The sequence below is a fragment of the Micromonospora sp. B006 genome, assembly GCF_003408515.1.
GTDB classification, from domain to species: Bacteria; Actinomycetota; Actinomycetes; order Mycobacteriales; family Micromonosporaceae; genus Micromonospora; species Micromonospora echinospora_A.
Genome location: NZ_CP030865.1, coordinates 3,172,872 through 3,634,244 on the forward strand (window position 1 = coordinate 3,172,872; position 461,373 = coordinate 3,634,244).

The window sequence follows — 461,373 nt, forward strand, 5'->3', positions numbered from 1 at the left end:
CCGGCGATCCGGACGCGGTGCGGCGCACGATGCACGCGATCATGGACGACTCCTGGCGCACCTACGAGCGCTACACCGCCCCGCTCGGCGTCGGCTTCATGGTGCGGCCCGGCCACCACTACGGCCCGGACGTGGACGGCTACGAGTACACCCCGTGGGGCACGTACCACTTCGCCGACCGCGACGGCGTCGGGGTGGACCGCACCCGGGCAACCGGGACCGGCTTCACCGGCCAGTACCCGCCGCCGTGGTCCGAGGTGTACGAGTCACGCGAGCGCTGCCCCGACGAACTGCTGTTGTTCTTCCATCACGTCCCGTACCGGCACGTGCTGTACAGCGGCCGCACCGTGATCCAGCACATCTACGACACGCACTTCGCCGGGGTCGAGGAGGTGGCGGCGATGCGGGAGCGGTGGCGGCTCGTCGCCGGGGCGGTCGACCCGGCCGTCCACGACCGGGTGGCCGAGCGCCTCGACGAACAGTTCCGCAGCGCCGTCGAGTGGCGGGACCAGATCAACACCTACTTCTTCCGCAAGTCCGGGGTGCCGGACGCGCACGGTCGCCGCATCCACTGATCCGGCGCGCGCTCACCAGGGGTGCACGGTGCCGTCCGCCAGCCGGTTCACCGGCAGGTAGGCCGGCGCGTACGGGTAGCGGGCCGCGGCCTGTTCGTCGATGTCCACCCCGAGCCCCGGGGTCTCGGCCGGATGCAGGTAGCCGCCGTCGTAGTGGTAGCCGTGCGGGAACACCTCGTCCGTCTGCTCGGTGTGCCGCATGTACTCCTGCAGCCCGAAGTTGGGGATCGCGAGGTCCAGGTGCAGCGCGGCGGCCATGCAGACCGGGGACAGGTCGGTGGCTCCGTGCGAGCCGCTGCGCACGTGGTGCAGCGCGGCGAGGTCGAAGATGCGTCGCAGGTGGGTGATCCCGCCGGCGTGAACCACTGTGGTGCGGACGTAGTCGATGAGCTGTTCCCGGATGAGCTGGGCGGCGTCCCAGATGCTGCTGAAGACCTCGCCGACGGCGATCGGCGTGGTGGTGTGCGAGCGGATGAGCCGGAACCCCTCCTGCAGGTCCGCCGGGACGGGATCCTCCATCCAGGTCAACGCGTACGGCTCCAGGCTCTTGCCGAGGCGCGCCGCCTCGATCGGGGTGAGCCGGTGGTGCACGTCGTGCAGCAGCCGGAGGGTGGGCCCGAACTCCTCACGGACCCGGGCGAACACACTCGGCACGTGGGCCAGGTACGCCTCCGTCGACCAGGTCGTCTCGGTCGGCAGCGCGGCGTCGGCGGGCTCGTAGAACATCTTGTCGGTGCTGACGCCGTACGTCCGGGGCAGGCCGGGCACACCGCACTGCACCCGCACCGCGCGGTAGCCGAGGTCGACAAAGCGGGCGACCTCGGTCAGCACCTCGTCGACTGTCTCGCCGTTGGCGTGTCCGTACACTGTCACGCCCTCGCGGGACCGGCCGCCGAGCAACTGGTAGACCGGCAGCCCGGCGACCTTGCCCTTGATGTCCCACAGCGCGGTGTCCACGGCGGCGACGGCGCTCATCGTGACCGGCCCGCGCCGCCAGTACGACCCCTGGTAGAGGTACTGCCAGGTGTCCTCGATCCGGGCCGGGTCCCGCCCGATCAGCAGCGGCACGACATGATCGCGCAGGTAGGACGCGACGGCCAGTTCCCGGCCGTTGAGGGTCGCGTCGCCGACGCCGGTGACTCCCTCGTCGGTCACGACCTTCAGGGTCACGAAGTTCCGGCCGGGACAGGTCACGATGACCCGGGCGTCGACGATTCTCATCCGGTCTCCCCTGCGGTCCGCGCGCCTGTCACCGCAAGATTATCCATCAGTGTCGATCTGCGGGCGCCCCGGTGCCGGCCGGTCAGGCCGGTTCGGGTACGCCCCCGGGCTCCCCGTCGTCGGGCATCGGCTCGACCGGCGCCTCGGGCAGTTCGCCGGGCGTGTCCGGGAGGAGTTCGCCGGGGTCGTCCGGCACGTCCTCACGCGGGTCGATCGGCGGGTACAGCTCGGGATCGAGGTCGGGGTTGGTCATCGGCCCAGTATCCGACGCCACCGCCCGGACCGCCCGCCGAGCGCGCTCGGCGGGCGCTCCGCCGTCACGGGCTCTCAGCGTCGCCGGCCGCTGGCGTGGACGACCGGTCCGCGGGCTTGCGCAACCACAGCCACACTCCCGCCGACAGGCACGCCGCACCCCCGACCGCGACCGCCGTCTCGGCCAGTTCGGAGAGATCGTCGAGGAACGGGAAGGTGTGCGAGGCCGCCATCGCCAGAAACCCGATCAGCAACAGGAGGCCGGCGGCGATCCGCTGGAGAACCATGCACGTCATTGGATCACGACGCTGCCACAGCCCTGCGGCGCCGGGAGCCGGTCATCGGCGGAACGGCCCGGTGACGCAGTAGGTGATGCCGCCGGAGGACGAGCCGGTCGTGCCGCGCTGCGACGAGAAGTACAGCCGGTCCCCCGCCGGGGTGAACGCCGGCCCGGTGATCTCCGAGCCGCTCTGTCCGGTGATCCGCAGGAAGACGGAGATCTTGTCGTCCGGCGTGATCATGCAGATCTCCATGTTGCCGCCGTCCTCGGCGACGTAGAGGTCACCGGCCGTGGATCCGGTGATGTTGTCGACGCCGGTCAGCGGAGCGGTGCCGGGGCTGACCAGGTTGTCGTCGTAGGCGAGTTCGTACGTGCCGGCGGCCAGGTTGACCTGCCACACGCGGTTGTCGCCCTTCGTGGTGAACCAGACGGTGTCGTCCGCGTAGTGGCAGCCCTCGCCACCGTTGAACGTCTTCGCGCCGGACACCTGCTGCCGGGTCGGGGTGGGCGAGCCGTCCGGGTCGGGCACCGTAACCCAGGTGAACGTGCCGGAGGTGGCCGTACCGGCGCGGAAGACCTGGAGGGTTCCGGCGGACAGGTCGCCCCAGGTGGTCGGCACGAAGCGGTAGAACTTGCCGTCGGTCTCGTCCTCGGTCAGGTAGACGACCCGGCGGACCGGGTCGGCCGCGGCCGCCTCGTGCTTGAACCGGCCCATCGCGGGACGCGCCACGGCGGTCCCGCCGAGGGGGTACGTCTCGAAGACCCGGCCCAGGGACACCTCCTCACAGGAGAGCCAGGTGTTCCACGGCGTCTTGCCGCCGGCGCAGTTGTTGTTGGTGCCGGAGAGGATCCGCGACGCCCCGACCACGGCGCCGCTGGAGTTGAAGACGAGGCGTGAGGCGCCGCCGCCCGCACTCGCTCCTACCTCGGAGTTCGACACGTAGATCCAGCCGGAGCCGTTCGGGAACACGGCGCCGCCGTCCGGAGCGTCGTGCCAGGTGTACGACGTCCCCGGCACCGTCCGCCGGGAACGCGCGACGATCGAGCTGGTGAACCCGGCCGGCAACTGGATGCCGTTGGCGTCGGCTGCCTGAAGCCCACCGTAGGGCCCCGCCGCGTTCTGCGCCGGGGCTCCGTACGCGGCCGACCACGCCGTGAACGGCAGGGCGAGGGCACCCGCGCCGACAACAGTGGCCCGCAACATCGCTCGACGATCCATGGAACCTCCTCCGTAGGTTCCATCGATCTGACCGTGCGGAGCTTACGCACTCCGATCTGTTGGATGAACGTCGATGGACGGCTCGGTGTGCGATGTCCCGCCCCTGCCGCTACGGACGCAGATCCGTCCTCGCCGTCCCGGTCGAGGGGTCGTACGGGTAGGAAAGGTGCTGGTGGGTCATCAGCCAGGCCCCGCCGCGTCGCTGGAAGACCCGGGTCCCCCGGGACCAGCTCTCGATCGGCGGACCACCGCTCGGGCGTACCGAGACGTGGTTGAGGCCCCACGCGACGGCGAGGTCGCCGTCGACCAGGATCGTCAGGTCGGGCACGTCCCAGGCGACTGATCCGTCACCCGACGCCTCCAGGCCCGCCGCGCAGACCTCGCGGACCGCGTTCACGCCGACGTGTCGCAGCGGCTGGTCGTGCTCGTACGAGACCACGTCGTCGGCTACGGCATCCATCAGGGCATCGAGGTCCTTGGCCGCGGTGCCCTCGAACCAGCGCTGGTGCAGCCGGCGTACCTCCGCCTCGGCGGTGGTCGCGTCCGGGGCCGGCCCGGCGGTACCGGCGAGCGGGAAGGAGTGGTGTTCGTGGGTGACGACCCATCGGCCCTCCCGTCTGCGCAGGCCGAAGGTCAGCCGCAGGCGGTTCTCCGGATCCGCGGCGAAGTCGGCCGGCGTGCCGCAGCGCAGGAGCGCGTACGCGAAGGCCACGTCCTCGCCGGCTTCGACGTCCAGCGACTCGACCTCGAACGACGCGCCCTGCGCCTGCCACCTGAAGAACGGCGGCCAGATCTCCCGGTAGGCGTCCATCCCGCGCACGCCCTCGTACGGCGGCGGCACGTCGAACATCACCATGTCCTCGGCATGGTCGGCCAGGACGCCGGCGAGGTTCCCGTCATGAACCGCCGCGGCCCAGCGCTCGACCAGGGCCCGGATCTGTTCTTCGTTGCTCGGCATGTCGGTTCTGCCCTTCGTGGCCGGTGAACCCGTCAGGACTACAACCCCGGCCGGACCGCGAACTCATCGCCTCCGCGCGAACTTTCCGGCAGCCGATCCGGTAGGTCGAAGGCAGACAGGCGCGCGTCGAGGAACGAGACGACCTCGGCCACCCGGCGGCCCCGCAGCACGAGCAGGTCCAGCCCTGCCGGCAGGTAGGCGGCAGCGGCGTCGTTCCACAGGTACGTACCGAACGCGAGCTGCCCGTTGGCACTCGTCGGCAGGAACCGCCACCTCCGCCCACCCGTCACCTCGGCCAGGAAACCGCGGATCTGCTCATGGCCCTCGTACCAGACGGTCAGCGGCGGCATCGAGTACCGCGCGTCCTCCGTCAGCATCGCCACGATCCTTTCGACGTCGCCGGTCTCCCACGCCGCGGCGTACCGCCTGGCCACCTCCCGCTGCCCCGCGTCGCCCAGGTCGGCGAGGATCCGCTGCTGACTGCCGGACGGCGTCAGCCCGGCGACGATCCGGCGGGCCCGCTGCATCGCGCTGTTGACCGCGGCGACGGTGGTGACCAGCATCCCGGCGGTCTCCTCGGCGGAGTAGCCGAGAACGTCACGCAGCAGCAGAACGGCACGTTGTCGCGGCGGCAGATGCTGCAACGCGGCGACGAACGCGAGTTCCATGGTCTCCCTCGCGATGGCGTGGGCCTCCGGATCCCGTGCGGCGGGCGGGGCCGCAAGGCGGTCCGGATACGGCTCGAGCCAGGTCACCTCGGCCCGTGACACGCCCGGGGCGGTGAAATCGGTCGGCAGTTCACGCCGCCCGCGCGAGTGGAGGAGAGACAGCGCCCGGTTGGTGGCGATCCGGTAGAGCCACGGGCGGACCGACATGTGACCCTCGAACCTGTCGACTGCCCGCCATGCCCGGTCCATGGTGTCCTGGACCGCGTCCTCCGCGTCGTGGAAGGAACCGAGCATCCGGTAGCAGTGCGCACGCAGCTCGTCCCGCAGCGGTGCGACCAGACGACCGAAGGCTTCGCCGTCGCCCGCACGCGCAGCCGCCAGCAGCGCCGCCGTCACGTCGTCGCCCGACAGACCGGCCTCCGCCGATGGTTCGCCCCGGCTCACCCGCCTCAATCTAGTGCCGGGCACCGTCCCGGGTGCCCGGTCTCTGCGCCCACCGGGCGGAGACCGGTGAGCCGGCGCACATAGGGAACGACCTTGGTCGATCTCTTGACTCTCCAGATGAGACCGCTAACACTTGTCTGCAACGTGCACTTAACAGCCAGAACACATCTATCTGCCTCGCCATGACGCGCCGGAGCTGCCCGGATGGCACGTCGACGCCACCACTGCCGCGAAGCCCTGGCTTGAGTGCGATTCAGCGATGTTAGCGCTAACGATCAGCCTGACGTCCGAACCCAGAGAGGCCAGATCGGTGACTCACCACTTCTTGACGCGGACCAGGTGGTCGCGGAGCGCCCGGTCGTTTCGCCGGCTGCTGATCGTGCTGGTGGCCGCGACGGCGGCGATGGTCGGCGGCGTCGTCGTCATGTCGTCGCCGGCCGTCGCCGCGACGAACCAGTTCCGAGGCATGAACTGGGCCGTGCTGGGCGACAACTTCAGCACCGGTCCCCTCGTCGTGCAGGGCCTCAGCTCCTCCGACAGCAACGCGACGGTACGGGCCAAGGCCAACGCCCTCTATGACGACATGGCTTCCACCATGGGGGTGAACACCGTCCGGCTGCCCATCAACACCCACACGGTCGGGACGGCGTGGTGGGAGGCCTACCGAGGCGCCATCGACGCCGCCACCGCGCGCGGCTTCAAGGTCATCCTCGCCTACTGGGAGGACGGCGCCGCCTCCGGCGGCAGGATCACGAACCTCGCCGCGTGGAACGCGATGTGGTCCACGGTGACCAACACGTACGGCTCCAACCCCGACGTCTACTTCGAGCCGATGAACGAGCCGCACGGTTACAGCTCGACGGAGTGGCGCAACGTCGCGGCCAACTGGCTCAGCTACCACTACTCGGCGGTGCCCAGCCGGGTGCTCATCGGGGGCACCGGGTTCAGTCAGGACCTGCGGGACATCTGCAACGACACCCGCTTCGCCTCGACGCTGCTGTCCTTCCACCACTACGCCTTCTTCTACGGCGAGATGACCTACGACGCCTTCCGGAGCCACATCCAGACCCGCCTCGGCAACTGCGCGTCGCGGGCGGTCGCCACCGAGTTCGGCGCGCCCATGAACGACGGCCGCAACTACGCCGACGCGAACAGCACCGACAACTTCGTGCGCCACATCCGCGCCATGGCCCAGGTCATGCGCGACAACCGGATGGGCGGCACCTACTGGCCCGCGCTCGGCGGCAAGCCCGGCACCATCGGCTACGACTGGTACTCGATGTACTCGCTCAGCGGCGGCGGCACCGACCTCAACCTGACCGTCCGCAACACCTCCGGCGCCGACCAGATCCGGTACGCGTGGGGCGACACCATCGGGGGTGGCCCCACGACGCCCCCGCCGTCGACTGGCACGTTCTACCGGGTCGTCGTGCGGCACAGTGGAAAGGCCATGGACGTCCAGGCGCCGAACACCGAGAACGGCTCGCGCGTCGGCCAGTACGCGTACAACGGCAACACGTGGCAGCAGTGGCAGTTCCAGGACGCCGGCAGCGGCTACTGGCGACTCATCTCCCGCAACAGCGGGAAGTGCCTCGACGTGGTGAGCGCCTCCACCGCCGACGGTGCCGAGCTGATCCAGTACACCTGCGGCAGCGGCACCAACCAGCAGTTCCAGATGGTCACAGGCGGCAGCTACTTCCAGCTCCGGGCACGACACAGCGGCAAGTGCGTGGACGTACCGGCCGCATCGACAGCGGACGGAGTCGTCCTCAAGCAGTACACGTGCAACACCGGCGCCAACCAGCAGTGGTCGCGTACGACCGTCTGACGAGCCCACCGGCTGTCGGTGAGGCCGGTCACCGGCGCAGGTGGCCGATGCCGTGCTGGTCGAGCCAGGCGACCGTCCGCAGCACGAACGTCGGCGCCGCCGAGCCGGCGCTGACGTCGGTGGCGACCAGCGGCACCTGGGCGGCGACCGGGAGCAGGGTGGACCGCCAGCACGCCGGCGTGGCGCAGGCCGAGCGGTCGTCGACGCGCCAGGCGGCTGCAACGCTGCGGCCGTCCGGGTCGGCCGGACGGTATTCCAGCCACCGGCGCAGGTCGTTGCCGCCGTCGATCCCGGCGGCGAGGACCAGGTTGAACGAGCCCCGGACGCGAAGCAGGCGGATCTGCTCCTGCACGCCGAAGTTCGGCAGGCCGGCGCCGGCGCACTCGGCACCGCCGTCGCGCCAGCAGGTCCAGACCGCCGCGGGATCAGTGCCGCCGGCCGCCGGGAAGTCGTAGGGCGAGATGTCGAAGACCACCGCGTTGTCGTCGCCGAACACCTCCGCCGCCGCGCTCCAGAACGAGCGCGTCGCGAGAATATCGCTCTGGCGTAGCGACACGACGGGTGTGATGCCGGCCCGGACGAGCCGGTCGACGTACCGGGCCGCCTCGTCGAGGTAGCCGACGCGGTTCTGCCTGTCGGCAGCGCTGCCCGTGTAGACGTAGCAGGCGTCGCTCAGCACGACCCGCACCGCGTTGACGCCGCGGGCCCGCAGCGCGCCCACCGACGCGTCGTCGACCGGGCCGTCCCAGCGAATCGGCCCCCACGCGCACTCGCCGGGCGCGGCCGACCGGATGATTCCGCGTGGCCGGTACGGCCTCGGACTGGCTGTGACCGCGAGGATGCGGTTGCCGAACGCCTTCAGCGCGGGTGCGGCACCGGACGCCTGCGGCGGGAGCACCCGGACGCCGCGAACCTCGGCGGTGGCCTGGGCGCCGCTGCTGTCGTAGGCGGTGGCGGTGACGCGGGTGCCGCTGTTCGGCGGCACGCCACGCCAGTCGAACGCGTACGGCGCTGTGGTGTCCACCGCGAGCAACGTGCCACGCTCCCGGAACTCGACCCGCTCGATCCGCCGGCCGGGCGCCGCCGTGGCCTCCGCGCGGATCGGGATGACGCCCGGCGCGGCGAAGAAGTCGTTGGGCAGGGGCGAGGTGAGCGCCACCGACGGCCCGCCCGGCAGTGGGCTGGGTTGCGGGCTCCCCGAGGCCGCCGGCGGCGCCGAGCCGGTCGGGCCGGTGACGTCCGCGTCGCAGGGCTGGCCGCTCAACGCCCAGTCGGTCGGCTCGGGGTCGGCGCCCCGGTAGTTGCCGCCGAACCGCACCGTGACCGAGGCGCCGGTCGGCAGCGTGGACCCCGCCGGTGGGCGGAGCATGGTCACCGGGTACAGCTCGCCGCTGCCGAGCGTGTATCCGTCCGGCAGCCGGTCGAGGCCCATGGTGATCGTTTGGCCGTTGGCCTGCCGGAACCGCAGCCACCAGTCGGTGACGGGTGAGCCCAGGTTGGTGACTGTGAGCTCGGCCCAGAAGCCGCTGGACCACTCCCGGGTGATCGTGTAGTCCACCGTGCACACCGTCGCGGCGTAGGCCGGGCGCAGCGCCATCGTCGTGGCCCCGCCGACGACGACCGCGGCGGCTGTGGCCAGCGCGAAGATCCTGCGTCGCATCATGCCCCCGTGTATCGACACACATCACTTCATGCAGCCTCGGCGCTCGGGGCACGGTGTGTCAAGGGCTGAACCGGGTCCGGGCCGGGCGGAACGGCGCGGCGTTCCGCCCGGCCCGCGGCTCAGCGTCCGCGCAGCTCGGCCGCGGCGGCGACCAGGTGCTGGAGGGACGCCTCGACCTCGGGATAGCCGCGCGTCTTGAGGCCGCAGTCGGGGTTCACCCACAGCCGCTCGGCCGGCACCGCGGCCACGGCCCGGCGCAGCGCGCCGACGACCTCGTCGTGGGACGGCACCCGGGGTGAGTGGATGTCCCAGACGCCGGGCCCCACACCCCGGCGGTATCCGATGGCGGCGAGGTCGTCGAGGACCTCCATCCGGGAGCGGGATGCCTCGATGCTTGTGACGTCGGCGTCGAGGGCTTCGATGGCCGTGATCACCTCCCCGAACTCCGAGTAGCACAGGTGGGTGTGGATCTGGGTGTCGTCGGCGACTCCGCAGGTGGCCAGGCGGAACGCCCCGACTGCCCAGTCCAGGTACGCCCTCTGGTCCGCCCCGCGCAGTGGCAGCGTCTCACGCAGCGCCGGCTCGTCGACCTGGATGACCCGGATACCGGCTGCCTCGAGATCGCGGCACTCGTCGCGCAGGGCGAGCGCGACCTGGTCCGCGGTGTCTGCCAGTGGCTGGTCGCTGCGGACGAACGACCAGGCCAGGATCGTGACCGGGCCGGTGAGCATGCCCTTGACCGGCCGGTCGGTCAGCGACTGCGCGTAGGTGGACCAGTTGACGGTCATCGGCGCCCTGCGTGCCACGTCGCCGTAGATGATGGGCGGACGCACGCATCGGGAGCCGTAGGACTGAACCCAGCCGTGTTCGGTGGCGGCGAAACCGTCCAGCTGCTCGCCGAAGTACTGGACCATGTCGTTTCGTTCCGGCTCGCCGTGCACGAGCACGTCCAGGCCCAGCCGCTCCTGGAGCCGGACGACGTGCTCGACCTCGGCGCGCATGCGCCGGGTGTAGGCGGTGTCGTCGATGCGGCCGGCCCGATGCTCGGCACGCGCGCGGCGCAGCTCGTCGGTCTGCGGGAACGATCCGATGGTCGTGGTCGGCAGGGGCGGCAGGTTCAGCCGGGCCTGCTGTGCCGCCGCTCGCTCCGGGTACGCGCCGCGCTGCCGATCCGTGGCACGCAACGCGGTGAGCCGGCCGCGCACGGTGTCGTCGCGCCATGCGGCCGGGGTGGGCGGCAGCGGCTCGGGCAGGGACGTGGTGCCGTTGCGCAGCGCGCGGCCGAGCCGGACGACCTCATCGACCTTCTGCCGAGCAAAGGCGAGCCGCTGACGCAGCGCCGGGTCGAGAGCGGTCTCGGCGGACAGGTCCACCGGCACGTGCAGCAGCGAGCACGAGGTGGACACGGCGACGTGGTCGGCGAGGGCGGTGACAGCGGCACCAGCCGCCACGGCGGCGCGCAGGTCGGTACGCCAGACGTTGCGGCCGTCGACGAGGCCGGCCACGATCGTCCTGCCACGCAGCGGTCCCGCACCGGCCAGCCGCCGCAGGTTGCCGGGCCCGGCCACCAGATCCACACCGACCGCTTCGACCGGCGTGTCGAGCAGGGCGGGCAGCGCGTCACCGAGCTCGCCGAAATAGGTGGCGACGAAGATCGCCGGCCGCTGTTCCACCGCGCCGAGCCGGGTGTACGCCTCCCGCAGCGCGTCGATCTCGGCGGTGCTCCGGTCGGCGACGTAGGCGGGTTCGTCCAGTTGCACCCATCGCACGCCCGCCGCCGCGAAGGATCGCAGGATGTCGGCGTACACGTCGACCAGGTCGGTCAACCGGTCGAACGGTTCGCCGCGCGCCCCGGTGGGCTTGGCCAGCAGCAGGAATGTGGCCGGGCCGACCAGCACCGGCCGACTGTCGATTCCCAGCTCGCGGGCCTCGCGGTACTCGCGCAGCGCCTTGTCGGGATTCGCCGCGAAGGCGGTGTCGGAGCCGATCTCGGGAACCAGATAGTGGTAGTTGGTGTCGAACCACTTCGTCAGTTCGAGCGCCGGCTCGGCATCGACGCCCCGGGCCATGGCGAAGTAGGTGTCGAGATCGCCGAGGCCGAGACGGGCGAACCGGTGCGGGACCGCGCCGACGGCGACGGCCGTGTCCAGCACGTGGTCGTAGTAGGAGAACGTGTTGGACGGGATCGCGTCCAGACGCGCGTCGCGCAGCGTCCGCCAGACCTCCGCCCGTAGCGCGGCAGAGGTCGCCGCCAACTCCTCGGCGTCGATCCGGCTCGCCCAGTAGGCCTCGACGGCCTTCTTGAGTTGCCGGTTGCCCCCGATACGCGGATAGCCCAGCACCGTGCTCTGACCGAATGCGGTACTCATGGAGATCCCTTCCCTCGAAGCACACGAGGCCGATCGGGGCAGGGAGGGAAGGGGTACGGGCGGCGTACCGGCTTCCGCACCGGCCGTCCCGAGCGACCGTCGGCGGCGCACACCGGACGGTGTGCGCGGTGCGGGCAGGTCTTCGGACTCGCGGGCGCGACCGGTCCATCCGGTCACCTACTGGCCGTCGCTTCCCAGACCTCACGGTCCAGTGCTTCGATGACAGCTGTCGTTCCCACTCACCGCTGCGGGGCAGTCCCGGACTCACACCGGGTTCCCTCTTACGACGCCACACCCTTCACGGGCACGGCGAACCAGCACCGTTGTCCATCGTATGGGGCGGTGAGCCGGCGTGGTCGGCGCGTCCGTCCTGCGGGACGGCGAGCCGTCGCGGGGCCCAAGCCCCATCGCGGAGGCCGGTGTCCGTTGGGAGAACAGCCTCCGCCGGCTCGCCCGGCGCCTGACCCGTCGTCCGTCGGCCTGCCGGTGGCGGGAGCGACTCGCGGTCGGCCCCCGCCCCCCGTCGCAGGGCCGGTCAGCCCTTGCGCCACTTCTGGTTGGCCGCGCCCGTGCAGTCCCAGAGCTGGAGCCTCGCGCCGTCGTTGCCGTTCCGGTCCTTGATGTCGACGCACTTGTTGGCCTGAAGGTTGACCAGGTCTCCGGCCGCGTTCAGGGTGAACTGCTGAGCGCCGGTGCCATTGCAGGTGTAGAGCTGCACCACCGCCCCGTTGGCGGTGGACCCGGCGTCGATGTCCATGCACTTGTCGTTCTGGCTCTTCAGCGCCGTGCCGCTGAACGTCCACTTCTGCGCGTTGGTGTTGTTGCAGTTCCACATCTGCAGCGGCACGCGGTCGACGAAGTTGGAGCTCGGCACGTCGATGCACTTGTTGTTCCAGTTGCTGACCACGGGCACCCCGGTGGTCGGGTTGCCGCCCCCACCGCCGGTGAACGGGCTGAGGATCAGTCCGGCCGAACGGGGGTCGCCGTCGTGCACCAGTGACTCGAATCCGCCGACGTCGTCGAAGGCGAACGCATACGCCCGGCCGTCGGTCATGTTGGCGTGGATCAGGCGGGCGTACTGGTTGGTGGGGTTGCTGCGGTAGAAGTCGGCGGCGTTCGTGCTGGGCTGGGTGTCGATGGTGCCGAGCGTGCCTCGGTTGAGGGCGGCGCAGAGCGTGCGCGAGATCGGGCCGACCACTTGGTCGTTCGGCGCGGGCAGGTCGCCGTCGCAGCCCCAGACGCTGGCCGAGGAGGGCCGGTTGAAGGAGGCGACCACCTGGCCGCTGCCGTTGGTGAAGGTCATGGTGTTGCCCGAGGTGCGGCCGTAGTACCGGATGGCCGGCTGGTCGGCGAAGGGCGCCACGGTCAAGGTCTTCGTGGTGTACGCGTTCCACGCGGAGGCGATGTACGAGTCCAGGTAGGTGGTGCTCAGCAGGCCGGCCCCGGCTGCCTTCCCCGGAGCCAGGACGCGCAGCACGGTCCCGTCGGAGCGGGTGTGGACGGTGTTGGCCCAGCCCGGCTGCGCCCGGATGCCGTCGATGACCGCGTTGCGTCCGTTGGCCACCACGTCGCCGGTGCGCTTGGTGACGCCGTTGACGCCGGTCACGGTGACCGCGTGCGGGATCGCGAACATGTCGACCTGGGAGCTGTTGAGCCACAGCCCGGAGTCGTTGTAGGTGAACTCGCTCCAGTCGAAGAGGATGTCGCGGTTCGCGTCACCGGCGGCCCAGGGCGCGGGCTGCACCAGCCCGTCGGGGGTGAGGAGGAACTTCAGCTTCTGCCCGAGGGCGAAGTAGGCCCGACCGGAGAAGCCCCGGGGGAACTGGATCGTGGTGCTGCCACCGTTGCCGGGGCCCGGTATGGAGACGTCCGGCGCGGGCGACGGCGGGATCTGCCCGCCGCTCCACGGCACGAAGGCGCCGCCGGAGGTGACGTAGCCGAGCCGGCCGGAGGACAGCTGGACGCCGATGACATAGAGGTAGACCGGGTCGCTGCGACCGGTGGTGTTGGTGACGGTGACGGGCAGCAACGCCGGTCCGACCGCGTGGGCGGGCGTGGCGACGACGGTGACCGCGAGCCCGGCGAGCAGTGCGGACGCAGCGGCGAGCAGCTTTCTTCGAAGACGCATGACGACACCTCGCTGAAGACAGGGACGGGAGAGCGCTCTCTCAGCAGAGTCCAATTGTTAATATTGTTTGTCAATAGGTGATCACCGATGGATGTGAGACCGTCACGGTCCGCCGTCCACCCGATGTCGATCATGCGGCAGGGGCCGCGGACCACAGTTGTCGCCGTCCTGCGACAGCAGGAGCCGCCAGCCCCGCCTGGCGCCCGCGTCGACCCGGTTGGGCCCGCGCTCCACTGCGTCCGCGGTCGCCGGCCACCCCCTCGGCGACGCTACCGATCCGCCCCACCGCGCGCGGGTGATTGGCCTCCCCGCTCACCGTCAGCCGGTTCGCGCCGTGCCCTCTGCCACGCCCGCAGCGCCACGCCGACGCCGATCAGGGCCAGCAGCGCCCACTCCCCGATGCCCAGTTCCCGTTCCAGATAGCGGTAGGAGGCGGCGCCCAGGTAGCCCAGCAGCGCCACGGCCGTCGCCCACACCAGCCCGCCGGCCAGGTTCGCCCGCAGGAACACCGGCCACCGCATCCCACCGGTCCCGGCGATCATGGGGACAACGGCCCGCAGCACCGCCACCCAGCGTCCGATGAGCACCGCCCATGCCCCGCGGCGGGCGACCAGGCGGCGGGCCCGCGCGATGTCGAGGCGCCGGCGCAGCACTCGCGGGGCGCGGGCGAGCACACCCGCGCCGTACCGGCGGCCGAGGGCGTACCCGGCCTGGTCACCGAGGCACGCCCCGACGGTCCCGGCGGCGACCACCGCCCACAGCGGCAGCGCACCACCGTGGGCCACCAGCCCACCGATCAGGATCGCTGTCTCACCCGGTACGACCAGCCCGAGCAGCGTCGAGGACTCCAGGGCCGGCAGGACGAACACCAGGGTCAGGACGAGCAGCGGCGGCAGCCCCACGAGCACCGCCACGACCCTGTCCACCCGATGATTGTCGCCCCGGAGGGTGGCCGGTGAGAGAGAAGTGCCTCCCGCGGGCGGGCGAACCGTAGGGTTCGATCGACGGCAGGGACGGTGCCGGACGAGGGGCGGCCGAGGACCGGTGGGAGCGCGTACGCATCGCCCGTCGCCGGCGCTGCTGGTCAGCCTGACCGTCTCGGCGTGCCTTCTGGCGGCGCTCAGCGCGGCCGTACGCAGCCACCGGGTGCCGCGCTGGGAGCAGGACCTGTTCACCCTGCTCAACCACCTTCCGGCCGGGCTGACCCCGGTCCTGGTCCTGGTCATGCAGCTCGGCTCGTACCCGGCGGTGTTCGTCGCCGCCGCAGCAGCCGTCATCGCACGCCGCATCGGCACCGCGTGGACTCTCCTGCTGGCCGGGAATCTGGCGTACTGGCTCGCGGCAGCTGGCAAGGCCACGGTCGCCCGGCAGCGGCCCTCGGCGCTGCTCACCGACGTGGTCCTGCGTGAGACGATCACCGGACGCCTCGGGTACCCGTCGGGACACGTCGCGGTCGCCACCGCCCTGGCACTCGTCGCCGCGCGGGCCGGGGGCCCCCGGTGGCGCCGCGCCGCCTGGGTGGTGATCGGGCTGGTCGCCGTCGCGCGGATCCACGTCGGAGCGCATCTGCCGATCGATGTGGCCGGCGGCGTCCTCGTCGGCTGGCTCGCGGTGTGTCTGACCCGACTCGTGGTCGGCGAGGTCGGGCCGCAACGGTCGGTGCCCGCACTGCGGGCGACGCTGCGGCGGCGCGGGATCGAGGTGGCACGGTTGGCGCCGATCCGCGGTGACGCCCGAGGCTCGCAGCCGTGGCAGGCGGTCACCACCGGCGGACGGCGACTGTTCGTCAAGGTGACCGGCGGCGAGCAACGCGACGCGGACTGGGTATACAAGCTTTACCGGCGGATGCGCTACCGCCACGTGGCCGACGCGCCGCCGTACCTGAGCGCACGGCAGCAGAGCGAACACGAGACCTGTCTGACCCTGCTCGCCGCGCGCGCCGCCGTGCGGATACCGGCCGTCGTCACGACCGCCGCCGCGCCCGGTGGCGACGCCGTGCTGGTGCAGGAGTTCATCGACGCCGCCCCGCTGCACGCCGTCGTCGGGCCGGTCCCGCTTCCCGCCGTACGCGACGCCTGGGACCAGGTGGCGCGTCTGCACCGGGTGGGCATCGCGCACCGGGACCTGCGCGCCGCGAATGTGCTCGTCGGCCGGGACCACGTCCACCTGGTGGACCTGGGCTTCGGCGCCGACGACGCCTCGGCCGAGCAGCGGGCCCGCGACGTCGTCGAGCTGATGGTCGCCCTGTCCAGCCGGGTCGACCCGGCCTGCGTGGTCGCTGCGGCGATCGACCGCCTGGGTGGCGCGGCGGTCGCGGACAGCGTGCCGTTCCTGCAACCCGCGGTGCTGTCCGGCGCCGGCCGGACCGCCCTGCGCGCCCGGCCCGGCATGCTCGACAGCCTCCGCCAGGAGATCCTGCGACGCAGCCCGGACCGCGACCGCCCGGCGGCGAAGGTGGTTCGGATCAGCCGCCGCACCGTCCTGGAGCTGCTGGTCCTGGGGTTGGTCGTGCACCTGCTGCTCCCCCAGCTCGGCGAGATCCGCACCGCCCTGGATCTGATCGTGCACGCTAACCCGGTAGCGGTCGCCGCGACGCTGCTCGGCTCCGCCCTGACCTACCTGCTCAGCGGCCTCGTGCTCCGGTTGGCCACGGCCCGCCGGGTCCCGCTGGGCGAGGCCACCCTGGCGCAGGTAGCCGCGTCGTTCGCCAACCGGCTGGCTCCCGGCAGCCTCGGCGGCGTCGCGCTCAGCCTGCGTTACCTGCACCAGAAGGGACTCGTCGCCGCCGACGCGGGCACCGCCGTCGCCGTCTCCCGCGCCGCCGGGATGTTCTCGGTGGTGGTGCTGCTACCGGTGCTGCTGCCGTTCGCCCGCCAGCCCGCCGGCATCCTCGCCCACGACGCGGCCAGGGCACTTCCGCTGCTACTGGGCGCCCTGGCCGTGCTGCTGGTCCTCGCCGGGGTGCTCGCCGTACCCCGGGTCCGGCGGCGTGGACGCGCGGCGGCCGGCCAGGTCGTGACCGCGCTGCGCGAACTGCGCCACCACCACGGGCTGCGGTGGCTCGTCGTCGCGTCGACGGCGCTCACCCTCACCTATGGCCTCTGTCTCTACCTCGCGCTGATCGCCGCCGGCCCGGTCCCGCTGGCCCACCTGCCCCCGGTGATCCTGGTCTCCCTCGTCGGCGAGGGTGTCTCGTCCGCCGCGCCCACCCCCGGCGGGCTCGGCGCCACCGAAGCCGCGCTCGTCTCCGGTCTGCTGCTCTACGGAGTGCCGCTGGACGCCGCCATCGCGGGCACCCTGATCTACCGTCTCGCGACGTTCTGGCTCCCGGTACCACCGGGTTATCTGGCCTTCCGGCTCCTGACCCGCCGCCGGCTGCTGTGAACGTCGGCGACGGCAGGTGACGACCGGCGGCGATCATGGGCCGGGCCAGAGCGGCAGTAGCGATCCGCGCGTCTTCGGCAGTCTCCCGGGCTATGCCGGCCGGGTCAGGCGGCCAGCGCCCGGCGACAGCGGGCGAGTTCCGCGCGCAGATCCCGGCGCAGGGCCCGGTCCAGGCCGGGCTGGGCGAGCGCCCGGGCGAAGTCACGGGCCGCCTCGTCCCACCGGCCCAGCCGGGCCAGGGCCGTGCCCCGGTTGTAGCGCGGCACGGGGGCCTCCGACAGCGCCACCGCCCGGTCCAGGTCGGCGAGCGCGGCGGCCACGTCGCCTCGCTCGAACCGGGCGGCGGCCCGGTTCGTCCACGCCTCCACCAGCTCGGGGTCTCCGCTCAGGGCCCGGGTGAGCAGTTCGTCGGCCTCGGCGGGCCGGCCGCGCTCGGCGAGAACCAGGCCCAGGGTGCACAGCAGCGCGGGCTCGTGCGGAGCGCCGGCCAGCCCGGCCCGTGCGCCGGCCTCGGCGGCGTCGAGCGCGCCGCGCTCCACGTGCAGGTTGACCAGGGCGATCCGGGCGTCGAGGTGCCCGGGAGCGATGGCGAGCACCCGCTCCAGGTCGGCGCGCGCCCGTTCAAGGCGGCCCCGCTCGTGGTGGAGCACGGCCCGGTTGTAGTACGCCTCGGGCAGGTGCGGTCCCAGCCGGATGGCGGCGTCGTAATCCCTGATCGCGGCCCGGGTCCGGCCCGCCGCCCGGTAGAGGGCGGCGCGGTCCACGTAGTACTCGCAGTTGTCCGGGTCGTGGGCGATCACGGTGTTCAGGTCGGCCAGCGCCCGCGCCGGGTCGCCCAGCGCGAGGTGAACCTGCGCCCGGTTGTGGCGCAGCCGGGCCAGGTCCTGCCGGCGTTCGCCGGGGCCGAGCGCAGCCGTCAGCCGGGCCAGGCCGTCGTCGACGAGCCGCAGCGCGCGGTCGGGCCGGCCTGCCCGGCTGTCCAACAGCGCCAGACCCTGCTCGTAGAAGACCGTCGACAGCAACCGCTGGCGTGGGTCGGCCAGCTCGGCGGCAAGCCGCAGCGCCCGCTCCAGCCAGTGCCGGGCCTGCGCCGGGTCCTGGTCGGCGGCCGGCAAGTGCCGGGCGTGCAGCATGGCGGTGGCGTACGCCGCCGACATAGTGATCTTCGGGTCGTCGGTGACGGCCCGCGCCTCGTCGTAGAGGTCGAGCGCCTCGGGGGCCCGGTTCAGGGCCGCCAGGGCGGTCGCCAGGCCGGTGGTGAACGCCCACCAGTGCCGCAGGTCGCCGTCCGGAGTGACCGTCGCCCGCCCGCGCCGGGCGACCCGGTCCGCGTGGTGGTAGTAGCCGCGGGCCAGGCTGTCGCCCAGGGCCCGCCGCAGCGCCTGCGGGGTGCGCTCGTCGGGTGCCGGGGCCGGGGCCCCTTCGTCGCGTAGGTCGAGGCGGACCGGGGCCGGCCCGAGCCGGCGGGCCAGCGCGTCCAGCAGCTCGGTGGTCGTCTCGTCGGCGCTGGCGACGTGATCGAACCGGACGGTCACGGGCCGCCGGAGCGTGCCGGCCCAGGCCGCCACCAGCTCCGCCGCGCCGTAGGCCAGGCAGGCGGTACGGCGGGCGGGGTGGAAACGGATCGGCTCCTCCTCGGCGGCCGGCCGGGCCGCCGGATCGAGTTGGGGCGCGATCGCGCGCAGTTCGACCGCGTGCCGGGCCGCCAGGCGAGGGCGGTCGGCGGCGACCCGGCCGAGGAAGGCCGAGACCCCCGCGTACGGACCATGGTCGCGGTGGCAGTCGTAGCGCTCCGGCCCGCCGGTCACCGCAGGGCCCACCGCCGCAGGGGCGGGCGCCCGGGAGCGCCCGCCGGACCGGCAGTTACCAGCACCACTCGATCCACAGCCGGCGTGCGCCGGACACCAGGCGGAGCGCAGACGTGCGACGGACGGTCATTCTCCTCATAGGAACCTCCGATGTGGTCCACCTCAGGACTGGCCCAGAGCGTAATCTCCGTCGATGTAAATAAGAAGGGTGCTCAGGTCGCCGCCGTAGTGCGCCAGAACCCGTGGGTTCATCACCCGGTGCCACAGCGGCGGAACGAGAGCGAGCAACACCATTGAGGCGTAGCCTCCCGGCAGACGCGGGCGCGATGAGCCACTGACCCGGCCTCTCATGTCGGAACGGGACGGCCGTCGGATGCTCGCCGACGGCGCGGATGGCAGGGCAGCGTGTGTCGGCCGCTCGGCGTGGTCAGAGGCCGGCGGCGGCGTCGTACCGGCGCCGCAGGTCGGCCATCTCCGATGCGGGCAACGCTTCCCTGAGTGCCAGTTCCTCGTACTTGTCGGGGAACATCTCGCGTAGCCGGTCGACGAATCTGACGTCGGCGGTCGCCTCGACCACCTTGATGCCGGGAGGTTCGGTGGTCATGTCCATGATCAACGGACCGACGAGTTTGACCGCTCCGTCCCAATGGCGCTTCTGTTCGGCGACGCCGCAAAGGTGGAAGCCGTAGACCGTCTGGACGTCGGCCAGTGTGGCGGCCCCGGCGGGCTCGTAGCCGTAGACATGGACTCCGCAGACGATCGTCGGCGCGGCCTGCTCTCCGGCTGGCGCCTCTGGGACGGTGTGCCCGGCGTGCTGATGATCTTTCGGGTCCGCCTGCTCGAGGGTCGTACGCATCCGGGTCAGGATCTCTTGGCGGAGAACTGCCGGGTCCGTCCTCGGGGTGGTCGAGGTGACCAGGGCAGCCACACCGATCGACGTAGCAAGCAGGCACACCTCGATCCACACGAAGACGCTTCGGTACCAGCCGCTGACGCCTACCCGGGAAAACATGGTCGTTCCTCACCTCGTCGCGGTTCCTGATGGTGGCGGAGGGCAGCGGACGGATCTCGGTTGGGTTCGTCCGCACTGTCACCCCCGGCGCAGGGCCTTGCAGGCGGTGGGGTGGCGCGTGCCGCGCCACCCCACCACAGATGCTGTTACCGGGCGGTGCAGGTGAGGGTGGGTGCGGAGTTGGTGCCGTTCCAGGAGGCGTTGAAGCCGAAGCTGGTGCTGGCGTTGGCGCTCAGGGAACCGTTGTAAGCGACGTTCGATGCGGAGACCGACGAACCGCTCGAGGTGACCGTCGCGTTCCAGGCGTTGGTGATGCTCTGGCCGTTGGGCCAGGTCCACGCCACCGTCCATCCGGAGATGGCGGCGTTGCCGGCCTTGACGGTGACCTCGGCGCCGAAGCCACCGGACCACTCGCTGCTCTTGCGGTAGGTGGCGGTGCAGGCACCGTTGCCGGCCGGCGGCGGCGTGGTGGGCGGCGGAGTCGTCGGCGGCGGGGTGGTGGGCGGCGGCGTGGTGGGCGGCGGGGTCGTCGGCGGCGGGGTGCCGCCACCGCCGAAGATCACGTCACTGCAGAGGTAGTACGGCTGGTCGAGGTGGGACGCCTGCCAGATGGTGTAGACGACGTGCCGCCCGGTGCGGTTGCCCGCGTTCACCTGCGCCTCGTAGAGCCCTGTGGTCGGGTAGCTGCCGGTACGCAGCACCAGCTCGAGGCTGTTCCAGGTGAGGGGTTGGGTGGTCGGGTCGAACCCCTGCTTGGTGATGTAGATCAACATGTAGTCGGCGCCGTGCTTGGCGCCGTCGGTCAGCGTCAGCGTGAAGTTGTTCGGCATCGGCTTCGCCGTCCACGCGCCGACCGCGTCGAGCGAGGCGTACAGGCCATTCTGGGTGCGACCGCCGCTGCACAGCTGTCCGTCCGGCACGGCGGCCTGGTGGTTGCCGCCGACGTTCTCGCGGTACAGGCCGTTCCAGTTCCACATGGTGTTCGGGTTGGCCTGCCACGCCTGCCAGCACATCGGGTCGCTCTGGGCCATCGCGGGGTTGAGGTGGTCGGAACCCCAGCGCTCGTAACATCCGTAGTTGCGTGACGGCGGGTTGGTGACCGATCCGTGCGCCGAGGCCGGACCGGCCTGGTTGACCACGACCATCGTGAACGAGGCGAGGAGACCTACGACCGCGCCCAGTCCCAGACGGCGTGCTGTCCGTGAGATTTTCATGATGCTCCAGTGGATGCGCCGGCGCCCAGTGGCCCTCGCTGGGTGCCCACCCCGGAGAAGGTGACGCCGATCGATTCAAGCCGTCCCAGGGGCGGACGGCACTGCTGCCCTGCAGCGCTTGGCGACTCCCGGCCACGATCTTAGTAGAGACAGCCGTCAATGTAAATCGGATCCGGGCCGGATCAGACCGCGAGGGCGGCGCGCACCTCCCGCTCCGCCGTCACTCCCCCGTCGCCGTGCGAGGTGACCCGGCCGGATTCGAGGACGTGGTAACGGTTCGCCACCCGCAGCGCGAACCCGAGGTGCTGCTCGACGAGCAGCACGCTGAAGCCGGACTGCCGGGTCAACTCGACGATCCGCTCCTGGATCTCGGCGACCACCGACGGCTGGATGCCCTCGGTCGGCTCGTCGAGCATGAGCAGCCGCGGCCGGGTGATCAACGCGCGGGCGATGGCGAGTTGCTGACGCTGACCACCGGAGAGCAGCCCGGCCCGCCGCCGCAGCAGCGGACGCAGCGCCGGGAACAGGTCCAGCACCTCCGCCGTCGCCACCGCGCCGTCGCGCCGGGCGTCGGCGACGAGGCGCAGGTTCTCCGCCGCCGTCAGGTGCGGGAAGCACTGCTGGCCCTGCGGGACGTACGCCATGCCGCGCGCCACCCGCTCGTGCGGCGCGAGACGGGTGACGTCCTCGCCGTCCAGCTCGACGGTGCCGGCGGTCGGGCGCAGCAGGCCCGCCGCGACCCGCAGCAGGGTGCTCTTACCGGCGCCGTTGTGCCCGAGCACCGCGGCCACCCCGTCGGGCGGGACGGCGAGGTCCACGCCGTGCAGCACCCGGGAACGTCCGTATCCGGCGTGCACCCCACTCAGGGTCAGCATCATGCCTCCAGACCGCTGGGGACCGACCCGGCGTCGACCGGATGGCCGAGGTAGACCTCCTGCACGCGCGGGTCCGCCTGGACCTGCGCCACAGTGCCCTCGCTGAGCACCTTCCCCGCGTGCAGCACTGTGACGCTGCGCGCGAAGCGACGCAGGAAGTCCATGTCGTGCTCGATCACCACCACCGTGCGATCCCGGCTCACCGTCGCCAGCAGGGCGCCCGTGGCGTCGCGCTCCTCGTGGCTCATCCCGGCGACCGGCTCGTCGAGCAGCAGCAGCCGCGCGTCCTGCACCAGCAGCATGCCGATCTCCAACCACTGCTTCTGGCCGTGCGCGAGCGTGCCGGCGAGCTGGTCGGCCCGGCCGGTCAGCCCGATGGTCTCCAGCGCGGCGGCCACCTCGTCGGGGATCCCCCGCCGACGCCGGGCGAGGGTGGCCCAGCTCCGGCGGGCGCCCGCGGCGATGTCGAGGTTCTGCACGACCGACAGCTCCTCGAAGATCGTCGACGTCTGGAACGTCCGGCCGACGCCGAGCCGGCTGATCCGGTGCACCGGGCGACCCAGCAGCTCCTGGTCGCCGAAGCGCACCGAGCCGGTGGCCCGCACCAGACCGGTGATCGCGTCGACCAGGGTGGTCTTGCCGGCGCCGTTCGGCCCGATCAGGAACCGGATGTCACCGGCGGGCACCTCCAGCGAGACGCCGTCGACGGCGGTGAAGCCGTCGAAGCTGACCCGCACGTCACGGACGGACAGCCCGTCCAGCCGGTCGTCGCTCATCGGTGCGCCTCCGCCCGCTCGGCACGTCGTCGGCCCAGCGCCGGCCAGCCGCGCCGGCTCCGCTCCGGGCCGGCGTCGCGGCGGCGCGCCAGCGCCCACAGCGACGCCAGGCCGCCGGGAAGGAACGCCACCACCACCACGAAGAGCAGACCCTGCAGGTACGTCCAGGTGCCCGGGAAACGTTCGGACAGGGCGGTACGCGCCCAGGCGACCGCCACCGCGCCGAGCACCGGCCCGAGCAGCGTGGCCCGGCCGCCCACCGCCACACCGATGACGAACTCGATCGACGGGACGATGCCGATGAGTGCGGGCGAGATGATGCCCACCGCCGGCACGAACAGCGCGCCGGCGAGGCCCGCCATACCCGCCGCCACCACATAGGCGACGAGCTTCACCGACGCCGGGTCGTAGCCGAGGAAACGGACCCGCTCCTCGCTGTCACGCACCGCCACCAGCAGTTCCCCGTAGCGGCTGTGGATGAGCTGGCGGGCCAGCGCGAGCAGCCCGAGCAGGACGCCGGCGATGATGAAGTAGACCATCCGCTGGTTGACCGGGTCGTCCAGGTCGTAACCGAAGAAGCCCTGGATGTCGGTGAGCCCGTTGGTGCCGCCCGTGGTCCCCTGCTGGCCGATCAACAGGATCACCATGGCGGCGGCGAAAGCCTGGCTGAGGATGGCGAAGTACGCTCCCCGCACACGACGGCGGAACACCAGCGAGCCGAGCCCGAAGGCGACGGCCATCGGCAGCAGAACCGTGGCCGGCAGCGCGAACCACGGGCTGGCGAACGGCCGCCACCAGACTGGTAGTTCGTCGAGCTGCCCGTACAGCTGCATGAAGTCGGGCATCCCACCGGGACCCGCGTCGGCGAGCTTGAGGTGCATGGCCATCGCGTAGCCGCCCAGGCCGAAGAAGACGCCCTGGCCGAGGGTGAGCATGCCGCCGCGCCCCCAGGCGATGCCGATGCCGACGGCCACCATGGCGACGCAGAGGTACTTGGCGAGCAGCGCCAGCCGGAAGTCCGACAGCGCCAGCGGCGCGACGGCGAACAGCAGCGCCGCGCCGAACGCGAACCCGGCCGCCGTGCGCAGCCGGGACCGGTCGCCGGACCGGCCCGGAGGCGCGATGTCGGCCGGGGCCGGTGCGCCGGCGGTGCTCGGCGGCGCGGGTGTCACGGCGGTCATGCGAGGCTCCTGGTCCGCAGGGTGAACAGGCCCTGTGGCCGCCACTGGAGGAACGCGACGATCGCCACGAAGACGATCACCTTGGCGACGCTGAGGGTCGTGAGGTACTCCCCGGTGGCCTGGAGGACCCCGAGGGCGAAGGCGACGATCACGCTGCCCTTGAGCTGACCGATCCCGCCGACCACGACGACCAGGAAGGCGTCGATGATCAGGTTGGTGCCCATGGTCGGGCCGATCGGGCCGAGGAGGGTGAGCGCCACCCCGGCGAGCCCGGCCAGGCCCGAGCCGAGAAAGAAGGTCGTCCGGTCGACCCGGGCGGTGGGGATGCCGGACACCGCGGCGAGGTCGCGGTTCTGCACGACCGCGCGGATCCGGCGCCCCAACGGGGTGAACCGCAGCGCCAGGGTGAGGGCGGCGACGGCGGCCAGGGCGAGGGCCAGGATGAACAGCCGGTTGTTGGCGACCGTCAGCCCGCCGGGCACCGCCACGTTGCCGGTGAGCAGGTCCGGCGCGCGGGTCTGCACGTTCGGACTGCCGAAGATGTCCCGGGCGAGCTGTTGCAGCATCAGGGACACGCCCCAGGTGACCAGCAGGGTGTCCAGGGGCCGGGCGTAGAGCCGGCGGATCAGCAGGATCTCCAGCAGCACCCCCATCGTGCCGGCGACCACGAACGCCACCGGCAGCGCGACCAGCAGCGACAGGCCGGCGCCGGTGATGCTCTGTTGCAGCACGTACGTGGTGTAGGCGCCGGCCATGATGAACTCGCCGTGCGCCATGTTGATGACGTTCATCTGGCCGAAGGTCAGCGCCAGCCCGAGCGCGATGAGCAGCAGCACCGCGCCGATGCTGATGCCGGTGAAGAGTTGACCGAAGAGGACTGTCACGGTGGGTACTCCCGTACTGCTGGTCGGGGACCCGGGCGGGGCGCGTCGTCGCGGTGCCCGCCCGGGGCCGGCGTCGTCAGCTCAGGCCGCTCGCCCACGGATAGGTCTTGAGGTACGGGTCCGGCGCGATCGGCTTGCCGGAGTTCCACACCTCGGTGATCAGGCCGTCCGCGCCGACCTTGCCGATGCGGGCGGTCTTGGCGATGTGCTGGGTCTTGCCGTCGACGGTGACCAGGCCCTCCGGCGCGTCGAAGGTGATTCCGTCGGAGGCGCCGCGGACCTTCTCGACGTCGAACGCGCCGGCCTTCTCGACCATCGCCTTCCACAGGTAGACGCTGACGTAGGCGGCCTCCATCGGGTCGCTCGTCGGCTTGTCCGCGCCGTACTTCGCCTTGTACGCGGCCACGAACTTGCCGTTCGCCGCGCCGGGCGTGGTCTGGTAGTAGTTCCAGGCGGTCAGCTGACCCTCCAGGTACTGGGTGCCGATGCTCTTGACCTCCTCCTCGGCGATGGACACCGACACCACCGGCATCGCGGCGGCGGTCAGCCCGGCCGACTTGTACTCCTTGAAGAACGCCACGTTGCTGTCGCCGTTGAGGGTGTTGAAGACCGCCTTCGCGCCGGACGACTTGACCTTGTTGACGATCGTGCCGAATTCGGTGGACCCGAGCGGCGCGTAATCCTCGCCGACCACTGTCATCCCGTTCGCCGCCGCGTACGCCTTGATGATTTTGTTTGCCGTCCGCGGGAAGACGTAGTCGCTGCCGACCAGGTAGACCGACTTCGTCCCCTGGGCCTTGAGGTAGTCGAGCCCGGGGACGATCTGCTGGTTGGTCGTCGCGCCCGTGTAGAAGATGTAGGGCGACTGTTCCAGACCCTCGTACTGCACCGGGTAGAACAGCAGAGCCTTGTTCTTCTCGAACACCGGCTTGACCGCCTTGCGGCTGGCCGACGTCCAGCACCCGAAAACGGCGGCGACCCGGTCCTCGGAGATGAGCTTCTCGGCCTTCTCCGCGAAGGTGGGCCAGTCCGAGGCGCCGTCCTCCCCGACCGGCTGGATCTTCTTGCCGAGGACGCCGCCGGCCGCGTTGATCTCCTCGACGGCGAGCATGATGGAGTCGCGGACGGTGACCTCGCTGATCGCCATGGTGCCGGAGAGCGAGTTGAGCAGGCCCACCTTGACGGTGTTGCCGGAGACGTCGGCGGTGACGCCGGCCGCGCCGCCCTCGTCACTGGTCTTGCTGCCGCACGCGGTCATGGCCGCCGCGGCGACGAGGGTCATGGCACCCGCCAGGATACGGCGGCCCCAAAGAACTGACATCTAATCTCCCTGCGGTGCACTCAAGTATCGAAAGGACGGTCGGTGCGGTCCGGTGGAGTTGGCGATGCCGAGGTCGACGGGTGGACGTCGCCTGTGGTCATCGCATCGGTTACGGGCACGCAAAGCGTTGACCGGCATGATTGCGCGGACGTTTCCCAGTCCTTAATTGACTGTTTCCCGCACACCTGGAGAGAACGCATGCCACAACGGCTGACACCGTCGCACGTAAGACGGTTTCAGCCGTGATTAATTCGGTGAAGAATTGCCACCACAATGGTCGGCGGACAGATTCCGCCGACGGTGGACAGACGACCGTGGTATCCGCCCTCAGGGGTAGATACTTCACGCAGGAAGCATCTTATGGCCGCGCCGGGTGGACGTGTCAAGGGTCTGTACCGGGCGGTCAGAGCTGGGCGAGCACTGTGAAGTCGAGACCGTCGGCCTCGGCGAGGTAGATCCGCTGGCGCACGTGCCGTCGACGCAGCTGCAGCCGACCGCGCGGCCCGTGGTACGCCACCGTGTCGGCAGCCGTCTCGATCGCCCGTACGTCGAGGGTGCGGGCCTGCCCGATCAGGGCGGCCAGCAGCATCACGCCCTCGTAACAGGACTCCCCCAGGCTGCCCAGCGGTGGCGCCTCCACCCCGAACCGGCGGGCGAACTCGCCGTGGAAGTCGAGGTTCTCCTGCGTCACGAGGCCGGCGAAGAAGCCCGCCGTGCTGTAGAGCCGCCGCGTCGCGCCCGCCCCGCTGGCCAGCAGCATGTTCTCGTCCATCAGGGTGCTCAGCCGCAGGCAGCGCTGGTCCATCGCGGCACGCGCGAACGCCCTGTTGAACCGCACCGCGTCCGCGCCGACGAGCAGCATCACCACGGCGTCGGCCGCGCTGTGCTCGATCCGGCGCAACACGTCGTCGAAGTCGTGCGTCTCCAACGGCAGGAACGCCTGCCCCACCACACGACCACCGCCGCGCAGCGCGTACCGCTGGGCCGCCCGCGCGGTACGCCGGGGCCACACGTAGTCGTTGCCGACCACGAACCAGCGGCGCACACCCTGCTCCCCCGCGAGTAGCCGCATCGCGGGCCACAGCTGCGCGTCCGGCGTCTCGCTGGTCAGATAGACCCCCTCGGTACGCTCACCGCCCTCGTACAGGGCGGTGTAGACGTACGGCACGCGGTGCGCGACCCGGGGCGCGAGCGCCTGCCGCACCGAGGAGATGTGCCAACCGGTCACGCCCTGCACGGCGCCCACCGACACCAGCGCCTCCACCTGGGCGGCCACCTCGGCCGGCGGGGCGCCACCGTCGACCGGCACCAGCCGCACCTCGCGGCCCAGCACCCCGCCACCGGCGTTGATCTCCTCGACCGCGAGCTGGGCGCAGAGTTCGCAGGTCGGGCCGAACATTCCCGCCGGCCCGCGCATCGGGTACACCAGCGCGATGCTGACCACGGCCCGATCGACTGTGAGCCACGGCGGTGCCGGCGCGGACATGAGCCCATGATTGCCCGGCCGACGTGGGAAAACCATAGCTCTCCATGGACCGGGACGAGTCGCTACCATGACAGGGCCACCGGCCCAGGGAGTTCCATGTCAGACGTGCCCGGGGCGCCAGCCGATCTGCTGCGCTCGCTCACCCGCGCCGAACGGCTGCTCTCCCGCCGGTTGGCCGCCGTTCTGGCCGACGACGACCTGACCACCGAGGCGTGGCGGGTGCTCTGCCTGCTCGCCGACGGCCAGGGCCATCCGATGAGCGAGGTGTCCGCCGAGGCGTCGTTGCCGCCGGGGACCCTCACCAAGCTGGTCGACCAGCTCGTCGACCGTAACCTGGTGTTCCGGCGGATCGACCCGCTGGACCGCCGGCGTATCCGGGCCTACCTGACCACCCGGGGCCGCCGCGAGCACGCCCGCCTCGACGAGCGGGTCCGCACCAGCCTCGCCGAGGCGGGCGTACCGGCCGACACCGCCCTGCTCGACCACCTCGCCGAGCTGATCGCCCGCCTCGACCCGGCGGGCCGCCGCGACAACGCCGAGGCGGCCGGCCTTCGCCGTTGACCCTCGCCTCAATCCACCTCGGTGAGCAGCGGGTCGCCTTCGAGGTGGGCGCGCAGCGTGTGCGCGTCGGGAGCGGTGGCTGTCCACAGTGTCGCCGGACCACCTGCCAGGGGCAGCCGGGCGAGGGTGCCCTCGACAGTCGCGGTCTCGTGGGGAAGCGACGGGTCCACCACCAGCAGCGACCCGGTGGCCGGCGCGCCGCCGAGCACCGCGGGGCCGGCCCAGCCGGGCGCGCCCGGCCCCACGGCAAGCGACTGGCGCAGCAGCGGCCGGCCGTCGTAGTCGACCCGGGTGTGGACGACCGCGCCGCCCGGCGCCTCGCCGTACCGGCCGCAGATCACCTCGTCGCGCCAGGTCAGCCTCGCCCCGGCGGCCAGCTCGACCCGGGACTCGGCGAGGTGGGCGCAGCCGGCCGCCGCGACCAGTTGCTCGGGCAGCCAGTGCAGTGCGCCGCCGTCGTGCACCACGGCGCGGACCGCCATCCGCGACACGACGCCGGGCCGGCCGGGCAGGGCGACCGAGGCGGCGACGGTGTGTATTCGCACCGCCGCCCCCGGTCCCACGTCGATCTCCAGCCGCAGGTCGTCACCGGCGAGCGGGCCGGCCGCACCGCCGACGACGTACACGGTCACGGCCCGGCCACTGCCGGGCGTCTGCCGCAGCAGCAGCGGCGTCTCACCGCGCAGCTCGGCGAGGACCGTGCCGCCCCGGCCGTCGGCCCGGGCCACCAGCCGGGCGTACGCGCGCATCAGGCCGGGCCGCCCCGCGCGGCGGCCGGGTGCAGAGCCGCGTGGTGGGCCAGTTCGTGGCGGATCCAGTCGGCGACCCGCCCCGCCGCCGGGTCGCCGACGATCGACAGGAACACGGTCGGCAGGTCGCCGCGCCGGGCCCGCGCGTCCCGGTCCATGACGGCCAGGTCCGCGCCCACCATGGGGGCCAGGTCGGTCTTGTTGATCACGAGCAGGTCGGCGGACGTCACCCCGGGTCCGCCCTTGCGCGGCACCTTGTCCCCGCCGGCCACGTCGACCACGAATATCTGCCGGTCCACCAGGCCCCGGCTGAACGTGGCGGTCAGGTTGTCCCCGCCGCTCTCGACCAGCACCAGGTCCAGCGGGCCGACCGCCTCGGCCAACTCGTCCACGGCGTCGAGGTTGGCCCCGATGTCGTCCCGGATGGCGGTGTGCGGGCAGCAACCGGTCTCCACGGCGCGGATCCGGGCCGGGTCCAGCACGCCGGCCCGCTTGAGGAAGTCGGCGTCCTCGGTCGTGTAGATGTCGTTGGTGACCACGCCGAGTCGCAGCTCCCCGGCGAACGCCCGGCACAGAGCCGCCACCAGGGCGGTCTTGCCGGACCCGACCGGCCCGCCGATGCCGACGCGCAGCGCCCGGCCGGCTCGGGCCAGCGGCGGATGCGGGTCCACCCCCGGTTCGGGGTGGGTGTGCGGAACGGTCTCGTCGTGCGGGGCGGGATTCCGGTCGGCAGTGGGCGCAGCGGTCGGCACAACGGTGTCAGGACGCAAAGAGACGCACCTCCCAGGTGGCATGAGCCTCGGCATGGATGTCGGCAAGAGGAGCGGCCGCGGCGGGCAGCCGCTCGGGTGGTTCGTCGGCGGCCCGGGCCGCCTCGGCGGCGGTGCCGTCGCACCGGGAGGCGAGACCGACCAGCAGGGCCTGGACCTGGTACGGGTCGAGGCCGAGCAGGCGTACGGCCGCACTGGCCGCACCGGTCACCGTCCCGTGGACGGCGACCGTGGCGGTCTCGGCGCGGCTCAGGCCGGCTGCGGCGCAGAGCAGCCCGAGCACCAACGGCTGGTGCGCTCCGCCACGTGTGGAGGGCAGGTCGTCGAAGGACGCCTCCGGCCAGATGGCGCGGCCCGCGCGCAGCAGAGCCCGTCCCTGGCGACGGGACACCGTGCGCAGCGCCGGCGCCGCCGTCCGGGCGTCCAGCTCCGCGTCGAGCAACGCCAGCGTGGACCCGCGTACGGCGGAACCGGCCGAGGTCACCGCCCGGTGCGCCGCCGCCGCGAACGCCGCACCGACCAGCCCGGCGGTGGCCAGCCGACCGGCCAGGAACGCCTCCAACGTGGCCAGGTCGGTGACCCGGCCGGCGGCGACGGCGGCCTCCAGGCCGCCGGAGTGGGCGTGCGCGCCGGCCGGGAAGCGACCGTCGGCCAGCAGCAGGAGCAGGCTCGACGTCGCCATCAGAACAGGAAGTACCGCTGGGCCATCGGCAGGCGTGGCACCGGGTCCGGCTCCACCACCTGACCGTCGATCCGCACCGTGAAGGTGTCCGGGTCCACCTCGATCCGGGGCATCGCGTCGTTCTCCGGCAGGTCGGCCTTGCCCCGCGAGCGCACATCCGCGACGGGCACCACCCGTCGCCGCACGTCCAGGCGCAGCCCGGCGTCGAGGGCGGCCGGCGCGACGAACGCCAGGCTGGTGGCCGATGCCGCGGCGCCGTACGCCCCGAACATCGGCCGCGGCAGCATCGGCTGCGGCGTCGGAATGGACGCGTTGGCGTCACCCATCTGGGCGTACGCGATCATGCCGCCCTTGAGCACCAGGTTCGGTCGTACCCCGAAGAACGCCGGATCCCACAGCACCAGGTCGGCCAGCTTGCCCGGCTCGACCGAGCCGATCTCCCGGTCCAGCCCGTTCGCCATCGCCGCGCAGATGGTGTACTTCGCCACGTACCGGCGGGCCCGGTGGTTGTCGGCCGCGCCGTCGCCTGGTAGCGCGCCGACCCGCTCCTTCATGACGTGCGCGCTCTGCCAGGTTCGCAGGATCACCTCGCCCACCCGGCCCATCGCCTGGGCGTCGGAGCCGATGATGGAGATCGCGCCGAGGTCGTGCAGCAGGTCCTCGGCGGCCATCGTGGACGGTCGGATGCGGCTCTCGGCGAAGGCCAGGTCCTCCGGCACGGACGGGTTGAGATGGTGGCAGACCATCAGCATGTCCAGGTGCTCGGCGAGCGTGTTGGCGGTGTACGGCCGGGTCGGGTTGGTCGACGACGGCAGAACGTTGGGCTCGCCGGCCACCGTGATGATGTCCGGCGCGTGCCCGCCTCCCGCGCCCTCGGTGTGGTACGAGTGGATGGCCCGGCCGGCGATCGCCCGCAGCGTGTCGGCCACGAATCCGGCCTCGTTGAGGGTGTCGGTGTGAATGGACACCTGCACCCCGGAGGCGTCCGCCACCCGCAGGCAGGCGTCGATCGCCGCCGGTGTGGTGCCCCAGTCCTCGTGCAGTTTGAAACCGCCCGCGCCGGCGCGCAACTGCTCCCACAGCGCCTCCTGCGAGACGGTGTTGCCCTTGCCGAGCAGCAGCACGTTGACCGGCAGCGTGTCCAGCGCCTCGTGCATGCGGGCCAGGTGCCAGGCGTTCGGGGTGACAGTCGTGGCCCGGGTGCCCTCGGCGGGGCCGGTGCCGCCGCCGACGAGTGTGGTGATGCCACTGGCCAGCGCCTCGGTGACGATCTCCGGGCAGATGAAGTGCACATGCGTGTCGACGGCGCCGGCCGTGAGGATCCGGCCGTTGCCGGCGATGACCTCGGTGGCCGGGCCGATGACCAGTTCGGGATGGACGCCGGGCATGATGTCCGGGTTGCCGGCCCGGCCCAGCGCCACGATCCGCCCGTCACGCAGGCCCACGTCGGCTTTGACCACGCCCCAGTGGTCGAGCACCACCGCGCCGGTGATGACGGTGTCGAGGGCGCCCTCGGCGCGGGTCGCCCGCGACTGGCCCATCGACTCGCGGATCACCTTCCCGCCGCCGAAGACCGCCTCGTCGCCGCCCACGCAGTGGTCGGTCTCCACCTCGATCAGCAGGCTCGTGTCGGCGAGCCGGATGCGGTCGCCGGTGGTCGGCCCGTACAAATCGATGTAGCGGTCCCGCCGCACGGCGCTCACCGCGCGGGCCCGTCGGTCGTCGTTGTCCCGCTCGTCGGCGCGTCTGTTTCCGGCGCGTCTGTTTCCGGCGCGGTCGGTGGCGCTTCGTCCAGCGGCCCGGCGCACTCGCCGCGCAGGCCGGGCACGACGCGTGCGCCGCCGAGCGGGACCAGCTCGACGTCGCGGCTCACGCCCGGCTCGAACCGGACCGAGGTACCCGCCGGAACGGCGAGACGCTGACCCCAGGCGACGGCCCGGTCGAACATCAGGGCCGGATTGGCCTCGGCGAAGTGGTAGTGCGAGCCGACCTGCACCGGACGGTCGGCGGTGTTGACCACGACCACTGTGGTCACTGGCCGACCCACGTTGATCTCGACCGGGCCGGCCGCCGGCAGGATCTCCCCGGGGATCACGGGATCGGGTGGTGCACCGTCACGAGCTTGGTACCGTCCGGGAACGTCGCCTCCACCTGCACCTCCCTCAGCAGCTCGGGGATGCCGTCCTGGACGTCCTCGCGGCCGAGCACCGTCCGGCCGGCGGACATGAGGTCGACCACCGACCGCCCGTCGCGGGCCCCTTCGAGCAGGAAGGCGACGATGATCGCGACGGCTTCGGGATAGTTGAGTCGCAGGCCGCGCTCGCGACGGCGGCGAGCGACGTCGGCCGCGACGTGGACGAGCAGGCGGTCCTGCTCGTGCGGGCTGAGGAACACGGGATTCTCCGGTGGGGATCGGCGTGGCCCGCTCGCCGTCGGCTCCGCGCGGAGCCACGCCGGGCAGCACCACCCGGAGTACGAGCTGGAGTCACACGACCGCCGCGACACCGCCTACGGGGTGGCCCGGGACTCCACCATCCCGGCCCGCGCGACGGGCACCCGGCGGTGTCGGTCGGATGCGGACCGCACCGCCCACCGCTTGAGCAGACGGTAGAGGATCGCCACCGGCGGGGGCAACAGTGTGCTCGGCATGAGGGATCGAGCCGTGCCGGGGTCGGGATCGGACAGCCGCCTCGACGCCAGGACGCCCCGCCAATCGCCACGCGCAGACCAGCACCCGTCCAGGCCGAACACCACGCGCGGTCGCGCTCGGTGCCGTCAACTTCGCCGGACATGACCGCCGGGTGTGGGGCAGCCAGGGCGTAGAAGAACGCGGCCGACGTGACGCTGCTGTCACGTCGGCCGCGCGCTTGGTCACGCCTGGCAGGTGTCAAATACGTTCAACGACAGCTTCTCGCCGGATCAGGTTGGTTGACCAGCAGTCCACCTCGGCCGGTCGAGGCCAGCCCGGAGACCAGGATCTCTCAACGTCGATGGATCCAGGGCAGCGTCTTCCCCGGACTGAGGTTCGCTGTCGCCACCGCCGTCCCGACGCGGCGTGACGCCTCCGCACACTGCGACGTGACGCAGCCGGAGTTGGTGATGGTCGACCTCATCCGGTCGGATCAGCCGTCAGCGCTGCGCCGTCATGCAAGCGCTGGCGATCGGACAGGGGCGTCGTTCACTGCCCGAGAGGGCGGTAGCGGAGGTGTACGACGCCGTTTCGGAATCGGCGCTCATCGAGGAGTTCGAGGTCGACGCGCATGCCGGACGGCAGGCCCGGCTTACCTCCGCCGACGACCACGGGCCAGACGAACAGCTGGCACTCGTCGACCAGCCCGGCCTCAAGAGCCTGCGCCGCGAGGTGTGCACCTCCAACGGTGAGATCGCTGCTGGCCGTGGCCTTCAGTTCGCGTACCGCGGCGGGGTCGAAGCGGCGTTCGAGTCGGGTGTCGGCGGTCGACACGGCGGCGAGGGTCGTGGAGTACACGACCTTTCTCGCTGCCTGCCAGGCGCTTGCGAAGTCGGCCATGAGGTCGGACTGCGCGGCCAGAGCGGCGTCGGTTTCCCATACGGCCATCGCCTCGTACAGTCGCCGTCCGTAGAGGAACGTCCCCACGGACCGCAGGAGGTCGGTGTAGACAACGAACACCTCGTCGTCCATCGGCAACCAGGCGAACGCGCCGCGTTCGTCCTCCATGTAGCCGTCAAGCGACACGTTATTCACATAGATCAGCTTCGCCACGCCCCAACCTCTCGATGATCAACCGCAACAGCCTGGACACTGATCAGCGTGGTGAACACCTGGAGCCGGCGAACAGAGCCCGGCCCACGAAGGAGCCGTCCTTCACGCAAGGTCGCATCACCCATCACCTCCTGTGACCGCGACAGCACCCTCGTGGGCTGCCCGCACACTGACTACGAACACCCCTGCCCGAATCCGACGCCTCCGGCCGACACCGACCCAGACAAGTTCAGCCGCGCTCTCACGGCCGCGAACCGGGCGCCAGTCCGCCTCCATCGATTGCTCATCGCGAGTGGCAGACGTGGGTCTTCGGACCGACCGCCATCGCAGCGCCCAGAACGCTTCACCTCGCCCATCAATCCGCCCTCTCTCAAAGCGAGGTGACGGAGGCCAAGAAGCGAGTGGTGCACGCCCACCGCCGCGTGTGCCGGCCGGGGCGACCGCCGGGCGGCTGCGTACGCTGGTGGCGGAGGTGCTGAGGGAACCGTCGGCCCCGCAGACGATCAGGTGATCGTCGCCCCCGCCGGCCCGCGTGCGACTCAGGACCTGACGGCGGAAGCCGGACTGTCGGCGGGACCGCCGCGCGGCTGACCAGGAGACCGGAGGAGCGCCCAGGCGCCGCGCACCGCGCGGACTCTGGCGACGTCCCGCCGGACGGGCGGGAACCCGCGCCGTACGCACGGGTTCCCGCGGCCTGTCCCGGGTCCGCCGGGATTTGCCCTACCCCGTCCGCTGCGGGCCGACGACGGTCCAGCAGAGGCCGGCAGGGTCGCGCAACGTGACCTGGTGCGACGGGGCAGCCGGCGGCTCGACATGGGCGCCCGCGGCCACCGCCCGCCGCAGCACCGACTCGGGGTCCGTCCGCTCGATGGTCAACACCTCGTCACGGTTCGCGGCCACCGACGGGTCGCCCGCCTCCCACCACTCGCTCACGATCAGGCGATGACCGCCGACGGCCAGTTCCGCGTGCACGACATGCCCGTCGAGCAGGCACTCCCGTTGGATGGCCACGGCGTCGAAGACGTCCGTGTAGAAGGCGATCGCCTCGCTCGTGTCGCTGACCGTCAGGTGCGGTCCCGTCCGCTGGTCCTGTGCCCGCATGAGACTGCTGCGTCCCTTCGCTACTCGGCGATCCGGGTCCGGCCGGTCCAGCGGAAGACCACCGGCTCGACCGTCGCGGCGGCGGTGCCCCGCTCGAAGTGCTCGTACCCGCCGTAGTACACGATCTTGATCTTCTTCTCGGCCCTGGACACCCGACGGCTGCGCAGGTCGGCCGGCAGGCCGGCCGGGCCGCCCTCCAGGACGACATCGATGACGCCGGCGGCGTCCCGGGCGACCGGATCAGCTTGCGAAACATCCTTCATGGCACGACCTCCGTCGCATTCCGCACACCCCACGAGCCGCCGCAGGGGCGACGCGGTTCGGTCCACACAGGTCCAACGACACCCGTTGCCGGGTGAACGGACGCTCCGCAGTCGAACGTCCTTGTCCGGTGAGCGGCCACCCGTTCAGCTCCGAACGTAGTGCAGATCACATTTCGTGAGCACCCTTAGCGCACCCCTAGAAACGGCCCTGGGCAGCGACGATGCCCGGACCAGCCCGGTCGGGAGGCGGGCTCACTCCCAGCGGAAGAACCGCGTCGCCCCCAGTGCGGCGACGACGGCCGTGACGGCCAGGGCGATCAGCTGCGGCAGCTCGGGGTCGGCCCCCGCCCACGCCGCGCCGATGGTGTCGACAGTCGCGCCGAGCGGCGAGTAGTCGGCCACGGCCGCCAGGGCACCCGGCATCCGGTCGCGGGGCAGCCAGGCGCCGGCCAGGAAGAGCAGCGGGAAGAACAGCGCGGGGCCGATCGACTGTGCCGCCCTGGCCGACGGCGCCAGCGCCGCGATCAGCAGGCCGACGGCGAACAGGCACGCGACCCCGAGGAGGAAGGCCAGCACGAACCCGGGCAGGTTGGCCGGCGCCGGCTGGTCCAGCAGGAACCGCACGGCGATCGAGGTGACCACCGCACCGAGCACGCCCATCACGAGGTTGACCACGACCTGGGCGACCAGCAGCAGCGCGGGCTGCACCGGGGTGGTCGCCAGACGGCGCAGGATCCGGCGTTCCCGGTAGATGCCCAGCGCCATCGGCAGGGTGAAGAGCGCGAGCATGCCGATGGTGAGAGCCAGCGCGAGCGACGGCAGGAACGTCTGCTCGGCGTGCTGGCCGGTGTCGGCGGCGGTACCGGCACGCTGCGGCAGGCCGAAGACGAGCATCAGGCCGATCGGCAGGGCGAAGACGAAGAACAACGACACGGGCTCCCGGAGGAACAGCTTCGTTTCGACGGCGATCAGCTTGGACAGGGCGCTCACGACGACCTCCCGTCGGTCGGGGACTGCGCGGCGGCCCGGCCGCCGCGGCCGGTCAGGGCGACGAAGGCGTCGTCGAGGGTGGGCTGCTCGACCCGCAGGTCCGTGTAGGTCGTCCCGCGCCCGTTGAGCACTGCCAGGACCGACTGGAGCACGTCCTTCGCGCCGGTCACCGTCACCTCCGCCCCGTAGCGGCTGACCCCGGTCACGTCGGGCGCGGCGAGCAGCAGGGCATCCTCGACCGGCTCCGCCGGGCGGAAGTGCACCCGGTGCTCGCTGCCGACCCGGGCGAGCAGGCCAGCGGGGCTGTCGATGGCCACCATCCGCCCCTTGTCGATGATCGCGATCCGGTCACAGAGTCGTTGCGCCTCCTCCATGAAGTGGGTGACCAGCACGACGGTGACGCCGCGGTCGCGAATCCGCTCGACGAGATCCCAGGTGTCCCGGCGGCCCTGCGGGTCGAGGCCCGTGGTCAGCTCGTCGAGGATGGCGATCTCCGGCCTGCCTACAAGCGCCAGGGCCACCGACAGTCGCTGCTTCTGCCCGCCGGAGAGCTTCTGGAAGTAGGTGTTGCGCTGCTCGGCCAGGCCGAGGTCGGTCAGCAGCTCGTCGATGTCGGCCCGGTTGCGGTAGAAGGACCGGTACAGGTCCAGCGCCTCCCGCACCCGCACCTTGTCCGGCAGTTGGCTCTCCTGGAGCTGGGCGCCGACGCGCTGGCGCACCTCGGTGCGGTCGCGCACCGGGTCCAGCCCGAACACCCGGACGGTCCCGCCGTCGGGACGGCGCAACCCCTGCACGCACTCCACCGTGGTCGTCTTGCCGGCGCCGTTCGGGCCGAGGACGCCGAAGATCTCGCCCTGCTCGACGGTGAAGGAAACGTCGTCGACCGCGACCTTCTCGCCGTACCGCTTCTGCAGATGATCGACCTCGATGACCGGCATCCGGGATGGTCCTCCTTCATGTGCGGTTTGCCGCCGGGAAGGGCGGGCCACTCGGCTGATCGCGGCGTCGGTCCGACCGACGCCCGACATCATCCGCGCAACCGATGCGCCGATCAACTGATCAGGTGACGAATCGGGGGTGTCGATGCGGGAAACCATCCTCCACAGGGGTGCCGCCCGGCGACAGGGGTGTCGCCCGGTCACGCCAGGTGTCCGGGCGTCCGTCCGGGCGGGCGGCTCCGGGCGGCTTCTCGCCCACGGATCCGGTGTGGCTCGTCACCGCCGTGCCGGGCAGAGCGGCAGCAGCTCGTCGAGCCGGGTCAGAACGACGTCCGGGCCGGCCGTGCGCAGCGTCTCCTCGTCGGACTCGCCCCACAGCGCGGCCACCGCCGTCACCCCGGCCGCCCGCGCGCTGGCCAGGTCGCTGGGCGCGTCGCCGACCATCAGCGCCTCCTCCGGCCGGGCCCCGAGCAGGTGCAGCGCTCGCCGTACGATATCGGGCGCGGGCTTCGGGCGGGGCACCTCGTCCGAGCCCACCACGTGGTCGACGAGCGGCAACAGGTCGAGCCGGCCGAGCAGGTCCCGGGCGCGTACGCCGCTGCGGCCGGTGGCCACGGCGAGCCCGATCCCCCGCCGACGCAGGGTGCGCAACAGCTCCGCCGCGCCGACGACCGGGCTGACCCGGTGTGCAAGGCGGTTGCTCTGCCGCACGAACGGCTCGGCGAGCGCCGCCGGCAGACCCATCAGCTCCAGCACCTCCGGCAGGTACCGGCCCGGGTGGCGGCAGTACTCCTCGACCGGGGCCATGCCGTCGCCGACCACCTCGGCGTAGGCGAGGGCGAACGCCTCCCTGGCCACGGCGAGGCTGTCGACCAGCACCCCGTCGAGGTCGAACACCACCGCCCGGACACCGTCGGGTGTCGCCGTCGCCCTCGCGACCACCGATGTCACCTCCCCTCCCGCACGACCGCCACGGCCGGTAGGGGTGGCAGGCCGCGGAGACCCCCGACTACGGTCAGGACCGTTCTCCCGGCCCACCGGCGCGGCGCACTCGCCCACCCGGATCCGGCGGTACCCCACGACCCTACCGGCGTCGCGGCCCCCGGCAGGGCTCGGACCGGGCCGCTGAGAGGATCGCACCATGCCGCTGCTGGGCTGGCTGACGAAGGGCACCGACGAGCACCCGGACGCGATCCGGGTCGACGGCCGGGCGGCGTCCTGGGTGGAGCTTCGCCGCCTTGCCACGGCGGTGGCCGACGAGCTGCGCGGCGTCGACCGGGTGGCGATCGAGGCCACCGCCACCCTGGAGACCGTGGTCGGCGTGGTGGGCGCGCTGACGGCCGGGGTTGCGGTCGTGCCGATCCCGCCGGACGCCGGGCCGATGGAGCGCGATCACATCCTGCGCGACTCGGGCGCGACGGCGCTGCTGGCCCCGGCCGGCGCGGAACGCACCGTCGGTGACGCCGGCCGGCCCGTCGTACCCGTCGACCTGACCCGCCGGTCGGACACCGTCCACCCCGAGCCGGATCCGGCCTGCACCGCGGTGATCCTCTACACCAGCGGCACCACCGGCGCCCCGAAGGGCGCCGTGATCTCCCGCCGCGCGATCGCCGCCTGCCTCGACGGGCTGGCCGACGCCTGGGCATGGACGCCGGACGACCTGCTGGTGCACGGCCTGCCGCTGTTCCACGTGCACGGGCTGGTGCTCGGCGTGCTCGGACCACTGCGGCTGGGCGGCCGGCTGCACCACGTGGGCCGCCCTCGCCCCGACCGGTATGCCGCCGCCAACGGCACGATGTACTTCGGGGTGCCGACGGTGTGGTCCCGAATCGCCGCCGACCCGGACGCGGCCCGGGCGCTGCGTCCGGCGCGGCTGCTGGTCTCGGGCAGCGCGGCGCTGCCGGCGGCGGTCTTCGCCGACCTCGCCACCCTCGCCGGTCACCGGGTCGTCGAGCGGTACGGGATGACCGAGACCCTGATCACTGTGAGCGCCCGGGCGGACGGCCCACGCCGGCCCGGCACCGTCGGGCTGGCGCTGCCCGGGGTCCGTACGCGGCTGATCGGCGACGACGGCACCCCGCTCCCGGCCGACGGGGCGACGATGGGCGAGCTTCAGGTCACCGGCCCCACGCTGTTCGACGGCTACCTCAACCGTCCGGACGCCGACGCGGCGAGCCGTACCCCGGACGCTTGGTTCCGCACCGGGGACGTCGCCACCGTCGACCCGGACGGCTGGCACCGGATCGTCGGCCGGGCGTCGACCGACCTGATCAAGAGCGGTGGCTACCGGATCGGCGCCGGGGAGGTGGAGGACGCCCTGCTGACGCACCCGGGGGTCCGTGAGGCAGCCGTGGTGGGCACGCCGCACCCCGACCTCGGTCAGCAGGTCACCGCGTACGTGGTGGGCGACGGGGTGGGCGAGGCCGAGCTGATCGACTTCGTGGCCCGGCACCTTTCGGCGCACAAGCGACCACGCGAGGTGCGCCTGGTCGACGCCCTGCCCCGCAACGCCCTGGGCAAGGTGCAGAAGACGCGGCTCAGCGCAGACGGTTAGGACGCGACCGCCGGGATGCTGATCGCGGTGACCACCAGCCCCCGCTCGACCAGGAACCTGCCCGCGAACGCCCGCACCTCGGCCCCGTCTATCACCGGACCGGGCACCAGCAGCCGGGCCTCGAACGTGCCGGCCGGGTCGAACACGATGTCCGCCTCGGAGAAGTCCAGCCACTGGCCGGTGAGCGGGAACCACGCCTTGTACACCGCCTCCTTGGCGCTGAACAACAGGCGGTCCCAGCAGACGGCGGGGCGGACCGCGCCCAGCGTGACGGTGCGCGACCGTTCGGCCGGCAGGGCGATCGCTCCAAGCACCCCGTCGGGCAGCGGGGCGTGCGGCTCGGCGTCCACCCCGAGGCTGGCGAACGCCGCCGTACGGCCGACGACCGCCGCCCGGTAGCCATCGCAGTGCGTCATACTGCCGACCACGCCGTCCGGCCAGAGCGGGGCACCGCGTGCGCCGGAGACGATCGGCGCCGGGGCGAGGCCCAGCTCGCCGAGGGCCAGCCGGGCGCAGTGCCGCACGGTGGTGAACTCCCGGCGTCGTTTCTCCACCGACCGTGCCACCAGCGCCTCCTCCTCGGGGAACAGGGTCACGCCGGCGGGATCGGTGAAGGACTCGGACACCGCCACGGTGGGGGGCAGGATCTGCTCGATCACGTTGGCCGATGGTAGGCGCTGCGGCACCCCTCGCCGCGGCGGGCCTCGGCGATAGGTGCACCATAGGGGTCGGGTACGGGTGCCGGCCTGCACGGGACAGGTGCCACTCTGGGCGCCGTCCCGGTCCTGCGGGCGGGGCACCTGGATCTGGGGCGGATGGACGCGGGAATGGCGATGCTTACTGGCAAAGTGGTGCGGTTCGACGAGGTGCGGGGCTACGGGTTCATCGCCCCGGACGACGGCAGCGACGACGTGTTCGTGCACGCGAACATGCTCGACGGTGACAAGTGGTCACTGACGCCCGGCGTCCCGGTCGAGTACGACGCGGTGGAGACCGAGCGCGGGCCCAAGGCCGTGCTGGTGCGGGTGTCCGGCGTCGCCCCGGGTGCGGATCGCGTCCCGACGGCCGGTGCCGGGCTGTCCGCCCGGGCCGGCGTCACGGTCGGCGGCGGGCGCAGCAGGGACAGCGGGCAGGCCACGGGCGGCGCGGAGGACGACGAGGGCCTGTGCGACGTCCTCTCCGAGCGGGCCTTCTCCGCGGAGACCACCGAGGCGCTGGTGACCTCCGTGTCGGACCTGACCGGAGCGCAGATCGTGGCGGTACGTGCGAGGATGCTGGAGCTGGCCCGGCGGCACGGCTGGGTGGAGGGCTGACCGTGGCGGGGGCGGGTCACCGCTGCCCGCTGTCCGGCCGTCTCAGCCGCCGGCGATCAGCAGGGACTTCCTGATCCGCCCGAAGGCGCTGCGCGGCAGCTCGTCGACGAAGTGCACCCGCCGGGGGCGCTGGCCCGCCGAGAGGTACCGGCCGACGTGGTCGATGAGCACCTGCGCGGTCACCCCCTCGGCGACGACGTAGGCGGTGACCTGCTCGCCGAGCGCGTGGTGCGGCGTGCCGACGACGGCGGCCTCGCGCACGCCGGGGTGGCTCAGCAACGCCTCCTCGATCTGCCCGGCGGGCATCCGCCGGCCCCGGCTGTGCACCACGTCGAGCCCGCATCGCCCGATGATCCGGTACGTGCCGTCGGGGGCCACGCTGGCCAGGTCCCCGGTGGCGTGCCAGCGACCGGCGGCGAGGCTCCGCCCGCCGACGTACCCGCTGAACAGCATCGGCCCGCAGACGCTCAGCTCGCCCGCCGACTGGCCGTCGGCCGGCACCGGCCGGTCCTCGCGGTCCAGCACGCGCGTCTCGACGCCGGGCAGAGGGGTGCCGACAGCGCCCGGAACCGTACGGTCGCCGGCCCGCCCGGTCAGCGCGACGAGCGTCTCGGTGGTGCCGTAGGCCTGCACCGGCCGGTGCGAGGTGAGCAGTCGGAGCCGCTCGGCCACGGCGCGGGCCAGCGGGCCGTCCGCGGAAACGAGGATCCGCGCCGCGGACAGCGGCCGGGCCCGGTGGCCGTCCAGCGCTATCTTCGCCCACTGGTCGGGCGACGCCAGGTGCACGGAGCCGACCGGCCCGGTGCCGGCGTGGTCGAGGTGGACGAAACGGCTACCGGCCCGCAGCGCGCCGAGCAGGCCGACGACCAGACCGTACGCCCGGAACAGCGGGGTGCCCTGGACGACCACGTCCTCCTCGCTCCAGTGCCACGCACGGGCCAGAAGGTCGAGGTCGGCGGCGATGGCGCGGCGCGAGATGCGCACCCCTCGTGGCGGCCCTGATGCGCCTCCGGTGTAGAGGATGACGGCGTCGCTGCCCGGGGCGGGCTCGGGATGCCGCGTCGAGGCGTGTTCTCGCAGGTCGACCGGGATCGTGGACAGGCCGTCGGCCCCGGACGGGGCACGGCCGAGGATCACCGTCGCTCCGGACTGCCGCAGGATACGGCGGCGTTCGCGTTCGTCGGCGCCGGGAGGCAGCGGTACGAGCGGCGCCCCGGCGAGGAGGGCGCCGAGCATTCCGACCACCGCTTCCAGCGTCGGTGTGCCGTCGACCGCGACCGCGGTCGCGCCCCTGATCCGATCAGCGACGGCGGTGACGCAGCCCAGCAGGGCCTCGCTGGAGAGGGCTTCTCCGGCCACCGTGACCGCGTCGGCCCGATCCGCACCGAATCCACGCAGCACCGGCAGCAGTGTCATCTCCGCTATCCCCTGCGTGGGGCCGCAACGAGTCGCGGCGGCAGCTGGGACATCACGACGGCCACAGAACCCTTCAGGTCTCGGGCCTGCACGGCCCCATGTCCGGCTATCCAGACGGTGGAGACCGGGTGCCCCGAAATTAGGGCCGGGCTATCGTCGGGCACAACCCCTAGCCGCCGAGTCCGAATCCCCCTGTCCGGGCCTACTGGCCAGCTAGGACCGGATCCCGGCCGTCCTGACACAACGGCCGACCCGAGCGCTCACTCCGGCTCGGCGAACAATACAGAGACCGCATTTATCCTCAGCGAGCGAAAATCGACCGTAAAACGTCTTCCTCGATGCCCGGCAGCTCGCCTTCACGGCTTTATCGCATTGACGTGTGCCGCATGGGATCAGCCTTCAGGCCGGATGGGACCGCAGACCTCCGCAACCAACAGGACACTCGGATGCAGAATTCTTTTTCATACATAATCGCAGAATCTCCCAAACGTCCGAATCGTGGCCCGCCGACGCACACCAAGCCTCGACCGCCGGCAGGGTCGGACAGGCATCGATCGCAGTTCCGGCATCAATGCCTTACATCGCAACAATCGAGCGCCTCCGGCAATTGCCGGAGCCCCGACCAGACCGCACAGCCCGACCCCGGGGGCGGACGGCACCTCCACGCCAGCTTCCGGCACCACGCCCGCACGCGCCGGGATCGGCACGGGCGGGGTCACGAACGCCGAGTTCAACGACGATGACGCTCAGCTCGACGCCTCCGCACGCCGCAACCGCGGCAGCTTCGAACCTCTCGGCCAGAGCGACCGGTAACGCCCGGACGCCGGATTAGGCCGGATTAGCACGGAAGAGCTAATTCGCCAATCAGCAGGCGGGCCGAATAAGCGGAACCATCGGCTCATGAGAGCGCTCTGTCACGGTACGGGACCAACCGGCGACTTTCCGTCGCCACCCCCGGTCGGGTCACCCGAGACAAGTAACCCGTGTTTGCTCATCCTTTACACAACTCGGCTTGCCGCCCAATTGCCCAACTGCCATACTCCCACCATCAAGGAGGTCGATAGGAAGTGTCGACCCCGAGAGAGCTGGGGGATTATCGCCGACGCACACGGGAACACGGCTCGCAGCAGCCAACCGGTCAAGTCGGTCGATGGCGCACCGGCAAAGCTCGACACCAGTCGATCTTGCCGATAATGGAATGGGTCAAGAATTGCCGGTCTCCAATTTGGTCGAGCTGTCGGGCCGCACCGGGCACGCGGCCCTCCCCCGGAGGGGGCGGTGATGGAGCTGACCGAGCGTTCAAGCCAGCTCGGCCTGCTGGAGCGCCGACTCGCAGACCTGCTCCGCGGCGGCACCTCGCCGACCGACCGGCCGGTGACCGTGCTGACCGGCCCGGTCGGCTCCGGCAAGACCGCGCTCGCACAGGCCTTCGCCCGGCGCGCCTGCGACGCCGGAGCACGGGTCATCGGCGCGAGCGCCTCCCGCGCGGAGCGCAGCGTACCGCTGGAGGTCGTCCGGCAGCTCGTCCGCGCGGTGCCGTCGTGCGCCGCGGACGCCCCCGACATCCGGGCCCGCCTCGCCCGGCTGCTGGACGCGGGCGCCCTCGCATGGATCGACGCCGATCCGGCGGACGCGGAGAACGCCCGGCTCACCGCCGCCATCGGGCGCGCCCTGCTCGAACTGACCTCGCGGGGGCCGCTGGTCATCGTGGTGGACGACATCCACCACGCGGACGTGCCGTCGCTGCGCTGTCTCGATTACGTGGCCCGGCGGCTCTCCGGCCTATCCCTGCTGATGGTCCTGACGGAGGCGCCACGCACCCGGCCGTGGCAGGCGGACGTGCACGCCGAGATGCTGCAACCGGCGAAGCTGCACCGCATCCGCCTGCCGCTGCTCACCGCCGAGGGGACGTTCCAGCTGCTCGCCCAGCGGCTCGACATCCCGCTCGCCCGCAGCATCGCCGAGGAGAGCCACCGGATCAGCGGCGGGAATCCCCTCCTGGTGCATGCGCTCGCCGATGACCAGGCAGCCGCGCCACGGTCCGCCGACGCCCCGGCGGTCGGCGAGTCGTTCCGGGAGGCCGTGCTGAGCTGCCTGTACCGCTGCGACCGCCTGGTGCTCAACGCCGCCCGGGTGCTCGCCGTGACCGGCGAGCCGCTGCACGGCAGCCTGCTGCCGCATCTCGTCGACGCCCGGTTGCACCCCGCGCTGGGCGCTGTCGACAAGTCGACCAGCGCGGGGCTGATCGACGAACAGGGGTTGCGCCATCCGGCGGTGACCCAGGCCGTGATCGACGGGATGACCGCCGAGGAACGCGTACGGCTGCATCTGGGAGCAGCCCGCCTGCTGCACGACGACGGCGCGCCCCCGGCCCGGATCGCGCCGCACCTGGTGGACATCGGCGAGCTGGCCGAACCCTGGATGGCGCAGACCCTGCTGGACGCCGGCGAGCAGGCGCTGCTCGACGGCGAGGTGGAGACCGCCCTGCGGTACCTGCGCCGGGCGCACCGCAGTGGCGTCGGCGAGTGTCTGCGGGCGCGGATCCGCTCCGCGCTGGCGCGCGCCGAGTGGCGACTCGATCCGCAGGCCACGATCCCGCACCTGGTCAGCGTCGCCACCGCCATCCGGGCCGGGCACCTCGGCAGCCAACAGGCCGCCGGTCCCATCCAGTACCTCCTCTGGCACGGTGAGATCGACAAGGCCGTCGACCTGGTCAGGCACCTGAGCGAGCGGTCGGATCCCGCCGATCCGCAGTCCGTGGCCGAGCTGCTCATCATCACCGGCTGGATCTCGACGCTCTATCCCGGGGTCATGGTCGACCGGCCCGCGCCCGCCGTGGCCGCGCGGGATCCGCTCACGCTGGCCCGGGTCAAGCACGGGCTCAGCGGACTCATCCTGCTGTCCGGCGTGCTGGCCCGGGGTGACGCGGGCGTGGTCGAGGAGGCCGAGCGGACACTGTCGACCACCGGGCCGGACGACGAACCGAACATGTGGAGGGTCATCTGCGCCCTCGTCGCCATGATCTACGCCGACCAGCTCGACCTGGCCGACGACTGGTGCGACCGGCTGGACCGCCACCTCGCCACCCCGCACCAGCCCACCCCCTCGGCCACGCTCACCGCCCTGCGGGCCGCCGTCGCCGGCCGGCTCGGCGACCTCCCCCGCGCCGGCAAGCTGGCCGACGAGGCACTGGGGCAGCTCTCGCCGAAAGGCTGGGGGGTGGTGATCGGGATACCTCTCGCCGTCCGGATTCGGGCCCTGACCTTTATGGACCAGCTCGACACGGCGGCCGCCTGCCTTCAGGTGCCGGTGCCGCCGGCGATCTTCGAGACCCCGCTCGGGCTGCACTACCTGCACGCCCGCGGGACGCACGCCCTCGCCGCGGGAAGCCCCGAGGCCGCGCTGGCCGACTTCCAGCTCTGCGGGCAGCTGATGCAGCGGTGGCAGCTGGACTTCTCGGGCCTGGTGCCGTGGCGCACCGAGTCGGCTCGGGCACTGCTCCGGATGGGCCGCCGTCAGCAGGCGCGCAAGCTGGTGCGCGACGAGTTGGCCCGGCTGCGGCCCGTCCATGTCCGGTACCGGGCCGCGGCCCTGCGGGTTCTGGCCGCGACCGAGGAGGGACAGGAACGGATCCCGCACCTGCGCAGCGCCGTACGGCTGCTGCGGCAGTGCGGCGACCGGATGGAACTGGCGCACAACCTTGCCGACCTCGGTCACGCCTACGAGCAGGCCGGCGACCGGCGGCAGGCCCGCGCCGCGACCCGGTCGGCCCGGGCTCTCGCGGAGGAGTGCGGCATCCCGACGTTGTGGCCCAGCGCCCTGTCCACCAGAGACGGTGCCACCGGCAGCCGGGCAGGTGGGGCGGTCCTGGTCCAGGGCCTGACGGACACCGAATCCAGGATGGCCACCCTGGCCGCCCAGGGTCACACCAATCGTGAGATCGCCGAGAAGCTCTTCCTGACGGTCAGCGCGATCGAACAGCGAATGACGCGCATCTACCGGAAGCTGGACGTCAACTCGCGCAGCGAACTCGCCGGACGGCTGCGGTTCGACCGCCCCGGTACGACGGTGCCGGATCCGCTGAAGCGGGGCACGGACCCCCCGGGCGGCCGTCCGTCCGGCCCTCGGCCCCGCTGATCCCGGTCGGGCTTCCGCACGGAACAGCCGCCGGGCGTCACGCGACCGTCGCCCTCGCCGACCGTCGCGAAGAGTTCGCTCACCACCACTGTGGGTACCGCCGGCATGCGCCGGGAGTCGCGGTGTGGCACCATCAAGCTGTACGCCCCGACACCAGCCGCTCACCGGCGTGTCGCCTCCCCGGGCAGATCGGCTCCAACACCCCTCACCCCGAATCGCGCAACCCCTAAATGCCTTCTGGGGCCGCAGGTTTGGGTGCGAAACGATGGGGTCTCACGCCCGTTGTCGCACCGTCATGCCGGTGCCAGACTCGCCTCGACACGCGGACCGTACGGCGAGAAGACCGGTCCGACGAAGGATTTCAGGTCCACCCGGCGTGGCCGCCCGGCGCGCTCCACCCCCACCCGTCGAGACGCGGGCGGAGGGGCGGCTGTCTCCGGCAGGGGTGGCGGTGTCGGGCCGCACCGGCGTTTCCAGGCCCGCGCCGCGTACAAGGAGGGCTTACGCGCAGGTGTTGGTTCAGCAAGAGGAACAGATCACCCGTCTGCGGCGCGTGTTCCACGCGTGCGAAGAGCAGCAGCGCGGACACGTCGCGCTGGTCACCGGTGCCGTGGGCAGCGGCAAGACCAGCCTGCTGGAGTCGTTCGGCGAGTGGACGGCCCGCTCCCGCGGGCAGGTGATGAGCGCGACCGGCTCGCGGGCGGAGCGCGGTCTCCACCTGGGAGTCGTCGGGCAGCTGTTCCACAGTGCACGACTCGCCCCGGAGGCCGCCGCCCACGTCGAGAAGCTGCTGCGCGACGCCACCTCCGCGGTGCCGTTGCCCGAAGTCGGCGGCGAGGCGTCCGACGGAGACCGGGCCTGGGCACCCCTGCTGCACGGCCTCTTCACCACCCTGATCGACCTGACGGCCAACGGGCCCCTGGTCCTCCTCGTCGACGACGTGCACCACGCGGACCCGGCCTCGCTGCACTGCCTGCTCTACGTGACCCGACGGCTGCGCCACGCCCGGATCATGGTCGTGTTCGCGGAGGCGTCGACGCTGCGCCCGCCGCACCCGCTGTTCCGCGCCGAGCTGCTCAGCCAGCCGCACTTCTCCCGGATCAGCCTGCCACCACTGACCGTCGACGCCGTCGCCCGGCTGGTCGAGGGTGCCGTCGACGACGCCGACACCCGCAGGACCGCGGAACACTACGTACGGATGACCGGAGGCAATCCACTGCTCACCCGAGCGCTGCTCGACGAACGGGCCGGTGGCGAGGGCAGCGACCACGACCTTCCGTCCGTCGGTGACGCGTTCGACCAGGCCGTGCTCGGGTGCCTCTACCGCCACGAGCCCGGGGTACGCCGGGTGGCCCAGGCGCTCGCCGTGCTCGACCGGCCCGCGTCGACCGAACTGCTCGGCCACCTCCTCGACGTGATGCCGGCGACCACGGTCCCGGCCGTGCGGGTGTTGCGTACCTCGGGTCTGATGGAGTCCGACCAGCTACGCCACTCGCGTATCCTGCACTCGATCCTCGCTGACATGTCGGCCGACGAGCGGCGCGGCCTGCACCAGCGGGCCGCCGAGGTGCTGCACGACCGCGGCGCCGAGGCGAGCGTGGTGGCCGAGCACCTCGTGGCCGCCGGTGCGACGGTGGCCGGCTGGCGGGTGCCGGTGCTCCAGGACGCCGCCGGTCACGCGCTCTCGTCCGGCCGGCCCGACGTGGCGGCAGCCTGCCTGCGGCTGCTCGCCAGCGCGCCGGTGGACGAGCGGCAACGCACCGCCACCACCGAGATGCTGGTGAATGCCCGCTGGCAGCTCAACCCGTTGACGGTGAACGGGCAGCTGACGGAGCTGGTGCAGACGGCGCGGGCCGCCGGCTGGTCCACCGATGCGAGCCTCTCCGCCGTGCCGTACCTGCTCTGGCAGGGCCGCGTCGACGAGGCTGCCGAGGCCGTCGGCGGCTTCTCGGCGGACGAGGAGCAGGCTCCGGCCACCCCGCCCGGCCGCCTGCGGATCATGCAGCTTCTGGTCTCCCTCTCCCACCCGGACCACCTGGCGAGCGTGCGGCAGACCCCGGCCACCTGGAGCCGCGCGGCCGGCGCCCCGACCACCGTCAGCCCGCTCCTGCAGGCGGTCACGGTGCTCGGCACCGCGCTGACGCCGACCGCCGACAACGACACGGTGCCGACCGCCGAGCAGATCCTGCAGCGCCACCACACGGACGACGGCGCCCTCGGCCTGCTGACCGCGCCCCTGCTGGCGCTGCTCTGGGCCGGCCGGTCGGACCGGGCCGCGGTCTGGGGCGACGTGCTGCTCGACCGGCCGGTGGTTCAGCACGCGCCGGGCTGGCGGGCGGTAATCCGGGCGATCCGGGCGGAGGCGGCCCTGCGCGTCGGCGATCTGCCCGGTGCCGAGCACCACGCCCGCGCGGCCCTGGAGGACATGCCAGCCCCCGCCTGGGGAGTGGCGATCGCCGGACCGCTGTCTACCCTGATCGCGTCCGCGACTGAGTCGGGCCGGTTCGCCGAGGCCGACCGGTGGCTGGCCCACCCGACCCCGCCCGGCATGTTCCGCACCCCATTGGGCCTGCACTACCTGGCCGCACGCGGCCGGCACCACCTTGCCGTACGCCGGCCGCACGCCGCCACCACCGACCTGCGGCGCTGCGGCGAGCTGATGCGCACGTGGGGGATCGACGCGGCCGGACTGGTGCCGTGGCGGCTGGAGCTGGCCCGGGTGCAGCTCAGCGTCGGCAACAAGACGCAGGCCATGCAGCTCCTGCAGGAGCAACTGCGGGTGCCGCACGGGGTCGACGACCGGACCCGGGGCCGTACGCTGCGCCTGCTCGCCACCACCGCCGCCCAGGACCACCGGCGCAAGCTGCTCTCCGAGGCGGTCAGCCTGCTCCAGTCCAGCGGCGACCGGTTGGAGCTCGTCCGCGCCCTCGGCGACACCGGTCAGACGCTACAGCGCGCCGGAGACTCCGCCCGCGCCCGGCTGCTCGTCCGCCGCGCCTACCAGCTCGCGCAGGACTGCGGGGCGTCGGTGCTGGCTCAGCGGCTGATCCGCCGGGAGCCGGGCAGTGGACTGCCGGCGTACCCGGCCGCCGCCGAACTCCAGGAACCGGACGACGGGCTGAGCGACGCCGAGCGGCGCGTTGCCGCGCTGGCCGCACACGGCCACACCAACCGCCAGATCTCCAGCAAGCTCTTCATCACGGTGAGCACTGTCGAGCAGCACCTGACCCGGGTCTACCGCAAGCTCGACGTGAAGCGCCGGACCGACCTGCCGTCCCGGCTCGTCGTGTACGCCGAGACGCTGGCCGACGAGACACAGAGCGCCACGTCCTGACGGCTGTCGCAGGGGCGCGGTGACCACCGGCCCCCTGCGACACAGGGCGAAAGCGAGGGCCCGAACCGCAGGTGCGGTTCGGGCCCTCGGCGGACCGCGTCCCGGGCGGTCAGTCCATGGCGCGACGCATGAAGCCACGCATGCCGATCGCCGAGAACGCCACGAAGACCCCGGTGAGGACACACATGCACAGCCAGAGCGGCAGCGACTCGACCCCCGGCGGGCCGACGAGCGACCGGGTCGCCTCGCTGATGTAGGTCAGCGGGTTCAGCGAACAGATCACCTGGTACCAGCGCAGCGAGTCCAGGCCGAGCAGCGGGAACTGGGTGGCACCGGTGAACATGATCGGGGTCATCACCACGGTGAACATGATCTGGATGTGCTGCGTGGGCACCAGGGTGCCGAAGGCGAGACCGACCGCCGCGCCGACCAGCGCGCCGATCGCCAACACCCCGACCACCTTGAGCACCACCGCCCAGGGCCAGGTGACGCCGAGCATGAGCATGCCGACCGGGATCAGCACCACACCGGCGATCAGGCCACGGATGCCCCCGAAAACGATCTTCTCCAGCGCCACCAGCGGGGTCGCCATAGGCGCCAGGAGGCGGTCCTCGATCTCCCGGGTGAAGGAGAAGTCCATCATCATCGGCAGCGCGGTGTTCTCCAGGCCGATCAGGAAGGCGTTCAGCGCGATGACGCCGGGCAGCAGCACGTTGGAGAAGTCGTCGCTGGCGTAGCCCAGGTCGCTGAGCACCTTGCCGAAGATCAGCAGCATGAACAGCGGCTGGATGAAGACCTGGAGCAGGAAGCCGACCAGCTCCCGGCCGGTGACGAACAGGTCCCGCGAGAGCACCGCGCGGAAGGTGGCGAGCTGGTCCAGCGCGCGCACCGGCGGCGGCGCCGCGGGCGGTGACGGCGCGGACGGGGGGGCGGGGGCGGTGACGCTCACCGAAGTTCCCTTCCGGTCAGGTGGATGAAGACATCTTCCAGACTGGGCTGGCCGATGTTGAGGTCACGAACCTCGCAACCCAGGTCGGCGAGGATCTTCATCGCCATCGGGATGGCGTTGGCCGGCTGACCGCTGGTGTAGACCCGGAAGGACAGGGGGGCGTCCGAGTCGGCGGGCGCGTCCGGGACCGGGGCGGGCGTCGGCATCGCCGGCATGCCGGGAAACGCCGGCGCGGCGACGGGCACCTTGGCGGTCATCTTGAAGTGTTCCACCCGCTCCACGTCGGGGATCGCATCGAGCGCGGCCCGCACCTCCTCGGCGGAGGCGCCGGGGGTCACCACGAGGGTCAGGGTGCTGCTGCCCGGCAGCGTACGGGTCAGCGCGGACGGCGTGTCCATGGTGAGCAGCTTGCCGTGGTCGACGATGCCGACCCGGTCGCAGAGCTTCTCCGCCTCGTCCATGTCGTGTGTGGTGACCACCACTGTCACGCCGTCCCGTTTCAGCTCGGCGATCCGGTCGTGCACGAAGAGCCGGGACTGCGGGTCGAGGCCCGCCGACGGCTCGTCGAGGAAGAGCACCCGGGGCGAGTGCATCAGCGCGCGGGCGATCATCGTCCGCTGGGCGAGGCCGCCTGACAGGAAGTCGGTGCGGTGGTTCGCGAAGTCCTTGAGCCCCATCTGGTCCAGCAACTCGTCCGCCCGCCGGATGCGCTGCGCCCGGGGCACCCGGTGGTAGGCCGCGTGGAACAGCAGGTTCTGCCGGACGGTCAGCGCCCGGTCCAGGTTCACCCGCTGCGGTACGACCGCCAGCAACTGCCGGGCGGCGGCGGGCGAGCCGATCACGTCCGCGCCGCACACCCGGGCCCGGCCCGAGGTGGCCCGCACCCGTGTGGTCAGCACCCCGATCGTCGTCGTCTTGCCCGCACCGTTCGGCCCGAGCAGGCCGAAGACCTCACCGGCGGCGACGGAGAAACTCAGCCCGTCCACCGCCGGTGGCATGTTGGGCTGGTACCGCTTGACCAGCTCCGTGACCACCACTGCTTCGTCCACGTCGTCATGCTCCGTCCTGGAACGTCGGTCCGATAGATGTATGTGCGCCGATAGGGGGCGCTAGGGGCACGCCAGGGGCGGAACCGGTCACAGGCCCCGCGCGGCCAGCCAGCGCTGGACCGTGCCGGCGAGTTCCGGCCCCCGGTCGGCGACCATGCTGAAGTGGTCGCCAGCCGCGTCAACAGCCTCGTGCGGGTAGGGCCAGCGCGACCGCCAGCCGTCCGGTTCGCCGTCCCACTCCCCCAGCGGCTCGGTGGCCCGCACCAGCAGGGTCGCCGCCGCCATCTCGGTCGGCTGCCAGTCCAGGAACAGCGGCAGGTAGCCCGCCCACGCCGTCGTCCGCCAGTCGTCCATCGGCGTGTACGCGGTGTCCCGGTCGATCATCCCGTCGAGAAGCTGCGGCACCCACCCGCCGAGCACCTCGCTGTCGGCCGGGTAGGTGTCCATGAGCACCACCGCGTCCGGCGGCCGGCCCTGGCGTTCCAGCTCCCCGGCGAGCAGGTTGGCCACCATCGCACCACCGGAGTGACCGGCCACCACGAACGGGCCGGCACCGACGGTACGCAGCACCGTGTCGGCGTGCACCCGCAGCAGCGCGTCGAGGTCGGCGGGAAGCTCCTCGCCCACGCCGAACCCGGGGTTGGGCAGGGCCCACACGTCACGTACGCCCCGGAAGCCGGCGGCCAGCCGGGCGTACTCGTGCGCGCCGGAGAGCAGCGACATCGTGCAGCAGCACACCAACTGCGCCCGGGCGCCGCCCTCGGCCAGCCGGAGGATACCGGGCGGGCGGGTGAGCTGCGCCGGCTCGCGGAAGCTGGGGCGGAACTGGGCGAGCTTGACCAGCAGTTCGGCATACCCGGCCGGGTCCTCGCGCGCCTTCGGCTGGTTGAACAACCCGCCGAGCAGTCCGCTGCCGGCACTCTCCCCGCCAGGTCCACCGGCGTCGTCCGCGCCGTCCCCGGCCGCCGCCGCGCCGAGGAGCCGGCCGAGCAGGTGAACGGCCAGCGCCGTAGGGGTGGGGTGGTCGAAGAGCAGGGTCGCCGACAGCTCCACCCCGGTCTCCTGGCGCAGCGCGTCGCGCAGTTCCAGTGCGGTCAGCGAGTCGAAGCCGAGTTCCAGGAAGTCCCGGTCGGCCTCGACCGCGTTGGGCGAGGCGTGCCCGAGGACGGTGGCCACCCGCGCCCGGACCAGGTCCAGCAGGATCCGGTGCCGGTCGCCGGCCGGAACGCCGGCCAGCCGCTCACGCAGCGCGCGGGCGGGATCGGTCGCGGCATCGCCGGCCTCCGGCTCCGCGCCGGCCGTCGCCTCGGGCACGCCGCGCAGTAGCGCGCTGGGCCGTACGGCGGTGAAGGCCGGCACGAACGCGGGCCAGTCGAGGTCGGCCACGGCCAGTTGGTCGTCGCCGCGGACCAGAGCCTGCCCCAGCGCGGACAGGGCCACGTCGGCGGGCAGCGGCCGGACCCCCCGGCGGCGCAACTGCGCCGCGTCGGTGATCTCGTCCGCCCAGGGCACCCACGCGACGACGGTGGCCGGGCGGCCGGCGGCACGCCAGCCCGCGGCCAGCGCCGCCAGCCCGGCGCCCACGGCGGCGGCGACCGCCGCTCCCCCGCTGCCCCAGACGGCGGCCGTCGAGGCGAAGACGACGAACTCGTCGACCGGTAGGCCGGCGCAGGCCCGCCCGAGCAGTTCCACGGCGGCGGTACGGGCGGCCACGGCGTCGGCCAGGTCGTGCGGGTCCAGCACCGCCACCGGGTCGCCGGCCCCGTCGGAGTCGGCGACGTGCAGGACGGTGCGGATCTCGCTGCCGGTGGCGGCCAGCCGGTCCAGCACCTCGGGCAGCCCGTCCAGGTCGCCGACGGCGGTGACTGTGACGTCCGGGCCGGGCGGGTCGGCATCCGCCACCGGCCCCACGAGGACGAGGTGCGACGCGCCGCGCTCGGCGAGCCAGCGCAGCAGGTGCGGGGTACGCACCTGCGCGGACCCGTGCACCAGGACCGCGCCGCGGGGCCGCCAGTCCGTATCGGTGGCGCCGGCCGGGGCCCGGCGGAGCCGCCGGGCATACACCCCGCCGTTGCGTACCGCCACCTGGTCCTCGTCGCCGCCGGACGCGACGACCCGGGCGAGCGCGGCGAGCGCGACGTCGTCCGGCTCCGCCGGCAGGTCGACCAGCCCGCCCCACAGGCGCGGCTGCTCCAGCGCCAGCACCCGGCCCAGGCCCCAGAGGTACGCCCCGGCCACGCCGGGAGCGGCGTCGTGCGCGTCGACGGCCACCGCGCCCCGGGTCACGGTCCACATCGGCGTGCCGTTCCCCGCAGCGGCGAGGGCCCGCACCAGCGCGGCCGTCCCGGCGAGCGCGCCGGTTCCCGCGCCGGCCGCCGGGTCCTCCACCGCCAGCAGCGAGACCACGACCGACCAGGTGCCGTCGGCGAGCGAGGCCCGGACGACAGCGTCCAGGTCGTCTCCGACCGTGACCAGCGTCGGGTCCAGGCCCTCGGCGCGCAGCACGGTGAGCACCGCGGTGGCGTCGGTGCCGGCCCCGGCCACCAGCAGGCATCGGCCCGTCGGCGTGGTACGGGCGGGGGACAGGTCGACGCGTTCCCAGTCGGCGCGGTAGCGCAGCCCGTCCAGCTCCGATCCGCGACGCCGCCGGTCCCGGTAGGAGGCGAGGGCGGGCAGCACGTCGGCGAGCGCGTCCTGCCGGTCGGCGGGCAGGCCGAGCGCGGCGGCCAGCTCGGCCGGTCGTCCCTGCGCCACGGCCGCCCAGAACTCCTCGTCCTCTCCGGTAGCGGCGGGCGGGACGAGATCCACTGTGGGCGGGTCCGGCCAGAAACGCTCGCGGTGGAAGGCGTAGGTGGGCAGCTCGACGCGCGCGACGTCGCTGCCGCCGAAGGGAGCCGCCCAGTCGACCCCGGCACCGCGCAGGTCGACCGCGGCCAGCGCGGCGAGCAGCGTGGTCGCCTCCGGCTGGTCCCGGCGGGCGAGCGGCACGAAGGCCGCCGGTTCCATGTCGGGCAGGCACTCCCGGGCCAGCACGGTCAGGGCGCTGTCGGGGCCGAGTTCCACGAAGGTTCCGACGCCGCCCGCGGCGAGGGTGGCGACGCCCGCGTGGAAACGGACGGTGTCCCGGACGTGGTCGACCCAGTAGCCCGGGTCCGTGGCCTGGGCGGCGGTGAGCGGCTCGCCGGTGCGGTCGGAGACGATCGGAAGGTTCGGCGGGTGCCACGCGACCTTCTCCGCGACGATCCGGAAGTCGGCCAGCATGGCGTCCATCCGGGCGGAGTGGAAGGCGTGGCTGACCCGCAGCCGACGGGACCGCCGGTCCTCGGCGGACAGCCGCCGCCCCGCCGCGAGCACGGCCTCCTCGTCGCCGGAGAGCACCACCGACCGGGGGCCGTTCACGGCGGCCAGGGACACCCGCTCGTCGAGCAGCGGGACCACCTCCGCCTCGGACGCCTGCACCGCCAGCATCGCCCCGCCGGGCGGCAACTGCTGCATGAGCCGGGCCCGGGCGGCCACCAGGGTCGCCGCGTCGGCCAGCGACAGCACCCCGGCGACGTGTGCCGCGGCCAGCTCGCCGACCGAGTGGCCGAGCAGGAACTGCGGGCGTAGCCCCCAGGCGGTGACCAGCCGGTATGCGGCGACCTCGTAGGCGAACAGCGCCGGCTGGGTGAACTCGGTACGGTCCAGCAGATCCGCGCCGGGCGAGTCGGCCTCGGCGAAGACCACCTCCCGCAGCGGCCGGCTCAAGTGCCGGTTCAGCTCCCCGGCCACCTCGTCGAAGGCGGCGGCGAAGACCGGGAACCGGCGGCACAGCTCAGCGCCCATGCCGAGGCGCTGGGCACCCTGCCCGGTGAAGAGGAACGCGACCTTGCCGGCCGGGCGGGCCACGCCTCGCACCACGCCGGGGGTGTCGCGCTCCTCGGCGACCGCGTGCAGGCCGGCCCGCAGCGCGTCGCGGTCCCCGCCGATCACCGCTGCCCGGTACGGCAGGGCCGCCCGGGTGGTGACCAGCGAGTACGCCACGTCGGCGGGGGTCAGGTCGGGGTGGTCGGCCAGATGCGCCAGCAGCCGCCGCGCCTGCCCGGCCAGGGCCGGTGCGGAGCGGGCCGAGACGATCCACGGTACCGGCGGGGCGGGCGTACCGGCCGGCCGGACGTCGTCGGTGTCCGTCGCGGCGGCCTGCTCGATGACGACGTGTGCGTTGGTGCCGCTGATGCCGAACGCGGAGACCGCGGCCCGGCGTGGCTGCCCGGTCTCCGGCCATGGCTGCGGGCCGGTCAGCAGGGACACCGCCCCGGCCGACCAGTCGACGTGCGGGGTGGGCTCGTCCACGTGCAGCGTGGGCGGCAGCACCCCGTGCCGCATCGCCAGCACCATCTTCATCACCCCGGCCACACCCGCCGCCGCCTGCGTGTGCCCGATGTTCGACTTCACCGAGCCGAGCCACAACGGCCGCTCCGCGGACCGACCCTGCCCATACGTCGCGATCAGCGCCTGCGCCTCGATCGGATCACCCAACGTGGTGCCCGTACCGTGCGCCTCGACGACGTCCACCTGGTCGGCACCCAGCCCCGCGTTCGCCAGAGCCTGCCGGATCACCCGGCGCTGCGACGGGCCGTTCGGAGCGGTCAGCCCGCTGCTCGCACCGTCCTGGTTGACGGCACTGCCGCGCAGCACGGCGAGGACCGGGTGGCCGTTGCGGCGGGCGTCGGAGAGCCGCTCGACGAGCAGCATGCCGGCCCCCTCGGACCAGCCGGTGCCGTCGGCGGCGGCGGCGAACGACTTGCACCGGCCGTCGGTGGACAGGCCCCGCTGCCGGGAGAACTCCACGAAGACGGTCGGGGTGGCCATCACCGACACCCCGCCGACCAGCGCCATCGTGCATTCGCCCAGCCGCAGCGCCTGGCATGCGAGGTGCAGCGCGACCAGCGACGAGCTGCACGCGGTGTCCACGGTGACCGCCGGCCCCTCCAGCCCGAGAGCGTAGGAGATCCGGCCGCTCGCCACGGCTGCGGCGCTGCCGGTGCCGAGGTAGCCCTCGACGCCGCCGGTGACCCCGGTGAGCAGGGCCGCGTAGTCACCCTGGCTGCTGGTGGCCGCGTAGACACCGGTGGGCGCGCCGCGCAGCCGGGTGGGGTCGATGCCGGCCCGCTCGAACGCCTCCCAGGCGGTCTCCAGCAGCAGCCGCTGCTGCGGGTCCATGGCGAGGGCCTCGCGGGGGCTGATGCCGAAGAACGCCGGGTCGAAGTCCCCGGCGGAGTAGAGGAACCCGCCCTCACGCACGTACGACGTGCCCCGGCTGTCGGGGTCGGGGTCCGGGTCGTAGAGCGCGCCCAGGTTCCAGCCCCGGTCGTCCGGGAACGCCGACATCGCGTCGCCGCCGGCGGCCACCAGGTCCCACAGTTGCTCGGGTGACCCGACACCGCCGGGGAACCGGCAGCTCATGCCGATGATCGCTACCGGTTCGCTGAGCGCGGCGGTGAGCTGCTGGTTCTGCTGCTTGAGCTTCTGGTTGTCGAGCAGGGACGCACGCAGCGCGCCGACGACCTCGTCCAGGGAAACATTCATCGGGCGCTCCTCAGGGCCGGCCGGGTCACGAGTCGGAGCCTTCCAGGGCCATCCGGACCAGGCCGGCGACGTCGAGTTCGCGGATCTGGGTCTCGGGTGCGGACGACGTGACCGGGGCAGCGGACGCCACGGCCGGCGTGCCGGCACTCGTACGGGCCAGCTGGAGCAGCTGGTCGAGCAGGCCCGCCCGCCGCAGCTCGTCGAGCGGGATCGCGGCGAGGGCCCGGCGCACGGACTCCTCGTCGCCGCCGTCGCCGTCGTCCCCCGCAGCGCCCGCGAAGAGCTGCTCGTACAGGTGGCCGGCCAGGCCGTCCGGGGTGGGGTAGTCGAAGACGACGGTGGTGGGCAGGTCGTGCCCGGTCGCCGCGGTGAGCAGGTTGCGCAGTTCCACGGCCGTGAGCGAGTCGAAGCCGAGGTCCAGGAAGCCCCGGTCGGTCTCGATCGCGTCGGCGGAGGGGTGGCCGAGCACCTTCGCCGCGTCGACCCGCACCATCTCCAGCAGTGCGGCCCGCCGCTCGTCGTCCGGCAGCGCCCGCAGCCCGGCGAGCAGGTCCCGGGCGCCGGGCGCGACCGCCTCCGGCGCCTCGGCGGGGGCGGCGGCCAGCCCGCGTACGGCCGGCAGGTCGGCCAGCAGCGGACTGGGCCGCAGCGAGGTGAACAGCGGCTGGAAGGTGGCCCAGTCGACGTCGGCGACGGTGACGCAGCTGTCGCCGACCGCCAGGGCGTGCCGCAGCCCGGCCATCGCCACGCCGGGCGGCATCACCTGGAGGCCGCGGCGACGCAGTTGCTCCGCCGCACCCTCGGTGTACATGCCCGACTCGGTCCACGGTCCCCAGGCGATGGAGGTGGCCGCCCGGCCCTGGCCGCGTCGCCGCTCGGCGAGCGCGTCCAGGTAGGCGTTACCGGCCGCGTACGCGCCCTGTCCGCCGCTGCCCCACACCGCCGAGATGGACGAGAAGAGCACGAACGCGTCCAGTTCGGCGTCGCCGAGCAGCTCGTCGAGGTGTTCGGCGCCGCAGACCTTCGGGGCGATGACGTACGCCAGGTCCTCCAGGGTGGTGTCGGCCAGCGGCACCACCTCGCTGACCCCCGCGGCGTGCACCACCGCGCGCAGCGGCGGCCCCTCCCGCCGGAGATCGGCCAGGAGGTCGGTCACGGCGGCGCGGTCGGCGGCGTCGCAGCGGACCACCCGGCAGTCCACGCCGAGCCCGGCCAGCTCGGAGATCAGCTCGGCGGCGCCCGGGGTGCCGGTCCCCCGCCGGCTGGTCAGCACCACCCGTTGCGCGCCCTCGGCGGCCACCCAGCGGGCCACGTGCCCACCGAGCGCACCGGCGCCTCCGGTGATCAGCACCGTCCCCTGGGGCTGCCACGGCGTGAGCTCCCCGTCGGTGGTGGTGGCCGGTACGAGCCGCCGCACCAGCACCCCGGACTCGCGGACGGCGAGTTGGTCCTCCACGCCGCCGCCGGTGAGGATGCCGCCGAGACGCATCGCCGTCCACGGCTCCAGGTCAGTGGGCAGGTCGACCAGCCCGGCCCAGCGGGCGGGCTGCTCCAGCGCGGCCACCCGGCCCAGGCCCCACAGCATCGCCTGCCGCGGGTTGGCCGGGGCGTCGCCGTCGCCGAGGCCGACGGCGCCCTGGGTGACGCACCAGAGCCGGACCGAGGCGTCGAGGTCGACGAGCTGCTGGAGCAGGTGCACGGTCGCGGCGAGGCCGCGCGGCAGCGCCGGGTGCTCGGCGTGCGGGGCGTCGTCCAGGCCGAGGAAGGACAGGATCGACAGCGGCCCGTCGCCCGCGCCGAGCGCCTCGGTGAGCACGTCGGCGAACCCGCCGCACAGCTCCTCGGAGTCGGCGGCGGTGTCCACGGGCACGATGCTCACCTCGGCACCCAGGGCCCAGGTGCAGGAGTGCAGGTCGGGGTCGTCCGCCCGGTCGGCGGGCAGCAGCACCAGCCACCGGCCGGGGTCCTGCTCCTGCGAGGTCTCCGCGATGGGCTCCCAGACCGCCCGGTAGCGGGTGCCGTCGACCAGGGCCTGCTCCCGGCCGCGCCGGCGCCACGCCGACAGGGCGGGCAGCACGGTGCCGAACGGCTGATCGTGGTGCACGTCGAGGTCGCGGGCCAGCGACTCCAGGTCCTCGGCCTCGACCGCGGCCCAGAAGCGGCGCTCGACCTCGGTGGCCTCGTCGGCGGCCACGAGGGCGGCCCAGGGCGGCGGCTCCGGCCAGTAGCGCTGCCGGTCGAACGCGTAGGTGGGCAGCTCGACCCGCTGGGCGCCGGTACCGGCGTAGAGGACGGACCAGTCCGGGGAGACGCCGTGGGTGTGCAGCGCGGCGAGCGCGCGCAGCAGGGTGCTCGGCTCGGCGCGGTCCCGGCGCAGGGCGGGCACCACCAGTGGGGCCCGGCCGCCGGCCGGGGCCTCGGCCAGGACGGCCTGGGCGAGGGCGGTGAGCACCCCGTCCGGGCCGATCTCGACGTAGCCGGTGACGTTGCGCTCGCGCAGTGCCACGACGGCGTCGGCGAAGCGTACCGCCTCGCGGGCGTGGCGCACCCAGTAGTCGGGCGTGCCGATCTCCGCCGCGTCGACCGGCGCGCCGGTGACGGTGGAGACCATCGGGATGCTCGGAGCCGCGTACCGCAGCCGTCCGGCGACGGCGGCGAGGTCGTCGAGCACCGGATCCATCAGCGGACTGTGGAACGCATGGCTGACCGCCAAGCGCCGGACCCGGACACCCCGGGCGGCCCACTCGGAGGCCAGTTCCTCGACGGCGTCGCCGGCCCCGGACACCACGACCGCGGCGGGGCCGTTGACGGCCGCGACGGAGACCCGGTCGGCCCGCTCACCGAGCGTGGCGGTCACCTCGGCCTCGGTGGCGGCGACGGCGAGCATCGCCCCCCCGGCCGGCAGCGCCTGCATCAGCCGGCCCCGGGCGGCGACCAGCTCGGCGGCGTCGGCCAGGGAGAGCACACCGGCGGCGTGGGCGGCCGCGATCTCGCCGATCGAGTGCCCGGCGACGGCGTCGGGGCGGACCCCCCACGCCTCGAACAGCCGGAACAGCGCCACCTCCACGGCGAACAGCGCCGGCTGGGTGAATTCGGTGCGGTCCAGCGCCTCGGCCTCATGCGTGCCGGGCTCGGCGAAGAGCAGTGGCCTGAGCGGGCGGGGCAGGTGCGCGTCGAGGGCGGCGCAGGCCTCGTCCAGGGCGGCGGCGAAGACGGGGAACGCCTCGGCCAGCTCGCGACCCATCCCGGCCCGCTGGGCGCCCTGCCCCGAGAACAGGTACGCCACCTTAGGCCGGGGCACCGCCACGCCGGTGACCACCAGCGGCGCGTCCTCGCCGGCGCCGAGGGCGCGCAGCCCGGCGCCCAGCGCGATCCGGTCGGTGGCCAGCACGACGGCCCGGTGTTCCAGGGCTGCCCGGGCGACGGCCGACGACCAGCCGACGTCGACCGTACGTGGCGCCTCCAGCCCGGTGAGCTGCTCGGACCAGCGCTGCGCCTGGGCGGCCAGCGCGAACCCCGAACGGCCCGACAGCAGCACCGGCACCACCGGCAGCCGCGCCGGGTCACCAGTCGGCTGCTCGGCTTCGACCGGCTCCGGGGCCTGCTCCAGGATGGTGTGCGCGTTGGTGCCGCTGATGCCGAACGAGGAGACGGCGGCGCGGCGCGGGTGGTCGGTGACCGGCCACGGGCGGCCCTCGCCGAGCAGTTCGACCGCACCGACGCTCCAGTCCACCTGGTCGGTCGGTTCGTCCACGTGCAGGGTCTGCGGCAGGTAGCCGTGCCGCAGCGCCAGCACCATCTTGATGATCCCGGCGACACCGGCGGCGGCCTGGGTGTGGCCGATGTTCGACTTGATCGAGCCGAGCCAGAGCGGCTGCTCGGCGGGCCGCTCCCGGCCGTACGTGGCGAGCAGGGCCTGCGCCTCGATCGGGTCGCCGAGCTTCGTGCCGGTGCCGTGCGCCTCGACGGCGTCCACATCGGCCGGGGCGAGGCCGGCGTTGGCGAGCGCCTGCCGGATCACCCGCTGCTGCGACGGCCCGTTCGGGGCGGTGAGGCCGTTGGACGCGCCGTCCTGGTTGACGGCGCTGCCCCGGATGACCGCGAGCACCGGGTGACCGTTGCGGCGGGCGTCGGAGAGCCGCTCGACGAGCAGCAGGCCGAGGCCCTCGCCCCAGCTGGTGCCGTCGGCGGCGGAGGCGAACGCCTTGACCCGGCTGTCCGGGGCGAGGCCCCGCTGCCGGCTGAAGCCGACGAACACCCCGGGGGTGGACATGACGGTGACACCGCCGACCAGGGCGAGTGAGCACTCCGAGCGGCGCAGCGCCTGGCAGGCCCAGTGCAGCGCGACCAGCGACGACGAGCAGGCGGTGTCGACCGAGACGGCGGGCCCCTCCAGCCCGAGGGTGTACGACACCCGGCCCGACAGGACGCTGCCGGCATTGCCGGTCATCAGGTGCCCCTCGGCGCCCTCGGCGCTGAACATCAGGTTGCGGTAGTCCTGGTAGTTGGTGCCGACGAATACGCCGGTGGCGCTGCCGCGCAGCGTGTGCGGGTCGATCCCGGCCCGCTCGACCGCCTCCCAGGACGCCTCCAGCAGCAGCCGCTGCTGCGGGTCCATGGCGAGGGCCTCGCGAGGGCTGATGCCGAAGAAGCCGGCGTCGAAGTCGGTGGCGCCGGTGACGAAGCCGCCCTCACGGGCGTAGCTGGTGCCCTCCTTCTCCGGGTCGGAGTCGAAGAGCCGGTCCAGGTCCCAGCCCCGGTCGGTGGGGAACTCCCCGATGGCGTCGCCGCCGGCGGCGAGGAGCTGCCACAGTTGCTCCGGGGTGTCCGCCCCACCGGGCAGGCGGCAGCTCATCGCCACGATGGCGATCGGGTCGTCGTCCTCGGCCGCGGCGGCCGGGGCGGGGGTGGTCGCGTCGGGGACGATCCCGGTGAGCAGTTCGCCGAGGTGCGCGGCGAGCACCGTCGGGTTCGGATAGTCGAAGGCGAGCGTCGCGGGCAGCCGCAGGTCGGTGGCGGCGGCCAGGAAGTTGCGCATGTCGACTGCCGTCAGCGAATCCAGGCCGAGGTCGCGGAAGGGCTGGGTCGCCGGGATGTCGTCGGCGGCGCCGTAGCCGAGGGCCGTCGCCGCGCACTGCCGCACCAGCTCCAGCAGTGTCGCGGTGCGCTCCCCCGGCGCGAGCGCGGCGAGCCGCCGGGCGAGGGCCGATGGTACGCCCGTCTCCTCCTCGGCGGCCTCCTGCCCGGCCGGCTGCGTCGCCTCCTGGGCCTCGGCGAGGTCGCCGATCAGCGGACTGGGACGCACCAGGGTGAACGCGGGGGCGAAACGGGCCCAGTCGATGTCGGCGACGACTGTGGTGGGCTCGTCGCGGCGCAGCGCCCGGGCGAGGGCCTCGACGGCCAGTTCCGGGTCCATGCCGATCATGCCGCCCCGGCGCAGCCGTTCCTGGGCGCGTTCGTTCTCGGCGGGCAGGCCGGCCCCGCGCCAGGCGCCCCAGGCCACCGAGAGGGCTGGCAGTCCCTCGGCCCGGCGCCGCTCGGCGAGGGCGTCGAGGAAGGCGTTGGCCGCCCCGTACGCGCCCTGCCCGGCGTTGCCGGTGGTTCCGGCCACCGAGGAGAAGAGCACGAAGGCGTCCAGGTCGAGGTCGCGGGTCAGCTCGTCCAGGTGCAGCGCGGCGACGCACTTCGACGCGGCGACGGTGTGCAGGCGCTGCGCGGTGACGGTGTCGACGATGCCGTCGTCGAGGACGGCGGCGGTGTGCAGCACGGCGCTCAGCGGGGCGTCGGCGGGGACGGCGGCGAGCAGGTCGGCCACCTGTGCCCGGTCGGCGACGTCGCAGCGGGCCACTGTGACCCGTACGCCGAGGCCGGTCAGCTCCGCCTCCAGCTCGGCGGCGCCCGGGGCGTCCGGGCCGCGCCGGCTGGCCAGCAGGACGTGCGCGGCGCCGGAGCGGCCCGCCCAGCGGGCCAGATGCCCGCCCAGTCCGCCGGTGCCACCGGTGATCAGCACGGTGCCGCGCATCCGCCGGGTGTCGTCCGCGTCGCCGGAGTCGGCCGGCTCGGGTTCGGTGATCCGGGTGAGGCGGCGGACGAAGACGCCGGAGGCGCGGACGGCGAGCTGGTCCTCGCCCCGGCCGGACTGCTCCGCGCCGTCGTCGCCGAAGGCGTCTTCGCCACCGCTGGCGCCGAGCGCCGCGCAGAGCAGCGCGCCGGCCTGCGCGTCGAGCACGTCGGGCAGGTCGAGCAGGCCGCCCCAGCGGGCGGGGTGTTCCAGGGCGACGGCGCGGCCGAGCCCCCAGACGGAGGCGGCGGCGGGGCGCGGCGCCGGGTCGTCGGCGCAGGCCACGACGGCTCCCCGGGTGGCGCACCACAGCGGCGCCTCGACGCCGAGCAGCCCGAGCGCCTGCACCAGCAGGGCGGTGCCCGAGACGGCCAGCGAGGTGGCCGGGTGCTCCGGGTGCGCCCGCTCGTCCAGACCCAGCAGCGAGAGCACGGCGACGGGTCCGTCCGGGCCGGTGAGCGCGGCGCTCAGCCGCTCGGCCAGCGCCGCCGGGTCGTGTGTGACATCCAGCTCCACCGGGACGACGTCCGCGCCGAAGTTGCCGAGGGCCGACAGCACGTCGGTGACCAGCGGGTCGTCGCCCAGCGCCGCGGGCACCGGCACGAGCCAGGTGCCGGCGAGCCAGGTCAGCGGCAGGTCGGGCAGGGCCCGCCAGGTGACCCGGTAGCGCCAGCGGTCGATGTCCGGGGCGGCGTCGGCCGCGGTGAGGAAGAGCGGCGGCGCGGGCCAGTACCGGTGGTGGTCGAAGGCGTACGTGGGCAGGTCGACGGTGGCCGCGGCGGGCAGCACCCTCGTCAGGTCGACGGGCAGGCCGACGGCATACGCGGTGGCGAGGTTGGTCAGCAGCCGGGTCGCGTCGTCGTCACCCCGGCGCAGGCTGCCGATGGTGTGCCCGCTCACACCGGCGTCGTCGAGGATCGCGGTGACCGGCATCGTCAGCACCGGATGCGGGCTGATCTCGACGAACGTGGTGTGCCCGGCAGCCACAGCCGTCCGCACGGCCGCGTCGAAGAGTACGGTCCGTCGCAGGTTGTCGTACCAGTAGTCAGCGGTCATCACCGCCGGATCCACCCAGTCCCCGGTGAGAGTGGACACGAGCCGGGTATGACCGGACCGCGGACTGACACCGGCCAGGTCCGCCCGAAGCTGCTCGGCGACCTCCTGCACCGCGGGCGAATGCGACGCGTAGTCCACGGGGACCAGCCGGGCACGAACACCCTCGGCCTCGCACGCCTGCACAAGGCCGGCGACGTGCTCCGGCGGACCCGACACCACGACGGTGGACGGGCCGTTGACCGCCGCGACCCCGACACCCGGGAACGCGGGCAGCCGCTCGGCCACCGCCTCGGCCGACAGGTCCACCGACGCCATCGTCCCGGTACCCCGCAGCACCGCCAGCGCACGCGACCGCAACGCCACCGTCCTCGCCGCGTCCTCCAGGCTCAGGATGCCCGCCACACACGCCGCGCCGATCTCACCCTGGGAGTGACCGATCACCGCGTCCGGAGCCACGCCCGCCGCACGCCACACCGCCGCCAGGGCGACACCGACGGCCCACAGCACAGGCTGCACCACCTCGACCCGGTCCAGCCACGACTCGTCCTCGCCCGTGAGCACCGACACGAGATCCACATCGAGATACGGCGCCAACGCCCGCCGGCACTCCGCCAGACACTCGTCGAACACCGGCGTACGACCCACCAGCCCCGCCGCCATCCGCGCCGACTGCGCACCCTGACCCGGAAACACGAAGACCGGACCCGCACCCGGACTCGACGCCACTCCCGTGACCACGTTCCCCGCCGGCTGACCGGCAGCGAAGGCATCCAGCCCGGCGAGCAACCCCTCGACGGACGACCCGACGACAACGACGCGATGATCGAACGCCGACCGGGTAGCCGCCAACGACCAGCCCACCCCCACCGGATCGATCCCACCCCGCTCACGCACGTGCCGCGCGAGCCGGGCAACCTGACCGGCCAACGCCGTCCCCGACCGCGCCGACACCGGCCAAGCCACCACATCCGAAGCGACCAACCCCGCCCCACGCCCACACGCACCCGACTCGACCGGCTCAGCCGACTGCTCGATGATCACGTGAGCGTTGGTGCCGGAGATGCCGAACGAGGAGACGGCGCCCCGGCGTACCCGGCCCGTCTCGGGCCACGGGCGGGCCTCCGTCACCAGTTCCACCGCGCCGGCCGTCCAGTCGACGTGCGGGGACGGCGCGTCGACGTGCAGCGTCGCCGGCACGAGGCCGTGCCGGATGGCGAGCACCAGCTTGATCACGCCGGCCACGCCCGCGGCGGCCTGGGCATGGCCGATGTTCGACTTCACCGAGCCGAGCAGCAGTGGCGGGGCCTCGTCACGGTCCTGCCCGTACGTGGCGATGAGCGCCTGCGCCTCGATCGGGTCGCCCAGCCTGGTGCCGGTGCCGTGCGCCTCCACCACGTCGACGTCGGCGGTGGAGAGCCGGGCGGAGGTGAGGGCCTGGCTGATGACCCGCTGCTGGGCCGGCCCGTTGGGCGCGGTCAGCCCGTTCGACGCGCCGTCCTGGTTGACGGCGGTGCCGCGGACCACAGCCAGGACGCGGTGGCCGTTGCGGCGGGCGTCCGACAGCCGCTCGACCAGCAGCCAGCCGACCCCCTCGGAGAACCCGGCGCCGTCGGCGGCGGCGGCGAACGACCGGCAACGCCCGTCGGTGGAGAGTGCGCGCTGCCGGCTGGATCCGATGTAGAGGCCCGGGGTGGCCATCACGGTCACCCCGCCGGCCAGCGCCAGGTCGCACTCCCCCGCCCGCAGCGCCTGCACGGCGAGGTGCAGCGCCACCAGCGACGACGAGCAGGCCGTGTCGATGGACACGGCCGGTCCTTCGAGCCCGAGGGCGTACGACACCCGGCCCGACGCGACGGCCGCCGCGCCCCCGGTCATCGAGTGCCCTTCGTCGCCGTCGGGCGACATCATCAGCAGGGTGCCGTAGTCCTGCCCGTTGGTGCCGACGAACACCCCGGTCCGGCTGCCGCGCAGCGAGGCGGGGTCGATGCCGGCGGCCTCTACCGCCTCCCAGGAGGTCTCCAGCAGCAGCCGCTGCTGGGGGTCCATGGCCAGCGCCTCGCGCGGCGAGATGCCGAAGAAGGCGGAGTCGAAGTCGCCGGCCCCGTCGACGAACCCGCCCTCCCGGGCGTACGAGGTGCCCGGGTGGTCGGGGTCGGGGTGGTAGAGGCGCTCCAGGTCCCAGCCCCGGTCGTCGGGGAAGGGCGCGACGGCGTCCCGGCCGTCCCGCAACAGCTCCCACAGGTCGTCGGGGTTGCGCACCCCGCCCGGCAACCGGCAGCTCATCGCCACGATCGCCACCGGCTCCAGTTCCTGGGACTGGGCCTCGCTGAGTCGGCGGCGGGTGTCGTGGAGATCAGCCATGACCCGCTTGAGGTAGTCGCGGAGCTTGTCTTCGTTGGCCATCGGAGTGCCGCTTCCTCGAAAGAGACGGGAGAGAGCTGAAGCTGGGTCAGGAGATGCCGAGGTCCTTGTCCACCATCGCGAACAGTTCGTCGTCGGTGGCGTCGTCGAGGTGCCGGCCGATGTCGGCGCCACCGCTGTCCTGGCCGAGCCGGGAGAGCATCGCCTGCAGGCGTACGGTGGCCCGCACCCGGGCCGCCTCGTCCCGGGCGACCACGTCGAGGCCCTCGGCGATCCGGTCCAGATCGTCGAGGAGCGCGTTCGGGGTGACCACGTCGTCGTGGGCGACCTCGGCGTAGAGGTACTCCGCCAGGGTCGTCGGGGTCGGGTAGTCGAAGACCAGGGTGACCGGGAGGGCCACGGCGGTGGCCGCGCCGAGCCGGTTACGCAGCTCGACGGCGGTGACGGAGTCGAAGCCCAGCTCCCGGAACGCCCGATGCTCGTCCACGGAGTCGGCGGACGGGTAGTTGAGCACGGCGGCGACCTGGCCACGGACCAGGCCGAGCAGCACGGCGAACCGCTCGGCGGCGGGCAGCCCGGCGAGCCGCTCCCGCAACGACTCCGGGCCGTCGCCGGCCTCCACGCTGCCCATCGCCTCGGCGGCGGCGAGCCGCCGGACGTCCGGCAGGTCGCTGATCAGCGGACCGGGCCGGGTGGCGGTGAACGCGACGGAGAACCGTTCCCAGGCGATGTCGGCGATGGTGAGGAACGCCTCTCCATGGTCCACGGCCTGGTGCAGCGCGGTGATCGCCGCCTCCGGGGTCATCTCGGGTACGCCGTGGCGGTGCAGCAGCTCGCCGAGCGGCCCGTCGGCCATGCCGCCGCCGGCCCACGCCCCCCAGGCGACGGAGGTGGCGGTGAGGCCGAGGCCCCGGCGGTGCTGGGCGAGCGCGTCGAGGAACGCGTTGCTCGGGGCGTAGTTGCCGACGCCGGAGCTGGCCACGCTGCCGGCGAAGGACGAGAACATGACGAACGCGGACAGCTCGTGGTCGAGGGTCAGCTCGTGCAGGTTGTACGCGACGTCGACCTTGGCCTGCAGCACCCGTTCGATCTGCTCGGGCCGGATGTCGTTGATCATGGCGTCGTCGAGGACCGCGGAGGCGTGCACGACCGCGGTGAGCGGGTACTCGGCGGGGATCGCCTCGATCAGCTCGGCCAGGGCGTCGCGGTCGGAGGCGTCGCACTCGACCACTGTGGCCTGGGCGCCCAGCGCGGTGAGGTCGTCGACGAGCTGCTGCGCGCCGGGCGCGGCCATGCCCCGCCGGCTGACGACGACGATGTTCTCCACACCGCTGCGGGCCAGCCAGCGGGCGGCGTGCCCACCGAGCGCGCCGGTGCCGCCGGTGACGAGCGCCGTGCCGTACGGCTGCCACGGGTTGGCGGGCTGACTGTCGCCGAGCGGGACGCGGGTGAGCCGGCGGGCGAGCAGGCCACTCGGGCGTACCGCGATCTGGTCCTCGTCCCCGGCGGTGGTGAGGGCGGCGACCAGCAGGTCGGCACAGCGGTCCTCCACGGCCTCGGGCAGGTCCACGAGGCCGCCCCAGCGCTGCGGGTGCTCCAGCGCGGCGACCCGGCCGAAGCCCCAGACCAGCGACTGCGCCGGGGCGCGCAGCAGGTCGGCCATGCCTACCGACGCGGCGCCGGAGGTGACGCTCCACATCGGCGCGCGCAGGCCGATGTCGCCGAGGGCCTGGAAGAGCGCGACGGTGGCGGCGAAGCCGCCGGGCACGGAGGGGTACAGCGGGTGGGCCAGCTCGTCGAAGGCGAGCAGCGAGACCACGCCGGCGACGTCGGCGGTGGCGTCGCCGCCCGGTGCGGCGGCGAGCGCCTCCTGCAGCAGCTTGCCGAACTGGTCGCGGTCGACGTCGGGCGTGGAGACGGCCACCGGCACGAGCGTCGCGCCGGCCGCCGCGATCGCCTCGACGCAGGCGTCCTGCCAGGGCTCGATGATGTCGCCGGTCGGCATGACCACGACCCAGGTGCCGTCCATGCCCCGGTTGGCGACGCCGGTCAGGGGCTTCCAGGTGTCCTGGTAGCGCCAACTGTCGATGTCGGCCTGCCGGCGCCGCTGCCGGCGCCAGGAGGTGAGCATCGGCAGGGCCGGCAGCAGCGCGTCGAGAACCTCGTGTACCGGGGTCTCCTCGGTGGCGATGGTCTCGGCGAGGGCCGTGACGTCCCCGCTCTCGACGGCGGCCCAGAAGCCCGCGTCGCCCGGGTCGCCGCTCATGCCCGACAGCAGGGACTCCAGGTCGGGCCCGCCGCTGCCGTCGAGCCAGAACCGCTGGTGGTCGAAGGCGTACGTGGGCAGCGGCGCGACCTCGGTCTCGGCGAGGACGTCCGCCAGGTCGACGGGCAGGCCGACGGCGTACGCGGTGGCGAGGTTGGTCAGCAGCCGGGTCGCGTCGTCGTCGCCCCGGCGCAGGCTGCCCAGGGTGTGCCCGCTCGCGCCGGTGTCGTCGAGGATCGCGGTGACCGGCATCGTCAGCACCGGGTGCGGGCTGATCTCGACGAACGTGGTGTGCCCGGCGGCGACCGCCGTACGGACGGCGGCGTCGAACTGCACGGTCTGCCGCAGGTTGTCGTACCAGTGCTCCGCACCCATGGTGAGCGGGTCGGCCCACTCGCCCGTGAGGGTGGAGACCAGCCGGGTGTGGCCGGCCCGCGGGGTGACGCCGGCCAGGTCCGCGCGGAGCTGCTCGGCCACCTGCTGCACGGCCTCGGAGTGCGACGCGTAGTCCACGGGGATCAGCCGGGCGCGGACGCCCTGCGCCTGGCACGCCTGCACGAGGTCGGCCACGGGCTGCGGCGGGCCGGACACCACGACGGTGGACGGCCCGTTGACGGCCGCGACACCGACGCCCGGGAACTCCCCCAGGCGCTCGGTGACCGCGTCGGCCGACAGGTCGATCGACGCCATCGTCCCGGTCCCCCGCAGCACCGTCAGCGCCCGCGACCGCAACGCCACTGCCTTCGCGGCGTCCTCCAGGCTCAGGATCCCGGCGACACAGGCCGCGCCGATCTCGCCCTGGGAGTGACCGATCACCGCGTCCGGGACAACGCCCGCCGCGCGCCACACGGCCGCCAGGGCGATGCCGACGGCCCACAGCACGGGCTGCACGACCTCGACCTGCTCCAGCCACGACTCGTCGTCACCGGTCAACACCGCGACGAGGTCCACGTCGAGGTACGGCGCCAGGGCCCGCTGGCACTCGGCCAGCTTCGCGTCGAACACCGGCGTACGACCGACGAGCCCGGCCGCCATCCGCGCCGACTGCGCCCCCTGACCCGGGAACACGAAGACGGGACCTGCGCCGGCGCTGGTGACCGTACCGGTGACGAGGTTCCCTGCCGGCTGGCCGGCGGCGAGGGCGTCCAGCCCGGCCAGCAGCTCGTCGGTGGTCGACCCGACGACGGCGGCACGGTGGTCGAACGTCGAGCGGGTGGTGGCCAGCGACCAGCCGACCGCCGCCGGATCGATCTCGCCGCGCCTGCGCAGGAAGTCCGCGAGCCGGGCCGCCTGCCCGCCCAGGGCGGTCCTCGACCGGGCCGACACCGGCCAGAGGGTCACGTCCGAGGCGACCAGGCCCGGCCGGCGCGCAGGCTCGACGGCGCCGGTCCCGTCCGCCTGCCCGCCGTCGACGGTCGCCGCCTCGGCGACGCGCGGGCGGTACTCCTCCAGGATGACGTGGGCGTTGGTGCCGCTGACCCCGAAGGAGGAGACGCCGCCGCGGCGGGGGCGGTCCAGTTCCGGCCACGGCTTGGACTCGGTGAGCAGGGAGACCGCCCCGGCCGTCCAGTCGACGTGCGGGGACGGCTCGTCGATGTGCAGGGTCTCCGGCATGACGCCGTTACGCAGCGCCATCACCATCTTGACCAGCCCGGCGACGCCGGCGGCGCTCTGGGTGTGGCCGATGTTCGACTTCACCGAGCCCAGCCACAGCGGACGGTCGGCCGGGCGGTCCTGCCCGTACGTGGCGATGAGCGCCTGCGCCTCGATCGGGTCGCCGAGGGTGGTGCCGGTGCCGTGCGCCTCGACCATGTCGACGTCGGCGGAGCCGAGCCGGGCGTTGGCGAGGGCCTGGCGGATGACCCGCTGCTGCGAGGGGCCGTTGGGGGCGGTGAGCCCGTTGGAGGCGCCGTCCTGGTTGAGGGCGCTGCCCCGGATCACGGCGAGGACCGGGTGGCCGTTGCGTTCGGCGTCGGCCAGCCGCTCCACGACGAGCACGCCGCCGCCCTCGCCCCAGCCGGTGCCGTCCGCGCCGGCCGCGAAGGCCCGGCACCGGCCGTCGACGGACATGCCGCGCTGCCGGGAGAAGACGACGAACACGCCGGGGGTGACCATGACGGTGACGCCACCGGCGATGGCCAGGTCGCACTCGCCGCGGCGCAGGGCGTTCACGGCGAGGTGCAGGGCCACCAGCGAGGAGGAGCAGGCGGTGTCCACGGTGACGGCCGGGCCGTTGAGGCCGAGGGTGAACGAGATCCGGCCGGACGCCACGCTCGTGGTGTTGCCGGTGCCGATGTACATGTCGACGCCCTCGGGCACGTTCGGCAGACCCATGCCGTAGTTCGAGGTGCTCAGCCCGACGAAGACACCGGTGGAGCTGCCGCGCAGCGACAGCGGGTCGATGCCGGCCCGCTCGACGGCCTCCCAGGACGTCTCCAGCAGCAGCCGCTGCTGCGGGTCCATGGCGAGGGCCTCACGCGGCGAGATCCCGAACAGGGACGGGTCGAAGTCACCGGCGCCGTCGAGGAACCCGCCGATGCGGGTGTAGCTCTTGCCCGGCTTGTTCGGGTCGGGGTCATAGAGCGCCTCCAGGTCCCAGCCCCGGTCGTCCGGGAACTCGGTGAGCGCGTCCCGGCCGTCGGCGACAAGCTCCCACAGGTCCTCCGGCGACCGCACGCCACCCGGGAAGCGGCAGCTCATCGAGACGATGGCCAGCGGCTCCTGGTCGCGGGCCTCGACGGTCTGCAGCTTGCGCTTGGTGTCGTGCAGGTCGGCTGTCACCCGCTTCAGGAAGTACCGCAGCTTGTCGTCGCTCATCGGGTGGCCCCTGCCTCGATCCGAAGGTTGGTCATCTCAGGAGATTCCAAACTCTTTGCTGATGAAGTCGAAGATCTCGTCGTCGCTGGCCGAGTCGAGGTCTGGCCGGTCCGGTTCGACGGCGGGCCCGGCCGCCAGGTCGGACGCCTTGGCGAGCAGGTCCTGCATCCGGGCGGTGAACCGCGCGCGGGCAGCCGGGTCGAGCGGGATGGTGGTGAGCAGGCTCTCCACCGTGTCGATGCCCTGGAAGAGCGGCTGGGTGGAGGGCGCCGCGTCGGCGGCGATCTCGCTCGTCAGCTTCTCGGCGAGCGCCGTCGGCGTCGGGTAGTCGAAAACGAGCGTCGCCGGCAGCCGCAGGCCGGACAGGCTGTTGAGCCGGTTGCGCAGGTCGACGGCGGTGAGCGAGTCGAAGCCCAGGTCGGTGAAGAGCCGGTTCGGGTCGACCGCGTCCGAGCCGGCGTGGCCGAGGACGGCGGCGATGTTCGCGCGTACCACGTCGAGCACCACCTTGAGCCGCTCCGGGGCGGCCAGTCCGGCGAGCCGCCGGCCGAGCTGCACCCCGCCGGAGCGGGCACCGGTGGCGTCCATGGAGCGTCGCAGCGGCACCCGGACCAGGGCCCGGAGCATGGGCGCGAGGGTGCCGGTCTCCGCCTGCCCGCGCAGCGTCCCGACGTCCAGGCGCATCGGCAGGACGGCTGCCGCGTCGAGCCGCCACGCGGCGTCGAAGAGATTCAGCGCCTGCTCGGTGGACAGGCCGGTGGCGCCCTGCTCGGCCATCCGCCGCACGTCGTCGTCGCCGAGGTGGCCCGTCATGCCGCTGGCCTGCGCCCACAGGCCCCAGGCGAGCGAGATGCCGGCGAGCCCGCGTGCCCGGCGGTGCGCCGCGAGGGCGTCGAGGAAGGCGTTCGACGCCGCGTAGTTGGACTGGCCGGCGCTGCCCAGCGTGGCCGCCGCCGACGAGAACAGGACGAAGGCCGCGAGGTTCGCGTCGGCCGTGAGGCGGTGCAGGTGCCAGGCGGCGTCGATCTTCGGCACGGCGACCGCGTCCACCCGTTCGGGGGTCATCGACTCCAGCACGCCGTCGTCGAGGACGCCGGCGGCGTGCACCACGGCGGTGAGCGGGTGCGCTGCCGGCACCCCGGCCAGCAGCGCCGACAGGGCCTCGGGGTCGGCGGCGTCGCAGGCCGCGACGGTCACCTCCGTACCGGTGCCGGCGAGTTCGCCGACCAGGTCGCCGATCCCCTCGGCCGCCGCGCCGCGCCGCCCGGCCAGCAGCAGGTGCCGTACGCCGTGGCTGGTGGCGAGGTGGCGGGCCAGAATGCGGCCCAGCACGCCCGTGCCGCCGGTGATCAGCACGGTGCCGGCCGGGTCGATCCCGCCGGGCAGCGGCTCGACACCGGCCGGAACCCGGCCGAGCCGTGGGGTGCGGACCTGCCCGTCGCGCACGGCGAGCTGCGGCTCGCCGGAGGCGATGGCGGCCGCCAGCGCGGCGGCGCTGTCCGGGGCGTCGTCGAGGTCGACGATCTGGCACCGGCCCGGGTGTTCGAGCTGGGCGGCGCGCAGCAGGCCCCAGACCGGGGCCTGGCGCAGGTTCACCGGCTCCTGCTCCCCCGCCGCGACCGCGTCCCGGGTGACGAGCACCAGCCGCGAGTCGGCGAACCGGTCGTCGGCGAGCCAGGTCCGCAACGCGGCGAGCGTACGGTGCGTGGCGGCGCGCGCCTGCACGGCGAGCTCCGGGTCCGACGGGTTCCCGGCGTCGCCGACCGGGACGATCACCAGCTCGGGCGCCGGCTCACCCCCGGCGAGCAGGTCGCCGAGGGTGTCGAGCCCGACGTCGGTACGCACCCGGGCACCGGCCGCCTCGCAGGCCGCGCTGAGCACCAGGTCGTCGCCGAGCGCCACCCAGCGGATGGCCGCCGGCACGGGGCCGGTGGGCACCGGCAGCACGGGCCAGTCCACCTGGAACAGCGACTCGTGCCGGCCGGAGCGCGCCGCGCCGAGGGAGTCCCCGGAGACACGGCGCATGATCAGCGAGTCGACGTGCAGCACCGGGGCGCCGGTGGCGTCGGCCACCTGGAAGGAGACGCCGACCTCGCCGGCCGCGGCGACGCGCACGCGCAGGGCGGTGGCCCCGGCGGCGAGCAGGGAGACCCCGGTCCAGGCGAACGGCAGACGGGGCACGCCGGCGTCGGCGCCGTCGCCCATCCGGCCGAGGAAGCCGCCGATCGACATGGCCTGCAGCGCGCCGTCCAGCAGCGCCGGGTGCACGCCGAAGCGGCCGGCCTCGGCGTGGTGGCCGGCGGGCAGCTCGACCTCTGCGAAGACCTCGTCGTCGCGGATCCACGCGGCACGCAGACCCCGGAACGCCGGCCCGTACCCGAAGACGGTCGCCTCGATGCCGGAGTAGAAGTCGTCGGACTCGACGCGCGTCGCGCCGGGCGGCGGCCACACCCCCAGGTCGAAGGCGGGCGCGGCGTCGGCCGGCTGCGGGCCGAGCAGGCCGGTGGCGTGGCAGGTCCAGGCGACGTCGGCGAGGATCTCGTCGGAGCCGTCCCGGTAGGGCCGGGAGTAGAGCTGGACGGTGCGCCGCCCGTCGTCGTCGCGGTCGCCGACCGTCAGCTGCACCTGGAGCGCGCCAAGTTCGGGCAGGACGAGCGGGGCGAGCAGCGTCAACTCCTCCACCGTCGGGCAGCCGGCCTGCGCACCGGCGTACGTGGCGAGTTCCACGAAGGCGGTGCCGGGCAGCAGGATGTTGTCCATCACCCGGTGCTCGCCGAGCCACGGGTGGGTACGCACCGACAGCCGGCCGGTGAAGACCATCCGCTCGCTGTCGGGGAACGTCAGCGTGGCGCTGAGCAGCGGGTGCCCGGCGTCCTGGAGACCGGCGGAGCTGACGTCCTGCGCCCGGTGCGCCGGCGGCTCGACCCAGTACCGCTGGTGGTCGAAGGCGTAGGTGGGCAGTGCCACCACGTCGGTCTCGGCGAGGACGGCCGTCAGGTCGACGGGCAGGCCGATCGTGTGGGCGGTCGCGAGGTTCGTCAGCAACCGCGTCGGATCGTCGTCACCACGACGCAAGCTGCCCAACGTATGCCCGCTCGCGCCGACGTCATCCAGGATCGCCGTCACCGGCATCGTCAACACCGGATGCGGGGAGATCTCCACGAACGTCGTGTGACCCGCCTCGACCGCCACCCGCACAGCGGCGTCGAACCGCACAGTCTGCCGCAAGTTGTCGTACCAGTAACTGGCGTCCATCGACGCCGGATCGACCCAGTCACCGGTCAACGTCGACACCATCCGGACATGGCCGGGCCGCGGAGTCACGTCGGCCAGATCGGCGCGCAACCGCTCCGCCACCTCCTGCACCGCCTCCGAGTGCGACGCATAGTCCACCGGGATCAACCGCGCCCGCACCCCGTCGGCCTGACACGACTCCACCAGGTCGGCGACCGGCTGCGGCGGACCCGACACCACCACCGTCGACGGACCGTTCACCGCCGCGACGCCCACCCCGGGGAAGCCCGGCAGCCGCTCCGTCACCGCGTCCGCGCGGAGGTCGACCGACGCCATCGTCCCGGTGCCCCGCAGCGCGGTCAGGGCCCGGGAACGCAACGCCACCGCCTTCGCCGCGTCCTCCAGGGAGAGAATCCCCGCCACGCACGCCGCGCCGATCTCACCCTGCGAGTGACCGACCACCGCCGCCGGAACCACACCCGCGTGCTGCCACACGGCGGCGAGGGCGACCCCGACGGCCCACAGCACCGGCTGCACGACCTCCACCCGCTCCAGCCACGACTCGTCGTCACCGGTCAACACCGACACGAGGTCCACGTCCAGATACGACGCCAACGCCCGCTGGCACTCCGCCAGGCGCGCGTCGAACACCGGCACACGACCCACCAGGCCCGCCGCCATCCGCGCCGACTGCGCACCCTGACCCGGAAACACGAACACCGGGCCCGCACCGTGCGACGACGACGTCGCCGTGACCACGTTGCCGGCCGGCGACCCCGACGCCAGAGCGTCCAGCCCCGCCAGCAACTCCTCCGTGCTCGACCCGACCACTGCCGCCCGGTGGTCGAACGTCGACCGGGTCGTCGCCAGGGACCAGCCCACCGCCGCCGCATCGACCTCGCCGTGCTCGCGCACGTGCCGGGCCAGCCGGGCCGCCTGGCCGGTCAGGGCTTCCCTCGACCGCCCCGACAGCGGCCATGCCACGACGCCGGAATCCACGAGGCCGGGCCGTGTGTCCACGCGTGCGGCGTCGACCGGCTCGTCACCCTGCTCGATGATCACGTGGGCGTTCGTGCCGGAGATGCCGAACGACGACACCGCCGCCCGACGCGGCCGGTCCACCGCCGGCCACGGCCGCGACTCCGTGGCCAGCTCGACGGCGCCGGAGGTCCAGTCGATGTGCGGGGACGGCTCGTCCACGTGCAGCGTCGCCGGGACGAGGCCGTGCCGGATGGCCTGCACCATCTTGATCACACCGGCCACCCCGGCGGCGGCCTGGGCGTGGCCGATGTTCGACTTGACCGAGCCGAGCAGCAGCGGCCGGTCGGCGGGCCGCTCCCGCCCGTACGTGGCCAGCAGGGCCTGCGCCTCGATCGGGTCACCGAGCGTCGTGCCCGTGCCGTGCGCCTCGACCACGTCCACGTCGGCCGCGGAGAGCCGCGCCGACGCCAGCGCCTGCCGGATCACCCGCTGCTGCGACGGGCCGTTCGGGGCGGTCAGCCCGTTCGAGGCGCCGTCCTGGTTGATCGCCGAGCCGCGCACCACCGCGTACACGGTGCGGCCCTGCCGGCGCGCGTCGGAGAGCCGCTGCACGAGCAGCATGCCCACGCCCTCGGACCAGCCGGTGCCGTCGGCGGACGCGGCGAACGACTTGCACCGGCCGTCGGCGGCCAGGCCGCGCTGCCGGGAGAACTCGACGAAGGCGGTCGGGGTGGCCATCACCATCACGCCACCGGCGAGGGCCATGTCGCACTCGCCGCGCCGCAGCGCCTGACCGGCCCAGTGCAGGGCCACCAGCGACGAGGAGCAGGCCGTGTCCAGCGACACCGCCGGCCCCTCCAGCCCGAACGTGTACGCCACCCGGCCGGAGATGACGCTGCTGGTCATCCCGGTCAGCATGTAGCCCTCGGCGGCCTCCGGCGAGTACGCGAGCAGCGAGCCGTAGTCCTGGCCGCTGGTGCCGACGAAGACGCCGGTGCTGCTGCCCCGTACGTCGGCCGGGTCGATGCCGGCGGACTCGAAGGACTCCCAGGTGGTTTCCAGCAGCAGCCGCTGCTGCGGGTCCATGGCCAGGGCCTCGCGGGGCGAGATGCCGAAGAAGCCGGGGTCGAACCGGTCGACGCCGCTGAGGAAGCCGCCGCCGCGGGCGTAGAAGGTGCCGGGGGCGTCGGGGTCGGGGCTGTAGAGGCTGTCGAGGTCCCAGCCACGGTCGGTCGGCAGGTCGCTGATCGCGTCGACGCCGTCGACCACCAGCCGCCACAGGTCGTCGGGCGACCACACGCCGCCGGGCAGCCGGCAGGCCATGCCGATGATCGCGAGGGGCTCGTCGTCGCCGACCGGCACGGTGGTCGTCGCGGGTCGCACGGGGACCGGGGTGCCGGCGATCTCCGTACCCAGGAAGCCCGCCAGGTCGTGCGGGGTCGGGTAGTCGAAGACGAGGGTGGCCGGCAGCCGCATCCCGAAGGCGTTGTTGAGCCGGTTGCGCATCTCGACGGCGGTCAGCGAGTCGAAGCCGAACTCGCTGAACGCCCGGCGCGGCTCGATGGCCGCCGGGTCGGGGTAGCCGAGCACGGCGGCGGCCTGCCCGCGGACGATCTCGACCAGCGCGGCGGCCCGCTCGGCGTCGCCCAGCCCGGCGAGCTGCTGCACCAGTGACGCGCCGGTGGTGGCCGCGGCGGTGCGCGCGGGCGTGCGGATCAGCGCCCGGTACAGCGGCGGGATGCTCCCGCCGGCGAACTGCACCTTCATCGCGGCGAGGTCCAGCCGGGCCGGGACGAGCGCGGCGTCGGTGGTGCGGCAGGCCGCGTCGAAGAGCGCGAGCCCCTCCTCGGCCTCCATGGCGGCGACGCCGGAGCGGGAGATCCGGTTGAGGTGGACGTCGTCCAGCTCGGTGGTCATGCCGCTGCGGTCGGCCCAGAGGCCCCAGGCGAGGGTGAGCGCGGCGAGGCCGCGCGCCTTGCGGTGCTGGGCCAGCCCGTCGAGGAACGCGTTTGCGGCGGCGTAGTTGCCCTGGCCCGGGCCGCCTGCGGTGGCGGCCAGCGAGGAGTACGAGACGAACGCCTTCAGGCCGAGGTCGGCGGTCAGCTCGTGCAGGTGCCACGCGGCGTCGACCTTGGGCCGCAGCACGCCGTCCATCCGCTCGGGGGTGAGCGAGGAGATGACGCCGTCGTCGCGGACGCCGGCGGCGTGGACGACGGCGGTGAGGGGGTGCTCCGCCGGGATGCCGGCCAGCAGCTCGGCCACGGCGGCGCGGTCGGCGACGTCGCAGGCGGCGACGGTGACGCTCACGCCGAGCGCCTCCAGCTCGGCGCAGAGCTCCGCGACGCCCCCGGCGGCGCGGCCGCGCCGGCTGGTGAGGATGAGGTGCCGGACGCCGTACGCGCTAACCAGGTGCCGGCTCATCAGCTGGCCGAGGGTGCCGGTGGCGCCGGTGATCAGGACGGTGCCGTCGAAGTCGAACGGGGCGGCCGGCGGCTCGGCCGGGGCGGGAACCCGGGTGAGCCGGGCGCCGGCGGCGACACCCGCGCGGATCACGACCTGCGGTTCGTCGGTCGCGACGGCCGGGACGAGCGCGGCGGCACAGCCGGCCACGTCGTCGACGTCGACAAGCACGAACCGGTCGGGGTTCTCCGACTGGGCGGAGCGGAGCAGGCCGATCACGGCGGCGCCGGCCAGGTCGGTCAGGTCGGCGTCCCGGTCGGTGGCGACCGCGCCCGAGGTCAGCACCACCAGCCGGGACACCGCGTAGCGCTCCTCGGCGAGGAACTGCTGGAGCACGGCAAGCACCCGGTGGGTCGCCTCGGCGACGGCGCGCGGCACGTCCGCCGACGCGGGCGGGTCGAGCAACGGCAGGACCAGCATGCCGGGCGCGTCCGTCCCGTCGTCCATCGCCGTGGCCAGGGCCGTCAGGTCGGGGTACGCCGCCACGGCCGTGCCGGTGGCCGCGACCGCGTCGGTGAGCGCCGCGGCGTCGCCGATGACCGCCCAGTCGACTGTCGACGGGCCGGCGGGCAGCGCGAGCGGCGCCCACTCGACCCGGAAGAGCGACTCGGTGCCGCCGCCGGAGGCGGTGCGGAGCTGGTCGGCGGAGACCGGCCGCAGGACCAGGGAGCCGACGGAGATGACGGGCGCGCCGGTGACGTCGGTGAGCAGCAGCGAGATGCTGTCGGGGCCGGTGTGCGAGACCCGGACGCGGGCCGCCGCGGCCCCGGCGCCGTGCAGGGCGACGTCGTTCCAGGAGAACGGCAGCCGGCCGTACCCCGGGGGCATGCCCGCCCCTGAAGGCTCTCCGGCCGGCGTGGTCAGGCCGAGGGTGTGCAGCGCCGCGTCGAGCAGGGCCGGGTGCAGGCCGTACCCGCCGGCCTCGGCAGCGGGGGCCTCGGGCAGCGCCAGCTCGGCGAAGAGGTCGTCGCCGCGCCGCCACGCGGAGCGCAGGGCGATGAAGGACGGGCCGTAGTCGTAGCCCTGGGCGGCGAGGCTCAGGTAGAGGTCGTCGGTGCCGACCTCGGTGGCGCCCGGCGGCGGCCAGGTGGTCAGGTCGGACCAGCCGGCGGGGCCGCTCGGGGCGGCGGGGCCGCTGGCCAGCACGCCGCTGGCGTTGCGGGTCCAGGTCCGCTCGCCCGCGCCCTCGGTCGGCTCGCCGTCCTGGGCGGAGTGCAGCGACACGGACCGGCAGCCGGTCTCGTCGGCCGGGCCGATCCAGAGCTGGATGTCGACGCCCCCGGTCTCCGGCAGGATCAGCGGCGACTCCAGGGTGAGTTCGCGGACGTGGTCCGCGCCGACGTGCGCGCCGGCCTGGAGGGCGAGTTCGACGAAGCCCGTGCCGGGCAGCAGCACGGTGTCGAAGACGACGTGGTCACAGATCCACGGGTGGGTACGCCGGGCCAGCCGGCCGGTGAACAGGAATCCCTCGGCGTGCGCGACGCCGACGGCGGCCCCGAGCAGGGGGTGTTGCGCGGGGCGCAGGCCGACGGCGGTGACGTCGCCGGTCCACCCGGCGCCCGCCTCGGGCCAGTAGCGCTGGTGCTGGAAGGCGTACGTGGGCAGGTCCACCCGCCGCGCGCCGGTCTCGGCGAACCACGGCCGCCAGTCGACCGCCACCCCGTGCACGTGCAACTCGGCCAGCCCGCCCAGCAGCCCGTGCACCTCGGGCCGGTCCACGCGCTGCGCGGCGACGGCCAGCACCCCGTCCCCGCCCGGCAGCACATCGCCGACCATCGCGGTCAGCACGCTGCGGGGGCCGATCTCCAGGAACGTGTCCGCCCCAGCGGCGCGCAGCGCGGCGACCCCGTCAGCGAAACGCACCGCCTGCCGGACATGCCGCACCCAATAGTCGGGCGTACGGATCTCATCGCCGGCCAGGGCACCGGTCACGTTCGACACGACCGGCAGCACCGGCGCGGCGAACTCCAACCCGTCGAGAACGGCCCGGAAATCGGCGAGCATCGGCTCCATCAACGGACTGTGGAACGCGTGACTGACGGTTAGGCGGCGGACGCGTACACCCCGGTCCTTCCAGAGCCGCTCCACCTCGTCGAGGGACTCAACGGCACCGGAGACCACAACAGCCTGCGGACCGTTGACCGCCGCGATCCCCACACCGGCCAACCCGTCCAGCGCAGCCGCCACGTCGGCCTCGGCCGCCGCGACGGCCAGCATCCCGCCCCCAGCGGGCAGCGCATGCATCAACCGGCCCCGCGCCGCCACCAGCGCGCAGGCGTGCTCCAGCGACAGCACCCCGGCCACGTACGCGGCCGTGACCTCACCGATCGAGTGCCCGCCGACCAGGTCGGGGGCGACCCCGAAGGACTCGACGAGACGGAACAACGCCACCTCGACCGCGAACAACCCCGCCTGCGTGAACACGGTCCGGTCCAGCAGCTCGGCGTCGGCCGAGCCCTCAGCGGCGAAGAGCACCTCCCTCAGCGGGCGCGGCAGCAGCGCATCCAGGTGCCCGCACACCTCGTCGAACGCCGCAGCGAACACCGGGAACTCGGCGTACAACTCCCGGCCCATCCCGGCGCGCTGCGCGCCCTGACCCGAGAACAGCACCGCCAACGAACCCCGGCCGCCGGCCTGGCCCACGACAACCGCACCCGACGGCTGCCCGGCGGCCAGGGCACGCAACCCGCCCAGCAACTCCTCACGGCCGGTCGCGGAGACCACGGCCCGGTGCTCCAGGGTGGAGCGTGAGGTGACCGACGAGAAGGCCACGTCCAGGGGCCGCAGGGTCTCGTCGGCGGCGATCCGGGCCGCCCAGCGGCCCGCCTGCGCGGCGAGGCCGGCCGCGTCCCGGGCCGACACCGGCACCGGCACGACCGGCCGCTCGACCAGCAACGCGGCGGCGGCCGACGGGGACTGCTGGGGCGCCGGAGCCTGCTCCAGGATGGTGTGGGCGTTGGTGCCGGACACCCCGAACGAGGAGACGGCCGAGCGGCGCGGCCGGCTCACCGCAGGCCACGGCGTCGCCTCGGTCACCAGCGACACCTCGCCGGCCGACCAGTCGACCTCGGGCGTCGGCTCGTCCACGTGCAGGGTGGGCGGTACGACGCCGTGCCGCATCGCCATCACCATCTTGATCACACCGGCCACGCCGGCGGCTGCCTGGGCGTGACCGATGTTCGACTTGACCGACCCGAGTAGCAGCGGCGCCGAGTCCCCCCGGTCCTGCCCGTACGTGGCGAGCAGCGCCTGCGCCTCGATCGGGTCGCCGAGCCGGGTGCCGGTGCCGTGCGCCTCCACCACGTCCACGCCGCCGGTGGCGAGGCCGGCGTTGGCCAGCGCCTGCTGGATCACCCGCTGCTGCGACGGCCCGTTCGGGGCGCTCAGGCCGTTGGAGGCGCCGTCCTGGTTGACGGCGCTGCCCCGCACCACGGCGAGGACGGGGTGGCCGTTGCGCTGCGCGTCCGACAGCCGCTCCAGCACCAGGACGCCGACGCCCTCGGACCAGCCGGTCCCGTCGGCGGCGGCGGCGAACGACTTGCAGCGGCCGTCGGCGGCGAGGCCGCGCTGCCGGGAGAACTCGACGAAGGCGGCCGGGGTGCACATGGCGGTGACCCCGGCGACGATCGCCAGGGTGCACTCCCGCTGCCGCAGCGCCTGCCCCGCCAGGTGCAGGGCGACCAGCGAGGACGAGCAGGCGGTGTCGATGGTGACCGCCGGGCCCTCCAGCCCGAAGGTGTAGGCGATCCGGCCGGAGACCACGCTGCCGGCGTTGCCGGTCATCAGGTGCCCCTCCAGGCCCTGCGCGGCACCCATCAGCACGGTGCCGTAGTCCTGGCCGGTGCTGCCGGCGAAGACGCCGGTGCGGCTGCCGCGCAGCGAGTGCGGGTCGATGCCGGCCCGCTCCAGGGCCTCCCACGATGTCTCCAGCAGCCAGCGCTGCTGCGGGTCCATCGCCAGCGCCTCGCGGGGGGAGATCGCGAAGAAGCCCGGGTCGAAGTCGGCCAGGTCGTGGACGAAGCCGCCCTGCCGCGTGTACGACGTGCCGCTCTGTTCGGGGTCGCTGTCGTAGAGCGACCCGAGGTCCCAGCCGCGGTCCTCGGGGAAGTCGGTGACCACGTCCCGGCCGGACGCGACCACCTCCCACAGGTCCTCGGGAGAGCGCACCCCGCCGGGGAAGCGGCAGCTCATGGAGACGATGGCGACCGGTTCCTGTTCACCGGCCTCCACCTCGCGCAGGCGCTGGCGCACCTGGTGCAGGTCAGCGGTGACCCGCTTGAGGTAGTCGAGAAGCTTCGCCTCGTCAGCCATGGACCGCGCACTCCTTGTGTTGACCCGTCGTCGTAGCAGCGATCACTTCAGGACATCCCCAGCTCGCGGTCGATGAAGTCGAAGACCTCGTCCGGCGTCGCGTCCTGGAGCTTCTCGGTGACGGTGTCGCCGTCCGCCGGGGCGTCGGCCTCGTTGAGGGAGGCCAGCAGCGCCCGCAGCCGTTCGGTGATCCGAATTCGGGCGCTGCGGTCCGGCGCCGAGCCGGAGAGTGCCGCTTCCAGCCTGTCCAGCTCACCGAAGACCGGTGCGATCCCGGCCACGCCGCCGTCGACGATCGCGGCCCGCACGTATTCGGCCAGCCCGGCGGCGGTCGGGTAGTCGAAGACCACGGTGGCGGGCAGCCGCACGCCGGTCGCCGCGGTGAGCCGGTTACGCAGCTCCACGGCGGTCAGCGAGTCGAAGCCGAGTTCGCGGAACGCCCGGTCCGGCTCGACGGCGTCCATCGAGGCGTGCCCGAGCACCGCGGCGGCCTGCCCGCGTACCAGCTCCAGCAGGGTCTTGCGTCGTTCGGCGTCGGTCTGCCCGGCGAGCAGGGCGGCCAGGGACTCCGCGGAGACGCCGGTGTCCTCGGCCCGCTCGGCGACGGCACGCCGTGCCTCGGCCACGCCCGCGATGAGCGGGCTGGGCCGCACGGCCACGAAGCCGGGCACGTAGCGGGCCCAGTCGATGTCGGTCACCATCGTCGCCGGCTCGCCCCGCGCGACGCACTGCGCGAGCGCCGTGAGCGCGGGCCCGGTGTCGAGGCGGGCCACGCCGGTACGCCGGCGGCGCTCCTCGACGGCCTGGTCGGTGGCGGCCATCCCGCCGGCCGTCCAGGGGCCCCAGGCGACCGAGGTGGCCGGCAGGCCCTGGCGGTGCCGCTGCTCGGCGAGCGCGTCGAGGTAGGCGTTGGCGGCGGCGTAGCTGCCCTGACCGGCGGCGCCGAGCTGGCCGGCCATCGCGGAGAACAGCACGAACGCGCGCAGTTCCCGCCCGAGGGTGAGCTCGTGCAGGTGCAGGGCGCCGAGCACCTTGGGTCGCAGGACGGTGGCGAGCCGGTCGGCGGTGAGCCCGTCGAGCACCCCGTCCTCCAGCACACCGGCGGCGTGCACCACGCTGGTCAGCGGCGCGTCGGCGGGCACCTCGTCGAGCAGCTTGGCCAGCGCCGCCCGGTCGGCCACGTCGCAGGCCGCGACGGTCACCCGGGTGCCCGCCTCGGTCAGCTCACGGACGAGTGCCGTGGCGCCGGGGGCGTCCGCGCCGCGGCGGCTGACGAGCATCAGGTGCTCGGCGCCCCGGGCGGCCAGCCAGCGGGCCACCTCCGCGCCGAGCGCGCCGGTGCCGCCGGTGACCAGCGTCGTGCCCGGGTAGCCGGCCTCGTCGGTGGGTGCCTCCCCGCCGGGCGCGCGTACCAGCCGGCGGACGAGGACGGTGGCGCCGTCGACCGCTAGCTGGTCCTCGCCGTCGAGGCCGGCGAGGGCGGCGCAGAGCAGGTCCCAGCCGTGGTCGTCCAGGGTGGCCGGAACGTCGACCAGGCCGCCCCACCGCTCGGGGTGTTCGAGGGCCACGACCCGGCCGAGGCCCCAGAGCAGCGACTGCTCCGGGCGGCCGGCGGTGCCGCCCCGGGTGGTGCCGGCGGCGCCCCGGGTGACGCACCACAGCGGCGCGGCGACGTCGAGGTCCCCGAGCGCCTGGATCAGCGCCAGCGACCGGGCGAGGAACGGCGGCACCGGCTGGGTGTCGTCGACCGCGCCGTCGGCGAGGGCGAGCAGGGACAGCACCCCGTCGACCGGGGCCGTTGCGCCGTCGGAGGTACGGGTGACACCGCTCAGGTGTGCGGTGAGGGCGGCCCGGTCGGTCAGGTTCTCCGGCAGCGACACCAGCCGGACGTCGGCGCCCCGGCGGGACAGCTCGGCGACGGCGGCCTCGCCCTCCTCCGGGTGCCGCGCGTCGGCGATCACCCACCAGGCGCCGGGGAGGAAGCTGACGGGCGTGCCGGTGTACGGCTGCCAGACGCTGCGGTAGCGCAGGTCGTCCAGGCCGGACCGGTTGCGCTGCCGGCGTCGCCAGGAGGCGAGCACGGGCAGGGCCCCGCCCAGCCGTTCCAGGGATTCCGTCGCGTCCTGCTCGGTGAGTTCCGCGAGCGCGGCCAGGTCCTCGCGTTCGACGGCCGCCCAGAACGCGGAGTCGACGCCGTTCGGGGTCTCCTCGGCGCCGTCCTGCCCGGTCACGGCGGTGGGCCAGAAGCGGCCGCGGTCGAAGGCGTAGGTGGGCAGTGCCACCACGTCGGTCTCGGCGAGGACGGCCGTCAGGTCGACGGGCAGGCCGATCGTGTGGGCGGTCGCGAGGTTCGTCAGCAACCGCGTCGGATCGTCGTCACCACGACGCAGGCTGCCCAGGGTGTGCCCGGTGACGCCGACGTCGTCCAGGATCGCCGTCACCGGCATCGTCAACACCGGATGCGGGCTGATCTCCACGAACGTCGTGTGACCCGCCTCGACCGCCACCCGCACAGCGGCGTCGAACCGCACAGTCTGCCGCAAGTTGTCGTACCAGTAACTGGCGTCCATCGACGCCGGATCGACCCAGTCACCGGTCAACGTCGACACCATCCGGACATGGCCGGGCCGCGGAGTCACGTCGGCCAGATCGGCGCGCAACCGCTCCGCCACCTCCTGCACCGCCTCCGAGTGCGACGCATAGTCCACCGGGATCAACCGCGCCCGCACCCCGTCGGCCTGACACGACTCCACCAGGTCGGCGACCGGCTGCGGCGGACCCGACACCACCACTGTCGACGGACCGTTCACCGCCGCGACGCCCACCCCGGGGAAGCCCGGCAGCCGCTCCGCGACCGCCTCAGCAGACAGGTCGACCGACGCCATCGTGCCGGTGCCCCGCAGCACCGTCAGCGCCCGCGACCGCAGCGCCACAGCCTTCGCCGCGTCCTCCAGGGAGAGAATCCCGGCCACGCACGCGGCACCGATCTCACCCTGCGAGTGACCGACCACCGCCGCCGGGGTGACCCCGGCGTGCTGCCACACCGCCGCCAGCGCCACACCGACGGCCCACAGCACCGGCTGCACGACCTCCACCCGCTCCAGCCACGACTCGTCGTCACCGGTCAACACCGACACGAGGTCCACGTCCAGATACGACGCCAACGCCCGCTGGCACTCCGCCAGGCGCGCGTCGAACACCGGCACACGACCCACCAGGCCCGCCGCCATCCGCGCCGACTGCGCACCCTGACCCGGAAACACGAACACCGCACCGGTTCCGGAGGCCGTACCCGTGACGAGGTTCCCCGCCGGCGCGCCGACGGACAGAGCGTCCAGCCCCGCCAGCAACTCCTCCACGCCCGACCCGACCACAGCCGCCCGCTGGTCGAACACCGACCTCGTGACGGCGAGAGACCAACCCACCGCCGCCGTGTCGATGGCGGCGTGCGCGCGGACGTGCCGGGCCAGGCGGGCGGCCTGACCGGCCAGGGCGCCCTTCGACCGCCCCGACACCGCCCAGACGACGACGTCGGAAGCCACGAGCCCCGCGCTCCGGCCGGCGGCGGTCTCGGGTTCCGCGCTCTCGGTGGGCAGGTCCTCGGGCAGTTCGATGATCACGTGGGCGTTCGTGCCGGAGATGCCGAACGACGACACCGCCGCCCGGCGTGCCCGGTCCACGGCCGGCCACGGCCGCGACTCGATCGCCAGCTCGACGGCCCCGGAGGTCCAGTCGATGTGCGGGGACGGCTCGTCCACGTGCAGCGTCGCGGGAACCACGCCCTCCCGCATCGCCAGCACCATCTTGATCACACCGGCGACACCGGCGGCGGCCTGGGTGTGGCCGATGTTCGACTTGACCGAGCCGAGCAGCAGCGGCTCCTCGCGCTCCTGCCCGTACGTGGCGAGCAGGGCCTGCGCCTCGATCGGGTCACCAAGCGTGGTGCCGGTGCCGTGCGCCTCGACCACGTCCACGTCGGCCGCGGAGAGCCGCGCCGACGCCAGCGCCTGCCGGATCACCCGCTGCTGCGACGGGCCGTTCGGCGCGGTAAGCCCGTTCGAGGCGCCGTCCTGGTTGACCGCCGACCCACGCACCACCGCCAGGACCCGGTGCCCGTTGCGCCGCGCGTCCGACAGCCGCTCCACCAGCAGCACGCCCACACCCTCGCCCCAGCCCGTCCCGTCCGCAGCCGCCGCGAACGCCTTGCACCGGCCGTCGGCCGCCAGGCCCCGCTGCCGGGAGAACTCCACGAACAGCCCGGGCGTCGCCATCACGGTCACGCCGCCGGCGAGGGCCAGGTCGCACTCGCCACGCCGTAGCGACTGCACCGCCAGGTGCAACGCCACAAGCGACGACGAACACGCCGTGTCCACCGACACCGCCGGCCCCTCCAACCCCAACGCGTACGCCACCCGGCCCGACACCACACTGGCGGCGTTGCCCGTGGCCCCGAACCCTTCGGCCTGCTCCCCCGCAGCCATCAGCAGGGCCCCATAGTCCTGACCATTCGTGCCCACGAACACCCCTGTTCGCGAACCCCGCAGAACCCCAGGCTCAACCCCTGCCCGCTCGACCGCCTCCCACGAAACCTCCAGCAACAACCGCTGCTGCGGATCCATGGCCAACGCCTCGCGGGGGGAAATCCCGAAGAAACCGGCATCAAACTCCGCCGCCTCGTAGAGGAAGGCGCCGCTGCGGACGTAGGAGGTGCCGGTGGAATAGGGGTCGGGGTCGTAGAGGCGCTCGACGTCCCAACCCCGATCGCCGGGGAGGTCCGACACGGCGTCGCGGCCGGCGTGCAGCATCTGCCAGAACCGCTCGGGATCGTTGGCCCCGCCGGGGAAGCGGCAGGACATGGCCACGATGGCCACCGGCTCGTCGTCGCCGAACGCCACCGGAGCGGCCTCGACGGCCACGGCGGCCTCCCCGCCCAGTTCCTCGTGCAGGTGCCGGGCGAGCGCGGTCGGCGACGGGTAGTCGAAGACCAGGGTCACCGGCAGCCGCAGCGAGGTGGCGGTGGCGAGCCGGTTGCGCAGTTCCACCGCGGTCACCGAGTCGAAGCCGAGGTCGCGGAACGCGTGGTGCGGGTCGACGGCCTGGCCGTCGGCGTACCTGAGGACCGTGGCCGCCTGGTCGCGGACCAGGTCGAGCAGCGCCTGCTGGCGCTCGGCGGCGCTCATCCGGGTGAACGCGCCGGCCGGGCCGGCCTCGTCGGTCTCCTTCGTCTCGGCCGGTCCCTTGGTGGCCTGCAACCGCTGCGCCTCGGGGATCTCCGAGATCAGCGGGCCGGGTCGGGTGGCGGTGAACGCGACGAAGAACCGCTCCCAGGCGATGTTCGAGATGGTCAGGAACGTCTCGTCGTGCTCGACGGCCTGGTGCAGGGCCGCGACGGCGAGCCGCGGCGGCATCTCGGGTGCGCCGTGGCGGTGCAGCATCCGGCCGAACTCGCCGTCGGCCATGCCGCCGCCGCCCCAGGCGCCCCAACCGATGGAGGTGGCGGGCAGGCCGAGGGCGCGGCGGTGCTCGGCGAGGGCGTTGAGGAACGCGTTGCCGGGGGCGTAGTTGCCCACGCCGGAGCTGCCGACGGTGCCGGCCATCGACGAGAACAGGATGAACGCGTCGAGGTCCAGCTCGCGGGTCAGCTCGTGCAGGTTCAGCGCGGCGGTGACCTTCGCGCTGAGCGCGTAGTCGACCTGGTCCAGCGTCAGCGAGTTGATCACCGAGTCGTCGAGCACGGCTGCGGTGTGTACGACGGTGGTCAACGGGTGCTCGGACGGCAGGTCGGCGAGGACGGCGGCGAGCGCCGAGCGGTCGGCGGCGTCGCAGGCGGCGACGGTCACCCGGGCGCCCAGTGCGACCAACTCGGCCTCGAGGTCGGCGATGCCCTCGGCCTGCCGGCCGCGCCGGCTCACCAGCACCAGGTGGGCGGCGCCGTTGGCGGCGAGCCAGCGGGCCATGTGCCCGCCGAGCGCGCCGGTGCCGCCGGTGACCAGGGCGGTGCCGGAGGGCCGCCAGGCGCGCGGGGCGGGCGTGTCGCCGAGCGGGGCGTGCAGCAGTCGCCGGCCGAACGCGCCGGCCCACCGCAGCGCGACCTGGTCCTCCCCGTCGGCACCGGCGAGGACGCGCACGAGCCGACGGCCGGCCGCATCGTCGAGCTCGTCGGGCAGGTCCACGAGGCCGCCCCAGCGGTCCGGGTGCTCCAGCGCGGCGACCCGGCCGAAGCCCCAGGTGAGCTGCTGGAGCGGGTGCGGCAGCGGGTCGGCTGGGCCGGTCGCGACGGCGCCCCGGGTGAGGCACCACAGGGGCGCGCGGACGCCGGCGTCGCCGAGCGCCTGCACGAGGGTGACGGTGCCGGCGAAGCCGACCGGCACGGACGGGTGCGCCGGGGCGGGCGTCTCGTCGAGCGACAGCAGCGACACGATCCCGGCGGGGCGGGGGCCGCCGTCGGCGAGGTCGCGCAGCCGGGCGGCGAGCGCCGCGCGGTCCGTGCGGTCGGCGTCCAGAGCCAGCGGTACGACGGTGCCGCCGTGGCGCCGCAACGCCTCGGCGCAGAAGTCGGCCTCGGCCGCGCCGGTGTCGTCGGGGCCGGTAAGCAGCCACCAGGTGCCGGTGACGGCCGGCTCGCCGGAGGCGTCGGGGGCGACGGGCGTCCAACTGTCCCGGTACCGCCACGAGTCCACGGTGGCCTGGTCGCGGTGCCGGCGACGCCAGGCGGCGAGCACCGGCAGCACGTCGGCGAACGCCGTCTCCGGGACGGGCCTCGGCTCGGTCGTGGCGGAGAGTTCGGCAGTGAGTGCGGTCAGGTCCTCCGCCTCGACGGCCGCCCAGAACCGGGCGTCGACCTCGTCGTCGGCCACGGCACCGGCGGTCCCGACCGCGGGGGCGGGCGCGGTCGACGGCTGCGGCCAGTAGAGCTGCCGCTGGAACGGGTACGTGGGCAGGTCGAGGCGACGCCCGGCGAGGCCGGCGAAGGCGGGCCGCCAGTCCACGGCCGTACCTCCGGCCCAGACCTCGGCCACGGCGCGCAGGAAGCGGCCGAGGCCGCCCTCGCCCCGGCGCAGGCTGCCGGTGACGGTGACCGCGTCCGGGTCGGCGGCGGCCAGCTCGACGCTCTCCTGCACGGCCATCGTCAGCACGGGGTGGGCGCTGACCTCGACGAAGGTCTGGTAGCCGGCGGCTACGAGGCTGCGTACCGCCTCGTCGAAGCGGACGGTCTGCCGCAGGTTGCGGTACCAGTAGTCGGCGTCGAGGGCGGCGGTGTCGAGCCAGTCCCCCTCGACGGTGGAGCGGAACCGGACCTCGCCGGTGCGGGGCCGCAGCCCGGCGAGCAGTTCCAGGAGCTGCTCGCGCAGTTGCTCGACGTGGGCGGAGTGGGAGGCGTAGTCCACGGGGACGCGGCGCACCCGCACCTCGCGGGACTCGTAGTGGGCGACGAGCTCGTCGAGGGCGGCGCCGTCGCCGGAGACCACGACGGAGGTGGGTCCGTTGACGGCGGCCAGGGCGATGCGGCCGGCCCAGCGGGCGATCGTCGCGGTGGCCTCGTCGGCGGTGGTGGCGACCGAGACCATGCCGCCGTCCCCGGCGATGCCGGCGATGATCCGGCTGCGCAGCGCGACCACGGCCGCCGCGTCGTCGAGGGTGAGGCCACCGGCGACGTACGCGGCGGCGATCTCCCCCTGGGAGTGGCCGACGACGGCTCCGGGGCGCACCCCGTACGACTCCCAGAGCGCGGCGAGCGAGACGCTGACCGCGAACAGGGTGGGCTGCACGACGTCGACGCGCTCCAGCGACGGGGCGTCGGGCGCGCCGCGCACCACGTCGGCCGGTGACCAGTCGACGTACGGGCGCAGCGCGTCGGCGCAGGCGGCGAACGTCTCCGCGAAGACGGGGGCGGTGTCGAGCAGCTCGGCGGCCATCCCGGCCCACTGCGATCCCTGGCCCGGGAAGACGAACGCGACCTCGCCCGGCGTGCCGGGGACGCGGGTGACGGTCTGCGGGCCGGGCCGGCCGGCGGCGAGCGCGTCGAGGGACGCGGCCAGGTCGTCGCGGTCGGCGGCGAAGACGACGGCCCGGTGGTCGTGGGCGGCGCGCGTGGCGGCCAGCGACCAGCCGACGTCGGCGAGCGCGTCGTCGTCCACTGTGCCAAGGTGCTCGCGCAGGTCCCGGGTGCGGGCGGTGAGGGCGTCGACGGTGCGCCCGGAGAGCACCCAGGGCAGCTCCCCGGTCGGCACGTCGGCCGCCGGTCCGGGCTCCGGCTCGTCGGCGGGGGCCTGTTCGAGGATGGTGTGCACGTTGGTGCCGCTGATCCCGAACGAGGAGACGGCGGCGCGGCGTACCCCGTCGGCCGGCTCCCACGGCCGGGCGGAGGTGAGCAGCTCGACGCTGCCGCCGGTCCAGTCGACGTGCGGGGTGGGCTCGTCCACGTGCAGCGTGGGCGGCAGCACCCCGTGCCGCATCGCCAGCACCATCTTCATCACCCCGGCCACACCCGCCGCCGCCTGGGTGTGCCCGATGTTCGACTTGATCGAGCCGAGCCACAACGGCCGGTCGGCGGGCCGGTCCTGGCCGTACGTGGCGATGAGGGCCTGCGCCTCGATCGGGTCGCCGAGGGTGGTGCCGGTGCCGTGCGCCTCGACGGCGTCCACCTGCTCGGCGGTGAGTCCGGCGTTCGCGAGGGCCTGCCGGATCACCCGCTGCTGGGCGGGGCCGTTGGGGGCGGTGAGGCCGTTGGAGGCGCCGTCCTGGTTGACGGCGCTGCCGCGCAGCACGGCGAGGACCGGGTTGCCGTCGCGGCGGGCGTCGGAGAGCCGCTGGAGCACCAGCAGGCCGACGCCCTCGCCCCAGCCGGTGCCGTCCGCCGCTCCGGCGAACGGCTTGCACCGGCCGTCGGCGGCGAGACCGCGCTGGCGGGAGAAGCCGACGAAGATGCCGGGGGTGGCCATCACGGTGGCGCCGCCGGCCAGGGCCAGGTCGCACTCCCCCGTCTGAAGGGCCTGCGCGGCCAGGTGCATCGCGACCAGCGACGACGAGCAGGCCGTGTCGACGGTGACGGCCGGGCCGTGCAGCCCGAAGGTGTACGCCAGCCGGCCGGAGATGACGCTGGCGGAGGTGCCGGTGGCGAGGTAGTTCTCGTCGACGTCCCCGGTGGCCATCAGCAGCGAGCCGTAGTCCTGGCCGTTGGTGCCGACGTACACGCCGGTGCGGCTGCCGCGCAGGGCGGTCGGATTGATCCGGGCCCGCTCGAACGCCTCCCAGGAGGTCTCCAGCAGCAGCCGCTGCTGCGGGTCCATGGCGAGGGCCTCGCGGGGGCTGATGCCGAAGAACGCCGGGTCGAACTCGCCGGCACCGGCGACGAAGCCGCCCTCCCGGACGTAGCTGGTACCGAGGTGCTCGGGGTCGGGGTGGTACAGCTCGGCGAGGTTCCAGCCGCGCTCGCCGGGCATCAGGCTCAGCGCGTCGGTGCCGGTGGCCAGCAGGTCCCAGAGCTGCTCGGGCGAGGTGACCCCGCCGGGGAAGCGGCAGCTCATCGCGACGATGGCGATCGGTTCGCGGTCACGGCCGGTGCCGTCGGCGACCACCTCGCCGGTGGTGTGCCCGGCGGTGAGGCCGTGCAGGTGGGCGGCAAGTTCGGCGACCGTGGGGTGGTCGAAGACCAGCGTGGCGGGCAGGGTCATACCGGTCTCGGCCGTCAGCCGGTTGCGCAGCTCGACGGCGGTGAGCGAGTCGAAGCCGAGGTCCCGGAAGGTGCGCTCGGGCAGCGGCCGCCCGGCCGGGTAGCCGAGCACGACGGCGGCCTGGGTGCGTACGAGGTCGGCGAGCTGCGGCAGGGACCGGCCGACCACCACGGCGCGGACGGGACCGGTGGGCACGGCGGGCACCCCGGGCAGGGCGGCGATCAGTGGCGTGGGCCGGCCCCAGGAGGCGGCGAGGCGTCCCCAGTCGACGGCGGCGACGGTGACCGCCGGCTCGGCGGTGTTGACCAGCCGGCCGAGGGCGGTGACGGCCTCGGCGGCGGGGAGCGCGTCGACCCCGCCCCGGGCGAGCCGGGCGGTCAGGGCGGCGGCCATGCCGTCCTCAGCCCAGGCGCCCCAGGCGATGGCGGTGGCGGGCAGGCCCTGGTCGCGTCGCCAGGCCGCGAACGCGTCGAGATAGGCGTTGGCCGCCGCGTAGTTGCCCTGCCCGGCGCTGCCGATGACGCCGGCGAGGGAGGAGAAGAGCACGAACGCGTCGAGGTCGCGGTGGGCGGTGGCCTCGTGCAGAACCCGGGCGGCGCGGACCTTGCCGTCGAGGACGGCCTGCATCCGGGTCAGGTCGAGCCCGTCGAGGACGCCGTCGTCGATCACGCCGGCGGTGTGCACGACGGCGGTCAGCTCCGGCAGCCCGGAGACCAGAGCCTCGACGGCGGCCCGGTCGGTGACGTCACACCCCACCACCCGCACCGCACCCAACTCGGCCACCAACTCCGCCACACCCGGCACCCCCGGACCCCGCCGCGAAGCCAGCACCACCTCACCGGCCCCGTTCGCCAGCAACCAACGCGCCACATGCCGACCCAACGCACCCGTACCACCGGTCACCAACACCGTCCCAGCAGGCCGCCAACCCACACCCACCGGCGGCACGGCCGGCACCAGCCGCCGGCCGAGGACGCCCTGGGGGCGGATCGCCACCTGGTCGTGCCCGGCGTCGGCGAGGACGGCGAGCAGCGCGTCGGCCGTGGCGCGGTCGGCGCGGGCGGGCAGGTCGACCAGGCCGCCCCAGCGGTCCGGCTGTTCGAGGGCGACGACCCGCCCGAGGCCCCAGGCCAGGGCGGCCCACGGGTCGGTGAGGGTCTCGCCGGCCCCGGCGCGCACGGCGCCCCGGGTGAGGCACCAGAGCCGGCCGGGCAGGCCCGCATCGGCGAGCGCCTGGGTGAGGGTGAGCAGCAGCGCGGCGCCGACGGAGACAGCCGGGGCGTCCGGCAGCGCCCCGTCGGTCGCGGGCAGCACGCAGAGCACGCCGGCCCAGCCCTGCTCGCTGTGGCCGCGCAGCAGCCCGGCCAGCTCGGCGCGATCGACGCCCGGGGCGACGGTCAGGGTGTCGACGTGGGCGCCGGCACCGGTCAGCGTGCCGGCCACCCCGGCGTCGTCGTTGTCGGCGGTGACGACGAGCCAGCGGCCGGTCAGCGCCGGAACGGCGGCGGGGCGTACGGGCTCCCACTCGACCCGGTAGGTCCAGCCGTCCACCACGGCGTCGCGCTGCCGGGCCCGCCGCCACGACGACAGCACCGGTACGGCCGGGGCGAGCGCCTCCACTGCCGCGGGATCGTCCTGCACGGCCAGGTGGGCGGCGACCCCGGTCAGGTCGCCACGCTCCACGGCCGCCCAGAAGTCCCCCTCGGCGGCGTCACCCGGCACGGCCGTCACGGCGGTGCCGCCGACCTCGGGCCAGTAGCGCTGGTGCTGGAAGGCGTACGTCGGCAGGTCCACCCGCCGCGCGCCGGTCTCGGCGAACCACCGCCGCCAGTCGACCGCCACCCCGTGCACGTGCAACTCGGCCAGCCCGCCCAACAGCCCGTGCACCTCGGGCCGGTCCACGCGCTGCGCGGCGACGGCCAGCACCCCGTCCCCGCCCGGCAGCACATCGCCGACCATCGCAGTCAGCACGCTGCGCGGCCCGACCTCCAGGAACGTATCCACACCCGCCGCCCGCAGCGCCGTCACCCCATCGGCGAAACGCACCGCCTCGCGCACATGCCGCACCCAATACTCCGGCGTGCAGATCTCATCGCCAGCCAGGGCACCCGTCACGTTCGACACGACCGGCAGCGACGGCGCGGCGAAGGTGAGCTTGTCGAGCACCGCGCGGAACCGGGCAAGCATCGGCTCCATCAACGGACTGTGGAACGCGTGACTGACGGTGAGGCGGCGGACGCGTACACCCCGGTCCTTCCAGTGCCGCTCCACCTCGTCGAGGGTGTCGACGGCGCCGGAAACCACGACAGCCTGCGGACCGTTGACCGCCGCGATCCCCACACCGGCCAACCCGTCCAGCGCCGCCGCCACGTCAGCCTCGGCCGCCGCGACCGCCAGCATCCCACCACCGGCCGGCAGCGCCTGCATCAACCGACCCCGCGCCGCCACCAACGCGCAGGCATGCTCCAGCGACAACACACCCGCCACGTACGCGGCCGTGACCTCACCGATCGAGTGCCCGCCGACCAGGTCGGGGGCGACCCCGAAGGACTCGACCAACCGGAACAACGCCACCTCGACCGCGAACAACCCCGCCTGCGTGAACACCGTCTGATCCAGCAACTCGGCGTCGGCCGAGCCCTCGGCGGCGAAGAGCACCTCCCTCAGCGGGCGCGGCAGGGCCCTGTCCAGATGCCCGCACGCCTCGTCGAGGGCGGCGGCGAACACCGGGAACTCGACGTACAACTCCCGGCCCATCCCGGCGCGCTGCGCGCCCTGGCCGGAGAAGAGCACCGCGAGCTGGCCGCGCGGCGCGCCGGCGCCGAGCACGACGGTGCCGGCCGGTTCCCCGGCGGCGAGGGCGCGCAGCCCCGCGAGCAGGTCGTCGCGGCCGGTCGCGGACAGCACGGCGCGGCGGTCCAGGGTGGAGCGGGAGGTCACCGACGAGAAGGCCACGTCGAGCGGGCGCAGGGTGTCGTCGGCGGCAAACCGGGCGGCCCAGCGGCCGGCCTGGGCGGCGAGCGCGGCGTCGGAGCGGGCGGAGAGCAGCACGGGGGCCACCGTGCGGGCCGCCGGGCCCTTCGGCTCGGTCTCGGTCTCGGCGGGAGCCGGGGCCTGCTCGATGATGGTGTGCGCGTTGGTGCCGGAGACGCCGAACGACGACACGGCGGCCCGGCGCGGCCGGTCCACGGCCGGCCACGGCGTGGCGGCGGTGGCGAGGGTGACGGCCCCGGCGGTCCAGTCGATCTGCGGCGACGGCTCGTCGACGTGCAGGGTGGGCGGCACGACGCCGTGCCGCATCGCCATCACCATCTTGATCACACCGGCCACGCCGGCGGCTGCCTGGGTGTGCCCGATGTTCGACTTCACCGACCCGAGCAGCAGCGGCGCGGCCTCGTCGCGGTCCTGCCCGTACGTGGCCAGCAGCGCCTGCGCCTCGATCGGGTCGCCGAGCCGGGTGCCCGTGCCGTGCGCCTCCACCACGTCGACCTGCTCGGGCGTGAGCCGGGCGTTGCCGAGGGCCTGGCGGATGACCCGCACCTGGGAGGGGCCGTGCGGGGCGCTGAGCCCGTTGGACGCGCCGTCCTGGTTCACGGCGCTACCGCGTACCACGGCGAGCACCGGGTGGCCGTGCCGCTGCGCGTCGGAGAGCCGGGTGAGCAGCAGCATGCCGATGCCCTCGGACCACGAGGTGCCGTCCGCGCCGGCGGCGAACGCCTTGCACCGCCCGTCGGCGGCGAGACCGCGCTGCCGGCTGAAGCCGACGAAGACCGCCGGGGTGGGCATCACCGTCACGCCGCCCGCCAGGGCCAGCTCGCAGTCGCCGTTGCGCAGGGCCTGCGCGGCCAGGTGGATGGCGACGAGCGAGGACGAGCAGGCGGTGTCGACTGTGACCGCCGGCCCCTCCAGCCCGAGGGTGTACGCGACGCGGCCGGAGATGACACTGGTGGCGTTGCCGGTGAGCAGGTGGCCCTCGCCGTTCTCGGCCTGCGCCATCATGCCGTCGTAGCCGTGCGACGAGGCCCCGACGAAGACGCCGGTACGGCTGCCCCGGACGGCCGGCAGCGGCAGCCCGGCCCGCTCGAACGCCTCCCAGGAGGTCTCCAGCAGCAGCCGCTGCTGCGGGTCCATGGCGACGGCCTCGCGGGGCGAGATGCCGAACAGGTCGGCGTCGAAGTCGGCGGCGGAGTAGACGAAGCCGCCCTCGCGCACGTAACTGGTGCCCGGGTGGTCGGGATCGGGGTGGAAGAGGTTCTCCAGGTCCCAGCCCCGGTCGGCGGGGAACGGCCCGATCCCGTCGCCGCCGTCGTGCACGAGCTGCCACAGCGCCTCGGGGCTGTCGACGCCGCCCGGGTAGCGGCAGCTCATCGCCACGATGGCGATGGGCTCGGAGTCCCGGCTCTCCAGCTCGCGCAGCCGACGCCGGGTACGCCGCAGCTCCGAGGTCGTACGCTTCAGGTACTCGACGTACCTCTCGTCCTCGTTGCTCACCGTGGACCTACCTCACTCGGCATGCCGATGTCGTTGCGGCTGGTGGTCACGACGTCTCCAGCTCGCGGTCGATCAGGTCGAAGATGTTCTCAGCGGTGGCCGACTCCAGGTCGTCGTCGCCGTCCGCGTCCGCCTGCCGCTCGGTCAGCCGGCCCAGCAGGCCGTGCAGCCGGTCGGTGATCCGGCGGAACTCGTCGTCGGCCGGTTCCAGCCCGAGGAGCGCCGCCTCCAGCCGGTCGAGTTCCCGGCCCGCCGCCGACGGCTCGCCGGCCGGGCTCACCGGGGCGAACTGCCCGGCCAGGTGGACGGCGAGCGCCTCGGGCGTCGGGTTGTCGAAGACCAGCGTCGCCGGCAGCCGCAGCCCGGTGGCCGCGCCGAGCCGGTTGCGCAGCTCCACGGCGGTCAGCGAGTCGAAGCCGAGTTCCCGGAACGCGCGGGTCGGCTCGATGCCGACCGGGTCGCCGTGGCCGAGGACGACCGCCACGTGCGCCAGCACCAGGTCGCGCAGGGCGCGTACCCGCTTGTCGTCGGGCAGGGCGCGCAGCGTCTCGGCGTACGCCTGCCCGTCGGCGGCCTCGCCGGCCGCGGCCCGGCGGCCGGCGGCGCGGACCAGGTTGGTCAGCAGCGGGTGTACGGGCGACCCGGGCGCGGCCACGCCGGTGACGATCTTCGCGGGCATGAGTGTCGCCCGCTCCGAGCGCCAGAGAGCGTCGAACAGGGCGAGCCCCTCGGCGTCGGAGAGCGCCGCCATGCCGCCCCGGTCGAGGCGGCGGATGTCGGCCGAGTCGAGGTGGCCCGTCATGCCGCTGGCCTGTGCCCAGCGGCCCCACGCCAGCGCGACCGCCGGCAGGCCGAGGGCCCGCCGGTGCTCCGCCAGGGCGTCGAGGAACGCGTTGCCGGCGGCGTAGTTGCCCTGGCCCGGACCGCCGAACACGCCCGCGGCGGCGGAGAAGAGCACGAACGCGCTCAGGTCGTGGCCGAGGGTGGCCCGGTGCAGGTTCCACGCCACGTCGACCTTGGGCCGCAGCACCGCGGCGAGGCGGTCGGGGGTGAGGGACTCGACGGTGGCGTCGTCGAGGACGCCGGCGGCGTGCACGACGGCGCGCAGCGGGTGCCGCTGGTCAACCATGGACAGTACGTCCGCCACGGCGTCCGGGTCGGCCAGGTCGGCGGCGACGATCGACACGTCCGCGCCGAGCGCCTTCAGGTCGGCGAGCAGTTCGTCGGCGCCCTCGGCGTCCGGGCCGCGCCGGCTGACCAGCAGCAACTGCCGGGCGCCGTGCGCGGTGACCAGGTGCCGGCAGAGCAGCGCGCCGAGGGTGCCGGTCGCCCCGGAGACCAGGACCGTGCCGTCGAGCCGGGGCGCCTGCGGAATGCTCAGGGCCAGCTTGCCGACGTGCCGGGCCTGGCTGAGGAAGCGGAACGCCTCGGGGGCGCGCCGGACGTCCCAGGTGCGCCGGGGCAGGGGCCGCAGCGCACCGGCGGCGAAGAGCGCCATCAGCTCGCCCAGCATCGCGCCGATCTTCTCCGGGCCGGCCTCGATGAGATCGAAGACCTGGTAGCTGACGCCCGGGTGGTCGGCGGCGACCCGCCGCGGGTCCCGCTTGTCGGTCTTGCCCATCTCGACGAACCGGCCGCCGTCGGCGAGCAGCCGCAGCGACGCGTCGACGTACTCGCCGCGCAGGGCGTTGAGCACCACGTCGACGCCCCGCCCGCCGGTGCGGTGGGCGAACTCGTCGGCGAAGTCGAGGCTGCGGGAGGAGGCGAGGTGCGCGTCGTCGAAGCCGGTGTCGCGCAGCGCCGGCCACTTGCCGGGGCCGGCCGTGCCGTAGACCTCCGCGCCGAGGTGGCGGGCGATCTGCACGGCGGCCATGCCCACGCCGCCGGCCGCCGCGTGCACGAGCACGGACTCGCCCGCGCGCAGCCGGGCCAGCTCCACCAGCCCGTACCAGGCGGTCAGGAAGACCACGGGCACGGCGGCGGCGTCGGTGTAGGACCAGCCGTCGGGGATGCGGGTGAGCAGCCGGCGGTCGGTGACCGCCGCCGAGGCGAACGAGCCGGAGAAGATGCCCATCACCCGGTCGCCGGGGGCGAGGTCGGCGACGCCCGGCCCCACGCCGAGCACCACGCCGGCGCCCTCGTTGCCCAGCACCTCCTGGTCGGGGACCATGCCGAGGGCCAGCACCACGTCGCGGAAGTTCAGCCCGGAGGCGCGCATCCCGACCAGGACGTGGCCCGCCGGCAGCTCCCCGCCCGCCTCGGGACCGGGCAGCAGGGCGAGGTTCTCCAGCGTGCCCTTCTCGGTGACGTCGAGACGCCACGGCACCTCGTCGGCGGGCAGCGGCAACACACCGGCGTCGCGGGCCCGGGCCAGCCGGGGCACGAGCGGCGCGCCGTCGCGCAGCGCGAGCTGCGGCTCGCCGGAGGCGACGGCCGCCGGGACGGCCGCCAGGGAGGCGGCGGCGTCGTCGGTGTCGAGCAGCGTGAACCGGCCGGGGTGCTCGGACTGCGCCGAGCGGACCAGCCCCCACAGGCTCGCCTGGGCCAGGTCGCACGGGGCCTCGCCCGGGGCCGCGCCGACGGCGCCCCGGGTGTGCAGCACGAGCCGGGACCGCTCCAGCCGGGGCTCGCCCAACCACTGCCGCACCAGCGCGAGGGCGTCGCGGGCCGCGTCGTGCGCGGCCTCACCGGCCCGCTGCGGGTCCGACTCCGCGCCGGAGCGCAGGTCCAGCACCACATCGGGTACGTCCCCGGACTCCCCGATCTCGGCGACCAGCGCCGCCAGGTCGGCGTGGGACCGCACCGGGTGCCCGGCGGCGGCGAGCGCCCCGGCGAGGCCGAGGGTGTCGTCGCCGAGCAGCGCCCAGCGGGCCTCCCCGGCCGCCGCGCCGGTGTCCGTCAGCGGCGTCCAGTCCAGGTGGAACACCGACGTGCGGCGCAGGGCGGCGGTCTCGTCGGCCCGGCCCGCGGCGACCGGGCGGAACGTCAGCGACTCGACGGTGGCGACCGGCTGGCCGGCGGTGTCGGCGAGCGTGACCGCGACGGTGTCCGGGCCGAGCGGGCGCAGCCGCGCCCGCAGCCGGGTGGCGCCGTGGGCGTGCAGGGCGACCGAGCGGAAGGCGAACGGCATCCAGCCCGCCCCGGAGGTGTCCGCCGCGTCGCCGAGCAGGGCGGTGACCCCGCTGGCCTGGAGGGCCGCGTCGAACAGGGCCGGGTGCAGCCCGAAGCGGGACGCGTCGGCGCTCGCCTCCTCGGGCAGGGCCACCTCGGCGTAGACCTCGCCGTCGCCGCGCCACACCCGGCGCAGCCCTCGGAAGGAGGGGCCGTAGCCGAGGCCGCCCTCGGCCGTCTGCACGTACCAGGCGTCCAGGTCGGCGTCGACCTCGACGGCGTCGGCCGGCGGCCACTGCCCCGGTACGGCGGTCGGGGCGGGCAGCTGCGGCAGCAGGAGTCCCTCGGCGTGCCGGGTCCACTCGGCGTCGGCGTCCTCTTCGGGGCGGGAGTGCACGGTGACGCTCCGCTCGCCGGTGTCGGCGGGCGGGCCCACTCGCACCTGTACCTGCACCGCGCCGGTCGCGGGGAGCACCAGCGGGTTGATCAGCGTCAGGTCGCCCACCTGGCCGGCGTCGACCTCGTCGCCGGCCCGGACCACCATGTCGACGACGCCGGTGCCCGGGACGATCACCGCCCCGCCGACGGCGTGGTCGGCCAGCCACGGGTGGGTCCGCACCGACAGCCGCCCGGTCAGCACCACCGTCCGGTCGTCTGCGACGGGTACGGCCGCGCTGAGCAGCGGGTGGCCGGTGTCCTGGAGGCCGGCCGAGCCGACGTCGCGTACGCGGTGCGCGGGCGCGTCCAGCCAGTAGCGTCCCCGTTCGAAGGCGTAGGTGGGCAGTGCCGCCACGTCGGTCTCGGCGAGGACGGCCGTCAGGTCGACGGGCAGGCCGATCGTGTGGGCGGTCGCGAGGTTCGTCAGCAACCGCGTCGGATCGTCGTCACCACGACGCAAGCTGCCCAGGGTGTGCCCGGTGACGCCGACGTCATCCAGGATCGCCGTGACCGGCATCGTCAACACCGGATGCGGGGAGATCTCCACGAACGTGGTGTGCCCGGCGGCGACAGCGACGCGCACGGCGGCGTCAAACTGCACGGTCTGCCGCAGGTTGTCGTACCAGTAGCCGACGTCCATCGAGGACGGGTCGACCCAGTCCCCCGTCAACGTCGAGACGAGCCGAGTGTGCCCCGGCTGCGGGCTCACGTCGGCCAGGTCCGCGCGCAACTGCTCCGCGACCTCCTGCACCGCCGCCGAGTGCGACGCGTAGTCCACCGGGATCAACCGCGCCCGCACCCCGTCGGCCTGACACGCCTCCACCAGATCCGCGACAGGCTGCGGCGGACCCGACACCACGACCGTCGACGGGCCGTTGACCGCCGCCACCCCGACACCCGGGAACGCCGAGAGCCGCCCAGCCACCGCCTCAGCAGACAGGTCCACCGACGCCATCGTCCCGGTACCCCGCAGCACCGTCAGCGCCCGCGACCGCAACGCCACAGCCTTCGCCGCATCCTCCAGGCTGAGGATCCCCGCCACACACGCCGCACCGATCTCACCCTGCGAATGACCAACCACCGCAGCCGGAACCACACCCGCGTACTGCCACACCGCCGCCAGGGCCATACCCACAGCCCACAGCACCGGCTGCACGACCTCCACCCGCTCCAGCCACGACTCGTCGTCACCGGTCAACACCGACACCAGATCCACGTCCAGATACGGCGCGAGGGCCCGCTGACACTCCGCCAAGCGCGCGTCGAACACCGGCGTACGACCCACCAGACCCGCAGCCATCTGCGCCGACTGCGCACCCTGACCCGGAAACACGAACACCGCGCCCGCACCATGGGACATGGCGGTGCCGGCGACGACGTGCCCAGCCGGCGACCCCGACGCCAGAGCATCCAGCCCCGCCAGCAACTCCTCCAAGCCCGACCCGACCACAGCCGCCCGCTGGTCGAACACCGACCTCGTGACGGCGAGAGACCAACCCACCGCCCCCGCGTCCACCACGGCTCCGGCGGCCCGCCGGAGGTGGCCGGCGCCGCCGTCGCCGCGCTCGCGCAGGAAGTCCGCGAGCCGGGCCGCCTGCCCCGCGAGCGCACTCTTCGACCGTGCCGACACCGGCCACACCACGACATCCGAGGCAACCAGGCCCGGGCCGTGCCCGACCGGAGCGGCGGCGTCGACCGGCTCGTCGGCCTGCTCGATGATCACGTGCGCGTTCGTGCCGGAGATGCCGAACGACGACACCGCCGCCCGGCGCGGCCGGTCCACCACCGGCCACGGCCGCGACTGCGTCGCCAGTTCCACCGCGCCGGAGGTCCAGTCGATGTGCGGGGACGGCTCGTCCACGTGCAGCGTCGCCGGTACCACGCCCTCCCGCATCGCCAGCACCATCTTGATCACACCGGCGACGCCCGAGGCGGCCTGCGTGTGGCCGATGTTGGACTTGATCGAGCCGAGCAGCAGCGGCTCGCCGCCCTCGCGGCCCTGGCCGTAGGTCGCCAGCAGGGCCTGCGCCTCGATCGGGTCACCGAGCGTCGTGCCCGTGCCGTGCGCCTCGACCACGTCCACGTCGGCCGCGGAGAGCCGCGCCGACGCCAGCGCCTGCCGGATCACCCGCTGCTGCGACGGGCCGTTCGGCGCGGTAAGCCCGTTCGAGGCGCCGTCCTGGTTGACCGCCGACCCACGCACCACCGCCAGGACCCGGTGCCCGTTGCGCCGCGCGTCCGACAGCCGCTCCACCAGCAGCACGCCCACACCCTCGCCCCAGCCCGTCCCGTCCGCAGCCGCCGCGAACGCCTTGCACCGGCCGTCGGCCGCCAGGCCCCGCTGCCGGGAGAACTCCACGAACAGCCCGGGCGTCGCCATCACGGTCACGCCGCCGGCGAGGGCCAGGTCGCACTCGCCACGCCGTAGCGACTGCACCGCCAGGTGCAACGCCACAAGCGACGACGAACACGCCGTGTCCACCGACACCGCCGGCCCCTCCAACCCCAACGCGTACGCCACCCGGCCCGACACCACACTGGCGGCGTTGCCCGTGGCCCCGAACCCTTCGGCCTGCTCCCCCGCAGCCATCAGCAGGGCCCCATAGTCCTGACCATTCGTGCCCACGAACACCCCTGTTCGCGAACCCCGCAGAACCCCAGGCTCAACCCCTGCCCGCTCGACCGCCTCCCACGAAACCTCCAGCAACAACCGCTGCTGCGGATCCATCGCCGCCGCCTCGCGCGGCGAGATCCCGAAGAAACCGGGATCGAACTCGCCCGCCCCGTGCAGGAAGCCGCCCTTGTCGGCGTACGTGGTGCCGGGGTTGGCCGGGTCGGGGTCGTAGAGCCGGTCGAGGTCCCAGCCCCGGTCGGTCGGGAAGTCGCCGATCGCGTCGACGCCGTCGGCGACGAGGCGCCACAGCCGTTCGGGGCCGTCGACGCCGCCGGGGTAGCGGCAGGCCATGGCGACGATGGCCACCGGCTCGTCGTCGCCCACGGCGGCCGGGACGGCGACGGGGGCCGCCCCGGCGTCGGCGCCGAAGAGGCCGGCGAGCAGGAAGCGGGACAGCACCACCGGGGTGGGGTGGTCGAAGACCAGGGTGGTGGGCAGCGCCTGCCCGGTGGCGGCGACGAGCCGGTTGCGCAGCTCCACGGCGGTCAGCGAGTCGAAGCCGAGGTCGCGGAACGCGGTGGTCGCGCCCACGGCGGCAGCCCCGCCGTCGTGGCCGAGCACGTCGGCGGCGAGTTCGCGGACCAGGTCGGCGACGGTCTCCTCGCGGCGGGCCGGGGTCAGCGCGGCGAGGCGCCGACGCAGCGCCGCCGCCGGGCCGTCGTCGCCGTCGTCGGCCGCGGCGCCGCCGTCGAGGGCGGCCCGCGCCTCCGGTACGCCCTCCAGCAGCGGCCGGCGGCGCGCGGAGGCGTACGCGGGGGCGAACCGGGTCCAGTCCACGTCGACCACCGTCACTGTGACGTCGTCGTGGTCGAGGGCCTGCTGCAACGCGGCCATGGCGACGGCCGGGTCCATGGCGGGCAGGCCCCGGCGGCGCAGGTTCCGCTCGGCGTCGGCGGCGTGCATGCCGCCGTCGGACCAGGGGCCCCAAGCGATGGCGGTGCCGGCCCGGCCGTCGGCGCGCCGCCGCCGCACCAGCGCGTCCAGGTAGGCGTTGCCGGCCGCGTACCCGGCCTGCCCGCCACTGCCCCAGGTGGCGGCGATGGACGAGTAGACGACGAAGGCGTCCAGCTCCCGGTCGGCGAGCAGGTCGGCGAGGTGGGTGGCCCCGGCGGTCTTGCCGACTGTCACCTCGGCCAGCTCGGCGGGGGTGACCTCGGCCAGCGGGGTGGACTGCGCGACGCCGGCGGTGTGCACGACGGTGCGCACCGGCGGGCCGTCGGCCTCGACCCGGTCGAGCAGGTCGGCGAGGGCGGCCCGGTCGGCGATGTCGCAGGCGGCGACGGTGACCCGGGCCCCGAGGCCGGCCAGCTCGGCCTCCAACTCGGCGGCGCCGGGGGCGTCGGGTCCGCGCCGGCTGACCAGCACGACGTGCTCGGCTCCGGCGGCGGCGAGCCAGCGGGCGGCGCGCCCGCCGAGCCCGCCGGTGCCGCCGGTGACCAGGGCGGTGCCGGTGGGCGTGAACCGGCGCGCCGGCGGACGGTCGCCGAGGGCGGCGCGGACGAGGCGGCGGGCGAAGACGCCGGGGCCGCGTACGGCGAGCTGGTCCTCGCCGGTCGAGCCGGTGAGGATCGCGGCGAGCCGGAAGGCGGCCCGGTCGTCGGGGTCGGACGGCAGGTCGACCAGGCCGCCCCAGCGGTGCGGCGCCTCGACGCCGACGACCCGGCCGAGGCCCCAGATCGCTGCCTGCGCCGGGTCGGCGAGCCGGTCGTACGAGGCGGCGGCGACCGCGCCCCCGGTGACCAGCCACAGCGGCGCTGCCACGCCGGCGTCGCCGAGCGCCTGCACGAGGGCGAGGGTGGCGGTCAGGCCGGGCAGGACGGTGCCGTCGGCGGTGCGTGGTTCCCCGGCGAGCAGGGACACGACGCCGGCGGGCTCGGTGCCGGCGAGGGCCGCCGCGAGGCCGGCCCGGTCGGCGTCCGGCTCCACTGTCAGCGGCAGCACGTCGGCGCCGGCGCCGGTCAGCGCGGCCCGGACGGCCCGCGCCGCCGGGTCGTCGGCGTCGTCGGCGGGCAGCGCCAGCAGCCAGGTGCCGGCCAGCCGGGCGGGGGCGGGCTCGGGGGCCACCTGCCATTCCTCCCGGTACCGCCAGCCGTCGAGGACCGAGTGTTCCTGCCGCTGCCGCCGCCAGTCGGCGAGGACGGGCAGCAGGGTACGCAGCGACTCGGCGGCGGCGGTGTCGGTGACGGCGAGGGTGTCGCGCAGCGCGTCGAGGTCGGCGCGTTCGACGGCCGCCCAGAACCGGCGGTCGAGCGCGCCGGCCACGCCCGTCGGGGTGTCGTCGGCGGGCGCCTCGGCCGGCACCCAGTAGTGCTGCCGCTCGAACGGGTAGGTGGGCAGGTCGACGAGCCGGCCGGGCCGGCCGGCGAGGACGTCCGCCCAGTGCGGCGTCGTGCCGGCGACGTGCAGCTGGGAGAGGGCGGCGAGCAGGGCACGGCGGTCCGGGCGGTCCCGGCGCAGCACCGGCACCACCACCACGGCGGAGGCGGCGTCGGCGGCGGCGTCGGTCTCGATCCCGGCGAGGGTCTCCTGGACGCTGGCGGTGAGCACGGCGTCCGGCCCGACCTCCACGAAGGTGCCGACGCCGTGGGCGCGCAGAGCGCGTACGCCGTCGGCGAAGCGGACCGCCTCCCGGACGTGGCGCACCCAGTAGCCGGGGTCGGTGAGCTGCGCCGGGTCGGCCAGCTCGCCGGTCACGTTGGACACCACCGGCAGAGTGGGGGCGCGCAGGTCGAGGCGGGCGGCGACGGCAGCGAACTCGGCGAGCATCGGCTCCATCAGCGGGCTGTGGAAGGCGTGGCTGACCCGCAGCCGCCGCACCTTCACCCCCCGGCCGGTCCAGAGTTCCGCCAGCTCGTCGATGGCCGCCGCGTCGCCGGAGACGACGACGGCGTCGGGGCCGTTGACGGCGGCGACGGCGACCCGGCCGGTCAGCGCGGCGATCGACTCGGCGACCCGGGCCTCGTCGGCGGCCACGGCGAGCATCGCGCCGCCGGTGGGCAGCTCCTGCATGAGCCGCCCCCGGGCGGCGACGAGGGCGCACGCGTCGTCGAGGCTGAGCACGCCGGCCACGTGGGCGGCGGTCAGCTCGCCGACGGAGTGCCCGGCGACCATGTCGGGGGCCAGCCCCCAGGAGCCGAGCAGCCGGTGCAGCGCCACCTCGACGGCGAACAGCGCGGCCTGGGTGAAGACGGTCTGGTCGAGCAGGTCGGCCTCGGCGGTGCCGGGCTCGGCGAACAGCAGCGGCTTCAGCGGCCGGGGCAGCCGGTGGTCGAGGTGGCCGCAGACCTCGTCGAGCGCCTCCGCGAAGACCGGGTACGCCTCGTACAGTTCCCGGCCGGCGCCGGCGCGCTGGGCGCCCTGGCCGGAGAACAGGAAGGCGACCCCGCCGCGGTCGTCGGCGGCGCCGGTGACCAGCCCGGGGGCGGGCCGGTCGTCGGCGAGGGCGTGCAGCGCGGCGAGTAGGCCGTCGCGGTCGTCGGCGAGCACGACCGCCCGGTGCTCCAGGGGCGAGCGGGAGACCGCCGAGGTCCAGGCGACGTCGGCCGGGCGCAGGTGCGCGTCGTCGGCGACGTAGGCCGACCAGCGCTCGGCCTGGCGGCGCAGCGCGGTACGGGTGCGGCCGGTGAGCAGCACCGGCGCGGGCGCGGGCGGCACCGGGTGGTCCGCCTCGATGCCGGCCGGTTCGGGCTGTTCGAGGATGAGGTGGGTGTTGGTGCCGCTCATCCCGAACGACGAGACGGCGGCCCGGCGCGGCCGGTCCACGGCCGGCCACGGCGTGGCCTCGGTGACGAGGGTGACCGCGCCGGCGGCCCAGTCCACGTGCGGGGTGGGCTCGTCGACGTGCAGGGTGGCCGGCACGACGCCGTGCCGCATCGCCTGCACCATCTTGATCACACCGGCGATGCCGGCGGCGGCCTGGGTGTGCCCGATGTTGGACTTGATCGAGCCGAGCAGCAGCGGCGCGGCGTCGCCCCGCTCCCGGCCGTACGTGGCGAGCAGCGCCTGAGCCTCGATCGGGTCGCCGAGGGTGGTGCCGGTGCCGTGCGCCTCCACCACGTCGACCAGGTCGGGGGTGAGCTTCGCGCCGGCCAGGGCCTGCCGGATGACCCGCTGCTGGGAGGGGCCGTTGGGGGCGGTGAGGCCGTTCGACGCGCCGTCGGAGTTGACCGCCGAGCTGCGGATGACGCCGAGCACGGGGTGGCCGTTGCGGCGGGCGTCGCTGAGCCGTTCCAGCAGCAGCATGCCGACGCCCTCGGACCAGCCGGTGCCGTCGGCGGACGCGGCGAACGACTTGCACCGGCCGTCGGCGGCGAGGCCCCGCTGCCGGGAGAACTCGACGAACGGGCCGGGGGTGGCCAGCACGGTCGCGCCGCCGGCCAGGGCGAGGCCGCACTCGCGCTGGCGCAGCGCCTGGCAGGCGAGATGGATGGCGACCGACGCCGACGAGCAGGCGGTGTCGACGGTGACCGACGGGCCTTCGAGGCCGAACGTGTACGCCAGCCGACCGGACACGACACTGGCGGCGGTGCCGGTCAGCACGTACCCCTCGACGCCGGGCGCCCGGTGCAGCACGGCGGCGTAGTCCTGCCCGGAGGTGCCCACGAAGACGCCGGAGCGGCTGCCACGCAGCGACAGCGGGGCGATGCCGGCGCGTTCGAACAGCTCCCAGGTGACCTCCAGCAGCAGCCGCTGCTGCGGGTCCATGGCGACCGCCTCACGCGGCGAGATGCCGAAGAGCGCGGCGTCGAACTGCCCCGCGTCGCGCAGGAAACCGCCGGCGGTGGTGTACGAGGTGCCGGCGTTGTCCGGGTCGGCGTGGTAGAGCCGGTCCAGGTCCCAGCCGCGGTCGGTGGGAAAGTCGCCGATGGCGTCCCCGCCGGACGAGACGAACTCCCAGAGCTCCTCCGGCGAGCTGATGCCGCCCGGGTAGCGGCAGCTCATCGCCACGATCGCCACCGGCTCGGACTCCTCGGCGGTGACCTCGCGCAGCCGTTGGCGGGTCTGCTGCAGCTCGGCGACGACGCGCGTCAGGTATTCGCGCAGCCGATCTTCGTCCGCCATGACATCTCGCTTTCTCGTGACACCACAGATCCCCGGGCGGCTCAGGAGAGCCCGAGGTCCTGGTCGATGAGGTCGAACAGCTCCTGGTTGCTGGCCGCCCGCAGCCGGCCGGCCACCTCGGCGGTGTCCTCCCGGCGTTCCTCGGCGGCGCCGAGCCGTTCGAGCAGGCTGTGCAGGCGCATCGTGATCCGCACCCGGCCGATGTCGTCCGGGTCGCGCAGCGCGAGGGCGCCCTCCAACTGGTCCAGCTCCGCGAGGGTGGGCAGCGCCTCCACCGACGCTTCGTCGAGCAGTTCGGCCCGCAGGTGCTCGGCCAGCGCCTGCGGGGTCGGGTGGTCGAACACCACCGAGCTGGGCAGGCTGAGCCCGGTCGAGCGGGCCAGCCGGCCCCGCAGCTCCACGGCGGTGAGCGAGTCGAAGCCGAGGTCCCGGAAGGGCCGCCCGGCCTCCACGGCGTACGGGCTGTCGTGGCCGATGACCTCGCCCGCGGCGGTGCGGATGAGATCGACCAGCAGCCGTGCCTGTTCGGCCTGCGACAACTCGCCGAGCCGCTTGCGCAGTTCGCCGGCGACCTGGTCGCCGTCCTCGGCGTCGGCGCGCGCCGCCGCGGCCTGGGCGGCCACCTCGGCGATCTCGCTGATCAGCGGCCGGGGCCGGGCGGAGGCGAACACCGGCGCGAAGCGTTCCCAGTCGATGTCGGCGACGGTGAGGGCGGTGTCGTCGCCGTCGAGGCCGGCGCGCAGGGCGGCCATCGCCGGTTCCCGGTCGAGCAGGGACACCCCGCGCCGGCTCATGGCCGCCGCGTGCGCGTCGGTCACCATGCCGCCGCCGGCCCACGGTCCCCAGTTCACCGAGAGGTGCCGGGCCCGCCCGGCCGGCCGGGACTGCGCCCAGGCGTCCAGGAAGGCGTTGCCGGCGGCGTACGCCCCGTGGTCGCCGACGCCCCAGACGGCCGCGATGGAGGAGAAGTGCACGACCAGGTCGAGCGGCTCCGGGTCGAGGAACTCGTCGAGGTGCCGCGCGCCGGCGATCTTGCCGGAGACGACGTCGGCGAGTTCCGCCTCGGTCACGGCGACGACCGGGCTGAGCCGGCCCACCCCGGCGGCGTGCACCACGGCGTGCACGGTCTCACCGTCGGCGCGCAGGCCACGGACCAGGTCGGCGACCGCCTCCCGGTCGGCCAGGTCGCAGGCCAGCACCCGCGTCTCGGCGCCGAGGGCGGCCAGTTCCGCCACCGCCTCGTCCGCGCCGGGGGCCGCCGCGCCGCGCCGGCTGACCAGCAGCAGTCGCCGCGCGCCGTGCCGGGCGAACCAGCCGGCGGCGTACCGGCCGACGGCGCCGGTGCCGCCGGTGACCAGGACGGTGCCCGGCGCCTGCCAGCCGGCCGGCGCCTCGGCGCGGGGCGCGCGCTCCAGCCGCCGCAGGTACGTCCCGGAGTCGCGCACCGCGAGCTGGTCCTCGTCGCCGGCGGCGGTGAGGGCCGCCAGGACTCCCTCGGCGGCGGCGGCGGTGTCCAGGGTGGCGGGCAGGTCCAGCAGGCCACCCCAGTGCCGGGGGTGTTCCAGCGCGGTCACCAGGCCGAGGCCCCACGTGGTGGCCTGGGCGGGGTGGGCGACGGGGTCGTCGGCGCCGGTGGCCACGGCCTGCCGGGTGAGCAGCCACAGCGGCACCGGTGGCAGGGCGTCCGTGACCGCCTGCACCAGGGCCAGGTTCGCGGTCAGGCCCAGCGGCACGGCCGAGCGGTCGGGGTGCGCCCGCTCGTCGAGGGCGAGCAGCGACACGATCCGGGTGGGCGCCGCGGCGGCGAGCTGCCCGGCGAGCGTGCTCCGGTCGGTCGTCGCCGGGTCGACGGCGAGCTGCCGCACGGTGCCGCCCCGCGCGGTGAGCAGTTCGGCGAGCCGGTCTACGACCGGCTGGTCCGTACCGCTGTGCACCAGGGTCCACGTGCCGTCGACGGCACCCGCGACGAGAGCCCGCGGACGCCAGGTGATCCGGTAGCGCCAGCCGCCGGCGAGGGTGTCCTCCTGCTGCTGGCGCCGCCACCGGTCCAGGTCCGGCAGCAGTTCCCGCAGCGGCCGGTCCGCGTCGAGGCCGAGCCGGCCGGCGAGCGCGTCGCCGTCGCCGGACGCCACGGCCCGCCAGAACGCCGAGTCGACGTCGTCGTGCGCGGCGGCGGGGGCGTGGGTCGCCGCCGCGTCGAGGGTCGGCCAGAACCGCTGGTGGGCGAACGCGTACGTGGGCAGGTCCACCGGGGCGGCGGCGCCGGGCAGCAGTGCCGGGAAGCGTACGGGCACGCCGTGGCAGTGCAGCCGGGCCACCGCGCCGAGCAGGGTGGCCACCTCGTCCTGGCCGGGCCGCTGCACGCCGGTCACGACGACCGGCGCGTCCACCGGCAGCGCGTCGGCGGTCAGGGCGGTCAGCACGGTGTCCGGCCCGATCTCCAGGAACCGGGTCACCCCGTGGGAGTGCAGGTGGGTGACGGTGTCGGCGAAGCGAACCGCCTCGCGGACGTGGCGGACCCAGTAGTCGGGTGTGCAGAGCTGCTCGGGGTCGACGACCGTGCCGGTCAGGTTCGACACCAGCGGCACCGTCGGCGGGGCGTACGACAGGGTCGCCGCGACGGCCGCGAACTCGGCGAGCATGGGCTCCATCAGCGGGCTGTGGAAGGCGTGGCTGACCCGCAGCCGCTTGGTGCGTACGCCGAGGTCGGCGAAGTGGGTGGCCAGTTCGGTCAGCACGTCCTCGGCGCCGGCGACGACGACGGCGGCCGGCCCGTTGACGGCGGCGACGGCGGGCTGTCCCGGCGCGCCGGACAGGGCCCGCAGCACGTCGACCTCGGGCGCGGCGACGGCGAGCATCCCGCCGCCGGGTGGCAGGGCCTGCATCAGGCGCCCCCGGTTGCCGACGAGCGCGCAGGCGTCGGCCAGGTCGAGCACTCCGGCGACGTGGGCCGCGCTGATCTCCCCGACGGAGTGCCCGGCCACGAAGTCGGGCCGGATCCCCCAGTGTTCGAGCAGCCGGAACAGCGCCACCTCGACGGCGAAGAGCCCGGCCTGGGTGAAGACGGTCTGGTCGAGCAGGTCGGCCTCGGCGGTGCCGGGCTCGGCGAACAGCACCGTGCGCAGCGGCCGCGGCAGGTACGCGTCCAGGTGCTGGCACGCCTCGTCGAGGGTCGCCGCGAAGACGGGGAACGTCTCCCACAGGCGTCGGCCCATCCCGGCGTGCTGCGCGCCCTGGCCGGAGAAGAGCGCCGCCAGCGCGCCGCCGGGCTCGGCGGCGCCCCGGGTGAGCCCGGGGTGGGCCTGCCCGGCGGCCAGGGCCCGCAGGCCGGCGAGGGCGGCGTCGGCGTCGGCGGCGAGCAGCACCGCGCGGTGCCGCAGCGGGGACCGTCCGGTGGCCAGTGCCCGGGCCACGTCGGCGGCGGGCGTTCCGCTGCCCGGCAGCCAGTCGGCCAGCCGGGCCGCCTGCGCCCGCAGGCTGTCGGCGGTGTCTGCCGATACGACCCACGGCAGCAGCGGCGTCCCGTCGGCGGCGCCGAGCGTGCCGCGGCTGGAGCTGGTCGTGGGCGCGTCGGCGCTGGCCGGACGGGGGGCGGCGGTGTCGGCCGGGGGCGTGGCGGGCGCCTGTTCGAGGATGACGTGCACGTTGGTGCCGCTGACCCCGAACGACGACACGCCGGCGCGGCGCGGCCGGTCCACGTCCGGCCACGGCTGCGCCTCGGTCAGCAGCGCGACAGCGCCGGCCGACCAGTCCACGTGCGGCGACGGCTCGTCCACGTGCAGGGTGGGCGGCAGCAGGTCGTGCTGGAGGGCCAGCACCATCTTGATCACGCCGGAGACACCGGCGGCGGCCTGGGTGTGGCCGATGTTCGACTTCACGGAGCCGAGCCAGAGCGGCCGGTCGGCGGGGCGCTGCCGCCCGTACGTGGCCAGCAGGGCCTGCGCCTCGATCGGGTCGCCGAGCCGGGTGCCGGTGCCGTGCCCGTCGACGGCGTCCACGTCGGCGGCGCTCAGCCGCGCGTTGGCCAGCGCCTGGTTGATCACCCGCTCCTGCGCGGGCCCGTTGGGGGCGGTCAGGCCGTTGCTGGCGCCGTCCTGGTTCATCGCCGAGCCGCGCACGACGGCGAGGATCCGCCGGCCGTCGCGCTGGGCGTCGGAGAGCCGCTGCAACATCACCAAGCCGACGCCCTCGCCCCAGCCGGTGCCGTCGGCGGCCCCGGCGAACGACTTGCACCGGCCGTCGAGGGCGAGCCCCCGTTGCCGGGCGAACTCCAGGAACGGGCCGGGGGTGGCCATCACCGTCACGCCGCCGGCGACCGCGACGTCGCACTCGCCCTGCCGCAGGGACTGGCAGGCCAGGTGCAGCGCCACCAGCGACGACGAGCAGGCGGTGTCGACGCTGACGGCGGGGCCCTGCAACCCGAAGTGGTACGCCAGCCGACCGCTGATGACGGCGGCGACGTTGCCGGTGGCCTGGTAGCCCTCGGTCTCGACCCGGGCGGCCATCAGCAGCGTCGCGTAGTCCTGGCCGTTGGTGCCGACGAAGACGCCGGTGTTGGTCTCCCGCATGTCGGCGGGCGCGGTGCCGGCCCGCTCGAACAGCTCCCAGGCGCTCTCCAGCAGCACCCGTTGCTGCGGGTCCATCACCATCGCCTCGCGCGGGGAGATGCCGAACAGGGCGGCGTCGAAGCCGGCGGCGTCGGTGAGGAAGCCGCCCTCGCGCACGTACGAGGTGCCGGGCCGGTCGGGATCGGGGTCGTAGATGGCTGCCAGGTCCCAGCCCCGGTCGGTCGGGAACTCCGCTATGCCGTCGCGTCCCTCGGCGACGAGTCGCCACAGGTCCTCGGGGCCGGCGACCCCGCCGGGGTAGCGGCAGCTCATCGAGACGATGGCGATCGGCTCGTCCAGCGCGGTGGCGGCCCGCACGGGCTCGGCCGCCGGGGTGTCGTCGCCCGCGAGCCTGCCCGCCAGGTGCTCCGCGAGGGCGTCGGGCGTCGGGCGGTCGAACACCAGGGTCGCCGGCAGGTTCAGTCCCACCGCCTCGGCGAGGCGGTTGCGCATCTCGACGGCGCTGAGCGAGTCGAAGCCGATCTCCCGGAACGACCGGTCCGCCGCCAGCGCCTGCGGCGAGGACATGCGCAGCACCGCCGCCGCGTGGACGCGTACGAGGTCGAGCAGGACCCGACGGCGTTCCGGTGCGGCGAGGCCGGCCAGCCGGCCGCGGAGCGGGGACCCCGCGTCGGGCGTGCCGCCGTCGCGCTGCCCGGCCGCGAGCAGCCGGGCCACCTCGGGGATGTCGGCGATCAGCGGTCGAGGGCGGGCCAGCGTGTAGGTCTGCAGGAACCGGTCCCAGGCGATGTCCGCCACGGTGAGCGTGGTGTCGCCGTGGTCGAGCGCCTCGGCCAGGACGGAGACCGCGAGGTCGGGGCGCATGGCGCGGACGCCCGAGCGGAACATCTGGTCGGCGGCGCCCTCGGCGTCGACCATGCCGCCGCCGTCCCAGGCACCCCAGGCGACGGCGGTGGCGGTCCGTCCGCGCCGTCGCCGGTCCTCGGCGAGCGCGTCGAGGAAGGCGTTGGCGGCGGCGTAGCCGCCCTGGTGCCCGCCGCCCCAGACGCCCGCGCCGGAGGAGAAGAGCACGAACGCCGACAGTTCGTCGCCGCACGCCTCGTCGAGGTTGACCGCGCCGGCCACCTTGGCCCGCAGGGCGTCGGCGAGGTCGGCGACGTCGGTGGCCGCGACGGGCGCGGCGTGGGCGACGCCGGCGGTGTGGAACACGGCCCCGATGCGGGTGCCCTGCCCGGCGAGCCGCTCGACGAGGGCCCGTACGGCGACCGCGTCGGCGACGTCGCAGGCGGCCACGGTGACCGTGGCGCCGGCGGCGCGCAGTTCGTCGGCCAGCTCGTCCGCGCCGGGCGTGGCGGGGCCCTGGCGGCCGGTCAGCACCAGCTCACCCACGCCCTCGCGGGCCAGCCAGCGCGCCACCTGGGCCCCGATGGACCCGAGGCCGCCGGTGACCAGGACGGCGCCGCTGGCGGGACGCCAGTCCTGCGTCGCGGTGCGCTCGGCGCGGGCGCGGACCAGTCGCCGGGCGAACACCCCGGAGGGGCGCAGCGCCAGCTGGTCCTCCGCGTCGACGCCTGCCAGCACCGCCACGAGCCGGGCCCGGTCCCGGGGGTCCAGCTCGGCGGGCAGGTCCAGCAGTCCGCCCCAGCGGTCCGGGTGCTCCAGGGCGACCACCCGGCCGAGCCCCCAGAGCATCGCCTGGCGGGGGCGGTCGAGCTGGTCGGCGCGGCCGGTCGAGACCGCGCCGGCGGTGGCGCACCACAGCGGGGCGGTGACGCCGGTGTCGCCGAGGGCCTGGACCAGGGCGTACGTGGCGGCGAGACCCGCCGGGACGACCGGGTGGGCCGGGTGCGGCGCGTCGTCCAGGCCGAGCAGGGAGAGCACCCCGGCGACGGGCCCGCCGGTCCGCGCCAGCCGCTCGGCCAGCACCGGCCGGCCCGTCTCCGGCACGTCGATCCGGACGACCTCGGCCCCGCCCTCGCCCAGCGTCCGGGCGACGCCGTCGACCAGGGGGTGCTCGGCGTCGGCGGCCGGCACGACCAGTAGCCACGTGCCGGCGAGGGTGGCCTCCGGCGCGACGGTCAGCGGCTTCCAGGTCACCCGGTAGCGCCACGAGTCCACGGTGGACTCGTCGCGGCGGCGCCGGCGCCAGGAGGAGAGCAGCGGCAGCGCGGGGTCGAGGGAGCTGACCGTGGCCTCGTCGATGCGCATGGCGGCGGCCAGCGCAGACGCGTCGGCGCGTTCCACGGCCTCCCAGAAGTGCCGGTCCGCCTCGTCGGTGCCGGCGGGGGCGGGGGCGGCCGCCGCCGTCGGCTGCGGCCAGTAGCGCTGTCGCTGGAAGGCGTACGTGGGCAGCGGGAGCGGCGGGCCGGTGGGGGCGTCCAGGATCGCCGTCCAGTCGACGGGCACGCCGTGCACGTGCAGCCCGGCGAGGACCGTCAGCATGCGCTGCCAGCCGCCGGTCACGGTGTCGTCGGCGGCCACCACGACGGCGTCGTCGGCCCGCGCGCTCTCGCGGATGCCGACGGCGAGCACGGTCGCCGGGGCAGCCTCGAGGAGGACCCGGTGGCCCTCGTCGAGCAGGGCGCGTACGGCCGGTTCGGCGTCGGCGTCGGTGGTCAGGTCCCGGTACCACCGGGCGGCGTCGAGGCCGTCGGTGTCGACCGGGCCGCCGGTCGTCGCCGAGTACAGCGGCACGTCGGCCGCCCGGAGGGTGATCCCGGCCAGCGCGTCCGGGCCGTCCTCCGCCGGGCTGGCGAGGGCGATCGTCCTCGCCGCGTCCTCCAGCGACAGCGCGCCGGCCACGCAGGCGGCCGCGAGCGCGCCGTGAGCGTGCCCGAGCACGGCGGCGGGTCGTACGCCGAGGGAGCGCCACCAGCGTCCCAGCGAGACGGCCACGGCCCACCGGACGGCCGGCGCCACCCCGGGGTCGGCCGGGGTGGGGGCGCCGTCCGCGCCGCGCAGCACGGAGGCGAGCGACCAGTCCACGTGGGGGGCGAGGGCCGCCTCGCAGGCGGCGATCGCGGTGGCGAACTCCGGTGCCCGGTCCAGCAGCTCGACGGTCGCGGCGGGCCACGGGTCGCCGTGGCCGGGGAAGACGAGGACCGGGTCGGCGGCGCGCGCCGCGACGCCGGTGACGGCGGCGGTGGCCTCGCCGAGGTGGAACGCCTCCAGGGCCCGCGTCAGGTCGACGGTGTCGCGGCCGAGGACGACGGCGCGGTGGTCGAACGTGGCCCGGGTGGTGACCAGGGCGTGCGCGACGTCGGCCGGCGCCAGCTCCGGGTGTGCCGCGAGGTGCGCGCCCAGCCGGGCCGCCTGGTCGCGCAGCGCCGGGGCGTCCACGGCGGAGAGCACGAGGGGTACGACGTCGGCGCGCGGCCGGTCGGTGGGCCGCGCGCCGACCGTCTCGGCGGGCGGCTGCTCGATGATCACGTGCGCGTTCGTGCCGGAGATGCCGAACGACGACACACCCGCCCGACGCGGCCGACCCACCCGCGGCCACGGCATCGCCTCGGTCGCCAGCGCGACCGCCCCCGCCGACCAGTCGACGTGCGGGGACGCCTCGTCCACGTGCAGCGTCGCCGGGACGACGCCGTGCCGCATCGCCAGCACCATCTTGATCACACCGGCCACACCGGCAGCCGCCTGCGTGTGCCCGATGTTCGACTTGATCGACCCGAGCAGCAGCGGCCGATCCTGCGGACGCTCCTGCCCGTACGTCGCCAGCAACGCCTGCGCCTCGATCGGGTCGCCCAGGGTCGTGCCCGTGCCGTGCGCCTCCACCACGTCCACGTCGGCGGTGGTGAGCCGGGCGTTCGCGAGGGCCTGGCGGATCACCCGCTGCTGCGACGGACCGTTCGGCGCCGTCAGACCGTTCGACGCACCGTCCTGGTTCACCGCCGTGCCCCGCAGCACGGCGTGGATGCGCCGGCCCTCCCGCTGCGCGTCGGAGAGTCGTTGCACCAGCAGCACGCCGACGCCCTCGGACCAGCCCGTGCCATCCGCCGACGCCGCGAACGACTTACACCGACCGTCGGCCGACAGACCACGCTGGCGGGAGAACTCGATGAACGTGCCAGGCGTGGCCATCACCGTCACGCCACCGGCCAACGCCAGATCACACTCGCCGCTGCGCAGTGCCTGCGCCGCGAGGTGCAGCGCCACCAGCGACGACGAGCACGCCGTGTCGACAGTGACCGCCGGGCCCTCCAAGCCGAACGTGTACGCCACCCGACCCGACAACACGCTGCCCGACGTACCCGTACCGACGTAGCCCTCCACCTCATCGGCCAACCCCATGAGGTGCGACGCATAGTCGTGATACATCACACCCGCGAACACACCGGTCCGGCTGCCCCGCAACCGCTGCGGATCAAGCCCAGCCGACTCGAACGACTCCCACGACGCCTCCAACAGCAACCGCTGCTGCGGATCCATCGCCAGGGCCTCACGCGGCGAAATACCGAAAAAGCCCGGGTCGAACTCCGCAGCCCCATACAAGAAACCACCACGCCGCGTGTACGACGTACCGCTACGCCCCGGATCCGGATCGAACAGCGACTCCAGATCCCAACCGCGATCCGCCGGGAACTCGGAGATCCCCTCGCCGCCGCCGGCCAGCAGCGCCCACAGTTCGTCGGGGGATTCCACCCCGCCCGGGTAGCGGCAGGCCATGCCCACGATCGCGATCGGCTCGTCGGCGCGGGTGGTGGTCCGCGCGCCCGGCGCGGCGGGGCCACCTGCGGCGCCGGCCAGTTCGGCGTGCACATGGGCGGCGAGCGCCTGCGGCGTCGGGTAGTCGAATACGAGCGTCGAGGGCAGCCGCAGGCCGGTGGCCGCGTTCACGCGGTTACGCAGGTCGACGGCGGTCAGCGAGTCGAAGCCCAGCTCGCGGAACGCCCGGTCGGCGGGCACGGCTTCCGCCCCGCCGTGCCCGAGCACCTGCGCGACGAGGCCGCGTACCAGCACGTCGAGCTGGGCGCGCGCCTCGTCGGCGGTCAGGCCCCCGATGCGGGTCGCCCAGGTGGTGCCCTGTCCCGCCTGGCGGCGGGTCGTGGTCGTACCGACCAGGTTGCGGAGCATCGGCGGCACCAGGCCGGCGCCGGCCGCGGCCCGGAGGGCGGCCAGGTCGATCACGGCGGGCACCAGGGCCGGCCGGCCGGCGGTCAGGGCGGCGTCGAACAGGCGCAGCCCGGTCTCGGCGCTCATCGCGGTGATGCCGCCCCGGGTCGATCGCGCCCGGTCCGCCTCGTCGAGGGACGCGGCCATGCCGGGGGTGTCCCACATGCCCCACGCCAGGCTGACGGCAGGCAACCCGAGCTGCCGCCGCCACACCGCCAACCCGTCCAGGAACGCGTTGCCCGCCGCGTACGCCGACTGACCCGGCGAACCCAGCACACCAGCAACCGACGAGAACACCACGAACAGATCCAGATCAAGACCCGCCGTCGCCTCGTGCAACAACCAACCCGCCGACACCTTCGGCGCCAGCACCCTTGCCAGACGCTCCTCGGTGACCCGCTCGATCACCCCGTCGTCCAGGACACCGGCGGTGTGCACCACACCGGCCAACCGGCCCCCAGCGGCGACTTCAGCCACCAGGCCGAACACCTGGTCCCGGTCCGTCACGTCGCAGGCGACCACCCGCACCGACGCACCCAGCGCGGTCAGCCGCTCCGACAACTCACCCGCACCCGCAGCCTCCGGGCCACGACGCGACACCAGCACCAGCGACCGCACGCCGTACGCCGACACCAGATGCTCCGCCACCAGCGCGCCCAACGCACCCGTACCGCCGGTCACCAGCACCGCACCGTCACCCACCACGGCACCGTCCGCCGACGAGGGCGCTACCGCACGCACCAGACGCGGCACGAACACCTCACCCGAGCGCACCGCGACCTGACCACCGAACGTCACCGGCTCGTCGGCCACGGAACTCAGCACAGCCAGCAGCCCGGCGTCCGCGTCACCGTCGACATCCGCCAGGACGATGCGACCCGGATGCTCCGACTGCGCCGAACGCAGCAGACCCCAGACCGCCGCTGCGGCCAGGTCGGTGACCCGGTCTCCGTCCCCGATCGACACCGCACCCCGGGTCACCACGACCAACCGCGACTCCGCCAGCGCGTCGGCCGCCAGCCAGGACCGCACCGTCGCCAGCACCTGCGACGTCGCCGCCCGCACCGACTCGGGGCCATTGTCGACGGCGGCGTGCATCTCACCGGGGACCGAAGCAGGTTCCGTCTCGACGTGCAGGTCCCGGCGCAGGCCACCCACCGGCACCAGCAACAGACGCGGCGCCACAGCCGACGCCACGGCGACCGCCTCGACGTCGGCGTACACCGGCAGCTCAGCGACGGCCGGCAGGTCGGCGGCGGGCGAGCCCAGCAGCGCCCACCCGGAGGCGTCCCCGGCCGGGGCGACCTCCTGGGCCTGCCAGGCGACCTCGAACAGCGACCGGGCCGACGCGTCCGGGGACGACGACACCCCGGTCAGCTCGCGCAGGGCGAGGGTGTCCACCGACACCACGGCCGCGCCCGACTCGTCGCACGCGACCAGGCGCACCGCCGAACCCGCACGCGTGAGCCGCACCCGCAGCACCCGCGCACCCGAGGCCCACACCTGCACACCCTCGAACGCGAACGGCACCCGCGCCCCACCCGAGCCCTCCGAGCCGGGCAGCAACCCGATCGGATGCAGCGCGGCGTCCAGCAGCGCCGGGTGCACGCCGAACCCCGCAGCGTCACCGGCCACCTCGTCCGGCAGCACCACCTCGGCGTACACGTCCTCGCCGACGGTCCACACCCGGCGCAACCCCCGGAACACCGGCCCGTACGACAGGCCACGCTCCGCCAGGGTCGGGTACCAGCCCGTGACGTCCACCTCGACGCCGTCGACCGGCGGCCACTCCCCCACGCCCGGCTCGTCGGCCGACGCCGGCTCCAGCACACCCTCCGCGTGCGAAACCCACTCCGCCTCGGGATCACCCTCGGACTGGGAGTGCACGGCCACGACGCGGATGCCGGCCTCGTCGGCGGCGCCGACGCGTACCTGCACCCGCACCGCACCCGCCTGCGGCAACACCAGCGGCGCAGCCACGGTCAACTCCCGCACCCGCGACGCACCCACCTCGTCACCCGCCCGCACGGCCAGTTCCACGAGGGCGGTGCCCGGCACGATCACCACGCCGGAAACGACGTGGTCGGCGAGCCACGCGTGCGTCGACGTCGAGAGGCGACCGGTCAGCACCACCATGTCCTCGCCCGCCACGGAGACGGCCGCGCCGAGCAGCGGGTGCCCGGCCGCGCCGAGGCCGGCACCGGAGACGTCCGTCCAGCGGCCCGCCGGCTCCAGCCAGTAGCGCTGGTGCTCGAAGGCGTACGTCGGCAGGTCGACGTGCCGGCCGCCGGCCCGGTCGAGCAGGCCCGCCCAGGCGACGGCGCGGCCGTGCACGTGCAGCGACGCGAGGGCCTCCAGGAGGGCCTGCGGCTCAGGCCGGTCGTGGCGCGACACCGGCACCAGCAGGGGCGCCGGCTCGTCCTCCGCGCGCTCGGCGAGGCAGTTCTGCGTCATGGCGGTGAGGACGCCGTTCGGTCCCACCTCCAGGTAGGTGTCGACCTCCTCGGCGCGCAGGCAGTCGACGGCGTCGGCGAAGCGCACGGTGCCGCGTACGTGGCGCACCCAGTAGCCCGGGTCGCAGAGCTGGTCGGCGTCGGCGACGCGGCCGGTCAGGTTCGACACCACGGGGATCGTCGGCGGCCGGAACGTCAGTCCCTCGGCGACGGCCGCGAACTCGGCCAGCATCGGGTCCATCCGGGCGCTGTGGAAGGCGTGGCTCACCCGCAGGCGGCGGGTCTGCACACCCCGCTCGGACCACACCCGCTGCACCTCGTCGAGCGCCTCGACGTCGCCCGCGACCACCACGGCGGCGGGGCCGTTGACAGCGGCCAGGTCGAGCTGGCCGGGCAGCCCCGCCAGGGACGCGGCGACGGCGGCCTCGTCGGCGGCCACGGCGAGCATGCCGCCGCCGGCCGGCAACGCCTGCATCAGCCGACCCCGCGCCGCGACCAGCGCACACGCGTCGGCCAGGGACAACACACCCGCCACGTGCGCCGCCGCGATCTCACCGATGGAGTGCCCGGCCACCAGGTCCGGCACCACACCCAACGACTCGACCAGCCGGAACAACGCCACCTCGACCGCGAACAGCCCCGCCTGCGTGAACACCGTCTGATCCAGCAACCCCGCCCCGGGCGTGCCCGCCGCGGCGAACAGCACCTCACGCAACGGACGCGGCAACAACGGATCCAGGTGACCGCACACCTCGTCCAGAGCCGCGGCGAACACCGGGAACGCCCCGTACAACCCGCGACCCATACCGGCGCGCTGCGCGCCTTGGCCGGAGAAGAGGACGGCCACCCGGCCACGCGGGGCCGACGCGCCGGTGGTGACGGCGCCGGTCGGCTCGCCCGCGGCGAGGGCCCGCAGCCCGGCGAGCAGGTCGTCCGCGTCGCCGGCCAGGACGACCGCGCGGTGTTCGAGCCCCGCGCGGCTGACCGAGGAGACCGCGACGTCCACCGGACGTGGGGCGTCGACGCGGGCGAGGTGGTCGGCCCAGCGGCCGGCCTGCCCCGCGAGCGCCTCGGGCGTACGGGCGGAGAGGAACACCGGGGCGAGCGGGAGCGCGACCGGCGCGTCGACGGCGGAGGGTGCCTCGTCGGTGGACGGGGCGTCGTCGCCGGGCGCCTCCTCCAGGATGACGTGCGCGTTCGTACCGCTGATGCCGAAGGACGACACGGCAGCCCGGCGCGGCCGGTCGGTGGCCGACCACGCGCGCGCCTCGGTCAGCAGCGAGACCTGCCCGGCGGACCAGTCGATGTGCGGGGACGGCTCGTCGACGTGCAGGGTGGCGGGCATGGTGCGGTGGCGGATCGCCTCGATCATCTTGATCAGGCCGGCGGCGCCCGCGGCGGCCTGGGTGTGACCCAGGTTCGACTTGACCGAGCCCAGCCAGAGCGGCCCGCCGTCGCCCCGGTCCTGCCCGTACGTGGCCAGCAGCGCCTGCGCCTCGATGGGGTCGCCGAGGGTGGTGCCGGTACCGTGCGCCTCGACCACGTCGACGTCGGCCGGCGAGAGCCGGGCGTTGGCGAGGGCCTGCCGGATCACCCGCTCCTGCGACGGGCCGTTGGGGGCGGTGAGTCCGCTGCTGGCGCCGTCCTGGTTGACCGCGCTGCCCCGGACGACGGCGAGGATGCGCCGGCCGTCGCGGCGGGCGTCGGAGAGCCGTTGCAGGAGCAGCACGCCGACGCCCTCGGACCAGCCGGTGCCGTCGGCGGCGGCGGCGAACGACTTGCACCGGCCGTCGGAGGCCAGGCCCCGCTGGCGGGAGAAGTCGGCGAAGGTGCCCGGGGTGGACATGACCGTCACACCGCCGGCGAGCGCGAAGTCGCAGTCCCGCTGGCGCAGCGCCTGCGTCGCGAGGTGCACGGCGACCAGCGACGACGAGCATGCCGTGTCCACAGTGACGGCCGGGCCCTCCAGCCCGAAGGTGTACGCCACCCGGCCGGACACCACGCTGCCGGAGTTGCCGGTGCCGATGTAGCCCTCGACGCCGTCGGGCAGGTCCAGCACCCGCGACGCGTAGTCGTGGTACATGACCCCGGCGAAGACGCCGGTCCGGCTGCCACGCAGCGCCTGCGGGTCGATGCCGGCGTGCTCGAACGCCTCCCAGGAGGTCTCCAGCAGCAGCCGCTGGTGCGGGTCCATCGCCAGGGCCTCGCGGGGGCTGATGCCGAAGAAGCCCGGGTCGAACTGTGGCGCGTCGTAGAGGAAGCCGCCCTGGTTGCTGGTCGACGTGCCCGGGTTGTCCGGGTCGACGTTGAAGAGGCGCTCCAGGTCCCAGCCCCGGTCGGTCGGGAAGTCGCCCACCCCGTCGCCGCCCCGGTCGACGAGGTCCCACAGCTCGGCCGGGCTGGACACCCCGCCCGGGAACCGGCACGCCATGCCGATGACGGCCATCGGCTCGCGGTCCTTGGCCTCCACCTCGCGTACCCGCCGGCGCGCGTCGCGCAGGTCGGCAGTGGCACGCCGGAGGTAGTCGAGGAACTCTGCCTCAGTGGGCATCGGGCCACTCCGTATCGGGGTTCGAGGTGTGCGACATGCCGGATCAGGCCGAGCCGAACTCTTCGTCCAGCAGGCTGAAGATCTCCTCGGCGGAGGCCGACTCGAGGCTGGTGCCCTCGTCGGCGGCGGAGTCCGCACCGGCCTCGGTGTAGGTCCACAGGGAGAGCAGTTCGCGCAGCCGGACGCCGACGGCGGCCCGGTCGGTGTCGCCGGTGGACACCGCGCGCATGGCGTGCTCCAGCTTGTTCAGCTCGCCGAGCACCGTCAGCGCGGACGTGCTGCGCTCCGCCAGCAGCGCGCCGCGCAGGTACTCGACGAGCGCGGCCGTGGTCGGCCGGTCGTAGATCAGCGTGGAGGGCAGCCGCAGGCCGGTGGCCGCGTTGAGCCGGTTGCGGAACTCGACAGCGGTCAGCGAGTCGAAGCCCAGCTCGACGAAGCCGCGCTCGGCATCGATCGAGCGGATCGACGCGTAGCCGAGGACGGCGGCGGCGTGGGTCCGCACCAGGTCGGAGAGCACCTGGTCGCGGTCGGCCTCCGCCGTGGCGGCGAGGGTCTCCCGCAGCGCCTCGGCCGGGTTCCGCTCGGCGGCCCGGGCCGCGCCGGTCGCCGCCGGCCGCACCAGCGACCGCAGCACCGGCGGCACCGCCGCCGGCCCGTGCCGGCCGATCAACGCGAGGTCCAGGTCGACCGGTACGACCACCGGCTCGGCGAAGCGCAGGGCCTCGCTGAACAGGTCCATGCCCTCCTCGGCGCCGAGCGGCACAAAGCCGCCCCGGTTCATCCGGGCCTCGTCGACGTGCCCGGTCTGCCCGTCGCCGGTGTCGTTGACCCACGGGCCCCACGCCAGCGAGAGCGCCGGGAGTCCCCGGTCGTGCCGGTGCTGGGCGAGGGCGTCGAGGAAGCAGTTCGCCGCCGCGTGGTTGGCCTGCCCGGGGCCGCCGAAGAGGCCGGCCGCCGAGGAGAAGAGCACGAACGCGGCCAGGTCCAGCTTCTCGGTCAGCTCGTGCAGGTGCCAGGCCGCGTCGACCTTGGGTCGCAGCACGGTGTCGAAGCGCTCCGGGGTGAGCGCCGGCAGGACACCGTCGTCGAGCACCCCGGCGGCGTGCACCACGCCGGTCAGTGGCAGGTCGGCGGGGAGCTGGTCGACCAGCAGGGCGAGCGCGTCGCGGTCGGTGACGTCGCAGGCGGCCACCCGGACGGTGGCGCCCAGTCCGGCCAGCTCGTCGACCAGCGCGGCGACGCCCGGGGCGTCCGCTCCGCTGCGGCTGACCAGCAGCAGGTGCCGTACGTCGTGCCGGGTGACGAGCCGGCGTGCCACGAGCCGCCCGAGCAGGCCGGTCGCCCCGGTCACCAGGACGGTGCCGGCGGCCAGGTCGGGGCCGGACGCCTCGGCCGGGGGCGGCCCGAGGCGGGTCAGCCGGGGCACCCGGAGCTGCCCGGCGCGTACGGCGAGCTGGGGTTCGCCCGTGGCGAGGGCGGCCGGCAGCAGCGCGGCGGCCGGGGCGTCGTCGTCGATGTCGAGGAGCACGATCCGGTCGGGGTTCTCCGACTGGGCGGAGCGCAGCAGGCCCCAGGCGGTGGCGGCCGGCACGTCGGCGATCCGCTCGTCCGGGTCGACCCGGACCGCGCCGCGGGTGACCACCACCAGCCGGGCGGCGGTCAGGGCCTCCTCGGCGAGCCACTGCTGGGCCAGTGCGAGCATCCGGTGGGCGACCCGGTGCGCCTGGGCGGCCGGGTGCGGCTCGTCGGCGGCGGCTCCGGCGCAGGTCACCACCACCGCGTCGGGCGCGGCGGCGCCGGCGCGTACGTCGGCGACCAGCGTCGACAGGTCCGGGTGCCGGTCGGCGCCGGACCAGTCGGCGCCGAGGACGACCAGCCGGGAGGCGGTGTCCGCGCGGCCGGTGGTGGGGGCGAGCCAGTCGAGGCGGTGCAGGGACCGGCTGACGGAGCGGCGGGCGGCGCTGAGCTGCTCGCCGGAGATGGGCCGCAGGACCAGACCGTCGACGGAGGCGACCGGGGTCGCGCCCGTGTCGGTGACGGTCAGGGCCACGGAGACGGCGTCGGTGGCGCGCAGCCGGATCCGCAGCTCGCGGGCACGGGTGGGCCGGATGGTGACGCCCGACCAGGTGAACGGCAGGCCGGGGCGGATGCCGGGGCCGCCCTCGGTGCCCGACGCGCCGCTGGCGGGGTCGCCGGCCGGGTCGTCGGCCGTGGCGCTGGCGCCGATGGCGTGCAGCGCCGCGTCCATCAGGGCCGGGTGCACCGAGAACGCCGTGGTGTCGGTGGACGCGTCGGCGTCCAGGGCGACCTCGGCGAGGATGTCCCGGCCCGAGCGCCAGGCGGCACGCAGCGCCCGGAAGGTGGGGCCGTAGTGGTAGCCCTGGGCGGCGAGCCGGGCGTAGAGCCCGTCGAGGGCGATCGGCTCGGCGTCGGCCGGCGGCCACACGGCGGCCGGCGCGGGGTCCGGGTCGGCGGTGTCGGCGAGTTGCCCGGAGGCGTGCCGCTGCCAGGGCCGGGAACCGTCGGCCGCGGTGTCGTCGTCGCGCCGGGTGTGAATGGCGACGGGCCGGTGCCCGGTCTCGTCCGGCGGGCCGACGCGTACCCGCAGGTCGATTCCTCCCTCGGTGGGGATCGCCAGGGGCGCCTCCAGGTTCAGCTCGGCGACGGTCGCCGAGCCGGCCTGCCGGCCGGTCCAGGACGCGAGCTCCACCAGGGCCGTCCCGGGCAGCAGCACCGTGCCCAGCACGGCGTGGTCGGCGAGCCAGGGGTGGGTGGTGAGGGTGATCCGGCCGGTGAACAGCAGGCCCTCGTCGCCGGGCAGGTCGGCCACCGCGCTGAGCAGCGGGTGGTCCACCACGTCGAGGCCCACGGCGGGCAGGACGGAGCGGTGCGCGCCGGTGCGCTCCAGCCAGTAGCGGTGCCGGTCGAAGGCGTACGTGGGCAGGTCCACCGGTTCGGACTCGGGCAGCAGGCGGCGGTGCTCCACCGGCAGGCCGAGGGCGTGCGCGGTGGCGAGGCCGGTCAGCAGCCGCGTGGCGGCGTCGGCCGAGCCGCCGAGGGTGTCCAGGACGTGTCCGGGGGTGCCGGCGGCGTCGAGCGCGGCGGCGATCCCGGCAGCCAGTGCCGGCTCCGGCGAGACCTCCACGAAGGTCAGGTGTCCGGCCGCGACGGCGGCACGCAGGGCGGCGTCGAGCCGCTCCGGCCCCCCGTCCCCGGCGCCGGGGACGGCCGGGGCCGCGCCGGGGGTGGCCGGGTCGGTGCCCAGGGTGGCCGGGTCGGTCCAGTGGTCGACGCCGAGGCCCGCCGCGTCGGCCCAGTCCCCGGTGACAGTGGAGGCCAGCCGGGCGGTCCCGGGCTGCGGCGCGAGCCCCGCCAGGGCGGCGCGGAGGCCGTCGTGGTCCAGGCCGCCGGCGGCGGCGCGGGCCCGCATCGCCACCGTGCGGGCGGCGTCGGGCAGGGACAGCAGGCCCGCCACGTACGCGGCCACGACCTCGCCGTCGCCGGTGCCGACGACAGCGGCGGGGGTGACACCGGCGTGCCGCCAGACGGCGGCGAGCGCCACGCCGACGGCGAACCGGACGGGCCGGGCCAGCTCCGGCCGGTCGGCCCAGGCAGCGTCCGCGCCGGTGAGCAGGGCGGCCGGATCGACGTCGACCCAGGGCGCGAGGGCCTGCCGGCACTCGGCGAGGGTGTCGTCGAAGACCGGGCAGCGGCCCACCAGTGCGGCCACCGCGCCCGCCGGGGCGGCGCCCGGGAAGACGAACACCGGTCCCGCGCCGTGGTTGGCGACGGTGCCGGTCACGACGTTGCCGGCCGGGGTGCCGGCGGCGAGCGCGTCCAGGCCGGCCAGCAGTTCGCCGGGGGTCGCGCCGAGCACGGCGGCACGCCGGTCGAACGCCGAGCGGGTCGCGGCGAGCGACCAGCCGACCGCCGCCGGGGCGAGGCCGGGGTGCGCGCGCAGGTGCCGGGCCAGCCGGGACGCCTGCGCGGCCAGGGCCGAGGTGGAGCGGGCCGAGACGGGCCAGGCCACCACGTCGGCGGTGAGCAGCCCGGCGGGGCGTTCCCCCGCCGCAGCGGCCGGCGGCGGCATCGGCGCGTCGGCCGCCTCGGCGTCGGCGGGCAGCTCGACGACCACGTGGGCGTTCGTGCCGGAGATACCGAACGAGGAGACCGCCGCGCGGCGGGGCCGATCGGCGGCCGGCCACGGCCGGGACCGGGTCACCAGCTCCACGTCGCCGGCCGACCAGTCGATGTGCGGCGACGGCTCGTCCACGTGCAGCGTCGCCGGTACGGTGCCCTCCCGCATCGCCAGCACCATCTTGATCACGCCGGCCACACCGGCGGCGGCCTGCGCGTGGCCCATGTTCGACTTGACCGAGCCCAGCAGCAGCGGGCCGGCGTCGCCCCGGTCCTGCCCGTACGTCGCCAGCAGCGCCTGCGCCTCGATCGGGTCACCGAGGACGGTGCCGGTACCGTGCGCCTCGACGACGTCCACGTCGGTGACTGCCAGCCCGGCGCCGGCCAGCGCCTGTCGGATCACCCGCTGCTGGGAGGGGCCGTTGGGGGCGGTCAGCCCGTTCGACGCGCCGTCGGAGTTGACGGCGGAGCCGCGTACCACGGCGAGGACGCGGCGGCCCTGCCGCCGGGCGTCGGAGAGCCGCTGCACGAGCAGCATGCCGACGCCCTCGGACCAGCCGGTGCCGTCCGCCGTCGCGGCGAAGGACTTGCACCGCCCGTCGGACGCGAGTCCGCCCTGGCGGGAGAACTCCTGGAACGCCGTCGGGGTGGCCATCACGGCCACGCCGCCGGCCAGCGCCAGGTCGCACTCGCCGCGCCGCAGCGCCGCCCCGGCGAGGTGCAGCGCCACCAGGGACGAGGAGCAGGCCGTGTCGACGGTGACGGCGGGGCCCTCCAGCCCGAGGGCGTACGCGACCCGGCCGGAGATGACGCTGTGCGCGGCGCCCGTCATCAGATAGCCCTCGACGCCCTCGGGTACCTCGGTCAGCCCCGTGCCGTAGCCGGAGGTGGAGGCGCCCACGAAGACGCCCGTACGGGTGCCCCGCAGCGACGCCGGGTCCACCCCGGCCCGCTCCAGCGCCTCCCAGGACGTCTCCAGGGTGAGCCGCTGCTGCGGGTCCATGGCGAGGGCCTCGCGGGGCGAGATCTCGAAGAACGCGGGGTCGAAGTCCGCCACGTCGTGGAGGAAGCCGCCCGCCGGCGGGTGCGTCCCCTCGGCCGGCTCGGGGATCTCCCAGCCCCGGTCGGTGGGGAACAGCGAGATGGCGTCCACGCCGTCGGCGACCAGCCGCCAGAACGCCTCCGGCCCGTCGACGCCCCCGGGGTAGCGGCAGGCCATGCCGACGATCGCGACGGGCTCGTCGGCGTCGACGACGACGGCCTGCGGGGCGTCGGCCGGGGCGGCGCCGGAGACCAGCTCGCGCAGGTGCGCGGCCAGCTCGGCGGGGGTCGGGTAGTCGAAGACCAGCGTGGTGGGCAGCCGCAGGCCGGTGGCCGCGTTCAGCCGCCCCCGGAAGTCCACGGCGGTCAGCGAGTCGAAGCCGAGGTCCTTGAACGGGCGCCCGCGCAGCTCGTCGGGGGTGGCGTGGCCCAGCACCGCCGCGGTCTGCTCGTTGACCAGCCGCAGCAGCTCCCGCTCCTGCTCCGCCGCCGGGAGCGTCGCGAGGTGGCGCAGCGGCGCCGCGACCCCGTCCGCCGGCGCGGCGGCCTCCTCCTGCGCGACGAGCGCCCGCACCTGCGGCAGGTCGCCGAGGAACGGGCTGGGCCGGGCCACCGTGAACGCGGGGTGGAACCGGCTCCAGTCGACGTCGGCGACGGTCACGCAGGGCGTGGGCCGCCGCAGCGCCCGGTCGAGGGCGACGAGCGCCTTCTCCGGATCGACGGGCGGCAGGCCCATCCGGTTGAGCTGCTCGGTGGCGACGTTCTCGGCGGCCATGCCGTGCGCGCCGCCCCAGGCCGTCCAGGAGACGGCGGTGGCCGGCCGGCCCCGGTCGCGCCGGTTGACGGCCAGGGCGTCCAGCAGGGAGTTGCCGGCGCCGTACGCGCACTGCCCGGCGCTGCCCCACACGCCGGAGATGGAGGAGAACATGACGAACGCGGCGAGGTCGCGCTCGGCGAGGCAGGCGTCGAGGTGCAGGGCGCCGAGTACCTTGCCCGCGACGACGTGGGAGAACTCGTCGAGGGTGGTGTCGGTGATCGGGGTGAGCTGGTCGGTGCCGGCGGCGTGCACGACCGCCGTCAGGTCGGGCAGCGAGCCGACCAGGTCCGCCACGGACCGCCGGTCGGTGACGTCGCAGGTGGCGGCGGTGACCCGCCCGTCGGCGCCGTACCGGTCGAGCAGGTCCGCCACGGCGGGGGCGGCGGCGCCCCGGCGGCTGGCCAGGACCACCCGCCCGGCGCCCCGGTCGAGCAGCCAGCGGGTGACGTGGCCGCCGAGGGCGCCGGTGCCGCCGGTGACCAGGACGGCGCCGGACCACCAGTCACCGGCCGGGTTCTCGTCGATCGGCGGCGGGGCCGGGGTGAGCCTCCGGGCCCAGGTGCCGCCGGGGCGCACGGCCACCTGGTCCTCGCCGCCGTGGCCGGCCAGCACGGCGGCGAGCCGCCGGGTGGTGGCGGCGTCGACGGTGGCCGGCACGTCGACCAGGCCGCCCCAGCGGTGCGGTTGCTCGACAGCCGCCGCGCGGCCGAGGCCCCAGACCTCGGTCTGCAGCGGGTGCGTGACCCGGTCGCCCGGGGCCGCCGCCACCGCGCCGCTGGTGACGCACCACAGCGGCGCCACCAGGTCCAGGTCGGTCATCGCCTGGACGAGGGCGAGGGTGCCGGCGGCGGCGAGGGTCACGCCGGGGTGCCCGGGCAGCAGCCGGTCCTGGCCGGCGACGACGGCGAGCACGCCGTCGACAGCGCGGCCGCCGGTCAGCACCCGGAGCCGGGCGGCGAGCGCCGCGCGGTCCAGGTCCGCGGCGCCGACGCGCAGCACCAGCGGCTCGGCGTCGCCGAAGAGCCCGGCCAGGCCGTCGGCCCACGCCGGCGCGTCCTCGGCGGGCAGCACGACCAGCCACCGGCCCGCCGGGGCGTCGCCGTCCCCGACCGGCACGGGCTGCCAGCTCACCTGGTACGACCAGCCGTCCACGAGGGAGCGTTCCCGTCGGGACCGGCGCCAGGAGGACAGCACGGGCAGGGCCGGCAGCAGCGCCCGCACCTGCTCGTCGTCGTCGCCCAGCTCGCCGCGCAGCGTGTCGACGTCCGCCTGCTCCAGGGCGGCCCAGAACTCGTCGTCGCCGTCGGCGGAGGCGGTGTCGGGGCCGGCGGGTGGCGGCTCGGGCCAGAAGCGCTGGCGGCGGAAGGCGTACCCGGGCAGCGGCACCCGCGCGGTCTCGGCGCCCGCGTACAGCCGCGTCCAGGCGACCTCCACCCCGCCGACGTGCAGCTCGGCGAGGGCGGTGAGCGCCGATGTGGGCTCGGGGCGGTCGCGGCGCAGCAGCGCCACGGCGGCGGTCTCGTCGTCGGCCAGGACGTCGCGGACCAGCGCGGTGAGCACCCCGCTGGGGCCGACCTCCAGGAACGTACGCACGCCCAGGGCCCGCAGCTGCTCGACGCCGTCGGCGAAGCGGACCGCCTCCCGCACGTGCCGCACCCAGTACTCGGCGGTGCGGATCTCGTCGGCGTCGGCGACGGCACCGGTCAGGTTCGACACGATCGGCAGCGCCGGCGGTCGCAGCTCCAGCCGGCGCACCACGGCGGCGAACTCGGCGAGCATCGGTTCCATCAGCGGGCTGTGGAAGGCGTGGCTGACCCGCAGCGGCCTGGTACGTACGCCCTGGTCGGCCCAGCGGCGTTCGAGTTCCTCGACGACGACTGCGGTGCCGGAGACGACGACGGCGGTGGGCCCGTTGACGGCGGCGACGGCGACGGCGTCCTCGACGCCGGCCAGGGCGGCTCGGACGGCGTCGGCGGGGAGCTGGACGGCCAGCATCGCGCCGCCGGCCGGCAGGGCCTGCATCAGCCGGCCCCTGGCAGCCACCAGCGTGGCGGCGTCGGGAAGCGACAGCACACCGGCCGCGTGCGCGGCGGAGAGCTCGCCGATCGAGTGGCCGAGCAGCATGTCCGGGACGATCCCCCAGCTCTCCAGGAGCCGGAACAGCGCGACCTCGACGGCGAACAGGCCGGCCTGGGTGTAGAGGGTCTGGTTGAGCAGCCCGCCGGCCTCGTCGCCTTCGGGCGCGAAGAGCACCGGGGCGAGCGGGCGGGGCAGGTGCCGGTCCAGCTCGGCGCAGACCTCGGCCAGCGCCCGGTCGAAGACGGGGAACGCGGCGGCCAGCTCGCGGCCCATGCCGCTGCGCTGCGCGCCCTGGCCGGAGAAGAGGAACGCGAGCTTGCCGCCGCGCGGGCCCGCACCGGTGACCAGGCCCGGGGCGTCGCCGCCCGCGGCCAGCGCGCGCAGGGCGGCGGTCAGGTCGGCGCGGTCGCCGGCGAGCAGCACGGCGCGGTGCTCGAGGCTGGCCCGGGTGCTCGCCGACGACCAGCCGACATCGGTCAGCCGCGGCTCGGGGCGCTCGTCGAGCCAGTCGGCCCAGCGGGTGGCCTGCGCGGTCAGCGACGCGGCGTCGCGGGCGGAGACCAGCACCGGCACCAGGCCGGCACCGTCGACCGGGGCGGTGACGGGCACGGTGACCGGATCGGTCGCGGCGGCGGGGCCGTCCGGGGCGTCCGCCGGGGCCGGGTCGGCGGCGGGCGCCTCCTCGATGATCACGTGGGCGTTGGTGCCGCTCATGCCGAAGGAGGAGATGCCCGCGCGGCGGGGCTGTTCCCCGGCGGGCCACGGCTGCGGCTCGGTTGCCAGCGACACCGCGCCGGCCGTCCAGTCCACGTTGGGCGTCGGCTCGTCGACGTGCAGGGTGGCGGGCACGGTGTCGTGCCGCATCGCCATCACCATCTTGATCACGCCGGCCACGCCGGCGGCGGCCTGGGTGTGGCCGATGTTCGACTTCACCGAGCCGAGCCAGAGCGGCCGGTCGGCCGGCCGGCCCTGCCCGTACGTCGACAGCAGCGCCTGCGCCTCGATCGGGTCGCCGAGGGTGGTGCCGGTGCCGTGCGCCTCCACCACGTCGACCTGCTCGGGCGCGAGCCGGGCGCTGGCCAGCGCCTGGAGCACGACCCGCTGCTGGGACGGGCCGTTGGGGGCGGTCAGACCGTTGCTCGCGCCGTCCTGATTGACCGCGCTGCCGCGTACGACCGCGAGGACGGGGTGGCCGTTGCGGCGGGCGTCGGAGAGCCGCTCGACGAGCAAAAGGCCGGCCCCCTCGCCCCAGGCGGTGCCGTCGGCGGCGGCTGCGAACGACTTGACCCGGCCGTCCATGGCCAGGCCACGCTGGCGGCTGAAGCCGATGAAGGCGGACGGGGTGGACATGACGGTGGCCCCACCGGCCAGTGCCAGGGTGCACTCGCCCTGCCGCAGCGCCTGGCAGGCCAGGTGCAGCGCGACCAGCGACGACGAGCAGGCGGTGTCGACGGTGACGGCGGGGCCCTCGATGCCGAGCGCGTACGAGATCCGGCCGGACACGACGCTGGCCGCGGTGCCGGTGAGGATGTAGCCCTCGGTGCCTGGTGGCGGCTGCTGGAGCAGCCCCACGTAGTCCTGGCCGGTGGTGCTGGCGAACACCCCGACCTGGTGGCCGCGCAGCGTCGAGGGGTCGATGCCGGCGTGCTCGAACGCCTCCCACGACGTCTCGAGCAGCAGCCGCTGCTGGGGGTCCATGGCCAGCGCCTCGCGCGGCGAGATGCCGAAGAACGCGGCGTCGAACTCGGTGGCGGAGTCGACGAAGCCGCCCTCGGCCACGTACGACGTGCCGGGGTGGTCGGGGTCCGGGTGGAACAGCCGTGCCAGGTCCCAGCCGCGGTCGGCGGGGAACGCGGAGTAGGCGTCGCGGCGGGAGTCGACGAGCTCCCACAGTTCCTCGGGCGAGGCCACCCCGCCCGGGAAGCGGCAGGCCATGCCGACGATGGCGATCGGCTCGCGGTTGGCCGCCTCAAGCTCGCCGAGCTTCCTCCGGGTCTGGTGGAGGTCCGCCGTCACCCATTTCAGGTACTCCCGGAGCGTATCTTCAGTCGCCATTGACGCCACCTCTTCGGGTCGGAGAGAAACAGCGACCCAATACCGTCCACGGACGCCACAAGCCGCGAAGATCCAAACCCATTCAGCCGACCACGAATTGCCAGACAAAATGGCGTTTCAGCCCCCCACCAGGTCTTACGCGCCGGACGAAAGGTAATTGTCGCCGGACGGCGGTCACAACCCCTAGCGTGCCCCTACGGGTGCCCCTAGGTGGCGGTGGCGCAGGCTGGGCCGACCCGCCCCGCGAGCGGTGTGGCGCACCGCCCTCGCGGGGTGCGGCCGGGCGGGTGCGCGGACCCGCCCGGCCCAGCGTGTCACGACCGTCGACAACGGTCGTACGACACCATTCCTAAATCCCCGGCAAATTGCCGCCGGGGCCACCCAGCTCGCGGTGGATGAAATCGAAGATCTCGGCATCGGTGGCGTCGTCGAGGGTGTGCGTAGCCGATTTCTCCTCGACGGGACCACGGTCGTCGCCCCACCGGGCGACGAACGCCTGCAGCTGCACCAGCAGCTTCTGCCGGGTCAGCCGGTCCGGCGCGTCGGCCGCGAAGACACCGTCGAGCCGTTCCAGCTCGGCGAGCAGCGGGGCCGCCGCGGCGGCGCCGTCCTCCGCGAGCCGGTCGCGCAGGTGCCGGGCGAGGGCCGCCGGCGTGGGGTAGTCGAACACCACGGCGGCGGGCAGTTGGACGCCGGTGGCGGCGCGGAGCCGGTTGCGCAGCTCCACGGCCGTCATCGAGTCGAACCCGACCTCGCGGAACGCCCGGTCGGGCTCCAGCCCCGCGTCCCCGCCGTGGCCGAGCACGGTCGCCGCCAGGCCGCACACGAGGTCGACGAGGACGCCTTCGCGGTCGGCGGGGCTCAGCGGCCGCAGCCGCTCCCGCAGCGCGGTCGCCGCCTCGTCGTCCGCCGGCTGGCGCTCGTCGTCGGCGGGCATCGCCGCGCCCGCCTCCGGGACCCCCGTCAGCAGCGGGCACGGCCGCATCGACGCGAACGTCGGCACGAACCGGTCCCAGCGCACGTCGGCGACGATCAGCCCCGCCTCCGCCCGCAGCGCCTGACCGAACGCCTCGAGGGCCAGCTCCGGGGGCAGCCCCGGCAGGCCCCGCCGACGCAGCTGCGCCTGCTCGGGCGAATCGGGGTCGTCGCTCCACGGGCCCCACGCCACGGCGGTCGCCGCCAGTCCCCCGTGCCGCCGGTTCGCCGCGAGCGCGTGCAGCAGCGCATCGCCGGCGGACTGGCCGGCCCGGCCGCCCGCGCCCCACACCCCCGTGGTCGAGGTGCACAGCACGAACGCGTCGAGCGGGCGATGCGCCAGCTCGTCGGCGTACCTGGGGACGTCGCCGACGGTGGCGGCCAGGTCGGCGGCCAGGCCGGCGAGGGTCAGCTCGGCGAGCGGCACCGAGCCGGTCTCGGCCGGGACGTGCACGAGCGCGGTCACCGACCGTTCCTCGGCGGCGAGCTGCTCCATCAGGTCGCCGAGCTTGCCCGTGGCCGGTGAGGCCAGCGGGAGCACCTCGGCGCCGTGGCGTCCCAGCCAGTCGGTGGTGTGCCGGGCGAGGGCGCCGGTCCCGCCGGTGAGCAGGACGGTTCCGTTCGGCCGGTAGCCGTCGCCCGCCGCCGGCAGCCCGGTGTCGCGGACCAGCCGCCGGGTGTGCACGCCGGCCTCCCGGACGGCGAGCTGGTCCTCACCGTCGACGTTGACCAGCGCCCCGACCAGGGCCGCGTACGCCGCCTCGGCCGGGCCCGCCGGCAGGTCGACGACTCCGCCGACGTGCCGGGGGTGTTCCAGCGCGGCGACGAGGCCGAGGCCCCACGTGGTGGCCTGCGCCGGGTGCGCGACCGCTTCCCCGCCGACGGCGACGGCGCCGGTGGTGGCCAGCCACAGCGGTACGGCCGGCCCGGAGCGGCCGGTGTGCGCCTGCACCAGCAGCAGGTTCGCCGCCAGGCCGGTCGGCAGTGCGGTCTGCTCCGGGTGCGGCGCCTCGTCCAACGCCAGCAGGGACAGCAGCGCCGTCGGCTGGTGCGCGGCGGCGAGCCGGTCGAGGTCGGCGGCCAGACCGTCGCGGGTGGCGGTGGCCGGGTCGACGGTCAGCAGGTGCACCGTCGCGGCGGCGGCCGTGAGGGCGGCGAGCACCCGGTCGGTGACCTGGTGCGGCGGGGCCACCACCAGCCACGTGCCCGGGTCGGCGCCGGTCAGCGCCCGGCGTTCCCAGGTGACCCGGTACCGCCAGCCGGCCAGGGTGCCGTCGAGCTGCTGGCGACGCCGCCACGACTCCAGTTCCGGCAGCAGCTCGCGCATCGGCTGGTCCGGGTCGAGGCCGAGGCGGCCCAGGTCGCCGTCGGTGACGGCCCGCCAGAACGCGTCGTCGACCGGGTCGGCGGCCGGTGCCGGCAACATGTCGAGGGTCGGCCAGTAGCGCTGCGGCCGGAACGCGTACGTCGGCAGCTCGGGCAGCAGGCGGGGATCCGGGCGGGGGCCGGCCAGCGCGGCGAGCACCGCCGCCCAGTCGACGTCCCGCCCGGTGCCGTCCACGACGGCCAGCGCGGCGAGCAGGGCGGCCGGCTCGTCGGCGCCGGCGCGCAGCGCCGCCACGGCAGTGCCGTCCTCGTCGCCGGGCAGCAGGCCGGCGGCCATCGCCGTCAGCACCGCCTGCGGTCCGAGCTCCAGGAAGGTGTCCACGCCCGCGTCGCGCAGCGCGGCGATCCCGTCGGCGTACCGGACGGCCTCGCGGACGTGGCGCACCCAGTAGTCGGGCGTACGGATCTCGTCGGGCTCGGCGAGCCGCCCGGTCAGGTTCGACACGATCGGCAGCAGCGGCGCGGCGAACGCCAGTCCGTCGAGGACGGCCCGGAACTCGGCCAGCATCGGCTCCATCAGCGGGCTGTGGAACGCGTGGCTGACCCGCAGCCGGCGGGTGCGCACCCCGCGTTCCCGCCAGAGCCGCTCCAGCCCGTCGAGGGAGTCGACGGCCCCGGCGAGCACCACGGCGGTGGGGCCGTTGACGGCGGCGACGCCGACCCGGTCACCCAGCCCGGCCAGGGACTCGACGACGGCCGCCTCCTCGGCGGCGACGGCGAGCATTCCGCCCCCGGCGGGCAGGGCCTGCATGAGCCTTCCCCGGGCGGCCACCAGCGTGGCGGCGTCGGCGAGGGACAGCACGCCGGCGACGTGCGCGGCGGTGATCTCGCCGATGGAGTGCCCGGCGACGTGCCCGGGCACCACCCCGAACGACTCGACCAGCCGGAACAGGGCCACCTCCAGCGCGAACAGCCCCGCCTGGGTGAAGACCGTCTCGTCGAGCAGCGCCGCCTCGGCGCTGCCTTCGGCCGCGAACAGCACCGGCTTCAGCGGCTGCGGCAGCTGGTGGTCCAGGGCCGCGCAGACCTCGTCGAGGGCCGCCGCGAAGACGGGGAACGTGTCGTACAGCTGGCGGCCGGCGCCGGGGCGCTGGGCGCCCTGGCCGGAGAACTGGACGGCGAGGCCGCCGGCGCGTCGCCGGGCGGTGACCACCGCTGGGTGCTCCTCCCCGGCGGCCAGGGCGCGCAGCGCGGCCAGTCGGGTCTCCCGGTCGGCGGCGATCACGGTGGCCCGCCGGCCGAGGTGGGCGCGGCCGTCGGCGAGCGCCCAGGCGACCAGGCCGGCCGGGTCGTCGCCGATCGCGACGCGGTCGGCCAGCCTCCCGGCCTGCTCGCGCAGGGCGGGCAGATCGGCGGCGGAGACCGGCCACGGCAGGGCCACGGCGCGGTGGTCGCGTCGCGCTTCGCCGTGCCCCGCGGTCACTTCGAACGCTGCGGTGTCGGCGGCGGCGACCGGCTCCGGGGCCTCCTCGATGATCACGTGGGCGTTGGTGCCGCTGATGCCGAACGAGGAGACGCCGGCCCGGCGGGGTCCGTCCGTGGCGGCCCACGGTCGTGCTTCGGTGAGCAGCGCCAGCGTGCCGGAGGACCAGTCGACGTGCGGGGTCGGCGCGTCGACGTGCAGGGTCTTCGGCAGCACCTCGTGTTGCAGGGCCAGCACCATCTTCATCAGGCTCGCCGCGCCCGCCGCGGCCTGGGTGTGGCCGATGTTCGACTTCACCGACCCGAGCCACAGCGGCCGCTCGGCGGTTCGGTCCCTGCCGTACGTGGCCAGCAGCGCCTGCGCCTCGATCGGGTCGCCGAGGGTGGTGCCGGTGCCGTGTGCCTCGACGACGTCCACGTCTGCGGGGGTGAGGCCGGCGTTGTCCAGCGCGTGCCGGATGACCCGCTGCTGGGCGGGCCCGTTCGGGGCGGTGAGGCCGTTGCTCGCGCCGTCGGAGTTGACGGCGCTGCCCCGTACGACGGCGAGGATCCGGTTGCCGTCGCGCTGGGCGTCGGAGAGCCGCTGGAGCAGCAGGACGCCGACGCCCTCGCCCCAGCCGGTGCCGTCGGCGGCCTCGGCGAACGCCTTGACCCGCCCGTCGGCGGCGAGGCCGCGCTGCCGGGAGAACTCCAGGAACGCGCCCGGGGTCGACATCACCGTCACGCCGCCGGCGAGGGCGAGGTCGCACTCGCCGCTGCGCAGCGCCTGCGTGGCGAGGTGCAGGGCCACCAGCGACGACGAGCAGGCCGTGTCGACGGTGACCGCCGGGCCGTGCAGCCCGAACGAGTACGCCAGGCGGCCCGAGACCACCGACGCGCCGTTGCCGGTCGCCTGGTAGCCCTCCACCTGCGAGCGGGCGCCCAGCAGCAGCGTGGCGTAGTCCTGCCCGTTGGTGCCCATGAAGACGCCGGTGGCGGAGCCGCGTACCCGGTGCGGGTCGATGCCGGCGCGTTCGAAGGCCTCCCAGGTGGTGTGCAGCAGCAGCCGCTGCTGCGGGTCCATGGCGAGGGCCTCGCGCGGGTTGATCCCGAAGAACGCGGCGTCGAACCCGGCGACGTCGTTCAGGAACCCACCGCTGCGGGTGTAGCTGGTGCCGACCCGCTCCGGGTCGCTGTCGAACAGGCCGTCGAGGTCCCAGCCCCGGTCGGTCGGCATCGGCGTGACCGCGTCCACCCCCTCGGCCAGCAGCCGCCACAGCTCCTGCGGCGACGACACCCCGCCCGGGAAGCGGCAGGCCATGCAGACGATCGCGATCGGCTCGTCGGCCGCCGGCCGGGCAGAGGCCACGCCGCCGGTGACCGGGCCGCCGTCCGCGCCGATGACGATTTCGGTACGCAGGAAGCGGGCCAGTTCCGCCGCCGACGGGTGGTCGAAGACCACTGTCGACGGCAGGGTCAGGCCGGTGACCCGGCCCAGCCGGTCCCGCAGTTGCACGGCGGCGAGGGAGTCGAAGCCCAGCTCCCGGAACGCCCGGCCGGCTGGCACCTGGTCGGTGGTGGGGTGGCCGAGCACGGCCGCCGCCTCCGCGCGGACGAGGTCGACCAGCAGCGCCTCCTGGCCGGTCGCCGGCAGCGTGGCGAGCCGGTTGCGCAGCCCGTCGGTGGCGGCGGCGCTCTCCGGCCGCTGCGGCTCCTCGGCGACGGCGGGGGCGACCCGGTCGAAGAGGTGGCTCGGCCGTGCGGCGGTGAACGCCGTGACGAACCGGGACCAGTCGACGTCCACGATCACCGGGGCCGCCTCGGGGGCGTTCACCCAGCGGCCGAGCGCCGCGACGGCGGCGTCGGGCGCGAGCGGGCTGAACCCGCGGCGGCGCAGGCCGTCGGCGGTCTCCCCGGCGGCCATGCCGTCCTCCGCCCACGGGCCGTACGCCAGCGCGGTGGCGGGCAGGCCCTTCGCCCGGCGGGCTGCGACGAGGGTGTCGAGCAGGGCGTTGCCGGCCGCGTAGCCGGCCTGCCCGCCGCCGCCCCAGACTCCGGCGACCGAGGAGAAGACCACGAACGCATCGAGGTCGCGACCCCGGCAGGCGGTGTCGAGGTGCAGGGCGCCGAGCACCTTGCCGGCCAGGGTCTCCGACAGCTCGCCGTCGGTCACCTCGTGCGCTGCGGTGGTGCCGCCGGACGCCCCGGCGGTGTGCACGACGGCGGTCAGCTCCGGCAGCCCGGAGACCAGAGCCTCGACCGCGGCCCGATCGGTGACGTCGCACGCCGTCACCCGCACCGCGCCCAGCTCGTCGACCAGCTCGGCCGCGCCCGGCGCCGCCGGACCCCGCCGCGAAGCCAGCACCACCTCGGCCGCCCCGTTCGCCAGCAACCAGCGCGCCACATGCCGACCCAACGCACCCGTACCACCGGTCACCAGCACCGTCCCGGCAGGCCGCCAACCCACACCCACCGGCGGCACGGCCGGCACCAGCCGCCGGCCGAGGACGCCCTGGGGGCGGATCGCCACCTGGTCGTGCCCGGCGTCGGCGAGGACGGCGAGCAGCGCGTCGGCCGTGGCGCGGTCGGCGCGGGCGGGCAGGTCGACCAGGCCGCCCCAGCGGTCCGGCTGTTCGAGGGCGACGACCCGGCCCAGGCCCCAGGCCAGGGCCGCCCAGACGTCGTCGACCCGTTCGCCGGCCGTGACGGGCATCGCGGTCCGACTGAGCGCCCACACCCGTCCGGCCAGGCCGGTGTCGGTGAGCGCCCGGACGAGGGTGAGCAGGGCGGCCGTGCCAGCGGGCAACGCCGGCGTGTGCGCCGGGGGCCGGTCCTGGCGGGGCAGCACGCAGAGCACCCCGGCCCAGCCGTCCCCGCTGATCCGGCGCAGCCGCTCGCCCAGGTCGGCGCGGTCGAGGGTGGACGCCACGGTGAGCGTGTCCACCCGGGCGCCGGCCTGGGTGAGGGTCTTCGCCACGCCCGCGTCGGCGCCGCTGTCGACGGTGACGATCAGCCATCGCCCGGACAGCCTGGTCTTCGGGTTCGGCCGGACCGGCTCCCACCCGATCCGGTACGACCACCCGTCCAGCGCGGTGTCCCGGGACCGGTGACGACGCCAGCGCGAGAGGACCGGCAGGGCTGGGCCGAGCGTGTCCAGGGCGTCGGGGTCGTCGCCGAGTTCGGCGGCGAGGGCGGCCAGGTCGCCACGCTCAACGGCGGTCCAGAACTCGACGTCGCCGCCGTCCGGGGCGGCCCGCTTCTCGGCCGTGCCCTCGGGCCAGTAGCGCTGGTGCTGGAAGGCGTACGTCGGCAGGTCGACGCGGCGCGCGCCGGTGTCGGTGAACCACTGCGTCCAGGTCACCGGCACGCCGTGGACGTGCAGCTCCGCCAGGGCGTGCAGCAGCGCGTGCGCCTCCGGACGGTCCCGGCGCTGCACCGCGACGGCCAGCACGGCGTCGTCGCCGGGCAGCACGTCGGCGGCCATCGCGGTCAGGACGCTCTGCGGGCCGACCTCCAGGAACGTGTCGATACCGGCGGCCCTCAGGGCGGTGATCCCGTCGGCGTACCGGACAGCCTCCCGCACGTGCCGCACCCAGTAGTCGGCCGTGCGGATCTCGTCGCCGGCCAGGGCCCCGGTCACGTTCGACACGACCGGCAGCAGCGGCGCGGAGAACGTCAACCCGTCCAGGACCGTGCGGAACTCGTCGAGCATCGCCTCCATCAGCGGACTGTGGAACGCGTGGCTCACCGTCAGCCGGCGCGTACGCACACCCCGCCCACGCCAGACCCGCTCCACCTCGTCGAGAGCCTCGACGGCACCGGACACCACCACTGCGGCCGGACCGTTGACCGCCGCGATACCGAGGCGGTCGGTCATCCCGGCGAGAGACTCCGCCACCGCAGCCTCGTCGGCCGCCACGGCCAGCATGCCGCCGCCCGTGGGCAACGCTTGCATCAACCGACCCCGCGCGGCCACGAGGACGCACGCGTCGGGCAGGGACAACACCCCGGCCACGTACGCCGCCGTCACCTCACCGATCGAGTGACCAGCCACCACGTCGGGCACGACCCCGAACGACTCCACCAGACGGAACAACGCCACCTCAACCGCGAACAACCCGGCCTGCGTGAACACCGTCTGATCCAGCAACCCCGCCTCGGCGGTGCCCGCCTCGGCGAACAGCACCTCCCGCAACGGACGCGGCAGCAACGGATCGAGGTGTCCGCACACCTCGTCCAGCGCGGTCGCGAACACCGGGAACCCGGCCGACAGCTCCCGGCCCATCCCGGCGCGCTGCGCGCCCTGGCCCGAGAAGAGCAGCGCGAGCTGGCCGCGTACGGCGGTGGAGCCGGTCACGACGGTCCCGGAGGGCTCGCCCGCATCGAGGGCCCGAAGCGCGGTGAGCAGGTCGTTGCCGTCGGCCACCACGGCGACGGCACGCTGTTCCAGCGCGGGCCGGGTGGTGACGGAGGACCAGGCCACGTCCAGCGGACGCGGGGCCTCGTCGACGCTCAGCCACCGCGCCCACCGGCCCGCCTGGCCGGCCAGGGCCGCGTCGGAGCGCGCGGACAGCAGCACCGGCACGACCGGCACCTCGCGGACGACAACCTCCCCCTCAACCACCTCAGCAGGCGGCTGCTCGATGATCACATGCGCGTTCGTGCCGGAGATCCCGAACGACGACACCGCCGCCCGACGCGGCCGGTCCACCGCCGGCCACGGGGTCGCCTCCGTAGCCAGGGCCACCGCCCCCGCCGACCAGTCGACATGCGGGGACGGCTCGTCCACGTGCAACGTCGCCGGCACCAGGCCGTGGCGCATCGCCATGACCATCTTGATCACACCGGCCACACCCGCAGCCGCCTGCGTGTGCCCGATGTTCGACTTCACCGACCCGAGCCACAGCGGCTCCCGCCCCTGCCGGTCCTGCCCGTACGTGGCCAGGACGGCCTGCGCCTCGATCGGGTCGCCCAGCGTCGTGCCGGTGCCGTGCGCCTCGACCACGTCCACGTCGGCGGTGGTGAGCCGGGCGTTCGCGAGGGCCTGCCGGATCACCCGCTGCTGCGACGGACCATTCGGCGCCGTCAGCCCGTTCGACGCGCCGTCCTGATTCACGGCCGTGCCCCGCACCACGGCGTAGATCTTCCGGCCCTCGCGCTGGGCGTCCGACAGACGCTGCACCAGCAGCACGCCCACGCCCTCGGACCAGCCCGTACCGTCCGCCGACGCCGCGAACGACTTACACCGACCGTCGGCCGACAGACCACGCTGCCGGGAGAACTCGATGAACGTCCCCGGCGTCGCCATCACCGTCACACCACCAGCCAACGCCAGGTCGCACTCGCCGGAACGCAACGCCTGCGCGGCGAGGTGCAGCGCCACCAGCGACGACGAGCACGCCGTGTCGACAGTGACCGCCGGGCCCTCCAGCCCGAAGGTGTACGCCACCCGACCGGACAGCACGCTGCCGGAGGTGCCGGTCCCGACGTAGCCCTCCACCTCGGTCGGCAGGTCCATGAGCCGGGAGGCGTAGTCGTGGTACATGACACCGGCGAACACACCAGTCCGGCTGCCCCGAAGCCGCTGCGGATCAAGCCCAGCCGACTCGAACGACTCCCACGACGCCTCCAACAGCAACCGCTGCTGCGGATCCATCGCCAGGGCCTCGCGCGGCGAGATCCCGAAGAAGCCCGGGTCGAACTCGGCCGCCCCGTACAGGAAACCACCATGGCGCGTGTACGACGTACCGCTGCGGTTTGGGTCCGGGTCGAACAACGACTCCAGGTCCCAGCCCCGGTCCGCCGGGAACTCGGAGATCCCGTCGCCGCCGCCGGCCAGCAGCGCCCACAGTTCGTCGGGGGATTCCACCCCGCCCGGGTAGCGGCAGGCCATGCCCACGATCGCGATCGGCTCGTCGGTACCGACGACCGTGCCGGCGACCGGTGCGGTGGCCGACGAGCGAACGCCGGCCAGCTCCGACCACAGGTGGTCGGCGAGCACGGCCGGGGTCGGGTAGTCGAATACGAGCGTCGAGGCCAGCCGCAGCCCGGTGGCCGCGTTCAACCGGTTACGCAGGTCCACCGCCGTCAGCGAGTCGAAGCCCAACTCCCGGAACGCCCGGTCCGCCGGCACCGACTCCGCACCACTGTGGCCCAGCACCTGCGCAACGAGGCCCCGTACCAGCACGTCGATATGGGCGCGGCCCTCGTCCTCGGTGAGCCCGGCGAGCCGCTCGGCCCAGCCGCCACCGCCCTGCCCCACCTGGCGGCGGGTGCTGCTCACGCCGATCAGGGTGCGCAGCACGGCCGGCACGGTGCCGCCGGAGGTCGCCGCCCGCAGTGCGGGAACGTCGATCACGGCCGGTACGAGGGCCGGACGGTCGGCACGCAGGGCGGCGTCGAACAGCTCCAGCCCGACCTCGGCGCTCATCGGCGTCAAGCCCGCCCGCGCCGAACGCGCCCGGTCCGCCTCGTCGATCGACGCGGCCATGCCCGCGGTGTCCCACATGCCCCACGCCAGGCTGACCGCAGGCAACCCGAGCTGCCGCCGGTAGACCGCAAGCCCGTCCAGGAACGCGTTACCCGCCGCATACGCCGACTGACCCGGCGAACCCAACACACCCGCCACCGACGAGAACACCACGAACAGATCCAGATCAAGACCCGCCGTCGCCTCGTGCAACAACCAACCCGCCGACACCTTCGGCGCCAGCACCCTTGCCAGACGCTCCGCCGTCAGGCCCTCCACGACACCGTCGTCCAGGACACCGGCGGTGTGCACCACACCCGCCAACCGGCCCCCAGCGGAAACCTCCGCCACCAGCCCGAACACCTGATCCCGGTCCGTCACGTCACGGGCCACCACCCGCACCGACGCACCCAACGCGGACAACCGCTCCGACAACTCACCCGCACCCGCAGCCTCCGGACCACGACGCGACACCAACACCAGCGACCGCACGCCGTACGCCGACACCAGGTGCTCCGCCACCAGCGCGCCCAGCGCGCCCGTACCGCCGGTCACCAGCACCGCACCGTCACCCACGACCGGCGTCTCCGCCGCCGTGACGCCGGCCCGGACCAGGCGCGGCGAGTACACCGCACCCCCTCGGACGGCCAACTGGCCGCCGGTCGCGGCCGGTTCCCGCAGGACGCCGTCCAGCAGGGCAACCAGCGCGGCGTCCAGGTCGCCGTCGACGTCCGCGAGGACCATGCGGCCCGGGTGCTCCGACTGCGCCGAACGCAGCAGACCCCACACCGCCGCGCTCGCCAGGTCGGTCACCCGGTCGCCGTCGCCGATCGACACCGCGCCCCGGGTCACGACCACGAGCCGCGAGTCCGCCAGGGCGTCCGCCGCGAGCCAGGACTGCACCGTCGCCAGCACGTCCGAGGTCACTGCCCGGACCGACTCCGGGGTCGCCGCGCCGGGCGCGGGGAACACCGGCAGCAGCAGCGTCCGGGGGACGGACTCCTCCCCCGCGACCGTCGCCACGTCGGCGTACGTGGGCATTCCTACCGGTGCCTGCAGCTCCAGGCCGCCGGTCACCAGCGCCCATCCGGAAAGTTCCCCGGCGGGTGCGGCCTGCACGGCCGGCCACCGCAGCTCGAACAGCGACCGCGTGGCCACGCCCGGCGCGGCCACGCCGGTCAGCTCCCGCAGGGCAAGGGAGTCCACCGACACGACCGGCGCGCCCGCCTCGTCGTACGCGGCCAGCCGCAGCCCGGAGCCGTCGCGGGTCAGGCGTACCCGCAGCGCCCCCGCTCCCGAGGCGTGCACCTGCACGCCCTCGAACGCGAACGGCACCCGTGGCCCGCCCGGCTCCTCGCCGCCCAGCAGCAGCCCGATCGGGTGCAGGGCGGCGTCCAGCAGCGCCGGGTGCACGCCGAACCCGGCGGCCTCCGTCGCGTCGTCCGGCAGGACCACCTCGGCGTACACCTCGTCGCCGCCGGTCCAGGCACGCCGGAGCCCCTGGAAGGCCGGCCCGTACGTCAGGCCGTGTTCCGCCAGCGTCGGGTACCAGTTCGCCAGGTCGACCTCCGCCGCGCCGGCGGGGGGCCAGGTGACCGGGTCCGGCTCGTCGGCGGTGGAGGGCTCCAGCACGCCCTCCGCGTGCCGGGTCCAGCCCGCCTCGGGGTCGTCGTCGGGGCGGGAGTAGACGGCGACGGGACGCTGCGGCGACTCCGACGTGGACACCCGCACCTGGATCCGCACGCCTCCCGTTCCGGGGAGGGCCAGCGGGGCGGCCATGGTCAGCTCCCGCAGCCGGGAGAGGCCCACCTCGTCGCCGGCCCGCACCGCCAGCTCGACCAGGGCGGTGCCCGGCACCAGCGTCAGCCCGGAGACCGTGTGGTCGGCCAGCCACGGGTGCGTGGTCAGGGAGAGCCGGCCGGTCAGCACCATCTCGTCGTCGCCGGCCAGGTCCACCGTCGCGCCCAGCAGCGGGTGCCCGGTGCGGCCGAGCCCGGCCCCGGACACGTCGCCCGTACGCGCCCGGCCGGCGGTGGGCCAGTAGCGCTGGTGCTGGAAGGCGTACGTGGGCAGGTCGACGCGGCGCGCGCCGGTGTCGGTGAACCACTGCGTCCAGGTCACCGGCACGCCGTGGACGTGCAGCTCCGCCAGGGCGTGCAGCAGCGCGTGCGCCTCCGGACGGTCCCGGCGCTGCACCGCGACGGCCAGCACGGCGTCGTCGCCGGGCAGCACGTCGGCGGCCATCGCGGTCAGGACGCTCTGCGGGCCGACCTCCAGGAACGTGTCGATACCGGCGGCCCTCAGGGCGGTGATCCCGTCGGCGTACCGGACAGCCTCCCGCACGTGCCGCACCCAGTAGTCGGCCGTGCGGATCTCGTCGCCGGCCAGGGCCCCTGTCACGTTCGACACGACCGGCAGCAGCGGCGTGGCAAAGGTGAGGCCGTGCAGGATCGTGCGGAACTCGTCGAGCATCGGCTCCATCAGCGGGCTGTGGAACGCGTGGCTCACCGTCAGCCGGCGAGTGCGCACACCCCGCTCCCGCCAGACCCGCTCCACCTCGTCGAGAGCCTCGACGGCACCGGACACCACCACTGCGGCCGGACCGTTGACCGCCGCGATACCGAGGCGGTCGGTCATCCCGGCGAGAGACTCCGCCACCGCAGCCTCGTCGGCCGCCACGGCCAGCATGCCGCCGCCCGTGGGCAACGCCTGCATCAACCGACCCCGCGCGGCCACGAGGACGCACGCGTCGGCCAGGGACAACACCCCGGCCACGTACGCCGCCGTCACCTCACCGATCGAGTGACCAGCCAGCATGTCCGGCACGACCCCGAACGACTCCACCAGACGGAACAGCGCCACCTCGACCGCGAACAACCCGGCCTGCGTGAACACCGTCTGATCCAGCAACTCCACCTCGGCGGAACCCGACGACGCGAACAGCACCTCCCGCAACGGACGCGGCAGCAGCGGGTCGAGGTGTCCGCACACCTCGTCCAGCGCGGCGGCGAACACCGGGAACCCGGCCGACAACTCCCGGCCCATCCCGGCGCGCTGCGCGCCCTGGCCCGAGAAGAGCAGGGCGAGCTGGCCGCGCTGGCCGGTGGCGCCGGAGACGACCGTACCGGTGGGTTCGCCGTCGGCGAGGGCGGTCAACGCCGCGACCGGGTCGTCCCGGTCGGCGGCGGTGACGACCGCCCGGTGTTCCAGCGCGGGCCGGGTGGTGACGGAGGACCAGGCCACGTCCAGCGGACGCGGGGCCTCGTCGACGCTCAGCCACCGCGCCCACCGGCCCGCCTGGCCGGCGAGTGCGGCGGCGTCGCGGGCCGACAGCAGCACCGGCACGACCGGCGGCACGTCGCGGGCGACGATCTCGCCCTCGATCGTCTCAGCCGGCGGCTGCTCGATGATCACATGCGCGTTCGTGCCGGAGATCCCGAACGACGACACCGCCGCCCGACGCGGCCGGTCCACCCGCGGCCACGGGGTGGGCTCGGTGGCCAGGGCCACCGCCCCCGCCGACCAGTCGACGTGCGGCGACGCCTCGTCCACATGCAACGTCGCCGGCACCAGACCGTGCCGCATCGCCATGACCATCTTGATCACACCGGCCACACCGGCAGCCGCCTGCGTGTGCCCGATGTTCGACTTCACCGACCCCAACAGCAACGGCCGATCCTGCGGACGCTCCTGCCCGTACGTCGCCAACAACGCCTGCGCCTCGATCGGGTCACCCAGCGTCGTGCCCGTGCCGTGCGCCTCCACGGCATCCACGTCCGCCGGGGACAGGCGCGCGTTCGCCAGCGCCTGCCGGATCACCCGCTGCTGCGACGGACCGTTCGGCGCCGTCAGACCGTTCGACGCACCGTCCTGATTCACGGCCGTGCCACGTACCACCGCCAGCACGCGGTGCCCGTTGCGCCGCGCGTCCGACAGCCGCTCCACGAGCAGCACGCCGACGCCCTCGGACCAACCGGTGCCGTCGGCGGACGCCGCGAACGACTTGCAGCGGCCGTCGGACGACAGGCCGCGCTGCCGGGAGAACTCGATGAACGTCCCCGGCGTCGCCATCACCGTCACACCACCAGCCAACGCCAGGTCGCACTCGCCGGAACGCAACGCCTGCGCGGCGAGGTGCAGCGCGACGAGGCTGGAAGAACAAGCGGTGTCGACGGTGACCGCCGGGCCCTCGAGCCCGAAGGTGTAGGCGACCCGACCGGACAGCACGCTGCCCGACGTGCCCGTGCCGACGAAGCCCTCGGCGTCCGGCGGCAGGTCCATCAGGCGGGAGGCGTAGTCGTGGTACATGACGCCGGCGAAGACACCGGTCCGGCTGCCTCGAAGCCGCTGCGGGTCCAGCCCCGCCGACTCGAACGACTCCCACGACGCCTCCAACAGCAACCGCTGCTGCGGATCCATCGCCAGGGCCTCACGCGGCGAAATCCCGAAGAAGCCCGGGTCGAACTCCGCCGCCCCGTACAGGAAACCACCATGGCGCGTGTACGACGTACCGCTGTGCTCCGGGTCCGGGTCGAACAGGCTCTCCAGGTCCCAGCCGCGATCGGTGGGGAACTCCGAGATCCCGTCGCCGCCGCCGGCCAGCAACGCCCACAGCTGGTCCGGACTATCGACGCCACCGGGGTAGCGGCAGGCCATGCCCACGATCGCGATCGGCTCGTCGGTGCCGGCGGTGAGCACCGCCGTCCGGCGGGCGGTGATCTGCCCGGAGACCTGCTCGTGCAGGTGGTCGACGAGCACGGCCGGGGTCGGGTAGTCGAACACCAGCGTCGAGGCCAGCCGCAGCCCGGTGGCCGCGTTCAACCGGTTACGCAGGTCCACCGCCGTCAGCGAGTCGAAGCCCAACTCCCGGAACGCCCGGTCCGCCGGCACCGACTCCGCACCACCGTGGCCCAACACCTGCGCGACCAGACCCCGTACCAGCACGTCGATCTGGGCGCGCGCCTCGTCGGGCGCCAGGCCCGCGAGCTGGTTGGCCCAGTCGCCGCTCCGCGCGGCCCGTCGCCGGGCCGCCGTCGACCCGATCAGGGTACGCAGCACGGCCGGCACCGGGCCGGCGCCGAGCGCTGCGCGCATCGCCGGCACGTCGATCACGGCCGGCACCAACGCCGGCCGCTCCGCCACCAGGGCGGCGTCGAACAGCTCCAACCCGATCTCGGCGCTCATCGGCGTCAGACCCGTCCGCGCCGAACGCGCCCGGTCCGCCTCGTCGATCGACGCGGCCATACCGTCCGTGTCCCACATCCCCCACGCCAGGCTGACCGCAGGCAACCCGAGCTGCCGCCGGTAGACCGCAAGCCCGTCCAGGAACGCGTTACCCGCCGCATACGCCGACTGACCCGGCGAACCCAACACACCCGCCACCGACGAGAACACCACGAACAGATCCAGATCAAGACCCGCCGTCGCCTCGTGCAACAACCAACCCGCCGACACCTTCGGCGCCAACACCCCCACCAGACGCTCCGCCGTCAGCCCCTCCACCACACCGTCGTCCAACACACCAGCCGTGTGCACCACACCCGCCAGCCGACCCCCGGCGGCCACCTCGGCCACCAGCGCGCCGACCTGGTCCCGGTCGGTCACGTCACAGGCAACGACCCGCACCGACGCACCCAGCGCCGACAACCGCTCCGACAACTCACCCGCACCCACAGCCTCCGGACCACGCCGCGACACCAACACCAGCGACCGCACACCATGCACCGACACCAGATGCTCCGCCACCAACGCGCCCAGCGCACCCGTACCACCGGTCACCAGCACCGCACCATCACCCACAACCGGCGTCTCCACCGACACCGGGGCGACCGCGCGCACCAGACGCGGCACGAACACCGCACCCGCACGCACCGCGACCTGACCGCCGTGCGTCGACGGCTCGTCGGCCACCGTGGTCAGCACACCCAGCAGCCCGGCATCCACGTCACCGTCCACGTCCGCCAGCACGATGCGACCCGGGTGCTCCGACTGCGCCGACCGCAGCAGACCCCACACGGCCGTACCGGCCAGGTCCGACACCCGGTCGTCCGCCGCCACCGACACCGCACCCCGCGTCACCACCACGAGCCGCGACTCCGCCAGCGCATCGGCTGCCAGCCAGGACCGGACGGTCGCCAGCACCTCCGAGGTCGCCGCGTGTACCGCGTCGGGGACGGCCGTCTCCGGCCCGTCGAGCGGCAGCAGCAGCGCCCTCGGTGCGACCGTCCGGCCGGCGTCGACCGCCGCGACGAGCGCCTCGACGTCGCCGTACGCCGGCAGGTCGGCGGTTGCCGGCGAGCCGACCAGCGCCCACCCGGAGAGGTCCCCGGTGGCGGCGATCTCCTCGGCCTGCCAGGTGAGTTCGAACATCGCGCGGGCCGCCGCGCCCGCCGCGGTCACGCCGGTCAGCTCGCGCAGGGCGAGGGAGTCGACCGAGACCACGGCCGCGCCCGACTCGTCGCACGCGACCAGACGCACCGCCGAGCCCGTACGCGACAGCCGCACCCGCAGCACCCGCGCACCCGAGGCATACACCTGCACACCCTCGAACGCGAACGGCACCCGCGCCCCACCCGAACCCTCCGCACCCACCAGCAGCCCGAGCGGATGCAGCGCCGCATCCAGCAGCGCCGGGTGCACACCGAAGCGCGCCGCCTCCGTCGCCACCTCATCCGGCAACGCCACCTCGGCGAACACCTCGTCGCCGCCCGTCCACACCCGGCGCAGCCCCCGGAACACCGGCCCGTACGCCAGGCCACGCTCCGCAAGCACCGGATACCAGCCCGCCACGTCCACCTCGGACGCACCGACCGGCGGCCACTCCCCCACGCCCGGCTCGTCGGCCGACACCGGCTCCAGCACACCCTCCGCATGCCGCACCCAGTCAGCCTCCGGATCACCCTCGGACTGCGAGTGCACCGCCACGACCCGGGTGCCGGTCTCGTCGGCCGCACCGACGCGCACCTGCACCCGCACCGCGCCGGACTCCGGCAGCACCAGCGGCGCGGCCACGGTCAGCTCCCGCACCCGCGACGCGCCCACCTCGTCGCCCGCCCGGACCGCCAACTCCACCAGAGCGGCACCGGGAACGACCACCACACCGGACACGACGTGGTCGGCGAGCCACACCTGGGTGGTGAGGGACAGCCGGCCTGTCAACACCACCATGTCCTCGCCCGCCACGGAGACCGCCGCGCCGAGCAGCGGGTGCCCGGCCACGCCGAGGCCCGCCCCGGACACGTCGGCGGTACGCGTCTGGCCCGCGCCGAGCCAGTACCGCTGGTGCTGGAAGGCGTACGTCGGCAGGTCGACCCGGGCGGCGCCGGCGTCGGTGAACCACTGCGTCCAGGTCACCGGGACGCCGTGGACGTGCAGGTCGGCGAGGGCGTGCAGGAGTGCCTGCGCGGCGGGCCGGTCCCGGCGCTGGACGGCCACCGCGAGCGCGTCCTCGGCGAGCAGGTCGGCGTTCATCGCGGTCAGGACGCTCTGCGGGCCGATCTCCAGGAAGGTGTCGACCCCGGTGGCCCGCAGGGCGGCGATGCCGTCGGCGTAGCGGACGGCCTCCCGCACGTGCCGCACCCAGTACTCGGCGCGGGTGATCTCCTGCGGGTCGGCGAGCGCGCCGGTCAGGTTCGACACCACCGGCAGCAGCGGCGCCCGGAACGTCAGCCCCGCCAGGACGGCGCGGAACTCGTCGAGCATCGGTGCCACCAGCGGGCTGTGGAACGCGTGGCTGACGGTGAGCCGGCGCGTACGCACACCTCGGTCCCGCCAGACCCGCTCCACCTCGTCCAGGGCCTCGACGGCACCGGACACCACCACTGCGGCCGGACCGTTGACCGCAGCGATACCCAGCCGATCGGTCATCCCGGCGAGAGACTCCGCCACCGCAGCCTCGTCGGCCGCCACGGCCAGCATGCCGCCGCCCGTGGGCAACGCCTGCATCAACCGACCCCGCGCGGCCACGAGGACGCACGCGTCGGCCAGGGACAACACCCCGGCCACGTACGCCGCCGTCACCTCACCGATCGAGTGACCAGCCAGCATGTCCGGCACGACCCCGAACGACTCCACCAGACGGAACAGCGCCACCTCGACCGCGAACAACCCGGCCTGCGTGAACACCGTCTGATCCAGCAACTCCACCTCGGCGGAACCCGACGACGCGAACAGCACCTCCCGCAACGGACGCGGCAGCAGCGGGTCGAGGTGTCCGCACACCTCGTCCAGCGCGGCGGCGAACACCGGGAACCCGGCCGACAGCTCCCGGCCCATCCCGGCGCGCTGCGCGCCCTGGCCGGAGAAGAGCACGGCCAGCTGCGTACGCGTCGCGCCCGTGCCGGTGACCAGGGTGGCGGCCGGCTCACCGTCGGCGAGGGCGCGCAGCCCGGCCAGCAGTTCGTCCCGGTCCGTCGCGGTGACCACCGCGCGGTGCTCCATGACGGCCCGGCTGACGGTCGACGACCAGCCGACGTCGAGGGGGCGCAGTTCCTCGTCGCCGGCGACCCAGCGGGCCCAGCGCTCCGCCTGGGCCGCGACGGCGGCCTCGGAGCGGGCCGACAGCAGCACCGGCGACGGCAGCTGCCCGGCGGTGGGCGTCGGCGCGCCCTCGCCCCGGGTCGGCTCCGCCTCGGCGGGCGGCTGCTCGATGATCACATGCGCGTTCGTGCCGCTGACGCCGAACGACGAGATCGCGGCGCGACGGGGCCGGCCCGCCGCGGGCCAGTCGCGGGCCTCGGTGAGCAGGGAGACCGCCCCGGCGCTCCACTCGATGTGCGGGGACGGCTCGTCGACGTGCAGCGTCGACGGCAGCACGCCGTGCCGCATCGCCATGATCATCTTGATGATGCCGGCTGCCCCGGCGGCGGCCTGGGTGTGGCCGATGTTCGACTTGACCGAACCCAGCCAGAGCGGCCGGTCGGCGGGCCGGTCCTGCCCGTACGTCGCCAGCAGCGCCTGCGCCTCGATCGGGTCGCCCAGGGTCGTGCCGGTGCCGTGCGCCTCGACGGCGTCCACGTCGGCGGTGGTGAGCCGGGCGTTCGCGAGGGCCTGCCGGATGACCCGCTGCTGCGACGGGCCGTTCGGGGCCGTCAGCCCGTTCGACGCGCCGTCCTGGTTCACGGCGCTGCCCCGTACCACCGCCAGGATCCGCCGGCCCTCCCGCTGCGCGTCGGAGAGTCGTTGCACGAGCAGCACGCCGACGCCCTCGGACCAGCCCGTGCCGTCGGCCGACGCCGCAAAGGACTTGCACCGGCCGTCGGCCGACAGGCCCCGCTGCCGGGAGAACTCGATGAACGTCCCCGGCGTCGCCATGACGGTCACGCCGCCGGCCAGGGCGAGGTCGCACTCGCCGCCGCGCAGCGCCTGCACCGCCAGGTGCAGCGCGACCAGCGACGACGAACACGCGGTGTCCACGGTCACCGCCGGGCCTTCGAGCCCGAACGTGTACGCCACCCGGCCGGACAGCACGCTGCCGGAGGTGCCGGTGCCGAGGTAGCCGCCCACGCCCTCGGGCAGGTCCTGCACGCCGGAGGCGTAGTCGTGGTACATCAGGCCGGCGAAGACGCCGGTCCGGCTGCCGCGCAGCCGCGACGGGTCGAGGCCGGCCGACTCGAACGTCTCCCAGGACGCCTCCAGCAGCAGCCGCTGCTGCGGGTCCATGGCGAGCGCCTCGCGCGGCGAGATGCCGAAGAAGTCCGGGTCGAACTCGGCGGCCCCGTACAGGAAGCCACCGTGGCGGGTGTACGACGTCCCGGGGTTGTCCGGGTCGGGGTGGAAGAGCCGGTCGAGGTCCCAGCCCCGGTCGGTGGGGAACTCGCCGATACCGTCGGCGCCGGCGGCGACCAGGTCCCACAGCTGCTGCGGGTTCGTCACGCCGCCCGGGTAGCGGCAGGCCATGCCCACGATGGCGATCGGCTCGTCGACGTTTGTCGCCCGCACGGCCCGCTGCTGCGCGGCGACCTGGCCGGACAGCTGCTCGTACAGGTGCTCCGACAGGGCAGCGGGGGTCGGGTAGTCGAAGACGAGCGTCGACGTGAGCCGCAGTCCGCTCGCGCTGTTGATCCGGTTGCGCAGCTCGACAGCGGTCAGCGAGTCGAAGCCCAGTTCCCGGAACGCCCGGTCCGCCGGCACCGCCTCGGCGCCGCCGTGGCCGAGGACCTGCGCGATCATCCCGCGCACCAGCAGCGCCACCTGCGTACGCGCCTCCTGCGGGTCGAGGCCGGCCAGCCGGTCGGCCCACGCACCGGTGCCGGAGCGGCGGCGCTTCGCGGCCGGTCCCACCAGGCCCCGCAGCATCACCGGCACCCGGCCGGCGGCGGTCTGCGCCCGCATGGCGGGCAGGTCGACCACGGCCGGCACCAGCGCCGCGCCGCCGTGGGTCAGGGCGGCGTCCCACAGCCCGAGCCCGACGGGGGCGGTCATCGGGACCAGGCCGGCCCGGGTCACCCGGGCCCGGTCGGTGTCGTTGATCGACGCCGCCATGCCGTCGGTGTCCCACATGCCCCACGCGAGGCTGACGGCGGGCAGCCCGCGCTGCGCCCGCAGCACGGCGAGGGCGTCCAGGAAGGCGTTGCCGGCCGCGTACGCGGCCTGGCCGGGAGAGCCGAGCACCCCGGCGACGGAGGAGAAGAGCACGAACAGGTCGAGGTCCAGCTCGGCGGTCGCCTCGTGCAGCCACCAGCCCGCCGTGACCTTCGGGGCAAGCACGTCCGCCAGCCGGTCGGCGGTGATCCCGCTGACGATGCCGTCGTCGAGGACGCCGGCGGTGTGGACCACCCCGGCCAGGCGGTCGTCGGCGGTGATGGACCGGACCAGCTCGCCGACGCGCTCGCGGTCGGTCACGTCCGTGGCGACCACGCGGGCGGTCGCGCCCAGCGCGGCCAGCCGCCGCACCAGCTCGTCGGCTCCGGGGGCCGCCGGCCCCTGCCGGGACGCCAGCACCAGCGAACGCACGCCGTAGGCGGTGACGAGGTGTTCGGACACCAGGGCGCCCAGCGATCCGGTGCCGCCGGTGACGAGGACGGTTCCCCCGTCGAGGGTCGCCGGGGTCCGCGCGGCGCCCGTGGCGCGGACCAGCCGCGGCAGGTACGCCGTTCCCGAACGCACCGCGACCTGCCCGCCGAGGGCGGGGTCGTCGGCGGCTGCGGCGAGCAGGGCCAGCAGGTCGGCGTCCAGGTCGGCGCCGGGTTCCAGGTCGGCCAGCACGAGCCGGCCGGGGTGCTCCGACTGGGCCGAGCGCAGCAGGCCCCAGACCGCCGCCCCCGCCAGGTCGCTGACGCGGTCGTCGGCGCCGGTGGCCACGGCGCCGCGGGTCACGACGACCAGCCTCGAGTCCGCCAGCGGCTCGGCCGCCAGCCACGCCTGCACCGCGCCGAGGACGTCCGTCGTGACGGAGCGCACCACGTCGGGCACGTCCGTCCCGGAGGTCGCCGGGGTGACGGGTAGCAGCAGCGCCGCCGGGGCGGTGCCGTCCGTCGCCGCCGTGGTCAGAGCGGCGACGTCGGCGTACGCCGGGAGCTGCGGCGCGCCGTCGAGCGGGCGGTCACCGAGCACGGCCCAGCCGTACGCGCCGTCGGGCGCGGCGATCTGCTCGGGCTGCCAGGAGACCTCGAACAGGGATCGGTACGCCTCGTCCGGCGCGGCCGCCAGGCCGGTCATCTCGCGCAGTGCCAGCGAGTCCACCGACACCACGGGCACGCCCGTCTCGTCGGCGGCGACCAGCCGCACCGAGTTGCCGGAGGCGGTGAGGCGGACCCGGAGCGTCCGGGCGCCGACGGCGTGGACCTGCACACCCTCGAACGCGAACGGCACCTGGGGCCCGCCGCCCGGCTGGTCGGCGGGCAGCAGCCCGACGGGGTGCAGGGCGGCGTCCAGCAGCGCCGGGTGCACCCCGAAGCCCGCCGGGTCACCGGTGACCTCGTCGGGGAGGGCGACCTCGGCGAACACCTCGCCGTCGGCGGTCCACGCCCGGCGCAGGCCCCGGAAGACCGGCCCGTACGCGAGCCCGTGCTCGGCGACCGTCGCGTACCAGCCGGTGACGTCCACCTCGGACGCGCCGGGTGGCGGCCAGGCGCCCAGGGTGGGCTCGTCGGCAGTGGGGGCGCCGACGAGACCGTCGGCGTGCCGGGTCCAGCCCGACTCGGAGTCGTCCTCGGGCTGGGAGTGCACGGTCACCGAGCGGCTGCTGGTCCCGTCGACGGGACCGACCCGGACCTGGACCCGTACCCCGCCGCCGGTGGCGGGCAGCACGAGCGGGGCGAGGACGGTCAGCTCACGGACACGGGAGGCACCGACCTCGTCGCCCGCCCGGACGACGAGGTCCACCAGGGCGGTGCCCGGCACGACCACGGCGCCGGAGACGACGTGGTCGGCGAGCCACGGGTGCGTCGACACCGACAGCCGGCCGGTCAGCACCACCATGTCCTCGCCGGCGACCGACACCGCCGCGCCGAGCAGCGGGTGCCGCGCCACGCCGAGGCCGGCCCCGGAGACGTCGGCGGACTGGCCGGTGGGCGGCAGCCAGTACCGCTCCCGCTGGAAGGCGTACGTGGGCAGGTCGACCTGCCGCGCGCCGCTGTCGGTGAACCACTGCGTCCAGGTCACCGGCACGCCGTGCACGTGCAGTTCGGCGAGCGCGTGCAGCAGCGCCTGCGGGGCGGGACGGTCACGGCGCTGCACGGCCACCGCCAGCACGGCCTCGTCATCGGCGAGCAGGTCGGCGTTCATGGCGGTCAGGACGCTCTGCGGGCCGACCTCCAGGAACGTATCCACACCGGCAGCCCGCAGGGCGGCGACCCCGTCGGCGTACCGCACAGCCTCGCGCACGTGCCGCACCCAATACTCCGGCGTGCCGATCTCATCGCCGGCCAGGGCACCGGTCACGTTCGACACGACCGGCAACAACGGCGCCGCAAACGCCAACCCACCCAGAACCGCACGGAACTCATCAAGCATCGGCGCCATCAACGGACTGTGGAACGCGTGGCTGACGGTGAGCCGACGCGTGCGCACACCCCGACCCCGCCAGGCCCGCTCCACCTCGTCCAACGCGTCAACGGCACCCGACACCACCACGGCGGTAGGCCCGTTGACAGCGGCAATGCCGGCGCGGTCGGTCAGCCCCGCGATCGACTCCACCACCGCCGCCTCATCAGCGGCCACGGCCAGCATCCCGCCACCGGCCGGCAGCGCCTGCATCAACCGACCCCGCGCCGCCACGAGGACGCACGCATCCGCCAGAGACAACACACCCGCGACATGCGCAGCCGTCACCTCACCGATCGAATGACCAGCCAGCATGTCGGGAACAACCCCGAACGACTCCACCAGACGGAACAACGCCACCTCGACCGCGAACAACCCCGCCTGCGTGAACACCGTCTGATCCAGCAACCCCGCCTCAGCACTACCCGCCTCAGCGAACAGCACCTCCTTGAGCGGACGCGGCAACAACGGATCCAACTGCCCACACACCTCGTCCAGCGCGGCGGCGAACACCGGGAACCCGGCCGACAGCTCCCGGCCCATCCCGGCACGCTGCGCACCCTGACCCGAGAACAGCAGCGCCAGCTGGCCGCGCTGGCCGCCCGGGCCGGTGAGCACGCCGGCCGAGACCTCGCCCGCCGACACGGCTTCGAGGCCCGCCAGCAGTTCGTCCCGGCTCGCCCCGGACACGACGGCCCGGTGCTCCAGTACGGAGCGCGACGCCACCGACGACCACGCCACGTCGAGCGGGCGCGGGGCCCCGGTGCCGCCGAGCCACTGCGCCCAGCGGCCGGCCTGCGCCGACAGGCCGGCCGCGTCGCGGGCCGACAGCAGCAGTGGCAGCACCGCCGGCACGCGGGACGGCTCGTCACCGGTGACCGGCTCGTCGCCGTCGGCCGGCTCGTCCGCGTCGGTCGGCGTGGGCGGCTGCTCCAGGATCAGGTGCACGTTCGTACCGCTGATGCCGAACGACGACACGGCGGCCCGGCGCGGCCGGTCCACCGCCGGCCAGGGGCGCGCCTCGGTGAGCAGGGAGACCGCGCCGGCGGACCAGTCCACGTGGGGGGTCGGCTCGTCGAGGTGCAGGGTCCGTGGGAGCAGGCCGTACCGCATCGCCTGCACCATTTTGATCATGCCGGCGACGCCGGCGGCGGCCTGGCTGTGGCCGATGTTCGACTTGATCGAGCCGAGCAGCAGCGGCCGGTCGGCGGGGCGGCCCTGGCCGTACGTGGCCAGCAGGGCCTGCGCCTCGATCGGGTCGCCGAGGACGGTGCCGGTGCCGTGCGCCTCGACGGCGTCCACGTCGGCCGTGGTCAGCCGGGCGTTCGCGAGGGCCTGCCGGATCACCCGCTGCTGGGCGGGGCCGTTGGGGGCGGTGAGGCCGTTGGACGCGCCGTCCTGGTTGACGGCGCTGCCGGCGAGCACGGCGAGCACCTGGCGGCCCTGCCGCCGGGCGTCGGAGAGCCGCTGGACCAGCAGCACGCCGACGCCCTCGGACCAGCCGGTGCCGTCGGCGTCGGCGGCGAAGGACTTGCAGCGCCCGTCCGGGGCGAGGCCGCCCTGGCGGGAGAACTCGACGAAGGCACCGGGGGTCACCATGACGGTGACGCCGCCGGCCAGCGCCATGTCGCACTCGCCGCCGCGCAGCGCCTGAGCGGCCAGGTGCACCGCCACGAGGGAGGACGAGCAGGCGGTGTCGACCGTCACCGCCGGGCCCTCCAGCCCGAAGGTGTACGACACGCGGCCGGAGATGACGCTGTGCGCGCCGCCGGTGAGCTGGTAGCCGGCCAGCTCGGCCGGTGTGTCGGTGGTGCCGTAGCCCGACGGGGAGGCGCCGACGAAGACGCCGGTACGGCTGCCGCGCAGCTCCTCCGGGTCGATGCCGGCCTGCTCCATGGCCTCCCAGGACGCCTCCAGCAGCAGCCGCTGCTGCGGGTCCATGGCGACGGCCTCGCGCGGCGAGATGCCGAAGAAGCCCGGGTCGAACGTAGTGGCGCCGTCGACGAAGCCGCCCTCGCGGGTGTGTGAGACGGGTTGCCCGTCGGCGTCGACGGCCAGCAGCCGGCCCATGTCCCAGTGGCGGTCGTCGGGGAAGCCGCTGATGCCGTCGCGCCCGGTGGCGACCAGCTCCCACAGGTCGTCCGGGTTGGCCACGCCGCCCGGGTAGCGGCAGCTCATACCGACGATGACGATCGGGTCGCCGTCCACCGGCCCGGCGGGGCCCCAGGCGGTCACGGTCTCGACCTCGTGCAGGCGCAGCGTCACCGACAGGTGGTCGGCGAGGGCGGCCGGGTTCGGGTAGTCGAAGACCAGGGTGGTGGGCAGGGTGAGGCCGGTGGCGGCGCCGAGCCGGTTGCGCAGCTCGACGGCGGTCAGCGAGTCGAAGCCGAGTTCCTTGAACGCCCGGCCGGCCTTGACCAGGTCCGTGCCGGAGTGGCCGAGCACGGCGGCGGTGTGCGTGCGTACGAGCTCGGTCAGGTGGCGGTCCTGCTCGGCGCGGGGCAGCGTCAGCAGGTGCTGCCGCAGCCCGCCGACGGTGCTCTCCGGTTCCGCGTCGACCACGCGCAGGGCGTCGCGCGCCTCGGCGATGTCGTCGAGCAGGGGGCGGGCGCGGGCGGCGGCGAACGCCGGGGTGAACAGGGACCAGTCGACGTCCGCCACGGTCACCGACGGCACGGCCCGGCCGACGGCGCTGCGCAACGCGTACACGGCCTGGGCCGGCGACATGGGGCTGAGGCCGCGGCGGGCCAGCAGTTCCTGCCCCTCGCCGCTGGCCATGCCGCCGTCGGCCCAGGGGCCCCACGCCACGGCGGTGGCGGCCAGGCCGCGGGCGCGGCGCCGCTCGGCGAGGGCGTCGAGGAAGGCGTTGCCGGCGGCGTACGCGGCCTGGCCGCCGCTGCCCCAGATGCCGGCGATCGAGGAGAACAGCACGAACGCGTCGAGCGGTCGGTCGCCCAGCAGCTCGTCCAGGTGCACGGCGCCGGCGATCTTGCCGTCGAGCACCCCGGCCAGGCCGGCGAGGTCGGTGTCGACGAGCATGGTCAGCTGGCCCACCCCGGCGGCGTGCACCACCGCGGTCAGCGGCGCCGGGTCGGCCTCGACGTCGCGCAGCAGCGCCTCGACGCGGGCGCGGTCGGCCATGTCGGCGGCGACCAGGGTCACCCGGGCGCCGAGCGCGGTCAGTTCGTCGCGCAGCTCGGCCGCCCCGGGGGCGTGCTCGCCGCGGCGGCTGGTCAGCACGAGGTGCTCGGCGCCGTTGGCCGCCGCCCAGCGGGCCACGTGCGCGCCCAGCGCGCCGGTGCCGCCGGTGACGAGGACGGTGCCGGACGGCTGCCAGCGGTCGACGGCGCCGACGGCCGTCGGCGTGGCGCGCACCAGGCGCCGCACGAAGACGCCAGAGGGCCGCACGGCAACCTGGTCCTCGGGGCCGCCCCCGGTCAGGACGCCCACCGCGTGGTCCCAGTCGTCGCGCCCGGGCGCGTCCGGCAGGTCGACCAGGCCGCCCCAGAGCTGCGGGTGTTCCAGCCCGGCGACCCGGGCCAGGCCCCACAGCCCGCCCTGGGCGACGCTGCGCACCGGGTCGGTGTCGCCGGTGCCGACCGCGCCCCGCGTGAGCATCCACAGTGGTGCCGCGACGTCGGCGGCGTGCAGGGCCTGCACCAGCGTCATCGTGGCGGCCGTGCCGAGCGGCACCGCCGGCTGGCCGGGGTGGGGTCGCTCCAGCAGGCCCAGCAGGGAGACGATCCCGGTGAACGGGGTGTCCCCCACGGCGCCGGCCAGCCGCGACGTCACCTGGTCGCGCTCGGCGAGCGGGTCCACCGCCAGCCGGGACACCTCGCCGCCGGCGGCGCTCAGCGCCCCCGCGAGCGCCCCGGCCCACCCGGTCGTGGCGGCGTCGTCGGCGGGCTCCACGAGCAGCCAGCGGCCCTGCGGGGTGAGCGGTGCGGGGACGGTGGTCCGCTTCCACACCACCCGGTACGACCAGCCGTCGACGACGGCGTCCCGCAGCCGCGCCTTGCGCCAGGACGACAGGACCGGCAGGGCCGGGGCCAGGACGCCCGCCCCGTCGGTGCCGAACTGCGCGGCGAGGGCCGCCACGTCGGAGCGCTCGACGGCCGACCAGAACTCGACGTCCACCACGTCCGGGCTGACCGGGCCGGTGGCCGAGGCCGGCATCTGCTCGGGCCAGTAGCGCTGCCGCTGGAACGCGTACGTGGGCAGGGCGACCGGGGTCGCTCCGGTGCCGGCGTAGAGGGCCGCCCAGTCGACGGGTGTTCCGTTGACGTGCAGTTCGGACAGGGCGGCGAGCAGGGCCCGCGACTCGGGGCGGTCGGCGCGCAGGGCGGGTACGGCGACGACCGGGGTGTCGTCGTCGGCGTCCGCCGGCTCCCGCCCGCTCAGCACGTCCCGGGTCATGGCGGTCAGGACGCTGCGCGGGCCGATCTCCAGGAACGTGTCCACCCCGGCGGCGCGCAGCGCGGCGACCCCGTCGGCGAAACGCACAGCCTCCCGCACGTGCCGCACCCAGTAGTCGGGACTACGGATCTCGTCGACGTCAGCCAGCGCACCGGTCACGTTCGACACGACCGGCAACGCCGGCGCCTCGAACGTCAACCCGTCCAGGACCACCCGGAACTCATCCAGCATCGGCTCCATCAACGGACTGTGGAACGCATGACTCACCGACAACCGGCGCGTACGCACACCCCGCCCACGCCAGACCCGCTCCACCTCATCGAGGACCTCAACGCCACCGGAAACCACAACAGCCTGCGGACCGTTGACCGCCGCGACCCCCACACCGGTCAAGCCGTCCAGCGTCGCCAGCACATCGGCCTCAGCCGCCGCAACGGCCAACATCCCACCACCGGCCGGCAACGCCTGCATCAACCGGCCCCGCGCCGCCACCAAGACACACGCATCCGCCAGCGACAACACCCCCGCCACATGCGCGGCCGTGACCTCGCCGATCGAATGACCGCCGACCAGGTCGGGGGCGACGCCGAACGACTCCACCAGGCGGAACAACGCCACCTCGACCGCGAACAGACCCGCCTGCGTGAACCCCGTCCGGTCCAGCAGCTCCGCCTCGGCGGAACCCTCGGGTGCGAACAGCACCTCCTTGAGCGGGCGCGGCAACAGCGCGTCGAGCTGTGCGCACACCTCGTCCAGCGCGGCGGCGAAGACCGGGAACTCCGCGTACAACTCCCGGCCCATGCCAGCACGCTGCGCGCCCTGACCGGAGAAGAGCACCGCGAGCGGACCCCGGTCGGCGGCCTGCCCGGCGACCAGCGCGCCGGACGGCTGGCCGGCGGCGAGGGCGCGCAGCCCGGCCAGCAGCTCCTCGCGGTCGGTGGCGGTGAGCACCGCGCGGTGTTCCAGCGCGGAGCGCGACACGACCGACGACCAGCCGACGTCCACGGTGCGGAGGGCCTCGTCGTCCTCCAGCCACCGGGCCCAGCGGCCCGCCTGCGCGCCGAGCGCGGCCTCCGAGCGGGCGGAGAGCAGCACGGGCACCGCCGGCAGGGCGACGGTGGGTGCCGGTCCGGCGTCGGCGGGCTCGGCGGCATCCGGGGTCGGTGGCTCCTCGATGATGGTGTGCGCGTTCGTGCCGGAGATGCCGAACGACGACACGGCCGCCCGGCGGGGACGGTCGGTCGCCGGCCACGGCGTCGCCTCGGTCACCAGCGACACCTCGCCGGCCGACCAGTCCACCTTCGGCGTCGGCTCGTCGACGTGCAGGGTGGACGGCACGAGCCCGTGCCGCATCGCCATCACCATCTTGATCACACCGGCCACGCCTGCGGCGGACTGGCTGTGGCCGATGTTCGACTTGATCGAGCCGAGCAGCAGCGGCCGGTCGGCGGGGCGGCCCTGGCCGTACGTGGCCAGCAGGGCCTGCGCCTCGATCGGGTCGCCGAGGACGGTGCCGGTGCCGTGCGCCTCGACGGCGTCCACGTCGGCCGTGGTCAGCCGGGCGTTCGCGAGGGCCTGCCGGATCACCCGCTGCTGGGCGGGGCCGTTGGGGGCGGTGAGGCCGTTGGACGCGCCGTCCTGGTTGACGGCGCTGCCCCGGATCACGGCGAGGATCGGGTGTCCCTTGCGCTGCGCGTCCGACAGCCGCTCCACCAGCAGGATGCCGACGCCCTCGGACCAGCCCGTGCCGTCGGCGGCGGCGGCGAACGACTTGCAGCGGCCGTCCGGGGCGAGCCCCCGCTGCCGGGAGAAACCCACGAACGGGCCGGGGGTGGCCATGACGCACACGCCGCCGGCCAGGGCCAGGTCGAAGTCGCCCTGCCGCAGCGCCTGGCACGCCAGGTGCAGGGCGACCAGCGACGACGAGCAGGCGGTGTCGACGGTGACCGCGGGGCCCTCCAGGCCGAGGGCGTACGCGATCCGGCCGGAGACGACGCTGGTGGCCGTACCGGTCAGCAGGTAGCCCTCGTCGGCGCCCTCGGCCTCGCTCTGCGGGCCCATGCCGTAGCCGTTGGCGGCGGTGCCGACGAAGACGCCGACCTTCTGCCCCCGCATCGAGGCGGGTGCGATGCCGGCGTGCTCGAACGCCTCCCACGACGTCTCCAGCAGCAGCCGCTGCTGGGGGTCCATCGCCACGGCCTCGCGCGGCGAGATGCCGAAGAACTCGGCGTCAAAGTCGGCCGCGTCGTAGAGGAAGCCGCCCTCGCGGGTGGTGGAGCGGCCGGCCCGGTCGGCGTCCGGGTCGTACAGGTTGTCCAGGTCCCAGCCCCGGTCCGTCGGGAAGCCGCCGATCGCGTCGCCGCCGGAGGCCACCAGGTCCCAGAGCTGCTCGGGGCTGGCGACGCCGCCCGGGTAGCGGCAGGACATCGCGACGATCGCGATCGGCTCCCGGGCGGCGGCGGTCAGCTGCTGGTTGAGCTGGCGGAGGCGGCCCGTCTCCTTGAGCGACGCGCGAAGCGCCTCGACGACCTTGTCTGCGGACGTAGACATCATGAGCTCCGTACTGGGGACAACGGTCAGGAATCGGTTCCGTCAAGCGCCAGCCTGACGAGGGCGTCGGTGTCGAGGTCGTCGAGGTCCAGGTCCTCGTCGGTGGACTCGTCACCGTCGTCGCCGTCGGTGTCGGCGAGGTTGAGCAGCAGGTCCAGCAGCCCGGCCTCACGGAGGCGGGCCAGCGGGATCGCCGCGAGCGTCTGCCGGACGGCCGCCTCCGCCGGGTCGCCGTCGTCCGCCTGCGCCGCCTCGGGCAGCAGGCCGTCGAGCAGGTTCTCGGCGAGCACGGCCGGGTTCGGGTAGTCGAAGACGAGGGTCGCGGGCAGCGACAGGCCGGTGACGCCGGTCAGTCGGTTGCGCAGCTCGACCGCCGTCAGCGAGTCGAATCCGAGCTCCTTGAACGCCCGCTGCGGCTTGACCCGGTCCGTTCCCGCGTGGCCGAGCACGGCCGAGGCGTGGGTACGGACCAGGTCGACCAGGTGCCGGACCCGCTCGGGGCAGGGCAGGGTGAGCAGGTGCTCCCGCAGGGCGTCGGCGGCACCGCCGGGCTGCTGCTCCACGGCGTGGGCGTGCAGCGCCTCCCGGGCCTCGGCGATGTCGTCGAGCAGCGGCCGGGGGCGGGCCGAGGCGTACGCCGGGGCGAAGACCGCCCAGTCGACGTCCGCCACGGTCAGCGCCGCCCTGGGCAGGCCGGCGGCGTACCGCATGGCGTGCACGGCGTCGGCCGGCGCCATGGCGGTCAGGCCGCGCCGGGCCAGCATCTGCCGGGCTTCGCCGGTGGCCATGCCGCCGTCGGCCCACGGTCCCCAGGCCACGGACGTCGCCGCCAGGCCCCGGCCGCGCCGCTGCTCGGCGAGCGCGTCGAGGAAGGCGTTGCCGGCGGCGTACGCGGACTGCCCGCCGCTGCCCCACACCCCGGCGATGGAGGAGAAGAGCACGAACGCGTCCAGCGGCCGGTCGCCGAGCAGGGCGTCCAGGTGCAGCGCGCCGGCCACCTTGCCGTCGAGCACGCCCGCGAACGCGGCCAGGTCGGCGCCGGCGATCAGCCCGGACTCGCCGGCGCCCGCCGCGTGGACCACGGCCGTCAGCGGCGCGGGATCCTCGTCGAGGCGGGCCAGCAGCTCCGCCACCTGGTCGCGATCGGCGACGTCGCAGGCCACGACCGACGCCCGTACGCCCTGGGCGGTGAGCTCCTCGCACAGCTCGGCCGCCCCGGGGGCGCGCTCGCCGCGGCGGCTGGTCAGCACGACGTGCTCCGCCCCGTCGGCCGCCGCCCAGCGGGCAACGTGCGCGCCCAGCGCGCCCGTGCCGCCGGTGACCAGCACGGTGCCGGACGGCCGCCACCGCTGCGCCGTGTCGGGGGCGGCGGGCGCCGAGCGGACCAGGCGACGGACGAACACCCCGGAGGGGCGTACGGCAAGCTGGTCCTCGTCGCCGGCGCCGGTCACCACCCGCGCCAGCCGGTCCCAGGCCGTCGCGTCGGCCTGCTCGGGCAGATCCACCAGCCCGCCCCACAGGTGGGGGTGTTCCAGGCCCGCCACGAGCCCCAGGCCCCAGAGCCCGCTCTGGACGGCAGCGTGCACGGTGTCCCCGTCGCCGGTGCTGACCGCGCCCTGCGTCAGGCACCACAGCCGGGTCGTCGCCCCGGTGTCGTGCAGCGCCTGGAGCAGCAGCAGCGTGGCGGCCGTCCCGACCGGCACGGCCGGGTGGGCGGGGTGCGGCTGGTCGCGGAGGCCGAGCAGGGAGAGCACGCCGGTGACGGGACCGTCGGCCAGCGCGTCGCCCAGCCGCCGGGCGAGGCCCGCCCGGTCGGTGCCGGCCGGGTCGACGGTGAGCCGGACCACGTCGGCGCCGACCTCGGCGAGGGCCTTGGTGACCGCCTCCGCCCGGGTGCCGTCCGCCAGGTCGTCCTGCGCCGTCACGAGCAGCCACGCGCCGGGCCGCGCCGGGCCGGCGGTGATGTCGGCGCGCTTCCATCCGACGCGGTACGACCATGCGTCCAGGACGGCCCGCTGCGTGCGCGCCCGGTGCCAGGTCGACAGGACCGGCAGGGCCGGGGTGAGGGCGTCCAGGGCGGCGCCGTCGTCGCCGAACTGCGCGGCGAGGGCGCTCAGGTCGCCGCGTTCGACGGCCTTCCAGAAGTCGGCGTCACCGCCGTGGGTCGCCGTCTGCCGCGGCCGGTTCGCCGGCTCGGGCCAGTACCGCTGGTGCTGGAAGGCGTACGTGGGCAGGTCGACCCGGGCGGCACCGGTGTCGGTGAACCACTGCGTCCAGGTCACCGGCACGCCGTGCACGTGCAGCTCGGCCAGGGCGTGCAGCAACGCCTGCGTCTCGGACCGGTCCCGGCGCTGCACAGCCACCGCGAGCGCGTCCTCGGCGAGCACGTCGGCGTTCATCGCGGTCAGCACACTCTGCGGGCCGACCTCCAGGAACGTGTCCACCCCAGCAGCCCGCAGGGCAGCGACACCGTCGGCATAGCGCACAGCCTCCCGCACATGCCGCACCCAGTACTCCGGGCTGCGGATCTCCTCGGCGTCAGCCAGCGCACCGGTCACATTCGACACCACCGGCAACAACGGCGCCGCGAAAGCCAGCCCCTCCAGCACCGCCCGGAACTCCGCCAGCATCGGCTCCATCAACGGACTGTGGAACGCATGACTCACCGCCAACCGACGCGTCCGCACACCCCGCCCACGCCAGACCCGCTCCACCTCATCCAACGCCTCCACCGCACCCGACACCACCACAGCAGCCGGACCGTTGACCGCCGCAACACCGACGTCCGCCAACCCCGCGATCGACTCCCCCACCGAAGCCTCGTCCGCCGCCACCGCCAACATCCCGCCACCCGCCGGCAACGCCTGCATCAACCGACCCCGCGCCGCCACCAACACACACGCATCCGCCAGAGACAACACACCCGCGACATGCGCAGCCGTCACCTCACCGATCGAATGACCAGCCAGCATGTCGGGAACAACCCCGAACGACTCCACCAGACGGAACAACGCCACCTCGACCGCGAACAACCCCGCCTGCGTGAACACCGTCTGATCCAGCAACCCCGCCTCAGCACTACCCGCCTCAGCGAACAGCACCTCCTTGAGCGGACGCGGCAACAACGGATCCAACTGCCCACACACCTCGTCCAGCGCGGCGGCGAACACCGGGAACCCGGCCGACAGCTCCCGGCCCATCCCGGCACGCTGCGCACCCTGACCGGAGAACAGCAGCGCCAGCTGGCCGCGTGCGGCGGCGGAACCGGTCACGACAGCCCCCGACGGCTCGCCGGCCGCCACTGCCGCGAGGCCCGCCAGCAGTTCGTCCCGGCTCGCCCCGGACACCACCGCCCGGTGCTCCAACGCCGACCGGGACGCCACCGACGACCAGGCCACATCCACGCCACGTCGGGCCTCGTCGACGGCGAGCCACCGCGCCCACCGGCCCGCCTGGCCGGCGAGTGCCGCGTCGGAGCGCGCGGACAGCAGCACCGGCACGACCGGCGGCACGTCGCGGGCGACGATCTCGCCCTCGATCGTCTCAGCCGGCGGCTGCTCGATGATCACATGCGCGTTCGTGCCGGAGATCCCGAACGACGACACCGCCGCCCGACGCGGCCGGTCCACCCGCGGCCACGGGGTGGGCTCGGTGGCCAGGGCCACCGCCCCCGCCGACCAGTCGACGTGCGGCGACGCCTCGTCCACATGCAACGTCGCCGGCACCAGACCGTGCCGCATCGCCATGACCATCTTGATCACACCGGCCACACCCGCAGCCGCCTGCGCGTGCCCGATATTCGACTTCACCGACCCGAGCCACAACGGCTCCCGCCCCTGCCGGTCCTGCCCGTACGTGGCCAGGACAGCCTGCGCCTCGATCGGATCACCCAGCGTCGTACCCGTACCGTGCGCCTCCACCACATCCACGTCGGCGGTGGTCAGCCGGGCGTTCGCGAGGGCCTGCCGGATCACCCGCTGCTGCGACGGACCATTCGGCGCCGTCAGACCGTTCGACGCACCGTCCTGATTCACCGCCGTGCCCCGCACCACGGCGTAGATCTTCCGGCCCTCACGCTGGGCGTCCGACAGACGCTGCACCAGCAGCACACCCACGCCCTCGGACCAGCCCGTGCCATCCGCCGACGCCGCGAACGACCGGCACCGGCCGTCGGCCGACAGGCCCCGCTGCCGGGAGAACTCCACGAAGGTGCCGGGCGTGGCCATCACCGTCACGCCGCCGGCCAGCGCCAGGTCGCACTCGCCGCTGCGCAACGCCTGCACCGCGAGATGCAACGCCACCAGGCTGGACGAGCAGGCCGTGTCCACGGTCACCGCCGGGCCCTCCAGCCCGAAGGTGTACGCCACCCGACCCGACAGCACGCTGCCCGAGTTGCCGGTGCCGATGTAGCCCTCGACCTCGGGCGTCTCCATCAGGCGCGTCGAGTAGTCGTGGTAGATGACGCCCGCGAAGACACCGGTCCGGCTGCCCCGCAGGCCCGACGGGTCCAGGCCCGCCGACTCGAACGTCTCCCAGGACGCCTCCAGCAGCAGCCGGTGCTGCGGGTCCATGGCGAGGGCCTCGCGCGGCGAGATGCCGAAGAAGCCGGGGTCGAACTCCGCCGCGCCGTACAGGAAGCCGCCGTGGCGGGTGTACGAGGTGCCGGCGTGGTCGGGGTCCGGGTCGTACAGGGACTCCAGGTCCCAGCCCCGGTCGGCCGGGAACTCCCCGATGCCCTCCCCACCGGTGCTGACCAGCCTCCACAGCTCGTCGGGAGACTCCACCCCGCCGGGGTAGCGGCAGGCCATGCCGACGATCGCGATCGCCTCGTCGGCGTCGCCGGCCGTCGCCTCTTCGGTCGTGACGGGGCCGGGCCGGGTGCCGGCGAGTTCCGCGTACACGTGGGCCGCCAGGACCTGCGGGGACGGGTGGTCGAACACCAGGGTCGAGGTGAGGCGCAGGCCGGTCGCGCCGTTCACCCGGTTGCGCAGCTCGACGGCGGTCAGCGAGTCGAAGCCCAGGTCCTTGAACGCCCGGTCGGCCGGCACCGCCTCGGCGCCGCCGTGCCCGAGAACCTGCGCGACCAGGCCCCGGATCAGCTGGTCGACCTGCGCGAGGCCGTCCTCTGCGCTGAGGCCGGTGAGGCGGTCGGCCCAACCGCCGGGGGCGCCCTGGCCGGCGCGGCGGCGGGTCGTCGCCACGTCGACCAGGTTGCGCAGCATCGGCGGTACGACCGCGCCGGCTGCTGCCGCCCGCAGCGCGGGTACGTCGATCGCGGCCGGCACCAGCGCCGCCCGCTGTGCCCCCACCGCGGCGTCGAAGAGTTCCAGGCCGGTGCGGGCGTTCATCGGTCGGAGTCCGGCGCGTGCCGTACGGGCCCGGTCGTTGCCGCCGATCGACGCGGCCATGCCGGCGGTGTCCCACATGCCCCACGCCAGGCTGACCGCAGGCAACCCGAGCTGCCGCCGGTAGACCGCAAGCCCGTCCAGGAACGCGTTACCCGCCGCATACGCCGACTGACCCGGCGAACCCAACACACCCGCCACCGACGAGAACACCACGAACAGATCCAGATCAAGACCCGCCGTCGCCTCGTGCAACAACCAACCCGCCGACACCTTCGGCGCCAGCACCCTTGCCAGACGCTCCTCGGTGACCCGCTCGATCACCCCGTCATCCAGGACACCAGCGGTGTGCACCACACCCGCCAGCCGACCCCCAGCGGCGACCTCGGCCACCAGCACGCCGACCTGGTCCCGGTCCGTCACATCACAGGCGGCAATCCGCACCGACGCACCCAGCGCCGACAACCGCTCCGACAACTCACCCGCACCCGCGGCCGCCGGACCACGCCGCGACACCAACACCAGCGACCGCACACCATGCACCGACACCAGATGCTCCGCCACCAACGCGCCCAGCGCACCCGTACCACCGGTCACCAGCACCGCACCATCACCCACAACCGGCGTCTCCACCGACACCGGGGCGACCGCGCGCACCAGACGCGGCACGAACACCGCACCCGCACGCACCGCGACCTGACCGCCGGCCGGGTCCGCGGCGAAGCGGGCCAGGACTCCCAGCGTGCCGGGGTTGATCGCGTCGTCGACGTCGGCCAGGACGATGCGACCGGGGTGCTCGGACTGCGCGGAGCGCAGCAGGCCCCACACGGCCGCGGCGGCCAGGTCGCTCACCCGGTCCCCGGCGCGGACGGCCAGCGCGCCCCGGGTCACCACCACGAGCTTCGAGTCGGCCAGCGCGTCGACGGCCAGCCACTCCTGCACCAGGCCCAGCACGTCGGCGGTGACCGTGCGTACGGCCTCCGCCGGGTCGCCGTCGTCGGCGGGCGACGCGGCCGGCGTGAAGAGCAGCAGGCGCGGCGGGGCGATGCCGGCGTCGATGGCGGCGCGCAGCTGCCGGATCGTCTCGGCGGAGGGGCCACCGGGGACGCCCGGCAGGGCCGGCCCGCCCAGCACCGCCCAGCCCGACGCGTCGTCGACCGGGTCGGCCTCCTCGGCCTGCCAGGCCACCTCGAACAGGGAACGCGACGCCGCGTTCGGGGCGGCCACGCCGGTCAGCTCCCGCAGGACGAGGGAGTCCACCGACACCACCGGCGCGCCCGCCTCGTCGCGGGCGGTCAGCCGCACCGCGGAGCCGTTGCGGGTCAACCGCACCCGCAGCAGCCTCGCGCCGGAGGCGTGCACCTGCACGCCCTCGAAGGCAAACGGTACGCGCGGCCCGCCCGACTCCTCGGTGCCGGGCAGCAGCCCGATCGGGTGCAGGGCGGCGTCCAGCAGCGCCGGGTGCACGCCGAAGCGCGCCGCCTCGGTCGCCGCGTCGTCCGGCAGGACCACCTCGGCGAAGACGTCGTCCTCGCCGGTCCACACCCGGCGTAGCCCCTGGAACGCCGGCCCGTACGACAGGCCGTGTTCGAGCAGCGCCGGATACCAGCCGGTCAGGTCCACCTCGGTGGCGCCGGCGGGCGGCCAGGCGGCCGGCTGCGGTTCGTCGGCCGTGGCCGGTTCCAGCACGCCCTCCGCGTGCCGGGTCCAGCCCGCCTCGGGATCGTCGTCGGGGCGGGAGTAGACGGCGACGGGACGCTGCGGGGACTCCGACGTGGACACCCGCACCTGGATCCGTACGGCGCCGGACTCGGGGAGCACCAGCGGCACGAGCACCGTCAGGTCCCGCAGCCGCGGCAGGTCCGCCTCGTCGCCGGCGCGGACGGCCAGCTCCACGAGGGCCGTGCCCGGGACCAGCGGCACGCCGGAGACGACGTGGTCGGCCAGCCAGGGGTGGGTGGTCGGGGAGATCCGGCCGGTCAGCACGATCTCGTCGTCGCCGGCCAGGTCCACCGCAGCGCCGAGCAGCCCGTGCTCGGCCACGCCGAGGCCGGCGCCGCTGACGTCGCCGGCGCGCAGCCGGCCCACGGCCGGCCAGAAGCGCTGCCGCTGGAACGGGTACGTCGGCAGGTCGACCGGGCGGGTTCCGGCCGGCAGGAGGGCGGTCCAGGTGACCGGCATGCCGTGCGCGTACAGCTCCGCAAGCGCGTGGACCAGCGACGCCGGCTCGGGTCGGCCGGGGCGCAGGGTCGCCACGACCGTCGCCGCGTCGTCGTCCGGCAGGCAGGCGCCCACCATGCCGGCGAGCACCGCGTCGGGGCCCAGTTCGAGGAAGGTACGGACGTTGCGCTCGCGCAGGCTCGCGATCCCGTCGGCGAACCGGACGGTCTCGCGTACGTGGCGGACCCAGTAGTCGGGGGTGCCGATCTCGTCGGGGTCGGCGACCTGCCCGGTCAGGTTCGACACGATCGGCAGGACGGGCCAGTGGAACGTCAGCCCGTCGAGCGTCTGCCGGAACTCGGCCAGCATCGGCTCCATGAGCGGGCTGTGGAACGCGTGGCTGACGGTGAGCCGGCGCGTACGCACACCCCGGTCCGTCCAGGCCCGCTGCACCTCGTCGAGGGCCTCGGCGGCGCCGGAGACCACCACGGCGGTGGGGCCGTTGACGGCGGCGACGCCGACCCGGTCGGCGAACGGGACGATCGACTCGGCCACCGCGGCCTCGTCGGCGGCGACGGCGAGCATGCCGCCACCAGCCGGCAGGGCCTGCATCAGCCGACCCCGCGCCGCGACCAGCGCACACGCGTCGGCCAGGGAGAGCACGCCCGCCACGTGCGCCGCCGCGATCTCACCAATGGAGTGCCCGGCCACCAGGTCCGGCACCACACCCAACGACTCGACCAGCCGGAACAACGCCACCTCGACCGCGAACAGCCCCGCCTGCGTGAACACCGTCTGATCCAGCAACCCCGCCCCGGGCGTGCCCACCGCGGCGAACAACACCTCCCGCAGCGCACGCGGCAGCAGCGGATCCAGGTGAGCACACACCTCGTCCAGGGCCGCGGCGAACACCGGGAACGCCCCGTACAGCTCACGACCCATACCGGCGCGCTGCGCGCCCTGACCGGAGAAGAGGACGGCGGTGCGGCCGCTGCGGGCGATTCCCCGCACGACGGCGGCCGAGGGCTCGCCGTCGGCCAGCGCGCCGAGGGCGGCGAGCAGTCCGGCGCGGTCGCCGGGCAGCAGCACGGCGCGGTGCTCGAAGGCGCTGCGGGCGGTGGCGAGCGCCCGGCCGACGTCGGCGGCGGTCAGGTCCGGCTCGCCGTCGACGAGGGTCCGCAGCCGGCGTGCCTGCTCGTGCAGGGCGGCGGCGTCGCGGGCCGACAGGACGCAGGCGACGAGGTCGCCCGGGACGCCCGTGGCGGGTGCGGCCTGCGCCGGGGCGGGCTCGGGGGCCTGCTCGACGATGGTGTGGGCGTTGGTGCCGCTGATGCCGAACGACGACACCGCCGCGCGGCGGGGCCGGTCGACGGCCGGCCACGGCCGCGCCTCGGTGAGAAGGGCGACCGACCCGGCCGTCCAGTCGATGTGCGGGGACGGCTTCTCGGCGTGCAGGGTCGGCGGCAGGATGCCGTGCCGCATCGCCAGCACCATCTTGATCACACCGGCGACACCGGCCGCCGCCTGGGCGTGGCCGATGTTCGACTTGACCGACCCCAGCCACAGTGGATGGTCCTGCGGTCGGCCCTGCCCGTACGTGGCCAGCAGCGCCTGCGCCTCGATCGGGTCGCCGAGGGCGGTGCCGGTGCCGTGCGCCTCGACGGCGTCGACGTCGGTGGTGGCGAGCCGGGCGTTGGCGAGCGCCTGCCGGATCACCCGCTGCTGGGCGGGGCCGTTCGGCGCGGTCAGGCCGCTGCTGGCGCCGTCCTGGTTGACGGCGCTGCCGCGCACGACGGCGAGCACGCGGTGGCCGTTGCGCTGCGCGTCGGAGAGGCGCTCCAGCAGGAGCATACCGACGCCCTCGGCGAAGCCGGTGCCGTCGGCGCCTGCGCCGAACGCCTTGCACCGCCCGTCGGGCGACAGGCCGCGCTGCCGGGAGAACTCGGTGAGCATGCCGGGGGTGGACATGACGCTCACCCCGCCGGCGAGGGCGAGGCGGCACTCGTCCTGCCGCAGCGCCTGGGTGGCCAGGTGCAGCGCCACCAGCGACGACGAGCAGGCGGTGTCGACGGTGACGGCGGGGCCCTCCAGGCCGAACAGGTACGAGATGCGGCCGGAGGCGACGCTGCCGGCGCTGCCGTTGCCGACGTGGCCGTCCAGGTCGTCGGTGCCGCCGGCGGCCTGGGAGGCGTAGTCGTGGTAGATGAGCCCGACGTAGACGCCGGTGCTGCTGCCCCGCGCCGAGTGAGGGTCGATCCCGGCTCGCTCGAATGCCTCCCAGGAGGTCTCCAGCAGCAGCCGCTGCTGCGGGTCCATGGCCAGGGCCTCGCGGGGGGAGATCCCGAAGAAGGCGGCGTCGAACTGGGCGGCGTCGTGGAGGAAGCCGCCCTGCCGCGGTACGGCGTCCGGGTCCTGGCCGCCGGCGCGCAGGTCGTCGAGGTTCCAGCCCCGGTCGGTGGGGAAGGGCGAGATGACGTCGGTGCCGGCGGTGACCACGTCCCACAGCTGCTCGGGGGTCTGCACGTCGCCGGGGAACCGGCAGGCCATGCCGATGATGGCGATCGGTTCGTCGAGGGCGGCGGCGGTGCCGACCGCGGCGGGCCGGTCCACGACTGCCGCCGCGCCGAGCTCCCGGTCCAGGAACTCGGCGAGCACCACCGGGGTCGGGTAGTCGAACGCCACGGTGGCGGGCAGCCGCAGGCCGGTGGCGGCGGAGAGCCGGTTGCGCAGTTCCACCGAGGTGAGCGAGTCGAAGCCCAGTTCCTTGAAGGCGCGCTGGGCGTCGACGGTCTCGGCCGAGCGGTGCCCGAGCACTGCCGCCACGCTGGCGGCCACCAGGTCGAGCAGGTGGGAACGCCGCTCGGCCGGGCCGAGCGTCGCCAGCCGGTCGCGTACGGAGGCGGTGTCCGCGAGGCCGCGACCGACCGCGCGCCGGGCCGGTCCGCCCGCGCGGACCAGGTCCCGCAGCAGGCTGGGCACGTTCTGGCCGGTCGCCCGCGACGCCGGCGGCAGGTTCATGAGGACGAGGTGCGCCGCGCCGCGTTGTCGCGCCAGCTCGTACAGCGCCACGCCCTGCCGGTCGGTCAACGGGGCGCTGGTGGCGCGGATCGCCTTGCGGTGCTCGTTGCCGCCCAGGTGGGCGGTCATGGCGCTGCTGGTCGCCCACAGCCCCCAGGCGAGGCTGGTGGCGGGCAGCCCCTGCTCACGCCGGTGCCGGGCGAGGGCGTCGAGGAACGCGTTCGCGGCCGCGTAGTTGCCCTGCCCCGGCGAGCCGAGGGTGGCCGCCACCGACGAGAACAGCACGAACGCCGACAGGTCCAGGTGCCGCGTGGCCTCGTGCAACGCCCACCCGGCGTCCACCTTCGGCGCCAGCACCGTACGCAGAGCGGACTCGTCCAGCGAACCGATGGTCGCGTCGGCGATCACCCCGGCGGTGTGCACCACAGCCGTCAGCGGGTGCGCCGGGTCCACCAGTTCCAGCAGCCGGGTCACCTGCGCGGGGTCGGTCACGTCGGCGGTGCCGGCGGTGACCCGGGCGCCCGCGCGGGTCAGCTCGTCGACCAGCTCCCGGTAGTGCTCGGGGCCACGGCGGGAGGCCAGCAGCAGGTGCCGGGCCTGGCCGGTGGCGACGAGGTGCCGGGCGAACACGCCGGCGAGGGCGCCGCCGGCGCCGGTGACGAGCACGGTGCCGTCCGGGTCGGCGGGGGCGGGCACCCGCAGGACGACCTTGCCGATGTGGCGGGCCTGACTCATGTGGCGCAGTGCCTGCCGTGCCTGGCGCACGTCCCACGCCCGCAGGGGTAGCGGGCGCAGCGCGCCGCGCGCGAACAGGTCGAGCAGCTCGGTGAGCATCTCCCCGATGCGCCGGTGCCCGGCCTCGTTGAGGTCGAACGCGCGGTAGGTGACGCCCGGATGCCCGGCGGCGACCGTTTCGGGGTCGCGTACGTCGGCCTTTCCCATCTCCACGAACCGGCCACCGCGCGGCAGCAGCCGCAACGACGCGTCCACGAACTCACCGGCGAGGGCGTCGAGCACCACGTCGACGCCGGCACCGCCGGTGGCCGCGCCGAAGGTCTGCTCGAACTCGGTGGTCCGCGACGACGCGATCCGCTCCTCGGCCACCCCGAGTTCCCGCAGCACGCCCCACTTGCCGGGGCTGGCGGTGGCGTGGACCGTCGCGCCCCAGTGCCGGGCGAGCTGGATGGCGGCCATGCCTACGCCACCGGCACCGTTGTGGATCAGCACCGACTCGCCGGACCGCAGCCCGGCGAGGTCCCGCAGCGCGTAGTACGCGGTCAGGAACACCACCGGCACGGAGGCGGCCTGCGCGAACGACCAGCCGGCGGGGATCTTCGCCACGAGGTCGCGGGTGGCGATCACCTCGGGGGCGAAGGCCGGCTCGAACATGCCGAGCACGCGGTCGCCGGGGGCCAGGTCGGTCACGCCGGGGCCGACCTCGACCACGACGCCCGCGCCCTCGCTGCCCATCACGGCCGCCGGATCCGGGTACATGCCCAGGCCGATCAGCACGTCGCGGAAGTTCACGCCGGCCGCGCGCACCGCGATGCGCACCTGGCCCGCGTCCAGGGCGGCGGAGGTGGCGGGCACCATGCCGACCCCGTCGAGGGTGCCGGGGCTGACCGCCCCGACCCGCCACAGTCCGTCCGGCGGGACGAGTTCGTCGGCGGCCTGGCCGGCGGGACGGCCCAGGCGGGGCGTGCGCACCTCGTTGCCGCGTACGGCCACCTGGCCGCCGGTCGGCGACGGGTCCTGGGCCACGGTGGCCAGCACGGCGAGGGTGGCCGGGGTGAGTTCCCCGTCGACGTCGGCGAGGACGATCCGCCCCGGGTGCTCGGACTGGGCCGAGCGCAGCAGGCCCCAGACCGCCGCGCCGGGCAGGTCCCGCACCGCGTCCGCCGGGGTGGCGGCCACCGCCGCGCGGGTCAGCACGACGAGCGTGGTGTCGGCCAGCGCCTCACTGTCCAGCCAGGAGTGCAGCACGGCCAGGACTCGGGCGGTGGCCGTACGGACTTCGTCGGGCAGGTCGCCCTCCGGGGTGCCGGCGGGCACGGGGACCACGAGCGCGCGGGGCGCCTCGACCGTACCGGCCGAGACCGCCGCGGTCAGCTCGCCGACGGTCGGGAACACCGGCGTGACGAGGTCCGCCGGGGCGGGTCCGTCGCCGAGCAGCACCCAGCCGGAGACGTCCCGCGCCGGGGTGACCGTCTCGGCCTGCCACGTCACCTCGAACATCGACCGCTCCGCGGCCTCCGCGCCGGTGGCGTCGGTCATCTCCCGCAGGGCGAGCGACTCGACTGACACCACGGGCACGCCGGACTCGTCCCCGGCCACCAGCCGCACGCGCGAGCCCGCCCGGGTCAGCCGCACCCGCAGCGTCCGGGCGCCGGAGGCGTGCACCTGTACGCCCTCGAACGCGAACGGCACGCGCGGTCCGCCGGAGCGCTCGGCCAGCAGCAGCCCGACGGGGTGCAGGGCGGCGTCCAGCAGCGCCGGGTGCACGGCGAAGCCGTCGGCGTCGCCGGCCGCCTCGTCCGGCAGGGTCACCTCGGCGTACACCTCGTCGCCGGCGGTCCACAGCCGCCGCAGGCCCCGGAACGCCGGTCCGTAGGCCAGGCCGCGCTCCGCGAGCGCCGGGTACCAGCCGGCGAGGTCCACCTCGGTGCCTCCGGCCGGCGGCCAGGAGCCCAACGCCGGCTCGTCGGTGGCCTGCTCCAGCAGACCGTCGGCGTGCCGCGTCCAGGGGTCCTCGGGGTCGCCGTCGGGCTGCGAGTGCACCGCCACGCTCCGGGTTCCGGAGCCGTCGGCCGCGCCGACGCGCACCTGCACGCGGATCGCGCCCGGGTTCGGCAGCACCAGCGGTGCGGCGACGGTCAGTTCCCGCACCCGGGAGGCGCCGACCTCGTCGCCGGCGCGCACCGCGAGCTCGACGAGGGCCGTGCCCGGCAGCACCATGGCGCCGCCGACCACGTGGTCGGCGAGCCACGGGTGCGTGGACGCCGACAGCCGGCCGGTCAGCACGACCTCGTCGTCGCCGGCGAGGCGCACCGCCGCGCCGAGCAGCCCGTGCCCGGCCGCGCCCAGCCCCGCGCCCGACACGTCGCCGGTGGCGGAGCGGTCGAGCACCGGCCAGAACCGGTCCCGCTGGAAGGCGTACGTGGGCAGGTCGACAGGGGTGGCGCCGGAGCCGGCGAAGACGCGCGACCAGTCGACGGGCACGCCGGCGACGTGCAGCTCGCCGAGGTTGGCCAGCAGCTGACGCGGCCCGTGCCCGTCGCGGCGCAGCGAGCCCACCACCACGCCGCCGTCGGCCTTCCGGTCGAGCGCGTCCTGCACGGCGATCTTGAGTACGGGGTGCGGGCTGACCTCGACGAACGTCCGGAAGCCCTGCTCGATCAGCTGGTCCACGACCGGCGCGAGCCGGACCGGCTCCCGCAGGTTGCGGTACCAGTAGTCGGCGTCGAGCCCGGCGGTGTCGATCGGCTCGCCGGTGACTGTGGAGTGGAAGGGCACGGTGCTGGAGCGGGGGTCCACAGTGCCGAACCGGGCGGTCACCTCGTCGCGGATCGGGTCGACGTGGCCGCTGTGCGCCGCGAAGTCGACGGCGATCTGCCGGGCGCGGACGTCGCGCTCGGCACAGTGCGCGAGCAGTTCGGCGACCGACGCCGAGTCGCCGGCGACCACTGTCACGGCGGCGCCGTTGAGGGCGGCGACGGAGAGGCTGCCCCGCCACGGCGCGATGAGCCGCTCGGTGTCGGCGGCCGGGAGCGGCACGGAGACCATGCCGCCGCGACCCGCGATCGACAGCAGGCCGTGGCTGCGCGCCACGACGAGCCGCGCGGCTTCGGCGAGGGTCAACGCGCCGGCGACGCAGGCCGCGGCGAGTTCCCCCTGCGAATGCCCGATGACGGCGGCCGGTTCGACGCCGCACGCGCGCCAGAGCTGCGCGAGGGACACCATGACGGAGAAGAGCGCGGGCTGGACCACGTCCACCCGGTCCAGGGGCGGCGCGCCGGGCGCCTGCCGCAGCACGTCCCCCAGGTTCCAGTCGACCAGCCGGGACAGCTCCTCGGCGCACTCGTCCATCCGCTGCCGGAAGACCGGCGAGGTCTCCATCAGGTCCAGCGCCATCGAAGTCCACTGGGAGCCCTGGCCGGGGAAGACGAAGGCGACCTTCGACGCGGCGTCCACGCCCGCCGGGGAGGTGTCGCCGTCGGCGAGGGCGGCCAGCCGGGCGAGCGCGTCGTCCCGGCCGGTGGCCACGACGACCGCGCGGTACGGGTGATGCGCCCGCTGGGTGGCCAGGGAGAAGCCGAGGTCCCGCGGGTCGAGGTCGGCGTCGCCGGCGAGCCGTTCGCCGAGGCGGGCAGCCTGCGCCCGGAGCGCGCGGGGGCTTCTGCCGGAGACCGGCAGGGGTACGGCGGCGGGCCCGACAAGGCCGGGAACGTGCCCCGCCGGCACGGGCGTCGGGGCCGGCTCGCCGGGCGCCTGCTCGATGATGGTGTGCGCGTTGGTGCCACTGATGCCGAACGACGACACGGCGGCCCGGCGGGGCCGGTCGACGGCGGGCCACGGCCGGGCCTCGGTGAGCAGGGCGACGGCTCCGGCACTCCAGTCGACGTGGGGCGAGGGCTCGTCCACGTGCAGGGTCGGCGGCAGCACGCCGTGCCGCATCGCCAGCACCATCTTGATCACGCCGGCCACCCCGGCGGCCGCCTGGGAGTGGCCGATGTTCGACTTGATCGAGCCGAGCCAGAGCGGCTCGCCGGCGGCACGATCCTGGCCGTAGGTGGCCAGCAGCGCCTGCGCCTCGATCGGGTCGCCGAGGACGGTGCCGGTGCCGTGCGCCTCGACCGCGTCCACGTCGGCCGGGGCGAGCCGCGCGTTCTCCAGGGCCTGGCGGATGACCCGCTGCTGCGACGGGCCGTTCGGCGCGGTCAGCCCGTTGGACGCGCCGTCCTGGTTCACGGCGGAGCCGCGCAGCACGGCGAGCACCCGGTGCCCGTTGCGCCGGGCGTCGGAGAGGCGCTCCACGAGCAGCATGCCGACGCCCTCGGACCAGCCGGTGCCGTCCGCGCCGGCGGCGAACGCCTTGCACCGCCCGTCCGGGGCGAGGCCGCCCTGGCGGGAGAACTCGGAGAACATGCCGGGCTGCGCCATCAGCGCCACCCCGCCGGCCAGGGCCATGTCGCACTCGCCGCCGCGCAGCGCCTGGGCGGCGAGGTGCAGCGCCACCAGCGACGAGGAGCAGGCGGTGTCGACGGTGACCGCCGGGCCTTCGAGGCCGAACATGTAGGCGACCCGCCCGGAGGCGACGCTGCCCGCCGTGCCGGTCAGCAGGTGCCCCTCGAGGCCGTCCAGGTCGTCGCGTCCGCTGGTGGCGTAGCCGGATGAGGCGGCGCCGACGAAGACACCGGTGGCGGTGCCGCTGAGGGCGGCGGGGTCGATGCGGGCGTACTCGAAGCTCTCCCAGGCGGTCTCCAGCAGCAGCCGCTGCTGCGGGTCCATGGCGAGGGCCTCACGGGGGCTGATGTTGAAGAAGCCGGCGTCGAAGTCGGCCGCGTCGTAGAGGAAGCCGCCCTGGTGGGTGACGGTGCCGCCGGCCTGGTCGCCGTCCGTGCCGTACAGCCGGTCGAGGTCCCAGCCGCGGTCCGCCGGGAACTCGCCGATGGCGTCGGCCCCGGAGGTGACGAGCTGCCACAGCTGCTCGGGGGTGGCGACGCCGCCGGGGTAGCGGCAGGCCATGCCGATGATGGCGATCGGCTCGTCGGCGTCGGCGGTGACGACCGTACGGACGGTGGCGCCGGCTCCCGTGGCCGGGCCGAGCTGCGCGAACAGGTGCTCGGCCAGCCGGGCCGGGGTGGGATGGTCGAAGGCCAGCGTGGCGGTCAGCCGCAGCCCGGTGGCCGCACCGAGGCGGTTGCGCAGTTCCACCGAGGTCAGCGAGTCGAAGCCCAGGTCCTTGAAGGCGCGGGCGGCGGGGACCGCCTGTGCCGAGGCGTGCCCCAGCACCGTGGCGACCTGGCCGCAGACCAGGTCGACGAGCGCCTGCCGGGCGTCCGCCTCGGACAGGCCGTCGAGCCGCTCCCGCCACGACGCCCCGGCACTCGGCCGATCGGTGGCGGTGCGGCGCCGGCCGCCGCCGCGCAGCAGGTGCCGCATCAGCGGCGGCACACCGCTCGCCTCGCCGGTGACGTGGAGGCGGGCCGCGACGAGCACCGGTCGGGCCGCCGGCAGGGCGGCGTCGAAGAGTTCGGCGCCCTCGGCCGGGGAGAGCCGGCTCATCCCGACGCGCCGCAGCCGCTGCTGGTCGTCGCCGTCGAGGTGGGCGGTCATCGTGCTGTCGGTGGCCCACATGCCCCAGGCGATGCTGGTGGCGGGCAGCCCCTGCTGCCGGCGGTGCTGCGCGAGGGCGTCGAGGAACGCGTTCGCCGCCGCGTAGTTGCCCTGCCCCGGCGAGCCGAGGGTGGCCGCCACCGACGAGAACAGCACGAACGCCGACAGGTCCAGGTGCCGCGTGGCCTCGTGCAACGCCCACCCGGCGTCCACCTTCGGCGCCAGCACCGCACGCAGAGCGGACTCGTCCAGCGAACCGATGGTCGCGTCCGCGATCACCCCGGCGGTGTGCACCACAGCCGTCAGCGGGTGCGCCGGGTCGATCCCGGCGACCAGCTCGGCGACCTGGGCGGGGTCGCTGACGTCGACGGCCGCGGCGGTGACGTCGGCGCCCGCGGCGGTCAGTTCCCGGACCAGGGTGGCGTACGCGTCGTCCCGGCCGGGTGCGCGGCGGGAGGCCAGCAGCAGGCGGCGGGCCTGGCCGGTGGCGACGAGGTGCCGCGCGAGCACGCCGGCCAGGGTTCCGGCCGCGCCGGTGAGCAGCACGGTGCCGTCGGGGTCGGCGGGCGCGGGGATGCGCAGCACCACCTTGCCGACGTGGCGGGCCTGGCTGACGTGCCGCAGCGCCTGCCGGGCCTGACGCACGTCCCACGCCCGTACGGGCAGCGGACGCAGCGCGCCCCGCGCGAAGAGGTCGAGGATCTCGGTGAGCATCTCGCCGATGCGGGTGCTGCCCGCCTCGTTCAGGTCGAACGCGCGGTACGCCACGCCCGGGTGGTCGGCGGCGACCGCCTCCGGGTCGCGTACGTCGGCCTTGCCCATCTCCACGAACCGGCCACCGCGCGGCAGCAGCCGCAACGACGCGTCCACGAACTCACCGGCCAACGCGTCGAGCACCACGTCCACCCCGGCACCGCCGGTGGCCGCGCCGAAGACCTGCTCGAACTCGGTGGTCCGCGACGACGCGATCCGCTCCCCGGCCACCCCCAGGCCCCGCAGCACACCCCACTTGCCGGGGCTCGCCGTCGCGTGGACGGTGGCGCCGAGGTGGTGGGCGAGCTGGATGGCGGCCATCCCGACGCCTCCGGCGCCGTTGTGGATCAGCACCGACTCGCCGGACCGCAGCCCGGCGAGGTCCCGCAGCGCGTAGTACGCCGTCAGGAAGACCAGGGGGACGGACGCCGCCTGGGTGAAGGACCAGCCGGCGGGCATCCTGGCGATGCGCCGGCGATGGGCGACGGCCTGCGGGCTGAACCCGAGTTCGAACATGCCCATCACCCGGTCGCCGGGCGCCAGGTCGGTCACGCCGGGGCCGACCTCGACCACGACGCCCGCGCCCTCGCTGCCCATCACGGCCGCCGGATCCGGGTACATGCCCAGGCCGATCAGCACGTCGCGGAAGTTCACGCCGGCCGCGCGCACCGCGATGCGCACCTGGTCCTCGCCCAGTTCCGCGGGCGTGGCCGGCACCGGCGCGATCCCGTCCAGGGTGCCGCCGGTGACGGGGGCGAGGTGCCACGGGCCGGGCGGCGGGGTCAGTTCGTCGCCCACCGGCCGCGCCAGCCTCGGCACGAGGGTGCGCTCGCCGCGCACCGCGAGCTGGCCGCCGGAGACCGACGGGTCGACGGCGGCCCCGGCCAGCACGGCGAGGGTCGCGGGGGTCAGTTCGCCCTCGACGTCGGCGAGGACGATCCGCCCCGGGTGCTCCGACTGCGCCGAGCGCAGCAGGCCCCAGACGGCGGCGGCAGCGAGGTCGGTGACCTGGTCGTCGTCCCCGCTGGCCACCGCGCCCCGGGTCACCACCACGAGCTTCGTGTCGGCCAGCGGCTCGGCGGCGAGCCAGGACCGCAGCACGTCCAGCACACCGCTGGTGACCGCCCGCACGGCCTCCGGCACGGCGACGCCGGGAACGCCGGCGGGCACCGTCAGCAGCACCTGCCGGGCCGTGGCCCCGTCCGCCGCCAGGGTCGCCACGTCCGCGAAGACCGGCACCTCCGGCAGCGCGTCCGGTGCCGGCCGGCCCAGCACCGCCCACCCCGGAAGGTCGTCGACGCTCTCGATCTGCTCGGCCTGCCAGGTCACCTCGTACAGCGACCGGGCGGCGGCGCCCCGGGTCGCCGTCGCGGTCATCTCCCGCAGCACCAGCGAGTCCACCGACACCACGGGCGCGCCCGAGCCGTCGCAGGCGACCAGCCGCACCCCGGAGCCGTCCCGGGTCAGCCGCACCCGCAGCGTCCGGGCGCCCGAGGCGTGCACCTGCACGCCCTCGAACGCGAACGGCACGCGCGGCCCGCCCGTGGCCTCGGCCTCGAGCAGCAGCGCCACCGGGTGCAGCGCGGCGTCCAGCAGCGCCGGGTGCACCCCGAACGCGCCCGCCTCGCCGGCCGCCCCGTCCGGCAGCGCCACCTCGGCGTACGCCCCACCATCGGCCGTCCAGGCCCGCCGTACGCCCTGGAACACCGGCCCGTACGACAGGCCGTGCTCGGCCAGCGCCGGATACCAGCCGGTCAGGTCCACCTCGGTCGCGCCCGCCGGCGGCCACTCACCGAGCCCCGGCTCGTCGGCCGACACCGGTTCGAGCAGGCCGTCGGCGTGCCGCACCCAGTCGGTGTCGTCGTCATCCTCGGGCTGGGAGTACACGGACACCGTCCGCACGGCGGCGTCGTCGGCCGCGCCGACGCGCACCTGCACGCGTACCGCCCCGGACTCGGGCAGCACCAGCGGCGCCGCCACGGTCAGCTCCCGTACCCGCGACGCGCCCACCTCGTCGCCGGCGCGGACCGCCAGCTCCACCAGGGCGGTGCCCGGCACCACCACGTTGCCGCCGACCACGTGGTCGGCCAGCCACGGGTGCGTCGACGTCGACAGCCGGCCGGTCAGCACCACCTCGTCGTCGCCGGCGAGCCGCACCGCCGCGCCGAGCAGCGGGTGCCCCGCGACGCCGAGGCCGGCGCCCGACACGTCGCCGACCCGCCACGGCAGCACCTCGGGCCAGAACCGCTCCCGCTGGAAGGCGTACGTGGGCAGGCCGACCCGGGCGGCGCCGGTGTCGGCGAACCACTCCCGCCAGGACACCGGCGACCCGTGCACGTGCAGCTCGGCGAGGGCGTGCAGCAGCGCCTGTGCCTCGGGCCGGTCCCGGCGCTGGGCTGCGACGGCGAGCACGTCGTCGTCGGGCAGCACGTCGGTCGTCATCGCGGTCAGTACGCTCTGCGGGCCGACCTCCAGGAAGGTGTCGACCCCGGCGTCGCGCAGCGCGGCGAGCCCGTCGGCGTAGCGGACCGCCTCGCGGACGTGCCGTACCCAGTAGTCGGCGGTGCGGATCTCGTCGGCGTCGGCGAGCGCACCTGTCAGGTTCGACACGATCGGCAGCGTGGGGGCGGCGAGGTCCAGCCGCTCGACGATGCCGCGGAAGCGCTCCAGCACCGGCTCCATCAGCGGGCTGTGGAACGCGTGACTGACGGCCAACCGGCGGGTACGCACGCCCCGGTCGCGCCAGACGCGCTCCACCTCGTCGAGGGCGTCGACGGCGCCGGAGACCACGACGGAGGCCGGGCCGTTGACGGCCGCGATGCCGATTCGGTCGGTCAGCCCGGCGATCGACTCCGTCACGGCCGCCTCGTCGGCGGCCACGGCGAGCATGCCGCCGCCGTCGGGCAGCGACTGCATGAGCCGGCCCCGCGCCGCCACCAGCAGGCAGGCGTCCTGGAGGGACAGCACCCCGGCCACGTGCGCGGCGGCGATCTCACCGATCGAGTGCCCGCCCACGAAGTCCGGCACCACGCCGAACGACTCCACGAGGCGGAACAGCGCCACCTCGACGGCGAAGAGCCCGGCCTGGGTGAACGCGGTCTGGTCCAGCAGCTCCGCCTCGGCGGAGCCCTCCGGCGCGAACAGCACCTCCTTGAGCGGGCGCGGCAGCACCCGGTCGAGATGCCCGCACGCCTCGTCGAGGGCGGCGGCGAAGACGGGGAACTCGGCGTACAGCTCGCGGCCCATGCCGGCGCGCTGCGCGCCCTGGCCGGAGAAGAGCACCGCCAGCGGACCCCGGTCCCCGGCCTGGCCCGTGACCACCGTGCCCGACGGCGCGCCCGCCGCCAGGGACTCCAGGCCCGTCAGCAGACCCGTGCGGTCCTCGGCGAGCACCACCGCACGCCGGTCGAGCGTCGAGCGGGACACCACCGACGACCAGGCCACATCGAGCGGGCGCGGCTCCTCGTCGTCGCTAAGCCAACGGGCCAGCCGGTCCGCCTGCGCGGCTAGCGCGGCCGGCTGCGCGGCGGAGAGCAGCATGGGCACGACGGCGGGACGGCGGGACGGGGTGGCGTGGTCGCCGGCCGGGTCGGGGGCCGGCGCCTGCTCCAGGATCAGGTGGGCGTTCGTGCCGCTCATGCCGAAGGACGACACGCCCGCCCTGCGGACGTGCTCACCACCGGCCCACGGGCGCGCCTCGTCGAGCAGGGCCACGGCACCGGTCGACCAGTCGACGTGCGGTGAGGGCCGGTCCACGTGCAGAGTGGGCGGCAGCACGCCGTGCCGCATCGCCATCACCATCTTGATGACGCCGCCGGCGCCGGCCGCGGCCTGCGGGTGGCCGATGTTCGACTTCAGCGAGCCCAGCCACAGCGGGCGGTCGGCGGTGCGGCCCTGCCCGTACGTGGCCAGCAGCGCCTGCGCCTCGATCGGGTCGCCGAGCCGGGTGCCCGTGCCGTGCGCCTCGACGGCGTCCACGTCGGACGGACTGAGCCGGGCGTTCTCCAGCGCCTGCCGGATCACCCGCTGCTGCGCGGGGCCGTTGGGGGCGGTCAGCCCGCTGCTCGCGCCGTCCTGGTTGACGGCGCTGCCCCGGATCACCGCCAGGACGGGGTGCCCGTTGCGCCGGGCGTCGGAGAGCTTCTCGACGAGCAACATGGCGACGCCCTCGGACCAGCCGGTCCCGTCGGCGTCGGCGGAGAACGCCTTGCACCGCCCGTCGGAGGCGAGCCCTCGCTGGCGGGAGAACTCGACGAAGGCGCCCGGCGTGGCCAGCACTGTGACGCCGCCGGCCACGGCGAGGGAGCACTCACCGTCGCGCAGGGCCTGGCCGGCGAGGTGCAGGGCGACCAGCGACGAGGAGCAGGCGGTGTCGATGGTGACGGCTGGCCCCTCCAGTCCGAAGGAGTAGGCCAGCCGGCCGGACATGACGCTCGCGGCGGTGCCGGTGAGGACGTAGCCCTCCGTGCCCTCGGGCAGTTGCCGCAGCACGGACGTGTAGTCCTGCCCCGCGGTGCCGACGAACACCCCGGTACGGCTGCCCCGCACCGACGCGGCGTCGATGCCGGCCCGCTCGAAGACCTCCCAGGTCACCTCGAGCAGGAGCCGCTGCTGCGGGTCCATGGCCAGCGCCTCGCGTGGCGAGATCCCGAACAGGGTCGGGTCGAACAGGCCGGCGTCGCGCAGGAAGCCACCCCGGTTGCTGTACGTGGTGCCGGGGTGGTCGGGGTCGGGGTCGTAGAGCCGGTCGAGGTCCCAACCCCGGTCGTCGGGGAACGCGCCGGTGGCGTCCACCCCGCCGGCGACGACGTCCCAGAGGTCCTCCGGTGAGGCGACGCCACCGGGGAAACGGCAGGCCATGCCGACGATCGCGATCGGCTCGGCGTCCTCGTCCTCCAGCTCGGTCAGGCGCCGACGCGCCAGGCGGAGCTCGGAGGTCACCCACTTCAGGTGTTCGAGGAGCTTGTCTTCGTCCGCCATGACCCACCCGCCCAGAGCTTGCTATCGATCGGAATCTGCCGATTCGTTGACCACACCACCGCCGGCGGGCCGGCTTCGTGCACAGGTGGGTGCAGACGCGGCCGTTCGGCTCACGAACCCCACACCTGTTCCTGATTCCGGTCGTCGTGCCTGCTCAGGCGCCCGTCCCGCCGGACAGTCCCGCCGACACACGCCCGCCACCGTGACTGGACGGTACTGAGCGCCCAACACCCGCCCAACCCCTAGAGAACCCCTGATCGGCCGGCCCGCGGGCGGCGTCACGGCAGGCTCCGGGAGCGGCGGTGACCAGCGCCACGAGGGCCATTCAGGCGGCCGACGGCAGGATGCGGCGCAGCCGGCCGGGGGGCGTCGACCGGCGGCGCCACTCCCGCGGGTAACCGACCGAGACCTCTTCGAACCGGACCCCGTCGTACCAGGTGGTACGCGGGATGTGCAGGTGACCGTAGACGGCGACGCGGGCGTCGAAGCGGACGTGCCAGTCGGCCGTGGTCTCGGTGCCGCACCACTGGGCGAACTCCGGGTACCGCAGGATCCGGGTGGGCTCGCGCACGAGCGGGAAGTGGTTGACCAGGACGGTGGGCAGCCCGCCGCGCTCGGCGGTGAGCCGGCGCTCCGTCAGGGCCAGCCGCGCCCGGCACCAGGCGTCCCGCGTCGGGTACGGGTCCGGGTGCAGCAGGATCTCGTCGGTGCAGACCACGCCGACCTCATGGGCCCGTGCCAGGGCCTGCTCCTTCGTGTACGTCCCCGGGGGCCGGAAGGTGTAGTCGTAGAGCAGGAACAGCGGCGCGATCAGGACCGGGTCGTCGCCCTGCGGGTCCCAGACGGGGTACGGGTCCTCCGGGGTGATGACCCCGAGCCCTCGGCACAGTTGCACCAGGTGCTGGTAGCGCGCGTCCCCCCGCAGCTGGATCGGGTCCTCGCGGGGAGTCCACAGCTCGTGGTTGCCGGGGGCCCAGATGACCTTGGCGAAGCGGCGGCTGAGGAGTCCCAGCGCCCACTCGATGTCGCCGACGAACTCCCCGACGTCGCCGGCGACGACGAGCCAGTCGCCGTCGCGCTCCGGCCGCAGCCGCTCGACGATGGCCTTGTTCTCCGCGTGCACCACGTGCAGGTCGCTGATGGCGAGCAGTTGAGGCAAGCCGGATCCGGCCATGCGGACCTCCCGTCCATCCGGGGCACCGCACGCACCCACATCCGTACCGCTCGGCTGCCGGTGGGCAGGGCGAGACGGCCTGGCGTGCTCCGACCCTACGGAGCCGGGCCCGCACCGGCACACCCCTAGACGGGATACGTGGACCCCTAGGCAGCCGCGCCTGCCCGACGGTGCCGGTCAGGCGTCCGGCGCCGTCGGGTGTCCCTTTTCCGGCCCGTCCCGCCCGGGGTCGGGCAGTGTCCGCTCAGGACTTGCCGAACTCCCGCTGGATGATGTCGAAGAGCTCGTCCCGGCTGGCCGACTCCAACTCCTCTCCGGCGGCCGACGCCGGTGCGGTGGCGGCGGGTCGGCCCCGCCACCGGGTCAGCAGGTCCTCCAGCCGACCGACGACCGCGTCGTCGACCTGGTCGCCCGGCAGCCCGCCGAGGAGCTTGTCGAGGCGTTCGATCTCGGCCACGATCGGCAACGCCGGCTGCTCGGGCGCCAACTCGGCCCGCAGGTGACCGGCGAGCGCGTTCGGGGTGGGATGGTCGAAGACGAGGGTGGCGGGCAGTCCGATGCCCGTTGCGGCGGTCAGCCGGTTGCGCAGCTCGACGGCAGTGAGCGAGTCGAAGCCCAGTTCGAGGAAGCCGCGGGCGGGCCTGATCCCGCTCGGCGTGGCGTGTCCCAGCACCGCCGCGGCGGTGCCGCGGACCAGGTCGAGCAGGATGCGGTCGCGCTCCGACCCGGAGGCGGCGGCGAGCCGCTCGCGCAGCGCCGACGCCGCGCCGCGGTCCTCGCCCTTCGGCACCTCTTCGGCCTGTGCGGGCTGTGCTTCGGGGATGTCGGTGAACAGACGCGACGGACGCAACGCCGTGAACGACGGCACAAACCGATCCCACCGCACATCCGCCACCACCACCTGCCCCTCACCACCATCCAACGCCCGCTGCAACGCCGCCACCGCCAACTCCGGAGCCATCCCCGGCAAACCACGCCGACTCAACTGCTCCCCCGCCACCCCCACCGCCATACCCGCCTCAGCCCACGGCCCCCACGCCACCGACGTCCCCACCAACCCACGCCCACGCCGCGACACCACCAACCCATCCACAAACGCATTCGCCGCCGCATACCCCACCTGACCCGCAGAACCCCACACCCCCGCAATCGACGAAAACACCACAAACGCATCCAAATCCAAACCAGCAGTCAACTCATCCAACACCACCGCACCACCAACCTTCGCCCGCAACACCTCCTCCACCTCACCCACACCCACCTCACCCAACGGCGTCAACTGCGCCACACCAGCCGCATGCACCACCGCCCGCAACCGCTCACCCCGACCCACCAAATCCCCCAACAACCCCGCCACCGCACCACGATCCGCCACATCACAACCCACCACCGACACCCGCACACCCAAACCCTCCAACCGCCCCACCAACTCACCCACACCCGCCGCACCACCACCACGCCGACTCACCAACACCACATGCTCCGCACCCACACCCACCGCCCACAACGCCACCCGCGCACCCAACGCCCCCGTACCACCCGTCACCAACACCGTCCCCGACAACCGAAAACCACCACCCGCACCCGCACCCGCCGGAGAGCCCGCACGCACCAACCGCCGCACGAACACACCCGACGACCGCAACGCCACCTGATCCTCAACCCCCGACAACAACACCCCACACAACCGACCCCACACACCACCACCCAACACACCCGGCAAATCCACCAAACCACCCCACCGCAACGGCACCTCCAAACCCACCACCCGACCCAAACCCCACACCGCAGAACCCGCGACATCCGCCAGCTCGTCCGAGTCGCCGACCGACACCGCCCCGCGCGTCAGCCACCACAACCGGCCCGACCCACCGACGTCGGTCAGCGCCTGCACCACGGCCAGCGCCTTCGACACCTCGGCGGCGGCCGGAACCGGGGACGCCTCCCGCGGCTCGGCCAGCGACAGCAGGGACACCACGTGGGCGTCCCGGGCGTCGGAGCTCATCGCCTCCAGCAGCAGCCGCGCCACCCGGTCGCGGTCGGCGCCGGGCGGGATCAGCACCGGGACCGCCCGGTCGGCCCGGGCAGCCAGCGCCGCGGCCACCGGGTGGTCCTCCTGCCCGGGCGCCATCAGCAGCAGCCAGGTTCCCGCCAACGTCGTGGAGTCCGGCACGGTGGCCGTACGCCACGTCGCCCGGTACCGCCAGGAGTCGACGACCGCCCGCTGCTGCGTCGCCCGCCGCCACCGGGCGAGCTTGGGCAGCAGCGCCGTGGACGGCTCGTCCGCGCCCACGGCGAGATCCTCGCCCAGCACGCCGAGGTCCCCGGACTCGACCGCCGCCCAGAACTGCTCGTCGGACGGGGCGTCGGCCCGCTCCGGAGCCGAGCCGGGCTGGGGGTCCTCCAGCCAGTAGCGCTGCCGGTCGAAGGCGTAGGTGGGCAGTTCCACCGCGCGCGGCCGGGTGCCGGTCTGGCCGAGATACGCCGCCCAGTCGACGGCCACGCCGGCGGCCCAGAGCTGCCCGGCGGCACTGGTGAGGGTGGTGACGTCGGGCTGGCTGCGGCGCAGCGTGGCGACGTACCGCACATCGTCGGCGGTGTCCGCCTCGGCGGCCATGGCGGTGAGGACCGCGTCCGGGCCGATCTCCAGGAAGGTGTCCACCCCCTGCCCCCGCAACGCCGCCACACCGTCGGCGAAGCGCACCGGCTGCCGCACGTGCCGCACCCAGTAGCCGGGCTCGGTGATCTCTGCGGCGTCCGCGACCGCGCCGGTCACGTTCGACACGATCGGGATCCTCGGCACCCGCCAGTCCAGCCCCGCCACCACCGACGCGAACTCCTCCAGCATCGGATCCATCAACCGCGAATGGAACGCGTGACTGACCGCCAGTTCCTTGACCCGCCAACCCCGCTCACGGCAGGCCCCCACCACCACCGCAACCTCATTGGCGGCACCCGACACCACCACCGACGCCGGCCCATTCACCGCCGCCACGTCCACCGCCGCACCCGACGACGCGATCAGCTCGGCGACAGCCTCCTCCGACGCACCCACCGCCGCCATCACACCGCCAGCCGGCAACGCCTGCATCAGACGACCCCGCGCCGCCACCAAACTGCACGCATCCGCCAACGACAACATCCCCGACACGTACGCCGCCGTCACCTCACCGATCGAATGACCCGCCAGGTAGTCGGCCCGCACACCCCACGACGCGAGCAACTCCCACAACGCCACCTCGACCGCGAACAGACCAGCCTGGGCAAAGACGGTCTGATCCACCAGAGCCCCATCGGCGGTGCCCGGCTCGGCGAACACCACCTCGCGCAACGCACGCGGCAGGCGCGGATCAATCTCCGCGCACACCGCGTCGAACGACGCCGCGAACACCGGGATCGTCTCGTACAGCTCCCGACCCATACCCACGCGCTGCGAACCCTGACCCGTGAACAACACCGCCCGACGACCCGCCGACACCACACCCGACAACCGGCCCTCGGCCACCGCCGACAGACCCGCCGCCAGCTCGTCCACCGACGAACCCCACACCACCGCCCGATGCTCCAACGCAGCCCGCGACGTCACCAACGACCACGACACATCCACCGGCGACAGACCACGACCACGCACGAACGACGCCAACCGCCCGGCCTGACCCGACAGACCTCGCTCCGAACGACCCGACACCACCCACGGCACCGGCACCCCGACCGGTGCGACGGGCGCGACCGGTGCCGGAGCGGGCTCCGGCTCCGGCTGCTCGATGATCACGTGGGCGTTCGTGCCGGAGATCCCGAACGACGACACACCCGCACGCCGAGGACGCTCCACGCCCGGCCACTCACGGGACTCGGTCACCAACTCCACCGCACCCGACGACCAATCCACATGCGACGACGGCACATCCACGTGCAACGACGCCGGCACCACACCATGCCGCATCGCCAAGATTATCTTGATGACGCCCGCCACCCCGGCAGCGGCCTGCGTGTGACCGATGTTCGACTTCACCGAGCCGAGCAACAGCGGCACATCCCGGCCCTGCCCGTACGTCGCCAACAAAGCCTGCGCCTCGATCGGATCACCCAACGACGTGCCCGTACCGTGCGCCTCCACCACATCCACATCGGCCGCCGACAAACCCGCACTCGCGAGGGCCTGCCGGATCACCCGCTGCTGGGAGGGGCCGTTCGGCGCCGTCAACCCGTTCGACGCACCGTCCTGATTCACCGCCGAACCGCGCACCACCGCCAGAACCCGACGCCCGTCACGCCGCGCATCCGACAACCGCTGCACCACGAGCACCCCGACGCCCTCGGACCAGCCCGTGCCGTCCGCGGCGTCCGAGAACGACTTGCAGCGGCCGTCGGCGGACAGGCCGCCCTGGATCGAGAACTCGGCGAACGTGCCCGGTGAGGCCATCACGGTGACGCCGCCGGCCAGCGCGAGGTCGCACTCGCCGGACCGCAGCGCCTGCGCCGCCAGGTGCAACGCCACAAGCGACGAGGAACACGCCGTGTCCACAGTCACGGCCGGGCCCTCGAAACCGAACGAGTACGCCACCCGGCCCGACAACACGCTTGTCGCGTTGCCGGTGAGCAGGTGGCCGCCGACCTCCTGGGCCCGACCGACCGACCCGCTGGCGTACCCCTGGAAGCTGGCCCCGGCGAAGACGCCGACCGCGCCGCCCCGCAGGGTGGTCGGGTCGATGCCCGCCGACTCGACGGCCTCCCACGAGGTCTCCAGCAGCAGCCGCTGCTGCGGGTCCATGGCGAGGGCCTCCCGCGGCGAGATGCCGAAGAACTCGGCGTCGAACTCGCCGGCGTCGTAGACGAAGCCGCCCCTGCGGGCGAAGGACGTGTCGGACAGGCCGCTGCTGAGGAAGCTGTCCCAGCCCCGGTCGAGGGGGAACTCGGAGATGCCGTCGCGTCCCGTGGCGAGCAGTTGCCACAGTTCTTCCGGGGACGCGACGCCACCCGGGAGGCGGCAGCCCATGCCGACGATCACGATCGGGTCGTCGTCGACGGTGGCGACCCTGCGGGCGGCCGGCGCGTCGCCCGATGCTCCGAGCACGGTCTCCTGGATGAAGGCGACCAGGGCGGCCGGCGTCGGGTGGTCGAAGACGAGGGTGGAGGGCAACGCGAGGCCGGTTTCGGCGGTCAGCCGGTTGCGCAGCTCGACTGCGGTGAGCGAGTCGAAGCCGAGACGCTGGAACGCCCGGTCCGGCCGCACCGCCTCCACGGTGGCGTGGCCGAGCACCGTGGCGACCTGGGAGCGTACGAGGTCCAGGAGGGACGCCTCGACCTCCGGCGGCGTCAGGGCCGCGAGCCGCTCGCGCAGTGCGGAGGCCCGGTCGGTGGGGCCGGTCTCGGCTCGGGACGCCGCCTCGATCGCCGCCTGTGCTTCGGGGATGTCGGTGAACAGACGCGACGGACGCAACGCCGTGAACGACGGCACAAACCGATCCCACCGCACATCCGCCACCACCACCTGCCCCTCACCACCATCCAACGCCCGCTGCAACGCCGCCACCGCCAACTCCGGAGCCATCCCCGGCAAACCACGCCGACTCAACTGCTCCCCCGCCACCCCCACCGCCATACCCGCCTCAGCCCACGGCCCCCACGCCACCGACGTCCCCACCAACCCACGCCCACGCCGCGACACCACCAACCCATCCACAAACGCATTCGCCGCCGCATACCCCACCTGACCCGCAGAACCCCACACCCCCGCAATCGACGAAAACACCACAAACGCATCCAAATCCAAACCAGCAGTCAACTCATCCAACACCACCGCACCACCAACCTTCGCCCGCAACACCTCCTCCACCTCACCCACACCCACCTCACCCAACGGCGTCAACTGCGCCACACCAGCCGCATGCACCACCGCCCGCAACCGCTCACCCCGACCCACCAAATCCCCCAACAACCCCGCCACCGCACCACGATCCGCCACATCACAACCCACCACCGACACCCGCACACCCAAACCCTCCAACCGCCCCACCAACTCACCCACACCCGCCGCACCACCACCACGCCGACTCACCAACACCACATGCTCCGCACCCACACCCACCGCCCACAACGCCACCCGCGCACCCAACGCCCCCGTACCACCCGTCACCAACACCGTCCCCGACAACCGAAAACCACCACCCGCACCCGCACCCGCCGGAGAGCCCGCACGCACCAACCGCCGCACGAACACACCCGACGACCGCAACGCCACCTGATCCTCAACCCCCGACAACAACACCCCACACAACCGACCCCACACACCACCACCCAACACACCCGGCAAATCCACCAAACCACCCCACCGCAACGGCACCTCCAAACCCACCACCCGACCCAAACCCCACACCGCAGAACCGTCCAGGTCGGTCAGAGGCTCGGAGTCGTCCACGGAGACGGCACCGCTGGTCAACCACCACAGCCGACCCTCGACCTCAGTGACTGCAAGCGCCTGCGCGACCGCCAGTGCCTCGACGACACCGGCGCCGGCCAGCGACATCAGCGAGATCATCCCGGCGACCGGTCCTGCGGCCGCCGAGGCGGCGGACAGCCGACGCGCGATCTCGTCCCGGTCCAGCGCGTCCAGCACCACCGGCACCACCTCGGCGCCCCGCTCCGCCAGCCCGGCCAGCAACGGGTGGTCCTCCTGGCCGGGGACCATCAGCACCAGCCACGAGCCGGTCAGGTCCTCGTTCCCGGTCACGTCCTGGCGCCGCCACACCACGCGGTAGCGCCAGGAGTCCACCGTCGACCGCTGCTGTGCGGCCCGCCGCCACTGCGCGAGCTTCGGCAGGACCGCGCTGAACGGTTCGTCCGCGCCGACGCCCAGCTCGCCGCCGACCAGGTCGGGGTCGCCGGACTCCACGGCCGCCCAGAACCGCCCGTCGAGAGCTTCGCCGTGCACGTCCCGGCGGGCCGCGGGCGCCGCCTCGGGCCAGTACCAGGTGTGGTCGAAGGCGTACGTGGGCAGGTCGACCACCCCCGGCCGGGCACCGGTCTGACCGTGGTAGGCAGCCCAGTCGACCGGCACACCCGCCACCCACAACTGCCCCAACGCCGACGTCAACACGCCGACCTCCGGCTGATCCCGCCGCGACGCCGGAACCCGCCGCACCCCGGCATCAGCGACGATCTCTGCCACCATCGCCGTCAACGTCGCATCCGGGCCGATCTCCAGGAAGGTGTCCACCCCCTGTGCCCGCAACGCCGCCACACCGTCGGCGAACCGCACGGGCTGCCGCACATGCCGCACCCAGTACTCCGGATCCACCAACTCCAGCGGCTCCGCGACCGCGCCGGTCACGTTCGACACGATCGGCACCCGCGGCACCCGCCAGTCCAGCCCCGCCACCACCGACGCGAACTCGTCCAGCATCGGATCCATCAACCGCGAATGGAACGCGTGACTGACCGCCAGTTCCTTGACCCGCCAACCCCGCTCACGGCACGCCGCCACCACCACCGCAACCTCATTGGCGGCACCCGACACCACCACCGACGCCGGACCATTCACCGCCGCCACATCCACACCCGCACCCGACGACGCGATCAGCTCGGTGACAGCCTCCTCCGACGCGCCGACCGCCGCCATCACACCGCCAGCCGGCAACGCCTGCATCAGACGACCCCGCGCCGCCACCAACGTGCACGCATCCGACAGCGACAACATCCCGGACACGTACGCGGCCGTCACCTCACCGATCGAATGACCCGCCAGGAAATCAGCCCGCACACCCCACGACGACAACAACTCCCACAACGCCACCTCCACCGCGAACAACCCCGCCTGGGCAAAGACGGTCTGATCCACCAGGGCAGCCTCATCCGACCCCGCCTGCGCGAACACCACACCCCGCAACGCACGCGGCAACAAGCCATCGAACCGGACGCACACCTCGTCGAACGACGCCGCGAACACCGGAAACGCCTCGTACAGCTCCCGACCCATACCCACGCGCTGCGAACCCTGACCCGTGAACAACACCGCCCGACGACCCGCCGACACCACACCCGACAACCGGCCCTCGGCCACCGCCGACAGACCCGCCGCCAGCTCGTCCACCGACGAACCCCACACCACCGCCCGATGCTCCAACGCAGCCCGCGACGTCACCAACGACCACGACACATCCACCGGCGACAGACCACGACCACGCACGAACGACGCCAACCGCCCCGCCTGACCCGACAGACCCCGCTCCGAACGCCCCGACACCACCCACGGCACCGGCAAAGCCACGGAAGCGCCCCCGGCAGACGCCGGGGCAGACTCCGGCTCCGCCGCGACCTCGGGGACGGCCTCGGGCTCCGGCTGCTCCAAAATCACGTGCGCGTTCGTCCCCGAAATACCGAACGACGACACACCCGCACGCCGAGGACGCTCCACGCCCGGCCACTCACGCGAGGCCGTCACCAGCTCGACCGCACCCGACGACCAGTCCACATGCGACGACGGCACATCCACATGCAACGACGCCGGCACCACACCATGCCGCATCGCCAAGACCATCTTGATGACACCCGCCACCCCGGCAGCCGCCTGCGTATGACCGATGTTCGACTTCACCGAGCCGAGCAACAACGGCACATCCCGACCCTGCCCGTACGTCGCCAACAAAGCCTGCGCCTCGATCGGATCACCCAACGACGTGCCCGTGCCGTGCGCCTCCACCACATCCACATCACCCACGCCCAGCCGGGCGTTGGCGAGCGCCTGCCGAATCACCCGCTGCTGCGACGGACCATTCGGCGCCGTCAAACCATTCGACGCACCATCCTGATTCACCGCCGAACCCCGCACCACCGCCAGAACCCGACGCCCGTCACGCCGCGCATCCGACAACCGCTGCACCACCAGCACCCCGACACCCTCGCCCCACGCGGTGCCGTCCGCAGACTCGGCGAAGGCCTTGCAGCGGCCGTCCGCCGACAGCCCACCCTGGCGGGAGAACTCGATGAAGGCGCCCGGGGTGGACATCACCGTGACGCCGCCGGCCAGCGCGAGGTCGCACTCGCCGGACCGCAGCGCCTGCGCCGCCAGGTGCAACGCCACAAGCGACGACGAACACGCCGTGTCCACAGTCACCGCCGGGCCCTCGAAACCGAACGAGTACGCCACCCGACCCGACAGCACGCTCGCGGAGGCACCCGTCGCGCCGTACCCGGCGAGCGACTCACCGGCCTCGCGTACGACGGTCTCGTAGTCCTGGCCGTTGGTGCCGGCGAACACCCCGACGCGGCTGCCGCGCAGCGCGAGGGGTTCGATCCGGGCGTCTTCGAACGCCTCCCAGGAGACCTCCAGCAGCAGCCGCTGCTGCGGGTCCATGGCGAGCGCCTCGCGCGGCGATATGCCGAAGAACTCCGCGTCGAAGCCGCCCGCGTCGGCCAGGAACGCCCCGCGCGAGACGTAGGAGTCGGTGCCGGCCAGCGACTCCAGGTCCCAGTGCCGGTTGGTCGGGAAGTCCGACATCGCGTCGGCACCGGCCGTCAGCAGGTCCCAGAGCCCCTCCGGGGACTCGGCTCCGGCCGGGAAACGGCAGCCCATGCCGACGATGACGATCGGGTCGTCCCCCACGAAGGGGCCGGTGGCGGCGGGGACGGGCAGCGCCTGCCCGCCGAGCAGCCCGGCGTGGATGTGGCCGGCCAGAGCCGCCGAGTTCGGGTAGTCGAAGGCGAGCGTGGTCGGCAGCGCGAGGCCGGTCGCCGCGTCGAGCCGGTTGCGCAGCTCGACAGCCGCCAGCGAGGTGAAGCCGAGATCCTGGAACGCCCGGTCCGGCGCCACCCGCTCGACGGACTCGTGGCCGAGCACGGCGGCGACCTCGGCGCGTACCAGCTCACCGAGGACGCGCAACTGCTCCGTGCCGGGCATTCCCGACAGACGCAGGCGCAGGTCGGCCGCCGGCACTGGGGCGTCGGCGGGCACCGCCGCGCCGGCGTCGGCCAGCAGGTCGCGGACCAGCGGGTGGGCGCGCCGAGGACCGGTGGCGGCCACCCGGGCCCAGTCGATGTCGGCCACGACGAGGTACGTCTCGTCGCGGTCCAGCGCCCGGTTGAAGGCGCGCACGGCTGTCTCCGGCGCCATCGCGCCGAAACCGGTACGGCTGAGCCGCTGCTCGAAGTCGCCCGCGCTCACCCCGCCGTCGGCCCACAGGCCCCAGGCGAGCGAGGTCGCCGGCAGCCCCTCCGCGCGACGGCGCTGCGCCAGGGCGTCGAGGAACGCGTTGCCCGGCGCATACGTGGCCTGGCCGGCGGCGCCCATGAGGCCGGCGAGGGAGGAGAAGAGGACGAAGGCGGAGAGGTCGCTGCCCCGGGTCAGCTCGTCCAGGTTGCGCGCGGCGTCGACCTTCGCCCGCAGGGCGTTGGCCAGCTGGTCGACACTCACGGCGTCGACGACGTTGTCGTCGAGGGCCGCGGCGGTGTGCACGACCGCGCTCAGCGGAAGCTCGGCGGGGATCGAGTCGAGCAGCGTCGCGAGCGCGGCCCGGTCGGCCACGTCGCAGGACGCGAGGGTGACCCGGGTGCCGAGCCCGGCGAGTTCCTCGGCGAGGGCGGTCGCGCCGGGCGCCTCGCCACCCCGCCGGCTGACCAGGAGGAGGTGTTCGGCTCCTTCGGCGGCCAGCGCGCGGGCGACGTGTCCCCCGAGTGCCCCGGTGCCGCCGGTGATCAGCACCGTGCCGCGCGGCGTCCAGGAACCGCGCGCACCGGTGTCGCCGTACGTCGCACGAACGAGCCGGCGGGCGTGGCCGCCGGTGCCGCGCAGGGCGATCTCGTCCTCCCGGCCGGTGCCGGCGATCAGCGTCCGGAGCATGCGCACGACGCCCTGGTCGGGCTGCTCGGGGAGGTCGACGAGCCCGCCCCACCGGTGCGGGTGCTCGGCGCGCAGCACGCTGCCGAAGCCCCACGCCATGGCCTGCACGGGGTCGACGTGCCGGTCGCGGGATCCGACGGAGACCGCGCCGCGGGTGGCGATCCAGAGCCGGGCGGTGATCCCGGCGTCGCCGAGGGCCTGCGCGAGCGCGACCGTGCCGGCGAGGCCCGTCGGCACGGAGGCGGCCCCGGCGTACGGCCGGGTGTCGAGGGCCAGCAGGGAGAGTACGGGCAGCACGTCCCCGTCGCGGCCGGTCGACGCCTCGGCGAGGTCGTGGGCGAGGCGCTTGCGGTCGCACGTGGCGTCGACCTCGACGATCCGCCCGCCGGCGGCGCCGAGGGCGGCGGCCCAGTCCGTCACGGCCGCGTCGGCGTCGGCCGGTACGACGAGCAGGAAGTCGGTCGCCTCGGCGCGGGCGGCGTCGCCCGTGAGCGGCTGCCAGGCCACCCGGTAGCGCCAGGAGTCGAGGGCCGCCTCGGCGTCCCGGCGGCGTCGCCAGGTGGACAGCGCCGGCAGCACGTCCGCGAGGGGGGCGTCGGCGTCGACGGCCAGGCTCTCGGCGAGGGTCGTCAGGTCCTCCGCCTCGATCGCCCGCCAGAAGTCCTCGTCGGCGGCGGTACGCCGGGCTGCGGGGGGACGGTAGGAGCGCGTCGTCGCGTTGATCCAGTAGCGCCGGTGGTCGAAGGCGTACGTGGGCAGGTCGACCACACCCGGCCGGGCGCCGGTCTGACCGTGGTAGGCAGCCCAGTCGACCGGCACACCCGCCACCCACAACTGCCCCAACGCCGCCGTCACCGCAGCGAGCTCCGACTGGTCCCGCCGCGACGCCGGAACCCGTCGCACCCCGGCATCCGCGACGATCTCCGCCACCATCGCCGTCAACGTCGCGTCCGGGCCGACCTCCAGGAAGGTGTCCACCCCCTGTGCCCGCAGCGCCGCCACACTGTCGGCGAACCGCACCGGCTGCCGCACATGCCGCACCCAGTAGCCGGGCTCAGTGATCTCTGCGGCGTCCGCCACCGCGCCGGTCACGTTCGACACCACCGGCACCCGCGGCACCCGCCAGTCGAGCCCCGCCACCACCGACGCGAACTCCTCCAACATCGGCTCCATCAACCGCGAATGGAACGCGTGACTCACCGCCAGTTCCTTGACCCGCCAACCCCGCTCACGGCAGGCCCCCACCACCGAAGCGACCTCGTCAGCCGCACCCGACACCACCACCGACGCCGGACCATTCACCGCCGCCACATCCACTCCGGCACCCGCAGCGTCGATGACCTCCCGCACATCAGCCTCAGACGCACCCACCGCCGCCATCACCCCACCAGCCGGCAACGCCTGCATCAACCGACCCCGCGCCGCCACCAGGGAACAGGCGTCCGCCAACGACAACATCCCCGCCACGTACGCCGCCGTCACCTCACCGATCGAATGACCCGCCAGGAAATCAGCCCGCACACCCCACGACGACAACAACTCCCACAACGCCACCTCCACCGCGAACAACCCCGCCTGGGCAAAGACGGTCTGATCCACCAGGGCAGCCTCATCCGACCCCGCCTGCGCGAACACCACACCCCGCAACGCACGCGGCAACAAACCATCGAACCGGACGCACACCTCGTCGAACGACGCCGCGAACACCGGGAACGTCTCATACAACTCCCGGCCCATACCCACACGCTGCGAGCCCTGACCCGTGAACAACACCGCCCGACGACCCGCCGACACCACACCCGCAGACCGGCCCTCGGCCACCGCCGCGAGGCCCGCCGCCAGCTCGTCCACGTCCGAGCCCCACACCACCGCCCGATGCTCCAACGCAGCCCGGGTCGTCGCCAACGACCACGACACGTCCACCGGCGCAAGGCCGGACCGTTCCCGCACGAACGACGCCAACCGCCCGGCCTGACCCGACAGACCCCGCTCCGAACGCCCCGACACCACCCACGGCACCGGCAAAGCCACGGGCGCGGCAGACGCCGCGGCGTGCTCCGGCTCCGCCTGTTCGATGATCACGTGGGCGTTCGTGCCGGAGATCCCGAACGACGACACGGCAGCCCTGCGTGCGCGGCCCGCACCCGGCCACTCGCGCGCCTGGGTCACCAGCTCCACGGCGCCCGACGACCAGTCCACATGCGACGACGGCGCATCCACGTGCAAGGTCGCCGGCACCATCCCATGCCGCATCGCCAAGACCATCTTGATGACGCCCGCCACCCCGGCAGCGGCCTGCGTGTGACCGATGTTCGACTTCACCGACCCCAGCAGCAGCGCGTCCCGGTCGTCGCGGTCCTGCCCGTACGTGGCGAGCAGCGCCTGGGCCTCGATGGGGTCGCCCAGCGTCGTGCCCGTGCCGTGCGCCTCCACGACGTCGACGTCGGCGACGCCCAGCCGGGCGTTCGCGAGGGCCTGGCGGATCACCCGCTGCTGCGACGGACCGTTCGGCGCCGTCAACCCGTTCGACGCGCCGTCCTGGTTGACGGCTGTGCCCCGCACGACCGCGAGGACCCGGCGCCCGTCACGCCGCGCGTCCGACAGCCGCTGCACCAGCAGCACACCGACGCCCTCGGACCAGCCCGTGCCGTCCGCCGCGTCGGAGAACGACTTGCACCGGCCGTCGGGGGCCATGCCCCGCTGGCGGGAGAAGTCGATGAACGTCTCGGGTGTCGCCATCACCGTGACGCCGCCGGCCAGCGCCAGGTCACACTCCCCCGACCTCAGCGCCTGCACCGCCAGGTGCAACGCCACAAGCGACGACGAACACGCCGTGTCCACAGTCACCGCCGGGCCCTCGAAACCGAACGAGTACGCCACCCGACCCGACAACACGCTGCTGGCCGTGCCGACGCCGAGGTAGCCGTCGAGGGTCTCGGGGACGTCGGCCAGCCCTGCGGCGTGGTTGTGGTACATCATGCCGGCGAACACGCCGACGGGCCGGCCACGCAGCGCAAGCGGGTCGATCCGGGCGTCCTCGATGGCCTCCCACGAGGTCTCCAGCAGCAGCCGCTGCTGCGGGTCCATGGCGAGGGCCTCGTGCGGCGAGATCTTGAACAGGTCGGCGTCGAAGTCGGCGGCGTCGGCCAGGAAGCCGCCCTCGCGGGCGTAGCTGCTGCCCCGGCGCGCGCCGGACGGGTCGTACAGGTCGTCGACGTCCCAGCCGCGGTCGGCGGGGAAGCCGGTGATGCCGTCGCCACCGGAGACGAGGAGGTCCCACAGTTGCTCGGGGCTGCGTACGCCGCCGGGGTAGCGGCAGCTCATGCCGACGATCGCGATCGGCTCGTCGAGCGCCGCGACGGCGGCGACCGGAGCCGCCCGGGTGCCGGCGTCCGTTCCGGTCTCGGCGTCCAGGTGGTCGGCGAGGGCGAGCGGGGTCGGGTGGTCGAAGACCAGCGTCGCGGGCAGGCGCAGGCCGGTGACCGCGCCCAGCCGGTTGCGCAGTTCGACGGCGGTGAGCGAGTCGAAACCGAGCTCGGTGAACGGACGCCCGGCCTCGACGGCGGCGGCGTCGGCGTACCCCAGGACCGTCGCGACCTGGTCGAGGACGAGCCGCAGCAGGGCCGCGGCGCGCTCCTCGCGGTCGAGGCCGGCGAGCCGCCCGGTCAGCGCGGCGGTCTCCGCCGGGCCGGACCGCGCGGCGCGGCGCCGGGGCGCCCGGACCAGGCCGCGCAGGACCGACGGCAGGGTGCCCGCCTCGGCCTGGGCGCGCAGCGCCGGCCCGTCCAACGCCATCGGCACCGTCGCGGGCAGGCCGGTGAGCAGAGCGGCGTCGAGGAGCGCGAGGCCGTCCGCCTCGGGAAGCGGCCGTACGCCGGCCCGGGCCAGCCGGTCGGTGTCGGCGCGGTCGAGGCCGGCGGTCATGCCGCCGCCCGACTCCGCCCACGGGCCCCAGGCCAGCGAGTGCGCCGGCAGGCCCGCGGCCCGCCGCCGGTGGGCGAGCGCGTCCAGGAAGGCGTTGGCCGCCGCGTAGTTGGCCTGGCCGGGGCTGCCCGTCACGCCCGCCGCCGAGGAGTACGTGACGAAGAGTGCGAGGCGGCTGGCGGCGGTCAGCTCGTGCAGGTTCGCGGCGGCGTCCACCTTCGGCCGCAGCACGTCGCCGAGGGTCTCGGGGGTGAGCGAGGTCAGGGTGCGGTCGGCCAGCACGCCGGCGGTGTGCACCACGCCGGTCAGCGGGTGCGCCGGGTCGATCCGGTCCAGCAGCGCGGCGAGGGCGGCCCGGTCGGCGGCGTCGCACGCCTCGACCGTCGCGGTGGCCCCCAGGCCGGCGAGGGCGGCGACCAGGTCGGCTGCGCCGTCCGCGTCGGCGCCGCGCCGGCTGGTCAGCAGCAGGTGCCGGGCCCCGTACCGGGTGACCAGGTGGCGGGCGGTCAGCGCGCCGAGGGCACCGGTGCCGCCGGTGACCAGCACCGTGCCCTCCGGGTCCAGCGCCGGCGCCGGCGCGTCGGGTTCCGGGGCGGCGACGAGCCGGGGCACGCGGAGCGCCCCGTCGCGTACCGCCGCCTGCGGCTCGTCGGCCGACAGCAGGCCGGCGAGGACGGCCGCGCAGTTCTCCTCGTCGTCGACGTCGACGACGAGGAAGCGGCCGGGGTGCTCGGCCTGGGCGGAGCGGAGCAGGCCCCACACGGCGGCGCCGGCCAGGTCGGTGACCTCCGCGTCGTCGTCCACGGCGACGGCGCCGCCGGTGAGGACCACCAGCCGGGAGTCGCCGGTGTGCGGCTCGGCGGCGAGCCAGCCCTGGAGCACGGCGAGGACCTCGGCGAGCAGGTCGTGGACGGCGCCGGGGCCGGTCGCGCCGGCCACCGGGTACAGCACGGCGTCGGGTACCCCGGCGTCGCGGAGCGCGTCGAGGTCGGCGTACCGGGCGGCGGGCGGGCCGGACGGCAGCGGGGCGGGACGTTCGCCGAGCACCGCCCAGGTCGTGCCGTCGGCGGCGCCCCCGGCGACGGGGTGCCGGAGCCAGTCGAGGCGGAACAGCGAGCGCCGCCACGCGGACCCGCCGGCGGTGAGCTCCCCCGCCGGCACGGGCCGCAGCACCAGGGAGCCGACCCGGGCGACCGGCGCCCCGGTGGCGTCGGCGACCAGCATGGACACCGTGTCCGGACCGGTGGGGGTCAACCGTACCCGCAGCGTGTCGGCGCCGTGGGCGGACAGCGTCACGTCGGACCAGGCGAACGGCATCCGGGCCTCGCCGGGGTCGACGATGCCCAGCCCGACCGCCTGCACGGCGGCATCGAGCAACGCCGGGTGCAGCCCGTACCCACCGGCGTCGCCGGCCGCCGGATCGGGCAGCGCCACCTCGGCGTACACGTCCGCGCCGACGCGCCAGGCGGCACGCAGCCCGGAGAAGGCCGGGCCGTACGCGAAGCCGGCCCGTGCCGCCCGCCCGGCCAGCTCCGACACGTCCAGGGAGGTGGCGTCGCTCGGCGGCCACTGCGCCGGCGCGCCCGTGTCCTCATCCGGCTCCTCGGTGAGCAGGCCGGTGGCGTGCCGTACCCAGATGTCGTCGGTGCCGGCGCGACGGGCGTGGACGGTGAGCTGCCACGCTCCGCCGCCGGTGCGTTCGGCGGCGACCTGCACGTCGACGCCGCCGGTCTCGGGCAGCACCAGCGGCGCCTGGAGGGTCAGCTCGGCGAGCCGTTCGGCGCCGACCTCCGCGCCGGCCCGCATCGCCAGCTCCACGAACCCGGTGCCGGGCAGGAGCACGACGTCGCGCAGGGCGTGCTCGGCCAGCCAGGGCTGGGTCTCCACGGACAACCTGCCGGTGAGCGTCACCTCGTCGCCGTCGGCCGAGCGGAACACCGCGCCGAGCAGCGGGTGGCCGGTCGGGGTCAGCCCGGCGGCGGTCACGTCGGCGGGCTGCGGCAGGGGCAGCAACCAGTAGCGTTCGCGCTGGAACGCGTACGTGGGCAGGTCGACCGGCACGGGCGGGCCGGCGAACAGGGCCGCCCAGTTCACCGGCACGCCCCTGGCCCACACGGTGGCCGCGGCGGCCAGGGCGGTCGTCGCCTCGTCGTGCTCGGCGCGCAGCACGGGGGCGCAGACCGCCTGGTCCGCGCCGACCATCTCCTGGGTGAGCGCGCAGAGCACTCCGCCCGGGCCCACCTCGACGTACGCGCCGACACCCAGCTCACGCAGCGAGGTCACGGCGGCGTCGAAGCGGACCGTGTCGCGGACGTTGCGCAGCCAGTACGCCGGGGAGCACACCTCGTCGGGGTCGAGCACCGCTCCGGTCACGGTGGAGACCACGGGGATGCGGGGCGCGGCGAAGGTCAGTTGCCCGAGCACGTCGCCGAACGCGTCGAGCATCGGGTCCATGCGGGCGGAGTGGAACGCGTGGCTGACCCGCAGCCGCCTGGTGCTGCGGCCGAGGGCTGCGAAGTGTGCGGCGACCGCCAGCACGGCGTCCTCGTCGCCGGAGACGACGACGGACTCCGGGCCGTTGACGGCGGCCAGCCCGGCGCCGGGCGTCCCGCCGACGGTGGCCAGGTGCGCGCGGACCTCCGCCTCGGTGGCGCGGATCGACACCATGGCGCCACCGGTGGGCAGCGCCTGCATCAGGGTGCCCCGGGCGGCCACCAGGCGGGCGGCGTCGGGCGCCGACAGCACGCCGGCGATGTGCGCGGCGGCCACCTCGCCGACCGAGTGCCCGGCCACGAAGTCCGGCACGACACCCCAGGACTCGACGAGCCGGTAGGCGGCGACCTCGACGGCGAAGAGCGCCGCCTGGGCGTACCCGGTGCGGTCGAGCACGTCGGCGGGGCCGTCGAGCACGCCGCGCAGCGGCCGGTCGAGGTGCCTGTCCAGCTCCGCGCAGGCGGCGTCGAAGGCGTCGGCGAAGGCCGGGAAGGCTGCGTACAACCGCTGGCCCATGCCGACGCGCTGGGCGCCCTGGCCGGTGCAGAGCACGGCGACGCGGGTGGGACTGGCGACCCCGCGCCGCACGGACGCGGCCGGAACCCCGTCGGCCAGCGCGCCGAGCCCGGCGAGCAGTTCGTCCCGGTCGGCGCCGAGCAGCACCGCCCGGTGTTCCAGGACGGACCGGCCGGTGGCCAGGGCCCGGCCCACGGCGGCCGGCGCGGCGTCGGGGTGCTCGGCGAGCCAGGAGCGCAGCCGGTCGGCCTGGGCGCCGAGCGCTGCGGCGCTGCGCGCGGAGACGACCCATGGCAGCGGGTCGGGGCCGGTGACGGCATCGGTGGCCGGCTGCGGCGCGGGCGGGGCGGCCTCGACGATGACGTGGGCGTTGGTGCCGCTGACACCGAACGAGGAGACGCCCGCGCGCATGGGCCTCGTCGCGCGCGGCCACGGGCGCGGCTCGCGGAGCAGGCTCACCGCGCCGGCCGACCAGTCGACGTGCGGGGACGGCTCGTCGACGTGCAGGGTGCGCGGCAGGACGCCGTGACGCATCGCCATGACCATCTTGATGACGCCGGCGACGCCGGCCGCGGCCTGGGTGTGCCCGAGGTTCGACTTGATCGACCCGAGCCACAGGGGCTGGTCGTCGGCCCGGTCCCGGCCGTAGGTGGCGAGCAGGGCCTGCGCCTCGATGGGGTCGCCGAGGCGGGTGCCGGTGCCGTGGGCCTCGACGGCGTCCACGTCGGCCGGGGCGAGCCGGGCGTTGGCGAGGGCCTGGCGGATCACGCGTTGCTGCGACGGGCCGTGCGGCGCGGTGAGGCCGTTGGAGGCGCCGTCGGAGTTGACCGCGCTGCCGCGCACCACGGCGAGCACCCGGTGGCCGTTGCGCCGCGCGTCGGAGAGCCGCTCCAGCAGCAGCAGCCCGGCGCCCTCGCTCCAGCCGGTGCCGTCGGCGGTGGCCGCGAAGGACTTGCACCGCCCGTCCGGGGACAGGCCACGCTGGCGGCTGAAGCCGACGAACGTGTCGGGGCTGGACATGACGGTGACGCCGCCGGCCAGCGCGAGTGTGCACTCGCCGGAACGCAGGGCCTGGACGGCGAGGTGCAGCGCCACCAGTGAGGACGAGCAGGCGGTGTCGACGGTGACGGCCGGGCCCTCGAAGCCGAACGTGTACGCGATCCGGCCGGAGACGACGCTGCCGTGGTTGCCCGTGCCGACGAACGCCTCGACCTCCTGCGGCACGCCGTTGAGCCGGGAGACGTAGTCGTGGTACATGACGCCGGTGAAGACGCCGGTGCGGCTGCCCTTGAGCGAGTCCGCGGCGATGCCGGCCCGCTCGACCGTCTCCCAGGCGACCTCCAGCAGGAGGCGCTGCTGCGGGTCCATGGCCAGCGCCTCGCGGGGCGAGATGCCGAAGAAGCCGCCGTCGAACTCGCCGGCGTCGTGCAGGAAGCCGCCCTCGCGGGTGTACGACTTGCCGTGCGCGTCCGGGTCGGGGTCGTAGAGGCTCTCCACGTCCCAGCCCCGGTCCGCCGGGAAGGGTGTGACGGCGTCGACGCCGGACTCGACCAGCCGCCACAGCGCCTCCGGAGTCCGCACCCCGCCCGGGTAGCGGCAGCCCATCGCCACGATCGCGACCGGCTCGTGGTTCTGCTCGTCGACGGCCCGCAGGCGCTCGCTGGTCTCGTGCAGGTCAGCGGTGACGCGCTTGAGGTACTCGCGGAGCTTGGCTTCGTTCGCCATCGGGTTGATCACCTGTCGCTAAGGGGCAAGCGGCGGACTCGTGGTCAGGATCGGCCGAACTTCTGGTCGATGAAGTCGAACAGCTCGTCGTCCGAGGCGTCGTCGAGGGCCTGGCCGACGTCGTCGGTCCGGTCGGTGGTGTCGCTCCACCGGGTGACCAGCGCCCGGAGGCGGACCGCCACGGCGGTACGCGTCTCGTCGTCGGCGGCCAGCCGCTCCATCTCCTCCGGCGCGGTCGCGGCGAACGCGGCCTCCAGCCGGTCCAGCTCGGCGAGCAGGCCCGGTTCGGGCTTCGGCGGGGCGGCGTCGACCAGCAGGAAGTCGGCGAGGGCCGCGGGCGTGGGGCAGTCGAAGATGAGGCTCGCCGGCAGCCGGATGCCGGTCAGGGCGGTCAGCCGGTTGCGCAGCTCCACGGCGGTCAGCGAGTCGAAGCCGAGGCCGGTGAACGTCTGCCCGGACGGCACGACGGTGGCCGGCGGGTAGCCGAGCACCTCGATGACCTGCGCCTTGACGAGGTCCTCCACCAGCCGGCCGCGTTCGGCCTCGGGCGTGCCGGCGAGGCGCTGCGCGAAGGACGGGCCGCCGTCGCCGCCGCCCTCGACGACGCGCCGCCGGGCCCGGACCAGGCCGCGCAGCGGCGCCGGGAGCTGGCCGGCGTCGGCCTGGCGGCGCAGCGCGGCGAGGTCGAGCAGCGCCGGCACCAGGTGGGGGCGTCCACCGTGCAGGCTGGCGTCGAAGAGGCGCAACGCCTGGGCGGTGCCGAGCGGGCTGAGGCCGTTGCGGCTCATCCGCTGCCGCTGGGCGGCGTCGAGTGCGCCCGTCATCCCGCTGTCCGCGGCCCAGAGGCCCCAGGACAGGGACGTGGCGGCGAGGCCGCAGGCGTGCCGGTGCCCGGCGAGGCCGTCGAGGAACGCGTTCGCGGCGGCGTAGTTGCCCTGCCCGGGGCCGCCGAGGACACCGGCGACCGACGAGAAGAGGACGAACATCGCCAGCGGCCGCGATCGGGTCAGCTCGTGCAGGTGCCAGGCGGCGTCGGCCTTGGCGGAGAGAACGGCTGACAGCCGGCCGGGGGTCAGCGCCGAGATCACCGTGTCGTCGAGGACACCGGCCGCGTGCACCACGCCGGTGAGCGGGTGCTCGGCGGGAACGTCGGCCAGCACCGCGGCCAAGCGGTCCCGATCCGCCACGTCGGCGGCGACCAGGCGGGCCTGCGCACCCAGCGCGGTCAGCTCGGCGAGCAGCTCCGCCGCGCCGGGGGCGTCGGTTCCGCGGCGGCTGACCAGCAGCAGGTGGCGCACCTTGTGCGTACTGACCAGGTGCCGGGCCAGCAGGCCGCCGAGGGCGCCGGTCGCCCCGGTGACCAGGACCGTCCCGTCGGGGTCGAGGGCGGCGGCCGGCGCCGGGGCGAGGACGGCTGGCGCGAGCCGGGGCGTCAGCACCTGCTCGTCCCGGACCGCCAGTTGGGGTTCGCCGGTGGCGACCGCACGGGCCACCAGGTCCACAGTGCAGGACTCCGGCTGCCGCGCCTCGTCGAGGTCCACGAGCACGAAGCGGTCGGGGTGCTCCGCCTGAGCCGAGCGCAGCAGGCCCCAGACCGCCGCGCCGGGCAGGTCGCCCGTACGACAGGTGTCGCCGGCGGCGACGGCCCCGCGGGTCAGCACGACCAGCCGCCGCTCCGCCAGCCGGTCGTCGGCGAGCCAGCCCTGGACGGCGGCCAGCACCGCCGTGAGCCGGCTCCGCGTCGCGGCGGGAACCGGGGCGTCCTCGTCGTCGGCGTACGCGGCGAGCAGCACCAGTTCCGGGTCGATCCGGCCGGAGTCGACCGCCTCCGCCAGCTCGGCGAGCCTGTACCTGGCGATCTCGGACAGGTCGGACGGCGCGTCGCCGAGGAGCACCACCCGGACGGTCGCCGGGGTACCCGGCCGCACGCTCTGCCAGTTGACGGCGTACAGCGGGTCGGCTGCGGAGTCACCGCCGCGCACCTGGTCGGCGGTGACGGGGCGGGAGACCAGGGAGTCGATCCGGGCGACGGGGGCGCCGGCCGGGTCGGTCAGGGTCAGGGTCACGCCGCCGCCGCTGCGCCGGGCGCGTACCCGCAGCGCGGTCGCGCCGACCGCCGAGAGGGTGACGCCGGTCCAGGCGAAGGGCAGGCGTACGCCGGAGGCATCCTCCGCGTCGGAGTCGAGCAGGCCGACGACGTGCAGCGCAGCGTCCAGCAGGGCGGGATGCAGGCCGAAGCCGGCGACCTCGGTGCCGTCGGGCACCGCCACCTCGGCGCACACCTCGTCGCCGGTGCGCCAGACGGCGCGCAGGCCACGGAAGAGAGGGCCGTATTCGACGCCCAGACGGGACAGCTCGGTGTAGATCCCGTCGACCGCGACGGCGGTGGCGGCGCTGGGCGGCCACGGCGCCGGATCGGACCGGTCGGGCTGCGGTACGGCGGGGGCGAGGACGCCCGCCGCGTGGCGGTCCCACTCGCCGTCCGGGTCGGCGGCGGCGCGGGAGTGGATGGTGACCGTCCGGCGACCGTCCTCGTCCGCCGCGCCCAGTTTCACCTGCACCGCCCGGGTGCCGTCCTCGGCGAGCGCCAGCGGGGCCTGGAGGGTCAGCTCGTCGAGGGTGTCGCAGCCGACCTGCGCGCCCGTGTGCAGGACCATGTCGACCAGGGCGGCGCCGGGCACCACCACCGAGTCCCAGACGACGTGTTCGGCGAGCCACGGGTGTGTCAGTACGGAGAGTTCGGTGCCGAAGACCCGTACGTCGTCGTCGGCGACGCGTACGGCGGCGCCGAGCAGCGCGTGGTCGACGGGGCGGGCACCGAGCCCGGGCACCGTCTCGACCCCCGCGCTGGCGTTGAGCCAGTAGCGCTGCTGGTCGAAGGCGTACGTGGGCAGGGCGATGGCGCGGGGGCGTGCCTCGGCTGCCCGCTCGGGGCCGGCCCCGTCGAGGGCGGCGAGGTATCCGGTCCAGTCGACGTGGTCGCCGGTGACGTACCGCTCGGCGAGGGCGGTGCGCAGCGTGTCGGCCTCGGAGTGCCCGGCGCGCATCGTGGCGGTGAACCGGACTTCGCCGGTCGCCTCGACGCAGTCCTGCGCCATGGCGGTGAGTACGGCGTCGGGGCCGACCTCCAGGAACTGGGTGACGTCCTGCTGGTGGAGGGTGCGCACCGCGTCGGCGAACCGTACCGGCTGGCGCACGTGCCGCACCCAGTAGCCGGGTTCGGTGATCTCTGCGGCGTCCGCGACCGCGCCGGTCACGTTCGACACGATCGGGATCCTCGGCACCCGCCAGTCCAGCCCCGCCACCACCGACGCGAACTCCTCCAGCATCGGATCCATCAACCGCGAATGGAACGCGTGACTGACCGCCAGTTCCTTGACCCGCCAACCCCGCTCACGGCACGCCGCCACCACCACCGCAACCTCATTGGCGGCACCCGACACCACCACCGACGCCGGACCATTCACCGCCGCCACATCCACACCCGCGCCACTCGACGCGATCAGCTCGGTGACAAACCCCTCCGCCGCACCCACCGCCGCCATCACACCGCCAGCCGGCAACGCCTGCATCAACCGGCCCCGCGCCGCCACCAGGGAACAGGCGTCCGCCAACGACAACATCCCCGCCACGTACGCCGCCGTCACCTCACCGATCGAATGACCCGCCACAAAATCCGCCCGCACACCCCACGACGCGAGCAACTCCCACAACGCCACCTCCACCGCAAACAACCCCGCCTGCGCGAACACCGTCTGATCCACCAGGGCGGCCTCACCCGAACCCGCCTCGGCGAACACGACCTCCCGCAACGCCCGCGGCAACAAACCATCAAAACGGGCGCACACCCCATCGAAGGCCTGCGCGAACACCGGGAACGTCTCGTACAACTCCCGGCCCATGCCCACGCGCTGCGAACCCTGACCCGTGAACAACACCGCCCGACGACCCGCCGACACCACACCCGACAACCGGCCCTCGGCCACCGCCGACAGACCCGCCGCCAGCTCGTCCACCGACGAACCCCACACCACCGCCCGATGCTCCAACGCAGCCCGCGACGTCACCAACGACCACGACACATCCGCCACCGCAAGGCCGGACCGTTCCCGCACGAACGACGCCAACCGCAACGCCTGACCCACCAGAGCCCGCTCCGAACGCCCCGACACCACCCACGGCACCGGCACACCCACCGGCACGGCGACGGGCTCGGGATCGGCTTCGGCCTCCGGCTGCTCCAGGATCACGTGCGCGTTCGTCCCCGAGATGCCGAACGACGACACACCCGCCCGCCGAGGGCGCTCCACGCCCGGCCACTCACGGGACTCGGTCACCAACTCCACCGCACCCGACGACCAATCCACATGCGACGACGGCACATCCACGTGCAACGACGCCGGCACCACACCATGCCGCATCGCCAAGATCATCTTGATGACGCCCGCCACCCCCGCAGCGGCCTGCGTATGACCGATGTTCGACTTCACCGAGCCGAGCAACAGCGGCACATCCCGACCCTGCCCGTACGTCGCCAGCAAAGCCTGCGCCTCGATCGGATCACCCAACGTCGTGCCCGTGCCGTGCGCCTCCACCACATCCACATCACCCACGCCCAGCCGGGCGTTGGCGAGCGCCTGCCGAATCACCCGCTGCTGCGACGGACCATTCGGCGCCGTCAAACCATTCGACGCACCATCCTGATTCACCGCCGAACCCCGCACCACCGCCAAGACCCGACGCCCGTCGCGCCGCGCATCCGACAAGCGCTGCACCAGCAGCACACCGACCCCCTCGGCGAGCGCCGTGCCGTCCGCCGCATCGGCGAACGCCCGGCACCGGGCCACCGGGGACAGGTTGCCCTGCCGGGTGAAGTCGACGAACACCGCGGGAGTGGGCATCACCGTCACGCCGCCGGCCAGCGCGAGATCGCACTCCCCCGACCGCAGGGCCTGCACCGCCAGGTGCAACGCCACAAGCGACGACGAACACGCCGTGTCCACAGTCACCGCCGGGCCCTCGAACCCGAACGAGTACGCCACCCGACCCGAGGCGATGCTGCCCGCGTTGCCGAGACCGAGGTAGTCCTCCACGCCCGCCGGCGGGGTCTCCGGCGGGTGGGCGTACCCGCTGTGGGTCATGCCGGCGAAGACCCCGACCCGGGCGCCCTTCAGGCTTGTGGGGTCGATCCCCGCCGTCTCGACGGCCTCCCACGAGGTCTGCAGCAGCAGCCGCTGCTGCGGGTCCATCGCGAGGGCCTCGCGCGGCGAGACCCCGAACAGCCGAGGGTCGAACTCGGCGGCGTCGGCCACGAATCCGCCCTCACGGACCGAGGAGGTGCCCGGCCGGGACCGCTCCGGGTCGTAGAGCGCGTCGAGATCCCAGCCGCGGTCGGTGGGGAAGGAGGCGATCGCGTCACCGCCGGACGCGACGAGATCCCACAGTTCCTCGGCGGTGCGCACCCCGCCGGGGAACCGGCAGCCGATGCCGACGATCGCGATGGGCTGCTGCGCGTCGGCCTCGACGTCCCGGAGCCGTTGCCGGGTCCGCCGCAGGTCGGCGGTGACTCTCTTCAGGTACTCCCGGAGCTTCTCTTCGGTGTCCATCAACCCAGCCCATCGCGATTCACGGCGGAGACTCGACGTAAGCGACGGTACGAATGCGCAGAAGTCTCAGGCGACACCTGTATCTGTCGTTCGGCTCGCTCGGCCGAGAGCCACGCAGATCCCCATCTGCCGGGAGAAGTTATTGGTTGCGCGCGAGCGCGGACAACCCCTAACCAGGCAACCGACCAGCTAGGGGTGTCCGGTCCCGACCCGTCGCACTAGCGTCGCCTCGACCGGGTCCGCGCCGATCCGGTCGGCAACCGCAGCCGCCGGAAGGACCACCAGAGGATGACGACGCCAGATACCGACAACGGCTTGTGGGTGCGACGCTTCCACCCCGCTCCGGGCGGCGCGGGGCGGTTGGTGTGCCTGCCCCACGCCGGCGGGTCGGCAAGCTTCTACTTCCCGGTGTCCCGCGCTCTCTCCCCCGCCGTGGAGGTGCTGTCGATCCAGTACCCGGGGCGGCAGGACCGGCGCCACGAGAAGTGCATCGGCGACATCCACGACCTCGCGCGCGAGGTGTTCACCGTGCTGCGGCCCTGGCGGGACGAGCCGCTGGCCATCTTCGGGCACAGCATGGGGGCCAGCCTTGGCTTCGAACTCGCCCGGCTCATCGAGCAGGACGGCGGCAGCGTCGCGCACCTGTTCGCCTCCGGGCGCCGGGCGCCGTCGAAGTCACGGCACGAGACGGTGCACCTGCTCGACGACGAAGGGCTGCTGGCCGACGTCCGGAAGCTGAGCGGCACCAACTCCGCCGTCCTCGGGGATCCGGAGATGCTGCGCGCCGCGTTGCCGGCGATCCGCAACGACTACCGGGCCGCCGAGCGGTACACCTACCGGCCGGGGCCGCCGCTGAGCTGCCCGATCACCGTCCTCACCGGTGACGACGACCCGAAGACGACTGTCGAGGAGGCCCGGGCGTGGTCGGACCACACCACCGCAGCGTTCGACCTGAAGGTCTACCCGGGCGGGCACTTCTTCCTCGCCGAGCACCAGCCGGCGATCCTGCGGGCCATCTCGACGGCACTGAGCGCGGCGCCGGCGGTCTGATCCCACCGGACGAGGGGCCCGTCCGCCGGTCGTCACGACCGGTCGGCGGGCCCCTCGTCCGTGCGCGGTGTCACCGCTTGTGGCCGACCGCGATCACGTAGTCGAGCTGCGCCAGCTCACGCTTCATGAGGTCCTGGTTCTTCCAGTGGGCCGCCATGCTCTTGCGGACGGCCGGCTTGACGACGGCCCGGAACGCGGGGTCGTTGGTCCGCTCGGCCATGTACGCCCGCCAGCCCTCCCAGGTCTGCTCCTTGATCGAGCGGACCTCCGGGTTGGCGAAGCCGGCCTCGACCAACTGCTGCCGGTACGTGTCCCGGTCGTGCCAGTTCTCCTTCGGGATGCTGAACTTGACGAAACTCAGCGGGCCGGACTGGATGGCGGCGCGGACGACGTCGCCGCTGACCGGGATGATGTCGGCCGTGGCGAGCACGCCGCCCGGGCGCAGCACCCGCAGCGCCTCGGCGAAGAACGCGCTGCGCGGGTAGAAGTGGAAGGCGGACTCCAGGGCGACGACCCGGTCGAAGGTGTTGTCTCCGAAGGGCAGTTCGGTGGCGCTGCCGAGCCGGAAGTCGGTCCGGTCGGCGAGCCCCTCCTCCTGCGCCCGGCGCTGCGCCGCCTCGACGTGGTGCGGGGTGATGTTCAGGCCGTACACCTTGGCGACCTGGCGCTCCCGCAGCCACTTGAAGTCCTGGTCCCCGTAGCCGAAGCCGACGTCGAGCACGGTGTCGTCCGGCTTGAGCCCGGCGGCGTCGGCCAGCTTGTCGGCCAGCGCGTCGGCGGCCGTGTCGATGTCGGTGACCCCGTCGGACCAGTAGCCCACGTTCATGTAGTGGGTACGGCGGGCCGCGAACTCCACGTCGGGTGACTGGATCTCGTAGAAGCGCCGGACCCGGGTGATGGGGTCGGCGGTGAAGACCGTGCGGATCGCCCGGCCGGCGATCTTCAGGTTCTCGAACATGTCGGTTCCTTCCGGTGGGTGGATGCCGATCAGCCGCGCCGGATCTGCCGGCGCAGATCCTCGACGAGCGCGGGCACAACGGCCGGGTCGGCGGCGGTGCCGAAGACGTAGAAGTCGGGCCGGACGAGCACCGCCACCGCGTCGTACCGCTTGAGGTGGGGCAGGTACACGTCGTCGAGGTCGAAGGCGGTCGGCGCGGCGCCGGATCCGGGTACGGGCGCGCCGGCGGGAACGATCCGGACGACCCGCGTGCCGAGCGCGTCCAGGAAGGCCCGGGCGTCGGCGTCGAGCAGGTCGTCGGGGTCCTCGGCGCAGAGCAGGACGAAGCCGGTGCCGACGACCTCGTCGAAGAGCCCGGCGCGGCCGTCGACCTCGACGCGGCCCTGCGGCATCGGGGCGCCGGCGGCCTCGCAGCCGCTGTGCAGGATCCCGCCGGACAGGGGCTCCAGCAGGGACCGGGTGCGCGGGCGGGCGGTACGCCGGCGCAGCTCGGCGAGCATCGCGGCGTCGCGGCCGGCCGCGGCGGCGCGGTCGGTCTCGCAGATCACCGTGCCCGAGTCCATGGACATTCGGATGGCGTGCTGCACGTGCGCGCAGCGCTCCTCCTGGTAGGTGTCCAGCAGGGCCTCGTCGGCGAGGCCGCGGTGCACCAGGTCGAGCTTCCAGGCGAGGTTGAGGGCGTCGCGGAAGCCCGAACTCATCCCCTGCCCCATGAACGGCGGCATCACGTGCGCCGCGTCGCCGGCGAGCAGGATCCGCCCGGAACGCCAGCGCCCGGCCGAGCATGCCTGGGTGGTGTAGACGCCGTACCGCTCCAGGGTGGCGTTGTCGGGGGTGATGTCGAAGAGGCCGAGCAGCCGCCACACGCTGGCGGCGCTCTCGAACTCCTCGCGGCTCTCCCCCGGCACCCGCATGAACTCCCACCGCCGGTGCCCCGGGCCGGCCGACACGGCCGTGCGGGGCCGCGCCGGGTCGCAGACCTGCAGGTTGTTCGGCTTGAACTCGCGGGCCTCGTGCGGGACCACGTCGCAGACCAGCCAGTCGTACGTGAAGCCGAGGTCGGTGACGCCGCTGCCCAGGTGCTCCCGCACGAAGCTGTTGGCCCCGTCGCAGCCGATGACCCAGCGGGCCGCGCGGACCTCCTCGCCGTCCGGGCCTGCGATGGTCACCTCGACCCGGTCGTCGTGCTCGACCAGGCCCGTCACCTGGTACGGGCGCAGCACCGTGACACCCGGCAGCTCCGCGCCCCGCTCGGCGAGCAGCGCCTCCAGTCCCGGCTGGTAGAACGAGACCGAGTCGGGCCAGCCCATCGGGCCGTCGCCGGTGACCTTGACGTGCAGCAGGGTCCGGCCGAAGCCGTTCCTGAAGGTGTACTCGCCGGACGACTCCACCACCGGCCCGAGGCGGTCGGCGACGCCGGCGGCGGCCAGGATACGGCTCGCCTCCCCGTCGTACGACACGGCGCGGGGGAAGTTGTACGGAGTGGCCCACCGCTCGACCGCCGTGACGGTGAGCCCTCGCTGCGCCAGCAGGATCGTGAGCATCTCACCGACGGGGCCGTAGCCCACGATCAGGACGTCGGTCGTCAGCATCGGTATCGGTTCCTCAGGGGTCGGTCGGACACGGGGTCGGCTTGCGGCGTGCGGGGCGGCCGGACGGCCATCAGATACCGAGTTCGGAGTCGATGAGGTCGAACAGGTCGTCGTCGCTGGCCAGTTCGAGATCGAGGTCGGGATCGCCGCCCGTGCCGGCGCGCATCGTCCGCCACTTGGCGATCAGCACCTCCAGGCGCGACCCGATCTGGTCGTGCAGCTCCGGTTCCACAGTGGCCTCGGTCAGCGAGCGCTCCAGGTTCTCCAGGTCCGCGAGGACCGACGGGGCCGCCGGTACGGTGTCCGGCGCCAGCTCGGACACCAGGTACGTGGCCAGCTCGTTCGGATCCGGGTAGTCGAAGATCAGCGTGGCCGGCAGGCGCAGGCCGGTGGCCGTGGTCAGCCGGTTGCGCAGCTCGACGGCGGTCAGCGAGTCGAAGCCGATCTGGCTGAACGCCCGGCCCGGGGCCACCGCCACCCGGCTGCCGTGTCCGAGCACGCTCGCCGCCTGCTCGCGTACCAGGTCGACCACGAGGGTGTGGCGCTCGGGCCCGTCCAGCGCCGCCAGCTCGTCGGCGAGCGTGCGCCCGCCGCCGGCCGGGGTGGCCGCCCGCGCCGTCGGCCGCTCCCGGCGCAGCAGCCCGCGCAGCAGCGCCGGGGGCCGCTCGGCCCGCTCGCCGAGCGCGGCGACGTCGATCCTCGTCGGCACCAGCACCGGCTCGGCCAGCCGCAGGCCCGCGTCGAACAGGGCCATCCCCAGCTCGGACGGGATGGCGAGCTGCCCGTCACGGGCGGTGATCCGGGGATCGGTCCGGTCCAGCTTGGCGGTCATCTCGCTGGCCTGCTCCCACAGCCCCCAGGCGAACGACCGGCCCGGCAGCCCCTCCGCACGGCGGGCCAGGGCGAGCGCGTCGAGGAACGCGTTGGCCGCCGCGTAGTTGGCCTGACCGGGGACGCCGAAGACTCCGGCGCCGGAGGAGAAGAGCACGAACCCGGCGAGGTCGAGGTGGCGGGTCAGCTCGTGCAGGTGCCACGCGGCGTCGAGCTTCGGCGCGAAGACCGTGTCGACGCGCTGCGGGGTGAGGGCGGTGACCACCCCGTCGTCGAGCACCCCGGCGAGGTGCACGACGGCGGTCAACGGGTGCCGCTCCGGTACCGCCGCCAGCACCCCGGCGAGGTTGTCGCGGTCGGACACGTCGGCCGCCACCACCGTGGCCTCGGCCCCCAGGGCCCGCAGTTCGTCGAGCGCCTCGATCGCGCCGGGGGCCCGCTCGCCGCGGCGGCTGACCAGCAGCAGCCGTCGTACGCCGTGCGTCTCGACCAGCCGCCGGGCGACCAGCCGGCCCAGGGTCCCGGTGCCGCCGGTCAGCAGCACCGTGCCGTCGGGGTTCCACGCCCGGGGCATGGTGAGCACCACCTTGCCGACGTGCCGGGCCTGGCTGACGTGCCGGAACGCCTCCGGCGCCTGGCGGACGTCCCACACCTGGGTGGGCAGCGGGGTGAGCGTCCCCCGTTCGAAGAGCCCCAGCAGAACGACCAGCATGCGCTGCACCTCGTCGGGCTCCTGCAGGGTCAGGTCGAAGGCGGTGTAGGCCACCCCCGGATGGTCGACGGCGACGCGGGCGGCGTCGCGGATGTCGGTCTTGCCCATCTCGACGAACCGCCCGCCGCGCGGCAGCAGCCGCAGCGAGGCGTCGACGAACTCGCGGGCCAGCGAGTCCAGCACGACGTCCACGCCCCGGCCGCCGGTGGCGTCGGTGAAGCGGGTCTCGAAGTCGAGGGTCCGGGACGAGGCCAGGTGCTCCTCGTCGAGACCGAGCGCGCGCAGGGCGTCCCACTTGGCGGGGCTGGCGGTGGCGTACACCTCGGCCCCGAGGTGGCGGGCGAGCTGCACGGCGGCCATGCCGACGCCGCCGGCCGCCGCGTGCACCAGCACCGACTCGCCCCGGGTGAGCCCGGCCAGGTTGACCAGCCCGTGGTACGCGGTCAGGAAGACCACCGGCACGGACGCGGCCTCGACGTACGACCAGCCGGCCGGCATCGGGGCCAGCAGGCGGCGGTCGGTGACCGCGACGGGTCCGAAGCAGCCCACGAAGACCCCGAAGACGCGGTCGCCGGGGCGCAGGTCGGTCACCTCGGTGCCGACCTCGACGACCTCGCCGGCGCCCTCGCCGCCGAGCGGGCCCGCGTCGCCCGGGTAGAGGCCGAGCGCGTTGAGCACGTCGCGGAAGTTGAGGCCGGCGGCGCGGACGCGGACCCGGACCTCGCGGGGGCCGAGCGCGGCGTCGGCGGCGTCGGTGGCGACCAGGGTGAGGTTCTCCAGGCTGCCGCGCACCGGCGCGTCCAGCCGCCACGCGGCGGCGGGCGGTGCGGGCAGCTCGCCGGCCGACCCGGCCCGCGCCAGCCGCGGCACGTACACCGCGCCGACCCGGATCGCGGCCTGCGGCTCGTCCGCCGCCAGGAGGGCGGCCACCTCGTCGGGGCCGATCCCGTCGCCGTCGACGTCGACGACGACGATCTGGCCCGGGTTCTCCGACTGGGCGGAGCGCACCAGGCCCCACGCCGCCGCGGCGGCCGGGTCGGTCACCTCGCCGGCGTGGTGCACGGCCACCGCGCCCCGGGTCACCAGCAGCAGCCGCGACGTCGCCCAGCGGGGCTCGGTGAGCCAGCGCCGGACCAGGTCGAGGGCCTGCACGGCGGCGTGGCGCGCCGCGCGGGGGGTGGGCTGCGCGGGGTGCGCGCCGAGCGGCACGAGCACCGCCCCGGGCAGGGCCAGTCCGGCGTCCACCGCGTCGGCGAGCCCGTCCAGCCCGTGGTGCAGCGGAAACCCGTCCAGGCCGGGGGCGACGGCCACGGCGTCGACCGGGGTGGCCGTCCCGACGGGCGGCAGCGGCGTCCAGTCGACGCGGAACAGGGCGTCGCGGGTGGCCCGGTCGTCGGTGACGGCCAGCTCGGTGGTGGAGATCGGGCGCATCGTCAGGGCGGCCACCTCGGCCACCGGGGCGCCGGTCGGATCGGCGACGGTCAGCGCGATGGCGTGCGGCCCGACCCGGGTCAGCCGTACCCGCAGGGCGGTGGCCCCGGTGGCGTGCAGGCTGACGCCGTTCCAGGCGAACGGCAGCAGGAGCTGGCCGGCCCCGGCCCCGGCGAGGCCGCCGAAGTGCGCGGCGTGCAGGGCGGCGTCGAACAGGGCGGGGTGCAGGCCGTACCGGTCGGCGTCGACCCGCTGGGCCGCCGGCAGCTCCACCTCGGCGTAGACCTCGTCGCCGCTGGTCCACACCGCGCGCAGGCCCTGGAACGCCGGCCCGTACGCGTACCCGTCGGCTTCCAGGCCGGCGTAGAAGCCGGTCAGGTCGACGGGCCGGGTGTCGGGCGGCGGCCAGGCGGTGAGCTGCGGCGGCACCGCGGGCTGGTCGGCGCGGAGGGTGGCGCTGGCGTGCCGGGTCCACGGCTGTCCCGCCGGCGCGTCGGCGGGCCGGGAGTGCACGGTCACCGGGCGGCGTCCGTCGCCGGCGCCCGCGCCGACCGCCACCTGCACCTGCGTCGCGCCGTCGGCGGGCAGGGTCAGCGGGGCCTCGATGACCAGTTCGTCGAGGAACGGGTGGCCGACCTCGTCGCCGGCGCGCAGGCAGAACTCCACCAGGCCGGTGCCGGGCACCAGCACGCTGCCGGTGACCCGGTGATCGGCCAGCCACGGCTGCGCGTCGGCCGACAGCCGCCCGGTGAACAGGTGGCCCGTCGTCTCGGCCAGCACGACCGACGCGCCGAGCAGCGGATGACCGGCGGCGTCCAGACCGGCGGCGCTGACGTCGCCGGGGCCGGAGACCGGCCGGGGCCAGTAGCGGCGGTGGGCGAACGCGTACGTGGGCAGGTCGACGCGCCGGCCGCCGGCCAGTGCGGGCCGCCAGTCCACCGCGACCCCGGACACGTGGAGCTGGGCCAGGGAGAGCAGGAACCGCTCCCGGCCGCCCTGGTCGCGTTGCACCGAGCCGACCACCACGGCATCGCCGTCGTGGTCGGCGAGGGTCTCCTCCACGCCGACGGTGAGCACCGGGTGGGGGCTGCACTCGACGTACGCGTCGTGGCCCTCGGCGGCCAGCGCGCGGATCGCCCGTTCCAGCTCGACGGGCCGGCGCAGGTTGCGGTACCAGTAGTCGGGCCCCATCTCCTCGCCGTCGAGCCAGCGCAGGTCGGTGGTGGAGAACAGCGGCACGGCGGCCGGGCCGGGGGCGATGCCGGCCAGCACCTCGGCCAGCTCGTCGCGGATGCGTTCCACCTGGGCGGAGTGGGAGGCGTAGTCGACGGCGATGCGCCGCACCCGGGCCTGCTCGCCGGCCAGCTCGGCGAGCAGCTCCTCGACTGCCTCCGGCTCGCCGGAGACCACGACGGCGGCCGGCCCGTTCACGGCGGCGACCGAGATCCGCTCACCGAAGCGGGCGATCCGGTCGCGGACCGTGTCGGCCGGCAGCGCGACGGAGGCCATCGCCCCGTGCCCGGCCAGAGCCCGTAGCGCGCGGCTGCGCAGCGCCACCACCCGGGCCGCGTCGGGCAGGGAGAGCACCCCGGCGACGCAGGCGGCGGCGATCTCGCCCTGGGAGTGGCCGACCACGGCGGCCGGCTGCACGCCGTACGAGCGCCACAGCTCGGCCAGCGACACCATCATCGCGAACAGGGCGGGCTGCACGACGTCGACCTCGTCGAGGCCGGGCGCGCCCGGCGCCTGGCGCAGCACGTCCAGCAGCGACCAGTCCAGGTACGGCCGCAGCGCCGCGTCGCAGGCCGCCATGCGTTCGGCGAACACGGGGGCCTGGTCGAGCAGGTCCAACCCCATGCCGAGCCACTGGGAGCCCTGCCCGGGGAAGACGAAGACGCACCGGCCGGTGGGCCGCGCCTCGCCGCGCGTGACCGCCGGGTCGGGCCGGCCCTCGACGAGCGCGTCGAGGGCGTCGGCGACCCGCTGCGCGGACGCGGCCACCAGCACCGCTCGGGAGTCGAAGGTGCCCCGGCTGGTGGCCAGCGACCACGCCACGTCGAGGGGCCGCTGGTCGGGCCGGGCGGCGAGGTGCTCCCGCAGCCGCCGCGCCTGGCCGGCGAGCGCCTGCGGGGTACGCGCCGACAGCAGCCACGGCAACGCGCGCTCCTGCGGCGGCTCGGATTCGGCGGCCTCCGGCGGCGCCTCGGCGACCGACTCGACGATCACGTGGGCGTTGGTGCCGCTGATGCCGAACGACGAGACGCCGGCGCGCACCGGCCGGTCCGCCGCCGGCCACGGGCGGGCCTCGGTGAGCAGCTGCACCGCTCCCGAGTCCCAGTCGATCCGCGAGCTGCGGCGCTCGGCGTGCAGGGTGCGGGGCAGCCGCCCGTGCCGCATGGCGAGGACCATCTTGAGCACGCCGGCGACGCCGGCCGCGGCCTGGGTGTGCCCGAGGTTGGACTTGACCGAGCCGAGCAGCACCGGCGCGGCGCCGGCCGGGCGCTGCCCGTACGTGGCGAGGATCGCCTCCGCCTCGATGGGGTCGCCGAGCGACGTGCCGGTGCCGTGCGCCTCCACCACGTCCACGTCGGCGGCACTCAGCCCGGCGGCGCCCAGCGCGGCCTTGATGACCCGTTCCTGCGACGGCCCGTTCGGGGCGGTCAGCCCGTTCGACGCGCCGTCGGAGTTGACCGCCGAGCCGCGCACGACGGCCAGCACGGGGTGGCCCCGGCGGCGGGCCTCGGAGAGCCGCTCCACCACCAGCATCCCGACGCCCTCGGACATGCCGAAGCCGTCGGCGTCCTCGGCGAACGCCTTGCACCGCCCGTCGGCGGCGAGACCGCGCTGGCGGCTGAAGCCGGTCAGCCCGGCCGGGGTGGACATCACCGACACCCCACCGGCCAGCGCCAGGTCGCAGTCGCCCTGGCGCAGCGCCTGGACGGCCAGGTGCAGCGCCACCAGCGACGCCGAGCAGGCGGTGTCGACGGTGACAGCTGGTCCCTCCAGCCCGAGCGCGTACGCGACCCGGCCGGAGAGGACGCTGCCGGCGGTGCCGGTCAGCAGGTGCCCCTCGTCGGCGGTGACCTCGCCGTCGTCGGAGACGACACCGGGGGCGACCCGGTCGGCGTAGTCCTGCCCGTGGGTGCCGGCGAAGACGCCGGTGCGGCTGCCCCGCAGGGTGGCCGGGTCGATGCCACCGCGTTCCAGCGCCTCCCAGGAGGTCTCCAGCAGCAGCCGGTGCTGCGGATCCATGGCGAGGGCCTCGCGGGGGCTGATGCCGAAGAACTCGGCGTCGAAGTCGGCGATGCCGGTGAGGAACCCGCCGGAGCGCACGTACGTCCGGCCGGGAGTGCCGGGCACCGGGTCGTGGAGGTCGGCCAGCGGCCAGCCCCGGTCGTCGGGCAGGTCGCCGATGACGTCGTCGCCCGCGTCGAGCAGCCGCCACAGCTCCTCCGGGGAGCCGATCCCGCCGGGGAAGCGGCAGGCCATCGCGACGATGGCGACCGGCTCGTCCAGGGCGACGGTGCTCGCGTCGGCGACCTCGGTGGCGGCGGTGCCGAGCAGCCGGGCGTGCAGGTGCGCGGCGAGCAACTCGGGGGTGGGGTGGTTGAACACGGCGTGCGGGGCGAGCCGGACCCCGGTGACGGCGGTGAGCCGGTTGCTCAGTTCGACGGCCATCAGCGAGTCGAAGCCGAGGTCCTTGAACGGGCGGCGCGGCTCGACCTGCTCGGGGCCGGTGTGCCCGACCACTGTGGCGCACCGGGCGCGTACGAGGTCCAGCAGCAGTTCGGCGCGCTCGGGCTCGGCGAGTTCGGCCAGCCGGTCGGCGAAGCCCTTCGCGGCGGCGGGCGCGGAGGCGGCGTTGACCGCCCGGCGGGGCGGCTGGGGCAGCAGCGCCCGCAGCAGGGCGGGCACCTCGCCGGAGGTCCGTACGGCGGCCAGGTCGAGCCCGATCGGCACGAGCGCCGGCCGGTCCACGTGCAGGGCGGCGTCGAACAGCGCCAGCCCGGCGGCCGTGTCGAGGGGGCGGGTGCCGCCGCGGGCGAGCCGGGCCAGGCCGGCGGGGCTGAGCCGGCCGGCCATCCCGTCCTCGGCGGCCCACAGCCCCCAGGCCAGGGCGCTCGCCGGCCGGCCCTGGGCGCGGCGGTGCGCGGCGAGCGCGTCGAGGAACGCGTTGCCGGCCGCGTAGTTGCCCTGGCCGGGGCTGCCGAAGGTGGCGGCGGCCGAGGAGAAGAGCACGAACGCCGCCAGGTCGAGGCCGGCGGTGAGCTCGTGCAGGTGCCAGGCGCCGTGCACCTTGGCGCGCAGGCTCCGGGCCCAGCGGGTCGGGTCGAGGTCGGTGAGCAGGGCGTCGTCGGTGGCCCCGGCGGCGTGCACGACGGCGACGAGCCGGTCGGCCAGCGGGGCGATGACCTCGGCGAGCGCCGCCCGGTCGGCGACGTCGGCCGCGACCACCCGCACTGTGACGCCGGCGTCGGTCAGCGCGGTCGTCCAGTCGCCGGCCCGGCCGCTGCGGCTGACCAGCACCAGTTCGGTGACGCCGTGCGCGGTGGCGAGGTGGGTGGCGACGTGCCGGCCGATCCCGCCGGTGCCGCCGGTGAGGAGCACGGTGCCGCCGGCCAGGGCCGCGAGCGGCGCGCCGGCCGGGGGCCGCTCGACGGGGCGGAGGCGGGGCAGCAGTGCGCGGCCGTCGCGGACGGCCACCTCGGGTTCGTCGTCGGCGGCGGCCAGCGCCGAACGGATGGCGGCGTCGTCGGTGGTGTCGAGGCTGAGCAGGAGGAAACGGTCGGGCTGCTCGGCCTGGGCGACGCGGAGCAGCCCGGCCACGGGGGCGTGCACCGGGTCGCCGTCGCGCACGGCGAGGGCCAGGCGGGTGGTCTCCGCGCGGGGGTCGGCCAGCCAGGTCTGGAGCACGTCGAGCACGGCGAGGCCGACGGCGTGCGCCCGGTCGGGCACCGGCCGGCCCGGCTCGCCGTCGCCGACCCGCAGCACCAGCAGCGGCGGCAGCGGCCCGTCCGGCGGCGTGCCGTCGGCGAGCGTCCAGGAGGGCGCCGGGGTCGCCGGGAACGCGGCGGGCAGCCAGTCGACGGCGTACAGCCCGGCGGGGGTGGCCGCCGGCGCCGGCGGGTCGGCGGACGGCAGGTCCACCGGCCGCAGCACCACCCGGTCGGCGTCGAGCACGGGCCCGCCCGCGTCGTCGACGGCGCTCAGCGTCACCGCGTCCGCCCCGGCGGGGGCCAGGCAGACGCGCAGCGCGTGCGCCCCGACGGCGTGGCGGCGCACGCCCGCCCACTCGGTGGGCAGCAGCCGGGCGGTGGGCCCGGCGTCGGCGACCGACGCGAAGCCGGCGAGCGGGAGCAGGCGCAGGGCCGCGTCCAGCACCAGCGGGTGCACGCCGTACCGCTCGGCGTCCGGGTCGCGGGCGTCGTCGGGCAGGCGTACGTCGACGTAGAGCCGGTCGGCGGCGACCCACGCGGCACGGGCCAGCTCCCCGGCCAGCGCCCGGTGCGGCGGGGCGCTCAGGTCCACCGGCCGGGCCCCGGCAGGTGGCCAGGCGGGGGCGAGGGCGCCCCGGCCGCTCTCCGGGTCGACGGGTGCGAGCACGGCCTCGGCGACCTCCCGCCAGGGCAGCCCCTCGCCGGCCCGGACGTGACAGTGCGCCACCCGGCGTCCGTGCTCGTCCGGCGCGCCCACGTCGATCTGCACCTCGAGGGTTGCCTCGGCGGGCAGCGGAACCGGCTCGGGCACGCGCAGCCGCCGCACGCTCGGGGCGCCGAGCTGGTCGCCGAGGTGGGTGAGCATGTCCAGCAGGGCGGTGGCGGGCAGCAGCGGCGCCGTGCCGTCGCCGGGCGCGGCCAGCCACGGCGAGGTGGCCGTGGCGATCTGCCCGGTGCAGACCACCTGCCCGGTGCCGGCGACCGCCAGCAGGCCGCCGAGCAGCGGATGCCCTGCGTCGGCCAGTCCGGCGCCGACGGGACCGCCGGCGCCGGTGGGAGCGGGCAGCCAGTAGTGCCGCCGCTGGAAGGCGTACGTGGGCAGGTCGACGCGGCGGTGCGGGCCGGGGCCGGCGAGGGCGGCACGGTCCACCGCGACGCCCCGCACGTGCAGCCGCGCCACGGCGGCGAGCAGCGCCTCGGCCTCGCCCGCGGTGCCCCGTACGGCGGGGACGAAGGCCAGCTCGTCGGCCTCGGCGACGAGGCAGTCCCGGGCCATCGCGGTGAGCACACCGGCCGGGCCGATCTCCAGGAAGGTGGTGACGCCCTGCCCGTGCAGGGCCCGTACGCCGTCGTGGAAGCGGACGGTGCCCCGCACGTGCGCCACCCAGTGCTCGGGCGAGCAGAGCCGGGCCGGGTCGACGGGGTGGCCGGTCAGGTTGGACACCACCGGCAGGTGCGGGGTGCGGTACGTGAGGCCGGCCGCGACCGCGCGGAACTCGTCGAGCATCGGGTCCATGCGCGGCGAGTGGAACGCGTGCGACACCCGCAGCCGGCTGGTGCGGCGCCCGGCCGCGCGCAGGGTGTCCGCGACGGCCAGCACCGCGTCGGTGTCGCCGGACAGGACGACGCTGGTGGGGCCGTTGACGGCGGCGAGGCCCACCCGGTCGGTCAGGTGCGCGGCGACCTCGGCCTCGTCGGCCTCGACGGCGACCATCGCGCCCCCGGCGGGCAGCTGCTGCATCAGCCGGGCTCGGGCGGCGACCAGCGCCGCCGCGTCGGCGAGGGAGAACACCCCGGCCACGTGCGCGGCGGCAAGCTCGCCGACGGAGTGGCCGAGCACCGCGTCGGGCCGGACCCCCCAGTGCTCCAGGAGGCGGTAGAGCGCCACCTCGAAGGCGAACAGGCCCGGCTGGGTGTACAGGGTCTCGTCGAGCAGTTCGGCCGCTGCGGTGCCCTCGGCCGCGAGGACGACGTCCGCGACGGGGAGCGGGGCGTGGCCGGCGAGGCAGCGGTCGAGTTCGGCGCAGGCCGCGTCGAAGGCGGCCGCGAAGACGGGGTACGCCGCGTGCAGCTCGTGGCCCATGCCGGCGCGCTGGCCGCCCTGCCCACCGAAGAGCAGGCCGAGTCGGCCGTCGACGACCCGGCCGGTCAGCACGCCCGGCAGGTCCGGGTCCGGTCCGCCGCGGGCCAGCGCGCCGAGCCCCGTCCGGGCGGACTCCGCGTCGCCCACCAGCACCACGGCCCGGTGTTCGAGAGCGGCGCGGGTGGTGGCGAGGGCGTGCCCGGCGTCGGCCGGGTCGGCGTGCGCCCCCGGCCCGTCGAGCCAGGCCAGCAGGCGGGCCGCCTGGTCACGCAGCGCCTCGCCGGAGGCAGCCGCGAGCAGCCACGGTACGGGCGGCCGAGCGGTGCCGGTCGACGGCCGCGCTGCCGCGGTGGCGGGCGGCGACTGCCGGGCGGCGTCCCCGGCGGCGGTCGGCGGATCGGCGGGGGCCTCGACGATGACGTGGGCGTTGGTGCCGCTGATGCCGAACGACGAGACGCCGGCCCGGCGGGGCCGGCGTACGTCGGGCCACGGGCGGGCCTCGGTGAGCACCTCGACCGCGCCGGCGGACCAGTCCACCTCGGACGTCGGGGCGTCCACGTGCAGGGTGCGCGGCAGTGTCCCGTGCCGCATCGCGAGCACCATCTTGATCACCCCGGCGGCCCCGGCGGCGGCCTGGGTGTGGCCGAGGTTGGACTTCAGCGAGCCCAGCCGCAGTGGTTCGGCGTCACCGCGGCCCACCCCGTACGTGGCGAGCAGCGCCTGCGCCTCGATCGGGTCGCCGAGGGACGTGCCGGTGCCGTGCGCCTCGACGGCGTCCACGTCGGCGGTGGAGAGCCCGGCCGCGTCCAGCGCCCGGCGGATGACCCGCTCCTGGGCGGGCCCGTTGGGGGCGGTCAGCCCGTTGGACGCGCCGTCGGAGTTGACGGCGGAGCCGCGCAGCACGGCGAGGACGGGGTGCCCGTGCCGGCGGGCGTCGGAGAGTCGTTCCAGCAGCAGCACGGCGACGCCCTCGGACCAGCCGGTTCCGTCGGCGCCGTCGGCGAACGCCTTGCACCGGCCGTCCGGGGCGAGCCCGCGCTGCCGGCTGAACTCCACGAACGCCTGCGGGGTGCCCATCACCGCCACGCCGCCGGCCACGGCGAGCGAGCAGTCCCCGGCGCGCAGCGCCTGGGCGGCCAGGTGCAGCGCCACCAGCGACGACGAGCACGCCGTGTCGACGGTGACAGCCGGCCCCTCCAGCCCCAGCGCGTACGCGACCCGGCCGGAGACGACGCTGCCGGCGGTGCCGACGCCGAGGTAGCCCTCGGTGCCGGGCGGCGCCTGGCGCAGGTTCGCGGCGTAGTCGTGGTGCATGACGCCGGTGAAGACGCCCGTGGCGCTGCCGCGCAGCGAGGTGGGGTCGATGCCGGCCCGCTCGAACAGTTCCCAGGACGTCTCCAGCAGCAGCCGCTGCTGCGGGTCCATGGCGAGCGCCTCGCGCGGGCTGATCGCGAACAGGGTGGCGTCGAAGTCCGCGGCGCCGGTGAGGAAGCCGCCCACCCGGGCGTACGAGGTGCCGGGGCGGTCGGGGTCGTCGGAGAACAGGTTCGCCAGGTCCCAGCCCCGGTCCGTGGGGAACTCCGTGAGCCCTTCCCGGCCCTGGTCGACCAGCTCCCACAGCTCCTCGGGGGAGGCGACGCCACCGGGGAGCCGGCAGGCCATGGCGACGACGGCCACCGGATCGTCCCCGGTGGACGGCACCACCGCCGGGTCCGTCGTGGGAGCGGCCTGCGCGGCGGCACCGCGCAGCCGGGCGGCGAGGTGCCGGGCGAGGGCCTGGGGGCTGGGCCGGTCGAACGCGGCCGTGGCGGAGAGCCGTACCCCGGTGGCCCGGGCCAGCCGGTCGCGCAACGCAACCGCCGCGACCGAGGTGAAGCCGAGTTCCTTGAAGGCGCGGCCGGGGCGGACCGCGGCCGGGCCGGGCAGCCCGGCCACCTGCGCGGTGGCGGCGCGGACCAGGTCGAGCAGGAGCCGGTCCCCCTCGGCGGTGGTGAGCCCGGCCAGCCGGCGGCGCAGCTCGGCGGCGTCCCGGTCGTCCGTGGCGTCGCCGGGCTCGGCCACGGGCCCGCGCCAGGCGGGGTGCGCGGCGTCGGCGTGGCCCGCCGGGCGGGCGAGCACGACCAGGTCGGCGCCGTCGTGGGCCACGTCGAACGCGGCGAGGTCGGCCCGGACGGCCGCCGATGCGGTGCCCGCTGCGGGTCCGGTCGCCGCCGGCACGCGCTCGGCGGGCGCGGTCGTGCCGACGAGCCGGGCTGGGTGACCGGCGGCCCGGCGGCGGGTGGCCAGGGCGTGCAGGGCGCCGACGGCCGAGGCGGCCCCTTCCCGGCCCGCGGCGCCCAGCAGGAGGGCGGACGGCGCGAGGACGGTGAACGCGGCCCCCGGGTGCCGGCTCGCGGCGTCCAGCGTCGCGGCGAGGCCGAGCAGCCGGGCTGCGGCCTCGGCGTCGGCCAGGTCGTCGTCGCACGGGCAGAGGAAGACGGCGCCGAACGCCTCGTCGCCCGCCCGCTCGGCGGGCAGTGGAACGGCTTCCGCACCGGCGGCGGTGAGTTCGGCGGCCAGGTCCGCCAGGGCCGGGGCGGGCGTCGCGCCAGCGTGCAGCAGCCGCAGCCGGCGGGCGCGGTGCGCGGCGACGAGGTGCCGGGCCAGCGCGGCGCCGGTCGGTCCGTCGGCGCCGGTGACCAGGACGGGACGCTCCGGGTCGGCCACGGTCGCCGGCCGTCCCGGCACGGTCGCCGGGGCGGGCACGAGGGCCGCGTGCCGGGCCGCCCCGGCCCGCAGGGCGACCTGCGCGGCGTCGGCGTCCACGACGGCGGGCAGCAGGGCGAGCGAGCGGTCCGCGGCGTCGTGGTCGACCAGCACGATCCGGTCCGGGTACGCGGCCTGCAGGCTGCGCCCGACCGCCCAGACGGCGCCGGCCGCCGGATCGGGCCCGGCCCACCCGGCGGCGTCGCCCCCGGTGGCGGCTCCCCCGGTGGCGGCTCCCCCGGCGACGTCTCCCGCAGTGGCCTCGCCTGCGGCGGCGTCTTGCGCGGGGGCGTCGCCCGCGCTGCCGGCACCGCTCGTGCCGGGGCCGTTGGCCGCGTCGCCGGCCGGGCCGGTCAGCAGCATCAGCCGGGTGCCGGCGAAGCGGTCGTCGTCGAGCCAGCCACGCAACCGGTCGGCGAGGTCCGCCGCGTCGGCGTCGGCCGGCCCGGCCAGCAGCACCGTCACGTCGGGCACGTCGGGAGTCTCGCGCAGGGTGGCCAGATCCCGGTGGGCCCGGAACCGCTCCCCCGGTGACGCCGCGCGCAGCGGCTCCACCAGCGGCTCGCTCCCGGCGCCGACGAGCGCCCAGCGGCGGGCCGGGGCGGCGGCGTCCTGCGCGGCCGCCGGGACGGGCGTCGCCACCGGCGGTACGGCGGCCAGGTCCAGCGGTCGCCAGGCGAGCAGGCTGAGCGCCTCGTGGTGGCTGCCGTTGACCGCCCGCAGCCGGGCCGGCCCGTCGAGCAGGAGCCGGCGGGTGACCTTGCCGGACGCGGTGCGGGGCACCTGCCCGATCTCGTACAGCGCCTCGGGGACCTTGTGGTAGCTGAGCCTCTCCCGGCAGGCCGCGTACCCCGCGGCGGGGTCGAAGCCCTCCGGCCCCGGCACCACGAACGCCACCGGCACCTCGCCGAGCACCTCGTGCGGCCGGCCGGTCACCGCCACGTCGGCGACGCCGGGCACCGCGCGCAGCGCCTCCTCCACCTCGCCCGGGTGGATCTTCTCCCCGCCCCGGATGATCAGCTCCTGGTGGCGGCCGGTGACGAAGATGTTGCCGTCGGCGTCGCGGCGGGCCAGGTCGCCGGTGCGGTACCAGCCGTCGCGCAGGGCGGCGGCGGTGACCTCCGGCAGGCCGTGGTAGCCGAGCATGACGCTCGGACCGCTGACCCAGACCTCCCCCTCGGCGCCGGTCGGCACGTCCAGACCCGTCTGCGGGCTGACCAGGCGCACCTCGACGCCGGGCACCGCGCGCCCGCAGGAGCCCTCGACCCGGGGCTGCTCCGGCCGGGTGACGGCGATCGAGCCGCAGGTCTCCGTGCTGCCGTACGCGTCGAGCAGCGGCGCGTCGAAGACCTCGTCGAACGCCCGCCGCAGCGCGCCGGTGGTGATCGCCCCGCCGACCAGGCAGACCCGCAGGGCCGGGGCGCGGAAGCCGGTCTCCCGGGCGGCGGTGACCAGGTGGTGGTACATGGCCGGCACACCGGCGAGCACGGTGGCCTCGTCCTCGTCGACCGCGCGCAGCACGTCGTCGGCGGAGAAGCCGTCGATGAGCCGGGCCGTGGCCCCGACCGCCGTCACGCTCAGCACGCACCCGATGTGGGAGAGGCTGTGGAACAGCGGCAGTGGCCAGACCACCCGGTCGGCGGCGGTGAGCCCGGGGATCGGCACGTAACAGGCGGCGACCGACCAGAGGCAGGTGCGCTGGGTGGAAAGGACACCCTTGGGCCGGCCGGTGGTGCCGGAGGTGTAGAGCATCCAGGCCACCTCGTCGAGGCCCAGGTCGTCGCGGGCCCCCACGGACGGCTCGGTGTCGACCAGGTCGCGCCAGGCGACGACCCCGTCCGGAACCGGGTTGTCCCCGGTGACCACGATCCGCAGGGCCGGCCGGCCGGTACGCAGCCGCAGCATCTGGTCGAGGTGACGCGGGTCGGTGACCACCAGCACCGCGCCGGAGTCGTCCAGCAGATGGGCCAGTTCCGCGTCGGTGCTGTGCGGATTCACCGGCACGCCGACCGCGGCGGCCCGCGTGACGGCCAGCCAGGTCTCCACCGTCTCCACGCGGTTGCCGAGGCAGAAGGCCACCCGGTCGCCCCGGGCGACCCCGGCTGCCGCCAGGTGACCGGCCAGCCGACGGGTCCGCGCCGCCAGATCGGCGTATCCGACCGCCCGGCGGTCGTCGCAGAATGCGACCTTGTTCCCCGACCTGGCGGCGTGCGCCTCGATCAGATCGGACAACGGCTGGATCAGGTCGCTCCGAAGCATGTCACCACATCCATCCGTCGGCGAGACTCCTCATCCGCGGCGTAGACCTCGCTCGCCGTAGCGGCCCAAGTCTTCCGAGCACCCTGCCGGTGTCCTACCCCTGCCACCCCCTAAGTCGTCCCCAGTTCGGAGCGCCGATCGGGTGGTGGAACGCGCCCGCGGGCCGATGATGGGGCGACCCCCGCGGACCGTCGAATCCCGTGCTCCACCCGCCCGTCAGCCGAGGTGCCGTCGTTGGAACGCTGCTGGTTGTTCGCCCGTTCGGCCGTACCGGCCGGCGGCTGCCCGGGCACGCGACTGACCGAGCTGGTCGGCACCGTCCTGACCGGGCTGGTCGCCGCCGCCCGCCGGGCCGATCCCGGCATGGACTGGTTCTTCGACCCGGAGGACTCCCCCGCCGGGCGGCTGAGCCTCGGCTTCCATGCCGCCCCCGCCGCGCTCGACGCGGTACGGGCAGGACTGCTCGCCTACGACCCGGGGACGTCCCTCGCCGGGGACCGGTACGTCGTGCGCGACCCCGCGCGGGGCGGCCCGCTCGCGTTCGCGGGCAGCGAACTGGCCCTCACCCTGCTCGGCGGTGACGTGCCCTGGCTGGCCGGCGGCGAGTTGCCGCTGGCCGTGGCGCACCTGCGGCACCTGACCGGGCTGATGCCGGCGGCCGACCGCCTGGCGTTCCTGTTCCTGCACTGGCAGGAACGCAGCCAGCGGCTCACCGGCGCGCAGCGGCGGGACCTGGCCGCGCAGGCCGACGCCGGGGCGGAGAAGATCGTCCTGTCGGCCGGTGACCTACCGTTGGGCGGGGACGTGGCAGTGGCGTGGCAGCGCTACCTGGACCGGGTGACCGACGTGGTGGGCCACGACCACCCGACGGCGCCTCCCGGGTTCCTGCTGGCGCACCACGCGCAGCTCACCCACGATCGGTGGGGCATCCGGCCGGAGGTCGACTCGCTGGCCGCGCTGGCGCTGCGCCTGTCGATGGTGCGGGGCAGCCCGGCCGCGACCGCGCCGGCCCGCGTTCCGCAGAGGAGGCAGCAACCACATGCACGCGCCGGTACCTGACCGTCCCGCCAGCGAGCCGGCCCGCGTCGAGGTGGCACTCGGGGAACGGTCGTACCCGGTGCTGATCGGTCCCGGCGTGCGCCACCGGCTCCCGGCGGAGGTGGCGCGGATCGGCGCCCAGCGGGTCGTGGTGGTCTCGGCCCGGCCACCGGAGTGGACGCCCGACCCGGGCGTGCCGCACCGGGTGGTGCCGGTCCGCGACGGCGAGCACGACAAGAGCCTGACCACTGTGGAACAGCTCTGCCGGGCGTTCGCCGAGTTCGGGCTGACCCGGACGGACGCGGTGGTCTCCTGCGGCGGCGGCACCACCACGGACGTGGTCGGGCTGGCCGCCGGCCTCTACCACCGGGGCGTACCGGTGATCCACCTGCCGACCTCGCTGCTGGCCCAGGTGGACGCCAGCGTCGGTGGGAAGACCGCCGTCAACCTGCCGGAGGGCAAGAACCTCGTGGGCGTGTACTGGCAGCCCCGGGCGGTGCTCTGCGACACCGAGCACCTGGGGACGCTGCCGCAGCGGGAGTGGCGCAACGGGTACGGGGAGATCGCCCGGGCGCACTTCATCGGCGCCGGTGATCTGCGTGACCGGCCGGTGGCGGAGCAGATCGCCGCGTCGGTGGCGTTGAAGGCCCGGGTGGTGGCCGCGGACGAGCGGGACTCCGGCCTGCGGCACATCCTCAACTACGGCCACACGCTCGGGCACGCGTTGGAGCGGGCCACCGACTTCGGCCTGCGCCACGGTGAGGCGGTCGGCGTCGGCACGGTCTTCGCGGGCCGGCTGGCCGGCGTCCTCGGCCGGGTACCGGCCGACCGGGTGGCCGAGCACCACGACGTGGTGGCGGGCTACGGGCTCGACACCACGCTGCCCGCCGGCGTCGACCACGACGAGCTGATCGCGCTGATGCGCCGGGACAAGAAGGCCACCTCGGGCCTGTCCTTCGTCCTGGACGGACCGGGCGGAGTCGAGCTGGTCGCCCGCGTCCCCGAGGCCGCTGTGCGTACCGCACTTTCCGGCATGTGAGGCCGACACCGCCGGGTGCCCGTTCGCCGGCCGGCGCCGCGGGGGCGGCCGGGCCGGCGAACGGATGACGAGCCGCCGGAGCCGAGCGGGCCCGGACCGGCGGCGTCAGGTGCCCAGGGCCCGCTGGATCTGCGCCACCAGCACGCCGCAGGCGTACCGGTCCGCGGCCCCGACCATGCCGACGATGGTCGCCGGCAGCGGGCCGTTGTCCGTCTCCGCCGGGTCGTGGTGCATGAACACGACGAACTGTCCCCGGTCGATGAACGGCGCGAGGATCGGCTCGGCGTCGACGCCGGGGGCCAGTGAGAAGAACGTGGTCATGGCGCACGGATGCCGGCCCAGCAGCGAGCTGCGGTGCAGCAGCGAGGTGGTGGCCCCGCTGACCCGGAAGTTCGGGTCGATGACCCGCAGGGCGCCGTCGCGGCCGATCCCGGCGTCGAAGGAGCAGTAGCCCCGGTACCCGAGCGCGCTGGCCTTTCGGACCCCTACGGTCAGCGCTTCGACCAGCTCCTCCGGGGGCTGGTCGTCGTCCATCACACAACCGACCCACGTCGAGGTGGGCTGCGGCAGGTGTACCGACGATCCGAAGTAGTGCACCGATCCGCTGTCGGTCACGCCGAACTGGATACCCCAGATCGTCTGGAAGGGCACCTCCTCCTCGACGATCCACTGCTCGCTCACCTGTTCCAACTGGTTGAACAGGGAACGGTTCCGCCGGTCCCGCAACCGACGGGTGAAGATCGCAATTCCGCTGGACACCTCGACCCCGGCCGGTTTGATGACCGCCGGCCGGCGGTCCCGCGCCACGATCCGGCGCACCTCGGCGGGGGTGGCGACCTGCCGGCGGGGCAGGTACTCCGGCGCGACCAGAGTCTCCAGCACGGTCTTGTTGTTGAGGCGGGCGACCAGATCCGCGGGCACCCGGGCGCGAGCGGCCCGCAGCAGCGGGTCATGCGGAGGAAACTGGAACTCCAGCGTCTCGCCCCGCTCGACGGCTTCCCGCGCGTACCGCACCGCCTGCGCGCCGGAACGGAACTTCCGCAGGTCGCTGGGCGTCTTCAGACCACTCCGGCTGAGCAGACGCAGCGACTTGTCCGCGCTGGAGCCGGTGCTGCAAATCGCCGCCGACTGGTGCGGAAGGGTCAGGTGCAGACCCGTGATCATGTCCAGGCCGTTGTAGAGAGCGGCGCCCGCGCCGGCGAGATAGGGGCTGTCGGCGGTGGCCGACGGGTCGGGCGGCCGGGCCAGGACCACCCCGTCGTGTGCGAACACCTGTACCTGGATGGGCACCTGCATCTGGTCTCCTGACATGCCGGCCCGGTGCGGGCCTCGGGGTGGCGGTGAAACCGGTGCGCCACGGCCACGAACAGCGGAGAACGTGGCCGAAGGGGTGGGCTCCCGGTCCTGATGCGGCCGCTCGGCCGCGAGAGCCGGGCGTGCCGCGTGCACCGACCGGACGGTCGTGAGCTGGACCGGCCGGGAAGCCGGCTGGCTCATGGCCAGCGTTGCGGCGGCGAGGTGCACACCGCCGGTCAGCGGTGGAGTTTCCAGCCACCGACCGGCGTCATGATCGAAAGATGATAGTCACTACGCATTGCCCCGGGATGGGCCGGACAGGCGAACGCGGACGGCTCTTTCGCCGCCGAGGCCGCCGATACTCCTAGCGGGGCCATCGACTCGGGCTGACCGAAAAGCTGTTCTTCAGAAGGGCTGGAGTCGCCGGACGGCGCTGTCGCAGCCCGCGCTGTCGAGTGCCCGGATTCCGACGGCCGCGCCCCCTGCCAGCTCACATCGCCGACCCGGCCCCGACGCGGCCGGCGGGCACCGCCGAAACGTCCCAGGCCTGCCCGGGGAGGAGATCTCCGGCTGATGCGCTAGGGGTCGACGTGCCGATCTCTAGGGGTGTACGTCACTGCACAGCGCTTCGTATGGTCGGGCCCCGTCGGCTCGTCGTTGCCACTCTCAGCGCACCGGATCGGGTGGCCCGCGAGCGGTGCCTTCCGTCGACGCGCCTCGCGTCACCCCCCACCGTCCGGCGTACGGCATCCCGGCTGACCGATCGTCGCGGCCCTGAGCCTTTCGGTCGTCCCCTTTCGATCGGAGGTCGAGCTGTTGTCTGTCGGGTTCGGTGGCGCCCAGGCCGCGGACGGCGCGGTTGCTCTGGAACTCGTGGGGGACCTGCGGAGGCCGGCGGTGTGGCCCGCGCGGGCGGCCTCGGTGCACCGGGTGCTTCCCGCCTGGCCGTCGCGCGTGACACCGGCCGGGCACGTCGTGGTGGCGGGGCTCGTGGCGGTCCTGGCCCGCTGGACCGGCCAGGACGAGGTGGTGCTCGGGCTGGCCCCGGCCGGCGGGTCGGTGGCGCGGGTGGACGTCTCGGGCGACCCGGGATTCGGGGAGTTGGCGGCGCGGGTGGGACTGGCGTGGACGGCGCCGGTGGCGGGCCCGGACCGGCCGGACCCGGTGGCGGTGGAGTTCACCGACGGTCCGGTGGCGGAGACGGGACCGGCTGTGGTGGACGTCGACATGGTGGTGCGCGTGGCGGCGGACGGGTCCGTGCTGCGGGTGGACTACGCGGTGGAGGGATTCTCCGCGCAGTTCGTGCGGGGACTCGTGGATCAGGTAGTGGTGCTCGTCTCCGCCGGGACGGCGGCGCCGCAGGTCGCCCTGTCGCGATTGCCGTTGCTGGACGCCGCGGAACGGGAGCGGTTGCTGGCGTGGGGGCGCGGCCCGGTGCGGGAGACCCCGGGTGAGCCGATCCACGAGCTCGTGCTGAGCTGGGCGCGGCGGTCGCCGGAGGCGGTGGCGGGTGTCGCGGGCGACGAGGTGCTGACGTACGGGGAGCTGGATCGCCGGTCCGGGCTGCTGGCGGCGTACCTGCGGTCGGTGGGTGTCCGTGCCGGTGACGTGGTGTCCGTGGCGTTGGAGCGCGGGTTGTGGTCGCTGGTGGCGGCGATGGGCGTGCTGCGGGCGGGTGCCGCGTACACGCCGATGGACGTGTCGTGGCCCGCGGAGCGGATGCGGGTGCTGCTGGCCGACCACGGCGCGCGGGTGGTGTTGACGGTCGGTGCGGTAGCGCCCCGGATTCCCGCCGGGGACGGGGTCACGGTGGTGGCGCTGGACGACGGCTGGCCCGCGGTACCGGCCGGTGCGGTGGCGGATCTGCCTGCGGTGCCGGTGGACGCGCCGGCGTTCGTCATCTACACGTCGGGTTCGACAGGCACGCCGAAGGGCGTGGTGCTGTCACACGAGAGGCTGGCGAACTTCCTGGCGTGGATGACCGGCGAGTGCGCCATCGGCCCCGGCAGCCGGATGCTGCACTCGGCGGCACCGGTCTTCGACGCCGCGTTCGGGGAGATCTTCGCCGCGCTCACCGGCGGAGGCCGCGTCGTCGTGTGCCCGCGCGACGATCTGCTCGACGCGCGCCGGCTCACCGACCTCGTCAACACCCAGGGCGTCACGCACACGTTCGGACCGGCCACCAACATCGCCCCGCTCGACCCGGCCGCCTGTCCCGGCCTCCGCTGCGTCATCTTCGGCGGCGAGGCCGTCCCGCCGCGGCTGGCCCAGCGGTGGCTGACGGCGGGCACGCGGGTGGTCAACGCGTACGGGCCGGCCGAGATCGCCGTGGCGTGCACCTGGTTCGACGCGTCGGCCGGGTGGGGTGGCGCGTACGTGCCGATCGGCTGGCCGATGCCGAACCGGCAGGTCCGCGTCGTCGACGCGAACCTCGACCTCATGCCGGCCGGGGTTCCCGGGGAGATCCTGATCGCCGGCTTCGGCGTCGCCGACGGTTACCTCAACCGCCCCGAACTGACCGCCCAGCGGTTCGTCACCGACCCGCACGGCGGCGGGCTCGCCTACCGCAGCGGCGACCTGGGGAGGTGGAACAGCGCCGGCGCACTGGAGATCCTCGGCCGGATGGACCACCAGGTGAAGGTCAACGGCATCCGCATCGAGCTGGGCGAGATCGAGAGCATCCTCGCCCAGCACCCGGAGGTGGAGACCGCAGTCGTCGTCCGCCGCGAGGACCGGGGCGTGGCCCGGCTCGTCGCGTACGTCACCGGGCGCGACGGCCGCACCCCGGGCACCGGCGACCTGCGGGACCACGCCACGGCCCACCTGCCCGGCTACATGGTCCCCGCCGCCGTCGTCGTCCTCGACCGCTTCCCCCTCGGCGGCACCGGCAAGATCGACCGGAGTGCCCTTCCCGCACCCGGCGCCCAACGCCCCGACCTCGGCGTGCCGTACGTGGAGCCGGCCACCGAGGGCGAGCGCCTCGTCGCGGAGGTGTTCGCGAGCGTGCTCGGCATCGAGCGGGTCGGTGCCCGCGACGGCTTCTTCCACCTCGGCGGCACGTCGTTGCAGTCCGCCGCCGTCGCCGTCGCCATCGACGAGGCCGCCGACGTAGTGGTGCCCGTCTCGCAGATCCACCGCACGCCCACCCCGCACGAGCTGGCCCGCTGGCTCGCCACCGCCCCCCGCCGTACGGACACCGGCCCGACCGCCGGACAGGCCCGGCAGCGCCCGGGACCGGTCCCGCTCGCGCAGCAGGTGGCGAAGTGCCTGATGTCGCCGCTGGAGGTCGTCGTCCCGGTCACCTGGTGGATCGAGGGTGAGCTGGACCTACGAGCCCTGATGGCCGCCCTCGGCGACCTACACCACCGCCACCAGGCCCTACACGCCCGCTACCGGCGCACCGACCCACCAACCGCAATCATCCCACCCAACCCCGGCATGCCCCAGCTACGCCTACTCGCCGACGCCGCCACCGAACACGACGCCCTCGACCAACTCGCCGAAGCAGTACAACAACCCCTCGACTACACCCAGGGCCGCAACTGGCGCGCCGCCCTGATCCGAAACAAAACCACCAACCGAATCCTCTTCGGCATCGGCATCCACCACATCGCCTTCGACGGCTGGTCATACGGACTACTCGTACGAGACCTCAGCCACGCCTACACCGCACGACACACCGGCCACACACCCACCTGGCCACACCCCGCACCCACACTGCACCAGTCCTACGACGAACACACCCGCCTCCGCGACGCCGCCGACCTGCAAACCCAACGAACCTACTGGCGCGAACAACTACGCGACCTACCCCGCCAAGGCGAAGGCCCGGCCACCGCACCCCTGGAGCAGGCCCTCGCCTGGGGACCGAAGGCGGGCCACACCGTCACCGTCACCCCCGAGGTGCTCGACCGCTGGGACCGGGCCGCCCGCGACCAGCGCTTCAGCCGCTCCAGCTACTTCGTGGCGGCCTTCGCCTCGGCGCTGCGCGCCATCCACGCGCAGGACGACATCGCCCTGCTGATGGTGGTCGCCAAGCGCGGCAGCCGCGTCCTCGACTCCGCGTTCACCACCCGGCTCAACCTCAACTGCGTGCGGGTGCGCTTCGACGGGCCGCAGGACGACAAGCTGGTCCTGCGGGTCGACGAGACGATCCGCGATCTCATGCGGGCCCAGGACGTTCCCTTCGCGGAGACCGCCGACGATCCCGCCGCCGGGCTCTCCGGCGAGGTGGTCGCGAGCCTGCCGACGTTCGTGTTCCAGGACAACGTGGTGGTGCCGCTGGAGCTGCCCGGCTGCCGGGCCGAGGAGGTCGTCGACCCGTACGCCCGGGAGGTGCCAAACGGGCTCACGGTCGAGGTGCTGCCCCGCGTCGACCATGCTCTCCTGCGCGTCACCATCCGCACCGACTACCTGCCGTACAGCTTCGCCGAGGAGCTGAACCACCACATGCTGCGCTTCCTCGAAGACGGGCCGGCGGGTACGCCCACCGCCGGCTGACCGTCCGCCTTTGCGTACCGGTCCGCTCGTCGTCGGTGGCACGCGGCCCGTTGTCCCGAGAGTTCGTGGTTGTCCCCTCCGGCGCACCCCTCTGGGTCGCGCCGGCCCTGATCGGAGGCTGGCTCAATGTCTGTCGGAATCGTCGGTGCGCACGCCACGGATGTCGCTGGGCCCGGCTTCGAGATCCTCGACCTGATGGGAGACCTGCGCCGGCCGGCCGCGTGGCCGGCCCGGGCGGCCTCCGCGTACCGGCCGGTCGACCTGCCCGTCCCGGCGGGGGCGCGCTCCCCCGGCGCGGTGCTGCTGGCCGGTCTGCTGGGGGTGCTGGCCCGGTACACCGGCCAGGCCGAGGTGGCGGTCGGCCTGTCGTCGGGCGGCGTGCTGCGGGTCGACGTCGCGGACGAACCGGGCTTCGGCGAGCTGACGTCGCGGGTGGCCACGGCGCTGGCCGGACCGGTCGCGCGCAGCGCGGGGGCGGCGGGGCCGGTGGTGGTCGGGCTGGTGGACGCCCCGGTGGCCGAGGTGGGGCCGGACGTGGTGGACGTGGACATCGTGGTGACCGTCGCGGGGGACGGGTCGGCGCTCCGGGTGGACTACGCCGCTGACGGCTTCTCGGCGGACTGGGTGCGGGGCCTGGTGGACCAGACCGTGTCGTTGCTGTCGGCCGGGGTCCGGGAACCGGGGGTGCCGCTGGGCGCGCTGCCGCTGCTGGGCGCGACCGAGCGCGAGCGGCTGCTCGCGTGGGGCCGGGGCCCGGCCCGCCCGGTGCCGGGTGCGCCGCTGCACGAGCTGGTGCTCGAATGGGCGCGACGCACGCCGGACGCGGTGGCCGGCGTCGCCGCCGGGGAGGTGCTGACGTACGCGGAGCTGGCCCGTCGCTCGGGGGAGTTGGCCGCGCGGCTACGGTCGATGGGCGTACGGCCCGGGGACGTGGTGTCGCTGGCGCTGGACCGCAGCATGTGGACGCTCGTCGCCACCCTGGCGGTGCTGCGGGCGGGGGCGGCGTACACGCCGATGGACGTGTCCTGGCCGGCGGAGCGGATGCGGATGCTGCTGGCCGACCACGGCGCCCGGGTCGTCCTCACCGTCGGCGAGGTCGCCCCGCGTGTCCCCGGACCTGACGGCGTACGGGTCGTCGCCCTCGATGCCGACTGGCCCACCGTGACGGCGGCCGAGGCGGCCGACCTGCCGGTGGTGGCACCCTCCCGGCCGGCGTTCGTGATCTACACGTCCGGCTCGACCGGGACACCGAAGGGTGTCGTGCTGACCCACGAGCACCTGACGAACTTCGTCACCTGGATGCGGGAGGAGTGCGCGGTCGGGCCGGACAGCCGGATGCTCCATTCCTGTTCCCCGGTCTTCGACGTGGCCCTCGGCGAGATCTACACCGCGCTGACCTCCGGTGCCCGCGTCGTCGTCAGCTCCCGCGACGATCTGCTCGACGCCCGCCGGTTGACGGAGCTGATCGCCAAGGAGCAGGCCACCCACGCGTTCTGCCCACCCACGAACCTCGCCGCCGTCGATCCCGCCGACTGCCCCAGCCTGACGTGCGTGACCCTCGCCGGGGAACCCATTCCGCCCCGCATGGCACGCCGCTGGACGGCCGCCGGTGCCCGCCTGATCAACGCGTACGGGCCCGCGGAGGCATCCGTCGCCTGTACCTGGTACGACGCGTCGAAGGGCTGGCCCGGCGCGTACGTGCCCATCGGCCGACCCATGCCCAACCGGCAGATCCGCGTCGTCGACGCCAATCTCGACCTCGTCCCCATGGGCGTCCCCGGCGAGATCCTCATCACCGGCGCCGGCGTCGCCGACGGTTACCTCAACCGCCCCGAACTGACCGCCCAGCGGTTCGTCACCGACCCGTACGGCGGCGGGACCGCCTACCGCACCGGCGACCTCGGCCGGTGGAACGCCGCCGGAGCGCTGGAGATCCTCGGCCGGATGGACCACCAGGTCAAGGTCAACGGCATCCGGATCGAACTCGGTGAGATCGAGGCGACTCTCGAACAGCACCCGGACGTCGGCACCGCCGTCGTCACCCGTCGCGAGGACCAGGGCACCGCCCGGCTCGTCGGCTACGTCACCGGACGCGACGGCCGCGTCCCCGTCACCGCGGACCTGCGGGCACACGCCGCCGCCGTGCTCCCGCCCTACATGGTTCCCGCCGTGATCATGGTCCTGGACCGGTTCCCCACCGGCGGCACCGGCAAGATCGACCGACGGGCGCTACCAGAACCGGGCTCGCGCCGTCCCGATCTCGACGTGCCGTACACCGAACCGGCCACCGACTCCGAACGCCTCGTCGCGGGGATCTTCGCGACGGTGCTCGGGCTGGACCGGGTCGGGGCACTCGACGGGTTCTTCCACCTCGGCGGCACCTCCCTGCAGTCCGCCGCCGTCGCTGTCGCCCTCGACGAGGCCGCCGACGTCGCCGTGCCCGTCTCGCAGATCCACCGCACCCCCACCCCGCAAGGGCTGGCCCGCTGGCTCGCCACCGCCCCCCGCCGCCCCGGGGCCGAGCTGGCGCCGTCCGTCACCGGCCGTCCCGGCCCGTCGAAGCCCGTCCCGCTGACCCCGTCCGTCGCGAAGTGCGTCGTGCTCCCCTTCGAACTGGTCTGCCCGACCACCTGGTGGATCGAGGGTGAGCTGGACCTACGAGCCCTCATGGCCGCCCTCGGCGACCTACACCGCCGCCACCAGGCCCTACACGCCCGCTACCGGCGCACCGACCCACCAACCGCAATCATCCCACCCAACCCCGGCATGCCCCAGCTACGCCTACTCGCCGACGCCGCCACCGAACACGACGCCCTCGACCAACTCGCCGAAGCAGTACAACAACCCCTCGACTACACCCAGGGCCGCAACTGGCGCGCCGCCCTGATCCGAAACAAAACCACCAACCGAATCCTCTTCGGCATCGGCATCCACCACATCGCCTTCGACGGCTGGTCATACGGACTACTCGTACGAGACCTCAGCCACGCCTACACCGCACGACACACCGGCCACACACCCACCTGGCCACACCCCGCACCCACACTGCACCAGTCCTACGACGAACACACCCGCCTCCGCGACGCCGCCGACCTGCAAACCCAACGAACCTACTGGCGCGAACAACTACGCGACCTACCCCGCCAAGGCGAAGGCCGGCCGCAGGAGATCCTGGAACAGACCCCGACCTGGGGCCCCAAGACCGGGCACATCGTCGCCGTCTCGCCCGAGCTGGTGCGGCGCTGGGACCGGGCCGCCGTCGAACACCGCTTCAGCCGTTCCACCTACTTCGCCGCCGCCTACGCCTCGGCGCTGCGCGCCATCCATCAGCAGGACGACATCGCCCTGCTGATGATCGTCGCCCAGCGCGGCAGCCGCGTCCTCGACTCCGCCTTCACGAGCAGGATCAGCAGCAACTGTCTCCGGGTCCGGTTCGGCGGCCCGGAGAAGGACCTGATGCGCGCCCTCCAGCAGACCGCGGACGAGCTGATGGCCGCCCAGGACGTCTCCTTCCTGGAGATGGTCACCGACGACCCGGTCCTCGACCTGCCCCGCGAGGTGATCAACAGCCTGCCCTCGTTCGCCTACCAGGACAACCTCGTCCTCCCGCTGGACCTGCCCGGCTGCCGGACCGAGGAGGTCGTCGAACCGTACGCCCGGGAGTGGTCCGGTGCCTGCGTCGCCGAGGTGCTGCCCGGCGACGAGAGTGTCCTCCTGCGGGTCACCATCCGTACCGACCTGGTCCCGGCCCCCGTCGCCGAGGTCCTGGCCACCGGCATGCTGCGCTTCCTGGAAGCCGGCCCCGAGGCGGTCAGCGACACACGCTGACCGCCGCTTGCCGGCAGGCTCGGCGGCAGCGCGCCGTGCGGCCCGCGCGAGCAGCCCGGCGCGCTCCGGTCCGGGTCAGTGGACGAGGGCCGCCGGGCAGTGCGCCAGCAACTCCGCCGGGGCGTGCACGACCAGGTCGGGGCCGGCGGCGAGCAGCGCCGCGATGTCCCCGCCGTGCCACGTCGTGGCGACGGCCGTCGCCCCGGCGGCCCGGCCGCTGAGCAGGTCGATCACCGCGTCGCCCACCATCATGGCCTCGTGCGGCGGCACGTCGAGGTTGCCCAGCGCCTGGAGCACGATGTCCGGGGCAGGCTTGGGACGGGCCACCTCGTCGGAGCCGATCACCTGGCCGAAGAGGCCCAGCACGCCGAGTTGGTCGAGCAGGGAGCGGGCCCGCGGGCCGGCCTTGCCGGTGGCGATCCCCATCCGGATGCCACGCGAGTGCAGGGTCTCCAGGGTCTCCCGGACGCCGGGGAAGAGCGGCACGAGGTGGGCCATCCGGTAGCTCTCGCGGACGAACGGCTCCTCCATCTCCAGGGGCAGCCCCATCAGGCGCATGATGTCCGGGAAGTACCGGCCCATGTGCCGGTTGTACTCGTCGAACGGTGCCGGCCCGTCGCCCACCACCTCGGCGTACGCGATGCTGAACGCCTCACGCATGACGGCCGAACTGTCGACGATGACGCCGTCGAGGTCGAACACGACCGCGCGGATCGGGCCGCGCGCCGGCGAGGGCGGGGTCACCTCGACTGTGGACGATGGACGGCTCATGGCTGCTCCCGGAAGGGGTTGGGGCCGACGGTGGTTCTCACCCGGCGCGATGGCCCACCAGTGCGTGCTGGCGCTCCGGCCGGGTGGGCCGGGCGCACTGGTAGATCCGTTCGATGATGTCGATGGTCCGGCGGGCCTCGACGACGGCCGCGCCCCGGGCGGCCGGGTCGGCGAGCAGCCCGGGCAGGGCGTCGAGCTGGTGGTCGTACTCCGCGCCGATCGGCTCCCCGGGCAGCGGCAGCCGCGCGGTCCGGCCGTCGCGGGTACGCGTCAGCACCGGCGTGGGCTCCCGGTTGGGACTGAAGCCGAACGTGCAGCGCAGCGTCGCCGACCCCGCGGCGCCGTGCACGGTGACGGTGGTGCGGTCCAGCGACTCGTGCGAGGCCCAGCACGCGTGCAGGGCGACGGAGGCGCCGGTGTCGGTGAGCAGGAACCCCCGGGCGGTGTCCTCGACGTCGCCGGGAACGTGGCCTGCGGTGTCGGCCCCGCCGCGCCAGGCGGCGTGGGCGGCGCTGTCGTTGACGAAGTCGTCCGAGACGCTGCCTATCGCGTGAGTGACCCGGGCCGGGCCGAGCAGCGGCAGCACCGTGTCGAGCAGGTGCCAGCCGAGGTCCACCAGCGCGCCCCCGCCGGACTGGTCGCGGCGGGTGAACCAGCCGCCCGCGTCGGGCACCCCTCGGGCGCGAACCCAGGCCACATCGACGTGCCGGATCGGGCCCAGCCCGCCGGCCACGTCGGCCAGCGCCCGGATGTCGGCCCGGTAACGGGCGGCGCTGCCGGCCAGCAGCACCGCGCCGCCGTCGCGCTCCGCGTCGGCCAGGATGCCCGCCTCGGCGGAGGTCAGGCAGACCGGCTTCTCCAGGAACACCGGTACGCCCCGGCGCAGCAGCCGGACGGCGACGACCGCGTGCAGGTGGTTCGGTACGGCGACCACCGCCAGGTCGACCGTTCCGGCGGGCAGGTCCTCGACGTCGGCGTACGCGGACGCGACGGCGTGGGTGTCGCGGGCCTGATCGCGCACCACGGGCTGCGGGTCGACCACGGCGACCACCTCGAAGCCGGGGTGTGCGGCGAGCCGGGGCAGCCAGATCTCCCGCCCGGCCCAGCCGAGGCCGACCACCGCGACCCGCACCGGCCGGCCGGCCGCGGCCGGGGGCCGGGCCGTCATCCGGCGAGGACGTCGGCGAGCACGGCGGCGATCTCGTGCATCTGCTGCTCCGTGCCAAGCAGCGTGCGGTGGTGCAGCCAGACGCAGTCGGAGTGGATCTGCTCGGTGTTGGGGCAGCGGGCCGCGATCACCTCTACCGACTCGTCGGACGCGCCGGCCATCCAGAAGCCCTCGCACCGGTAGATCGCCCGGAACGCCACGAACGCCGGGACGCCCCGGGCGATGAGCGCGTCCACCACGGCACGGCGGCGCTCGATGCCGATCCCGGGGATACGGAACATCGCCATGTAGTGCGGGTTGCGGTCGGTGCGGGGGTCGGTCGCCTGCGGGACGACGCCCGGGATCTCGGCGAGCAGGCTCGACAGCAGCGGCCAGCGCTGCTCGCGCAGCGCGATCTGCTCGTCGAGGCGGGGCAGCTGGGCGCGTAGCACAGCGGCGGTGAACTCGCTCATCCGGTAGTTCGAGCCGGTGGTGCTGTGCAGGTATTCGCGGTCGGTGCGGGGCCGGCCGCAGCTGTGCACGAGGAATGCCCGCTCGCGCAGTTCCTCGTCGGGGAAGACGACCGCTCCGCCCTCGCCGGCGGTCATGAGCTTGCCGTTCTGGAAGCTGAAGGCGGCCACCGAGCCGAGCGCGCCGGCCCGCCGGCCGCGCCACTGCGCGCCGTGGGCGTGTGCCGCGTCCTGCAGCAGAGCCACCCCGGCGTCGGCGGCGAGCTTGTCGAGCGCGTCCATGTCGGCGAACTGCCCGGCCATGTGCACCGGCATGATCACCTTGGTACGGGGCGTGATCGCGGCCTCGACGGCGGCGGGGTCGACGCAGTAGGTGTCCAGGTCGACGTCGACCGGCACGGCGACCGCGCCGAGACGCTGCGCGGCCAGCGAGGACGAGATGAACGTGAACGCCGGGACGATCACCTCCGTACCGGGGCCGACGCCGAGCACCTCCAGCGCGACTTCCAGCGCGTGGGTGCCGTTGGTGACGGCAAGCGCGTGGGGGCTGCCGTGGTAGTCACCGAACTCCCGCTCGAAGGAGTCGACCTCACTGCCGCCCATCCGCCACCACTGACCCTGTTCGAGGGCGCGGATCAGTCCGGTTCGCTCCTCGTCGCCGTACTGCGGCCACTCGGGGAACTCGGACACCGTCGAGGGCTGACCACTCATGACTTCCCACTTCCCAACTCGGGCAGACCAGGGGCTTGGGCGGACCATCGGGCGGGACGACCCGAGACCGCCGGTGCGCGGTCCGGGCGCAGCGGAGCACCGGATGGCCGCGCGGTACGTGACGCCTCCGTCTGGAGCCGGCGGCGTCGCTTCAGCAGGGAGGACGGTAACCGACGCGGATACGCGGTCACCGCCCCTAACAGCCCCTAGCCACCCCTTAGTCCGCCCGCGCGTCGGGCGCCGCCGGTTCGCCGGGAGCCGTCGGCGTAGTAAGACTGCGGTGACCAGTCATCAGGCTCTGCGGGACCAGGGCCGTGCCCCACGAGGTGAAGCGTGTCGGACGTACTGCTGCTGAACGGCCCGAACCTGGGCATTCTCGGCCGGCGGGAACCGGAGATCTACGGCACCGACACCCTGGACGACATCGAACGCGCCGTCGGCGAGGAGGTCGCCGCCCGGGGCTGGGGTGTGGTCGCCGAGCAGCACGACTGCGAGGGTGCGCTGATCCGTACGATCCAGAACAGCTACGGCACGGTGGGCGCGATCGTCAACCCGGGCGCCCTGATGATCGCGGGCTGGAGCCTGCGCGACGCGCTGGCCAACTACCCCCGGCCCTTCGTCGAGGTGCATCTGTCCAACGTGTGGGCGCGGGAGAGCTTCCGGCACGACTCGGTGATCGCCCCGCTGGCCAGCGGGGTGATCGTCGGGCTCGGAGCGCTGGGCTACCGGCTGGCCGCGCGCGCCCTCACCGCGACCGTCCGATGACGACCGGGCACCCCGCCGTCCGGTGCCGTGGGCGCCGGCGTGCCGGCGGTACGGTCGTCCGCCCCTCCCGACTCTTCCCGAAGGACCTCACGTGGAAATTCCCGTCCTCGTCCTGACCCTCGTCCTCGCCGCCGTGTTCGTGGGCACCGCCGTGCCGAAGCTCACCGGGCAGGCACAGATGCGCGAGCGGATGGACCACCTCGGCGTCTCGCCGGGGCTGACCCGCGTGCTGGGGGTGCTGGAACTCGCCGCGGTCGCCGGGCTGCTGCTCGGCCTGCTCTGGCCGCCCCTGGGCATCGCGGCGGCGATCGGTCTCGCCCTGCAGATGACGTGCGCGGTCGTCTACCACGCACGGGCGAAGGACCCGGCCGCGACGATCCTGACGCCGGTGATCTTTGCCGTGGCCGCCCTGGCGCTCGTCTACCTGCACGTGCGGCTGGGCTGAGGCCGGCCGTGTCCGGTCCGCAGCGCCACGGCGGCGTCCTCGGCATCGACGTCGGCGGCACCAAGGTCGCGTTGCACGCGGAGGCACCCGGGCGGCCGGCGTACGACCGGACCTTCCGCTGGCCCCGTGGGGCCGCCGACCCGGCTGACGACCTGACGGTGCTGGCCGTCGAGGTGGACCGGCTGCTCGACCGGTGGGGACCGGTGGACGCGGTCGGGGTGGCCATGCCGGCGACCACTGACACCGGGGGCACCGTCACCACCTGGCCTGGGCGCCCCGGCTGGGCGGGCCTCGACCTCACCGGCGCGCTGCGCCGCCTCTTTCCCGACGCGGCGACCGCCGTCGCCGACGACGGTGATCTCGCCGCCCTGGCCGAGGCGCGCTGCGCCGGCGCGGACGACGTGGTCTACCTGGGCGTCGGCACCGGGATCGGCGGCGGCGTCGTACTGGCCGGCCGGCCGGTGCCGGGCCGGTCCTCCGCCGAGATCGGCCACATGGTCGTCGCCCTCGACGGTGAGCGCTGCGACTGCGACCGGCACGGCTGCCTCCAGTCCGTCGCGTCCGGCCCCGCCACCCTGCGCCGCGCCGCCGCCCGCCGGGGCGGCGAGGTGGGCTTCGATGACCTACGGGCCGGACTCGACGGGCGCGAGCCCTGGGCGGTGGCTGCGGTCGAGGAGAGCTGCCGGGCGCTGGCGGCGGCGGTGGTGAGCCTCGGCGAGATCCTCGATCCGGCGCTGGCAATCGTGGGCGGCGGGTTCGCCGCCGGCCTGCCTGGCTTCGTGCCGCTCGTCGCGCAACGGGCACGCCGCGCCGGCCGGCCCGGGCGCCCGGCGCCACCGGTGCGTCCCGCCGCCCTCGGCGGGCTGTCGTCCCTGCACGGCGCGGTGGAGCTGGCTCGTGACCTGACCGGCACGCCGGCTCCCGCGCGCCCCGTCCCCATCGCGTAGAGGAGAGCAGCATGGTCAGGATCGGTGTCATCGTCGGCAGCACGCGACCCGGCCGCAAGGCCGACGCCGTGGCCCGCTGGGTGCGCGACGTCGCCGCCAAGCGGGGCGACGCCACTGTCGAGTTGGTCGACATCGCCGACTACGCCCTGCCACACTTCGACGAGGTGCTGCCGCCGTCGATGGCGCCGTCGCGACGCCCGGCCGTACGCCGCTGGGCGACGACCGTGGCCGGGTTCGACGGCTTCGTCTTCGTCACGCCGGAGTACAACCACTCCATCCCGGGCGCGCTGAAGGATTCCCTCGACTTCCTCTACCAGGAGTGGCAGCACGCCGCCGCCGGCCTCGTCAGCTACGGCGTGCACGGCGGCACCCGGGCGGCGGAGCACCTGCGGCTGGTGCTCGGGCAGCTCGGCGTCGCCGACGTCCGCTCCCAGGTCGCGCTCTCTCTGACGACCGACTTCGTCAACTTCCGCGACTTCCGGCCGGCCGCGCACCACGAGCAGGCCCTCGGCACCATGCTCGACGAGGTGGTCGCCTGGGCCGGCACACTGCGGACGCTGCGCCGGGCCTGACGCCGCTGCGGCTGCGCGGGCCGGTGACGGGGGTCGGGCACCCAGCGTCGACCCGCCCGCTCGGCCCGGCACGGCACCGGTCGCCTGGGTCGTGGCCGGGCCCCGCCCGGTCGTGAGCCAGCGGGGCGGGGCTGCCCGCTCAGGCTCCCGGTGCGACGACCAACCGCTCCGCGGCGACCTGCGCCGCGTCGGTGCGTACGACGCCGGCGAACTCGCGGGCGCGGGCGGCCACCTCCGGCCGCAGCGCGGCGCCCAGAGCCTCGGTCAGCGAGTCGACGGTCGGCACGGAGCCGGGGTGTGCGGTGCCGATGCCGAGCGCGGACACCCGGCGCGCGAAGTAGTGCTGGTCGTACACCTGCGGTACGACGACCTGCGGCGTCCCGGCCCGCGCGGCCGTGGTCGTGGTGCCCGCGCCGCCATGGTGGACCACCACGGCCACCTCCCGGAACAGGTCCTGCTGGTTCACTTCGCCGACCACCAGGCAGTCGGAGGACCGGTCGACCGGCGAGAGCGGTGCCCAGCCCCGGGAGACGACCAGCCGGCAACCGACCGCGCGCACGGCCCGCACGGCCGTCTCCAGCAGACCCGGGGGTGCCGCGACGCTGCCGAATCCGACGTAGACGCACGGCCCGCCGGCGTCCAGGAAGGCCGTCAGCTCGGCGGGCAGGGCCCGCTTGTCGGGCAGGAGCCAGGCGCCCGGTTGGTAGACGGCCGGATCGGCGACGTCCGGCCAGGGTGCCAGGCTCGGGTCGGTGGCCAGCCACGGCCGGTCGGTGTGGATGTGGTCGCTGACGTCGTCGACCGTGCCCAACCCCACCGCCGACCGCAGCGCGTTGAGGGGCGCGGCGAAGGTGTCGTTGACGTGCCGCAGGTTGGCCGCCCACAGGTCGCTGTTGTCGGCCGACGCGGGCGCCGGGACCTCCCCGAGCACCGGCAGCGGCAGCGGGGGGTGGTGGGGTGAGGGAAGGGCCGCCGGGCAGAGCGCCGCGAAGACGTACGGGATGCCGCGCTTCTCCGCCACGGTGCGGGCGGCGATCTGGAGGCCCGTCGACGCGACGAGGACGTCACAGTCCCGGGCTGCGGCCGACAGCACCTCGAACTGGATGCCGATGGAGGACTCGGCGAGCTTGCGTACCTGCGCGGGCGAGGGTTTTGGCACGGCGGCCCGCGACCTGGGCGCCGCCGACCTGCGCCAGGGCGGGCCGACGGGCACGAAGGGAATCCTGAAGCTGCCCACCCAGCGGGCGAAGTCGGGCGGGGCGCAGAGGCGGACCTGGTGGCCGAGGGCCGTCAACCGCGACGCGAGCGCCACCAGTGGTTGGACATCGCCGCGCGACCCGAGAGTCGACAGCAGTACGCGCATGGTACTCGCCTTTCCGTCTTTTACTCCGGATCCGGGCGCGGTTGGGCCAGGCCCGACAGCGTTGTCGGGCCTGGCCGCACCGTCGATCTGCTATCCCCGCGTCGTGGAGCGCCCCGGCACCAGGGCAGCGGGTCGCGCCCTGGCGGCGGTCTGAGCGGGTACCCGGCGCGCGGCGCCGGGCGCGGGTCGGAGGGGCCGCAGGATCAGTACGTGGCCGAGCCCTTCGACCGCGCGCAGCTCGGCCGTGCACGCCGCGGCCTGCGCCTGGCGCAGGTAGTCCAGCGTCTGCGGGTCGGCGGCGCACATCCCCGGCGTCGAGTCGGCGGTGGCGACCAGGTGGACCTCGCCGGCCAGCAGCAGCGAGGCCGAGATGAACTGGCAGAGTTCCGGCCACAGCAGGTACCGCCAGAAGTCCACGCTGATCACCGCGTCCAGGCTGCCCGGCGGCATGGGCGGGGCGACGCCGAGCAGGTGGAAGTTGGTCCGCCCGATGGGTGCGGCGTAGTCGAAGGTCAACGCCGAGGTGGGCAACCCGGAATCGGCGCGGCCGGTGCCGATCCAGAGCGTGCGGTGCCCCCGCACCTGGCCGGCGAGGCGCGCGGCGGCGGGCCCGATGGCGCAGGCCGACCGCTCGACGCACTCGTCGATGAGCGCGCGATAGTGCAGGATGCGCCGGATCGCCTCGTACCCCATGACGGCGGTAAGGAACTCCCACTCCAGGCACGGATAGAGCCGGGCCGCCTGCTGGAAGTTGGCCTTCATCTCCATCCAGTTGCGGGTGATGTTCTTGTGGTGCGGCAGGTGGACGATCCGGGCGTCGTCGTCGTAGCCGAAGTTGACGCCGTCGGGGAGGCTGCGGTCGACGCGGTAGAACAACTCGACGTCCTCCACGCCGTAGCTCAGACCGAACGCCTCGCGGTAACCACCGACCTGCGCGAAGTGCGCGCTGGACAGCGAGATGTTGTGCGTGTAGGCGATGACCCAGCCGGCCCGGAGCCACTCGCCCCCGTCGTCGGGAAGCCCCGTGGCGAACCGCAGGTCGCCGCCGTGCGGGAAGGCGCGTGCGACCGCGTGCGACTCTCCGGCCAGCACTGCCGGCAGGTCAGCGAGGCCGATCTCGTCCCGCCGGCCGATCAGCACCGCCGCGTTGCCGGGCACGCTGTGCCAGGCCAGGTGCCGCTCCAGCAGGTCGGGCACCGCCCACGAGTCGGCGTCGAGGAAGACCAGCAGAGGTGCGCAGGCACGGCGCGCCCCCTCGTTGCGGGCGACGGAGCGGCCCTTGCGCTCGGCGAGTTCCAGCACGCGCAGGCGGAGACCGGCACCCTCGGCGAGCGCCTCGGCGTACCCGTCGGACGAGCCACCGTCCCGGACCACGATCACCTCGAAGCGTTCCGGCGGCAGCGTCTGCCGGGTCAGCGCCTTGAGGGTCAGCGCGAGGCACTGCGGATCCTGGTAGGTCGGCATCACCACGCTCAGCGCCGGAGGGTTGGTGGGCAGCGACATGGCGATCCTCTCCGTCAGGCGATCTTGCCGTCGAGGGGCGGCGACATCGTCAGACGATAACGCTCCGCGACGACATCCTTACGCATCAATAGGGGTCAATAGGGGTGCACTGTCCCAACACGGCAGTCGCCGCCTGACCGGAACCTACCCACGCGCAGGAGCAGCAGCCGCGATAGGAAGCAGAGGGGTTAGATCAACCCGATTCGGCTGGCGAACTCACGTACGCCTGGCAGGTTGCCATCGGTCGCACCGCTGCTCGGCGCTGCTCAGCCGGCGGCGCATCACACCCACCTGGGCATGGCTGGCACGGCCGGCGGCAGGTCGGGCAACGAGGACCACCGGCGGCTGCGGAGCCTGCTGGAGTCGTTGGCCGCCGCGCTGGCCGGGGACGAGCTGGCCGCGCTGCCGGGTGGGGGCAGTACTACATGGCGTTCGTCGACGCGTACCCCGGCGGCCGGATCCCGGTGCTGGCGCCGATCAACTGGAGCTCCGACGGCTGGCCCAGCATCCAGACCGTGAACGGCGGTTGGGGCGCCAGCTACCCGTACCCGAACGTGCCGCGGCCACCACGCCAGGTCAAGTCCATGATCGGCCCGGACACCTTCGCCGGCCCGACACTCGACCCGCGGTGGGAGTGGAACCACAACCCGGACACCACGAAGTTCTCGATGAACAACGGGCTGCGGCTCCAGACCGCCACGGTCACGAACGACCTGTACGCCGCCCGCAACACGTTGACGCACCGGATCCAGGGACCGACGTCGACCGCCACGATCCAACTGGACTACTCGACAATGCGTGACGGTGACCGGTCCGGCCTGGCCATGCTGAGACATCTCTCCGCCTGGATCGGCGTCCGCCGCGACGGCGGCCAAACGCGGGTCTCGATGGTCGACGGCCTCGCCATGGACAGCAACTGGAACACCACCAGCACCGGCACCGAACGGGCAAGCGCGGCGGTGTCCGGCGGCCGGATCTGGCTGCGTGTCAACGCGGACGTCAGACCCGGCGCCGGCCGACAGGCGAGGTTCTCCTACAGCACCGACGGGGTCACCTTCACCTCGCTCGGGCCGGCGTACACGTTGAACAACGACTGGCCGTTCTTCATGGGCTACCGGTACGGCATCTTCAACTACGCCACGTCGTCGCTCGGCGGTTCGGTCACCGTCAACCGCTTCGACCTCACCACTCCCTGACCCGACGCCGTGGGCCGGCGACCTCGGTCGCCGGCCCACCCCGTTCGTCGGTCGCCGCCCTCGGCCCCGGCGCGGCCACCCGTCCGTGCCGAGGTTGCTCCCCGGGCGCGCCACCAGGCGTCAAGGGCCACCGATGACTCATCACTCACCCTTCGCCTAACCGGTGATCACCGGCCAGGCGTAGGCCAGCAGGGCGCACGCCGCTCCGAGCAGGGCGAGCGAGACGCCCCGGGTACGGAAGGGCAACGCGGCGAGCGCGAGCAGGATGACCGCGACAAGGTAGAGAAACGCTTGTACCGACATGGTTGTCTCCTCAGGGTCTGCTGGCGGGCGGTGCACCTCTACCCCTGCCGGTCCGCCCACGAAACCGGTCGACCGGCGAACGGTCGGTTCGCGAGGGACATCGGAACGGCGCGCCGGGTGGGACGATCTGCCGCATGCGACGCAGATCCCTGATCGTCGGGGCGGCGGCCGGCATCGCCGCGCCCGTCGTCGTCTCCGGCGCGACGCCGGCAGCGGCGGCGTCTCCCGACGCCACCACCGACCCCCCACGTCCACGAGACCGCACCTGGACGCCGAGCAACAAGGCAAGCGGTCTGCGCACCCTGCCGGCCACCACGTGGCAGGTCGTCGTGATGACCGCGGCGAGCTGGAATACCAGCTACGCCACACTGGAGACGTTCGCGAAGACCGACGGCCGCTGGACCGCGGTCTCGGGGGCGCTGTCCGCGCGGATCGGCTCCCAGTTCTTCAGCGACAACCACGTCGAGGGCACCCCGACCACGCCCACGGGGGTCTACGCGTTCGGCCCGAGGATGTACGGCATCGCCGCGAACCCGGGCGTGAGATATCCGTACCACCAGGTCGTCACCGACGACTGGTGGGACGAGAACCCGAAATCGTCCACCTACAACACGTTCCGGCACACGGCCACCAGCCCTGGCGGTTACAGCGAGGCGCTGTGGAAGGAGAAGCCGGCCTACACGCACTTCGCGGTGGTCACCTACAACATGGCGCCGAACGTGCCGAAGCCGGTGCCGAACGCAGGCAGCGGGATCTTCCTGCACGAGTTCAGCACGACGCCCTCCGGCCCGACCGCCGGCTGCGTCAGCCTGTCGCACGCCGACCTGGTCGGCGTACTCCGGTGGCTCGACCCGGCGGCCCAGCCGCGCATCGTGATGTGCCCGCTGGACAGCATCGGTCGCTACTGACCGGTCCGACCGGACACGTGCCACGGCCGGTCGATGGAGCGTGACACCCCATCATGCCCCGTCGGTTGATCTTGACGGCAGGGCGGGGCCGGGCTCGGTGCGCGGTCAGCCGTGGCCGGACGATGGCCGGGAAGACCGGGTTCGGCCGCAGCCCCGCCACGATCATCACCACGCCCAGGGACGACCAGGAATGCGTTCGCCCCGAATACAATGCACGGCCGTCTATTGACGGCGGACCCGTTCCACGCCGTTACACCGGGGTAGGACGCCGCTGACGCCCCGCCACCGCACGTCCGCGCTCCACCAGGCCAGCGGGGTGGGCGAGCGACGGATCAGATCAATCGCACGGGCTCGGCGGTCTGCTCCCAGAGGGAGCGCATCTCCTCGAACGCCTGCTCCATGAGCTGCACCATCGCCAGCCGGGCGCGCTCGCCCTCGTGCCGCTGGATCGCCTGGGCCACCTCGGCGTGCAGGCGCAGCGCCTCCTCGTGTGGATGGTGCGGCATGAGGTGGTGCTTGTGCCGGCCGGTCAGCACCTCGGCGACCAGGTCCTGCAGCCGGACGAACATCTCGTTGCCGGAGGCGAGCAGCACCCGGCGGTGGAACTCGATGTCCAGGCGCAGGAAGCGCTCCTCGTCGCCGGCCTTGCCGGCGGCCCACATCTTCGCCGCCAGGCCGACGAGGTCGCTGGCCTCGTCGTGACCGGCCCGGCCGGCGGCCAGCAGGGCGGCGTGCGGCTCGATGGCGGTGCGCAGCTCGGTGATGGAGCGGAGCTGGGCGAGCCGGCTGGCCGAGGCCAGCCGCCACCGGATCACCTGCGGATCGAAGACGTTCCAGTCGTGCGCGGGCCGGATCGTCACCCCGACCCGTCGGCGGGTCTCGATGAACCCGATCGACGCCAGGACACGCAGCACCTCGCGGACCACCGAGCGGGAGACCTCGTACCGGTCGACCAGGTCGTCGATGTTGAGGACCGCCCCGGGGGCGAACTCTCCGCCGCAGATGGCGGTGCCGAGGTGCTCGAGGACGCGGGCGTGCAGCCCGACCTCGGGCGGAGCGGGCTGGGTGCCGACGCCCCCGGAGGAGTGCGATTCCACGCCATGGATCATATCAGTTCGGTCAACCCCTTGAATAAATCAGCTTTTTCGACCTAGCATCCCGTGGTTAAGCGGACGTTACAGCGTTGTGGCGCTCTTCCCCCGGGGCGGCGACCACGAGAAATGGAGAGATGACGTGCAACGTCGATCGATAATCGGTACGTCTCTGGCCGTGGTGGTCGCCATGGGCCTGGCCGCGTGCGGCGGTGGAGAGGACAGCGGCGGGTCGAAGACCGTGCGCGTGACGCTGGTGAACCACGTCTGGACGGAGAACGTCAAGAAGGCGCTGCCGGAGTTCGAGAAGCAGACGGGCCTGAAGGTCGAGGTCACCCAGCTCGGTGAGGACCAGCTGTCCGACCAGTACAACGTCAAGCTGAACGCGGGATCCAGCGACCTCGACGTGATGATGTACCGGCCCCTGCAGGAGGGCAAGCAGTTCGGCAAGAACAAGTACCTGGCCGACCTGACCGAGCGGTCCAAGTCGGACAGCGCCTTCGATTTCAGCGACTTCCAGGCCGCCCCGGTGCAGGCCACCACGTACGACGACAAGGTGGTCGGCGTGCCGATCATCACCGAGTCGGAGGTGCTGTACTACCGCAAGGACCTGCTGAAGAAGTCCGGCTTCGACGCCCCGCCGAAGAGCCTGGACGAGCTCAAGGCGCAGGCCGCGAAGGTCGAGGCCGACAACCCGGGCGTCGCGGGCTTCGTCTCCCGCACCGGCAAGGCCGCCGCCGTCACCCAGTTCTCCAGCTTCCTGTTCAGCTTCGGCGGTGACTTCGTCGACGCCAACGGCAAGGCCGCGGTCAACACCGAACAGGCCAAGCAGGCGTACGCCTACTACGGCGGGCTGCTGCGCGAGCACGGCCCGAACAACGTCAGCACCGACATGAGCTGGTCCGAGGCCATGGCGATCTTCACCCAGGGCAAGGCGGCCTTCTACACCGAGGCCAACTCGCTCTACAAGAACGCCACCGACCCGGCCAAGTCGAAGGTCTCCGACACCGTCGGCTTCGCGCCCTTCCCGGCCGGCCCGGCCGGCTCGAAGCCCTACAACATCCCGTCCTGGGCGCTGGGCATCAACGACCAGTCGAAGAACAAGGACAACGCCTGGAAGTTCATCCAGTGGGCGGCCGGCAAGGAGCAGTCTCTGGCGCAGCAGGAGGCCGGCGTCCCCGGCGCACGCGCCTCTGTCTGGGCCAACCCGCAGGCCATCGCCACCTACCCGAAGGACCTCGCCGAGGCCACCACGGCCAGCACCGCCAACGGCGTCGGTCACGACCGCCCGCTGGTCGTGAAGGTCGCCCAGGCGCGCGAGATCGTCGGCCAGCCGATCGTCGACGCGATCACCGGCAAGGACCCGTCCGCCTCGGCGGACGCGGCGAACGAGGCGTTCCAGAAGTTCCTCGACGACGAGGCGAAGTAACCCGACCGCGGGACGGCGGGGCCGACCGGCCCCGCCGTCCCCGCACCGGGTCCCGGCCCTGACCACTCGGAGACCTCATGTCAGCCGTCACCACACCAGTCACCAGACCGTCGCAGGCCGGCCCGGCCCCGGCGGAGTCGGGCTGGTCGCGCTGGGCCAACGCGCACCGCAAATGGCTCTTCGCGGCCCCCGCCATGGCGTTCGTCGCCGTGCTGATCATCTTTCCGGTGGCGTGGACCGGATACCTCAGCCTCACCGACGCCGAGGGTTCGGTCCGCGCCGAGAGCGAGTTCATCGGGTTCCAGAACTACCTCGACGTGCTCGCCGACACCGACCGGTTCTGGCCGGCGGTGTGGCGCACCGTCCTGTTCACCGGCGTCGTGCTCGCCGTCGAGGTGGCGCTCGGCATGGCGATCGCCCTGCTGCTGTGGCGGCCGTTCCGCGGTGAGCGCTGGGTCCGGGTCGCCATCCTGCTTCCGCTGGTCGCCACCCCGGTGGCGGTCGGCATGATGTGGCGGCTGATCTTCGACCCCACCATCGGCATGGCCAACCAGGTGCTCAGCTGGGTCGGGATCGGCCCGCAGCCCTGGCTGTCCGGCCAGAACAGCGCCCTGCCGACGACGATGTTCATCGACATCTGGCAGTGGACCCCGATGGTAGTGCTGATCCTGCTCGCCGGCCTCACGTCGCTGTCGGACGAGCCGCAGGAGGCCGCCCTCATCGACGGCGCCAGCACCTGGCAGCGGTTCCGGCACGTCACGCTGCCGCTGTTGATGCCCACGGTGATCGTCGCGATCCTGCTGCGCGGCATCGATGCGCTGAAGACCTTCGACATCCTCTACGCCACGAAGGGTCGCGGCGGCGGGTCGTTCCACGAGGTAGAGACGCTCAACGTCTACGCGTACGGGCTGAGCTTCGACTACAACGACTACGGCGTCTCATCGACGGTCCTGATCATCTTCTTCCTGATCATCATCGGGGTGATGTGGGCCCTGACCTACCGCAAGAAGGGGCTGGACCGATGAAGCCGGGCAAGCCGTTCAAGGTCTTCCGGGCGGTGGCCCTGGCCGTCGTGGTGCTGGCGCTGATCGCGCCGCTGCTGTGGATGATCGCCGCGTCGTTCAAGACAAACGTCGACATCTACGACACCGGCAAGGCCTTTGTCTTCTCGCCCACCCTGGACAACTACGGCAACGTGCTCCAGCAGGCCAACTACGTCCAGTTCATCGGCAACAGCCTCTGGGTGGCGTTCGCCGCCACGCTCTTCTCGCTCATCCTCGGCGTGCCGGCCGCCTACTCGATGAGCCGGTTCAGCATGAAGAAGTCAGCGCTCGTGGTGCTCATGGCCCGGATCATCCCGGGTGTGTCGCTCCTGGTGCCCTGGTACTACGTCTTCTCGAACCTGCAGATGGTCGGCGGGTACACCGTGCTGATCCTCAGCCACATGTTCGTGTCGCTGCCGTTGATCGTCTACATCATGATGGGCTTCTTCGACAGCCTGCCGGAGGACCTGGAAGAGGCGGCGCTGGTCGACGGGCTGACCCACATCGGCGCGTTCCGGCGGATCACCCTGCCGCTGTCCGTGCCCGGCGTGGCGACCGCCGGCATCCTGTCCTTCATCTTCTCCTGGAACAACTTCATGTTCGCCCTGGTGCTCTCCGGCGCGGACACGAAGACCCTGCCCGTGGCGATCTTCGACTTCGTCGGCTACGCCAGCATCGACTGGGGCGGCCTGATGGCCGCGGCCACCGTGGTCACTCTGCCGATCATGGTGATCGCCCTGTTCGTGCAGAAGTACATCGTCTCCGGGCTCACCGCCGGCGCCACGAAGGGCTGAGGACGCCATGACAACGATCGCACGGGTGGAGACGTTCCTCGTCGCGCCGCGGTGGCTGTTCGTCCGGGTCGAGACCGTCGACGGGATCGTCGGCTGGGGCGAGGCGACCTGCGAGGGCCGCTCCGAGACCGTCCGCACCGCCGTCGGACAGCTCAGCGAGCTGCTGGTCGGCCGGGACGCGCTGCGGATCGAGGACCACTGGCAGGTGTTGACGAAGGCCTCGTTCTACCGGGGCGGGCCGATCCTGGCCAGCGCCGTCGCCGGGCTCGACCAGGCACTGTGGGACATCGCCGGCAAGCACTTCGGCGCCCCGGTGCACCAGCTGCTCGGTGGCCCGGTCCGCGACCGGATCCGGGTCTACGGCTGGGTCGGCGGCGACGAGCCCGCCGAGGTACGCGACCAGATCAGCGCCGCCGTCGAGACGGGGTTGACCGCCGTGAAGATGAACGCGTCCGGGCGGATGAGCCCGGTCGCCTCGGTCGCCGAGCTCGACGGCGTGGTCCAGCGGGTGGCCGCCGCCCGGGAGGTGCTCGGCGACGAGCGGGACGTCGCCGTCGACTTCCACGGCCGGTTCAGCCTGGCCACCGCCCGGCGGGTCGCCCCGCTACTCGAGCCGTACCGGCCGTTCTTCCTGGAGGAGCCGGTGGTGCCGGAGAACTCGCACCTGATCGGCGAGTTCGTACGCGCCACGACCACTCCGGTGTCCACCGGGGAACGGCTCTACAACCGGCAGGAGTTCCTGCCGGTGCTGCAGGCCGGCATCGCTGTCGCCCAGCCGGACCTGTCGCACGCCGGCGGCATCACCGAGGTCCGCAAGATCGCCGCGCTGGCCGAGGTGTACGACGTCCAACTCGCCCCGCACTGCCCGCTCGGCCCGATCGCCCTGGCGTCCTGCCTGCAGGTCGGCTTCGCCACGCCTAACTACCTGATCCAGGAACAGAGCATCGGCATCCACTACAACCTCGGCGCCGAGGTGCTCGACTACTGCCTCGACAAGACCCCGCTGACCTTCGTCGACGGGTACGTCGAGCGGCTCACCGCGCCGGGGCTCGGCATCGAGATCGACGAACAGGCGGTGCGGGCGGCGGACAAGCGCGGCCACTCCTGGCGCAGCCCCACCTGGCGGCACGCCGACGGCTCCTACGCGGAATGGTGAACAACATGACTGTCAATCTCGTCGCCGAACTCGCCGCCGCCCGGATTCTCGCGGTCATCCGGGGGACCGACACCGCGGGCGCGATCGCCGCCGGCACCGCCCTGCTGGAGGAGGGCGTACGAGTCGTGGAGGTGGCCCTCACCACGCCGGACGCGGCGCGAGCCGTCGAGGCGCTGCGCGCGGTCGCGCCGGCCGGCTCCCTGGTCGGTGCCGGGACGGTGCTCACCGCCGCGGACGTCGCCGAGGTGGCGGCGGCCGGCGCGCAGTTCGTGGTGACGCCCGCGGTGGTCGAGTCGATCGCCGAGGCGGCGCGGCTCGGCCTGCCCGTCGCCGCCGGGGCGTTCACCCCGACCGAGGCGTACACCGCGATGCGGCTGGGCGCGTCGGCGATCAAGCTGTTCCCGGTGTCGGTGGGCGGCCCCGCGTACCTGAAGGCGGTCCGCGACCCGTTCCCGGACATCCCCTTCGTAGCGGTCGGCGGCGTCGGCCTGGCCGACCTGCCCGGCTACTTCGCCGCCGGCGCGATCGCGGTCGGCGTCGGCGGCCCGCTGGTCGGTGACGCCGCCTCCGGCGGCGACCTCGACGCCCTGCGCCAGCGCGCCCGCGCCTACCTCTCCGCCGTCGCATGAGCCCCGCCGGCCTGCCCGTCGCGCACCCGCGCGACACCTGCCCGTCCGCCGCGAACCCGCGCGCCGGCGGCTACCCGGCCACCGCGTCATGACCGCCGTCGACCTGCTCACCTTCGGCGAGGCCCTGGTGTCGCTGCGCACGGCCGGGCCCATCGTCACCGGTGGCGCGCTCACCCCGCACCTGGCCGGGGCGGAGGCCAACGTGGCCGTCGGGGTGGCCCGGCTCGGCCACCGCGCGGCCTTCGCCGGCCGGGTCAGCGACGACGAACTCGGCGAGTTCCTGCTCCGGCAACTGCGCGCCGAGGGGGTAAGCCTCGAGCACGTGGTCCGCGATCCGGACCGCCCGGCCGGGCTGATGTTCCTGGAACGGCGGACCGCCGACCTGACCCGGGTGATCTACCAGCGGGCCGGCTCGGCCGGCTCGGCGGTGTCCGTCGAGGACCTGCGGCCTGCCCTGGCCGCCGGCGCCCGGGTGCTGCACCTGACCGGGATCACCGCGGCGCTGTCCGACGGTGCCCGGGAGGCCACCCGGTGGGCGGCCGTGACCGCCGCCCGGGCCGGGACGCTGGTCTGCCTCGACGTCAACCACCGGACGAAATTGTGGAGCCGGGACGCGGCGCGGGCCGCGCTCGCCGACATCGTCGGCCACGCCTCGGTCGTGGTCGCCTCCACCGACGAGCTGGACCTGGTCGGCACGGCGGGCGCGGACGAGTCGACCGTGGTCGCCGAGCTGCTGGACCGGGGCGTGTCGACGGTGCTGGTGAAGCTCGGCGGCGACGGCGCCCGCGCGTACACCCGGGAGGGCGTGCGGCAGGCGGCGGCGGTGCCCGTGACGGCGGTGGACACCGTCGGCGCGGGGGACGCCTTCACCGCCGGCTACCTCTCCGGCCACCTCGACGGTCTCGACCTGGCCGGGCGGCTGCGCCGCGCGGTCACCCTGGGCGCCTTCGTCGTCGGCGGCCACGGCGACTGGGAGACCCTGCCACGCCGCGACGAACTGTCCCTCCTGAACGACGTGCAGCCCGGCAGCACGCTGCGCTGACATCACCCCTGAGAAAGGCATCGGCATGAAGATCGTCGCCGCGGACGTCATCGTCTCCAGCCCCGACCGGAACTTCGTCACCCTCAAGATCACAACTGACGAGGGACTCACCGGACTGGGCGACGGCACCCTCAACGGGCGCGAACTGGCCGTCGCGTCGTACCTGGCCGACCACGTCGTCCCGCTGCTGATCGGGCGCGACCCGCATCAGATCGAGGACACCTGGCAGTTCCTCTACCGCTCGGCCTACTGGCGGCGGGGGCCGGTCACCATGGCCGCCATCGCGGCCGTGGACGTCGCCCTCTGGGACATCAAGGCCAAGGCCGCCGGAATGCCGCTCTACCAGCTCCTGGGCGGCGCCTCCCGGACCGGGATCCTGGCCTACGGGCACGCCTCCGGGCGGGACCTGCCCGAGCTGTTCGACTCCATCCGCCACCACCTGGAGCAGGGCTTCCGCGCCATCCGGGTGCAGACCTCGGTGCCCGGCATCAACGCCGTCTACGGCGTGGCCGCCCAGCCCAGCGTCGACGGCAAGCGCTACGACTACGAGCCGGCCCAGCGCACGCCGCTGCCCGCCGAGGAGGACTGGGACACACGCTCGTACATGCGGCACCTGCCGGGGGTCTTCGAGGCCGTTCGCAACGAGTTCGGCCCCGAGCTGCCCCTGCTGCACGACGGGCACCACCGGATGACCCCCATCCAGGCCGCCAAGCTGGGCAAGGCGCTCGAGCCGTACGACCTGTTCTGGCTGGAGGACTGCACCCCGGCGGAGAACCAGGAGGCGCTGCGGCTGGTCCGGCAGCACACCACCACCCCGTTGGCCATCGGCGAAGTCTTCAACACCGTCTGGGACTACCAGACGCTGATCCGCGAGCAGCTCATCGACTACGTGCGCTCCGCCGTCACGCACACCGGCGGCATCACCGCCATGCGGAAGCTGCTCGACTACGCCGCCCAGTACCAGATCAAGTCCGGCATCCACGGGCCGACCGACATCTCCCCGGTCGGCATGGCCGCCGCGCTCCACCTCGACCTGGCCATCCACAACTTCGGCATCCAGGAGTACATGCGGCACGGGGCGCTCACCGACGAGGTGTTCCGACAGTCGTTCACCTTCGCCGACGGGTACCTGCACCCGGGACAGCAGCCCGGACTCGGCGTGGAGCTCGACGAGGAGGCCGCGGGCCGGTTCCCGTACCAGCCGGCGTACCTGCCGTTCAACCGGCTCAAAGACGGCACGGTCCATGACTGGTGACCGTCGTCCGCCCACCCGGCACGTGGTGGTGATGGGCGTGTCGGGGGCGGGCAAGACAACGGTGGCGCGGGGGATCTGCGAGTTGACCGAACTGGTCTTCGCCGAGGCGGACGAGTTCCACCCGCCGGCCAACGTGGCCCGGATGCGCGCCGGCATCCCGCTGGACGACGCGGCACGCTGGCCCTGGCTGCGCGACCTCGCGGCCTGGATGGCCGGCCGGCACGCCGAGGGCGTGTCCACGGTGCTGGCCTGCTCGGCGTTGAAGCGCTCCTACCGGGACGTGCTGCGCCAGGGGCCGCCCAGCGTGGAGTTCGTGCACCTGGCCGGCCCGGCCGAGCTGATCCGGGCCCGGATGACCGGGCGGGTCGGGCACTACATGCCAGCCAGTCTGCTCGACTCCCAGCGGGCCACCCTTGAGGATCTGACGCCCGACGAACCCGGGGTGGTGCTGGACGTGGCCGCGGCACCGGAGGAGCTGGTCGTCGCGGCGGTCGACCGGCTCGGCCTGCCCCGACGGACATTCGTCGGCACCGGTTCACCCGGCGACGCCGACGGGAGACCGCGCGGGACGATGGCGCAGTGACCGCCAGGTCGGCAACGCGCTCGTCAGCACCGCCAGGGACAGGCAGAGCCCCACCACCCCGTCGGCCACGGACCGCGGCGCCACCAGATCGACCGGTACGCCGGCCTGCTCGGGCGAGGCCGGCACGGATGCTCAGCAGGCCGACGAACGCGACAACACCGCCGAGCAGCACCACCAGGGCGGACTCGGCCGTGACCAGCCAGACGACCTGTTTCCGGGTCGCACCGGCCAACCGGATCAGCCGCAGGTCTGCCGTCCGGCCGGCGGCGGCCGTCAGCAACATGTTCGCCACCGCGACGGCTCCGTAGCCGGCCGAGACACCGACCAGCAGCAGCGTGGAGAGCCAGACGAGGCGATCCTCGGCGCGGCCCGCCTCGGCCGCCCACTGGGACACGTCGACGATCCGGCTCCGATCGGAGGGTCGATCCGGTCCTGCACGTACACCGCGGAGGTGAGCGCCGAGAGGTCGTGCGCCCGCACCACGGATCGGGGCAGTAGCAGGTCGCCGGGGATCGAGTCGTCGGTGACGACCGCGACGACGCGCAGCGACACCAGCTCCCCATCGGCGAAGACCAGCGCGTACGGCTCGGCCGGCTGCCGGTTCGCCGAGGCCGGGAGGACGGCGGTGTCGTCGCCGCTCAGGTCGCAACCCACTACCAGCGAAGACTCCGACTCCATCAGGTACGGCTGGAGTACTAGGCGGGCGAGCACGTCCACCTCGCGCAGGCCGGCGCTGGTGTGGGCGCCATGAGCACCGGTCGACGGTGGGCGGGCGCACCGGCCTGGCTCACCCGGTTCTCCCGCCCGCCTCTGCCTCCGTCGGTGCGCCGCGTTCAGCGGACCGGTAGCGCCTTTGTGCCACCGCCCTTGATCGAACGGGTCACCTTCGTACCCCCCGACCAGTAGAAGCAGCGGATCCCCCGGTCACCGCGCGCCCACGCCTCCGCGGACGGCACCAGGTACGAGGTGCCCGTCCGGTAGCGCAGCACGCCGTCGACCGGGACCTTCGCGTACCGGGCCACGAGGATCCGGCACTTCGCGTGCACGCCGTCCTCGTCGCGGCCCGCATCCGCGTACGAGGTGCCAGGCGCCGTCCACGAGCCGACGTACTCGAACGTGTGCGGCCGAGCGCAGTCGGTCTGCTCGAAAGCGCCGTACCGGTCCTCGTTCAGGCACCCGAAGGCCAGCGGTGACGGGCCCTTCAGCGCATCCCGCAGGCTGCCGGTGTGCTGCACCGGGTGGTCGTCCGGATGCCGTTGCTCGGAGCCGCCATCGGCCGTGTCCAGCTCGAAGATGTCGCACCGGAACCAGCGACTGCCACCCTGCCACCCGCCTGGGGACGGGGGCGCGACCTGCACCGTCAGGCGAGCGCCCCGCCAGTCGCCACCGACGAACGCGGTCGCCTTCGCGTCGCATTCGGCGAACGCCGGTCGCAGCACCGCCGAACCCACCAGCGGCGGGGTTTCCCGCTCGGCTACCGCGCCGGTGAACGTGCCCAGGTGAAAGGTCTCCAGCAGGTGCTGCCGCGAGCAGTCGACCGGCTGGTAGCTGGTCAGGTAGCTCGACGGTTCGGCAATCACGTGGCAGTCGCCCACCTTCGGGGTGAACTGCACGGCCGCCGCGGCGAGCGGCCAGTCGTCGGTCAGGTCGCCGTCCAGCCCGGCAGGTGCCCCGCACCCCACCATCGCCACCACCGCCCCGGCCAGGGCGGCCACCGCCACCCGCACCACCCACCGTCGCAATTCACCCTCCCCGTCACGCTGGCGCAGCATATGCCACCCGGGGGCATCACCAGGGTCTCCATCCGTCGTGTGACATCCCGAGAAGGCCCGGCGCTGCTGTGCTCCGGTGGACAGGACGTTGATCCTGTCAGCCACGACACGCCGGTTAGGAGGGCGACGGCTTCGGCGCGCTGCCGCCCGCGTGCGGGTACGAGCTGCGCGGCGCGACCGGGCAGCTCCGTGCCGCCAGGCGTTACTCGGCGGGCTGCGCACCATCCGCAAAGGGCTGGTGCACCCGGTAGCTGACATCTGAGATGGTTTGCCTGGGACCGGTCGGCCGGCGCCGACCCAGCAGTGGTCACCGCCTGGATCGCCCAGACCCAAGCCGAACGCACCCGCGCGGAAGCCGAACTACACACCATCGCGCGCACCACCCCTCGCCGGATGAGCCGAGCAGAGATCAACGCCCTGGTGACCGCGCTCGGCGACATCACCACCGTGCTCCGCGACGCCGACCCAGCCGAGGTCTACCGGCAACTCGGACTCCGACTGAACTACCAGCCGGAAACGCAAACGGTGCACGCTGAAGTGGATCTCAGCGTGCACCGTGGGGTTATCGTTTGTGTCCGAGGGGCGACACGGCCCATTGCCCCACTGCCGATGACGCTCAGCGCAACGCTGAGGCTCGCACAAGCCTAGCTGCGGTGTGACCTCTTCGGGCTCGCCGAAGAGGTCACCGAGCACGATGCCCTGGTCAGCAGGCTTCGGGTGGGATTCGAGTCTCAGCCCCCGGGATGCATGCCGACGTCACCGCGATGGCATCCGGTGCCATGCGGTGACGCGACGAAGCCCTGTTGGCTGACGTCAGCGAGCTTCGAGACAACAGCCGACACCAGTCAAGCGGGGAGCGATGCGCGTGGCCACTTCGGAGTTCTCTGGGAGGTCGCACCGGATTCATCGCCCACATCACCGCAGGTCAAAGCCTTCCGTTCTGTCCGGCCTCGGTGACCACTTCGGGCGGGCGACGAGACCCCGTCGCTCCATCGCCCGATGGCCGCCATCAAGACTTCGAACTGTGGGACCCGCTCCTCTGGCCTTCATCCTGCGCGCCGCATGGGCCTGGCACCGGATCATTCGAGCCACCGCCGGCCGCGACATCGCCCAGGCACGGGTGTGACGCTCGAGGCAGGCCCGGTTGCGGGGTCGGTGACAGCGGCTCCGGCAACAGCGACCGCGAGCAGCAGCACGATCCAGAGCGGGACGGCGCCGACGTCGCGCGGTTCGGGTCAGGTGGTGCCGCGGACGACGAGCGTCGTCGGCAACACGGTCGGCTCGGGCGGGTCGTCGCCGCCGTGCAGCATGGCGACCAGCGCCTCGGCGGCGGCCGTGCCGAAGCCGGGCTTGTTCTGGGCGACGGTGCTGAGCCCGGGCGGGATCAGCGCGGCCACCTCGATGTCGTCGAAGCCGACAATCGCAATGTCGTCGGGGATCCGTAGGCCGGCCGCCTGGGCCGCCCGCATCGCGCCGACAGCCATCTCGTCACCGGCGACGAACACTGCGGTAGGGCGGTCGTCGAGGGCGAGCAGCCGGTCCATCGCGGCGTGACCGCCGTCGAGATAGAAGTCTCCCTCGACGACGTGGCCGTCGGCGAGCGGCAGGCCGGCCCCGGCCAGCGCGGCCCGGAAGCCGACGAGCCGTTCGGCTCCCGGCCAGGTTCGCAGCGGGCCGGTGATGGTGGCGATGCGCCGGTGGCCGCGTTCGACGAGGTGGCGCACGGCGAGCGCCGCGCCGCCGGCATTGTCCGAGGTGATGTAGGTCGAGGTCGGGCCGTCGACCCGCAGGTCGAGAGCGACGCACGGCACCTGGGCTTCGACGAGGGCGAGCACGGCCGGGTCCCGGGTGCCGTTGTCGATGATGACCGCGCCGTCGAGGTTGTGCTGGCGGACGGCGCGCACGTATCGCTGCCCGTCGTCGGGCCCCGCCGCGTCGTGGCCGGCGAGCATGAGCAGGTTCAGCCCGTGCGCGCTGAGCGCCGTCTTGAGCGCGACGAGGATCTCCTGCAGGAATGGGTGGCGCCATCCAGGGCGGCGATGGTCGGTGTCCCATACCAGGCCCACCATGTTGGATTTCTTCGTGGCGAGCGTCCGGGCGGACCCGTTCGGCAGGTAGCCGATCTCGGCGGCCAGGTCGAGGATGCGCTGGCGGGTGTGCTGGCTGACGACCTCGGGGGTGTTGAAGACGCGGGACACGGTGGCGACGGACACGCCGGAGCGGCGCGCCAACTCCCTGATAGTGGTCAATGTGGTGCCTTCTCTGTAACCGGTTTCACGACCGTAGCGCCAGCGATGTCCGCCGGTCAACCCGCATCGACCGTTACCTTTTTGTAACTTGACACCCCCTAGCCGAACCCGTTCACACTTCCCAGGAAAGGCGCTCGCCGGCGGTCACCCGCAACTCGGCCGACATCCGATCTTCATCCAACTCCACCCACCCCCACCACCATCGCTTCGCCGACAATGTAACCGGTTTCAGGTAACCGGTTACATCGCACGAAAGGGTTCCCTGGCATGCACCCAAACCGACTGTTGCGACTGGCGGCGGCCACCCTGGCCGCCGGAGTACTGCTGACCGCGTGTGGCACCGGCACCGAGGGAGGCTCCGGCGGCGGCAACGAAAAGATCACCCTGAACGTCAACCTGTTCGGCAACTTCGGGTACCAGGACCTGTACGCCGAGTACCAGAAGTCGCACCCGAACATCACGATCCAGGAGCGCACGTCCGCCTACAACGACCATCATCGCGACCTGATCACCCACCTGGCCACCGGCTCCGGCGCGGGCGACATCGAGGGCGTCGACACGGGCTTCATCGCGCAGATGCGCGAGCGGGGCAACCTCTTCGTCGACCTGGGCAAGGACCGCCAGTCCGAGTACCTCGACTGGAAGTGGGCGGCGTCGCTGGCCAAGGACGGCAAGCAGGTCGGGTACGGCACCGACGTCGGCGGCCTGGCCATCTGCTATCGGCGTGACCTGTTCGAGAAGGCCGGCATGCCGTTCGACCGCGACCAGGTGTCGGCCGCCTGGGGCAGCGGCTGGGACCAGTACATCGAGTTCGGCAAGCGGTACGCGGCGAAGGCCCCGGCCGGCAGCGCCTTCTTCGATGGCGGAGGCCAACTGTTCAACGCCATCATCGGCCAGGCCCCGGTCGGGTACTACAACGAGGACAACGCCATCGTCGTGGGCACCAGCCCCGATGTCCGAAAGGCCTGGGACCTGACGGTGAAGGCGATCCAGAGCAACCTGTCGGCCAAGCTGATCGGCAGCTCGCAGGAGTGGAACAACGGCTTCGCGAAGGACCAGTTCGCCACCATCGCGTGTCCGGCCTGGATGATGACCAAGATCAAGGACCAGGCGAAGCACGCCGCCGGCAAGTGGGACGTGGCGAGCGTCCCGGGCGGCGGCGGCAACTGGGGCGGCTCGTACCTCACCGTTCCTAAGCAGGGCAAGCACATCGAGGAGGCCAAGAAGCTCGCGGCGTGGCTGACCGCCCCGGAACAGCAGGCCAAGGTGTTCACCGCGCGGGGCAACCTGCCGTCCATCCCGGCTCTGTACGACAAGCCCGACATTGCCCAGTACAAGGACGCCTTCTTCAACAACGCACCGGTGGGGCAGCTCTTCACCACCGCGGCGAAGCAGCTCAAGCCCCAGTACCAGGGCCCGCGAGCCGGAGACGTGCAGACCACCATCCGCGACGCCCTCGTCCGCATCGAACAGGGCAAGCAAAGCTCCGACGAGTCCTGGAAGCAGATGGTCAGCGACGTCGAGCGCCTCGCCAAGTAACTCGACCCGCGCCGCCGGCGGTCGCCCCTGACCGCCGGCGGCGCCCGGCGACGAAGGATCGACGATGGCCACCTACCTCCACCAGGCCCGGCGGGCCGGCCTGAGCCGGCTCGACACCAAGGGCTCGCCCTACCTCTACATCCTGCCGTTCTTCCTGCTGTTCGGCGCGTTCGGGCTGTTCCCGCTGCTGTACACGGCGTACGTCTCGTTCAATGACTGGGACCTGCTCGACTCCGGGTCGCACCGCTGGGTCGGCCTCGCGAACTACCGCGAGATGCTGCAGGACGCGTACTTCTGGAACGCCCTGGGCAACACACTCAGCATCTGGGTGCTGTCCACCGTGCCGCAACTGCTCGCCGCGCTCTGGATCGCCCACCTGCTCAACCACCGGCTGCGGGCCCGCACCGCGCTACGGATGGGCGTGCTGCTGCCCAACGTCACCTCGATCGTGGCGGTGACGATCGTCTTCACCCAGCTTTTCGGCCGCGACTTCGGCATGGTCAACTGGGCGCTCGGCCTCGTCGGCATCGGCCCGATCGACTGGCAGGCCAACACCTGGAGCTCCCACCTGGCCATCTCGTTCATCGTCGCCTGGCGGTGGACCGGCTACAACGCCCTCATCTACCTCGCCTCGATGCAGGCGATTCCGCACCACCTGTACGAGGCCGCCGACCTCGACGGCGCGTCGCAGGCTCAGCAGTTCAGGCGGATCACCGTCCCGATGCTGCGGCCGACGATCATCTTCACCACGGTGATCTCGACGATCGGCGGCCTGCAGATCATGGCCGAACCCCTGCTGTTCGCCAGCTCCCAGACGCCCACCGGCGGCTCCGACCGGCAGTTCCAGACCGTCGCCCTGTTCATGTACGAGCAGGGGTTCCGGGAGTTCCGCTTCGGCTACGCCTCGGCGGTCGCCTGGACGCTCTGTCTGGTCATCGCCATCTTCGCGATCATCAACTTCCTGCTCACCCGGCGCATCGCCAAGGACGAGGACTGAGGAGAACGCCGTGACCACCCTCGCGGACCCCATTCAGACCGGCACCACACCCTCGCCGCCGCCACGCCGGTCCCACCGGCGCCGGAGCTTCGGGTACCCACGCAAGGGCTCGGTCTGGAGCTACGGCGCCCTGCTGGCGGTCGTGGCCGGGTCGGTCTTCCCGCTCTACTGGTCCATCGTCGTGTCCTCGCAGACCAGCGACGCCGTCACGAAGGTGCCGCCGGCCCTGGTGCCCGGCGGGCACCTCTTCGACAACATCGCGCGCGTGTTCGACACGACCGACTTCGGCCGAGCCCTGGTGAACTCCTTCATCGTCAGCGGCTCGATCACCGTCTCCGTGGTGTTCTTCTCGACCCTGGCCGGGTTCGCCTTCGCCAAACTGCGGTTCCGAGGCCGAAAGGCGCTTCTCGTCGTGGCCATCGCGACCTCGATGGTGCCGCACCAGCTCGGCATCATCCCCCTGTACATCCTGATGGCCGACCTCGGCTGGACCGGGCGCCTCACCGCCGTGATCGTGCCCGGGCTGGTAACCGCGTTCGGCGTCTTCTTCATGACCCAGTACCTCGGCCGCGCCGTACCCGACGAACTGCTGGAGGCCGGCCGCGTCGACGGGTCCAGCACGTTCGGCCTGTACTGGCACATCGTCCTGCCGGCGGCCCGCCCCGCCGCGGCGGTGCTCGGGCTGTTCACCTTCATGCAGGCGTGGAACGACTTCTTCTGGCCGCTGGTCGTGCTGCAGAACAACGCGACCGTGCAGGTGGCGCTCTCCGCACTGGCCAGCGGCTACACCACCGACTACACCCTGACGCTGACCGGCACGTTGCTCGCCACGCTGCCGATCCTCGTCGTCTTCATGCTCCTCGGCCGGCATCTCGTCGACGGCATCATGCAGGGGGCGGTGAAGGGATGACCACCACATCCGAAGGCGCCGCCGCGGCCGCAACCCGGCCGGACCTGCCCGAGCTGCCGGACCTGCCGGCCGGCTTCAGCTGGGGCGCCGCCACCGCGGCGTACCAGATCGAGGGGGCGGTCGACGAGGACGGCCGCGGGCCGTCGATCTGGGACACCTTCTGCCGCCGCCCCGGTGCCGTCGACGACGGCACCTCCGGCTCGGTCGCCTGTGACAGCTACCACCGCTGGCGGGAGGACGTGGACCTGCTGGCCGGCCTCGGCGTGGACGCCTACCGTTTCTCGGTCGCCTGGCCACGGGTCATGCCGGCCGGGCGGGGCGCGGTGAACCGGCGAGGCCTCGACTACTACGACCGGCTCGTCGACGCCCTGTGCGGGCACGGCATCCGGCCGTTCGTCACGCTGTACCACTGGGATCTGCCCCAGGCGCTCGAGGACGAGGGTGGCTGGCGGGTACGGGACACCGCCGAGTGGTTCGCCGAGTACGCCACCGCGGTGGCGGGCGTCCTCGGCGACCGGGTCCAGGACTGGATCACGCTGAACGAGCCGTACTGCTCGTCGATGGTCGGCTACGCGGAGGGCCGGCACGCTCCCGGCACCGCCGAAGGACATGGTGCCCTGGCCGCCGCCCACCACCTGCTGCTCGGGCACGGCAGGGCGGTCGCCGCAGTCCGGTCCGCCGCCGGCCCGCGGTCGCGCGTCGGCATCACGCTCAACCTCTCCCCCGCCGTGCCGGCCAGCGATACCGAGGCCGACCGGGCGGCGGCGGATCGGCAGGACCTCATGCTCAACCGGCAGTTCACGGATCCGGTGCTGGGCGGCGCGTACCCGCCCGGGTTCGAGCGGCTCTACGCCGGGGTGAGCGATCTGTCGTTCCGCCGGGACGGTGACCTGGCGGTGATCTCCACGCCGCTGGACTTCCTCGGTGTCAACTACTACTACCGGGTGCACGTCGCCGACGCCCCGTACGAGCAGCCCGACCCGGCGCTGCGCAGCGCGTTCGACATCGGAGTCCGGCAGCTACGGCCGGACGGGTTGCCCACCACCGACCTGGGCTGGCCGGTGGAGCCGCAAGGGCTGTTCGACACCCTGACCGGGCTCGCGGACCGTTACCCGGGCCTGCCTGCCGTGTACGTGACGGAGAACGGCTGCGCCGACCTGCGGGACGGACCCGAGCCGGACCCGGAACGGATCTCGTTCGTGGCCGGGCACCTGGCGGCGGCGGCCCGTGCGGCCGCCGTCGACGACCGGCTCGATCTGCGGGGGTACTTCTACTGGTCGCTCATCGACAACTTCGAGTGGGCCCGCGGGTACGGGCCCCGCTTCGGTCTGGCCCACGTCGACTACGGCACCGGATCCCGTACGCCCAAGGCCAGCTACCACTGGCTGCGTGACCGCTTGCGGGCGTGGCGGGAACGCACCTCCACCTGAAGCGCCGCCCGCGGCTCGTGGCGGCAACGGTATGCGCGGTCACCCGGCTGGCTGCCCACGCCGATCCCGCCGTCCGGGCTGCCCTGGTTGTCGGCGCCCGTGGCGCGCCCCGCGAGTTGTACGAGCGACTCATCGACGATCCGGACAGGCTGGTACGGGGACACCTCGCCGAACGCGACGACGTACCGGCCGATTTGCTCGCCCGGCTCGCCACGGACCCTGACCCGCCCGCCGGTCCGGGCCACCCTCGCACGGTGGTGGACGCAGGCCCCCGGACCGGACCGGCGACTCCTGCTCACCGACTCCGTCGACGAAGTTCGTGCGGCTGCCTGCTCGACCTACTACGCCCGGCTACCGCATCCGGTACCGCCGCCCGACCTCGTGGCGGACTACTCGCCGATCCGGTCACCCGCGCCGGAGCCGTACGCCACGCAGACCTGACCCCACAGCTTCTCTCAGGAGTACGGGACCTGCTCGCCGAGGATCCCAGCGCGAACGTACGCGTGGGTGTCTTCAGCCGCCGGGACACACCCGAGCCGATACGCCACCGGATCCATACGCAGATCCAGCAGGGCGACCGCCCGCTGACCGACCTGCTCGACGACGAACTCGACGACACGGCGCTGCTGCAGCAGGTCGAAGACCACATGACCGTCGCCGAGCTGCAGCACCTACGGCTGGACTGGGTCACCGCAGACCCACTACCGCACGTGTCCTCGCCGTACATCTGCTTCCGGCGCTCCGCGGCACGCAGCGGACACTGCCGGCCGACGCGCATCGACGCGACCGACCCGGCCCCGCGCATGCGATGCCCAGCACCCCGCGATCCGGACCTGCCGGTCCACGTGCGTCGCGTCTTACTCGCGGATTCGAGCGAGTGGGTGGAGCAAGCCAGACGAGCTGCGGAATCAGGATGTAACAAGCTCTTCGATCATGAAGGCGGGGCGTGGGCGCCGGGCTCGCCTGGCGGGGCGTCGAGGGCCAGCCTCAGCGCCGCCTCGACCGGATAGACCGGGCAGTACAGCGGAGTGTCTGTGGCCGGCGGGGCCGCGTCCTTCGCCTCGAACGCCTTGCGGGCCCGGCCGAGGTCCGCGAGCAGGTCGGCCACTGACGGTTCCTTCTTCGGCTCCGGGGGCGCCGCCTCGACGGGTGCCTCCGTCTTCGGCGCCGTGATCGAGACGCCGAGCGCCGCCGCGGCGGCGTTGAGCCCGTCCTTCGGCATCGCGGCGGCCAGCGCCGAGAGGCGGCCGACGGCCTGGTCGGCGTACGCGGCGTCGACCGGCACCGCCGGCAGCTCGAACCGGGTTCCGGTCTGAGCGCCGAACGGGGCGTCGCGGAACACCCGGTCGCGGTTCTCGGCGTCGACGAGCACGTGGCGGCCGTCGTGGAGGTCGGCGTACAGGTTGGCGGCGAGCACGTTCCCGTCGAGCAGCAGGTTCTGGTCGGGCACGGTCGCGCGGACGGCGATGCTGTCGGCGAAGGCGAGCACGTTGGCCTCGACCCGCATGACACCCCGGCCGGAGATGTCCAGCAGGCAGCCGGTCGTGGACTGCCCGGTCGAGGCCCGGCCGGTGGGGTCGGCGGCGAACAGGACCGTGTTGCCGCGGATGGTCCAGGGGCCCGCGCCGGGTGCCTGGATACGGACGGCGGTGCCGCTCGTGTTGACGACCACGTTGTTCTCGAACGTCCCGTACGCCGCACTGAGCTGCACGGCGCAGTACGCCGCGTTGGCGAAGACGCAGTTGCGCACGGTGATGCCGCCGCTGCCGCCGCGCAGGTCGAGCAGCGCCGCCGACTGGGAATGGCCCGCGTCGAGGGCGCCGCTGTCGGCGTACGCGTTGTAGGTCGCCCCGTCGAACATGAACCCGTCAAGGATGAGGCCCTCCCCCGAGTCCTCGCCGGTGAGCACCGGATCGCCGAAGATGCCCTTCGCCTTGGTCTCCGGAGTGAGCACGAAGCGCACGGGGTGTCGCCAGGGGTCGCGCGCGGCGAACTCGGCGTCCCACCCGCCCAGCAGCGTCAGGTTGCGTACGGGGATGCGCCACGTGCCCGACCGCAGGCGGCCCGTGTACTCACCTGCGGCGACGAGGATGCGGTCGCCCTCGGCGGCCTTTTCGAGGGCCTGGAACGGGTCGCGGAACGGCGCCTCGCGGCTGCCGTCCCCGCCGGAGGATCCGGCCCGCACGAACCAGTCGCGGCCGGCCGGCCGGGGCGGCTCGGGGGCCGTGACGTCGAGCACGGGCGCGAGGGAGTCGAGGACGATGGTGGCGCTCTGACGCCCGCCGGGCGGCGTGAGGCGATACGTGCCGCGGAGCAGGTACGTGGACTCGACGTCGAGGCCGCGCGAATACCGTACGGCCTCCTCAGTCTGGTGATGGACGAGGCCGTAGCGCGGGGCGAGCGCCCACCACGGGCTGTTGTCGGTGCCGGGCTCGTAGACGGCGACGCCGATGTGCGTCTCCGCGAGCTCGGGGAGGATCTGCGTGTTCTGGTCGAAGCCGACCCCGGCCCGCACCTGCACCGGGGCTCCGGCGAGCGCCGGGTCGGCCTCGTAGAGCCGCGCCCAGTCGACGGCCTGGTACGCCGGACCGGCCGGGAGCTCGGTGAACGGCTCCGGCGCCGCCAGGTCGGCGGGGTGCGCGCCCGGCGCCGCGCCGACCGCGAGGGCGAGCACCTCGGCCGGGGCGAGCCGGCGCATGACGGGCCGCTGAACATCACGGTCTGATGTGGACGGCAGCTCGCCGAGGCCGGCCGATTTCCGCAGCGCGTTGAGGGCGGCGATCGGCGGGCGCTCGTACGTGACGGCGACGTCCACCGTGTACGTGTCGAGCCACGCCGCCGGGAGCCCGGTCAGCTGTGGGTCGCCGACGGTGTTGCCGGCCGCCGAGCGCAGGCCGACGTCTTCGAGCTCCGCGGCGTACTCCTCGGTGAGCTCGGCCTCCGCGCCCGACACCCGGCTGCGCACGATGTCGCGCGGTGTGGCGAAGAACAGGTTGCGGTCGATGGCGATCTGCCCGACGTCGCGCAGGCAGGCGACGGCCGCGTTGCCGCAGCCGACGAACACGTTGTCGGCGATCGCGGCAGCGCCGTTGACCCGTACGCCGACGGCCCGGTCGGTGCCGGAGCCGCGCGGCGGGTCGGAGTCGTCGTGGGCGAAGGCGAAGGTGTTGCGGCTGACCGCGGCCGGGGTCTCGGGGGCGCCGTCGCGGACGGTGAGCAGGCTGAGGCCGACGCAGTTGACGACGATGTTGTTCTCGAAGACCACGGAGTCGCCGCCGAGCTCGACGGCGCCGGAGCTGCCGTTGGCGAAGCAGCAGTCGCGGACGGTGATGCGCTCGCCGCGCAGGCTCACCAGCGGGCCGTCCCCGTAGGAGGCGCGCTGCAGGCCGCTCTGCTCGTCGTAGTCGTCGCGCCCGGCCCCGTCGAAGAACAGCCCGTCCAGGACGAGGCCGTCGTGGCCGCCGATGCCCTGGAGCATGTTCGGCTCGTTCGGGACGCGCAGGCCGGTCTTTGCCGCGAAGACCGTCGGTGTCTGCCAGGGGGTACGGCGGGCGAAGTCGGGGCTGTATCCGCCGAGCAGGGTCAGCTCGGGGGTGTCGACGACCCACGAGGAGCGCTCGCCACGCCCGGTATAGGTGCCCGCCGCGATATGGATGCGGTCGCCGGGCGCAGCCTGCCGCAGCGCGAGCCACGGGTCGTGGAACGGCCGGGCCCGGGTGCCGTCGCCGACCGGGCCGTCCGCCGCGACGAAGAGGTCGGTCATGACTTCTTCACCTCGTCGTCGGCTTCCTCCGTCTTGTCCGCGAGCAGCTTGAAGCCCACCTTGACCGCGTCTCTGACCTGTGCGAACGCGGCGAGGCCCGTCTGCTTGTAGGGTCCCTCGGCCAGGTCCTTGACGTATTCCTCCTCGGTCGCCAGCAGCGACTCCAGGGATTCCGAGGCCTTCTCCAGCTCCTCGTTGAACTTCGCCAGGGTGCCCGGATCATCGGTCAGCTGGGCGAAGGCGTTGGTGCTCTCCTCCACGAGCGTGGGGAAGAGCTCGTCGTAGAGCTTGCTGGACTGCTCCTTGGCCGCCTCGGCCCGCGTGTCGAGCCCTCGGTCGAGGACGTTCTCCTTCATCCAGTCCCAGTCGGTGGCCCGGTAGTCGCCGGACGCGCCGATGCCGCGCCAGTTCCCCGCCGCCTCGGCGCCGCGGGCGAAGAGCTTGTCGATCCAGTCCTCGTCGAGCTGTTCGCGGGCCGCGGTCAGCAGCTTGATGTTGTCGACCACCGTCTGCTTCGCGGCACGCTTCTGCTTGGCCGCCATGAGGTTCTCCGCGGTGAGCTTCTCGAAGTTCTTGATCGCCTCGTTGGCGGCTTCCTTGGACGACGGGTCCTTCATGAAGAGGACGATCAGGCGGGCGCCCGAGGTCGGGAGGTATTTGACGAGCAGGCTCTTGACCGTGTCCTGGATGGAGCCGAAGTTCTTGAGGAGCAGCTGCTCGACGATCGCGTCGTTGCTGCGCGCGTTCTTGAGGTCCTCCTCGCACTTCTTGATGAGCGCGAGGTCGGCCTCCAGGACCTTGCTCATCAGCGTGGCGACCTCGGGGACGTCGAGCCGGGCGACCTGCGCCCAGATCTTGCGCTCCCCGGCGAGGAAGTCACGCGGGCCGACCGCGGTCCACCGTTCGTCGACGGACATCGCGTTGGCCTGGCTGTCCTCCAGCACCGACCGGATGTCCGATTCGAGGCGCTCCATCAGCGCCTCGGCCTGCTCGCAGTTGGTCTTCCACCGGTCGGTCAGGCCGTCATAGCCCGGTTGCTCCAGCTTGGAGAGCATCTCCTCGAACAGCTTCTCCCGATCGGTGTCGAAGCGTTCCAGCAGATCCAAGACCTTGTCGAGGATGTCCTCCTCGAACCCCGTGGCGCGCATCCGCTGCTCAACGAGCTCGCGGGCGTCATCGACATCTTCCACAAATCTCAGCGTAGGAGCCCTCGGTCACCCGAGGCAGTCGTGAACCCGATCCCTGCCAGATCAAGGATCCGACCTATGCCGCCGCTCGGTGAAGACTGACTCCGGAAGTCGTCGACTCTTCGGGAGTGCACCATGTCATCCCTGTTCAGCGGACCGATACTTGATGTTCGTATGCGTCTTGCGTCTGGCACCGGGGCGCAGCCGGCATATAACGGCAAGGGGTGCCCGCTCCGTGGCGGCCACCCCATGCCTTACCGTCCCGTGCGGTCACTCCCCCAGGAACGCACGGACGAGCCTCAGTTGAGGGCGTAGATCTCCGCGGCCGACATCCACGGGTTGCCGGCGACCTCACTCACGGCACGCAGTCGCAAGTACTGCCCGGTCTTCGCGGTGAACCGGACGTCCTTCTGGCTCGCGTCGTTGGCGAACGCGCCAGTGGCCACGGCCGTTCCCCAGTTGGTGCCGTCGGTGCTGACGTACACCCGACGTGTGGATCCCCGGGTTCGACGGCGCGCCGTCAGACGCGCGACCGCGGACCGGAGACGGGCCCCGGTCCGTACGCGGCGGAGCCGCCGATCTATACCCGTGGCAGGGCTGTGACGAGTGGCTGCTATTGCTCTCCGCCACCCGGTACGAACACGCCGACTTCACGGCCGTACGCCCGGCCGCACCACTGCCACCGCACTGAGGCAGGTGGGAGTGGATCTGTCGCGAGCCAGCGAGCAGGCTCGATGGTCGCCGAGCAGGGATGCCTCACGCCGCCCTTCGGCCTCACCGCTCGCACAGCCCGCTTGGTCCCCGGCAGCACGGTAGGCCGGTCCGAACCTGCCGGCCGGACACGTCGCCGCGCGACGAGTCAGGGGGATCGAGGCGTATCCCGATCTCGACGGGGTCCTCGATACGCGGCCTCGACGAGCGACGGGGTTACGAGACATCCTCTAGCCGCCGCCGAGCGGGTGTACCAGGACGACCTGATCAACAACCTTCCGTACGCCTCGGCGAGCAAGCTGATCCCTGCCCTCGCGCTGACCGGCCGATTCCGCCCCCTGGCTGTGGCTCCCCGTCAGCTTTATAGATCGTGTGCCGACCGGACTTGCGGCAGCCCGTCCTCGGTCAGCACGATCGTCACCCGGGGGTGTCCGGGAGGAGTGCGCCGGGGCCGTCCGGCACGTCCATACGCGGGTCGATCGGCGGGTACACCTCGGGATCGAGGTCGGGGTTGGTCATCGCTCAGTATTCGACGCCACCGCCGGGACCGCCCGCCGAGCACGACGGCGGGCGACGCTCGCCGGCGCGACAGCCGGAGGAAGCGGCCCTCGATGCGCGGCGAGCGCGACGAGGGCCGCGGCCTGGGCGGGTGGCAGCGGACGGCGGGCGGTGGTCAGTCGGGCGGGGACATCCGGCGACGCAGTTCCCGCTTGAGCACCTTGTGGCTCGGCCCGAGCGGCAGGTCGTCGACATACCGGACCTGCCGCGGGTACTTGTGCCGGCCCAGATGCTCCCGCGACCAGTCGATCATCTCCTGCTCGTCGGGCAGGCCCGGGCCGGCCGGGTCCGCCACCACCACCGCGCAGACCTCCTCGCCGTGACGAGGGTCGGGCACCCCGATCACCGCCACCTGGCCGACCGCCGGGTGCCTGGCAAGGACCTCCTCCACCTCGCGTGGGTAGACGTTGAAGCCACCCCGGATGATCATGTCCTTCTTCCGGTCGATGATGGTGATGAACCCGTCGGCGTCCTTGCGTCCCAGGTCACCGCTACGGAACCAGCCGTCCACCACCGCCTCCGCGGTCGCCTCGGGCCGCCCCAGGTAACCGGCGAAGACGTTGTGCCCCCGGATGACGATCTCGCCGAGCTCTCCGGTCGACAGCAGCTCGATCCGCTCGTCCACCTCCGCGCGGGCGATCTCCACCTCCACGCCCCAGACCGGGTGCCCGATGGTCCCGGCGCGGGTGCCGAAGTGCGGCTGGTTGGTGGTGGCGGTGGGTGAGGTCTCGGAGAGCCCGTACCCTTCGAAGACCGTCGTCTGGAAGGCGGCGTGGAACCGTTCCAGCACGGCCACCGGCAGCGACGCCCCGCCGGAGACGCAGAGCCGCAGCCGGGGCAGGTCGTCCCGGTCCCGGGCGGCGTCGAGCAGCGCCACGTACATGGTGGGCACGCCGTGGAAGACGTCCACCCCCTCACGCAGCATCAGGTCGATGGCGGCCGGCCCGGTGAACCGGCTCAGCAGCACCAGCGTCGCGCCGATCCGGAAGGTGCCGTTCATCGCCACCGTCTGGCCGAAGCTGTGGAACAGCGGCAGGCAGCCGAGCACTACGTCCGTCCTGCGCGCGTCGTTGGCGTCGAAGACGTTCACGGTGGCGTTCATGACCAGGTTGAGGTGGGTGAGCACGGCGCCCTTGGGCACCCCGGTGGTGCCGCTGGTGTAGAGCACCACCGCCGGGTCCTCCGCCGACCGGGTGACGTACGACGGCAGCGGTGGCAGCGGGTGGCTCAGCTCCTCCAGGCGGGGCGCGACCGCGTCGGCGGCCGCCGGCCCGACGGTCACCAGCGGCACGCCGGCCGCCGCCGCGGCGGCGGCGCCCAGGGCGAGCTGGGAGCTGTGGCACACCAGCAGCTTCGTGCCGCTGTCGGTCAGCACGTGCGCCGCTTCGTCCACGGTCAGCAGCAGGTGCACCGGGACGAGCACCGCGCCGGCGGCGAGGGCCCCGTAGTAGACCCGGGGGAAGTCCACCACGTTCGGGGCCAGCAGGGCCACCTTGTCGCCGGGGCCGACCCCCCGCTCGCGCAGCCCGGCGGCGTAGCTGCGCGCCTCCAGCCACAGCTCGGCGTACGTCACCCGGATGTCGCCGTCGACCACGGCGACGGTGTCGGCGTGCCGGCGGGCGGACTCGGCCAGCACCATGGCCAGCGACAGCGCGGTCATCGGGCCACGCCCCGCAGCAGGCGGCTGACCGTCTCGGCGACGCAGACCGGCTTGCCGCCGGCGTCGCTCTCCACGGTGACCGCGGTGACCACCTGCACGCCGCCGTCCACGGGTGACACCTCGGCCAGGGTCGCGGTGGCGCGGACCGCGCTGCCGACCCGGAGCGGGGCCGGGAAGCGCACTCGGTTGAGGCCGTAGTTGACCCCCATGGCCACCCCCTCGACCCGGTAAAGGCCACCGGCCAGCGCCGGCAGCAGGGACAACGTGAGGTAGCCGTGCGCGATGGTGCCGCCGAACGGGCCGGCTGCGGCCCGTCGCGGGTCGATGTGGATCCACTGGCGGTCGTCGGTGGCGTCGGCGAACCAGTCGACCCGTTGCTGGTCGATCCGGAACCAGGGGCCGGGGCCCAGGGTCTCGCCGGTCGCCTCGGCCAACTCCTCGATGGACGCGAAGACCCTCATGCCAGGTGCCCTCCCAGCTTCGTGTAGCCGCGCAGCAGGTCGCGGGAGATGATCAGTCGCTGCATCTCGTCGGTGCCCTCGAAGATCCGGTAGAGCCGAACCTGCCGGTACCAGCGCTCGATCGGCAGCTCGCGGGTGTAGCCCATGCCGCCGTGGATCTGCAGGACGCGGTCGACCACCCGATTGACCATGCCCGCGCCGTAAAGCTTCGCCATCGAGGAGGCGTGCCGCGGGTCCATGCCCTGCTCGACGGTCCAGGCGGCGCGCAGGATGAGCCAGCGGGCCGCCTCCAGCTCGGTCTCCGAGTCGGCGATCATCCACTGGATGGCCTGGTTGGTGCCGATCTTCGCGCCGAAGGTCTCCCGGGTGTTGGCGTAGTCGATGGCCATCGACAACGCCCGCTCGGCGATGCCGACGGCGTGCGACGGGATAATGTAGCGGCCCTTGCCGATCCACTCCATGCCGAGGCTGAATCCCTGCCCGGGCTCGCCGAGGATGTTGCGTCCGGGCACCCGGACGTCGTCGAAGACCAGCGAGGCGGGGCCACCCTCGCCCATCGTCTGGATGAACTCCGAGCGCCAGCCCATCGACCGGTCCACCAGGAACGCGGTGGCGCCGCCGTGGCGGGCCCCCTTCTCCCGGTCGGTCACCGCGATCACGATGGCGAAGTCGGCGTCGTGACCGCCGGTGATGAAGGTCTTCTCGCCGTTGAGGATCCAGTCGTCGCCGTCGCGGCGGGCGCTGAGCTTGATGTTGGCCGCGTCGGAGCCGGCGCCGGGCTCGGTGATCGCGAAGCAGCTGCGCCGCTCCCCCTCGATGGTCGGGACCAGGTACTCGCGCTTCTGCTCGTCATTGGCGTGGAACAGGATGTTGTCCGCCTCGCCGCCGAACCGGAACGGCACGAACGAGCGGCCGAGTTCGGTCCAGATCAGGGACTGGGTGACGGCCGGCAGGTCCATGCCGCCGTACTCCTCCGGGGTGGCCAGCCCCCAGAACCCGAACTTGCGCGCCTTGAGCTGCAACTCGCGCAGCTCGCTGTGCTCCAGTCCGGGCCGGTGCGCCCGTTCCCGCCGCAGCAGCTCCTGCTCCAGCGGCATGACCTCCCTGGTGATGAAGTCGCGGGCGGTGTCGCGGATCGCCCGCTCGGTGTCGGAAAGCGCGAAGTCCATGTCCCCTCCGGGTGCTGGTCCGCCGGCGCGCCTCAGCGCGCGCCGCCGTTGACGTACAGGGTCTGTCCGCTGACGTACGACGCGTCGTCGCTGGCCAGGAAGGCGATCACCGAAGCGATCTCGGTCGGCTGGGCGACCCGGCGCAGCGGGGTGTGCTCGGCGACCGTCCGCTGATGCTCCTCCGGGCTGCTGCCGACCCGCTGCGCGGTGGCGGCGGTCATCGCGGTGGCCACGTAGCCCGGGGCGACGGCGTTGACCGTGACGTTGTACGGGCCGAGTTCGATGGCGAGGGTGGCCGTCAGGCCCTGCACCCCCGCCTTGGCCGCCGCGTAGTTGACCTGGCCCCGGTTGCCGAGGGCGGAGCGGCTGCTGAGGTTGACGATCCGGCCGTAGCGGGCCGCGACCATGTGCTGTTGGGCGGCCTGGCAGCAGAGGAACATGCTGGTCAGGTTGGTGGTCAGCACCGCCTCCCAGTGTGGCAGGGGCATCTTGAACAGCAGGTCGTCGCGGGTGATGCCGGCGTTGTTCACCAGCACGTGCAACCCGCCGTACGCCTGCACCACCCGGTCGGTCATCGCGGCCACCGCCGCGGGGTCGGTCACGTCGCAGCCGATGCCGACGGCCCGGCCGCCGGCCGCGGTGATCTCGTCGGCGACCGCCCGGCTGCGCTCCTCGTCGAGGTCGACCACGGCGACGGCGGCGCCCTCGGCGGCCAGCCGGTGCGCGGTCGCCGCGCCGATGCCCTGCCCGGCACCGGTGACGACGGCCACCCGGTCGGCGAATCTGGTCACGGTTCTCCCCTTTGCTAGAAGGCGTTGACGCCGGTGAGCGCGCGCCCGATGAGCAGCTGCTGGATCTGGCTGGTGCCCTCGTAGAGGGTGGCGACCCGGGCGTCGCGCAGGTACTTGCCGACCGGGTACTCGTCGATGTAGCCGTACCCGCCGAAGACCTGGACGGCGTTGTTGGCCGCCCGGACCGCTGCCTCGCTGGCGAAGAGCTTGGCCATCGAGGCCTCGGTGGCGAACGCCTCGCCCCGGTCCACGAGGTCGGCCACCCGCCACACCAGCAGCCGGGCGGCGGCGGTGTCCACGGCGATGGCGGCGAGCAACTGCTGCACCAGCTGGTGCCCGGCGATCGGCTTGCCGAACTGGGTGCGCTGTGCGGCGTAGCCGACCGCCGCGTCGAGGCAGCCCTGGGCGATGCCGACGCAGCCGGCGGCCACCGACATCCGGCCCTTGGCCAGGGTGGCCAGGGCCAGCCGGAACCCGCCGCCGGCCGGGCCGAGGCGCGCCGAGTCGGGCACCCGGACGGCGTCGAAGCGCAGCTCACCGGTTGCCTGCCCGCGCAGCCCGAGCTTGCCGTGGATCTCCCTCCGGGTGAGCCCGGCGACGTTGGTGGGCACCAGGAACGCGCTGATGCCCCGGTGTCCGGGTCCGCCGGTGCGGGCGAAGAGCAGGACCACGTCGGCCACGGTGCCGTTGGTGATGAACGTCTTCGCGCCGGTGATCAGCCAGTCGCCGCCGTCGCGGGTCGCCCGGGTGGTCAGCGCGGCCGCGTCCGAGCCGCTGTCCGGTTCGGTCAGGGCGAAGCAGCCGAGCGCGGTACCGGCGCAGAGCCGGGGCAGCCACTCGGCCCGCTGCGCGGCGGACCCGTACGCGGCGATGGCCTTGGCGACCAGCCCCAGCGACACCGAGACGATGCCCCGGACGGCGGAGTCGCCCCGGCCGAGCTCCTCCAGCACCAGGCAGTAGGAGAGGTGGTCGCCGCCGGACCCACCGTCTCCCTCGGGGATGGTCAGCCCGAGGAAGCCCAGCCGGCCGAGCTTGTCCACGATCTCCGGGTCGACCGACTCGCGCCGATCCCAGGCCGCGGCGTGCGGAACCACCTCACGGTCGACGAACTCGGCGGCGAGCTGACGAACCGCCGCCTGCTCCGCGGAGAGCTGAAGGTCCATGCGGCATAAACTAGCGCTGCAAGTTTAAGTACGTCCAGACCCGCCTGTGGCAGAGTTGCCGCGGACCACGAGTGAGCGAGGAGGCGCGGATGCCCCGGCCGAGGCAGGCGCTGCTCAGCCGGCAACGGATCGTCGATGCCGCCGCCGCGCTGATCGACGCGGACGGGCTGGAGGCGTTCTCCACCCGCCGGCTCGCTGCCGAACTCGGCGTACGCGGGCCCTCGCTCTACAACCACTTCGCCACCAAGGACGACATTCTCGACGCGGTGGCCGACAGCGTCACCGCCCAGGTGGACGTCTCCTTCTTCGGGCGCCTCGACTGGCGCGAGGCGCTGCGCCGGTGGGGGCACTCGTATCGGGCGGCACTGGCCGCGCACCCGAACATCGTGCCGTACCTGGCCCGCGGGCCGGGCCGGCGGCCGGCGGCGCTGGCGATGGCCGACGCGGTCTACGGCGGGCTCGTCGCTGCCGGCTGGCCGCCCGCGCGCGCGACGCACATCGGCGCGCTGATGCGCTACTTCGTGGCGGGCTCCGCGCTCGGATCGTTCGCCCGTGGCTTCGTCGAGGACCCGGGGTTGTACGAGGAGCGGTATCCGCACCTGACCCAGGCGCACCGGCTCGCCGAGCATCAGCAACGAGTGGACGAGGGCGCCTTCGCGCTCGGCCTCGACGCGCTCATCCATGGGCTCTCCCGCACCTACGAGGAGCACATCGGGCCGCTACCACCCCTCCCGCAAGCCGACCCGGCGCACTAGAGTAAAAACTTGCAGCGCTAGTTTTCGACCATCGTGAGGGACGACGCGATGGATCTCGCACGAACCGACATCGTGGTCAGCCTGAGCGCGCTGGACATCTTCCACTCCGGGCGGACACTGCGTTCCTCGGTGTACGGCTCGTCCGACCCGGACCGGGACCTGCCCGAGCTGGCCCGCGCCGTGCTCGACGGCACCCTGGACCCGGCCACCCTGATCACCGACCGGACCGGCCTGGACGGCGCCGTGGCGGCGTTCGACCGGATGGCCCGCGGCGAGGGCGCCCGTACCGTCGTGCTGCCCTGACCGTCGCTGCCCGCCGCCGCGCCGGGCTTCGACCGCGTTCAGGACATGCTCGGCCTTCGGGCCCGCACCGCCACCTCACCGAAACGGGCACACCGATCCCGCCACCCCTACGTCTTCAAGAGCCTGGTCCACTGCGGCATCTGCGGCCGCAAGATGCAACGCCAGCACTCCCACGGCGTCGCCTACTACCGATGCCGCTTCCCCAGGAGTACGCCCTGGCCAACAAAGTCGACCACCCCCGAAATGTGATCATGCGGGAAGACGTGCTGATCACACCGCTGGACACCTGGCTCATACAAGGCTTCGGGCCACTGCACCGGCGGAACACCATCACCACGCTCCTCGACCAGGCCCACACCGGCACGCCCACCGCCGCCCCGACGGCACTCGAAGGACCCACAATCGCCGAGTGCGACGCCAAACTGGCCCGCTACCGGGCCGCACTCGACGCCGACGCCGACCCAGGCGTCGTGGCCGGCTGGATCGCCGAAACCCAAGCAGAACGCGAACACGCCGAACGGCACCAGCACACGCCAGTCGAAGAGAAGACCAACGTCCCTGCCCGCTACAGCGAGGAGCAGATCATCGCCGTCGTCGAGGAACTCGGAGACCTCGTGGCCGCCCTACGGAACGCACAGCCGGAACACAAACTGGAGGTCTACCGCAGCCTCGGGCTGCACCCAGCGTACGACCCGGAAACGCGAACGGTGCGGGCAAGTGTTGACCTTGCCGCGCACCGTTGGGATTCAGTTGGTGTCCGAGGGGCCACACGAACCAATGCCCCACCGCCGATGACGATCGCCAAAACCCTAAAGCTCACACAAGTCTAGGTGCTCCGGTGACCTCTTCGAGCCCCCAGAGGTCACCGGACAGGAAGCCCTGGTCAGAGGGTTGCCGGTGGATTCGAGTCTCAGCTGCCGGAATCCTACCGACTCCGCCTCGTCGGATCCCCGGAGGCGTACGCCGATTCAGCATGCACTTCAAGCCGTGTTGGCCGTCACCTTCGGTGACGGCCAAGCAACCCGGTGCGGTGCCGATGCCACCGTTGATGTCGGTCATTGATGTCACGTCGCCCCGCGCTGCCGCTCCCTGCCCCCGCCGGTATGAATCCCGTCGGAGGGAGCCGGGTACATCCTGTTGATGAGTGAGGCTCCATGCCGAGCAGCGCTAGTGGCCGTCTGTTGCCCGCCGTTCATCAACAGCCATCCACACCCGCCGTCGAGACCTTCGCTGCCTCCTTGCTGCTTCAGCCTCGGCCAGACAACGCTCCCGAGGCCCCTTCTCAGAACAGATTGTGGCGGCCGGGCCTGCTAAAGCACTGCCGGGAGCTGCTCGACATAGCACATCGCCGCGTGAGGCTCGACTACTCGCATCGCCTCTTCGGCATCCGTCTCAGTGAGGAAGACGCCGAGGTTGTGTCGGCTACGGCGGCCGTCCCGCTCGGTGACTGCTGTCAGCACGTGGACGTAGCGGTATCGCTCACGGCGTTCTCCTTCAGGCAGCCCGGTGAGGAACGCCTGCGCCACCTCCTGTGGGGAGGCGATGTCGAACTCGCCGCCGACCCCGGCAAGCGGTGTGACCGGCCAGAGCGGGTCGTAAGCGTCGAACGTGTGGAAGAACGAGGGCTGCATGGGCGACAGCTCACCCTCGCACCATCCGACGCCCCCGGTGACGACGTAACCCGTCACCCCTTCGCTCGCTAGCACAAGCACCCGTAGATACTCCGGACGAGGGTCGTAGTAGTCCGCGATGCCGTCGTAGACCCGGGCGGCCTCCTCCTCGGTCGCGCACCAGATCACCAGGCCGCGGTACAACTCCTGGATCTGCACCGCCTCGACAGGACTGAACAGCACCTCCAAGGTCGTCGGGAGCCGTTCGTACACGTCGGGCATCCGGTCCGACCGCAACAGCAGCTGACTGTGCGTGGCCGAGTACGAGTACAGGTTCACCTCCCGCTCGGTGCGGAACAGCTCCGCGCCCGGGGCGGAAGTGCTCATCCTGGTGAAGCCACACGCGCGACGTCATCTCGCCACTCTTGGACAGCCAGCGAGAGACGTCAAGATCAGACCGCTCGGGTGCTGCCCATGCGTCGTTCTCCGACGGCCCGCTCAGCAATCTCCGCCGATCCGCTCGCCGGTGATGGTGCCGTCCGGGTCGAGACGGTGGGCCAGCTCGTCCCGGCAGGTAGTGACCGCTCCGATGATGTCGACCAGCGGGCGCTCAATTCTCGCGTTCTGCACCGGCGTGAAGTCGGGCGGGAAGCGCCCCGCGGTGAGGAACTTGGAGGCTTCGAAATCGTACTGGCCGAGCAAGCTCCAGCCCGCTTGCACGTCGACCAGGCCGTCATGCGAGTGACCCGCAGCCACCCGGTGCACTGGTCGGAGAAGTTGAAGGGAAGCGTCACGGGACGGCGGCCGATCGCCAGCCGCTTGAGTTCGGCAAGCCAGCGGTCGAGGGTATGCGCCAAACCTCGGTACCGGCCACGGGCGGCGAAGTTACCAACGTCCGGTACGAGGATGCACTCGAAACGGCTGGTGCCGAGCTTCAGGATCATGTGGCCGCGGGCCTCGTCAGTTAGCTCCACGGTCATCGGCACCTGCACGCCGCACTTGGCCAGCACGGCGTGCACCTCGGCCTTGCACAGGCTGCGCACGGCGACGAGCTTGGCGCGGTGACGGACCAACTCCCGCAACTCCCGCGTCGCCGGCGGGGCGATCCACCCCTGCGCGAGGCGACCCATCCGCAGCAGATCGGCCAGGTCGATGGCGTCGCGGACATCGTTCTTTACCCGCCGGTACTCGAATGCCTTGACGCCCAACGGGTGCGCCAGATGCACCCTCGCGCCGGCCGCCTGCAGCGCGTCCACCGCCCAGTACCAGCCGTAGGTGGCTTCCAGCACCACCTCCGGCGTCTGCCCGGCCCGGGCGACCACGTCGGCCAACCGGTCCGGGTCGTTGACGATCCGCACGCTCTCCAGCACCTCACCCGACTCCGTCATCCGCACAATCACCGAGCGGCGCCGGTGCAGGTCGATACCCACGAACTGCTGTCCCGCATACCCTTCCACCAGGGGCCTCCTTCGTCGTAGACGTGAGCACTCCCAGCATCCCGCCGGGAGGTCACGAGGAGCGGAGGCCCCGCTCCTTCATCGCATCAGGCAGTCGCCGGGGACTGTGGATCTAACGGTGTTTCCGGCCTGACCCGCCGGGCGTAGTACCCGGTGAGGAAGGTGCCGTGATGACCGCGACACTGAACGATGTGACTCCACGGAAGAAGAGGCCTGAGCCGTCGGCGGAGGAGCAGGCCGCCGTCGAGCTGGTCCGGCTGGCCAAGGAACAGGGCTTGTCGCTGACCGGCCCGGACGGGCTGCTCAAGCAGCTGACCAAGTCGGTGCTCGAGACCGCGTTGAACGAGGAGATGACCGAGCACCTGGGCTATGAGAAACACGGTCCGGCCGGTGCGGGGTCGGGCAACATCCGCAACGGCACCCGGTCCAAGACGGTGCTGACCGAGGCGACTGGTCATGTCGAGATCGACGTGCCCCGCGACCGGGCCGGCACCTTCGAGCCCCAGATCGTCAAGAAGCGGCAGCGCCGCCTGTCGGGCGTCGACGAGGTCGTGTTGTCGCTGTATGCCAAAGGCCTGACGACCGGGGAGATCTCGGCGCACTTCGCCGAGATCTACGGCGCTTCGGTCAGCAAGGAGACGATCTCCCGGATCACCGACAAGGTGATCGAGGAGATGACCGACTGGTTCGCCACCACCCAGTCGATCACGCCACAATGGGCGGCACGACGGCATGCGAATTGGTCAGCACCACGGGCAGGTCCAGCAGACCAGCCTCCTCGACGAACGCCGCACCGGTCATCTCTCCGTTGCCGTTGAGCACCGACGCTCCGGCAGCACACGCCGAGCCCACCCCCGCACGACCTCGCGGCAGGATCACCGTGCAGGAGGCGACGGCTCGCATCGCTGACCTGGTCACCGGCTGGGCGCCCAGTCCCACCGAACGGGTCTCCGCTATCGCGCACACCGTGGCCGAGCAGCGGACGCTGTGGTCGTCTGGAGAGTCCCGCCTGACCCTGAGCGGTTACTGGCAGGACCTGGGCCTGCGGCCGGAGTCCGAACGCCAAGAGTGGCCGCGCCGGTTGGACGAAGTGTCCGCGAACCGGCTGGACGACGTCGTCCGGCGACACCTGTCCCGCTCGCCGGACCTCACCGTGGTCCTCAAGCAGGAGGAGCCGGTCGATGCGTAGTCTCAACGCCCGTCACCACCGTGCAGCGCTCAACGGGTTCCTCACGGTGGTGCCGGCACCCTGATTGATCACCCCCGGATGGCTGCACTACGCGTCGGATGCCGGCGCATCGACAAGCAGCTGTTCCAGCCGTGCCCGGCGCTGCGACAGCGGCATGTCCAGCGCCTGCCCCCGGTGTCTCCGAGGTGGTCGTGAGCCGGACACTCGCGTACCAGCCGCGGCAACACCGGGCCACTGCCGCTGCCTCTGCGGAAGCGTCTCAGCGGACCCGGCGGCGCGCCGACGGCTCCGGCAGCGCGGCCCGGTCGACCTTGCCGCTCGTGGTTAGCGGCATCGCGGACACCTCGACGTACCGCGACGGCACCATGTGCTCGGGCAGCCGGTCAGACAGGTACTCTCGCAGCGACGCATCCGAGAGATCCTCGTCGGACCCTGTCGACGCCCGCACGAAGTAGCCCACGAGAAGGCCTGCGGTCCCCCGACGGTGCAGGGTCACCGCGGCGCCGCCGATCGCGGGATGAGCGCCGAGGACGGCCTCGATCTCGCCCAGCTCCACCCGCTGGCCGCGCAGCTTCACCTGGTTGTCCCGCCGGCCGACGAAATGCAGGTTGCCGCCCGCGTCCCACCAGACGAGGTCGCCGGTACGGTACAACCGCTGGCGCACACCGTCGACGTCCCGCTGCACGAAGGATTGCGCCGTCAGCTCCGGGCTGCCGATGTAGCCGGTGGCGAGACAGACGCCCCCGAGAAACATCTCCCCCACCGCGCCGACCGGTGCCAGCCGCCCGGCGTCATCGAGCACGTGCACCACCACGTTCGCAATCGGCGCACCGATGGGCACGTCCGGACCGGGCTCGGGCCGACGACACCGCCAGGCAGTCACGTCAATCGCCGCCTCTGTCGGCCCGTACAGGTTGTGCACCTCGGCGTCCGACACGGCGGCCAGCCGGTTCACCAGGCTCGGCGCCAGCGCCTCACCGCTGCAGATCACCCGTACCAACGAGTGGCACTCGCCCACGTCCGGCTCCGCGAGAAAGAGGTCCAGCATGGCCGGCACGAAGTGCACCGTGGTCACCCGTTCGCGGCGGACCAGATCGACGATCTCCGTGGCGTCCCGGTGGGCCTCCGGCGGCGCGACGACCAACCGGGCACCGGTCATGAAGGGCCACAGCAGTTCCCAGAGCGACACGTCGAAGGTCGCCGGGGTCTTGTGCAACACCACGTCGTCGGTAACCAACCGGTAGGCGTCCTGCATCCAGGTCAACCGGTTCACCAGGGCCTGGTGCGGCACCTGCACACCCTTAGGTCGACCGGTCGAGCCTGAGGTGAACAGGACGTACGCCGGGTCGAGCGGATCGATGACCGGGCCCGCCCGCCGCCAGTCGACCGCAGGCCCGTCGCACCCGCCACCGGTCAGCCGGATCAGCGACGCCAGGTCCGCGTCGCGGAGAGCGGCCGCTCCGGCGTCGCTGGCCAGCACGGTACGCGCCTTGGCCGTCTCCAGCATGTCCCTGAGCCGCGAGGCCGGGTGCCCCACCTCCAGCGGGAGGTACGCCGCGCCGGCCAGCATGATGCCGAGCACCGCGGCGACGCTGTCGGCGGACCGTTCGGCGCAGAGCCCGACCACGTCGCCTCGGCCTACCCCGGCGGCCCGCAGGTTGCCGGCGATCTCGGCCGCCCGGTCGAGATGGTCCGCGTACGTCAACTCACCGTCGGCCCAGCGGAGGGCGATCCGCTCGGGCGTGGCCAGCGCCTGCCGGCGGATCAGCTCAGGCACGGTCGCCTCCGGCAGCGGCCGCCGCGCGCCGGCGAACGACGCAAGCAGGGCCCGTTCCGAAGGGCCCACCGGATCGATGGCGGACAGCGGCCGGTCCGGTGCCGTCACCAGGCAGTCGATGAGCAGGCGCAGCCGGTCGGCGAGCAGGGCGGCGTCGACCATGGCGCCGGGCACGCGGAGCCGCCAGGCCTGCCCCCTCTCCCCGATGCGGAGCACGAGGCCCGGTGACGGGCCACTGTCGTCCGCTGCCGCCTCGACCACGACGGCGGTTTCCCCGACCGGCAGGTCCCAGTGGGCCGGGGCGGCGGCGAGCGCCGCCGCCAAGGTGGTGTCGTCGCTGAACGGCAACACCCGCCAGCGCTTCCGCCCCACATGCACCGGGACTGACGGGCGCCGGGTCAACCGATAGGCGAGGGCGGCCCCCACGGCGCCGAGCGCCTGTTCCGGGCGCAGGCCGTGTCGCCGGGCCAGCAGGGTCAACCCGGCCGCGCACTCCGGGTCCAGCAGGCGCGGTCGGACGTCGGTCGTGGACGGGTTCAACAGTTCCACTGGACACCTTCCGGGGCGGTTGCAGGGGAGTCTGTCCGGAGCGGCCCTGCCGTCGGTCGGTCGCCGTGCCCGCCCGCCGGCCTGTCGGCGTGCCCGACCTGGCAGTCCTCGAGCAGGGCGGCCCGGACCGCGACGAAATCGTCATGGAGGAAGAAGTGACCACCCTCGAAGAGCCGAACCTGCGCGTCGGGGGCCAGGTCCAGCCAGGAGGCCAGGGCCGCGACGGGCACCACCGGGTCGACGGTGCCGCCGTACACCGCGACCGGGCAGGGCAGGGGCGCGTCCAGGGTGGGCTGGTAACCATTCAGCAACGCCAGGTCCCGGCGGAACCGCTGCAGTAGCATCGCGCGCACGTCCGGATCGGTGAACGCCTCTTCGGGCGTGCCGCCGAGGAGCCGGAGGAAGTCGATCACGTCGCTGTCGGGCGCCGCCACGAGGGGCGCCGCCGAGACGCCGTGGCCCGGCGCCGCGGCGCCGCAGAGAACCAGCCGCCGGGGCAGCCGACCGCCCCGGCGTGCCACGTGCCGCACCGTCTCGGTGGCGATCAGCGCGCCGAGGCTGTGACCGAGCAGCGCCCACGGACCGCGCAGCTGACCGACCTGCGCGGCGAGCGACTCGGCCCGGGCGGTGATCCCGCAGGTCTCCCCGGTGCTCTCGGCGATCGCGTCCCACAGCACGGGGCGTACCGCCACGCCGTCGGCGGCGAGCGCGGCGACCCACCGGTGGAAGACGATGGGACTGCCGCCGGCGTGCGGAACACACACCAGGGTCAACACCGGAGGCCGCGCTGGCGCGCCGCCAGCCCAGCGCCCGCTGAGAATCGTCGCGCGCGCCGTCACGGCTCGCCCGCTCCGCGGGCGCGAGCCGACCGCACTGCTTCCGCCACCGCGGCGACGGTGGCCATAGCGGTGAGCGCCGTCATGTCCAGGCGTACGTCGTACCGACGTTGGACGCGGTTGATCATCCGGATGAACAGCAGTGACTCCCCGCCCAGCTCGAAGAAGTCGGCGTCCGCGGTCACCTTCCCGGCGCCGAGCAGCTCGCGCCACAGGGCGAGCACCTCGGTAATCACCTCGTCCGGAGCGAGTACCGCACCGGCGGGCGCGGCCGTCGGTTCACGGGCCGGTTCGGGCCGCGGGAACTCCCGCCCAGGAACCGGCGTGGGCGCCGCCAGCCAGTGCCGCTGCGGGGCGAACGGATAGCCGGGCAACCACACCCTGCGTCCCTCCGACGGACCCACGGCGTCCCAGTCCACTCCACCGCCGGCCGCCCAGAGCCGGCCCACGGCGGCCAGGATCTGGTCGTCGTCGGGAAGCGAGCGGAGACCCGGCTGGATCGCGGCCATCGGCAGCTCCCGGGCCTCCGGGATCCGGCGGGCCGCGCCGCTGAGTGCGGTGCCCGGCCCCACCTCCACGAGAACCGTGTCCGGGGAGTCGACCGCCCGGCGGACCGCGTCCGCGAAGCGCACCGGCGCGAGGACCTGGCGGGCCCAGTAACCGCCGTCCCGACCCTGCCCGGACGGCAGGAGAGTTCCGCCGACGGTCTCCACCACCGCGATCCGGCGGCCCCTGGTCGGGGTGTCGGCCGCCGCCCGGGCCAGCTCGTCCATGACGGGAGTCATCAGCCGGCTGTGGAACGCACGCTGCGCCGGCAGCCGGCGGAAGGCAACGCCCGCCGCCATCAGCCGATCCTCCAAGGACAGCACGGGCGCGGGCCCCCCGGAGACGACGATCACGTCGGGGCCGTTGACCGCGGCCACGTCCAGGTCCAGGTCGACCATCAACTCGCGGACGGTCGGCTCGGAGGTCAGGGCCGTGACCATCGCGCCTTCCTCCGTCGCCTGCATGAGGGCACCACGCCGGGCCACCAGGCGCAGCGTGTCGAGGAATCCCATCTCCCGAGCCACAGCGGCGGCGGTGTACTCGCCGACGGAGTGCCCCACCAGCGCCGCCGGACGCAGGCCCCAGGACATCAGCAGCCGGGCGACGGCGTACCCGTGCAGGACCAGGGCCGGTTGAGCGAGGTCGGTGCGGTGGATGTCGGCGCCGGCTCCCGGATTCAGCAGCAGGTCACGCAGGTCGACGCCGAGCACCGGGAGCAGTGCCTCCGCACCCCGGTCGACATCCGCCCGGAATCCGGGCCACCGGGCGTAGGCCCCGGCGGCCATGCCGGTGCGCTCAGCCCCCTGCCCGGGGAAGAGAAAGACCAGCTGGGGCCGGCGGGCCGCCGGTGGACCCGACCTGCCGGCGGTGAGCTGCTTGGCTGCCTCCGCCGTCGTCCGGGCGGCCACTGTGTGCCGGTGCCGGAAGTGGCGCCGGTGCGCCTGCAGGGTACGGGCGACGTCGCGCAGCGCCAGGTCCGGATGCGCCTGGAGGTGCTGGGCGAGTCGCTGCCGGGCCTCGTCCAGCGCCGTGGCGCTACGCGCCGACACCGGCAGAAGCACCGGCACCTCCTCATCGGTGCGAGAGCGATCCGGCGCGGGCGCCGCCTCCAGGACGATGTGCGCGTTCGTACCGCCCAGGCCGAACGAACTCACCGCGGCCCGGCGGGGTCGATCCGCCGCGGACGGCCACGGCCGGGCCGTCCGGTCGAGGACGAAGACGCTGGACGGGTCGTCGAGCCCGTGTCCGGCGGCGGTCAGCCCGGCCAGCGGCGGGATCCGCCCGGTACGCAGCGCGAGGACCGCCTTGATCAGGCCAGCCACGCCCGCGGCCGCGTCCAGGTGGCCGATGTTCGCCTTGACCGAGCCGAGGGAGCAGGACCCCGCTTCCACGCCGTGCTCCTTGAACACCTCGGTCAACGCGGCGAGTTCGATCGCGTCACCCGTCTCGGTGGCGGTGCCGTGCGCTTCGACGTAGTCGATGGTCGCGGCGCTGACCCCGGCGTTCTGGTAGGCCCGCCGGAGCACGTCGACCTGGCCGGCCACCCCCGGAGCGGTGTAACCGACCTTCACACCGCCGTCGTTGTTCACGGCGGATCCCCGGACGACGGCGTACACCTCGTCACCGTCGCGTCGCGCGTCGGTGGGCCGCTTGAGCACCACGACGCCCACGCCGTTGCCGGGAACCGTGCCGCCGGCGGCGGCGTCGAAGGGCCGGCAGGTTCCCTGCGCGGAGAGAATGCCACCTGCCTCGTACAGGTAGCCGGCCCGCTGCGGAACAGCGACACAGGCGCCACCGGCAAGCGCCACGTCCGCGTCCCCGGCGCGCAGGCTCTGACAGGCCAGGTGTACCGCCACCAGCGAGGTCGAGCAGGCGGTCTGCACTGTCACGGCGGGACCGCCGAGGTCGAGCCGGTACGCCACCTTTGCCGCGAGATGGTCCTTCTCATTGCCCAGAACCACCGCGAGCAGGCCCTGCGCGGCGACGACGTCGGTGGCGGGCAGCACCTGGTTGAGCAGGTAGTAGTTGAGGCCGGCGCCGGCGAAGAGCGCCACCCGGCCGAACGGTCGGTCCGTGGCCAGCCCGGCGCTCTCGAGAGCCTCCCAGCACGTCTGCATGAGCAGTCGGTGCTGAGGGTCCATCAGTTCGGCCTCCCGGGCGGGTATGCCAAAGAACTCCGCGTCGAAGCAGTCGACGTCGGCGATGATCCCCCGGGCCGGCACGTACGCGGGATCGTCGCGCTGTTCGGTCTGCACCGCAGCCTCGGCGAGGTCTGCCGGGGTCAGCCGCGTGACACAGTCCCGGCCCGCCTCGATGTTGTCCCAGTACCGCCAGACGTCGGCGGCGGCGGGAAACCGGCCAGCCAGGCCAACGACGGCGATGTCCGTGGTCGGCCCGGTCATCCTGCCCTCCCTTCCGCCGCCCGCAGGTGTTCGGCGAGTGCCCGTACGGTCGGGAACCGGTAGAGATCGGTCATCGGGAGCGCACGCCCCGGCAGCCGCTCCCGCAGCTGGTTGCGGACGAGCGCGAGTTGCAGCGAGTCCCCACCGACATCGAAGAACGCCTCGTCGGAGTCGAAGTCGTCGGTGCCCAGCACGGTGGACCACGCCTCGCCGACCAGCTCCTCGTACCGTGCCAGGGGATCGGGGTCGGCGCTGCTCGGCACCGCCGGTGTCGCGTCCGTGTCGGTCGCCGACGGCGCCGGGGCCGGACCGGCGGGCGGCCGGGCGGCAAGGGCGCCGAGGTCCACCTTGCCGTTGCGGGTGAGGGGGAAGGCGTCCAGCCGCAGCCAGCGCTGCGGGCGGGCCTGCGGCATCAACTCCTGCTCGACCCACTCGCGCAGCGCCGCCAGGTCGCCGTTCCCTCCCTCAGTGATCACCGCGGCGGTCAGCCGGGTCCGTCCGTGGTCGTCGCTGACGAAGAGCGCCGCGTCGGAGACACCGGGCTGGCGCCTGATCAGATTCTCCACCTCGTCGAGCGCCACTCGGTGTCCGGAGATCTTGACCTGCCGGTCGTTGCGACCCAGGTAGCGCAGCAGGCCTGAGGTGTCCCAGCGCACCAGGTCACCAGTGCGGTAGCACCGCTCCCCGTCACAGGCCACGAACGCCTCGGCGGTGCGCTCCGGGTCCGCCAGATAGCCGTCGGCCAGGCCCGACCCGGAAACGCACAGCTCGCCCACCCCGCCGGGTGGGACCGGAGCTCCCGCGTCGTCGCGTACCCATAGGCTGGTGCCCGCGATCGGCCGGCCAATCGGCAGGTCGGGTTCCGCCCGGTCGGGCGTGTCGACGTGGTGGACGGTCGTGAACGTGGTGTTCTCGGTCGGCCCGTACCCGTTGCTGACCCGCAGGCCGGGGCACCTCAGGAGCACCTGGCCTACCCGGGCGCCGGACACCACTCCACCACCGGTGAACAGCTGCCGGAGGGTACGGAACGCCTCCGGACGGTGCTCGGCGACGAGGTGGAAGAGCCCGGAGGTCAACCAGGCGTGAGTGACCGGTGTCGCCGCCAGGAACTCCGCCAGCGCGCCCGGTGACGGTTCGCGCGCCGGAAACACCTCCACGGCGTCGCCGCGGACCAGGGGAACGAGAAGCTCCAGCGTGGACGCGTCGAAGGCCAGCGGCGCGAGGCGTAGCATCCGAGGCCGCTCCACGGGTGCGAAGAGATCCGCGTCGCGCGCGAGCCGAAGCACCCCGCGGTGCGGTACCACCACCCCCTTGGGAAGACCGGTGGACCCCGAGGTGAACGAGACGTAGACCGGCCGCGACGGATCCGGGGCGGCGGCCGGTACCTCGTGGCCCGCCGGCCGGGCCGGGGCGCTCAGGTCGACGGGTGGACAACGATCCGTGGCAGGCCAGCCGGCCGTGTCCGCTCTGCCGATCCGCACCCGGGCCTTCACGGCGGAGACAACCTGCTCCCGGCCCCGCGGCGCCTGCGCCGCCTCCACCGCCACGTAGCTCGCACCCAACCGGAGCACTGCGAGGACCGCGACCGCCTCCGCGGCCGAGCGGGGAAGGTCGACGACGACCCGTTCACCGGCTCGGACCCCGTGCTCGTGCAGCAGGACCGATTGAGCTACCGCGTGTTCGTGCAGCTGCCCGTAGGTCAGCTCGACGCCGGAGTCGGAGTCCCGGACCGCCGCCGCGTCGGGGTGAGCCCGGGCCCGGCGCTCGAATGCCTGCCACACGTCGTCGTTGACCCGCACCGGCGCTCCGCCGCCCCACCGAGGCAGCAGCTCGTGCTGCTCCGGGGAAATGGTCCGCACCCGGCCCAGGGGCTCCCCCGTCGACCGCACCACCTCGGCCAGTCCGGCCCGGAACGACTCGACCAGGTCGGCCGCCTCGGTCGGTCCCAGCGCGGCGGTGGCGTACTCCAGCGCCAGGCGGGGCCGCTGCTGCCAGCTCTGCAGGTACAGCATGGCGTCGAAGGCGGCGCCGCGGCAGTGTCCCTCCCGCACGGTCGCCTGGTGTCCGGAGACGGTCACCGTGGCCGGCACCAGCTCGTGGTGGGCGGCGAACCCGACCTGCGTCAGCGGGCTGCGCGCCGGATCAGGTGCCACGCCGAGGTCCGTCAGCAGCCGCTCGAAGGGCACCTCGGCGTCCGCGCCGGCCTCGCGCAGCGCGGCGGCGAAGGTCCGTACGTGCTCCGTGACCGACGCGGCGTCGTCGATCCGGGCCCGCACCGGCACCACCCGGGTGGCCAGCCCGACGACCCGGGCCAGCTCGGCGGTCGACCGGCCGGCGAACGGCATGGCGAGCAGCAGGTCGCGCTGGCCGGCGCGGCGCGACACGACCAGCGCCCAGGTGGCGGCGACCACGGTGGTGACGGTCGCCCCGCATCGGCGGGCCACCCCCTCGACCGCCTCCGCGACGGACGGGTCGAGGGTGAAGGTCAACCGGGATCCCGACCCGTCCGGCTGCCCGGGGCGGGCGCGATCAGTGGGCAGCGTGAGGGTGCTCGGCGCGTCCGCGAGACGCCGGACGAGCCGATCCGACGCCCGGCGCAGCTCCCCCGTCACTGTCACGGCGTGCAGTCGCTCACCGATCAGGTCCGCCTGGCCACCGGCCGACCGGACGCTGCCGGGCCCGTCGCTGAGCGCCACGGCCAGCTCGCGCCAAAGCAGGCCGATGCTCCACCCGTCCACGAGGACGTGGTGCACGAGCAGGGTCAGCAGGCTGCGGCGGCCGGCCCGGGTCAGCACGAACACCGCCGGTGGGCGGACGTACGGCTGGAGCAGGTCGGGGCTCGCGGTGGCCAACTGCTCGTGCACAGTGCGCCACGGCGCCTCGTCCTGGTCCGGCAACGCCTGCCGCAGCAGCCGGGGCCGGTGGGTTGCCGGGAGCACGACGCGGGCCGACTCGCCGCTCTCGACGACGAACAAGGTGCGCAGCGACTCGTGTCGTGCCACCAGCGCGTCGACCGCCTCACTGACGCGCTGCTCGTCGAGCTCCGCGGGACAGTCGAGGCTGAACAGCAGGTGGTAGGCCCGATCCGCGCCGGCCAGGTGCGCGGCGAGCATGGCGCGCTGCCCCGGCAGCAGGGGCCGGGTCGCCGTCGGCGCGTCGACCGGGGCGGCGGTTGGCACCGGCTGCACCGCCTCCGCGTCCCGCAGCACGGCACCAAGCGCCTCGGTCCCCAGTAGTCGGGCGATGTCCACCCGGCGTCGCAGCTCCCGTTCGCCGAGCGCGAGCAGTTCGATGGCGTTCAGCGACGTGGCGCCGAGCCCGACGAAGGAGTCCCGGTCGATCCGGTCCCGCAGGTGCGCGGCGTCGACGCCCAGCAACTCCGCCACGACGGGCAACCAGTCGTCGGGGCCACCGCTGGCGGCGGGACGATCACCGGACCGCGGGACGAGGAGCTCCGCACTCACGCGGCCGCCGCCTGCAGTTCCGCCCGCCGCAGCGCCGGGGCTGACATCCACCTGCGGATCGGCACGATGGCCACGAGCGACGTGAGGGCGCACAGCACGAAGATCACCCTGGTGTCGAGGAGGCCGCCTGCCACACCGCCGAGCGCCGCGCCGAGCGGGGTCGCGCCGTAGGACATCATCCGGGAGGCCCCGGCGATCTGGCCGCGTTCGTGCCCGGGGACGGTGCGCTGGCGCACCGACATCGCCTGTACGGACCACATGCCCCCGAACACACTGCCCAGCGCCATGACCAGGCCGAGCCAGACCCCCTGGCTGACCACCAGCGGAGCCGCGAACACCGTCGCCCACCCGACCCGGGTCAGCCACAGCAGATGCTCCTGGCCGACGAGACGCTCGAAACGGGCGGTCAGCAGGGATCCCAGCGCGGCACCGACGCCGATCATCCCGATGACGAGCCCGTACGTGCCGGGGCTCATGCCGAGCGGTCCGGGGGCGATGGCGTAGAGAACGAAGACGGTGTGGAAGGCGGCGTTGGCCAGGGTGGTCAAGGCGCCGACGCCGACCATCGTGCCGAGCACCGGTCGACGGGCGATCGTGCGGAGCCCGTGCAGGAACTGCACCGGCTGACGCTCGCCCGGCTCCTGCCGCACCCGGTACGGAGTGCTGATCCGGCCGAGCAGCAGGGCGGCGACGAGGCAGGCGGCCCCGGCCGCCCAGGCGGGCGCCTCGATCGCCACTCCGACCAGCACACCGGCGAACAGCGGACCGGCGAACTGGTAGGAGATCCGGGTCGACACGGAGATGGCACCGTTGGCCCGGGTCAGGTCCTCGGGAGGCACCATCTCCGGGATGAGCGTCTCGGCTGCGGTGTCCACTACGGTCTGCACGGTCGCCACCGCGAAGACGATCAGCACCAACAGCAGGGCGACCGGCACGTCCAAGGTCAACAGCGCGGCCAGCAGCAGCATCAGCAGGCCGCGGGTGACGTTGGCGACGGTGATCGCACGCCGGCGGTCCACCGAGTCGACCAGGATGCCGGCCGGGATCGCCAGCACCAGCCACGGCAGGGTGGAGGCGACCGTGATCGCACCCACCACCATCGGCGAGCGGGAGACCTGCGAGGCGATGATGACCGCCGCGACGGAGAACACGCCGTTGGCGGCGTCGGAGAGGCCGGTGGCGGCAAGCAGCCGGCGGAAGGATGGGCTGATCATGAGTGGAAGTCCTCCGTCTCGAGCCGTTCCCGAACCGCGCCGAGGCGCTCCACGCCGCGGAGCACCCGGTCGGCGGGCAGCCCGAAGTCAATGAGGGCGGCAACCTCGTCAACGCCCATCCGTCCGAAGTCCAGCAGGCGCTGTGCCACGACCTCCGGCGTGCCCAGAAGGGACCTGCTGGCGTAGAAGGCACGGTACGAGCGGCGGACGATCGCCTGCCGGTCCCGTTCCGAGGCGTTCTGCAGATCGAGTTCCTCCTCCGGCATCGCCCGGCTGAGGCTGCTCAACAGCTCCGTGTGGCTGCGGAGGTAGTCGAGGAAGGGCGACTCGCAGGTGGCGCGAACGTCTTCGTGTGGCTCACCCACGTACGAGTGGACCATCAACGTGACCCGGCCCGCTTCGGGGTCGTGGCCGTGCTCCGCCCGGGCCCGGCGGTATATGGCGATCTTCGCCGTCAGCTGCTCGGGAGTGAGCGCCAGCAGCGCGGTCAGCAGGTTGGCGCCGACCTCACCGGCGAGCTGGAACGATTCGTCGCTCGCCGACGCGGTCAGCCAGACCGGAAGCTCGGCCTGGACCCGGGCCGGGTACGGCCGCACGCTGACCCGGTCACCGGCCCCCGCCTCCACGTCGTCCAGGCTGCCGCCCCGCCACAAATGGCGGATCAGCTCGACGTCCCGGCGGAAGGTCTGCCGCCGATCGGCGAAGCGGTGCGGCGCCAGCACGAAGTCCAGCGGGTGGAAGCCGGCCGCGAAGGAGAGGCCGACCCGCCCACCGGAAAGGCGGTCCACCACGCTCCAGTCCTCGACCAGCCGCAACGGGTGGTGCAGGGGCAGCACGACACTTCCGGCGCGCAGCCCGATGCGGGTGGTGGCGGTGGCCAGCGCGGCGTTGAGCACGGCGGGGTTCGGGTACAGGCCGCCGAACTTGTGGAAGTGGCGTTCGGGGCTCCAGACCGCCTCGAAGCCCAGCCGGTCGGCGAGCCGGACGGCGTCCAGCACCAGCCCGTAACCATCTCCCGAGTCGTCCTGCTGGGAAGAGAAGAAGTAGATGCTGGTACTGGGCACTCCCGGCCGCCGGGCAGCAGCCACGTTGCTCGCCGCTACGGGCGACTGGACGACTGGACGCGTCGCGACGGCGGGTGTTACCGGCGGCGGTGCCGGTGCCGGTGCCGCGCCCGGGGCGGCCTCCACGAACGCGGCGAGCGCACCGAAGGTCGGCTCGTCGAACAGCTGGTCCAGCTCGACCTCCACACCTAGACCGTCGCGGATGCGGCCGCGCAGCCGCAGCGCGGCGAGGGAGTGCCCGCCGAGTTCGAAGAAGTCGTCCTCCGGAGCCACACGATCGACGCCGAGCACGTCCTTCCACAGCTGCTCAAGAGTGCCGGTGACGTCACCGGCCGACGTGCCGGTGGTGACCGACGGGGCGGCTGTCATGACTGGTTGCTTCATCCCCTCGTCCTCAGTCGTGGTGTACGTGCCAGCCGGCACGGCCACCGGTTCGGCCACCGTCGGCGACCGCTCGGGATCGAGCCAGTGGCGGGTACGGTCGAAGGCGTACGTCGGCAGCGGCGCCCGGCGGCGCCGCTCGGCGTACGCCGGATCCCAGGCCCCGCCGACACCGACGGACCACAGCTGCCCCACGACAGTGAGCAGCGCTCGGTGATCGTCGCCGGCGGCGTCCCCGCTGACGCCCCAGACCCGGGCCTGCTCTGGTGCCGGCAGGTGCTCCCGGATGAGCACCTGCAACGCGCGTCCCGGCCCCACCTCGAGCCATGCCGTCGGGGCGAGCGAGTCGCGCACCCCCGTCACGGCAGCGCTGAAGTCGACGGTGTGGCGCAACTGGCGGCCCCAGTACTCGGGGCTGACCGCCTCCCGGTCGGTGAGAGGCCGGCCGGTAACGGTGGACTGGACGGGTAGCCGCGGCGGCCGCAGCGTGAACCCGCTCAGGAACCGGGTGAAGCGGTCGGCGGCGTCCTGCATGGCGCGGGAGTGGAAGGCGTGCGAGGTGGACAGCCGACGGCTCAACAGACCCCGCTCCCGCAGCACACCGGCCAGCTGGTCGAGGTCCGGCGCCGGCCCGGATACGACGGTCACGGTGGGCGAGTTGCGCGCCGCGATGTCGACGTTCGCCGGCAGCAGCGGGGCGACCGTGTCCACCGGCGCGAAGACCGACAGCATCGCCCCAGGTGCGGCCTGTTGCATCAGCCGGCCTCGCTCGACGACCGCGGCGAGTGCGTCGTCCAGCTCGAAGACACCGGCCAGGCAGGCCGCGACCAGCTCACCGACACTGTGCCCGAGCATGGCGGAGGGTACGACGCCCCGACGGAGCAGGCTGTGCGCGGCGGCGAGCTCGGTGACGAACAGGGCAGGCTGGGCCACTCGGGTCTGGGCCAGTGTGGCCGCGTCGAGCGGGTCCTCGCTGTGCAGCAGCGCGGGCAGGTCGAGGCCGGACAGAGCGGCGACGCGTCGGGCCGCATCGTCGAAAACGGCCCGGTACACCGGGTCGGCTCGATGACTCGCCCGGAACATGCCAGGGCGTTGGGCGCCCTGGCCGGGGAACGCGAAGACCACGGTCGCGCCGTCCTCGACCTTGCGGACGGCGGCCTGGGGCAGCCGGGTCGCCGCCGCCGCAGCGGTGTCGGCGACCAGCGCCGCGCGCCAGGAGAGGGGCGTACGGCCCACCCGCAACGTGTGCGCGACGTCGGCCAACGCCGGGGGCTTCTCGGCTGCGAGGGCCGTCCCCAGCGCACGCAGACCGGCCTCGGCGGCCGCCTGGGACCGGGCCGAGACGAGCAGCAGCTCCGGGCCGTCTGCCGCCTCCGCCGATGGCACCTGCGGCGCTTCCTCGAGGACGACGTGGGCGTTGGTGCCGCCGATGCCGAAGGAGCTGACGCCCGCGCGGCGGACGCCGTCGACCTCGGGCCACGGGACGGCCTCGGTCGGCACGAAGAACGGGGAGTCCCCCAGGTGCAGGAGCTCGTTCGGGCTCTTGAAGTGGGCGACCGGCGGGATGGTCCGGTGCCTCAGCGCAAGCACCGTCTTGACCAGGCCGAGCACACCGGCCGCGACGTCGAGATGACCGACGATCGACTTGAGCGCGGTCAGCGCGATCCCTGGTCGGTCCGGCGCCGCCGAGCCGAAGACCTCGCAGAGCGCGGCGACCTCGATGGGGTCGCCCAGCCTGGTGCCGGTGCCGTGGGTCTCGATCACCCCGACCGTCTCCGGCGGGATCCCGCCCACGGCCAGCGCGTCAGCCACCACGGCGGCCTGGCCGCTGGCACCGGGGGCGGTGAAGCCAGCCTTGCGCGCCCCGTCGTTGTTCACCGCCGAGCCCACGATCACCGCGTGCACGGTGTCGCCGTCACGGACCGCGTCGTCGTACCGCTTGAGGACCACCACGCCCACGCCGTCGCCGGCCACCGTGCCCTCGGCCGCAGCGTCGAAGACGCGGCAGTGGCCGTCCGGGGAGAGGATGCTGCCCGGCTCGTGGACGTATCCGCGGCGGGACGGGGGCGCGACGGAGGCGCCACCGGCCAGGGCGAGGTCGGACTCGTAGGACAGCAGGGACTGCACCGCCATGTGGACCGCGACCAGGGAGGTCGAGCAGGCCGTCTGGACAGTGACGCCCGGGCCCTGCAGGTTCAGCTTGTACGCCACCCGCGTAGCGGCATAGTCCTTGTCCGCACCGATCACCAGTTGCAGGCCACCAGCGTTCGTCACGGCCCGTTCGTTGGGCAGGACGTTGTCCAGCATGTACAGGTTCATGCCGGTGCCCAGGTACACCCCGGTCCGGTTCGGGTCGGACCCCACCGGCGGGTGGCCCGCCTGCTCCAGGGCCGCCCACGCGCATTCGAGCAGTATCCGCTGCTGAGGATCGATCAACGCGCTCTCACTCGGCGAATAGCCGAACAGGGCACCGTCGAAGCGGTCCACGTCCGTCAGCACGCCGCGGGCCGGGACGAACCGTGGATCCAGCGCCCGTTCCGCCGGGACGCCCTGCGCGACGAGTTCGTCGACGTCGAAGAAGGAGATGCTTTCCGTGCCGGTCCTGATGTTCTCCCAGAACCGGTCGAGGTCCGCTCCGGCGCCGGGTACCCGCACCGCCATACCGATGATGGCAATCCTGCCGCTCTCCGTCATGTCACCTCCCCACGCCCGGACGGCGCCTCACGCCCGACCGGCTCATCCACGTCCGTCCAACTCGTCCACGAGGTCCCCGTCGGGCATCAGGGCCAGCGTGCCGTTGGCCAACCTGATCCGGTCGCTGCTGATCATGACCCGGGCGGAGGTGACGTCCCGCAGATGACGGCTGAGGCTGAACCTGCTCGACTCGGCTTCGCGGTAGGCGTCCACCCCGATCAGCTCGATCGCGTCCACCACTGCGGTGAACGCGAGCTCGGCCACCGCGAGGCGCACGTTGTTCGCCCGGCGCGGCATCCCCGCCGGATGGACGCCGGCCACGGCCGCGGCGTCGTACTCGTTGGCGAACGCCCTGATCTGCGCGCGCGACTGGTCCAGCGACTGGGCGATCCGACCGAGCCGGACGGTCTTCGCGGCGAGCAGATCGCTCGCACCGCCCGACGCCCGGCGGCGTAGGAAGCGGCGGGCCCGGTCGGCCGCGGCCGACGCGATGCCCCACCAGCACCCGGCCCAGCCGAGATGGGTCAGCGGAGTCATCACCTGCGCGCCGGTCACCGCGAACGGCTCGGCGAGCACCATGTCCGCCCGGCTGGACACCGTCGCCCGGCACCCGCCGCTGGCGGTGCCGCGCATGCCCATCGCGTTCCACGGCACCGGATTGGCGATGTCGATGCCGGCCCGATCGGCCACCACCAGCACCTGGTCCGAGAGCGGGGCGGCCGCGTCGCGGCGCGCCACCACCAACGCGGCGTCCGCCACCGCCAGATATGAGGAGACCGACACCTCCTTGACGACGGTGAGGCCGCCGTCGGGCGAACGGTCGCAGAAGGCGTTGCCCTGCCGGGGATCGGCCGCACCGCGTTCGGACATGAGGCTCGCAATCAACGGCTGGGCCTGCCACGTGCCAGCGACGAACTTGGTCAGCTCGTCGGTGGCGGTGGGCTGCCGGGCGATGCTCAGCAGCTGTCCCTGATGCATCGCCCAGATCATCCCGGTCGAGGCGCACGCCCCGCCCAGCGCGGACGACACGGCGGCGATCTCGCGTGCGGTCCACCACCTGCCGCCGTCCCCGGGGCCCGGAGCGAGCAGCCGTTCCTCGCGTAGCGCACCGATCGCGGCGTCCGGCGTCCGACCTTCCTGGTCGACGGTGTCCGCCTCGGCGGCCGCAACCTTGGCCGCGCGACGGACCCGCGCCGCCAGCGTCTCCTGCGGGGTGGGCGCGTTCATCCGCGGCGCCCCGCGACCTGCTCAACGTACTCGACGCACTCGGCACGGGTCGCTGGCCCGTGGCGCGGCGTCCAACCGTGCGGCGGCGGCAGCTCGGCCGGCCAGAGGGAACATTGACGAGCCTGATTGATCAGCACAATGAGGTCCCTCTCGGACTCGAATGGATTTCGCATCACCGTCACCGGCCCGTGCTTTCCGCCAGGGACCGCAGCCGTGCCGTGAGCCGCGGCCCGGAGGCCCGCAGCGGCTCCCGGTCGAACATCCGCAGGTGCGCCACGTCGGTCGGGACGATCTCGACGGGTCCGCCGAATCGTGCCGCCCAGGCGCTGGACAGCGCGTCCGCCCCGGCGTCGGCAGCGGTGAAGTAGAGCAACCCGGCCGGGTGCTCCGGGACGTTCGGCGACAGGGGCGCGACGGCGTCGTAGAGGACGACCAGGGGTACGTCCCGCCCGGCCCCACGCAGGCGCTGCGCGATCTCGTCCGCCAGCAGTCCGCCGAGGGACCAGCCGAGCAGGATGCACGGTCCGACCGGCACCAGGTCCTCGATCTCCTCCAGGTACCGCTCGACCAACTGCTCGACGGGCTGGCCCTGCGTACCCGCGGCCAGCTCCGCCGACTGCAGGCCGTAGACCGGGAACTCCAGCGGGATGTGCCGCAGCAGGCCCGCGTAGCACCAGCCAAGCCCGGTGCGGGGCGGCAGGCAGATGATCGGCGCCGCCATCCCGGTGGTTCGCAGCGGCAGCACCGTCTCCGCCTCCTTCGGGGCGTCCGCGGAGGCCAACCGCTCGGCGAGGGCGGCCGGGGTGGGCGCGGCGAAGATGTCGGCGACGGACAGATTGACCTGGAAGATGTCCTGGAGGCGAAGCACCAGTTGGACCGCCAGCAGCGAGTTGCCGCCCAGCTCGAAGAAGCTTGCCGAACCGCTGACGTCGGGCTGGTCGAGCAGGTCCACGAAGAGGTTGCAGAGCAGTCCCTCCTCGGGGGACGCTGGAACATCCGCCACCGCGGCACGCTGCGCCGGCTCCGGTTCCAGGTCCAGGGCGGCCCTGCGGTCGATCTTCCCGCTCATCGACACCGGAAGCGCGTCGGTGAAGGTGATCACTGCGGGAATCATGTACTCCGGCAGGTGATCGGCGAGGTACCGGCGCAGCTCACCGGCCTCCGGTGGCACCGGCGGCGCGGCGGCCAGCCGGGCGACGAGCTGGGGCACGCCGGACCGATCCCGGACCCCGACGACAGCCTCGTCCACACCCGGATGGCTACGCAGCCGGAACTCGATTTCGGCCAGTTCGACCCGGAACCCGCGGATCTTCACCTGCGAGTCGGCTCGACCCTCGAACAGCAGATGCCCCGCCGGTGACCACCGGCCGAGGTCGCCGGTGCGGTACATCCGGTCACCGGGCCGGCCGTACGGGTCGGCGACGAACCGCTCCGCCGTCTGACCGGGTCGGGCGTGGTACCACTGCGCGAGCTGCGGGCCGGCGAGGTACACGTCGCCCACGATGCCGAGGGGGCACAGATGCAGGCCGGCGTCGAGGACGTAGACGACGTTGTCGCCGAACGGCGCACCGACGTCGGCGGACGGGAAGTCCGGCCCACCGCCGGCCCGGCCCCGGTGGTGGGCGGCGGTCACGTACACGGTGGCCTCGGTCGGGCCGTAGAAGTTCCAGAACTCGATGCCCTGGTCGAGAAGCTGCCGGCCGAGGTCCTTCGGCATGCTCTCGCCGCCGAGCATGAGCCGCACTCGCGTGGTGAGCCGCACCCCGGCGCCGAGCAGGTTCTTCCAAACCGTCGGCGTGCCGCCCGCCAGGGTCACACAGGGCTCCTCGGTGAGGGACTGCTGCACCGCCGCCGCGTCTGCCGCGCTGCCCGACTGGAGGCGCACCGACGCCCCGGCGAGCAACGGCACGAGGTACTCCAGGAGGGAGATGTCGAACGAGAACGTGGTGACCGCGAGTACCACGTCCTCTGGCGTAGGGCGGACCAGCTCGAGGGCGGCGCCGCAGAAGCCGGCCAACGCCGACCGCTGGATGGTCACTCCCTTGGGCGTCCCGGTGGAGCCCGAGGTGTACATGATGTATGCGGCGAGGTCGTCCGGCGGCGCCGGCCGGTCCGGCCCGTCCGGGCCCGCGCTGATGTCCCGGTACGAGGCGCGGGCGAGTCCGGGTGCGAGGGCGGCGCCCCGGTCGGCCGCCCGGTCGTCGACCAGCAGCAGCGCCGCCTCGGTCTCGCGCAGCATGTGCGCCAGTCGCGAGTCCGGTTGCCGCTGGTCCAGCGGCAGCAGCACCCCGTTGGCCTTCCAGATGCCCAGCACCGTCGCGACCAGCTCGGGTGAGCGGTCCATCAGGACGCCGACGACGCTGCCCGGGCGTACGCCCGCGGCGAGGAGACCGGCGGCCATCCGGTCGGACTGCGCGTCGAGCTGGTGGTAGGTCATCGTCCCGTGGCGGCCGGACAACGCCTGGGCGTCGGGCTGCTTCTCGACCTGCCGCGCGAAGGTCGCCAGCACGTCCTCCGGTCCGACGCCGTCGGGACGCGTGTATCCAGCGGGGGCGGAGAAGCGCAGCAGGTCGTCGCGTTCAGCGTCGGCCACGAGCGGCAGCCGCCGGACCGGCAGCCCGGGCTCGCGGGCGGCCGCCGCCAGGACCGTGGAGAGGTGTCCGACCATGCGGCGCACGGTTGTCCGGTCGAACAGGTCCGAGTTGTACTGCAGGCGCAGGCGGAGCCCGTCCTCGAGGGCGGCGAAGTCGGCGGTCAGGTCGTAGCGGGCGCCCTGCAACTCGATGTTGACCTTCTCGGCCCGCAGGCCGTGCAGTTCCAGCGGCTGGTCCGGCAGGTTGTTGACGCTGACCGAGACCTGGAAGATGGGCGACACGTTCGGCCGGCGGGTCACGTTCAGTCCCTGGACGACCTGCTCGAATGGCAGGTCCTGGTGACTGAGTGCGCGCAGTACCCGGGTGCGGGTGCGCTTGAGCAGGTCGGCGACGGTGTCCTCGGGCTCGACGGTCAGCCGTAGCGGGATCATGTTCAGGAACAGCCCGATCATCGGCTCGAACTCCGGGCGGGTCCGGCCGGCGACCGGGCTGCCGATGACGATGTCGCGCTGGCCGGTGTACCGCTGCAGCACCACCGCCACCATCGAGGTCAGCACCATGTACGGCGTCGTCCGGGTGGTCGAGGCCAGGTGCCGCACCTGGTCGAGCACCGGACGTGGCAGGCTGACGTGGAGGATCTCCCCCGCCATCGTCTGCTTTTCCGGGCGAGGACGGTCGGTCGGCAGGTCGAGAACGTCCGGCGCGCCGTCCAGGTAGCCTCGCCAGAACTCGAGTTCCTGCTCAGCCCGGCCCTCGGTGATGTCGGCGCGCTGCCAGCGCGCGAAGTCCGGGTACTGCATGCGCAGCTCTGGCAGGGCGGCGGGGACGCCGCCGACGCGGCTGTTGTACACGGCGGCCAGTTCCTGGCGCAGGTTGATCAGTGACCAGCCGTCGACGACGATGTGGTGCGCCAGGATGAGCAGCGTGTGCACCGTCGGCTCCCAGCGGATGAGGTAGCACCGCAGCGGCAGCTCCGACGCGAGGTCGAAGGGACGGGCTGCTTCCGCGCGCGCGAACCGCTGCACCAGGGCCTCACGGTCGGGTCCGGGCACCTCCGGGTGGGCCAGCCGGACCAGCGTGAGGTGGGCCGTCGGCTCTACCCACTGCCGGGGGTTGCCGTCTCCCGAGTCGCGGCGGAACCGGGTGCGCAGGGCGTCGTGCCGGGCCAGGACGACCTGGAAGGCGCCGTCGAGGGCATCCGCGTCGAGCTCGCCGACGAGGGTGGTGGCGTCCTGGTTCACATATCCGGTGTTGCCCGGCACGAGCTGCTCGAGGAACCAGAGCCGTTGCTGTCCGAAGGACAGCGGGGCTTCCTGCTGAGTCATGACGCCTCTCTCGAGTCGGCGGGTGCCGGGGACGGTGCTGCCGGGTGGTCCCCGCCGCCAGCCCGGCGAGCGCGGCCGGCGGCCATCTGGCGGATGGCGTCGCGGCGGCGCAGGGCCCGGTCGTCGGCGGGTGCGGCGGCCGGGCTTTCGGCGGTCCGGGTCCGGGTCAGGTACGCGGCGCAGGCCTCGATGGTCCCGAACCGGAAGAGGTCGGTCACGGTCACGTCCAGGCCCTCGACCGCCATCCGGGATTGCAGACTCATGAGCGCGAAGCTGTGGCCGCCGACGTCGAAGAAGTTGTCTCGTACGTCGAAGTCCTGGCGGCCGAGGACCTCCGCCCAGAGTGCCCGCAGTCGGCGTTGCAGCGGACCGGCGACCGGCTCGGGCGACGCGGGCCGGGCGGCGGCCACGGGCCGGGTACAGAACTTGGCCAGCAGCGACACGCGGTCGACCTTCCCGTGCGCGGTCAGCGGGATCTCGTCGACCGCCACGATCCGGGTGGGCACCATGTAGGCCGGCAACACCCGGCGCAGCCGGTGGGTCAGGCGAGCGGGGTCGACACCGTCGGTGACGGTGACGAAGCCGACGAGGTCGGCCCCGTCGAGGAGCACGACGGCCGCGCGGACATCCGAATCGCGCAGGAGGGCGTGCTCGACCTCCGCGCACTCCACCCGGTGTCCGCGGACCTGGACCTGGCCGTCCTCCCGTCCCAGGTAGAGCAGCTCGCCGTCCGCGCCCCAACGGCACAGGTCACCGGTGCGGTAGACGATGCCGCCGGCCTCGTAGGGGTCCGGCGCGAACCGTTCCGCGGTCAGCTCCGGATTGCCGAGGTATCCGGCTGCCACCAGCGGACCGCCGATCCACAGCTCTCCAGGTACGAGCAGACCTGCGGGCCGGCCGGAGTCGTCCAGGACGTGGCAGCGGCCGGATGGCAAGGGCCGGCCGACGTCGCCGTCGGCGACCGCCGCGAGTTCGGGAACAGTGGCGTGCCGCGCGGTGACGTGGACGGTGCCCTCGGTGATGCCGTACATGTTGACGAAGCGAGCGGTGCTCTCCGGCGCCCTCGACATCAGGTCTGCCAGCCGGGGCCAGCTCAGCGCCTCTCCCCCGGTGACCACGTAACGTAACCCGGCGAGTTGCGGCGACGGACCGTCTAGCAGGGCGGGCAACAGCCGGTAGAGCGCGCCGGGCGTCTGGCTGAGGACGGTGACCCGCTCGGTCGCGACCAGGGCGGCGAGGCGGGCGGGGTCGACCAGGTCCGCGCGCTCGGCGAGCACGACCCGGCCGCCGTACGCCAACGCCCCCCACACCTCCCAGACGGAGAAGTCGAAGGAGAACGAGTGGGCGCACAGCCAGACGTCCTCGGCGGTGACGTGCAGCCCGCCCGGGCTGGCCGCGAACAGCAGGTCCACGCTCGACCGGCGCACCATCACGCCCTTGGGCACCCCGGTGGAACCGGAGGTGTAGATGACGTACGCGAGGTCCGTGCGGCGGTCCCGGCCGGCGGTGTCCAACGGGTCTGCGGGGTCGAGTCCCTCGCCGGCGACGTCCACCAACCGGACGGGCCGGCCCTGGACGGCGTCGGCAAGTACGTCCCGCGTCGCCGGTTCTACGAACACCAGTGCGACGCGGGAGTCATCGACGATCAGGCGTAGGCGCTCGCGGGGGTAGTTCGAGTCCAGGGGCAGATAGGCGGCACCCACCTGCCAGACGGCCAGGATCGCGGCCACCACCGTTGGTGATCGTTCGAAGCCGACGCCGACCAGGTCACCCGGGCCAGCGTTATGCCGGCGCAGCAGGTCGGCCAGTCGGCTCGCCTCGGCGTTCAACTCCCCGTACGTGACGTCCGCGCCCCGGTACCGGATCGCGACCGCCTCCGGCCGCCGCCGGGCGTGGTCGGCGAACCGTTCCAGCAGCGGTGTCGGTGGATCGGCCGGCAGCGGTGCGTCGGGGTGCCCGAGAGCGAGAAGTCGCCGAGCCTCGGCGTCGTCGGTGAGGCCGGGCGGATTCCCTTCGCCGTCGCCCTCGGCCAGTTGCCGGAGCAGGTTCAGGAAGTGACGCAGCAGTACCTCGGCTGTGTGTGGGCGGAACAGCTGCGTGCTGTACTCCAGTCGGACGAAGGGGCGCGCACCCGACAGGTCGACGGTCAGCCCAAGGTCGAACTTTGCCGCCTCGACCTCCACGTCGATCTCCTCGACGGCCAGCCCGAGCAGGTCGGGCAGGTCGACGCGGAAGTTCTGCAGCGTGAACGACGCCTGGAACAGTGGGGAGCGGCTGCGGTCGCGGGCCGGCGCCAGCTCCCGGACGATGCGTTCGAACGGCACGTCCTGGTGTGCGAACCCGTTCAGGGTGGTCTGCCGCACCCGGCGCAGCAGAGTGGGCAGATCGGGCCGGTCGCCCAGGTCGATCCGCAACGGCACGGTGTTGACCAGGCACCCGACCGTCTCGTCCTCCCGCTCGTCCAGCCGATTGGCCACCGGCACTCCGACCACCACCTCGGGTTGGCGCCCGTGACGGGTCAGCAACAGCCCGTACGCCGCCAGCAGCACCATGAAGGTGCTGGCGCCGTGCCGGCGGCCGTACTCGCTGATCCGGTCGAGGAGGGCGGGGTCCAGGTCCCGGGTCACCACCGCACCCTCGGCAGTGAGCACCGCCGGCCGGGGGCGGTCCGTCGGCAGGTCCAGGACGGGGGCGTCGGCAAGGTGGTCCCGCCAGTACCCGACGCCGTCGGCGCTACCGGCTTCCCACCGGGTGCGCTGCTCCTGCGCGTGGGTGAACGTGGAGCCGGCCGGGGCGACGGGCAGCGGTTCGAGGGCGACACGGGCGTTATAGCACGCCGCCAGGTCCCGCAGGAGGATTCCCAGGGCCCAACCGTCGCAGGCGATGTGGTGCACCACGATGACGAGCGCGTGCTCCGACCCGGACCAGGAGAGCACGCGGTAGCGGGCGACGGGTCCGGTGGTCAACACGAACGGACGGCGCGCCTACTCCGGCCTGCTCGCCTTCGCGACCTTCACCACCGACGTCGGCGCTGCCTGAGGACGATCACCGGCCGCCTCCAGACGGCCAGCCGGTGATGGCGGCCGGTTGTCAGCGACTGACCGTCACGTCGACCGGTCCGGCGCTCACGGTGCCGTCATTCAGTGGGGTGCAGCGGATGCCGCCCGTGCAGCGCAGCGCCTTCTACGCATTGGGGGCCGATGGCGACGTCCTTCAGGCACAGGGGGTTGGCCGGGCGGTTGTCCCGCAGGCTGACCGGCCTGCGCCGGCGTCGTCGTCAAGCCCTCCCAGCACGGCCGCGGTTTGGATGATCTGCTGCAACAACTCGCCGGGGTGGAGCCCCCGGGACACACCGCGACGGCTCGCCGAGCTGCTCGTCGGGTGTCACGTGCCAGCCGGTACGGCGGCGGGCCGGACCGAGAGGTCGAGCTCGCCGCCGACGACATTGACATCGATGGTGTCGCCCGGATTCGCCCCGTCCTCGAGCAGCAGGGTCGACAGCCGGTCTTCCAACTCGCGCTGGATGCTGCGCCGCAGTGGCCGCGCCCCGTACTCGGGCTGGTAGCCCCGGTTGGCCAGCCACTGCGTGGCGTCCGGGCTGATCTCGAGGTTGATGTTCTGTGCGTGCAACCGACGGCGGGTGCGGTCCAGCAGCAGGCCGGTGATCTCAAGGAGCTGGTCCCGGTCCAGGCCGGTGAAGACGATGATCTCGTCGATCCGGTTGAGGAATTCCGGCCGGAACCGCTGCCCCAGCAGCCCCATCAGTTCCTCGCGCTGGTCGTTGACCGGACGCCCTGCCGCCTGCGCGGCCAGAATGCGGTCCGCGCCGATGTTGCTCGTCATGATCAGGATGGTGTTGCTGAAATCGACCGTGCGACCCTGCGCGTCGGTGAGGCGACCGTCGTCGAGCACCTGCAGCAGCGCGTTGAACACATCCGCATGCGCCTTCTCCACCTCGTCGAAGAGCAGCACCGAGTATGGCCGGCGCCGGACCGCCTCGGTGAGCTGACCGGCCTCCTCGTACCCGACGTAGCCCGGGGGCGCCCCGACCAGCCGGCTGACCGTGTGCTGCTCCTGGAACTCGCTCATGTCGAAGCGGATCATGCTGGACTCGTCGCCGAAGAGCGCCGCGGCGAGGGCTCTGGCCAGTTCAGTCTTGCCGACGCCGGTGGGTCCGAGGAAGAGGAACGACCCGTCGGGTCGCTGGGGGTCACTCAGCCCGGAACGCGATCGGCGTACGGCGGCCGCCACAGCCCGTACGGCCTCGTGCTGGCCGACCACGCGCTCGTGCAGTTGCTCCTCGATGCGCCTCAGCCTCTGCTTCTCCACCTCCGTGAGCTGGGTGACGGGAACACCGGTACGGCGGCTGACCACCTCGGCGATGTCGCTCATATGCACCTCGGGCACCGGAGGCGTGCCCTCCTGCGCCGCCGCCAGGTCCCGCTCGGCCGCACCGATCTCGGCTTTCAGCGCACCCGCGCGTTGATAATCCTCGTTCGCCACCGCGCTGTCCTTCTCCCGGCGCAGCTGGGACAGCCGCTTCTCGATCTCCTTCTTGTCCGGAGCGGGTGTGCGGGAACGAAGCCGGACCCGGGCCCCCGCCTGGTCGAGCAGGTCGATGGCCTTGTCCGGCAGAAACCGGTCGGTGATGTAGCGGTGGGACAGTTCAGCGGCGGCGTCCAGCGCTTCGTCCGTGTAGCGCACCTGATGGTGCGCCTCGTACCGGTCACGTATGCCCTTGAGGATCGCGACGGTGTCCTCCACGCTCGGCTCCGACACCAGGATCGGCTGGAACCGGCGCTCCAGCGCAGGATCCTTCTCGATGTAGCGACGGTACTCGTTCAGTGTCGTCGCACCGACCACGTGCAGTTCGCCGCGGGCCAGGGCGGGCTTGAGCATGTTGCCGGCATCCATCGCCCCCTCGCCACCGCCGCCCGCGCCGACAACGGTGTGCAGTTCGTCGATGAAGAGGATCAGCCCGTCCTCGCCCGACGTCACCTCCTGGATCACGTTCTTCAGGCGCTCTTCGAACTCACCGCGGTACTTGGTGCCCGCCACCATCCCGGACAGGTCGAGTGCGACCACACGCCGGTTGGCCAGGGTTTCGGGCACCTCGTCGTTGACGATGCGCTGCGCGATGCCCTCGACGATCGCCGTCTTGCCGACGCCCGGCTCGCCGGTGAGCACCGGATTGTTCTTCGTACGCCGGGAGAGCACTTCGATCGTGTCGTCGATCTCGTCATCACGGCCGACGACCGGATCGAGCCGACCGGCCCGGGCGTCCTCGGTGAGGTCCCGCCCGTACTGGTCAAGGGTGGGGGTGCTGCTGGCCCCGCGCCCGTCGGCACCGCCCGCCGGCGGCGTGGGCCCGGTGACGGCCCCACCGAGCGCCCGCAACGCCCGGCCCGCGGTCGTCTCCGGGTTCGCGGCGATGCCGAGCAGGAGGTGTTCGGGGCCGATGTACGTCGCGCCGGACCGTCGCGACTCGCGGTGCGCGTCGAGCAGGGCGCGCTTCGCCGCCGGCGCGAGCGGAGGCGTGTCCTCGCGTGGCCTGCCCTTGGGGACGGCCGACTCTATCTGGCGGGCCAGGTCGTCGGGGTCGGCGCCGCTCGCGCCGAGCATCCGGCGGGTGGGGTCGGCCTGGGCGGCGGCCCACAGCAGGTGCTCGACATTGAGGTACGGGCTGCCCCACTCCGTAGCCTGCTCGGCTGCCCGTTGCAGCAGTTGCCGCGACTCGGTGGAGAGCAGCCGGGACAGGTCGACCCGCTCCACCGGACGTCCCGCGAACGGATCTCCCCCGAAGAACCGACTGATCAAGTCGTCCAAGGAGCCGCCAGGGATGCGGAACGCGTCGAGCGACATCTCATACCCTTTCTGCCGGTGGGGTGGGTCCTCGGCACAGGCCCACCTGAACGCTACGCACCTTTCGCCCACAGAGTTGGCCTTATGGGTTTCTGGGGAGGCCAGGGTTTGTACTCGCTGCGGGTGCAGGGCAGCCACTGAGGGTGGTTGTCGCGGAGGTCGCACCGGAGCGTCCCAGGGCTGGGCCCCGTCGGCACCTGCGGCCTGCCCACCATCGGATCGGCGCCTTGACCGGCAGGCCGGGAGGCGCGGGACCCCGGTACCCGCGGACCCTGCGGTCTGCCCTCACGAGCGCTGCGTTGTTACCGGTGGACTTGACCCAGGCGTCCGGCAGGCGTCCGAGTTTGGCCATCGGCGGGGGACCGAATTGCGCTCAGTGTTCCGACAGCACCACGCTCTCCGCCGTCTTGCGCCCCAGACATCTCCGCCGAGTTCGGGCGGCGAAGGCGTGATCGAAAGGCGGCGGTGTACTTGCGGTCGCGGATGAGGAACCCTCCCCGCAGCACACCGGCCACCCCGCCCCACCCTCGATGCGGCCCGATCCGGTGATGGCTCCGGGTTTCCGCTGGCCGGCCCGGTTGATCCGGAACGCTGAACGGGTGGAGCAGCGATCGGGACGTGCGCCGGGACGCCTGCTGTCCGTCAGGCGTGCGCTGTGGTCGTTGGCCGCCGGTGTCGTCGCCGGCACGGCCACCGCGCTCGTCGGGGCGCCGGAGCTGACGCCGCTGGTGGTCTGGACGATCGCGGCGGGCACGATCCTCGTTTGGGTGTGGCGGGCCTGCTGGTCGGCGAGCCCGAAGCGTACCGAGCAGCTTGCCGAGGCGGAGCAGCACTCCCGTTCCACCGACTCGGCGATCCTGATCGCGTCCGTTGCCAGTCTCGCCGCCGTGGCCGAGGCGCTCGTGCGCGCCTCGAACCAGCATGACGCAGTGGCAGTCACGCTGGTGATCCTCAGCGTCATCGCGGTGGCCCTGGCGTGGGCGCTGGTGAACACGGTCTTCGCGTTGAAGTACGCCCGGCTGTGCTACCGCGACGACGGCGGTGGCATCGACTTCAAGCGGGAAGATCCACCGGCGTACGCCGACTTCGCGTACATCGCCTTCACGGTCGGCATGTCCTATGCCCCGGGCGAGAACGAACCGACGAGTAACCACATGCGCCGGATCGCGCTCGGGCACGCACTGCTCTCGTACACCTTCGGAACCGGCATCCTGGCCGTCGCCGTCAACCTGGTCACCAACCTTGGTCAGTCATGACCCACGAGCGTTAGAAGCAGGACTGTCTCGCTACAGATCTTGAAAGGCCAGGTTTGTCCGCTGTGGCTCGGTGTGTCGGCGTGAGCTTCGCCGATGATCGTTGTAGGCCGGGGTGATGAGGTATTCCGATGGAGGTGGGTTGTCCGCGCGGGGGGGGGTGTCCCTATGGGTTTCGTCAAGCGGCGATCGGCGTGGCTGGGCGGGGTTGGTAGGGGATTTTGTCGCGGAGCATGGCGAACAGGACGTCGCAGCGGCGTCGGGCGAGGCAGATAAGGGCGGCGTTGTGGCGCTTGCCCTCGGCTCTTTTGCGGTCGTAGTAGGCGCGGCTGGTGGGGTCGGTCAGGGCGGCGAACGCGGCAAGGAAGAACGCCCGTTTGAGGTTCTTGTTGCCGCCTCGGGGTGGGTGTTCGCCGCGGATGCTGCTGCCGGATCGTCGGGTGACGGGGGCGAGCCCGGCGTAGGCGGCGAGGTGGCCGGGGGTGGCGAAGGCGGTGCCGTCGCCGACTTCGAGCAGGATCCGGGCCGCGGTCCTGACGCCGATGCCGGGCATCGAGGTCAGGACCGGGGCGAGAGGGTGCGCATCAAGCATCCTCTCAACCTCGCCGGCGACCTGGTCGCGTTGCCGCAGGGTGTCGCGGAGGCTGTCAGCCAGGCGAGGCAGGATCGTCTCTGCTGCGCTGGTGCCGGGAACGGTGACGGTCTGCTCGTCGAGGGCGGTCATGATCTGCTCGACTAGGGCGCGTTTCGTAAGTCGCGTTGGCCGGGTGAGGTCACGGCGTGGCGGTGATCGATAACTGAAGAGGTCTCCGGTAAGTGGATTAGCGACCAAGCAAACCTGAATACCGGAGACCTCGTGGCCAGCCTAGCGGCGGCGGCGCGGCATGACCTGAGCGACATCCAGTGGCAGCGCCTGTGCCCGTTGCTGCCTGCGGAGTCGTCGTGGGGAAGGCCGTGCAAGTGGACCAGGCGACAGATCATCGACGGCATACGGTGGCGGGTACGTACCGGTGCGCCATGGCGTGACGTGCCCGCGAACTACGCCCCGTGGCAGACGCTGTATCGGTGGTTCCGCCGGTGGCAGCGTGATGGCACCTGGGCCCGGATCCTGGCCGGGCTGCAAGCTGCCGCCGATGCGGCCGGGCGGATCGACTGGACCGTCAGCGTCGACTCCACGATCAGCCGCGCCCATCAACACGCCGCCGGTGCCCGTCGTGACGGCGACCAGCAGAAAGAACCACCGGGCGGGATCTACGCCGAGCCCGCCGATCATGCGCTGGGCCGTTCGCGGGGCGGGTGGACCACCAAGACTCACCTAGCCTGCGAACAGGGCCGCGAGGTTCTGGCCACCGTCGTCACGGCCGGGCACCGCGGTGACAGCCCGCAGTTCACCACAGTCCTCGACCGCATCCGAGTTACCCGCTGCGGTCCCGGCCGGCCCCGGACTCGACCGCAGCAGGTTCTGGCGGACCGGGCCTACACGTCCAGGCCAACCGTGCCTATCTGCGCCGCCGGGGAATCAGGGCCTGTATCCCGAGCAAGACCGACCAAGACGCCCATCGCCGGGCCAAAGGCTCCCGCGGCGGCCGGCCACCCGTCTTCAACCCGGAGACCTACCGCCAACGCCACGCCGTGGAGTGCGGCATCAACCAGCTCAAACAACACCGCGCCATGGCCACCCGCTACGACAAACTCGCCGTGCGCTACGAAGCCACCCTGACCATCGCCGCCATTAACCAGTACCTCCGAGCCTTTGAAACACGGGCTAGGCGTTCACCCATGCGGGGTGCGTGGACGGCGGCGATGGACAGCAGTTTGCGGCGGCCGGCCTTGCGAAGCCCTGCAGGTCCGCCGCAGCGCGACAGCAATTCCAGGACCGCCTTGTGGTGGGCTCTCGGGCCGAGGACGCGTTCCAGGGCAGGGTGGATCTGGGTGAGCAGTCCCCGGATGCGGTTGGACACGCGGGTGGCTTCACCAGCGAGATCGTCGTCGAAGCCGACCAGAACCTCCAGCTCGGCCAGGGCTTCGTCACCGACGTCGACTCGGCGCAGTGTGTGGGGCAGGGTGCGGGCGGCGTCGGCGATGACGCAGGCGTCACGGGCGTCGGTCTTCGCCGTGCCCGGGTGCAGGTCAGCGATGCGACGCATCGCCAGCCCGGGCAGGTAGGCCACCTGATGACCACATGCCCTGGCCACCGCGACCGGCAGGGCGCCGATCGAGGCCGGCTGGTCGACCACCACCAACAGCCGACCATGACGGGCGAGTTTGTCGAACAGCTGCCTCAGCCGGACCTCGACCTGATCGCCCGGATGTTCCGCACCCGCTACACGCTGCGCGGCACGTCGTATCTGCTGCACGGCATCGGCTGGTCGGTGCAGGTCCCGTCGCATCGGCCCGTCGATCGCGACGAGGCCGCGGTCGCGACGTGGCGGCGGGAGGTGTGGCCGGCGGGAAAACGGGTAGCGGCGCAGCGCGACGCGTGGATCTGCTTCGAGGACGAGGCCGGTCAGACGCTGCGCCCACCGAAGGCTCGCACCTGGGGCCGACGCGGTGAAACACCGCAGATCCCGGTGTCGGGCAAGGGATCCGGACGAGTCTCGATCGCTGGCCTGGCCTGCTACAAACCCGGCCAGCGTCCTCGGCTGATCTACCGCACGATCACCCATCGCGGCCGCAAGAAGAACGACGCAGCTTCGGCGAACGGGACTACATCAGCCTGCTCGACGCCGCCCACCAGCAACTGCACGGGCCGATCGTGCTCGTCTGGGACAATCTCAACACTCACATCAGCGCCGCCATGCGGCAGATGATCGCCGCCCGAGATTGGCTGACCGTGATCCGCCTGCCCGCCTACGCCCCCGACCTCAACCCCACCGAGCAGGTGTGGTCCCACCTCAAACGCAGCATCGGCAAACTCGCCGTCCGCGGCGTCAACCACCTCCTGGCGATCATCCGCAACCGGCTCAAACGCATTCAATACCGACCTGATTTACTCGACGGCTTCCTCACCCACACCGGCCTGACCCTCTTGTCGCACTGGCCCTAGCTTGAACGGCCTACCGACTCGTCATTGCCAGCATCAAGCCAAGCGTCAGCCGCCGCCTGCAGCCCGTCGTCTCGCACACCGGGCAGCACATGAAAGAACTTCCAGGCATACCCGTATGGGTCCTCGACCTCGACGTACCGCTCGCCCCACGCAGCATCCAGTGGGCCAGCCCCGATCACGCAGCCCGCGATGCGGCAACTCCGGGCCATCTCATCAACGTCTTCTACCTCGATGCCGATGACCATGCCCAGACCGCGCGGCCCTGCCAACGTCTGACGCTCCCGCGCACTGTCGGGAAACGGCATGCCCACTAACGCATCGACCAGCAGCTGCAATGGACCCCGGCGCAGGATAGCCATCAGCACCTTGCCATCCCGACCCGGCACGGTTCCGACCGGTACGAAACCGAAGCCTTCGTAAAACGACGCAGCCGCGCCCACGTCCTCGACCCGCAACCCGACCCGCACCGGAGGCTCACCACTCACAGTAGCGACCCTACCGAACGCCCCGACCGCGCGGAATCCAACCTGACCTTTCAAGATCTGTAACGGCACCTCTCTGCATCAAGGCGTTGGCAACAGAGGTCTCCGTGTCACGGATCATGGTGCGGCAGACGACGTCCGCGAGGCGGCGTTTCAGGCAGCGCGTCGCTTTGTGGGTTTGCCAGCGCCCGTTCAACCAACCCGCCCGCAAGGCGGGAGTGGGTGGCACCTCGAAGCTCAGCCACGATCACGGCGGAACACAGGCGGGTAACGGGCGTTGAGCGTCATCGAAAAGCACCAAGGCTAGTCGACTTCCACTCAGCGCCCGTCGTTCTCTGTCAGGGCTTATCAACGGGTGTTACCGCTTCTGCTGACTTCCTGCTGACGCTTCAGCCTTGCCAGCCAGCCTTGTTTACGAAGTATGGCGATCCTCAGTCTGCCGCCCATGGTCAGCCCGGCGGCGTGGGTGCCTCAGCAGGCTTCCCGGCTGCCCGGCGTGCGTCGGCGACGGCGATCGCGAGCAGCACCACGGCCACTACGGTGACCACCACCAGCGGCGGGGCGAAGGCCAGCGGCACGGCGAGCAGCAGCAGGGCAGCAATGCCGAGCAGCCGGGGCCGGGACACGCGGGAGAAGACCACCCACTCCAGCAGCGTGCGGCCCGCCACGAACAGAGCCGGGCCGCCGAGCATCAACGCAAGCCAAGACTTGAACGTGTGGCCGGTGGGGTGCTTCTGCACCAGTTCATTGCCGATGGCGGCGGCGGCAACCCCGAGGATCATGAGCAGATGAGCGCTGCCGGCTACTCGGCCCAGCCTGGCGGGATTGGCCGCCGACTTGACCGCCGATCCGAACACCTCGCCCGCCCTGTAGAAGTAGATACGCCACAGCAGCACAGCGGTGATGAACGCGATCACCAGCCCAAACGTCTGCGGAAAGCGCCGGCTCCCGGACGCCTCGGTGTAGGCGATCCCGACCGCGAGGATCGTCTCCCCGAGCGCAATCAGCACCAACTGTTGATACCGATCAGCGAGATGCCCGGCAGCGGCCTCCCAAGCCAAGATGCGCTCTGGCTTTTGCCACGGCACCCACCAGCCCAGCCGCGCCGATCCGTACTCGATGACGATCGCGAGCGACCAAAGCAGCATCCTGGCCGCATCGTGGGCGACGGCACCGAGCAGCCACGCCACGGCGGACACGCAGAACCAAACCAGGATTCCCCAATAGAGGCGCTGTAACCAATGTGACCGCAACGCCACAGCAACCACCAGCGCCCGGCCGGCCTGGAGCGCGACGTAGACGCCGGCGAACATCCACGCACTGCCGCCGAACGCCTTCGGCGTGACGACGCCCAGGAGCAACACACCGAAGGCTGTCACCAGCACCATGACCTGCACCGCCAGGCGGCGGGGCTCGAAGCGCGCCGTGCTGTAAGCCGTCATTGACCAGACCCACATCAGCGGCAGGATCAGCAGCAGTGCCTGCAGTAGGCTCGCCCACCGCCCTGCACTAGAGGGGGAAGACGCCAGCTGCGACGTGCTGGTAGCCACCACCCGGTTGAGAGCAAAGACCAGCACAAGATCGAAAAAGAGTTCGACAAAACTCGCTTCCTGCTTGCTCCACTCCCCCCGGAGGACCCTCACCCCCAAACCCCTGGCCGCACCAGCACCTTCCATGCGAGCCATTCAATGCCGAAATGCCGCCGCGCGTCGGACGATTGCGGGTATCTGAGGACTCATTCCTGAGCACGGCCCTCGGCTGGCCTAAAACTGGCTGGCCGGCGTCCCCGCCTAGCCGGCATGTGGACAGGATGATCACAGGCAAGAGCGAGAGGATGACCTCCTCATCGGACGGCTGCAGACCTTCCAGCCTCCCTGTCTCCGGAGGCTGGTAGCCCCTGTGGTGCCCGACGTAAGCTCACGCGGGCCGAGCGACGGGGGTTAGGAGTCGTACGCCCAATTCGTGGCCGTACCGTTCAATTTCAGCCGCACTCTCCTGCTTCTGGACGAGGTTGGCGTGTAGATACTGCACACACTGGGCCTCACCCATAATAATCGCCCAATCAAAAAGGGTCTTGTGTGCCGCAATGGTGAGGTATAGGAACCGAATCAGAGTATCGACTGCGAATTGATCAACGAGGTCGACTGAGGGGTTTGTGCGTACGAAGCTTTCAAATCGCCCATACATGCCTTCAACAGTGTCGGACCGGGTTGAAAGCGGGGAGGTGCCGAATGCCTTGGCGCAGGAGTTGATGTTGTGATTCCACTGCACACATTCCTGTTGCTTGCGCCGTACGATCTGCCCGAGATCGTCACTAACTCGATGGGCCAAGAAGTCGAGAACCCGCCGCCCGGATATCTCCATTTCACCTAGTATGCCTAGCTCATATATGAACAGGTCACGCGTCGTATTAATCGCCATGTGCTCCTCCTGACCTCGCTGGCGAGCCGCCACGGCCTACCCGTTCAGAAACCACCAAAACGCGGCAGGCAAGCCAGCAGGAAGGGTGTAAATTTGCGCATGTCGAACGAGAGGCCGAGAAGGATGAATGAGCCATCCCTGTCTGCCATCGACCCGCCCCTCCTGGGGAGCGGGCCGCCGCCCGGCCCGCCACGTCAAGCGGGCCTTGACGCGCGTACGGACGCTGTCGGAACAGACTGAGTCGGCTCTCGTGTCACGGACCGCGCCCCCGGCGGACATCGCCACAGTGGCGCAGTTGACCCAACCTTGCCCGGCACGGACCCGGCTTCCGGGGTCGGAGCTGACCACCAGCGGCCACCCCTCCCCCTCCCAGGTGAGCAGTTGACCTGACCCTGCACGGCTGCGAAGCCGGCTCCTGGACGACCGACATGCCTTCGCGCGGACACCGCCCCCAAGCTTGGAGCTTGCCGCGCGGACCCGACGCGCCCTCCCTTCGCCGCGCTGCTCAGGCGCGGCGCGGCCGGCTGCCGGCGAGAACCTCCACCACTCTCCCCGCTATCCCGTCTGTGGCGGCTCCGGGGCTCCCCGCTGTCCGCGCCAGCCGCCGGGCGTCAGGCGTGACGGCCGCAGAGCGACAGCGGCAGCGGCCGGCGCGCGCCCAGGCGGCGGCGCGTGCGGCCCGTTGCGGGCCGCCTTGAAGACGTACAGAAACTTTGAACAGCCTCGTCGGGACATCGTTGTCGGGACATCGTTGGCACGTCGTCGGCACGTCGGCACGTCGGCACGTCTGTCCGACTCCGGTTGATGCGTTGCACAGTGGCTTCACTTGATGGGTGACACTCCGCCGAGTGCTGGTGGAGTTGAGTGTGACCGGGCAGCGCTATCGCGCAGTGCTGGAAGTTGAAGCTGGCCTGTCCGTGACGGAGGTCGCCGAACGCTTCGGCGTCTCGCGCCGGTGGGTGTGATCACCGGCGTTCTCGGCGCCCCGTACCTCATCTATCTGCTCGTCCGCACGAACCGCGCGGGAGGCTCGCTGTGACCACCGACCATTCACTGACGGTCGAGAAACTGACCGTCGGCTAGGGCGGCCGCGTCGTCATCGAATCACTCGATCTGCTCGTCCCGCCCGGCCGGATCACCGCGATCGTCGGTGCCAACGCGTGCGGGGAATCGACGCTGCTGCGGTCGATGTCGCGGCTACTCGCCCCGCGAACCGGCCACGTCATGCTGGACGGCCGCGAAGTACACAGGATGCCGGCCAAGGAGCTGCCCGAACGCTCGGCCTGCTCCCCCAGTCACCGATCGCGCCCGAGGGCATCACCGTGGCCGACCTGGTCGGCCGGGGCCGCAACCCGCACCAACGCCTGCTGTCACGATGGGGCAGGGACGACGACCGGGCGGTGGCCGCCGCCCTCGACGCCACCCACATCGCCGACCTGGCCGACCGGTCGATCGACGAGCTCTCCGGGGGGCAGCGTCAACGGGTGTGGATCGCCATGGCGCTGGCCCAGCAGACCGAGCTGCTGCTACTCGACGAGCCGACCACCTTTCTCGACGTCAGCCACCAGGTCGAGGTGTTGGACCTGCTCACCGACCTGAACCTCACTCGCGGCACCACGATCGTGATGGTCCTGCACGATCTGAACATGGCGGCCCGCTACGCAGATCACCTCATCGCCCTCGCCGACGGTGGCCTGCACGCAGCAGGTGCGCCGACCGATGTGCTGACCGAGGACTGCGTCCGCGCCGTCTTCGGCCTGGACAGCCAGGTCATCCCGATCCGGTCTCCGGCAAGCCGCTGATGCTACCGATGGGCCGTCACCACATCCGGGCCGCGCAGTCGTAGGCCGACAGCGGCGCATCTCCACGTCCTGCGTTACGCCCCGGCGTCCTGCCGCGTCGCGCCGGCACCAGTTACGACACCCCATAAGATGGTTCACCTCAGCGAGGGTGATCGACTACGGTACGGGTTCGGTCGAGCGGGTAGGTGATCGGCATGGACTCAGTGCGGATGCCCTTCGGCGGTGGTGCGGACAGCGCGCCGGTCCGCCGGGCCGTCCGGGAGGTCCTCGTCGGCTGGCAGGCCACGCACGTCACCGACGACGCGCTCACCGTCATCACGGAACTCGTGCACAACGTCATCAGGCACACCGGTGCCGGGGGCAGGGTCGAGTTGACCCGCAGTCGGACGCGATCCGGATCGAGGTTTTCGACGACTCCGATCGACCACTGCGTCGCTTCGAGCCGGACCCGCACCGCATCGGCGGTCGTGGCCTGCTGATCGTCGACGCGATGGCGCGCAACTGGGGCACGAGAACCACCCCGCACGGCGAGCCCGGCAAAAGTGGTCTGGGCGGAGATCTCCCTCGACCGGTCCGCCTGACCGCCCCTCACCGCGAGGCCCGGCCTGCCTCACCTGGCCGGCACCGCACCGCCACCGGCCGCACCGATGACTCGTCCCGGCGGGCCCGTGGCCTGGAGAGGCGCCCCACGGGCGGGCGAGGCGACGCTGTCCTACCCGGCTCGTGCGGGCAGGTGATAATCGACAGGTTTACACAACAGGTGGATGGTGCATCGTGTCGGCGTCACCGTCCGCGTGACGGTCGCGGCCGGAGAGAGGATCTGTCGTGATCAGTGACGCCGACCTGCCGACGGTGCCGCCCACCGGCATGCCGTCGGGGCTGGCGAATCCGGCGTCGTCGCCGACAACCGCGGAGCCGGCGGTCCTTCTCATCGAGGATGACCCCGGTGATGCGTTGCTCACCCGGGAGCTGCTGAGCGACAGCGGAATCAGCAACCGGTTCACCCAGGCGAGCAGCCTGAAAGAGGCCGCGGCCGCGCCGACGACGCCGGACTGCGTGCTGCTCGACCTGCACCTGCCCGACTGCCAGGGGCTGGAGGCGCTCGGCCGGGTGCTGCACCGATGGCCGGACGCGGCAGTGGTGGTGCTCACCGGCCTGGACGACGCGGCCACCAGAACGGCGGCTGTCGCCGCCGGAGCACAGGACTACCTGGTCAAGGGTCACATCGACGGCGCGCCCCTGGGCCGCACGATCCAGTACGCCATTCAGCGCCGACGGGCCGTGGTGACGGAGCGGCAGCTACGCGACAGCCGGATGCAGGCCAGCGAGAACACGCGGCTGCAACGCGGCCTGCTCCCTACGCCACTGGTCACCGACCCCGCGCTGGCGGTCGTCAGCAGATACGTGCCGGGACGGGGACGGTCACTGCTCGGCGGTGACTTCTTCGACCTGGTGCAGGACGAGGATCACACGCTCCACGCCGTCATCGGTGACGTCTGCGGCAACGGTCCGGATGAGGCAGCCATCGGCGTCGGCCTACGCGTCGGGTGGCGCACCCTCACCCTGGCCGGGGTGGAGAAGGCCGCCCGGATGCGGCTGCTGGAACAGGTGCTCGTCGCCGAGCGGCCACGTGAGTCGATGTTCGCGACCGCCTGCACCATCCGCGTCGTCCCAGACCGCTCGCAGGTGATCATCGTGAGCGCCGGTCACCCCGCGCCACTGGTGATCACGCCCGGCTCGGCCGACCCCGCGCCGATCCGCCACCATCTCGGGCTGGGCATCTTCCCCGGGCGAGGTCGCTGGCAGGAGTCGGTCGTCACGCTCCCGGCGGGCGCAGGTCTGCTGCTGTACACCGACGGCGTCTACGAGGGGTTCAGCGAGGACGGAACCCGCCTCGGCGAGGAACGCTTCATAGAACTCGCCGCCACGCTGAGCACCGTCACGGAACCGGGCGACTTTCTCACCGCCCTGCTCGACAAGATCAGACGCAGCGACGACGGCCGGCACAGCGATGACACGGCCCTGCTCTACCTGACCTGGCCCGCCGGGGCGGACGCCGCGCCGATCGGCCCTGATCGGTGAAGGGCGCGGGCGCAGCCCACACTGCTCTGCTCAGACCTCGGTGAGCTGGCCGCGCAGCTTGGTCAGGGCGCGGGCGAGCAGCCGGGACACGTGCATCTGGGAGACACCGACCCGGGCGGCGATCTCGCTCTGGGTCAGGTTGCCGTAGAAGCGCAGCGTGAGGATCTTCTGCTCGCGCTCGTCGAGCGTGGCCAGCGCCGGGCCCAGGGAGGCGCGCAGGTCGGCCAGCTCGTACTCGTTGTCCTCGGTGCCGAGCGTGTCGCCCAGCTCGGTGGCGCTGTCGCCGTCGCCGATCGGGGTGGACAGCGAGACCGCGTTGTACGCGCGGGCGCCCTCCAGGCCCTCCAGCACCTCTTCCTCGGTGACGTCGAGGTGGGCGGCGATGTCGGCGACGGTCGGGGCCCGGTTGAGCGTCTGGGTCAGCGTGCTGTTGGCCTCGGAGATGCGCAGCCGCAGCTCCTGGAGGCGACGCGGAACCCGGATGTTCCAGGTGCGGTCGCGGAAGTGCCGCTTGATCTCGCCGAGGATGGTCGGGATGGCGAAGCCGGCGAAGTCGACGCCGCGCGAGGCGTCGAACCGGTCGACGGCCTTGATCAGGCCGAGCGCCGCGGTCTGGGCCAGGTCGCCGGCAGGCTCGCCGCGTCCGCTGTAGCGGGCGGCCAGGTGGTTCGCCAGCGGCAGCCACGCCTCGATGACCTGGTTGCGCAGGGCGGCCCGCTGCGGGTGGTCGGCGGGCAGCGCGGCGAGCGCCGCGATCAGCTCGCTGGCACGGGACTCCTCACCGGTCTGCGGCGCGCGCTGCACCTCGGTCGCGGTCGATGCCATGGTCATCGTGGTCATGCTGCCCTTCCCCGCCTTCGTGCGAACTGGCGCCCCCAAGCACCGATGGTGAACGAACCATAGACGACACGGCAGCAAGAATCAACCGATCAGCTGATGTACAAAACCTGCCATAAGCATCAAAGCGGAGTTCCCCCACCGGCGGCGCCTCACGAGTTCACAGATTGACCGCTTCGCGCCTCAACTGCCCGCTCCGGCGGCGAATCTGGTCAGCAGACGGGCGAACTGGTGCTTCTCCTCGGTCGTGAAGCCTGCCGTCGCCGCACGCAGACGGGCGTGCCGGAACGTCCGGGCCCGCTCGTGCAGGGCGACGCCGTCGGGGGTGAGGCGCACCAGACTCTGCCGGGCGTCGACCCGACCCGCCAACCGCACCACCACGCCGCAGGTCTCGGCGCGACCGACCAGGCGACTGGCAGTCGAAGGTGCAACCTCCAACGCGGTGGCGATCTGACCGACGGATGCCTCTCCGGCCGGCTCCGCTGCGATCGCCGTGACCACCAGCAGAGTGGACAGGTCGACGGATCGATTGTCGTGCTCGACGGCCGCCGGTGTCCGGAAGAAACGGCGCAGCCGGAGCAGCGCCTCGTCGACCGCTACGAGATCCGGGTCTTCAGCCGGACGAGAGGACATGTGTGTGCGATACACACGTTGGACCGAGGAGGTGCGCGATGGATCGGATTCTCGTGACCGGTGCTACCGGCACTGTGGGATCGGTGGTGGTGCGGCACCTTCGGGCGGCCGACGTCGCGGCTGCCGCGGCGTCGGCGCATCCGCCCGCCGTTCGCGCACCGTGAGCGCCACCACTGGACAACCAGGAGCCCGTCATGAACATCGCCCTCATCGGCGGCACCGGACGCACCAACCGGCTGGTGCTGGACGTCCTCACCGATCGCGGCCACCGGGTCACAGTTCTGGTTCGGGATCCTGGCAGGCTCGGCCGCGCCGCCGACGACGCCGACGCGCGGGTGATTCGCGGGGACGTGCGCGACGTCGAGGCACTCCGGCGGCTCGTCGACGGCTGCGACGTGGTCATCTCCGCGCTCGGGCCGACCGACAAGGAGGCCGATCTGCACACCGACGCCGCGAGAGCACTGGTTGACGTCATGCGGGACGCCGGCGTGAACCGCTTCGTCGGCATCAGTGGCGCCGGTGTCGACGTGCCGGGTGACCGCAAGTCCCGCCGCGACAAGGTCATCAGCTGGTTGATCAACAAGCTCGGCGGCCCACTCGTCGCGGACAAGCCCGCCGAGCTCGCCGTATGGCGGGCCAGCGCCCTGGACTGGACCCTCGTCCGGCTGCCCCGCCTGACGGACGGCCCGGCGACGGGCCGAGTCGAGCACCATGCGAGCGAATCGACGAGCCAGACCAGCACCCGACCGTTCGACTACATCCATCGATGGTCACGATGGCGACGACGACACCAGTACCGCGCCAGAACAGCCCACTACCAGCGAAGACTCCAACTTCACCAGGTGCGGCTGGAGTACTAGGCCAGGTGGCCTTGCTGGCGGGTCCTGTGGGCCAGAGGGTGCGCCGGCGATCCTCTACCGTTCGATCGAGCGGGCCGTCAAGGTTTCAGCCCGCTCAGGGCGTTCGCGTGCAGGACCCTCAGACGAGAGGCATTGCGGACCGGAACGTCCCGGAGTGGGCCGACGCCGCGTACGAGCTGGCCGCGCTGCTCGACGTCGATCTGGGGACGCGCCTACTTGCCGCCATAGCCGGCCGTTACCGTCGGCTTTGATCGCCGCTGAGCCTGGCAGGCATCTTTTCACCACATTAGTGGGGCTAGGGCCGGTACGCTCCGAAGGACCTACCTATTGCCGAATCGAGTGGGACCACGAGTGGCCGAGCAGACGATGAACCTGCTGAAGTCCCTGCTCGGCGTCGACGCGGACCAGCTCAACCCCGGCCAGATGGCGCTTCGGGCGCTGTTGACCTTCGTAGTGGCGGTAGCCATCGTTCGGCTCGGACACAAGCGGCTGTTCGGCCGGGCTACGGCGTTCGACCTGGCTGCGGCGATCATGTTCGGCTCAGTCATGAGCCGCGCCATCACGAACACGCTCGGGCTGTTCGCGGTCTGGCTTGCCGGCCTCGTGCTCATCATGCTGCACCGGCTCATGGCGACCCTCGCCTATCACTTCGACTGGTTCGGCCCACTCGTCAAGGGCCATCCGGTCCTGCTCGTGAAGGACGGTCGAGCCGACCGCGTCGCGATGCGGGACGGCCACGTCTCCTGGCGGGACCTCGACGAGGCCCTTCGCGGAACGGGAAGCGAGCCGGATCTGTCGCGCGTCCGGCTCGCCTACCTCGAACGCGACGGAAGCATCAGCGTGATTCCACGCGACACCGGGCCTCGCATCCTCGACGTCACCGTCGAGAAGAACGTCCAGGTCGTACGCATAGCGTTGGACTGACGCGGCGACCGAGCTAGCCGGTTCAAGCGGCCGGGACGCGTTCGCGCCTTCGCAGCACCGCCGCGACCGGAAAGAGCAGCGCGAAACCCGTCAGCGAGGTCACGATCACCATGACCACCGTGTCGTTGTCCACGAAGCCCTGTGTCGCCATCACCGTCGCCGCCGCGATGTTCCGCTGCGAGGTGCCGAGCCCAAGCACGGCACGTGCGTCGCGGTCCCGGCCGCCCAGCAGGTAGCCGATCACGAACGCGCCCGCCACCACCAGCATGGCCGGAACGATCGCCCCCTCCGCGAACAGAGTGACGATCGTCGGGATGTTGGCCAGCGTGGTTGCCAGGACGATCAGCACCAGGGCGAGGGTGGAGACACGGCGGGCCACAGGTCCCCACCGCCGCGCCGGGTCCGGCCACCGGGAGTTGAGCAGCAGGCCGGCGGCGAGCGGAAGGAGCATGGTCAGGACCAGGGGCACCGCGAGGGCACCGGCGGAGACCTCGGCCTCGGGCAGGACCCGGGGTACGGCGATCGGGGCGTACAGGACGGTGACGGGCAGCAGCAGCACCAGCAGCGTGGCGCTGAGTGCCACGTCCGACCGGGCCACCTCGCTCAGCTTGATCAGGAACGGCGCGCCGGCCGACATCGCGACCAGGATCAGCCCGGCCTCGAGCGGGCGGTCGAGCGGCCAGATCCGCACGATGCCGAGCGCGAGGAGCGGGACCAGCACGAAGTTGGCGAGCAGGGCTCGAGCCACGGCCCACAGGTCCCGCAGTGGGCCCAGGATCTGCCGGGCGGAGTGGGTGAGACCGACCGAGAGCATCGAGGTCACGGCGAACAGCAGAACCGCCAGATCCGCCACGGTGGTGAGTACGGTACGCATCGTCCAGTTAGCCCCTAGTCCGGCTCGCTGTGCTCGGCCGCTGTCGGTTCCGGCACGCCCGGATGTTCCGGCGGGAACGGCAGCAGCTCGGCGTCGATCCGCGTCCAGGTGTCGCGCAGGTCGTCCAGCAGGTCCGGGTGGTGGCCGGCGACGTCCGCCTGCTCCCGGCCGTCCACCGTCACGTCGTACAGGAGGTGGTAGGGGCCGGGCCGGCGCGGCCAGTTGCCGAGCACCGACCGGTCGCGGCGGTCGTAGAGGTACTTGAACGGGCCACGGCGGAGCGCGCCCTGGTTGGAGGTGCGCCAGAACAGGTCGTGCTCGGGGAAGTCGGCCCCGTCGACAAGCCACGGCAACAGGTCGACCCCGTCCAGCGGGTACCGCTCGTCCGGGGCCGTCCCGCCGGCGTCGATCAGCGTGGCGGTCAGGTCGAGGGTGTGGACCGGGTGGTCGGTGACCTGACCGCCGGGCACGGCCGCCGGCCACCGCAGGATCAGCGGCACCCGGATGCCGCCCTCGGTGAGGTCACCCTTCTCCCCCACGAACGGCCAGTTCTTCGACCACCGTTCACCGCCGTTGTCGGAGGTGAAGACGACGATGGTGTCGTCGGCGCGGCCCGCCTCGGCCAGCGCCGCGAGGACCCGGCCGACGCCCGCGTCCAGCTCTTCCACGAGTTCGGCGTACTTCGCCAGCGAGCCCCCGTCGGGGTGGATCAGCGGCGTCGGTCCCCGCTGCCCGTCGAACCTGCGCCGGATCTCCGTGCCGACGTCGCGGTCGTCCGGGCCCTCCCAGGGCCAGTGCGGCGCGGTGTAGTTGAGCTGCACGTAGAACGGGCCGGCACGGTCGGCGGCGACGAACTCCGCCGCACGGTCGGAGATCAACGAGGTGTAGTAGCCCGCCTCCTCCACCGGCGTCTCCCCCTCGTAGAGGTCGGCCTCGCCGATCGTGTTGACGTGCTCGAAGTAGTCGACCGCCCCGTCGAAGTTGCCGTAGAAGGTCTGGAAGCCGATGCGCAGCGGGCTGTACCACGGCAGCCATCCGCAGTGCCACTTGCCGAACATCGCCGTCTCGTACCCCGTCGCCAGCAGCAACGACGACAGCGTCGGATGCTCGGCGGGGATCCCGTTGCCCTCCCGGTGCGTGGTCAGCGGCTCCTCCAGGCCGGCCGGCAGGCGGGTGGGGTAGCGCCCGGTGTACAGCCCGATGCGGGTCGACGAGCACCACGGCGAGCCGGCGTAGCCGTGCCGGAACAGGAGGCCCTCCGCGGCCAGCCGATCGAGGTGGGGCGTGCGGATCGCCGTGGAGCCGTAGCAGCCCAGGTCGCCCCAGCCGAGGTCGTCGGCCAGGATGAACAGGATGTTGGGCGGCGCGGCCGGCCGACCCCCGCCCCCCGCCGTCCCCGCGCCACCACCGGTCGTCATGCGCCCCGTATACCTGTTCTTCGCGCGACCTAACGTCCCGTCGCGCCGGAGATGCGCGCGGCCGGCGGCCCCGACTTCCGCAACGTTCGGAACCAGGCCAGCAACCCTCGAACAGCGGCGCGGCGGGCCCGCGACGACCGCTCCAATCCGCCCCGGAACCCACCCTGAGCCGCGGGGGTCAGTTCCAGGTGGAGCCGACACGGCACCCTGACCGCGGTCAAGGCCACGCCACACCGGTCTGGAAACAGCCATCTGACATGCCGTCGCTGACGTCAACACTGGCAGCAGAGCAGCCCTGCCGCGTTCACGCTCCTGATAACCAGTACGGACAATCGCCATGAACTCAGGAAATCAGACCGATGGCGCAGCATAGTGGAGCACATGCGTGAGCTGTCCGGCGGCGATCTAGGAATGCTCCTCTCCGTCTTCGCCTTGCTGCTGATAGCCTTCGGTATCGACTTCCACCTGTCCAGGAGTGCCATTCGGCGAAGCCGCCGAGGTGCGACCTTCGCCAGCATCGTGAGCTTGGTCGGTGAATCGACGACAGCTCTCGCGCTCGTGCTGACATGGATCGCCTTATGGAGTCCCGTTGCGTGGGAGAAGATCGATGACCTGCTCGTCTTCATCCCAGGGACGATCGCCGTCGTGTGTGCCGTTCTCCTCACCGGCGACCGGGCACTAGACAGGGTTATCCGCATCGCGGCGCGTTCTGATGGCAGCAGTGGAACCGACGACGGCTAATCCTCAAGTCTGATTGGGCGCACGGCGTCGAACATCAATCATCCTGGAATACTGTCACCTGTTGCCGCCGCGGGCGGGGCATGTTCTGCCGCGACAACTCGTAGGCCCGGTTTACAGGCACAGCCACACAGACGCGATCTTCGCTGACACACACTTAACGAAGATTACGTCGAGGTATCCCAACACTCTCTGAGCCAGGTTCGCTGGGCCTGAGCCGCCCCGGGTTATGTGGAGACGGCTCTACAAGATCCGGGACGGTTCATCCGCCGCATCGGGCCTGCCCGAGCTCGGCGGTGACGCTGCGGTTGCCCGCTGGGTTCCGCCTCCGGGCGGAACCCAGCGGACCGTCATGCCGGTTGGGACTGGACGGTGTTGGCCAAGAGTAAGGACAGCTCCCGGACCAGGTCGTCCATCGACTGGCGGCTCTGCGCCTTGACCAGGCCCAGAGCGAGATCGGCCAGGAGGTAGAAGCCGAGGGTGCGGGACTGCTCGGAGCCGAACGCCGACATCAGTTCCTCCGCGCCCGCGAGGTCACCGCGATGCTTGGCCGCGATGACCCCGGCGGCGCGTTGGACGATCTCGGCCGCCTCGGGGGTGTACCCGGTCATCCCGATCAGATCTTCGGGGTGGCGGCGCGGGCGGCGTCGAAGCGGGAGATGACGTCGGTCCAGTTGACCAGGTTCCACAGCCGGTCCACGTAGTCCGGGCGGACGTTGCGGTACTGCAGGTAGTAGGCGTGCTCCCAGGCGTCGAACACCAGGATCGGGGTTGAGCCCTGCCCGACGTTGGCTGGCGCAACCAATTAGACGCGCCCGTACTGAAACGGTCGCCGACATCCGATCATCAACGGATCACTACGCGATCTACTTACTCCGCGTGGAGCACGGCCGCTACAACGGCGATTGTAGTGAAGGAAGGCTCGGCGCAAGGCGTTAGAGCGGCACGCACAGTAACGGGTTGCGGCCAACGATCGCAGGAGTGCGTTCACGGCTGGGTGATCATCGGTGGGTCAAAGGATGTGATTCTCAGGATCGCCGCTCGAGGCTGCCGGCCCGGCGCAACAAATACGTGTCCATGACCCAGCCGCGGCTCTGTTTCGCCGCCGTCCGCCGGGACCAGATTCGGTCGGCGACCTCGTCAAGGTTGCCGGCCACCAGTTGCTCGTCGGACGAGCCGAGGTTCGCGCCCCACCAGATCCGCCAGGCCGACAGTTCGGGGAGCTGGCGACAGGTCAATGCCCCGTCGAGCAGGACGACGAGGTTGTCGTGTGTCGCCGCGTCGTGGAGCAGGCGGCGGCCGGTCGTGATGGTGATCGGGCCGCCGATTGTGTTGAGGACGAGCCGGTGGTGTGCCGCCAGCAGTTGGATGCTGCTGAGGCCGGGTACGACGTCCACGGTGATGTCGACCCGTGCGCGTTCGGCGATGCGGTCGGCCACACGGATCGCCGAGTCGTACAGGGCCGGATCGCCCCAGACGAGCACTGCGGCGTCTCCCGGGTTGTCCAGCAATGCCTGCTCGAACGCCTCGGCCCGTGCCTCGTGCCAGTCGCGTACCGCGCCGGTGTAGTCGGCCGGGCCGGCACGGTCGCGTTCCGGGTCGGGTACGTGCACGAGCCGCCAGGCGCCGGTGACGTGCCGGGCGCAGATCGCCTCGCGCATCGCGATGAGGTCGGCCGTGCCCGGGTGCTGTCCGGTCTTGTCGGCGACGAGGAAGTAGTCGGCCTCGTTGAGTGCCCGGACGGCCTGGGCCGTGACCAGTTCGGGGTCGCCCGGGCCGAGGCCGACCAGGGTGAGGCGCCGTGTCACGCCTGATCCTCCAGGTCTCCCTCGACCTCGAGGTACACGCGGGCCATCTCCGCCATGACCTCGGCGTCCGGTTCGGCCCACAGTCCACGGTCGGCGGCCTCGTTCAGCCGTTCCACGATGCCGCGCAGTGCCCAGGGGTTCGCGCGGCGCATGAACTGCTGGTTCGTCTCGTCGAGGACGTATTCACGGGCCAGTGACTCGTACATCCAGTCGTGGACGACACCGGCGGTGGCGTCGAAGCCGTAGAGGTAGTCCACGGTGGCGGCGAGCTCGAACGCTCCCTTGTAGCCGTGGCGCTGCATCGCCGCGATCCAGCGCGGGTTGACCACCCGCGAGCGGAAGACGCGGTTGGTCTCTTCCTGCAGGCTGCGGGTGCGTACGGCGTCGGGCGTGGTGGAGTCACCGACGTACGCCCTGGGTTCGGCGCCGGTCAGCGCGCGGACCGTGGCGATCATGCCGCCGTGGTATTGGAAGTAGTCGTCGGAGTCGGCGATGTCGTGCTCGCGGGAGTCGATGTTCTTCGCGGCGACGGCGATGCGCCGGTAGTTGGTTCGCATGTCGTCGGTTGCCGCGATGCCGTCGAGGCCGCGGCCGTAGGCGAAGCCGCCCCAGGCGGTGTAGACGGCGGCCAGGTCGGCGTCGTCGCGCCAGGTGCCGGACTCGACGACCTGGAGGATGCCGGCGCCGTACGATCCGGGCTTCGAACCGAAGATCCGCGTGGTGGCCCGCCGCTGGTCGCCGTGCTCGGCGAGGTCGTGGCGGGTGTGTGCCCGCACGTAGTTGCGCTCATCGGGTTCGTCGAGCCCGGCGACGAGCTGCACGGCGTCGTCGAGGAGTTCGATGACGTGCGGGAAGGCGTCGCGGAAGAATCCCGAGATGCGCACGGTCACGTCGATGCGGGGCCGGCCGAGTTCGTCGAGGCCGATGACCTCCAGGCCGTTGACCCGGCGTGAGGCCGTGTCCCAGGTGGGGCGTACGCCCAGCAGCGCCAGCACCTCGGCGATGTCATCGCCGGAGGTGCGCATCGCGGAGGTGCCCCACACGGAGAGGCCGACCGATCGGGGGTGCTCGCCGGTTTCGGCGAGGTGCCGGGCGACGAGGGACTCGGCCATCGCCTGTCCCGTTTCCCAGGCCAGACGGGACGGAACGGCCCGCGGGTCGACGGTGTAGAAGTTACGGCCGGTCGGCAGGACGTTGACCAGTCCGCGCAGCGGGGAGCCGGAGGGCCCGGCCGGGACGAAACCGCCGTCGAGCGCGTGCAGGACGTTGGTCAGTTCGTCGGTGGTGGCGGCCAGCCGCGGCACGACCTGCTCGGCGGCGAAGCGCAGGACGTCGCGTACCACCGGGTCGTCGTGCAGCGCGTCGATCGCGTCAGCCTGCCAGCCGGCCTTCTCCATCGCCTCGATCAGGGCACGGGCCTGCGCCTCCACGGCGTCGATGTCGGCCGCCGGGGCGTCCTCGGCAAGACCCAGCGCGGCGGGCAGGCCGGGCAGTGCCCGGTTCTGTCCGCCCCAGACCTGTGTCGCGCGGAGCACGGCGAGCACCAGGTTGACGCGTGCCTGTCCGGTCGGTGCCTGGCCGAGCACGTGCAATCCGTCGCGGATCTGTACGTCCTTGATCTCGCACAGCCAGCCGTCGACGTGCAGCAGGAAGTCGTCGAACTCCTCGTCGCCGGGCCGTTCGTCCAGGCCGAGGTCGCGATGCATCTGTGCGGACTGCATCAGCGTCCAGATCTGCTGGCGGACCGCGGGCAGCTTCGCCGGGTCCATCGCGGCGATGTTGGCGTGCTCGTCGAGCAGTTGCTCCAGCTTGGCGATGTCGCCGTAGCTTTCGGCGCGTGCCATCGGCGGCACCAGGTGGTCGACGATGGTGGCGTGCGCGCGGCGCTTGGCTTGGGCACCCTCGCCAGGATCGTTGACCAGGAACGGATAGATCAACGGCATGCTGCCGATCGCCGCGTCCGTGGCGCAGGCGGCTGAGAGCGCGGCGTTCTTCCCCGGCAGCCACTCCATCGAGCCGTGTTTGCCGAGGTGCACCACCGCGTCGGCGCCGAAGCCGTGTTCGAGCCAGCGGTACGCGGCCAGGTAGTGGTGCGACGGAGGCATGGCCGGGTCGTGGTAGATCGCGACCGGGTTCTCGCCGAAGCCACGCGGGGGCTGGATGAGGATGACGACGTTACCGGCGCGCAGTGTGGCCAGCACGATGTCGCCGTCGTCGTCGACGAAAAGCGAGCCGGGAGCCTCGCCCCAGGTCTCGGCCATGGCGTCGCGTAGCGCGGCGGGCAATCCGGCAGTCCAGCGCCGGTAGTCGTCCCGGCTGATACGCACGTGCGACTCGCTGAGCTGAGCCTGCGTGAGCCACTCCTCGTCCTGCCCACCGGCGGCGATCAAAGCGTGGATGAGCGCGTTGCCGGCCGTCGTGTCGGCATCCTCTCCCTCGACCGGGAACAGCGGGTCGAGCCCGGGAATTGCGCCGGGTGCGCCGAGGTCGTAGCCGGCATCTCGCATCGCGCGCAGCAATCGGATCGCCGACACGGGCGTATCGAGGCCGACGGCGTTGCCGATGCGGCTGTGCTTGGTCGGGTAGGCCGACAGGACGAGGGCCACCTTGCGCTCGGCGGGCGGGACGTACCGCAGTCGGGCGTGGTTGACGGCGACGCCCGCGACGCGGGTGCATCGCTCAGGGTCGGTCACGTAGCGGGGCAGGCCGTCGACGTCGACCTCCTTGAATGAGAACGGGACTGTGATCAGGCGACCGTCGAACTCGGGGATGGCGATCTGGGTCGCGGAGTCGAGCGGGGTGACGCCTTCGTCGGACGCCTCCCACTCGGCTCTGCTGGACGTGAGCGCCAGAGCCTGCAGCACGGGGATGTCGAGGGCGCGCAGCCGTTCGACGTCCCAGGACTCGTCGTCGCCGCCGGCGCTCGCGGCGGCGGGCCGGGCGCCGCCGGCGGCCAGGACCGTGACGACGATCGCATCCAGGGTGGCGAGTTCGGCGTACAACTCCTCGGGCGCCGCCCGCAGTGACGAGACGTAGATCGGTACGCCGGTGGCCACGCCGGTGGTGTCGATGGCATCGGCGAGTTCGTGGGCGAACGCGTTGTTGCCGCTCACCTCGTGGGCCCGGTAGTACAGGACTCCGACGCGGGGCCGGGCGTCCGGGGCCGGCTGCCGGCTGACTCCCCACTCGGGCAGCACCGCCGGCGGTTCGAAGCCTTCGCCGGTCAGCAGCACGGTGTCGGACAGGAAGGCGTGCAGTTGGCGCAGGTTCTCCGCGCCGCCCTCGGCGAGGTAGCGGTGTGCCTCGGCGCAGACACCGATCGGGACGGTCGACAGCCCCATCAACGCGGCGTTCGGCGTCCGTTCCCCACCGAGCACGACCAGGGGACGGCCGGTGCCGCGGATCAGCGCGGCGAGGTCGCGTACGTCCTCGGGCGAGCCGAGCACCCGCAGAATGACCAGGTCGGCCTCGCTGGTCAGGGTGTCGCGGCGCTCGCCGGTGAGCCGGGCAGGGTTGGCCCAGGACCAGTCCGCGTTGCTGGCCCGCGCCGAGAGCAGGTCGGTGTCCGAGGTGGACAGCAGGGCGATGCGTGTCATGTTTCTCCTTCGGTGACACGGGAGCCGAGGCGCAGGTCGCCGACCGGACGGCCGGCGCGTAGGTGCTCGCCGACGAGGCGTGCCGCGTCGCCGGGTCGCACCGGCCCGTACCAGGTGCCGGCGGGGTGCACGACGGCGACTGGTCCGTGGTTGCACGGGAACAGGCAGCCGGTCTGGGCCATGAGGACGTCGGCGTCGGTGAGCTGCTGCTCGACGAACGCGCCCACGATCGCGCGATAGGTCTCGTCCGCGCCGCGGGCACTGCAGCGCGGGCCGCGGCACAGCAGTAGATGATGGCGGTACGGCGGCGTGGTCTCCCAGGCCGGTGAGGTGAGTGGCGCCTCGTGCCCGGTGATCGCACGCTCGCCGAACCGGATGACCGGCGGGTCGATCTGCTGACGGTGCCAGTGGCCGGCCACGCGTCCCACCCACGAACGGGCGAAAGTCAGGTCGTCGGTGCTCACCGGTTCCAGGCGAACCTCCCGAACGCCCTCGGCGTGCAGCAGGTCGAGCACATGGGTCAGCGTGGGCTCGCCGGCTTGCAGGAAGGCCAGTCGGGCGCCGGCTGCCTCGGCCTGCCCGCGTAGCACCGGCGACGCGGCGTCCGTCAGTGCGGTCGCGACGTGAACGAGGACGCTCACGGGGTCAGGAGCCGGTGATCCGGTGCGATCGGGACACGGGGTCTTCTTTCGTCCGGGGCCTGTGCGCGAGGCCTGGATGGGCACGTGTCGCAGACGGATCTGCGGCCAGCAGGTCTTCGGACTCGGGATCAACCGGACGGGGCGCCTTCCCAGACCGTGGGTCCAGTGGCGTCGTGCCCCGCCCGTCACCCTCACCGCTGCGCGTCAGTCCCGGATTCGCACCGGGTTCCCTGGCTCATGGCTGAGTTTGACTGGCATCACGACGGTAGCACCGACAGTACGCGCCCGGGGCCGCGCCGAGGTCCTGCAGAACATGCGAGTGCGGTTCGTGCAGGGCGTCGCTGGCGAAGCTCCGAACGAGGACGCGCTGCGCATCGGGCAGGCCCTCACCCCGCCGGCCCAGGTCATCCTGAGCACCGACACCGTCGGCGTGCCCGGGGTGGCTCCGGCGGAGCAATTCGACGACGCGGTCCAGGCGCTGGTCGCCAGCGTGCACGGCGAGTTCAAACCTTGGGAGCCGAGCGCCTCCGACGCTGCGGCGGTCGTGCGGGCGCTGCCCCGCGCGGTCTACGACGGTGACCTCGACGAGAACGTAGCCCGGATCGCGACCGGCTACCTTCCGGTCAAGGACTTGCCGACCGTGTTCGGCAAGACAGTGCCGGCGACGGCCCTCTGGCGGGCCGTCTACCTGGCCGCGTACTTGTGTGCGCCGGTCGAGTTCGCCGCTATCAAGCGGCACCTGCGTGATCAGCTCGGTGTCTCCCGGATCGAGAACCGGACCTACGTCGGCCACCTGATGACGCTGATCGACCTACCGTGGCGGCAGGCCAAGCAGGACACCCGACGTCAGGCGCTGCGAGCCTGGCAGAACGGTGGTCCGATCCCGCACGAGATCCTCGGTGTCGACTGGGACCCTGTGCCGGTCTCCGACTTCACCGCCCTGGTGCCCAAGGCCCTGGCCGGTGACGTGAACGCCCGGTACACACTGCAGGTGGCAGGCGGTATCGCGCTGGTCGCCGACAAGCTGCTGCTCTCGAACACCGGTAGCGCCGCCGACCGCGAGCAGGTGCCGTTCCGCTCTGACGTCAACGACGTCGTGGCCGGCCTCGGCACCAGCGCGGACGGGTTGTGGCTGCTCGCGCGGGCCGCGAACGCGTTCCGGGCTGACCGTCGGGCGATCAACTCGTACACGTCCCAGGAGCTGCAACGGACCTCGCCCGCGGCGGGCAGCTACGTGGTGCCTCGGCCACGCCCGGACGATCCCTCGAAGCTGTTGCACGACAACGCCGGCCAGCCCGATCCGCTCGTGCCGTACTGGGTCGTGCACTACTCGGACCCGGCACGCACCGCGCAGGAAAAGGCTAAGAAGGCCGCCGCCCCCAAGCCGGCCCCGACCACCGAGTCCGGTGCCGCGAAGGTCGTCCGGCTGCGGGCCGCCGTCCAGTCCCAGCTCAACGCGGCGCTGGCGGACCTGAAAACCCTGATCACCCTCGGCAGTGCCGATCTATCGCTGGAGCCGGTTCTGGGCGACCAAGCGACCTGGAAGAGCCTTGTCGACACCAACAGCGAGATCAACGGCGCGCTTTACTCGGCCCGTCCGCCCGCACCGTCGGTGGTCGTGACCGTCCCGGACGAGGAGGACGACGAGGACGAGGACGAGTTCGCGTGAGGCTAAATCCGGATCACTCTTGCGCGACCGGCTGGCACCGGATGATCGAGGTCGTCGGCGAACACCTGCGCGCCGGCGCTCGGCCATGGCAGGTATATCCGATCACGGCCGGTACCGGAAATGCGCGTCTGCGCCGGATCCCGGCTCTACCCGGGCCGATGATCTACGCGGTCCCTGACTGGAATGGCTGGTCCTACGTCGGACTGACCGTCCAGAACTTGCCTGATCGACTCCGCGGGCATCTACGCGAACCCGCCAAGGCCGCACGCTGGGCTGCGGTAATGGCCCTACCGCTGGACGCCGACGTCGGCGCCGTCCAGATCGCCCGGCTGGAACGTGCCGGGAAGGATCTACTCGCACCGCGCACCGGATCAAGGTGGTCGACCGGGCGAGGCTGACCAACACCTGCACCGTGGATCTCCGGTGGCCGGGCACCCGGAAGTGTCCCGGCCACCGGCACGTCCGCGATAGTCCTGCCCGACATCGGCCCGGAGTTGGTCGACGTCGGGCAGGAAGCGCCGATCTCTGCGGCCGACCGGACGCTGGGCGGCACCGTTCTGAGCCTCGGGGCGCCCGGCGCGAAGCGCGATCTCAGCGGCTTGCCGCAGTGGCATCGGCCAACCGCAACGGCCAGCAGTCCCAGGGTCGGCCCGCGGGTGTCCTGCGCCTCGGCCATCGCAGCACCTGACGGGTGCTTCTCCCACGAAGCCTCCCACCTGAGCTAGGGCTGACAGCGATGTCGGGATCGGGGCTTACCTTTCCCGCCTCGCTCGTCACCTGCTATCGATCTCCGAGCCGCCGGGACTGAAGAGTCAAGGCCTTGAAAGTAGGCGAGACGGTGGCTCCGTTGAAGTGCTCATGGTGTTGGTATTGCGTGTGCAAGCGCACTGACTGACTGCATGTACGGCCTATGTAGAGCATGCGTTGCGTTCGCCCGGGGTTCAGCGTCGGTCGTGGTCGACCAGGCCCATCCAGAGCACGCCGATGTCGCCGCCGGCCTCGCCGATCGCGGTGGTGGCCACGTGCTGGCGGGTCGTCGGGCGGGCGGCGGGTGCAGAGCCAGGAGGTCCTGCACGGTGACCGGCAGCTCGTCGCCGACAATCGTCACCTCCTCCCGCACGAGGTCGGCGTCGTCGGCATGAGGTGCTCCAGTCGCTGCGCCGCTCTGCCCCATTTAGGGCCTCGGCGGGCGGCTGGCGTCAGCGAGGTCGGCCAGCTCGTCCAGGTGCGCGGCGGCGGCCTCGGCCTCAGCCGGGTCCAGGTGCGGCGCTGCGTAGGCCATCGGCTGCTGGTGTTGCTCGCCGACGGGCTGCTCCGCGCTGGTCACCGGGCTCCACTGGCCGGGCGAGTGCCGAGCACGACGTACCGGCCGCCGCTCCACCGGTCGGAGCCGTCGCCGCCTGGGGTGTGCCAACTGGCTCGGGATGTTCGGCCCGCAGCGCGTCCAGGCCAGTCACGGCCAGCTCGCACCGTCGCTGTTGGGGCAGGGTGTAGGGATCCTCGACCAGCCAGCCTGGCAGCGGCGACAGACCTGAGAGTTGACGGCGAAGGCGTGAATGCCGTCCAGGTCGGCCGCCCGTTGGCGCCAGCCGGGGCGCTCGGTGGAGATGGTGTCCTGCGAGAGCATCGGCAGCATGGGAGCGACGGACCACACCGCTGGCGACCGAGCCGCCCCGGCTGATCCACCGCAAGCACTTGCACCACGGGTCGATACACCCGTCCAGCCTCTCAAGAGGCCGACTGGAGCCCGCCACCCGGCATAATCAACGCCCCTGCTCCCAAGCTGCTCCCAATTTAAGTGGTTAACGCGGCGAAGCCCGTTACCGGGCAATCCGGTGACGGGCTTCTGACCTGCATACATCTACGGTGGGCGATACTGGGATCGAACCAGTGACCTCTTCGGTGTGAAGAGAGTGCTCTTCGCAGCAGGTTGGCCCACCCGGGCGCACAGCAAGCCACGCCCCCATGCGCTTGCCACCGACCTCGACGGCCGCCACCAACCAACCTGACGACCGCAGAGACGTCACGCCCCCGCTGCCCAACGAGCGGCCGGTGCCTCACGGCACCGGCCGCTTCTTCATGCCCGCCGGAGCAACCGGCACCGACCAACCCTGAGGACATCTCCCATGACAACCCACCCATCTGCCACGGCCCGAGTCACCAGCGCTACGAGCTACAGCGCCACGATCCCGCCCATCCTTGCGGTCGATGCTGACCTCGACCTCCGGTCCGCCCCCTCTCACCGCGAGCTGACGGAGGCCAAGGAGCGGTCGGCGCACGCCCACCGCAGCGTGTGCCGGCCGGCGCGACCGCCGGACGGAGGCGCATGACGCTGCCGCCCGACCACCAGTCTGAACATCACCAAGAGCCGGATTCGGCCGCGCCGGCCGACGAGGGACTTGACCAGCTGAGCGAAGACGATCGTTCATGGACGGTCGAGACCATCGACAGCAGCGCACCGCCCAGCGTCGCCAGCGTGGTAGTACCCGAGCAGCCACCCGAGTTGAACCCCGGCGCCGCTGCCGCTCTGCTGAAGCTCCTCAGACACGCGAACGACCGCCGCACCGACAACTCGAACCAGGAGAACCGATGAACGCCCCTCCACCGAAACCCTTCGCCTTTTACGGCCGGGTGTCGACCGAGGACAACCAAGACCCCGAATCGTCCCGAAGCTGGCAACTCACCCGAGCAACCACACTCATCCAGCCTCACAGTGGACGCATCGTCACGGAGTACTTCGACGTCGGCCAGAGCCGCTCCCTCCCCTGGCAGCGGCGAGTCCAGGCGAGCCTTCTTCTCGCGGCGCTGCGCGACCCTCGGCGCGGTTTCTCTGCCGTCGTGGTCGGTGAACCTCACCGCGCCTTCTACGGCAACCAGTTCGGTCTCACGGTGCCGCTGTTCGCGCATTACGGCGTCGAACTGTGGGTGCCCGAGATCGGCGGCCCGATCGACCCCGACAATGAGGCCCATGAGCTGGTCATGTCCGTCTTCGGCGGCATGAGCAAAGGCGAACGCAACCGCATCAAGCTGCGCGTCCGCACTGCCATGGCCGCCCAGACCCTGCTCGAGGGCCGCTACCTCGGCGGTCGACCGCCCTATGGCTACACACTGCGCGACCTCGGACCCCACCCCAACCCCGCCAAGGCCGCCGACGGCAAACACCTCAAGGGCCTCATCCCCGACGAGCAGACCGCCCCGATCGTCCGGCGGATCTTCGCCGAGTTCCTCTCCGGTATCGGCCTGTTCGCCATCGCCGAGGGACTCACCGCCAATCACGTCCCCTGCCCGTCAGCGCACGACCGCGCCCGCAACCGCCACCGCAGCGGAATCGCCTGGTCCAAGAGCGCGGTCCGTGTCATCCTCACCAACCCCCGCTACACCGGCCGGCAGGTCTGGAACAAGCAACGCACCGACGAGGTGCTGCTTGACGTCGACGACGTGGCCATGGGCCACACCGGCGTCATGCGCTGGAACCCCCGCGACAAGTGGGTGGTCTCCAAGGACATCACCCACGAACCACTCATCGACGACGCGACCTTCGAAGAGGCCCAAGCCATCCTGCACCGGCGGGGCCGGGGAACCGGTGGACAACACGTCCGGCAGCGCACCCGCAACCCGTACGTCTTCCGGGGCCTCATCTACTGCGCCGCCTGCGACCGGCGCATGCAGGGCCAGTACAACCACGGCGACGCCTACTACCGCTGCCGCTTCCCCCAGGAGTACGCCCTCGCCAACCAGGTTCCCCACCCCCGCAACGTGTACCTGCGCGAGGACGCGCTCACCGACCCGCTCGACTCCTGGCTGGCCTCCGCCTTCGCGCCCCACCGCATCGCGCAGACGATCACCGCGATGGCAGACGCCCAACCCCTGAACCATCCGCCTACAACGGGCACCGCAGCCCAAGCGATCATCACCGAGTGCGACGCCAAGCTTGAGCGCTACCGCGCCGCCCTCGATGCCGGCGCCGACCCAGCAGTGGTCACCGGCTGGATCGCCCAAACCCAGGCCGAACGCACCCGCGCGGAAGCCGAACTTCGGGCCATCGCGGGAGCCACCCCGCGCCGGCTGAGCCGAGCAGAGATCACGGCCCTGGTGAACGCGCTCGGCGACATCACCACCGTGCTCCGCGACGCCGACCCCGCCGACAAACCCGAGGTCTACCGGCAACTCGGACTCCGGCTGAACTACCAGCCGGAAACGCAAACGGTGCGCGCTGAAGTAGATCTCAACGCGCACCGTGGGGTAATGGTTCGTGTCCGAGGGGGGACTTGAACCCCCACGCCCTATACGGGCACTAGCACCTCAAGCTAGCGCGTCTGCCATTCCGCCACCCGGACCTGCACGTGCCAGCCTACCCGGTCGACCAAGGTGATCATCTCACCGCATCGGCCGGCCTGGCGGGCCGCACGGGGCATTACTGTACACGGCCCGGAACGATCATGCACATCAGCTCCAGCTCGGCATGTTTGCGCAGGTCAGCGCCCACAAAGATCGGGTGGGTAGCGCTCAACAGGCGATTCCGGGCAGCATTGCTCCCGTGTCCCACCCCTCCCCGTTGATCGCCACTCAACACCAGGCCCTCGCGATGCGCGCCGCCGGCGACCTGACCAACGCCCGCCGCCTGCTCGCCGACGCGATCGTCGCGGCCCGGCCGGCGTACGGCGAGGACCACCAGGACGTCCTGGCCACCGCCCACCTGCTGGCTCGGCTGCACCGCGAGGCCGACGCGCCGGCCGCCGCCCGGCGCGTACTCGAAGAGGCCTACGCCGCCGGCGAGCGCCGCCGGGGCGACGGCGACCCCCTGATGCTCGCGCTCAGCTTCGACCTCGCGGGGGTCGCCGAGGAGCTGGGCAACCGGCACGAGGCCCGCCGCAACTACAGCCGCGTGGCCACCGCCGGGGCCGCCGTGCTCGGTCCGGACCACCCCGCGGTACGCGCAGCCCGCCAGTACCTCGGCGGCTCCGCCGCCGCTCCCGCCGGCTACGGCCCACCTCCCGGCGGCTCCGCCGCCGCTACCGGCACGCACCCCAGTCCGCCCCTGCCCGGGCGCCCCGGTCCGACCCTGCCGGGGCACCACAGCCCGGCTCCGCCAACACACTCCGGTGCGCCCCTGCCAGGACCTCCCAACCCGGCTCTGCCGGGACACTCCGGTCCGGCCGTGCCCGCACAGCCTGGACAGGTCCTGCCCGGCCCCGCTTCCCCCGGGCACTCCGGTCCCGCTCTGTCCGAGCCCACCGTGTCGCTGCCGGCGATCCCGCCGCCGTACCCGCCCGCGCCGACCCGCCCCGCCCCGGGAACGCCTGCCACGTCTCCGGCGGCATCCGGCGCTCAGTGGGCGCCCCGCCCCGGCCCGGGCCCCGGCGCCGTGCAGCCGCCGTATCCCGTGCCGAACCCGCAGGGCACTCCCCCGCAGCCCGCCCCTCCGGTGGCGCCGGTCCCGCCACACCAGCATCCCGCCGTGCGGCCGGACGGCTCGACGAGCCCGTGGGCGCCGCCCTCGCCACCCTCTCCGCCGTCCGCGGAGGCGACCACGCGCTTCGCGCCGATCTCCGAGGAAGCGACCTCCCGGTTCCCGGTAGTGCCTGCCGAACCCACCGCCCCGCTGACGCCACCTTCGGCCGCGGGGGCAGCCCCGCAGATTCCCGGTGTCCGGCCCGTACCCCCGGCCCAGGGTGTCACCCCCGTAGCGCCGGGAACGTACGGTCGGCAGCCCGCCGCCCCCGGAGTGACGCCGGTACCGCCCCGTCCTCCGGTCGTCCCACCTCCGCACTCAGCGGTCCCCGGCACTGTGGTGCCCCCAGCGGCGCCCGGAACGCCGGCGGCAACACCTGGAACGCCGACGGCCGCGCCCCCCGCCGGGACGCCGGTGCACGGGCGGCCGGTGGCGCCGCCCGTACCCGGCCCGGCGTCCCCGCTACCGCCCCCGCCGGTCATCCCGCCGCCACCCGCGAGGCCGAGCACCGAGGCGCCTCCAGCCTCCGTCACCCCGCCTTCGTCGCGGATGCCGTCGGCGGTAGTCGTGCCACCACCGCCGCCTCCGCCGGCCGTCCTGCCGCCGGCACCGCGCATCCCCGCACCGGCGAGCGGTGTCCTGCCACCACCGCCGGCAGTGACGGTCGCCCCGCCGGCCCCCACCTCGACCCCGCCCGCTCCGCCTTCGGTCAACACGCCTGCCTCGACGACCTCTCCAGCGGGTGCCTCTCGGCCCGTAGCGGATTCCACGCCGCCCACTGCTCCCACTTCGGCACCGACGTCGCCCCCCGTGCCGCCACGGCCGGCACCCGTCCAACCGGTGGCCGGGGCCGCAGCCGCTCCCGCATCCACCGCCACGAATCGCACGGCCGGGACCGGGACGGCGGCGGCCTCGGAAGTCCACCCCGCGGCGATCGAGGCGAGCGCTAGCGGTCCCGGCGCGGGTACGGCACCGACCGTCCCCGGTGGACCAGGTTGGGACAAGCCGACGATCCAGGTACAGCAGATCGGCCCGCTGCTGGAGGAGGAGTCGGAGCGCCAAGCCGCGACAGCGGCCGCCGGCACCACGGCCAGGCCCTCGGCATCCGGGCCCGTCAGCGGACCCCCGGTCAGCGCGCCGCCGCTGGACGGCCCTCAGAGCAGCGGACCTCCGGCCGACGCACCCGTGGTGAGTGGACCGCCAGCCAGCGCACCGCCAGCCAGCGCACCGCCGGTCAGCGCGCCGCCGGTCAGCGCGCCGCCGATCAGCGCACCACCGGTCAGCACGCACCCGACGAGCGGGGCACCCATGAGCCCGGCGGGTGCGAGCGACCCCGGCCAAGGTGGCGCACGAACCATGGACGCCGCCGCGAGCGCGAACCAGACAAGCGCCGGCGCATCGGCTGCCAGTACGCCCCCGGGTGAAGCACGACCCCACGCCGGCCCACCACCGGCCAGCGCACCGTCCACGCCCACGCCGCCGATGAACGGGCCGTCCCTCGGCACGCCCACGCCGCATCCCGTCAGCGCGCCGCCCACGCACCCGGTCAGTGGCCCTCCGGGGCAACCGGTGAGCGGAGCGGCCGCGTACCCGATCAGCGGAATTCCGGTCAGCGGCTACCCACCACCGGTCAGCGGACCACCCGGCCAGGGCGGCTACGCCCCGGTGAGCGCACCGCCCGGCGAGGGCAACTACGCCCCGGTCAGCGCACCGCCCGGCCACACCGGCTACCCGCCGGTCAGCGGACCGCCCGGGCACGGCGACTACCCGTCACTGGCCGGCCAGCCACATGCCGCGCCCGTCAGCGCCGCGCCGGTCAGCGGAACCTCCGTGCCGCCCTGGGGCATGGTCGCGCCGCCGTGGAGCAGCGTGGCCCCGTCCCAGCCGGTCGACCGGCCCGACCCGGAGCAGGACACAGACGAGCCCGACGCGGACGAGCCGGCACCCATCGACCGAGCAGCAGAGCCGGAGGGGGACGCGCCGGAACGGAACCGGCCGATGCCGATCTACGAGGACCTGCTGGACTTTCCCGAGTCCACGCGACCGGAGCCGGTGGCGCAGCCGGGGCCGGGCGCGGGGCCGGTGAACCCGCCGATGCTCCACCAGCCGGCACCGGTCCAGCCGCCGGGCGCGTACCCGATGGAGCCGGAGCGGCCGGGCCGCAACCGTACGGTGCTGGCCCTGGTGGTGGGGGGTGCGGTGCTCGCGGTGGTGGCCGTAGTCGGTGTCGGCGTGGTGTTGCTGAACCGGGAGGCGGCGCCGCCGCCGGCTCCCGTGCCCGCGTCCGGCGCCGCGACGCCGAAGGTCGCCGGGCCGCCCCCGGGTGACCTGGCGTTGCGCGACGACACCACGACGGTCACGGTGTCCTGGACCGACCCGACGAACGGTGGTGTGCCGTTCGTGGTGGCGGGTGGCCGGGCCGGGCAGAAGCTCGGCGTGATGGCCACTGTGGAGGCGGGGCAGACCCGCTACACGGTGAACGGGCTGAGCGCGAAGCTTGACTACTGCTTCACCGTGCTGGCCGTCTACGCCACCGATTCGTACTCGACCTCGGGTCAGGTCTGCACGGACCGGGAGGGCGGCGCCACGCCGAACTGACGGTCCGGGGGCGACACGCTCGGTGTCCACAGGAGGACGGTGCGGGTTTCACCGGCTCCGGGCGGCACCTATGATGGCTCCCGGCTCTGGGGAGGGTCGACCGCGCGCGGGCGGTCCTCCCCCACCGACACGGGGAGGCAGCCGGCAGTGACCACCATCGAGGACGTCACGGGCACCGGGCCGGAGCAGGCTCGTCCACGGTCGCGGATGCGGGGCGGGCTGGTGACAGTCGGCACGGTGGCCGCGCTGCTGGCCGCGATGGGGTTGACAGTGCTCGGGCTGGGCGCCGCGGACAACGCGGTGGCGAGCTTCGACGCTTCCTCCTGGTTGTGGAGCACCACCCGCGGCGAGCTGGCCCGGGTCAACGGCGTCACCGCGCGGGTGGACACCCGGATGGAGGTGCCGGGCGGGCGGCGGCACCAGACGCAGGTGGCCCAGACCGACCGGCTGCTGATCCTGCGCGACCTCAAGACCGGCCAGGTGAGCTCGCTGGACCTGGCGACGTTGCAGATCACCGCGACCACGCCGACCGCGCCGGGGCTCGGGGTGAGCGTGGCGCTGCACGAGGACGCGGCGTTCGTGGTGGACGCGGTGCAGGGCATCGTCCGGCAGCTCGACCCCCGGGCGCTGACGCCGGTGGGTGAGCCGGTCCGCTACCCGCCGGGCATCACCGGCGGCGCGTTCGACGGCGCCGGCAAGCTGTGGATCGCGGTGCCGAGCGAGGGCACCGTCTCGGCTGTGACCGCCGCCGAGTTGCCGGAGACGCCCGGTGACGCGCCGCCCGCCGGGCTCAGCCCGAAGCGCGTCGAGACGTACGACGTGGCCGAGCCCGCGCACGAGCTGGTGGTGTCCACGCTGGACGAGGGTGTGGCGGTGCTGGACCGCACCTCGACGTCGCTGGTGACTGTGGTGGGCGGCCGGACCACGCGGGCCGAGCTGACCATGACCGCGCCGGGCTACCTGCCGACTCGTACCAGCGGGCAGCAGGTGCCGGTGACGGTTCCCGGCGAGCGGTCGGTGCACGTGGTGCGGGACAGCCGCGAGGTGAAGCGGTTCGCGGTGCCGGGCGACGGCGTCCGGCTCAGTCCGGCGGTGGCGTGGGCGGGCCGGTTCTACTGCGCCGACGAGACGACCGGCACGGTCTACGCCTTCGACGCCGAGGGGCAGCTCGTGCAGACCGTGAAGGGCTCCGGGCGTCCCGGTCCGGTCGAGCTGGAGGTACGCGAGAACCACCTGTTCATCAACCCGCCGGACTCGTCCACCGCGCAGGTGGTCGACGACCAGAACCGGGTGCGCGAGGTCAACAAGTACGCCAACGACGTGCTCGGCGGGGATCCGCCGCCGGTCGCTCCGCCGCCGCCCCCGCCGAAGAAGCCGAAGGTGGGCAAGCCGGGCGCGCCGAAGTCGGTCACCGCCGCGGCTGGCGACGCCTCGGCGCGGGTGAGCTGGCAGGCCGCCGCGTCGAACGGCGCCGAGATCACCAGGTACGTGGTGGAGGGCGCCGGCCAGACCCGCCAGGTCGGCGCGAACCAGCGCTCGCTGGAGGTGACCGGCCTGACGAACGGTGAGACGTACACGTTCTCGGTGCATGCGGTGAACGCCAAGGGTGCGGGGCCGGCGCGGCGCAGCAACCCGGTGGTGCCGACGGCGGAGGTGCCGGACCCGCCGGCGTCGGTGACCGCCGAGGCGCGGCCGGACGGCACGGTGCGGGTGAGCTGGCCCGAGGCCGACGGCCAGGGCAACAAGATCGCGAAGTACGCGGTGACGGCGACCTCGGCGGGCGCGAGCGCCCCGGCGGGCGAGTCGGCGAAGACGGAGCTGGTGGTGGGGGCCGGGCAACTGGAGTACGGCACCCAGTACGCGTTCACCGTGACGGCTGTGAGCGAGAAGGGCGCCGGGTCGAAGGCGTCGCCGGTGAGCAACACGGTGGTGCCGTTCACGGTGCCGAAGGCGCCGGGCGAGCTGCGCGCGTCCACTGTCGCCGACCAGCCGGGCACTGTCGCGGTGCAGTGGTCCCCGGCGGTGGACAACGGCCGCCCGGTGACGAAGTACGTGGTGGAGGCCGCCGGGAAGTCCGTCGAGGTCACCGATGTGCGGGCCACTGTGGGCGGCCTGGGCAACGGGCAGAACGTCACGGTGAAGGTCAAGGCCGTGAACGAGGCCGGCGCGGGGCCGGAGGCGAGCACCACCGCGCGGACGGTGGCCGAGCCGCGGATCACGGTGACCGGCTCGTCCGCTGATGCCACGTCGGTGACCGTCACGTTCACTGTGGACGCGGGCGGTGGGCGGGCCACCTGCACGGCGGCGACCGGCGGGAAGACGGCGAGCGGCAGTTGTTCCAGCCTGCGGGTGACCGGCCTGGCGCCGGGTACCGCGTACACGGTGACGCTGACCGCGTCGAACGCCGCCGGTAAGGGCACGGCCAGCCGCGCGCAGACCACCGACCCGGTGTACGGCATCGCCACCTGCAAGAACGGTCCGGACGGCGACCAGCGGACGTACTGCGACAAGGACGTGCCGGGCCGCAACGGCAACGAGATCTTCGAGGTCACCCGGCAGGACAACGACCGTCAGGCCGGTTGGGTGCCGGACGGCCGGCGGCTGCGCACGTACTGCAAGGCCAAGGGCGAGGACGTGGACGCCTGGATCTACAACAACAACAAGAAGAGCACCTGGTGGATCCAGGTGGAGTACAAGGGCAAGACGTACATTCCGTGGGCCTGGCTCAACCTGGAGGGCGGCGACGACCTGGACGTGCTGCCCACCTGCTGACCGCACGACCCCGAGAGGCGCATCCGTGAACACGCACGAACCGCTCAGCCAGCCGGAGGTGCAGGGCTTCGCCGCCCTGGCCGCCCGGCTGGCCGACAACGTCAACGCGGTCGTGCTCGGCAAGCCGCAGGTGGTGCGGCTGGCGCTGACCGCACTGTTCGCGCAGGGGCACGTGCTGCTGGAGGACGTGCCGGGCGTCGGCAAGACCACGCTGGCGCGGGCGATCGCGGCGACAGTGAAGGGGCAGTGGCGGCGGATCCAGTTCACGCCGGACCTGCTTCCCTCCGACGTGTCGGGGGTGACCATCTTCAACCAGGCCAGCCGGGGGTTCGAGTTCCACCCGGGGCCGGTGTTCGCCAACATCGTGATCGCCGACGAGATCAACCGGGCGTCGCCGAAGACGCAGTCGGCGCTGCTGGAGGTGATGGAGGAGCGCACTGTCACAGTGGACGGCGTACGCCATCCGGTGCCGCAGCCGTTCCTGGTGGTGGCCACGCAGAACCCGGTGGAGATGGACGGCACCTACCGGCTGCCCGAGGCCCAGCTCGACCGGTTCCTGGTGAAGCTCTCCGTCGGCTACCCGGACGAGGCCGTCGAGGTGGAGGTGCTGCGCGGCGCCACGGTCCGCTCCCCCGACTCGCTGACCGCCGTCACCGACACCGCCACTGTGGGCGAGATGGTGAACATGGCCCGGCGGGTGCACATCGCCGAGCCGCTCTACGCGTACGCGGTGCGGCTGGCCGCGGCGACGCGTACCCATCCGCAGGTGCGGGTCGGGGTGAGCCCGCGTGGGGTGATCGCGCTGACCCGGGCGGCGTGCGCGTACGCGCTCATCGACGGCCGGGGCTGGATCATGCCGGAGGATCTGAAGGCGCTCGTCGAGCCGGTGTTCGCGCACCGGCTGCTGCTCACCCCCGACGCGCAGGTGCGTGGTGTGACGTCCGCCGAGGTGCTGCGCCAGGCGGTCGCGTCGGTGCCGGTGCCGCTGCCGACGGGCCAGGCCACGCCGGTGCACGGCTGAGCGTGGGGATCACCGCCCGTGGCATCGGGCTGCTCGTCGCCGCCCTGGTGCTGCTCGGCGTGGGGTTCCGGTACGCGTACCCGGAGCTGACGGTGCTCGGCGCGGCGGCCGGGGTGGCGGTCGGCTACGCCGTGGTGAACGCGGCCTGGCGGCCCCGGCTGAGCGTGGCGCGGCGGGCCGACCCGGACCGGGTGGCCCGGGGTGAGCCGGCGGCGATGGAGCTGACGGTGCGCAACACCGGGCGGCTGCGGGCGGCGAACCTGGTGGCCGAGGACCGCTGCGCGGGGGCGCTGGTGCCGGTGCCGCTGCTGCGGTTGCGTCCGGGCCGGGACACCGTGGTGCGCTACGACGTGCCGACGCACCGGCGTGGGGTGGTGCCGGTGGGTCCGCTGCGGGTGGTGCGCCGGGATCCGTTGGGGCTGGTGGCGCTGTCGCGCGGCTACGGCGGCACGGTGCCGGTGTGGGTGCACCCGCGCATCCACCCGCTCTCGGCGGTGCCCACGGGGGCCGGGCGCAGCCTGGACGGGCGCACCGACAGCGTGCCGCACGGGTCGATCACGTTCGACTCGCTGCGGGAGTACGTGGTGGGCGACGAGCTGCGCCGCGTGCACTGGCGCACCAGCGCCCGGGTGGGTGAGCTGATGGTGCGGGAGAACGTGGACACCAGCCTGCCGCGCCTGGTGGTGGTGCTGGACAACCGGGCCCGGGCGCATCCGGGCCGGGTGGCCGGTGTCGCGGAGTCGTTCGAGGCGGCGTGCGAGGCGGCGGCGTCGGTGGTGGCCGCCGCGGTGCGGGAGGACCTGCCGGTGCAGCTGCTGCTGGTCGTACCCGCCGAGGTGGAGCCGGAGGGCGCGGCCGGACCGCTGGACCGGCTGGCCGCCGTGGAGCTGGCGGGCGCCGGGCCGGACGTGCTGCCGGCCGCGACCGGGCGGCTGCGCCGGGACCGGCTCGGCGACACGCTGGTCTTCCTGACCGGGCCGGGTGGCCGCGACGACCTGGGGCACGTCGACGCGCTGCGCGGCGCGTACCCGTCGGTGGTGGTCGGGATGTTCGGTGCGGACGGGCCGACGGCGGCCGGTGCGGCGGGCCTCACCGTGCTGGACGCGGCCGACGGCGCGGCGTTCGCCGCCGAGTGGGACGGGGTCCGCCGGTGGTGACGCCGCCGCGGACGGAAGCGGCGGCGGAGCGCGCGGTCCGGGCGTTGCGGGCCGTGCCGGCGCCGGCCGCGCTGATCGTGCTTGTCGCGCTCTCCGGCGTGGTGCTGGGCCGGGTGTACGCGGATCCGCTGCTGACCCGCCTCATGACCGGTGCGGCGGTCGGCTCGGTGCTGGTCAGCGTGGCCGCGCGGCGGCTGCCGTCCTGGCTGGTGGCGCCGCTGTCGGTGGCCGCGCTGGCCGGGTGGACGCTGTTGTCGCTGCGGCTGGCCGCCGCGCACGCGGCGCTGCCCGGCGGGCTCGGTGAGGTGACCGCCGACGCCGCCCGCAACGCGATTCCCCGGCTGCTGACCGCGATGATCCCGGTCGAGCCGGCCCCGGACACCGTGCTGGTGCCGGTGGTGGCCGCCTGGCTGGCCGGGCTGACCGCCGCCGAGGTGGCGCTGCGGGCCGGGCGGGTGCTGCTGGGCTACCTGCCGCCGGCGCTGCTCTACGCCGGTGCGCTCTACGTGGTCGGGCCGAACGCGGATCCGGCGATCGGCCCGACTGTGGTGTTCGCGGCGGTAGCGGCGGCCGGCCTGGCGACGCCCGGACGCCCGTCCGGCCCGGCGTCCGACCCGGGGGCCGGTCTGACCCCGGCGGTACGCGCGGCGGTGCGGCTGCGGCTGGTGGCGGCGAGCACGGCCGGGCTGGCAGTGGTGGTGGCGCTGGCGGCACTGCTCGCCCCGGTGGTGGCCGCCCAGGTCGACGAGCGGCCGGTCGACCCGCGCCGTTACGTGGAGCCGCCGCGGGTGGAGTCGCTGGACGAGAACCCGTTGATCCGGATCTCCGGGTGGGCGTTGAACCCGGATCAGCGGCTGCTGGACGTGCACACCGTCGACGGCGCGAGCGCTGACGGGCCGCCCCGGATCCGGCTGGCGGTGCTCAGCGACTACGACGGCGTGACCTGGCGGGTCGGCGCCACGTACCGCAACGCGGGGCGGATCCTGCCCGCCACCGACCCGGCCCCGGGCGCCACCACGGTGGCGGTGACCCAGGAGATCACTGTGGCGGACCTGACCGGGCGGCTGCTGCCGGCGGTGCCCACGCCGCGCGAGGTGACCGGCGCGCGGGTCGCGTACGACCCGGCGAGCGGGACGCTGATCCGCCCGGAAGGGCTCGCTCCGGGGCTGCGCTACGAGGTGTCGTCGGTGCGGGAGCGTCCGGACGCGAACCTGCTGAGCACGGCGAACGTGCCAGCGGGTGACGAGGTGGCCCGGGTGCTGCGGGTGCCCGACGGCGCGCCGGAACCGTTGCGCCGGCTGGCCACCCAGCTCGCCGAGTCGAACGGCGCCCCGTACGCGCGCGCCGACGCGATCGCCACGTTCCTCGCCGAGCACTACCGGGTGACAGCTGACGCGCCGAGCGGGCACGCGTACCCGAACCTGGCGTTCTTCCTGTTCGGACCGCGCAACGGTGGCGGGCAGCGGGGCACGTCGGAGCAGTTCGCCGCCGCGTTCGCGGTGCTCGGCCGCCTCGCCGGTCTGCCGACCCGGGTGGTGGTCGGGTTCGGGCCCGGCGGCGACGGGCCGGTGCGGGCCGCCGACGCGTACGCCTGGCCGGAGGTGCTGTTCGACGGCGTCGGCTGGGTGCCGTTCGACCCGATGCCACGTCCTGACGAGGAGCCCCGCCCGGTGGAGGAGGACTTCCGGCCGCAGCCGGAGGACCCGCCGCCGTCGGAGGTGCCCGCGCCCACCGAGGAGCCGAGCGCCACACCTCCGGCCGCCGCGCCCGCGCCGGGCCGCGAGCAGGGCGGCCCGGGAACGCCGGTGCTGGTCGGTGGCGGCGTCGGCGGGCTGGCGTTGCTGGTCGGCGCGGTGCTGGCGGCACTGTACGCGATGCGCCGCCGGTTGACCCGCTCCCGGCTGGACGCCACCGACCCGGGTGAACGGGTCGCGGGCGCGTGGCGGGAGCTGACCGACGCGCTGCGCCTGGCCGGGCACCCGGTCGGGCCGGACCTGGCGGCTCCGGAGGTCGCCGAGCGGGCCCGCCGGACGCTCGCCGAGGCCCGCACGGCGCAATCCTCAGACGGCACCGCGAGCGGCGGCCCGGACGAGGCAGGTGTGAATGATCTGGCCGCTCTGCTCAACCAGGCGGGCTTCGCGCCGGGCAGCGTCACGCCGGAACAGGCGCAGCGGGCCGTCGGGCTGAGCGCCGGATTCGCCGACGCGCTGCGCTCAGCCCGGCCACGGTGGCGACAGTTGCTGTGGACGGTCCATCCGGGGCCGCTACGGTGGCGACGCTGATCAACAGCCGTAACCGGATCGCCGAGCCGGTACCGCCACGAGTCCTCCTGACCATCTGCTGACCTCCTGGTCGTCGAACGCCTGTGGGACACCGGCAGCCGGCGTCACGGAAGTAAGGTGAGCGGTGATCTGCATCAGGAACCGGCGTTTCGGTCTGCTCTGGACCAGCACGCTGTTGTCCAACCTGGGCAACTGGCTGATGATCGTCGCGGTGCCGGTCTACGTCTACACGATGACCGGGTCGACGCTCAGCAGTGGTTTCGCCTTCGTCGCGCAGACCCTGCCCGCGATCGTCTTCGCGCCCCTGGCCGGGGTGCTGGCCGACCGGTGGGACCGGCGAACAGTGATGGTCGGCGCTGACCTGCTGCGCATGGTCGTCGTGCTCGCGCTGATCGTGGTCGATGATCCGGGAATGCTGTGGCTGCTCTACACGGCGATGTTCTTCGAGAGCGCAATCGGGCACGTCTTCCAGTCCGCGGCCCGGGCAGTGGTGCCCGCCGTCGTCGGCCGGGGCGGCGACCTGGAGGCGGCGAACGCCTGGAACACGGTTGCGAGCGGCATCGTCCGCCTCGCCGGCGCACCCCTGGGCGGCGCGCTCTACGCCCTCGTGGGTTTCGACGGCCTGGTGCTGATCGACTCCGCGACGTACCTGCTCTCGGCCTTACTGATCTTCAGAATGGGCCGGCTGCGGGTGACCGACGACGGGCAGCAGCCGGACGCGTCCTCCTGGCTGGCCGCTTTCCAGGGGCAACTCCGGGAAGGACTTGCCTTCCTCTTCGGGCATCCGATCCTCCGCACGACTCTCGTCGTCTCCAGCCTCTTCCTGTTGGCAAACGCCGCTCTGAACGTGCTTCTGGTGCCGTACGTCATCAGCGTCCTCGGCGGCGACGCCGGCGACGTCGGTGTGCTCATGGCAGCGCTCGGCGGCGGCTTCCTGGCCAGCGCGTACGTCGGCAACGTGCTGTCCCGTAGCGGGCTCCTCCGGCTGTCGTTCACCGGTTGCCTGGCGGCGATCACCCTCTGCTTCGCCGGGCTCTTCCTCATCCACCACTTCGCCGCCGCGCTGGTCTTCATCGCCCTGGCCGGCCTGCCCGGTGGCGCGTTGCTGATGCTGGTCCAGGTGCAGGTCCAACGCCATACCCCGGACCGTCAGCTCGGCCGGGTCGGATCCGCCTTCTCCGCCGCCGAGATGGCCGCGACCGTGGTGGGTGCCTCGGCAGGCAGCATCGCCGGACAACAACTGCCCCTCACCACCACGGTCTGGCTCGTGATCGGCATACTGGCGGCCGGCGCAGTGGTCGCCGCCCTGCTGCTACCCACCCGGTCCGGACCGGCGGCGGCGGAGCCGGCGGCGACGGCAACCCCGCCGGTGATGGCGAGAACCGGTGACGATGGCTGAATCCGCATCCGTCCGCAGCACGACGCCCACGTCGTTGACCCGACCCACATGAAGCCCGCCCTTGGCCCACTGGCGGTCTCCCGGCGTGCGTCGACGGGCAGGAGATCCCTCAGGACGTGGCGGAGTTCGCGCGCAGCTTCCGGACGAGTTTGCGCAGCCCGGCCTGCCAGCCGTCCGGGTCCTCGGCGCGGCGCCGCGCGTAGTCGGCCACCTCGGGGTGCGGCAGGATCAGGAACCGCTCCTCGGCCAGCCCGGCGATCACCGCGTCGGCGACCTGGTCCGGGGTGAGGATCTTCCCGGACGCGGCGATCACCCGGGCGCCGAGGTGCCCCTCGGTGAGGCCGTCGGCGAGCATCGCGGTGTCCACGCCCTGCGGGCACAGCGCGCTGACCCGGATCCCGGCGTCCCGGTAGGTGATCGCCAGCCATTCGGCGAGGCCCACCGCGGCGTGCTTGGTGGCGGTGTACGGCGCGTCGCCTACCGCGGTGAGCAGGCCCGCCGCCGAGCAGGTGAGCAGCAGGTGGCCCTGGCCCCGGCTGAGCATGCCGGGCAGCACCGCGCGGGCGCTGTGCAGGTGCCCGAGCACGTTGACCCGCCAGGCGCGGTCCCAGTCGGCGTCCGGCGCGTCGATGCCGCCGCCGGTGGCCACCCCGGCGTTGGCGCAGAACAGGTCGATCCGTCCGTGGCGGCGCTCGGTCTCGTCGACGAGCGCGCGTACCGCCGCCTCGTCGGTGACGTCGAGCCCGACGCCGGTGGCCACCGGCCCGATCGCCTCGGCCGCGGCGCGGGCCGCGTCGGCGGCCAGGTCGGCCAGGACGACGGCGGCGGCACCCTCGGCGGCGAACCGGCGGCCCAGTGCCGCGCCGATCCCGCCGGCCCCGCCGGTGATCACCACCACCCGGTCGGTCAGGTTCATCTCAGGCCACCTCTCCGGGACCGAGCCGGGGCAGCAGCTCCATCCAGGCCGCCGCGCCGCCCTCGGTGATCTCGGGCGTGGGCAGCACGGCCAGCACCGGCACGTCGACGCCGTTGTCGGCGTAGCGGCGGACGGCGGCCGCGCACTGCTCGGGTGAGCCGTGCAGCACCAGCGCGTCGACCACCTCGTCCGGTACGGCGGCGGAGGCGCCCCGCCGGTCCCCGGCGGCCCACGCCTGCCACATCGGACCGAGCGAGTCCTCGCGGCCCAGCCATCTGTGGAAGGCCGCGTACGCGGGGACGGTGAGGTAACCGGTGATCATGCGGCGGCCCAGCGCGCGGGCGTACGCGGCGTCCTCGGTGGGGCAGACGAAGATGCGGGCGGCGACCTCGAAGCCGGGGCGGCGCTCGCCCACCTCGGCGAGCGCTGTCGGCACGTCCTCGGCGGCCAGCCAGTTGAGGATCACCCCGTCGGCCTCGGCGGCGGCCAGGCGCAGCATGCCGGGACGCAGCGCGGCCAGCACGACCGGCGGCGGCACGCTCGGCGGGCGCTCCAGCGCGAAGCGCCGTACGGCGAACGTGTCGAACGCGCCGTCGACGGTCTCACCGCGCAGCGCGGCCCGCAGGAAGCGCAGCACGTCGCGGGTCCGCTTGAACGGCTCGTCGAACCCGATCGCGTTCCAGTCCCGCACCAGCACCGGCGACGAGGCGCCGACGCCGAGCGCGAAACGGCCCGGCGCGGCCTCGGCCAGCGCGGCGGCGCTCATCGCCAGCAGCCCCGGGCCACGGGTGAACACCGGCGTGATCGCGGTGCCGAGGCGCAGCCGCGGCGACCAGGCGGCGGCCAGGGCCAGCGGGGTGAACGCGTCGGCGCCGGCCACCTCCGAGGACCACACGTCGGTGAACCCGGCGTCGTCGAGCGCCGCGTAGACCGCGGCATGGTCGGCGAGCGGAATGCCGCCCAACGGCACGGTCATGCCCCATCGGTTCGTCACCCGTCGATGGTGCCCGTCCGGCACCGCCGCGAGCAAGATCCAGGCCGATATGGGCGATCAGGACCGAGACGCCGGGAAAGAGTGTTACGACTGCCGGATGAGGCGGACCGGGGACGGGGCAGCGCGGTGAGGACCGCCGAACCGGCCGCGCTGCGCAACTCCGGCGGCGGCCCCGGCCGGGCCACGTTCCTGGAGCTCTTCTTCGACCTGGTCTACGTGTTCGCGCTGACCCGGATCTCGGCGCGCGCCTTCGAGGACCTGGCGCTGGAGGACGGCCAGGTCGGCTGGGCGGCGGTGACCGGCGGTGGCAAGACCCTGCTGCTGCTTCTCGCGCTCTGGGGCGTCTGGCAGGGCACGGCGTGGACCACCAGCCGCTACGACCCGCACCACCTGTGGTTGCAGATCATCGTGATCACCGCGCTGATCTCGGCGATGGTGATGGGCGTGGCGGTCCCCCGCGCGTTCGGCCACAGCGGCCTGATGTTCGCCACCGCGTACGTGGTGGCCCAGGTGAGCCGTCCGGCGATCCTCATGCTGGTGCTCCGCAAGGTCCAGTACCGCCGGCTCAAGCTGCGGATGCTGATCACGTTCGCGGTGACCGGTGTGCTCTGGCTGGCCGGCGCGCTGCTGCCGGTGAACGCCCGGGTGGTGCTCTGGGGCACCGCGATGCTGCTGGAGTACCTCGGCGGCCGCTTCGGCTGGCCGGTGCCGGGCCTGGGCCGCTCCACGGTCTCCCGCTGGGACATCCACGGCGAGCACCTGGCCGAGCGCTACCAGCAGATCTTCCTGGTCGCGCTCGGTGAGACGATCCTGCTCGCCGGCCTGTCGTTCACCCGCTCCCCCACCAGCCCGGGCATGGTCACCGCCTTCGCCGTCGCGCTGGCCACCTCGGTGCTGCTGTGGCGGATCTACGTGCAGCGGGCCGGGCAGATCCTGGGCGAGGCGGTGACCCGGGCCGCGCACCCGGCCACCGTCGGCCGCTCCGCCGCCGACACCCACCTGGTCATGGTGATCGGCGTGGTCGCCACCGCGATCGGCTACGAGCTGGTGATCGAGCACCCGATCGGGCACAACGAACTGCCCTGGCTGGCCATGATCCTCGGTGGTCCGGCGCTGTTCCTGGCCGGCCGGGCCCGCTTCGAGTACGAGGTGTTCGGCCGCGTCTCCCCGTCCCGGCTGGTGGGGATCGCCGCGCTGCTGCTGCCCGTACCGCTGCTGGTGCGCCTCGCGCCGCTCGTCGCGGCGGGCTTCGCCGCGGCGGTCCTGACGGCCGTGGCGGTGGCCGACGCCCGGCGTGCCTGGGGCCGCCCGCCGGAGGACGCGGCACCGCCGTTCTGAGCGGTGCCGCCGGAGCGGGACGCCGCGCCCGCCCTCCGGGCTACGATCCGCGCGTGACCTTCTCGCTCGTCGCCCGCTCCGCCGACGGGCGCCTGTTCGGAGTGGCAGTGGCCAGCCGGTTCCTCGCCGCCGGGGCGCTGGTGCCGGCCGCCGAGGCGCTGGTGGGGGCGGTCGCCACCCAGGCGCACGCCAACCTCGCCTACCGGGCGCAGGCGCTCGCGCTGTTGCGTACCGGCGTCAGCGCTGTCGACGCGGTGGCCGGGCTGGTGGCCGCCGACCCGGGACGCGACGACCGGCAGCTGGCGGTGGTCGGCCCGACCGGCGACGGGGCCACCTGGACCGGGCCGCGCTGCCACCCCTGGGCCGGCGGGCAGGCCGGCGACGGCTGGGCGGCGCAGGGCAACATCCTGACCGGCCCGCAGGTGATCGACGCGCTGCGCGACGCCTGGCTGGCCCGCGAGGACCTGCCGTTCCCGCAGCGCCTGCTGGCCGCGCTCACCGCCGGTGACGCGGCCGGCGGCGACCGGCGCGGGCGGCAGAGCGCGGCGATGCTCGTGGTGCAGCGCCACGGCGGCTACGCCGGGACCGGCGACGAGCTGGTGGACCTGCGGGTGGACGACCATGTGGACCCGGTCTGCGAGCTGCGCCGCCTGCTCGGCATCCACCACATGCTGTTCGGCCGCCCCGACCCGGCCACGCTGCGCGACCTCACCGGTCCGCTCGCCGCCGAGGTGGCCGAGCTGCTCGCCGCCACCGGGCACCCGGTCGGCCCGGCCGGCCTGGACGAGGCGCTGGCCGCCTGGACGGGTCTGGAGAACCTGGAGGAACGCTTCGTGCCCGGCCGGATCGACCCGATCGTGCTGGATCACCTGCGGCGCTGCGCGGCGCGCTGAGGAGGCTCAGCCGCCGAAGGCCAGCCGGCCGATGCCGGCGCGGGCCAGCTCGGCCTGCTCGTCGCCGGTCAGCGGCAGCCGCCCGGTGGCCTTGCGCAGCACGGTGAGCGCGTCCCAGCGCAGTCCCGGCGGCACCGGCGCGCCGCCGGTGAGCACGCCGACCACCACGTCCGCCGCCGGTGGGGTCAGCCACGGCGTCCGGTCCAGCGCGTCGGCCAGGTCCAGGCCGTGCACCGCGACCTCCACCACCCGGGTACGCAGGAACTCCGGCAGCGCCATCGCGTCACCGTGGCGGGTGCGCACCACCCGTGCGGGCGGCTCGGCGGCTACCGCCTCGTCCGTGGCGCGCCAGGCCCGGCCGAACTCCCGGGCCACCTCGGCCGCGCCCGGGTGCTGCCGGGCCGCCCGCCGGGCGGAATCGACGCGGTCCCGGTCGACCGGCGGGCTGAACTTGGCCGCGCCGAAGTAGGCGGCGGCGTCCACCTCGGGCCGGGGCGGCGCGGGCTCGGCGAGCATGCCGGCCAGGCGCCCGGCCCCGGTGCTCACGTGCGCCACGAGGTCCCGTACCCGCCACGGCGGACACGGCGTGGGCCGGTCCAGCGCCGCGTCGTCCAGTTCGCGCAACACCCGCTCCAGGCGGTCGCATTCGGCCCGGAACGCCGCCCGCACCGTCTCCATCCGCCGGGTCAGCCCTTCCACCTGGGCACCAGCCGGTGCACCACGACCAGCATCAGCGCTGCCACCACGGCGATCGTGCCGCCGATGCCGGCCGCGCTGCCCGCGTACCCGACGAAGAGCTGACGGCGGCTGAGGGCCTCGACGGGGATCGTGGAGCGGTCCACCAGCCAGGACAACGCCAGCGCGGAGGCCAGCAGCGCCACCGCGCCGACGCCGCCGAGCACGGCGGCGGCCACCCGGTGCGCGTCGCCGGGCTCGACCACCGCCTGCTCCCGCTGGAAGACCAGCAGCGCCAGCCCGGCGACCGCGGCCCACGCGCCGACCACGAGGTACGCGGCGACCGCGTCGCTGGGCCGGTGCCAGCCGGCGGAGAGGGTGGCGACGCCCGCGGCGGCGGCGTACCCGGCGCCGAGGAACGCGCCGGCCGCCCGCAGCTTGCGCGGCAGCACCAGGATCAGCGCTACCGCCACCGAGGCAGCCACCGAGGTGTGGCCGCTGGGCAGGCTGTTGCCGGCGGCCGCCCGCTCCGGGTCGATGCCGAAGTCGGGCCGGACCAGGAAGTGCTTGAGCAGTTGCGTGGTCACGTTCGCCCCGGCGATCAGCAGCGTCGCGGTGACGGCCAGCGCCTTGCGGCCCCGGATCAGCGCGATGAAACCGATCACCGCGGTCGCGGCCAGCAGCGACACCACGGACATGGCGTTGAGGAGCGTGTCGACCGGACCGTCGATGCGGTCCTGGCCGATCCGGTTGCCGGTCAGCGCCACCGTGTCCAGCCACTGGCCCAGTTCGGTGTGCACGGCGAAGCGCCACACCACCACGAACGCAGCTGTCTGCAGCAGGGCCAGTACGACCAACCAGACCGCCGTCCAACCCCTCGCCGTCTCCCGCACCCGGACAACTTAACGGTAGGGCCGCCGACGCGCGCGGCGGAGCGCCATCGGCTGCGGCGTACGGTGAGGCGGGCGATTCGAGGAGGTGGGGCGTGACCGGCACGCCGCAGCGGGAACCGCAGGCCGGGCCCCGGCCGGAGTCGCTGGCCGACCTGCTCGGCGGCCGGCGCGGGGCGGTCGACGCCACGCTGCCCCCGCTCGCGTTCGGGCTCGGCTGGGTGCTCGGCGGGCTGCGCGGCGGCGTGCTCGCCGCGCTGCTGACCGGCACGGCGGTGGCCGGCTGGCGGTGGCGGCGCGGGGACCGTCCCCGCTCGGTGCTGGTCGGGCTGCTCGCGGTCTGCGTGGCAGCGCTCGTCGCGCTGCGCACCGGCCGGGCCGAGGACTTCTTCCTGCTCCAGATCGCCGCCAACGCGGCGAGCGCGCTGGCCTGGGCGGTGAGCGTCGTGGTGCGCTGGCCGCTGCTCGGCGTGGTGGTCGGCACGGCGCTGGGCCAGCGGACCCGGTGGCGGCGTGACCCGGCGCTGCTGCGGGCGTACGGCCGGGGCAGTTGGGTGTGGGCGGGCACCTACGTGCTGCGGCTGGCGGTGTTCATCCCGCTCTGGCTGGACGGGCAGGTGGTCGCGCTCACAGTGGCGCGGGCGGCGCTCACCTGGCCGCTGATCGCGGCGGCGCTGGCGGCGAGCTGGGTGGTGATCCGGCGGTCGCTGCCGGCCGGGCATCCGGGACTGCGGCACCCGGTGACGGCGCCGGTGCCCGGCGGTGAGCCGGCCCGGGAAGAGTAATGGAGAGGCCGCCACGGGGGGAGCGGCCTCTCCGTCAAATACGTTACTCCGTCCACGGCCCGGATGTGATCCCGTGGACCGCTGATTTTTGCGTGCCTTTTCGCGCCATGGGTCGTCGCCGGGCGGAGTGGTGGGCCGGCCGGTCCGCTGCGTCGGCCGGACGGCCGGCCCACCCGGCCTGACCGTGGGCGTCAGGCCGTCCACCGACCCGGCCGCTCCGTTCCCCCATCGGCCGGGTCGGCCTCCTTCGTGGGCGGGCTCGCACCCGCCCACGAAGGAGAGGTCACCTCACCCCTGCGGGAAGTAGGTGCCGTAGTCGGCGTACGCCATCGCGATGTCCGCCTGCGCCCAGAACCGGTGGTAGTTGAAGACCGGCTCGGGACCGCCGTCCAGGTACGCCTGCACCTTCGGCCAGTCCGGGTCGTTCTTGTAGAACGAGCGGATGTCCAGGAAGCTCTTGCCCGGGGCGATCGCGTCGCCGTTGGGCATCTTCCCGGTCCAGCCGTTGGGGACGTAGAGACCCTGGCCGTCGGCGGCGTTGTAGACGTCGTCGAAGCGCTTGTAGTCGCCGCGCTTCTCCGGCGTCGAGACGCCCTTGCTGTCGGCGGACGCCGAGAGCGCGTCCAGCAGGCCCTTGGCGGTGTCCTTCGCCGCGGTGTTGCCGGACTTGGCCGCGTACGCGATGAGCGTGCGGGCGTAGGCGCCGGCGACGCCGACGTCCTGACCCTTGACCGTCACCTCGACGTGCAGGTTGGTGTTCGGCTGCGGGCTGCTGGGGTTCCAGTTGGCCGGCTGGCCCGTCCACTTCATGTCCGACGGGATCGACCAGTTGGTGCCCAGCGTGGTGTTGGCGATCGCCCACGGCACCCACTTGTCCAGCAGCGCCTTGGCCTTCGCGTTGCCGGTCTCCAGGTACAGCTCGGCGATGCGCTGCATCGACCAGGCCTGCATGCCGAACCACTGGTTCGACGGCGGGTCGTTGTAGACCGGGTCGACGTCGTAGAACATGCCGTAGAAGGTGGCGGTGCCGCTCGGCGGCTGGGCGTAGCTGCCGTCCCAGCTGTTCGTGGCGCCACCGGCGATGCCGCCCTCGGCGGACTGGAGCCAGGTGTAGAACTCCAGCTGCCGGTCGAGGCTCTTCTGCCAGTCGGAGGACGCGGTCGGCGACTTCGGCTTCAGCTCCGCGACGTTGGTCATCACCCAGGCCGCGAACGGGTTCTGGTAGCCGAAGTGGCTGTGGCTGGAGCCGATCCGCCACGACCAGTTCTGCGAGGTGTCGTACGCGCCGCCCCAGGCGTAGTACCAGGAGAGCAGGTAGTGCGCCGAGTCACGGCCGCTGGCGGCCGGGCAGGTGCTCGCGCCGACGCAGTTGCCGATCTTCTTGAAGTACTTGTCGAACAGCGCGTAGCGCAGGTAGTCGCCCATCTTGGCGGCCTTGGCCACGGTGGCCGCCACGTCGGCCGCCTTGCCCTGCGCCTTGGCCCAGGTCAGCGCCCAGTAGGCGGCCTGGACGGCACGCGCGTCGGCGTCCGGGGCGTTGGTGTACTTCCACTGCTTGGCCGGGGCGCTGGACTCCTTGACGAACAGGTCCAGGTAACCGTTCGGGCCGCCGTGCTTGAACGTGTCGCAGGACGGCTGCGGCACGGTCTCCCACACCGACTCCTGGGTGCCCCGCTGGAACGTGTTGATGTACGCGGGCCGCGTGGTGCCGTCGCCGCAGCGGCCGAAGCCGTAGGTGTTGTCCACGTCGAGCAGCCAGTGCATGCCGTAGATGTCACCGGTGCCGTACGTGGACTGCAGCTCCGAGCGCAGCGGGTCCTGGCCGACCGGGACGTTGGCGTCCAGCGTCGACGGGTACTGGCTGGGCAGGTTGTGCTCGGCGGCGTACTGCGGGGTGCCGGGCGAGCCGGCGGTGGCCTGGTCGGCGTGCGACGGGATGATGTACTTCTCCATCACCGTCCAGGCGTTGTTGAACGGGGCCCAGTTCTGGGTGACCCGGCCGTACTGCGCCTCCAGCCAGAGCCAGAAGCTGAACGCCTCCGAGGTGGTCTCGTGGCCGTGGTCGGGCGCCTCGACGATCAGCGTCTCGATCGAGTGGTACGGCACGCCCTCGGGGCTGAAGTACCCCGAGTTCTTGATCTTGCCGTACTGGTCGAGGAACTTCTTGATGTAGGCGTTGTCGCCGCCGGGGCTGTCGTTGTCCGCCTCGGTCGCGACGACGGAGATCGGCGCGTAGCCGCTGGCCGACGCGGTGATGGTGGCGGTGCCGCCGACCGTGTCGGCGTCCTCCGCGGCGGAGACCGTGGCGGTGACGCCGGTGCTCCAGTTGCTGGAGGTGAGCGTCAGCGAGGTCGGCGACACAGTGATGTCGCTGTCACCGGTGACGGCGAGGGTCACCGGCACGTTGGCGGTCGGCGCCGCGCTGAGCGTGTACCGGACCGTGGCGCTGCTGCCCTCGCCCACGGTGACCGCGGACGGCGTGGCGACCAGCTGCGGCCCGGTGGCCGCGGTCACGGTGAACGACTTCTCCGACACCGCCGAGGCGCCGGCGTTGTCGTACGCCTTGGCCTGCACGGTGTAGCTGCCGGCCGGCAGGTCGAGCAGGTCGTAGCCGTACGGCGCGGTGGTGTCGGTGTTGACCAGCAGGCCGTTGCGGTAGAACTCGACCTTGCTGATGGTGCCGTCGGGGTCGCTGGCGGTCGCGGTGAGCGGGACGTCCGCCGGCGCCTCGAACGGGCCCGACGGCACCCCGAGCGAGACCGTCGGCGGCTGGTTGGTCTGCGCGCCGTTGCACGCCACCCCGTTGAGGGTGAACGCGGTGGGCTTCGGGTTGCTGCCGCTGTAGCTGCCGTTGAAGCCGATGCTCGTGGACGCGCCGGTGGGCAGGCTGCCGTTCCACGACTCGTTCGTCGCGGTCACCTCGCTGCCGGACTGGCTCCACCGGGCCGACCAGCCCTGGACCACGCGCTGGCTGCTGTTCGGGAAGGTGAACTTCAGCGACCAGTTGTTGAGCGCGTCGCCCAGGTTCTTGATGGTCACGTTGGCGGTGAAGCCGTTGTTCCAGTCGTTCGACGCGTAGGTCACGTCGCAGGCGGGCGCGGCCTGTGCGGCACCCGCGGGCAGCGCCACCCCGCCTATGACGAGGGCGGCGGCGGCGAGCATCGCCGTACGGCGACGTCTGGCCAGAAGTCTCATGTGGGCGGTGTCTCCTCGGACCGGGCCGGGACCTCGGGGTCCCGGCGGGGCGCCTCCACGCGACGACGGGCGTACGCGGGGGGACGGAGGCGTCCGGAAAGGTGGTCGTCCCGGCCGTGCCGGGGATCGGGGCGCCGCACCGGTTCGTCACCGGGTGCCCTCGGCGGCCCGCGCTCGCGTTCACTGGCTCCGCGTGGCGTGACGAGAGTGTGACATGGAAGCGCTCCCACCACAACGGCCAGCGCAGATACGAGCTTCCATGTTTCGATCTCGTTTAGGGGCTTTTCCAAACCCGTGACGGGCGTTACAGTCGCAGCATCGCCGATGGGAGCGCTTCCATCGACGGAGATGCAAGTACTGGATCGCCGGGTACGCCCGTGCCCGGCGCGTCGGCCCAGAGGCCGGCGGCGGACCAGCCCGGACGCCGCCACCGGCCGCCACCCGCCAGACGGAGGGAGGTGGAACCAGAGCCACTCGCGTGGCCCGGCTCCCGCGCGACGCGCACGACGGACGCCAATTCCACTTCGTGCGTGTGTGCACCATCGGTGGGGACGGGGGTTGCCCTCCCCCGTCCCCACACTAAACCCCCGTTGTCGACGGCAAAAGAGGCCGACGGGACAGGCGTGCCACGCCACCCGGACGGCCTTTCGCGCTATCCGCCCCATCCCTCGCCGCTCACGCCGCCCCGAGCGGCGTTCCCGAGCGACGCCCCCGCCCACCCCACCTTCCGGCCGCCCGCCGGCCGCGCCGCACCTCGCCGCGACCGCCGGATCAGGGCCGGCCGCTCCCTGGCTATGATGGGAGCGCTCCCGGCCCAGGGCGGCCCGTCACTCCGAGGAGAAACCTCATGTCGTTACTCACCCGACGGCGCCTGCTCCGCCGCGCCGCCCTGTCCGCGACCGCGGCCGGCGCGGCCCGGACCGGGCTCGCCGGCGCCACCGCGGCGACGACCGCCGCGTCGACCGTCGCGCTCGGCGGCTGCGACAGCCCGCCCGAGCGCGCCACCGACCCGGAGCAGGACCGCGGACTCCGCTTCCCGGACGGGTTCGGCTGGGGCGCGGCGACCTCGGCGTACCAGATCGAGGGGGCCGCCAAGGAGGACGGGCGGGGTGAGTCCGTCTGGGACACCTTCAGCCACACGCCGGGGCGCATCCGCAACGGCGACACCGGCGACGTCGCGGCCGACCACTACCACAGGTACGCGCAGGACCTCGACCTGATGCGCGACCTGGGACTGCGCAGCTACCGGTTCTCCATCTCCTGGCCCCGCATCCAGGCCGACGGCTCCGGCCGCCCCAACCAGCGCGGCCTCGACTTCTACCGCCGCCTGGTGGACGGGCTGCACGAGCGCGGCATCGCGCCGATGGCCACGCTGTTCCACTGGGATCTCCCCCAGGCCCTTCAGGACGCCGGCGGCTGGGAGAGCCGGGACACCGCCGAGCGCTTCGCCGAGTACGCCGACGCGGTGTTCCGCGCCCTCGGCGACCAGGTGCCGGTCTGGCTGACCGTCAACGAGCCGAAGACCGTGGTGCAGAACGGCTACATCTGGGGCCACCACGCCCCGGGCTTCCAGGACGAGGACGCGGCGTACCTGGTCGCCCACCACCTTCAGCTCGCCCACGGCCTCGCCGTGCAGGCGCTGCGGGCCTCCGGCGTCACCGGCCGGATCGGCCCCGCCCTCAACCTGCACCCCTGCTACCCCGCCGACGACACCGCCGAGGCGGCCGCCGCGACCAGGCTCTACGACGGCTACGAGAACCGCCTCTACCTCGACTCGATCTTCAAGGGCGCGTACCCGCAGGACGTGCTGGACGACCGCGGCCCGGACAGCCGGATGGTCCGCGGCGTCCGCGACGGCGACCTGAAGATCATCTCCAGCCCGGTGGACCTGCTCGCCGTGCAGTACTACACGCCGATCTACGTCACCGGCGACGGCAGCACGGTCCGCAAGTGGCCCACCTCCGAGGCGGAGTGGCAGCAGATCTACCCCGACGGCATGTACGACATCCTGACCCGGGTCACCCGCGACTACGGCCGGGTGCCGATCACCGTCACCGAGAACGGCCTGCCCTGCCCCGACGTGCCCGGCGCGGACGGCAACGTCGACGACGCCGGCCGGGTCAGCTTCCTACGCGACCACTTCGCCGCCGCCCACCGGGCGATCCGCGACGGCGTGCCGCTGGAGAGCTACCACGTCTGGTCGCTGCTGGACAACTTCGAGTGGGCCGAGGGGTACGAGCAGCGCTGGGGCCTGGTCTACGTGGACTACCCGAGCCAGCGGCGGGTGCTCAAGCGCAGCGCCCACTGGTACCGCGACGTGATCCGCCGCAACGGGCTGTAGGCGGCGCGGCCCGGCCGGCTGCCTGCCGGCCGGGCCCCCGCGTCGGCGGATCGGCGCCAGGCGCCGGACCGCGTCTCAGCGCGGCAGCGCCTGCTGGAGTTCGGCCCGCAGCGCCGGGGTGAGCATCTCGCCGGCCTGCTTGGCCAGCCGCGCCATCTCGTAGCCGACCACGCCGATGTCGGCGTCCGCCCCGGCCAGCGTGGCCAGGATCGAGCCGTCCCGGATCTGCATCACCAGGAAGTAGCCGCGCCCCATCTCCACCACTGTCTGCTTGACGACGTCGCCGTCGAACATCTGGGCCGCGCCCGCGGTGATGCTCATCAAGCCGGAGGTCACCGCGGCGAGCTTGTCCGCGTGGTCCCGGGGCAGATGCGCCGAGATCGCCACCAGGAGCCCGTCGGAGGACACCACCACCGCGTGCGCCACCCCGGGAACGCGCTCCGCGAACGCGGTCACCAGCCAGCTCAGGTCGCGTGCCTCCTGGCTCAACGTCGTCACTGTCGTCGTCCTCCTTCGTCGCGCGGCAGGTACATCTCGGTGGTCTCCTCGGCTTCGGCGCGCCGCACCCCGCTGTAGAGGCGCGACAGCATGCCGCCGACCGCCTCCGGGTCCGGCTCGTGCCGCATCACCGGACGGTCGGCCGGGGACGCCGGTGCGAGCTGGGCCATCGGCACGCGTACCGGAAGTCCCCGCTCGTTGGTCCCTCCGGTCACCGGCGTCGACGCCGGGGCGGGCGTCACACCCAGCGGCGACGCCGTCGGCCCCTGCCGGCTGAACCAGCCGCCGCCAGCGGGGCCGGCAGCAGCCGGGGTCAGCACGTCCTCGGCCCGGCCCGGCCGGGGGCGCGGCACAGCGCCGGCCGGCGCGGCGGGCGCCGGCGAACCGGCCGGCGGCGCCTCCGGCCCGTCACCGAGCGGACGGCCGGTCAGCGGCGACACCGGCAGCGCCGCCGGCTGGCCGGGCGCCGGACGCCATCCGGCCACCGGCAGCTCGGCCGTCGGCGCGGCGAGCGCCCCGGACACCGCGGCCGGGCCGGCGAGCACGCGGGCGGCGTTGCCCGTCCCCGGCGTGAGCCGGGCCGGGAACGGCCGGTCCGCCTCCGGCGCGGGCGCCTCGGCCAGCAGCTCGGCCGGGATCCGCACCCGGGCGACCAGGCCCGCGCCGGCAGCCTGCAACCACACCCGTACGCCGTTGCGGGCGCCGAGGTGGCTGACCACGAACAGGCCCATCCGTTCCGAGGCCGACACGTCGGCGGCCGGCGGCTCGGCCAGCACCGCGTTCGCCTCCGCCAGCGCCGCCGGACTCATGCCCAGCCCCTCGTCGACGATCTGCACGAGCGCGCCCCGGCCGTCCGGCTCGACGACGACCCGCACCGTGGTCTCCGGGCGGGAGAAGGCGGTGGCGTTCTCCAGCAGCTCCGCGAACAGGTGCACCAGGTCGCCCACCGCGTGCCCGACGACGTGCAGGTCCGTCCGGTTCTCGTGGCGTACCCGCTGGTACTGCTCGATCTCCGCGCTCGCGGCCAGCAGCACCGCGCCCAGACCCACCGGGCGGTTCCACCGCCGGGTCGACTCGCTGCCGGCGAGCACCAGCAGGCTCTCGTCGTTACGCCGCATACGGGCGGCGAGGTGGTCGAGCTTGAACAGGTTCTCCAGCTGGTCCGGGTCGCTCTCCTCGCGCTCGAGGTCGTCGAGGAGCTCCAGCTGGCGCTCGACGAGCACCTGGCTGCGCCGGGCCAGGTTGACGAACATGGCGTTGACGTTGCGCCGCATCATCGCCTGCTCGACCGCCACGTCCACGGCGCTGCGGTGCACCGCGACGAACGCCTCCGCCAGCTCGCCGATCTCGTCCTGCGAGTCGATCACCGCGGGCGGCACGTCGATCGCGCCGACCGGACGGTCCACCGTACGCAGCCGTTCCAGCGTCAGCGGGAGTTCCACCTGCGCGATCCGCAGCGCCTGGCCCCGCAGCTGCCGCATGCCGCGGGCCACCGACCGGCCGACCAGCAGCGAGATCAGCACCGCCACCAGCAGCACGGTGGCGATACCACCGGCCACCAGCAGCGTGTCGCGCAGCTGCCGGGCGCTGGCGTCGTCGGCCCGGCGTACCGCGTCGTCGACGACCCCGCTCTCCATCTGGCGCAACAGCTCCTGCCGCTGCTCACTCGCCGCCCACCACTGCGCCGCGTCGAGCAGGACCGGCTTCGCGTCGCCGCCGCCGGGCAGGGTCCGCTCCTCCATCCGGGTGGCCGCGACGAAGGCCGGGTCGACCGAGGTCTGGTCGTAGCGGCGGATCTGGTCGGCGGTCGCCGCGACCCGGAACGCGCCGAGCGCGGTGAGCTGCTGGGCCCGCAGGTCGCTGAGCGTCACCTGGTCGTCGGCCTCGTACTGGCCGGACCGGGCGGCGGCGTAGAGCTCCGCGCGGATCCGCGAGGACAGCTCCTTGACGCGGGACAGCTGCACGTAGCGCAGCACCGCCTCGGTCAGCTCCTGCCGGCCGCCGCCGGGCGAGGGCTCGGCCAGCAGGTTCAGCAGCGCCGCGACGGACCGGTGGTAGTTACTCAGGACGGTGTCGCTGGACAGCACCGCCGGCGCCACCGCCGACCGGATGTTGACCACCTGGTCGTACGCCTCCAGCGCCTCCGAGTAGGACACGCGCCAGGCGGCGTCGGCGTCGGCCAGCGGCGCGGCCGCGGCGCGCAGCTCCGCCACCGCGCGGTCGGTCGCCTCCTGGAGGGGCCTGAGCGCGGCGACCGCGGCGTCCCGGTCGGCGCCGGTGCCCGCGCGGCGCAGTCCCGCCAGCTCCCCGGCGGTACGGTCCCGCTCGTGCTGGAGCCGGTCGACGGCGACGGCGATCTGCCGGCCGATGCCCACCTGCTCGGCGAAGGCGCTCAGCGTGGTGGTCTGCCCGACCAGCCCGCGCGTCTGGATGCCGGCCAGGACGAGGAACGCCAGCGACGGGATCACCAGCACGGTGGCGAGCTTGGTGCCCATCCGCCAGTCCCGCAGCCGGAACCCGGAGCGCCGCCGGTTCGGCTGCGGGACAGCGCCACGAGCCGGGTCGGGACCTGCGCCCACGCGTGCCTCCTCGTCCCACTCCACCACGTCGGGGAGCGGAGTCCATCCAACCAGGCCGGCGGTCGGTGTCAACGGCCGCCCGGACGGCACGAGCAGGCCGGTCAGGGCTCCGGACGGACAGTCACGCGTGCGAGGCGGTCTCGTCCGTTCGACCGATGCCCCCGATGTGGGCCGCCTCGGGCAGACGGCCCAGCGCCACGAGCGCCGCGCCGGACGCCCCGATCTCCGGGTTGCGCTGCCACCGCACCTCGCGCGGGGCGAGCACGTCGGCGAACGCCGCGCGCCACCACGGCGAGGCGGTCAGCGCCCCGCCGCCGAGGACCACAGCCATCGGCTCGCCGACACCGCCCTCCAGCAGGGCCAGGTCGTCGGCGACGAGCCGGCACAGGCCCTGCATCAGCCCGGCGAGGACGTCCACGGCGGTGGTGCCGAAGCTGAGCCCGCGCAGCTCGCCCGAGCCCGCCGGGGCCGTGCCCGGCGGCCGGTCACCGCCCAGCCGCGGGTTGGCCCGCACCGAGCCGGCGGTGCGGCGCAGCGCCTCCTCGAGCGCCGCGCCCTCCGGCAGCCGCAGCTCCCGGTTGGCCCAGGCGAACAGGTTGCCGCCGCTGGAGTACGCGGCGCCGGTCACCACGTGGTTGTGGTCGACCCGGTAACGCCAGAGCTGCTCCGGCAGCGGCGGCGGCTCCCCGCCCGCCGGTACGGCCTGCATCATGCGGACCGCGGCGGACGTGCCGACTGTGACCGCCGCGCGAGTCGGGTCGACGCAACCGGAGCCGACGCTTGCGGCCGCCCCGTCACCGACCGGCGATGCCCACCGTGCCCCCGCCAGCCCCGGCCAGCGCCGCGCGTACTCCGCGTTCAGCCGGCCGTGCCAGCCGTCCGGGGCCAGCCGCAGCAACTCCTCCGGGCGTACGCCGGCCAGCTCGCACGCCTCCGGGTCCCAGTCCAGGCGCCGCAGGTCGAGCAGTCCGGTGCCGGAAGCCATCGACATGGACATCGGCACCTCGCCGAGCAGCGCGCCGAGCACGTACTCGGCCAGCCCGGTGAAGCGGGCGTTCCGCTCGCCGTGCGCCCGCAGCCAGGGCAGCCGCACCGACCAGTAGCAACGGTGCCACCAGGTGCCGGTACGCCGGTGGAAGTCCGCCGGGTCGGCCGGGCCGGCCGCGCCGGCGAGCGGCTCCGGCCGGGTGTCCAGCCAGGTCAGCACCGGGCCCGACGGAGTGCCGTCGGCGGCCAGCGCCAGCACCGAGTGCCACTGCGCGGAGGTGGCCACCAGGTCCACGTCCCGCAGGTGCCCGCCGGCGGCCAGCTCGTCCAGGCACTCCACCAGGCACGCCAGGTAGGCCGGGCCGTCCAGCGTCCCGGTGCCGTCGTCCCCGGTGACCAGGTGCACCCGGCGACGGGCCAGCGCGCCCGGGCGCGGCACGGCGTCCGCGTCGAGCACCAGCCCACGCACCGAGGAGGTGCCCAGGTCGAGAGCGAGAATGTCCATCGCGGGTCAACCTACCCGGCGCGACCGGCTTACCGGAGGCGGGCCGATCGCGTACAGTCACGGTCATGCTCGCGCACCTGTCCTGCTGGTGGCCCGCCGACCCGGCGGCCCACTCCCGCGCGTAGCTTCCCCACGCGGCCGCCCGACGAGGCGGCCGCCGGTCTTCCCCGGCATCCCGGGTCGCCCCAGTCGGCGGCCACCGGCCCACCGAGGAGACCCGATGACCCGCCCGTCCGACCCGCTCGCCGCCGTCGCGGCCGGCCGCGACCCCGGCCCGTTCGCGCTCGTCCGCCGCGAGGGCGCCGACCACGTCGACCTGTTCACCGGCCCGGTACGCACCGCCGACCGGCTCGCCGACCTGCCGCTGCCCGACGACGGCGCCGGCCCGCGCACGCTGGCCCTGGTGCCGTACCGGCAGGTCACCGAACGTGGCTTCGAGTGCGTGGACGACGGCATGCCGCTGGAGTTCCTGACCGTCGAGGCGCACCGGCGGATACCGCTCGCCGAGCTGCTCGGCGCGCTGCCCGACGCTGCCGTACGCACCACCGACGCGGGTTTCGACATCGCCGACGACGAGTACGCGGCGGTGGTGGACCGGGTGCTGGCCGACGAGATCGGCCGGGGTGAGGGCGCGAACTTCGTCATCCACCGCACCATGCGCGCCACAGTGCAGGGCGACCCGCTGGCCGCGGCCCTGGCCGCGCTGCGCCGGCTGCTGCTGCGCGAGCGGGGCGCGTACTGGACGTTCCTGGTGTACACGGGCGCCCGGATCCTGGTCGGCGCCAGCCCGGAGCGGCACGTCAGCGTCGCCGACGGCCTGGTCGAGATGAACCCGATCAGCGGCACGTTCCGGCACCGGGGCGAGACCGTCGACCGGGCCGCGCTGCTGCGCTTCCTGCACGATCCGAAGGAGGTGGAGGAGCTGTACATGGTGCTGGACGAGGAGCTGAAGATGATGGCCGTGGTCGCCGAACACGGCGGCCAGGTGGTCGGGCCGTACCTGAAGGAGATGGCGCACCTGGCGCACACCGAGTACCTGCTGGCCGGGCGCTGCTCCCGGGACGTCCGCGACGTGCTGCGGGAAACCATGTTCGCGCCCACCGTGACCGGCAGCCCGATGGAGAACGCCTGCCGGGTGATCGCGCGGCACGAACGCGCGGGCCGGCGCTACTACGCCGGGGTGCTCGCGCTGCTCGGCCGCGACGAGCAGGGCCGGCAGACGCTGGACGCGCCGATCCTGATCCGGACCGCCGAGATCTCCCCCGAGGGCGCGCTGCGGGTGCCGGTCGGCGCCACGCTGGTCCGGCACTCGACCACCGCCGGGGAGGTTGCCGAGACGCACGCGAAGGCGGCGGGCGTGCTGGCCGCGCTCGGCCTCGGCCCGGACGCGCCGGGCGCCGGCGCCGAGCCGGCCGTCAGGTACGCCGACGACCCGGAGGTGCGCGCCGCGCTGGCCGCCCGCAACGCGCCGCTGGCCCGGTTCTGGCTGGAGCAGCGCAGGCCCGGGGCGCTCGCGCTGCGCGGGCTGGCCGGACGGCGGGCGCTGATCGTCGACGGCGAGGACACGTTCACCGGCATGCTCGCCCACCAGCTCGGCGCGCTGGGCCTGGCGGTGACCCGGCGGGACTGGCCGGACCCGGGCCCCCTCGACGGTCACGACCTGGTGGTGGTCGGCCCCGGGCCGGGCGACCCGCGGGACCCGGCCGCGCCGAAGATGGTGGCGCTGCGGGCGCTGCTGGCCGAGCTGCTCGCATCGGGCCGGCCGACGCTCGCGGTGTGCCTGGGCCACCAGCTGCTCGCCGGGCTGCTGGGCCTGCCGTTGCACCGCCGCGACGCGCCGTACCAGGGGTTGCCGCGCGACGTACCGGTGTTCGGAGTGACCCGCCGGGTCGGCTTCTACGCCAGCTTCACCGCCCGCGCCGACGCCGACCGGATGACCGGCCCGTACGGCCCGGTCGAGCTGTCCCGCGACCCGGCCGACGGCGCGGTGCACGCGCTGCGCGGGACGGGTTTCGCCGGGGTGCAGTTCCACCCGGAGTCGGTGCTCAGCCAGGACGGCACATCGGTCCTGGCGGATCTGCTCGGACATCTGCTCGACCGGCCCGCGCTGAGCGCGCATGGAGCAGCCGATCGCGGGTAGGGCGAGGGGCGACCGGTGGTCCGGACGGGTTCGAGAGCCCTCGTCCGGCCACCGGTCGCCATGTGCCGGTCAGCCGGTCATGCCCCGCTTCAGCGCGGCGCCCATGAGCGTGGCCCGCTTGGCGGTCAGCGCGGTGGCGGTCAGGGCCACCTGGTCCGGGGCCACCTCGCCGTTGTTGCTGGTGTGCGAGGCGCCGTACGGGTTGCCGGCGACGAACTGGCTCGGGTCGGTGTAGCCGGGGGTCACCACGACCCCGCCCCAGTGGTAGAAGACCGTGTACAGCGACAGCAGCGTCGCCTCCTGGCCGCCGTGCGAGGTCGCGGTCGAGGTGAAGCCGCTGTAGACCTTGTCGGCGAGCACACCGGCCGCCCAGAGCGGGCCGGTGGTGTCGATGAACTGCTTGAGCTGGGCGGCGATCATGCCGTACCGGGTGGGCGAACCCATGATGATCACGTCGGCCCAGGAGAGGTCGTCCGGCTGGGCCTCCATCACGTCCTGGGTCTCCAGCCGGTGCGCCTGCCAGCCCGAGTTGGAGCGGATCGCCTCGTCGGGCGCCAGCTCACGCACCTTGCGCAGGCGCACCTCGGCACCGGCCTCCTCCGCCGCCTCTACGGCCGCCTGCGCCATCTGGTAGGTGATGCCGGTCGCGCTGTAGTAGATCACCGCGACCTTGACCTGGCCATCCATCAGACGATCCCTCCTTGTTCGGGGTCAACTCCCGCGACTACCCGTTACTTGTCGCGTCAAACGGCGGGTGTGGCGTCCCGGCGGTCGCGTCATGGCGTCCGCAGGCCTCGCCGACCGAGGCTCAAGATTTGCGCAAGTTCCGCGCGAAACCGCTTTCCCGGTCCAGCTCAGCGAGGATCCTGGGCAGACCGGCGCCGGCCGTTGCGGCCGCCCCCGCGTCGGGAACCTGAACGGGGGATCGCGCTTCGTCGGCAGCGCGGCCGGCGCAGCGCGATCAGGGGCTGTCGTACCCCGGGCCTAGGCTGACGCCCGTGACCGTTCGCCTCAGCCGCGCCGAGGCGCTCGCCCTACGGATGACCTCTCTGCTGCTGCGCCCGCACCCGACGGCCCGTCCCGAGGGCGTCGCCGACGTGGTCGAGTGGTTCGGCGCCATGCAGGCCCAGGACGCCGCGAGCGGGTTGTGGTCGCTCGGCGTACGCCTGCCCGGCGCCACCCAGGACGACGTCCGTGCGGCGCTGGAGCGGCAGGAGGCCCTGCGCACCTGGCCGATGCGCGGCACCGTGCATCTCGTGCCGGCGCGCGACGCGCGGTGGATGCTGGAGCTGACCGGGGTGCGGACGCTGGCCGGGATCGCCTCGCGGTGGCGGCAGCTCGGGCTGACCGTCGCCGACGGGGACCGCGCCGCCGACGTGCTCGGCGCGACGCTGGCCGGCGGCGGCCGGCTCACCCGCGCCGAGTGCCTGGCCGCGCTGCGCGCCGCCGGGCTGGACACGGACGGTCAGCGCGGCTACCACCTGCTCTGGTACGCCAGCCACCGCGGGGTCACCTGCATCGCCCCGCACGTCGGCACGGAACAGACGTTCGTGCTGCTCGACGAGTGGGCACCCGACCCTCGCCGCCCGGAGCGGGACGAGGCGCTGGCGACGCTGGCCCACCGCTACGTACGCGGGCACGGCCCGGTGACGCGGCACGAGCTGGCCCGCTGGAGCGGCCTGACCGTCACCGACGCGACCCGCGCCGTCACGCTGGCCGGTGACCTCCTCGCCCCGGTCGAGGTGGACGGCGAGCCGGCGGTGGTCGACGCCGCGCTGCTCGACGCGCCCCGCGCGCCCGTCGACGACGTGCACACGCTGCCCGGCTTCGACGAATATCTGCTCGGGTTCAAGGACCGCTCGCTGATGCTCGATCCGGCGTACGCCGCAGCGGTGGTCCCGGGCAACAACGGGATGTTCCGCTCCACGGTGGTGCGGGGCGGGCGCGTGGTCGGCACCTGGACGCGGACGATCGGCGCGAGAGCGGTGACCGTGACGGTGCACCAGCTCGTGCCGTTCGACGCCGCGCTGCGCACCCGGGTGGACGCCGCCCTGGCCGCTTACGCCCGCTTCCTCAGCCTGGAGTTGCGCCACTCCTGGTGACAGTGCGGCTCCCCGCCGCCGCGGCTCGGCGCTCCTCGTGACTTGCAGGGCGGGGCGGCCCGTCGGGAGGGATGCGCTGGGCGGACAGACCGAAGGGCCGGCGGCGCGCACGCCACCGGCCCTTCGCACGCGTCCGCGGGTCAGTCGGCGAGCGCTCCGGCCGACCGGCCCTCGTGCAGCGTCAGGTTGCGGCCGCTGCCCGGGTCGAACAGGTGGATCTTCTCCAGGTTGAACCACACCCGGCGCGACTCGCCCTCGCGTACCGGCGACTCCGCCGACAGGCGGGTGACCAGGTTCGACCCGGCGCCGGCGAAGTCCGCGGCGCCCGTGTCGGCGGCCAGTTCCTCCAGTTCGGCGGCGGTGGCCCGCTCCCCCTCGACGGTGAAGTAGACGTACTTGTCCGAGCCCATCGACTCGACGATGTCGACGGGCGCCTCGAACTCGACGCCCCGGCGGCGGGTCTCGTCGTCGATCAGCTCGGCGTCCTCGAAGTGCTCCGGACGGATGCCGATGATCAGCTCGCGCGGCGCGTCGCCGGCTTCCAGCTCGCGGCGGACCCGCTCGCCGATCGGCACCTCACCGAGCGCGGTCCGCAGCCGCCCTTCCTCCACCACGGCGTGCAGGAAGTTCATCGACGGCGAGCCGATGAACCCGGCGACGAAGAGGTTGCGCGGGTGGTCGTACAGCTCCTGGGGCGGGCCGACCTGCTGCACCGCGCCGCCGCGCATGATGACCACCCGGTCGCCGAGCGTCATCGCCTCGGTCTGGTCGTGGGTGACGTAGACGGTGGTGGTGCCGAGCTGCTTCTGCAGCCGCGAGACGACAGTGCGCATCTGCACGCGCAGCTTGGCGTCCAGATTCGACAGCGGCTCGTCCATCAGGAACGCCTTGGGCTGGCGGACGATCGCCCGGCCCATCGCCACCCGCTGCCGCTGGCCGCCGGAGAGGTTGGCCGGCTTGCGGTCCAGCAGCGCGGTCAGCTCCAGCACCTTCGCCGCCTCGTCGACCTTCTGGTTGATCGTCTCCTTGTCCAGCTTCGCCAGCCGCAGCGGGAACGCCATGTTCTCCCGTACGGTCATGTTCGGGTAGAGCGCGTACGACTGGAAGACCATGGCGATGTCCCGGTCCCGGGGCGCCTTGTCGTTCACCCGCTCGCCGCCGATGCGCAGCTCACCGGAGCTGATGTCCTCCAGCCCGGCGATCATGTTCAGGGTGGTGGACTTTCCGCAGCCCGACGGGCCGACCAGGATCACGAACTCGCCGTCGGCGATCTCCAGGTCGACGGCCTGCACCGCGGTGGTCCCGTCCGGGAACCGCTTGCTCACCTTGTCCAGCACGATGTCGGCCATTGCTATCACCTATCCCTTGACTGCGCCGGAGGTCAGACCGGAGACGATGCGGCGCTGGAAGAAGAGCACGAACAGGATGATCGGCACGGTGATCACCACGGCGGCGGCGCAGATCGCCCCGGTGGGGTCCTCGAACTGCGACTCGCCGGTGAAGAACTGCAGCGCCACCGGGACCGTGCGGGACCGCTCGGTCGAGGTGAGCGTGATCGCGAACAGGAAGTCGTTCCAGCAGAAGATGAAGACCAGGATGGCCGTGGTGAACGCGCCCGGCGCGGCCAGCGGCGCGATCACCCGCCGGAACGCCTGGGCCTGGGTGGCGCCGTCCATCTTCGCCGCCTTCTCCAGGTCCCACGGGATCTGCTTGAAGAACGCCGACAGCGTGTAGATGGCGAGCGGCAGCGCGAACGTGATGTACGGCAGGATCAGCCCCGGCCAGGTGTCGAACAGCCCGAGCTGCCGCTCGATCTCGAACAGCGGCGACACCAGCGACACCTGGGGGAACATCGCGATCAGCAGCGAGACGCCGACCAGCAGCTTCTTGCCGGGGAAGTCCAGCCGGGAGATCGCGTACGCGGCCATCGTCCCGAGCACCACGGCGATGGTGGTGGCGATCAGCGCGATGCCGATGGAGTTGATCAGGGCCCGGACGAACTGGTCGGTGTCGAAGATGGTCCGGTAGTTGTCGAGCGTCCACTCCCGCGGCCAGAACTTGCCGTCGGTGAGCGTGGCCGGGGTCTTGAACGACAGCGAGGCGATCCAGAGCACGGGGACCAGCGCGAAGACGACGACCACGACGTCCAGCAGGCCCCAGCGCAGCTTCGCCCGCGTGGTGGATTCCACTGCCATGTCAGCGCCTCTCCCCATCGTCGCTGCCCGGGGCAGCGGTGCCGAACAACTTCACGAACACGAAGGCGATGATCGCCACGGTGATGAAGATCAGCACCGACATCGTGGAGCCGATGCCGAGGTTCAGGCCCCGGATCAGGTTGTTGTAGGCGAGCATCGACACCGACGACGTCTCGTTGCCGCCGTTGGTGAGCACGAAGATGTTGTCGAAGACCCGGAACGCGTCGAGCGTGCGGAACAGCAGCGCGACCAGGATGGCCGGCTTCATCACCGGCAGCATCACCTTGGTGAACCGCTGCCACGCCGTCGCGCCGTCGGTGGAGGCCGCCTTGAGCAGGTCCTCCGGCACCAGCGCCAGCCCGGCCATCAGCAGCAACGCCATGAACGGGGTGGTCTTCCAGATCTCCGCCAGCATGATGATCGCCAGTGAGCTGGCCCGCTCGGTCAGCGGGGCGCTGCCGTCGAACAGGTTCGCCAGGTAGCCGGTGCCCGGCGTCCAGGCGTACCGCCAGGAGAACGCCGCGACCACGGTGACGATGCCGTACGGGATCAGCGCGGCGGTGCGGACGATGCCCCGCCCGACGAGCGTCCGGTGCATGATCAGCGCCAGGCCCATGCCGAGCACCAGCTCGACCGCGACGGTGACCACCGTGATCAGGGCGGTCACCCCGAACGCGGTCCACCAGAAGTCGTTGGTGAGGACGGTGACGTAGTTCTCCAGCCCGACGAACTGCCGCTCGTCGGGGAAGCGCAGGTCGAAGCGTTGCAGCGACAGCCAGACCGAGTACAGGATCGGGTACGCGGTGACCAGCACCATGACAAGCGCGGCCGGCGCGCACAGCAGCCAGCCGAGCCGCCGTTCGGCCCGCTTGTTCTCGCTCAGCGGGGCGCGGGAGCCGCGCCGGGACCGCTGCTCCGGCACCGCGGCGTGCCGGCCGCCGGGCTGCTCGGCCTCGGCCTCGGCAGCGGCCTGCGCGCCGGCCGGGGTGGCGTTCACGCTCATGGCAGAACCCCCTTCGACTCCAGCGCGTCGGAGATCGCCTTGCGCAGCTCGTCGGCGGTCTGCTCGGGCCGGATCGCCGACGGCGGCGACAGGATCGCCGACATCACCGTGGAGATGCTCTGGTAGGCCGGGGTCAGCGGCCGCACCGCCGGCTCCTTCAGCTCCTCCAGGATCGTCTCCTTCATCGGGTACGCCTCGGTCATCTCCGGGTCGTCGTAGACGGCCTCGATGGTGGGCGGCACGCCGTCGTTGACGGCGGAGAACTTCTGGTTCTCGGCGTTACGCAGGCAGCGGGCCAACTCGAACGCCTCCTCCGGGTGCTTGGAGTAGCTGCTGACCGCCAGGTTGACCCCGCCGATGGTGACCTTGCTGGGGGTTTCCGGGTCGATGCCCGGCACCCGGGCCCACTTCACGTTCTTCGCCAGTTCGGGGTTGGCCTCCTGGAGCGCCGGGTAGACGAACGGCCAGTTCACCTGGAACGCGCCCTTGCCGGACTGGAACTCCAGCCGCACCGGGTCCTCCAGCGCGTTGCTGAACGACGGCGAGGTCACGCCGGACGTGGCGAACTTCTTGAGCTGGTCGAGCGCGCGTACCGCGCCGGCGTCCATCTCCGCCTTCTTGCCGTCGTCACTGAGGATCTTGCCGCCGGCGCTCTCGGCGAGCGTGTTGTAGAGGACCACGAGGCCCTCGTACTGGGCGCCCATGGTCAGCACCTGGTACGGCTTGCCCTGCTCCTTGAGCTGCTGGGCGGCGGAGATCATCTCGTCCCAGGTCTTCGGCGGCTGCGAGACCAGATCAGTCCGGTACCACAGCAGCTGCACGTTGGTGTTCTTGGGCGCGGCGTAGAGCTTGTCCTCGTACCGGGCGGTGTCGAGCGGGCCGGTCAGCGTTCCCTGCTCCACGTCGGCCTTGTCCTGGCCGGTCCACTCCCGGATCCACTTCGCGCTGGCGAACTCCTGGGTCCACGTGACGTCCAGGCCGAGCACGTCCATCCCGCTGTCCTGCGCGGCGAGCCGCCGGACCATCTGCACCCGCTGCTCGTCCGCCTCGCGCGGCAGCACCCGGTAGTCGATCCGGTACCGGCCCTGCGCCGCCGTGTTGCAGTTGTCGACGACCTTCTGCAGGTTCTGCTCCGGCGGGTAGTACAGGTTGATCGTGGGGACGCCGCCGTCGCCGCCGGACCCGCAGGCGGCCAGCGGGGCCACCAACGCGAGCGCGGCGGCTGCCGCCGCCGCGCGTCCGGCCGGCCGTCGTGCGGCCGTGTCGGGGACTGTCGTCATCACCCTCCCCCTCTCTTCGGCGAAGAACCGGGGAGTGACCCGTGCCCCGGCGCACGGCGATCCGGCCGGAGTGTCGGCCCCGATTGCCGAACACCCCGGGCGTGTCGTGCGGCTGAACGTGCCCGACCTGCGACGGAGCGAAACATCACGGACATGTGACGGTGACGGCGCGCACACCGCCGGCAGCGCGACGACGGGCGCGGCCGACACGCCGTCCCACGTGGTGAAACGGCGAGGCTACCGAGCGTCAGCGGTCGTGCATTAGCGTGGGGCTGGCTCCGTAGCCGGCGCGTCGCCGTCGACGTCGATACGCCTCCGGCCGTCCCCCACTGCCCGCCCGATCGGTTGGTTCTGTCGGGAAAGTGCCGTTCGCTCGTTCCCCGGTTGGGCAGGATTCGCCCCGAGGAGGTGCCGTCGTGCAGGACACCCGCGCTCTCGCCCTGTCGTTCGAGGTGAGCGGCCTGCCCCCGGTCAAGACCGAGGCCCTGTCCATCTTCGCCGCCGGGCACCGGCAGGCGACGAGGGTCCGCACCCTGCTCCAGGCCGCCTGCACGGCGGCCCAGCGCACCGGGTGGACCCCGCTCACCGGCCCGGTCGAGGTGGACCTGACCCTGCGTTGTCCGCCCGGGCACCGCACCTCCGACGCGAGCACCCTGCTGGGCGGCGTGTGCGCGGTGCTCCAGGACAAGAAGCGGGTCGCCACCATCGGCCTCGCCCACCTCGGAGTGCTCGTCGACGTCGCGCTCTGGTCCGACGACCGGCAGATCCGCCGGCTGTCGTACGTCGAGGAGCCGGCGGAGGAGTTCTCGTACCTGGTCCGGGTGTCGGCCGTACCGACGATGGTTTGACCGACGTCCGCGGTGGGGTACCGCGGACGCCGACGAAGGGAGCGCCGATGTCGGAGCCACATGTCACGCTCGACCCGAGCGGGCTCGACCCTGTGCAGCAGAAGCTGCGTGGCCCGCTTGAGGATCAGCTCACCTCGGCCCTGCAGGCCGCCGCGGACCGGGTCCGCTCCGGCTACGCGGGCGAGCCGGTGGAGGACGTGTGCCGCCGTCTGCTCGACGAGACCCGCTCCGGCCTGCACCCCGACATCGCGGCCGGCTTCCAGCCCGACATGGACGAGTTCTGCCGGGTGGCGGTGGCGATCGTGCGGGGCGAACTGACCTGAGGCCGGCCGTCCCCCGGAATTGAGTACGCGTACCGATGGCGGGCCGGCCCGGGGCGGCGAGAATTCTCCCCGTGCGAACTCGAATCATGATCGTTCTTGCCGTGCTCGGACTGGCCGGGCTGATGGCGACCACCGGCTGCTCGCTGCGGCAGAGCATCTGCGGCAGCGACGAGTACCCGGTGATCGCGGTCGGCCCGCAGGGCGGCAGTTCCTGCGTGCCGGACGGCCAGGACCCGTCCCCGCCGTACGTGCGCTACCCGGAGGGCAAGGTGCCGCAGCACGTCGACGACGAGTGGGACGTCTACTGGCGCACCCACGGCATCGACGAGAACAACAACATCATCGACCGCTGACCCCGTCGGCCCGCGCCGCTCCCGCCGGCGCGGGCCGGCGTCAACTGCGCCGCACGTCCACGGCCACGACGTGCGTACCGTCCGGGCGGGTGGACTCCCCCAGCCGCACCGGCAGGCGGCCGTCGTCCGGCGGCAGCAGGCCGAGCCCGAAACTGAGGTGCCCCTCGAAGTCGCCGGCCACCGCCCATCCGCGCAGCGTCGGGAAGCGGATCGCCGCCGGCGGCAGGTCCGCCGTTCCGCCGCCGCGTGCGTCGTGCGCCTGGGCCGGCTCGAACCGCACCGACAGGTACGCCGTACCGGGCAGCGCGACCGGCGCGCCCCGGCCCTCGGTCACCACCCGCGGCACATAGGCGACCTGGTAGGACGGGGTGGGGCCGCGGAACGCGAAGGTGATCCGGCTGAAGCCCTCCGCCGGGTGGTCGCCGACGTCCACCGCCACCAGGACAGGCAGCGGCTCACCCGGCGGCGGCGTGACCGGCACCCGTACCCGGTGGGCCACCCGGGCCGGCTGGCCGGGCACGGCCCAGTCCCAGGTGACACGCCAGGAGCCGCCCGTCGCGGCGCCTTCGGTCGGCACGGGCGGGGTGGGCGTGGTCTCCGTCTCGGTCGCCGCGGAGGCCGCCGCGACCGTCGGGGTGGGCGCCGTGGACGCGCCGTCGTGGCCGGTCGCCGTGCAGGCCGCCGCGAACAGCACGACCAGGCCGGCGAGCAGCGGTACGCGCTGAGGAGTCATGACTCAGTGTCGCTCCGTGACCGGCCTGCGCACCAGAGGCGTCCCACCCCGATTCCGGCGCCGATCCGGCCGTCAGGCGGCCCACGGATCGAACAGCTGCTCGGCCGCCTCGCGGACGGACACGTGGCCCACCGCTGCCAGTTCGGCGGCGTAGTCGCTGACCAGCGTCGGCAGCCGGTAGTCGCCGTGCCGGTCCCGCTGAGCAAGGTGCGCGTCGACCAGGTCGTCCAGGGCGCGGTGCGCCCGCTGGGGGGAGACGCCGAGCTGGTCCGCGGCCGTGTGCACCGGCGTGCCCGGCCGCGCGCCGAGCAGTTCGAGCATCCGGCCGGCCAGCTCGTCGTCGGAGCGGACCACCGCCACGCCGGCGGCCAGGCTGGCCCGTACCGACAGGTCCTCGTAGGCCAGCAGGTCCAGCCGGGCCCGCCCGTCACCCAGTTCGGCGACGAGGGTGGACACCGACGCGCCGGACCGCCGGCCCAGCCGGGCGCCGGCGATGCGCAGGGCGAGCAGCGAGCCACCGCAGATCCGTACCAGGTCGGCGGTGGCCGCCGGCTCGGCGGCCAGCTGCTCCGGCCCGGCGAGGGTCGCCAGCAGGTCGCGGGCCTGCGCGCTCCCGACCGGGCGCAGCGCCACCCGGCGTACGCCGTCCAGGCTCCCGAGGTGCCGCTGAGCGACGGTGATCAGCGCCGGGCCGGGGCCGGCAGGCAGCAGCGGACGCACCTGCGCCGCCCGGGTGACCCCGTCGACGACGAGCAGCAGCCGGCGGCCGGCCGCCAGCGAACGGAACCAGCCGGCCCGCTCGTCGGTCTTCTCGGGGACGTCGGCGGCCGGCACGCCGAGCGCGCGCAGCACCCGGGCCAGCACCTCCCCCGCCGTCACCGACGTCCGGTAACCGAGGTCCACGAAGACCTGCCCGTCGGGGAACAGGGCGGAGACGGTGTGTCCGGCGCGTACCGCGAGGGTGGTCTTGCCGCTGCCCGGGGCGCCGGTGACGACCACGGCGGCCGGGGCCTCCGCGGTCAGCGCCGCCACCACGTCGGCGGTTTCCCCGGTACGCGCGACGTAGGTGAGCGGGTCCGCCGGCAGCTCCCGCGGCACCGCCCAGCCGACGGCGGGGCGAAGGTCAGCGACCGGCGCCGAGGCGGTCACGACAGCGCCTCCCGGCTCGACGTACGACAGCTCCGGCGCGCGGTCCAGCATCGCCCGGTGCAGCCGGGCCAGTTCCGCGCCGGGTTCGAGGCCGAGCTGCTCGTCGAGGACGGCCCGGGCGTCCCGGTAGACGGTGAGCGCGGCCGGCACGTCCCCGCAACGGTAGAGGGCGAGCATCAGGTGCCCCCAGGCCCGCTCCCGCAGCGGGTGCGCGGCCAGGTGCGCGCGCAGGTCGGACAGGAGGTGGGCGTGCTCACCGGCGGCCAGCCGCGCCTCGGTCAGTTCCTCGAAGACCTGTAGCCGCTGCTCGTCGAGGGCGGCCCACCGGTTGTCCAGCGCGGTGCTCCGGGGCAGGCCGTCACCGGACGGGCCCCGCCACCAGGCCAGCGCGGAAGTGAGCGTGTCGATCGCGCCGGCCGGATCGGCCGACGCGAGCAGTGACCGCCCCTCCGCGGCCAGTCGCTGGAACTCGGTCACGTCCAGCTCGTGCGGTGCCAGCCGCAACTCGTACGCCTGCGGACGGGCGACCAGCCGGTCGCCGACCGTGCGCCGCAGGCCGGCGGCGTGGGTACGGAGGTTGGCAGTGGCGGACGTCGGCGGGTGGTCGGACCAGACCATCCGGGCCAGCCGGGGCAGGGGGACCGAGTGGTTCGCCTCGATCGCCAGCCCGGCCAGGACGGCCCGTCTCTTCGCCGCGCCGGGCGTGACGGTCTCGCCGTCGACGCACAGCTCCACTGTGCCCAGTAGCCGAATCTGAAGTTCCATCGCGCCGCTCCCCGTGAACCCTAGACGCGCCGCCCACGCTAAGCGCCTGGTTCGCGGCCAACAAGGGTGGAACCGGACAATTAAGCGTGATGAATGTCAATATGGTTGGCGGTGTGTCGAGGTAACAGAAATACCGCTGAGGACGCTTCGGGTTGATCACGCCGGGTGACGGGAGGCAGAAGCCGGCCCTTCCGGTCCACGGAGGTCTCGGCGCCGTCGCAGTACCCGGCACCCGCAGCGTACAGACCGCCCGCCTGGTGCGCCTCAGCACCGCGCACAGGTCGCGCCGACGCGGATCGGGTCACCGGGACGACGTCGGCTCGGCTGCACCGATTCACTGAACATGCTTTCACCGATGACGGCTCTCAGTGCGGCATCGCCTCACGAACGAGCGTCTTCGGAAAAGCGATTGTCTCAACGCGCCTTGCATTCGCCCGCTCGGCCTCCTCAGTCCACTCCGGCACTTCCTCTCAAAAGGAGAGCACGCCGTACCGGACTTCGCCGGTGAGGCCGTCGGGTGCGTCAGGCAGCAGAGCCGACATCAGGGTTTGTGTCGATCATCGGGCACCAACCGATGCCCTACGGCAGGACGGGCCGCGCTGAGGATCGCCTCGATACCGGATATGGCCTCAACGAGGGTTCCGATCTCGCCGCTCTATCCTCGATCACGATCGTCAGGTTCACGCCGAAGAGGCTTGGCGACCGGCGGCGTGAACCTCGCGACATCGGCCCCGACGCCCACGAGCACGTCCAGGTCGTCGGTGGCGATGCTGCGTGGTTCCGCGGGCAGTTGCAGTGCCGGGCACAGCTCCTGGCCGGACTCGAGATCAATCAGGGACACCGTCCCGTCAGCGCGGGCGATGAAGACCGCGGGCCAGGTGGCGATCGCGACGGAGGTGATCGGGGCGCCGACGACCTCCGGACCGAGCGGGCGGCCCGACAGGTCGCAGGCCCACGCCGTACGCCATCCCGACCGGCGCTCGGCGAGACTCCCGGCGACCAGACGCGTGCCGTCCAGAGCGGCGACGAAGCCGCCGTCAAGACCGGGCATCGGCGACGGAGGTGCGCTCAACCGGTCCAGCCGGAACACCTCGGGCGGCCGGCCGATCGCCGAGACCACCGCGATCGGACCGCCCTCGGAGGGGCCGGTCACGAGCCGGTAGGTTCCTCGTTCCTTGCGGACCTCGTCGATCAGGGTCCCGTCGTCGGCCCGCTGCAGACGCAGCAGCTCGCGGTCGATGACCACCAGGACACGCTCGCCCCGGACCCTGGCCATGCTCACGTGCCGCACCTGGGGGACGCTGACCTTGATCGGTGGTTGCATCTGCTCGCGCAGCATGAGGTCCCACCGCTGCACCCACGGGTGCGACGCATCCGGGGACCCCGCTCCGGTGGCCGCCCGCACCCTCGTCCCGTCCACCCAGGCCGCCAGCGACACGACGCCTCGCACCTGCGTATTGGTCGGCGCGGTCACCAGCGAACCGTCCTCGGCCCGGTGCGCTGCGATCGTCCCGCCCTCGTCGGCGCAGACCACCACGCCGGACTCCGCCATGGCCAGCCGCGCGACCGGCTGGCGGAAGCCCGCCGATCGCTGCGGCGGTGCGTCCGGGTCCCACAGCCCGACCATGCCGTCCGCGGCCGACCCCGTGAGCAGCCAATCACGCCCCTCCCAGCGCACCGATGCGAGCACCGGCGTGCGCACCGGCCCCGGCAACGACGGCCCGGCGGGCGTCGCAGCTGGCAGATCCCAAAGATGGACCCGCCACTTCGTCGGCACAGCCACGGTCCCGTTCACCATCGCCAGCCGCGGCCGGGCACGCTTGCCGCCCCACATGCGTCCCTGGTGCGGCGGAAAGTCATCGACGTGTGCGTCGACCCGGCCGCCCACCTGCGCACCGGTGGCTACGTCGAACATGACCAGCTCGCGCGGCCCCGTCACGACGGTCAGCACATCCCGCCCGTCTCGTGCCGACAGCAGGGCCGCGGCGATGCCGCCGGGAGTCTGCTGATCCGCGACCGGCAGCGGCAGCCGTTGCCCGCTGTGCGCGTCCCACAACGACACTTCGCGCCCGGCGGCCACCACCACGTGCCGGCCGGAGACCAGCCGCCCGGCACAGATCGCGAGCGACTCCGGAACGCCGAGCGTGCCCAGGGGTCCCCCGGTTTCCAGCGACCATCGCGCCACCGCACCGTCGGCGCCGAGCGTCACCACGACCGCGTGTGGGGCCGGCCCGGCCACCCGAACGTCCTCGACGCCCTGCAGACCCGTGCGCCAGCTCCGTAGCATCGTCAGGTCCGGCAACGCCCAGACTCGCACCGTGCCGTCCGAGTGCCCGGTGACCGCGACCGCACCATCCGCCGACGCGCCGACCGCCACGCACACGGCGGCTTCCACCGTCGCCGTCGTCAGCTGTCCCGAGACGATGTCCCACACCTGAAGACGATCACCGGCGGCGTCGGCGGGACTGCGCCCGGCGACGGCGGCCGCGAGCGGGCGCAGATCATCGCCGCCCGCATCCAACGCGAGCACCGGACCGGTACGCACGAGACGGCCCATGCGCGGGATGTCCTGACCGGTCGCCCAGACAGTCCGCCAAAGCCCCGACATCCATCCCTCCTCAGAGGCAACCTTACTGGTCACCGGTAATAGGACCGGGCATCGCGGGCCGTGACCCGCGATGCCCGGTGTAGTTCCGGCTATCGCCCTGCAACGTCCAGGGCGATAGCCGGAACTCGATCAGTACTGCCGGAATCGCAGTCTCCGACCCGCCCACCCTGCGGCCGTGAACGCGCCCTTCGCGATGTCTTGCAGCTTCCGGCCGCCGTACTGCTGTGGCTGGTAATGGCCGGACCAGTTGTCATAGGACGTGATCTTGCCGTTGTTGGCGGTGAACCGGCCCGCCATGAGCACCGGGTTGGGTCGCCCGGCGGCGTCGAATCCAGCCAGGCTCGTGTGACCGGGCCACACGTCCTGGTCCCACAGGTCGGCGAGGTCGTCGTCGTGCACGGCCCGTACCCCGTTGTTCGGCATGACCACGAAATGGTGGTCACCGTCGCGGAGGGGTCCCATACCGTCGTTGCTGCTGCGCACCACCGAAGGATCGGGGAGAGCGTCCTGCGGATCGCGGTCGACGTTGCGGTTCGGGAAGTTCGGGTCGTTCTCGTTCTTCCACTCGACCCCGCAGTTGTGCACCAGGACCGGTTTGTCCCCGGCGAGAACGTAGTACGTGTGGACGCCGTTGACGGTGAGGTTGTGGACTCGTTCGTGGCGGATCGTCTTGGTGATGGCGGTGATCTGGACCCAGGTGCCGGCTGCGGTCTGCAGCCACATGCCGGGCTTGAGGTCACCCCCGTTGACCCACTGTCCGGCGTCGGGCAGCCAGATCAGGTGCGCCGCCGTGGAGGTGATCGACCCGGTCTTCGACCCGGCCTTGCCGTCCACGTCGACGGTGATCGTCACCAGCGTCTTGCTGCCCTCGTGGCTACGGACGTCGGTGACCGCACGGCCCTGGTTCTGGCCCGACTCCACGTCCGTGCCGAGGACCTCGTCGCCCACCTTCAGGTCTTCGATCGCCTTGGCGCCGCCGCCGGCGAGCAGGACCTTCGTGCCGGGGACGAAGCTGTTGCACTTGGTCGGTGCGGCTGGGGAGTCGGTCTTCGGCTTCGGCGTGTTCGTGGGCAACGCCTTGGAGGCGTCGGTGGTGGCCTCGACGCCCTTCTTGACGTCGTTGGCGGTGTCGATACCGTCGGCGATCTTCTTGCCGGTCTTGGCCAGCTTCGCCGCCGTCACCGCGTTGCCCGCCAGCGGGATCGCCGAGGCCATCGACAGCGCCGCGTCGACGTAGTTGCCCTCGGCCGCGTACCAGATGCCGTTCGCCACGTCGGCTACCTCACCGACCACCGGCACCATGCCGACCACGTCCAGGGTGGCGTGGCCGATGTCCGACCACGACATCCCGAACAGGTGCCCGTCCAGCTCGATGAAGCTGATCGGGTTCCCGCCGGCGAACGCGTACCGGTTACCGGTGAACGGATCCATCCCCAGCGCCATGTCCGCCATCGCGCCGCCGTAGGTGTCCCGCGTCAGGAACCGGTTCAGGCCCGGGTCGTAGTTGCGGAACCCCATGTCGTACGTGCCCGAGCCCGCGTCCCAGCGGGAGGCGTTGAACCGGAACGCGTTGTACGGCTCCTCGCCCTCCGGCTGCGCTCCCGGCTTGTCCACACCGGTGAACTGCGACGAGTCGTCCTGGCCGTACGCGGTGTACCCGTACGTGGCCCGGGTCTTGCCGTCCTCCTTCGTGATGCCGATGACGTCACCGCGCGGCCGGTAGATGAACTGCGAGTACTCCCGCGCCCCGTCGTCCTTGTGCTTGATCTGGGTCAGCTGCTGACCCCACGGCGCGTACTGGTACGACTTCGTCGCCTTGCCCGCGACCTCCTCGCGCAGCACCTGGTTGTCCATCCCCAGGTACGTGAACAGGGTGGTCTTGCCGGCCGTCGTCTGCGACACCGTCCGGTCGAACGGGTCGTACACGTAGGTGGTCGACTTGGCGTTGGCGCCGATGCCCGCTGTGGTCTTCGCGGTCCGGTCGAAGCCGTCGTAGTAGTACTTCTGCGCCCGCTGGCCACCGACCGACACCGTGTCGAGGCGCCCCAGCGGGTCGTAGTTGTACGTCGAGGTCACACCCGCCGTGGTGGTCGAGTGCAGCCGGTTCCGGTCGTACTTGCTGGTGCTCGTCGTCCCCCCGACGGTCTGCGACACCGTGTTGCCGTTGGCGTCGTAGGTGTAGGTCTCCGTGGAGGTGCTGTCACCGGTCTTGTCCAGCTTGGCGATGCGGTCCTGCGGGTCGTAGCTGAAGACGTACGTGTTGTCGATGTAGTCCGACGAGTTGTCGGCGTTCATCAGCTTCAGCACGTCCCGCGACGGGTGCCCGTTGGCCTGGTACTGGAGGTTGTGCTCGGCGACCGTGGCGCCGCCGGAGGTCTTCTCCAGCTGACGCTTGGTGGCGCCGTCGAGGTAGTACTCGAAGTCCACCGTGTTGCCGTTGGGCTTGGTCTGCTTGAGCACCTGCCCGCGGTTGGTGTAGGTGAACGACGAGATCTGCTGGTTGCCGGCCGTCGGCGAGTCGGCGTTGGTGACCTTGGCGACCATGTCCCGCGGGTCGTACTCGATCTTCGACCAGGTGAGGTCGTGGGTCGAGGTGAGCGGGTTGCCGTTGTCGTCGTAGGTCAGCGCCGTGGTGTTCTTCGCGCTCGTGTCGTTGAGCCCGGCGAACTCCTTCACCGTGGAGATCTGGTTGAGCTGGTCGTACGCGATGTCGTACCGGCCGATCTTCGCGCCCGGGCTGAGGTCCTTGACCTCGACCATCATCCCGTTCGGGTTGTACCGGTAGGTGAACTCCTTGCGCTCGTTGTCGACGTCGGCGGAGTTGTCCCGCACCAGCTTGACCGCGTCGGCCAGCACCTTGCCGGTCGCCTGGTCGGTGACGGTGATCTTCTGGACGCCCTCCTCCTTGAAGGAATAGCTGCCCAGGCTGATCCAGGCGCCGGTGTTCTGCGTCTGGTTCACCGTCTTGGTGACACTGCCGCCGTCGTGCGTGATGGTGAACTTCGCGTCCGTCGCGGCACCGGTGACCTGCGGGTGCCGGACGAACACCTCGTACGTGCCGTCACGCGGGATGGTCAGCTGCCAGTTGAACTGCGCCGACCCGCTGCCGGCCGGAGCGGTGGAGACGTCGTAGCCCCACTGCCCGGTGGCGGCCCCGTTGGTCCAGGTGCCCTGCGAGGCGGTGTTGTTGGTGTCGGTGTTGTCGACCAGGACCACGTCCTTGCCGACCGGCAGTCCGTCCTCCGACCGTCCCTTCTCGTTGCCGGACTGGTAGTACTGCCAGGTCATCGTCCGCGTGGTCGACCCGCCGGCCGAGCTCAGCGTGTTCTTGGTCTGCTGGCCCAGGTCGTTGTAGTCGTAGGAGTTGACGATGTCCCACGGGTCCTTGGACGTCCGGGTCCACCCGTTGTCGTAGTAGGTGTACTCGGTGTCGTTGCGGACCGTCTGCCCGTCCGACGGGGGCGCGCTGACCTTCGTCAGGTTGCCGATCTCGTCGTAGCTGTAGAAGGTCTTGTCGGGCTTGTTGTAGCGGCTGTCGTCCTTGTCGTAGGACGACCACTCCTCCTTCTTGCGGTTGAGCGCGTCGTAGACGGTCACCACGGAGAAGTCGTCGGCGTCGTCGGTGGTGTCCACCCCGCGCGGGGTGATCAGCTTCGTCTGGTTGCCGACCTGGTCGTACTCGTACTTGGTGGTGCGGTAGGTGACGGTGCCGGAGCCGTCCTTGCTGTGCGGCACCTTCGACTCCACCAGCGCGCCGCGGGCGTCGTACGTCGCCAGCGACTCGTTGCCGTCGGCGTCGGTGGTGCCGAGCGTCAGGCCGTCCTTGTCGTAGCGGGCGGTGGTGAACTTGCCCGCCGCGTCGGTGGTCTTCACGACCCGGTGGTTCAGGTCGTACTCGTACTTCGTGGTGAAGTCGTCCGCCGCGCTGGCGGTCTTCTTCGCGTCGTACAGGACCGTGACGTTGCCGACGTTGTCGTACTCGGACTTCACCTTCTGGTCGAGGCCGTTGGTGGCCTCGATCGGCTGGTAGATCGCGTCGTACTTCGTGGTCGTGGTGTAGTCACCCACCGTCGAGGTCAGGTTGCCCTGCGGCTCGGTGACGGTCAGGACGTTGCCGACCTTGTCGTACGTCGTGGTCGTCTTCCGCTCCGGGTCGCCCGACTCGTCCTTCGGGGCGAGCGTCTCGACGACCTGGTCCGCCTTGTCGTAGACGGAGGTCGACACGGCGCCGTTCGCGGCGTACGCGGTGGTGATGTTGTCGTTCGGGTCGTACACCGGGGCCTTCGTGGTGATGAAGCGGTTGTTCGCCGCGTCCATCGGCTCCACCTTGGTGGTTGGCCGGCCGAACGTGTCGTACGCCTGCGTCACCTTGGCGTTCTTGCCGTTCTTGACCTCGGTGACGTTGCCCCGGTCGTCGTAGGTGAAGTACGACTTGCCGGTGCCCGCGTCGGTGATGGTCGTCGGGTAGCCGCTCGGGTGGAACGGGCCGTACGCCGTGGTGTTGCCGTTGGCGTCCCGGGCGCTGAGCAGCTGACCCCACTCGTCGTAGGTGTTGACGCTCGTGTAGTCGCCGTCGGCCGGCGTGGTGTTGCCGACCGGGTCGGTGACCGTCGCGACGTCGCCCTCACCGGTGTACGTGAAGGTCCACTTGCGGCCCTCGGAACTGGTCTTGCTGAGCACCTCGGCCACGTAGCCGTTGAGCTGACGTTGGTAGGTCAGCACCGTGCCAGGCCAGCCGTTCTTGACCGCCTCCGCGTCCCGGATCTGGGTCGGATAGCCGGTCTTGGGGTCGAACGCCCAGGTGGAGACGGCGGTGTTCGCCTCCTCCAGCCGGATGACGTTGTGGTCGTCGTCCCAGCCGGTCTTGGTGACCTCGTTCTTGGCGTTCGTGACCTGGTACGCCCGGCCGTAGCCGTCCAGCAGGTACTGGGAGGCGTGGTTCTCCGCGTCGGTGACCGTGGTGTTGATGTTGTTGCCCTGCGGGCCGTCCGGGTCGACGTAGGCGAACTGGGTCAGGTAGCCGAGCCGGTCGGTGTAGGACTTCGTGGTCCAGTGGAACTTCGGGTCGTCCCCGTTCTGCGGGTAGTTGTAGACCAGGCCGGTCGCGTTGCCCCGCGGGTCGGTGACCTTGACCAGCTTGACGTTCTTGTTGCCCTGGGTCATGTCGTAGGCGAACTTGAACGTCTTCGGCGTGCCGTTCGTCGAGCCGGCGCCGTCGATCAGCTCACCGAGCAGGCCCTTGTCCGTGTAGGTGAACGTGAGCTTGCGTCCCGAGACGTCGGTGATCTGCGAGATGTGGTCGATGATCTTCGGGTTGGTCAGGTTCGTCGCGCCGGAGACCCGCGTCCAGGTGGTGTCGTTGATGTAGTCGTACGTCTGACCCTTGGCGTAGTAGTCGATGGTCAGCGTGATCCGGCCGGTCGGGTCGGTGATGTACCGCAGGAACTTCGTCGGCTTGTTGTTGGACTTGCGCTCCTCGTAGGTGAAGAGCATCTCGTTGCCGTTGTTGTCGACGACGCTCGACAGGAAGCCCTCGCAGTCGTAGAAGAACTGCGTCCGGTCCGGCCGGGTGAGCACCCACGCCTTCGGCTCGTCGGTGTTGGGCTTGCAGTCCACGCTGCCGTACTTCTGCAGGTAGAGGTGCACGCCCTTCGGGCTCTTCCACTCGTTCGCGGTGGCGTCCCAGGTGAACCGGTGGCTGGTGCCGTCACCGTCGGTCAGGGTGACCTTGGTGGGGTTCGGGTTGGGGTGGAAGTCCAGCGGGGCGCCGAGCCGCATCATCGACGACGCCTGCAGCGACCAGCCGTACCCGGCCACCGTGTCGGTGGTGTCCAGCGAGTTGTAGGACATCCGGACGAACGTCGACAGGCCCCGGGACGGGTTGTTGAACGCGTTGTACGACCAGACCGTGTTGCCGGAGTACAGGTTGTTCATCAGGCTGCCGCCGGCGCCGGTGTTCTTCCCCGCGTACGAGTAGAACTTCTCCAGGCCGAGCTGGTCGGAGGTCGGCTCCTCCACCGAGATGTTCTGCGGCAGCGCCGGGATCGACGCGGTCTCCGACAGCTTCTCGCCGGTGAGCTTGTTGCGCAGGTCCCACTGCAGGACGTAGTCGGTGCGCTCGTTGCCCTCGGTGGACGACGGCGGCGTCTTCACCTGTGCGGCCACGTCGACGGTGCCGCCGGCCGGGACGCTCTTCGGCAGTGCGGTCTTCAACTCGTAGCTGGCGTCCGCGCCGTCGGTGACGCCGTCGGCCCGCTTCCAGTCGTAGGCCAGTTCCCAGTCGGTCGGGTTCCAGGCCGTGAGCGTCGGGTTCGACAGTGTGACCGGCACCGTGTACGTGGAGTTGGCGGTGGCCAGCGTCGGCGTCGAGGCCGCGTAGTACGTCGACTCCGCGGTCTGCTCCAGGTAGGTGACCTCCAGCGTGGGCCGCAGCAGCGGCTCCTGTGCCTCGGACGACAGCAGCACCGCCCGTGCGGTCTGGTTCGCCTCGTCGCGCTGCCGCAGCAGCAGGCCGAAGTTCTTCGTCGGGTCCTTGACCCAGCCGTCGGCCGCGGGGGTCACGTCCCAGGAGGCCCACTTGGGGTCGTTCGTGAACTGGTTGTAGCTCGCCTTCCAGGTGGTGTCGTAGTCACCGCCGGCGGTGGTCCACGCGTTGGTGCCGTCGTAGGTGTTCCACGTCGCGCTGGTCTCGGTGAAGTTCCTGGTCAGCTTGTGGACGTCGACGTACTCGTCGGTGTCGGTGCCCGGGTAGAGCCCGCTGTTGTACAGCCGCAGGTCGGCGTCGACGACCTTGGCGTCGGCCGGGATGCCGGTCAGCGTCGGGAACTTCACCAGGCCACGGGTGTCCCCGTAGTAGGACGAGTTGTTGCCCGGGCTGACGTACGGGTCACCGTCGTAGACGTCCACGTTCTCCGTCGGGCGGGCCTGGGAGAGCGTGGTGTCGGTGGTGCCGGTGCGGTAGATCCGGGTGATCTGGCCCGCCTTCGGCAGGATCGCCGACTGGGTGGGCCCGGCGAGGACCTGCCCGTCGCGGGTCTTCACCGCGACCATGTAGTAGTAGAACTTCCGCGCCAGCGGGTCGGTGTTGTCCGCCGCCGTCGGGATCGCCGTGGTGTCCTGGTAGGTGCGGGTGCTGGTGGACACCGGGGCGATCAGGGTCGCCGCCGACGGGGTGAAGTTCTGGTAGATGCTGCGGTGCACCTGGTACTCCACCGCGTCGTCCGCCGTCGACGACGACGGGTCGACGTACGCGGGCCAGTCCAGCACCGCGCCGGTGGCGGTGAGCGTCGTCGGCGGGCTGACCGCCACGCCCGGCCGGCCGTACGTGATGACCAGCTTCGGCAGGTTGTAGTCCCGGCGGGCGTTGTTGTACGCGTACTCGGAGGCCTCGTAGATCGGGCCGCCGCGGCCCTTGTCCGCCTCGTCGACCGCCTTCACCATGAAGCCGTTGTTGGCGTACGCGCCGTTCACCCAGTCCTGCACCACGTTGCGGACCGGGAACGAGCTCCACACGTTGGAGACCGATGCCTTCTTGGTGGCCGCCCCCCACTTGGTGAACCGCACCGCGTCGGCGATCACCGACTTGCCGGACACGTCCCCGAGTACGACCTTGCCGGTGGTGCCGGCCGCGAACGGGTGCACGCCGAGGGTCTTCCACTCGCCGCGCGCGCTGCCGGTCTGGTCGACCGTGTACGTCTTCGAGCCGCCGTTGTAGTGCACGGTGTACGGCGCGTTCGTCGGCCGGTCCGACTCCGACACGTAGTGGACCTCGACCTGGTAGTTGCCGGCCTCGGTGATGGTCGGCACCCAGGTGTGGGTGTGCCCGGTGGTGGTGTCGTTGTTGTAGCGGTAGTCGCCGTTGACTGCGAGCCCGGTCAGCGCCGTGTTGCCCGAGTACGACCAGGTGCCGGACACCGAGGTGCCGGCGTCGCCGTCGTCCTGCGTGACCATGTTGCCGGCCGGCTGGGCGGCCATGTTGGCGTTCATGTTCGCCCAGGTCGCGGTGCTCTCGCTCCAGGGCTGGGTGACCCGGCGGGCCTCCATCGCGACGTCGAAGCCCCACGCGTGGTGGGTCTGCGAGTAGTACATCTGCAGCTGCGCGTCGTCGATCGGCGTGTTCCGCGGGATCGAGCCGACGTCGAACTTGACCAGCGTGCGGTACGCGTTCGACGCGTCCGTGCCGACCTTCAGCTGGTAGGTGTCGTTGTAGTTGGTGGTCGTGGCGCCGGAGTAGATCTGCACGTCCTGCGCGTCGGTGGGCACCGGCTGCAGCTTGATCGTCGGGTCGATCACCACCGGGTAGACCCGGGACCGGTCGGTCAGCCAGGCGGTGTCCGCGGTGACGGTGACCGTCGACGTGCCACCCGAACTGGTCACCTTCTGGGTGACCTTGTCCGACCACACCTTGCCGTGCGGGGAGGACTTGTCGTCCTTGCTGTCGTACATGAACGGCGGCGGCATGACGAACACCGGAGCGCCGCCGTCGCGGCCGAGGAACGCGATCGTGCCGTCCGCGCGCTGCTGCGCGGTCAGGCCCGCCGTCTTCAGGGTGAACGTGTAGGACGCCGGACCGGCCGGCGCCTGCCGCAGGACGATCTTCTCCTTCAGCGCGGTGCTCGTGACGTCGTAGACCACGTCCGCGCCGCCGGCCAGCCGCGGGTACGTCACAGTGGAGCCCGAGACCTTCGGGCTGACGTCCTTGGGGGCGCCGGCCAGGCCCAGCTCGATCGCGCGGCCGTCGCGCTCGAAGCGGACCAGCTCGTCCGAGCTGTCGCCGAAGAGACTGGTGTAGGCGTTTGTCAGGTTGCCCTGCGCGTAGCCGGGCTCGTCCACCGGACGGACCGTGGTGTCGATGGGCTGCCACCTGCCCCTGCCGTCCCGGTAGTGCAACGGCGTGGCGGAGATCTCCGCCTGCAGCCGACCGTCGGCCAGCTGATAGACCTTGGCCTTCTCGGTCCGCCGGCCGGGCAGCTCCCTGACCCGCTTCTGCGCCGGCCACTTCCGGCCGGCGACGGGCTTCTCGTCGCGGTGGAGACCGGCGCTGACCACCTCGGGCCGGGCCCGGTTACCGCCACCGGCGACCAGGCCGCGCGCGGCGTCGCCGAGCCGGTCCAGCAGTCCGCTGTCGTCGTTCTTCCCGCTCGGCGCGGCGGCCTGTTCTGTTGCGGCTGGGTCGCGGTCCGGTAGGACCGCGGCCCCGCCCAGCGTGGCCACCATGGCCAACGCCAGGCCCCCGATCAGGGCGCCTCGTGATGGTCTCCTCACCCGTTACCCTCCGGTCAACTCCGGTGACAGGACGGGTGAAGGCTAGGAACAGCACATACACGCTGGGCTATCCGTCAGCTACTTCCCGGTCGGCGGCGGGAGTGCGGGCAGCCGCGCCGCGAGCAGGCAGAACTGTCCCGCCGACGGCGGGCACATCGATCGCGAGAGGTGTCGGCGGCGAAACGCGGCGGCAGGGGCCGGACGGGTCAGGACCGGGTCCGCAACTCCCCGGCCCTGACCCCGGCCGTCCGGTTGGGTAGCGGTCTGCGCCGTGGGAACTCGGCAGGCGTGGCACGACGCCGTTCGCCGGGCTCCGCGCGCCGAGCCGGTATGCCCGCACTCAGCTCCACGGTGCTCTTACCACCGGACTCCGGTGCGCCCCCGTCTCACCCCGACGAGGCGCGGACGCCGGCTCAGGTTAGGCGCGTACGCGCAGGCCGGACAAGCGATGACCGGCGGCTGCGCTTGTGATTGATGTCTATGCGGAATTTCGGCATGTCGGCGTAACGGGGTCAGCCGGTTCCGCGCTGTTCGGCTTCGAGGCGCCTACTGCGCCCGGCCGGTCGCGGCGCGGCGGACCGGGCGGCGAGAGCGCCGGCGACGAGCGCCAGCGCGACCACGTGCAGCGCCCGTACGCCGGCCGGGCCGGGCACGTCCGCCGCGGGCAGCGCGGGCAGCAGCAGCGCGCCGAGCCCGGTGACCGCCAGCGCGACCCGCCAGAACACGGACGGGTTCGCCTCCGGCAGCGGTGGCTCCGCGCCCTCGGCCGGCTGCCCCCGGCGGGCCTCCCCCACGGCCAGGACGACCACCAGCAGACCGCCGCCGAGCCCGGCCGTCACGTCCACGAACTGGTACCAGTACACGCCGGTCAGGGCGTGGAAGTCGGCGATGCCGAGCAGCCGGGGCAGGCGTTCGCTGTGGCTGACCCGGTCCCACGCGATGTGACTGAACGCGCCGATGAGCGCCGAGCAGACCGACACCTGCCAGGGGTGCCGCACCCCGGCCAGCGTCGCGTACCAGGGCCAGCCGAACAACCGCCGCCCCGGCAGGTGCGCGGCGACGCCGGCGACCACGCGGCGCGCCACCCAGGCGTACGCGAGCGCGACCGGCAGCCCCCACCAGAGCAACCCGCCGAGCGTGTGCGTGCGCATGCCCAGCGCCAGCGGCGTGCCGGTGAGCAGGTACGCCGCATCCGGCGCCACCGCACCGGCGCACAGCGCCACCCCGTCGAACCAGCGGGGCCGCCACAGCTTCAACGGCAGCACCGGCGCCAGGTGCGACGGGAAGGTGAGTGGCACCTACCGGACGTTACCGGCCGCCTCAGAAGTGCCGGACCAGGTCGGGAAACGCGGCCAGCCGGATCACCTGGGAGTCGGACGGGTCCAGCTCGTCGTGCTCCAGGATCCAGGTGTTCTCGTTCGGGATGAAGACCGCGTTCATCCCGGCGGCCCGGGCGGGCAGGATGTCCGAACGCGGGGAGTTGCCGATCATCCAGGCGGCGGCCGGGTCGAAGGCGTGCTCGCGGGCCAGCCAGCGGTACGTGTCGGCGTCCTTCTCCGGCACGATGTGCGCGGAACGGAAGTGGTGCAGCAGTCCGCACGCGTCCAGCTTGCGCTGCTGCTCCTCACGCTCGCCCTTGGTCAGCAGCAGCAGCTCGTGCCGCCCGGCCAGGTCGTCGAGCGTCTCGGCCACCCCGGGCATCAGCTCGACCTGGTGCCCGATCAGCGCCGCCGCGAGCTGCTCGATCTCGGTGCGCTCCCGGGCGGTGGCCGGACGCTCGCGCAGCTTCTCCAGGCACTCGCCGAGGCTGCGCAGGAAGACCTTGCTGCCGTAGCCGTGCGCGACGGCGTTGGCCCGCTCGATGTCGTCGAGCACCGCGCGGATGCGGGCCCGGTCCAGCGTGGGATGGTCGAGCCAGGTGAGGAAGTCGTCGATCACCCGCTCGAACAGGACGTTGTTCTCCCAGAGCGTGTCGTCGGCGTCGAAGATCAGCACGGCGGCGTCCCGGCGCGGCATGGGGCTCCCTCCCTCGCGGACCTCGCACACCGTACTGCCCGGTCTCCGGACGGACCATGTGGATTATCCGGTCGGCGGCCGGTTACCGGCGGCTACCCGACTGCGCGATCCCTGGTCGGGCGACATGCTTCGGCCATGACGATCCCACCCGATCATCCACCTGGGCGCAGACGGGCCGCGGCGTTCGCCGTGGCCGCGACGCTCGCCGTCGCGGGCGCGGCGCTGCCGGGATCCCCGGCGCTCGCCGTGAACGCCGCACACACCACAGTCGTCGGCACGAACCCGGTCGACTGGACGCCGCACGCGCTGGACGGCACCGTGCACCGGATCCTCCAGATCGGCAACCGCGTCTACGTCGCCGGCACGTTCACCAAGGTGCGCAACGCCGGGCAGTCGGCCCAGCTGGCGATGCCCCGCCTGGTGGCCCTCGACGCGACCACCGGCCGGATCGACACCACGTTCCGGCCGCAGGTGAACGGCGCGGTGAAGGCTCTCGCCGCCGCGCCGGACGGCCGCTCGCTCTACATCGGTGGCGCGTTCACCACTGTCAACGGCGCCGCGGCGTCCCGGCTGGCCCGGATCGACGCGGCCACCGGCGCCCGGGTCGCCGGGTTCACCACGCCGGCGCTGAACAACCAGGTGAACGACATGCGCCTGGTCGGCAACCGGCTGATCGTCGGCGGCGCGTTCCAGACCGTCGGCGGGGTGACCCGGCGCGCCCTGGCGGCGGTGAACGCCACCACCGGGGCGGCCGACGCGTCGGTCAACCTGAACCTGGCCGGGCCGCGCACGACCACCTCCGGCGCCACCGCGCCGGTGAAGATCGAGGCGCTGGACGTCTCCGCCGACGGCCGGCGGCTGGTGTTCGTCGGCGGCTTCAGCAGCGTCGCGGGCGTGGCGAGGCACCAGATCGCCGTCGCCGACCTGAGCGCGTCGGGCGCCACGCTCTCCGGCTGGGCCACCGACCGCTATCAGCCGCAGTGCGCGCGGACGATGCCCGTCTACATGCGCGGCGTCGACATCTCGCCGGACGGCACCTGGTTCGCGGTGGTCACCACCGGCGCGGCGTTCCCGGGCACGCTCTGCGACACCGCGGCGCGCTTCGAGTTCGGCACGGCCACCGGCGGCAAGCAGCCGACCTGGGCCAACTACACAGGCGGCGACACGCTGCTGTCGGTGGCGGTCACCGGCGCGGCGGTCTACGTCGGCGGGCACCAGCGCTGGCTGGACAACCCGCAGGGCCGCGACTCGGCCGGTCCGGGCGCGGTGTCCCGGCCGGGCATCGGGGCGATCCACCCGACCACCGGCAAGGCACTGCCGTGGAACCCGACCAAGGACCGGGGTGTCGGCACCCAGGAGCTGTACGCCACCGACAGTGGCCTGTGGGTCGGCAGCGACACCGTGACGGTGGCCGGGGAGTACCACGCCCGGCTGGCGTTCCTGCCGCTGCCGTGAGCGCGTGGGGCGCGGCGGGGCTTCCCGTCGCGCCCCACGCGTCAGCGACGCAAGGTGAGGATCAGGTCGGCGACCAGCGCGGTCCACCCGGTCTGGTGCCAGGCGCCGAGCCCGGCGCCGTTGTCGCCGTGGAAGTACTCCGGGAAGCAGATCAGGTCGCGCCAGTCCGGGTGGGTCTGGAACAGCTGCGCGGCTCCGTAGATCGGCCGCCGCCCCCACCCGTCGCGGGTGAACAGCGAGATCAGCCGCGCGGACAGGTCGTCGGCGATCTCGTCGAGCGTCCGCTTGACCCCGGAGCGGGTCGGGTACTCGACCTGGAGGTCGTCGCCGAAGAACGCGGCGTAGTCGCGCAGCGCGCTGATCAGCAGGAAGTTCGTCGGCATCCAGATCGGGCCGCGCCAGTTGGAGTTGCCGCCGAACAGGCCGCTGGTCGACTCGGCCGGCTCGTAGCCGACGCTGAACTCCTGCCCGCCGAGGGTGACTGTGAACGGCTTGTCCAGGTGGGCGCGGGACAGCGTACGCAGCCCGTACTCGGAGAGGAACTCGTCGGTGTCGAGCATCCGGGCCAGCAACCGCACCACCTGGTCCGGGGCGACCATCGACAGCAGCCGCTGCTGGCGGCCGTCCGGCCCGATCCGGCGGCCGCCGATCACCTCGGCGTACTCGGGGCGGTTGGTGAGGAACCAGCGCAGCCGCGCGCCCAGCTCGGGCAGGCGGCGCATGGTGCGGGCGGTGAGCCGGGTGACGGCTGCCAGCGGCAGCAGCCCGACCACGGAGCGGACCTTGAGCGGCACCTTCGTGCCGTCGGCCAGGCGCAGCACGTCGTAGAAGAACGCGTCCTCGGCGTCCCAGAGCCCTTGCTCGTACGCCGCCGCGGCGATGTACGCGAAGTGCTCGAAGAACTTGGTGGCGGTGTCGGTGTACGCGCGGTCGTGCTCGGCCAACACGATCGCCATGTCGAGCAGGTTGAGCGCGTACATGGCCATCCAGCCGGTGCCGTCGGACTGCTCCAGCACCCCGGCGACCGGCAGCGCGGCCGAGCGGTCGAACGGGCCGACGTTGTCCAGCCCGAGGAAGCCGCCCTCGAAGACGTTGTTGCCGCCGGTGTCCTTGCGGTTGACCCACCAGGTGAAGTTGAGCAGCAGCTTGTGCATGACCCGGGCGAGGAACTCGTGGTCGCGGGAGCCGTCGATCTCGAAGACCTTCAGCGCCGCCCAGGCGTGCACCGGCGGGTTCACGTCCCCGAACGCCCACTCGTACGCCGGGATCTGCCCGTTGGGGTGCAGGTACCACTCGCGCAGCAGCAGCAGGATCTGCTCCTTGGCGAAGCCCGGGTCGACCCGGGCGATGGTGACGCAGTGGAAGGCCAGGTCCCAGGCCGCGTACCAGGGGTATTCCCACGGGTCCGGCATGGAGATGACGTCGAAGCTGTTCATGTGCCACCAGGCGCTGTTGCGCCCGTGCCGGCGGCCGGCCGGCGGGGTGGAGCCGGGGTCGCCGGTCAGCCAGCGCTCGACGTCGAAGTGGTAGAACTGCTTGCCCCACATCAGCCCGGCGATGGCCTGGCGGGCGACCAGGGCCTCGTCGGCGGTGGCGGCGGCCGGGATCACGCTGTCGAAGAAGCGGTTCGCCTCGGCCCGGCGCGCCCAGAGTACGGCGTCGAACCCGTCGCCGAGGTCGGCCGGGGCGGGCGGCGCGGCGGCCGGGGGCGGCGCGGTGCGGGTCAGCCGCAGCCGGATCTGGCGCTGCTCGCCGGCCGGCACGTCGAGCACGTAGTGCAGCGCGCCCTTGGTGCCGGTGCGTTCCGGGTTGACCGTGGCCGCGCCGTTGACCACGTGGTCGTTGATGCCGTCCTTCGGGTACGCGGACCGCCCGGGCAGCCCCCACAGCCGCTCGGCGTTCGTCTCGTTGTCGCACAGCAGCGGCACCGGGTCGCCGTCGCCCTCCAGCAGCAGTTGCCCCAGCACCCAGTGCTCGCCGACGAGCCGGGAACCCGTGCCGACCAGCTTCGGCACCCGGTCCGTGCCGGGCAGCCCCCAGGCCCAGGTGTTGCGGAACCAGAGCGTGGGCAGCACGTGCAGGGTCTCGTCGGTGTCACCCCGGTTCGCCACGGTGATCACCACGCACATGTCGGTCGGCGACGCCTTGGCGTAGTCGACTGTCACCGCCCAGTACCTGTCGTCGTCGAAGATGCCGGTGTCGACCAGCTCGTACTCGGTGTCGTCCCGGCCGCGCAGCGCGTTCACCGCGACCAGCTCGTCGTACGGGAAGGCGGCCTGCGGGTAGTGGTAGCGCCAGCGCATGAAGGAGTGCGTGGGGGTGCTGTCGAGGTACCACCAGTAGTCCTTGGCGTCCTCGCCGTGGTTGCCGCCGTCGCCGCCGAGGCCGAACATCCGCTCCTTGAGGATCGGGTCGCGCCCGTTCCACAACGCGAGGGCGAAGCAGAACGTCTGCCGGTCGTCGCAGACGCCTCCCATGCCGTCCTCGTTCCACCGGTAGGCTCGGGACCGCGCGTGATCGTGGGGGAAGTAGTCCCAGGCCGTGCCGTGCTCGCTGTAGTCCTCACGTACCGTCCCCCACGCCCGCTCGGACAGATAGGGGCCCCATGCGCGCCAGTCCTGCTCCCCGGCGTCGGCCTGGGCGAGCCGGTGCCGCTCGGGGTCGGGGGACGCGGAGGTCGACCGGTCGGTGATCACTGGCACATCTTCGACGCCGCCGGGGTACTTCTCCACAGCGGCCATTCTCGTCGTGGCATGTCACACCTCGCTGCCGGTGGAGGAAAGTTGATCGACATCCGTTTCGGGCCGCGCGTCTGCGGTGAGCTGTCCGCCGCCGCCACGCGGGAATGGCTGGTCACGGACGGGCTCGGCGGATACGCCATGGGCACCGTCGCCGGGCTGCGCATCCGCCGGTACCACGGGCTGCTGGTGGTGGCCGGCGACACGCCCGCGTCCCGAAAGGTGGGACTGGTGGGCCTCGACCCGGCGGTGACGCTGCCGTCGGGGCGGCAGGTCCGCCTCGGCGCGCACGAGTGGTCCTCCGGCGTGGTCGACCCGCGCGGCTTCGAGCTGCTGGAGCGCTTCGACCTCACCGACGGGGTGCCACGCTGGCGGTGGCGCATCGGCGACGTGGTGATCGAACGGGAGATCGCCATGACGTACGGCCGCTCGTGCGTCGCCGTCGTACACCGGTTGATCTCCGGTGGCCCGGTGCGGCTGGACCTCGCGGCGGCCTGCACCTGGCGGGACGCGCACGGCGAGCGGCGGGCCGACGGCCCGGCGCCCCGGCTGGAGCCGGCGGCCGGCGGCGCGGTGGTCGACGGCGCGTACCGGCTCGCCGGGCCGGACTGGACCCCGGAGGGGCAGTGGTGGCACGGGGTGCGCCACCGGACCGAGGCCGAGCGCGGCCTGCACCCCGACGAGGACCTCTGGTACGCGGGCCGGTTCACCGGCGCGCTCGAGGAGCCCGGCGCGACCGTCTCGGTGCTGGCCTGGGCGGACGACCTGGCCGAGGAGCCGCCCCCGGCGACCGCGGTGGTCGAGTCGACCCGGCGGCGCAACCGGGCGGTGGTGGCCGCGGCGAAACCCGGCGACCCGGTCGACGCGACGCTCGCGCTCGCCGCCGACGCGTTCGTGGTACGCACCGCCACCGGCCCCGACGTGGTCGCCGGCTATCCCTGGTTCGGGGCCTGGTCGCGGGACACGATGATCTCCTACGAGGGCCTGTTCCTGTGCACGAACCGGGCCGACGAGGGCCGGGACCTGCTGCGGGCGTACGCGGCCACGCTGAACGAGGGGATGCTGGCGAACACCGCGGACACCGGCCGGGTCGAGTACAACACCGTCGACGCCACGCTCTGGCTCCTGCACGCGGTCAGCCGGCACGTCACCGTCACCGGCGACACCGACCTCGGCGACGAGCTGCTGCCCGCGCTGCACGGCGTGGTCGAGGCGCACATGGCGGGCACCCGGTACGGCATCGGCGTCGACCCGGCCGACGGGCTGCTGGCCCAGGGCGGCCCGCCGGACGTGGCGCTCACCTGGATGGACGCCCGGGTGTACGGGGTGCCGGTGACCCCGCGTACCGGCAAGCCGGTCGAGGTCAACGCGCTGTGGATCAACGGGCTGGCCGGGCTCGCCGAGCTGACCGAGCTGGCCGGACGCGACGCCGCCGCGCTGCACGCCCTGCACCGGCGGGCCACCGCCGCGTTCCGGGAGCGGTTCCCCGCCCCGGCCGGCTGGCTGTACGACGTGGTGGACGCGCCCGCGCCGGCGTACCCGCTGGGCGGGGCCGCGCACCACGACGACGACCTGCTGCGCCCCAACCAGTTGCTCGCCTGGTCCCTGCCGTACGCGCCGCTGAAGCCGGACGAGGGCACGCTGCGCCGGCTCACCGAGGCGCTGGTCACCCCGCTCGGGCCGCGCAGCCTCGCCCCCGGGTCCCCCGGCTGGACCGGTCGGCACCGGGGCGGCCCGGCCGAGCGGGACTCCGCGTACCACCAGGGCACGGTCTGGCCGTGGCTGACCGGGCCGCTGCTCGACGCGTACCGCCGGGCCGGGCTGCCCGCCGACGACCTGCTGGTCGGCCTGGAGGGCCACCTCGCCGAGGACGGCCTGGGCTCGGTGAGCGAGACCGCCGACGGCGCCGCCCCGCACGCGGCCACCGGCTGCCCGTTCCAGGCGTGGTCGGTCGCCGAGCTGCTGCGCGCGCGGCGGACACGCCGGTAACGCGTTACAGACCGGCAACCGGCGCGTCGCCGCCGGTTATCGACCCCTCGGCAGGATGGGTGGCGGCCCCACCGGACACCCGCGGCGACGCCGCCGGAGGTGGGGACACCACAACTCAAAGGGGGCCGCGTGTCAGCTGACGCCGAAGTGATCGACATCCAGCCCGCCCGGCGCCTGCGGGTGCTGCTGCTCTCCTGGGAGTACCCGCCGGTGCTCGTCGGCGGTCTCGGCCGCCACGTCCACGCGCTGTCCGTCGCGCTGGCCGCCGCCGGGCACGAGGTCACAGTCGTCACCCGCCACGCCGAGGGCGCTCCCCTGGAGGAGTACGCCGACGGCGTGCGCATCGTCCGCGCCGCCGAGGACCCCGTCCGGTTCCCGCTCGCCACCGACTCGCTGCTGGCCTGGACCATGGCCTTCAACCACACGCTGACCCGGGCCGCGCTGCGCGCCGCCTCCTCCGGCGCCTACGACGTCATCCACGCCCACGACTGGCTCGTCGCGCACACCGCCGTCACGCTGGCCGAACACCTGGACGTGCCGCTGGTGACCACCATCCACGCCACCGAGGCCGGGCGGCACCAGGGCTGGCTGCCGGAGGAGATGAACCGCACCATCCACGGCGTCGAGCACTGGCTGAGCAACGCCTCCGGGCGGGTGATCGCCTGCTCCGGGTACATGCGCGACCAGGTGGCGCGGCTGTTCGGCGTACCGTCCGGGCGCATCGACGTGGTCGCCAACGGCGTCGACGACCGGGCCTGGCGGGCCCGGCCGCACGCGGTGGCCTCGGCCCGGGCCCGCTTCGCCGCGGGCGGGCCGCTCGTCGGGTACGCCGGCCGGCTGGTCTACGAGAAGGGCGTGCAGCACCTGGTGCACGCCGTGCCGCGCCTGGCCGACCGGCACCCCGGCCTGCGGGTGGTGATCGCCGGGGACGCCCCGTACAAGGACGAGCTGGTCGACCAGGCGCGGCGGCTGCGCCTGGGCGACACGATCCGGTTCGCCGGCTTCATGGACTCCACCCAGCTTCCCGCCGTGCTCGCCGCCACCGACGCCACGGTGATCCCCAGCCTCTACGAGCCGTTCGGCATGATCGCGCTGGAGGCGGCGGCCGCCGGCGCGCCGCTGGCGGTGGCCCGCACCGGCGGGCTGGCCGAGATCGTCGAGCCCGGGGTGACCGGGGTGACGTTCCCGCACGGCGACCCGGACGCGCTGGCCGGCGCCGTCGACCGGCTGCTCGCCGACGAGGTCTTCGCCCGCCGGGTGGCGCGCCGGGCCCGGACCATGGTGACGCGGCGGTACGCCTGGTCGGCGATCGCCGCCCGCACCGCGGGCAGCTACGCCGCCGCGCGCCGCGACCACGACTCGTTCCATGCCCGCCGGGCCACCGCCCTGCTGGCCCGGGATCGTTCCGCGATCACCATTCCGGAAGGGAATCTGCTTGCCGGGACGGCCAGTTAGGGCATGACGTTCCGCCAGGCGATAGGTACCGTCCGATCCGTTGGCTATTGTGGACCACTGACCAGCGGTGAGGAGTGCGGTGCGGGACGTAGTGATCGCCGGACGGTACCGCCTGCTCGACCTGGTCGGCCGGGGCGGGATGGGCCAGGTCTGGCGGGCGCGCGACGAGGAGCTGCACCGCGAGGTCGCGGTGAAGCAGGTCGTGCCGCCGAACTGGCTCGCCGAGAACGAGCGGGACGAGTTGCGCGCCCGGACGCTGCGCGAGGCGCGCACGTCCGCGCGGCTCAACCATCCCAACGTGGTCCGCGTCTACGACGTGGTCCGGGTCGAGGGCGACCCCTGGCTGGTCATGGAGTACGTTCCGTCCCGTTCCCTGCAGGAGATCGTCGAGGCCGACGGGCCACTGCCGCCCGGGCGGGCCGCCGAGATCGGGCTGGCGGTGCTCGCCGCCCTGCGCGCCGCGCACGACGCCGGGGTGCTGCACCGGGACGTGAAACCCGCAAACGTGCTGCTCGCCCGGGACGGCCGGGTGCTGCTCACCGACTTCGGGCTGGCCGTGTTCCAGGGCGGCGACGGCGCCATGACCCGCCCCGGCCTGGTCCTCGGCTCCCCCCAGTACGTGGCGCCGGAGCGGGCCGCCGAAGGCGTGTCGAGCGTCGAGGCGGACATGTGGTCGCTCGGCGCCACGCTGCACGCCGCAGTGGAGGGCCGCTCGCCGTACGCCCGCAGCACCGCCATGGCCACGCTCGCCGCGCTCGCCACCCGGCCGCCCGACCCGGCGCCGCACGCCGGCCCGCTGACGCCGGTGCTGGCCGGGCTGCTGCGGCGCGACCCGCGCGCCCGGCTCGGCCACCACGAGACTGCCCGCCTGCTCGGCGTGGCCGCGGTGTCCGACGCCGACTCGACGGCGGGCAGCGGGTCCGCGGGCCGGTCCGCCGCACCGCCCGACCGGCCGGCCGCCGGACGCGACGGCGACGGTCGGGGACGTCCCCCTGGCGCGGGCGCCGGTGACGAGCCGGCGACCCCGGCGGCGGGGGCCGTGTACCCGGATCTGATGCCGCCGGCCGCCGCCGCCCGCGCCTGGAGCCGGGCGGCGAAGCGCAGCGAGTGGGCCCCGCCCGCCGAGGGCGACCAGGCGAACCCGGCCGGTCCGTCCGACTCCGCCGACCTGCCCGGCCCATCCGGCGAGTCCGGCCGGGCCGGCCCTTCCGGCGCCGCCGCCCGCTCCGGCCAGTCCGGGCACACCGGGCCGGTGGACCGCTCCGGGCAGTCCGGCCCGGTGGGCTCGGCGGACCGACCCGAGCCGCCGCGACCTCGCTCCGAGCCACCGCCGCGAGCACGCTCCGAGTCACCGCAGCGGGACCGGTCCGGCGAGCTGGAGCGGGCGGAGCCCGCCGCGACCGCGCCGGCGGAGCCGCCCCGGGAGACTCCGGACCGCCCGGGTCCGGTCAGCCTCGGCCCGACGGTCCTCACCAGCTTCGTCGACCCGGGAAGCCCGACCGGCCCCGAGTCCGCGCCCCGCGCCGACACGCTGAGCCCGGTGCGCATCGCCGGCCCGGACGCGGCGCCGGTCGCCCGCCCGGCCCCGGTCGCCCACAGCGGCCCCGCCGACAGCGGTGCGCTGCGGGCCGGTCCGCCCCCGCCCACCAGCGTGCCCCGCCCCGCGGACCGGCCGCTCGACGCCGAGGATCAGAAGCGGCTGCAACGCTGGGGGCTCGCCGTGGGCGCGGTGCTGCTCGCCGTGGCGACCGGCGTCGGCACCGCGCTGGCGGTCACCGACAGCGCCGACGACCGTCCGGAGGCGCGCAGGTCCGGCGAGGCCGTCGTCCGGCCCTGGGACCATCAGCCCGGCCCCGGCGTGCCCCCTCCCCCGTTCCCCTGCGTCCGGCCGGACGTGGCGGGCACGCCGGTCCGCAAGGGGCCACCGCCCGAGGACCCGGCGGTGAACGTGCCGGCCGGCTGGGTCTGGCCCGCCGACACCGGCGGCTTCCACATCGCCCTGCCCGCCGGGTGGCTGCAACTACGCTCCGGCGACACGACCTGCTTCCAGGACCCGGCCACCCGGCGCATCCTCGGCGTCGAGCCGTACCCGGGTGGAGATCCGGTGGGCCGGCTGCGGTCGTCCGAGCGGGACCTCACCTCCGCGGGGCGGCTGTCGCAGTACGAGAAGATCCGGCTGGCCGCCGACGGTCCGGGCGCGGAGTGGGAGTGCCGGTGGACCGCGCCGTACGGCGAGCGGATGCACGCGTTGCGCGTACTGCCCGGTCAGCGGGCCGGGTGGACGCTCGGCCTGACCACGTCCGACGCCGACTGGGCCGCCGCGTCGAAGCAGTTCGCCGTCATCCGGGCTAGCCTCGGCACGGTCCGGCCCACCCGTACCGCGGGCTGAACGGCGCCCGTCCCATCACCGACAGTCGGCGTGGCGCCGGCCGCCCGTCCCGCCATACTTCCGGGTGACCGCGGTACGCCGTCGGGCGCCCGCGGCACCCCTTCCCCAGTGGACCGTCCGGCTGATGCCCCGCTGTCGCACGGGCTGACTACAGTGGCGTAGTTTTGTGGATCAAGATCTTCGGGAAGGGCGAGCCGAGATGATGGGACCGTCCCACGCGCTCTCGGGCGCGGCGGTGTGGCTGACCGGCTCCTGGGCGATGGCCCAGTTCGCGGACTACCACCAGACACCGCTGGCGCTGGCGGTGGGCACCGCGGTGTGCGCGGGCGGAGCGCTCTTTCCCGACCTCGACCTGTCCGGGAAGGTCACCCGCAACCAGGGCGGCGCGACAGTGGCCCGCACGTTCGGCGTGGTCAGCCTCTTCGTCGCCGAGGTGATGGAGAAGATCTCGCTCGGCGTCTACTACGCCACCAAACTCAGCAAGGATCCGCGCCGCAACAACGGGCACCGCACGCTCACCCACACCATCCCGTTCACGGTGCTGGTCGGCTGGGGCACCACCGCGCTCTGCGCCCACTACGGCAAGTGGGCGGTCGTCGGAATCCTCTTCTTCATGATCGGCCTGGCGTTGCGCGGGCTGTTCGACAGGTGGGCCGAGCGCGCCGGCTGGGTCGTGGTCACGCTGGTGTCCGCCGCCGCGGCCTGGTTCACGTTCGCCAACCTGCCCGGCGACCGCGGCTATCCGATGATCGGCCTCGCCGTCGGCGTGGGCTGTTTCGTGCACATCCTCGGCGACATGATCACCCGGGCCGGGGTGCCGATCCTCTGGCCCATCCCGATCAAACGCCGGATGTGGACCATGATCGGGCTGCCCAACAAGATCGCCCTGCGTACCGGCAGCAAGGCCGAGACGGTGGTGCTGCGCACCGCGATGACGATCCTGTCCGTGCTGGCCGCGGTGGGGCTGGTCGCGCCCTCGGTGCTGCAGCGCTTCGACATCCAGGTGTAGCCCGGGCGGGTCAGCCCGCCTCGGCCCGCACCACCCGGGCGTCGGCCACCCGACGCCGGATCAGCCCGGCCGTCCACCCCACGCCGCGGGCGGTGAGCGCGTACGCCGCCGTCGGCGCGAGGGCCAGCAGCGCGCTGATCCCGGCCACGAGCGGCACCCGGGCGCCGGGCACGTCCGTGGCGACCGCCACCGCGGCGGCGTACCCGGCGGCCAGCACGACCGCGACGAGCCCGGCGTACGCCAGCGCCGGCGCGGCCCGGCGCCGGCCCGCGGCCTCGCCGAGCGCGACGGCCGGCGCGAACAGCAGCGGCAGCGCGGCCACGCCGAGCAACGCGGCGATCAGCACCAGCAGCGGTCCGGCCAGCGGGCCGCCCGGGTCGGCGCCGGTGACCAGCGCGTACGCCAGCAGGCCGAGGTAGCCGACGACCGCCTCGGCGACGACGACGAGCCAGGCCGCCGCGGCTCCCGCGAGATGACGAGCGATGGTGGCGCTCATGGTGTGCCCTCCCCCGTGGTGGACGTCCCCGTGACCGTCCCCCCAGGACGGTAGCGCCTCACCTCACCGCGGCGTCAGCAGGCAGAACTCGGTGCCGTCCGGATCGGCCAGCACCAGGTCGTCGGCGGTGTGCCGGCCCGCGCCGACCCGGCTCGCGCCGAGCGCGAGCAGCCGGTCGACCTCCGCGTCCCGGTCACCGGCCGCGACCAGGTCCAGGTGCAGGCGGTCGCGGCCGTCGCGGTCCATCAGCGGCGGGCCGCTCCAGGTGACCTTCGCGCCACCTCGGGGCGACTGGATCGCGGTCTCCTCGTCCTGGTCCCAGACCAGCGGCCAGCCCAGCGCCTCGCTCCAGAAGCAGCCGGCCGCCCGCGTGCCGTCGCAGTTGACCGCGCCGAGCGGGCCGCAGCCGGCGAGGAAGGTGTTGCCCGCGCCGATGACGCAGAGCTCGTTGCCCTCGGGGTCGGCGAGCACCACCTGGTCGTCGTCCGGGCCCTGGCCGATGTCGATGTGCCGGCCGCCCAGCGCCAGCGCGCGGTCGACCGTCTCCCGCTGGGCCCGCGGCGACGCGCTGGTCAGGTCGAAGTGGATCCGGTTCTGCACGGTCTTCGGCGCGTCGCTGGGCAGGAACCGGATGCGGAAGTCGCTGTGCGCGTCGCCGCCCAGCGCCACGCCCTCGCGCGGGTGCTCGACGATCTCCCGGCCCAGCACCCCGGACCAGAACCGCGCGAGCCGCAGCGGGTCGCCCGCGTCGAGGCTGACCGCGTAGAGGTGAACCGCCATCCGTCGTCTCCGATCCCCCGCTGCCGACTGGCCGCAGCGTAGGACGGGGCGGTCCGGTCACGCACCCGGATATCCGGCGGGCTACTTCGCCGGCAGCGTGCGCGCGGAGCGGACACCCCTGTCGACCCAGCGGGCCAGGTCGGCGTCGCGCTCGCAGGCGGCCGGCGACACGGTGACCCAGCCGCGCATCTCCCGGCCCCGCATTACTGTCGCCTCGGCGCCGGGCTCGCCCCGCGCACTGTCGGCCTCGGCCGGGTCGACCCGGACCATCAGGCCGCCCGCGCCGCGCACGACCACCGCCATGTTGCCGCGCAGCATCATCGCCAGGCCGCCGAACATGCGCCGCTCGGTGATACCGGGCTCAGGGCCGAGAAGTTCGCGTACCCGGTTCGCCAGGTCCTCGTCGTAGGCCACGGTCCGATCCTGGCACCCGGGTCCGACAGGCGGGGGCGCCTCAGGCGCCGACGCGCTGCTCGGGGATGGACAGGCCGTAGAGCGCCATCAGCTCCGGGCTGTCGATCCGGCTGCCGTCGGCCACCGAGTCGCAGGCGATGTCGACGATCTGGTCCTTGTGCGCCAGCAGGTACGGCCGGGCCCCGACGTCTGCGCTGGCGAGCGTGGCGATGCCGGACCAGTGCCGGCGGCCGAACAGCATCGGGTAGCCGCGCAACCCGTCGTAGGTGGCGCAGACCAGCACGTCCGGGTACGGCAGGGCGGTCACGCGGCGGACCGCCGTCGCGGTGAGCCCGGGCATGTCCACCGGGACCACGACGACGGCCTCGATGTCGTCGTCGGTGAGCGCGGCGAGCCCGGCCCGGATCGAGGAGCCGACGCCGGTGCCCCACGCGCGGTTGACCACGACCGTGGCGCCGGTCAGGTCGGTGGTCTGCCGCACCTGCTCGGCCGCCGCGCCCAGGACGACCACGACCTGCGCGCAGCCTGCCTCGGCCATCGTGTCGATCATCTGGCTGACCAGTGGCTTCTCTCCCTGGTGCAGCAGCGCCTCGGGTCCGCCGATGCGGCGGCCGCCACCGGCGGCGATGATCATTGCAGCGATCCGGTTCAGCGGTGCCCCCTCGATCAGGGGACGGACCGGGCACAGCCGCCCGGTCCGTCCCGTCGTACGCACACCGGGCCCAACGAGCACGACCGGGGGCGGGTAGCGGGGCAAAACGGAAATTTGCGTGACTATGCCGCGTCTGCGTAGCAGTCGACAGTGGACAGGTCGAGCGGGAACCGGACCGGAGTGTCGCTGAACAGCAGCCGGGTGGCCCGCGCGCCGGCCGCGGTGACCGCCTCGGCGACCGCCGCCGCCCGCCCGGCCGGACAGTGCACCACCACCTCGTCGTGCTGGAAGAACACCAGCTCCGCCTCCGCGCCGGCCAACTCGGTGCGGAGCGTGGCCAGCAGCGTGGAGGCCCACTCGGCGGCGGTGGCCTGGATGACGAAGTTGCGGGTGAAGCGCCCGCGTGAGCGCGCCGCCCGGGCCGACGGGCTGTGCGGGTCGGCCTCGCCGTCGGCCAGCGCCTCCTCCCCGTCGGCGAACCCCGCCGACCCCGGCGGGCAGGTGCGGCCCAGCCAGGACCGGACCAGCCCGCCCGCCTCACCGGTACGCGCCGCCGCCTCGACGTAGCCGAACGCGGTCGGATAGTTCTTCCGCAACACCGCCAGGGCCGGCACCGCCGCCCCGCCGGTCTGCCCGTACATCGCACCGAGCAGGGCCACCTTGGCCTTCGCCCGGTCACCGGCGAACGCGTCCCGGGCCAACGCGGCGTACAGGTCACCGGCGCCGCCCGCCGCGGCGAGCCGCTCGTCACCCGAGACCGCCGCCAGCACGCGCGGTTCGAGCTGGCCCGCGTCGGCAACCACGAACGTCCAGCCCGGATCCGCCACCACCGCCTGCCGGATCACCTTCGGGATCTGCAACGCCCCGCCGCCCCGGGTCGCCCACCGGCCGGAGACCACACCGCCCGGCACGTACTCCGGGTGGAACCGGCCGCCGGAGACCCAGGCGTCCCGCCAGGCCCAGCCGTGCGCCGTCCAGATCCGGTACAGCTCCTTGTACTCCAGGACCAGCGCCGCCGCCGGATGCTCCACCCCGCGCAGCACCCAGGCCCGCGTGTTCGGCAGCTCCACGCCCGCCCGGGCGAACGCCCGCAACAGCTCCGCCGGCGAGTCGGCGTGCACCTGGCGTACGCCGAACGCGTCAGCGATCCGCGCCTGCAACTCGGCCAGCCGGCGCGGCGGCCCGCCTACCGGTGACGCCTCACCGAGCAGGTCGGCGAGGATCGCGTCGTGCACGTCGGCGCGCCAGGGCAGACCGGCCGCGCCCATCTCGGCGGCCACCAGCGCGCCCGCCGACTCGGCGGCCACCAGCAGCCGGAACCGGCCGGGGTGGGTGGTCGCGGCGATCCGGGCGAGCTGGTCGGCGTACACCCGGGTCAACGCCGTGATGCCCGGACCTGGCGGGCCCGACGGCGGCTCGAAGAGCGCGGCCTGGGCGTGGCCCGGCGGCTCGGGCGGGCGGGGCGCCGGATCCGGCGGGACCGGCGCGCCGGTCAGCCGGGCCCAGGCGGCCGGCAGCGCTCGGGGCTCGCCCCAGCGGCCCGCGTGCCCGAGCAGCAGGGCCTCGGTCAGCTCGACGTCGTGGCAGCGGTCGAGCCGGACCCCGGCGCGCAGCAGCGCCGGGTAGACGCCCGCCCAGGCGGCCCAGAGCCAGCGGGGGTGGCCGGCGGCCTCGCGGGCGGCCACGGCGGCGGCCAGGTCGGCCACCTCCTCGGCCGGGCCGGACGGGGTGCCGTCGGCGTGCAGCGGTTGCAGCACGCCGCCGCCCCGCTCGTCCGCCACCACCGCCATCAGCACGGACGCATTCTGCCCCCTCCCCCTGACACGCTCCGCGTGTAAGGAAGGGCCCCCTCTTAACGCCTGCGGTAGAGGAAGGGCCCCCTCTTAACGCTGCGCGTTAACAAGGGGCCCTTCCTTACATCCGGGGGGTTACTTGCCTACGCCGGCGGTGAGGCCGGACTGCACCTGGCGCTGGAACACGATGTACACGATCAGCACCGGCAGCATCGCCATGGTGACGCCGGCGAACAGACCGGACCAGTCGGACTTGTACCCCTGGTTCACCGACAACTCGATCAGGCCCTGGGCGATCACCTGGTTCTTCGGCTCGCCGGAGACCGACTGCATGAGCAGCGTCGGCAGGTACCACTGGTTCCACTGGCCGAGCACGTTGAAGATGCCGATGCTGATCAGGCCCGGCTTGGCCATCGGCAGCATCACGCTGAAGAACGTACGGGTGTGCGACGCCCCGTCGACCTGTGCCGCCTCGGCGATCGAGTCGGGCAGCGTCCGGAAGAACGAGTGCATGAAGAAGATCGTGAACGACAGCGACCAGGCCACGTAGACCAGGATCAGCATGAGGTGCTTGTTCGGGCCGAGCAGCGGAAGGCTCACCCCGGTGTTGTAGACGCCCTTGAACAGCGGCACCGCGGCCAGGTAGATCGGCAGCGTCAGCCCGGACAGGAACATCCAGTAGATCAGGCGGTTGCCGCGGAACTCGTAGCGCGCCAGCGCGTACGCGGCCATCGAGCCGAGCAGCATCGTCAACGTCACGCTGAACACGAGCACGAGCAGCGTGTTGAGGAAGAAGCTGTCGATCCCGGCGGTCCAGGCGCGGGCGAAGTTGTCCCACTGCAGCGAGTCGGGGATCAGCGACAGCGGTTCGCGGATCACCTCGGAGTCGGTCTTGAGCGCCGACATCACCACCCACAGCAGCGGGTAGACCACCATGATCGCCCAGACCGCGAGGAACAGGTGCGAGAAGCCGTTGAAGATCCGGCCGCCGAAGCCGTTGCCGACGTCCTTCGTACGCCGGTCCACCGGCGGCCGGTCCGGCGGCGCCGTGTCGGACCGGGCCGGACCGGAGGTGTGGGTCACAGTGCTCATCGTCCAGACCTCCTCAGTACTCGATCCGCTCACGGCGGGTGATCCTCAGCTGGAGCGCGGCCAGCAGGATGGTGAAGATGGCCAGCGCGACAGCGATCGCGCAGGCGTAACCGAACTGGCCCTTCTGGAACGCGTTGAACTGGATCACCGAGGCGAAGATCTCGCTGGCGTGGTTCGGCCCGCCCTGGCTCGGCGTCATGACGAAGACCAGCGCGTACATGTCCAGCGCGATGAAGCCCAGATACACCCAGGCGACCGAGATGCTGTCCCGCAGCAGCGGCAGCGTCACCCGGAAGAACGTGTGGAACCGGCCCGCGCCGTCGAGGATGGCGGCCTCGTAGATGTCCTTCGGGATCGACTGCATCGCGGCGGAGAACAGCACCATGTAGAAGCCGGCGCCGCTCCACACCGCGATGAACAGCAGCCACCAGAGCACCGCCGGCACGCCGAGGAACGGCTCCGGGTCGGCGGTGAAGGCGATCGGGTTGTCCGCGTCGACCAGCCCGATCTTGATGAGCAGGCCGTTGATCAGGCCCTGCCCGTCGGTGCGGTAGATCTGCTGCCACATGACGGCGATGACCACCAGCGACAGCACCTGCGGGAAGAAGAAGATGACCTTGTAGATCCCGGAGCCGAACACCCCGCGGATGCCGGCCCTGTCCTCGCGTCCGCCCACGTTGAGCAGGAACGCGAGGAACAGGGCCAGCGCGATCGTGAACAGCGGCACGGTGACCAGGAAGAAGACGTTGTGCCAGAACGCCTTCCGGATCAGCTCGTCGGAGATCAGCCGGACGTAGTTGTCCAGCCCGACGAAGCGCTGGGAATCCGAGTACCCACCCCAGTCGGTCAGCGAGTACCCCGCCGCCTGGGCGAACGGCCACACCACGTAGAACAGGTACAGCGCGACGGGCAGGGCCAGGAAACCCGTGACGAAACGCGCGACTCCGTGCCGCATTGGACTCACTTCCTCGCGGTGATCAGGCGGTGCGGGTCTGCTTCTTGACCGACGAGTCCTTGGCGACCTTGTCGGCGGCCGCCTGCATCTTGTCGACGAACTGCTGCGCGGTGAGCCGGCCGGCCATCAGCTCCTCGGAGAGGTTCTGGCTCTCCTTGTCCAGGTCGGCGTAGAAGTCCGGGAACTTGACCGAGATCAGGTCGGAGCTGCCGTTCTTCATCAGCGAGTTCGCCGAGGCCAGCGCGGTGTCCTGGACGTTGTCGCCGGAGCCCTTGGTGGAGGCCAGCGACTTGGTCAGCTCGGCGAACTTCGCCGAGCCGGCCTTGGACAGGATGGCCCGCAGGAACTCCTTCGCGGCCTCCTTGTTCGGCGCCTTGCTCGGCACCACGAAGCCCTCGCCGGAGGAGGCGAAGACGTCCTTGGCGGCCTTGTCCCCGCTCTTGCTCCAGTAGTCGGAGATGGTCATCTCGAAGCCCGGCGGGATGGTCGCGGCCATCTCGTTCTTCAGCCAGGTGCCGACCTGGATGAAGGCTGCCTTGCCGTCCAGGAACGCCTGCTGCGACTGGGTGTGGTCGAGCTTGCCCGGCAGCAGCAGCTTGTCCTTGACCAGCTTCTCCCACGGCTCCAGCGCCGCGACGATGCCGTCGGCCTTCCAGGCGCCGTCCTTCAGGTTGTCGATGTCGACGACGGCCTGCTTGCCGACCGCCTTCCAGATGCTGGCGAACAGCGCCCAGCGCGGGTAGTAGCCGTGCACCGCGTCGTGCACGTACGGCGCCATGCCCTTGGCCTTGATCTTCGGCGCGAGCGCGAAGAACTCGTCCCAGGTGGTCGGCGCCGTCCAGCCCTCCTTCTTGAACAGGGCGGCGTTGTACCAGTTGCCCCAGACCGTGTACGCCACGTTGACCACGTAGAACTTGCCGTTCTGCGTACCGTCGGCGACGGTGCCCGGCAGCAGGCTGTCGGCCACGGTCCCCTCGCTGTCCCAGGCCGGCGCGGTGAGCAGGTCGTCCAGCGGCTCGATGGCGCCCTCGTTGATGAGCGTGCTGCGGTCCATCATGTCGGCGCCCGAGTTCATCACCAGGTCGCTCGGCTGCGTCGCCATCTTGGGCTGCTCTTCGGTCTTGATCTTCTGGGTGGAAGACATGTTGACCGTGACGTTCGCGTGCTTGGCGTTGAAGATGACCTTGTCTTCCTTGGCCCACTGGTCGCCCAGGCCGCCGTTGAAGACCACCACCTTGACCGCGCTGCCGTCCTTGACGCCGAACGGGTTGTCCTTGCTCTTGGCCGCGCCGCCGCCGTCGGACTTGCTCGGCTCGCTGCCGGCGCAGGCGCTCAGCAGACCCGCCGCCGGTACGGCCAGCAGACCGGCCGCGGCGGCGCGCCGCAGCAGCGTCCGACGGCTGACGTCGCCGAACTTCTCGGGAGTAACCGACATCTTGTCTCTCCTTGTGGTGTCGGGTCAGGCGGTCCGCCGGAGGCGCCCGGCGTACCGCGACTCGAGGGCGAGGTTGTGCTCGTCCCCACCGGGGACGTTGGCGGAGAGGTAGACAGGGGGTACCTCTCCGGCCTGGTGGAACCGTCGTACGACCTCGGCGGTCAGCAGCTGCGCCAGCAGCGCCGCGGTGACCGAGGAGACCGCACAGACCGCGCCGCCGCCCTCGAGCGGCAGCAGTGCGTCGCCGTACGGCGCGCCGTTGTCCAGCACGACGTCGGCGAGGTCGGCGAGCCGGTGCCCGGACGGGTGCCGAGGAGCGACCCGCGCGGTGTGCTCGACCGAGGTGACAGCGATCAGCTGATGGCCGCCGCGCTTGACGAGCGTCGCCAGCTCGACCACCGAGCCGTTGATGCCGGACTGCGAGGCGACCACGAACACGTCCTGCGGCTGCGGCGCCGCCAGCGCGTAGAGCTGGTGCGCCACGGCCGGGTCGCGTTCCAGTTTCGGGTCGGCGAGCACGTCGCGGGGCGCGTCGCCGTGCAGCACGAGGTCGTGCAGGGAGAGCCGGTTGGCGGGGACCAGGCCGCCGGCCCGGGCGACCAGCTCGGCGGCGAACGCCTCGGAGTGACCGGCGCCGAACGCCTGGAGGACGCCACCGGCGCGCAGGCCGGAGGCGATCAGGTCGGCTGCCCGGTCCACCGCTACCGCCTGGGTGTCGACCAGCCGGTCGAGCACCGGGCGGACCGCGTCGGCGTACCGCTGGGCACTGATCATGAGAGGGACCCCTTCGCGGCCTTGTGCCCGTCGACGGCCTGGGCGGTACGCCGGAAGGCCGCGTGGGCGCGGTCGTGGGTACGCTGCGCCACCGCGATGTAGAGCAGGTCGAGCACGACGAGTTGGGGATGCCGGGCGGAGAGCGCGTCGGGCCGGAACGTGGTCGCCTGACTGGCGGTGACCAGCACGATGTCGGCAAGCTCGGCGAGCGGCGAGCGGGGGAAGCCGGTGAGCGCGACGGTGGTGGCGCCGCGGCTGCCGGCCTCGGCGAGCAGCTCGATCGTCTCCCGGGTCTGCCCGGTGTGCGAGATGCCGAGCGCGACGTCCCCGGCGCCCAGCAGCGCGGCACTGGCCAGCCCTTCGTGCACGTCGCTCCAGGCCCATGCCGCCACCCCGATGCGGTGCAGGCTGAACTGCATCTCCTCGCCGACGAGCGCGCTGCCGCTGGCGCCGAAGATGTTCACCCGGCTGGCCCCGGCGATGGCGACCGCGGCGCGTTCCACCTCGGCCAGGTCCAACAGTGCGGCGGTGTCGTGCATGGCCCGCGTGTCGGCGGCCATGATCTGGTCGAGCACCCGGGACAGCGGGTCGCCGGGCTGGATCTCACGTCCGATGTCGACGGTCCAGCCGGCGGAGCGGGCCCGCCCGGTCTCGGCGGCGATGCCGAGCCGCAGGTCGGCGTACCCCTCGAAGCCCATCGCCCGGCAGAACCGGGTGATGGTCGCCGGTGACGTGCCGCTGCGCTCGGCCAGCTCGACGATGGTGGCCCGGGCCGCTGCCTCCGGGTCGCTGAGCACGTGCTCGGCGACCCGGCGCAACGCGCCGGTCAGCTCCCCCGCGCCGGCCCGGACCCGGGCCAGCACCCCGTCGGCGCCCAGCCGGTCGGCCGGACCGGCATCGACCACCGCGGTCGCCGCGGAAGTCTCCACCTCGTGCTCGGCCATCGGCGGGCGCCTTTCGGAAAAGAGTGTTAACTGTTAGTGGTAAAAGTTCTTACTGAAGGCCCCTCCGTGTCAAGACTGTGGGCGAAGTTTTCAAACTGTTACCTGGCGCACGGCCGCGATCTTGCGTCCGGCGACGCGGCCGACCAGCATGAGGACCATGTCGGACACCGTCGTGGTCGGCCTCGACGTCGGGGGTACGTCCACCCGCGCGGCAGCGCTCAGCCTCGACGGCGCCCGCCTGGGCGCCGGCCGGGCCGGTGGCGGCAACCCGACCAGTCACGGCGCCGAGCGGGCCGCCGCCGAACTGCTCGCCGCCCTGCGCGCGGCGCTCGCCGACATCGACCCGACCCGGGTACGCGCCGGCGTCATCGGCCTCGCCGGAGCCGGCCGCCTCCTGGCCGACCCGAACGGCCGCGACGCGTTCGACAGGGCCTGGGCCGAGGCGGGACTGCGCTGCCCGTACGCGGTGCACGGCGACGCCCTGGTCGCCTACGCCTCCGGCACCGCCGCCCCGGACGGCACGGTGCTCATCGCCGGCACCGGCGCGATCGCCGCCCAGGTACGCGACCTGCGGCTGGACCGCACCGCCGACGGCCACGGCTGGCTGCTCGGCGACGCCGGCTCGGGATTCTGGCTCGGCCGCGAGGCGGTCCGGCGGCTGCTGGCCGATCTGGACCGCGCGGAAGCACCAGGTGACCTGGGCCGACGGGTGCTCACGGAACTGACCGGCGCGACCGAAGTGGACGACCGCCCGCGCGCGACAGTCGACGCCGTGGTGCAGGCGGTGACCCGCCGGCCCCCTGTGGAGCTGGCCCGGCTCGCCCCGCTCGTGGTGTCGTCGGCCCGCGACGAGGAGCCGACGGCAGTCGCGCTGATCGCCGAGGCCGCCGCGGCGCTGGCGGAGAGCGTGTCCCGGATCCGCCCGCCCGGCGCGACCGATCCGGTGGTGCTCGGCGGCGGGCTGCTCACCGGCGACACCCCGCTGGCCGGCGCGGTACGCGCGGAACTGGCCGACCGATGGCCGGACGCGCCGCTTTCCGGTGCCGGGGACGGGGCCGCCGCCGCGGCCTGGCTCGCCGCCCGGGACCTGCCCGAGGTGACCGACGCGGCAGCGCTGCACGCCCGCCTCGTGCCCCCACCCACCTGACCCGCCCCGCTGCGCTGCGGCGCTCGGCGGTGGGGTGGAACGCCATGGGTGTCATAACGCCGGTTTGGCACCCATGGCGTTCCAGTCGCCGCTTCCGGCGGTTCTCGGCGTGGGCCGGGTAATCCGACTGATCAGTATCGGTCTTGCGAGTTCGGCTGATTCGGGTGCCAGCCCTGCGGGGCGGGCTGAGCCGGATGACCCTGCGGCGCGGCGCCGTACGGTGCGGGCTGGCCCGGGGCGGGCTGACCCTGAGCGGGCGGGAACGCCTGGCCGGACTGACCGTGCCCCGCCCCCGGGTACATGCCCGGCTGCTGCTGCCCGCCCGGGTACTGCGGCGCGCCCGCGAACTGCTGCTGACCCCCTGCAAACTGCTGCTGGCCGCCGGGGTGCTGCTGGCCGCCTGCGAACTGCTGCTGTCCGCCGGGGTGCTGCTGCTGGCCGCCGACGAACTGCTGGCCGCCCGGGTACTGCTGCGGCCCGCCCGCGAACTGCTGGCCGCCCGGGAACGCCTGCCCACCGGCGAACTGCTGCGCGCCCGCCTGCTCGCGTGCCTCCTTGCGTGCCTTCACCGCGCGCACGATCAGCAGGATCGGCAGGACGAAGACGTAGAAGAAGATCCGGTAGCTGTCACCGTCGAAGAGGAAGAGCAGGTAGAAGCCGTACCCGAAGAAGGCCAGGCCGATGATCACGTTGAGGATCCGGGAGCCCTTGCCCTGCTCCTTGACGGCTATGCCTACCGCGATCATCGCGATGCCGCCGAGCAACAGCAACAGCGTGTAGATGAGGAAGAACATGAGATTCCTGTCGATAGATGAGCGTGCCGGCTCACCCTAGGTCACTTCGATCTTCTCCACTGCCCCGTTGCCCGTGGCAACGACCTCACTTGAGCTGCCCGGCGGTCAGTCCGGACTGGACCTGGCGCTGGAACGCCACGTACACCACGAGGACCGGCAGCACTGCGATGGTCAGGCCGGCGAACAACTGGGCGTAGTCACCGGCGTAGCCCTGGCTGACCGCCAGCGAACTCAGGCCCTGGGCGAGCATCCGGTCCTGCCCGTCGCCCGGGATCAGCACCTGGGGCAGCAGGAACTGGTTCCAGTGGCTCAGGAAGTTGAAGATCCCGACACTGATCAGTCCCGGTCTCGCCATCGGCAGCATCACCCGGAAGAAGAGCCGGAAGTGCCCGCACCCGTCGATCATCGCGGCCTCCGCCACCGACGTCGGCAGCGTCCGGAAGAACGCGGTCAGGAAGAACACCGTGAACGGCAGCGAGTACGCGGTGTAGACCAGGATCAGCCCCGGCCAGGTGCCGAGCAGGCCGACGCTGCGGACCACGAAGAACAGCGGCACCAGGGCCAGGAACACCGGGAACATCATGCCGCCGACGAACAGGTAGTAGACCACCTGCCGGCCCCGGAACTCGTAGCGCGCGAAGACGTACGCGGCGGTGGCGCCGAGCAGCATGGTCAGGCTCAGCGAGCCGGACACCACCACCAGGCTGTTGAAGAAGAACCGGCCGATGTGCGCGGTGCTCCAGGCCCGCGCCCAGTTGTCGAGGCGCAGCGCCTCGGGCAGCCCCCACGGCTCGGCGATGATCTCGCCGTTGCTCTTCAGCGAGCTGAGCACCATCCAGGCCAGCGGCAGCACCGTCATGGCCGCCCAGAGCATGAGGAAGCCGTGCGAGAAGACGTTCGCCACGCCCAGCTCACGCCGGGGTGGACGGTCGGCCGGGGTGGCCGCGCGGGTCGCCTCGGCGGCCGGGGCGCCGGTGTCCACGGTGGTCACGAGTACTCGATCCGATCACGCCGGGCGGTGCGCAGCGCCAGCACCGCCACCGAGAGGGTCAGGAAGAACATCGCCACACCGATCGCCGAGGCGTACCCGAACTTGTTCTCGCTGCCGAACGACGTGTCGTACATCCGCAGCCCGATCACGTCGGAGGAGAAGTTCGGCCCGCCGTTGGTCATGAGCTGGACCAGGATGAAGCCGTCGAGCGCCGCGATGGCCAGGTAGATCCACGCGACCTGGATGGTGTCCCACAGCAGCGGGATGGTGATCTTCCGCAGCATCGTGGTGCGGGACGCGCCGTCGAGCAGCACCGCCTCGTAGATGTCGCGCGGAATGGCCTGCATGGCGGCGCCGAAGAGCACCACGTAGAAGCCGACGTTGCTCCACACCATCACCGCCAGCACGCACCAGAACGCGAAACGCGGGTCGCCGAGCCAGGCCGGGGTGGCCAGCCCGACGGCGCGCAGGGCGCCGTTGAGCAGGCCACTCGTCGGACTGTAGATCTCCTTCCAGAGCAGCGCGATGATCACCACCGAGAGCACCTGCGGGAAGAAGTAGACGAGCCGGTAGACCGAGGTGCCCCGCACCCCGGTCACCCCGGCCCGGCCCTTGCGTCCGCCCATGGTGAGCATGCTGGCGAAGAACAGTCCCAGCGCGATGGTCACCACCGGCACCACGGCGAGCAGGATCGCGTTGTTCTTCAGGGCGTTCCACACGTACCCGTCGTTCAGCAGCGTGCGGAAGTTCGCCAGGCCGACCGGGTCGGCCTGCGCGGAGTAGCCCATCCAGTCGGTGGTGGAGATCTGAAACGCCTGGAGGTACGGCGAGAGCACGAAGATGCCGTACAACGCCAGCGGGGGCAGCAGGAACGTGAGGATCAGGGGGAGGCGACCCTGTCGCATCACGCGGACCGCTTGTACTTCTTGACCGAGCTGTCCTGCGCGATCGAGTCGGCGCCCTTCTGGCACTGGTCGAGGAACTCTGCCGGACCGATCCGGCCGCTGAAGAACTCGCCGCAGGCCGCGTCGACCAGGTTGCGCTCCAGCTTGCGGTAGTAGTTGTTGTAGACCCAGTTGAAGCCGTTGGACCCGGACGCGTCGAGCGCCTTGACCACGGTGCCGAGCCCGTGCGGCAGGTCGATGCCCTCGGTGGCGCCGGCGACCACGGGCAGGCTGGCGACCTTCCTGGTGAAGTCCTGCGCGCCCTTGCGGGACAGCATGGTCCGGAAGTACTCCAGGCCACCGGCGACGTTCTTCGCCTTCGCCGGCACCATGAACGGCTCGCCCGCGGTGCCCCGGATCGCCTCGTACGGCAGCTTGTCGCCGCTGCCGAGGCTCGGCGTGGGCGCGACTGTCATGTTGAAGCCGGACGGGGTGACGTCCTTCTGCTCGCTCTCCAGCCAGGAGCCGCAGGAGATGAACGCGGCCTTGCCCTGGCACCAGGCGGTCTGCGACTGCTTGTGGTCCAGGCCCGGCGAACCGGCGAGGATGAACTTGTCCTTGACGATCTGGTGCCAGGCGTCGGCGGCGGTCTTCATCGCGTCCGACTTCCAGGCGCCGGGCTCCAGGTTGTCGATGGCCAGCGCGACCGACGGGCCGCCGAACTTGATCGCGGTGGAGATCAGCGGCCAGCTCATGTAACGGGGGTGCACACCGGCGTACGTCCAGGGGGCGATGCCGGCGGCCTTGATCCGGCGGCAGAGCGCGATGTGGTCGTCCCAGGTCTTGGCGTCCTCCCAGCCACGGTCGGCGAAGAGCTTCGTGGAGTGCCAGATGCCGTACACCGTGTAGGTGTAGTTCAGCACCAGGAACCGGCCGTCGTAGGAGCCGACCTCGACGGTGCCGGGCAGCAGCGTGTCCTTGACCGTCTTGCCGGGCGTGTCGAGGCTGGGGGCGGCGAGCAGCTCGCCCAGGTCGGCGATGGCGTTCTGCGAGACCAGGCCGTTGAAGTCGATCTGGCCGGCGCCGGAGTTGTTCACCACGTCGGGCGGGCTGCCGTCGACGAAGCGGGGCTGGAGCGTCTTGCTGATCTCCGCGGTGGCCGAGTGCTTGATCTCCGCCTTCGGGTACCGCTCCTTGTACATGGCCTCGTGGGCCTTGGCGTAGTCCTCGCCGAAGCCGCCGTTGAAGATCACCACCTCGAGCGGGGCGTCCTCGGCGACGCCGAGCGGGTTCTGCTCGCTCTTCGTGCCCTTGTACGCGCCGCCGTCGCCCTCGTCGTCACCACCGGAGGTGGCGCAGCCGGCGAGCAGGCCGGCGGCGGGGGTGGCCAGCAGGCCGGCGGCGGCGCTGCGCCGAAGGATCTCACGCCTGTTCATCGCATCTCCTCGGTTCGGGTACGCCTGGTGAGCAAACCGTTGCTTGTCTTCACGGAAGGCATTTCCACTGAAGAATTTCTACGACAGTGCGACGGGGACCACAAGACCCCTCGACCGATCCGTTATCCGTACCGGTCGCAGCGCGCTCGCCTAGCCTGACCTCATGCGCCGCCTGCGGCAGCTCGCGCAACGCACGCCGCCGGGGCGGGAACGCTACATCGACCTGCTCCGGGCGGTGGCCATCGCCATGGTCGTGCTCGGCCACTGGGGCGTGACCGCGATCGGGTACGACGACGGCCGCCCCGCCGGTCACTCCGCGCTGGCCGACCTGCGCTGGGCCTGGCCGCTGACCTGGGTGGCCCAGGTGATGCCGGTGTTCTTCCTGGTCGGCGGCTACGCGAACGCCGCCTCGCTCACCTCCCGCCGCCGCCGGGGCGGCTCGGCGACGGGCTGGCTGGTCGACCGCAGCGCCCGGCTGGTCCGGCCGACCACCGTGCTGCTGCTGGTCCTGGCCGCCGGCGCGGGGATCGCCACGTTGCGCGGCGCCGACGCGACGCAGGTGCGCGCCGTGGTCTGGTTCGCCACCATCCCGCTGTGGTTCCTGGTCGCCTACGTCGCGGTGGTCGCGCTGACCCCGCCGATGTACGCGCTGCACCGCCGGTTCGGGCTCGCCGTGCCGATGGTGCTCGTGGCGCTGGTCGCGCTCGGCGACCTCGGCCGGCTCCTCGGCCCGGCCGCGCTCGCCGACGGCAACTACCTGCTGGGCTGGCTGGCCGTGCACCAACTCGGTTTCGCCTGGTACGACGCCGCCCGGCCGGACACCCGCGCCGAACACGCCGGACGGCGGGGCCTGCTCCGCCGAGGGCTGCCGCTGTCCCGCCGGGCGGGCGCGCTCCTGCTCGGCGGTGGGCTGGTCGCGCTGGTGCTGCTCACGACGGCCGGGCCGTACCCGGTGGCGATGTTGCACGTCCCCGGTGAGCGGCTGGACAACGCGGCGCCGCCGAGCCTGGCGCTGATGGCCGCTGCCGCCGCCCAGCTCGGCCTGATCCTGCTGCTGCGGCGCCCGGCCGGGCGCTGGCTGCGCCGGTCCGGCCCGTGGCAGGCGGTGCTCGCGGTCAACGCGGTGGTGCTCACCCTGTTCCTCTGGCACCTGACCGCCGCGGTGCTGCTGGTCGGCCTGCTGGACGCGCTCGGCGTGCTGCCCACTCCCCCGGTCGGCTCGGCGGCCTGGTGGGCGTGGCGCGTACCGTGGCTGCTCGCGCTGGCCGCGGTGCTGGCCGTGCTGGTCGGGGTCTTCGGCCCGGTCGAGGCCCGGACCCGCCGCCCGGCCGCGACCGGTCCGGCCGGGGCCGGGCGGCGGCGGCTGCGCGCCGGACTGGCCCTCGCCGGGTACGCGGGCGTGCTGGTCGGCCTGCTGCTGAACAGCCTCGCGCCCAAGACGGCGCCGGAGCCGCTGGGCCTGCCCGCCCCGGCGCTCGTGGCGTACCTGGCCGGGGCGGGTCTGCTGCGGTTGCTCAGGGCCGGGCGGGAGGACCGGCCGGACTGACGTTCACCCGCCGATCGCGCTGTGAACGGCCTCGACCAGGATCGCCAGACCCTCGCGGGCCTCGTCCTCGGTGAGCGTCAGCGGCGGGCCCATCCGGATCACGTTGCCGTACAGGCCGCCCTTGCCCACCAGGAGGCCGCCGGCCCGGCACGCCTCGAAGACGCGGGTGGTCAGCGCCGCGTCCGGCTCGACGGTTCCCGGGTGGACGAACTCGACGGCGAGCATCAGGCCCTTGCCGCGCACCTCGGCGACCTGGCCCAGCCCGGCGGTCGCAGCGCGCAGGCCGTCGCCGAGGATCGCGCCGACCCGGGCGGCGTTGGCCTGGAGGTCGTGGTCGAGCAGGTAGTCGAGCACCGCGTTGCCGGCGGCGGTGGAGACCGGGTTGCCGCCGAACGTGGAGAAGCTGATCGCCGGCACCGACTCCAGCACCTCGGCCCGGCCGACCACCCCGGCCAGCGCGAAGCCGTTGCCGATGCCCTTGGCGAAGGTGAGCAGGTCCGGCGTCACGCCGTGCGCCTGGTAGCCCCAGAAGTGCTCGCCGGTGCGACCCCACCCGGTCTGCACCTCGTCGCTGATCAGCAGGATGCCGTGCTCGTCGAGCACCTTCTTCCAGGCGGCGAAGAGGCCGTCCGGGCCGTGCACGAAGCCGCCGACGCCCTGGACCGGCTCGGCGATCAGGCAGGCCACGTCGCCGGCGGTCTGGGTGGCGAGCACCTCGCGCAGGTCCTCGACCGCCGCGTCGACCCGGTCGGCGGCGTCCAGCCGGGCCAGCAGCCCGCGCAGCCGCTCGCCGGAGTGCAGCCAGGCCACCTGCAACGGGTTCAGCGCGCTGGCCGACCAGCCGCGGTTGCCGGTGACACCCATCGTCGCGTACGACCGGCCGTGGTAGCTGTTGCGCACCGCGAGAATCTGGTGCGAGCGCCGGTGGTTCGTGGCGACCAGCAGCGCGGCCTCGTTCGCCTCGGTGCCGGAGTTGGTGAAGAAGACGCGGGCGTCCGGAATGCCGGAGAGCCGGGCGATCTTCTCGGCCAGCTCGACCTGCTGGCGGATCAGGTAGAGCGTGGAGGTGTGCACGAGGCCGGTACGCAGTTGCCGCTCGACCGCCTCCCGGATCTCCGGGATGTCGTGACCGACCATCGTGGTCAGCACCCCGCCGAAAAAGTCCAGATAGGTCCGGCCGGCCGCGTCGGTGACCCGGCGGCCGGAGCCGGCCACCAGTTCCAGCGGTTCGGCGTAGTAGAGCGGCATCCAGGACGGGAGCACTGCCCGGTGCCGGGCCAGCAGGTCGTCGGAGGTCATCGGCGCACCCTTCAGCGGAGGTGGATCCCCGCACGTTCCCACCACGACCGGGGCCGGGACAACCGGCACCGTGCCGGGAGGCCCGGCGGTAGCATCCGCCGGGTGCGGACGGATCAGGTGACGTTGCCGGGCGGCGTGGCGGGGACGACGCGGGCGCACTTCCTGGCCGGGATCCGGTCCTGGGTGGAGTCCACGCCGGTGCGGGGCCTGGTGGCGCACTTCGGCGGTGACTGGCCCGACGGCGACCTGGCGGCGGTGCTGGCCGGCCTGGACGCGTTCTCGGCCCGCCGCTGGGACTTCCGGCAGGGGCGGGAACGCCCGGACGCCCGGGAGCCGGCGTTCGACCCGGCCACCGCCGAGGTGGTGTTGAGCGCCGCCGCCGCGCTCGGCCTGGTCCGCGCCGTCGCGCCGGCCCGATCCGGGTACGCGCACCTGCTGGTGCTCGGCGGGCTGGCGCACGCCTGCCTGCGGCGCACCGCGTACGCGGCGATGCTGGCCCGGACGGCGGCCGAGGTGACCGGCGAGGTGGCCGTGCTGGGCAGTTTCCGGCCGCTCTCGGCGGCCGAGTGCCGCACGCTCGACGCAGCAGGGCTGTCCGGCTGCGCCACCGAGGTCGACGTCCTGGACGCCGGGGTGCGGCTGGCGTTCGGGGTGGACGCGCCGGACGACGGGCGCGGCGAGCCGGCGGGGCATCCGCACCGCGCCTGGTCCTCGCGCACCTACCGGCCGGCCGGGCTGCCCCCGGTACGGGTGCTCGCCGCGCCGTCGAGCGAGCCGGACCGCCGTCGCGCGCACACCGCCGACACGCAGCGGTTCTGGGCCGAGCACGTGCGGCTGCGCGCGGGCGACGACGTGCTGATGGTGACCGCCCCGATCTACGTGCCGTTCCAGCACTGCGACGCGCTGCGGACGCTCGCCGTGCCGTACGGGTGCGGCATCGAGACGGTCGGGGTGGACCCGGCCACTCGCGCCGCGGTCGACGTACCGGAGCCGACCCTGACGCCGGGCCGCTACCTGCAGGAGATCCGGTCGGCGCTGCGGTCGATGCGCGCGCTGCACGCGACGCTGGCGGCGGGCTGAACCGGCGTGCGGGCCGGTGCCCGGCGAATCGCCGCGCACCGGCCCGAGTGCCGGGTGTCAGTTGACGTAGACGGCCGGACTGCCGGTCTTGCTGGTGTCCTTCACCGGCGAGTACGAGGCGGTGAAGTACGCGGTGCCGAAGCAGAGCGACGGGCCGGAGAACTTGGTGAGCGGCTGGTTGGTGAAGCTGATCGAGTTGGTGCCGTTGGACGCCGTACCGGTGAGCGAGTTCGTGCTCGTCCGGTAGACGCAGGTGATCGTTCCGAGCAGCGAGTTGAGCACGACGGTGCTCTGGATCGGCGCCGTCGTCGTCCCGGAGATCTTGACGACGCCGGCGCTGGTCACCGAGGTGGTGTAGGGCAGGTTGTTGACAGTCACGCTCTGCACGCCGGTGGTGCCGAAGACGTTCGTCGTGCAGCTGGAGAACGACTGCGCGGTCAGGCTCTCGGTCGCGGTGCCGGGAGCGGTCGGGTTGGTCAGCACCTTGGCGCTGAAGCTGGACGCGGCGCACTTGATGCCGGTGGTGCCGCTGGTCGAGGAGTAGAACGTGGCGTTCGTACCGCTGCGCAGGCTGGCCTGGATGACGTCGCCCACCGACACGGCGGTGCCGGCGACGGTCGGGTAGGTCAGCACGGCGCTGGCCAGCGAGGTGGTGGGTGCGGCGGTGGCGGGGGCGGCGCCGACCAGACCGGTCAGCAGCGCCAGGGCGGCGAGGCCCGCGCCGATGCGTCCGTACCTGGGCATGGTTGTTCCTTCCGACAGTGGGACAGGAAACGGTGCCGGCGGCGTCCGGAATGGACGGAGCCGGTGGGCGCGGCGGCCGGAATCGGACCGCCGACGGTGGTGGTGCGCCGTTGCGGCCTCAGCGGGCCGGGCGGCGTGGCGCAGTGCGGCGACGCCGCGTCACCTCGGTCTTCCCGGCCTTGGGGGGACGGGTGCGCGCGGCGATAATGGCAGCCATCCGGCCCTCCTTCGACACGTACGGGGTGACCGACGAGGAGAGATCACCAGCGGTGACGGGGCGTGAACTGAGCGTGTCGAAAGTTATAAACCCCGGAGGGTCGTAAAGTCAACGCATCGAGAGAGGTCGACAGGTGACCGTCCCGAGCCCGCCGCCACCGGCGCCCGTACCCCTGCCGGGCGCCCGCCACGGCCGCGACCCGGACCGCGCCATCAAGCGCGGCCCGCGCCGCGTGCCGGCCGAGGAGGTGGCGGCGACCCAGCGCGACCGCCTCTTCGACGGGCTGGTCCGCGAGGTCGCCGCCCGGGGGTACGACAACGCCCGGGTCAGCGACATCTGCCACGCGGCCGGCGTCACCCGGCCCGCCTTCTACGCGCTTTTCACCGGCAAGCAGGACGCCTTCCTGGCCGCGTACCGGCACGGCATCGCAGTGGTGTCGCACCTGATGGAGGACGCCTACCGCGACGCCGGCCCGGCCTGGCCGGTCGCCGCCCGCGCGGCGCTGCGCACGCTGCTCGACGTGCTGGCCAGCGTGCCCGCCTTCGCCCGGATCGCACTCGTCGAGGTGGACGCGGCCGGGCCGGACGCGCGCCGGGAACGCGACGCGCTGCTGCGCAGCTTCCGCCGGTTCTTCGCCGACGCCGGCCCGGAGCCGGCGGGCACCGAGGTGGATCGCGACGCGTTGGTGTCCACAGTGGTCGGCGGCATCTACGCCACCATCCGGCAACGGGTGGCGCAGGGGCGGGCCGACGAGCTCCCGCTGTTGCTGCCGGTGCTCACGTACGCGGCCACCGCGCCGTTTCTCGGCCCCGAGGGCGCCCGGCGCGCCACCCGGGCCGCCCGGCCGGACGACGGACCGGCCGCCACGGCGCCGTGCGCGCCGACCGGTCATCCCTGACCGATCAGAAACCGCAGCGGTTTTTCACTTTGGCCGCTTTTGGCAAATGCCGCCCAACGATCTGCTACAGGCAGTTGACCGGCCCTTTACTCAGCGGTAACTTCGGCCTGCGCCCACCCGGCGCGGACATCCCGCGAATCCAATTCACATCGTCGCGGATGAATTGATCTCGAAAGGGAGCCAGCATGTCGGAGCAGATCGATCAACCGAGAAGCGGCGTACGCTGGCGCCGGTTCGCCGTCACGCTCGGCACCGTGACGGTCGGCGCGGCCGGCATGGTGATGCTCACCGCCCAGGGTGTCCTCGGCGCGCAGTTCGCCATCTCGGGCATGCCGTTCACCGTCACCGCCGACAAACTGGAGGGGACCGGGTTCGAACAGTTCGCCACGCTCGACCAGATGATCCCGGACAGCCCCAACCAGGGCGACACCGGCGGGCAGGTGCTCGTGATCGTCTCGGCCATCGACAAGGCCGAACTGACGAATCTCTGCCAGAGCATCAACCTGGGCGGGACCAACCTGCGGATCACCGCCGGCAATGCCGGCAAGCCCGTGACCGCCCGCACGCTCGTGGTCGACGGCGACGAGATCGCCGGCAACGCCTCCTTCAAGAACATCGACGTCGGGCAGGACGCCAGCACCGTCGACAAGGTCCCCGGGGTCAAGGGCAACCCGGGCGTGTTCGCCCAGCAGGCCGACACGGTGACCATCACCAACCTGCGGCAGAACAACTACGCCACCACCGCCGCGATCTTCACGCTGCCCAACCTGCGCATGGGCTTCAGCTCCGACGGGTGCTGACGTGACCGCGGGACAGCACACGGCGCCGGCCGCCGGTGTCCGCGCACGCTGGCGGCACTGGCGGCGCGCCCGGCCGTTCACCGCCGGGCTGCTCATCGCGCTCGGCGGCGCGGAGATGCTGGTGACGCTGCGCGCGCCGCTCGGCGTACTGCTGCACGTCGGGCCGCAGGGCCTGGCCGCGTACCTGGTCCCGGCGATCCTGGTGATCTGCGGCGTGCTGCTGATCACCACGCCGCAGCAACGGGTCTTCTACGCGGTGCTCTCCCTGGTGCTCGGGCTGGTCTCCTGGCTCACCTCGAACCTGGGCGGGTTCCTGGTCGGCATGCTGCTGGCGCTGGTGGGCGGGGCGCTCGCGTTCGCCTGGACCCCGGTCAAGCAGCGGGCGGCCCACGCCGAGACGGCGCCTGCGGAGGCGACGCCCGCCGACACGACGCTCGCCGGCACGGCGGCCGCCGCCACCGCGCCCGGACCGCGCGAGCCGGTCGACAGCTCGGCGCCCACCGAGTCGCTCGACGCGCTCCTGACGGCCGAGCCGGGGCCGCCGCGGCACACGCGGGCGGAGCGCGGCTGACTCAGCGGGCGGTGTCCGCCACCGCCTGCGCGAACACCTCGGAGCGGTGCTCGAAGTTGCGGAACCGGCCGTAGCTGGGCGCGGCCGGGGACAGCAGCACCACCCCGCCGGCCGGGGTGAGCTTGCGGGACAGCCCGACGGCGGCGACCAGGTCGTCGGCCAGCTCGGTACGCACCGACGGCAGCCCGGACAGCGCCTCCACGATGCGGGGGCCGCTGTCCGGCACGCCGATCACGGTGATCTCCCGATCGGCCAGGTGCGCGCGCAGCGGGCTGTAGTCCAGCCCCCGGTCGGCGCCGCCGACGATCACCGTCAGCGGCCGCCCCTCGTACGCGTCGATCGCGTGCATGGCCGCGTACGGGCTGGTCGCGAGCGTGTCGTCGACGAACGTCAGCCCGGACTGGTCGGCGATCTCGGTGAGCCGGTGCGCCAGGCCCTGGAACTCGGCGACCGCGACGGCGAGGCTGTCCTTGCGCGCCACCACGTCGACGCCGAGCGCGTCCAGCACGGCGAGCGCGACGCAGAGGTTGCCCTCGTTGTGCCGCCCGACCAGCGGCAGCACCGCGCGCGGGAACAGCGGCGTGTCCCGCAGGTGGAACCACTGCGCACCGTCCGGGCCGGTCGCCACGTGCGTGGTGTCCGGCGAGCCGGCCCGGATCGCGGGCCGGTCACCCAGTTCCGCCGCCAGGCGCGGGTCGGCGCCGTTGACGACGACGGCGTGCGGTCCGTGCGCGATCAGGTTCAGCTTGTCCCGGTAGTACTCCCGCTCACCGCCGTGCGCGTCCAGGTGCTCGGGGAACAGCGCGGTCACCACCGCCACCCGGGGCGAGTCGGTCAGGTCGGCGCACTGGTAGCTGGACAGCTCCAGCACGTACAGCTCCGCCTCCGGCAGGTCCAGCAACGGCACCCCGATGTTGCCGCCGAACACGTTCGGCCGGTCCATCGCGGTGAGCAGGTGGCTGATCAGGCTGGACGTGGTGCTCTTGCCCTTGCTGCCGGTCACCCCGACGGTCCGGTCCGCGTGGTCGCCCATCCACAGCGCGCTGCCCTGGGTCACCGGCACGGACCGGCGGCGCAGCTCCACCATCCACGGGTGGGTGTTCGGCACCCCGGGCGAGCGGACCACGACGTCCGCGGCGGCCAGCCGGTCGAAGCCCTCCTCGCCGGTCACGAGCGGCGCCGCGTCGGCGAGCGGGCCCTCCCAGGGCAGGGTGAGGAAGTTGGCGCTGTCGTCGACGACGACCAGGCCGGCCGGCCCGTGCGCGGCGATCGCGGTCACCGCGGCCCGGCCCTCGCGGCCGGCGCCCCAGACGGCGACATGACGTCCGCGCAGATCAGACAGGCGCACGGGCTCTCCTCGGAACTCGGTCGGTGCACGGCGGTCGGGGGTCGGCCCAGCCGGACACGGGCGGACGAACCAGGGCCTAGTATGGCGTGTGCCCAACGAGCAGCTGCGGCGGATGGACGCCTTCACCTTCCCGTCCTACTCGATCGACTTCGCCACCGGCGAGGTCCTGTTCGACTACGCCCTGACCGGTCCCGACGGCGAGCAGCGATTCACCGAGGTGATCACGCTTCCGCTGCCGTCCGAGCCGGTCTCCGACGCCACCGCGGCCACCCTGGCGCGGGTCCTGGAGCTGCTGCACGTCGTCGCCGGCGTCAGCTACTACAAGGCCGCCGCGCCGCCCCGGCTGGTGCTGCCCGCGCCGCTGGGCGCCGCCGCCGTCGAGCTGGTCACCGCCGTCTACACCAAGGGCCTCGCCGAGTACGCGTACCGCAACGACCTGCCGTACGTGCTGGAACTGCGCCCCGAGGTGCCCGCCGGGACGGTGGACCCGGCGACGCCGCTGGACAACTCCGACCGCCGTCCGCTGTCGGCGGTGGGCGGCGGCAAGGACTCCATCGTCACGCTGGAGGCGCTGCGCCGCGCCGGCCTCGACCCGGTGCCCTTCTCGGTCAACCCGAACCACGTGATCGTGTCGGTGAACGAGGCGTCCGACCTGGTGCCGCTGGCCGCCCGGCGGCGGCTGGACCCGGTGCTGTTCGAGCTGAACGCCGCTGGCGCCCGCAACGGGCACATCCCGGTCACCGCGATCAACTCGCTGATCGCGGTCGCCACCGCCGTGCTGCACGGCCTCGGCCCGGTGGTGATGTCCAATGAGCGCTCGGCGTCCGAACCGAACCTGAGCTGGCAGGGCCACGAGATCAACCACCAGTGGTCCAAGGGCGTCGAGGCGGAAGGGCTGCTGCGCGCGGCGCTGGCCGAGCACGCCGGGCTCACCGAGCCGTACTTCTCGCTGCTGCGCTCCCTGTCCGAGCTGCACATCGCCCGGCTGTTCGCCGAGATCGACCGGTACGACGCGGTGGTGACCAGCTGCAACGCCGCGTTCAAGCTGCGCGACGCGAGCGAGCGCTGGTGCCGGGACTGCCCGAAGTGCCGCTTCGTGTTCCTGGCCATGGCGCCGTTCATGCCCCGGGAGCGGCTGACCGGCATCTTCGGCGGCGACCTGCTGGCCGACGAGTCCCAGGTGCCCGGCTACCGGGAGCTGCTCGGCGTCGACGGGCACAAGCCGTTCGAGTGCGTCGGCGAGGTGGAGGAGTCGGTCGTGGCGCTGAGCCTGCTCGCCCAGCAGGACCAGTGGCGCGACGCCCCGGTGGTACGCGCCCTGGTCGCGGCCCTGCCCGACACCGCCTGGCAGGCGGCGGCGACCTCCGACGTGTTCACCCCCGGCGGCCCGAACTTCGTCCCCGCCCTCTACGCCAAGGCCCTCACCGCCCTAACCTGACCCCGCCCGGTCCTCGCCCCACCCCGCCCCACCCGGTCCTCGCCCCGGCCCGCCCCGCCCCGTCGATCATGAAGTTGGCGGGGCGAATTCGGGCGAAACACCGGCCTAACCTCATGATCACCGCCTCGGCCCCATCGATCTTGGAGTTGTGGCGGCGCGCATAAGCCGTGATTCTGGGCATCTTGGGCGCCACAACTCCAAGATCGGCGAGATCAGCCCGGCCGGGGGGCGGGTGCGTGGGTCAGGGGGTGCGGATGGCGTCCAGGGCCAGCAGGGCCACGTGCAGGGAGAGGCACCTGTCGACCGAGTCCAGGTCGGCGTCGAGGATGCGGCCGATCCGGGCCAGCCGCTCGTAGAAGGCCGGCCGGGACAGGTGCGCCGCGGCCGCCCCGGCCGACTTGTTCCGCCCCTGCTCCAGGTATGCGCGCAGCGTGCCGAGCAACTGCTCGCGGGGGTGCTGGGCGTCGTACGTGAGCAGCGGCCCGAGTTCACGCTCGACGAACGTCTGCAACCGGGGCTCGTCGCGCAGCAGGTGCAGCAAACCGGCCAGCCCGACGTGCGGCAACCGGTAGCAGGGCAGGTCACGCGGGTCCCGCCGGGCCGCCTCGGCGATCTGGCGCGCCTCGACAAGTGAGCGGCGCGCCTCGCGCAGACTGCCCACGCCGGAACCGGCCGCCACCACGATCGTCGGCCGCGACGGGACCTCGACCGGCCGCGCCGGCCGTCCGGACGCCGAGCGGTCGGCCGCGGACCGACCGGACTGCGGGGACCTGTCGGCCGGATCCGAGGGGCGAGAGGCCGGAGGGCGGGCGGGTGCGGCGTCGAGGCGTACCCGGCGCAACGCCGTGGCGAATGCGGCGAGTGCCTTCTCCTCGGCGGCCGCGTCGGGCAGTGCCAGCAGCGCCCCCACCGCATGGTCGTCGACGGCGCTGGTCAGGGCGGTGAGTTTGGCGTCCCGCACGGCCTGGCCGACCGCCTCGGCGAGGTCGCGCAGGCGGGCCGGGCCGGCCTCGGGGTCGGCGTCGGCGCCCGGGCCGGCGTCGGCGGCCGGCTCGTCCCCACGGTGCCGGACCACCACGCCGACCAGGTGCCGGCGGTCCAGGACGACGCCGAGCGCCTTGGCGCGCAGCGCCACCTCGTCCACCGGGCGGGAGTGGTCGATGAGCGCGGTCAGCAGCGTGCGGTGGATCTGCCGTTCCAGGCCCTCGGCGTCGCGCCGGATCAGCCGCCCCAGGGCCAGCGTGGAGGCGGCCCGCTCGATGAGGATGGTCAGCCGGGTCGGCGGGGTGGACTCGGCGACCGGCCAGCGCAGCAGCAGCCGTCCCCAGTCCTGTCCGCGCGCCCCGACTGTGGTGACGAGCCAGCCGCTGCCCGGGTCGTACGCGGTGCGCCCGGCCGGGCGGATCTGCCGGGAGTGCTGTTCCCAGCCGTCCAGCAGCAGCTCCGCGTTCTCCCCCGCCGGGTCGTACGCGAGCACCTGCCGGGACAGGTTCTCCAGCACCATCGGGCAGCCGGCCAGTTCGGCGGCCTGCCGCAGCACCTCGGCCGGTTCGGCGCCCTCGACGGACAGGTCGGTGAACCGCTGGTGGATCTCCTCGGTGGCGCGCAGCTCGGTGAGCTGGGCGTCCACGATCAGGCCGTGGACCGCCTCGGTGATCCGGACGAACGGGGTGCCCCGGCGCAACTCGACCAGGGGCAGGCCGCGGCGTTCGGCGGCGGCGGCCATCACCCGGGGCACACCGGTGAGGTACCGGCGGCCGAGCTCGACCACCAGTCCGGAGGCGCCGACGTCGGCCAGGGTGCCGATGAACTCGCGCAGCCCGGCGTCGTCGGTCGGCAGCCCGATCCCGGTGGTCAGGACCAGCTCCCCGCCGCCCAGCAGGGTGGCGATGTCGGGCACCTCGGCGATGTGCACCCACCGTACCGGCCGGTCCAGCCCGGCGTTCCCGGCGACCAGGCGCGGCGCACCGTGGCGCATGGGCACCAGGTCCAGGACCTCACGCACGGTAGGGAACACGGGCGACACGCTACCCTGCGTCACCGTCGTTGCCGAGGGCCGCACCGGCCGGCTCGCCGGGGAGGACGAGCCGGCCGACTGCGGGATCAGTCGACGCCGAACTCCATGGCGGCCCGGTCGAGCGCCTCGTCCTCGGCCGTGGGCACGCCCCGGGACGCGATGGCCTCGGCGCCGCCCTGCGGCATGGCGCCGATCAGCCCGGTCGAGGCGGCCTGGGCGGCGCCCACGACCCGCTGCGGGTTGCCGCCGCCGACCATGCCGACGGAGGCGTACTGCTCCAGCTTGGCGCGGGAGTCGGCGATGTCGAGGTTGCGCATGGTGAGCTGGCCGATCCGGTCGGCCGGGCCGAACGCCGAGTCCTGGGTGCGCTCCATCGACAGCTTGTCCGGGTGGTAGCTGAACGCCGGGCCGGTGGTGTCGAGGATCGAGTAGTCCTCGCCCCGGCGCAGCCGCAGCGTGACCTCGCCGGTGACCGCCGTGCCGACCCAGCGCTGCAGCGACTCGCGCAGCATCAGCGCCTGCGGGTCCAGCCAGCGGCCCTCGTACATGAGGCGGCCGAGGCGACGGCCCTCGTTGTGGTAGTTCGCCAGCGTGTCCTCGTTGTGGATGGCGTTCACCAGCCGCTCGTACGCGGCGTGCAGCAGCGCCATGCCGGGCGCCTCGTAGATGCCCCGGCTCTTGGCCTCGATGATCCGGTTCTCGATCTGGTCGGACATGCCCAGGCCGTGCCGGCCGCCGATGGCGTTGGCCTCCAGCACCAGGTCGACGGCGCTGCCGAACTCCTTGCCGTTGATCGTCACGGGGCGGCCCTGGTCGAAGCCGATGGTGACGTCCTCGGTGGGGATCTCCACGGACGGGTCCCAGAACTTCACGCCCATGATCGGCTCGACCGTCTCGATGCCGGTGTCGAGGTGTTCGAGCGTCTTGGCCTCGTGGGTGGCGCCCCAGATGTTGGCGTCGGTGGAGTACGCCTTCTCGGTGCTGTCCCGATACGGCAGGCCGCGCTCCAGCAGCCACTCCGACATCTCGGTGCGGCCGCCCAGTTCGGTGACGAAGTCGGTGTCCAGCCACGGCTTGTAGATCCGCAGCTGCGGGTTGGCCAGCAGGCCGTAGCGGTAGAACCGCTCGATGTCGTTGCCCTTGAACGTCGAGCCGTCGCCCCAGATCTGCACGTCGTCGGCGATCATCGCCCGCACGAGCAGCGTGCCGGTCACGGCCCGGCCCAGCGGGGTGGTGTTGAAGTAGGCCCGCCCGCCGGAGCGGATGTGGAAGGCGCCGCAGGTCAGCGCCGCCAGCCCTTCCTCGACCAGGGCAGCGCGGCAGTCGACGAGCCGGGCGACCTCGGCGCCGTAGGTGTGGGCGCGGCCGGGCACCGAGGCGATGTCGGGCTCGTCGTACTGGCCGATGTCGGCGGTGTAGGCGCACGGGACGGCGCCCTTGTCGCGCATCCACGCGACCGCGACCGAGGTGTCGAGGCCGCCGGAGAAGGCGATGCCGACACGTTCGCCGATGGGCAGGGAGGTGAGAACCTTGGACACAAGGAAGATTATGCACCCTCTCGCATGGTCATGCAAGCCGTACGTCAGAGCAGGTCGTCGCGCCCCAGCTCCCAGAACGCCACCGCCGCGGCGGCGGCCACGTTCAGCGAGTCCACGCCGCGCCGCATCGGGATCACCACCCGCACGTCGCTGGCCGCCTGCGCCGCCGCGGTCAGCCCCGGCCCCTCCGCCCCGAGCAGCAACGCCGCCCGCCCCCGCTGCGCCGGGGTCAGCCGCTGCATCGGTACGGCATCAGGCGCGGGCGTCATGGCGAGCACCGTGAACCCGGCCGCCCGGACCTGGTCCAGCCCCGCGGGCCAGCTGTCGAGCTTCGCGTACGGGACCGCGAACACCTCGCCCATGCTGACCCGTACGCTGCGCCGGTAGAGCGGGTCGGCGCAGGTCGGGGACAGCAGCACCGCGTCGACGCCGAGCGCGGCAGCGCCCCGGAAGATCGCGCCCAGGTTCGTGTGGTTGTTGACGTCCTCCAGGATCACCACCCGCCGGGCGGCGGCCAGCACCTCGTCGGCCGACGGCAGCGGCCTGCGGTGGAACGACGCGAGCACGCCCCGGTGCACGTGGAAGCCGGTGGCCCGCTGGAGCACGTCCGGCGTGGCCGCGTACACCGGGGTGTCGCCGGTGTCGAGGTCGGCGAGCTGGTCCACCCGCTTGGCGTCGACCAGGTACGACCGGGCCGGGTAGCCGGCCCGCAGCGCCCGCCGCAGCACCAGTTCCCCCTCGGCGATGAACAGCCCGTGCGGCGGTTCCCAGCGCGTACGCAGCTCCACGTCGGTGAGCGCGCGGTAGTCGGCGATCCGGTCGTCGTCGGGGTCGGTGATCTCGTGGACGGGCACCAGGCGATTCTGCCCGGCCCGCCCGGTCGCCCCGGCACGGGCCGGGTTTCCACCGCCCCGGGCGGGGAACGGAGCCGAAGGCCGACGCGACGGAGGGACCACGATGGGCGCGGATCACGACGGCAACCTCCCCCGCGACGCCACAGTTGCCGACTACCTGGTGGCCCGGCTCGCCGAATGGGGTGTGCACCGCTACTACGGCTACCCGGGCGACGGGATCAACGGCATGACCTCGGCGCTGCAACGCGCCGAGGGGCGTGCCCGGTTCATCCAGGTCCGGCACGAGGAGACCGCCGGTTTCGCGGCCGGCGCGCACGTCAAGTACGGCGGCGGCCCGCTCGGCTGCGTGGTGGTGACCAGCGGCCCGGGCGCGATCCACGCCCTCAACGGCCTCTACGACGCCAAGCTGGACCACCAGCCGGTGGTCGCGCTGCTCGGGCACACCGCGCTGCCCGCCGAGGGCGGCGGCTACTACCAGGAAGTGGACCTGCTCTCGCTCTACAAGGACGTGGCCTCGGCCTTCCTGGCCCAGCTCGACGACCCGTCCCAGGCCCGGCACCTGGTGGACCGGGCCTGCCGCACCGCGCTGGCCCGGCGTACCGTGACCGCCCTGGTCCTCCCCTCCGACGTGCAGGACCTGCCGGCGGTGCCGCACCCGCCGCACGCCCACGGCTACTACCACACCAGCGCGGTGCCGAGCAGCACGCCGACAGTGCCGCCGGAGGCCGACGTGCGCCGTGCCGCCGAGGTGCTGCGCGGCGGCGAGCGGGTGGCGATGCTGGTCGGGCAGGGCGCGCTGGGCGCGGAGGACGAGGTACGCCGGATCGCCGACCGGCTCGGCGCCGGGGTCGCCACCGCGCTGCTCGGCTTCGCCGCCGTCGACCACCGCCAGCCCTGGGTGACCGGCGCGATCGGCCTGCTCGGCAGCCGCCCGAGCTGGCAGCTCATGCGCGAGTGCGACCGGCTGCTAATCGTCGGCAGCCAGATGCCGTACTCGGAGTTCTACCCGCCTGAGGGCCAGGCCCGGGCGGTGCAGATCGACATCGACGGCACCCGGATGGGGCTGCGCTACCCGACCGAGGTGAACCTGACCGGTGACGCCGGGCCGACGCTGCGCGCCCTGCTCAGGGAGCTGGGTCCGGGGCCGGGCCCGACCGCCTGGCGGGCCACGATCGCCGACGCCACCGGCAAGTGGCGGGCCTCCCAACGCGAGGTCGCCGCCCAGCCGGCCGACCCGGTCAACCCGCAGTCGCTGTTCGCCACGCTCGACGACGCGCTGCCAGGCGACGCCATGCTCGCTGTGGACTGCGGCACCGCCACCGCCTGGTACGCCCGCCACGTGCGGGTCCGCCCCGGCATGCTGGCCAGCCTCTCCGGCACGCTGCTCTCCATGGGCGGCGGGATGCCGTACGCGCTGGCGGCGAAGTTCGCCCACCCGGACCGCCCGGTGATCGCGCTGCTCGGCGACGGGGCGATGCAGATGAACGGCGTCAACGAGCTGATCACGGTGGCGAAGTACTGGCGGGAGTGGTCCGACCCCCGGTTCGTGGTGCTGGTGCTCAACAACCGGGACCTGGCGTTCGTCAGCTGGGAGCAGCGGTCCGGCGAGGGCACGCCGATGTTCCCGGACAGCCAGGACCTGCCCGACGTGGCGTACCACAGGTGGGCGGAGGTGCTGGGGCTCGGCGGCGAGCTTGTCGACTCCGCCGGCCGGGTGGGCGGCTTGTGGCAGCGGGTGCTCGACGCGGACCGCCCGGTGGTGGTGAACGCGGTGGTGGACCCGGCCGAGCTGATGCTGCCGCCGCACTTCACCGCCGAGCAGGCCCGCAAGACCGCCGCGGCGGCCGGGCGCGGGGACAGCGACCGGGCCGGCATCGTGCGCCGCGGCGTACCGGCGGTGCTCGCCACGTACCGGCCCCGCCGCCGGGGGCGCTGACCCGTCAGGCCCGCGCGTAGCGCAGCAGCACCGACCGCCCGTCGAAGGTGCGCGTCCCGACCAACCGCAGGCTCTGCCGGGCCAGGCCGGGCAGCACCTGCCGCCCGCCGCCGAGCACCACCGGGTGCACGATCACCTGGAACTCGTCGACGAGCCCGAGCGCGGCCAGCGCCGTCGCCGCGCCGGTGCCGCCGGTGAGCAGCAGGTCACCGGGGAACCGCTCGCGGACCTCGGCGAACTCCTTCGCCAGGTCGCCGCCGCCGACCACCACGGCGCCGTGGCCGGCCTCGGCGAGCGTGCGGGAGACCACGACCTTCGGGGTACGCCGCCAGATCGGCGCGAACGCCAGGTCGTGTGGATGGTCGGAGATCGACTCGACCTGCGGCCAGTAGGCGGCCATCATCTCCCACACCCGCCGCCCGTAGACGAAGGCGGCGGCCCGCTCGGACAGGTCCATCGAGTACGCGGACAGCTCCTCCCCCATCTCCGGCCAGTCGAACTCGCCGTTCGGCCCCTCGATGAAGCCGTCGACCGACGTGTGCACCCAGTAGATGACAGTGCCCATGATGTGTTCCTCCGCGTTGCGGCGCGTCCCGGTCGGGCGCGCTCGCCGGTGGGTCGGAGCCGTCCGGCCGGATCCGACAACCCGGCCCCGACGACTCCCGGCCGGGCTGACCGCTCCCGGCCGGCTGGTCCCTCCAGGCCAGGCTACGGTCCGGCCAGCCGCCGCTCGATCTCGTCCGCCGTGGCAGTGGCCCCGATCCGGGCAGCCACCGCGTGGGCGCGCCGCCAGACGTCCCGGGCCGCCTCGGCCCCGGTCAGCCGTTCCACCGCCCGGGCCAGGTCCATCAGGGCCTCCACCTGCAGCGGCGGGCTGGCCGTCAGGTCGTCGGCCGCCTGTTCGAGCAGGACCCGCGCCCGCGCCGGCTCGCCCGACATCAGGCTGATCCGTCCCTGGGCGTACCGGGCGTAGGCCAGGTACGCCGCGACCCGCGTCTTGCGGGCCTGCTCCAGGGCGGTGTCGGCGTACCCGGCCGCCTCGCCCAGCCGGCCGTGCCCCGCGAGCATCGCGGCGACCTCGCTGAGCAGCGCCACCTCACCGAGCCGGTCACCGTGCCGCCGGACCAGATCCAGGGCTTCCAGGTACGCCGCCCGGGCCTCGTCCACCGCGCCGCGGTGGTCGTGCCAGCGGCCCGACGCGCGCAGGCCGAACGCGAGCGGCCGGGGCGTGCCGGCGGCCCGCAGCAGCGCGACGGCCCGGGCGAGCGTGTCCCCGGCGGCCGGATCGCCTTCCTGCAACTGGAGTACGCCCAGCCGGACGAGTTTCGGTCCGGCGGCGACCTCGTCACCGGCTTCCTGGTACAGCTCGATGGAGCGGACCAGGCTGGCGCGTGCCGACGCCCGGTCACCCAGTCCCTCGTACACCTGGTTCTCGACCCCGGCGATGTCGGCCCGCAGCCAGGGTTGGGCGAGCGGCTCGGCCGCCGCGGCGGCGGCCTGCGCGTAGCCGAGCGCGGCCTCCAGGTCACTGCGCAGCAGGGCCGCGAACGCCACGCAGAGCCGGAGCCGGGCGATCCCCTCGGGGTGCCGCCGGCGCTCGGCGGCCGCCAGCCCGGTCTCGGTGACCCGGGTCAGCTCGTCCAGCCGGGCGTCGACGAACAGGTAGTAGTCGCAGTGCCAGGCCAGCGCCCAGGAGTAGTCCTCCAGGCCGGGCGTCGCGGCGGCCTGCTCGACGCTGTCCAGCAGGGCGGCCCGTTCGGCGCTGAACCAGCGCTTCGGGTCGCTCAGGTGCTCGCCGGTGGGCGCCGGTGACCTCGGCAGGTCGGCGACGATGGCGGCGCCGCCCTCGTGACTCAGCGCCACCCGGGCCTGCTCGACCAGCGTCAGCCAGGTGCCGAAGACACGCCGCAGCACCTCCGGCCGTTCCCGCGGCCCCTCCTCCCGCGCGGCGCGCTCCCGGGCGAAGGCGCGGACCAGATCGTGGAGGTGATAGCGGACCTGGCCCAGCTCGTCCGGCCCGGTCACCTCGACCAGGTTGGCCTCGACCAGGCCGGTGACCGCGTCCGCCGCGCCCGCCTCGTCGTCGAGCAGGACGCCGGGCAGCCACGGCGGGGCCCGGTCGAGGTCCAGCACCGCGAACCGGCGCAGCAGCCGCCGGGCCGGCTCGTCCAGCGCCACGTACGCCGAGTGGAACGCCGCCCGTACGCTGCGGTCGGCGCGGGTGAGGTGGTCCAGCCGGTGCGAGAGTTCGGCGAGCTGCGCCGCCGCCTGCCGCAGCGACGGCACGCCGGGTATCGCCAGCCGGGCGCCCGCGATCCGCACCGCCAGCGGCAGCAGTCCGCAGTGGTGGACGACGTCCGACGCGGAGCCGGGTTCGGCAGCGACGCGGTCCGCGCCGATGATGCCGGCGAGCAGCCGCAGTGCGTCCGCCTCGGGCAGCGGGTCCAGCCGCAGCTGGTAGGCGCCGTCGACGTCGACGAGCGCGCGCCGGCTCGTGACCAGCACGACGGTGTCCGTCCCGGGCAGCAGGGGGCGCACCTGCGCCGCGTCGGCCGCGTTGTCCAGCAGCACCAGACCGGGCCGCTCGGCCATCGCGCCCCGGAACAGCGCGGCGCGTTCCTCCAGGTCCGCGGGGATCTCCGCGCCGGGTACGCCGAGCGCCCGCAGGAACCGCCCGAGCACCTCCACCGGAGGCGACGGATGGTCGTGCCCGTTCAGGTCGACGTACAGGTGCGGACCGGGGTACGCCGCGCCGAGCTGGTGGGCGATCCGGACCGCCAGCGTGGTCTTGCCGACGCCGGGCAGGCCGCTGATCGCCGTCACCGCGACCGCCGGCCGATCCGGAAGCCACTCCAGGACCGCCGCGATCTGCTCCTCCCGGCCGACGAAGTCGGTGAGGCCCGCCGGAAGCATCCGGACCGGCGGGCGTGCGGCCCCGTCCGGTCCGGCGGCTCCGTGTTGAGCGGCGGCGGCCGGGCGCGTTCCGGAGGCGGCCGGGCGGTCCGGCGGCGCGACGACCGGCCCGGCGTCGGGTGCCGCCCGCAGGCTGGGGTCGTTGCGCAGGATCAGGTCGCGTAGCCGGGTCAGCTGCGCCGTCGGGTCGACGCCGAGCTCCTCGGCCAGGCGACGGCGCAACTGGTCGAACCGGTCCAGCGCCTCGCCCTGCCGGTCCGCCAGGTAGAGGGCCCGCATGAGCTGGCCCACGAGCGACTCCCGCCACGGGTACGCCTCGACCAGTTCGGTGAGCCGGCCGATGACGCTGTCGTACCGGCCGAGGCCCAGCTCCAGGCCGAGGCAGCGCTCGACCACTGTCATCCGCCGCTCGTCGAGACGCTGCGCCGCGGCGGTGAGCGCCGGCGTACGCAGGCCGTCGAGCGCCGGACCGCGCCACATCGCCAGCGCCTCGCGCAGCCCGGACAACGCCTCCTCCGGGGCGCCGCCCTGGTCGAGTCGCCCCTCGGCCCGGCGTACCCGTTCCTCGAAGACGTCCAGGTCGAGCTGACCGTCGGCGACGGTGAGCAGGTATCCGGAGCCGTGGGTGCCGATCACGTCGCCGGGCAGACCGGCGGCGCGCAGCGCCCGTCGCGCCGCCGCGACCCGGTTGCGGACCTGGACGTCCGCGCTCGCCGGCGGATGGCTGCCCCACGCGGCGTCCATGAGGCGGGACACCGGGACGATCCGGTTGGCTTCCAGCAGCAACGCGGCGAGCATTGCCTGACTGCGCGGGCCACCGACGCGGACCGTCCGGTCGTCGAAGCACACCTCGACCGGGCCGAGCAGCCGAAACATGACCGCCGGCACCATTCGCTCCCCCCGAAGCGCGCGGACCCGGGCGACCACTTCATGATCGCCCTCCGGCCCCACCCTAGACGAGTTCGCGCGAGGTCAGGGGGTGACGCGTACCAGCGGTGGCCGGGGGGACGCACCACTGTGGCCGGTCGTCGCCGCCGGTCAGCCGATCGGCTCCGGCGCGGTGTGCGGCGCCGGGCCGGAGGCGGCCCACGCCCGGCGTCGTCGCGAATGACGCCGGTAGAACGTGACCAGGAACATCGCCTGGAGCGTGCCCTCGACGAGCAGGACGAGCGCGCCGTCCACGGCCGCGAGCAGGCTTCCGCCGGTCGCGCCGGCCAGCACGGCCGAGCCCGCCTGGATCGCGCCGTGCGCGACGATCGGAATTCCGAACAGGACGAAGCTGGACAGCGCGACAGCGCTGCCCGCCACCACCGCCAGCGCGTAGATCCGCACCGCGCGCCGCTCGTGCGGCGGCAGGACGCCGGTGGGGTCCCCGGCGGACGCCGCCACCCGGCCGGGAAACGCCGCGTGCAGACCCCGGCGCAACAGGTGCCGGGCGTACGCGAAGCCGTCCTGGAACAGGTTGCGGCACCGCAGCAGGTCCAGCAGGACGAAGTAGCAGTCGGTGCGCATGTAGACGTGCAGTTGCAGCGCCATCGACATGACGATCACCAGGACGACGGCGGACAGCAGCCCGTCGACGAGCGGATGCGGCCGGGCGTACGCCATCACCAGCAGCGCGGCGCACACGACGGCGAAATCCCACAGCAGGCCGCTGAGATAGACGCGGTACCGGTGGCGGCGCGGCACCGACCAGATCGCTGTCACGTCGGTCTCCAGGACCAGGTGGTGCAGCCGGGTGGCGAAGCGGATCCGGGCCGGCGCGTCCAGCGAACGGGCCGCGACCAGGTGACTGAACTCGTGCAGAACGGCCGTCACGGAGAACAGCGCGGTGTTCACGAGCACGGCGAGACCGACGTAGCCGGTCCAGAAGAAGTCCCGGTACGAGGGCAGCAGCTCGGGACGGCGTACCACGGTGGCCAGCGTCGCCGCGACCAGCGCGACGTAGGCCACCTTCGCCGCGGGGCCGAACAGCCAGCGCACGTGCCGGGCCCGCAGCCAGGGCAGATGCGGCCGGTCCTCGCGGCGGGCGCCGCCGGTGGGCCGGCCGTCGACCTCGGCCACCAGGCCCGCCTCCCGCAGCGCGAGCACCAGGTCCACGAGGTCGAGGTCCACGTCGTGCTCGGCGGCGATCCGTTCCTCGGCCACGCCGATCGGCGCTCCGCCGTCGAGCAGCTCGACGGCGCGGGCGCCGATCGCGGGCAGCTCCACGAACTCGCCGACCTCCGGCCGGCCCACCACCACCGAGTCCGGGTCGTCGTCGGACGGCCGGATCCGCAGCGGGTGGAACCGTACCCGCGTCGCGGCGCTCAGGTCCGGCGCGGCCTCGGTCCCGGTGGTCGTCATCGCCCGGTCCTCACGCGCCGCGCGGACCGCACGAGGGGCAGTCCGGGTCTCGCGGCACGTCGATGAAGTAGTGGTGGTCCCAGCGCGCGGCGTTCTGGTGGAAGACCCGCCCGGCGACCTGCTGGGGCAGCCCGCCGAGGTAATAGAGCACCTCCAGCGCGCAGAGGTGACCTGTCACGTTCGCGGTGGCGGCGATCACCGCGTTCGGTCGTTCCCCTCCGCGCAGTGGCGTGCCGTCGGTCTGGATCTCGTGCTTGTCCGGCCGTCGCCGCAGGCACGTGTAGCACCCGGTACGGCCCGGAAGGAACGAGCCGACCACTGTCATCGGGCCGGTGTAGAGCGCCATGAACCACGGAGTGCCGGTACGCAGGGCCGCCTCGTTCGTCCAGTCCTGGATCTGGTCGACGGGCCGGTCCGCGCAGAGGACGAAGGCGTCCCGCCCGTTCATCAGCGGCACCAGGTCGTCGGCGGAGCGGACGCGGCACTCCTCCCCGGTGACCTCGACGTGCGAGTTCATCGCCCGCAGCCGGTCCACGGCGACCTTCACCTTCGGCTGGCCGAGGTCGCTCTCGGTGTAGAGCAGCTGGCGGGTCAGGTTCGGCTGGTCGATCACGTCGAAGTCGGCGCAGTGCAGGCCGCCGACGCCGCTGGCGACGAGTCCGGCCGCGACCGCCGTACCGGTGCCGCCGAGACCGAGTACGGAGACCCGGGCCCGCCCGATGCGCGCCTGAACCTCGAAGGGCGAACGGCGCGGCTGGGTGTCGATCCAGGCGTAGAAGTGCCGGGCCCGGTCGTAGCGCTGCGCGGCCTCCACTGTGAACCCGTCGGGCAGCGGGGCCGCCGCGTCCTCGACGAAGCCCTGCGCGATGAGCTGGTCCACCACCTCGCGGACGCTGTCCTCGTCGATGCCCGGGTGCGTCTCGGCGAGGTCCGCGCAGACCTCCCACACGTACCGGGTGCCGTCGAGCAACGTCAGGATGCGGGCGATCGTACCGTCCTCGTCGTCCTGGATCTCCGACGCGACGCCGTACTGCATCAGACCGATGATCAGCCGGTTCCCCGGCAGGGTGTAGGGCTCGTGGACACTCTTGATGCGCGGCTTGAGCATGGGTACCGCAACCTCACAATGCTCGGCGGAAGGCGGGAAAGCGGCACCCCGGCCGCCGCCGGTACGTGGCGGCGACCGGGGTGCCGACGCGGATCAGGCGCCGTTGCTCTCGCGGATGACGGTGGTCTCCAGCCGCTCCAGCTTGCGGACCTTCAGCGAGAGCTTCTTCTTGCCGGCCTGCTCGATCGTGGCCTTCTCCATGGACGCCTCCTCGATTCGGGTACGCCCTCCGCAGTACCGCGGAAGGCGAGCCCAAGCCTGTCGCCAAGCGTCACCGGTCGATCACAAGTCGATCATCAACGGCCGTTGGCGGGCGCCGCTAGCATCCGGGTGCGTGGCCCGACCTGTGATGATCGCGTTGATCGGTGTCGACGGCTCCGGCAAGACCACCCAGGCGAAGGCGCTGGCCGAACGGCTGCGCCGGCGGGGTGTCCGGGCGCGGTACTTCGAGAACGCCGGTGGGCGGCCGCTGTGGAACCGGCTGGCCCGGGCGCTCGGCCGGACGGACGGGGTGGCGCTGTTCGGTCGTACCGTCTATCCGGCGCTGGAGGCGACGGTGCGCGCGGCGGCGATGGCCCGGACCGTGGCGGTGGCCCGCCTGACCGGCCGGGTGGCCGTGCTGGACCGGTGGACCTGGTGCCAGGACGTGATCATGGCGGCCCGGGGCGACCGGGGACGGCGCGTGGTGCGCGCCGCGTACGCGGTCTTCCCGCGCCCGGCGGTGGTGTGCTTCCTGGCCACCTCCCCCGAGGTGGCCCGGCAGCGGGTGGCCGCGCGCGGCATCGACACCGAGGAACTGGCGCACCTGTGCGCGCTGGACGCCGCGTACCGGGCGTTGCCGGAGTTCGGCTCGTTCGTCACGCTCGACGGCGACGGCACGCCGGACGAGGTGGCCGCAGCCCTCGACGCGGCCGTGGCCGCGATCGTGGTTCCGGCGCGGCATTGAGTCGTGCGTGCGGGGCGGCGTTAAGAAGGGGCCCCTTTACTACCGGAGGCGTTAAGAAGGGGCCCTTCCTTACCCGCGGTCGCGCAGCCAGCGGAGCACGTCGGAGGGCAGCTCGCGGTCCTCGCGCTGCTCGCGGCGGTCCGGCTCGGTCCGCCGGGGCGGCTGCGGACGCTGCGGGTCGCCGACGAGCTTCCGGCTGGGGGCGGTGAAATCGCGCTCCGGCTCGCCGGTGACCGCCGTCCTGATGGTCCGCGCCACCGCGTCGATCACCTTCGCCTGCACGGCGGAGCCGACCAGGTCGGTGACGTCGTCCGGGTTGGCGGCGATGCCGGCCACGGCGACCTGCGGGGTGTACCCGACGAACGTCTCCGTGGCGTTCCGCTCCGAGCTGCCGGTCTTGCCGGCGACCGGGCGGCCGACGATCCGGTCGACGGCGGTGGCGGTGCCGCCGTTGCACTGCTCGAACGCGGACTGCTGGCCGACCGGGCAGCGGGCCGCGTCGGTGGCGGCCCGGGCCACGTCCGGTTCGAGGACCCGCTTGCACTCCGGCTGCCCCACGTCGACGGTCCCGCCGTCGGGCGTGGTCACCGAGACCACCGGCAGCGGCGCGCAGTACGTGCCCTCGGCGGCCACCGTCGCGTACGCGTTCGCCAGGTCGAGCGGGGTGGTGGCGGCCACGCCCAGCGTGAACGCGCCCCAGTCGGCGGCGTGGTCGCGGGCGAACGCGGCGTCGGAGCCGGCCCGGAAGGTGATGCCGAGGCGCTGCGCCATCTCCACCACCTTGTCCTCGCCGACCTGCTCGGCGAGCCAGACGAAGTACGTGTTGACGGAGCGGCCGAAGCCGTCCCACATCATCCGGTAGCCGTCCATCCACTGCGGGTTGGCGTTCGCCGGGCACCAGGTGCCGTCGCAGTTGCCCTCGTCGTCCGAGGCGTACCGGGTGGGCAGGCGGCTCGGCGCGTCGAAGCCGGTGGACAGCGGCTTGCCGGCCTCCAGCGCGGCCAGCATGGTGAACATCTTGAACGTCGAGCCGGCCTGGTAGCCGTCGACGCTGGCGCCGCCGGAGATCAGCGGGTTGACAGTGTTCGGGTAGTTGGCCTGCCCGGCGGGGTTGTCGTCGAGGCTGTAGTGCCGGTTCACCGCCATGGCGAGCACCCGGCCGGTGCCGGGCTCGACCGCCGCGATCGGCAGCGCGCGCTTGTTGCCGTACCCGTAGACCTTGGTGGCCTGCTCCTGCGCGGTCTCCTGGATCGCCGGGTCGAGCGTGGTGACGACCCGGTAGCCGCCCCGGCGCAGCGCCTGCTCGCGCTCCTCGGGGGTGCTGCCGAAGGCGGGCTGGGTGAGCCACCAGCGGCGCAGGTAGTCGCAGAAGAAGCCCCAGTCGTCGTGGCCCTGGGCGGTGGCGGTGCAGCCGTTGGGCTGGGCGGTCGGGCGCAGCGTGGGCGCCTGCGCCTTCGCCGCCGCGGCTTGCTGGGCGGTGATCGCTCCGGTCTCGGCCATCGCGTCCAGCACGTACGCCCGGCGGGCCAGCGCCTGGTCGAGGTCGCCGTCGATCGGGCTGTACGCCTCCGGCGACTGGACCAGACCGGCCAGCAGCGCAGCCTCGCCCAGCGTCAGGTCGGCCGGGGCCTTGCCGAAGTAGCGCTGGCTCGCGGCGGCGACGCCGTACGCGCCGGAACCGAAGTACGCGATGTTCAGGTAGCGGTTGAGGATCTCGTCCTTGGACAGCGACTGCTCCAGCGCGTTCGCGTACCGGATCTCCTGGAGCTTGCGCCCGACGGTCTGCTCGGTGGCGGCCTGCCGCTCCTCCGCTGTGCGGTTCGGGTCGGTCTTGAGCACGTTGCGGACGTACTGCATGGTCAGCGTGGAGCCGCCCTGCTCGGTGCCGCCGCCCTTGACGTTCGCCACCAGCGCCCGGGCGATGCCGCGCAGGTCCGCGCCGCCGTGCGAGTAGAACCGCCGGTCCTCGGCCGCGATGATCGCCTGCCGCATCACCGGGGCGATCTCGTCCAGCGACACGTCGGTGCGGTTCACGTCGTAGAACGTGGTGATCAGCGTCTTGCCGTCGTTGGCGTAGAGGTAGGAGCGCTGCGGCTGGGCCGGCGTGCGCAGCGCGTCGGGCAGGTCCGCGTACGCGCCGAGCGCCGCCCGGGCGGCGAACCCGCCGAGCAGTCCGGCGGGAAGCGCGGCGACCGCGAGGACGAGCCCGGCGAGCAGGCCGGCCAGCAGCACGGTGAACAGCCGCGACAGCGGCGACCTGGGAGACGGCATGGTCGCAAGGATTGCCACGAAAGCCGCCTACCGGCCACCTCGCCAGGCAACTGTCAGTTACTTCACGGCGACCGCCCAGCTGAAGAAACGGTCAGCCCGCCCCGAGTGGGCCCTTCGGTGACGCGGGCGGCACCGGTGCGGCGGCGACGCTGGCCGCTGCGGCGTCCCGGGCGATGGTCTCGGGCACCAGGCGGCCGCTGCGGTAGCCGATGCCGATGCCGGCGACCAGCACGAAGATCGCGCCGAACGTCTGGAGCGAGCCGATCAGCGCGCCGCCCAGGCCGAGCAGCGGGGCGGCGATCATCAGCATGGTCCCGTCGCCGTAGGAGAACATCCCGGACCGGGCGACGGACCAGCCGGTCAGGAACCAGCCCACGCTGTAGAGGGTGGCGCCGAACAGCACGATGCCCCGCGCGGTCACGCCGAACACGGGCGTCTGCTCGGCCAGGCCGGCGAACGGGAGCATCAGCACCATCCCGCCGATGCTGCACAGCAGCCCGGCCAGCGCGATCCGGCGGCAGCGGGTGGCGGCGAGCAGGCCGGTGAGCGCGAGCAGGGCGAGCAGCCCGAGCCACACCGAGGCGACCCAGCCGACCAGGTAGAGCGGCCGGCCGTCGGCCGGGTACGGGTCGTTGCCCACCCCGCCGTCGCTGGCCATCGCCACCAGGCCGTAGAGCACCGCGTACGCCGGCAGCAGCCAGACCGCCGCGCGGGCGAACCGGCGGACCGACCAGGCCCAGGTCGCGTCGGTGGCCGGCGCGCCGCGGCCGGACTCGGAGACGAACGGCAGGACCCCGAAACCCCCTCCGGTACGCCGGGAGCCGATCGGCCCGGCGGGGTCGTGCGCACCGGGGACCGGGGTACGGGAGAACAGCCGGTTCGCCGGGTCCTTCATGCCTCACCTCGTTCGCGCCGCGGGCGGCCCGGGACACGCAACGGCGCTCCGGCCCTGCTCACCACCCGTCCTGAAACCGATGGTGGCAGCCGCCGGAGCGCCGCATGAGGGATTCTCGGATTTGCCGGTCAGCCCCGCTCGCGCTGGTCCGCCGGGTCGTTCACCAGGCTGGCCGGTGACACCGGCTCCGGCGCGGGCAGACCCTGCGGGGTGTTGCCGCCGGTGGCCTGCGCCTCCGCCACACGTACCTCGTCGTGGATCTCCTGGGCCGCGATGGCCGCGGCCTGGGCCGCCTCGGCGGCCTCCCGCTCGACCTCGCCGGCGCTCTTGGCAGCCTCCGGCGAGGGCTGGTCGCCGACCATGTTGGCCAGCCCGCCCAGCGCGCCGCCCATGCCCTCCAGGGCCTTGGTCAGCTCGGTCGGGACGATCCAGACCTTGTTGGCCGTGCCGTTGGCGATCTGCGGCAGCGCCTGGAGGTACTGGTAGGCCAGCACCTTCTGGCTCGGGTTGGCGGTGTGGATCGCGTCGAAGACGGTACGGATCGCCTTCGCCTGGCCCTCCGCCTGCAGGATCCGGGCCTGCCGGTCACCGTCGGCGCGCAGCACCGCGGCCTGCTTCTCACCCTCGGCAGTGAGGATCTGCGACTGCTTGTGGCCCTCGGCGTTGAGGATCGCGGCACGGCGGTCCCGCTCGGCGCGCATCTGCTTCTCCATGGAGTCGCGGATGCTCGGCGGCGGCTCGATCGCCTTGATCTCGACCCGGGTCACCTTGATGCCCCAGCGGCCGGTGGTCTCGTCCAGCACGCCGGACAGGTGCCGGTTGATCTCCTCGCGGCTGGTCAGCGCGCGCTCCAGGTCCAGCGAGCCGATCACGTTACGCAGCGTGGTGACGGTGAGCTGCTCGATCGCCTGGAGGAAGTTGGAGATCTCGTAGGTGGCGCGAACCGAGTCGACCACCTTGAAGTAGAGCACCGTGTCGATCGAGACGACCAGGTTGTCGGAGGTGATCACCGGCTGGGGCGGGAAGCTGACCACCTGCTCGCGCATGTCGACCTTGGTGCGCACCGCGTCCACGAACGGCACCAGCAGGTTGAGGCCCGGGTTCAGGGTGCGCTTGTACCGGCCCAGCCGCTCCACCACGCCCTGCCGCTGCTGCGGCACGATCCGTACCGCCTTGAACAGCGTCACCACACCGATCAACGCCACCGCGATCATCAGGATCGCCAGAAACTCCATACCGTTCACCTTTTCGCTTCGGGCAGCTCGCCCGGGGGAGAAATGTCGTCCTGCCATACCAGGGCGGTAGCGCCCCGGACCTTGATCACCTGCACCCGCTCACCCTCGGCGTACGCGCGCGTCGCGTCGTACGAGCGGGCCGTCCACAGCTCACCGTCAATCTTGATCATGCCGCGCTCGGCATCGACCGGCTCCAGGACCACAGCGGTGGCCCCCTCCAGCGCCTCGACCCCGAACGGCTGCTCCCCGGTCTCGATCGCCGGCCGCGCGTGCCGCCGGACCACCGGCCGGACCACCGCCACCGACAACGCCGACACCACGGCGAAGATCACCGCCTGCAGCGCCACCGGCGCACCGAGCGCCGCGGCGCCGGCAGCGGCGAACGCTCCGACCCCGAACATGATCAGGAAGAGCGTCGTCGTGAAGATCTCGGCGACCGCTAATACCACACCCAGAACGATCCAGAACACGGCGTCCACGAGAACAATCCTGACACGTCAACGCACGTGTCATCGAACTGTCATGATCGCTAGGCTCGGCTCGGCGTACCGCGCCGCCCGCCGACGAGGAGGACGACATGGCCCTGCTGCCCGAAACCGCGCGTCAGGTGGACCTCCTGGTCGCCCGGGCCCAGGCCGAAGGGCGGGGCCCGTCGCTCGCTCTCGGCGTAATCCGCGACGGGCGCCTGGCGCACCTGGCCGTCGCCGGTGAGACGCCCCGCCCCGACGCCGACCTCCAGTACCGGATCGGCTCGATCACCAAGACCATGACCGCGGTGCTGGTGATGCAGCAGCGCGACGCCGGCCGGCTGGCGCTGGACGACCCGCTGGACGCGCACCTGCCCGGCACCCCGGTCGGGTCCGTGACCGTGCGCCGGCTCCTCGGCCACGTCAGCGGGCTGCAACGCGAGCCGGACGGCCAGTGGTGGGAGCGGACCGAGGGCGCGGACCTGCCGACGCTGCTCGCCGGGCTGACACCGGACAAGATCGCCCACCCGCCGCACTTCGTCTACCACTACTCGAACCTCGCGTACGGGCTGCTCGGCGGCGTGCTGGAACGGATCACCGGCACCCCGTGGGCGGAGCTGCTGACCGAGCGGCTGTTGGCGCCGCTGGGCATGCGCCGCACCACGTACCACCCCACCGAGCCGTACGCCCCCGGCTACGTCGTGCACCCCTGGCACGAGACGCTGCGGGAGGAGCCGCTCACCGACAGCGGGGCGATGGCGCCCGCCGGGCAGCTCTGGTCGACGGTCGAGGACCTGGGCCGTTGGGCGTCGTTCCTGGCCGACCCGGACCCGGCGCTGCTCTCGCCCGCCACGCTCACCGAGATGTGCGCCCCCATGGTCATCAACGACCTGGACTCGTGGAGCGGCGGCCACGGACTCGGCATTGAGCTCTACCGGGTCGGCGACCGGGTGTACGTGGGGCACGGCGGCTCGATGCCCGGGTACGTCGCCGGCCTGGCCGTCCACCGGCCCACCCGCACCGCCGTGGTGAACTTCGCCAACTCGTACGGCCTGCGCGGCCACCACATCGGCGCGCTCGGCCGGGAGGCGCTCACGCTGGTGCTGGACGCCGAACCGGCCGCGCCCGCCCCCTGGCGCCCGGCCGACCCGCCCGCCGCCGACGTGGCCGCGCTGACCGGCCGCTGGTGGTGGATGGGCGGCGAGTACGAGTTCCGCGTCGACGCCGCCGGTGAGCTGGTCGGCGGTCAGGTGGGCAGGCCGCAGCTGCGCTTCACCCCCGAGGGCCCGGACCGGTGGCGGGGCCGCTCCGGCTCCCAGGACGGCGAGATCCTCACCGTGATCCGCGACGGTTCCGGCACCCCGGTAGCCCTCGACATAGCCACCTTCGTCCTGACCCGAACCCCCGACGAACTCCCCTAACCCCCGCCCTCGCCCCCACCCTCGCCCTTCGCCCCCGCCCCCGCCCCCGCCTCCGCCCCCGCCCCGGCCCGCCCCGGCCCGCCCCGGCGATCTTGCACTTACGGCCCCCATTTCGCCCTGCTATGCCCGACCCGCGGGGGCCACAACTCCATGATCGACGCACACCCGCACCGCCCACCCCCGTGATCAAGGAGTTTGCGTCGGTGTTGATCTCCAATACACCCACAAACTCCTTGATCAACCTGGCGAGGGGCGCCAGGAGGGGACCCGAAAGGAAGCCCGAGACGGGGCCGGGGCGGGGGACAGGAGGTCCGAGGGCGGGCGGAGCTGACGCCACGGCGGGTCCGGCGGCGGGCGGAGCTGGCGCGGCGGGTCCAGGGGCGGGCGAAGCTGACGCGGCGGGTCCAGGGGCGGGCGGAGCTGACGCACGGCGGGGCCGGGGGCGACCGTGACCGGCGCAGGGATCAAGCCTGACCGCCCGGAGCCGGGCACGATCGCCCCCGGCCCCCAACCGCAACCACCCAGGACCGAAACAAGTCAGACAGGCTCGGTCACGAAGTCGATCAACCGCTCCATGGCGTTGATCAGCGGCGTCTCCACGTCCGCGAAACTGTCCACACGGGACAGAATGCGCCGCCACATGTCGGCCGGCTCGGCCACCCCGAGCGCCGCGCAGACGCCCTCCTTCCAGGGCTGTCCCGGCGGCACCACAGGCCACGCCGCGATGCCCAGCGCCGCCGGACGTACCGCCTGCCACACGTCGACGTAGGGGTGGCCGGTGACCAGCACGTGCGGCGAGGTGACCCGGGCCACGATCCGGCTCTCCTTCGAGCCGGGCACCAGGTGGTCGACGAGCACCCCGAGGCGGCGGCCGGGGCCGGGCGCGAACGCGCGTACCTCCTCGGCGAGCGCGTCAATGCCGTCCAACGGCTCCACCACCACGCCCTCGATGCGCAGGTCGTCGCCCCAGATCCGCTCGACCAGCGCGGCGTCGTGCACGCCCTCGACCCAGATCCGGCTGGCCTTGGCGACCTGCGCCCGTACGCCGTCCACCGCGATCGACCCGGACGCGGTACGGCGGCGCGCGGCGGGCACCGGGGCACGGGCCGGCCGCCGTAGCGTGACCGGCCGGCCGTCGAGCAGGAACGCGGCGGGCAGCAGCGGGAAGTTGCGCCGCCGCCCGTGCCGGTCCTCCAGCACCACCGCGCCGGCGTCGAAGCCGACCACCGCGCCGCAGAACCCGGAGTCGGCGTCCTCGACCACCAGGTCGGGTTCGGCGTCGACTTCGGGGGTCACCTTCCGTCGCCGCCAGTCGCCGGCCAGCACGTCGCCGTCGTATCGCCCCGCCATGCCGGAGACGCTAACCACGACCTCGGCGTGTCGCTCGCCGACGCGCCGACCGGGCCGTCATCCGTCGGCACGAAACGGTGCGAAGGGGTTAGTTGGGGGCAGGTCGCGCCACCGGAGCGGCAGCCGAGACAGCAGCGGCGCGGAGCACGTACCCTTTCGGCATGTCCTCCCCCGCAGCGGGCGCGGCCACACTGGCTCCGCGCCGGTCGAGCCGGTTCGTCGCCTGGGTGCGTGCCTGGCGAGCCGGCCTGGTGCCGTTCGACGAGGTGGCCGACGCGGTTGCCGGCGACGAGGAGCACCTGGTCGCCGACGCACCCGGCACCTGGACCGACGTGTCCCTGCGGGAGGCGCTGCCCAGCCTGGCCAAGCACTCCCCGGACGACATCCGCCTGGTGCTGCCCGCGCCCGGCGACCCGCGCGGCCTGCCCGGCCCGGGCGCGTTCGCCGGGGCGGCGCTGGTGGCCGGCGAGGCGGTGGTGGCCAGCGGGATGGGGTTGGTGCCGGAGGTCCGCACGCACACCTCCGGCTCGGGGATGACCTGGGAGACAGTGCTCTGGCGGGTCCACCCGCTGCCGGCGGACGCGCCGAAGGCGTCCCTGTCCACGCCCGGCGCGGCGGAGGCCGAGGCGGAACTCTCCGCTGTGCTCGCCGAGACGACCGCCACGCTGACCCGGCTGGACGTCGCGCAGTGGCGGCCCGAGCTGGCCGGCGCGCTCGCCGCGCTGCGCCGCCCGGACGGCGCCACCGACCTGCCGCCGGGCTTCGACCCGCGGGCCCGCCGGTTGTTCGCGCGCGCCGCCGTACTCGATCGGGTGCTCGCGCTTGCCGGGGAGAGCGCGCCCGGCGGCGCGGTGAACACCTACGAGGCGCAGCAACGGGACGCGGCGCTGCGGCCGCTGACCACCGCCTGCCGGCAGGCCCTGGTGGCCGCCTGCAACGCGCCGCTGCGGCTGTAGAACGCCGGCTCAGACCTCGTCGATCAGGTCGGCCACCGAGTCGACGATCCGCGAGGGACGGTACGGGTACCGCTCGGCCTCGGCCCGGCTGCTGATGCCGGTGAGCACCAGGATCGTCTCCAGGCCGGCCTCCAGCCCGCACAGGATGTCGGTGTCCATCCGGTCGCCGATCATCGCGGTCGACTCGGAGTGGGCGTCGATGGTGTTCAGCGCCGAGCGCATCATCATCGGGTTGGGCTTGCCGACGAAGTACGGGTCGACGCCGGTCGCCTTGGAGATCATCGCCGCCACCGAGCCGGCCGCCGGCAGCGCGCCCTCCATCGACGGGCCCGTGGCGTCCGGGTTGGTGCAGATGAACCGGGCGCCGTCGTTGATCAGCCGGATCGCCTTGGTTATCGCCTCGAAGCTGTAGGTGCGCGTCTCCCCCAGCACCACGTAGTCCGGGGCGAAGTCGCTGAGCACGTACCCCACCGCGTGCAGCGCCGTGGTCAGCCCGGCCTCACCGATGACGTACGCGGTGCCGCCCGGCCGTTGGTCAGCCAGGAACTGGGCGGTGGCCAGCGCCGAGGACCAGATCGCCTCCTCCGGCACGTCCAGCCCCATCCGGCCGAGCCGGGCCCGCAGGTCACGCGGGGTGTAGATGGAGTTGTTGGTCAGCACCAGGAACGGCTTGCCGGAGGTGCGCAGCTTCTTGACGAACTCCGGTGCGCCCGGCACCGGCTGCCCCTCGTGCACCAGCACGCCGTCCATGTCGGTGAGCCAGCTCTGCACCGGCTTGCGGTCAAGCATCGTGTCGTCCCCAGGGGTGTCGTCGGGTCGGGCTCAGGGCCGGCGGGCCGGGGGTACGCAGCACAACGCCGGGCACGTGTCCCAGGCGGGCAGCTCGCCGAGACGGCGGCGCAGCCGCTCGCCGTCCGGGGCGGTACGTTCCAGCACCAGCTCGCGGACCATCGACACGAACCGCGGGTCGACGCCCGGCGTACCGGCCCGGACGAAGTCCAGGCCGAGCTGCTTGGCCGTCTCCAGCGCCTCGGTGTCCAGGTCCCACACCACCTCCAGGTGGTCGGAGACGAAGCCGATCGGGCTGACCACCACGCTCGTCACGCCCTGCTCGGGCAGGGTGGCCAGGTGGTCGTTGACGTCCGGCTCCAGCCACGGCACCTGCGGCGGGCCGGACCGGCTCTGCCAGACCAGGTCGTACGCCAGGTCCGGCGCGGCCGCGGCGTGCACCAGCCGGGCGACCTCCTCCAGCTGGGCGGTGTACCGGCCGCCGTGCGGGCCGGCGGAGGCCGCCGCCGACATCGGGACCGAGTGCGCGGTGAAGACCAGCCGGGTGCTGTCCCGCCTCGCGGGGTCGAGCTGGGCGAGCGCGGCGCGGACCGCGTCGGCGTGCGGCTCGATGAAGCCGGGGTGGTCCCAGAACTGGCGCAGCTTCTCGATCAGCGGGGCGTCCGGGCCGACCGCGGCGCGGGCCGAGGCGATGTCCTCCTGGTACTGCCGGCAGGAGGAGTAGCCGCCGTACGCGCTGGTGACGAACGCCAGCGCCCGGGTGATCCCGTCGTCGCGCATCCGCGCGACGGTGTCGGCGAGCATCGGGTCCCAGTTGCGGTTGCCCCAGTAGACGGGCAGGTCGAGGCCGTTGGCGGCGAAGTCCGCGCGGATCGCCGCGAGCAGGTCGCGGCACTGCTGGTTGATCGGTGACACCCCGCCGAAGTGCAGGTAGTGCTCGGCGACCTCGGCCAGCCGCTCCGGCGGCACCCCCCGTCCCCGGGTCACGTTCTGCAGGAACGGGAGAACGTCCTCGGGCCGCTCCGGGCCGCCGAAGGAGACCAGCACCAACGCGTCGTACGCCATGGGGTCCATTGTTCCTCGCCCGCCGTGACGGCGTGGCGACGCCCCCTGGTCGGCACGGTGACCACCCGGGCATGGGGTGTTAAGAAGGGCCCCTTCCTATGCACGAGGCGTTAAGAAGGGGCCCTTCCTTACACCTCAGGCGCCGATGGCGTGGTAGCCGCCGTCGACGTGGACGATCTCGCCGGTGGTGGCCGGGAACCAGTCCGACAGCAGCGCCAGGCAGGCCCGGGCGGCCGGCTCCTGGTCGGTGAGGCTCCAGCCCAGCGGGGCCCGCTCGGTCCAGGCGTCCTCGAACTGGTCGAAGCCGGGGATGGACTTGGCGGCGATGGTGCGCAGCGGGCCGGCGGCGACCAGGTTGCTGCGGATGCCCTGCTTGCCCAGGTGCAGCGCCAGGTAGCGGGAGGCGGACTCCAGCCCGGCCTTGGCCACGCCCATCCAGTCGTAGACCGGCCAGGCCTTGGTGGCGTCGAAGGTGAGGCCCACCACGGCGCCGCCGGAGGACATCAGCGGCAGCGCGGCCATGGCCAGCGACTTGTACGAGAAGGTGGAGACCTGGAGCGCGGTGGCCACGTCCGCCCACGGGGCGTCGAGGAAGCCGCCGCCGAGGCAGCTCTGCGGGGCGAACCCGATCGAGTGCACCACCCCGTCGAGGCCGTCGACGTGCTCGCGCACCTTGTCGGCCAGGCCGGCCAGGTGCTCCTCGTTGGTGACGTCCAGCTCGATCACCGGCGCCGGTTCGGGCAGCCGCTTGGCGATCCGCTCCACCAGGGAGAGCCGGCCGTAGCCGGTGAGCACGACCTGTGCGCCGTTCTCCTGGGCGAGTTTCGCCACCGAGAAGGCGATCGAGGCGTCGGTGATGACGCCGGTGACCAGCAGTCGCTTACCGGCGAGAAGTCCGGACATTGCGTGTCTCCTCCGTGCTCTGCTCAGTGACCCATGCCCAGGCCGCCGTCGACCGGGATGACAGCGCCGGTGACGTAGGCGGCCGCGTCCGAGGCGAGCCAGGTGACGACGCCCGCGACCTCGTCCGGGGTGGCCATCCGCCCGGCCGGGATCGCCTTGCGCAGCTCGGCCTTGCGTTCCTCGGGCAGCCCGGCGGTCATGTCGGTGTCGATGAAGCCGGGCGCCACCACGTTCGCGGTGATGTTGCGGCTGCCCAGCTCGCGGGTGATCGAGCGGGCCACGCCGATCAGGCCGGCCTTGCTGGCCGCGTAGTTGACCTGGCCCGCGCCGCCGAAGAGGCCGACCACCGAGGAGATGAAGATCATCCGGCCCCACCGGTTCCGGAGCATCTTCGTCGAGGCCCGCTTGGCAACCCGGAACGAGCCGCTCAGGTTGGTGTCGAGCACGCGGGTGAACTGCTCCTCGGACATCCGCATGAGCAGCGTGTCGTCGGTGATGCCGGCGTTGGCGACGAGCACCTCCACCGGGCCCAGCTCGGCCTCGACCGCGGTGAACGCGGCGTCGACCGACTCGGCGTCGGTCACGTCGCACCGCACCCCGAACAGGCCCTCCGGGGCCTCGCCGCTCCGGTACGTGACGGCCACCCGGTCGCCCTGCTTGACGAAGGCCTGCGCGATGGCCAGGCCGATCCCCCGGTTGCCGCCGGTCACCAGCACCGTACGGGCCACGGATCCCCCTTTTGCTCCAGTGATCTCTCGGTCCGGTCGGAGCCTAGGGGTTACCGGTAGGTAAGCGCTAACCCGAGCAGGTCACACGGCCGCTCCAGCCGGATCGACGGCCGCGCGCGCGACACCGCACACCCCCGGTGTACGATCACCGGGTCTGCGGGCCGGTCTGCGCCCGCGTTCCGGGCCCCGCCGACCGTTGGAGGTGATCGCTGTGCGAGATAGCGATCCTCCCAGTCGTGGCCGGGCCCACCGTCAGCCCCGCTGAGCCACGGCTCGGTCGACGCGGCTGACCCGCTTCCCGCCCCTCGCACCGCATCCGCTCTCCGGCGCCCACGCCGGGGGTGGCCCTGCCGCGCGGCGGAGCACCCGGTCACGACTT

At 73.3% G+C, this 461,373-nt stretch carries 230 protein-coding genes, 1 tRNA gene, 10 pseudogenes and 2 riboswitches (1 of these 243 cut by a window edge); of the genes and pseudogenes, 84 read left to right on the forward strand and 157 right to left on the reverse strand.

Features of this window, described 5'->3' with window-relative positions:
• A protein-coding gene (locus MicB006_RS14910) for an alpha-glucuronidase (protein ID WP_116506846.1) crosses the window boundary here: on the forward strand, positions 1–575 show its end. The gene continues 1,537 nt to the left of window position 1, outside the view; only the last 575 of its 2,112 coding nucleotides appear in the window; its start codon lies beyond the left edge, outside the window; its stop codon occupies positions 573–575.
• Positions 576–587: 12 nt separating this feature from the next.
• Here MicB006_RS14910 and manD (MicB006_RS14915) read toward each other — a convergent pair whose 3' ends face one another.
• The 7 genes from manD (MicB006_RS14915) to MicB006_RS32015 form a co-directional block, all read right to left on the reverse strand.
• A complete protein-coding gene (manD, locus tag MicB006_RS14915; protein WP_116506848.1) occupies positions 588–1,796 on the reverse strand; it encodes a D-mannonate dehydratase ManD in 1,209 nt (402 codons plus the stop codon).
• Between the two features lie 82 nt (positions 1,797–1,878).
• Positions 1,879–2,049 carry a hypothetical protein gene (locus MicB006_RS32010; RefSeq protein ID WP_184686617.1) on the reverse strand — a complete coding sequence of 57 codons (171 nt, stop codon included), beginning with the start codon at positions 2,047–2,049 and terminating at the stop codon, positions 1,879–1,881.
• Between the two features lie 64 nt (positions 2,050–2,113).
• A complete protein-coding gene (locus MicB006_RS14920; RefSeq protein WP_225980761.1) occupies positions 2,114–2,335 on the reverse strand; it encodes a hypothetical protein in 222 nt (73 codons plus the stop codon).
• Between the two features lie 51 nt (positions 2,336–2,386).
• A complete protein-coding gene (locus MicB006_RS14925) occupies positions 2,387–3,547 on the reverse strand; it encodes an alkaline phosphatase PhoX (protein WP_116506852.1) in 1,161 nt (386 codons plus the stop codon).
• Between the two features lie 109 nt (positions 3,548–3,656).
• Entirely contained in the window at positions 3,657–4,505 is an 849-nt protein-coding gene (locus tag MicB006_RS14930) for a nuclear transport factor 2 family protein (protein WP_116506854.1), read from the reverse strand.
• A 38-nt stretch (positions 4,506–4,543) separates the two neighbouring features.
• Positions 4,544–5,569, reverse strand: a complete 1,026-nt coding sequence (locus MicB006_RS14935) for a sigma-70 family RNA polymerase sigma factor (RefSeq protein WP_370013490.1) — start codon at positions 5,567–5,569, stop codon at positions 4,544–4,546.
• A gap of 363 nt (positions 5,570–5,932) precedes the next feature.
• Positions 5,933–6,085, reverse strand: a complete 153-nt coding sequence (locus MicB006_RS32015) for a hypothetical protein (RefSeq protein ID WP_192900366.1) — start codon at positions 6,083–6,085, stop codon at positions 5,933–5,935.
• Here MicB006_RS32015 and MicB006_RS14940 point away from each other — a divergent pair.
• Positions 6,084–7,445: an RICIN domain-containing protein gene (locus tag MicB006_RS14940; protein ID WP_225980762.1), complete on the forward strand. Its 1,362-nt coding sequence runs from the start codon at positions 6,084–6,086 to the stop codon at positions 7,443–7,445. The genes MicB006_RS32015 and MicB006_RS14940 overlap by 2 nt on opposite strands.
• Before the next feature lie 28 nt (positions 7,446–7,473).
• Here MicB006_RS14940 and MicB006_RS14945 read toward each other — a convergent pair whose 3' ends face one another.
• The 4 genes from MicB006_RS14945 to MicB006_RS14960 all read right to left on the reverse strand — a co-directional run bounded on the left by MicB006_RS14945 (position 7,474) and on the right by MicB006_RS14960 (position 14,531).
• Entirely contained in the window at positions 7,474–9,108 is a 1,635-nt protein-coding gene (locus MicB006_RS14945; RefSeq protein WP_116506856.1) for an Ig-like domain-containing protein, read from the reverse strand.
• A 119-nt stretch (positions 9,109–9,227) separates the two neighbouring features.
• Positions 9,228–11,477, reverse strand: a complete 2,250-nt coding sequence (gene metE, locus MicB006_RS14950) for a 5-methyltetrahydropteroyltriglutamate--homocysteine S-methyltransferase (RefSeq protein WP_116506857.1) — start codon at positions 11,475–11,477, stop codon at positions 9,228–9,230.
• Between the two features lie 115 nt (positions 11,478–11,592).
• Positions 11,593–11,811, reverse strand: a riboswitch (cobalamin riboswitch).
• Between the two features lie 201 nt (positions 11,812–12,012).
• Entirely contained in the window at positions 12,013–13,605 is a 1,593-nt protein-coding gene (locus MicB006_RS14955) for a beta-1,3-glucanase family protein (protein WP_116506859.1), read from the reverse strand.
• A 269-nt stretch (positions 13,606–13,874) separates the two neighbouring features.
• Positions 13,875–14,531 carry a DedA family protein gene (locus MicB006_RS14960; protein WP_161565926.1) on the reverse strand — a complete coding sequence of 219 codons (657 nt, stop codon included), beginning with the start codon at positions 14,529–14,531 and terminating at the stop codon, positions 13,875–13,877.
• A gap of 118 nt (positions 14,532–14,649) precedes the next feature.
• Here MicB006_RS14960 and MicB006_RS14965 point away from each other — a divergent pair, with 118 nt between their 5' ends.
• Positions 14,650–16,989: a lysylphosphatidylglycerol synthase domain-containing protein gene (locus MicB006_RS14965; protein WP_116506861.1), complete on the forward strand. Its 2,340-nt coding sequence runs from the start codon at positions 14,650–14,652 to the stop codon at positions 16,987–16,989.
• A gap of 104 nt (positions 16,990–17,093) precedes the next feature.
• On the opposite strand, the gene MicB006_RS14970 is transcribed toward MicB006_RS14965, so the two are convergent.
• From MicB006_RS14970 to MicB006_RS15015, 9 genes are all read right to left on the reverse strand, one after another.
• Positions 17,094–18,809 carry a tetratricopeptide repeat protein gene (locus tag MicB006_RS14970; RefSeq protein ID WP_225980763.1) on the reverse strand — a complete coding sequence of 572 codons (1,716 nt, stop codon included), beginning with the start codon at positions 18,807–18,809 and terminating at the stop codon, positions 17,094–17,096.
• A 415-nt stretch (positions 18,810–19,224) separates the two neighbouring features.
• The gene (locus tag MicB006_RS14980; protein WP_116506867.1) at positions 19,225–19,809 is read right to left on the reverse strand and encodes a hypothetical protein; all 585 of its coding nucleotides are present in this window, start codon (positions 19,807–19,809) and stop codon (positions 19,225–19,227) included.
• 146 nt (positions 19,810–19,955) lie between these two features.
• Positions 19,956–21,023, reverse strand: a complete 1,068-nt coding sequence (locus MicB006_RS14985; protein WP_116506869.1) for a lytic polysaccharide monooxygenase — start codon at positions 21,021–21,023, stop codon at positions 19,956–19,958.
• 182 nt (positions 21,024–21,205) lie between these two features.
• Positions 21,206–21,898 carry an urea ABC transporter ATP-binding subunit UrtE gene (gene urtE, locus MicB006_RS14990; protein WP_073827846.1) on the reverse strand — a complete coding sequence of 231 codons (693 nt, stop codon included), beginning with the start codon at positions 21,896–21,898 and terminating at the stop codon, positions 21,206–21,208.
• Positions 21,898–22,674: an urea ABC transporter ATP-binding protein UrtD gene (gene urtD / locus MicB006_RS14995; RefSeq protein ID WP_116506871.1), complete on the reverse strand. Its 777-nt coding sequence runs from the start codon at positions 22,672–22,674 to the stop codon at positions 21,898–21,900. The genes urtE and urtD overlap by 1 nt, the downstream gene beginning before the upstream one ends.
• Positions 22,671–23,855 (reverse strand): urea ABC transporter permease subunit UrtC, encoded by a 1,185-nt coding sequence (urtC, locus tag MicB006_RS15000; protein ID WP_116506873.1) that lies wholly within the window; start codon positions 23,853–23,855, stop codon positions 22,671–22,673. Before urtC ends, urtD begins: the two co-directional genes overlap by 4 nt.
• Complete coding sequence (urtB, locus tag MicB006_RS15005; RefSeq protein WP_043329910.1) at positions 23,852–24,739, reverse strand: urea ABC transporter permease subunit UrtB; 888 nt, start codon at positions 24,737–24,739, stop codon at positions 23,852–23,854. Before urtB ends, urtC begins: the two co-directional genes overlap by 4 nt.
• A gap of 76 nt (positions 24,740–24,815) precedes the next feature.
• Complete coding sequence (gene urtA / locus MicB006_RS15010) at positions 24,816–26,021, reverse strand: urea ABC transporter substrate-binding protein (RefSeq protein WP_225980764.1); 1,206 nt, start codon at positions 26,019–26,021, stop codon at positions 24,816–24,818.
• Positions 26,022–26,463: 442 nt separating this feature from the next.
• The gene (locus MicB006_RS15015) at positions 26,464–27,546 is read right to left on the reverse strand and encodes a substrate-binding domain-containing protein (RefSeq protein WP_116506875.1); all 1,083 of its coding nucleotides are present in this window, start codon (positions 27,544–27,546) and stop codon (positions 26,464–26,466) included.
• A gap of 96 nt (positions 27,547–27,642) precedes the next feature.
• On the opposite strand from MicB006_RS15015, the gene MicB006_RS15020 reads away from it, so the two are divergent.
• Positions 27,643–28,107: a MarR family winged helix-turn-helix transcriptional regulator gene (locus MicB006_RS15020; RefSeq protein ID WP_116506877.1), complete on the forward strand. Its 465-nt coding sequence runs from the start codon at positions 27,643–27,645 to the stop codon at positions 28,105–28,107.
• Between the two features lie 8 nt (positions 28,108–28,115).
• Here the strand turns inward: MicB006_RS15020 and MicB006_RS15025 are convergent, their stop codons facing one another.
• The 12 genes from MicB006_RS15025 to MicB006_RS15085 form a co-directional block, all read right to left on the reverse strand.
• Positions 28,116–28,856, reverse strand: a complete 741-nt coding sequence (locus MicB006_RS15025; protein ID WP_116506879.1) for an urease accessory protein UreD — start codon at positions 28,854–28,856, stop codon at positions 28,116–28,118.
• Positions 28,856–29,626: an urease accessory protein UreG gene (gene ureG, locus MicB006_RS15030; protein ID WP_116506881.1), complete on the reverse strand. Its 771-nt coding sequence runs from the start codon at positions 29,624–29,626 to the stop codon at positions 28,856–28,858. The genes MicB006_RS15025 and ureG overlap by 1 nt, the downstream gene beginning before the upstream one ends.
• Positions 29,616–30,308, reverse strand: coding sequence for an urease accessory protein UreF (locus MicB006_RS15035; RefSeq protein WP_116506883.1), 693 nt, complete (start codon positions 30,306–30,308; stop codon positions 29,616–29,618). Before MicB006_RS15035 ends, ureG begins: the two co-directional genes overlap by 11 nt.
• The gene (locus MicB006_RS15040) at positions 30,308–32,011 is read right to left on the reverse strand and encodes an urease subunit alpha (RefSeq protein ID WP_116506885.1); all 1,704 of its coding nucleotides are present in this window, start codon (positions 32,009–32,011) and stop codon (positions 30,308–30,310) included. The genes MicB006_RS15035 and MicB006_RS15040 overlap by 1 nt, the downstream gene beginning before the upstream one ends.
• Positions 32,008–32,403: an urease subunit beta gene (locus MicB006_RS15045; RefSeq protein WP_116506894.1), complete on the reverse strand. Its 396-nt coding sequence runs from the start codon at positions 32,401–32,403 to the stop codon at positions 32,008–32,010. Before MicB006_RS15045 ends, MicB006_RS15040 begins: the two co-directional genes overlap by 4 nt.
• The gene (locus tag MicB006_RS15050; RefSeq protein WP_091427589.1) at positions 32,400–32,702 is read right to left on the reverse strand and encodes an urease subunit gamma; all 303 of its coding nucleotides are present in this window, start codon (positions 32,700–32,702) and stop codon (positions 32,400–32,402) included. Before MicB006_RS15050 ends, MicB006_RS15045 begins: the two co-directional genes overlap by 4 nt.
• Positions 32,703–33,486: 784 nt before the next feature.
• Complete coding sequence (locus MicB006_RS15055; protein ID WP_116506896.1) at positions 33,487–34,050, reverse strand: dihydrofolate reductase family protein; 564 nt, start codon at positions 34,048–34,050, stop codon at positions 33,487–33,489.
• Between the two features lie 720 nt (positions 34,051–34,770).
• Positions 34,771–35,151, reverse strand: coding sequence for a glyoxalase/bleomycin resistance/extradiol dioxygenase family protein (locus tag MicB006_RS15065; protein WP_030498880.1), 381 nt, complete (start codon positions 35,149–35,151; stop codon positions 34,771–34,773).
• A gap of 20 nt (positions 35,152–35,171) precedes the next feature.
• Positions 35,172–35,414, reverse strand: coding sequence for a DUF5988 family protein (locus MicB006_RS15070; protein ID WP_116506900.1), 243 nt, complete (start codon positions 35,412–35,414; stop codon positions 35,172–35,174).
• A 252-nt stretch (positions 35,415–35,666) separates the two neighbouring features.
• Complete coding sequence (locus MicB006_RS15075) at positions 35,667–36,404, reverse strand: ABC transporter permease (RefSeq protein WP_116506902.1); 738 nt, start codon at positions 36,402–36,404, stop codon at positions 35,667–35,669.
• Positions 36,401–37,342 (reverse strand): ABC transporter ATP-binding protein, encoded by a 942-nt coding sequence (locus MicB006_RS15080; protein ID WP_116506904.1) that lies wholly within the window; start codon positions 37,340–37,342, stop codon positions 36,401–36,403. Before MicB006_RS15080 ends, MicB006_RS15075 begins: the two co-directional genes overlap by 4 nt.
• Positions 37,343–37,618: 276 nt before the next feature.
• Positions 37,619–38,284, reverse strand: coding sequence for an HAD-IA family hydrolase (locus MicB006_RS15085; protein WP_116506906.1), 666 nt, complete (start codon positions 38,282–38,284; stop codon positions 37,619–37,621).
• Positions 38,285–38,483: 199 nt separating this feature from the next.
• Here MicB006_RS15085 and MicB006_RS15090 point away from each other — a divergent pair, with 199 nt between their 5' ends.
• A complete protein-coding gene (locus MicB006_RS15090) occupies positions 38,484–39,896 on the forward strand; it encodes an acyl-CoA synthetase (RefSeq protein ID WP_116506908.1) in 1,413 nt (470 codons plus the stop codon).
• Here the strand turns inward: MicB006_RS15090 and MicB006_RS15095 are convergent.
• Positions 39,893–40,555, reverse strand: coding sequence for a 4'-phosphopantetheinyl transferase (locus tag MicB006_RS15095; RefSeq protein ID WP_116506910.1), 663 nt, complete (start codon positions 40,553–40,555; stop codon positions 39,893–39,895). The two genes, MicB006_RS15090 and MicB006_RS15095, sit on opposite strands and share 4 nt — an antisense overlap.
• A 156-nt stretch (positions 40,556–40,711) precedes the next feature.
• Here MicB006_RS15095 and MicB006_RS15100 point away from each other — a divergent pair, with 156 nt between their 5' ends.
• Positions 40,712–41,209: a cold-shock protein gene (locus tag MicB006_RS15100; RefSeq protein WP_116506912.1), complete on the forward strand. Its 498-nt coding sequence runs from the start codon at positions 40,712–40,714 to the stop codon at positions 41,207–41,209.
• 42 nt (positions 41,210–41,251) lie between these two features.
• Here the strand turns inward: MicB006_RS15100 and MicB006_RS15105 are convergent, their stop codons facing one another.
• Positions 41,252–42,625, reverse strand: a complete 1,374-nt coding sequence (locus MicB006_RS15105; RefSeq protein WP_116506914.1) for an AMP-binding protein — start codon at positions 42,623–42,625, stop codon at positions 41,252–41,254.
• Positions 42,626–43,906: 1,281 nt separating this feature from the next.
• Here MicB006_RS15105 and MicB006_RS15110 point away from each other — a divergent pair.
• The gene (locus MicB006_RS15110; RefSeq protein ID WP_116506916.1) at positions 43,907–46,762 is read left to right on the forward strand and encodes an AAA family ATPase; all 2,856 of its coding nucleotides are present in this window, start codon (positions 43,907–43,909) and stop codon (positions 46,760–46,762) included.
• Positions 46,763–47,273: 511 nt separating this feature from the next.
• Positions 47,274–50,096: a LuxR family transcriptional regulator gene (locus tag MicB006_RS15115; protein WP_116506918.1), complete on the forward strand. Its 2,823-nt coding sequence runs from the start codon at positions 47,274–47,276 to the stop codon at positions 50,094–50,096.
• Between the two features lie 109 nt (positions 50,097–50,205).
• Here the strand turns inward: MicB006_RS15115 and MicB006_RS15120 are convergent, their stop codons facing one another.
• The 15 genes from MicB006_RS15120 to MicB006_RS15190 all read right to left on the reverse strand — a co-directional run bounded on the left by MicB006_RS15120 (position 50,206) and on the right by MicB006_RS15190 (position 212,525).
• Positions 50,206–51,045: an ABC transporter permease gene (locus MicB006_RS15120; protein WP_030498870.1), complete on the reverse strand. Its 840-nt coding sequence runs from the start codon at positions 51,043–51,045 to the stop codon at positions 50,206–50,208.
• The gene (locus tag MicB006_RS15125; protein ID WP_104112191.1) at positions 51,042–52,094 is read right to left on the reverse strand and encodes an ABC transporter ATP-binding protein; all 1,053 of its coding nucleotides are present in this window, start codon (positions 52,092–52,094) and stop codon (positions 51,042–51,044) included. Before MicB006_RS15125 ends, MicB006_RS15120 begins: the two co-directional genes overlap by 4 nt.
• 87 nt (positions 52,095–52,181) lie before the next feature.
• Entirely contained in the window at positions 52,182–57,662 is a 5,481-nt protein-coding gene (locus MicB006_RS15130; protein WP_116506920.1) for a type I polyketide synthase, read from the reverse strand.
• Between the two features lie 25 nt (positions 57,663–57,687).
• A complete protein-coding gene (locus MicB006_RS15135) occupies positions 57,688–67,182 on the reverse strand; it encodes a type I polyketide synthase (RefSeq protein ID WP_116506922.1) in 9,495 nt (3,164 codons plus the stop codon).
• A gap of 46 nt (positions 67,183–67,228) precedes the next feature.
• Positions 67,229–72,223, reverse strand: coding sequence for a type I polyketide synthase (locus MicB006_RS15140; protein WP_116506924.1), 4,995 nt, complete (start codon positions 72,221–72,223; stop codon positions 67,229–67,231).
• Positions 72,224–72,259: 36 nt separating this feature from the next.
• Positions 72,260–83,209: a type I polyketide synthase gene (locus MicB006_RS15145; protein WP_116506926.1), complete on the reverse strand. Its 10,950-nt coding sequence runs from the start codon at positions 83,207–83,209 to the stop codon at positions 72,260–72,262.
• A gap of 47 nt (positions 83,210–83,256) precedes the next feature.
• Positions 83,257–97,374, reverse strand: a complete 14,118-nt coding sequence (locus MicB006_RS15150; protein ID WP_116506928.1) for a type I polyketide synthase — start codon at positions 97,372–97,374, stop codon at positions 83,257–83,259.
• A 46-nt stretch (positions 97,375–97,420) separates the two neighbouring features.
• On the reverse strand, positions 97,421–108,658 hold the full coding sequence (locus tag MicB006_RS15155; protein WP_116506930.1) for a type I polyketide synthase: 11,238 nt from the start codon (positions 108,656–108,658) through the stop codon (positions 97,421–97,423).
• Positions 108,659–108,699: 41 nt separating this feature from the next.
• The gene (locus MicB006_RS15160) at positions 108,700–123,348 is read right to left on the reverse strand and encodes a type I polyketide synthase (RefSeq protein ID WP_116506932.1); all 14,649 of its coding nucleotides are present in this window, start codon (positions 123,346–123,348) and stop codon (positions 108,700–108,702) included.
• A 43-nt stretch (positions 123,349–123,391) separates the two neighbouring features.
• A complete protein-coding gene (locus MicB006_RS15165; RefSeq protein WP_116506934.1) occupies positions 123,392–133,477 on the reverse strand; it encodes a type I polyketide synthase in 10,086 nt (3,361 codons plus the stop codon).
• Positions 133,478–133,826: 349 nt separating this feature from the next.
• Positions 133,827–163,658 (reverse strand): type I polyketide synthase, encoded by a 29,832-nt coding sequence (locus MicB006_RS15170; protein ID WP_116506936.1) that lies wholly within the window; start codon positions 163,656–163,658, stop codon positions 133,827–133,829.
• Between the two features lie 26 nt (positions 163,659–163,684).
• On the reverse strand, positions 163,685–186,250 hold the full coding sequence (locus tag MicB006_RS15175; RefSeq protein ID WP_116506938.1) for a type I polyketide synthase: 22,566 nt from the start codon (positions 186,248–186,250) through the stop codon (positions 163,685–163,687).
• A gap of 325 nt (positions 186,251–186,575) precedes the next feature.
• Positions 186,576–187,424, reverse strand: a complete 849-nt coding sequence (locus MicB006_RS15180) for a metallophosphoesterase (RefSeq protein WP_116506941.1) — start codon at positions 187,422–187,424, stop codon at positions 186,576–186,578.
• Positions 187,425–187,668: 244 nt separating this feature from the next.
• Positions 187,669–206,916, reverse strand: a complete 19,248-nt coding sequence (locus tag MicB006_RS15185) for a type I polyketide synthase (protein WP_116511451.1) — start codon at positions 206,914–206,916, stop codon at positions 187,669–187,671.
• Between the two features lie 44 nt (positions 206,917–206,960).
• Positions 206,961–212,525 (reverse strand): type I polyketide synthase, encoded by a 5,565-nt coding sequence (locus MicB006_RS15190; protein ID WP_116506943.1) that lies wholly within the window; start codon positions 212,523–212,525, stop codon positions 206,961–206,963.
• Positions 212,526–212,810: 285 nt separating this feature from the next.
• On the opposite strand from MicB006_RS15190, the gene MicB006_RS15195 reads away from it, so the two are divergent.
• Complete coding sequence (locus tag MicB006_RS15195; protein ID WP_116506945.1) at positions 212,811–213,572, forward strand: thioesterase II family protein; 762 nt, start codon at positions 212,811–212,813, stop codon at positions 213,570–213,572.
• A gap of 70 nt (positions 213,573–213,642) precedes the next feature.
• Here MicB006_RS15195 and MicB006_RS15200 read toward each other — a convergent pair whose 3' ends face one another.
• The 3 genes from MicB006_RS15200 to MicB006_RS15210 form a co-directional block, all read right to left on the reverse strand.
• Entirely contained in the window at positions 213,643–214,530 is an 888-nt protein-coding gene (locus MicB006_RS15200) for a class I SAM-dependent methyltransferase (RefSeq protein WP_116506946.1), read from the reverse strand.
• 29 nt (positions 214,531–214,559) lie between these two features.
• Entirely contained in the window at positions 214,560–216,122 is a 1,563-nt protein-coding gene (locus MicB006_RS15205; protein ID WP_116506948.1) for a bifunctional 3-(3-hydroxy-phenyl)propionate/3-hydroxycinnamic acid hydroxylase, read from the reverse strand.
• Positions 216,123–216,192: 70 nt separating this feature from the next.
• The gene (locus tag MicB006_RS15210) at positions 216,193–231,120 is read right to left on the reverse strand and encodes a type I polyketide synthase (protein ID WP_116506950.1); all 14,928 of its coding nucleotides are present in this window, start codon (positions 231,118–231,120) and stop codon (positions 216,193–216,195) included.
• A gap of 225 nt (positions 231,121–231,345) precedes the next feature.
• Here MicB006_RS15210 and MicB006_RS15215 point away from each other — a divergent pair, with 225 nt between their 5' ends.
• Both MicB006_RS15215 and MicB006_RS15220 read left to right on the forward strand, forming a co-directional pair.
• Positions 231,346–232,179 (forward strand): hypothetical protein, encoded by an 834-nt coding sequence (locus tag MicB006_RS15215; protein ID WP_225980767.1) that lies wholly within the window; start codon positions 231,346–231,348, stop codon positions 232,177–232,179.
• Positions 232,160–233,197, forward strand: coding sequence for a 3-dehydroquinate synthase (locus MicB006_RS15220; RefSeq protein WP_116506952.1), 1,038 nt, complete (start codon positions 232,160–232,162; stop codon positions 233,195–233,197). Before MicB006_RS15215 ends, MicB006_RS15220 begins: the two co-directional genes overlap by 20 nt.
• A gap of 105 nt (positions 233,198–233,302) precedes the next feature.
• Here the strand turns inward: MicB006_RS15220 and MicB006_RS15225 are convergent, their stop codons facing one another.
• The gene (locus MicB006_RS15225; RefSeq protein WP_116506954.1) at positions 233,303–234,493 is read right to left on the reverse strand and encodes an ATP-grasp domain-containing protein; all 1,191 of its coding nucleotides are present in this window, start codon (positions 234,491–234,493) and stop codon (positions 233,303–233,305) included.
• An 816-nt stretch (positions 234,494–235,309) separates the two neighbouring features.
• On the opposite strand from MicB006_RS15225, the gene MicB006_RS15230 reads away from it, so the two are divergent.
• Together MicB006_RS15230 and MicB006_RS15235 are read left to right on the forward strand one after the other, a co-directional pair.
• Entirely contained in the window at positions 235,310–238,993 is a 3,684-nt protein-coding gene (locus MicB006_RS15230) for a non-ribosomal peptide synthetase (RefSeq protein WP_116506956.1), read from the forward strand.
• Positions 238,994–239,119: 126 nt separating this feature from the next.
• Positions 239,120–242,821, forward strand: coding sequence for an amino acid adenylation domain-containing protein (locus tag MicB006_RS15235; RefSeq protein WP_116506958.1), 3,702 nt, complete (start codon positions 239,120–239,122; stop codon positions 242,819–242,821).
• 75 nt (positions 242,822–242,896) lie between these two features.
• On the opposite strand, the gene MicB006_RS15240 is transcribed toward MicB006_RS15235, so the two are convergent.
• Genes MicB006_RS15240 through MicB006_RS15250 form a run of 3 tightly spaced genes read right to left on the reverse strand, consistent with a single transcriptional unit; the run spans position 242,897 to position 245,920 of the window.
• Positions 242,897–243,592 (reverse strand): HAD-IA family hydrolase, encoded by a 696-nt coding sequence (locus tag MicB006_RS15240; RefSeq protein WP_030500475.1) that lies wholly within the window; start codon positions 243,590–243,592, stop codon positions 242,897–242,899.
• Positions 243,593–243,629: 37 nt separating this feature from the next.
• Positions 243,630–244,760: a Gfo/Idh/MocA family protein gene (locus MicB006_RS15245; RefSeq protein WP_013477292.1), complete on the reverse strand. Its 1,131-nt coding sequence runs from the start codon at positions 244,758–244,760 to the stop codon at positions 243,630–243,632.
• The gene (locus MicB006_RS15250) at positions 244,757–245,920 is read right to left on the reverse strand and encodes a DegT/DnrJ/EryC1/StrS family aminotransferase (protein WP_116506960.1); all 1,164 of its coding nucleotides are present in this window, start codon (positions 245,918–245,920) and stop codon (positions 244,757–244,759) included. Before MicB006_RS15250 ends, MicB006_RS15245 begins: the two co-directional genes overlap by 4 nt.
• A 333-nt stretch (positions 245,921–246,253) precedes the next feature.
• Between MicB006_RS15250 and MicB006_RS15255 the strand changes: the two genes are divergently transcribed.
• The 4 genes from MicB006_RS15255 to MicB006_RS15270 all read left to right on the forward strand — a co-directional run bounded on the left by MicB006_RS15255 (position 246,254) and on the right by MicB006_RS15270 (position 248,649).
• Complete coding sequence (locus MicB006_RS15255) at positions 246,254–246,685, forward strand: type II 3-dehydroquinate dehydratase (RefSeq protein WP_116506962.1); 432 nt, start codon at positions 246,254–246,256, stop codon at positions 246,683–246,685.
• A 91-nt stretch (positions 246,686–246,776) separates the two neighbouring features.
• Complete coding sequence (locus MicB006_RS15260) at positions 246,777–247,130, forward strand: DoxX family protein (RefSeq protein WP_116506964.1); 354 nt, start codon at positions 246,777–246,779, stop codon at positions 247,128–247,130.
• Positions 247,131–247,138: 8 nt separating this feature from the next.
• On the forward strand, positions 247,139–248,077 hold the full coding sequence (locus MicB006_RS15265; RefSeq protein WP_030500470.1) for an ROK family protein: 939 nt from the start codon (positions 247,139–247,141) through the stop codon (positions 248,075–248,077).
• An 11-nt stretch (positions 248,078–248,088) separates the two neighbouring features.
• A complete protein-coding gene (locus MicB006_RS15270; RefSeq protein WP_013285613.1) occupies positions 248,089–248,649 on the forward strand; it encodes an NADPH-dependent FMN reductase in 561 nt (186 codons plus the stop codon).
• 139 nt (positions 248,650–248,788) lie between these two features.
• Here the strand turns inward: MicB006_RS15270 and MicB006_RS15275 are convergent, their stop codons facing one another.
• Together MicB006_RS15275 and MicB006_RS15280 are read right to left on the reverse strand one after the other, a co-directional pair.
• Positions 248,789–250,012 (reverse strand): glycosyltransferase, encoded by a 1,224-nt coding sequence (locus MicB006_RS15275; protein WP_116506966.1) that lies wholly within the window; start codon positions 250,010–250,012, stop codon positions 248,789–248,791.
• A 90-nt stretch (positions 250,013–250,102) separates the two neighbouring features.
• A complete protein-coding gene (locus MicB006_RS15280; protein WP_116506968.1) occupies positions 250,103–251,515 on the reverse strand; it encodes a glycosyltransferase family 2 protein in 1,413 nt (470 codons plus the stop codon).
• A gap of 419 nt (positions 251,516–251,934) precedes the next feature.
• On the opposite strand from MicB006_RS15280, the pseudogene MicB006_RS15285 reads away from it, so the two are divergent.
• Positions 251,935–252,711: pseudogene (locus tag MicB006_RS15285) on the forward strand (glycoside hydrolase); the annotation flags it as partial.
• A gap of 156 nt (positions 252,712–252,867) precedes the next feature.
• On the opposite strand, the gene MicB006_RS32020 reads toward MicB006_RS15285, so the two are convergent.
• Complete coding sequence (locus tag MicB006_RS32020; RefSeq protein WP_192900242.1) at positions 252,868–253,014, reverse strand: hypothetical protein; 147 nt, start codon at positions 253,012–253,014, stop codon at positions 252,868–252,870.
• A 134-nt stretch (positions 253,015–253,148) separates the two neighbouring features.
• On the opposite strand from MicB006_RS32020, the gene MicB006_RS15290 reads away from it, so the two are divergent.
• Entirely contained in the window at positions 253,149–253,922 is a 774-nt protein-coding gene (locus MicB006_RS15290; RefSeq protein ID WP_116506970.1) for a L,D-transpeptidase, read from the forward strand.
• 332 nt (positions 253,923–254,254) lie between these two features.
• Here MicB006_RS15290 and MicB006_RS15295 read toward each other — a convergent pair whose 3' ends face one another.
• Entirely contained in the window at positions 254,255–255,019 is a 765-nt protein-coding gene (locus tag MicB006_RS15295) for a FadR/GntR family transcriptional regulator (RefSeq protein ID WP_225980768.1), read from the reverse strand.
• Between the two features lie 136 nt (positions 255,020–255,155).
• Between MicB006_RS15295 and MicB006_RS15300 the strand changes: the two genes are divergently transcribed.
• The 8 genes from MicB006_RS15300 (at position 255,156) to MicB006_RS15335 (ending at position 262,944) form a co-directional block, all read left to right on the forward strand.
• Complete coding sequence (locus MicB006_RS15300; RefSeq protein WP_225980769.1) at positions 255,156–256,442, forward strand: sugar ABC transporter substrate-binding protein; 1,287 nt, start codon at positions 255,156–255,158, stop codon at positions 256,440–256,442.
• A gap of 77 nt (positions 256,443–256,519) precedes the next feature.
• Complete coding sequence (locus tag MicB006_RS15305) at positions 256,520–257,467, forward strand: carbohydrate ABC transporter permease (RefSeq protein ID WP_073831681.1); 948 nt, start codon at positions 256,520–256,522, stop codon at positions 257,465–257,467.
• Complete coding sequence (locus tag MicB006_RS15310; protein WP_116506973.1) at positions 257,464–258,279, forward strand: carbohydrate ABC transporter permease; 816 nt, start codon at positions 257,464–257,466, stop codon at positions 258,277–258,279. Before MicB006_RS15305 ends, MicB006_RS15310 begins: the two co-directional genes overlap by 4 nt.
• Positions 258,280–258,286: 7 nt before the next feature.
• Positions 258,287–259,435 (forward strand): galactonate dehydratase, encoded by a 1,149-nt coding sequence (gene dgoD / locus MicB006_RS15315; RefSeq protein WP_116506975.1) that lies wholly within the window; start codon positions 258,287–258,289, stop codon positions 259,433–259,435.
• Between the two features lie 5 nt (positions 259,436–259,440).
• The gene (locus tag MicB006_RS15320; protein WP_225980770.1) at positions 259,441–260,064 is read left to right on the forward strand and encodes a bifunctional 4-hydroxy-2-oxoglutarate aldolase/2-dehydro-3-deoxy-phosphogluconate aldolase; all 624 of its coding nucleotides are present in this window, start codon (positions 259,441–259,443) and stop codon (positions 260,062–260,064) included.
• 88 nt (positions 260,065–260,152) lie between these two features.
• Positions 260,153–261,106: a sugar kinase gene (locus MicB006_RS15325; protein ID WP_116506979.1), complete on the forward strand. Its 954-nt coding sequence runs from the start codon at positions 260,153–260,155 to the stop codon at positions 261,104–261,106.
• Positions 261,107–261,131: 25 nt separating this feature from the next.
• On the forward strand, positions 261,132–262,361 hold the full coding sequence (gene manD / locus MicB006_RS15330) for a D-mannonate dehydratase ManD (RefSeq protein WP_116506981.1): 1,230 nt from the start codon (positions 261,132–261,134) through the stop codon (positions 262,359–262,361).
• Positions 262,351–262,944 carry a gluconokinase gene (locus tag MicB006_RS15335; RefSeq protein WP_116506983.1) on the forward strand — a complete coding sequence of 198 codons (594 nt, stop codon included), beginning with the start codon at positions 262,351–262,353 and terminating at the stop codon, positions 262,942–262,944. Before manD (MicB006_RS15330) ends, MicB006_RS15335 begins: the two co-directional genes overlap by 11 nt.
• A gap of 273 nt (positions 262,945–263,217) precedes the next feature.
• On the opposite strand, the gene MicB006_RS32335 is transcribed toward MicB006_RS15335, so the two are convergent.
• Positions 263,218–263,655, reverse strand: a complete 438-nt coding sequence (locus tag MicB006_RS32335; RefSeq protein WP_225980771.1) for a hypothetical protein — start codon at positions 263,653–263,655, stop codon at positions 263,218–263,220.
• A 122-nt stretch (positions 263,656–263,777) separates the two neighbouring features.
• Positions 263,778–264,686: a septum formation family protein gene (locus MicB006_RS15345; RefSeq protein ID WP_083297101.1), complete on the reverse strand. Its 909-nt coding sequence runs from the start codon at positions 264,684–264,686 to the stop codon at positions 263,778–263,780.
• Between the two features lie 333 nt (positions 264,687–265,019).
• On the opposite strand from MicB006_RS15345, the gene MicB006_RS15350 reads away from it, so the two are divergent.
• Entirely contained in the window at positions 265,020–265,364 is a 345-nt protein-coding gene (locus tag MicB006_RS15350; RefSeq protein WP_116506985.1) for a hypothetical protein, read from the forward strand.
• 587 nt (positions 265,365–265,951) lie between these two features.
• Here the strand turns inward: MicB006_RS15350 and MicB006_RS15355 are convergent.
• Complete coding sequence (locus MicB006_RS15355; protein WP_116506986.1) at positions 265,952–266,965, reverse strand: LacI family DNA-binding transcriptional regulator; 1,014 nt, start codon at positions 266,963–266,965, stop codon at positions 265,952–265,954.
• 267 nt (positions 266,966–267,232) lie between these two features.
• Here MicB006_RS15355 and MicB006_RS15360 point away from each other — a divergent pair, with 267 nt between their 5' ends.
• The 4 genes from MicB006_RS15360 (at position 267,233) to MicB006_RS15375 (ending at position 271,841) form a co-directional block, all read left to right on the forward strand.
• Positions 267,233–268,504, forward strand: coding sequence for an ABC transporter substrate-binding protein (locus MicB006_RS15360; protein WP_116506988.1), 1,272 nt, complete (start codon positions 267,233–267,235; stop codon positions 268,502–268,504).
• Between the two features lie 64 nt (positions 268,505–268,568).
• The gene (locus MicB006_RS15365) at positions 268,569–269,501 is read left to right on the forward strand and encodes a carbohydrate ABC transporter permease (protein ID WP_030500465.1); all 933 of its coding nucleotides are present in this window, start codon (positions 268,569–268,571) and stop codon (positions 269,499–269,501) included.
• Between the two features lie 10 nt (positions 269,502–269,511).
• Positions 269,512–270,411 (forward strand): carbohydrate ABC transporter permease, encoded by a 900-nt coding sequence (locus MicB006_RS15370; RefSeq protein WP_091427581.1) that lies wholly within the window; start codon positions 269,512–269,514, stop codon positions 270,409–270,411.
• On the forward strand, positions 270,408–271,841 hold the full coding sequence (locus MicB006_RS15375; protein ID WP_116506990.1) for a GH1 family beta-glucosidase: 1,434 nt from the start codon (positions 270,408–270,410) through the stop codon (positions 271,839–271,841). Before MicB006_RS15370 ends, MicB006_RS15375 begins: the two co-directional genes overlap by 4 nt.
• A gap of 455 nt (positions 271,842–272,296) precedes the next feature.
• Here MicB006_RS15375 and MicB006_RS31820 read toward each other — a convergent pair whose 3' ends face one another.
• From MicB006_RS31820 to MicB006_RS15395, 4 genes are all read right to left on the reverse strand, one after another.
• Positions 272,297–272,512, reverse strand: a complete 216-nt coding sequence (locus MicB006_RS31820) for a hypothetical protein (protein WP_161565928.1) — start codon at positions 272,510–272,512, stop codon at positions 272,297–272,299.
• A 260-nt stretch (positions 272,513–272,772) separates the two neighbouring features.
• The gene (locus MicB006_RS31825; RefSeq protein WP_161565929.1) at positions 272,773–275,604 is read right to left on the reverse strand and encodes a right-handed parallel beta-helix repeat-containing protein; all 2,832 of its coding nucleotides are present in this window, start codon (positions 275,602–275,604) and stop codon (positions 272,773–272,775) included.
• Positions 275,601–276,794 (reverse strand): hypothetical protein, encoded by a 1,194-nt coding sequence (locus MicB006_RS15390; protein ID WP_152037841.1) that lies wholly within the window; start codon positions 276,792–276,794, stop codon positions 275,601–275,603. Before MicB006_RS15390 ends, MicB006_RS31825 begins: the two co-directional genes overlap by 4 nt.
• Before the next feature lie 296 nt (positions 276,795–277,090).
• Entirely contained in the window at positions 277,091–277,276 is a 186-nt protein-coding gene (locus MicB006_RS15395) for a discoidin domain-containing protein (RefSeq protein ID WP_255419525.1), read from the reverse strand.
• Positions 277,277–277,278: 2 nt separating this feature from the next.
• On the opposite strand from MicB006_RS15395, the pseudogene MicB006_RS32770 reads away from it, so the two are divergent.
• Positions 277,279–277,482, forward strand: a pseudogene (locus MicB006_RS32770) (hypothetical protein); the annotation flags it as partial.
• A gap of 693 nt (positions 277,483–278,175) precedes the next feature.
• Here the strand turns inward: MicB006_RS32770 and MicB006_RS15400 are convergent.
• From MicB006_RS15400 to MicB006_RS15420, 5 genes are read right to left on the reverse strand one after another with little or no spacing between them, the layout of a single operon-like run.
• The gene (locus tag MicB006_RS15400) at positions 278,176–279,720 is read right to left on the reverse strand and encodes a long-chain fatty acid--CoA ligase (protein ID WP_116506996.1); all 1,545 of its coding nucleotides are present in this window, start codon (positions 279,718–279,720) and stop codon (positions 278,176–278,178) included.
• A complete protein-coding gene (locus MicB006_RS15405; RefSeq protein WP_116506998.1) occupies positions 279,717–280,181 on the reverse strand; it encodes a MaoC family dehydratase in 465 nt (154 codons plus the stop codon). The genes MicB006_RS15400 and MicB006_RS15405 overlap by 4 nt, the downstream gene beginning before the upstream one ends.
• A complete protein-coding gene (locus tag MicB006_RS15410) occupies positions 280,178–281,350 on the reverse strand; it encodes an acyl-CoA dehydrogenase family protein (protein WP_116507000.1) in 1,173 nt (390 codons plus the stop codon). The genes MicB006_RS15405 and MicB006_RS15410 overlap by 4 nt, the downstream gene beginning before the upstream one ends.
• A gap of 32 nt (positions 281,351–281,382) precedes the next feature.
• Positions 281,383–282,141, reverse strand: coding sequence for an SDR family NAD(P)-dependent oxidoreductase (locus tag MicB006_RS15415; protein ID WP_116507002.1), 759 nt, complete (start codon positions 282,139–282,141; stop codon positions 281,383–281,385).
• A gap of 14 nt (positions 282,142–282,155) precedes the next feature.
• Positions 282,156–283,304 (reverse strand): acyl-CoA dehydrogenase family protein, encoded by a 1,149-nt coding sequence (locus MicB006_RS15420; RefSeq protein WP_116507004.1) that lies wholly within the window; start codon positions 283,302–283,304, stop codon positions 282,156–282,158.
• Between the two features lie 89 nt (positions 283,305–283,393).
• Between MicB006_RS15420 and MicB006_RS15425 the strand changes: the two genes are divergently transcribed.
• From MicB006_RS15425 to MicB006_RS15440, 4 genes are read left to right on the forward strand one after another with little or no spacing between them, the layout of a single operon-like run.
• Positions 283,394–284,059, forward strand: coding sequence for a TetR/AcrR family transcriptional regulator (locus MicB006_RS15425; protein WP_116511456.1), 666 nt, complete (start codon positions 283,394–283,396; stop codon positions 284,057–284,059).
• A gap of 48 nt (positions 284,060–284,107) precedes the next feature.
• A complete protein-coding gene (locus MicB006_RS15430) occupies positions 284,108–284,362 on the forward strand; it encodes a hypothetical protein (RefSeq protein WP_192900243.1) in 255 nt (84 codons plus the stop codon).
• Positions 284,363–284,407: 45 nt separating this feature from the next.
• Positions 284,408–284,611 (forward strand): zinc ribbon domain-containing protein, encoded by a 204-nt coding sequence (locus MicB006_RS32775; RefSeq protein ID WP_116507006.1) that lies wholly within the window; start codon positions 284,408–284,410, stop codon positions 284,609–284,611.
• Entirely contained in the window at positions 284,554–285,192 is a 639-nt protein-coding gene (locus MicB006_RS15440; protein ID WP_152037842.1) for a hypothetical protein, read from the forward strand. The genes MicB006_RS32775 and MicB006_RS15440 overlap by 58 nt, the downstream gene beginning before the upstream one ends.
• 480 nt (positions 285,193–285,672) lie before the next feature.
• On the opposite strand, the gene MicB006_RS15445 is transcribed toward MicB006_RS15440, so the two are convergent.
• Together MicB006_RS15445 and MicB006_RS32340 are read right to left on the reverse strand one after the other, a co-directional pair.
• Positions 285,673–286,359: a hypothetical protein gene (locus MicB006_RS15445; protein ID WP_116507010.1), complete on the reverse strand. Its 687-nt coding sequence runs from the start codon at positions 286,357–286,359 to the stop codon at positions 285,673–285,675.
• Between the two features lie 65 nt (positions 286,360–286,424).
• Positions 286,425–287,429: a transposase gene (locus MicB006_RS32340; protein ID WP_225980772.1), complete on the reverse strand. Its 1,005-nt coding sequence runs from the start codon at positions 287,427–287,429 to the stop codon at positions 286,425–286,427.
• A gap of 170 nt (positions 287,430–287,599) precedes the next feature.
• On the opposite strand from MicB006_RS32340, the pseudogene MicB006_RS15455 reads away from it, so the two are divergent.
• Positions 287,600–288,115, forward strand: a pseudogene (locus MicB006_RS15455) (transposase); the annotation flags it as partial.
• 19 nt (positions 288,116–288,134) lie between these two features.
• Here MicB006_RS15455 and MicB006_RS32780 read toward each other — a convergent pair.
• Entirely contained in the window at positions 288,135–288,332 is a 198-nt protein-coding gene (locus tag MicB006_RS32780) for a P1 family peptidase (protein ID WP_370013456.1), read from the reverse strand.
• Here MicB006_RS32780 and MicB006_RS32025 point away from each other — a divergent pair.
• Entirely contained in the window at positions 288,310–288,618 is a 309-nt protein-coding gene (locus MicB006_RS32025; RefSeq protein ID WP_192900367.1) for a hypothetical protein, read from the forward strand. The genes MicB006_RS32780 and MicB006_RS32025 overlap by 23 nt on opposite strands.
• 259 nt (positions 288,619–288,877) lie before the next feature.
• On the opposite strand, the gene MicB006_RS15465 is transcribed toward MicB006_RS32025, so the two are convergent.
• The 11 genes from MicB006_RS15465 to MicB006_RS15515 form a co-directional block, all read right to left on the reverse strand.
• Positions 288,878–290,944, reverse strand: a complete 2,067-nt coding sequence (locus MicB006_RS15465) for an amino acid adenylation domain-containing protein (protein WP_116507012.1) — start codon at positions 290,942–290,944, stop codon at positions 288,878–288,880.
• Positions 290,932–291,708, reverse strand: a complete 777-nt coding sequence (locus tag MicB006_RS15470) for a thioesterase II family protein (protein ID WP_161565930.1) — start codon at positions 291,706–291,708, stop codon at positions 290,932–290,934. The genes MicB006_RS15465 and MicB006_RS15470 overlap by 13 nt, the downstream gene beginning before the upstream one ends.
• Positions 291,709–291,779: 71 nt before the next feature.
• Complete coding sequence (locus tag MicB006_RS15475) at positions 291,780–294,728, reverse strand: type I polyketide synthase (protein WP_116507016.1); 2,949 nt, start codon at positions 294,726–294,728, stop codon at positions 291,780–291,782.
• Positions 294,725–298,192 carry a non-ribosomal peptide synthetase gene (locus MicB006_RS15480; protein ID WP_152037843.1) on the reverse strand — a complete coding sequence of 1,156 codons (3,468 nt, stop codon included), beginning with the start codon at positions 298,190–298,192 and terminating at the stop codon, positions 294,725–294,727. The genes MicB006_RS15475 and MicB006_RS15480 overlap by 4 nt, the downstream gene beginning before the upstream one ends.
• Complete coding sequence (locus MicB006_RS15485) at positions 298,189–299,406, reverse strand: MFS transporter (RefSeq protein ID WP_116507019.1); 1,218 nt, start codon at positions 299,404–299,406, stop codon at positions 298,189–298,191. Before MicB006_RS15485 ends, MicB006_RS15480 begins: the two co-directional genes overlap by 4 nt.
• A complete protein-coding gene (locus MicB006_RS15490; protein WP_116507021.1) occupies positions 299,403–303,545 on the reverse strand; it encodes a type I polyketide synthase in 4,143 nt (1,380 codons plus the stop codon). The genes MicB006_RS15485 and MicB006_RS15490 overlap by 4 nt, the downstream gene beginning before the upstream one ends.
• A gap of 42 nt (positions 303,546–303,587) precedes the next feature.
• Positions 303,588–304,772, reverse strand: a complete 1,185-nt coding sequence (locus tag MicB006_RS15495) for an acyl-CoA dehydrogenase family protein (protein WP_116507023.1) — start codon at positions 304,770–304,772, stop codon at positions 303,588–303,590.
• A complete protein-coding gene (locus MicB006_RS15500; protein ID WP_116511457.1) occupies positions 304,769–304,945 on the reverse strand; it encodes an MbtH family NRPS accessory protein in 177 nt (58 codons plus the stop codon). The genes MicB006_RS15495 and MicB006_RS15500 overlap by 4 nt, the downstream gene beginning before the upstream one ends.
• A gap of 5 nt (positions 304,946–304,950) precedes the next feature.
• Positions 304,951–308,691 (reverse strand): non-ribosomal peptide synthetase, encoded by a 3,741-nt coding sequence (locus MicB006_RS15505; protein WP_116507025.1) that lies wholly within the window; start codon positions 308,689–308,691, stop codon positions 304,951–304,953.
• The gene (locus MicB006_RS15510) at positions 308,688–311,660 is read right to left on the reverse strand and encodes a non-ribosomal peptide synthetase (RefSeq protein ID WP_116507026.1); all 2,973 of its coding nucleotides are present in this window, start codon (positions 311,658–311,660) and stop codon (positions 308,688–308,690) included. Before MicB006_RS15510 ends, MicB006_RS15505 begins: the two co-directional genes overlap by 4 nt.
• 415 nt (positions 311,661–312,075) lie before the next feature.
• A complete protein-coding gene (locus MicB006_RS15515) occupies positions 312,076–314,553 on the reverse strand; it encodes an ATP-dependent Clp protease ATP-binding subunit (RefSeq protein WP_116507028.1) in 2,478 nt (825 codons plus the stop codon).
• 599 nt (positions 314,554–315,152) lie between these two features.
• On the opposite strand from MicB006_RS15515, the gene MicB006_RS15520 reads away from it, so the two are divergent.
• Positions 315,153–315,809 carry a DUF1345 domain-containing protein gene (locus tag MicB006_RS15520; RefSeq protein WP_225980774.1) on the forward strand — a complete coding sequence of 219 codons (657 nt, stop codon included), beginning with the start codon at positions 315,153–315,155 and terminating at the stop codon, positions 315,807–315,809.
• A gap of 175 nt (positions 315,810–315,984) precedes the next feature.
• On the opposite strand, the pseudogene MicB006_RS15525 reads toward MicB006_RS15520, so the two are convergent.
• Positions 315,985–316,563 (reverse strand): annotated as a pseudogene (locus tag MicB006_RS15525) (transposase); the annotation flags it as partial.
• A gap of 99 nt (positions 316,564–316,662) precedes the next feature.
• Here MicB006_RS15525 and MicB006_RS15530 point away from each other — a divergent pair.
• Positions 316,663–317,552, forward strand: a pseudogene (locus MicB006_RS15530) (IS5 family transposase); the annotation flags it as partial.
• Between the two features lie 20 nt (positions 317,553–317,572).
• On the opposite strand, the pseudogene MicB006_RS15535 reads toward MicB006_RS15530, so the two are convergent.
• Positions 317,573–318,163: pseudogene (locus tag MicB006_RS15535) on the reverse strand (IS110 family transposase); the annotation flags it as partial.
• Here MicB006_RS15535 and MicB006_RS32345 point away from each other — a divergent pair.
• Together MicB006_RS32345 and MicB006_RS15545 are read left to right on the forward strand one after the other, a co-directional pair.
• A complete protein-coding gene (locus tag MicB006_RS32345) occupies positions 318,059–318,616 on the forward strand; it encodes a winged helix-turn-helix domain-containing protein (RefSeq protein ID WP_370013457.1) in 558 nt (185 codons plus the stop codon). The pseudogene MicB006_RS15535 and the gene MicB006_RS32345 sit on opposite strands and share 105 nt — an antisense overlap.
• On the forward strand, positions 318,562–318,852 hold the full coding sequence (locus MicB006_RS15545; RefSeq protein ID WP_255419526.1) for a transposase: 291 nt from the start codon (positions 318,562–318,564) through the stop codon (positions 318,850–318,852). Before MicB006_RS32345 ends, MicB006_RS15545 begins: the two co-directional genes overlap by 55 nt.
• Here MicB006_RS15545 and MicB006_RS15550 read toward each other — a convergent pair.
• The 3 genes from MicB006_RS15550 to MicB006_RS32785 form a co-directional block, all read right to left on the reverse strand.
• Positions 318,849–319,337 (reverse strand): glyoxalase/bleomycin resistance/extradiol dioxygenase family protein, encoded by a 489-nt coding sequence (locus tag MicB006_RS15550; RefSeq protein ID WP_116511459.1) that lies wholly within the window; start codon positions 319,335–319,337, stop codon positions 318,849–318,851. The genes MicB006_RS15545 and MicB006_RS15550 overlap by 4 nt on opposite strands.
• A gap of 446 nt (positions 319,338–319,783) precedes the next feature.
• A complete protein-coding gene (locus MicB006_RS15555; protein ID WP_161565931.1) occupies positions 319,784–320,977 on the reverse strand; it encodes a low temperature requirement protein A in 1,194 nt (397 codons plus the stop codon).
• A gap of 274 nt (positions 320,978–321,251) precedes the next feature.
• The gene (locus MicB006_RS32785; RefSeq protein ID WP_116507033.1) at positions 321,252–321,755 is read right to left on the reverse strand and encodes a DUF892 family protein; all 504 of its coding nucleotides are present in this window, start codon (positions 321,753–321,755) and stop codon (positions 321,252–321,254) included.
• Positions 321,756–322,606: 851 nt separating this feature from the next.
• Between MicB006_RS32785 and MicB006_RS15565 the strand changes: the two are divergent.
• Positions 322,607–322,717, forward strand: a pseudogene (locus tag MicB006_RS15565) (helix-turn-helix domain-containing protein); the annotation flags it as partial.
• Positions 322,718–322,853: 136 nt separating this feature from the next.
• Positions 322,854–323,601, forward strand: a pseudogene (locus MicB006_RS15570) (ABC transporter ATP-binding protein).
• A 95-nt stretch (positions 323,602–323,696) separates the two neighbouring features.
• On the opposite strand, the gene MicB006_RS31645 reads toward MicB006_RS15570, so the two are convergent.
• Complete coding sequence (locus tag MicB006_RS31645; protein ID WP_152037844.1) at positions 323,697–324,149, reverse strand: hypothetical protein; 453 nt, start codon at positions 324,147–324,149, stop codon at positions 323,697–323,699.
• A gap of 233 nt (positions 324,150–324,382) precedes the next feature.
• Here MicB006_RS31645 and MicB006_RS15580 point away from each other — a divergent pair, with 233 nt between their 5' ends.
• A complete protein-coding gene (locus tag MicB006_RS15580) occupies positions 324,383–325,639 on the forward strand; it encodes a PP2C family protein-serine/threonine phosphatase (protein ID WP_225980776.1) in 1,257 nt (418 codons plus the stop codon).
• 30 nt (positions 325,640–325,669) lie between these two features.
• On the opposite strand, the gene MicB006_RS15585 is transcribed toward MicB006_RS15580, so the two are convergent.
• Both MicB006_RS15585 and MicB006_RS15590 read right to left on the reverse strand, forming a co-directional pair.
• Complete coding sequence (locus MicB006_RS15585) at positions 325,670–326,479, reverse strand: SigB/SigF/SigG family RNA polymerase sigma factor (RefSeq protein WP_116507035.1); 810 nt, start codon at positions 326,477–326,479, stop codon at positions 325,670–325,672.
• A gap of 180 nt (positions 326,480–326,659) precedes the next feature.
• Complete coding sequence (locus MicB006_RS15590; RefSeq protein WP_052166231.1) at positions 326,660–327,109, reverse strand: MarR family winged helix-turn-helix transcriptional regulator; 450 nt, start codon at positions 327,107–327,109, stop codon at positions 326,660–326,662.
• A 194-nt stretch (positions 327,110–327,303) separates the two neighbouring features.
• Between MicB006_RS15590 and MicB006_RS15595 the strand changes: the two genes are divergently transcribed.
• Both MicB006_RS15595 and MicB006_RS15600 read left to right on the forward strand, forming a co-directional pair.
• Complete coding sequence (locus tag MicB006_RS15595; protein WP_052166232.1) at positions 327,304–327,969, forward strand: NAD(P)-dependent oxidoreductase; 666 nt, start codon at positions 327,304–327,306, stop codon at positions 327,967–327,969.
• A gap of 351 nt (positions 327,970–328,320) precedes the next feature.
• Positions 328,321–328,893 (forward strand): DUF421 domain-containing protein, encoded by a 573-nt coding sequence (locus MicB006_RS15600; RefSeq protein ID WP_052166233.1) that lies wholly within the window; start codon positions 328,321–328,323, stop codon positions 328,891–328,893.
• A gap of 22 nt (positions 328,894–328,915) precedes the next feature.
• Here MicB006_RS15600 and MicB006_RS15605 read toward each other — a convergent pair whose 3' ends face one another.
• Positions 328,916–329,767, reverse strand: coding sequence for a bile acid:sodium symporter family protein (locus tag MicB006_RS15605; protein WP_116507037.1), 852 nt, complete (start codon positions 329,765–329,767; stop codon positions 328,916–328,918).
• A 14-nt stretch (positions 329,768–329,781) separates the two neighbouring features.
• Positions 329,782–331,185: a sulfatase gene (locus MicB006_RS15610; RefSeq protein WP_116507039.1), complete on the reverse strand. Its 1,404-nt coding sequence runs from the start codon at positions 331,183–331,185 to the stop codon at positions 329,782–329,784.
• A 381-nt stretch (positions 331,186–331,566) separates the two neighbouring features.
• Here MicB006_RS15610 and MicB006_RS15615 point away from each other — a divergent pair, with 381 nt between their 5' ends.
• Complete coding sequence (locus MicB006_RS15615; protein WP_192900244.1) at positions 331,567–331,926, forward strand: hypothetical protein; 360 nt, start codon at positions 331,567–331,569, stop codon at positions 331,924–331,926.
• Between the two features lie 347 nt (positions 331,927–332,273).
• Here MicB006_RS15615 and MicB006_RS15620 read toward each other — a convergent pair whose 3' ends face one another.
• The 5 genes and pseudogenes from MicB006_RS15620 to MicB006_RS15640 form a co-directional block, all read right to left on the reverse strand.
• Entirely contained in the window at positions 332,274–332,534 is a 261-nt protein-coding gene (locus MicB006_RS15620; RefSeq protein ID WP_030275063.1) for a hypothetical protein, read from the reverse strand.
• A 5-nt stretch (positions 332,535–332,539) separates the two neighbouring features.
• Positions 332,540–332,701, reverse strand: a pseudogene (locus MicB006_RS15625) (Fe-Mn family superoxide dismutase); the annotation flags it as partial.
• Between the two features lie 250 nt (positions 332,702–332,951).
• Complete coding sequence (gene cobF, locus MicB006_RS15630) at positions 332,952–333,731, reverse strand: precorrin-6A synthase (deacetylating) (RefSeq protein WP_030275065.1); 780 nt, start codon at positions 333,729–333,731, stop codon at positions 332,952–332,954.
• The gene (cobN, locus tag MicB006_RS15635; protein WP_116507041.1) at positions 333,728–337,327 is read right to left on the reverse strand and encodes a cobaltochelatase subunit CobN; all 3,600 of its coding nucleotides are present in this window, start codon (positions 337,325–337,327) and stop codon (positions 333,728–333,730) included. The genes cobF and cobN overlap by 4 nt, the downstream gene beginning before the upstream one ends.
• Positions 337,324–337,968 carry a ferredoxin gene (locus MicB006_RS15640; RefSeq protein ID WP_116507044.1) on the reverse strand — a complete coding sequence of 215 codons (645 nt, stop codon included), beginning with the start codon at positions 337,966–337,968 and terminating at the stop codon, positions 337,324–337,326. Before MicB006_RS15640 ends, cobN begins: the two co-directional genes overlap by 4 nt.
• 89 nt (positions 337,969–338,057) lie before the next feature.
• A riboswitch (cobalamin riboswitch) is annotated at positions 338,058–338,239 on the reverse strand.
• A gap of 42 nt (positions 338,240–338,281) precedes the next feature.
• Between MicB006_RS15640 and MicB006_RS31650 the strand changes: the two genes are divergently transcribed.
• Complete coding sequence (locus MicB006_RS31650) at positions 338,282–339,637, forward strand: hypothetical protein (RefSeq protein ID WP_152037845.1); 1,356 nt, start codon at positions 338,282–338,284, stop codon at positions 339,635–339,637.
• 1,174 nt (positions 339,638–340,811) lie between these two features.
• Here MicB006_RS31650 and MicB006_RS31830 read toward each other — a convergent pair.
• Positions 340,812–340,964 (reverse strand): hypothetical protein, encoded by a 153-nt coding sequence (locus tag MicB006_RS31830; RefSeq protein ID WP_161565932.1) that lies wholly within the window; start codon positions 340,962–340,964, stop codon positions 340,812–340,814.
• 999 nt (positions 340,965–341,963) lie between these two features.
• Between MicB006_RS31830 and MicB006_RS15645 the strand changes: the two genes are divergently transcribed.
• Together MicB006_RS15645 and MicB006_RS15650 are read left to right on the forward strand one after the other, a co-directional pair.
• Positions 341,964–342,230, forward strand: coding sequence for a hypothetical protein (locus MicB006_RS15645; protein WP_116507046.1), 267 nt, complete (start codon positions 341,964–341,966; stop codon positions 342,228–342,230).
• On the forward strand, positions 342,227–343,909 hold the full coding sequence (locus tag MicB006_RS15650; RefSeq protein WP_116507048.1) for a recombinase family protein: 1,683 nt from the start codon (positions 342,227–342,229) through the stop codon (positions 343,907–343,909). The genes MicB006_RS15645 and MicB006_RS15650 overlap by 4 nt, the downstream gene beginning before the upstream one ends.
• On the opposite strand, the gene MicB006_RS15655 is transcribed toward MicB006_RS15650, so the two are convergent.
• A tRNA-Leu gene (locus MicB006_RS15655) sits at positions 343,891–343,974 on the reverse strand. The two genes, MicB006_RS15650 and MicB006_RS15655, sit on opposite strands and share 19 nt — an antisense overlap.
• A 248-nt stretch (positions 343,975–344,222) precedes the next feature.
• On the opposite strand from MicB006_RS15655, the pseudogene MicB006_RS32790 reads away from it, so the two are divergent.
• A pseudogene (locus MicB006_RS32790) lies at positions 344,223–344,348 on the forward strand (hypothetical protein); the annotation flags it as partial.
• A 1,895-nt stretch (positions 344,349–346,243) separates the two neighbouring features.
• Here MicB006_RS32790 and MicB006_RS31655 read toward each other — a convergent pair.
• On the reverse strand, positions 346,244–346,600 hold the full coding sequence (locus tag MicB006_RS31655; RefSeq protein ID WP_152037847.1) for a hypothetical protein: 357 nt from the start codon (positions 346,598–346,600) through the stop codon (positions 346,244–346,246).
• Between the two features lie 58 nt (positions 346,601–346,658).
• Here MicB006_RS31655 and MicB006_RS15665 point away from each other — a divergent pair, with 58 nt between their 5' ends.
• The 6 genes from MicB006_RS15665 to MicB006_RS15690 all read left to right on the forward strand — a co-directional run bounded on the left by MicB006_RS15665 (position 346,659) and on the right by MicB006_RS15690 (position 356,318).
• Positions 346,659–347,687: a fibronectin type III domain-containing protein gene (locus tag MicB006_RS15665; RefSeq protein WP_225980777.1), complete on the forward strand. Its 1,029-nt coding sequence runs from the start codon at positions 346,659–346,661 to the stop codon at positions 347,685–347,687.
• Between the two features lie 207 nt (positions 347,688–347,894).
• Positions 347,895–350,459: a fibronectin type III domain-containing protein gene (locus MicB006_RS15670; protein WP_192900296.1), complete on the forward strand. Its 2,565-nt coding sequence runs from the start codon at positions 347,895–347,897 to the stop codon at positions 350,457–350,459.
• A gap of 25 nt (positions 350,460–350,484) precedes the next feature.
• Positions 350,485–351,480 carry a MoxR family ATPase gene (locus MicB006_RS15675; protein ID WP_043329831.1) on the forward strand — a complete coding sequence of 332 codons (996 nt, stop codon included), beginning with the start codon at positions 350,485–350,487 and terminating at the stop codon, positions 351,478–351,480.
• 2 nt (positions 351,481–351,482) lie between these two features.
• On the forward strand, positions 351,483–352,637 hold the full coding sequence (locus tag MicB006_RS15680) for a DUF58 domain-containing protein (protein ID WP_116507054.1): 1,155 nt from the start codon (positions 351,483–351,485) through the stop codon (positions 352,635–352,637).
• Positions 352,631–354,919, forward strand: a complete 2,289-nt coding sequence (locus MicB006_RS15685; RefSeq protein ID WP_116511463.1) for a DUF3488 and transglutaminase-like domain-containing protein — start codon at positions 352,631–352,633, stop codon at positions 354,917–354,919. The genes MicB006_RS15680 and MicB006_RS15685 overlap by 7 nt, the downstream gene beginning before the upstream one ends.
• Positions 354,920–355,043: 124 nt before the next feature.
• Positions 355,044–356,318 (forward strand): MFS transporter, encoded by a 1,275-nt coding sequence (locus MicB006_RS15690; RefSeq protein ID WP_116507056.1) that lies wholly within the window; start codon positions 355,044–355,046, stop codon positions 356,316–356,318.
• 109 nt (positions 356,319–356,427) lie between these two features.
• On the opposite strand, the gene MicB006_RS15695 is transcribed toward MicB006_RS15690, so the two are convergent.
• Together MicB006_RS15695 and MicB006_RS15700 are read right to left on the reverse strand one after the other, a co-directional pair.
• Positions 356,428–357,234 (reverse strand): SDR family oxidoreductase, encoded by an 807-nt coding sequence (locus tag MicB006_RS15695; RefSeq protein ID WP_116507057.1) that lies wholly within the window; start codon positions 357,232–357,234, stop codon positions 356,428–356,430.
• 1 nt (position 357,235) lies between these two features.
• Positions 357,236–358,210, reverse strand: a complete 975-nt coding sequence (locus MicB006_RS15700) for an LLM class F420-dependent oxidoreductase (RefSeq protein ID WP_116507059.1) — start codon at positions 358,208–358,210, stop codon at positions 357,236–357,238.
• Between the two features lie 144 nt (positions 358,211–358,354).
• Here MicB006_RS15700 and MicB006_RS15705 point away from each other — a divergent pair, with 144 nt between their 5' ends.
• A complete protein-coding gene (locus tag MicB006_RS15705; protein WP_116507061.1) occupies positions 358,355–359,566 on the forward strand; it encodes a low temperature requirement protein A in 1,212 nt (403 codons plus the stop codon).
• A 53-nt stretch (positions 359,567–359,619) separates the two neighbouring features.
• Positions 359,620–360,459, forward strand: coding sequence for a DUF1028 domain-containing protein (locus tag MicB006_RS15710; protein WP_116507063.1), 840 nt, complete (start codon positions 359,620–359,622; stop codon positions 360,457–360,459).
• Between the two features lie 6 nt (positions 360,460–360,465).
• Here the strand turns inward: MicB006_RS15710 and MicB006_RS15715 are convergent, their stop codons facing one another.
• Both MicB006_RS15715 and MicB006_RS15720 read right to left on the reverse strand, forming a co-directional pair.
• Positions 360,466–361,137, reverse strand: coding sequence for a maleylpyruvate isomerase N-terminal domain-containing protein (locus tag MicB006_RS15715; protein ID WP_116511464.1), 672 nt, complete (start codon positions 361,135–361,137; stop codon positions 360,466–360,468).
• 8 nt (positions 361,138–361,145) lie between these two features.
• Positions 361,146–362,027 (reverse strand): phosphatase PAP2 family protein, encoded by an 882-nt coding sequence (locus MicB006_RS15720; protein WP_116507064.1) that lies wholly within the window; start codon positions 362,025–362,027, stop codon positions 361,146–361,148.
• Between the two features lie 92 nt (positions 362,028–362,119).
• Between MicB006_RS15720 and MicB006_RS15725 the strand changes: the two genes are divergently transcribed.
• Positions 362,120–362,809, forward strand: coding sequence for a DUF3159 domain-containing protein (locus MicB006_RS15725; protein ID WP_116507066.1), 690 nt, complete (start codon positions 362,120–362,122; stop codon positions 362,807–362,809).
• Positions 362,810–363,097: 288 nt separating this feature from the next.
• On the opposite strand, the gene MicB006_RS15730 is transcribed toward MicB006_RS15725, so the two are convergent.
• Positions 363,098–365,995: a glycoside hydrolase family 48 protein gene (locus MicB006_RS15730; RefSeq protein WP_192900297.1), complete on the reverse strand. Its 2,898-nt coding sequence runs from the start codon at positions 365,993–365,995 to the stop codon at positions 363,098–363,100.
• Between the two features lie 856 nt (positions 365,996–366,851).
• On the opposite strand from MicB006_RS15730, the gene MicB006_RS15735 reads away from it, so the two are divergent.
• Entirely contained in the window at positions 366,852–368,345 is a 1,494-nt protein-coding gene (locus tag MicB006_RS15735; RefSeq protein WP_116507070.1) for a GH1 family beta-glucosidase, read from the forward strand.
• 75 nt (positions 368,346–368,420) lie between these two features.
• Here the strand turns inward: MicB006_RS15735 and MicB006_RS15740 are convergent, their stop codons facing one another.
• The 3 genes from MicB006_RS15740 to MicB006_RS15750 are packed head-to-tail and all read right to left on the reverse strand — an operon-like array spanning position 368,421 to position 372,914.
• Positions 368,421–368,834, reverse strand: coding sequence for a roadblock/LC7 domain-containing protein (locus tag MicB006_RS15740; protein ID WP_198937722.1), 414 nt, complete (start codon positions 368,832–368,834; stop codon positions 368,421–368,423).
• A gap of 5 nt (positions 368,835–368,839) precedes the next feature.
• Entirely contained in the window at positions 368,840–371,512 is a 2,673-nt protein-coding gene (locus MicB006_RS15745; protein WP_116507072.1) for a nitrate- and nitrite sensing domain-containing protein, read from the reverse strand.
• Between the two features lie 31 nt (positions 371,513–371,543).
• Entirely contained in the window at positions 371,544–372,914 is a 1,371-nt protein-coding gene (locus MicB006_RS15750) for an FGGY family carbohydrate kinase (RefSeq protein WP_116507074.1), read from the reverse strand.
• Positions 372,915–373,134: 220 nt separating this feature from the next.
• Here MicB006_RS15750 and MicB006_RS15755 point away from each other — a divergent pair, with 220 nt between their 5' ends.
• Positions 373,135–375,054, forward strand: coding sequence for a chorismate-binding protein (locus MicB006_RS15755; protein WP_116507076.1), 1,920 nt, complete (start codon positions 373,135–373,137; stop codon positions 375,052–375,054).
• Positions 375,055–375,123: 69 nt separating this feature from the next.
• On the opposite strand, the gene wrbA is transcribed toward MicB006_RS15755, so the two are convergent.
• Complete coding sequence (wrbA, locus tag MicB006_RS15760) at positions 375,124–375,741, reverse strand: NAD(P)H:quinone oxidoreductase (RefSeq protein WP_116507078.1); 618 nt, start codon at positions 375,739–375,741, stop codon at positions 375,124–375,126.
• 311 nt (positions 375,742–376,052) lie between these two features.
• On the opposite strand from wrbA, the gene MicB006_RS15765 reads away from it, so the two are divergent.
• Positions 376,053–377,156: a winged helix DNA-binding domain-containing protein gene (locus MicB006_RS15765; protein ID WP_116507080.1), complete on the forward strand. Its 1,104-nt coding sequence runs from the start codon at positions 376,053–376,055 to the stop codon at positions 377,154–377,156.
• Positions 377,157–377,296: 140 nt separating this feature from the next.
• Here MicB006_RS15765 and MicB006_RS15770 read toward each other — a convergent pair whose 3' ends face one another.
• Genes MicB006_RS15770 through MicB006_RS15785 form a run of 4 tightly spaced genes read right to left on the reverse strand, consistent with a single transcriptional unit; the run spans position 377,297 to position 381,634 of the window.
• Positions 377,297–378,505 (reverse strand): ABC transporter ATP-binding protein, encoded by a 1,209-nt coding sequence (locus MicB006_RS15770; RefSeq protein WP_116507082.1) that lies wholly within the window; start codon positions 378,503–378,505, stop codon positions 377,297–377,299.
• A gap of 9 nt (positions 378,506–378,514) precedes the next feature.
• Positions 378,515–379,351: a carbohydrate ABC transporter permease gene (locus MicB006_RS15775; RefSeq protein ID WP_116507084.1), complete on the reverse strand. Its 837-nt coding sequence runs from the start codon at positions 379,349–379,351 to the stop codon at positions 378,515–378,517.
• A gap of 1 nt (position 379,352) precedes the next feature.
• Complete coding sequence (locus MicB006_RS15780; RefSeq protein WP_116507086.1) at positions 379,353–380,354, reverse strand: carbohydrate ABC transporter permease; 1,002 nt, start codon at positions 380,352–380,354, stop codon at positions 379,353–379,355.
• Positions 380,351–381,634, reverse strand: a complete 1,284-nt coding sequence (locus tag MicB006_RS15785) for an ABC transporter substrate-binding protein (protein ID WP_116507088.1) — start codon at positions 381,632–381,634, stop codon at positions 380,351–380,353. The genes MicB006_RS15780 and MicB006_RS15785 overlap by 4 nt, the downstream gene beginning before the upstream one ends.
• Positions 381,635–382,050: 416 nt before the next feature.
• Here MicB006_RS15785 and MicB006_RS15790 point away from each other — a divergent pair, with 416 nt between their 5' ends.
• From MicB006_RS15790 to MicB006_RS15800, 3 genes are all read left to right on the forward strand, one after another.
• Positions 382,051–382,482 (forward strand): hypothetical protein, encoded by a 432-nt coding sequence (locus MicB006_RS15790; RefSeq protein WP_073831804.1) that lies wholly within the window; start codon positions 382,051–382,053, stop codon positions 382,480–382,482.
• A gap of 47 nt (positions 382,483–382,529) precedes the next feature.
• Complete coding sequence (locus tag MicB006_RS15795) at positions 382,530–382,805, forward strand: hypothetical protein (protein ID WP_030500352.1); 276 nt, start codon at positions 382,530–382,532, stop codon at positions 382,803–382,805.
• A gap of 71 nt (positions 382,806–382,876) precedes the next feature.
• Positions 382,877–383,158 carry an SCO0607 family lipoprotein gene (locus MicB006_RS15800; RefSeq protein ID WP_225980382.1) on the forward strand — a complete coding sequence of 94 codons (282 nt, stop codon included), beginning with the start codon at positions 382,877–382,879 and terminating at the stop codon, positions 383,156–383,158.
• Between the two features lie 40 nt (positions 383,159–383,198).
• Here MicB006_RS15800 and MicB006_RS15805 read toward each other — a convergent pair whose 3' ends face one another.
• The 6 genes from MicB006_RS15805 to MicB006_RS15830 all read right to left on the reverse strand — a co-directional run bounded on the left by MicB006_RS15805 (position 383,199) and on the right by MicB006_RS15830 (position 399,693).
• Positions 383,199–383,891 carry a hypothetical protein gene (locus MicB006_RS15805; protein WP_116507092.1) on the reverse strand — a complete coding sequence of 231 codons (693 nt, stop codon included), beginning with the start codon at positions 383,889–383,891 and terminating at the stop codon, positions 383,199–383,201.
• 72 nt (positions 383,892–383,963) lie between these two features.
• Complete coding sequence (locus MicB006_RS32670; protein WP_305021763.1) at positions 383,964–385,805, reverse strand: AfsR/SARP family transcriptional regulator; 1,842 nt, start codon at positions 385,803–385,805, stop codon at positions 383,964–383,966.
• 655 nt (positions 385,806–386,460) lie between these two features.
• Complete coding sequence (locus tag MicB006_RS15815; RefSeq protein ID WP_152037848.1) at positions 386,461–388,413, reverse strand: WD40 repeat domain-containing protein; 1,953 nt, start codon at positions 388,411–388,413, stop codon at positions 386,461–386,463.
• Between the two features lie 129 nt (positions 388,414–388,542).
• Complete coding sequence (locus MicB006_RS15820) at positions 388,543–397,677, reverse strand: DNRLRE domain-containing protein (protein ID WP_152037849.1); 9,135 nt, start codon at positions 397,675–397,677, stop codon at positions 388,543–388,545.
• Between the two features lie 512 nt (positions 397,678–398,189).
• On the reverse strand, positions 398,190–398,975 hold the full coding sequence (locus MicB006_RS15825) for a DUF4184 family protein (RefSeq protein ID WP_116507098.1): 786 nt from the start codon (positions 398,973–398,975) through the stop codon (positions 398,190–398,192).
• Positions 398,976–398,997: 22 nt separating this feature from the next.
• Positions 398,998–399,693 (reverse strand): HAD family hydrolase, encoded by a 696-nt coding sequence (locus MicB006_RS15830; protein ID WP_116507099.1) that lies wholly within the window; start codon positions 399,691–399,693, stop codon positions 398,998–399,000.
• Between the two features lie 135 nt (positions 399,694–399,828).
• On the opposite strand from MicB006_RS15830, the gene MicB006_RS15835 reads away from it, so the two are divergent.
• On the forward strand, positions 399,829–401,148 hold the full coding sequence (locus MicB006_RS15835; protein ID WP_225980383.1) for a hypothetical protein: 1,320 nt from the start codon (positions 399,829–399,831) through the stop codon (positions 401,146–401,148).
• 41 nt (positions 401,149–401,189) lie between these two features.
• Here the strand turns inward: MicB006_RS15835 and MicB006_RS15840 are convergent, their stop codons facing one another.
• Positions 401,190–403,889, reverse strand: a complete 2,700-nt coding sequence (locus MicB006_RS15840; RefSeq protein WP_116507103.1) for a glucosidase — start codon at positions 403,887–403,889, stop codon at positions 401,190–401,192.
• A 42-nt stretch (positions 403,890–403,931) separates the two neighbouring features.
• Between MicB006_RS15840 and MicB006_RS15845 the strand changes: the two genes are divergently transcribed.
• From MicB006_RS15845 to MicB006_RS15860, 4 genes are all read left to right on the forward strand, one after another.
• Positions 403,932–405,875: an amylo-alpha-1,6-glucosidase gene (locus tag MicB006_RS15845; protein WP_116507105.1), complete on the forward strand. Its 1,944-nt coding sequence runs from the start codon at positions 403,932–403,934 to the stop codon at positions 405,873–405,875.
• 129 nt (positions 405,876–406,004) lie between these two features.
• Positions 406,005–407,330: a glycosyltransferase family 4 protein gene (locus MicB006_RS15850; protein ID WP_116507106.1), complete on the forward strand. Its 1,326-nt coding sequence runs from the start codon at positions 406,005–406,007 to the stop codon at positions 407,328–407,330.
• 79 nt (positions 407,331–407,409) lie between these two features.
• On the forward strand, positions 407,410–409,719 hold the full coding sequence (locus tag MicB006_RS15855; protein WP_116507108.1) for a serine/threonine-protein kinase: 2,310 nt from the start codon (positions 407,410–407,412) through the stop codon (positions 409,717–409,719).
• Positions 409,720–409,918: 199 nt separating this feature from the next.
• Positions 409,919–410,728, forward strand: coding sequence for a metal-dependent hydrolase (locus MicB006_RS15860; protein ID WP_073831818.1), 810 nt, complete (start codon positions 409,919–409,921; stop codon positions 410,726–410,728).
• A 10-nt stretch (positions 410,729–410,738) separates the two neighbouring features.
• Here the strand turns inward: MicB006_RS15860 and MicB006_RS15865 are convergent, their stop codons facing one another.
• The 10 genes from MicB006_RS15865 to MicB006_RS15910 form a co-directional block, all read right to left on the reverse strand.
• A complete protein-coding gene (locus MicB006_RS15865) occupies positions 410,739–411,224 on the reverse strand; it encodes a hypothetical protein (RefSeq protein WP_116507110.1) in 486 nt (161 codons plus the stop codon).
• Positions 411,225–411,287: 63 nt separating this feature from the next.
• Positions 411,288–412,004, reverse strand: a complete 717-nt coding sequence (locus MicB006_RS15870) for a VOC family protein (protein ID WP_116507112.1) — start codon at positions 412,002–412,004, stop codon at positions 411,288–411,290.
• 81 nt (positions 412,005–412,085) lie between these two features.
• Positions 412,086–412,418 carry a TfoX/Sxy family protein gene (locus MicB006_RS15875; RefSeq protein WP_116507114.1) on the reverse strand — a complete coding sequence of 111 codons (333 nt, stop codon included), beginning with the start codon at positions 412,416–412,418 and terminating at the stop codon, positions 412,086–412,088.
• A 40-nt stretch (positions 412,419–412,458) separates the two neighbouring features.
• A complete protein-coding gene (locus tag MicB006_RS15880; protein ID WP_116507115.1) occupies positions 412,459–413,052 on the reverse strand; it encodes an NTP transferase domain-containing protein in 594 nt (197 codons plus the stop codon).
• Positions 413,053–413,192: 140 nt separating this feature from the next.
• Entirely contained in the window at positions 413,193–414,860 is a 1,668-nt protein-coding gene (locus MicB006_RS15885) for a bifunctional 3'-5' exonuclease/DNA polymerase (protein WP_225980815.1), read from the reverse strand.
• 138 nt (positions 414,861–414,998) lie between these two features.
• Positions 414,999–415,955, reverse strand: a complete 957-nt coding sequence (locus tag MicB006_RS15890) for a carbohydrate ABC transporter permease (protein ID WP_116507116.1) — start codon at positions 415,953–415,955, stop codon at positions 414,999–415,001.
• A gap of 13 nt (positions 415,956–415,968) precedes the next feature.
• Positions 415,969–416,910: a carbohydrate ABC transporter permease gene (locus MicB006_RS15895; protein ID WP_073831311.1), complete on the reverse strand. Its 942-nt coding sequence runs from the start codon at positions 416,908–416,910 to the stop codon at positions 415,969–415,971.
• A gap of 22 nt (positions 416,911–416,932) precedes the next feature.
• On the reverse strand, positions 416,933–418,345 hold the full coding sequence (ngcE, locus tag MicB006_RS15900; protein WP_116507117.1) for an N-acetylglucosamine/diacetylchitobiose ABC transporter substrate-binding protein: 1,413 nt from the start codon (positions 418,343–418,345) through the stop codon (positions 416,933–416,935).
• A 24-nt stretch (positions 418,346–418,369) separates the two neighbouring features.
• A complete protein-coding gene (locus tag MicB006_RS15905) occupies positions 418,370–419,119 on the reverse strand; it encodes a sugar isomerase domain-containing protein (RefSeq protein ID WP_073831313.1) in 750 nt (249 codons plus the stop codon).
• Positions 419,116–420,063: a MurR/RpiR family transcriptional regulator gene (locus MicB006_RS15910; protein ID WP_116507118.1), complete on the reverse strand. Its 948-nt coding sequence runs from the start codon at positions 420,061–420,063 to the stop codon at positions 419,116–419,118. Before MicB006_RS15910 ends, MicB006_RS15905 begins: the two co-directional genes overlap by 4 nt.
• A gap of 157 nt (positions 420,064–420,220) precedes the next feature.
• On the opposite strand from MicB006_RS15910, the gene MicB006_RS15915 reads away from it, so the two are divergent.
• Entirely contained in the window at positions 420,221–421,210 is a 990-nt protein-coding gene (locus tag MicB006_RS15915) for an N-acetylglucosamine kinase (protein ID WP_116507120.1), read from the forward strand.
• A 131-nt stretch (positions 421,211–421,341) separates the two neighbouring features.
• Here the strand turns inward: MicB006_RS15915 and MicB006_RS15920 are convergent, their stop codons facing one another.
• The 4 genes from MicB006_RS15920 to ngcE (MicB006_RS15935) all read right to left on the reverse strand — a co-directional run bounded on the left by MicB006_RS15920 (position 421,342) and on the right by ngcE (MicB006_RS15935) (position 425,315).
• Positions 421,342–422,004 carry a hypothetical protein gene (locus tag MicB006_RS15920; protein WP_225980384.1) on the reverse strand — a complete coding sequence of 221 codons (663 nt, stop codon included), beginning with the start codon at positions 422,002–422,004 and terminating at the stop codon, positions 421,342–421,344.
• Positions 422,005–422,089: 85 nt separating this feature from the next.
• Positions 422,090–422,995 (reverse strand): carbohydrate ABC transporter permease, encoded by a 906-nt coding sequence (locus MicB006_RS15925; RefSeq protein ID WP_116507121.1) that lies wholly within the window; start codon positions 422,993–422,995, stop codon positions 422,090–422,092.
• Positions 422,992–423,900, reverse strand: coding sequence for a carbohydrate ABC transporter permease (locus MicB006_RS15930; protein WP_116507122.1), 909 nt, complete (start codon positions 423,898–423,900; stop codon positions 422,992–422,994). The genes MicB006_RS15925 and MicB006_RS15930 overlap by 4 nt, the downstream gene beginning before the upstream one ends.
• On the reverse strand, positions 423,900–425,315 hold the full coding sequence (gene ngcE / locus MicB006_RS15935; protein ID WP_116507123.1) for an N-acetylglucosamine/diacetylchitobiose ABC transporter substrate-binding protein: 1,416 nt from the start codon (positions 425,313–425,315) through the stop codon (positions 423,900–423,902). Before ngcE (MicB006_RS15935) ends, MicB006_RS15930 begins: the two co-directional genes overlap by 1 nt.
• 163 nt (positions 425,316–425,478) lie before the next feature.
• Between ngcE (MicB006_RS15935) and MicB006_RS15940 the strand changes: the two genes are divergently transcribed.
• Entirely contained in the window at positions 425,479–426,861 is a 1,383-nt protein-coding gene (locus MicB006_RS15940; RefSeq protein WP_116507124.1) for an acyltransferase, read from the forward strand.
• Positions 426,862–426,864: 3 nt separating this feature from the next.
• Here the strand turns inward: MicB006_RS15940 and MicB006_RS15945 are convergent, their stop codons facing one another.
• Entirely contained in the window at positions 426,865–428,160 is a 1,296-nt protein-coding gene (locus tag MicB006_RS15945; RefSeq protein ID WP_073831321.1) for an aspartate aminotransferase family protein, read from the reverse strand.
• Positions 428,161–428,277: 117 nt separating this feature from the next.
• Between MicB006_RS15945 and MicB006_RS15950 the strand changes: the two genes are divergently transcribed.
• Entirely contained in the window at positions 428,278–429,240 is a 963-nt protein-coding gene (locus tag MicB006_RS15950; RefSeq protein ID WP_116507126.1) for a hypothetical protein, read from the forward strand.
• A 57-nt stretch (positions 429,241–429,297) separates the two neighbouring features.
• On the opposite strand, the gene MicB006_RS15955 is transcribed toward MicB006_RS15950, so the two are convergent.
• Entirely contained in the window at positions 429,298–429,984 is a 687-nt protein-coding gene (locus MicB006_RS15955) for a Tat pathway signal sequence domain protein (protein ID WP_116507127.1), read from the reverse strand.
• 350 nt (positions 429,985–430,334) lie between these two features.
• On the opposite strand from MicB006_RS15955, the gene MicB006_RS15960 reads away from it, so the two are divergent.
• From MicB006_RS15960 to MicB006_RS15970, 3 genes are all read left to right on the forward strand, one after another.
• Complete coding sequence (locus MicB006_RS15960; RefSeq protein ID WP_116507128.1) at positions 430,335–431,099, forward strand: TetR/AcrR family transcriptional regulator; 765 nt, start codon at positions 430,335–430,337, stop codon at positions 431,097–431,099.
• Positions 431,100–431,284: 185 nt separating this feature from the next.
• Positions 431,285–431,899 (forward strand): DUF6230 family protein, encoded by a 615-nt coding sequence (locus MicB006_RS15965; protein WP_116507129.1) that lies wholly within the window; start codon positions 431,285–431,287, stop codon positions 431,897–431,899.
• Between the two features lies 1 nt (position 431,900).
• Positions 431,901–432,470 carry a DUF6114 domain-containing protein gene (locus MicB006_RS15970; protein WP_116507130.1) on the forward strand — a complete coding sequence of 190 codons (570 nt, stop codon included), beginning with the start codon at positions 431,901–431,903 and terminating at the stop codon, positions 432,468–432,470.
• A 1-nt stretch (position 432,471) separates the two neighbouring features.
• Here the strand turns inward: MicB006_RS15970 and murD are convergent, their stop codons facing one another.
• Positions 432,472–433,818, reverse strand: a complete 1,347-nt coding sequence (gene murD, locus MicB006_RS15975; protein WP_116507131.1) for a UDP-N-acetylmuramoyl-L-alanine--D-glutamate ligase — start codon at positions 433,816–433,818, stop codon at positions 432,472–432,474.
• An 88-nt stretch (positions 433,819–433,906) separates the two neighbouring features.
• Between murD and MicB006_RS15980 the strand changes: the two genes are divergently transcribed.
• Positions 433,907–435,256, forward strand: coding sequence for a hypothetical protein (locus tag MicB006_RS15980; RefSeq protein ID WP_116507133.1), 1,350 nt, complete (start codon positions 433,907–433,909; stop codon positions 435,254–435,256).
• Between the two features lie 241 nt (positions 435,257–435,497).
• Here the strand turns inward: MicB006_RS15980 and MicB006_RS15985 are convergent, their stop codons facing one another.
• From MicB006_RS15985 to MicB006_RS15995, 3 genes are all read right to left on the reverse strand, one after another.
• Complete coding sequence (locus tag MicB006_RS15985) at positions 435,498–437,282, reverse strand: PucR family transcriptional regulator (protein ID WP_073831328.1); 1,785 nt, start codon at positions 437,280–437,282, stop codon at positions 435,498–435,500.
• 77 nt (positions 437,283–437,359) lie between these two features.
• On the reverse strand, positions 437,360–438,811 hold the full coding sequence (gene argG, locus MicB006_RS15990; RefSeq protein WP_116507134.1) for an argininosuccinate synthase: 1,452 nt from the start codon (positions 438,809–438,811) through the stop codon (positions 437,360–437,362).
• A gap of 44 nt (positions 438,812–438,855) precedes the next feature.
• Positions 438,856–439,668 carry an RNA methyltransferase gene (locus MicB006_RS15995; RefSeq protein ID WP_225980818.1) on the reverse strand — a complete coding sequence of 271 codons (813 nt, stop codon included), beginning with the start codon at positions 439,666–439,668 and terminating at the stop codon, positions 438,856–438,858.
• A 100-nt stretch (positions 439,669–439,768) separates the two neighbouring features.
• Here MicB006_RS15995 and MicB006_RS16000 point away from each other — a divergent pair, with 100 nt between their 5' ends.
• Complete coding sequence (locus MicB006_RS16000; protein ID WP_116507136.1) at positions 439,769–441,601, forward strand: thiamine pyrophosphate-requiring protein; 1,833 nt, start codon at positions 439,769–439,771, stop codon at positions 441,599–441,601.
• Positions 441,602–441,605: 4 nt separating this feature from the next.
• Here the strand turns inward: MicB006_RS16000 and MicB006_RS16005 are convergent, their stop codons facing one another.
• The 4 genes from MicB006_RS16005 to MicB006_RS16020 all read right to left on the reverse strand — a co-directional run bounded on the left by MicB006_RS16005 (position 441,606) and on the right by MicB006_RS16020 (position 447,968).
• Entirely contained in the window at positions 441,606–442,166 is a 561-nt protein-coding gene (locus tag MicB006_RS16005) for a dihydrofolate reductase family protein (RefSeq protein WP_116507138.1), read from the reverse strand.
• Between the two features lie 143 nt (positions 442,167–442,309).
• Positions 442,310–445,390 carry a BTAD domain-containing putative transcriptional regulator gene (locus MicB006_RS16010; protein WP_161565933.1) on the reverse strand — a complete coding sequence of 1,027 codons (3,081 nt, stop codon included), beginning with the start codon at positions 445,388–445,390 and terminating at the stop codon, positions 442,310–442,312.
• A gap of 162 nt (positions 445,391–445,552) precedes the next feature.
• Positions 445,553–446,860, reverse strand: a complete 1,308-nt coding sequence (locus MicB006_RS16015) for a hypothetical protein (protein WP_116507140.1) — start codon at positions 446,858–446,860, stop codon at positions 445,553–445,555.
• A 10-nt stretch (positions 446,861–446,870) separates the two neighbouring features.
• Positions 446,871–447,968 carry a TOMM precursor leader peptide-binding protein gene (locus MicB006_RS16020; protein WP_073831335.1) on the reverse strand — a complete coding sequence of 366 codons (1,098 nt, stop codon included), beginning with the start codon at positions 447,966–447,968 and terminating at the stop codon, positions 446,871–446,873.
• 334 nt (positions 447,969–448,302) lie between these two features.
• On the opposite strand from MicB006_RS16020, the gene MicB006_RS16025 reads away from it, so the two are divergent.
• Positions 448,303–448,914 carry a thymidylate kinase gene (locus MicB006_RS16025; RefSeq protein ID WP_116507142.1) on the forward strand — a complete coding sequence of 204 codons (612 nt, stop codon included), beginning with the start codon at positions 448,303–448,305 and terminating at the stop codon, positions 448,912–448,914.
• Between the two features lie 69 nt (positions 448,915–448,983).
• Here the strand turns inward: MicB006_RS16025 and MicB006_RS16030 are convergent, their stop codons facing one another.
• From MicB006_RS16030 to MicB006_RS16045, 4 genes are all read right to left on the reverse strand, one after another.
• On the reverse strand, positions 448,984–451,185 hold the full coding sequence (locus tag MicB006_RS16030) for a transglycosylase domain-containing protein (protein WP_225980386.1): 2,202 nt from the start codon (positions 451,183–451,185) through the stop codon (positions 448,984–448,986).
• 91 nt (positions 451,186–451,276) lie between these two features.
• Positions 451,277–452,080: a hypothetical protein gene (locus MicB006_RS16035; RefSeq protein ID WP_116507146.1), complete on the reverse strand. Its 804-nt coding sequence runs from the start codon at positions 452,078–452,080 to the stop codon at positions 451,277–451,279.
• Positions 452,081–452,208: 128 nt separating this feature from the next.
• A complete protein-coding gene (locus tag MicB006_RS16040) occupies positions 452,209–453,315 on the reverse strand; it encodes an SPFH domain-containing protein (RefSeq protein ID WP_116507147.1) in 1,107 nt (368 codons plus the stop codon).
• Positions 453,316–453,320: 5 nt separating this feature from the next.
• A complete protein-coding gene (locus tag MicB006_RS16045) occupies positions 453,321–453,794 on the reverse strand; it encodes an NfeD family protein (protein ID WP_073831339.1) in 474 nt (157 codons plus the stop codon).
• 98 nt (positions 453,795–453,892) lie between these two features.
• Between MicB006_RS16045 and MicB006_RS16050 the strand changes: the two genes are divergently transcribed.
• The gene (locus MicB006_RS16050) at positions 453,893–455,203 is read left to right on the forward strand and encodes a serine hydrolase (RefSeq protein WP_116507149.1); all 1,311 of its coding nucleotides are present in this window, start codon (positions 453,893–453,895) and stop codon (positions 455,201–455,203) included.
• 537 nt (positions 455,204–455,740) lie between these two features.
• Here the strand turns inward: MicB006_RS16050 and MicB006_RS16060 are convergent.
• On the reverse strand, positions 455,741–456,553 hold the full coding sequence (locus MicB006_RS16060; protein WP_073831341.1) for a DUF3097 domain-containing protein: 813 nt from the start codon (positions 456,551–456,553) through the stop codon (positions 455,741–455,743).
• Positions 456,554–456,714: 161 nt separating this feature from the next.
• On the opposite strand from MicB006_RS16060, the gene MicB006_RS16065 reads away from it, so the two are divergent.
• A complete protein-coding gene (locus tag MicB006_RS16065) occupies positions 456,715–457,509 on the forward strand; it encodes a hypothetical protein (protein ID WP_073831342.1) in 795 nt (264 codons plus the stop codon).
• 9 nt (positions 457,510–457,518) lie between these two features.
• Here the strand turns inward: MicB006_RS16065 and MicB006_RS16070 are convergent, their stop codons facing one another.
• The 4 genes from MicB006_RS16070 to fabG all read right to left on the reverse strand — a co-directional run bounded on the left by MicB006_RS16070 (position 457,519) and on the right by fabG (position 460,994).
• On the reverse strand, positions 457,519–458,298 hold the full coding sequence (locus MicB006_RS16070) for an HAD-IIA family hydrolase (RefSeq protein WP_073831343.1): 780 nt from the start codon (positions 458,296–458,298) through the stop codon (positions 457,519–457,521).
• 33 nt (positions 458,299–458,331) lie between these two features.
• A complete protein-coding gene (locus MicB006_RS16075; RefSeq protein ID WP_116511468.1) occupies positions 458,332–459,363 on the reverse strand; it encodes a ferrochelatase in 1,032 nt (343 codons plus the stop codon).
• 135 nt (positions 459,364–459,498) lie between these two features.
• The gene (gene fabI, locus MicB006_RS16080; RefSeq protein ID WP_073831344.1) at positions 459,499–460,266 is read right to left on the reverse strand and encodes an enoyl-ACP reductase FabI; all 768 of its coding nucleotides are present in this window, start codon (positions 460,264–460,266) and stop codon (positions 459,499–459,501) included.
• A gap of 23 nt (positions 460,267–460,289) precedes the next feature.
• The gene (gene fabG, locus MicB006_RS16085) at positions 460,290–460,994 is read right to left on the reverse strand and encodes a beta-ketoacyl-ACP reductase (protein ID WP_116507151.1); all 705 of its coding nucleotides are present in this window, start codon (positions 460,992–460,994) and stop codon (positions 460,290–460,292) included.
• Between the last annotated feature and the right edge of the window lie 379 nt (positions 460,995–461,373).

Bases quoted from the DNA above. Each gene is read 5' to 3' on its own strand.
- manD (WP_116506848.1), bottom strand. From the start codon at position 1,796: ATGAGAATCGTCGACGCCCGGGTCATCGTGACCTGTCCCGGCCGGAAC.
- MicB006_RS32010 (WP_184686617.1), bottom strand. From the start codon at position 2,049: ATGACCAACCCCGACCTCGATCCCGAGCTGTACCCGCCGATCGACCCG.
- MicB006_RS14920 (WP_225980761.1), bottom strand. From the start codon at position 2,335: ATGGTTCTCCAGCGGATCGCCGCCGGCCTCCTGTTGCTGATCGGGTTT.
- MicB006_RS14925 (WP_116506852.1), bottom strand. From the start codon at position 3,547: ATGGATCGTCGAGCGATGTTGCGGGCCACTGTTGTCGGCGCGGGTGCC.
- MicB006_RS14930 (WP_116506854.1), bottom strand. From the start codon at position 4,505: ATGCCGAGCAACGAAGAACAGATCCGGGCCCTGGTCGAGCGCTGGGCC.
- MicB006_RS14940 (WP_225980762.1), top strand. From the start codon at position 6,084: ATGAACTGGGCCGTGCTGGGCGACAACTTCAGCACCGGTCCCCTCGTC.
- MicB006_RS32015 (WP_192900366.1), bottom strand. From the start codon at position 6,085: ATGCCTCGGAACTGGTTCGTCGCGGCGACGGCCGGCGACGACATGACG.
- MicB006_RS14945 (WP_116506856.1), bottom strand. From the start codon at position 9,108: ATGATGCGACGCAGGATCTTCGCGCTGGCCACAGCCGCCGCGGTCGTC.
- metE (WP_116506857.1), bottom strand. From the start codon at position 11,477: ATGAGTACCGCATTCGGTCAGAGCACGGTGCTGGGCTATCCGCGTATC.
- MicB006_RS14955 (WP_116506859.1), bottom strand. From the start codon at position 13,605: ATGCGTCTTCGAAGAAAGCTGCTCGCCGCTGCGTCCGCACTGCTCGCC.
- MicB006_RS14980 (WP_116506867.1), bottom strand. From the start codon at position 19,809: ATGTTTTCCCGGGTAGGCGTCAGCGGCTGGTACCGAAGCGTCTTCGTG.
- MicB006_RS14985 (WP_116506869.1), bottom strand. From the start codon at position 21,023: ATGAAAATCTCACGGACAGCACGCCGTCTGGGACTGGGCGCGGTCGTA.
- urtE (WP_073827846.1), bottom strand. From the start codon at position 21,898: ATGCTGACCCTGAGTGGGGTGCACGCCGGATACGGACGTTCCCGGGTG.
- urtD (WP_116506871.1), bottom strand. From the start codon at position 22,674: ATGAGCGACGACCGGCTGGACGGGCTGTCCGTCCGTGACGTGCGGGTC.
- urtC (WP_116506873.1), bottom strand. From the start codon at position 23,855: ATGACCGCCGTGACACCCGCGCCGCCGAGCACCGCCGGCGCACCGGCC.
- urtA (WP_225980764.1), bottom strand. From the start codon at position 26,021: ATGACCCTCGTCGCCGCGGCGGCCATGACCGCGTGCGGCAGCAAGACC.
- MicB006_RS15015 (WP_116506875.1), bottom strand. From the start codon at position 27,546: ATGTCCGCGCCGGCACCGCCGTGGCTCACAGTCGATCGGGCCGTGGTC.
- MicB006_RS15020 (WP_116506877.1), top strand. From the start codon at position 27,643: ATGTCAGACGTGCCCGGGGCGCCAGCCGATCTGCTGCGCTCGCTCACC.
- MicB006_RS15025 (WP_116506879.1), bottom strand. From the start codon at position 28,856: ATGCGCGCGTACGCCCGGCTGGTGGCCCGGGCCGACGGCCGGGGCGGC.
- MicB006_RS15035 (WP_116506883.1), bottom strand. From the start codon at position 30,308: ATGGCGACGTCGAGCCTGCTCCTGCTGCTGGCCGACGGTCGCTTCCCG.
- MicB006_RS15065 (WP_030498880.1), bottom strand. From the start codon at position 35,151: ATGCGGGCACAGGACCAGCGGACGGGACCGCACCTGACGGTCAGCGAC.
- MicB006_RS15070 (WP_116506900.1), bottom strand. From the start codon at position 35,414: ATGAAGGATGTTTCGCAAGCTGATCCGGTCGCCCGGGACGCCGCCGGC.
- MicB006_RS15080 (WP_116506904.1), bottom strand. From the start codon at position 37,342: ATGCCGGTCATCGAGGTCGATCATCTGCAGAAGCGGTACGGCGAGAAG.
- MicB006_RS15090 (WP_116506908.1), top strand. From the start codon at position 38,484: ATGCCGCTGCTGGGCTGGCTGACGAAGGGCACCGACGAGCACCCGGAC.
- MicB006_RS15100 (WP_116506912.1), top strand. From the start codon at position 40,712: ATGGACGCGGGAATGGCGATGCTTACTGGCAAAGTGGTGCGGTTCGAC.
- MicB006_RS15105 (WP_116506914.1), bottom strand. From the start codon at position 42,625: ATGACACTGCTGCCGGTGCTGCGTGGATTCGGTGCGGATCGGGCCGAC.
- MicB006_RS15110 (WP_116506916.1), top strand. From the start codon at position 43,907: ATGGAGCTGACCGAGCGTTCAAGCCAGCTCGGCCTGCTGGAGCGCCGA.
- MicB006_RS15130 (WP_116506920.1), bottom strand. From the start codon at position 57,662: ATGAATGTTTCCCTGGACGAGGTCGTCGGCGCGCTGCGTGCGTCCCTG.
- MicB006_RS15135 (WP_116506922.1), bottom strand. From the start codon at position 67,182: ATGGCCAACGAAGACAAGCTCCGCGACTACCTCAAGCGGGTCATGGCT.
- MicB006_RS15140 (WP_116506924.1), bottom strand. From the start codon at position 72,223: ATGAGCGACGACAAGCTGCGGTACTTCCTGAAGCGGGTGACAGCCGAC.
- MicB006_RS15145 (WP_116506926.1), bottom strand. From the start codon at position 83,209: ATGGCTGACGAGGCGAAGCTTCTCGACTACCTCAAGCGGGTCACCGCT.
- MicB006_RS15155 (WP_116506930.1), bottom strand. From the start codon at position 108,658: ATGGCGGACGAAGATCGGCTGCGCGAATACCTGACGCGCGTCGTCGCC.
- MicB006_RS15160 (WP_116506932.1), bottom strand. From the start codon at position 123,348: ATGCCCACTGAGGCAGAGTTCCTCGACTACCTCCGGCGTGCCACTGCC.
- MicB006_RS15165 (WP_116506934.1), bottom strand. From the start codon at position 133,477: ATGGCGACTGAAGATACGCTCCGGGAGTACCTGAAATGGGTGACGGCG.
- MicB006_RS15170 (WP_116506936.1), bottom strand. From the start codon at position 163,658: ATGTCTACGTCCGCAGACAAGGTCGTCGAGGCGCTTCGCGCGTCGCTC.
- MicB006_RS15175 (WP_116506938.1), bottom strand. From the start codon at position 186,250: ATGGCGGACGAAGACAAGCTCCTCGAACACCTGAAGTGGGTGACCTCC.
- MicB006_RS15180 (WP_116506941.1), bottom strand. From the start codon at position 187,424: ATGGCCGGATCCGGCTTGCCTCAACTGCTCGCCATCAGCGACCTGCAC.
- MicB006_RS15185 (WP_116511451.1), bottom strand. From the start codon at position 206,916: ATGGCGAACGAAGCCAAGCTCCGCGAGTACCTCAAGCGCGTCACCGCT.
- MicB006_RS15195 (WP_116506945.1), top strand. From the start codon at position 212,811: ATGACGACGCCAGATACCGACAACGGCTTGTGGGTGCGACGCTTCCAC.
- MicB006_RS15200 (WP_116506946.1), bottom strand. From the start codon at position 214,530: ATGTTCGAGAACCTGAAGATCGCCGGCCGGGCGATCCGCACGGTCTTC.
- MicB006_RS15205 (WP_116506948.1), bottom strand. From the start codon at position 216,122: ATGCTGACGACCGACGTCCTGATCGTGGGCTACGGCCCCGTCGGTGAG.
- MicB006_RS15210 (WP_116506950.1), bottom strand. From the start codon at position 231,120: ATGCTTCGGAGCGACCTGATCCAGCCGTTGTCCGATCTGATCGAGGCG.
- MicB006_RS15220 (WP_116506952.1), top strand. From the start codon at position 232,160: ATGCACGCGCCGGTACCTGACCGTCCCGCCAGCGAGCCGGCCCGCGTC.
- MicB006_RS15225 (WP_116506954.1), bottom strand. From the start codon at position 234,493: ATGCAGGTGCCCATCCAGGTACAGGTGTTCGCACACGACGGGGTGGTC.
- MicB006_RS15235 (WP_116506958.1), top strand. From the start codon at position 239,120: ATGTCTGTCGGAATCGTCGGTGCGCACGCCACGGATGTCGCTGGGCCC.
- MicB006_RS15240 (WP_030500475.1), bottom strand. From the start codon at position 243,592: ATGAGCCGTCCATCGTCCACAGTCGAGGTGACCCCGCCCTCGCCGGCG.
- MicB006_RS15245 (WP_013477292.1), bottom strand. From the start codon at position 244,760: ATGACGGCCCGGCCCCCGGCCGCGGCCGGCCGGCCGGTGCGGGTCGCG.
- MicB006_RS15250 (WP_116506960.1), bottom strand. From the start codon at position 245,920: ATGAGTGGTCAGCCCTCGACGGTGTCCGAGTTCCCCGAGTGGCCGCAG.
- MicB006_RS15270 (WP_013285613.1), top strand. From the start codon at position 248,089: ATGGTCAGGATCGGTGTCATCGTCGGCAGCACGCGACCCGGCCGCAAG.
- MicB006_RS15275 (WP_116506966.1), bottom strand. From the start codon at position 250,012: ATGCGCGTACTGCTGTCGACTCTCGGGTCGCGCGGCGATGTCCAACCA.
- MicB006_RS15280 (WP_116506968.1), bottom strand. From the start codon at position 251,515: ATGTCGCTGCCCACCAACCCTCCGGCGCTGAGCGTGGTGATGCCGACC.
- MicB006_RS32020 (WP_192900242.1), bottom strand. From the start codon at position 253,014: ATGTCGGTACAAGCGTTTCTCTACCTTGTCGCGGTCATCCTGCTCGCG.
- MicB006_RS15290 (WP_116506970.1), top strand. From the start codon at position 253,149: ATGCGACGCAGATCCCTGATCGTCGGGGCGGCGGCCGGCATCGCCGCG.
- MicB006_RS15305 (WP_073831681.1), top strand. From the start codon at position 256,520: ATGTCAGCCGTCACCACACCAGTCACCAGACCGTCGCAGGCCGGCCCG.
- MicB006_RS15310 (WP_116506973.1), top strand. From the start codon at position 257,464: ATGAAGCCGGGCAAGCCGTTCAAGGTCTTCCGGGCGGTGGCCCTGGCC.
- dgoD (WP_116506975.1), top strand. From the start codon at position 258,287: ATGACAACGATCGCACGGGTGGAGACGTTCCTCGTCGCGCCGCGGTGG.
- MicB006_RS15320 (WP_225980770.1), top strand. From the start codon at position 259,441: ATGACTGTCAATCTCGTCGCCGAACTCGCCGCCGCCCGGATTCTCGCG.
- MicB006_RS15325 (WP_116506979.1), top strand. From the start codon at position 260,153: ATGACCGCCGTCGACCTGCTCACCTTCGGCGAGGCCCTGGTGTCGCTG.
- manD (WP_116506981.1), top strand. From the start codon at position 261,132: ATGAAGATCGTCGCCGCGGACGTCATCGTCTCCAGCCCCGACCGGAAC.
- MicB006_RS15335 (WP_116506983.1), top strand. From the start codon at position 262,351: ATGACTGGTGACCGTCGTCCGCCCACCCGGCACGTGGTGGTGATGGGC.
- MicB006_RS15360 (WP_116506988.1), top strand. From the start codon at position 267,233: ATGCACCCAAACCGACTGTTGCGACTGGCGGCGGCCACCCTGGCCGCC.
- MicB006_RS15365 (WP_030500465.1), top strand. From the start codon at position 268,569: ATGGCCACCTACCTCCACCAGGCCCGGCGGGCCGGCCTGAGCCGGCTC.
- MicB006_RS15375 (WP_116506990.1), top strand. From the start codon at position 270,408: ATGACCACCACATCCGAAGGCGCCGCCGCGGCCGCAACCCGGCCGGAC.
- MicB006_RS31825 (WP_161565929.1), bottom strand. From the start codon at position 275,604: ATGACCGACCTCTTCGTCGCGGCGGACGGCCCGGTCGGCGACGGCACC.
- MicB006_RS15400 (WP_116506996.1), bottom strand. From the start codon at position 279,720: ATGACCGCGCTGTCGCTGGCCATGGTGCTGGCCGAGTCCGCCCGCCGG.
- MicB006_RS15405 (WP_116506998.1), bottom strand. From the start codon at position 280,181: ATGAGGGTCTTCGCGTCCATCGAGGAGTTGGCCGAGGCGACCGGCGAG.
- MicB006_RS15410 (WP_116507000.1), bottom strand. From the start codon at position 281,350: ATGGACTTCGCGCTTTCCGACACCGAGCGGGCGATCCGCGACACCGCC.
- MicB006_RS15420 (WP_116507004.1), bottom strand. From the start codon at position 283,304: ATGGACCTTCAGCTCTCCGCGGAGCAGGCGGCGGTTCGTCAGCTCGCC.
- MicB006_RS15425 (WP_116511456.1), top strand. From the start codon at position 283,394: ATGCCCCGGCCGAGGCAGGCGCTGCTCAGCCGGCAACGGATCGTCGAT.
- MicB006_RS15430 (WP_192900243.1), top strand. From the start codon at position 284,108: ATGGATCTCGCACGAACCGACATCGTGGTCAGCCTGAGCGCGCTGGAC.
- MicB006_RS32775 (WP_116507006.1), top strand. From the start codon at position 284,408: ATGCTCGGCCTTCGGGCCCGCACCGCCACCTCACCGAAACGGGCACAC.
- MicB006_RS15440 (WP_152037842.1), top strand. From the start codon at position 284,554: ATGCCGCTTCCCCAGGAGTACGCCCTGGCCAACAAAGTCGACCACCCC.
- MicB006_RS15445 (WP_116507010.1), bottom strand. From the start codon at position 286,359: ATGAGCACTTCCGCCCCGGGCGCGGAGCTGTTCCGCACCGAGCGGGAG.
- MicB006_RS32780 (WP_370013456.1), bottom strand. From the start codon at position 288,332: ATGCGAGCCGTCGCCTCCTGCACGGTGATCCTGCCGCGAGGTCGTGCG.
- MicB006_RS15475 (WP_116507016.1), bottom strand. From the start codon at position 294,728: ATGACCGGGCCGACCACGGACATCGCCGTCGTTGGCCTGGCTGGCCGG.
- MicB006_RS15485 (WP_116507019.1), bottom strand. From the start codon at position 299,406: ATGATCAGCCCATCCTTCCGCCGGCTGCTTGCCGCCACCGGCCTCTCC.
- MicB006_RS15490 (WP_116507021.1), bottom strand. From the start codon at position 303,545: ATGACGGAGAGCGGCAGGATTGCCATCATCGGTATGGCGGTGCGGGTA.
- MicB006_RS15495 (WP_116507023.1), bottom strand. From the start codon at position 304,772: ATGAACGCGCCCACCCCGCAGGAGACGCTGGCGGCGCGGGTCCGTCGC.
- MicB006_RS15500 (WP_116511457.1), bottom strand. From the start codon at position 304,945: ATGCGAAATCCATTCGAGTCCGAGAGGGACCTCATTGTGCTGATCAAT.
- MicB006_RS15505 (WP_116507025.1), bottom strand. From the start codon at position 308,691: ATGACTCAGCAGGAAGCCCCGCTGTCCTTCGGACAGCAACGGCTCTGG.
- MicB006_RS15515 (WP_116507028.1), bottom strand. From the start codon at position 314,553: ATGTCGCTCGACGCGTTCCGCATCCCTGGCGGCTCCTTGGACGACTTG.
- MicB006_RS32345 (WP_370013457.1), top strand. From the start codon at position 318,059: ATGACGGGCGAGTTTGTCGAACAGCTGCCTCAGCCGGACCTCGACCTG.
- MicB006_RS32785 (WP_116507033.1), bottom strand. From the start codon at position 321,755: ATGGCGATTAATACGACGCGTGACCTGTTCATATATGAGCTAGGCATA.
- MicB006_RS15585 (WP_116507035.1), bottom strand. From the start codon at position 326,479: ATGACCACGATGACCATGGCATCGACCGCGACCGAGGTGCAGCGCGCG.
- MicB006_RS15590 (WP_052166231.1), bottom strand. From the start codon at position 327,109: ATGTCCTCTCGTCCGGCTGAAGACCCGGATCTCGTAGCGGTCGACGAG.
- MicB006_RS15595 (WP_052166232.1), top strand. From the start codon at position 327,304: ATGAACATCGCCCTCATCGGCGGCACCGGACGCACCAACCGGCTGGTG.
- MicB006_RS15605 (WP_116507037.1), bottom strand. From the start codon at position 329,767: ATGCGTACCGTACTCACCACCGTGGCGGATCTGGCGGTTCTGCTGTTC.
- MicB006_RS15610 (WP_116507039.1), bottom strand. From the start codon at position 331,185: ATGACGACCGGTGGTGGCGCGGGGACGGCGGGGGGCGGGGGTCGGCCG.
- MicB006_RS15615 (WP_192900244.1), top strand. From the start codon at position 331,567: ATGCGTGAGCTGTCCGGCGGCGATCTAGGAATGCTCCTCTCCGTCTTC.
- MicB006_RS15620 (WP_030275063.1), bottom strand. From the start codon at position 332,534: ATGACCGGGTACACCCCCGAGGCGGCCGAGATCGTCCAACGCGCCGCC.
- cobN (WP_116507041.1), bottom strand. From the start codon at position 337,327: ATGACACGCATCGCCCTGCTGTCCACCTCGGACACCGACCTGCTCTCG.
- MicB006_RS31650 (WP_152037845.1), top strand. From the start codon at position 338,282: ATGCGAGTGCGGTTCGTGCAGGGCGTCGCTGGCGAAGCTCCGAACGAG.
- MicB006_RS15645 (WP_116507046.1), top strand. From the start codon at position 341,964: ATGACGCTGCCGCCCGACCACCAGTCTGAACATCACCAAGAGCCGGAT.
- MicB006_RS15650 (WP_116507048.1), top strand. From the start codon at position 342,227: ATGAACGCCCCTCCACCGAAACCCTTCGCCTTTTACGGCCGGGTGTCG.
- MicB006_RS15670 (WP_192900296.1), top strand. From the start codon at position 347,895: ATGCGGGGCGGGCTGGTGACAGTCGGCACGGTGGCCGCGCTGCTGGCC.
- MicB006_RS15695 (WP_116507057.1), bottom strand. From the start codon at position 357,234: ATGAACCTGACCGACCGGGTGGTGGTGATCACCGGCGGGGCCGGCGGG.
- MicB006_RS15700 (WP_116507059.1), bottom strand. From the start codon at position 358,210: ATGACCGTGCCGTTGGGCGGCATTCCGCTCGCCGACCATGCCGCGGTC.
- MicB006_RS15715 (WP_116511464.1), bottom strand. From the start codon at position 361,137: ATGGAGACGGTGCGGGCGGCGTTCCGGGCCGAATGCGACCGCCTGGAG.
- MicB006_RS15735 (WP_116507070.1), top strand. From the start codon at position 366,852: ATGTCGTTACTCACCCGACGGCGCCTGCTCCGCCGCGCCGCCCTGTCC.
- MicB006_RS15750 (WP_116507074.1), bottom strand. From the start codon at position 372,914: ATGGACATTCTCGCTCTCGACCTGGGCACCTCCTCGGTGCGTGGGCTG.
- MicB006_RS15755 (WP_116507076.1), top strand. From the start codon at position 373,135: ATGACCCGCCCGTCCGACCCGCTCGCCGCCGTCGCGGCCGGCCGCGAC.
- wrbA (WP_116507078.1), bottom strand. From the start codon at position 375,741: ATGGATGGCCAGGTCAAGGTCGCGGTGATCTACTACAGCGCGACCGGC.
- MicB006_RS15770 (WP_116507082.1), bottom strand. From the start codon at position 378,505: ATGGCCGACATCGTGCTGGACAAGGTGAGCAAGCGGTTCCCGGACGGG.
- MicB006_RS15775 (WP_116507084.1), bottom strand. From the start codon at position 379,351: ATGGCAGTGGAATCCACCACGCGGGCGAAGCTGCGCTGGGGCCTGCTG.
- MicB006_RS15780 (WP_116507086.1), bottom strand. From the start codon at position 380,354: ATGAGCGTGAACGCCACCCCGGCCGGCGCGCAGGCCGCTGCCGAGGCC.
- MicB006_RS15785 (WP_116507088.1), bottom strand. From the start codon at position 381,634: ATGACGACAGTCCCCGACACGGCCGCACGACGGCCGGCCGGACGCGCG.
- MicB006_RS15795 (WP_030500352.1), top strand. From the start codon at position 382,530: ATGTCGGAGCCACATGTCACGCTCGACCCGAGCGGGCTCGACCCTGTG.
- MicB006_RS15805 (WP_116507092.1), bottom strand. From the start codon at position 383,891: ATGACTCCTCAGCGCGTACCGCTGCTCGCCGGCCTGGTCGTGCTGTTC.
- MicB006_RS32670 (WP_305021763.1), bottom strand. From the start codon at position 385,805: ATGGAACTTCAGATTCGGCTACTGGGCACAGTGGAGCTGTGCGTCGAC.
- MicB006_RS15815 (WP_152037848.1), bottom strand. From the start codon at position 388,413: ATGTCGGGGCTTTGGCGGACTGTCTGGGCGACCGGTCAGGACATCCCG.
- MicB006_RS15830 (WP_116507099.1), bottom strand. From the start codon at position 399,693: ATGCCGCGCCGGGACGCCGCCGTGCTGATCTTCGACGCCGACGACACG.
- MicB006_RS15835 (WP_225980383.1), top strand. From the start codon at position 399,829: ATGACGATCCCACCCGATCATCCACCTGGGCGCAGACGGGCCGCGGCG.
- MicB006_RS15840 (WP_116507103.1), bottom strand. From the start codon at position 403,889: ATGGCCGCTGTGGAGAAGTACCCCGGCGGCGTCGAAGATGTGCCAGTG.
- MicB006_RS15860 (WP_073831818.1), top strand. From the start codon at position 409,919: ATGATGGGACCGTCCCACGCGCTCTCGGGCGCGGCGGTGTGGCTGACC.
- MicB006_RS15865 (WP_116507110.1), bottom strand. From the start codon at position 411,224: ATGAGCGCCACCATCGCTCGTCATCTCGCGGGAGCCGCGGCGGCCTGG.
- MicB006_RS15870 (WP_116507112.1), bottom strand. From the start codon at position 412,004: ATGGCGGTTCACCTCTACGCGGTCAGCCTCGACGCGGGCGACCCGCTG.
- MicB006_RS15880 (WP_116507115.1), bottom strand. From the start codon at position 413,052: ATGATCATCGCCGCCGGTGGCGGCCGCCGCATCGGCGGACCCGAGGCG.
- MicB006_RS15885 (WP_225980815.1), bottom strand. From the start codon at position 414,860: ATGGCGGTGGTGGCGGACGAGCGGGGCGGCGGCGTGCTGCAACCGCTG.
- MicB006_RS15890 (WP_116507116.1), bottom strand. From the start codon at position 415,955: ATGAGCACTGTGACCCACACCTCCGGTCCGGCCCGGTCCGACACGGCG.
- MicB006_RS15895 (WP_073831311.1), bottom strand. From the start codon at position 416,910: ATGCGGCACGGAGTCGCGCGTTTCGTCACGGGTTTCCTGGCCCTGCCC.
- ngcE (WP_116507117.1), bottom strand. From the start codon at position 418,345: ATGTCGGTTACTCCCGAGAAGTTCGGCGACGTCAGCCGTCGGACGCTG.
- MicB006_RS15905 (WP_073831313.1), bottom strand. From the start codon at position 419,119: ATGATCAGTGCCCAGCGGTACGCCGACGCGGTCCGCCCGGTGCTCGAC.
- MicB006_RS15910 (WP_116507118.1), bottom strand. From the start codon at position 420,063: ATGGCCGAGCACGAGGTGGAGACTTCCGCGGCGACCGCGGTGGTCGAT.
- MicB006_RS15915 (WP_116507120.1), top strand. From the start codon at position 420,221: ATGTCGGACACCGTCGTGGTCGGCCTCGACGTCGGGGGTACGTCCACC.
- MicB006_RS15920 (WP_225980384.1), bottom strand. From the start codon at position 422,004: ATGTTCTTCCTCATCTACACGCTGTTGCTGTTGCTCGGCGGCATCGCG.
- MicB006_RS15930 (WP_116507122.1), bottom strand. From the start codon at position 423,900: ATGCGACAGGGTCGCCTCCCCCTGATCCTCACGTTCCTGCTGCCCCCG.
- ngcE (WP_116507123.1), bottom strand. From the start codon at position 425,315: ATGAACAGGCGTGAGATCCTTCGGCGCAGCGCCGCCGCCGGCCTGCTG.
- MicB006_RS15940 (WP_116507124.1), top strand. From the start codon at position 425,479: ATGCGCCGCCTGCGGCAGCTCGCGCAACGCACGCCGCCGGGGCGGGAA.
- MicB006_RS15945 (WP_073831321.1), bottom strand. From the start codon at position 428,160: ATGACCTCCGACGACCTGCTGGCCCGGCACCGGGCAGTGCTCCCGTCC.
- MicB006_RS15955 (WP_116507127.1), bottom strand. From the start codon at position 429,984: ATGCCCAGGTACGGACGCATCGGCGCGGGCCTCGCCGCCCTGGCGCTG.
- MicB006_RS15965 (WP_116507129.1), top strand. From the start codon at position 431,285: ATGTCGGAGCAGATCGATCAACCGAGAAGCGGCGTACGCTGGCGCCGG.
- MicB006_RS16000 (WP_116507136.1), top strand. From the start codon at position 439,769: ATGGGCGCGGATCACGACGGCAACCTCCCCCGCGACGCCACAGTTGCC.
- MicB006_RS16005 (WP_116507138.1), bottom strand. From the start codon at position 442,166: ATGGGCACTGTCATCTACTGGGTGCACACGTCGGTCGACGGCTTCATC.
- MicB006_RS16010 (WP_161565933.1), bottom strand. From the start codon at position 445,390: ATGTTTCGGCTGCTCGGCCCGGTCGAGGTGTGCTTCGACGACCGGACG.
- MicB006_RS16015 (WP_116507140.1), bottom strand. From the start codon at position 446,860: ATGACGACCACCGGGACCGAGGCCGCGCCGGACCTGAGCGCCGCGACG.
- MicB006_RS16020 (WP_073831335.1), bottom strand. From the start codon at position 447,968: ATGCTCAAGCCGCGCATCAAGAGTGTCCACGAGCCCTACACCCTGCCG.
- MicB006_RS16030 (WP_225980386.1), bottom strand. From the start codon at position 451,185: ATGCCGTCTCCCAGGTCGCCGCTGTCGCGGCTGTTCACCGTGCTGCTG.
- MicB006_RS16035 (WP_116507146.1), bottom strand. From the start codon at position 452,080: ATGAAGGACCCGGCGAACCGGCTGTTCTCCCGTACCCCGGTCCCCGGT.
- MicB006_RS16040 (WP_116507147.1), bottom strand. From the start codon at position 453,315: ATGGAGTTTCTGGCGATCCTGATGATCGCGGTGGCGTTGATCGGTGTG.
- MicB006_RS16050 (WP_116507149.1), top strand. From the start codon at position 453,893: ATGGCCCTGCTGCCCGAAACCGCGCGTCAGGTGGACCTCCTGGTCGCC.
- MicB006_RS16060 (WP_073831341.1), bottom strand. From the start codon at position 456,553: ATGGCGGGGCGATACGACGGCGACGTGCTGGCCGGCGACTGGCGGCGA.
- MicB006_RS16065 (WP_073831342.1), top strand. From the start codon at position 456,715: ATGTCCTCCCCCGCAGCGGGCGCGGCCACACTGGCTCCGCGCCGGTCG.
- MicB006_RS16070 (WP_073831343.1), bottom strand. From the start codon at position 458,298: ATGCTTGACCGCAAGCCGGTGCAGAGCTGGCTCACCGACATGGACGGC.
- MicB006_RS16075 (WP_116511468.1), bottom strand. From the start codon at position 459,363: ATGGCGTACGACGCGTTGGTGCTGGTCTCCTTCGGCGGCCCGGAGCGG.
- fabI (WP_073831344.1), bottom strand. From the start codon at position 460,266: ATGTCCGGACTTCTCGCCGGTAAGCGACTGCTGGTCACCGGCGTCATC.